The following is a 461,373-nucleotide window of genomic DNA, read 5'->3' on the forward strand; positions in this document are numbered from 1 at the left end:
AGGTCAACGATGTCCACTCGATCCAGCGCCGCCACCCTGTATCCACCCGGCGGCTTCGGGGCTCCGAAGAACCGCCGCGGGCACGCCGTCGGCGACTACGGGCTGCCCGCGGGCACCGAGGTGTTCTCGGCCGACAACCACATCTCGGTGGCCGACGACATCTTCTACGAGCGGTTCCCCGAGGAGCTCAAGGGCGCCGCGCCGCGGATCTGGTACGAGGACGGCGCCTACATGGTGGGCATGAAGGGCAAGGCCTGGACCGGAGGGGATTTCGGCCGGGTGCTCATGCAGTACGACGACCTCGCCGGCGCGGCCTCGAACAATATCGCCGCGCGCATCCGTGAGCTCAAAGAGGACGGCATCGATAGGGAGTTGGCGTTCCCCAATGCCGTGCTCGCGCTGTTCCACTACCCGGACAAGGCGCTGCGGGAACGTGTTTTTCGGATCTACAACGAGCACATCGCGGCCCTGCAGGAGGAGTCCAATGGGCACTTCTACGGTGTCGGGCTGATCAACTGGTGGGATCCCAAGGGCACCCGAAGCACCCTCGAGGAGCTGAAGTCGCTGGGCCTCAAGACTTTCCTGCTCCCGTTGAACCCGGGTAAGGACGACGAGGGCAACATCTACGACTACGGCAGCACCTCGATGGACGCGGTCTGGGACGAGATCGAGGCGTCGGGAATCCCGGTCAGCCACCACATCGGTGAGACGCCCCCGAAGACGCCGTGTGAGAACAACAGCGTCGTGGTCGGCATGATGGTCAACGTCGACTCGTTCCGCGAGCAGTTCGCCAAGTATGTCTTCTCCGGCATCCTGGATCGGCATCCGCAGCTCAAGATCGGCTGGTTCGAGGGCGGAATCGCCTGGGTGCCCACCGCACTGCAGGATGCCGAGCACATGCTGGCCTCCTATCAACACATGTTCAACCACCAACTGCAGCACGATGTCCGGCACTACTGGGACAACCACATGAGCGCGTCGTTCATGGTCGACCCGCTTGGACTCCGGTTGATCGACGAGATCGGTGTCGACAACGTGATGTGGTCCAGTGACTACCCGCACAACGAGAGCACCTTCGGGTACTCGGAGAAGTCACTGGCCACGGTCGTGGAGGCCGTCGGTCCGGAGAACGCGGCCAAGATCGTGTCCACCAACATCCAGCACTTCCTGGGGCTGCTGTGACGACATTCGCTCACAGGGGCGTCACGCAGATCGCCCGAACGGGTTTGACGTGGCTGGACATTCCCGAGGAACCCGACCTGAACCGGTTGCGCAGGGACGTCGGTGAGCGTCTCCACGCCGCGATGGCCGACCAGGGCGTCGACGCCCTGGTACTGCTCGGAAACAGCAACGTCATGTACGCCACCGGCATCAGTTGGCCGCTCGCCGACGCCGGACTGTCCCATGTCGAACGGCCCGTCGCGGTCGTCCTCGCAGACGACGAGCACCCGCATCTCTTCCTTCCGTTCCGTGAGGGTGCGGCGATGGAGTCGGGTCTGCTCGACGACCACCTGCACGGCCCGGTCTACCTCGAATTCGACGAGGGCGTAGCGGATTTCGCGAAGACCCTGGCGGGTCTGGTGCGAGCCGGGGCGACCGTCGCAACCGACGAGTTGACTGGGGCGATGCGCCGCGCAGGCAGTGCACTGTTCCCCGGTGGCGCGCCGGTGGACGCCGCACCCGTCGTCGGCGCGGCCAAGCTGGTCAAGACGGTCGACCAGATCTCCTGCCTGCGCCGGGCCACCCAGATCACCGAGCAGGCCGTCGCCGAAATCCAGAAGTCGCTGGCCCCGGGCGTGCGCCAGATAGATCTCTCGGCCGAATTCGTCCGCCGTGCATTCGAACTCGGCGCGACCACCAACATGTTCGACTCGATCTGGCAGGTCATGCCCGCGTCGCGGGCCGAGGGCGCCTGGACCACGACCGGGGACCTGGCCCTCCCGCTGCTGACCACCGAGCGTGAGGTCGCCCAGGGTGACGTGCTGTGGACCGACGTGTCCATCGCCTACCACGGTTACTGCTCCGATCACGGGCGCACCTGGATCGTCGGGCAGGACCCGACCCCGGCCCAGCAGGAACAGTTCGACAAGTGGCGCCAGGTGGTCGACGGCGTCTTGTCGGTGACCAAGGCCGGCGCCACCTGTGGCGACCTGGGCCGGGCCGCCACCGCGGCCGCGGGCGGTCACAAACCCTGGCTCCCGCACTTCTACCTGGGCCACGGGATCGGCACCGGCGCGGCCGAGATGCCGATGATCGGAACCGATCTCGGCCAGGAGTGGGACGACAACTTCGTCTTCCCCGCGGGCATGTTGTTGGTGTTCGAACCGGTGGTGTGGGAGGACGGCACCGGCGGTTATCGCGGCGAGGAGATCGTGGTGGTCACCGAGGGCGGTTGGATGCCGCTCACCGCCTATCCGTACGACCCGTATGAGGTGCGCAGTGGGAATTGAGATCGAGGCCGACGACCGCGCACTGCGCTTCAGCCGTCGGGAGCGTGCCCTGGCCCAGATGGAGGCCCATGACCTCGACGTGCTGGTGCTCGGCAGGCAGGCCAACGTCCGCTACATCTGCGGGGCGCCGCAGTTGTGGGTCGTGGGCACCCGGCCGTTCGGTCCGATCTGCACCTTCGTCCGCTCCACCGGTGAGATCCACCTGAACAGCACGTGGGATGAGGGCATTCCCGAGGAGATTCCGCGCGAGAATCTGTACGGCCTGGCGTGGAACCCGATGACGCTGATCGGTGTGCTGCAGAACATCAAGGGCGCCGACACCGCGCGACGCGTCGGAACCGACGCGCTGACACCGACGTTCGCCAAGCTTTTGCCGATGGCGTTCCCGCAGGCCGAACTCGTCGACGGGGAGCAGGCCATGCGGGCGGCCCGTCGGGTCAAGACAGCCGAGGAGATCGACGCGCTGGGTCATGCGCTGCGGGTCGCCGAAGGGGGTCTGGCCAAGGCCGCCGCCCAGGTGGCTCCGGGTGTCACGGAACAGGCGTTGGCCGCCGCACTGTTGGAAGCCGAGGCCGCCGGTGGAGTGAGCACCCCGGCCACCCAGGATGCGGCGTGGGTGACCTCCACCGAGCATCCATGGCGCCGCGTTGAGGGCGACGGCAGGGTGCGCGAGGGCGATCTGGTGGCCCTGTCCGCGGGCGTGCTCGCCGACGGCTATGTCGGTGAGGTGGCCCGCACGCTCTACGTCGGTGAGCCGACGGACGCCGTGCACTCGCTGTATCGGCGCCGAGATGACCTGTGGAGCAGGCTGCTCGACGCGTGCCGTCCTGGGACGGCGACCAGTGCGCTGCTTGACGCCTATGAGCAGTCGGGTGAGCCGGTTCCGGCGATGCCGGTGGCACACGGTCTCGGTTTGGGCTTCGATCCTCCGGTGGTGTCGCCGAACCTGCGGGCCACGGCCGAGGCCGACATCCTCGAGGAGGGGATGGTGCTTGCGCTGACCGGATACGTGTGGGAGCAGGGCCTGGGTGCGGTGTTCACCCGCGACGCCGTGGTGATCGGCGCCGACGGGCCGCGGGTGCTGACCGAGACACCGTCGATCGCCGCCGCCCTGGGCTGACGCCAACCCCCACGACCGCTGAATGAGTCACTGCTGCAAAGGAGTCCGTTAATGGCCGATCGGCCCTCGCCTGAGGAGATCATCCTCTACGAGAAGGATCCCAAGACCAAGATCGCCACCATCACGTTCCACCGACCGGAGTTCCTGAACGCGCCGACGTCGATGGCCCGCCTGCGCTATGCCGACGTGCTGCGGGCCGCGAACGCGGACAACGACGTGAAGGTCGTGATCATCCGAGGCGTTGGGGACAACCTGGGCAGCGGTGCCGATCTTCCGGAGTTCATGGAGGGCAACGACAATCCGGCGGTGCGCCTGGCCGAACTGAGGCTCGAGGACCCAGACATCGCAGGCGAGGGCGGTGTGAGCTATCCGCCGAAGGGCACCTTCCGCAACGGCGCCACCATCTCGTCCTGGTACGCCAACTCCCAGGCAGGCAACCGGGCACTGCAGGACTTCAAGAAGATCAGCATCGTCGAGGCCAAGGGCTACTGCTACGGCTGGCACTTCTACCAGTGCGCGGACGCCGATCTGGTGATCTCCAGCGACGACGCACTCTTCGGGCACCCGTCGTTCCGCTACCACGGGTGGGGCCCCCGGATGTGGACCTGGGTGCAGATGATGGGTCTGCGCAAGTTTCAGGAGATGGTGTTCACCGGACGCCCGTTCACGGCCGCCGAGATGTACGACTGCAACTTCCTGAACAAGGTCGTACCACGCGACGAGCTTGAGGACGAGGTGCAGAAGTATGCGCTGGCGTGCAGCCGTAACCGCCCGGTGGACACCGTGTTCCAGCAGAAGATGTTCTTCGAGATCTTCAAGCAGCAGCAGGGTGAGTACATGGGCAGCCTGCTGTCGGCGTTCTTCGAGTCGATGGGCAACGGGGTGGCCAACGACAGCGACGACGACCTCGACATGTTCGAGTCGATCGACAGCGGACTGTCGGCCGCGGTGAACGACAACGACAGCAAGTTCCCGCCGGAGTTCCGTCTGAGCAAGAAGAACCGCGCGAAGCCCTGACCGCTATGACCGCACCGCTTGACGGCGTCACTGTCGTCGATCTGTCCTCGGGAATCGCCGGGGGATACTGCACCAGGCTGCTCGCCGACGGCGGCGCCCACGTCATCAAAGTGGAGGGGCCCGAGGGGGATCCGCTGCGCACGTGGTCGGCCTCCGGTGCCCACGTGGATGCCGTCGCCGGCGGCCCGCTGTTCAGCTTTCTGGCCGGCGGCAAGCACAGCGTCGTGGTCGACCCGGCCGCCGCGGACGACCTCGCTTTCGTGGATGGTCTGCTTGCCGGCGCCGATGCGGTGATCTGGTCGCCGGGTTCGGCGCTGACCGGGTTGGCCGCACTGGATCCGCGTCAGCTGCACACCCGGCATCCGCACCTGGTGGTCACGGCCATCACACCGTTCGGCCTCGGCGGGCCGTGGAGTGACCGCGCCGCAACCGAATTCACGCTGCAGGCGTGGTCGGGGGGAGTGCTGGGAATCGGCCGGGGCGAGCAGCACCGCGCCCCCGCACACGTCGGGGGACAGGTCGGCGACTGGGTCGCGGGTGCGTACTCCGCCGCGTTCACCCTTGCTGCGCGCGCCGGCGGTGGAGGTCAACTGGTTGACCTGTCGATGCTCGAGGCGCAGATCCTGGGCCTGACCTACTATCCCGTCTCCTACTTCGAGATGCTGGGCAGGCCATGGCGGACCGAGCGCAAGCCCACCGTGCCCGGGGTGGCGCAGGCCGCGGATGGACTGGTCGCCTTGGGGTGCGGCACCGCGCAACAGTGGTGGGATCTGTGCTCGATGTCGGGCCATCAGGAGTGGATCGACGAGGCCACCACACTGACCATCACCGAGCAGGCCAACCTGCACGCGGACGAACTCTTCGAGTGGCTGCGCGGCGAGTCGGTCGATGATGTGCGCGATCTCGCGTCGGCATTCCGCATCCCCAACGCGCCGGTGGGCAACGGCGCGAACGTCGCCTCGATGGACCACTTCCAGGAACGCGGCAGCTTCACCCGCAATCCACGCGACGGATTCCTGCAGCCCACGCATCCCTACCGCCTGCACGGAGTGGAACTGCGGGCGCCTGCGGCCGCCCCCAGGCTCGGCGAGCACACCGCGATCCACCGCGCCGCCTCCTCGCAGTCTCCGGCGGGTGACGTTGCCCCGAACCCGCTGCCGTTCGCGGGTCTTCGGGTCCTCGACATGACCACGTTCTGGGCCGGCCCGTCCTGCACGCACATCCTGGCCATGCTCGGCGCCGAGGTCATCCACCTGGAGTCGACTCCGAGGCCGGACGGGACCCGCCTGATCGCCGGGATCCCGGTCAGCGAACCGCAGTGGTGGGAACAGTCGCCCATCTTCTCGGGGCTCAACACCGACAAAAAGAGCCTGACTCTCGACTTCCAGACCGAGGCGGGCCGTGAACTGCTCAACCGGTTGATCCCGACGTGCGATGTGATCGTGGAGAACTTCACGCCTCGGGTCATCGACCAACTCGGGTTGAGCTTCGAGCACGCCCGGCAACTGCGCGACGACATCGTCATGGTGCGGATGCCCGGCTTCGGCCTCGACGGGCCATGGCGGGACAACCCCGCGTTCGCCTACATCATCGAGGACGCCGCGGGACTGAGTTGGCTGACCGGTTACCCCGACCGCACACCGTATGAGCCGTACTCGGTCGGTGATCCGAATGCGGGGATCCACGCGCTGACCGCGCTGCTGCTGGCGCTCGAGCATCGGCGCCGCACGGGGGAGGGTGTGCTGGTCGAGGCCGCGATGGTCGACGCCGCGCTGAACATCGCCGCCGAACAGGTCATCGAATACAGCGCGCACGGCGCACTGCTGCAGCGCGCGGGCAACCGCGGGCCCGCCGCGGCGCCGCAGAACATCTACCAGGCCCGCGGCATCGACGAGTTCGGCCGGGACGACACCTGGGTCGCCGTCGCGGTGGCCACCGACGAACAGTGGGTGGCACTGCGCGAGGCCCTCGGCTCACCGGACTGGGCCATGGACACCCAACTGGAGACCGCTGCCGGTCGCCGCGCGCACCAGGACCTGCTCGATGAGCACCTGGCGGCGTGGTGTCGAACCAGGAGTGCCGACGAGATCGTCGAGACGCTGTGGCCCGCAGGGGTTCCCGTCGCCAAGGTGCTTCAGCCGCACCGGCAGACCGAGATTCCGCAGTTGGCCCACCGCGGCTTCTTCGAAGAGGTCGAACACCCGGTGAACCCCACGGCCCCGCACAGCACGATGCCGGTTCGACTGTCGACCGGGCCCGGTCGGGTGCATCGCATGCCCGCGCCCCTGCTCGGAGAGCACAACCGTGAGATCCTGCGCGAACTCGGACTCACCGACTCCGAGATCGCCGAACTGAAGGCCGACGGCGTGATCGGCACCGAACCCGCGATGGGCGGGCGTCGGAAAGCGGCACGCTGAGTCAGTGCCGCCAGCCCTCGGCGGCCTGCGTGTCGAACGTCGAGTCGATGCGCTCAAACCTGCGCCGGACGGACTGGCGCGCCGCCTCATGGGGCAGCACATACAGGCGGTCGGCGAGCACGGCCTCCGCGGTCAGTCGAGCGACCTCGGCGACGTCGAGCACACCGTCGCCCTCGATCAGCTGATCGGGCGCGTCATACCCGCGGGCCCGCGCTGAGGTCGAAAACAGGTTGGTGCCGACCATCATCGGGCACAGCACCGAAACCCCGAGACCGGAGTCCCTGACCTCGCGGGACAACACCTCGGCCAGCGCGACCACGCCGTACTTGGCGACACAGTAGGCGCCGAGGCCGACGTTGGGCACGAGGCCGGCGAAGGACGCCGTGAAGAGCAGGTGGCCACCCTCGCGTTGTTCGATGAGCCGCGGCAGGAACGCCTCGACGCCGTGGATGGGCCCCCACAGATCGACGTCGAGCACGAAGTGCCAGTCGTCGTGCGTCATGGCTGCCAGCGGACCGTCGATCGCCACCCCGGCGTTGCTGAAGACGACATGCACCGACCCGAGGAGTCCGAAGGCCTCGTCGGCCAGATGATTGACCGCCTCGACGTCGCGCACATCGCACGGCACGCCGTACACCTCGTGCCCGTCGGCGGTCAGGGCGGTCACGGCCTGTTCGAGCGTGGTCGCCTCCCGGTCGGCGAGCACCAGTCTGGCCCCCCGATTGGCGAACTCACGCGCGCAGGCGTAACCGATGCCGCTCGCGCCGCCGGTGATCACCACGCCGCGTCCCGCGAAGCTGTCCATCGCCCGACTCTAGGGCGGCTCAGCCGATCAGTTCACCGAAATCACTGACCTGCCACAGGTGCAGGAAGTTGGTCAGCATCAGCAGTTGGGTGCGGGCCACCTCGTTGTCGCTGATCCGTGGATCGTGGCGGGTGCACCGGCCGTCCAGGTCAGGGGCGACGGTTTCGATGTAGCCGGGCGCATCCAGCAGCCAGGTGACGCCCATCGTCACGGCGTACCGGAGGAGCATGCGTTGCAGCGCGCTCGGATCGAGAGAGGGGCCGCCGGCGGCCTCGAACTCGGCGCTGAAGTGCGCCAGCAGCCTCGGCAGCTGCAACTCCCATAGGTGCGGTTCGGCGCTGCAGAGCGCGCCCCACAGCGCCATCGTGACGTTCATCTCGCTGACGCAGCCCCAGTCGAGCAGCCCGCAGCGCAGTCGCCCGCGCGGGTCACGCCAGAACCACGCGTTGTCCACGTTGGCGTTCCAATGGCACAGCGCGACCGCGTCGGTGTCCGACGTCAACTGCGCCATCACGTTGTCCTGGGCCGCGGCGACAGCATTGACCTCGGACAGCATGCGGCGGATGAACTCCGGCGAACGCAGCCGTTCCGGCACCAGTCCGGGGTACCGCTCGCCGAACCGCGCAAGGCGTTCGACGCTGTCACTCCGCTGGGCGTCGGTGCGTACCGGCGGCGTCCCCACCCCCACGCGCGCGGGGTCGTAGGAGAAGCCTTCGGAGAACCCCGGTGCCAACCGCCCCGAACGGTGCGCCCCTGCAAGCCGCGCCACGCTCGACAGCAGCGCTTCGTAGTGACCGAGCGGGTCGGGCATCTGGTAGTCCAGGCACTTGGCGTGGTGTGGCTCCACCGGCGGGGTGCCGAACGGAATCCGTTCGGTGATCAGGATTCCCGTGCCCGATGCGCGGTGATAGTCGGCGAACACGGTCTTCGGGACGGTGATCGGCAGGCCGGCGCGGGCCAGGATCGCGAAGCGCACCTCGAGGTCCATCTGGGTGCGGCCGCGGTCCCGGCGGGGATTGTCGAAGTCGCGGGAGAACTTGACGAACAGGTCCTCGGGCAACTCGGGGGAGTGGTGGCGGTAGCGCGCGCGCATCCGCAGCTTGCGGCCGGTGCTGCCGCCCACGCATTCGGCCACGTCCGTGACGTCGGTGACGTGATTGTCCGGCTCCAGTGCGCCGAAGCGATGAAAAGCGTTGTCCAGGAACGACACGAAGTCGGACTGCAGGGCCGCTGCGTCCGCGGGCATCCTGCACCCGAACGTGTCGCCGACAACCCAGCGATCGTTCTCCATAGGTCAGAGGTCAGAGGTCAGAGGTCAACGAGCCGGGAGCCCTCCCGTACCCCCGGCTCGCTCTCCCGACCCTCTACTTCAGGCAGCTGCCCGCGTCGACGGGAAGCGTCACACCGGTGACGTAGCGGGCCTCGTCGGAGGCCAGGAACAGCACCGCGTTGCTGATGTCGCGGGCCTCGACCCACGGGATCGGCAGAGTGTGGAACATCTGGCAGATGGGCGCCATGTCGTCCGGGCCCGGGTTCTCCAGGTCGGGCCGGAACATCTTGAAGGTGCCCTCGTTGTGCAGCATCGGCGTCGCGACGTGGGTCGGGTGCACGGAGTTGACCCGAATCATGTGGTGTCCCAACTCAACCGCGAAGGTCCGCATCAGGCCGACGACACCGTGCTTGGCGGCGATGTAATTGCCGCAGTGCGGGTAGGCCTTCAGGCCGCCGACCGAGCTGGTCAGGATGATCGACCCGCCCTTGCCGCCGGCGATGATGTGGGGCACCGCGGCCTTGACCGACTTCCACACTCCGGAGAGGTTGATGTCGATCATCTCGTCCCAGTCCTGATCGCTGGTCTCGTGCAGCACGTCGCCGCCATTGCCGATGCCCGCGTTGGCGACGATGATGTCGAGCCCGCCAAGCTGTTCCACGCCGCTGTCGACGGCGGCCTTGACCGCGTCGAAGTCACGCACGTCGACCTCGGTCGTCACGATACGGCGGTTCAAACCCTTGACCAGGTCGGCGGTTTCGGCCAGATCCTGCGGGGTGGACGCGGGGATCGCCGTCTCCACACCCGGGCGGATCGGCTTACAGATGTCGACCGCGATGATGTCGGCGCCCTCTTCGGCCAAACGCACGGCATGGCTGCGGCCCTGGCCACGGGCGGCGCCCGTGACGAAGGCGATCTTGCCTTCGAGTCGTCCTGTCATTGTTTCCTCTTCCGGTGGTCAGGGGATGCGGGTGGGCATGGACGCCCATCCGCGGACGGCGGTGGTGTGGGACATTTGGGCGCTCTCGTAATCGACTTCCCACTCCGGGAAGCGCTTGAGGATCTCCTCGAGCGCGATCCTGCCCTCGAGTCGAGCCAGTGCGTTGCCCATGCAGAAGTGAGTTCCCGCGCCGAAAGTGATGTGCTGGCGGGCTTCCCGACGGATGTCGAAGACGTCGCCGTCGGGCGGGAACCGACGCGGGTCCCGGTTGGCGGCGGCCATCAGCAGCAGGACCGCATTGCCCGCGGGCAGCGTCTGGCCGTGATACTCGACGTCCTTGGTGACGTAACGCGCGACCTGCAGCGCTGGCGGTTCGAAGCGCAGGATCTCCTCGACGGCCGCGGGGATGAGGTCGGGATTGGCGACCAGATCGGCGCGCTGCTCGGGATGTTCGGCCAGGATCTTGCCGGCCCATCCGATGAGCCGGGTCGTGGTCTCGGCACCCGCCGTGGCGATGACGGTCAGGTAGAGCAGCAGTTCCTCGCGCCGAAGCGTGCGAACGGTACCCGTCTCGTCCTCGAACTCGGCATTGAGCAGGTCGGTCATGATGTCGTCCGACGGGTGCTCGGCGCGCCAGTCGAGGAACTCGGCGAAGACCTCACCTGTGGCCAGGGCGTCGACCTTCTCCTTCTGCAGGGTGGCTTCACCATGGTCGGTGATGTGCCGCTGTTCGGCCTCGGGGATGCCGAGCAGCATTCCGATGACCCGCATCGGCATCTGCTCGCCGAGATCGTTGACGAAGTCGAATCTGCCTGTCCCGACCACCGGATCCAGGCAGGCCGCGGTGAACTCGCGGATCTTGGGTTCCAGGTCCAGCACCTTGCGCGGGGTGAACATCCGCGACAGCAGGTTCCGGTGGATGTTGTGGACCGGCGGGTCCTCGAAGATCAGCGTGCCCGGCGGGATGTCCATGCCCGACTTGATGATCTCCAGCAGTGCGCCCTTGCCCGAGATGAACGTCTCGTGGTCGATGAGGGCCTTGTTGACGTCATCGAACCGGCTCAGTGCGTAGAAGTCGTGCTGCGCGTTGTAGTACAGCGGCGCCTCTTCGCGGATCCTGGCGAACATCGGATACGGATCCTTGTTCAGTTCCAGGTCGTAGGGGTCGTAGTAGACCTCAGCGGCGGTGGTGGTCACTGGCTGCTTTCTGTAGGGATCTCAGACGCTGGGGGCGTCGATGGACTTCGGCGTGAACGCGATGTTGATCTCGGTGAGACCGCGCAGGATGAACGTCGGCTCGTAGTTGAAGTTCCGGTTTCCCTCGGGACCGTGCTTGTCCTCATCGAGATGGATGTCGAGCATCCGGTCGAGAATCCGCTCGACGGACACCCGTCCCTCGACGCGGGCCAGTGGGCCGCCCGGGCAGGAGTGCGCGCCGCGGCCGAACGCCAGGTGCTCGCGCACGTTGTGGCGCTCGAAGTCGAACTCGTGTGGGTCGTCGAATCGGCGCGGGTCCCGGTTGATGGCACCGGGATTGACCATCACGACCGTCCCGGCCTTGAGGTCGACGTCGCCGAGCGTGGTGTCCTTCTTGACCAACCGGAACGCCGACTTGACCGGGCTCTCCATGCGCAGCATCTCCTCGACGAAGTTCGGGATGCGGCTGCGGTCGCTGCGGAGGCGTTCGACGATGTCGGGCCGCTCGGCGAGCAGGCGCATTGACGCGCTCAGCAGCTTCGTGGTGGTCTCCTGGCCCGCGGCGAACAGGAACGTCGCGCTCTTGACGACGTCGATGATCTCCGGCGTGTCACCCTCGGGGTACCTGGCTGTCGCCAGCCCCGTGAGGATGTCGTCGCGCGGGTTGGCGCGGCGGTCCTCGAGGTAGGCGCAGAACTTGTTCTCCAGCCACTCCAGCGGATTGTGGTCGAGGGTTTCACCTTCCAGCGAGCCGACAGTGGCGCCCGGTCGGGGTGCGCCCAGCATGGTGCGGAACTCCTCGTGATCCTCTACGGGCACCCCGAGCAGGTCGGCGATCACCAGCAGGGAGAACGGCTTGGCGTATGCGGCGAGGAATTCGCATTTCACGGTGCCGGTCTGGCTGCCGATGATCTCGTCGAGCTGGTCATCGGCGAGGCGCCACATGAACTCCTCGTTCTCCTTGAGCCGCTTGGGCGTCAGGAGGCGGTTGAGCAGCGAGCGGGCGCGGGAGTGCTGGGGTGGGTCCATGGTGACCATATGCTCGCTCATCGGCAGCTGGCTGCGGTGCGCCTCGATCTGCTCGGAGATGTCAGCACCCTCGGGCGTGAACGGCAGCGGTGGGAACGGACCGCCCACCGCGATGCAGGACGAATACAGTCCGGCGTCCTTGTAGACGACCGACGCCTCTTCATGACCCGTCACCGCGACAACGCCGTAGTTGGACGTCGGCAGGACCGGGCACTTCGACCGGAGGTGGTCGAAGTACGGGTAGGGGTCAGGGACCAGGGAGGGGTCCGTGAAGTAGTCGATCGAGTCGTATTCGGACGCATGATCGGTTTCGGGCAACACGAACCTCCTGCAATGGGCTGACATATGCTGAGCACTTGCTTAGCATGTGGTCCAGCGCACGGTCAAGATCGCGGAACCGGCAGTACCATGTCCCGGGTCAAGAAACGACGGAGGCACAGTTGATGGCAACCCCGGCCGGCACCTCGCGCAGGCTCGGCGCGCCGGACGCGAAGAATCGTGTGGTGCTGCTCAATGCCGCCGAAGAGTTGATGCGCGACGAGGGCTATGCGGCCGTCACGTCACGGCGCGTGGCCGAGAAGGCCGGGCTCAAGCCGCAGCTCGTGCACTACTACTTCCGCACGATGGACGACCTGTTCCTGGAACTGTTCCGGCGTCGCGCCGAGCAGTTGAAGGTCCATCAGAAGGCCGCGCTGAACTCATCGCAGCCGTTGTGGGCCCTGTGGGAGCTCAACACCGATCCCGCGGGCACGGCCATGACGATGGAGTTCATCGCGTTGGCCAACCACCGCAAGGTGTTGATGACCGAGATCGCCAAGTACGCGGAAGTCTTCCGGCAGGAGACCATCAAGACGCTGACCGCGGCGATGGCCCGGTACAACGTTCCGTTCGAGGAGTTCACTCCGACGGTGCTCATGGTGCTGATGACCGGTGCCACCCAGGTGCTGGTGCAGGAGGAGTTCCTCGGCATGACGCTGGGCCACCAGGAGACCCGCGCCTTCGCCGACAAGTGGCTCACCTACCTCGAGGGGCCGCGGCAGTTACCCGACAACTGGCGGCATCTCGTCGCCGAGGACGGCGGTGCTGAGGACGGCGGTGCCGCCGACGATTCAGGGAAGTCCTGACGCCCGGTCACTTCTTGGCGGACAGCACCTTGTCGGCCGCGGCCCAGTGGTCGTCGTGCACCCACAGGCGCGCGAACGCGTCGACCGCCTCCTCGGGCGTGGCGCCGCCGATGACGCGCTTGATGTCGCCGGCGGATCGGTTGGTCAGCGACCGCGCGACCGAGCGCCAGGTCTCATCGAACGTGGCGCGCGGGACCACCTGATCGACCAGGCCGACGCGCGCGGCGCCCGCGGCGTCCAGGATTGTGCCGCTGCCGGCGAGAAGCAGCGCGCGCCCGCGGCCGACGAGTGCGGCCAGCCGTTCCGCGCCGCCCCAGGCCGGCATGATCGCCAACGACACCTGGTTGAAGCCGATCTTGATGTCGTCGGCGGCGATGCGGATGTCTGCCGCCACCGCGACCTCGGCGCCGCCGCCCAGCGCGTGCCCGTTCAGTGCCGCGACGACGGGACCGGGGAAGGCTGCGATGCGATCGCAGATCCCGCGCATCCGTCGAGCCATGTCGGCGGCCTGCTCGAGGGTGCGCAGCTTGGCCAGTTCCTTGAGGTCGCCGCCCGACACGAAGGCGCGATCTCCACCACCGCGGATCGCCAGGGCCAGCGCGTCACGGGCCCGGTCCAGCGCGTCGTCCAGTTGATCCATGGTCTCCGGCGCGATGGCGTTGCGGGCCTGGGGACGGTTGATCGTGATGACTGCCAGGCCGTCTTCCAGCTCGAGGTCGACCATGAACGCGTTCTCCTATAGTGGTATTGGCATTCTCCAGTCAGGAGAATAGCACCGGGCTGCGGGCGTCGATCCGCAGGTCGGCCCCGCCGCCGAACGATAATCCCAACCCCATGTCATTGCGGTATCGGCACTCTGAGAATATGATTCTCACGAACTGGAAAGGAGAATTCCATGGGTCAGCTGTCGCATCGTGTCGACATCCCGTTTCCGCTCTTTGATGCGGACAACCACCTCTACGAGCCGCCAGAGGCGCTCCTGACGTACCTCCCCAAGGAGTACAAGGACGTCGTGCAGTACGTCGAGGTCAACGGGCGCACCAAGATCGCCATCCGCGGTCACATCAGCAACTACATTCCGAACCCCACGTTCTCTGTGGTCGCCAAGCCGGGCGCCTGGGAGGAGTACTTCAAGTTCGGTAACCCTGACGGCAAGAGCAAGCGCGAGCTGTTCGGTGAGCCCATGAAGTCCATCCCGGCCTTCTTTGAGCCCGCACCGCGTCTCGAGCTCATGAACGAGCTCGGCCTCGACCGCACGCTGATGTTCCCCACGCTGGCCAGCCTCGTCGAGGAGCGGCTGCGCGACGATCCGGTCGCCATCCACGTCCTCATCCACTCGCTCAACGAGTGGCTTAACGAGGTGTGGGGCTTCAACTACAAGAACCGCATCTTCACGACCCCGGTGATCACGCTCCCCATCGTCGACAAGGCGATCGAGGAGCTCGAGTGGGCGGTGAAGCGCGGTGCGCGTGCCATCCTGGTCCGGCCCGCGCCGGTGCCCGGCTTCCGTGGACCGCGGTCGTTCGCTCTGCCTGAGTTCGACCCGTTCTGGCAGAAGTGCGTCGAGTACGACGTCTTCGTTGGCATGCACTCCTCCGACAGCGGCTACTCGCGCTACACGTCCGAATGGGACGGCGGGGCCCAGGAGATGCTGCCGTTCCAGACCAACGCGATGTCGATCCTCAACGAGTGGCGCCCGATCCAGGACGCCGTGGCCTCCTGGGTCATCCACGGTGCGCTGTTCCGCTTCCCGAAGCTCAAGGTCGGCATCGTCGAGGCCGGCTCGAAGTGGATGTTCCCGCTGCTCGACTCCATGGCTGAGGTGTACAAGAAGGCCCCCGAGGCGTTCCTGGGCAACCCGATGGAGGAGATCAAGAACCGCATCTTCGTCAGCCCGTTCTACGAGGAGGGCATCGACGAGCTGATCAACCTGATCGGTGTCGATCAGGTGCTCTACGGTTCCGACTGGCCGCATCCTGAGGGTCTCGCCGAGCCCACTCACTATGTGACTGCGCTGGAACACCTTTCGGTCGAGGACCAGGCAAAGATCATGGGCGGCAACCTCGGTCGCCTCGTCACGGTGTGACGGACAGTCCCACCGGCAGTGCGTGGCAGACCATCCCAGAGATGGTCTTGAGCGTCGGCGACCGCTTCGGAGATTCCGAGGCGGTCGTCGACGGTTCGCTGCGCCTGACCTTCCGTCAGCTTGTCGACCGGGTCCGCGTCGCCGCGGGCACGTTCCACGAATCGGGTATCGCCAAGGGTGACCGGGTCGCGATCTGGGCCCCGAACTCCGCCGAGTGGATCATCGCCGCGTTCGGCGTTCTGACCGCTGGTGGCGTGGTGGTCCCGGTCAACACCAGGTTCAAGGCCGACGAGGCCGCCGACGTCATCACCCGCAGTGGCGCCAAGGCCGTGCTGGTGCAGAAGGGTTTCCTGGGCCAGGACTACCCCGCGCCCCCCGGTGTGCCCGTCATCGACCTGAAGTCCGATTTCCTGACCAGCGGCGCGCCGTATGAAGCGCAGATCGCCGGCACCGACATCGCCGACATCATCTACACCTCGGGGACCACAGGTAGGCCCAAGGGCGTGAAGATGAACCACCTGCAGACCCTGCGCCTCTACGAGGAGTGGTGCGATCTGGCGGATCTGCGGGAGGGTGACCGCTACCTGATCGTCAACCCGTTCTTTCACACCTTCGGGCTCAAGGCGGGCTGCATCGCCGCGATGATCCGCGGTGCGACCATTTTCCCGGTGCCGGTGTTCGACGCCGACGCCGTCGTGGATCTGGTTGAGCGGGAACGCATCACGATGCTTCCGGGTCCGCCGACGCTGTACCACTCGCTGCTACAGGTGCCCGACAAGAACCGACTGGCGAGCCTGCGCGCCGGCGTCACCGGTTCGGCCGACATCCCGGTCGAGTTGATCCGACGCGTGCACGAGGAACTGCCGTTCCAGACCCTCGCCACGGGGTACGGCCTCACCGAGTGTGGCACCGCGACCCTGTCGCGCCCGGGCGACTCCTTCGAGGACATCGCCACCACCGTCGGCGTGCCGTGCGCGGGAATCGAGGTGCGCATAGCCGACGATGGTGAGGTGCTGGTCCGCGGCTACAGCGTGATGCAGGGGTACCTCGATGATCCGGCTGCCACCGCCGAGGCGATCGATGCCGACGGATGGCTGCACACCGGCGATCTCGGTGAGTTCAACGACTCGGGCCGGCTTCGCATCATCGGCCGCAAGAAGGACATGTTCATCGTCGGCGGGTTCAATGCGTACCCCGCAGAGATCGAGGACTTCCTGCTCGAACATCCCGGCGTCGCCCAGGTCGCCGTCATCGGTGTTCCCGATGAGCGGATGGGGCAGGTGGGTCGGGCATTCGTCGTGGTGAAAGGTGCGGGCGACGCTGTCAGTGAGGCAGAGTTGATCGAGTGGAGCCGAGACCGGATGGCGGGGTACAAGGTGCCAAGATCCGTCGTTTTCCTCGACTCGTTGCCGCTGAACGCCAGCGGCAAGGTCATGAAGGACCAGCTTCGGTGAACATCGCCGAGGTGTACCGACACTCGATGGTGATCGCCTCGGACTATCGGATCCCGGACCCGTCCAAGGTCGCGCCGCTGTTGGAGAAGCGCAGAGACGCACTGGCCGAGTTGGGTGCGCACCACGTGTTGGTGTACCGATCGCTGCACGACGAGGGTCGAGTGCTGGTGATGATCGGCGTCCGCAGTCGCGAACCGGTGGTGGACCTGCTGCGATCCCGGGCGTTCTTCGACTGGTTCGACGCCGTGGGGGTCGAGGACATCCCCGCGGTGTTCGCCGGCGAGATCGCCGACCGCTACGACCTGACCGGGCGGGAGGACGACTACCCGCCCGGTGTGCTGATCTCGACGATCGTGTCGGTTGAGAACGCGGCCCTGTTCGTCAACGAACTGCATTCCGCCAAGGCCAGATTCAAGGCCGCCGGTGTGCGAAAGGTGTGGGTTTTCAAGGCATTCGACGACTCGCACGAGGTCCTGGTCCTTCAGGACATCGACACCGAGGAGAACGCTCGACGCTGGATCGGCCGCCATGACGCGGCCCCCGACTGGATGGAGGACGCCGGTGTCGGCGTCTACCCGCCGCTGTTTCTGGGTGAGTTCGTCCAGATGATGCGGATCGGCGAGGACTGAGGTCCACCGGCGTGTACGTGTGCCTGTGCGTCGGCGTGACCAGTCACACCGTGGCCGACGCGGTCGCCGACGGAGCATGCACCACCAACGACGTCGCGCAGAAGTGCGGCGCCGGTGCTGACTGCGGGCGATGTCGGCGCTCGATTCGCGCCATCATCGAGAGCGCCGATCCTTCTGTTGATTCTTCGGGTGGTCCCTCGGTCAGACGGGGTCGAAGGCCGAGATGAGCCACTTCCCGTCGACCTTGGACAGCGTCACGAGCACACTGCTGGCCGCCATCGACGGGTCCGGGCGGTCATTGCTTGTGGTGGCCTGATTGACGAAGACCAGCACCTTCGCGGTCTCGGGCCCCATCTCGGAGACCGCCGCGCGCACAACCTGCGCGGTGGTTGACACCTGCTTGTCGGCGACGGCCTTGCGGACCACCTCGTCGGTGAACTTCGTGTAGTACGACAGGAAGTCGCCGGTCATCTGAGACTTGGCGGTCTCGAGGTCCTTGTCGAGTTCCTCGGGGGAGTACGTCAGCGCGGCCACGGTGCCACTCTTGGCAGCTTCCAGCGCGGCCTGCTGCGCGGCAGCGTCGACCTTCTGATCGGGTCGGTAGCTGGTGAAGTACAACCAGATGGTGACGGCCGCCGAAGCGGCGAGCAGGACTGCGAGCGACACAACCGTGATCAGGACGCCGAGGTTGCGGCGAGATTCGGCGGCCACAGTGCCCTCGGCCACAGTGCCCTCGGTGTCGGTGGCTTCGGTGTCGGTGGTCGCGTCGGCGTCGTCCGTCTCGGCGGTCACCGTGGCGTCTGCCGCTTCGATGTCGGCCACTTCGGTGTCGGCCGCTGCGGTGTCGGTGGCTGCGGTGTCGGCCACGGTCTCGTCGGCGATCTCCGAGTCCGTCTCGACGTCCTTGGCGAGCTCATCATGGTTGGTGTTCACGGTACGAACTCCACTTTCGACATCTTGATCTGGCCATTGTCCCGTGCGACGTCGATACTCAGTCGCCATGCGCGGGGTTGTTGCTGCTTACCGGCGGTGTTCGACACCTGCGAGGTGGCAGCCACCAGAACAGTCGCGGTGTCGTCGGTCATCTTCTCCACCGCGGTGGCGCGCACATTCGCCTCGGTGACCACCTTCGACTCGTCCATGACGGCCTTGAAGGAGTCCCTGCTCTTCTCGAAGTCCGCGCGAAACTCACCGGTGGTGCTGTCGATCAGGCGCTGCAGGTCGGCGTCGCCGTTGTTGAAGTTCAGTGACATCAGATTGACGACGCCCTGCCGCGCGGCAGCGGCGAACTCGGCCTCTTGGGCGCGCTGCTCATCGGCCTGGTGTCCCGACCACATCAGGAAGCCGCTGGCGGCCACCAGTGCCACCAGGGCAACGGCTGCGACCGCCGCGCTGATGACGTGCCACAGCGCGATCTGCGGACCCTTGGTTTCTGGAAGGCCGATTTCGGAAGCGCGGTCAGCGCCCTCCAGTTGGTCGTCCAGGAGTGCCTCAACACGTGCGCGTGCCGCGGCGGCTTCGGCTTCGGCTTCCGCGGCTTCGGCTTCGGCCTGATCGGCCAGCGACAGCGCCGATTCCGGCGACTCGTCGGTCGAACTCGCTGCCATCACGCTCCTGATGTCGGCATGGTGCCCTCGCGGGCTCCGGTGGTGCGGGCCACGGATTGAGAATGACATTAATCTGCCGGGCCGCGAGGCCAGCCTATCGCACCGCTCCGAAAGCCTTTTTACTATGTTTCATCTGCGGAAATGGGATATCCGATTTCTGGATATCACGCATTCAGGCGCGGCGTCCGAGGCCTCGGGAGCCCTCTGCCGTCGGACCGGCGATGCGCAGTGCACGATGACAATGACCGTACCGTCGGGGAATGTCAAGGATGCTCGGCCGGTCAACGGGAGTTGTCGGCAACCCTCTGTGAGAACAGCCCGATGAGGTTCAGCGGCACCGTGAGGTCAGCTCGATCGGCTCCTGCAGCGGACTGCAGGGCGCCGTCGCGGGCCAGCACCACGAGGCCGTGTGCGAGCGCCCAACTGATCAACGCCAGTTCGGCGGTGCCCGACGGTGCCGCGTCCGAGGCAGCCAACTGCGTGACGGCGTCGTTGAGTACGCCGATCGAGCGTTGCCTTGCGGATGCGAGCGTGGGGTCATCGGTGTGCAGTTCGGTGGGTCGGAACATCAGGTCGAACATCGCCGGGTTGTGGAGGCCGAACTCGACGTAGGCGCGGCCCAGAGCGGCCAACCGGCCCTGGGCGCTGGGCGACTGCGCGATGGATTCCTGCAGTGCCGTGGTCAGCGCTTCGAACCCCTCGGCTGCGATGGCCGTGAGCAGGCCGCGTCGATCGCCGAAGTGATGTTTGGGCGCTGCGTGGGAGACGCCTGCGCGACGAGCCACCGCACGCAGGCTGATGCCCGCGCGGCCATGTTCGATGAGTTCAGTGCGGGCCGCCGCCAGCAGGGCTTCGCGGCCGGAGTGCTCAGTGGTGCTCATGACGAAACCGCACAGTGGTGTTCACGGCCAACCCCTCAGTGGTGTTCACGGCGAAACCCCTCAGCGGTGTTCACGGCCAACCCCCTCAGTGGTGCTCACCGCCAAATTGTCCGTGCGATCCCTTGACACTGTCAAGCGGCGGTGGCAGCCTTGAGTCCAGTTGACAGTGTCAAGGCGATTGCTTCGGGAGGGTGTCATGTCGAACGCCGCAGTGGACCGTGGAGTGCGGGTGGGGGACCGGGAGCGCGAACGGGCGGTGGAGCATCTCGGGCAGGCCATGTCGCAGGGGTATCTGACCCTCGTCGAGTACGAGGATCGGACCGGCCGAGTGATGGCCGCCGAGACCGCTGCCGGATTGCAGAGCGTCCTTGGTGATCTGCCCCTGGGGCGCATCATCCGGCAGGACCCGCGCCGCCGCGACGAGCGGAAGGCCGCCGCGCGGCGCAGCGTCGTCTGGCATGTCCGTGCCTATGTCGCCATGGTGATCATCTGCCTCACGGTGTGGTTGGCGGTCGGGTTGTCGGCGGGAGCCTGGTACTTCTGGCCGCTCTGGCCCATGCTCGGCGGGGCCATCGGCGTCGTATCCCATGCGCTTCCGGTCCGGATGTACGGCCGGCCCGCGGTATCGACGCTGGGCTGCCGCGGGTTGTACCGGTAGTTGGTCTTCTGGGGGCCCGACTTCGACTTCAACTCCGGTGCCCCGATGACACCCACGCCCGTGGCCTTTGCTGCGCCCGCCCCGGTGGCCTCGACTGCGCGAGCCTCGCCCCGGGTGGCCCCGACTGTGCCGGCCTCGCCCCGGGTGGCCTCGACTGCGCCGGGCCGCCCCGGGGTGGCCCCGGCGGCTCAGTTGCCGTCGGGGTCATCGGCTCCCGGTTGGGGTGACCCGGGCCGCCCTTCGTTGCCCTCCTGGTGGGGGTTGAGGAGGTTTTCGGGGTGGTGGTGGTCGTTGACCCGTGGTCCACCGTTGTCGAGGTGCGGTGGGGGGATCCATTCGCAGCGGCCGTCATCGCGGATCCGCGTGGTCCATTTCTCAGGTTCGGGGCCGACTTTGCGGTTGTCGGTCCCGCAGGCCAACGTGAGTTCGTTGACGTTGGTTTCTCCGCCCTCGATCCAGTCTTGGGCGGCGTGATGGACCTGGCATTGGTAGAACGAGGCGGTGCATCCGGGGGCGCTGCAGCCGCGTTCTTTGGAGAACAGGACCAGGCGTTGGGCTGGGGTGGCGATCCGCTTGGCCCGCCCCAGGTAGAGGGCTTGCCCGTCGTCGTCGAACACCGACAGGTAGTGGAAGGCGTGGGAGGCCATCCGGATCAGGTCACGCATCGGCAACAGGGATCCGCCGCCGGTGATCCCGAACCCGGCCCCGGACTGCAGTTCTTTCAAGGTTGTGGTGACGATGACGGTGACGGGCAGGCCGTTGAGTTTCCCGAGTTTCTTCGAAGCCAGGATCATGCGGCCGCCGGCGAGCAGGGCGTCGTGCTGGCGTTGAGCTTTGGTGCGGTGATCGGCCTTGATCTGCGCTTCTGAGGGCCTGCCGGTGACACACGGTGCCTCGTCGTCGGGGTTGCACATCCCGGGTGCGGCGTTTTTCGCCATCACCGGTTCCCAGACCGCCCAGGCTTCCGGGGTGAGGTGTCCACTGACTCGGATGAGCCCGTCAGCACCCTGCTTACCGAAGGTGATCCCTCGGCGGCGTTGGATGTCGGCGTCGTTGAAGGAGCCGTCGGGGTCGAGCCAGAGCAGCATCCGGTTCAACGCGGCCCGGAAGTCGGGCACGCCCAGCGTGGAGGCGTGCCCGGCCGCCAGGGATTCGGCCGCGACTCGGGCGCTGAGGTCGACGTGGTCGGGCAGGGCTTTGAAGAACTCCCGGATGCTCTTCACGTGTGCGGGCCCCACCCGGCCCTCGGCCACCTGCGCGGCCACATTGGGCATGACCGGGTCCAGCACCTCGCCGGTCATCGCCCGCCGGGGACCCAACGCCTCGGCATCGGCGACGCGTTGGCGGGCTTCCTCGGCGGAGATTCGCAACCGATGGGTCAGGACCTTGGTGACCTTGTCGCCACCCAATGCTTCGGGGCCGAGTTCCTCCAACTGGGTGATGAGTTTGTGGTCGACCGTCGCGCTGGCCCAGCTCATTTTCTGCAGGCGTTCCATCACCGTGAGCACCTGCTCTGCCGAGAGATCATCGACGGTCGCAGCGACGAGTTGGGCGTGGGTGGCCTCCAGCTCAGAGAGCAGGTCGGTCACCGAAGTCATATTCGAACACTAGTGCGAAGCACTGACATTAATCGCCGGGATGTGGCAGGAGAAACCAAAGTGGCAGAAGAAGATTCAGGGACACGTGGGATCTAGCAGAAGTCGCTCGTAGCCGGGCATTCTGGCCAGAGGTCCGAAGTCTGAGGAGGCCGCAGGCGGGAGGCGAAGGCCAGGGGCGAGAGGCGGGAGGCGACGGACAGAGGTGACGAGGCGAGAGGCCACGGAGGCCGCAGGCGGGAGGCGACGGACAGAGGCCAGGGGCCACGCCACGTGGCACGGGTCGCCGCTCGCCCGGGGTCCGGCTGCTTGAGGTACGCAATTCCCGAGAAACCGAGAGCGACGGGCGCGACGACAGCGAGACCCGTGCAGTCACAAGACCCAGCGCAACCCACCATGCCAGCTATCGTCGGCACAAGTCGAGTGCAGAGGGGCGCCACGATGACCAACCGATTCTGCGAACTCGCCGGAGTCGAGATTCCCGTCATCGGCGCACCGATGACGTATATCGCCAATGCGGAACTGGCCGCCGCAGTGTCCAATGCCGGCGGACTCGGCATCATCGAGACGACTTCGGAACAGGGTCGGGTCGACCTCACCAGAGTCCGCGACCTCACCGACAAACCGGTGGGCGCCAACATCTCCCTGTTCGTCAAACGGGATCCGGCCTTCGTCGACACACTCGTCGAGCAGGGCATCCGATTCGTCACCACTTCGGCGGGCGACCCACGACTGTTCACCGATCATCTGCGCCAGGCGGGCATCACGGTCTTCCACGTCGTGGGCACCCTGGCCGCCGCGCGCAAGGCCGTCGACGCCGGCGTGGACGGCCTCGTCGTCGAGGGTGTCGAGGGCGGTGGATTCAAGAACCGTTACGGCGCATCGAGTCTGGTGCTGCTGCCACTGGTCGCCGACAGCGTCGACGTTCCGATCGTTGCGGCGGGCGGGATCTGCGACTCGCGGTCGATGGCAGCGGCGTTCGTGCTGGGTGCCGAAGCGGTGCAGATGGGCACCAGGCTGCTGGCGTCGAAGGAGGCTGGCGTGCATGAGAACTTCAAGCGTGCGGTCGTCGACGCCGAGGAGACATCGACAGTGCTGCTGCCGCTCGGGGGAGTGCGAATGATGCGCGTGATCCGCACGGCCACAGCGGAATTGATGGACGCGGGCCACGCCGCCGAACCTGATGGTTCAGCGCTGGAGCGTGTGCGCACACTGTATTTCGACGGCGACATGGCGGCCAGCGTGGCCAATACGGGTCAGGTCGCGGGACGCATCGCAGACGTGCGACCTGCTGCCGACATCATCGCCGAAATGTGGAGCGGCTGCGGCGAAGTGCTCAGTGCCGCAGCCGCCCACATCAGACAAGAGAACTAGCTGACGAACCCGTCCGCTACGGTCAGCGCGGCGTCGAGGATGCGGAGGCCTTCGGCCACCTCGTCGTCGCTGACGTTGCACGGCGGCACCGCGTGGATGCGGTTGAAGTTCGCGAACGGCAGCAGACCGCCGGACTTCAGCGCTCCCAGCGTCGCGACCATCGCGGGGCTGTTGCCGCCGTACGGTGCCAACGGTTCCCGGGTGGCCTGGTTGGCCACCAACTCGATGGCCCAGAACACTCCGAGGCCACGGACCTCACCGACCGACGGGTGCTTGGCGGCAAGTTCGCGCAGGCCGGGGCCCAGCACGTCGGAACCGATCCGGGCCGCATTGCCGACCATGTTCTCGTCTTCCATCACGTTGATGGTCGCGACCGCGCAGGCGGTGGCCAGGGGGTGGCCCGAGTAGGTCAGGCCGCCCGGGTAGGCGCGGTCGGCGAACGTCGCGGCGATGGCGTCGTTGATCGCCACGCCGCCCAGCGGGACGTAGCCGGACGTGACGCCCTTGGCGAAGGTCATCAGGTCGGGCACAACGTCGAAATTCTGGATGGCGAACCACTTTCCGGTTCGTCCGAACCCGGCCATGACCTCGTCGGCGATCATCACAATGCCGTACTTGTTGCAGATCTCCCGGACGCCGGCCATGTACCCGGGCGGGGGCACCATGATGCCCGCGGTCCCGGGAACCGACTCGAGGATGATCGCCGCGAAGGAACTCGGCCCCTCCATCTGGATCAGCTTGTCCAGGTACTCCAGGGCGCGCTGGCTCTCCTGCTCCTCGGTCTCGGCGTTGAACGACGAGCGGTACAGGAACGGGCCGTTGAAGTGCACGACGCCGCTGTTGCCGTAGTCGTTGGGCCAGCGCCGCGGGTCACCGGTCAGGTTGATCGCGGTGTCGGTGCCGCCGTGGTACGAGCGGTACCGAGCCAGCACCTTGTAGCGACCGGTGTGCAGACGCGCCATGCGGATGGCGTGCTCGACGGCGTCGGCGCCCGCGTTGGTGAAGAACACGCGGTTCAGGTCACCGGGGGTGCGCTCGGCGATCAGACGCGCGGCCTCCGAACGCGCCGCATTGACGTGCGACGGAGCAATCGTGCACAGCTTGGCGGCCTGCTCGGCAATCGCCGCGACGACCTTCGGGTGCTGGTGGCCGATGTTGGTGTTGACCAACTGCGAGCTGAAGTCCAAGAGGCGGTTGCCCTCGCCGTCCCACACATAGGAGCCCTCGGCGGCCAGCACCGTCATCGGCTTGATCTGAGCCTGTGCGGACCACGAGTGGAACACGTGCGCGCGGTCGAGCTCGTAAGCACGCTGGCCTTCGGCGATGGCGGTGTCGAGATCCTGCCCGCTGGGCAGGATCGTGGTGGTGTCCAGAGAAGTCATGTTCGTCCTATGCGCTCAGTTGTTCTGCGGGAAGCCGAGATTGATGCCACCGTGACTCGGGTCGAGCCAGCGGGTGGTCACCACCTTGCCGCGGGTGAAGAAGTGCACGCCTTCGGTGCCGTGCGCGTGGGTGTCGCCGAACAGTGAGGCCTTCCACCCACCGAAACTGTAGTACGCCGTGGGCACGGGGATCGGCACGTTGATGCCGACCATGCCGACCTCGACCTCGTTCTGGAAGCGGCGTGCCGCGCCACCGTCGTTGGTGAAGATCGCGGTGCCGTTGCCGTAGGGGTTGGCGTTGATCAGTGCCAGGGCCTCGTCGTAGGTCTCGACGCGCACCACCGACAGCACGGGGCCGAAGATCTCATCGGTGTAGACGCTCATCTCGGGGGTGACGTGGTCGAGCAGGGTCGGGCCCAGCCAGAATCCGTCGGCGCCACCGTCAGCGGCGACGTTGCGGCCGTCGACGACGACCTTGGCGCCGTCGGCCTCGCCGGCATCGATGTAGGAGGCCACCTTGTCGCGGTGGGCCTTGGTGACCAGCGGGCCCATGTCAGCGTCGCGGGTGCCGTCACCGGTCTTCAGCGTCACGGCGCGCTCGGCGATCTTGGCGACCAGCTCGTCGGCGATCGGGCCGACGGCGACGGCCGCGCTGATGGCCATGCAGCGCTCACCGGCGCTGCCGAAACCGGCGTTGATCATGGCGTCGGCGGCCAGGTCCAGGTCGGCGTCGGGCAGGATCAGCGCGTGGTTCTTGGCGCCGCCGAGGGCCTGGACGCGCTTGCCGTGGCTGGTGCCGGTGGCGTAGACGTACTGCGCGATCGGGGTGGATCCGACGAAGGACACGGCCTTGACGGTCGGGTTGGTCAGCAGTTCGTCGACGGCGACCTTGTCACCCTGCAGCACGTTGAACACACCGGCAGGCAGGCCGGCCTCGGCCCACAGTTCGGCGATCCACAGCGCTGCCGAGGGATCCTTCTCCGAGGGCTTGAGCACCACGGTGTTGCCCGCGGCGATCGCGACGGGGAAGAACCACATCGGCACCATGGCGGGGAAGTTGAAGGGGGAGATGACGCCGACCACGCCGAGGGGTTGGCGGATCGAGGCGACGTCGACGTTGGTCGACGCGTTCTCGGTCATTCCGCCCTTGAGCAGGTGTGGGATGCCGCAGGCGAACTCGACGACCTCCTGGCCGCGGGTGACCTCGCCGAGGGCGTCGGAGAGCACCTTGCCGTGTTCGCTGGTGATGATCGCCGCCAACTCGTCCTTGCGGGCGTTGAGCAGTTCACGGAACGCGAAGAGAACCTGGCTGCGCTTGGCCAGCGAGGTGTCCCGCCACGCGGGGAAGGCCGCGGCGGCGGCGTCGATCACCGCACGCGCGTCCTCGACCGAGGCCAGCGCGACCTCACCAGTGGTCGCTCCGGTGGCGGGGTTCGTGACCGGAGCGGTCCTGTCGCTGACGCCGGAGAATTTCTTGCCGTCTGCCCAATGGCCGATGATGGGGGTGCTCGTCATGGGAATGATTGTTGCGCGGATATCGCCCACATATGACCGACAATGTGTAAGGCCGCCGACTCAGTGATTTACGCTATGTCAAATGGAGCCCACGCTTAAGGAGATTCTGGCCCTGCCGGTGCTGCAGGCCGGGCAGCCGGAGGTCGTCCTCGGTGACGACGAGGCGCTGGGCCGCCGCGTCCGTTGGGTGCACGTCAGCGAGCTGAGCGACCTGTCGAACCTCCTCGAAGGCGGCGAGCTGGTGCTGACCACTGGTCTCGCACTGACCGATGGCCGCCTGCGCGACGGCTACCTTCCCGGCCTGGCGGCGGCGGGTGCCGTCGGCGTTGTCGTCGAGTTGGGTCTGCACGTCGACGAGGTGCCTGCGTCGGTGCTGGCCGCCGGCGCCGATCTGGGCATGGCGGTCGTGGCTCTGCACCGCCCGGTGCGCTTCGTCGAAGTCACCGAAGAGGTGCACCGGCGCATCGTGGCCGATCAGTATGCGGAGGTCGACTACGCCCGCCGGGCACACGAGACCTTCACCGCGCTGAGCATGCGCCGTGCCTCGTTGGACGAGATCGTTCGGGTGGCGGCCGACATGCTCAGCGCCCCACTGGTTCTTGAGGACCTCAACCGAAAGGTGCTGGCGTACGCGGGCCATGGGATGGCCGCACCCGAACTCCTGGGCGACTGGGAGCGCCGGTCACGTCTGAACCCGGACGCCGGTCCGCAGGCGTGGCTGAGCCGACGTGTCGGTCCCTATCGTCAGGAGTGGGGTCGCCTGATCGCGCCGACGCTCACCGAGACGTCGCGCGTCGTGATGACCATCGAACGTGCGGCGCAGGCGCTGGCACTGCACCGCATGGTCGAGCAGGACCGAATGTCGTTGGAACTTCGGGCCCAGAGCGGTCTGGTCGACGATCTGCGGCACGGCCGCGTGCGTGACGAGGCGGAGGCCACGTCGCGGGCCCACGCGCTGGGACTGCGGCCGTCGCTGGCGTACGTGCCCATGACGGTGCGGTTGGCCGATTCGAAGGGGCCCGATCAGGTTGTGGTCCAGCAGCGTCGAGTCCGCACTCTCGACGCGGTGGTGCACGCAGTGCGGTCGCGGCGACACACCGTGCTGGCGGCGGCCAGAGAAGACGGCGTCATCGACCTGCTGCTGGCGCCTCGGCATTCCGTGCCGGGCGCGGACTCCGAAGCCGTCCTCGATGAGCTGTGTCTGCAGATCCGTGAGGTCGTGAAAAATATTGACGGCGTCAACGACTGCGTGATCGGTGTGGGTCCGGAGTCGACCCGGCTCGTCGAGGCTGCCGGCGGGTTGGCGGAAGCCGACCATGTCGCGGAAGTCGCTGTGGCGCTCCTCGATTCCGGACGGTCTTTCTACCGTGCCGCCGACGTGCGGCTGCGCGGCCTGCTGGCGCTGGTGCGTACGGATCCGCGGGTTCAGGCCTTCGCTGAGACCGAACTGCGTTCGGTGCTGGCCGACCGAGCCAAGCACGGGGATGACATGTTCGAACTGCTGCAGACGTATCTGGAGGTCGGTGGGAACAAGACCGAACTCGCCAAACGGCTGCACCTGTCCCGGCCGACGCTGTACGCCCGGCTCGCGGCATTGCAGCGGATGCTCGGCGTGGACCTCGAGGACGCGGAGTCGCGGACATCCCTACACGTGGCCATGCTCATCCTGCAGAGGTGATGAGATAGTGCGGTGAGCGAGCCGAGCAGACCTGACCCTGAACCAGCGGTGAGCGCGCGGGGCATCATCATGCGGGGGCCATGGGGGCCTGTCTACGGGCCCATCGACCTGGACATCGACGCCGGTGGCGTGACCGTCCTGGTGTGTCCCGCCGGGACCGGACGCACCGCGTTGCTGCTCACCGTGGCCGGCCGGATGAGTCCGATATCGGGGCAGATCTCGGTGTTCGGCCGGGCCCGCGTGGGGGAGATCTTCGCCTCGGCCGCGCTGGCGGGCATCGACGAGATCGATGCCGTCACCGAATCGGTGACGGTACGAGACCTGATCACCGAACAGCTGCGCTGGGACGCCCCGTGGTACCGGCTCGTCCGTCGCGCGGATCAGGGCGACCTCGAGACGCTGTGCGCCCCCGTGTTCGGTGAGCTGCCGCTGCCTCCGCTGACCGAGTACGTCCACGAACTCTCCGAGCTTGACCGCCTGCTGCTGCGGATCGCGCTGGCGAACACCAAGAAGCCGCCGCTGCTGGTGGTCGGCAACCTCGACCACATCACCAGCGACGCCAACCGCGCGGTCCTGATTGAGCGGCTCATCGCGTTGGGTGAACACCAGACCGTGGTCACGGCCACTGTCAACGGAACTGACGGACATGCCGTCCGCGCGCAGATCGAGGTGGCCAACACGACCCACGCCGAACTGGCCGGCGTGATGAAAGGTGATGACTGACCGTGCTTGCCGGAATGTCGTTGGGCACTGACCTCAAGCGCTACTCCCGCGGCGCGTTGCCGCGTATCGCGCTGGCGACCGTCATCGTGCTGCCGCTGCTCTACGGTGCGATGTACCTGTGGGCGTTCTGGAACCCTTTCAACGAAGTCGACAAGGTGCCCGTGGCGCTGGTCAACGAGGACATCGGCGCGCAGACGCAGGGCGAGGAACTGCGCGCCGGCGATGAGGTGGCCCAGAACCTGATCGCGTCGAAACAGTTGGATCTGCACGAGGTTTCGGCGCAGGAGGCCAAAGATGGGGTGGCCTCAGGCAAGTACTACTTCTCCGTCACTCTGCCGTCGGACTTCAGTGCCGACATCGCCTCACCGACCGGCGGGGACCCACAACAGGCCAAGATCGTCTTCACGTTCAACAACGCCAACAACTACCTTGCCTCGATCATCGGCCAGGAGGCCGCGCACCAGGTGATCAGCGAGGTCAACGCGAGCATCGGTGAGCGGACCGTGGGTACGGTGCTGACCGGGTTGACGGACGCGGGCCAGGGCCTGGTCGAGGCCGCCGACGGTGCCCAGCAGTTGGCCAGCGGTCTGGGTGCGGCCGACAGTGGCGCGGATCGGCTGGCCTCGGGAGCGGGCACGCTCGCGGCCGGTCTGGTCACCGCACGCGACGGATCCGCGCAGCTGGCGGCCGGCACTCATCAGCTCGCGGGTGCGGTCGACACTGCGGTGGACCCCCTGATCGACGTGCTGGATCGGCTCGCACCCCTGGACCTCGACCCCGACGAAGTCGGTTTGGCGGCCCAGCGGCTCAGCGGCGCCGTCCGGTCGACAACCGACCGGATCGCGGCACTCAACATCGACTACGCACAGGCTGCGGCCATCGTCGATCAGGCCGTCGGGATGCTGCGCAACAGCCCCGATCCCACGGTGCGCGATGCCGGCGAGTTTCTGGCCAGCGCGCAGCGCCTGCTGAATTCACAGGGCATCGATCCGAGGACCGACGCCGGACTGCTCAAGCTCCGGGACAGTGCGACGACACTCGAGAACGAACTCGGCGACCCGAACAGCAAGCTGCGGAAGTTCATCACCAATACCCTCAACGGCGGGCTCCGCAACGACGTGGTGAAGCTGCGCAACGGCGTCGACGAACTGAACTCCGGAGCGCAGCGGTTGAACCAGGGGCTGGTTCAACTGGCCGACGGCGGTGCAAAGTTGGCCGTCGGTGCCCGCGAACTCGCCGCAGGCACCCAGAAACTTGAGGCCGGCGGCAACGAACTGGCGGCCAAGCTGCGTGAGGGCTCGACTCAGGTGCCGTCGTGGACGCCGCAACAGCGCACCGACGTCGCACGTACGCTGGCGCAACCTGTGGCGCTGGATCTCGTGACCGACAACCCCGCGCCGACCTTCGGTACCGGATTCGCGCCGTTCTTCCTCCCGCTGGCACTGTTCATCGGTGCGCTGATCATCTGGATGTTGTTGACACCGTTGCAGTCCCGGCCCATCGTCAACGGGTTGGGTGCGCTGCGGGTTGTGCTGGCCTCGTATTGGCCTGCGTCGCTGATCGCACTGTGCCAGGTGTTGGTGATGTACATCGTGGTCCATTTCGGGGTGGGATTGCGGCCCAAGTACGCGCTGGCCACCGTCGCATTCCTGCTGTTGGTCGTCGCGGCGTTCCTGGCCCTCATCCAGGCGTTCAACGCGGTGTTCGGGGTCGCGGTGGGACGGGTTCTGACGCTGGCCTTCCTGATGTTCCAGTTGGTGTCGGCCGGCGGCATCTATCCGGTGGAGACCACCGCGAAACCGTTCCAGATCATCCACCCGTTCGATCCGATGACCTACGCCGTCAACGGTTTACGCCAGCTCACCGTGGGAGGAGTGGACTCCCGGCTGTGGGTGGCGATCCTCGTGTTGGTCGGTGTGCTGGTGGCATCGCTGGCAGCCAGCGCATGGGCAGCCCGGCGAAACCGGCAGTACACCATGGAACGCCTGTACCCCCCCATCGAGGTGTGATCCGGGATCAGTGCTGGCGGCCCACGCCCAACAGGGACTGCGCACCGCGGTTCATGAGTTGGCGCGCCACGATCAGCCGTTGAATCTCGCTGGCGCCCTCCCAGATCCGCTCGACGCGCAGTTCACGGAACATCCGTTCGGCCACGTTCTCGCGCATGTAGCCGCGGCCGCCGAAGACCTGCACGGCACGATCGGCCACCCGTCCGGCCATCTCCGAGCAGTACAGCTTGGCCATCGATGCCTGACCGTGCAGTGTCTTGCGGTCCATGCCCGCGTCGATGGACCGCGCGACCTCGTAGAGCATCGTGCGCGCGGCGAACAGTTCGGTGACGCTGTCGGCCAGCATGCCGGCGACCAGTTGGTGTTCACCGAGCGGTCGGCCGCCGACGACACGGTCCGTGGCGAACGCCGTCATCTCGTCGACGAGGCGCTGGGCCGCCCCGACGCAGCGGGCGGCGACCATGAGACGTTCGAACCGAAACCAGTCCTGGCTGAACGTCATTCCCTCACCCTCGGCACCCACCAGGTGTGTTTTCGGAACCCGGACGTCGGTGAAGGACACGATGGGGTGCTCGTCGGCGATGTGGTGGCTGTACTTCGGGGTGCGTACCACCTCTACACCCGGCCAGGGCAGATCGACCACGAGAAGCACATGTTCGCCAGCGAATTCGCCGTCGGTGAGCACGGCCTGGACGAAGACGTAGTCGGCCAGGTTGAACGACGTGACGTGCCACTTGATGCCGTTGACCACATAGTCGTCGCCATCGCGACGCGCCGTGGCGGTCAGATCGGAGACATCCGAACCGGCGAACTCCTCGGTGATCGCATAGGCCTCATGCTTCTCGCCGCGCACACCCGGCAGCAGCCATCGCTCGCGCTGGAAGTCGGTGGCCACGTCGACCCACCACTGCGGGGGAGTGTGCATCACCCAGGCCAGCCCATTGGTGACGCGGCCGACCTGCTCCTGCACCAGCACCTGCTGCAGGGCGGTGCACCCCGGACCGCCCGCAGACTTAGGGATGTTGGTGGCGTACAAACCGAGTTCGATCGCGCGGTCCTGATGTTCGGCCGTCACCTCCTTGGGCAACTGGCCTCCGGCGAGTTCGGCCTCCACCTCATGGGGGATCAGCGATTCGGCGAACTCGTAGGCGGTGTCGCGGATGCGCTGATCGTCGGCCGACAGACCGTACATGCGGCCTCCCTCTACTCTTGACTGAGCGTTCAGTCTATGCCACGGTTCCGTAGTATGACCAGCTCATCTTCGAGTGCCGACGTGGTGGTGGTCGGGGGTGGCACCGTCGGCGCATGGACGGCGGCACTTCTCGCCGAACGTGGTGTGGAGCATGTGATTCTGCTCGACTCCGCGACGCTGGGGGAGGGTGCGAGCAGCCGCGCGGCAGGTATGGTCCGCGCGCAGGGCGGCACCGAGACGGCCATCAGGCTGGGCATGCGCAGCCAGGATTTCTACCGCTCCAGCGGCCAGCGGTTTCCGCTCGACTGCGGATTTGTGGAACAGGGATATCTCATGCCGTGCTTCAGCGCAGCCGAGGTTTCTGCGGCCCACGACCGAATTGCGTTGCAGCGCAGTCTCGGGCTGGAGGTGGAGTGGCTGGCGTCGGACGATCTCGACGCGCGGGACACGGGTCTGGCGCCCGGGGTCACCATGGGCGCGTCCAATGCACCGGGGGACGGCTTCATCGACGCGCCGCGAAATGTGCTGGCCTACACCGCGGCGCTGACGGCGCACAACGTCGACGTCCGCGAGCGCTGCGCCTTCACGGGTCTGCGGACCTCCGGTGGCCGCGTGATCGGCGTCGACACCGCGGCGGGGCCCATCGACACCGACCGCGTGGTGCTTACCGGTGGTCCGCAACTCGGTGAGGTCGGTGCGCTTGCGGGAGGTCGGGTCCATGCCGGCGGCACCCGGCATCAGGTGGTGGTGACCGCCCCAGTTCCGGGCGTCGACGTCCGCACGCTGCCGATGGTCTTCGATGTCGTGTCGGGAATCTATTGGCGCCCGGGGGAATCCGGGGGTCTGCTGTGGGGGATGAGCAATCCTGACGAGGCACCGGGTGCGGCGGCCGAGTTCGACTGGCAGTACTTCGAGAAGGCCCGCCGCCGCATTGAAGAACTGTATCCGGCGGTCCGAGGACTGGGGTTGCGCCGGACGTGGGCCGCGACCATCGACTACACCCCCGACCATCTGCCGATCCTGGGACCGCTGCTGACCGATGACGGCCCAGTCGTCGGAACCGTGGTGGCCAGCCCCGCGGGTCACGGCATGATGTGGGGCCCCGCGGTTGCCGAGGTGGCGGCCGATCTCACGTGGGCGGGCCACTGCGAGTGGCTGGATCTCACCGATCTGGGCCTGGACCGCTTCGACGCGCACGGCCGCAGCAGGCTGGAACCCGAACCGATTTCACTTCCATTCCCAGAGAAGGTGTCCTCATGACCGTGCCCGTGATCACTCCCTTGCTGGCCGGTGCCGCCGACGCCGAACTCGAGGACTGGGGCCCGCTGGAAGAGGCCACCGGCGCGCCGATGGCGACTCACGGACTGGAGATGTGGGCGAAGGGTGAGCGGTCCGCCGGTGTCTGGCAGTGTGCGCCGGGGCCCTCGCGGTGGACGCTGGAGAACAACGAGGTGATCTTCCTGGTGGCGGGGCGGATGACCGTCACGCCGGATGATGGTGAGCCGATCGAGGTGGGCGCCGGCGATATGGCGGTGTTCCCGAAAGGATGGACCGGCACGTGGGACATCCACGAGACAGTCCGAAAGGTCTACAGCATCTTCTGAGCGCGCGGAAGCGTCAGAGCGTCGACCGCGACCGCGCCGGTCGGCGACACGATCACCGGATTCGCCTCGACCGCATCGAGGACATCGCCGAGTTCTGCGGCCAGGGCGGAGAATCCGACGACCACACGTACCAACGCCGCGATGTCTGCTGGAGGTTGACCACGCCACCCGTGCAACAGGGGCGCGATGCGGAGTCTGTTGAGCAGTTCGTCCGCGAGAGTCGGAGACACCGGCGGACAGGCCACCACGCGATCACCCAGTACCTCGACATGTACGCCGCCCGCAGCCACCACCACAAGCGGACCGAATGCCGCGTCACGCACAAACCCCACCGAGATCTCGACGCCCGGCGTCACCATCGCGTCGACGGTGGCGCCGGGCCCGAGAGTTTCCGTCATCGTCGAGTAGGCGGCGCTGAGCGCGGCCGGACCGGTGAGGTTCAGCACGACACCGCCGACATCGCTCTTGTGCGCGACGGCCGTGGTCTTCAATGCCACGGGGTAGCCCATCCTCTCCGCGGCGCGCAGGGCCTCGTCGAGTCCGGTGGCGGAACGGGACTCGACGACGGGAACACCGTAGTCGCGGAGCAGTTCGAACCCCCCGAGATCTCCCGCGGCGAACCGACGGCGCCATCGTTCCCGTCGGACCTCGTCGATTGCCCTCGGCGTGCGGTCGGTCGAGGATGGCCATGTCGCGAGATGTCCCAGTGCCGCAACACCGCTGCGCACACCCTCGAGCACGGCGACGCCGTTCTCCCGCAGGCGGCGTGCTGCCGCGCCGTCGATCGCCGACGGCACCGACGTCAGCACCGCCAACGGTGCGTCGGTGCGGCGTGCGACGTCGATGACGGCGTCGGGGTAGGCCGTGTCGCCGTCGAACTCGGGGACCAGATCGACCGCCAGCGCGGTGACGGCGACCGCGGGATCGTCGGCCATCTGCTGAAGGCACGCGCCGAACAGGCCGAACGTGTCCTGCCCCGTGCCCCAGACGTCGAGCGGATTGGTGGCCGACAGACCGTCGTCGAGCAGTGCGCCGATCGCGGCGGTGGTGGCGGGGGACAGATCGGCGAACTCGACGCCCGCGGCGTGCGCGATGTCGGCGCACAGGGCACGTTCGGCGCCGGAGTCGTGCACCGTCGCGATGCCGTGTCGACCGGGGCGCCTTCTCCGCCCGGCCGCGAAGAGCTCGACTGTGTCGGTGAATTCCGCCAAGTCAGTGACGCGCACAGCGCCGGTCGCAGCGCAGAACGCGGCCCATGCCTCGGTGTCGCCCGCCAAGGCCCCGGAATGCGCGGCGACCATGGCGCGTCCGCGCGGTGAACCACCGACCGTCAGGATCACCACGGGGACTTCGCGTTCAGCGGCCCGAAGCAGCGAGGACCGCAGTCGGGCCGCATCGCGTGGAGTCTCGAGCAGCAGGGCGATCAGGGCGGTCTCCGGATCGTCAAGTGCGTAGTCGATGTAGTCCGCGGTGTCGGTGACGAGTTCCTGACCCGAGGACACCGCGAGTCGGAAACCGAACCCGCGGTGGGTGCGCAGCAGCGTCGAGAACGCCGACCCGGAATGGGTCACGAGCGCGATGCCGCCCTGCGGCAGGGGGTGCGGTTCCAGGTATCCCAGGGCGCGCACGCCGGAGGCGTTGTTGATGAAACCCATGCATCCCGCACCGCACAGTGCCATGCCGGCGTCGGCTGCCACCGCGGTGACCGAATCACGCAGTCCCGGTTGATGTGCGGACCCGAACAGCACCGCTGAACGCGCACCGATCGACGCTGCCTCCGTCAACTGTCCGAGCAGAGTGGCATCGGGCACGCCCAACAGCACCAGGTCCGGCGACTCCGGCAACGCGTCCAGGCGGGGCACGCAGGCGATTCCGTCGATGGAGTCGTAGCGCGGGTTCACCAGGTGCACGCGCGCGCTCCCACGCCGGGCCTCGGTCACCATGCGGGCGCCGAAGCTGTCCTGGCGGGGACTGGCACCCACCACCGCAACCGAGCGGGCCTCGAGCATCGCCGCCACGGCGGCTCGCCGGGCGGTCGGGGCGCGGTGTGTGGTTTCGGCGGTCAGGAGCGCCTGCCCAGGGTGAGGCGGAGCCGTCGTCCCGCACGCCTGTTGTCCCGCAACGCGGCTCGCGCGGCCTGCCAGCCGGGAATGCCGCAGACGCCGCCACCCGCGTGCGTCGCCGAACTTCCGTTGTAGAGGCCTGCGATGGGTGTGCGGTAGTCGGCGAACCCCGGTGCGGGGCGCATGTGGAACAACTGCTCCAGTGACAGCTCACCGTGGAAGATGTTCCCTCCGATGAGCCCGTACTCCTGCTCCATTTCGTGGGGGCCGACGATGTCGCGGTGCAGGATCGAGGACTTGAATCCCGGTGCCACCTCGTCGTACAACTCGATCAGGCGGTCGGCGTAGGCGTCGAGTTCCTCGGTGTGCGGTGCCTGTGACCAGTCGGCGGGCACCCATTGGGTGAACAGCGACATGATGTGTGTGCCATCGGGATTCAGCGTCGGATCCAGGGTGGTGGGAATGACGCTGTCGCTGAACGGCAGGAGTGCGGGCCTGCCGTTGCGGGCGTCCTGGAAAGCCGCCTCAATGTAGTCCAGCGTGGGCGCCATCTCCACCGAACCGGTGTGGTGTTCGGCGATCCCGGTGCTGGGATCCGCGGTGAAGTTGGGCAGTTCGCCCAGTGCCAGGTTGATCTTGACGACCCCGCTGCGGCTCTTCCAGTGCTCGATGTCGTTGACGAAGTCGTCGGGCAGTTCAGAGGGCGAAATCTGGTCGAGGAACGCGATCTTGGGATGCAGCGTGGTCACCACCACCGGCGCGTGGATCTCGTCACCGTTCTCCAGGACCGCGCCCTGGACGCGACCGTTGCGGACGAGAAGACGGGACACTCGGGCGTGCGTGCGGATCTCGGCCCCGAAGCTGCGGGCCGAGCGCGCGATCGCGTCGGAGACCGCACCCATCCCGCCTTCGGGATAGCCCCAACTGCCGAGTTGACCGTCGCCCACGTCGCCGATCGAATGGTGCGCCATGACGTAGGCCGTCCCGGGCTCGCGGGGGCCGGCCCATGTGCCGATCACGCCGTTGACCGCCAAAGCGCCTTTTATCTGCGGTGATTCAAACCAGTCGTCGAGCAGGTCGGCGATGCTCATGGTCAGCAGTCGCGTGACATCGGCGGTCAGCCTGGTGGTGATGCCGCGCTGACCCCATGCCAGTTTGGCGAGGTCGACGAGGTCCCCGGGACGGTGTGATCCGATGTTCGGCGGCACCTGTGTCAGCAGGGGACCCATCACGTCGGCGATGCCCTCAAGCCAGGCGTTCCATTTGGGCCACGCGTCGGCGTCGCGCTTGGAGAATCTGGCCAACTGCTCGTGGGTTCGGGCTGGGTCGTCCTCATAGATGGTAAGCGACCCTCCCTCGGGAAAGGCCTGGTAGTAGGGCCCCATCGGGTGCACCTTGTAGCCGTGGCGCTCCAGGTTGAGGTCCCGCACGATGGTGGGCGGCATGAGGCTCATGACGTATGACAGACGAGTGACCCGCAGGTGCGGAGCCTCGGCCCAGGGGGCTTCAGTGGTGGCCGCCCCGCCCAGCGTGTGCCGGGCCTCCAGGACCAGGGTGCGGGCGCCTGACCGGGCCAGGTAGGCGGCCGAGACGAGGCCGTTGTGCCCGCCTCCGATGACCAGTGCGTCGTACTCGTTCGACATGAAGTCCCACCCTCGTCCGCGCCGATCCGAAGTTCCTGACTGACTGTTCAATCTAACCAAGTGTTAGGCTTCCGACAAGGGGCAACTCAGCCTCCGAGGAGAGGACGTGATCGATTCATGGCAGACCCAGCTCCGGCGACGGAGGGCAATGAGGCCCGCCGTACCCAGATGCTGCGCGCGGCAGCGGAACTGATCTGCGAGCGCGGTTTCGCCGACACACGCATCGCCGATGTGGCGAAGCGGGCCGGGGTCAGTTCGGCACTGGTCATCTACTACTTCGGCACCCGGGACAGGCTGCTCGTCGATGCGCTCCGGCACTCCGAGGAGTCGTTCTACAGCGCGGCCGAGCAGATGCTCGCAGAGGTCGGATCACTGCGCGAACGGCTTTCGCTGCTGATTCGATGGACCTGCGTGCCCGAGGGTGACGCGGCGGACGAGATCCCGGGCGCCTGGGGGCTGTGGTTCGACCTGTGGGCACAGGCGTTCCGGCACGACGAGGTGCGGGCCGGACGTATCGAACTCGACGCGCGGTGGCGCCGGATGATCATCGACGCCCTGGAGTCGGCGGCGCCCGGTGAGCTGCGCAGCACCGTGGACGCCAGGCTGTTCGCGCTCGAGTTCAGTGCGCTGCTCGACGGGCTGTCCATCCAGGTCGCGCTGGAGGATCCGGAGGTCGACTCCGAGATGGCCTACGACATCGCAATGCGTTTCGCCGAGCGGGAACTCGACCTGCCTCCCGCCAGGAAAGCCGCCGCCAACGGCAGCACCGCCCGCCGCCGCTAGCCCGGAGCCAGTGCGTTCTGGGGTTCGACGGCGTCCGTGGTGTGGTCGCTGACCACCGCGACCGGACTTCGGGTCAACACCCGCACCGCATCCGGGGTGCACACGCAGTGCACACGACTGCCGGGTTGGTGCGGCACCGACTGAGGCCCCGAATGATTGGGAATCTCCACCACCATGGCGTGATCCGCGCCGACGTCGACATGGACCTGCGTCGAGGCCCCGAGGTACACGACTTCGCCGACAGTGCCGGCGATCGCGTTGTGTCCAGCGGACACCGGTTCGTCGACGGACTGAAGGCTGATCCGTTCGGGGCGGATCACGATGGCCGCCGGTCCCGGCGGGCATCTAGCCGTGTCATGGGTGGCGGCCCGCAGTCGGGTGGAGACGGCTGAGCAGATCGCGGACCCGTCGGCGGATTCGACCACGTCAGCGTCAAAGATGTTGGCCGCACCGAGGAATCCGGCGACGTAGGTGGTGGCCGGCGCCGAGTAGATCTCGGTGGGGGAGCCCACCTGTTCGACCCTCCCGTTCGCCATCACCGCGATTCGGTCGCTCATGGTGAGCGCCTCCTCCTGGTCGTGTGTCACGTAGACGAACGTGATCTCGACCTCGCGCTGCACTGCGCGCAACTCCAACTGCAACTGCTTGCGCAGTTTGGCGTCGAGGGCGCCCAGAGGCTCGTCGAGCAGCAGGACGCGGGGTCGCAGCACCAACGCCCGGGCCAGTGCGACCCGCTGCTGCTGGCCACCCGACAACTGCGCCGGGCGACGCTTGGCGAAATCGGTCATGCGGACCAGGTCGAGCGCCTCGCCGACCCGTCGTCGGGTCTCCTCGCGTGAGGTCTTCTGGTAGCGCAGGCCGAAAGCGACGTTGTCCCACACCGACATGAACGGGAACAGCGCGTAGGTCTGGAAGACCGTGTTCACCGGACGTTTGTGCGGGGGGTCGCCGGCGACGTCGTGTCCGTCGAGTTCGATGCGCCCGGAGTCGGGTTTTTCGAACCCCGCGATCATCCGCAGGGTGGTGGTCTTGCCGCAGCCCGAGGCGCCGAGCAGCGAGTAGAACTGACCACCCGGAATGTCGAGGTCGATCCCCGTGACCGCGGGAACCCCGTCGAACGATTTGGCCAGCTGCAGCAGGCGGATGGCGCCCCCGGTCACCGCGGGGCCTTCCGGCTCAGTTGGCCACCGCCGCGGCCAGCGTCGCGAAATTCGCGGCGAAGCGTTCGGTGTCGACATCGTCGTGCTGAACGGACAGCAGCCATTGCTCCACCTTGCCCCATGGCGGCAGGAATACGCCTCCGTTGTGCTGGATCAACCAGTGCAGATGGCCCAACCGGTCATCGACATCCAGGAAGTCCCGGTACTCGTGCACGCGCTCCCCGCGGAAGGTCACACAGCCCTTGGCACCCACCGTGACGACATGCCAGTCCACCCCGTGCTCGGCGATCACGGCCTCGAGGCGGGACCGCAGTCCGGCCGCGAGGCGCTCCAGATGGTCATACGCCTGCGGCGTCAGCACATCGGTCAGGGTGGCGCGGGTCGCGGCCATCGCGAGCGGGTTGCCGTTGAAGGTGCCGACCTGTTCGTAGCGGCCGTCTGCGATGGCGGACATCACCGGTTCGGTGCCGCCGATGGCCGCCACGGAAATCCCGCCGCCGAGCGCCTTGGCCAGGCACACGATGTCGGGCACGACTCCGGAAAGGGCGGTCACGCCACCGGGTCCCGTCGTGAAGCCCGTCTTGACCTCGTCGTAGATCAGCAGGGCGCCCGCGGCGTGCAGGAGATCGCGGATGGCCGCCAGATAGCCGTCGTGGGGTGCGATGATGCCCGCGTTCATCATCACGGGTTCGAGGATCATGGCGGCGACCCGGCCCTGATGTTCGGCCAGTGCGCGAGCGACGGCCTCGGCGTCGTTGAAGGGGACCACCACCACCAGATCCCTGATCGCGGTGGGGATGCCGCTGTTGCCCGCAACTCCCGTCGGGTGCTCGCGCGGCCCGATCTCGTCGGCCTCCGGGAGCACCGAGACCTGCACCGAGTCGTGGTGGCCGTGATAGCAGCCCTCGACCTTGATGATCAGGTCGCGGCCTGTCACCGAGCGCGCCAAGTGCACCGCGTCCATGGTGGCCTCGGTGCCGGAGTTGGCGAACCGCCACAGCGGGAGTCCGAAGCGCCGGGACAGTTCTTCGGCTATCCAGATGGCATTCTCGGTGGGTTGGGCGAAATGTGTTCCCCGCCTGACCTGTTCGCTGACCGCCGCGACGATCGCGGGGTGGCCGTGACCCGCGATCGCCGCGCCGTAGCCGCCGTGCATGTCGACGTACTCGGTGCCGTCGACGTCATAGACCTTCGACCCGCTGCCATGGCTCATCCACACGGCCTGGGGTTCGGCGATCTGCCAGTTGGAGGTGGCGCCGCCCGCGAGGTGGCGCCGCGCGCGCTCGATGAACTCCGTGCTGCGGGGCTGCCGGCGCAGGAACACCTCCTCCTGCTTGGCGATCATCTCGGTCAGCCGCTCGGCATCCGAACAACGGTGGTCGACTGCCGATGCAGACACGGGATCCCCTCCACGGCGGCGCGGGATCCGCCCCCGCGCAGAGCGCAGGTGAAGTGCGGTTTCCTGCCTTGACTGAGCGTTCAGTCTATGCGAGAGTCCTTGCAGCGACAAGACCGCGACGGCAGGAGGCTCGTATGCCCGTTCTCCCCGGAAACGAACTGCCGCACGGTAACCCCCGATCCAGCCCCAGCCGCAGACAGTTTCTGCTCCGGACTGCGCTGCTCGCCGCCGCCGTGCCCGCACTGCCTCTGGCGCTCAGCGCGTGTTCGAAGGACGGTGCCGGGGGCGGTGGTGCAACCCCGAGTCTGACCATCGCCGCACCGAGCAGTCCGGTCACATGGGACGTTCCGTCGGACAACCAACCCATCGCCGACGCGCTGGCACCCGAGAAGGGCGCCACTCTTCAGCTTTACAGCTACGCCGACTACATCTCGCCGGATGCGGTGAAGTCCTTCGAGGACAAGTACCAGGCCAAGGTGCAGATCTCGACGTTCAACGACACCGACGAAGCCATCACCAAGATCCGGGGCGGCAACGTCGACTACGACATCTACTTTCCCAGTTACGACCAGATCAGCCGACTGGTCAACGGCGGTCTGCTCAAACCGTTGAACCACAGCTACATCCCCAACATCAGCAATGTGTGGCCGGTGTTCAGCAATCCCTGGTACGACCAGGAGTGGCGCTACACGACGCCCTACACCGTCTACACCACGGGAATCGGCTGGCGTGCGGACCAGGTGCCGGAGGATATCGGTGCACTGTCGAATCCCTATGACGCACTGTGGGATCCGAAGTACAAGAACAAGACCGCGATCATCGACGACTGGCACACGGCCATGGCGCTGGTGCTGCTGCGCAACGGCATCACCGACGTCAACACGTCGTCGGAGGCGGACCTGAAACTCGTCGGCGAGCAGTTGTCGGAGATGGTGGCGGCGACCTCGCCCAAGGTCACCATCACCATGTACAACGACATGCCCGCGGGTCAGATCGGGTTGGCCCAGATGTGGTCCGGCGACATCATCCAGGCGCTGGGATACCTGCCCGAGGACACGTCGCCGGACGTGTTGAGGTACTGGTTCCCGTCCGACGGTAAGGGGCTGGTGGACAACGACCTGATGGTGATCCTCAAGAGCGGGAAGAATCCCGTACTGGCGCACCTCTTCCTCAATCACATGCTCGATCCCGTCTCGGCGCAGCAGAACTTCACCCAGATCGGCTATCAGCCGCCGCAGAACTCGATCAACCCCGACTCACTGGTCGCCGACGGGTTCATCCCCGAGCATCTCAAGTCGGCGATCGTCCGGCCCGAGTACTTCGACGCGGGATACCGGCTGCTGGAGTTGGACGCCGCGAATGACGCTGCCTGGCACAATGTTTGGCGCGCCTTCAAGGCCGGAGGAGCCTGAGCCCCGTGGCGGTGACGGCTCCGCCGGCATCGACTCCCACACGCCCGGTCCGCCGCGAGCGCACCAACGCGCTGTGGCCGCTGCTCGCCAGCCCCGGCATCGTCTGGTTGCTTCTGTTCGTCGTCGCACCGCTGTATGTGGTGGCTTCCATCGTGTTCGGGCGAATCGACCCGATCTTCCGCACGCCGGTGCCGGTGTGGAATCCACTGCAGTGGGACAGCACGCAGTTCATGTATGTGTTGGCGCGGATCGCGCCCAATGACGTGTACGGGCCTGCCCTGATCCGAACGGCGGTCTACGTCGGGATCGCCAGCGTGCTGTGCCTGGCGATCGCGTTTCCGGTGGCCTACTACGTGGCCCGGTTGGCGGGACGTCGGCGGGGCCTGCTGCTGACGCTGCTGATCGCACCCTTCTGGATCAGCTACATGATGCGGATGTTGGCCTGGGTCAACCTTCTTCAGGACGACGGTCTGGTGAATCGGGTGCTGACGTTCGGCGGCGCGTTCGACGTCGGAGTGCATTGGCTCACCGGCCAACCGGTGGTGGTGATCCTCGGATTGGTGTACGGCTATGTGCCGTACATGATTCTGCCGCTCTACGCCGGCCTGGATCGGCTGCCGCAGTCCACGCTCGAGGCCGCCCGCGACCTCGGGGCCGACCGTCTGGGCTCGTTTTGGCGGGTGACCCTGCCGATGTGCCGGCCGACGATGGTCGCCGCCGTCCTGCTCACGTGTCTGCCGATGCTGGGGGACTACTTCACCTCGGACATGCTGTCGGCGTCTCCGAAGACCGCGATGGTGGGCAATCTGATCAACGACAGCGTGCACGCGCCCGGGCAGACCGGACAGGCAGGTGCGTTCGTGATGCTGGTGCTGATCGTGACGATCCTGCCGATGTTCTACTACGTGCGGGTGACCTCGCGTGGTGATGCGGTGGCGTCGTGAGGGGCCCCGTGGCGTGGTGGCACGACCCGTGGCGGCCCCCGCGGATTCTGGTCGGTGTAACGGTGGCCTACCTGGTGTGGTCGCTGTTGCCCGTGCTGATCGCGGTGATGTTCTCGTTCAACGACGGACGGTCGCGCACGCGGTGGGAGGGGTTCTCGTTCCGGTGGTACTGGGGCGATCCGGCGAAATCGGTGTGGCACGACGCCGCATTGCACACCGCGCTGCTTCAGACGCTGAAGCTGGGGGTCATCACGACGCTGATCACGGTTCCGCTCGGCGTTCTGTTCGCGATCGGCATCGACCGGTGGCGCGGAAGATTGCCGTCTGGCGCCAACACGCTGATGCTCATCTCCTTTGTGGTGCCCGAGGTGCTTCTGGCGGTGGCTCTGCTGTTCGTGGTGACCTCGCTGGCACTGCCGATCGGTCTGGGCACGTCGGCGCAGGTTGTCGGCCTCGTGACGTTTCAGATCGCCTACCCGGCCGTCCTCGTCCGCGCCCGATTGGCCACGATCGGAAGGCATTACGAAGAGGCGGCGATGGATCTGGGGGCGGGGCCACTGGGGGCGCTGCGGCGCGTCACGCTGCCCATGCTGATGCCTGCGATCTTCGCCAGCACCGTGCTGGTGTTCGCCGACGTGATCGACGACTTCGTGCTCGTGCGGTACCTGTCGAGCAATGCGGCCACCGAACCGGTGTCGGTGAAGATCTACAACACGGCGCGGGCCGCGCCCACGCCTGCCCTCAACGCCCTGGCGACGCTGCTGCTGCTCGCGGCCCTGGTGGCCATCGTCATCGGATTCCTGGTGTACCGCCGCATGACTCGCGGCGATGCTCTCAGTGACCGAGGCATCGCCGGGTTCGCCGGAGAGACCACGGTCCCCTGATCCGGGCCCGTAATACCCGCGAGCGTGCGCCGTCGTACGCACCACGCCGCGAATTTCTGGGCAGACACGCACGCTCGCGAGGGCTATCCTGACTGTATGTTCAAACAGCCAGGGCCCGCACCCGTTCCCGCCGGTGATCTCGCTGCGGCACTGGCACCCTTCGGGCGGTCGCGCATGCTGCCCCGCGAGGCCTACACCGACCCCGCGGTCTTCGAATGGGAACAGCAGGCGATCTTCTCGGGATGGCGCTGCGTAGGGCACGCGGGGGACATCGCCACGCCGGGTACGCAACGTGCCGTCGGATCCGGGGCGTCCGGCGTCCTGCTGGTGCGTGGAGACGACGGGACTGTCCGCGCCTTCGCCAACACCTGCAGGCACCGCGGCCACGAACTGTTGGCCTGCGGAGCGGAGGCCAAGCGCCGCACTATCGTCTGCCCTTACCACGCCTGGTCCTATCGACTCGACGGTTCTCTGCGAAATGCACCCGCCTTCAACGAGTTCGACGACTTCAACCCCGATGACTTCGGGCTCGCCGAACTTCGCTTGGTGAACTGGCACGGCTGGCTCTTCGTGGACCCCAGTGGCCAGGACTCCGACTTCGCGCAGCACGTCGCCGGTCTTGAGGACGTGGTCGCGCCGTACCGGCCCGAGGAACTCCGCATCGTCGCCCGACACTCCTATGAGTTGGCCACCAATTGGAAGGTGATCGCGGAGAACTACCAGGAGTGCTACCACTGTTCGTCGATCCATCCCGAGCTGTCCCGGATCAGCCCGCCGACCAGTGGGGAGAACCTGGAACTCGGCGGGGCCTGGATGGGCGGGTGGATGTCGATCGTGGACGGCGCCGAGACCATGTCGCTCGACGGACGGAGCAGTGGGGTGGCGATCAAGGGCTTGTCCGACCAGGAACTGCGCACCGTGATGTACCTGGTCGGCTATCCCAACCTGTTGGTCAGCCTCCATCCCGACTACGTCATGACGCATCTCATGACGCCCTTGGCCGCCGACCGCACCCACGTCGAATGTGCGTGGGCGTTCCCGAAAGAGGTCGCCGAGCGTCCGGATTTCGACCCGTCCTACGCCGTCGACTTCTGGGACCTGACAAACCGACAGGACTGGGCTGCATGCGAATCCGTGCAGCGCGGACTGTCGTCACCGCACGCGCGACCCGGACCGTTGGCCCCTGACGAGGACGGCGTCTACCAGTTCGTCACCCGGGTCGCCCGGGCCTACCTCGGCTGACCCTGCTCGGCAGGTCGGTTTCGGCAGCGCCGGCGACGGGTAATGGCATAGAGATTTGACGCAGGGGAAAGTGACCACCGATGGCGGATCCGGCGACCGCGAGTGAGAACAATGAGGTTCGCCGTATCCAGATGCTGCGCGCCGCGGCCGAACTGATCGCCGAACGGGGCTTCGCGGACACCCGAATCGCGGACGTCGCGAGTCGCGCCGGAGTCAGTGCTCCACTGGTGATCTATTACTTCGGCACTCGGGACCGACTGCTCGTCGACGCGTTGCGCCATTCGGAGGAGTCGTTCTACGCCGCGGCCGCGAAGTCGCTCGCCGATGCGGACTCCCTGCGCGCCAGGCTGGCGCTGCTGATCCGGTGGATGTGTACGCCTGACAGTGATGTCGAGGAGATTCCCGGGGCCTCGGGTCTGTGGTTGGAGCTGTGGTCCCAGGCCTACCGGAACGACGAGGTGTGGACCGGTCGTGTTGAACTCGATGAGCGGTGGCGCGGGATGATCGTCGACGCGGTGCAGGCCGCCAGGCCGGGGGAGGTGCGTGAATCCGTCGACGCAGTGGAGTTCGGCCTCGAGTTCAGCGCCCTTTTGGACGGGTTGTTCGTCCAGGTTGCGCTCGAGGATCCGGTCGTTCTGCCCGCGGTCGCCTACCGCATCGCCATGCGCTTTGCGGAACGGGAACTCGGTCTGCCGCCGGCCGGTCCCGGCAGCTGACCCTCACAGACGGAAGCGCTCCCGGCCCATGAGCCCGCTCTCGTAGTAGCTCGGGCTGCGGTGCGGACGCGGGCGGTGCGCGGGCTTCTCCGCCGCCGCGACCGTCCGATGGATCGAGGCGCTCAGCAGCCAGCCCCGAACGCGGGCAGTGGTGTGGCCGATGCTCGTGATTGCGGTCATGACGTTCCCCCTCGTCGATGCCGGATGTTCCGGCGCTGTAGTTCTGAGCGTCGGCGACGGGGATCGCGGAGTCGCGAGTAGCGCGGTACCCGTGTGCGGGCGCCAGTTACGCGGAAGTGGGGATGGAGACCAGGCTCAGCGACTCAGTTGGCGCTCGTCGAAGAACTCCAGCAGGTACTTGCTCTCGTCGATCTGTCCGATGGTTCGTCGCGCCTTGCGCCGGGTGATCAGGATCGCGACCGCGGTGATCGCCCAGATGACGTACTGAACAGACCACGCGTAGCGGAAGGCTTCGAACGAGTATCCGCCGGCCGCGCCGATGATCATGCCCATCGCCTGCATGACGAGAAGCGAGGCGATGAACCCACCCATGTTGACGATCCCGGTGGCGGTGCCCAGGGTGCGACTGGGGTTGAACGTCCTCGCGAAGTCGAAGCCGACCATCGAGCCTGGGCCGCCGACGGAGATCACCACGATCAGGACCACCAGCAGCCACAGTGGTGCGGGACCGGAGAGGGACAACACCACGGTCCAGATCGCGGCATTGCTCGCGACGATGCCCAGCACCACCCGTGAACGCCGGTGCGGATGCCGGCCCGTGACGACGCCGATGGTGATGCCGGAGAAGATGGCGGCGGCCACCGAGACCGTCAGCAGGGTGCCCGCCATGCCGCGGGACAATCCCTGCGCCTCGGTCAGATACGGCACCCCCCACATGAGCGTGAAGGCCGTGACCGAGAACTGCGTGCCCATGTGGGTGAAGAAGCCGAGACGAGTGCCCGGCCGCAGCCACACAGTCTTGACGTTGGCCAGGGTGTCGCGGACACCTATCGACCGCACCGGTTCCGCCCGGCCGTGCGGGGTGTCCCGGATCAGTGCGATGGACATGACGACGATGAGACCGCCCAGTGCCGTCACCGACACGTAGGCCGTGCTCCATCCGGCGCCGCCGAGCAGCGCCAGGAACGGCAGTGCGGAGAGCACCTGGCCGAGTTGGCCGCAGATCCCGGTCAACTGCGTGACGAGCGGGATCTCGCGTTCGCTGAACCAGTGGGGGACCAGGCGCAGCACGGAGATGAACGTGAAGGCGTCGCCGAGCCCCAACAAGGCCCGTGCGCCGATCGCGACAGGCAGGGACTCGCTGAACGCCAGGGTGAGCTGGCCCGCGGCCATCAGGGTGCCGCCCGCCACGATCATCACGCGTGACCCGAAGCGGTCCAGCAGCAGACCTGCGGGGATCTGGGCGCCGGCGTAGACGATGATCTGCAGCACGACGAATGTCGACAGCACCCCAGGGCTGGCATCGAACCGCACGGCGGCATCGAGACCGGACACGCCGAGTGTCGTGCGGTCGAGCACCGCGACGATGTACGCCAACAGGCCGACGGACCAGACGATCCAGCGCCGCACGTGCTCGCCTTTCCGTTGCTGCCGACCTGACGTCGATGATGCCAGGCAGCGGGGACTCGCGGAAATTCTTTTCTCGTGCGATGGCCGGCGTCACATCTCGTGCCCAGCGAAACGAGACGCACCCGTGACCTGTGTGACTGTCGGGTTTCATGGGGCGGCTGTCATATTCTGAGGTTCGTGTCGATATCGCGACGTGACGTGCTCAGGATGGCTGCGGTCACACCGGCGGCCGCTGTGCTCGGTGCCGGAGCGACGACCGCACACACCGCGAGTGCGGCTCCGATGGGAGTCCTGCTCGACTATGCGGCCGGCGTCATCAAGGCCAGCGACATCCGGGCATCAGGGGCGATCGGAGCCATTCGCTACGTCTCGGACCGGCGTCCCGGCGGCCAGTGGATGCTGGGCAAGCCGATTCAGCTCGCCGAAGCCCGTGACCTCTACCGCAGCGGCCTCAAGATCGTGTCGTGCTACCAGTTCGGCAAGCAGGACACCGCCGACTGGTTGGGCGGACAGCCCGCCGGCATCCAGCACGCCAAGCGCGGCTGGGAATTGCATGTCGCGGCGGGAGGTTCGTACGGCGCACCGATCTATATGTCGATCGACGACGACCCCAGCCATGAGCAGTACAAACAGCAGGTAGCGCCCTTCCTGCGGGGGTGCGAATCCGTGCTGGGGCATCAGCGGACGGGTGTCTACGCCAACTCCAAGACCATCGAGTGGGCGATCCAGGACGGCCTGGGTGCCTATTTCTGGCAGCACAACTGGGGATCTCCGGGCCGAATCGCCCATGCGGCGGCGCACCTGCACCAAGTCGAGATCGACAGCCGCAGTGTCGGGGGAGTCGGGGTCGACATCAACCACATTCTGAAGCCGCAGTTCGGTCAGTGGGACTGACCGGAAACGGCCTTCACATTACTGATCAGTAAGATTTGCCAGCAAACTTTATTTCAAAAGTCCTCCGCCGAGTGATGCACTGGCGAACCGAGCAGGTGCTTGGGCACGCCCCACGCGGGACTTTGGAAACCGGCGAATTCACAGGTTACGATTCGATAACAATCGTGCTGTGATCTGCGGAGTTATACCTACTCGGGCGTAACCACCCGCCAACAGGACGTTTGTCCTCCAGCTTGCGAGGCCTGCTTGAGCGCCGCGTTACCCACGCCACGGTTACTGCTGCGTAGAACTCGCTAGTAACCAATTGGCGGCGGAAAATGGCCATAGCTCTTATGACACTCTTAGTGCAGCCGGTTCGCACGCGAGAAGAGGTCTTCAGAGCCGACCTCGAGGACGAGCCGGTTGGTCCCATGCCGGACCACACGGTAGGCGCCGTGCGCACGGCGGGCTCACAGAAGAGCCGCCGACCAACACCTCCCGCAGAGCTGCGGGAGGTCGCGGGCCGACAAGGTGCGCAGTACAAGCAGTGAAGACGATGACGCCGCAGAGAGCTACAGGGAGACATACAAGGTGACGATTTTCGAGCACGACAACGTATCTGCCGAATACGACGGTTCAACCAACCACGATGGCAGCGCTGCCGGGCCCGCACAGTCGACTCACGCCCTGGTCGATCGACTCTCCGCCGGCGAGCCCTTCGCCGTCGCCTTCGGGGGACAGGGCAGCGCCTGGCTGGAGACGCTCGAGGAGCTGGTCTCCTCGGCAGGCATCGAGTCCGATCTCGCCACCCTGGCCGGTGAGGCCGAGCTGCTGCTCGAGCCCGTCGCCCGTGAACTCGTCGTGGTTCGCCCGATCGGCTTCGAGCCGCTGCGCTGGGTGCGCGCGCTGGCAGCCGAAGAGCCCGTGCCGACCGACAAGCAACTGACCTCCGCCGCCGTCTCCGTGCCCGGCGTGCTGCTGACCCAGATCGGTGCCGTGCGGGCGCTGGCCCGTCAGGGCCTGGATCTGGCCGCCACTCGCCCGGTCGCCGTCGCGGGTCACTCGCAGGGCGTGCTGGGCGTCGAGGCCCTCAACGCCGGCGGAGCTAAGGACGTGGAGCTGTTGGCGCTCGCGCAGCTGATCGGCGCCGCAGGCACCCTGGTGGCCCGTCGCCGCGGCATCGCGGTGCTCGGCGACCGCCCGCCGATGGTCTCGGTCACCAACGCCGACCCCGAGCGCATCTACGAACTGCTCGAGGAGTTCAGCCAGGACGTCCGGACGGTGCTGCCGCCCGTGCTGTCGATCCGCAACGGCCGCCGTTCCGTGGTCATCACCGGCACCCCCGAGCAGCTGTCCCGCTTCGAGCTCTACTGCCAGCAGATCGCGCAGAAGGAAGAGGCCGAGCGGAAGAGCAAGATCCGCGGCGGCGCCGTCTTCGCGCCGGTGTTCGACCCCGTGCAGGTCGAGGTCGGCTTCCACACCCCGCGTCTGTCCGACGGCGTCGACATCGTCGGCGGCTGGGCTGAGCAGGTCGGCATCGACGTCGAACTGGCCAAGGCGATGACCAAGGCCATCCTGATCGACCAGGTCGACTGGGTCGACGAGATCACCGCGCTGCACGAGGCCGGCGCCCGCTGGATCCTGGATCTGGGCCCCGGCGACATCCTGACCCGCCTCACCGCGCCGGTGATCCGGGGCCTCGGCATCGGCATCGTGCCCGCCGCCACGCGCGGCGGTCAGCGCAACCTGTTCACCGTCGGCGCCGTGCCCGAGGTGGCCAAGCCGTGGTCGAGCTACGCCCCCCAGGTCGTCACGCTGCCCGACGGTTCGGTGAAGCTGTCGACCAAGTTCACCCGCCTGACCGGTCGCTCGCCGATCCTGCTCGCCGGGATGACCCCGACGACGGTCGACGCCAAGATCGTGGCGGCCGCGGCCAACGCGGGACACTGGGCCGAACTCGCAGGCGGCGGCCAGGTCACCGAGGAGATCTTCGCCGGCCGCGTCGAGGAGCTCACGACGCTGCTCGAACCGGGTCGCTCCATCCAGTTCAATTCGCTGTTCCTCGATCCGTACCTGTGGAAGCTGCAGGTCGGCGGTAAGCGCCTGGTGCAGAAGGCGCGCCAGTCCGGCGCCCCGATCGACGGCCTGATCGTCACGGCGGGCATCCCCGAACTCGAAGAGGCCGTCGAACTGATCGGCGAACTCAACGACGTCGGCATCAGCCACGTGGTGTTCAAGCCCGGCACCGTCGAGCAGATCCGCTCCGTCATCCGGATCGCCAACGAGGTGCCCACCAAGCCCGTGATCGCCCACATCGAGGGCGGCCGCGCCGGCGGGCACCACTCCTGGGAGGATCTCGACGACCTGCTGCTGGCCACCTATTCGGAACTGCGTGGCCGCTCCAACATCACGGTCTGCGTCGGTGGCGGCATCGGCACGCCAGAGCGCGCCGCCGAATACCTGTCCGGCCGCTGGGCGCAGGCCTACGGCTACCCGCTGATGCCGGTCGACGGCATCCTGGTCGGCACCGCTGCCATGGCGACCCTCGAGGCCACCACCAGCCCGCAGGTCAAGCAGATGCTGGTCGAGACCAAGGGCACGGACACCTGGGTCGGCGCCGGGAAGGCGCAGGGCGGCATGGCTTCCGGCCGTAGCCAGCTCGGTGCGGACATCCACGAGATCGACAACACGGCCTCGCGCTGCGGTCGACTGCTCGACGAGGTGGCCGGTGACGCCGACGCCGTCGCCCAGCGCCGCGACGAGATCATCGCCGCGATGGCCAACACCGCCAAGCCGTACTTCGGCGACGTCGCCGAGATGACCTACGAGCAGTGGCTGAACCGCTACGTCGAACTGGCGATCGGTGACAACGATTCGACCGCCGACACCAGGCGCGAGGACTCGCCGTGGCTCGACGTCACGTGGCGGGACCGCTTCGCCGAGATGCTGCAGCGTGCCGAGGCCCGGCTCAACGCCGTCGACTCCGGTCCGATCGAAACCCTCTACGGCGCAACCGAACAGGGTGAGCGGCTGCTGGAGGACCCGCAGGCCGCGATCGCCGCGCTACTGGCCGCATACCCCGACGCCGCGACCGTCAAGCTGCACCCGGCCGACGTGCCGTTCTTCGTCCAGCTGTGCAAGACGCTGGGCAAGCCGGTGAACTTCGTCCCGGTCATCGACAAGGATGTCCGCCGGTGGTGGCGCAGCGACTCGCTGTGGCAGGCCCACGACGCGCGCTACTCCGCCGACCAGGTCTGCATCATCCCCGGCACGCAGGCCGTCGCGGGCATCACGCGGGTCGATGAACCGGTCGGTGAACTGCTCGACCGTTTCGAGCAGGCCGCGATCGACGAGGCCGTGGCCGCCGGAGCGCAGCCCAAGCCGGTGATCTCGCGTCTGCAGAACGTCACCAGCCCGCTGGCGCTGGTCCTCGACGCCCCCGACGTGCTGTGGGCCGGCCGCATCGCGACCAACCCGGTGCACCGCATCGCTGCCCCGTCCGAATGGCTTGTGCACGAGAACAAGTCCGCGACCAACCACGCCACCGGCGCTCGCCTGGAGATCGTCGGCGAGAAGGTCGTGTTGAGCCTTCCGCTGTCGGGCACCTGGATCGAGATTCCGTTCACCCTGCCGGCCACCACGGTCGACGGTGGCGCGCCCGTCGTCACCACCGAGGACGCCTCGACCGCGATGCGGTCGGTGTTGGCGATCGCGGCCGGCGTCGACGGACCCGACGCGCTGCCCGAGGTGGTCGACGGTTCGACCACCGCCACCGTCGAGTGGGATCCCGAGCGGGTCGCCGACCACACGGGTGTCACCGCGACGTTCGGTGCGCCGCTGGCGCCGACGCTCACCGTCGTCCCCGACGCGCTCGTGGGCCGCTGCTGGCCCGCCGTATTCGCCGCGATCGGTGCGGCCGTCACCGACGACGGATTCCCGGTCGTCGAGGGCCTGCTGAGTCTGGTCCATCTCGACCACGCCGCCCAGCTGGTCGCCAAGCTGCCGGCCGAGACCGCGCAGTTGACCGTCACCGCAACGGCTTCGGCCGCCTACGACACCGAGGTCGGCCGCGTCGTACCGGTGTCGGTCTCGGTGAAGGATGCCGACGGAACCCTGCTCGCCACGCTCGAGGAGCGCTTCGCGATCCGTGGCCGCACCGGTGCCGCCGAACTGGCCGACCCGGTCCGGGCCGGGGGAGCGGTGTCCGACAACGCCACTGACACGCCCCGCCGTCGTCGCCGCGACGTCACCATCACCGCGCCGGTCGACATGCGACCGTTCGCCGTGGTCTCCGGTGACCACAACCCGATCCACACCGACCGGTCCGCAGCACTGCTGGCCGGCCTGGAATCGCCCATCGTGCACGGCATGTGGCTGTCCGCCGCCGGCCAGCATGTGGTCACCGCGACCGACGGCAAGCCGGTACCCCCGGCCCGTCTGCTCGGCTGGACCGCCCGCTTCCTCGGGATGGTGCTGCCCGGCGACGAGGTCGACTTCCGCGTCGACCGCGTCGGCGTCGACCTCGGCGGTGAGGTGCTCGAGATCTCCGCGCGTGTCGGTTCCGACCTGAAGATGTCGGCGACCGCACGCCTGGCCGCGCCCAAGACCGTCTACGCCTTCCCCGGACAGGGCATCCAGTCCAAGGGCATGGGCATGGAGGTGCGCGCCCGCAGCAAGGCCGCCCGCAAGATCTGGGACCGGGCCGACAAGTTCACCCGGGAGACCCTGGGCTTCTCGGTGCTGCACGTGGTGCGGGACAACCCGACCAGCCTGATCGCCTCGGGTGTGCACTACGAGCACCCCGAAGGCGTTCTCTACCTGACGCAGTTCACCCAGGTCGCGATGGCCACCACGGCCGCAGCGCAGGTGGCCGAGATGCGCGAGCAGGGTGCGTTCGTCGAGGGCGCCATCGCGTGCGGCCACTCCGTGGGTGAGTACACAGCGCTGGCCTGTGTCTCGGGCGTCATCGAACTCGAAGGCCTGCTGGAGGCCGTGTTCCACCGCGGTTCCAAGATGCACGACATCGTGCCGCGTGATGAGCGGGGCCGTTCCAACTACCGCCTCGCCGCGATCCGTCCTTCGCAGATCGACCTCGCCGACGATGACGTCAAGGACTTCGTCGACGAGATCGCCGAGCGCACAGGTGAATTCCTGCAGATCGTGAACTTCAACCTGCGTGGGTCGCAGTACGCGATCGCCGGAACCGTGCGCGGTCTGGAGGCGCTGGAGGAAGAGGTCGAGCGTCGTCGCGAAATCAGCGGTGGCAAGCGGTCGTTCATCCTGGTGCCCGGTATCGACGTGCCGTTCCACTCCAGCGTGCTGCGAGTGGGTGTGGATGACTTCCGGCGGAGCCTCGAGCGGGTGCTGCCGCGGGACCGGGATCCGGAGCTCGTCGTCGGGCGCTACGTCCCGAACCTGGTGCCCCGGCCGTTCACGCTGGACCGCGATTTCATCCAGGAGATCCGCGACCTGGTGCCGGCCGAGCCGCTCGACGAGGTGCTCGCGGACTACGACACCTGGCGTAACGAGAAGCCACGCGAGTTGATGCGCAAGGTCGTGATCGAGCTGCTGGCCTGGCAGTTCGCCAGCCCGGTGCGCTGGATCGAGACCCAGGACCTGCTGTTCATCGAGGAGGCCGCGGGCGGACTCGGGGTGGAACGGTTCGTCGAAATCGGCGTGAAGAACGCGCCGACCGTCGCCGGACTGGCCACCAACACGCTCAAGCTGCCCGAATTCGCCCATAGCACCGTCGAGGTGCTCAATGCCGAGCGCGATGCCGCGGTGCTGTTCGCCAGCGACACCGATCCCGAGCCCGAAGAAGTCGAGTTCGACAGTGCCCCAGCGGCTCCCGCCGCAGAGACTCCTGCGGCCGAGGCCGCGCCCGCTCCGGTTGCCGCACCCGCGGCACCGTCGGGTGGGCCACGACCCGATGACATTGTGTTCGATGCCGCCGACGCCACGGTCGCCCTCATCGCGCTGAGCGCGAAGATGGGGCTGGATCAGATCGAGGCGCTGGACTCCATCGAATCGATCACCGACGGTGCGTCCTCGCGACGCAACCAGCTTCTGGTCGACCTGGGCTCCGAGCTCAACCTCGGCGCCATCGACGGCGCCGCCGAGGCCGACCTGGGTGCACTCAAGGGGCAGGTCACCAAGCTGGCCCGCACCTACAAGCCCTTCGGCCCGGTGCTCTCCGACGCGATCAACGACCAGCTGCGCACGGTCTTCGGGCCGTCCGGCAAGCGCCCGGCCTACATCGCCGAGCGGGTCGCCAAGGCCTGGGAGCTCGGACCCGGCTGGGCCAAGCACGTCACCGTCGAGGTGGCGCTGGGCACCCGTGAGGGTTCGAGCGTCCGCGGCGGTGCACTGGGCGGCCTGCACGAGGGTGCGTTGGCCAGTGCGGCCGAGGTCGACAAGGCGATCGACGCCGCGGTCTCCGCGGTCGGTGCCCGCAAGGGCATCCCGGTCAGCCTGCCGTCGGCTGGCGGTGCCGCGGGCGGGGGTGTCGTGGACTCCGCCGCTCTCGGTGAGTTCGCCGAGAAGGTCACCGGCCCCGACGGCGTGCTCGCCTCAGCGGCGCGGCTGGTGCTGGGACAGCTCGGCCTGGACGCTCCGGTCTCCGCCCCGGAGACGGCCTCCGACGCCGAACTGATCGACCTGGTGACGACCGAACTCGGTTCGGACTGGCCGCGTCTGGTCGCTCCCGCGTTCGACGCCAAGAAGGCCGTCGTATTCGACGACCGCTGGGCCAGCGCCCGCGAGGACCTTGTCAAGCTGTGGCTGGCCGACGAGGGCGACATCGACGCCGACTGGCCGCACCTGTCGGAGCGGTTCGAAGGTGCCGGCCACGTGGTCGCCACGCAAGCCAACTGGTGGCAGGGCAAGTCCCTGGCCGCCGGCCGCAACGTCCACGCGTCGCTGTTCGGCCGCATCGCCGCGGGCGCCGAGAACCCGGGCAAGGGCCGCTACAGCGACGAGGTCGCCGTGGTGACGGGCGCCTCGAAGGGCTCGATCGCCTCGTCGGTCGTGGGTCAGCTGCTCGACGGTGGTGCCACCGTCATCGCGACGACCTCCAGGCTGGACGACGACCGGTTGGCGTTCTACAAGGAGCTCTACCGCGACAACGCGCGCTTCGGTGCGACGCTGTGGGTGGTTCCGGCGAACATGGCGTCGTACTCCGACATCGACAAGCTGGTCGAGTGGGTCGGTACCGAGCAGATCGAAAGCCTTGGGCCGCAGTCGATTCACCTCAAGGACGCCCAGACCCCGACGCTGCTGTTCCCGTTCGCCGCACCGCGTGTGGCCGGGGACCTGTCCGAGGCGGGCTCTCGCTCCGAGATGGAGATGAAGGTGCTGCTGTGGGCCGTCCAGCGGCTCATCGGCGGGCTGTCCACCATCGGTGCCGAGCGCGACATCGCCTCGCGACTGCACGTCGTGCTGCCGGGCTCGCCCAACCGTGGGATGTTCGGCGGTGACGGCGCCTATGGCGAGTCGAAGGCCGCGCTCGATGCGCTGGTCAACCGCTGGCACGCCGAGTCGTCGTGGGCCGAGCGGGTCACGTTGGCGCACGCGCTGATCGGCTGGACCAAGGGCACGGGCCTGATGGGCCACAACGACGCCATCGTCGGTGCGGTCGAGGAGGCCGGTGTCATCACCTACACCACCGCCGAGATGGCAGCCATGCTGCTGGATCTGTGCACGGTGGATTCGAAGGTGACCGCAGCGGTCGCGCCGATCAAGGTCGACCTCACCGGCGGCCTCGGTGACATCCAGCTCGACATGGCCGAGTTGGCCGCCAAGGCGCGCGAGGAGATGCTGAGCGAATCCGCCTCCGACGACGACGATCTGGATGCCGGCACCATCGCGGCTCTGCCGTCGCCGCCGCGGGGCTACACCCCGGCGCCGCCGCCGGTGTGGGATGAGATCGACGTCGACCCGGCCGACCTGGTGGTCATCGTCGGTGGTGCTGAACTCGGACCGTACGGATCGTCGCGCACGCGCTTCGAGATGGAGGTCGACAACGAACTGTCGGCCGCCGGCGTTCTCGAGCTGGCGTGGACCACGGGCCTGATCAAGTGGGAGGACGACCCGAAGCCGGGTTGGTACGACTCGCAGACAGGCGAATTGGTGCCCGAGGCCGAACTGGTCGAGCGTTACCACGACGCCGTCGTGGAGCGGTGCGGTATCCGTGAGTTCGTCGACGACGGCGCGATCGATCCCGATCACGCGTCGCCGCTGCTGGTCAGTGTGTTCCTGGACAAGGACTTCTCGTTCGTCGTGTCCAGCGAGGCCGACGCACGTGCCTTCGTGCAGTTCGACCCCGAGCACACCGTCGCCCGCCCGGTCCCGGATTCCGGCGACTGGGAGGTGATCCGCAAGGCGGGCACCGAGATTCGCGTCCCGCGCAAGACCAAGCTGTCGCGGACCGTGGGAGCGCAGATCCCGACCGGCTTCGATCCGACCGTGTGGGGCATCAGCCCGGACATGGCGGGCTCGATCGACCGTGTCGCGCTGTGGAACATCGTGGCCACCGTCGACGCGTTCCTGTCCTCGGGCTTCACGCCGACCGAACTGATGCGGTGGGTGCACCCGAGCATGGTGGCCTCCACACAGGGCACCGGCATGGGTGGCATGACCTCGATGCAGACCATGTACCACGGCAACCTGATGGGCCGCTCCAAGCCCAACGACATCCTGCAGGAAGTCCTGCCGAATGTGGTTGCCGCACATGTGATGCAGTCCTTCGTGGGCGGCTACGGCGCGATGGTCCACCCGGTCGGCGCATGCGCCACCGCGGCGGTGTCGGTCGAAGAGGGTGCCGACAAGATTCGACTGGGCAAGGCCGATCTGGTGGTCGCAGGCGGCTTCGACGACCTGACGCTCGAGGCGATCATCGGCTTCGGTGACATGGCGGCCACCGCCGACACCGAGACGATGCGCGCCAAGGGCATCAGCGACTCGAAGTTCTCGCGCGCCAACGACCGGCGTCGGTTGGGCTTCCTCGAGGCCCAGGGTGGTGGCACCATCCTGCTGGCTCGCGGTGATCTCGCGGTCAAGATGGGCCTGCCCGTGCTCGCGGTGGTCGGCTACGCGCAGAGCTTCGCCGACGGTGTGCACACCTCGATCCCGGCTCCTGGCCTCGGTGCCCTGGGCGCCGGTCGTGGCGGCAAGGACTCGGTGCTCGCGCGATCGCTGGCCAAGCTCGGCGTCGGCGCCGACGACATCGCGGTGATCTCCAAGCACGACACCTCGACGCTGGCCAACGACCCGAACGAGACCGAACTGCATGAGCGTCTGGCCGACTCGATGGGCCGGGCACCGGGCAACCCGCTGTTCGTGGTGAGCCAGAAGACGCTCACGGGCCACGCCAAGGGCGGTGCCGCGGTGTTCCAGATCATGGGTCTGTGCCAGATCCTGCGCGACGGCGTCATTCCGCCGAACCGCAGCCTGGACTGCGTCGACGACGAGTTGGCCACCTCCGGTCACTTCGTGTGGGTTCGTGACACGCTGCGGTTGGGCGAGAAGTTGCCGCTCAAGGCCGGTCTGGTGACCAGCCTCGGGTTCGGGCACGTGTCGGGCCTGGTGGCGCTGGTGCACCCGCAGGCGTTCCTGGCCTCCCTCGATCCCGCCGAGCGGGAGTCCTACCTGGAGCGTTCGCAGGAGCGCGTCCTGGCCGGACAGCGTCGACTGGCCTCGGCGATCGCCGGCGGCAAGCCGATGTACGAGAAGCCTGCCGACCGTCGCTTCGACCACGACTCGCCGGAGAAGATGCAGGAGGCCGCCATGCTGCTGGATGCGGCCTCGCGCCTCGGCGATGGCGATGTCTACATCCGTTAGGGTCTGCGTGTGGCGATAGTCGGAGTCGGGATCGACGTGGTGTCCATTCCAGATTTCGCCGAGCAGGTCGACCAGCCCGGGACGGTGTTCGCTGAGACGTTCACGCCCGGGGAGCGCCGCGACGCCGCCGACAAGAGTTCGGTGGCGGCGCGGCACCTGGCGGCCCGCTGGGCGGCGAAGGAAGCGGTCATCAAGGCGTGGTCGGGGTCGCGGTTCGCGCAGCGCCCCGTACTGCCGGAGGCGATTCATCGCGATATCGAGGTGGTCACCGACATGTGGGGCAGGCCGAAGGTGCGCCTCACCGGTGACATCGCCAAGCATCTCGCGGAGGTCACGATCCACGTGTCGCTGACCCACGAGGGGGATACCGCCGCGGCGGTGGCGATCCTGGAGAGCTGACGGGCTCACCCAGTTCCCCGCGAGCGGCCCGCTCTTTCCCGCGAGCGGGCTGGGGTCCCCGCTTGCGGGGCGTTTGTACGGGACACGCCGGGGTTCTGCGTACAAGATGGGACGCTCGCGACTCGTTTCGCACCCGTCTGCCGCCCAGCGCGCACCCACGTACGCGACACGCCGGGTGATGTGTACGTCACTGCACGCTGGACGGGGCTTGCCGCGCGTTCGGCGGCCTGGCGGCCGACTAACCTCGTCCCCATGAGTGATCTGCAGGCGCGCGTGCGTGAGATCCTGCCGTCGGTGCGCGCCGATCTCGAGGACCTGGTCCGCATCGAATCGGTGTGGGCCGACCCCGAACGCCGTGACGAGGTGCACCGCTGCGCACAGGCCGTGGCCGACCTCTTCACCGGTGTGGGGTTCGACGACGTCCGGATCGTGAGCGAGGGCGGCGCCCCCGCGGTGATCGCCAAGCATCCCGCACCCGCCGGTGCCCCGACCGTGCTGCTCTACGCCCACCACGACGTGCAGCCCGAAGGGGATCGCATGCAGTGGCTTTCCGAGCCCTTCGAGCCGACCGAGCGGGACGGCCGCCTCTACGGTCGCGGCACCGCGGACGACAAGGCCGGCATCGCAACGCATCTGGCGGCCATGCGCGCTTTTGACGGCAAGCCGCCGGTGGGTGTGACGGTGTTCGTCGAGGGTGAGGAGGAGTCCGGCTCGCCGTCGCTCGGGCGTCTGCTGGCCGCCCACAAGGACGACCTCGCTGCCGACGTCATCATCATCGCCGACTCCGACAACTGGAGCGCGGACATTCCCGCCCTCACGGTGTCGCTGCGCGGCCTCGCCGACTGTGTCGTCGAGGTGGCGACCCTGGACCACGGCCTGCACTCGGGTCTGTGGGGCGGTGTGGTGCCTGACGCGTTGAGCGTGCTGGTACGGCTGCTGGCCAGCCTGCACGACGACGACGGCAACGTCGCGGTGGCAGGCCTGTACGAGGGGACCGCAGCCGACGTCGACCGTGGCCCGGACTGGGTGCGCGAGGAGTCCGGCCTGCTGGACGGCGTCGAGCAGATCGGTACTGGCTCAGTGGTGCAACGGATGTGGGCCAAGCCCGCGATCACGGTGGTCGGCATCGACACCACGCCCATCGCCAAGTCGTCCAACACCCTGATCCCCAGCGCAAAGGCCAAGGTGTCCATGCGGGTGGCCCCCGGCGGCGACGCGGCGGCGCACCTGGCCGCACTGCGCGCCCACCTGGAGAGCCACGTCCCGTGGGGTGCCAAGGTCACCGTCACCGAGGGCGACGTCGGCCAGCCCTACGCGATCGACGCCAGCGGCACGGTCTACGACGCTGCCCGCGTCGCGTTCGAAAAGGCCTGGGGCACCGCACCGGTCGATATGGGGATGGGTGGGTCCATACCGTTCATCGCAGAGTTCGCCGCCGCGTTTCCGGCCGCCACGATTCTGGTGACCGGCGTGGAGGATCCGGGCACACAGGCGCACAGCATCAACGAAAGCCTGCACCTGGGGGTGCTGGAGAAGGCCGCGACGGCCGAGACGCTGCTGCTGGCGGCGTTGGGTGCCGATTCGCCGCGCTGACGACCTATCCGTTGTCGCTTCGAGACCGTCGCCAGCCGAGGTGGCAGAGGAGGACGCTGACGGCGAGGTAGAGCGCGGCGCCGACCCAGAGGGATGACGCGCTCCACCCCGATATGTTCGCCGGCTGAGTCAGACCGAGATGTCGCGGCGCAGCTTGGCGACGTGTCCGGTGGCCTTGACGTTGTACTGTGCCACCTCGACATTGCCCTTCTCGTCGACGACGAACGTCGAGCGGATGACGCCCTGCACGGTCTTGCCGTACATCTTCTTCTCGCCGAAGGCGCCCCACTCGGTGAGGACCTTCTTCTCGGGGTCGGACAGCAGCGGGAAGTTCAGCCCTTCGGCGTCCCGGAACTTGGCGAGCTTCTCGGGCTTGTCGGGGGAGATGCCGACGACGTCGAGTCCGGCCTCGTTCAGCTCAGCCAGGCTGTCGCGGAAATCGCAGGCCTGCTTGGTGCAGCCGGGCGTGGACGCGGCGGGGTAGAAGTACACGACGACCTTGCGGCCCTTGAAGTCGGACAACTTCACGGTGTTGCCGTCGGCGTCGGGCAGGCTGAACGACGGTGCTTTGTCGCCGGCTTCGAGTCGTGTGGTCGCGGTCAAGGTCGGTTCCCTCCTGTCCACCGGTGCGTGGATATCGCTCGGTGCTGATCTAGGGTAGTGCGGCAGGGGCACACAGCAGCGTGGCCGGTACGACTTGGAGGATGAGCGTGGCGGATCGAGATCCCGAAGAGATCAAGAAGGAGATCGATCAGGCGCGCACGCAACTCGCGTCGACGGTGGACCTGTTGGCGGAGCGCGCGAACCCGCAGCGAATCGCCGACGATGCCAAGGCGAAGGCGCTGGCATTCGTGCAGAAGCCAGCCGTGACGATCTCGCTGGCGGGCCTGGGACTGCTCACGGTCGCGTTGGTGATCCGCCGGATCCGCAACCGCTGATCGATCCGTCGCTACCGGCGACGAAACCACCCGAACGACCACTGGAACCCCGGCGGATTGGCCGACATCCCGATGCGGCTGCAGCTTCTGATCTGAACCGGGGGCTGTGAAGTTAGCGCGTGGTGGGCGCCGGGGGTTCCCATAGCGTCACCGAGATGGCGGTGTGCCGTCGACATAGCTAAACCTCGTTGGGTTGCGGCGTGGGCTGGGAACGATATCGACAATGTGCTGCAGCTAACTCGATGCTAACACCGTTATCGGCGATATTCCCAGTAAAAGTGGCGTAAACCCACAAGATTGCAAAGTTCCCGTTACCGGCGGTTCCGTTTGCCAGCCTAGCCCGCACCGCAACTCGGGGGTTGTCCAGCGCATATTGTCGCTGGTGAAGATCTTGGTCTGGGATCGAGAGGGACCGGCTGGGCGACGGTTGCTGACCGCGAGATGTGTGTCCTGCCCGATGAAACCACCGCCCGAGGATGCCTCCGACGCGGTGGAGTGCAGGTTTGGGCACACCGCCTACGCGGTGGAGAGCTGGCGTGGGAACACCGCCTGCGCGGTGGAGTGCAGCCCAGAAACACTTCAGGCCAGGCGGGTGTCCGCCTGGCCTGAAGTGACTGTGCGCCGTCAGGGTTTCGAACCCCGGACCCGCTGATTAAGAGTCAGCTGCTCTACCAACTGAGCTAACGGCGCGTTTGGTGCGTGTGAGACACTATCAGGCATCGCGGCGTGGAATGAAATCGATATTCCCACCTGCGCAAATGTTCTGCGTGACGATGCGGTCGCGCGTGGTGTCCAAATCTGCCCTTAGACTGTTGCCAAGAATTCCTGGGGTGGCTCCGGCTGTGAGGTGGGACAAAAATATGTGGCAGGTCCGTTCTGTGACCCGTCCGCGTGGTGGTCGACGTTGGCTGGCGGCTCTGCTGCTGGTCCCGGCTGTGGTGCTGGGGGTGAGCGCGTGCGGCGCGGGGTCGGAGTCAGCCGAGCCCCAGCGGATCGCCGACAAGGGCACCCCGTTCGCTGATCTGCTCGTGCCGAAGCTCTCGGCCTCGGTCACCGACGGGGCCGTGGGTGTGGCGGTCGACAAGCCGGTCACGGTGACGGCCGAGGACGGTGTCCTGGGCTCGGTGTCGATGGTCAACGAAGAGGGCACCGCGGTGTCGGGCAAGCTCAGCCCCGACGGCCTGACGTGGTCCACCGACGAACCCCTCGGATACAACAAGCACTACACCCTCGAGGCGCGGTCACTGGGCCTCGGCGGTGAGACGACCCAGACGATGGCTTTCGAGACGCACTCGCCGGACAACCTGACGATGCCGTATCTGATGCCGAACGACGGTGAGACGGTCGGCGTCGGACAGCCCATCGCGGTGCGGTTCGACGAGAACATCCCCAACCGAGTCGCCGCCGAGCGTGCCATCAAGGTCACCACGAATCCGCCTGTGGAGGGCGCGTTTTACTGGCTGAACAATCGTGAAGTGCGCTGGCGGCCGCAGCATTACTGGAAGCCCGGCACCACCGTCGACGTCTCGGTGAACACCTACGGCATCGACCTGGGCGATGGCCTGTTCGGGCAGGACAACGTGAGCACGCACTTCACCATCGGTGACGAGGTGATCGCGACCGCGGACGACAACACCAAGACGATCACCGTCCGGGTGAACGGCGAGGTCGTCAAGACCATGCCGACCTCGATGGGCAAGAACAGCACGCCCACCAACAACGGCACCTACATCATCGGCGACCGGTTCGCCGAACTGGTGATGGACTCGTCGACCTACGGCGTCCCGGTGAACTCGCCCAACGGTTATCGCACCGAGGTCGAATACGCGACACAGATGTCCTACAGCGGCATCTATGTGCACGGCGCGCCGTGGTCCGTCGGGAGTCAGGGGTACTCGAACGTCAGCCACGGATGCCTGAACGTGAGCACCAGCAACGCGCAGTGGTTCTACAACAACACCAAGCGCGGCGACATCGTCGAGGTGAAGAACACCGTGGGCTCGACACTTCCCGGCACAGACGGGCTGGGGGACTGGAACATTCCGTGGTCCCAGTGGAAGGCCGGCAACTCCAGCGCCTGACGGCCCAATGTGGCGGGTTGACCCGTGAAACGGTGGGCTTCGCGATAGCGTGCGGATAACTAACGTCCGCGTCAGACGCATCGGAGGCCGCTGGTGAACCGTCCTTCTCTCCTGCACCGTGTCGCGCGACGCACGGTCGCAGTCGGCGCCGCAGCGGCGATGCTCAGTGTGGCCGCCGCGTCCCATGGTCCGGTGCTGGTGTCGGCGGTCACGCCGAAACAGGTTGGCATCCCGTTCCTCCTGACGGGTGTGAGCACCACACAGACGGGAGCTGGAATCGTCCAGAGTCCCTCCACGTTGGGTGTCGCCGACTCTGACCTCTACACGATGTCGGACGCCGAGATCGACAAGACGCTGACCAAGTTGGCGGAATTGGGCGTGACGGACATCCGGGTCGCTGTCCCGTGGGTGTACATGGAGAAGCGCAACGACCAGTACGACTGGACCAAGATGGACTACGTCGTGCAGACCGCGAATGCCAAGGGCATCAACGTCGTCGGGGTCATCACTGCGACGCCCACGTGGGCGGGGTTCCCACTCAACGGGCACTCCGACCCGCAGGAGTACGCCGAGTTCGCAGGCGCGGTCGCCGACCGTTATGACGGCGTCGTCGACACCGACGCCCACGGCGATCAGACCCACGGCAAGATCTCGGCCTACGAGATCTGGAACGAACCCAACGGAGCCCTGTTCTACAACCCGGTCAGCGCGTCGTCGTACACCGCGATGCTCAAGGCCGCCTCTCCGATGATTCGCGACGCCGACCCCGACGCGGTTGTCATCGCCGGCGTACTGGGTTCGGTGATCACCATCCCGGGCCTGTCGCAGAACCCGGTGTCCTTCTTCCGTGAGATGTACGAGAACGGCGCTGCGGACTACTTCGACGCTCTGTCCTACCACCCGTACAACCCCACGATGCCGTTCTCCCAGGGTGCCGGCCTGGCCAATTCTCCGTTGAATCAGGTCAATGCACTGCGCGCCTTGATGGTTCAGTACGAGGGCGAAGGCACCACCAAGAAGATCTGGATCACGGAATATGGGGTGCCGACCAACGGTCCCGTGACCGAGCAGCATCAGGCCGACTTCATCCGCGACCTCGTGGTGGCCTGGCAGAACGTCGAGGGCGCGGGCCCGATCTTCATCTACAGCACACGGGACATCAACTCCGGTGGCTTCGACGACGAAGAGAACTTCGGCATCTTCTACAGCGACTGGGACGAGAAGAAGGTCGTGCAGACCATCCGAGATCTCTACGCCGACTTCGCCGACGACGGTGAGCTGACGCCGTTCCAGGCCGCCATCCCCAAGATCAGTGACTTCCAGCAGTTGTTGATGCTCGGCCGCCAGCTCATCAGCTTCCTCCTGATCGTCCCCAGAGCTGTTGTGCAGTTTGCCGTTTCGGCGGTCACCGCTCTGGTGCGCGCTGTGGTCGACACCGTCGGTTCGGCGCTGGGACTCACGCGGAAGTCCGTGGCGGCCGCGACGGGCGCCGCCATCGACGAACGGGCCGCTTCGGTGGCAACCGATCCTCATGACGAAACCTCGCGACAGGGACGGGACTTCGTGCGGTTGGCGCGGGAATCTGCGCGTGAGTTGGTCGAGCCGCACCGCGGGTCGATCGAGGGGTCGTCTGACGCGGACCAGTCCGTCACCGACGCGCAGCTAGGACAGTCCGCGGTCGAGGTGGGGCAACTCGCTGTAGACCTCACGCCGGTCGGGGACAACGAGGGACAGTCCGGTGTCGACCTCAAGCCCGCGGCCGAGGCTGGGGGTGACGGGGGACAGGCTGTCGACCTCAAGCCCGCGGCCGAGGCTGGGGGTGACGGGGGACAGGCTGTCGACCTCAAGCCCGCGGCCGAGGCTGGGGGTGACGGGGGACAGGCCGTCGACCACAAGCCCGGACCCGAGGCCGAGGCCAAGCCGGACTTCAGGCAGGTTCTCAAACAGCGCCGGGCCGATCTGCGAGATCAGATCAAGGACCGCGTGCTGCTCGCCCAACGGGGTCCCGCGGGCGCCGGAGGGGGGCGCGGGAATGGGACTGATACTGCTGATCCCGGGTCGGCGTCGTCGCTTGTGGAAACCCCGACTGACCAGGCGAATTCGGCAGGCCCTGCGACGGCCGACTCGGGGCAGGCCGCCGATCCGGACTGACTGTGGTCCAGATCACAAATGTTTCAAAGTTCTCCTATGTGGAACCTCGACAGAGAGGTCTCGACAGCGACTCCGCCCCAACGAGGCGGAGAGGAGAGGAGAGTCCACATGGCCGAGGACGGCACAGCAGACGAGGCGCGCAAGGGTTTCGTCGCGTCGATCAAGGGCAGGGCGAAAGAGGTTGTGGGTGCCATCACCCGTAACGATTCATTGACCGCAGAGGGTCAGCTGGAGCGCCATGAAGCCCAGGAGCGACGCGAGGCCAGCGCGCTTCAGTCGGTGGCCGACGCGCAGGACGAACAGGCGGAGCAGTTGGCTGACGCAGCAGAGATCGCTGGAGCGCAGCAGCGTGGCGCGGCCCATGTCCGCGCCGCGGCGACGCAGCAGCAGATTCGTGAGGAGCAGATCGCGCAGCGGAAGACCGCTGAGCAGGCCGCACGAAACGATGCCGCACGGGAGAAGGCTGCCGCTGAGCAGGCCGCGGAGGCGCAGGCCGCTCAGGCCGCCAACCGCGAGGAGCAGGAGCGCAAGGTCGCCACCGCCCAATACGGCGAGGCGCTCGATGAGTACCAGCAGTCCCTGTCCGACGCGGATCGGGCCGAGGCTGAGGCCAAACGCATCCGTAAGCAGGCCGACGAGCTGACTGAAGACGCTGACCTGCCGTGAAGGCAGCAGCGGAGAAGAGGAGTGTCCAATGAATCTGGCTCAGATTCCCTTTGCGCTGTTACGGACGCAGTACCGGATCGCGCGATTCCCGTTACACCTGATCGAACAGCGCATCGTGTCCAGGATCGACGAGGAGGCGCCGGCACGACTTCTGTTTGAACGCTCGTTCGGTGCACTCGACGCCGCGGTCGGAGGCATTCTCGGTGACTCCGATCTTGAGATGCGCGGAGTCGCGATCGCCCAGCGCAGCACGGCCCGATTCGAGGCCAAGATCCTCGCGGAGGAGGCCGAGCAGGAGCGTGAGCGGGCCCGCAGACGCCTTGAGAAGGAGAGCGAGCGCGCCGCGGAGGTACACGACGAGGCGCACCGCGCGAAGCTGGACAAGCAGCGCAACGCCCGAGCCGCCGCCGCGCAGCGTAAGCAGGTCGCCGAGGAGGCGGCCACCAAGCGGACCGTCGCGGCCAAGGAGCGGGCCGACGAGGTCGCCGCACAGCGCCGGAAGTCCGCACAGTCGACCACGCGTGCCGAGGAGGCGCGCATCGAGGCCGCCGAGCGATCTGCCGTCGCGGTCGCCGAGGCCAAACAGGACGACGCGAAGACTCGACGCAACGAGGCGGCACGCAAGCGCTCCGAGGCGGCGAAGGCCGAGGCCTTGGCCGAGACCGAGAAGCAGAAGCGGCAGCAGGCCCGCGCCGACAACGGCTGAGCCCGATATGACAGAAGCGCCGCCCACTTTCGTGGGCGGCGCTTCTGCAGTTGGGGTGGCTGACGGGACTCGAACCCGCGACAGCCAGGATCACAACCTGGTGCTCTACCAACTGAACTACAGCCACCATTGCTGCGTCCGGCGGACCGGCGTGTGCAGCGTGGTCGATCTTAACTGGTCGGAGGCTCTGGAGCCGAATCGGTATCCGTCGGCGGGCCGAGTTCGGCCGCAACTGCGGCGATATCGCTGGTGGCGGGCCCGGGCGGGGCCACGAACGCCGTCGCACGGTAGTACTTCAACTCGCGGATCGACTCGTGGATGTCGGCCAGGGCGCGGTGCGCGAGGCCTTTTTCGGGCTGGCCGAAGTAGATCCGCGGATACCAGCGCCGGCACAGTTCCTTGATCGAACTGACGTCGATCATCCGGTAGTGCAGGTAGTTGTCGAGCGCAGGCATGTCACGTGCGATGAACCCGCGGTCGGTGGCGATCGAGTTGCCGCACAGTGGTGCGGTCTTGGGCTGCTTGACGTGCTGCTTGATGTAGTCGAGCACCATCTTCTCGGCCGTGGGTACGTCCACCGTCGAGGCCCTGACCTCGTCGGTCAGACCGGACCGGGCATGCATCTTCTTGACGACGTCGATCATCCCGGCCAGTGCCGCGTCCTCGGCGTGGATCACCACATCGATGCCCTCACCCAGCACATTGAGTTCGGCGTCGGTGACCAGCACAGCAATCTCGATCAGCCGGTCAGACCCCAGGTCGAGGCCCGTCATCTCACAGTCGATCCACACCAATTCGTCGCGCACAGCGCTTAACAGTAGGCGTACTTCAGCCTGCTCACGCAGCACCCCACCGCTGCAGGCGACTCCAAGCGGGAGTCGGGCAAGTAAGGTCGTGCATTGCTGCACCGCGCGCACTGGCAACGAATCTGGGCGAGAGGACCTCGGCTGTGAGCACTGAAACCACCGACACGGGATCGGCGATGACCCCCGCACAGCACATCGCCGCCGGCTACTCGGTGGACGGTCCGGCGCTCGAGTTGGGCTCCGTCGTCGTCGACGGAGAGGTGGACCCCACGTGTCGGGTGCGCATCCCGCTCAAGACGGTGAACCGCCACGGACTGGTGGCGGGCGCGACGGGCACCGGCAAGACCAAGTCGCTGCAGGTGCTCGCCGAGCAGTTGTCGGCCGCCGGGGTCCCGGTGCTCATGGCCGACGTCAAGGGTGATCTGTCCGGGCTGTCGAAACCCGGTGTGTCCAACGACAACACCACGCAGCGCGCCGCCGACACCGCCGACGAGTGGACGCCGACGGGCTTCCCGGTGGAGTTCCTGTCGCTGGGCACCGATGGCATCGGCGTCCCGGTGCGCGCGACGATCACCAGCTTCGGACCCATCCTGTTGTCGAAGGTGTTGGGCCTCAACCAGACTCAGGAGTCCACGCTCGGCCTGATTTTCCACTGGGCCGACCAGAAGGGCCTGCCGCTGCTGGATCTCAAGGACCTGCGGTCGGTGATCCAATACCTGACCAGTGCCGAGGGCAAGCCGGAACTGAAGGCGCTGGGCGCGGTGTCGAGCACGACGGCCGGGGTGATCCTGCGTGCGTTGATCAACCTCGAAGCCGAAGGCGCCGACACCTTCTTCGGTGAGCCGGAACTCAACCCCGACGACCTGATGCGCGTCGACGCGCAGGGCCGCGGTGTCATCACGCTGCTGGAACTGGGCGCCCAGGCCGCCCGCCCGGTGATGTTCTCGACCTTCCTGATGTGGGTGCTGGCCGACCTGTTCACCTACCTGCCCGAGGTCGGCGACCTGGACAAGCCCAAGCTGGTGTTCTTCTTCGATGAGGCGCACCTGCTGTTCAACGACGCCTCCAAGGCGTTCCTGGAACAGGTCGAGCAGACCGTCAAGCTGATCCGCTCCAAGGGCGTCGGGGTGTTCTTCTGCACGCAGCTTCCGACCGACATCCCCAACAACGTGCTGTCTCAGCTCGGCGCCCGGGTGCAGCACGCGCTGCGCGCCTTCACTCCCGACGACCAGAAGGCACTGTCGAAGACCGTCCGGACCTACCCCAAGACCAAGGTGTACGACCTCGAGTCGGCGCTGACGTCGTTGGGTATCGGCGAGGCCGTCGTCACCGTCCTCTCGGAACGGGGCGCCCCGACGCCGGTGGCCTGGACGCGGATGCGCGCGCCGCGGTCACTGATGGACACGATCGGCCCGGATGCGATCTCGGCCGCCGCGAAGGCCAGCCCGCTGCAGGCTGAGTACGGCCAGACCATCGACCGCGACTCGGCCTACGAGAGATTGGCTGCCGCGTTGGCCCCGCCACCGGCGAAGGACGAACTGCCGCCCGTGCCGACCGGAATCGACATCCCCCCGATGCCCGCACCGGCTGCCCCGCCGGAACCGGGCTTCCTCGACAAGATGATGGAGAGCCCGGCGTTCAAGAGCGCGATGCGTTCGGCGGGCACGGTGATCGGCCGCGAGATCACCCGCAGCATCTTCGGCACGGGCCGCCGCCGCAAGCGGTGAGACCGGGCCGCAAGCGGTGACTTCGGCGCGGTTTCCGGCGCTGTGCGCCTGGAAACGCGCCGAAATCGCTCAGTCGCCGCCGAGCTTCTTGTAGACCGCGCCGACGATCGGGGCGACGATGGCCCGCGGGGCGTACCCGCTGGCCACCGACATGGCCTTGGACGTCAGACCGGGGACGACGCGCATCCGGTTGTGCTCGAGCGCGTCGAGCGACACCCGGGCGGTGTATTCGGTGTTGATCCACAGGAAGTCCGGGATCAGCTTCTCCACCAGGGAACGTTCGGTGGCGTCGGGCAACTCGGTGCGCACGGGCCCGGGCGCCAGCAGCGTCACATGGACGCCGGCGCTCTTGACCTCGCCGCGCAGTGACTCGCTGAACGTGTTGGCGAAGGCCTTGCTGGCGGCGTAGGTCGCGTTGTTCGGAATCGGCGAGTTGCCTGCCGCGGACCCGGAGATCAGGATGCCGCCCGCGCCGCGTGCGATCATTCCGGGCAGCACCGCAAGTGTAAGGTCATGCACCGCAATGGCGTTCAGTTGAACCTGGGCCTTCTCGACGGCCGGATCCAGCTTGGCGACGGGTCCGAAGGTGGCCGTACCTGCGTTGTTGCACAGGATCGAGATGGGCCGGCTGGCCAGTTCTTCGGACAGCGCATCGCGGCCGGCGACGTCGGTCAGGTCGACGGCACGCACCTCGACGGTGACGCCGTAACGCTCGGTGAGCCGCTCGGCCAGGCCGGTCAGCACGTCACCGCGCCGGGCCGTCACGATCAGGCTGTGGCCGCGGGCGGCGAGTTCGGTGGCCAGGGCCTCGCCGATGCCCTGCGACGCGCCCGTGACGACCGCGCGAGCATCCGGACTGGGTGGGGGTACAGGCATGCGGCAATCGTAGACAAGGCCGCACTGGATAGAGTGCCGGGCATGACTGAGGCGCCGACCGGCGTACGCAGATCTCGTATCGCCGCCTGGGCGCTGTGGGACTGCGGTTTCGTGGGCCTCAACGCGATCGTCGTGACGTTCGTGTTCTCCGTCTACCTCACAGAGTCTGTGGGGGAGGGCATGCCGGGCGGGGCATCGCCGACGAGCTGGCTGGGCCGCGCCCTGACCATCGCGGGGTTGACCGTCGCCACCCTGGCCCCCGTGATCGGGGTGTGGGTGCAGGCTCCGCAACGGCGGCGCCGCGCGCTGACCATCCTGACGGGTCTGGCGGTCGTGTTGACCGCGGCCATGAGCCTGATCCGCGACGACCCCCGCTATCTGTTCGCGGGCCTGGCGCTGCTGGCCGCCACGGCCGCGTGTGGAGATCTGGCCGGGGTGCCGTACAACGCGATGCTGCGGCAGTTGGCGACTCCCGCGACGTCGGGTCGGATCTCCGGATTGGGTTCGGGCGCAGGGTTTCTCGGCAGCGTCCTGTTGCTGTTGCTGGTCTACGTAGGCTTCATCATGGGGGACGGACCGCAGCGCGGCCTTCTGGGGATCCCCGCCGACGACGGACTCAACATCCGCCTGGTGATGGTGGTCGCGGCGGTGTGGTTCGCGTTGTTCGCGCTGCCGTTGCTGTTCACCGCGCACCACCTCACCCCACTCGACGCGGCCCCGCACGTCCCGGTGAGCATGCTCGGGGCCTACCGGCGGGTGTGGGCCGACCTGGTCGCGGAATGGCGACGTGACCGCAACCTGGTGTACTACCTCGCCGCCAGCGCGATCTTCCGCGACGGACTGACCGGGGTGTTCACGTTCGGCGCGGTGCTCGGGGTGTCGGTGTACGGCATCTCGCAGGCCGACGTGCTGATGTTCGGTGTCGTGGCCTGCATCGTGGCGGGGTTCGGCGCGGTGGTCGGCGGACTCGTCGATGACCGAATCGGGTCCAAGCCCGTCATCGTGGGGTCGCTGACCGTCATGATCGCCGTCGGACTGACGCTGCTCTCAGCGTCGGGACCCACCGCATTCTGGCTCTGCGGGTTGGCGCTGTGCCTGTTCCTGGGCCCCACGCAGGCCTCGGCGCGGACGCTGCTGCTGCGCCTGACGACCGACGGTCGAGAGGGCGTCGCGTTCGGCCTCTACACGATGACCGGAAGGGCGGTCTCATTCCTGGCGCCCTGGCTGTTCTTCCTGTTCGTCGACGTGTTCAACGCCGATCGTGCCGGCCTGGGCGGAATCCTGGTGGTACTGGTCGTGGGCCTGGGCGCGATGCTGGTGGTACGGGCGCCGCACCAACGGCACGGAGTCGAGAACTAGCCTGCCGCAGCGCAGATCGTCAGGCCCGAACTCGTGCGCTCCCGGACCGATTGGCCATCCACCGTCACGGTGCACGTGACGTCGCGGCCGACGTTGAGGATCGTGACACTGGCCGCGGTCGACGCGGGCGGGGACAACGTCACCTCCTTGGTCCACGGCAGGACGACGTTGAACTCCATCTGCAGAATTCCGCCGGAGTCGACGTAGGTGATGCTGATCGCACGTCCCTCGCCGGTCACGCTGTAGACCACGGTCTGCGTCGGCCCCGACTCGGTGGTGGTCGGCGACTCCGTCGGCACCCTGGGCACAGGAGGAGGAACCGAGGTCGCTGTGCGGGGCGGGGTCCGCGTCGTGGTGGTCGGCGCTGAACCGGTCGGCTGCGGCATGGTCGGCAGGGGAGTCACCGCGGAGTCCTGCTTGGAGGCTCCGTTCGCGATCACGAGGGCCACCACGAGGCCGATCACCAGCAGCACCGCGGCGCCCGCGAGCAACCACAACCAGCGTGGCGACCGCGGCGGTTCGGGCGGCAACTCGGATTGGTCCTGGCCGGGGGCCTGGTACTGGGTCTGGGTCCAGTGCGGTGGCAGTTGGCGGGTTGCGTCCTGCCCGGGCGGCGGGGTGTAGCTGGGGTAACTGAACTGCCCGGCGTATGCGGGATCGGGATTCCCGGTGTTCCGGTCTCCCAGGGGTTCCGTTGGTGGCGACCACCCCGACCATCTCGGATCGGGACCCTGGGGCCACTGGGGATCGCTCATGACCACCTCATGACTTGCAGGCTACCTGCGGATCGGAGACTGCCGGTCGGCAAGGCGCAATTATCCTATGTGACAAAGCACAAAGGATATTGAGTGGTGTGCTCGCGGCTGCCTGCGACGCGCCCATCGTAGGTAGCCTGCGAAAGGCCGGACGGCGAGGAGGACTGACTGTGGGATCGCAGGTGCGCCATGTGCGCGCGATCTACGGTCCGTCGTTGTCCCCTGACGCCACGGCGTTCGCCCACATCGTCGACGACGGCGGTTACCCGCGGGCCGTGCAACGCTTCCTGCGGGGCTGGCGCGCATCGTCGTCCCGCGACGTCGAACTTCCGGTGGAGGGCCCGGTCACGCGCGTCATGCACTCCGCCGACGGCCACTGGCTGGCCTGCGAGGTGGCCCCCGAGGGTGGTTCGCGCACGCAGATCTGGGTGGTCACCACCGATCCCGACGATCGCGCCGCGCGACGGATCGACGCGTTGGGCTCGCAGGACCCGCACACCACCGACGGCACTGCGGAACTCATCGGCTGGGACGGCACCACGGTCGCGGCGATCCTCACCGGCGACGACGGTGTCGGACAGTCCTGTCTGATCGACCCGGCCACCGGCGATCGGGTGGTGCTGGACCGCCGTTCGGCCGGGCGGCTCGTGGACTCCTGGGCCGGTGCGGCCCTGATCAGAGTCGGGCCGAGGGGATATCGGGAACTGCTGATGCTGCACGGGCTCACCGAGATCGCGCTGCTGCCCTACGATCCCGGCTCCACCACCGATGCCGGCGTGATCCTCGACGACCACCATCCGCGACGCCTGAGATATGGGCCGGACGGCGAATCCACCAAGCTCTACCACCCGGCCAAGGAGTACGGGTCCGACAGCACAGCGGGTTTCGTGCGCGCACTGATCCGCAGCGACAACGGCACCGACCACGCCAGGCTGCTCGAGGTCACTGTGACCGAGGACGGGGTCACCTATCAGGTGGTGGCTGAGCGCGAGGGGGTCGAGTTGGACGAGTTCGTCATCAGTGACGACCTGTCCACCGTGGCCATGCTGTGGAACATCCACGGCTGCAGTGAATTGCAGGTCATGCAGTACGCCGATCGTACGATGAGCCGGATGATCCCGCTGCCGGGCCTGGTGGCCAGTGAGCTGTCGATCAGCGCCGGCGGTTCGATGGTGGCGGTGACGGTCGAAAGCCCTTCGCAGCCACGCACTGTCGAGCTCGTGGACACCCGGTCCTGGGAGTGGGAGCCCGTCGACCGGGTGCCGATGTCGGGTCCGCTGGCCGAGCAGCCGATCCTGGAGACCGTGACCGCCCGCGACGGTCTGACCCTGACGGGGTGGCTGTACGCGCCACCGGCGGGGGCACCGGACCGTGGAACCCTGATCTATCTGCACGGCGGTCCCGAGGGCCAGTCGCGGCCCGGGTACAGCGAGGTCTTCCCGCTGCTGCTGGACGCAGGAATCACGGTCTTCGCGCCCAACGTGCGCGGATCGGGCGGCTTCGGACGGACCTTCATGCACGCCGACGATCGCGACAAACGGTTCGCGGCCATCGACGACGTCGCTGACTGCGTGCAGCACCTGATCGCTCGCGGACACGCCCACCGCGACCGGGTGGCGTGTGCCGGGTGGTCCTATGGGGGCTATCTGACGCTGGCCGCCTTGACCTTCCACCCCGATCTGTTTGCCGCCGGAGTCAGCGTGTGTGGCATGAGCGACCTCAACAGCTTCTATCACAACACCGAAGCCTGGATCGCGGCGGCGGCCCAGCCGAAGTACGGGCACCCCGTCAGTGACCGCGCTCTGCTCGAGGAATTGTCGCCGCTGCAACGGGTCGACGCGCTCACCGCGCCACTGCTGCTCGTGCACGGGGGGCATGACACCAACGTCCCGGTCAGTGAGTCCGAGCAGATGTATGCCGCGTGCAGGGATCGCGGGCTCAACGTGAGCTATCTGGTGTTCGACGACGACGGTCATGAGATCGCGAAACGAGAGAACCGCGTTCGGCTTGCCGAGGCCATTCGGGACTGGGTGGGAACAGCGTTTTCGCGCTGAACACGGACAACTTTGCATGCGTCAGCAAATGATGACGAAAATGTGATGTTTGGGAAACTTTCGGTCGGGTAAACCTCTGTCCGCCAGACGGTGCGGAGCGAATGGAGGGCATACATGCGACTTATCACCGTGATCGCTGTTGTTTGGCTGTTGGTCGGAGTCTTCGCCACGTTCCAGCGGGGCTATTTCGAGGACTCCGAAACCAACTGCGCCACTGCGGGAACGATCGCGCTCACGGTTGTCGCCGGTCCGCTGAACTACGCCGGTGTCAACCCGAAAGTCGAGGACTGCAGACTGCCGCAACCCAGCCAATAGTCAAGAGTTTCAAGCACATTCGTTCGTGGGAAAACAACTGAAAGGGAGTTCGTCATGATTGTCCTCGGAGCAATTCTGCTCATCCTTGGATTCGTTCTGCACATCAACATCCTGTGGACCATCGGCATCATTCTGCTGGTCATCGGCGCGGTGCTGTGGATCCTGGGTTCCGTGGGCCGTCCGGTCGGCGGACGCAAGTACTGGTATTAACTCTCGGCTGAACGCAGCGCGGCGAGTGTCATCGCCCGCAGCACAGACCGCGAGCGCAAGCCGGCCGGTGTTCCACCGGCCGGCTTTGTGCTGTACGGGGTGGAGTTCATCAGGCCGAACGCGGCGTGGGCCATGAGTCGCGCGTCGGACTCGTCGCGCTTGGGGTCGAGGCGGCGCAGCACGCGGACCCAGATCTCGACGTACTGCCGCTGACTGCGCCGCACTTGCCGCAGGGCGGGTGCGGGCAGATGGCTCAGGTCGCGGTCCTGGATCCGGATCAGGCCCGGCTCGCCGAGAGTGAAGTCGAGATGGAAGTCGATGAGCGCGTAGAGCGCGGCGACGGGATCGTCCCCGGCGTCGTCGACGACGGCCCGTCCGCCGACCAGGAGTCGCGTGCTGACCTCGTCGAGGAGTTCGACCAGCAGCGCTTCCTTGTTGGGGAAGTGGCGGTAGATCGCGGGCCCGCTGACATCGGCCGCCGCACCGATGTCCTCAAGGCGCACGGCCAGGAATCCACGTTCGGCGAACTGGCGTTCGGCGGCAGCCAGAAGCTGAGAACGCCGATCCGACTTCTGTCGGGAACGGCGGCTGACCGTCGGATGGTTCTCGTCGGTGGCGGCAGGCATCAGGCCTCGCTATCGAAGAAGTCTGGACACTTCGGTTAATGATGACTAACATACCATGAGTTAGTCGTCATTAACTGATTTGATGGGACGCCATGGCAACCGGGACGTCGAACCGCGACGAGCATTTGGCCCTGGTGGCGCAACTGCGTACGAAGCTGGCCAGTGCCGCGTTGGGTGGGCCCGAGCGTGCCCGCGAACGCCATGTGGCACGCGGCAAGCTGCTGCCACGCGATCGTGTGGACGGTCTGCTCGACCCGGGCAGTCCGCTGTTGGAGATCGCGCCACTGGCCGCCGACGGCATGTACGACGACGAATGTCCCGGCGCGGGGATGATCGCCGGCATCGGCCGGGTCTCGGGTCGCGAGTGCATGATCGTGGCCAACGACGCCACCGTCAAAGGCGGCACCTACTACCCGGTCACGGTCAAGAAGCACCTGCGCGCACAGGAGATCGCGCTCGAGAACCAGTTGCCCTGCATCTATCTCGTGGACTCCGGAGGCGCGTTCCTGCCCCGCCAAGATGAGGTGTTCCCGGACCGCGAGCACTTCGGGCGCATCTTCTACAACCAGGCCAACATGAGCGCCGCGGGCATCGCGCAGATCGCCGCGGTGCTCGGATCCTGCACCGCGGGCGGCGCCTACGTGCCCGCGATGAGCGACGAGGCCATCATCGTCCGCAACCAGGGCACGATCTTCCTCGGTGGACCGCCCCTGGTGAAGGCCGCCACCGGTGAGGTGGTCACCGCAGAGGACCTCGGCGGCGGCGATCTGCACTCCAAGGTCTCCGGAGTCACCGATCACCTGGCACACGACGACCGCGACGCACTGCGCATCGTGCGGAACATCGTCTCGACGTTGGGTCCCCGCTCGCCGCGCCCCTGGGAGGTGCGCCCGACCGTGCCGGCCATCGCCGACCAGACCGAGTTGTACGACGTGGTTCCGGTCGACGCGCGCGTGCCCTATGACGTGCGCGAGGTCATCACCCGCATCGTCGACGGCGGTGAGTTCAGCGAGTTCAAGGCCGAATACGGCACCACGCTGGTCACCGGCTTCGCCCACATCCACGGGCAGCCCGTCGGCATCGTCGCCAACAACGGCGTCCTCTTCGGCGAATCCGCGCTCAAGGGAGCACATTTCATCGAACTGTGCGACAAGCGCATGGTGCCGCTGCTGTTCCTGCAGAACATCACGGGCTTCATGGTGGGCCGTGACTACGAGGCCGGCGGCATCGCCAAGCACGGCGCCAAGATGGTCACCGCCGTGGCCTGCGCGCGGGTGCCCAAGCTGACGATCGTCATCGGCGGATCGTATGGCGCGGGCAACTACTCGATGTGTGGGCGGGCCTACTCGCCGCGCTTCCTGTGGATGTGGCCCAATGCCCGTATCTCGGTGATGGGCGGCGAACAGGCCGCCTCGGTGCTGGCCACGGTCCGCGGCGACATGTCGGCCGAGGAGGAGGAGGCGTTCAAGGCGCCCATCCGAGACCAGTACGAACACCAGGGCAACCCCTACTACTCGACGGCTCGGCTGTGGGACGACGGCGTGATCGACCCCGCGGACACCAGAACCGTTGTGGGATTGGCGCTCTCGGCAGTTGGCAACGCACCGGCGCAACCGGTGTCCTACGGCGTCTTCCGGATGTGAGGAATTGATGTTCGATACGGTCCTGGTTGCCAACCGCGGCGAGATCGCGGTCCGCGTCATCCGCTCCCTGCGCCGCCTGGGCATCCGGTCGGTGGCGGTCTACAGCGAAGCTGACGCCGGAGCACTGCACGTCCTCGAAGCCGACACCGCGGTGCTGATCGGCCCCGCCGCCGCACGGCAGAGCTACCTCAACATCGACGCCGTGGTCGACGCCGCCGTGCGCACTGGCGCTCAGGCCGTCCACCCCGGCTACGGATTCCTGTCGGAGAACAGTCAATTCGCGCAGGCCCTGGCCCAGGCTGGCATCGTGTTCATCGGCCCGCCCGCGCCCGCGATCGCGACCATGGGCGACAAGATCACGGCCAAGGCCACCGTCACAAAGTTCGGTGTCCCGGTGGTTCCCGGCATCGCCCGACCGGGTCTAACCGACGGTGAACTGATCGCCGCGGCCGACGACATCGGCTATCCCGTCCTGGTCAAGCCGTCGGCAGGCGGCGGCGGCAAGGGCATGCGGTTGGTGCACGACGCAGCCGACCTGCCCGCCGCGCTCGCGGGCGCACGTCGCGAATCGGCGGCCGCATTCGGTGACGACACCCTGTTCCTCGAGCGATTCGTGCTGCGGCCCAGGCACATCGAGGTGCAGGTGCTGGCCGACCAGCACGGCAACGTGATCCACCTCGGCGAGCGCGAGTGCAGCCTTCAGCGCCGCCATCAGAAGGTCATCGAGGAGGCGCCGTCGGCGCTGCTGGACGCCGCGACCCGGGAGCGGATCGGTGCCGCCGCGTGTGACACCGCGCGCAGCGTGGACTACGTGGGTGCGGGCACCGTCGAATTCATCGTCTCGGCCGATCAACCCGACGAGTTCTTCTTCATGGAGATGAACACCCGCCTCCAGGTCGAGCACCCCGTCACCGAACTGGTCACCGGGTGGGACCTGGTGGAGTGGCAGGTGCGCATCGCGGCCGGCGAACCGCTGCGGGCCCGCCAGCAGGACATCGAACTGCGCGGCCACGCGGTCGAGGCCCGCGTGTACGCCGAGGATCCGGCCAACGGCTTCCTACCGACCGGCGGTACGGTGCTCGACCTCGTGGAACCGGGCGGGCCCGGTATCCGGGTGGACTCCGGTCTGCGGGTCGGCACGGTCGTCGGCAGCGACTACGACCCGATGCTGGCCAAGGTGATCGCGCACGGCGCGACGCGCCAGGACGCGTTGAGCGGACTCGACGGCGCCCTGGCCCATACGGCCGTCCTGGGCGTCGTCACCAATATCGACTTCCTGCGCTTCCTGCTGACCGACGCCGACGTCGTCGCTGGACAGTTGGACACCGGACTGCTGGATCGCCGCGTCGGGGACTACCTGGCCAAGCTGGCGCCGTCGGCCGACGACTCGGCGTTCATCGCCGCCGCGGCCTACCGGTGGCTGCAGTTGTGGGCGGCCTCCGGCGACGACCTGTGGACGAAACCCTCGGGATGGCGGGGCGGTGAGCATGCACCCACGGTGCTGCGTCTGCGTTCGGGGGAGCGCACCGATCACGTGGGAATCGCCGGGACGCCGGACGGGGCCACCGTCACCATCGAGAACGCCGGGCAGCACACCCTGACCGCCGCGCTCGACGGTGACCAGATCAGGCTCGTCATCGACGGCGTCTCCCAGCGCTACCGCGTCGCCGACGCCGACCACCGCATCTGGCTGGCCGCACCGGGTGGTGTGGCGTGGGTCGACGAGGTCCGCGAGGCCCCCGTCCGACCCGACGACGAGCACAGCGGCGACGCCGAACTGGTGAGCCCGATGCCCGGCGCCGTCGTGGCCGTCAACGTCGAAGACGGCGCCGACGTGGCCGCGGGCACCGTCGTGGTGGCCGTTGAGGCGATGAAGATGGAGCATTCGCTGACCGCGCCGGTCGACGGTGTGGTGAAAATTCTTGTCGCCGTGGGCGATCAGGTCAAAGTGGGTCAGCCGCTGGCAACGGTGACGGCCTCCGAACAGGAACAGAAGGACCAGAGCTGATGACCGACTATCTGTCGACGGGCAGCCTGCCCGACGAATACGCACAGCTGGCCAAGACCGTCCGCGACTTCGCGCAGAGCGTCGTCGCCCCCGTCGCGGCCAAACACGACGAGGAGCACTCGTTCCCGTACGAGGTCGTCGCCGGTATGGCCGACATGGGCCTGTTCGGGCTGCCCTTCCCCGAGGAGTACGGCGGAATGGGCGGTGACTACTTCGCGCTGTGCCTGGCGCTGGAGGAACTCGGCAAGGTTGACCAGAGCGTGGCCATCACGCTCGAGGCCGGGGTGTCGCTGGGCGCCATGCCGGTGTACCGGTTCGGCAACGAGGCGCAGAAGCGGGAGTGGCTGCCGCTGCTCTCCAGCGGCAAGGCGCTGGGTGCCTTCGGCCTGACCGAGGCCGGCGGCGGCAGCGACGCCGGTGCCACCAAGACCACCGCGCGCCTCGACGACGGGCACTGGGTGATCAACGGGTCCAAGCAGTTCATCACCAACTCCGGCACCGACATCACCAAGCTCGTCACGGCGACCGCCGTGACGGGTGAGAAACCGGACGGCAAGAAGGAGATCTCGTCGATCCTGGTGCCTGTGCCGACCGACGGGTTCACCGCCGAACCCGCCTACAACAAGGTGGGCTGGAACGCCTCCGACACGCACCCGCTGAGCTTCGACGATGTGCGCGTGCCCGAGGAGAACCTGCTCGGCGAACGCGGTCGCGGCTACGCCAACTTCCTGCGCATCCTCGACGAGGGCCGGATCGCGATCGCGGCGCTCTCGGTCGGTGCCGCGCAGGGCTGTGTCGACGAGTCGGTGAAGTACGCCAAGGAACGTCAGGCGTTCGGCGCTGCGATCGGCACCTATCAGGCCATCGCTTTCAAGATCGCCCGGATGGAGGCCCGCGCGCACGCGGCCCGCACGGCGTACTACGACGCCGCGGCGCTGATGCTGGCCGGCAAGCCGTTCAAGAAGGCCGCGTCGGTGGCCAAGATGGTGGCCAGCGAAGCGGCCATGGACAACTCGCGTGACGCCACCCAGATCTTCGGCGGCTACGGGTTCATGAACGAGTACTCCGTCGCCCGCCACTACCGCGACAGCAAGATCCTCGAAATCGGGGAAGGGACAACCGAAGTGCAGCTCATGCTGATCGGCCGGGAGCTGGGCCTGTGACCGAGACCCCGAAGCAGTCCGGGCGGGACGGTGGGAAGCGTATCGTCGAACAGCGTGGCCTGTGGTTCGAGGAGTTCGAAACCGGTGTGCTGTACCTGCACCGGCCCGGCCGCACCGTCACCGAGGCAGACAACGTCCTGTTCACCACGCTGACCATGAACACCCAGGCGCTGCACCTGGACGCGGCGTTCTCCGATGCGCTGCCGCCGTTCAACCAGCGGCTGGTGAACTCGATGTTCACGCTGTCGACGCTGGTCGGCCTGTCCGTCGCGCAGCTGACCCAGGGCACGATCGTCGGCAACCTCGGTTTCTCCGAAATCGCCTTCCCCAAGCCCCTTTTCCACGGCGACACGCTGTACGCCGAGTCCGAGGTGGTCGACAAGCGGGAATCCAAGAGCCGACCCGGTGAGGGCATTGTGACGTTCGCGCACACCGGACGCAATCAGCACGGCGACATCGTTGCGACAGCCTCGCGCAAGACCATGGTGCGCAAGAAGCCGGCGGGGGAGTAGATGGCACTGACGAATTCCGGTCCGGCCTGGCTGTTCTGCCCGGCAGATCGCCCCGAGCGTTTCGAGAAGGCCGCCGCGGCAGCCGATGTCGTGATCCTCGACCTCGAGGACGGCGCCGGGGACAAGCCGGCCGCGCGCGAGGCGCTGCTGAGCACGCCGCTGGACCCGGCCCGCACGGTGATTCGCATCAACGCCGGCGACTCACCCGAGCAGAAACTCGACCTCGAGGTCCTCGCCAAGACCGACTACCGGTGCGTCATGCTGCCCAAGTGCGAGTCCGCCGACCAGGTGACCGCGCTCGCGCCGCTTGACGTGGTGCTCATCGTCGAGACGCCGCTGGGTGCGCTCAAGGTCGACGAGACCGCCGCGGCCGCCAACACCTGGGGCGTCATGTGGGGTGCGGAGGACCTGTTCGGATTCCTGGGCGGCACCGCCAACCGCTTCCCGGACGACTCCTACCGCGACGTCGCCAAGTACGTGCGGTCCCGATCGCTGCTGGCGGCCAAGGCCTACGGCAGGCAGGCGCTCGATTCGGTGTACATCGACATCAGGAATCTCGACGGCCTCCGTGTCGAGGTCGACGACGCCGTCGCGGTCGGATTCGACATCAAGGTGGCCATCCACCCCAGCCAGATCGCGGTCATCCGCGACGGCTATGCGCCCTCGGCTGAACAGGTGGAGTGGGCGCGACACGTGCTCGCGGCCGCCAAGGATCAGCCGGGCGCATTCGCTCACGAGGGCATAATGGTGGATGCACCAGTGTTGAGGCGGGCTGAGCGAATCGTCCAGCTTGCGCCCTGACATCGGACGCCAGCAGGCAGCCGCCACAAGCGGGTGACTCGGACCGGCCCCGCGCTGGAGCTGACCCATTGGGTCTGACGACCAAACATGTCGTCGGCGACCTGAAGGAGGCGGCTGTGGCTGGGTCCGATCATCTCTCAACGCTGCACGATGTCCCTGATCTGGAGCCGGTGCAACTCCTCGCCCCCGACGGGGCCGTCACCTCCGAACAGCGTTTTCGTCGCGACCTGCCTCCCGAAACCCTGGCCTGGCTCTACGAGACCATGGTCGTCACGCGGGAACTCGATGCCGAACTGACCAACCTGCAGCGACAGGGTGAGCTCGCGCTGTACGCGTCGTGCCGAGGGCAGGAGGCCGCCCAGATCGGTGCGGTGGCGCCCTTGCGCAAGACCGACTGGCTGTTCCCGCAGTACCGCGAACTCGGGGCCTTTCTGCTGCGGGGCATCACCCCCGCACAACTCGGAGCGGTGTGGCGGGGAAGCTGGCACGGCGGATTGGGCTTCACCGCCAAGCACTGCGCACCGATCTCGATCCCGATCGGCACGCAGCAGTTGCACGCCGTAGGGGCGGCCATGGCCGCTCAACGCCTGGGCGAGGACTCGGTGACGGTCGCGTTCCTCGGCGACGGCGCCACCAGCACGGGTGACGTGCACGAGGCGCTCAACCTCGCCGCGGTGTTCGCCGCGCCGTGCATCTTCTACGTGCAGAACAACCAGTGGGCGATCTCGGTGCCCATCGAACATCAGGTTGCCGGGCCGTCGATCGCGCACCGGGCCTCCGGTTACGGAATGCCGGGCATCCGGGTGGACGGCAACGACGTCCTGGCCTGTTTCGCGGTCATGGAGCAGGCCGCGCGACGCGCCCGCGACGGCCGTGGGCCAACCCTGATCGAGGCCGTCACGTACCGCATGGGCCCCCACACCACCTCCGACGACCCGACCCGCTACCGCGACGCCCGCGAGGTCGAGGACTGGCAGGCGCGCGACCCGATCGCGCGGTTCCGCACCCACCTGCAGAACATCGGAGGGCTGACCGAACGTCTGGAACAGCGCGTCGCAGCCCATGTCGCGCGGGTGCGCGCCGAACTCCGCGACGTGATCGTCGATGCACCGGATCCGGACGTCGGCGAGATGTTCGACAACGTCTACGCCGAGATCACCCCGGACCTGGCTGCCCAGCGCGACCAGTTGCGGGCCGAACTGGCGAAGGAGGCCTGAGATGACGCAGCTTTTCGACCGGCCGCCGTTGCAGGGGGACGACGTTCCGGATCCCGTGCCGCCACTGCTGACACCGATGCCTGCTGCGACCGAGGTGACCATGGTGGCCGCCATCAACCGCGCACTGCATGACGCGATGGCCGGCGATGACCGCGTGCTGGTCTTCGGGGAGGACGTCGCAACACTCGGCGGGGTGTTCCGCGTGACGGAGGGCCTGGCCGAAACCTTCGGAGTGGAACGGTGTTTCGACACCCCGCTGGCCGAGTCTGGGATCATCGGCGTGGCCGTCGGGATGGCGATCCGCGGGCTTGTGCCGGTGCCCGAGATCCAGTTCGACGGCTTCAGCTATCCGGCGTTCGATCAGATCGTCAGCCATCTCGCGAAGTACCACATGCGCACCCACGGCGACGTGGACATGGCGGTCACGGTGCGGATCCCGTCGTTCGGCGGCATCGGTGCCGTCGAGCATCATTCCGAGTCCACCGAGACGTATTGGGCACACACCGCGGGTTTGAAGGTCGTGGTGCCGTCGAATCCGGCCGACGCCTACTGGCTGCTGCGATATGCGATCGCCAGTCCTGATCCGGTGATCTTCTTAGAACCCAAGCGGCGCTACTGGACTCGGGGGATCGTCGACGTGGGTGTGCCCGGCCTGCCGATCGGTGAGGCCGCGGTGGCGCGCAGTGGCACGGACGTCACGGTCGTCACCTATGGGGGCCTGGTGGCCACCGCGATCTCGGCCGCGGAGGTGGCGGCCGAAGACCACGGGTGGAGTCTCGAGGTCGTCGATCTAAGGTCGCTGAACCCGCTGGACTTCGACACGGTCGCGGAGTCGGTGCGCCGCACCGGTCGCTGTGTGGTGATGCACGAAGGGCCACGCACACTGGGATTCGGCGCCGAACTCGCGGCCCGCGTCTCCGAGGAGTTGTTCTACGACCTGGAGGCTCCGGTGTTGCGGGCCACCGGGTTCGACACGCCCTACCCACCCGCCAGACTGGAGAAACTCTGGCTGCCGGGTCCGGATCGGCTGCTGGACTGTGTGGAACGGGTGATGGAGATGCCATGAGCGACTTCCTGGTTCCCGACCTCGGCGAGGGTCTCGAAGACGCCACTGTGACGAGTTGGAGTGTCGCGGTCGGCGACACCGTCGAACTGAACCAGACCCTGTGCACATTGGAGACCGCCAAGGCGCAGGTCGAGATCCCCAGCCCGTACGCGGGACGGGTGGCCGCGCTCGGTGGCGCCGAGGGTGACGTGCTGGCGGTGGGGGCGATGCTGGTGCAGATCGACACCGTGGCCGCTGCGGAACCGTCGGAACCGTCAGGGCACTCAGAGCCGGGTACGCCGAAAAACAATAGGGTGCAGGAGAGCAACGGCGCCAGCCCACGAAATCCCGTGCTCGTCGGCTATGGGGCCGACGCCGCGTTCGACACCAGCAGACGACGGGCCAGGGCTAAGCCGTCGGTGCGCAGGCTTGCCTCGCAACTGCGGGTGGACCTCGAGAACGCGCCCGCCGGGCCAGGTGGAGTGGTGTCCCGAGAATCCGTACTCGCGGCGGCCGAGAAGGGGCCCGGGGCCGGTGAGGTCACCGAGGTCCGGGGTGTGCGCGCCGAGATGGCCAAGCGGATGACGTTGTCGCGCAGTCAGATCCCCGATGCGCACGCCAGCGTCGACGTGGACTGCGTGCGGCTTCTTGAAGTCCATGAGCGGTTGTCGGTGAGCGCGTTCGCCCTGACGCTGAGACTCACGGTGCTGGCGCTGACACACCATCGGCTGCTCAATGCGACATGGGTGGACGCACACGATGGCCCGCAGGTGCATGCCCACCCGGTCGTGCATCTGGGTGTCGCGGTGGCGGCGCCCCGCGGCCTGCTGGTCCCCGTGGTCCGCGACGCCGACCGACTCACCACGCGGCAGTTGGCCGACGAAGTGTCGCGGCTGGTCGAGAGCGCACGCGCGGGCACGCTGAAACCCGTTGAGCTGCAGGGTTCGACGTTCACGGTGTCAAACTTCGGTGCGCTCGGCCTGGACCGGGGAGTGCCGGTGATCAACCATCCCGAGGCCGCGATCCTGGGCATGGGGTCGATCAAGCCCAGGGCCGTCGTGGCTGACGGGGCGGTCGTGGCACGTTCCACCATGACATTGACCTGCGCCTTCGACCATCGGGTGGCCGACGGCGCGCAGGCGGGTGCGTTCCTGTCGGAGTTGCGGTCGCTGATCGAAGCCCCCGAGACCGCGCTGCTTGACCTGTAACTACTTGCGCTGCGCGGCCTTCAGCCGGTCCTGGAACTCCGGCGACTGGATCGACTGAGCCTGCGGGCCGAGTTCGGTGCGCATCGCGGTGTGGTGCAGGTCGGTGTCGACGGCGCCGGGTGTCGCCGTGGCACGCATCGTCGCCTTGGTCGCGAGCACCACCTCACGGGGCGCGGATGCGGGGCCCGATGCCAGTTCCAGGGCCGCGGCCACGGGGTCGTCAGCGACCTGCAGTGCCAGGCCGTGTTCGACCGACGCCTGCGCATCGAATCGCATGCCGAACAGCAGTGCCGCGCGTGCGACCTGAGGTCCGACTCCGCGCTGCAGCATCCACGTGGCGCCGCCGCCGGGATGGATGCCGAGTTTCTGGAAGCGCGGGTCGAACATCGCGTGGGGCCCGGCGATCCGGACGTCGGCGGCCAGGGCGAGGTTGAGGCCCGCGCCGACCGCGGCGCCGTTGACCGCGGCGATCGTCGGCAGCGTGCATCCTGCGATGGCCATGAAGCCGTCGTAGATCCGCAGCAGACCCTCTTCGGCCGCGGCACCCAACGCGCTCAGGTCCGCTCCCGCACAGAACGCCTTACCCGCGCCGGTGATGACGAGCGCGTGCACGTCGGGGTCGGCCTCGGCGCGTTCGACCGCGGCACGCAACTGCGCTGACATCGCGTCGGTGACGGCGTTGCGCCGGTCGGGGTCGTTGACCGTGAGCAGGGCGACCTTGTCTTTGACGGCGTAGAGCACGAGATCTGAACTCATGCTCGGCACGCTACCCCGCCCCCGTTTTCACCTACACGGACACAGGGCCGCAGAAGCGCGAGTGGATCGCGTCATGTCATCGATCTCGGCATCCGGGTGACGTGCCCTGGCAGCAGTGGCACCGTGGACGTCATGACTACCGCAGACTCCCTGCACGGCGACCCGCACGTCGACCGCTACCTCGAGACCGACGGGGCCGACGGTTACCACTGGAACGGCACCGAGATCCTGATCCTGTTCACCAAGGGGCACAAGTCCGGGAAGCCGCGCAGGCACGCGCTGATCTTCCGGACGTGGGGCGACGACGCCTACCTCGTCGTCGCGTCCAAGGGCGGCAACGACGCCCCGCCGGCCTGGTTCCGCAACCTCGAGGCCGACCCGAACGCGGAGGTGCAGATCAAAGCCGACCGTTTCCCGGTCCGCGCACGAATCGCGGCCGACGATGAGAAACCGGCGATGTGGGACAGGATGCTCGAGGTCTGGCCCGACTACGCCGAGTACCAGAAGAAGACCGACCGGGTCATTCCGGTTGTGGTGCTGGAGCGGGCCTGACGCGTCGACGTGGCACCGTGATCAACAGTGAGGCCACCACTACGGTCGCGCCGGCCAGTGCGGCCACCAGGATCGAGGTCGTCTCGCTGAGTCGGACCGCAACCGCGATCAGCGCCCAGGCGATCACCGCGACGTAGGCGGCGTCGGCGTACAGGAAGCTCATCACCAGGCCCAGCGCGGTCGCGACCACGATCATGATCACGCCCCACGTCGGCTCGGAGATGCCGAAACCGTCCCACCCGGCGTCCTTGAGCGTGATGGTCGCGTTGGCGATTGTCGCCACCGAGATCCAGCCCAGGTAGATGCGGAACGGGACGTGCACGGCCCACAACTCCAACGTCGAGGACGGGGTGCGGGCGGCCTGCAGGCGGTAGATGACGATCAGCGCCGCGAGCAGCACGACCATAAGCAGCATGCTGAGCGGGAACTGGGTGTGATGCCAGGCGAACAGCCATGAGCAGTTCGCGACCGCGGTGAGCAGGTACCAGGGTGCGATGGTGCGGGCGGTGTCGGCATCGCGGCCACGCACGACCGCCACCCACAGATACACGGTGTAGGCGATGAGCCCCGTGTAGATGAGGCTCCAGATGCTGAAGGCGTAGCCCGCGGGGGAGAAGTACACGTCGAAGTCACGGGTGACGTCGCCGGTGGTCTTGCCGTTGATGGGCAGTCCGTTGGCCAGGGCGTTCACCAGCAGGGTGACCGCGGTGGCCAGGGTGACCAGACTGGCCAGCAGAACGTCGGTTGACGTCCTCTTCTGCACCTCGGGACCGGCGGCGGGCGACGACATGTGGGCTCCTTTGCATCACAGATGTGGCTGGATCTATGCCCATTTGTTCCTGGGTTCAACCGCGTTACGGACAGCATCACAGAATTCGTTTTCGTCGCCGGGGGTCTCCCGCCTACCCTGATTAGCCGCCGACGACAGAACAACTGAGGAGTGTGGGTATGGGCACCGGGCTGACAGCCGACACCGTCGCGTCGGTACGACGGGCCCAACCCAGCGCCAACGTGATCATCGCACTGCTGGTCTCCTCGGCATTCGTCATGATCCTCAACGAGACGATCATGAGCGTCGCGCTGCCCGCCCTGATCGTCGACTTGAACACTTCCGCGAGCACCGCGCAGTGGCTCACCAGCGGCTACATGTTGACCATGGCCGTGGTCATTCCCATGTCCGGCTCACTGCTGCAACGCTTTTCGGCCCGATCCGTCTTCCTGGGAGCGATGTCGGCGTTCTGCGCTGGCACCCTGATCGCGGCGCTGGCACCGGGTTTCGCGGTGCTGCTGGCGGGACGGATCGTGCAGGCGTGCGGCACCGCGGTGATGATTCCGCTGCTGATAACGACCGTGATGAAGTTGATCCCCGCGCATCGGCGCGGGCAGATGATGGGGACCATCTCGATCGTCATCGCGGTGGCCCCGGCGGTGGGGCCGACGCTGTCCGGATTCATCCTGGGCTCACTCGACTGGCGATGGACGTTCTGGACCGTACTGCCCATCGCGTTGGCGGCCCTGGCCGCAGGCGTGGTGTGGCTGTGGGTCGACGACGAACAGGAGGAGCCGACGCCCATCGACGCGGTGTCGGTGCCGCTGTCGGCGATCGCGTTCGCCGGCCTGGTGCTGGGGCTGTCCCTTTTCGGCGAGTCCGGCCACGGTGGGCAGATGATTCCCGCGTGGGTGCCGATGGTGATCGGCGCGGTCGCCATGGTGGCCTTCGGGGTGCGGCAGGTGCGCCTGCAGCGGCAGGATCGCGCGCTCCTCGATCTGCGGCCGTTCACCCACCGACGGTTCTCGGTGTCGCTGGGCCTCGTGGTCCTCGGCTGCGTGGGGCTGTTCGGCGCGATCATCATGGTGCCGCTGTACGTCCAGGATGTTCTGGACAAGAGCGCGTTGGTGGCCGGGTTGGCGACGCTGCCGGGCGGCGTGCTGATGGGGATCGCGGGCCCGCTGGTCGGGCGGGTCTACGACCGTCGCGGCGCGCGGGTGCTCGTGGTGCCGGGATCAATGCTCCTGTGCGCGTCGCTGTGGGGGTTGACGCTGCTGACCGCGTCGTCGCCGATCTGGCAACTCGTGGTCCTGCAGTCGATCATGATGGTCGGCCTTGCGCTGATTTTCACCCCGTTGCTGACCGACGCGCTCGCCGTCCTGCCGGACCGGTTGTACTCCCACGGCAGCGCCATCCTGACGACGCTCCAGCAGGTCGGGGGAGCGGCGGGCATTGCGCTGCTCGTGACGGTGATGACCAACGCATCGCACTCGGGCGGTGCGCCGGACATGCCCGGCATCCATACGGCCTTCCTGGTCGCTGCGATGATCAGCGTGGTTGCGGTGTTCGCGGCGTTCTTCACGGCGTCGGAGCCGAGTCCTGCGGGTGGGACGCCGACGCACTGAGGGCGGGCCTTCCCGGCAGATTTGCGTGATGGGACGTCGCTAAGTGAAGTCAACTCCGCCCTTTAACTTCACTTAGTGCGCTAAGTGAAGTTAAAATGGGCCGGTGACTTCACTTAGCCCTGTCTCCTACGAGAACGTTCGTTGGGAGCCTCAGGGCAGGCGGCACGCGGGCCAAACGCTGCCCAAGTACGGCACCTATCACCCGGCCGTGCCAGCAGGCATCACGGACTTGACCCTGGATCTGCCTCCCGCGGTATGGGCGGAAGCTGAGTCCGCCAGTCGTGAGATCGCTCGATTCGACGCCGAACTCGGCGGCGAGATTGCACCGTTTGCTGCCGTGTTGCTCCGATCGGAGTCGGCCGCGAGTTCGCAGATTGAAAATTTGACGGCATCGGCGCGCGCGATCGGCGAGGCTGAGTTGCCCGGCGGCAAGGCCAAGCGCAACGCGCAAATCATCGTTGCCAATACCGCTGCGATGCAGGCCGCACTCGCTCTGTCCGACGTCGTGGACGCTGACGCCGTCCGAGCGATGCACAGCGCGTTGATGATCAACGATCCGAGACACACGCCCGGCGAATTCCGTACGGAACCGGTGTGGATCGGCGGTGGGGCGACTCCGATCGGTGCGACGTTTGTCGGTCCGCGCCACGAGTTGATCCCTGCGGCGATTGATGACCTGATCGCCTTCGCGCAGCGGGACGATGTCCCCGCGTTGCCGCAGATTGCGGTGAGTCATGCACAGTTCGAGACGATCCACCCCTTCACCGACGGAAATGGCCGCACGGGCCGCGCATTGGCACAAGCCATGCTGCGCAACAAGGGTTTGACGCGTCAGGTGACGGTGCCCGTCTCGGCTGGGTTGCTTGCCGACGCCGGTGCGTACTTCGACGCATTGACGAACTATCGCGAAGGTGATGCCGCGCCGATTGTCGAGCGCTTCTCGCAGGCCGCGATGCTGGCGATCGCCAATGGTCGGCGACTGGTCACCGAGATCCGCGATATCCGCGGCGCCTGGAAGGGCGTCATCACCGCGCGTTCCGATTCGGCGGTGTGGAAGGTGGCCGATTTGTTGACCCGCCGCCCAGTGGTGAACGCTGCGCTCGTGGCGCAGGAGTTGGGCATCGAATCCACCAATGCTCACCGCTATCTCAACCCGCTTACCGAGGCGGGAATCCTCGTCGAGACAACCAATGGGCCACGCAACCGGGTGTGGCGTTCACCGGAAGTCCTCGCGGCGATTGACGCTTTTGCGGAACGTGCCGGGCGCCGAGGCTGATTGAACGCCGTTGCCTCCACGCATTCGCTGCGTCTGTCGAGCGTGCTCAGGCCTTCGGCGCGGTCACTTTCCAGAAGTCCGTCACCAGTTGCAGGATGCGTGCACGGTCGACCAGCAGTGGCGAGACGTGGCCCGTGCCGGCGACCTCTTCGACGCGACAGTCGGCGATGGCAACACAGGTGCGGCGGGCTTCGTCGGGCCGCCACCCTGTCACGTCATCGCGCACGGGCATCATCAGCGTGGGCACCTTGATTTCGGCGAGCAGGTTCTCGACACCCGAGCGCATCAGCATCATCGAGCGCATCGCGTGGTTCATTCCGCGGCGGTCGGCGTCCCGAAACGACGCCACCACCGCAGCAGCCTGCTCTGGTTGTGCGGCAAGGGAATCCGGGCCGACCAGCGAGTCGAACAGCAGCTTCACGAGGATGTCGGTCGGGCCGGTGAGCCGGTGCAGGCCGACCAGCGGCCCAATCTTGAGCTTCTCGCCGAAAGTCAGTCCCTGAACCGGGGTGCCGATGGTGGTCAACGTCCGCAACCGCGATCCCGCCGCCAATCGGATACCGACGTGCCCACCCCAGGCGTTGCCGACCCAGTCCACCGGGTCGGTGAGGCCCAGGCGGTCCAACGCCTGGAGCGCACTACCCGCCACCTCGTCGAAGCTGAAGTCGCGCGGCACCGGGTCGCTTCTGCCGTGTGAGGGTCCGTCGATGGCGTACACGGTGCGGTGTCGCGCCAAGTCGTCGATCAGGGAACCCCAGGATCGTGAGTCGACGAACAGGCTGTGCCACAACACGGCCGGGGGGCCGGTGCCAGTGCGTTGCACATGGAGGCGACCGAGGTCGGTGCGGACGAACTCGGAGTGGGGCGCGCCCATCACAACCTCCAATTGTTTCGGAATCCGAAATTTCGGTAACCGTAGTATTCTCGTATGCCGTGACTTCGTCAAGAGGCCTGCCGCAGGACCGGCAGGCGGTCGGGCAGCTTCTTGTGAGGTTGTTGCGCGAGTTTCGCCAGGACCTCGGTGCCGAGCGGGAGTGCGCGGGGTTCGGAGATGTCCGGGAACCGCATTTCCAGCTCTTCGGCAATATCCGCATGGGCGGAGTCCGGCTGACCGAGTTGGCCGACCGCGCACAGTTGAGCCTTGCCGCAACCTCTGAACTGGTCAACGACCTGGTCGACCTCGGCTACCTCGTCCGTCGTCCGGACCCGGCGGACGGAAGAGCGAAGCTGATCGACCTGACCGAGCGCGGCCGGGATCTGATGGGGATGGCCGGCGCCAAGGTGGCCGACATCGAGCAGCGGTGGTCGACGCTGGCGGGGGAGGCGGACTTCGCGCAGATGTGCGCCACTATGCAGCGCCTGTTGGACGGGCTGAATCCGGACGATTCGCGGGGCTGATAGGCCCCACGTGCAGAAAAAGCGCCCCCGGCAGGAATCGAACCTGCGACCTAGGGATTAGAAGGCCCTTGCTCTATCCAACTGAGCTACGGAGGCAACGCGCAGGTCAGTGTATCCAACGGGAATCCACGCCGCGGAAGGCGCGGGGCACGCCGGGGGGAATGTGTTTGCGCGACCACAAGAGTGGTTATGGTGTGAGCCATGGCACAACTGCTGATCGGTTGGCCGCAGTCGGGCATCGGGGCCCGAACCTGATTGCGAGGGTGCATCTGCCATGACCGCGACGCCGATGTCGATGTCGATGTCCGAACGCGCTACACGCGTCGGAGCAGGGGTTTTCCAAGCGGCGCGGGGCTTGGCCGGTGATCCGGTCGGGACGGCGCAGGCGGCCTCGGTATTGATGCGTGGGGCCCCGAGATTGGCCCTGTGGATGGCCGGATGGGCGCTGACGGAGTTTCCGCTGCGGGTCCTCACCGGCCACGCGCTGTCTGCGGTGGACGTCTCTCACGTGCACCGATACACCAACCACCTGGCCGGACAGCGTGCTGACCTGGTGCTGCGGGAGGCGCTGACCGAAGTGCATGGCGAGGACTACGCCGACCGCGTCGCGCATCCCGTCACCGATCCCGCGGCCCGGCGCCACAGCGTCGCCGGCGTGCTGTACGCCGCGCAGCGCAGCAGGTACGCGGCCGTCACCCGCAACGTCTCCTATGGCCCCGGTGGCCGTGACCATCTGCTCGACATCTGGCGTCGTCCCGATGTGACACCCGATCAGCGCGCGCCCGTGCTGCTGCAGATCCCCGGTGGCGCGTGGGCGATCAGCGAGAAGCGCGGGCAGGCGGTCCCGTTGCTGAGCCGGATGGTCGAACTGGGCTGGATCTGCGTCACCATCAACTACAGCCGCAGCCCGAGGTCGGCCTGGCCGGCGCACATCGTCGACGTCAAACGGGCCATCGCATGGCTGCGGGAGAACATCGCCGACTACGGGGGCGACCCGAACTTCATCGCGATCACCGGGGGTTCGGCGGGCGCGCACATCGGTTCCCTGGCGGCGCTGACCGCAAACGATCCCCAGTTGCAGCCCGGATTCGAGGGTGTCGACACCCGAGTGCAGGCCGCGGTCCCGTACTACGGCGCCTACGACCTGACCGACCAGGACAACATGTGCGAGCTGATGCTGCCGTTCCTGGAGCGGTTCGTCATGAGGGCCCGGCTGGCCGACGCCCCGGCGCTGTACCGGGCCGCCTCGCCGATCGTCCACGTCCACCGTGATGCACCGCCGTTCTTCGTGCTGCACGGGCGCAACGACGCCGTCATCCCGTACACCCAGGCGCGCGCGTTCGTCGAGGCCCTGCGGGACGCCGGCGCCCCCAGGGTCGGGCACGCCGAACTGCCGAACGCCCATCACGCCTTCGACACGGTGGCCACGGTGCGGTCCCAATTGGTGTGCGACGCGGTCTCCGACTTCCTCGGGGTCACCTACGCCGAGCACAGGGCCTCACTGCCGGAACTGGTGCACAGCGCCGGATGAGCCGCCGCTGAAGCCAATTCGTCGGTGCGCCATCGCTTTTGATGGCAGGTGAAGGCCGGGTTCTGCACAGGTCAGCGCGGGTCCCGCACCCAGGTGATCCGTACAATCAGCTGCCGCGGCACCGCGGCTGGGACTAGCGTGGTGTTTGGTGTGCGGTCAGCGTGAGACGGCGGGAGGAGTGAGCGACCGGTGGATGATTCCTTCGATGCCACGCAGCTGTCCGACGAACTGAGTGCGGTCGACCAGTTGCTGCATCGCGGCGAGGCGAATCCGCGCACCAGGTCGGGGATCATGGCCCTCGAGGTGCTCGACAAGGCGCCCGAATGGGAGCGTTACCGCGCGACGTTCGAGAACGCCTCGCGTCGGCTCCCGCGGCTGCGGCAGAAGGTCGTCGTACCGACGCTGCCGACGGCAGCGGCCCGTTGGGTGATCGACCCCGACTTCAACCTCGACTTCCACGTCCGCCGAGTGCGCGTGCCGGAACCCGGCACCCTGCGTCAGGTGTTCGACATGGCCGAGATCATCCAGCAGTCGCCCATGGACATCACCCGGCCGCTGTGGAGCGCCACGTTGATCGAGGGGCTGCAGGGCGGCCGGGCCGCCCAGATCCTGCACCTGAGCCATGCCGTCGCCGACGGGGTCGGCACAGTCGCGATGTTCGGGGAGATCTACGACCTCGAACGCGACGCCGCGCCGCGACCGAGGGCCCCGCTGCCGATCCCGCAGGACCTGTCGGCCAACGACCTGATGCGCAGGGGCATCAACGACCTCCCGGGCACAATCGTCGGCAACATCCTTGGCGTCGTCAGCGGTGCGATCGGCATGGCGGGCAAGGCCATCGCCCGCCCCGGGTCGGTGGTCACCGGCGCGTTGAGCTACGCGAGTTCCAGTCGCCGCGTCACCCGACAGGCGGCCCCGCCGTCGCCACTGCTGCGCCGGCGCAGCCTGTCGACCCGCACCGAGGCCATCGACATCAAGCTCTCCGATCTGCACCGGGCCGCCAAGGCCGCGGGCGGATCGATCAACGACGCCTACCTCGCGGGCCTCTGCGGGGCGCTGCGGCGCTACCACGAGGCGTTGGGAGTGCCGATCGCCTCACTTCCGATGGCAGTGCCGGTGAACCTGCGCTCGGACTCCGACCCCGCGGGCGGAAACCGTTTCGCCGGTGTGAATCTCGCCGCGCCCATCGGAGTCGCCGACCCGGCCGAACGCATCCACAGAATCCGCACCCAGATGACGCAGCGGCGCGAGGAGGTCGCACTTGACGTCGTCGGGGCGGTGGCCCCGCTGTTGTCACTGCTGCCCGACGCGGTCCTCGAGTCCATGACCGGAAGTGTGATCGTCTCCGACGTGCAGGCCAGCAACATCCCGGTGTTCTCCGGGGACACGTTCATCGCGGGCGCACAGGTGTTGCGGCAGTATGGAATTGGGCCGCTTCCCGGTGTCGCCATGATGGTGGTGCTGGTGTCGCGCAGCGGTTGGTGCACGATCAGCACTCGGTACGACCAGGCCTCGGTCACCAACGGCGACCTGTTCGCGCGCTGCCTGCTCGCGGGCTTCGACGAGGTGCTGGCACTGGTCGGTGACCCGACGCCGGTGTCGGCGCCCGCGTCCTTCTCCGCGCCGTCGGAGAGCACTCAGCAGAACCCCTCGGACAATGGAACGGCGGTTTCATGAGCTCAGCGCGTGCCCTTCGGCTGCCCGGATCGGTGGCCGAGGTGAAAGCCAGCCCGCCTGGCCCGAAGATCGGCGCCTTCTTCGACCTGGACGGAACCCTGGTCGCGGGCTTCACGGGAGTCATCCTGACCCAGGAGCAGTTCCGCAGGCGTGAGATGGGCATCGGCGACCTGGTCGGCATGATCCAGGCCGGGCTCAACCACCAACTGGGAAGGCTCGAGTTCGAGGACCTCATCACCTCGGCGTCGAAGGTCATGCGGGGGCGGTCGATCACCGACATGGATGAGGTGGGGGAGCGCCTGTTCCGTACCAAGATCGAATCCCGGATCTACCCGGAGATGCGGGAACTCGTGCGCGCGCACCTCGACCGCGGGCACACCGTCTGCCTGAGTTCGTCGGCGTTGACCATCCAGGTGGAACCCGTCGCGCGCTTCCTCGGCATCCCCAACACCCTGACCAACCGGTTCGAACTCGACGACGACGGCGTGCTCACCGGCGGCATCGTCCGCCCCATCCTGTGGGGCCCGGGCAAGGCCAATGCGGTGCAGAAGTTCGCCGCCGAACGCGGAATCGACTTGAAGGACAGCTACTTCTACGCCGACGGCAACGAGGACGTCGCGCTGATGTATCTGGTCGGCAACCCGCGGCCCACCAACCCTGAGGGCAAGATGGCCGCCGTCGCACGGCAACGGGGTTGGCCCATCCTGAAATTCACCAGTCGCGGCGGTCCGGGTCTCACCGGAACCATCAAGGCGCTGGCCGGTGTCGGAGCCGCCGTGCCGATCGCCGCCGGTGCGGTCGGCTGGGGCCTGCTGACCCGCAGCCGACGCCGCGGCGTCAACTTCTTCACCGGCAACTGGGGCCAGTTGCTGTTGGCCGCCAGCGGTGTTCAGCTCAACGTGCTGGGGCGCGAGAACCTGACCGCGCAGCGGCCCGCGGTGTTCATCTTCAACCACCGCAACAACTTCGACCCCGTCATCACCAGCGCGCTGGTCAAGGACAACTACACCGGGGTGGGGAAGAAGGAGCTCGAAAGCGACCCCATCGCAGGCACTCTCGGCAAGCTCATGGACGCGGTGTTCATCGACCGCGATGACACCGAGTCGGCCGTGGCGGCGCTCAAACAGGTCGAGGACCTGACCCGCAAGGGCCTGTCGATCGTCATCGCCCCGGAGGGCACCCGGCTCGACACCACGACCGTCGGCCCCTTCAAGAAGGGACCGTTCCGGCTTGCGATGGCGGCCGGTATCCCGATCGTCCCCGTGGTGATCAGGAACGCCGAGGCCATCGGGTCGCGTGATTCCACCCTGATGAATCCGGGTACCGTCGACGTCGCGGTGTTCCCACCGATCTCGGTGCAGGACTGGACTGTCGACGATCTGGGTGACCGGATCGCGGGCATCCGACAGCTCTATCTGGACACGCTCGCCGACTGGCCGGTCGAGGAGTTGCCCAGCGTGCAGCCTTACCTGCTGCCCGCGGGTGAGAAGCCCAAGAAGGCGGCGAAGAAGGCCGCCAGGAAGGCGCCGGCCAAGAAGGCCGCCAAGAAGGCACCGGTCAAGAAAGTGGCCGCGGAGAAGGCGCCGGCCGAGAAAGTGGCCGCGAAGAAGACCGCCGCTAAGAAAGCCCCCAAGAAGGCGCCCGTGAAGAAGACCGGGCCCGTGGTGGCCGAGGCCGATGACACCGGTCAGGGCCAGCCGTGACGGGAGTCAGGAAATCCGGTGAGCTGCCGGAGGTGACGATCAGCGGCGACGCGCTGGTGCTCGCGTCCGTCTCGTCGCCGGCAGAGGCCGCCCTCCTCAACGACTGGATGCGCACGCAGCGTGCGAACCATCCCGAAGCCCAGATCGACGTGCTGCAGATGCCTGGCGAGGATCCGCCGCCGGGCGTGGTGGCCAGCCTGGTGGAGGAACTGCAGACCGGCGACGACCGTTCAGTGGTGCCAGTGCGGGTCTTCTGGGTGCCGGGCGGTCTGCCCACGCGGGTCAAGATCGTCGGCCTGTTGTCAGGCCGGGACACCTACCGTCCGCCGGAGATTCTGCAGCGCGGAATTCTGCGGCGGGACAAGAGCCGTGCCCGGGTGGTCGCGGGTGAGCCCGCCAAAGTGTCCGAGCTGCGCCAGCAGTGGCAGGACACCACGGTGGCGGACTCGCCCCGCGATTTCGCGCGATTCGTGCTGCGCCGCGCCAGCCTGGCCATCGAGCGGATCGAGCTTCGGCTTCTGGGGCCGGAGTACAAGTCGCCGCGGTTGATCAAGCCGGAGATGCTGGCGTCGAGCCGCTTTCGCGACGGGCTGGAGGGGATCCCTGGCGCCACGGTCGAGAAGGCTGGGGAGATGCTCGACGAACTGGCGACTGGGTGGAGTCGGTTCTCCGTTGACCTGATGCCCAACCTGGGCCGCGCGATCTTCAGCCGCGGTTTCGATCCCAACATCGACTACGACGGCACCGAGATCGAGTCGTTGCGGCGCGCGTTGGAAGCCCACCCAGCCGTTCTGCTGTTCTCGCACCGGTCCTACCTCGACGGCGCGATCGTGCCGGTGGCCATGCAGGAGAACAGGCTTCCGCCGGTGCACACCTTCGCCGGCATCAACCTGTCCTTCGGATTCATGGGTCCGCTGATGCGGCGCTCAGGTGTCATCTTCATCCGCCGCAAGCTCGACGATCCGCTGTACAAGTACGTGCTGCGGCAGTTCGTCGGTTACATCGTGGAGAAGCGGTTCAACCTCAGCTGGTCGATCGAGGGCACCCGGTCCCGTACCGGAAAGATGTTGCCGCCCAAGCTCGGTCTGCTGGCCTATGTCGCCGACGCGTACCTCGACGGCCGCAGCGACGACGTCCTGCTGCAACCGGTGTCGATCAGTTTCGACCAACTGCACGAGACCCGCGAGTACGCCGCGTACGCGCGCGGCGGTGAGAAGACGCCCGAGGGTGTCAGCTGGCTCTACAACTTCATCAAGGCCCAGGGCGAACGCAACTTCGGCAAGATCTATGTGCGCTTCCCACCCGCGGTGTCGATGCGTCAGCATCTGGGCCCGCCGCACGGGGAGTTCGAGAAGGATCCCGACGCGAAACGTCTTGCGCTGCAGAAGATGGCGTTCGACGTGTCGTGGCGCATTCTGGAGGCCACGCCGATCAACGCGACGGGTCTGGTGTCGGCGCTGCTGCTGACGACGCGCGGTGTCGCGCTCACACTCGATCAGGTGCACCACACGTTGGCGCCGTCGCTGGACTACCTGGAGCGCAAGGGCACGCCGATGACCGAATCGGCGCTGCGCCTGCGGACGCCCGAAGGTGTGCGGTCCGCCCTCGACGCACTGTCCGGAGGCAATCCCGTGACCCGGGTCGACAGTGGACGAGAACCGGTGTGGCGCATCGCTTCCGCAGATGAGCACGAGGCGGCGTTCTACCGCAACTCGATCATCCACGCCTTCCAGGAGACCTCGATCGTCGAGTTGGCCCTGGCGTATGCGGGCCGCGCGGAGGGTGACCGGCTTGAGGCGTTCTGGGCCCAGGCGATGCGCCTGCGCGATCTGCTGAAGTTCGAGTTCTACTTCGCCGATTCGGCGAGGTTCCGCGAGAACATCGCGCAGGAGATGACCTGGCACGCCAACTGGGAGGCGCAGGTGGCCGCCGGGAGTGAGGGCATCGAGCGCCTGCTGTACGACAAGCAGCCGCTGATGGCGCACGCGATGCTGCGGCCGTTCATCGAGGCCTACGAGATCGTCGCGGACGTGCTGCGCGACTCGCCGGCCGACGTGTCGGAGAAGGACCTGACCGACCGGGCGCTCGGGGTGGGCAGCCAGTTGGCGGCCCAGCGCCGCGTGCGGAGCAGTGAGTCGGTGTCGGCGCTGCTCTTCGCGACGGCCCGGCAGGTCGTGGCCGACCAGGGTCTGCTGACACCGGCGCCCGACCTGGCCGAACGTCGCGAGGCGTTTCTGAAGGAACTGCGCGGCATCATGGCCGACATGCACAGAGTGCACATGATCTCGCGGCGGCACTTCCTCGAGCGGGACGCCGCACGCAGCGAGTCGGCCGACTCGGCCTGATCCCGTCGGCGTCGCCGGGCGTCGCCCAACTGACGGCGCCGGGCGACGCCCAGAGTTTCTTCTTCACCCATCGGCCCAGGGACGGGTGCGAACACCTCAACTCTGCGGCGCAGGGAGGCAGGCGACGTGGATCACCACGGCGGTGGTCATACGCTGGAACGATGACCGCATCCGTCCGCACCCGTTCGATCTCGGTGTGGCCGCTGCTGCTCGGCGTGGGCCTGCTGGCCGGATTGACGGCCGCGGCCCTGGCGGCGCTGGCGTTGGCCGACGCGCTCACCGCGAGTGGACTGCCAGACCCAGGACCGGTCACGACGGTCGGCCTGCCGTTCGTCCGGGCTGCGGGAGAGATCGCCGCGGCGTGTGCGATTGGAAGCTTCCTGTTCGCGGCCTTCTTCGTACCGCCCCAGCAGAACGGTGTACTCGACGCCGCGGGCTACCGGGCCCTGCGCACCGGGACCGTCGCGATGGGGTTGTGGGCGGTGTGCGCGGCGCTGCTGGTCCCGCTGACGGTGTCCGACGTGTCGGGTCAGCCGCTGCGGGAACACCTCAGCGTTATCGAGTTGTGGTCAGCCGCGGGTTTCGTCGACACCGCGAGTGCGTGGCGCTGGACCGCCGTCCTGGCCGCGCTGTTGACGCTGTGCAGCATCCCCGTCCTGCGCTGGTCGTGGACTCCGGCGCTGTTCGCCGGCGCGCTGGTGACCATGCTGCCGTTGGGCCTGACCGGCCACTCGTCGGCCGGCGGGGCACATGACCTCGGCACCAACAGCCTGCTGATCCACCTCGTGGCGACGACGGTGTGGGCCGGCGGCCTGCTGGCGCTGCTCGCGCACGCACTGCGCGGCGGTGAACACGGTGCCCTCGCAGCGCGCCGGTTCTCGTCGGTGGCGCTGTGGTGCTTTGTGGCGGTCGCGGCCTCGGGGCTGATCAACGCGCTGCTGCGGATGCGTCCGGCCGACCTGCTGAGCACGGGGTACGGCGCGTTGATCCTGGCCAAGATCGTCGCCCTGGGAGCGTTGGGCGTGCTGGGGTGGCAACAGCGGCGCTCCGGCGTCGCAGCCCTGCAGGCGCAGCCGTCGTCCCGCGGTCCGCTGATCCGGCTGGCCGTGACCGAGGCGGTTCTCTTCGGGCTGACGTTCGGGGTCGCAGTCGCGTTGGGACGCACCCCGCCGCCACCACCGATCAACCTCAACCCGACCGTCCCCGAAGTCGAGCTCGGCTACGACTTCTCCGGCCCACCGACCGTGGCGCGCCTGCTGTTCGACTGGCGCTTCGACCTGCTGTTCGGCACGGCCGCACTGGTCTTCGCGGTGGTGTATCTGGCCGGAGTCCGCCGCCTGCGCAAGCGCGGCGACGCGTGGCCCCCGGGGCGTGTGCTGGCCTGGTTGCTGGGCTGCGCGACGCTGCTGGTGGCCACCTCGTCGGGGCTGGGCCGCTACATGCCGGCGATGTTCAGCATGCACATGGCCGCCCACATGCTGCTGTCGATGCTGGTGCCGATCCTGCTGGTGCTCGGCGCGCCGGTGACGCTGGCCCTGCGGGCGCTGCCGACGGCTGGCCGCGACGGTCCACCGGGCCTGCGGGAGTGGCTGCTGGCGGCGCTGCACAGCCGGTGGTCGAAGTTCTTCACGAACCCGATCGTGGCGACGATCATGTTCGTCGCGGGTTTCTACGGCCTGTACTTCGGCGGCATCTTCGACGCCGCGGCCGGAAGTCACGCCGGCCACGTCGCGATGAACATCCACTTCCTGCTGTCGGGGTACCTCTTCTATTGGGTCGTGATCGGGATCGATCCGACGCCGCGGCCCATCCCGCCGCTGGGCAAGCTGGGCATGGTGTTCGCGTCGCTGCCGCTGCACGCGTTCTTCGGCGTGGTGCTGATGGGCATGAACACCGTGCTGGCCGAGGGGTTCTACCGCTCGCTGCTGCTGCCGTGGCCCAAAGACCTGCTGGAAGACCAGAAGCTGGGCGGCGGCATTGCGTGGTCGGCCGGTGAGGTGCCGCTGGTCGTCGTGATGATCGCGCTGCTGATCCAGTGGACCCGCAGCGACCGCAGGACCGCCAAGCGCCTCGACCGTGCCGCCGACCGCGACGACGACGCGGACCTCGCGGCCTACAACGCGATGCTGGCCAAGCTGTCCCAGCACGACCGGAACCCGTAGCTCCGCGACGGGCCGTGTTTGTACAGAGACACGCCGCGTTTCGCGTACCAAGGCGGACGCTCACCGAGGAGAGAGTGCACGCTCGGCGAGGACTGAGCGGCCGCTCGTCGGCTCAGACCTGCCCGGCCGCGATCGCCGCGGGCCAACTGCCGTACGCGCTGATGTCGCGGCCCGCGTCGGCCGCGGCGCCGTCGCATCCGAACCCGGTGACCCACGTGCCGTCGGCCAACTCCACCTTGCCCAACTGCATGGGTGCGGGCAGCTGAGCCAGGAACCGGCCCAGGGCCGCAGGGGAGAGCAACCAGCGCTGACCCGTGAGCGCGGTGCCGTCGGCATCGTCGGGCACTCGGCCGATCGCCGGTTTGGGCGGCACGGTGTCCATCGCCGTCATGCGGTAGCGCGGCGCGGTGACGACCTCACCGGCCCACCGGGCGCCCAGGTCGGTCAGTTGATGCGTCAGCGGGCCGCCCAGCAGATGCGCGCCGAACACCACGAGTTCGGTGTTCGGGGCCACGGCCAGCGGCCAGGCCTGCTGCCGTGACTCGTCGCCGGTGATCAGCGCGGCGATGTCCAGGGCCACCGCGTCCTCGAAGGCCCGAGCCAGGACCGTGACGCCGAACTGTGCGGCGGCGGCCATCCCCGCCGGCACCGCGACGCCGCACAGGTCGAACAGATTGCAGAAGTTGGTGTAGGTGCCCATCCGCGAATTGACCCCCACCGGGTCCGCGGCGACGTCGGCCAGACGTGGATGCATCGGCGCGGTGGGGACCAGCAGCGCGTCGGCGCCGGCCAGGTGGGTCATGGCCTCGTCACGCAGGCGGGCCACCTCGCGACGGTCGCTGACCAGGCGGTGCGCCGGGTGCTCACGGGCCGCGGCGATGATGCCCTTGACCACGGGGTCCACCGCGGCATCGGGCTGGCCGTCGATGAATTCGCCTGTGGCGGCGTAGCGTTCGCTGACCAGTGCACCGTCGTAGAGCAGTTTGGCGGCGGCCAGGAACGGGGCGATGGGCACGGTGATGATCTGCGCGCCCGCGGCTTTCAGGCGGGCCACCGTGGTGTCGAACGCCGCATGCCAGGTCGCGTCCAGCTCGGGCAGTTCGTCGGGGATCGCGACGACGGGTTGTGGGGGCGCGGCCAGTCTCGCGTCGCTTGGCCATGTTCGGCCCGCCGCGCCACTGGCCATGGCCGCCATGGCCCGGTCGGCCACGTCCAGGTTCGACGCGAAAATGGTGACACAGTCATAGGATTCGCACGCCGGGACGACGCCGTCGGTGCTGATGACGCCGACGGTGGGCTTGATTCCGACGATGCCCTGCAGCGCGGCGGGCACCCGGCCCGACCCGGCGGTGTCGGTGCCGATCGCGATGTCGACCTCGCCGGTGGCCACGGCGACCGCCGAACCCGAACTCGAACCACCGCTGATGAACTCCGGCCGTCGGCTGTCGGGCACCGCGCCGTGGGGTGAGCGGGTGCCCACCAGTCCGGTGGCGAACTGGTCGAGGTTGGTCTTGCCGACCACGACTGCACCCGCTGCGCGCAGGGCGGCGACCACTGCGGCGTCGCGTTCGGGGGAGTACGCGAACTCCGGGCAGGCGGCCGTGGTCTTCAGGCCTGCGGCGTCGACGTTGTCCTTGACAGCCAGTCGCAGGCCGGCCAGCGGGCCACCCGCGGCACGGCTTGCGGCGAGATCCGCCTCGACGTCGGCCTGGGGTCTGCGGCTGATCCATACGGACATGTCGCAAAACTAGCGCTTGACAGGTATTCGCGCGACTCCACAGTTGCGACTTCATCCACAGTCCGCCGTGGCGGTCGTCCCGAGGCGCCTTCGGATGTCGGACCCGTCGGGCGGACTGGGGTCAGCAACCGCACAACGAAAGGACCCCGCAATGTTCGAAACACCCATCACCGTGATCGGCCGCATCGTCACTGACCCGACCCGGCGTCACGTTGGCGATCAGGACGTCGTCAAGTTCCGGCTGGCCAGCAATGCGCGTCGACGCACCGCCGACGGCACCTGGGAGCCCGGGAACTCGCTGTATCTGGCGGTCAACTGCTGGGGCAAGCTGGCCACCGGCGTCGCCGGCAGCCTGGCCAAGGGTGACGCGGTGATCTGCGTCGGGTCGGTCCACACCGCCGAATACGACGACAAGGAGGGCAACCGCCGGTCGTCGCTGGAGATGCGCGCGACCAGCGTCGGCCCGGACCTGTCCAGGTACCTCGTGGAACTCAAGCGGGTCGAGGAGCGGCCCGGTCCGGGCCCCATCCTGGATGCCGCAGACGCGTCGGACGAGCGGGAGGACGAGCAGGAACACGACACCGCGGCCTGACACCGACCGGGACGTGACGGGTCCGCCGCACCCGTCACGTTCGGCGGCGCCGGCTGACCCGCCTAGGATGGTCGCGAGTATTCCTGCCGACCAGAAAGGCGACACTGCGGCATGGCTGAGTTCATCTACACGATGAAAAAGGTCCGCAAGGCGCACGGCGACAAAGTCATCCTCGACGACGTCACGTTGAACTTCCTTCCCGGAGCCAAGATCGGCGTGGTCGGCCCCAACGGGGCGGGCAAGTCGAGCGTCCTGCGAATCATGGCGGGCCTGGACAGGCCCAACAACGGCGACGCGTTCCTGGCCACCGGCGCCAGCGTCGGCATCCTGCAACAGGAGCCGAAGCTTGACGAGACCAAGACGGTCCGGGAGAACGTCGAAGACGGCGTGCCCATCAAGGCCAAACTCAACCGGTACAACGAAGTGGCCGAGCTGATGGCCACCGACTACACCGACGAGCTGATGGAGGAGATGGGCAAGCTCCAGGAGGAGCTCGACGCGGCTGACGCGTGGGACATCGACTCCCAGCTCGAGCAGGCCATGGACGCACTGCGCTGCCCGCCGCCCGACGATCCCGTCACGCACCTCTCCGGTGGTGAGCGCCGCCGCGTCGCGCTGTGCAAGCTGCTGCTGTCCAAGCCGGACCTGCTGCTGCTCGACGAGCCCACCAACCACCTCGACGCCGAGAGCGTGCTGTGGCTCGAGCAGCATCTGGCGAGCTACCCGGGCGCGATCCTGGCGGTGACCCACGACCGGTACTTCCTGGACAACGTCGCCGAGTGGATCCTCGAACTCGACCGCGGCCGCGCCTACCCGTACGAGGGCAACTACTCCACCTACCTGGAGAAGAAGGCCGAGCGCCTCGAGGTGCAGGGCAAGAAGGACCAGAAGCTGCAGAAGCGGCTCAAGGACGAGCTGGCCTGGGTCCGTTCGGGCGCCAAGGCCCGCCAGGCCAAGAGCAAGGCCCGACTGCAGCGCTACGAGGAGATGGCGGCCGAGGCGGAGAAGACGAGGAAGCTCGACTTCGAGGAGATCCAGATCCCGGTCGGGCCGCGTCTGGGCAACCTGGTCGTCGAGGTCGAACACCTCGACAAGGGCTTCGGCGGCCGGCAGCTGATCAAGGACCTGTCCTTCACGCTGCCGCGCAACGGCATCGTCGGCGTCATCGGCCCCAACGGCGTCGGCAAGACCACGCTGTTCAAGACCATCGTCGGCCTCGAGCAGCCCGACAGCGGCGTGGTCAGGGTCGGGGAGACCGTCAAGCTGAGCTACGTCGACCAGAACCGCGCGGGCATCGATCCGAAGAAGAACGTGTGGGAGGTCGTCTCCGACGGCCTGGACTACATCGAGGTCGGGCAGAACGAGATCCCGTCGCGCGCCTACGTCTCGGCGTTCGGCTTCAAGGGCCCCGATCAGCAGAAGCCGGCCGGCGTGCTCTCCGGCGGTGAGCGCAACCGGTTGAACCTCGCGCTCACGCTCAAGCAGGGCGGCAACCTGATCCTGCTCGACGAGCCCACCAACGACCTCGACGTCGAAACGCTGAGCTCCCTCGAGAACGCGCTGGAGGAGTTCCCCGGCTGCGCCGTGGTGATCAGCCACGACCGCTGGTTCCTCGATCGCACCTGCACGCACATCCTGGCGTGGGAGGGCGACGACGACAACGAGGCCAAGTGGTTCTGGTTCGAGGGCAACTTCGGTGCCTACGAGGAGAACAAGATCGAGCGTCTCGGTGCGGAAGCGGCGCGTCCTCATAGGGTGACCCACCGGAAGCTCACTCGCGACTAGTGTGACGGCTGCGCGTCGGTGGCCGCAGCAGGCGACTCCGACGAGGCACCTACAGCGCTGTAGTCAGGAGTGACCGCATGACGGTGAATCCCGGGGCCGAGACGGCCGAGACGTCCCACGCTCGTCCACCGGTCCCGGACAGACTCCCCTCGACGGCGGTCGACCGACTCCGGCAGGCGTTCCTCGGCACCTACCGCGGCCCACACGGCGACGCGCCCGAGACCGACATCGGTACCGGGGGAGCGGACGGCGCCGCCGCGGTCTCGGATGCGCTGCTGGCGGCGCACGTCAGCCTGGGACAGCGACGCCGGGACGGCGAGACCGCGGTGGCCGTCGTCGGCGACGCGGCGCAGGGTTCGGCGCTGCTGGTGGTCACCGACCAGTCCGAGATGCTGATGGACTCGGTGACGGTGCTGCTGCACCGCCTCGGGGTGGCCTACGTGGCGATCATGAATCCTTCGTTCGAGGTGCGCCGCGACGGTGACGGTGAGCTTCTCGACATCGAACCGGCCACCGCGGATGAGACGGACCGGCTCGTCGAGACCTGGGTCCAGGTGGCGCTGTCGCCGACGGTGGATCGGCGCGCGCTGGACAAGGCCCAACGCCTCATCCCCGACGTGCTGGCCGACGCCCGCCAGGTGACCCGGGACTCCGTACCCATGTCCCAACGACTGCAGGAACTCGCCGATGCGCTCGACGGCGACACCGGCGACCGTTTCCCCGGCGCCGACCGTCGCGACGTGGCCGGGTGGCTGCGGTGGCTGGCCGACGGTCATTTCGTGCTGTTGGGCCACCAGCGCTGCGAGGTGCGCGACGGGCACGTCGCCGTGGACGAGGCCAGCCGACTGGGCGTGCTGAAGTTGCGGGACGACGAACTGCCGCGGCTCACCGGTGACGACGATCTGTTGGTGTTGGCCCAGGCGACGATCCCCAGCTACCTGCGGTACGGCGCGTACCCGTACATCGTCGCCGTGCGTGAACGCGGCGCAGCGGGCACGGTGATCGAGCACCGCTTCGTCGGGTTGTTCACGGTGACCGCGATCAACGCCAATGTCATGGAGATTCCGCTGATTTCGCGTCGCGTGCAGGACGCCCTGGCAATGGCGGCCAAGGACCCCAGCCAACCCGGGCAGCTGCTGCTGGACGTCATCCAGACCGTGCCGCGCTCGGAGTTGTTCGCGTTGTCGGCCCAGGAACTGCACGACATGGCGATGGTCGTGATCGAAATGGGTTCCCGGCGCCGCACGCTGCTGTTCGCGCGGGCCGACCGACTCGGCCACTTCGTGTCCTGTCTGGTCTACCTGCCGCGCGACCGCTACACCACGGACGTGCGCCTGGAGATGCAGGACATCCTGGTCCGCGAGTTTGGCGGGGTGGGCATTGAGTACGCCGCTCGAGTCAGTGAATCACCTTGGGCGCTGGTGCATTTCACGGTCAAGCTGCCTGACCGCACGCAACCGGAGGGCATCGACGTCTCCCTGGAGAACGAGACGCGGATCCAGGCGCTGCTCACCGAGGCCGCCCGCACCTGGGGCGATCGCCTGCTCGGTGCGGTGCTCGCCGATCCGAACGAGCGGGCCACCGCGGAGCACTACGCCGCGGCGCTGCCCGAGTCCTACCGTCAGGTCGTCGCTCCCGCGGATGCGCTGGCCGACATCGCGGTCATCGAAAGCCTGAGCGCCGACGCCGTCAAGTTGGTCCTGACAGCGGACTTCGAGACCCGGCACCACCAACTCAACTGGTATCTGGGCGGTCGGTCGGCGTCGCTGTCGGAACTGCTGCCGATGCTGCAGTGCATGGGTGTGGTGGTGCTGGAGGAACGGCCCTTCACGGTCACACGGCCCGACGGTCTTCAGGTGTGGCTCTACCAGTTCCGCATCTCACCGCGCCCCGAGATCCCGGCCCCCGGACCCGATGAGATCGACGGGGTGGCCGAGCGGTTCGCCGACTCCGTGACCGCCATCTGGCAGGGTCGCGTGGAGATCGACCGGTTCAACGAACTGGTGCTGCGGGCGGGGCTGACGTGGCAGCAGGTCGTGATCATCCGCGCCTACGCGAAATACCTGAAGCAGGCCGGTTTTCCGTACGGCCAGTCGCACATCGAGACCGTCATCAACGACAACGCGAAGACCGCGCGGTCGCTGGTCGAACTCTACGAGGCGCTGTTCGACCCTGAGCAGTCCGACGCGACGAAGTCAGCGGCGCAGGCGGCCGCCGCGGCCGTGGCCGCCGACATCGACGCCCTGGTGAGCCTGGACACCGACCGGGTGCTGCGCGCATTCGCCTCCCTGATCCAGGCCACACTGCGCACCAATTACTTTGTGACAAGGCCGGAGTCGGCACGAAGTAAAGGGGTGCTCGCGACCAAACTCAATCCCGGTCTGATCGACGAACTGCCGTTGCCCAGGCCCCGATTCGAGATCTTCGTCTACTCACCCCGGGTCGAGGGCGTGCATCTGCGCTTCGGCGCGGTGGCGCGCGGTGGACTGCGCTGGTCGGATCGACGCGAGGATTTCCGCACCGAGATCCTCGGCCTGGTCAAGGCGCAGGCGGTCAAGAACGCCGTCATCGTGCCGGTCGGCGCCAAGGGTGGCTTCGTCGTGAAGCATCCGCCTGCGCCCATCGGTGACCCCGCGGCAGACCGCGAAGCCACCCGCAACGAGGGTGTCGCGTGCTACCGCCTGTTCATCGCGGGACTGCTCGACGTGACCGACAACGTCGAGACCGCGACCCGCGCGGTCGTGCCGCCGCCACAGGTCGTCCGCCGCGACGGCGAGGACGCCTACCTGGTGGTTGCGGCCGACAAGGGCACCGCGACATTCTCCGACATCGCCAACGACGTCGCCAAGTCCTACGGATTCTGGCTGGGCGACGCGTTCGCGTCCGGCGGATCGGTCGGCTACGACCACAAGGCCATGGGCATCACCGCCAGGGGTGCGTGGGAGAGCGTCAAGCGACACTTCCGCGAGATGGGGATGGACACGCAGTCGCAGGACTTCACCGTCGTCGGCGTCGGGGACATGAGCGGTGACGTCTTCGGCAACGGAATGCTGCTGTCCGAGCACATTCGGCTGATCGCGGCGTTCAACCACCTGCACATCTTCGTCGACCCCACCCCGGATGCCGCGTCGTCCTGGCAGGAGCGCCGGCGCCTGTTCGATCTGCCGCGGTCCACGTGGGACGACTACGACAAGTCGTTGATCTCCGCCGGCGGTGGGGTTTTCAGCCGCGAGCAGAAGTCCATTCCGATCAGCGCCGAGATGCGCAGGGCGCTGGGCATCAGTGCCGAGGTCACCGAACTGACCCCGCCCGCACTGGTCAAGGCGATCCTGATGGCGCCGGTGGACCTGCTCTGGAACGGCGGCATCGGCACGTACGTCAAGGCCGAGACCGAATCCGATGCCGACGTCGGTGACCGCGCCAACGACTTGGTGCGCGTCAACGGAAATCAGGTGCGCGCCAAGGTGATCGGGGAGGGCGGCAACCTCGGCGTCACGTCCCGTGGTCGTGTCGAGTTCGACCTCGCCGGTGGCCGGATCAACACCGACGCCCTGGACAACTCTGCCGGTGTGGACTGCTCCGACCATGAGGTCAACATCAAGATCCTCGTGGATTCGCTTGTCACACTGGGCAAGGTCGACGCAGGCGAACGGTCGGCGCTGCTGGAGTCGATGACCGACGAGGTCGGCGCACTGGTGCTCGAGAACAACGCGGAGCAGAACGACCTGATGGGCACCAGTCGTGCCAACGCCGCGGCCCTGCTCAACGTGCACGCCCGCCAGATCAAGGAACTCGAGCACACCCGCGGCCTCAACCGCGACCTCGAGGCCCTGCCCGCCGACAAGGAGATCAGGCGGCGCATCGACGCCGGGATCGGTTTGACCTCACCGGAACTGGCGACGCTGATGGCCCACGTCAAGCTCGCGCTCAAGGACGAGTTGCTGGCCAGCGAACTGCCCGACCAGGAGGTGTTCGCGTCCCGGCTGCCGAACTACTTCCCCCGGCAGTTGCGAGACCGCTTCACCGCCGAGGTCCGCAACCATCAGCTGAGTAGCGAGATCATCACGACCATGCTCGTCAACGACATGGTCGACACGGCCGGAATCACCTACGCCTACCGCATCACCGAGGACGTCGGGGTCGGCTACGTCGACGCCGTGCGGACGTATGCGGCCACCGATGCGATCTTCGGCATCGGCGACGTGTGGCGGCAGATTCGGTCCGCATCGCTGGAAAACGACATTCCCGTGCACATTTCGGACCGGATGACGCTGGACCTGCGCAGGCTCATCGATCGTGCTGGCCGCTGGCTGCTGAACTACCGCCCCCAGCCGCTGGCCGTCGGCGCCGAGATCAACCGGTTCGCGGCCAAGGTCGCCGCACTGACGCCGAGAATGCGCGAGTGGCTGCGCGGGGACGATCTGGCGATCGTCACTAAGGAGGCCGACGAGTTCGCGGCCCACGGCGCCCCGAAGGATCTGGCCTTCATGGTGAGCACAGGTCTCTACCAGTACAGCCTGCTCGACGTGATCGACGTCGCCGACATCGTGGACAGGGACGTCGTCGAGGTGGCTGACGCCTACTTCGCGCTCATGGACCATCTCGGCACCGACGGTCTGCTGACCGCGGTGTCGGGGCTGCCCCGCGATGACCGGTGGCACGCCCTGGCTCGTCTGGCCATCCGGGACGACCTCTACAGTTCGTTGCGCATGCTCACCCTTGACGTGCTCGCGGTCGGCGAGCCCGAGGAGAGCGGCGAGGAGAAGATCGAGGAGTGGCAGCAGACCAACTCCTCGAGGTTGGCGCGGGCGCGGCGGACGCTCGGCGAGATCAATGCCGACGGCGCGCACGACCTGGCGACGCTGTCGGTGGCGGCGCGCCAGATCCGCAACATGACGAGAACGAGTTGAACGGGAGCAACAGGTAAATGCCTGGGGAGCACTACGTCACACCGGTTCCGGTGCGCTGGTCGGACATCGACATGTATCAGCACATCAACCACGCCACGATGGTGACCATCCTCGAAGAGGCACGAGTCCCGTTCCTGTCGGAGGCCTTCGGGCCGACGATCACCACCACCGGGTTGTTGATCGCTGAGGTGAAGGTGTCCTACAAGGGCCAGCTGCGTCTGGTGGACACGCCCCTGCAGGTCACCATCTGGGTGAAGAGGCTGCGCGCCGTGGACTTCACGCTGGGCTACGAGGTGCGGTCGGTCAGCGCCGAGCCGGACTCGCGGCCCGCGGTGATCGCCGAGACGCAGTTGGCGGCGTTCGACATCGAGGAGCAGAAGCTGGTGCGGCTGTCGCCGGACCATCGCGCATACCTGGAGCGGTGGTTGCGGTGATATCCCCCCACCGGGGAAACGGCCGAAGCGACAGCGGGGAGTCCGAATTCGGTCTCTGGCCGGCGGGTCCGGCCGATCGCGCCGATTTGGCGACGTTCACCGACCGGGCGCTGCGCTTGGACGAGGCCGCGGTGGTGCGGCTGCGTGCTCGTGGAGCGGACCGCGTGGTCGCTTGGGTGGCAACGGGTTTCGATGTGCTGGCCAGTAGGGTGGTGCACGGTCGGGTGAATCCGGCTGACCTGTCGGCCGGTGCGGACGCGCTGGCTCGTGGGCTTGTCGCCGCCACCGAACGCGTCGAGCCGGGGTTCCCGATGGACTCGGCGTGGCGCGGGGTGCTGCCGCCGGACAAAGGTTTTGTGCACATCGACGACGTTCCCGCGCGCGTGATGCTCGATCTCGCCGCGCGGGGCGCCGAACTCGCGCGTGAACACGGCAGTGCGCACGGCCCGCCGGCCTCCCTGCTCGATCAGGAGGTGCTTGTCGTCAGTGCACCGGGTGGTGATCTGAGTGTGGGTGTCCCGATGCGCTGCGTCTTCGCGCTGACGGCGATGGGTTTCCTGCCGCAGCGCGCCGAGGCCGTGCCTGCCGACGAGATCGTGCGCGTGCGGATCCTGCCCGCGTGGCTTCGCATCGACGCCCGGTTCGGGTCGGTGTACCGGCGACGGGGCGATCCTGCGGTGGTGCTGCGCTAGACACCTGCGCCGCGGCGCCTTGACGAGCGCGACACTTAAACCGCCGCGAAGACACGCCGTGCGGGCTCGCAATGGTTGAAGTCTCGGCGCCAGCGGCGGGTCAGGTCAGAAGGGGGCGTTCACCATCGACTGCGCGGCCATCTCGAGGTAGTCGAGCAGCGCGCGCCGGTGCGCGTCGTCGAGAGTCTGTGTGTCGATCTCGGCGACCGCGGTGTGCATGCAGCGCAGCCACGCGTCGCGCTCGAGGAATCCGATGCGGAATGGGTTGTGGCGCATGCGCAGTCGCGGGTGTCCACGCAGTTCGGAATAGGTCCTCGGGCCGCCCCAGTACTGCTCGAGGAACATGCGCAGGCGCTCCTCGGCCCCGTCGAGGTCATCCTCGGGGTACAGCGGCCGCAGGATCTCGTCGTCGCGCACCAACTCGTAGAACCGCGAGACGATCTTGGCGAACGTTTCGTGGCCCCCGACGGCGTCGTAGAAGGTCTGCTGTGGCTGTTCCATCTCCACCATTGTGTCTCAGGACGGAATCCGCGCCAGGATCCGGTCGGTGATCACGTCGGGTTCGGTGGTCGCGGTCGGCGAGACGACGGCGATGTCGACCACGACGCTGCCCTTGACTGCCAGAACCCGGTACTGCGGCACACCGGGACCGGCGGTGATGGTGCTCCGCACCGCGACGCGTTCGGGCCCGCCGGTCGGAGTGCCGATGTCCCAGGTGATGGTGCCGCTCGGCGACGTCAGCGTGAATGACCTGCCCGCGCACTGCTGCCACTGGGTGCGGCTGTCGGCCACGAACTTCCTGGCCGCGGCGGCGTCGTCGAAGCCGACCGCGACCTGATCAACGATGGTGACGACGCTGTTGTCGCTGAAGCTGGCCCGCTTGTAGTCGCGACCACCCTTGCCCTCGTACACAGTGTCGATGCCCGCGGCGACCGCACTGAGGCATTCCTCGGGTTCGGCGGTGACGTCCTTGTCGGAACCGGAACCCGAACCTGACCCGCTCGACGACGACGGGGACAGGCCGGGGGTCTTCATGATGGTTCTGACCTCGTCGAGGCTCAGCAGCACGTTGGAGATGTCGACGCGGGACTGCTTCGGTGCGGTGGTTCCGGGCGGCGCTGCGGGGGCAGGCATCGTCAGCGAGGGTTCATCGCCGGCGACCGTCGTCGTGCCGTCGCCCGACCGGTCCGCGACCGTCAGGGTCGCCACGAGCGCGAGCACCGCGAAGACGATGACCGCATACGACAGCGTCATCCCGATCAGCGCGCGCTCGCGGCCGCGTTCATGGCTCTGCTTGATCTGCCCCAGCGCCAGGTGTCCCAACAGCGCCCCGACGGGTGCGAACACGAACGCGAACACGATCGAGAGCGTGGCCAGGGTGTTGGTCTGCTCCGGGGGATAGGGCAGGGGGGAGCCAGGCTGGGGCGGCGGGTAGGCACCGGATGGCGGCGGGTAGGCACCGGATGGTGGCGGGTAAGCGCCCGAAGGCGGCGGGTAGGCGCCCGACGACGGGTAGGCGCCAGGCGGGTACGCACCAGGAGGCGGATAGGCGCCGAGGGGCGGGTAGGCCCCCGACGGCGGGTAGCCACCGGCAGGCGGCGGATACGCGCCCGGATACGGCTGCTGCTGTGCACCTGGGTACGGCTGCGCGTAGGGGTCGACCGGCGCGGGAGCGTACGGATAACCAGGCGGGGGCGTTTCGGGTTGTTGAGGCCCGCCGGGTGGGTATTCGCCGTAGGTCATAGACCTATTCAAGCGGACTCGTGTCCAGGATCACACTCTGCCCCGGTGGTCCGAGGACACTGAAAGTTCACTGGATTGACCTGCGAACATGATCGGAATTGCCGTGCGCATGCGGCGAATCCGTGGTGGACTGTCGGCGGAGGACCAATGGCGCAGCGCAAACGCAACCTGGCGAAACGGGTGGGCCACCGCTCATCCGCCGGCCCGGTCGGGCAGGGGATTGGCGCGCCGCTGCACAGTGTGGAGACCGTCGGAGAGCCTCCGACCGTCGCCCATGACCCCAGCTCCGTATGGGGAAGGCGCCGCGTCCTGCTGCTGAACTCGACCTACGAACCGCTGACGGCGTTGCCCATGCGCCGGGCCATCGTCATGCTGCTCTGCGGCAAGGCCGACGTCGTGCACGACGACCCGAATGGGCCCATCATCCACTCGGCGATGCGCACGGTCGCGGTGCCGTCGGTGATCCGGCTGCGCAGCTACGTGCGGGTGCCGTACCGGGCCCGGGTTCCGATGACCAGGGCGGCGTTGATGCACCGGGACAGGTTCAGGTGCGCCTACTGCGGCAGCAAAGCCGACACCGTCGACCATGTCGTGCCGCGCAGTCGTGGTGGCGAGCACACCTGGGAGAACTGCGTGGCGTGCTGCTCGACGTGTAACCACCGCAAGGCCGACCGGCTGTTGTCCGAACTCGGGTGGGCGCTGCGACGGGCCCCCATGCCCCCGAAGGGGCAGCACTGGCGGCTGTTGTCAACGGTCAAGGAGCTCGATCCGGCGTGGGTGCGCTACCTCGGTGAAGGCGCCGCCTGAGGCGAAACGCGCCTTGTTCTCGAGAGCCGGGCCCGGCTGCGATAGGTTAGGCGCGTGAGTACCGCGCTTACCCATTCCCTGTTGGGCGGGGTCCCGCTGCTCTTGGCGGCGATCCTGGCCCTTCTGACACTGCCGCGCAAGGGGCCGCATCCCGCCTCGTACAACCTTCCCGACGAGTGGACCTACGGCCCGATCCTGTGGGCCGCCACCGACGAGAAGATTGGCGACGCACACGGCCACGGCGCCGACGAGCTGACTGTGGGAGGTGGCGCAAGTGGCAAGTGGTGATCACTCCACGCTGGTGACCGTCGACCCTGAGTCGCTGCCTCGCGGCTGGGCGGTGACGTCCAGCGGTCGCCTGTCGGGCGTCGTCGAACCCGGCGAGCCGTCGGAGACCTACCCGTTCTCGATCAAGGACCGAGTTGCTCTCGACGAGGCCCTGAAGTGGGGTTCGCGGGAGTCCAAGGCCCGTTTTGCGGTCTACATCGGTGACCTGGGCGCAGACCCGGCCGCCGAGGCCCGCAGAATCCTCGGCCGAGTCCCCACCCCCAATGATGCGGTGCTGATCGCGGTGTCGCCCAACCAGCGAGCCATCGAGGTGGTCTACGGCGCCGGCGTGCAGGGCCGTGGGGCCGAGTCGGCCGCTCCGCTCGGGGTGGCCGCCGCCGCCTCCGCCTTCAAGGAGGGCAACCTGATCGACGGACTGGTCAGCGCCGTGCGCGTGCTGTCCGCCGGGATCTCTCGCCCGTAGGTCAACGGGCGCGGGCCGCCCGGTCCGCACCAGCTAAAGGGGCGCGCAGGAATGCGCGCCCCTTTCTTGTTCATCGAGCGTCGACACGCCGCCCGGATTCGCAGACTGCGCGCTCGTCGCACCCCTGCGTATATTGACGCCGATGCAAGACCGGCCGCAGCACGCACCGTGGATTCTGGGCACGCTGCTCGTCGCAGCCGGCGTGGCCAACATCAACATGTCGATCGCCAACGTCGCACTGCCCGACATCGCCAAGGCGTTGGATGCCAGCCAGAGTCAACAGAATCTGATCGCCGACGCGTTCACCATGGCGCTCGCGGCGACCGTGCTCTATCTCGGCGCCGTGGGCGACCGCTACGGTCGAAAATCCCTGCTGATGTGGGGCGCTGCCGTGTCGATTCCGGCGGCACTGATCGCGGCCTGGGCGCCGTCGGTGGAAGTGTTGGTGGCGGCGCGCATCATCGGCGGTGTCGGCGCGGCGCTGCTGTTTCCCACCACGTTGTCACTCATCTCGGTGCTGTGGCGCGGCAGGGCCCGCACCGGCGCCATTGCGCTGTGGTCCGGTGTCGGCGGCAGCACGGCATTCCTGGGCAGCGTGGTGGCCGGCGCGCTGCTGCTGTGGTTCTGGTGGGGGTCGGTGTTCCTGCTGACCGCGCCCTTCGCGGTGGCGTTGCTGGTGATCGGCAGACTCGTGATCCCCGCAGACGAAGACCTCGACACCGAACCCGTCGACCATCTCGGCGGGCTGCTGTCGATCATCGCCGTGGCGGCCCTGGTGCTCGCGGTTCAGGAGGCCACCGAGGGATTTTCGGTGATGCTGGTGGCCCTGGTGGTCGTCGCGGTGGTCGTCACCGCACTGTTCCTGGTACGTCAGCGTTCGGCGCCGCACCCGCTCGTCGACCTCCGGCTGGCCGGGCAGCCCACGTTCCTGATCGCCGCACTGGCGGGCAGCATCGCCTTCGGCGCGCTGATCGGCGGGCTGTACATCGGTCAGCAGTTCACCGCCAATGTCCTGCGGTATGACACCTTTCAGTCGGCGGCGACCACCATCCCGGCTGCGATCTGCTTCCTGGTCGGCTCACCGTTCGCCAGCCGATGGATGACCGAGCGTGGTGGACGTTTCACCCTGACCGTCGGCATCGGATGCATCGGGATCGGCTTCGTGATGATTGCGATGTTGTGGCATCCGGGTTCGTCGGTGTGGGTGGTGTTGGCGCCCTACGCGATCCTCGGAGCCGGCACTGCGTTCGCGGGGGCCGCGGCATCGACCGCCATCATGGCCAGCCTGCCCGCGCAGCGCGCCGGGATGGGTTCGTCGTTCACCGACTTGACCCGCGACTTCGGTGGCGCGCTGATCCAGGCGTTGATGGCCGGCGCGCTGACCCTCACGTATTCAGGGGCGATGATGAGCTCGTACGCTGGCCTGCCCGACGAGGAAGCCGCCCGGATCAGCGAGGAGGCGGCCGAGGGGATCGCTGCCTCCTATCAGAAGGCTGAGTCGGTGGCGGCCAGCTATCCGCCGGCCTCAGCGGAGGGCCTGTTGCGCGATGCGGCGACCGCGTTCTCGACGGGGAAGACCTACGCCTTCGTCATCGCGATCGTGCTTGTCACGGTGGCGCTGCTGGTGGTGTGGCGGTGGTACCCGAGTCGGCAGCGCGAATCCGCGGTGTTCGAGTCCTACGCAGCCGACTGACCTGCCTCACAGCTGCTGGCGTGCCGCCAGCTTGGAGAAGAGGCCGCCCGCCTCGAGAAGTTCCTCCGGTGTCCCCGACTCGGCGATGCCGCCGTCGGCGACCACCAGTACGCGGTCCGCCCGCCGGACCGTCGAGAGGCGGTGGGCGATCACCACACGGGTCGCGCTCGATTCGGTGATGGTGCGCATCACGACGGCCTGTGTCGCATTGTCGAGTGCGCTGGTCGCCTCGTCCAGGAAGATGATCGCCGGGTCGGCCGCCAGCGCGGCGGCGATCATCAGACGTTGGCGCTGCCCGCCGCTGAGCGCCGAACCACCTTCGCCCACTGAGGTTTCCAAACCGAGCGGCATCCCGGCCACGCTGTCCTCCAGTGCGCAGGCGGTGAGCAGCTTCCGCATGCTGTCCTCAGGGATGAGGCGTGGACCGCAGATGCATTCGCGGACTGTGGTTCCCATCGGATCCGAGGACTGCAGCACCACCCCGATCTGGCGTCGAACCGCGGCGACGTCCAATCGGGACAAGTCGGTGCCGTTGTAGCAGACGGCGCCGGACCACGGCTCCTCGAATCCGAGCAGCAGTCGCATCAGGGTCGATTTGCCACTGCCTGAGGGGCCCACGACGGCAACGAACTCACCGGGTCGCACATCGAGGGACAGGTTCTCGAAGAGCGGAGGCCTGTCCGTGCGGTAGCCGAACGTGACTTCTCGCATCGACAGGGCTCCGGTCAGCTGTCCGGGATGCACGACGTCCGGTCGGTTCTCGGCGTCGGCGGCGACAATGGGGTTCAGCCGGGAAAGCTGTGGACCGTACTCCGACAGCGTGATCAGGTTGGAACTCAGCGCCAGCATCGCCACGGTGACTTGTGAGAGTGCCGTGTAGATCGCTAGGAAAGCACCTGGCGCAGTTGCCGATCCGGGTTCGAGTGCAGCCACCGGCAGAATCACCACGGCCGCCACGAAGGTGGTCAGCACCACCGTGGACGCGGCGCTGGTGATCGGTGCACTCAGGGACACTGACCGCAGCTGGCGTCCCATCACCCGGGTGCTCTCACCCTGCAACTGCGCCCATTGCACCAACGCCCGGTCTTCGCGTGCGGTGACCCGCCACGTTCCCAGCGTGCGCAGGATGGACAGCAGCATCGCGTCGGTGCTGGATCGCCGTTCCAGCAGTGCGGGCAACACCGTGCGCTTCTTCCAGTTCACCGCGACCGATCCGGCCAGCACCAGGATCACCGTGAGCGCCACCACGATCCCGACCGAGGCTCCGGCTGCAAACACGAACCCGATGCTGGACAGGCCGAAAACCGAAGAGATCAGCAGGGATACGACGGCGTCGTCGACCGACTGTCGCGCCTGTTGATCAGCCGTGGCGCGGCTGACCACTTCACCGACTGGTCGGGACCGGAAGAAGGCGGCCTTGAGGCGCAGCAGCCGGGCCGTCACCGCATGCGACAGCACCAGATCCATCCGGTCACGGATTCGGACCAACAGGTATCCGCGCAGAAGCGAGACCACCGCAACCGCCGCGCTCGCCGAGGCGAACACCGCCAACAGTACTGTCACCAGATCGGTTCGGCCCTGCGGGATGGCGAGGTTGAAGACAGCCGAGGTGGTGGCCGGCAACAGGAGTGCCCCCAGGCCGCTGGTGACCGCCAACGCCAGGTACAGCCAGACGTCGTGGCGCTGTCGACGCAGCGACCACAACACCAACGACCACCAGTGGGCTGTCGCCGGGAGGTCGATCGCGAATGCCACCGCGTCCGCCGACACTCCGCCCGCGGCATTGCGATCCAACCGACGGGTCTGTCGATCAGGTCCGCGCACCAGCAGCGTCCCTGTTCGCGAGGGCACCACGGCGGCGGGTGTGCCGTCCGTCTCGACGAGCATCGGGCCGGGGACCATGGCACGCCAGTTGCCGCGCAGACGCACCCGCCAGTGCATCCAGGACGACGCCGCGGCCGTGGCGTCGACCGCGGCCAGCAGGGGTTCGGTGGGTTCCGACGGGTCGACCTGAGGGTGCTCCAGCGCTGCGCCGATCACCGACATCGTGTCGGCGAATTGGTCGGAACGCCGAGGCGCCCGGCGGACTGAGGGTTCGGCGAACGCGGTCAAGGCCTCGATGGTCTCATCGAGAGTACCGCCGGTCGTCGTCGACCGATCCGGTTGAATGTGTTCAGCCATATGCCAATTCCGCGAATTGTCCTTCAGTGGAAAGCTCATCGAACGCGCCGCGTTGGACCACCCGGCCGCGCTCCATGACGATGATCTCGTCCGCGTCGCGCACGGTGCTCAGGCGATGGGCGATGAGCAGACATGTGCATCCACGCTGTCGCAGTGCTTGGCCCACCTCGGCTTCCACCACCGGATCCAGCGCGCTGGTCGCCTCATCGAGGATGAGGAGCCCTGGCGCGCGAACGAGGGCGCGGGCGATCGCGATGCGCTGCAGTTCGCCGCCGCTGAAGCCGTGTCCGGTGGCGCTGATCCGTTCGGCAAGTCCGGCGGGGCGGGAGTTGATCGCGTCGGCGACACAGGCGTCGGCCAATGCCCGGTTGATCTGCTCAGTGGAGATGGAGTCGTCGAACATCGTGATGTTCTCGGAAATGGTGCCGGGCATCAGTATTGGGTGCTGCGGTACGTACCCCACGCGGTTCCCCCGGAACCGGCGTGGGAGTGCCAGCCGCGAAACACCGTCCAGCGCGATGACTCCCGACCCTGGCTGCAACTCGCCGACGACCAGCCGTGCCAGGGTGGACTTGCCGCTCCCACTGGATCCGACGACGGCCAGCCAACTGCCGGGCGGCACGTCCAGTGAAAGGTCGGTGAACAGCGGTGGCGCTGAGGTGTCGTCTTGGGTGCCGTAGCTGAAAGTGACATTGCGCAGGGCAAGCGACACCGGGGCGGTTGGTGCTGGGGCGAGACGGTCAGGAGTGTCGACGAGGACTTCCGGGTCCAAGGGAAGCTCTTCGATGTGTGCGGACTGACGGCTCACACTGTTGACCGCCTCCAACAATGCGCCGACTCCGGGGAATTGGCCGGCCAGCACAAGGATCGCCAGAAACAGCGATTGAGTGGCCACCAGCGTGCCCAGCGACAACTCGCCGATCAGCACCAGGTGGGCGCCCAGTGCCAGCACCAGTCCCAGGCCGATGGTTTGGGTGACGGGCGAAATCAGTGCCAGTCGTTGGGCATCCATCGCCAACGCTGAGGTCGTGGTACCCACTGCTGATCGAGATCGACTCCAGCGTTCGAACACCCACTGCTCCCAGGCGGCGGCCTTGATGGTTTCGATGCTGGAGACGATTCCGGTGGTCTCGGCTGAGAGTGCCACCTTGGCGGCGTCCGATCGGGCCTGCAGGCCTCGACGGCGCCGCAACATCACATAACTCAGCACGCTGGAGCCGATCACCACCGTCATCCCGGCCAGGCCCAGCACCACGTTGATGGCGACGATGGCGACCGCGTAGACGACCACCGTGACCAGAGCGAAGGCTGTCAGCGGCAGCAGCAGTCCCGCAGCGAATGCCTGCCGCTGCAATGACGATGCGCGGGCCGTCAGGCCACCGGCGCCCAGCTTCTCGACAGTCGGTATCGGCAGCCGCAGGACATGCCACGCGAACTGCACAGACTGGGCTGCGCTGAGCCGGACGGCGAATCGGGACAGCACGACGTAGACCAGCCAGGTGATCACAGCAGTCGAGGTGAACGCCGCGGTCATGCCGACCAGGACGGGTGTCCGCCAGGCGTCGTTCCCGGCGATCAGGTACTGGTCGATGAATGATCGAATCAGCAGTGGCACAGCGATCCCCGGAACGGTGATCAGCAGGCCCGCGACGGCGGCGTAGACGTAGGCAGACGGACAGGCGGCCACGTGCTGGCGCAGCAGCTGTGCCGAACTGGCCTGGCTGCGTCTCACTTGACCAGCTTCTCGAGCAGCGTGCTGGTGCCGAGGATGACCGACACCTGCGCCAGTGTCCCGGTCGTGATCTCCTTGTCGGGGCCGGAACCGAATGACCATGCGTAGCCGCTGGGGGAGTCCGCGTCGGTGTCGAGGGCCACGTCGACTTCCACCATGGGCCCCTCGGAAAGGAAGTAGGTCGGCAGCTGCTCGTTGCCGCCGACGAGCAGCTGGATCCGCGCGGCCGACACCGGCAGTGCGGCCACCGAGGTGACGGTGCCTGTGACAGTGCCGAATTCGGAACTGGGGACCGATGCCAGCGACACATTCGCCCGCATTCCCGGGCTGATTCGCGTGCCCTGGTCAGCCGGCACGAACGCGACGGCGATGTTGCCGTCCATGGTGGGGTCGATCGTCGTCAGTGTGCTGAGCGCCCCGACGGTGGAGCCGGCATGCACCAGCACCGTGCCGACCAGGCCGTCGGCCGGCGCCTTGACGTCGAGCTCACCCCTGTCGGGATCGGAGAGCGTGACGACCGTCTGGCCGCTGGTGACCTCTTGTCCGGGGGCCACCAGTACCGCGGTGACTGTTCCCGCGGTCGGTGCTCCCACTTCGATGAATCCGTGGGTCGGCACGATCATGGCATTGCCGTTGATCGTCTCCGGTGTCCGACCGAAGGCCGCCCACGCCGTGGCCGCCACCAACAGCAGTGCCACGGCGACGAGTCCGAGCCAGGTCCTCCTGTCGGTGACCGGAAGTCGAGCGATCACCGCATCACTGGGCTGACTGTCGCGGATGTCGTCGGTCGCGGAGGTCGCCATAACCGACATTATTAACGCTCCGGAAGAATCAGTTTCTGTTCCGGAGAGATTCGTGTCGGCCATGCCGCCCGCTGACCTTCTAACGCCGAAAGCCGCTTCTGCAGATCTGCAGAAGCGGCTTTCGGCGTTTGAGGGCTATCCCGCGTCGAACTCCCGTGCCTTGAGGGAACGCACCACGCCGGCCCGGCCCTCGAGTACCAGGCGCCGCAGTGCCGGCGGTACCTCCGGGTCGGCCAGGAACGTGTCGGCGGCCTCGACGGCTTCGGAGCTGATGTCCCACGACGGGTACAGCCCGATCACCACGGTCTGAGCGACCTCGGAGGACCGGCGCTCCCACACCCCGCTGATGGCCTCGAAGTAGCGCGCCGTGAACGCCCGCAGGATCTCGCCCTGCCCGGGTGCCACGAAACCGCCGATGATCGAGCGCGCGGTGATGTTGGCCAAGGTGTCGTCCTCGACCACCTCCTGCCAGGCCGCATCCTTGACCGCCGGCTGCGGACGGGCCGCTGCCGCCGCCGCGGCGCTGCGCTTGCCGGCGGCGGTGTTGTCCGTCGCGGCCTCGGCGTCGATGAAGGGTGTCGCGGTGCCGTCGGCGTCGATCTGGCCCGCACCGGCCAACGCGGTGACGATCCGCCAGCGCAGGTCCGTGTCGATCACCAGGCCGGTCAGGTTCACCTCGGCGGGCTCGTTGTCCAGCAGCGTCGCCAGCACCGCGACGTGGTTGGGCGAGAGCACTGAGGTGCACAGCGCGTTGACGAACGCGAGCTGATGATCCGAGCCCGGCGCGGACTCGCGGGCCAGGTCCAGCAGTCGGTCACCGAAGGCCGGCCAGCCGGTCGACTTCGCCCAGCCGGGCTCGGCGTAGGAACCGAGCGCGGTCTGCGCCTGCAGCAGGAGCCGCTGCGCGACGCCCACCTCGGTCTCGGCGCCGATGCCGCCGATCACCAACTGCACGAAGTCGCGGGCCTTGAGTTCGGCGTCACGGGTCATCTCCCAGGCGGCCGACCAGGCCAGCGTCCGCGGCAGGGGCTCGGAGATGTCGGCGATCCGGGTCAGCAGCGTGTTCAGCGAGTCCGGATCGAGGCGCAGCGAGCAGTAGGTCAGGTCGTCGTCGTTGACGATGATCAGCTTGCCGCGCGAAACACCATGCAGGGCCGGAACTTCGGTGGTGGGTCCCTCGACGTCGAGCTCCTCGCGGTGGACACGGACCAGCTTGCCGGTGTTGTCGTCGTCATAGATGCCGACCGCCAACCGGTGCACCCGAGTCTCCCCGGCGCCTGGGGCGGCACCACTCTGCTCAATGGCGAACCGGGTGAACTTGCCGTCGGCGTCGACGTCGAAGTCGGCTCGCAGGGTGTTGAGGCCGGTTGTCTTGAGCCACTGCTGGCCCCAGGTGGACAGATCGCGGCCGGACGACTTCTCCAACGCGCCCAACAGATCTCCGAACGTGGCGTTGTCGAAGGCGTGTTCGCGGAAGTAATCCCGAAGGCCCGCGAGGAATGACTCCAACCCGACGTAGGCCACCAACTGCTTGAGCACGCTGGCGCCCTTGGCGTAGGTGATGCCGTCGAAGTTCACCTCGACGGCGTGCAGGTCGGGAATGTCGGCGGCCACCGGATGCGTCGAGGGCAGTTGGTCCTGCCGGTAGGCCCAGGACTTCTCGACGGTCGCGAACGTGGTCCACGCCTGCGTGTACTCGGTGGCGTCGGCCTGGCACAGCACCGAGGCGAATGTGGCGAACGATTCGTTGAGCCACAGGTCGTCCCACCACGTCATGGTGACGAGGTCGCCGAACCACATGTGGGCCATCTCGTGCAGCACGGTCTCGGCGCGGCGTTCGTAGAGGTAGCGCGTGACCTTGGACCGGAACACGTAGTCCTCGAGGAACGTGACCGCACCGGCGTTCTCCATGGCACCCGCGTTGAATTCCGGAACGAAAAGCTGGTCGTACTTGCCGAACGCGTAGGGGATGCCAAAGTTCGTGTGGTAGAAGCCGAATCCCTGTTTGGTCTCGGTGAACAGTCGCTCGGCGTCCATGTGCTGTGACAGTGAGGCGCGGCAGAAGAGGCCCAGCGGGATCTCGCCGTGCTCGTCGGAGTACACGTCGCGCCACACCGCGTACGGGCCTGCGATCAGCGCGGCCAGATAGGTGCTCATCCGCGGCGTGGTGGCGAAGGTGTGCCGCTTGGCGCCGCCGTCGGCGTCCTCGACCAGGGTGGTGGCGCCGTTGGAGATGACCTCCCAGTGCGCGGGTGCGGTGACTTGGACGTCGAAGGCGGCCTTGAGATCAGGCTGATCGAAACAGGCGAACATGCGCTTGGCGTCGGCGGTTTCGAACTGCGAGTACAGGTACACCTCGCCGTCGACCGGATCGACGAACCGGTGCAGGCCCTCGCCGGTGTTGGAGTAGCGGCAGTCGGCGTCGATGACGACGACGTTGTGTTCGGCCAGGCCCTGAAGTGCGATGCCGGTCGACTCGTCGTAACCGGACACGTCGATGTCATGCCCGTTGAGGGTCGCGCTGTGGATCCTGTCGGCGGCGATGTCGAGGTAGGTGTCGGCGCCGGCGAGTGCGTCGAACTCGACGGTGGTCACCGACCGGAACACCTTCTCGCTCGGCGCGCCTGCGCCGTCGGTGAGGTCCAGTGAGACGCGGTAGCTGTCGACGGTGACCAGTGCGGCGCGTTCGGCGGCCTGGTCTCGGGTCAGATTGGGAAGTGCCACGCTGTTCAACCTTAGTCCGCGCGACGTCGCGCCACGCGGTTCGCGCAGCTTACGCAGCGGGAGCGGGAACACACATCGGGTACCCCGGGTTGTGCCAAGCGGTGTTGACAACGCGCTGTGATCGGAAAGGATGCGCTTGTGGCCAATAAAGACGGTAAAGATATTGCTGAATTCTGGTTCGATCCGCTGTGTCCGTGGTGCTGGATCACCTCGCGCTGGATTCTCGAGGTCGAGAAGGTCCGCGACATTGAGGTGAAGTTCCACGTCATGAGCCTGGCGGTGCTCAACGAGGGCCGGGATCTGCCCGAGGAGTACCAGGAGGCCATGAAGAAGGCGTGGGGTCCGGTGCGGGTGGCGATCGCCGCCGAACAGTCCAAGGGGCCCGAGATCCTGGCGCCGCTCTACACCGCCATGGGCACGCTGATCCACAATCAGGACAACAAGGACTTCGACGACGTCATCGCCAAGGCCCTCGACGAGGTCGGCCTGCCCGCCGAGTTGGCCGAGGCAGCGACCACCGACAAGTACGACGAGGCGTTGCGGAAGAGCCACCATGCCGGGATGGACGCCGTGGGTGAGGACGTCGGCACCCCGACCATCCACGTCAACGGCGTGGCGTTCTTCGGTCCCGTGCTGTCGCGGATTCCCCGGGGCGAGGAGGCCGGAAAGCTGTGGGACGCGTCGGTGATCTTCGCGTCGTATCCGCACTTCTGGGAACTCAAGCGGTCCAGGACCGAGCGCCCCGAGTTCGACTGACCGATTTGACCTGACTGCGGGCGTCGTTCGCTGAACGGCGCCCGCCTTCGTTTGTGCAGGTCGCGGTGCGGCCAGGGAATGGCCACCGAACTGGGCATTGACGTCCTTCTGATGGTGTGCACACAATCTGAAAACATTCGTTATCAGATTGCGAGGGCTGTTATGAGCGGGCGTCCCATCGAACAGATCGGGTCGAGAACGACATCGCGCCGGCAGCCGCCGCGCGAGCTGCGTGACCTGATGACCACCGTCGGCCTGACCAACGGCGTGGCGAACATCATCATGCAGTTGTCGCTGCCGCCGGTCGGTCACGGCGTCAGCGAGAGCCGAGTCCACTCCGGTAGCCCGCGCCGGTATCCACTCAAGCGGGCCCGCACGACGGGCCAGTACCTCGCGCTCTCGGTGATGGGCAGCGACGAGGACCGCGCGGTCATGCGCGAGGCCGTCGCCGAGGTGCACACCGCGGTCCATTCGCGGGCCGACAGTCCGGTGAAGTACAGCGGCAACAGCCGCGAACTGCAGGTCTGGGTGGCCATGTGCCTGTTCAAGTACTACCTCGACCAGTACACGCTGGTGCACGGCCCGTTGGACGACCACACGCTGGATGAACTGACCCGCGCCGCCGAACCGCTCGCGACCGGAGTCAACGTTCGGTCCAGCGAATGGCCGCAGACGTGGGCGGATTACCAGCGCCGGTGGGACGAGACGCTTCCTGCGCTGTCGATCGACCCGGTGGTGCACCACGAGTTCGAGACGCTGTCGGACCTCACGTTCGTGGGGGAGGCCTGGGGATCAATCGGTTACGCGCTCGCGCGCGTCGGCGGCCCCGCGTATCAGTTCATGACGCGGGCGACGCTGCCGCCGGAGTTCCGCGCCATGATGGGGTGGGACTGGACCGCGGCCGACGAGCGCCGACTCCAGCGTGTCCTCAAGGTGCTGCGGGTGCTCGACACCGTCATCAACCCGTTCGCCCTTCAGCTCTTCTATCGCCTCTACATCGCCGACTTCCGCCTGCGCCGGCGACTGGGCCGACCGGTCCTGGGTGGGCTGCACGTCATCGACACACCCATCCGCGACGGCGGCGGCCTGCGCAGGCTCGCCAGGGCGCGCTTGCGCAAGTCCGTCTGAGACTAGCCATTGCGCGACCCTCGGGGCACCCACCTGCGATGATCACCCGAGGTGATCCACATCGCGGGGGGCGAGATGGTGAGGGACAGCGACGACAGGTGGGAAGTCGACGAGAGCGTCGGAGCCACCGCACTGGGGGCGGCGGCTGTCAGAGCCTACGAAAGCGCCGCGGGGTCACCGCTTTTCGTCGACCCCTACGCTCAACGGTTCCTGGACGCCGCGGCTGAACGGGGCATGACGGTCACACACGGCGGACGCATGCCCGAGGACTTCAGCGACTCCGACCCCGCCCTGGTGGAGTTCGTCCAGACCATGACGAACTACGCGGCCACCCGCACAAAGTGCTTCGACGACTTCGTCGTCAACGCCGCTGTGGCCGGTGTGCGCCAGTTCGTCATTCTCGCCGCGGGTCTGGACACCCGAGCCTGGCGCCTCGACGCGCTGCGTGGCTGCTCGGTGTTCGAGATCGACCAACCCGAGGTGCTGAGGTTCAAGGAAGCGGCGCTGGGACCGAAGGTCGTCCCCGTGGCCTATGACACGTCAGTGCCGATCGACCTGCGTGGCGACTGGCCGAAGGCGTTGCGGGCGGCGGGTTTTCAACAGAGCGATCCGACCGCATGGTCGGCCGAGGGTCTGCTGCCGTACCTGCCCCCGGAGGCACAGGGCAGCCTGTTCGATCGGATCGACGGCCTGAGCGCGTCCGGGAGTCGACTGATCGTCGATGTGTATCGACCCGAGTTCTACGGCGACGCGGCGCTGGAGCAGGCCTTCGAACAGTTGGACCGGGCAGCGAGATCGGGCCTGGAGGCGGACGGTGACGACGGACGGATCTATCAGAAGGATCTCTTCTTCACCGGCGAGCGCATCGACGTCAGCGCCTGGCTGCGTGAGCGTGGATGGGAGGTCAGTGTGCTGCCGTCCGTCGACGCGATGGCGGCGCTGGGCAGGCCCGCCGCGGCGAGCGTGAGCGCCGATGCCCTCAGCAGCGATTTCGTCGAAGCAAAGCGTCTCGACTGAGACTTTCGCCCTAACAGCCCCGAAAAACAACGATTCCGGTTGCGGCGGATTCAAGATCGGTCCAGAGTGCTCGCATGACAGCGCCCGAACCGACCACCGACGGCACCTACCGAGACCGCATCATCGCGGTCGAACCCGGTGGCAACGAGTTCATCGCCGACGCCGACCGGCACGGCAGGCCCAGCCAACTGGTTTGGACGTGGGCGTCGCCCAACCTTGAATTCGCCACGATCTTCCTCGGCGTGCTCGCGGTCGCCTACTACGGAATGAACTTCTGGCAGGCCGCCGCGGGCATCCTGCTCGGCGCCGGCCTCGGCGTCCTCGCGCACGGCGTCCTGTCCGCGCGCGGACCCCGGCACGGTGTGCCCCAGATGGTGTTGGGCCGTCTGCCGTTCGGGTTCAAGGGCAACGCGGTGCCGTCGACCCTGATGTCGATCACCGCCGGAGTGGGCTGGTTCGCGACCAACAGCGTCAGCGGTGCCTTCGCACTCTCGACCCTGTTCGGCATCGGACCGCTGCCCGCCCTCGTGGTGGTGGTCCTCATCCAGACCTCGCTGGCCTTCTTCGGGCACAACCTGGTGCAGGCGTTCGAACGCTTCGCCTTCCCGGTGCTGGCCGTGATCTTCGCGCTCGCCTCGGTGGCGATCCTGGGCAAGTCGGACCTCGGCGCGCCGGCCTTCGAGGACGGGGTCGGCGGACTCGGCGGCTTCCTGCTGACCGTGGGCACGACGTTCGGCTACGTCGCCGGCTGGGCCCCCTACGCGGCCGACTTCAGTCGCTACCTGCCGAAGACCGTCTCGCCGGTCCGCACCGGGTTCTTCGCCGCCACCGGCCTGTTCCTGGCGTGCACGACGCTGGCGATCGTCGGCGCCGCGTCGGTCACCATCGCGACCGACGCCACCGACAACCCGACCGACGCGTTCACCAGTTCACTGCCCGAATGGTTGGCCAGTGCCACGCTGCTGGCCATCGCGATCGGGGCCATTGCGGCCAACGCCATCAATGTGTACTCGGGCGCAATGGCATTCGTCACCACGGGTATCAAACTGCCCGCCCACATCGCGCGCGCCCTGGCGACGGTGTTCTTCGGCGTGGCCGGATTCCTCATCGCGTGGTGGGCCCTGGCCGACGCCGCCGCCAGCTATGAGGCGTTCCTGCTGCTCATCGCGTACTGGATCGGGCCCTGGCTCGGCGTGGTGTTCGCCGACCAGTATCTGCGCCGTGGGCACCGAGTCGAAGGCTTCCTGTACGACCGCAGTTACACCAACTGGCCGGGCCTGGCGTCGTTCCTGATCGGACTGGTGGTGTCGGTGCTGCTGTTCTGCAATCAGGAGCGGTTCGTCGGCTTCGTCGTGCGGGCCGTTCCGGAACTGGGCGACATCACCTTCTTCGTCGGATTCGTGCTCGCCGCCGGGTGCTACCTTGTGTTCTGCCGAGCCAAGATCGAAGCGGAACGAGTTGCGTTGTGACACCTGAGGAGATGCTTGAAGTCGCCGTCGCCGAGGCCCGAAAAGGTCTGGCGGAGGGCGGTATTCCGATCGGAGCCGCACTGTTCAGCGCGGACGGGACACTGCTGGGCAGCGGCCACAACAAGCGAGTCCAGGACGACGACCCGTCGGTGCACGGCGAGACCGACGCGTTCCGCAACGCGGGACGCCAGCGTGACTACCGGTCGACCATCATGGTCACCACGCTGTCGCCGTGCTGGTACTGCAGCGGACTGGTGCGCCAGTTCAACATCGGGGCAGTCGTGATCGGCGAGAGTCGCACCTTCACCGGTGGCCATGACTGGCTGGCCGAGCACGGCGTCGGGATCACGCTGCTCGACGACGAACGGTGCGTCACGATGATGGAGGAGTTCATCACCGCCCGTCCCGAACTGTGGAATGAAGACATTGGAGTGTCCTGAATGAGTGCCATTGCGACGGTCGACATCTCGCGCTGGTATGCCGGTGGCGCCGAGGCCGACGCGTTGGCCGTCGATGTGGATGAGGGCCTGCAGCGCGCCGGGTTCATCGTGATCACCGGCCACGGTGTCGACCCAGACCTGGCGGCCCGAGTCCGGTCCGCCAGTCGCGAGTTCTTCGCACTGCCCGATGAGGTCAAGCAGCGCTACTCGGTGCCCGTCGGCGGGCACGGCTGGATCGGGCCCGGCGCGGAGGCCAACGCCTACGCCGAGGGCACCGAGACGCCGCCGGATCTCAAGGAGAGCTTCAGCCTGGGCGCCGAGACCGCGACCGGTGACCCGGACGTCGACCGAATCTGGTTCGCGCCCAACGTCTGGCCGACCGAGGTGTCCCACCTGCAGGGCCTGGTCGAGGAGTACACCGCCGAGATGCGCCGGGTCTCCGACGATCTGCTGGCGCTGTTCGCCCACGCGCTGAAGCTGCCGCAGAATCCGTTCGTGGACCTCGCAAGCCGGCCCACCTGGACGATGAACATCAACCACTACCCGCCGATGACTGTCGTCGGTGAGCCCGAACCCGGCCAGTTCCGCATCGGGCCGCACACCGACTTCGGCACCGTCACGGTGCTCGACCGCGAACCCGGTGCCGGCGGTCTTCAGGTGTACTCCGAGCAGAACGGCTGGGAGGACGCCCCGTGGCAGCCGGGTGCGCTGACGGTCAACATCGGCGACCTGCTGGAGTACTGGAGCGGTCAGCGCTGGCCGTCGGGACGACACCGCGTGCTGCCGCCGCAACCGGAGGCCCCGGAGGAGGACCTGGTGTCCTTGATCTACTTCTACGAGGCCAACCACGACGCCCTGGTGCACCCCTTGGCGCCGCCGATCGGGCGGGTCGAGGGCCTGGCTCCGGTGGTCTCGGCTGACTTCATCAAGGAACGCCTCGACGCCATCACGGTCGGGTAGGTCGCACCGCGACTTCTTGTCGCGGTGATTTGAACAGTTCTGCCAGCGTAATTCGTGCACTACGGTCACCGGCGATGACTACGCAGATGATACCGAGCGCGGGCCGTGGCCCGCGCGTCGTGCGCGAGGGGGCTTGGCGCACTGTTCATTCCGCACTGGGGGCAGCAGTTCCGACTGTCCTGTGACGCCGCGACTGGAGGTCCGAGACCTCACCAAGCGGTATCAGGGCTCGCACGGCGAGGCGACGGCCGTGCACCCCACCAGTTTTGCGCTTGCGCCCGGCGAGTTCTTCTCCCTGCTGGGCCCGTCGGGATGCGGCAAGTCGACGACGCTGCGGATGATCGCGGGACTCGAAATCCCCAGCAGCGGGTCAGTGCTGCTCGACGGTGAGGACATCACCGCGCAGCCACCCGAACGCCGCGACGTGAACCTCGTGTTCCAGGGCTATGCGCTGTTCGAGCATCTGTCGGTGTGGGACAACGTCGCGTTCGGCCTGCGCCGCAGAAGGACTGGTAGGCAGGAGATTCGGCGTCGCGTCGGCGAAGCGCTGGAGATGGTGGCGCTGACGGGGTTCGAGTCACGGCGGCCGCGGTCGCTGTCCGGCGGTCAGCAGCAGCGCGTCGCGCTGGCTCGGGCGCTGGTCAACCAGCCCAAGGTGCTGCTGCTCGACGAACCCCTCGGTGCGCTCGACCTGCAGTTGCGGGAAAGCATGCAGGTCGAACTCGGCAGGATCCAGCGCGAGACCGGTGTCACCTTCGTCTACGTCACCCATGATCAGGGTGAGGCGCTGTCGATGTCGGACCGCATCGCGGTGCTCAACGAGGGCGCCGTCGAGCAGATCGGTTCTCCGCGCGAGATCTACCGCAGGCCCGCAACCCGATTCGTGGCGTCGTTCATCGGTGTCTCCAACGTGGTCGACGGTGTGGTCACGGGGCGCCGGGACGATCGCGCCGTGCTCCGGACCGGCGACGACGAGCACATCGAACTGCCCGATGACGACCTGGCCGCGGGCACATCCGTCACCTTCACCATTCGGCCCGAACACATCTCGCTGCACCAGACACCCGCCGCTGACGACTCGTTCATCCGGGCCACCGTCACCGACGTCGCCTTCCACGGTGCGGTCACCCGCTACCTGCTCAAGCGCGCCGACGGCACCGAGCTTGTCGCGGTCCGCCCCGACGGCGACGGGCCGTCCCCGGCACCGGGCGAGCAGTGGTGGGCGTCGTGGCCGGCGGCGCACGCCGTACTGATCCCCGAATCCCGAACCGTTTCACCCCACTTCGACGACAGGACATTCGTATGACACGTGTGCACACCCGCCGCACTTTCCTGGCCACCGGCGGCGCCGCTCTGGCCGGCTTCTATCTCGCGGCCTGCAGCGGCGGCAGCGGCAACACCACCTCCTCCACCTCGCCGGTCACTGAGGCGAAGGTCGACGGCGACCTCGACTACATCAACTGGGAGGGCTACATCTCCGACGAGGTCATCTCCGGCTTCGAGCAGGAGTACGGCGTCAAGGTCAACCAGACCTACTTCAGCAGCTTCGCCGACCTGCACAAGAAGCTGGCGGCCGGTCAGCCCTACGACGTGACGGTGACCGCGTCGCAGGACCTGCCGCGCCTGACGCAGAACGGGCTCCTGCAACCGGTCAACCACGACCTCTTCGAGAACCTCGACCAGATCCCGGCGGCGTTCCAGAACCCGCAGCTGACCGACGACGAGAAACTCAACGAGCAGATCGCACGTCACCTCGGCGGTCCATACGCCTACGGCGACGCGGGAATTCAGTGGCTGACCAACCGCGTGCCCGACCCGCAGCCGAGCTACCGTGCGTTCTGGGACGCCCCGGAGCAGGCCGACGGCCACATCTTCCTGTTCGACGACCCGACCTACACGATCGGCGTCGCGCTCGGCGCACTCGGACACCCCGTGCAGTCGAGCGACCCGAGCCAGATCGACGAGGCCGCCGCCGCGCTCATCGAACTCAAGCCGAAGTTGGGCGGATTCACCACGCAGCAGTCGCAGACCAAGGTCGAATCCGGCGACTCCTGGTTGGGCTTCGCCTGGGCCGGAAACATGTACCTGGCGTACAAGGAACTCGCCCAGCCCGAGACGCTGGGTTGGGCCCCGGCGAAGGAGGGCGGCTACAGCGGCAGCGACTTCTGGACCATTCCGGCCTCGGCCAAGCACCCCGGGACGGCGACACTGTTCCTGGACTGGCTGCTGCGCCCGGAGAACGCCAAGAAGAACGTCGACACCATCGCCTACCCGATCCCGACGACAGCGGGCCTGGCCGCCTACGCGGACCTGACCAAGGACATTCCCTGGCTGCAGGTCGACGAGGCGTCCATCGCGGACTTCTCCCGCTGGACCAGGCCTCTCGACCAGCAGACCGCGCAGCGCTGGCAGCAGGCGTGGACCAAGGTGCGCGCTGCGTGACCCCACCCGCGCCGGCCGACGGCCGGAGGGTGCCTCGGCTGTTGGCGCTGCCGGGGACGGTGTGGCTGCTGCTGCTGTTCGTCGTGCCGTTCGGGTTCGTCGTCGCGGCGTCGGTCGGTTCGACCGACGCCGTGGGACGGATCCTCTACGGCTGGTCGACCGCGAACTACGAGTTGGCCTTCGACGGGGTGATCCTGCCCATCGTGTGGCGGTCGGTCTCCTACGCGGCGATCGCCACCGCGGTGTGTCTGGTCGTCGGCTATCCGACCGCCTACGTGATCGCACGCTACGGCGGCCGCTGGCGGACGGCGCTTGTCCTCGCGGTCCTGGTGCCGTGGCTGGTCAGCTACATCATCCGGATCTACGCCTGGCAGCAGCTGCTGGCCGACGGCGGCCTGGCCAACGCGCTGCTGCGGGAAGTAGGCCTGGGGGACAACGGATTTCGGCTGTTGGGTACGTCGGGTGCGGTCGTCACCGGACTGGTCTACAACTACCTGCCCTTGGCGATCCTGCCGATGTACGCCGCCATCGACCGCCTCGATCCGCGTGTGCTCGAGGCCGGTCGAGACCTGTACGGGTCCCGCCGCGCGGTCTTCTGGCACGTCGCGCTTCCCGAGACCCGCGCGGGTGTGGCGATCGCGTCTGGCCTGGTGTTCGTGCTGTCCCTCGGCGACTGGGCCACCGCATCGCTGCTGGGCGGTGCCGACCAGTACATGATCGGCAACCTGATCCAGGACCAGGTGAACAGCCAGGGTTCGCTGCCATTCGGTGCGGTGCTCTCGGTGCTGCTGCTGGCGGTGATCGCGGTCGGCTACGGGGGAGTGCGGTTCGCGACGCTGGCCGTCAGGAGGCCATGGTGAGCACTTTGACGCCCCGGCAACGGCGCAGGCTCGGCGCGGGCGGACCGGGAGCGCTGTTGGTCGCGCCGATCCTGGTGTTGGCTTTCCTTTATCTGCCCGTCGCCGTCGTGATCGTGTACTCGCTGAACTCCAAGCGATCGTTCGCGTCCTTCGGCGAACTGAGCCTCCGCTGGTACGGCGACGCCCTCGGCAACACCGCGATGTGGGCTTCGGCCCTGGTGAGCGTGCGGATCGCGCTCATCGCCGTCGTCGGGGCGGTGGTGCTGGGCACCGCGTTGGCCTTCGCGTTGGACCGACTCGGTCGGCGCACCCAGACGCCCGCCATGCTGCTGGTCACGCTGGTCCTCGTGACACCGGAGGTGTCCTTCGGGTTCTCGCTGCTGCTGCTGTTCACCAGTGTGGCGGTGCCGCTGTCGCTCTGGACCGTGGCACTCGGACATGTGACGTTCGCCATCTCGTATGTCGTGCTGATGGTGCGCGCGCGCCTGGCCCGGATGGAGCGGGACGTCGAGGAGGCCGCCCGCGACCTGGGGGCGGGACCGTGGACGACGCTGTGGCTGGTGGTCCTGCCGCAGCTGCGACCGACCCTGTTGGGGGCGGCGCTTCTGGTGTTCGTCCTGTCGTTCGACGACTTCGTGACCTCGATGTTCACCACCGGAACGGGGACTCCACCGCTGCCGGTCTACGTCTACGGCATGCTCAAAGTCGGCGTCACCCCCGAGGTCAACGCCATCGGCACGCTGTTCCTGTTGATCTCTGTCGGCCTCGGTGTGCTCGGGGTGCTGGTGTCCCGCGTCCGGACCGCCGCAGGTCGCGACGAGGTGCTGATCTGACGAAGTAGGGTATCGGCCATGCGCGTCTACCTCGGTGCCGATCACGCCGGATATGAACTCAAGCAGGCCATCGTCGAGCATTTGAAGCAGAACGGTCACGAGCCGATCGACTGCGGTGCTTTCACCTACGACGCCGAGGACGACTACCCGGCGTTCTGCATCGCGGCCGCCGCCAAGACCGTGGCCGATCCCGGCAGCCTGGGCATCGTGCTCGGCGGGTCGGGCAACGGTGAGCAGATCGCGGCGAACAAGGTCCCGGGTGCGCGGTGCGCGCTGGCCTGGAGCACCGAAACCGCCGCGCTGGCCCGCGAGCACAACAACGCCCAGCTGATCGGCATCGGTGGCCGGATGCACACCACCGAGGAGGCGTTGGCCATCGTCGACGCGTTCCTGACCACGAAGTGGTCGGAGGCCGATCGGCATCAGCGGCGCATCGACATTCTCGCCGACTACGAGAAGTCGCACGAAGCTCCGGCCGTGCCGGGCGCCTAGGCACCACCTGTATGCCCGAGGGGCACACGCTGCATCGGTTGGCCCGGTTGCACCAGCGTCGCTATGGCCGCGCGCCCGTGCGCGTCGGCAGCCCGCAGGGTCGCTTCACCGACGGCGCGGCCCTGGTGGACGGTCGCGTGCTGCGCAAGGCCACGGCCTGGGGCAAGCACCTGTTCCACCATTACGACGGCGCCAAGGTGGTGCACATCCACCTCGGCCTCTACGGGTCCTTCGGTGAGTTCGCGACCACCGACATCCCCGACCCGGTCGGGCAGGTACGGATGCGGATGATCGGTGCCGACTACGGCACCGACCTGCGTGGCCCCACGGTGTGTGAGGTGATCGCCGAGGCCGAGATCGGCGACGTCGTTGCCAAACTCGGGCCCGACCCCCTGCGCCCGGATGCCGACCCCAGCCTGGCCTGGAGTCGAATCACCAAGTCCCGCAGGGCGATCGGCGCGCTGCTGATGGACCAGTCGGTGCTGGCCGGGGTGGGCAACGTCTACCGAAGCGAACTGCTGTACCGACACCGCATCGACCCGTACCGGTCCGGCGTGACGATCGGGGCCGACGAGTTCGACGCCATGTGGCGCGACCTGGTGGCATTGATGAAGGTGGGCGTGCGGCGCGGCAAGATCGTCGTAGTCCGTCCCGAGGACGACCACGGCGCGCCAGCGTACGGGCCCGGGCGGCCGAGAACCTATGTGTATCGCCGGGCCGGCGAGGTGTGCCGGGTGTGCGGCACCGAGGTCCGCACCGCCGTCGTCGAGGGACGCAACCTGTTCTGGTGCCCCACCTGCCAGACCTAGATTCCTCTGCGCCGAGACTGCGGGGAGGTCGACATCCGGCGCCAGACTTCGCGTTCACCGCAGTCGCGCCGGGACCGGAATCTGGACTCGCCCCGATCTCAGGGCGAAAGAATGCGCGCTGACCTGGATAATTGCTGAGTGGAATTGATTCTCGTCGTCGTCGGCGCCATCGTGGTCACTGCTATGGCTCACCGGCGTGGGCTGGAACCCGCGCTCATCATCGTCATGGTCGGCATCGCGGTGTCGTTCCTGCCGGGCTTCGAAGCGCCTGAACTGGATTCGCACATCCTGCTCACCGTGGTTCTCCCCCCGCTGTTGTATTCGGCCGCGCTCGACTTCTCGTTCCCCACCTTCATGCGGAACATCAAACCCATCCTCGGCCTGGGTGTCGGTCTCGTGGTGGTCACTGCGGTGGTCGTCGCGGCCGTGTCCTCATGGCTCGTGGTGGTGCCACTGACCTTTGCCACCGCACTGGTTCTCGGTGCCGTGGTGGCCCCGCCGGATGCAGTCACCGCCGTGGCGGTCGGCCGCAAACTCGGCCTGCCCAAGCGCATGATGGCCATCCTCACCGGCGAGAGCCTCATCAACGACGCGGCCGCGCTGACGCTGTTCTCCATCGCGGTCGCCCAAGTGGTCGGCACGCACACCTTCATCGAGAACCCGGTGCTGCTGTTCAGCTACAGCGCGGTGGTGGGCCCACTGGTTGGAGCACTCCTCGGCTACGTGACACTGTGGATCCGGCGGCGCCTGGCCAACCCGGGACTCGAGACCATTCAGGGTCTGTTGGTGCCGTTCGCGGCGTTCATCGCCGCCGAACACATCCACGCCTCCGGCGTGCTCGCCGTCGTCGTCGCGGGGTTCGTCGTGGGCAACGGCGCCCTGGGCGCCGGTTATCAGACCCGCCTGCAGGAACGCTACGTGTGGAATTCCGTGGACGTACTCCTCGAGGCGTTTGTGTTCGCCTACATCGGATTACACCTCCGGTTCGTGCTCGAGGACCTGCGTGAGGCCCACGAGTCGCTGGCGCAGGTCGCTCTGGCGTCCGGGGTGGTGCTGCTGATCGTCCTCGTCATCCGCCCGCTGTCGGTGTTCCTGATGTTCGGCCGAGGTCTCCTGTCCCATCAGGTCGAGAAGCGGTTCAGTGTGCCGGCACCGCCCGGCGGACGCGGTGCGCTCGGGGTGCGCCGCCGCAGCAGACCGGTGGCCAAGTGGAGGTCGATGATCGACCGACGCAGGCTGACCTGGCAGGAGAACCTCGTGGTGTCCTGGACGGGGATGCGCGGCGTGGTCACTTTGGCCGCCGCCGCGGCCATCCCAGCCACGACGGTCAGCGGCGAGCCGTTCCCCGAACGGGCCACGATCCAGGCGATCGCCTTCGTCGTCAGCGTCGGCACCCTTCTGTTGCAGGGGTGGACGCTGCCGTTCCTGATCCGGCGACTCCGGTTGTCCCGGTTCAACGACGACCACGATGCCGACCGCAACGAGGAGATCAAGGCCGAACACGTCGTGTACTCGGCGGCCGATCAGGTGTTGACGGAGTTCCGGGCCAACCCGCCAGCCGGGATGGATCCGCGCGTGCTCGCCGAGATCGGGGAACGCGTGGCCCGGCACTCGCAGGATGCCGACGAGATGCCCGACCCTGAGGCGCACACCAAGCGGTCGGCCGTGTTCTCGGCGCTGTACCGCGATGTGCTGGCGGCACAGCGCGCCGCGCTGATCATCGAGCGCGACGAGGGCCGCATCGAGGACGAGGCCGTGCGGGCCATGCTGGACCGCCTCGACCTTCAGGAGGCCGGCGTGTCCGCGCGGTTGGAGAGCCGCCTGTAGGTCGCTCGGCAGCCGTCAGAGGGTCAGAAGTCGAACCCGCCGAAATCCCCGCCGCCGAAGTCGCCGCCGCCACCGAAATCTCCCCAGCCTCCGCCGTCACCGCCGCCGCCATCCCAGCCGCCGCCGCCGTCGCCGCCGTCGAAGCCACCACCGTCACCGGCTTCCAGACCCTGGTCGAAGCCCTCGCCGTAGCCGTCCTCGAACGCCTGGGCGTCATAGTTCACTCCGGACATACCGGAGAACAGCGCGCTGAACAGCAGCACCGAACCCATACCCCACGCGCCGGCGACCAGAGCGGGCTTCCACCAGGGCTCGGAGTACCAGCCGGCGGGCACGGGCCGGCCGGCCACCCGACCGCCGGGGTAGTAGTTCGGGGTGCGCTGCGACGGCGTGGGGGAGGCTTCGATCTCACGCCCCTCGACCTGGACCCGACGGTCCTCGGTCACGGTCCCAGCCGACTTCTGGCCTGCCAGCGTCTCCAGTTCGGGTCCGGGGTCCATGCCCATCGCGACCCGCGCCGCACGCACGTAGTAGAGGCCCTCGAGCGCACTCTCCTTGGACAGCAGCGCCTGCTTGGCGGTCGTGGCCTGTTCGATCTGAGACGACGCCGCGGTGTACCGCTCCGAGGCGTCGGCCATGGCCTGCTTGGACGCATCGTCGTTGCCGGACAGGTTGAGCACCTGACCGCCGAGACGGTCGATGACCCGCCGGGCGTCGGCCTTGGCGTCGGCCAGCGACGTGGCCGCGCGGCGGCCCGAGGCCTGCGACGAGCTGTAGACGGCGAGGCCGATCGCCACGACAACCACCAGGATGAGGATCAGCAGGGCGCCATTCATGCGTCCAGCGTACTCACAGCAAGTGGCGGTTTCGCGCAACGCGAAACCGCACCCGCGTCACTCGTATGTCACGCCCAAGGCCGCGTACACCTCGTCGGACAGTGCCACCGACCGCGGATCGGCGTTGCACTTGGTCGCGTCGAAGTGGTTCATGATGTACGCGTAGCCGATCCGGTGCTCGAGATCGACGAACGCGAACGATCCGCCGGATCCGCCGTGGCCGAACGAGAGTCGGTTGGGCCCGGCGACACTCCGCTGGTTGAGCATGTAGCCCAACCCCCAACCGTGGTCGGCCACTCGCGGTCCCAGCACGACGTCGTCGTCGAAACCGCCCTGGGACAGCCGGATTCGGTTCATATGCTCCCGAGTGAGCAGCTTCTCGCAGGCCATCGCGTTGTAGAACGTCGCCATTCCCAGCGCCGACACGTGAGCGTTGGTGCCCGGGAATTCCGCTGCACGCCAAGACGTCAGGTCGTGGGATCCGAGTTCGTCGTCGGGGACGAAGCCCATCGCGACTGCCAAACCGGCCATCGGATGTTCGTCGAGGGACTGCGGATGCGTCGGCGCCTGACCGGCGGCCAGCACGTCGCGGATGTGCGGTTTGTTGACCATCTCCGCGCAGCGCCGATGCATTGCGGGCGGCAGGCCGATGTGCACGTCGGCCCCGATCGGTTCGGCGATCTCGGTGCGCAGGTACTGGCCGAGCGTTCGACCCGTCACCCGGCGGACCACCTCACCGAGGATGATGCCGAAGCTGACCATGTGATAGCCCTGCGCCGCACCCGGTTGCCACCAGGGTCGGGCGGCGGCGAGGGCGGCGCAGACGGCCTCCCAGTCGGTGACCTCCTGCCACGACATCGGGCGTTGCGGTGCGATCACCCCGGAGCGGTGGCCCAGCACCATCGCCAGCGTGATGGACTCCTTTCCGGCCTGGCCGAATTCGGGCCAGTAGCGGGCGACAGGCGCGTCGAGCTCCACTTCACCGCGTTCGGCCAGCAGATGGACGCAGGTGCTGGTCAGGCCCTTGCTGCCGGAGAAGACACTGGCCAGCGTGTTCTGGCGCCACGGGCGACGGCGGGCGGCGTCGGCATGTCCGCCCCAGAGGTTGACGACCAGTTCGCCGTCGACCCACACCGCGACGGCCGCGCCGACCTCGTCACCACGCGAGAAATTGCGTTCGAAAGCCGCACGGACACCATCGAACTTCGATGCACATGATCCTGCGGTGCGGGCCTCGTCGGGCATCTCACCGAATGTACGGACCACTGGGGCCGCACACGATGATCCACAGTCAATCGCAAGCGTTTCGAGACGTCGCCGTGACCGGACCCCACCGGCCTACAGTGGCGGATATGGCGACGATCCGCCTCGTCCAGGGAGACATCACCTCCGAATCCGCTGATGCCATCGTCAACGCGGCCAACTCGTCGCTCCTCGGTGGCGGGGGAGTCGACGGTGCGATCCACCGCCGCGGCGGTCCGGCGATCCTGGCCGAGTGCCGCCGACTGCGCGAAACGGACTATCCGGCCGGCCTGCCCACCGGGCAGGCGGTCGCCTCCACCGCCGGAGACCTCAACGCGCGCTGGGTGATCCACACGGTCGGCCCCGTCTGGTCGCAGTCGGAGGACCGTTCGGCGCTGCTCGCGTCGTGCTATCGCGAATCCCTGCGTGTCGCAGGCGAACTCGGTGCCTCGACGGTGGTTTTTCCGGCGATCTCGACGGGCGTGTACGGCTGGCCCATGGACGACGGGGCCCGGATCGCGATCGAGACGGTCCGGTCCTTCGCCCATGTGGTCGAGGAGGTGCGGTTCGTGCTGTTCGACGCGCACGGCTATCGGGCGTTCGAGACCGCGCTGAGCTGAATATCAGGTCTGACGTCGGCGCGGCGCTGGGGCCTGTCCCGGCCCCTGGCAGGCGACCACCACCACTTCGGCGGTCTCCTCGCCGAGTTGTCGCAGCTTGTGCGGTGCTGACGCATCGAAGTACACGCAGTCCCCGGTCTCGAGCGCGATGATGCGGCCGTCGTGATTGAGCTCCACCGCACCGCGGTGGACGAAAATGAACTCCTGGCCGACGTGGGTGGTGTGGGCGTGGGTTGTGAACGTCCGGCCCGGGCGCACCACGAATGGCGACATGGTCTTGCCCAGCATGCCCGCCGCGATGGCGTGGTTGCGCTCCGTGCCGCGATCGGAGGCCCGTTCCACGCTGATGGTCGTCGCTTCGGTATCGCTGGAGAACAACTGCGCCACATCGACATCGAGCGCACGAGAGATCTTCAGTGCGGCCGCGATTGAGGGGACGCTCTGTCCTCTCTCGACCTTGGAAAGATAGCTCTTGGTCAGCCCGGTGTCGGCCGCCAGGTCATCCAGTGTCAGACCGCGCTGTTGGCGGACGGCACGCAACACTCCACTCACAGCCGCCAGAATACCCCATTGACGATATGACACAAGGTGTCCTACAGTCTCCAACGTGTCATGAAGACGTGAACACGGAAGGAGACATCAAGATGGCAAGCACCCTGCATGATTCGAAGAGTGACCTGATGCGACGCGCCCTCGACGGCCTGTCCCGCAACGTCGCCGAGTCTGATCTGACGATTCGGGAGAAGCTCGCGCTGACGTGCCGCGCGCTGTTCGACGCCGGACATGACTCGGGTCTCGCGGGTCAGATCACCGCCCGCGCGGAGGTTCCCGGGACGTACTACACGCAGCGTCTCGGACTCGGCTTCGACGAGATCACCGCCGGGAACCTGCTGCTGGTCGACGAGGACCTCAATGTTCTCGACGGTGATGGAATGGCCAACCCTGCCAACCGCTTCCACTCCTGGATCTACCGGGCCCGGCCGGACGTGAACTGCATTGTGCACACCCACCCGTTCCACGTGGCGGCGCTGGCCATGCTTGAGGTTCCGCTGATCGTCTCGCAGATGGACATCGCGCCGTTGTACGACGACTGCGCCTTCCTGGCGGATTGGCCGGGCGTGCCGGTCGGCAACGAGGAGGGCGAGATCATCTCGGCCGCCCTCGGCGACAAGAAGGCGATCCTGCTGGCCCACCACGGGCACGTCGTCGCCGGGGCGACTGTCGAGGAGGCCTGCTCGTTGGCGATGCTGATTGAACGCGGCGCCAAGCTGCAGCTCGCCGCCATGGCGGCAGGCACCATCGCGGAACTGCCCGATCGACTGGCCCGCGAGGCCCACGACTGGACGCTCAAGCCCAAGCGCAGCGAGGCCAACTTCGCCTACTACGCCCGCCGCGCCCTCGTCCGCCATCCCGACGCACTCGACAGCTGACCCCACACCACCCGGAGGAGACCCCTGATGACCAACAGCACCGAAATCCACGGCATCATCGCCTATCCCGTCACGCCGTTCACCGAGGACGGTGAGAGTGTCGACACCGGCAGGCTCGCCGCGCTCGTCGAGCAGCTGGTGTCCACGGGAGCCCACGCCATCGCCCCACTGGGCAGCACCGGGGAGTCGGCGTACTTGACCGAGACCGAGTTCGACACCGTCGTCGACACCACCGTCGGGGTGGTCAACGGCCGCGTCCCCGTGATTGTCGGAGTCTCTGACCTGACGACCGCCAACACCATTCGGCGCGCCAAGCATGCGCAGCGGGCGGGCGCGGACGCGCTGATGATCCTGCCGGTGTCCTACTGGAAGCTCACCGACCGCGAGATCGCCCAGCACTACGCCAGCGTCGCTGCGGCCGTCGAGCTGCCGATCATGGCCTACAACAACCCCGCGACCAGCGGTGTCGACATGAGTCCCGAGCTGATCGTCGAGATGTTCACCGACATCGACAACCTGACCATGGTCAAGGAGTCCACGGGTGACCTCACGCGCATGCAGCGCATCAAGGAGCTGTCCGACGGGGAGTTGCCGTTCTACAACGGCAGCAACCCGCTGGTGCTCGACGCCCTGACCGAGGGTGCGGCCGGATGGTGCACGGCGGCGCCGAATCTGCGGCCGCAGCCGTGCCTGGATCTGTACGCCGCGGTCCGCAGTGGAAACCGGGGCCGCGCCCAGGAGATCTACGACGATCTGGCGCCGCTGCTGCGCTTCATCGTCGCCGGTGGACTGCCCACCACCGTCAAGGCCGGACTCGAACTTCTCGGCACCGACGTCGGCGCACCGCGCCCACCCCTGCTGCCGTTGGACTCCGCCGGCCGCACCGAACTCAAGACCATGTTGGCGGAGGACTAGACCATGCCGAATCAATGTCCCTTCAGCGGACTGACCACTGCCGCAGGCGCTCCCGTCGTTGACAACCAGGACAGCATGACCGCCGGTGCGCGCGGGCCGATGCTGCTCCAGGACGTCTGGTTCCTGGAGAAGATGGCCCACTTCGATCGTGAGGTGATCCCGGAACGTCGCATGCACGCCAAGGGGTCGGGGGCCTACGGCACCTTCACGGTCACCCACGACATCACCCGCTACACCAGGGCGGCACTCTTCGCCGAGGTCGGCAAGGCCACCGACACGTTCGTCCGGTTCTCGACAGTCGCCGGCGAACGCGGCGCCGCCGACGCCGAACGCGACATCCGCGGATTCGCCGTCCGCTGCTACACCGAGGAGGGCAACTGGGACCTCGTGGGCAACAACACCCCGGTGTTCTTCATGCGGGACCCGCTCAAGTTCCCGGACCTCAACCATGCGGTGAAACGCGACCCGCGGACCAACCTGCGTAGCCCGCAGAACAATTGGGACTTCTGGACCCTGCTGCCCGAGGCGCTGCACCAGGTCACGATCATCATGAGTGAGCGCGGCATACCGGCCAGCTACCGGCATATGCACGGCTTCGGCTCGCACACCTTCAGCATGCTCAATGAGGCGAACGAACGGCACTGGGTCAAGTTCCACTGGCGGACCCAACAGGGCATCCGAAACCTGACCGACGCACAGGCCCAGGACCTGGTCGGCCGGGACCGCGAGAGTCACCAGCGTGATCTGTACACCGCCATCGAGAACGGCGACTTCCCACGCTGGACTCTGTACATCCAGGTCATGCCGGAGGCCGACGCCGCGACGGTGCCGTACCACCCGTTCGACCTGACCAAGGTGTGGCCGAAATCGGACTATCCGCTCCTCGAGGTCGGTGAACTCGAACTCAACCGCAACCCCGAGAACTACTTCGCCGAGGTCGAGCAGGCCGCGTTCAACCCGGCCAACGTCGTTCCTGGCATAGGGTTCTCGCCGGACAGGATGCTGCACGGCAGGTTGTTCTCCTACGGCGACACGCAGCGCTACCGCTTAGGGGTCAACCACCACTCGATCCCCGTCAACGCGCCACGGTGCCCGGTGGGCAGCTACCACCGTGACGGTGCGATGCGCGTCGACGGCAACGCCGGCTTCACCCTCGGATACGAGCCCAACAGCTTCGGGGTGTGGAGCCAGCAGGCGCAGTACGCCGAGCCCGCGCTGAAAATCGAAGGTGCGGCCGATCATTGGGATTTCCGCAAGGACGACGACAACTACTTCGAGCAGCCCGGCAACCTGTTCCGCTCGATGAACGCCGCGCAGCGGCAGGTGCTGTTCGACAACACCGCCCGCGCCATCGCGGGTGCGTCCCCGGAAGTTCAACAGCGCCACATCGACAACTGCACGCAGGCCGACCCCGCATACGGCGCGGGAGTCGCGGCGGCGATCGCGGCCCTGACCGTGCGGGCCGATGAGTGACGCACGAGTGCTGGCCGTCTCGGTCGGGCGCGTCCAGTCACTGCCGTGGCGGGGTCGGGTGGTCTCGACCGCCATCGCCAAAGCCAGCACGTCGGAATCGGTGTGGGTCGGCCGCCTCGGTCTGGCCGGAGATGAACAGGGGGACCGGGAACATCACGGGGGTCTGGACAAGGCGGTGATGGCCTATTCCGGCGAGCACTACCCGGCGTGGAGCGACGCCCTCGGCCCAGTGAGCTATCCGGCGTTCGGGGAGAACCTCACCACCTTCGGCCTTCTCGAGAGTGACGCCGTCATCGGTGCCGTCTACCAGGTCGGCACGGTGCTGCTGCAGGTCACGCAACCGCGCCGGCCCTGCTACAAACTGTCGGCCTTTCACGGCATTGACAAGCGCGCGGGGGACGTGGCTGTGGAGGTCCAGCGATCCGGACGCACCGGCATGTACTTCCGCGTTCTGGGGCCGGGTCGGCTGCGAGCCGGAGACCGGCTGCATCTTCTCTCACGTCCGCGGCACGGCATCACCGCCGCTGAAGTGCACCGAGTCCTCAACATCGACCGCACCGATCGCGCCGGCGCCGGACGACTGCTTGAGCACCCCGACGTACTCCCTGCGGCCTGGCGGGCGCTGCTGCACCGGCGGCTGGCGGGGGAGCACGAGGAACAGGCCGCACGTCTGTACGGAACCACCACCGCAACAACACCATCGGTAACGACAAAGGAGTCATCATGACCGTGGACACTGCAATTGCCGGCTACACCTACGAGGATCCCGCTCTCGCCCCCTCGCCGGTCACGGCCCAAGACCTCGAGTAGCTGTCGGCCAGTCTGCTGTTCGGGCCTGACGACCAGGCCGCCCTGCGCACGGCCGGTGAAGTGCTGGCGGGACAGACCGAGGCCATCCTCGACGTCTGGTACGGCTTCGTCGGCTCCCATCCGCAGCGCGGGGTCAGGCTTCGCACGCAATTCCGTCGCCGTCGCGGTCTCCGCCGGACCAGTAGTAGTCGCTGCCCTGCGGGATGTTGTAGTGGCCGGCCTGCTTGGCCTCGGTGCAGTTGCGGAACGGCGCTTCTGCCGTGGCCGACGGTGCTCCGGCGAGTGCGGCCAGGACCAGCGTCGCGGCGATCATTGAAGTGCGAAACACGCTCTCCCCCTTTGGATGTTAAATTTACGTTCGCGTCATGCTGGCCGTACCCTAGTGCGGACCGGGTCAAGATCGCCAGCGTTTTCGCGATTTCAGTCTGGTCGCCTCCGGCGGACGTCGCCGTCCTCGTTTCCAGATTCGACCCGGCTGCCTCCCGTCGTCGATTGCTGACGTGTCCGCCGGCGATCGCTGTTCTTTGTCCCGGCCGGCCCCGCCAGGCCCATGCGGTGGCCTTCAGTGTGATCAACCGGGGCGAGCGCATGAAGCGGCGAACGATGCAGGGGATGGCCGAAGTAGTGGTGGTGCTCGGGGCCGGGGCGGTGGGGTCGCGCGGTGGCGGTGGGCGGGGCCTGTTCAGCGGGACGTACGTCGTCGCTCAGTTTGGCGACTCGGTCCTCGTCGCCTTGGAGTTTCCGGAAGGCGATGCCGTCGGTACGGGACTGGAGGCACGGCGTCAGAAACTGGATTGGCAACTGGCTGGCAACGAACGCAGGAGATCCCCGGCTGCGGGACGGGCGCCGGCACTCCGACAGCGGTGGCCGGCGGCCACGTGCGGGAGTTGACGGGTGTCGGCCGGGACGTGCCCCGCCGCGAACCTGACCGCGGTCTGGTCACGCGTCGGGGACTGAACCGGGCGCCGGGGAGGGGCTGTGTGGGCTGCGCGGGCGGATCACCCCCGATAAAACAACAGGTCAGGCCATAAAACGGCCTGACCTCTTGTTTTCTCAGAGCGGGCGACGGGAATCGAACCCGCGTAGCTAGTTTGGAAGACTAGGGCTCTACCATTGAGCTACGCCCGCGTGTTGTGCTCGAGCCAGAACTGTACGGCCCGTCCGAGATCATATTCAACTCAGGTCCCGGTCACGGCTTTGCGTGTCCCAGGTGACTTGGCTCTGTGCTGCATGCAGGCCGTAGGATGCCGTGGGCTTTCCTAACGAACGTCCGACCAGCATTCGGGGTGTAGCGCAGCTTGGTAGCGCATCCGCTTTGGGAGCGGAAGGCCGCAGGTTCAAATCCTGTCACCCCGACCGAGTACGACCCGTAAGACGCCCAGATAGACCCATCCGAGGAGTTAGCGAAGTGAAGAGCACCGTCGAGCAGTTGAGCCCCACCCGGGTGCGCCTGAACGTGGAGGTCCCGTTCGACGAGCTCGAACCCGATTTCGATCGCGCGTTCAAGCAGTTGGCCCAGCAGGTCCGGCTGCCCGGCTTCCGTCCCGGCAAGGCCCCGCGCAAGCTGCTCGAGGCCCGCGTCGGCCGCGCCGCAGTGCTCGAGCAGGTCGTCAACGACGCGCTGCCGGCCCGCTACAGCGAGGCCGTCACCTCCACCGAGGTCAAGCCGCTGGGCCAGCCCGAGATCGAGATCACCAAGCTCGAGGACGGCCAGGAACTGGTGTTCACCGCTGAGGTCGACATCCGCCCCGAGATCACGCTGCCCGACCTGAGCGCCCTGAAGATCACGGTCGACCCGGTCGAGGTCGCCGACGAGGACGTCGAGAAGGAACTGGAGTCGCTGCGCGCCCGGTTCGGCACCCTCAAGAGCGTCGAGCGCGCGGTCGCCAACGGTGACTTCGTGTCGATCGACCTGTCGGCCACCGTCGAGGGTGAGGACGTGCCCGAGGCCAAGACCGAGGGCCTGTCGCACGAGGTGGGCTCGGGTCAGCTCATCGAGGGCCTCGACGACGCCATCATCGGCCTGTCGGTCGACGAGACCAAGGTTTTCACCACCAAGCTCGTGGCGGGCCCGCACGCCGGCCAGGACGCGGAGGTGACCGTCACGGTCAAGTCCGTGAAGGAACGTGAACTGCCCGAGGCCGACGACGAGTTCGCTCAGCTGGCCAGCGAGTTCGACACCATCGACGAGCTCAAGAACAACCTCACCGAGCAGGTGACCCGCTTCAAGAGCATCCAGCAGGCCGAGAAGATCCGCGACGCCGCGCTGGAGACCCTGCTCGAGCAGGTCGAGGTGCCGCTGCCCGAGAAGATCGTGCAGGCCCAGATCGACGACACCGTGCACAACGCGATTCACGGTCTGGACCACGACGAGGCCAAGTTCGAGGAGGCGCTCAAGGAGCAGGGCTCCTCGCGCGAGGAGTTCGACGCCGACACGCGCAGCAACGCCGAGAAGGCCGTCAAGACCCAGCTGCTGATGGACGCCATCGCCGACGACCTGGACATCCAGGTCGGCCAGCAGGACATCACCGAGCGCCTGGTGCTCATGTCGCGTCAGTACGGCATCGAGCCGCAGCAGCTCATCCAGCTCCTGCAGCAGAACAACCAGCTCCCGGCCATGTACGCCGACGTGCGTCGTGGGCTGACGGTGGCCGCGGTCGTCGAGGCCGCGACGGTCACCGACACGGCGGGCAACGTGATCGACACCACCGAGTTCTTCGGCTCCGGTGACGACGCGGCCGACGAGGACGAGGCTGATGAGGCTGAGGCTGATGAGGCCGCCGCTGCAGAGGACGCCGACACCAACGCGTGAAGCTGTGAGCGAAAGCGCGTGTCCTCCGGCATGCGCACCGCCGCAGGTTCGTTAGTGTCGGTCGAGAACACATACGAGAAAGCAGGTAGCCGTGACTGAAATGCGTTCCGGTGCGATGGGCCTGAACCTTACGGATTCGGTCTATGAGCGGTTGCTCGCCGAGCGGATCATCTTCCTGGGCACCCAGGTCGACGATGACATCGCCAATCGGCTCTGCGCGCAGATTCTTCTGCTCGCCGCCGAGGATCCGACCAAGGACATCAACCTCTACATCAACTCGCCGGGTGGTTCGGTGACGGCCGGTATGGCCATCTACGACACCATGGTGCTGGCACCCTGCGACGTCGCGACCTACGCGATGGGTCTGGCCGCCTCGATGGGTGAGTTCCTGCTCGCTGCGGGCACCAAGGGCAAGCGGTTCGCCCTGCCGCACGCGCGGATCATGATGCACCAGCCGTCCGCCGGCATCGGTGGCAGCGCCGCCGACATCGCGATCCAGGCCGAGCAGTTCGCTCTGACCAAGAAGGAGATGAACCGGCTCAACGCCGAGTTCACCGGCCAGTCGCTGGAGCGCATCGAGGCCGACGCGGATCGTGACCGCTGGTTCACCGCGTCGGAGGCCCTCGAGTACGGCTTCGTCGACCACATCATCACCCGCGCCCACTTGAACGGGAGTGCCTCATGACCCAGTCTCACATCGGCGCTCAGGCTCCGCACGGCATGGCCGCGCCCTCGCCGCAGTCGCGCTACATCCTGCCGTCGTTCATCGAGCACTCCAGCTTCGGTGTCAAGGAGTCCAACCCGTACAACAAGCTGTTCGAGGAGCGCATCATCTTCCTCGGTGTGCAGGTGGACGACGCGTCGGCCAACGACATCATGGCCCAGCTTCTGGTGCTCGAGTCGCTGGATCCCGACCGCGACATCACGATGTACATCAACTCCCCGGGTGGGTCGTTCACGTCGCTGATGGCGATCTACGACACCATGCAGTACGTCCGCGCCGACATCCAGACCGTGTGCCTGGGCCAGGCCGCGTCGGCCGCCGCCGTGCTGCTGGCCGCGGGCACACCCGGCAAGCGGATGGCGCTGCCGAACGCCCGCGTCCTGATCCACCAGCCCGCCGTCGGCGGTGCGATCCAGGGTCAGGTCTCCGATCTGGAGATCCAGGCCGCTGAGATCGAGCGCATGCGCACTTTGATGGACACCACGCTGGCGCGACACACGGGTCGTGCGCCCGAGCAGATCCGCAAGGACACCGACCGCGACAAGATTCTGACGGCCGAAGAGGCCAAGGAATACGGCATCATCGACACCGTGCTGGAGTACCGCAAGCTGTCCGCTCAGCTCGCCTGACCGCCAGAACACAGACTCGACCCCGGTTCGCATCGCGAGCCGGGGTCGAGTGTTTGGCGCCCCCGGGCGGATGCGACGTTCCTTAATTGCCGTTTGTGTCAAAACTGCCTCCCTGGCGATGGTCAGGTGAGATCCTTGATCCGTCAAGAACCTGTGGGAGGTGGCAGTGATGCCGATCAACGGACGACGCGTGACGCTGGTAGCGCTGACGTTTGGTGCCGCGCTGTGCACGCAGGCGGTGTCGCCTGCCATCAGCATGGCCGAAGATCCGGTGTGTCCGGTCGGGATGTACTGGAACCCGGCAGTGGTCCAATGCCTGCCCTACGGAGTGAACCCCGTCCTCGGCCCGGCCGGTCCGGTAGGGGTTGGCGGTGTCGGTCCTGTCGGCCCCGGTCCTGTCGGCCCCGGTCCTGTCGGCCCCGGTCCTGTCGGCCCCGGTCCTGTCGGCCCCGGCCCGGTTGGACCCGGTCCGGTCGGCCCCGGACCAGCCGGGCCTGGGGGACTGGGTCCTCGTTAACGTCAGCGGCTGAACGTGGTCGCGCCGTCGCCGATCACACTCCCAGTTGCGCGGTGCCGCCCAGGGCGGCCCAGCGATGAAGCCGCCAGCGTCCAGCCGCATCGCATCGATACAGATCGGGCGCGCCAGGTTCGGTCCACCGGCCGTTCGATGACGCTGAACAATGTGTGACGCCGATCCACACGAGCACGGTGCTGCCAGGCTGGGTGTGTGGTCCACCACCGGCAGCGGCCGGCCGGCGATCGTGTGGTGATCCGGGCCGGGTCGAGGACCGGAGTCCGAGCGTCGGCAGGGGCCGGAGAAAGGCCTGTCGGGTCCGGTACGGCGCCGGGCGGAGGCGACCGGCGCGGGCCGGTATCGGCCTTATCGGCGCGACCAGGTGTTTCGTCCTGGCAGGTATCCTGGGGCTCGGTGTGAACATGCGTTTCGACCGCATTTGCGTAACTAGGACAACACGCGCGGGACACGACCAGCGTGCCGTCGGGCAACAGCTCACCGCGAGAGATATGTTCTCCTGCACGCGAACAAACGGCACCGCCGCGATTCGGCCCTTCGGTCGCCCCGCGACGGAGCTAGCGGGTAGCGTCGGGTTTACACCCGGGGCAACCCATCAATGAGTGACTGCTACAGGAAGTAGGACCCCCCCACATGGCGCGCATCGGAGACGGCGGTGACCTGCTGAAGTGCTCGTTCTGCGGAAAGAGTCAGAAGCAGGTCAAGAAGCTCATTGCGGGCCCCGGCGTATACATCTGTGACGAATGCATCGACCTGTGCAACGAGATCATCGAGGAAGAGCTTGCTGACGCCGATGACGTCAAGCTCGATGAACTCCCCAAGCCGGCCGAGATCCGCGAGTTCCTCGAGGGTTACGTCATTGGTCAGGACACTGCCAAGCGGACGCTGGCCGTCGCGGTCTACAACCACTACAAGCGAATCCAGGCAGGCGAGAAGGGCGGCCGGGACGGGCGCTCGTCGGAGTCGGTCGAGCTGGCCAAGTCCAACATCTTGATGCTCGGCCCGACGGGCTGCGGCAAGACCTACCTGGCGCAGACGCTGGCCAAGATGCTCAACGTTCCGTTCGCCATTGCCGACGCCACAGCGCTCACCGAGGCTGGTTATGTGGGCGAGGATGTCGAGAACATCCTGCTCAAGCTCATCCAGGCCGCCGACTACGACGTCAAGCGCGCCGAGACCGGCATCATCTACATCGACGAGGTCGACAAGATCGCCCGCAAGAGCGAGAACCCGTCGATCACGCGCGATGTGTCGGGTGAGGGTGTGCAGCAGGCGCTGTTGAAGATCCTGGAGGGCACGCAGGCCTCGGTGCCCCCGCAGGGCGGCCGCAAGCACCCGCATCAGGAGTTCATCCAGATCGACACCACGAACGTGCTGTTCATCGTGGCGGGCGCGTTCGCGGGCCTGGAGAAGATCGTCTCGGATCGGGTCGGCAAGCGCGGTCTGGGCTTTGGCGCCGAGGTGCGTTCGAAGGCCGAGATCGACACCCAGGACCACTTCGCCGAGGTGATGCCCGAGGATCTGATCAAGTTCGGCCTGATCCCCGAGTTCATCGGTCGTCTGCCCGTCGTGGCGTCGGTGACCAACCTGGACAAGGAATCGCTGGTGCAGATTCTGTCCGCCCCGAAGAACGCCCTGGTCAAGCAGTACACCAGGCTCTTCGAGATGGACGGTGTCGAACTGGAGATGACGCCCGAGGCCCTCGACGCGATCGCCGATCAGGCCATCCATCGCGGCACCGGTGCTCGCGGTCTGCGCGCCATCATGGAAGAGGTGCTCCAGCCCGCGATGTATGACATCCCCAGCCGCGACGACGTCGCCAAGGTGGTCGTCACCAAGGAGACCGTCCTCGACAACGTGCTGCCGACGATCGTGCCGCGTAAGCCCTCGCGTTCCGAGCGTCGGGATAAGTCCGCCTGACGACGATCAAGCGGCGAGGTACGAGCCGCGTTGAGGAGTCAGGCGAATAGGGACCGCCTAACGCCCTCGGCCACGCCGAAATTGCATCCAGGGTCGTGAATCCGCGAGGATCACGACCCTGAATGCATTTTCGAGGAGACTGCGCCCGCTCAGTCGTGCTTGATGCGGTCGGGTCGGCTGTAGATGTTCATCGACTCGCCGCGCAGAAACGCCACCAGCGTCAACCCGGACTGGCTGGCCAGGTCCACCGCCAGAGACGACGGCGCCGACACGGCGGCCATGATCGGGATGCCCGCCATCACGGCCTTCTGCGTCAGCTCGAACGACGCCCGCCCGCTGACCAGCAGCACCGTGCCGGTCAAGGGAATCCGGTTGTCCTCCAGCGCCCAGCCGATGACCTTGTCGACCGCGTTGTGCCGGCCGATGTCCTCCCGGGTCACCAGCAGTTCGCCGTCAGGGGTGAACAGCGCTGCTCCGTGCAGGCCTCCGGTGCTCGCGAAAACCTTCTGCGCCGCCCGCAGTTTGGCGGGCAACTCGACCAGAGTGGCGGCTGAGACGACGGTGGGATCGTCGCCGGGAGCGTGGCGGCTGACGGCGGCGACGGCATCCAGCGATGCCTTGCCGCAGATGCCGCACGACGACGTGGTGTAGAAGTTGCGACGCAGGTCCACGTCGGGCAGTGGCACACCGGGGGCCAACGTCACGTCGAGGACGTTGTAGGTGTTGGCGCCGTCCTCCGTCGCGCCCCTGCAGTACCGGACGTTCGACACCTCGGCGCGCGCGGCGATGATCCCCTCGGTGAGCAGAAATCCCTGCGCGAGTTCAACATCCGAACCCGGTGTGCGCATGGTGACGGTCAGTGGAGTGCCGTTGAGGCGGATCTCCAGCGGTTCTTCGACGGCCAGGGTCTCCGGTCGCTGTGTGATCTGGGTGGACGACAGGTGGGTGGCCCGCCGCCGTGCGGTCACCCGGCCCACACCGGCTCCAAGCGGATCACGACGGCCTTGGACACCGGCGTGTTGGACCGAGCGGCCGTGTGGTCGAGAGGCACCAGTGGATTGGTCTCCGGGTAGTAGGCGGCCGCGTTGCCTGCCGGTGTCGAATACGGCACCACCAGAAAGTCTTTCGCGACCCGTTCCTCTCCGTCGAACTCGGAGATCAGATCGACGCGGGCGCCGTCGGCGAGGCCGAGTGCCTCGATGTCGGCGGGGTTGACGAACACCACCCGGCGGCCGCCCTTCACGCCGCGGTAGCGGTCGTCGAGGCCGTAGATGGTGGTGTTGTACTGGTCGTGGCTGCGCAGGGTCTGCAGGATCAGCCGTCCCGGCGGCACCGGAACCCACTCCAGTGGGTTGACCGAGAAGTTGGCTTTACCTGTGTGAGTGGGGAATTCGCGCGAGTCACGCGGCGGGTGGGGGAGCTGGAACCCGTCGGGCTGCCGCACCCGCCTGTTGTAGTCAGTGCAGCCCGGCACGACGTCGGCGATCGCATCGCGGATGCGGTCGTAGTCGCTCATCATCGACTCCCACGGCACCGGGTGATCCGGGCCCAAGACCTGACGCGCGAGTTGGCACAGGATCGCGACCTCGCTGCGCACCTCACTGCTCGGGGGCTGCAGGCTGCCGCGGGACAAGTGCACCACGGACATCGAATCCTCCACGGACACCAACTGTTTCCCGGCGGCCTGGATGTCCTTGTCGGTGCGGCCCAGCGTCGGCAGGATCAGCGCGGTGCGTCCGTGTACGACATGGCTGCGGTTGAGCTTCGTCGAGATCTGGACCGTGAGGTCGCAGCGGCGCAGTGCGGCCTCGGTGACCTCGGTGTCGGGGCTGGCCGAGACGAAGTTGCCGCCCATCGCGATGAAGGTCTTCGCCCGTCCGTCGCGCATCGCGCGGATCGCGTCGACCGTGTCGTACCCGTGCCGCCGCGGACTCTTGATCCCGAACTTGGCGTCCAGCGCGGCCAGGAAGGGCTCCGGCATCTTCTCCCAGATGCCCATGGTGCGGTCACCCTGGACGTTGGAATGGCCACGCACCGGGCAGACGCCAGCCCCGGGCTTTCCGATCATGCCGCGCATGAGCAGCAGGTTGGTGGCCTCGCCGATGGTGGCCACGGCGTGCCGCTGCTGGGTCAGCCCCATCGCCCAGCAGACCACGGTGCGCTCGGACTCGATCAGCATCTGCGCCACCCGCTGGATCTGGGCGAGCGGGATTCCGGTGGCCTCAACGACCGTGTCGAGGTCGACGGCCCGGGTCTGAGCCTCGTAGTCGTCGAAACCCGCGCAGTGCGTGGCGATGAACTCGCGGTCGACCACTGTGCCCGGCGCGGCGTCGTCGGCTTCGAGCAGCAGGCGCCCGAGCCCGGCGAACAGGGCCATGTCACCGCCGATGCGGATCTGGACGAACTCGTCGGTGAGGGCGACGCCGTCGCCGACGACGCCGTGCACCTTCTGCGGATCCTTGAAGCGCATCAGGCCGGCTTCGGGCAGGGGATTGATCGCGATGATCTTGGCGCCGTTGGCCTTCGCCGTCTCCAGCACCGACAGCATGCGCGGATGGTTGGTTCCGGGGTTCTGGCCCGCGATGACGATGCAGTCGGCGTGCTCGAGGTCGAGCACCGAGACCGAACCCTTGCCGATTCCGATCGCGTCGACCAGTGCCGTTCCCGACGACTCATGGCACATGTTGGAGCAGTCCGGCAGGTTGTTGGTGCCGAAGCTGCGGACCAGCAGTTGGTAGAGGAACGCGGCTTCGTTGCTGGTCCGGCCCGAGGTGTAGAAGAGGGCCTGATCGGGGTCGTCGAGGGCGTTGAGGTGCTCGGCGATCAGCCGGTAGGACTCGTCCCAGGAGATCGGCCGGTAATGCGTGTCGCCGGGGCGCAGCACCATCGGATGGGTGAGCCGCCCCTGCTGTGAGAGCCAGTACTCGGGCTTCTCCGACAACTCGGCCACCGAATGCCGGGCGAAGAACTCCGGCGTCACGGTGCGTTTGGTGGCCTCCTCGGCGACGGCCTTGGCGCCGTTCTCACAGAACTCGGCGGGTTTGCGGCCTCCGGGAGCCTCTGGCCACGCGCATCCCGGGCAGTCGAAACCGTGCCGCTGGTTGAGCCGCGTCAGCGTCGCCGCGGTCCGCAGCGCGCCCATCTGCTGCAGGCCGCGATTCAGGGAGACCAGCACCGCCTTGACGCCCGCGGCCTCGCCTTTGCGGCCGGTGGCGACCACCGCATGCTCATCGTAGGAGGCGTCGATGTCCTGGTCCGGGTGCCGGCGAGATCCCATATCCCAAGCCTAAGCCGCCTGCCAACAACGTCGGGGATCAGGGCCTCAGAACTGTTCGACAAGCTAAGATCATGGGATGAAGGCAGCCAGTATTGCGTTTGCCGCAGTAGCTGTGGCATTGGGATTGGCCGCGCCGGCACAGGCCGACCCGGACACCGATTTCACCAATGCACTGCACATCTACGGCATCTACGGGCAGAAGGACTACAACGCCTGGATCGGCAAGATCGCGTGTAAACGCCTTGCTCGGGGCGTCGACGCGGACGCGTTCGCCTCGGCGGAGTTCGTGCTCGACCAGCTGGACAAGGGCAGCACCACTGAACAGGCGTGGCAGTTCTTGGGTCTGGCCATCCCCACCTACTGCCCGGACAAGCAGTACGTCCTGCAGCAGGCGGCCGGTCAACCCGTTGCTCCGCCTGCCGATGTGTCCGGCCCGGTCCTGCCGGCTGAGCGGGGCTAGTGACCACCCAGGGAGGGAATATGTTCGACCACAAGCGGTTCAAGGGAGTGCTGCGTGCGGGGGTGGCAGCCATGGCGGTCAGCGCCGGTTTGGCGGCCGTACCCGGTATCGCCGCGGCCGACAGCACCGATGACTATCCGATTCCGAACCGGATACTCAAGACCACATGCACCGTCGACCAGTACATGGCGGCGGTTCGGGACACCAGTCCGGTGTACTACGAGCGCTACATGATCGACTACAACAACCGCCCGCTCGACGTGCAGCAGGGGGCGCGGGACCGGATCTACTGGTTCTTCTCGCTGGACTACGCCGGTCGCCGGCAGTACTCGGAGAACACCGCCACCAACGTCTACTTCGAGCAGATGGCGACGCGGTGGGGCAACTGGGCCAAGCTGTTCTTCAACAACAAGGGCGTCGCGGCCCACGCGACCGATGTCTGCAACGAATACCCGGTCTCTGACCCGGCTGTGTGGACCTGGATGCTGTAGGCGTCTCAGACTTTTGATTACGTGGGCGCGGCGAAAGCCGCGCCCACGTAGTCGTTTCCGGGCCGTTTCTGGGGCTGGACATGCGCCGAGGCTGTCGTTGCCGTGCGAAAGTGCGAGTACGCATCGCGGCAACTACAGCCTCGTGAGCAAAAAAATCCGCCTAGCCGCCGCCGGTGACGGGGTTCGAGGTCAGCGGCATGAAGGCGCCGTTGAGCCATACGCCCCAGCGGCCACCCCAGCCCGAGAACCAGACGACGGGTTGGCCCTGCCAGAACTCGGCAGGTTTCGGCGGTGCCCATGCCGGCGGAACCTCGCCCACGACTGGTGCGGGCGGCGGCGGAGGTGGGGGAGTGGCACTGGCCAGCGTTGCTCCCAGCCCCAGTGCGGCCGCGGTGAGACCGCCCGCCATGGCGACGGCGGACAAGGCGGTCTTGATCGAACTCATGTATTGCCTCCCAGCATCGGTGTCCAATGCCTGTCTACCAGCTTAGACGGAAGCCGATTCCTCGGACTGCGGCTTGGGCCAGGGTGCGGGCACTGGGCGCTGCCGGACCCGCTGCGGCCACCAGAACCACTTTCCAAGCAGCGCCGCAATCGAGGGAACCATGAAGGACCGGATCACCAACGTGTCGAACAGCAGACCCAGGCCGATGGTCGTGCCGACCTGGCCGATGACGGTCAGTTCACTGACGGCCATCGAGGACATCGTGAACGCGAACACCAGGCCCGCCGAGGTCACCACCGACCCCGTACCGCCCATCGCACGGATGATGCCGGTGTTCAACCCGGCGTGGATCTCCTCCTTGAACCGCGCCACCAACAGCAGGTTGTAGTCCGCGCCGACGGCCAGCAGCACGATGACGGCCATGGCCAGCACCATCCAGTGCAGTTCGATGCCGATGATGTGCTGCCAGATCAACACCGACAGCCCGAATGAGGCGCCCAGCGAGAGCACGACGGTGCCGACGATGACCGCGGCGGCCACGATGGCGCGGGTGATGATCAGCATGATGATGAAGATCAGGCACAGCGCGGCGATGCCGGCGATCAGCAGGTCGTAGTTGGCACCCTCCTGCATGTCCTTGAACGTCGCCGCGGTGCCACCGAGGTAGATCTTGGAGCCCTCCAGCGGAGTGCCCTTGAGCGCCTCCTTGGCCGCCTGTTTGATGGCGGCGATGTGCTTGATGCCCTCGGGGCTCATCGGGTCGCCCTCGTGGCTGATGATGAACCGCACCGCGTGCCCGTCCGGGGACAGGAACATCTTCATGCCGCGCTTGAAGTCCGGGTTCTCGAACGTCTCCGGCGGCAGGTAGAAGGAGTCGTCGTTCTTGGATGCGTCGAAGGCCTGGCCCATGGCAGTCGAGTTCTCCTGCATGGCCGACATCTGGTCCTGCATGCCCTTCTGCGTCTGATACATCGTGAGCATGTAGGTCTTCATGTTCTTCATGGTCGAGATCATCGACGGCATGAGCGCGACCATCTGCGGCATGAGCTCATCGAGGCGTTCCATGTCCGGCATCAACTGCTGGATGTCGTCGGTCATGGTGTCGATGCCGTCGAGGGTGTCGAAGATCGACCGGATCGACCAGCACACCGGGATGTTGTAGCAGTGCGGTTCCCAGTACAGGTAGTTCCGGATCGGTCGCAGGAAATCATCGAAATCACTGATGTGGTCCCGCAGTTCGGCGATGTCGACGGTCATGTCTTTCATCTTGGTGACCATGCTGTGCGTGGTGTCGGCCATCTGCACGGTGATGTTCTGCATCTTCTCCATCGTGTTGATGGTCGTCTGCATGTCATCGGCCTGCTTGAGCATGTTGGCCATCGTGTCCTGCTGGTACTTCTCGTTCATGCGCTGCGTGGTGCCCTGCATGCTGATCTGGAACGGGATCGAGGTGTGCTCGATCGGCGTGCCCTGTGGACGCGTGATCGCCTGCACCCGACCGACTCCCGGCACGCGGAAGATCTGCTTGGCGATCTTGTCGATGACCAGGAAGTCCGCCGAGTTGCGCAGATCGTGATCGCTTTCGATCATCAGCAGTTCGGGGTTCATCCGGGCCTGCGAGAAGTGTCGATCCGCCGCGGCGTAACCCACGTTGGCGGGCAGGTCGGCGGGCAGGTAGTCGCGGTCGTTGTAGTTGGTCATGTAGCCCGGCAGGGTCAGCAGACCGACCAGCGACAAAGCGATGGCGGCCACCAGGATCGGACCGGGCCACCGCACGACGGCGGCACCGAGCTTGCGCCACCCACGCACGCGCATGGCGCGTTTGGGCTCGAGAACCTTGCCGAACCGACTTGCCACGCTGATGATGGCGGCGCCCAGCGTGATGCCGGCGATGACCACGACGGTCATGCCGACCGCCAGGGGAACGCCCATGGACTGGAAGTACGGCAGGCGCGTGAAGTGCAGGCACAGGGTCGCGCCGGCGATCGTCATACCCGAACCGAGGATGACGTGCGCCGTGCCGTGGAACATCGTGTAGTAGGCCGACTCTCGATCCTCGCCGGCAGCCCGGGCCTCCTGATATCGGCCTATCAGGAAGATCGCGTAGTCGGTCGCGGCCGCAATCGCCAGCGTCACAAGAAGGTTGGTGGCGAATGTCGACAGGCCGATGATCTCGTACCAGCCCAGGAACGCGACCACACCACGGGCTGCCGACAGCGACAGCACCACCAGCACCAGAGTGAGCAGCAGGGTGACGACCGAGCGATAGACCAGCAGCAGCATCACGATGATCACCGTGAAGGTGAGCATCGTGATCACCTGCATGCTGCGGTCACCAGCGATGTGCTGGTCGGCTGAGAGCGCAGCGGGCCCGGTCACATAGGCCTTGACGCCGTCCGGGGGCGTGATGCCAGCGACGATGTGCTGGACGGCTTCCACGGATTCGTTGGCCAGGGCTTCGCCCTGATTGCCTGCGGTGTAGATCTGGACGTAGGCGGCCTTGCCGTCGGGGCTCTGGGCGCCGGTGGCCGTCAGCGGATCGCCCCAGAAGTCCTGGACGTGCTCGACGTGCTCTGTGTCGGCTTCGAGCTTGTCGACCATCTCGTCGTAGAACTGGTGGGCGTCGTCGCCAAGGGGGTGCTCGCCCTCGAGCACGACCATCACCGAGCTGTTGGAGTCGAACTCCTCAAAGACCTTGCCGACGCGCTGCATCGCGATCACCGACGGTGCATCGTCGGGAGCCAGGGAGACCGACCGCATCTGCCCGACGACCTCGAGCTGCGGCACGGCCACGTTCAGCGCCGCGATGATTGCGACCCAGCCGATGATGATCGGCACCGCGAACAGCCGGATGAACCGCGCGAGCCCGCGGCGGTTGTCGTGTGCCGCGGGGATCGCCTCGGTGGGGGTGTCGTCGTGGGCGGGCGCACTCATGCGGACTTCACCAGGCAGAACGTCTGGGCGTTGATGCCGGTGGTGGTGCGCTCATCCTTGACTTCGTCGTCGACCGTGACGCGGCACGTGATGCTGTCGCCGTCACCCTGGGCCACGATGTTCGGGAACACCGAGGGGGCGGTCGACTCCAACACCAGCGTCCAGGGCAAGCTCGCACCGTCGACGCGCTGCGGCTCAGCGTCGAGGTCGAGGTAGTTAACGTCGGCCATCGTGCCGGTGCCGAAGATCTCGTATTTGACGACCTTGGGGTTGAACGGCTCGGTGTCCTCGGCGGGCGCGGCTGAGAGGCCGCTGCCGTCGTCTGCGCCGAAGAAGGTGCGGATCCGGGAGACGGTCATGCCGCCGATCACCAACACGATCACGATGACCAGGGGAAGCCAGACGCGCTTCAGCAGTCGAAACATTGGACTCCCCACCCGGTTGGCCGCTCCACGCGCTCCCTCACCCTGTAAATCGACGTGTCTCACCGACGCAGATCAGCCCGCGGAAAACGGACAGGTTAGACGATATAACAGAGTTGCGAGGCTCACATAGCCTCCATCACACGGAGGGCCCCACGTGTCCTGGACCACTGTGTTCATCCGTGCAATCTCGGGCCGCCGAACTGGGGCGAACGCGGCAAAAGCGGGCTGGCTCACATCTGAGTCCCAATGTGGCACAGATCACAAATTAGGTGTTCTGGACGGTCTTTCGCGCCTCAACTATGTTTGCTGAGATCGTACGCGGTGTTCAACGTCCACGTGGGCCGACTCATCGAAGTCGAGACCAGAGTGGAATTCAGACGTTGACGTCGGCGTAACAGGTTTGCCATCAGTTGTTCCTAGCCTGGGGCGGTCCGTCGTCCGTGAGCAGCGCGGGCGCCGCAGCGATAGGAACTCCATTGAGCGGAAACGCAGTCCGTCTTCAGGCGATCAACAACGTCGAAGCCTATGTACCGCCGGCGATCAGTTTCGTGCCCGGCGAGGCACCCGGCGAGATTTTCGGCGCCAACGTCTTCACCAAGGCCGAGATGCAACTGCGATTGCCCAAGTCAGTGTTCAAGTCCGTCGTCGCGACCATCGAGAAGGGCGCCAAGCTGGACCCGGCCGTCGCGGACGCCGTGGCCTCGGCCATGAAGGACTGGGCGCTGTCGAAGGGGGCCACGCACTACGCGCACGTCTTCTATCCGATGACCGGCCTGACCGCTGAGAAGCACGACAGCTTCCTCGAGCCGGTGTCGGACGGTCAGACGCTGGCCGAATTCGCGGGCAAGACCCTGATCCAGGGCGAGCCGGATGCCTCGAGCTTTCCGTCGGGAGGCCTGCGCAGCACGTTCGAGGCTCGCGGATACACGGGATGGGACGTCACCAGTCCCGCCTACATCCTGGAGAACCCGAACGGCAACACTCTGTGCATCCCGACGGTCTTCGTGTCGATGACGGGCGAGGCCCTCGACTACAAGACGCCGTTGCTGCGCAGCCAGCAGGCGATGGGTGTGCACGCCGAACGCATCCTGAAGCTGTTTGGGCACAACGACCTTGCGAAGGTGGTGTCCTTCTGCGGGCCCGAGCAGGAGTACTTCCTGATCGATCGGCACTTCTTCCTGGCTCGACCCGATCTGGTCAACGCCGGACGCACGCTGTTCGGAGCCAAGCCGCCCAAGGGGCAGGAGTTCGACGACCACTACTTCGGTGCCGTCCCCGAGCGGGTGCTGGGATTCATGATGGACACCGAGCGTGAACTGTTCAAGCTCGGCATCCCTGCCAAGACCCGGCACAACGAGGTCGCCCCGGCGCAGTTCGAGGTCGCGCCGATGTTCGAGCGGGCCAACATCGCCTCGGATCACCAGCAGTTGTTGATGACGATCTTCAAGACCGTGGCCAAGAAGCACGGTATGGAGTGCCTGTTCCACGAGAAGCCCTTCGCCGGTGTCAACGGTTCGGGCAAGCACGTGAACTTCTCGGTCGGAAACGGCGACCTGGGTTCACTTCTCGTGCCGGGCGACACCCCGCACGAGAACGCTCAGTTCCTGGTGTTCTGCGCGGCGATCATCCGCGCGGTGCACAAATTCGGTGGGCTGCTGCGAGTCTCGGTAGCCTCGGCCACCAACGACCATCGGCTGGGTGCCAACGAGGCCCCGCCGGCGATCATCTCGATCTTCCTCGGGGATCAGCTGGCTGACGTCTTCGAACAGATCGCCAAGGGCGCCGCGACGTCGTCGAAGGGCAAGGGCGTCATGCACATCGGCGTCGACACCCTGCCGATGCTGCCGACCGACCCGGGCGACCGCAACCGCACCAGCCCATTCGCGTTCACCGGCAACCGATTCGAGTTCCGCGCACCGGGTTCGGGCCAGACCGTCGCGGTCCCCATGATCATCATCAACACGATCATGGCGGACTCGTTCGACTACATGGCAACAGTTCTGGAGGAGGCTGTCGAGTCGGGTGAGGGGTTCGACTCCGCGGTCCAGAAACTGCTGACCGAGATCATCACCGAACACGGGGCGGTGGTGTTCAACGGCGACGGGTACTCGGAGAACTGGCAGGTCGAGGCTGCGGCGCGGGGGCTGCCGAACCTCAAGACCACGCTCGACGCCATTCCCGAACTGATCAAGCCCGACGCCATCGAGGTGTTCGAACGCTACGGCGTGTTCAGTGAGCGTGAACTGCACAGCCGCTACGAGGTCCGCCTCGAGCAGTACGCGCTGACCATCAGTGTCGAGGCGAAGCTGTCGCTCGAAGTGGGAACGACCGTGATCCTGCCCGCCGCGATCCGCTATCAGACCGAACTGGCGCAGAACATCGCGACGCTCAAGGCTGCTGGCGTCGAGCCGGACGCGTCGCTGCTCGAGGCGGTGTCGGCGCCGCTGTCGGCGTTGACCAAGGCGCTGGCGGATCTGCGGGCCGGGCTCTCGGTGCATCTGGAGTCGGCTTCCGATGAGGCCTATCACGCCCGCGATGTGCTGCTGCCGGCGATGGATGCGGTGCGCGCCGCGGCCGACTCGTTGGAATCCGTTGTCGCCGACGATCTCTGGCCGCTGCCGACCTATCAGGAGATGCTCTACATTCTCTGAGCCCGCCGCTCCCTCTCCTTCTCCGCGAGGGTGCGTGTTGGTACGGCGACATGCCGCGTTTGGTGTACCGATGCGGACGCTCGCGGAGGAGGGAGTGCCGAGGTTGGCACAATGGCCGCCATGGCAAGCGATGACTGGTCCACGCGTGAGGGCCTGCGGGAGATCTCTCGCAGGCGCAGCGAGAAGATCGCGGGTTGGCAGGCGCCCGCGGCTTTCGCGGTCGGGTACGACACCGGCGGCGGCTGGGAGTTCCCGCACGTCAACCGCCCCGGCAGCGGTGCAGGGCTGTCCGCGGTGGTGCTCGCCGAAGTGGTCGGCTACACAAGCGGTACTCGCGAATTCACGATGACGCGGGCGCAGGTGGCGCAGGCCATCGAGAACCTCAAGCCGGCCGAGGCCACCACGGATCTGCAGCATCCCAACCTCGCGGCCTGGCGTGCGGTCGCCGACGCGAAACCGGACGCGATCGCCGCGGTGTTCGTCGGCGAGGTCACCGATCCGCCCGCCGGCCCGGCCGACACCGCGCTGCGCCGCCTGTTCTGACCTTGTTCCCTCCGGTGAGGGGTCGTCTTTGTACGCAGACGCGCGGCGTGTTGCGTACAGACGCCCCGCAAGCGGGGACCCCAGCCCGCTCGCGGGAGAAGGGGCAGACCCGGGCGCTCGCGGGAAAGGTTACGGCGAGTACTTGGCGACGAAGTCGGTCATGGTCTTGAGCTGGTACCGCGACACCTCGGCGGCGTTCTCGTCCTCGGCGAACACCGAGGACACCATGACGGTGTCGGGGCGGTCGTAGAACCCGATCTCGGCCAGGCCGGAGAAGAACTCGTCCCAGTTGATGTCACCGTCACCGATCTTGAGGTGCTGGTGCACACGCACGGGGTTTCCGGGTGGATTGGTGATGTAGCGCAGCCCGTGGGAGCGGTGATGGTCCATGGTGTCGGCGACGTGCACCAGGCGCAGCTTGTCACCGGCGGCCCGCATGAGCGCGCGCATGTCGGCGCCCATATGGAACGTGTGGCACGCCACGTACACCATGCCGATGTTGGGGGAGTTGACTCCGCGGATGATCCGCAGCGCCTCCATCCCGTCCTCGACGAAATCGTCGGGGTGCGGGTCGATTCGGACGTCGATGCCCTCGCGTTCGAAGATCGGCACCAGTTCCTCCATGGACCGGAAGAACGCGCGCTCGGACTCCTCGGCCTTCTCGGGACGACCGGAGAACTCGGTATTGATGACATTGACCCCGAGGTCGACGGTGATCTGGATGACGCGCTTCCAGTTGCGCACGGCGGCCTCGCGGGCGTCCTCGTCGGGGCCGGACCAGCGCAGCACCGGCAGCACCGAGGCGATCCCGACGCCGGCGTCGGCGCAGGACTTGCGGAACTTCGCCACCAGATCGTCGTCGGCGCGGGGATGGTTGAAGAACGGGATGAAATCCCGGTGCGGGGTCAACTGGAGGTGCTCATAACCCAGATCGGCCACCAGGCGCGGGAATTCGAGGAGCTCGTGGTCGTGGTGGAACGGTGTCGGATCCAGGGCGGTTTTCATGTCACGCCCCCGGGATGGAATCGCGGGACACCATCGCCACCTCGACCGGACCGCCGCTGTTCAGCGACACCACACCGGCCTCGCACACCGCGGCAGCGGCGTAACCGTCCCATGCGGTGGGGCCGTCGACCATTCGGCCGTCGCGGACCGCATCGACCCAACGCTGGAACTCGGTGTCATACGCCTGGCCGAACCGCTCGCGGAAGCCGGGCGTGATCTGACCGCCCCACGTGCCGGGGGCGGACTTTCGCACCAGCCCGACGTCCAGACCGATCATCGCGCTGCCGTTGGCGGCCACAACTTCGGTCCGCACCTCATACCCGACCCCGGTGGTGACGAAGAGTTCGACATCCACGTGCTTGCCCGAGGCCGTGCGCATCACCGCGATCTGCGGATCGGCGAGGCCCTGCGGCGCAGCGGGATTGGCGGCCGGCCGGATGATCTGGATGGACACGATCTCCTCGTCGAACAGGAACCGCGTGACGTCGACCTCGTGGACCAGCGAGTCACGCACCACCATCGCGCTGTCGAAGTTCGGCGGCACGGCAGGGTTGCGGTGTACGCAGTGCAGCACCAGCGGACGGCCGAGTTCGCCGGTGTCCAGCATGGACTTCAACGCGATGTACTCGTGGTCGAAGCGGCGCATGAAGCCGACCTGGATCAGGCGCGTCCCCAGATCGGCCTCGCGCTTCACGATGCCCAGGGCCGACTCGACGTCGGTGGTCAGCGGCTTCTCGCACAACACGGGCTTGCGATGCTCCAGGCAGGCCAGAAGCTGCTTCTCGTGCGTGGGTCCCGGGGTGGCGAGCACGACTGCGTCGACGTCGGGATCGGCGATGGCGTCGAGGGGGTCGGCCACGGCACGGCAGCCCTCGATCCCGGCGGCGATCTGATCGGCCTTGTCGGTGAGGTAGTCGTTGACCACCGCGACGCGGGCTCCGGAGATCCTGGTGGTGAGGCGCGCGGCGTGGTCGGCGCCCATGATGCCCACGCCGAGGACGGCAATGCGCAAGTCAGACATCGGGTCTCCTAGAACTTCACTGACGGAATGCCGCACGAACCCAGGTAGTTGCGGGTGCGCTTGGCGATGGGCAGCGGGGCGTCGACCCCGCACGGGTACATGTCCTGCTCGACGATCGCGAACACGTCGATGCCGAGCCTCTCCACCGCGGCCAGAAGCGGTGGCATGTCAGGGACTCCGCGCGGCGGCTCGGTCATAGCGCCGAGCCTGACCGCCTCGCCGAATGGCAGGTCCTCGGCCTCGACCTTGGCCCGCACCTGCGGGTCGACCTGTTTGAGGTGCAGGTAGCCGATGCGTTCGGGGGCGCGTTCGATGATCGCGATGTTGTCGCCGCCGCAGTAGCTGACGTGCCCGGTGTCCAGGCACAGGTTGACGAACTGACCGTCGGTGCCGTCGAGGAACCGGTAGATGTTCTCCTCGGTGTCGACGTGACTGTCGGCGTGCGGGTGGTACTGGGCGCGTACCCCGTACTTCTCGAACATCGCCCGGCCCAGTTCATTCATGCCCTGGGTCTTCTTCCGCCACTGCTCGGTGGTGAGGGTGCGGTCCTCGAGCATGGCACCGGTCGCGGGATCGCGCCACATCTCGGGGATTACGACGACGTGCTGACCACCCACGGCCGCAGTCAGTTTCGCGACATCCTCGATCTGCTTCCACACCGCATCCCACGAGTCGTCCTGGTGCAGGTGCTCGAACACCGTTCCGGCCGACAGCGTGAGGTTGCGCGCCGCCAGTTCGTCGGCGAGTTGCTTGGGGTCGGTGGGCAGGTAGCCGTAGGGACCCAGTTCGATCCACTGGTAACCCGAGGCGGCCACCTCGTCGAGGAAGCGGTGATACGGGGTCTGCTGCGGGTCGTCGGGAAACCACACGCCCCACGAGTCGGGTGCGGACCCCACGCGGATTGTCGCCATCTGTGTGTCCTTGTCAGCGATCGGAGGGGTTGATGAGGGGGCGCTGGACCTTCTTCCAGTCCGCATACCTGGCGTGGGCCTCTTGGGTCGAGGTCAGCGTCGAGACCTCGCTCACCGGAACGTCCCACCATGAATGGCTGTCGGGTGCCGAGACCAGGGGATCGGTCTCGACGTGAATGACCGTGGTGTGGTCACCGGCCTTGGCGACCTTGACCGCGTCGGCGAACTCGGCGGCCGTGCCGACCCTGATGACGTCGGCGCCCAGGCTGGCCGCGTTGGCCGCCAGGTCGACGGGGAGGTGGTCGCCGTCGAGGCGCCCGTCGTCACCGCGATAGCGGTAGGCGGTGCCGAAGCGTTGGGATCCCAGGGATTCGGAAAGCCCTCCGATGGAGGCGAACCCGTGGTTCTGCACCAGCACCGCGATGATCTTCACGCCCTCCTGCACCGCGGTCACGAGTTCGGTGGCCATCATCAGGTATGAGCCGTCACCGACCATGACGAATACGTCCCGATCCGGGGCCGCCATCCGGACTCCGATGCCGCCGGCGATCTCGTAGCCCATGCAGGAGTAGCCGTATTCGACGTGGTATCCCTTGCGGTCCCGGGTGCGCCAGAGCTTGTGCAGGTCACCCGGCATCGACCCGGCCGCGCACACCACGATGTCACGAGGATCAGAGAGTGTGTTGACCAGTCCGATGACCTGGTTCTGATTCAGCGTCGCACCCTCGTCGGTCGCGTACACCGACGACACGGTGTCATTCCATTCGGCGGCCAATTCGGTGACCCGCGAACGGTACTCGTCGCCGACGGTGTAGTCGCCGACGGCGGCGGCCAGTGCCTCCAGCGCCTCACGCGCGTCGGACACCACACTCACGCCGCCCTGTTTCACCGAGTCCAGGGATGCGACGTTGACGTTGACGAACCGGACTTCCGGGTGGTTGAACGCGGTCCGCGACGCGGTCGTGAAATCGCTGTAGCGGGTGCCGATCCCGATCACGACGTCGGCCTCGGCGGCCAGTGCGTTGGCGGCGGTGGTGCCCGTCGAACCGATCGCACCGACCGACTGGGGATGGTCGTAGGGAAGAGAACCCTTGCCGGCCTGGCTCTCTCCCACGGGGATTCCGGTCTGCTCGCAGAACGCGGCGAGCGCCGCGGTGGCATCGGAGTAGATGACACCGCCGCCGGCGACGATCAGGGGTGCGGATGCGCCACGGATGATCTCGGCGGCGCGTGCGATCACCGAGCGTTCCGGCAGCGGGCGGGCGATATGCCAGGTCCGTTCGGCGAACAGGGATTCCGGCCAGTCGTGGGCCTCGGCCTGCACGTCCTGGGGGATCGAGACGGTGGCCGCCCCGGTCTCGACGGGGTCGGTGAGCACCCGCATGGCGCCCAGCAGTGCCGCGGGCAGTTGTTCGGGGCGCCACACGCGGTCGAAATAGCGCGACAGCGGCTTGAACGCGTCATTGACCGTGACGTCGCCGGATGACGGCAGTTCCAGTTCCTGCAGCACCGGCGCACTGACGCGGGTCGCGAAGGTGTCGGCCGGCAGCAGCAGCACGGGCAGTCGATTGATGGTGGCCAGCGCGGCGCCGGTGAGCATGTTCGTGGAACCGGGACCGACGCTGGCGGTGACGGCCCAGGCCTGCAGTCGGTCCCTCTGCCGCGCATAGGCCACCGCGCTGTGCACCATGGCCTGCTCGTTTCGGCCCAGCACGTAGCGCAGGCCGGGTTCGCGTCCGGCCTCAGCGGCCTCGAGTTCGTCCTGCAGCAGGGCCTGCCCGAGGCCCGCGACGTTGCCGTGGCCGAAGATGCCGAAGCATCCGGCGAAGAATCTGCCGCGGGTGCCGTCGCGTTCCACGTACTGGTTGGCCAGGAAGCGGACGGTGGCCTGCGCGACGGTGAGGCGGACGGTGCCCTCGCCCTCGGCGAGTTTCTGTCCGGCCTTGGGTGCGGTGGATACCACGGGTCAGGCTCCTTCCCGAATTCCGGTGCCGAACGGCAGCCGGGGATCGATCTCCTGGTGTTCCCAGCTGTCGCGCAGCCAGGTGTGGTTCGGGTCGTCGCAGATCATCCAGGCCCGGTTGGGGCCCGATCCGGCCATCACGTTGAGGTAGTACATGTGGTGGCCGGGCGCGGCGATGGACGGTCCGTGGTATCCGTGCGGCACCAGGACGACGTCGCCGGAGCGGACCTCTTCGAGCACCTCGATCGGGCGCTCGGGTGTGCCGTAGACCCGGTGGTAGCCGAATCCCGGTGTGCCGGCCGGGCTGTCGGCGATCTCGAAGTAGTAGATCTCCTCGAGTTGGGTTTCGACGTCGGTGTTCTCGTCGTGTTTGTGGGCCGGATAGCTGGACCAGTTGCCGCTCGGGGTGATGACCTCACATGCGATCAGTGAGTCGGCCTCGAAGGTCGTGGCGGTGCCGAAGTTGTGCACCTGGCGACTGCAGTTGCCTGCACCCCGCAGTTCCACCGGGACGTCGGCGGCGGCCACGCGGCGATTGGGTAACGACCGGGTGGCCCGGGCACCGCAGATCGCGAGGCGGCCCGTCCCGGACAGTGTGTACGCCTGGTCGATGCCGAGGTACACCATGTCGGCGGGGCCGTCGAACACCGAGGTTCGGGGCGCGAGGTCGAACTTCTCGCCGCCGCATTCGACGGTGCCGCCGCCGGCCAACGGCAGGATCATCACCTCGGTGTCCCGGGTGTGCAGCGTCACCGGGTCGGCGGCGAGTTCGAGCACCTGCAGCGAGGATTCGGCCCAACCGGCCGACTCCGGGGTGACGTCGACGGTATGGGGAAGCGTGGCGCTTCCCGCGGGGATGTAGAGCCTGCTGCGCACGACCTACCGCACCATCCGCGCGGCCGTCGCGACGGCTGCGCTCACGTCGTCGTCATGGGGGTAGAGCAGCGTGCGACCGACGATCAGGCCCCGCACCGACGGGAGGGTCAGTGCCTTCTCCCACGTGGCGAAGGCCTCGTCGGGGTCGGCGGGATCCCCGCCGAGAAGCAGCGTCGGCAGAGTGGTGGACTCCATGACACGGTCCATCTCGTCGACGACCGGCAGCTTCATCCAGGTGTAGGCCGATGTGGAGCCCAGGCCTTGGCTGATGTGTACGGATTTGATCACCGCATCGGGGCTCAGGTCGTTGCGGACGTGGCCGTCGACGCGGGTCGACAGGAACGGTTCCAGCATCGCGATCAGTCCGTGCGCGGCCAGGTCGTCGACGGCCTGCGCACAGGCGACCATGGTGGCGACGGTGCTCGGGTCGTCAAGATCGATGCGGCACAGCATCTTTCCGCCGTTCATCTTCGCCGCGGCGGTCGACGCGGCGGTGGCGCCCGTCATCCGGTCGTCGAGTTCAAAGGCGGACCCCGCGAGCCCGCCGCGGTTGAACGAGGAGAACACCACCTTGTCGTCGAGGGCCCCGAGCAGCAGCAGGTCGTCGAGGATGTCGGCGGTCGCGAGCACGCCGTCGACGCCCGGGTCGGCGAGTGCGGCGCGCAGTCGGTCGAGCAGATCGATGCGACTGTTCATCGCGGTCGGGCGGGAACCCACGGCCAGTGCGCCGCGGGCCGGGTGATCGGCGGCGACGATCATCAACCTGCCGTCACCGCGGACCGTCGGGCGGGTGACGCGCTCCTGCCACGCTCGCGCGATGGCGCCGGGATCCGCGGCGCGCAGGTCGGTGATGGCGGCGTAGTCGCCGCAGACTGCGGCACCGAATTCAGACATTGACGGCCTCCACGGCGGATTGTTCGGCGAGTTCGGCCACCTCGGTGGCGGTGGGCATCGCGGTCGAGCATTCGAGACGGGACGCGACGATCGCGCCGGCGGCATTCGCGTAGCGCAGCATCTTCTCCAGCGGCCAGTTGCGCAGGAGTCCATGAATCAGGCTGCCGCCGAAAGCATCTCCCGCGCCCAGTCCGTTGACCACGTCGACGTCGTTGGGGGCGACGGTGACCGAGGCGTGTCTGGTCTTGCCCAGCACACCGCGCGGGCCCTGTTTGACGATCGCCAGTTCCACGCCCAGATCCAGCAGGGCGTCGGCGGCCCGGTGCGGGTTGGTCTCGCCGACGGCGACCTCGCACTCCTCGCGGTTCCCGACGGCGACGGTGATGTGCTCGAGCGCGCGCTGGATCTGTTCGTTGGCGGCGGCCGCGTTGGCCCAGAACATCGGCCGGTAGTCCAGGTCCAGCACTGTCAGCGGCGCTCGTCCCTGCTCGCTTCGGGCCTCCCAGGCGGCGAAATGCGCACTGCGGCTGGGCTCTTCGGACAGTCCGGTGACGGTCGACCAGTAGAGGCGGGCACTGCGCACCGTCTCGGCGTCGATCTCGTCGGGGCTGATCTGCATGTCGGGCGCCGACGGCCTGCGGTAGAAATACAGCGGGAAGTCGTCGGGAGGGAAGATCTCGCAGAAGGTGACCGGCGTCGGGTACTCGCCGTGGGTGCCCACGAAGCGGTTGTCGACGCCCAGTGCGGCGAGTTCCCTGCGGACGAACCGGCCGAACGGGTCGTCGCCGACCCCTGAGATCAACGCGGTGTGGTTGCCCAGACGTGCGGCGGCCACCGCCACGTTGGCGGCGCTGCCGCCGAGGAACTTGCCGAACGATTCGACGTCTTCGAGGCCCACCCCGGTCTGCAGGGGATAGACGTCGACACCGCTGCGGCCGATGGCGAGGGCGTCAAAAGCCTTGTTGGCGTTTGCGGTCACGGATACTCCCGAAGGCTTCTGGCTTTGTGGGTTCTGTCGACCTGACCGACGCCGGCGCGTCGGGCATTCGCCATCGACTGTGCGCCCCGCCACCCGGAAAGTCAAGACTTTGTCCTGACATTCTTACCTGCAGTCATGAGGAGGTACTCTGGGCAGCCACGCGCTCGGCGGGCGCGCGGACACTGGACGCAGGATCGGAGCGGGCGTGGTCACGACACTGGCTATCGAGGTCGATCGGTCGAGCCCGATCCCGCTGTACTTCCAGGTGGCGCAGGTCTTCGAGAAGGCCATCCTCGACGGACAGCTCAAGCCGGGGGACCGGTTCGAGAACGAACTGGCGCTGGCGAAGCGGTTGAACCTCTCGCGCCCCACGACCCGTCGCGCCATCCAGGAGCTCGTGGACAAGGGACTGCTGGTCCGCAAGCGCGGCGTGGGTACCCAGGTGGTGCAGACCCCGGTGCACCGTCCGGTGGAGTTGACCAGCCTGTTCGACGACCTGGCGCGGGCGGGGCAGGAGCCCACCACGCAGGTGCTCGACTATCGACTGGGCCCTGCGACCGACGACATCGCGCAGCATCTCAACCTTCCCGCCGGCAGCGACGTCGTGACGATGCGACGCCTGCGCTGCTCCAGCGGCCAGCCGCTTGCGGTGATGACCAATCACCTGCCCGCCGCGCTGGCGCCCGACCGCGACGAACTCGAGACGGCGGGTCTCTACCAGTCGATGCGCTCACGCGGAGTGCACATCCGCGTCGCCCGCCAGCGCATCGGGGCCAAGGCCGCTGACCGTGAGGAGGCACGCCTCCTCGACGAGAAGCCCAAGGCGCCGCTGCTGGTGATGGAGCGGACGGCCTTCGACGATTCGGGCCGAATCGTGGAGTTCGGCAGCCACGTGTATCGCGCCTCGCGCTACTACTTCGAAACTACGCTCGTCGATCGCTGACCTGAAAACCACTGCTGTGCACCGTATTTCGGTGCGCACTCTCGTCGTGTGACGTCCCGTGTTCGCCAGCACGCGTCTTCGCGAAGCTTTGACATGCGGTCCTAATGTCAGAACAAAGTGTTGACTTTCCAGTGTGAGCGGTATTACATCGACTGCGAGGCCGTGTCGCTTGCCACCGGCGTGCAGACGCTCAAGCTCCGCGGCGATGTCCGAGGACAAGGAGAGACAATGAACTTCACTCGGCTCGTGGCTGCAGCCAGCCTGGGCGTTCTCGTACTGGGTGCGTCTGCGTGCTCCAGCACCGGGGGCAAGCCGGACAGCAGTCGAGGCGGGATGGGTGCGGGCACCGCGGACACCCCGCGCGCGACCATCGCGATGATCACCCACGAGGCGCCTGGCGACTCCTTCTGGGACCTCGTGCGCAAGGGCGCCGAGACCGCGGCCAAGAAGGACAACATCGAACTCGTCTACTCAAGTGATCCCGAAGGGCCGAACCAGGCCAACCTCGTGCAGAACGCCGTCGACCGTGGTGTCGACGGCATCGCACTGACTCTGGCCAAGGCCGACGCGATGAAACCCGGTGTGGCCAAGGCCATCGGCAAGGACATCCCCGTCGTGGCGTTCAACTCCGGATCCGATGTGTGGCAGTCGATGGGCATCAAGGAGTACTTCGGCCAGGACGAGTTCATCGCCGGCCAGGAGGCCGGCAAGCGGCTGGCCGCAGACGGCGCCAAGAAGGCGATCTGCGTTATTCAGGAGCAGGGACACGTCGGCTTGGAGGCGCGCTGTGCGGGTGTGAGGGACACCTTCCCCGCCTCCGAGGTGCTCAACGTGAACGGCAAGGATATGCCGTCCGTCGAGGCCACCGTGACGGCCAAGCTTCAGCAGGACCCGAGCGTCGACACCGTGCTCACCCTCGGTGCGCCGTTCGCGCTGACCGCGGTGCAGTCGGTGAAGAACGCGGGCAGCAGCGCCAAGATCGCGACCTTCGACACCAACGCTGCACTCGTCGACGCGATCAAGAACGGCGACGTCCAGTGGGCCGTCGATCAGCAGCCCTTCCTGCAGGGTTATCTCGCGGTTGACTCGCTGTGGCTCTACCTCAACAACGGCAACGTCATCGGTGGCAACCAGGCGACGCTGACCGGACCGTCGTTCATCGACAAGACCAACATCGACGCCGTCGCCGAGTATGCCCAGAACGGAACCCGCTGATGAGTACACAAGCCGACCTCAACTTGGACACGCACACAGTCGTCCATGACGAGCGGGTCAGGGAGCAGAACAAGCTGCAGCGGTTGATCATTCGCCCCGAGATGGGGGCGCTGGTCGGCGCCGTCGGCATCTTCATCCTGTTCCTGATCGTCGCGCCGCCGTTCCGGTCGGCGGAGTCCCTGGCGACGGTGCTCTACGCAAGCTCGACCATCGGCATCATGGCCGTCGGTGTCGGCCTGCTGATGATCGGCGGTGAGTTCGACCTGTCCGCGGGCGTCGCGGTCACCACCAGTTCGCTCGCGGCGTCCATGCTCTGCTACAACCTGCACCTGAATCTGTGGGCGGGTGCTGCTCTGGCACTGGTGATCTCACTGGCCGTTGGGTTCTTCAACGGCTACATGGTGATGAAGACGAAGATCCCGTCGTTCCTCATCACGCTGTCCACGTTCTTCATGCTGGCCGGTATCAACCTGGCCGTGACCAAGCTGCTGTCCGGTCAGGTCGCAACGCCCAGTGTGTCGGACATGGAGGGATTCGACTCGGGCAGGGCGGTTTTCGCCTCGAGCATCCCGATCGGCCCGGTCGAGGTCCGCGTCACCGTGCTGTGGTGGATCCTGTTCGCTCTCATCGCGACCTACGTGCTGTTCAAGACGCGCACCGGCAACTGGATCTTCGCCGTCGGCGGAAACCAGGACAGCGCACGGGCGGTGGGCGTGCCGGTGACCAAGGTCAAGATCGGCCTGTTCATGGTGGTGGCGTTCTGCGCCTGGTTCGTCGGCATGCATCTGCTGTTCGCCTTCAACACCGTGCAGTCCGGTCAGGGCGTGGGCAACGAGTTCTTCTACATCATCGCCGCGGTCATCGGAGGCTGCCTGCTCACCGGTGGTTACGGCACCGCGATCGGCACCCTGATCGGCGCGTTCATCTTCGGCATGACCAACCAGGGCATCGTCTATGCCGGTTGGAACCCCGACTGGTTCAAGTTCTTCCTCGGCGCGATGCTGCTGTTCGCGGTGGTCGCCAACAACGTGGTCCGCAACTACGCCGCCAAGCGGTAGGAGAGAAGTCGACATGAGCACCACTGCTGAAGCGCCCATCGCCGAGACGCCCTCGGGTGGCGATACCCCTCTGGTCGAACTCAGGGGAGTCGGTAAGAGTTACGGAAACATCATCGCGCTCAAGGACATCAACCTTCGCGTGGGCGCGGGAGAGGTCACCGGTGTGCTCGGTGACAACGGTGCGGGCAAGTCCACGCTGATCAAGATCATCGCCGGTCTGCACAAGCCCACCGATGGGGAACTGCTCATCGACGGAGTCGCGGCGGAGTTCAGCTCGCCCAAGGACTCGCTCAACGCCGGGATCGCCACGGTGTACCAGGACCTCGCCGTGGTGTCGCTGATGCCGGTGTGGCGCAACTTCTTTCTTGGCAATGAGTTGCGAAAGAAGGGGCTGTTGAAGTCCTTGGACATCAACGCCATGCGCGCGACGACGATCTCCGAGTTGAACAAGATGGGCATCGACCTGCCCGACGTCGACGCGCCCATCGGTTCGCTGTCGGGCGGTCAGCGCCAGTGTGTGGCGATCGCGCGGGCCATCTTCTTCGGCGCCCGCGTGCTGATCCTCGACGAGCCGACGGCTGCGCTGGGCGTCAAGCAGTCCGGCATGGTGCTGCGCTACATCACCGCGGCCAAGGAGCAGGGTTTCGGGGTCATCTTCATCACGCACAACCCTCATCACGCGCATATGGTCGGCGACCATTTCGTGCTGCTCAACCGTGGCCGGCAGAAACTGGACTGCACCTACGACGAGATCACGCTGGAACACCTGACGCAGGAGATGGCCGGCGGCAATGAACTCGAGGCCTTGACCCACGAATTGGGGCGGCACTAGGTTCCGGGCGCCGTTTGACGGTGTCGGAAGCCCGCGCCGCGAGGTCTGTCGCCGTTGAAATGTGCGGAATTGCAGCAAATTTCACGAAATAGCCTGCAATTCCGCACATTTCCTCTGGGGCGGGGTGTCCGGGGCCGGGGCAAGCCAGCCGGGCCGGGCCGGGCCGAGCCAGCCGGGCCGGGCCGGGCCGGGCCGAGCCAGCCGGGCTGGGGCCGAGCCAGCCGGGCTAGGGCCGAGCCCAAGCCAGCGCGGCCGGGCTAGGGCAGCAGCGCAGGCTCCGGGGCCGCGCCCAGCCCACGCAGGCGGGCCGCGTCCAGGCTGGGCGGGGCGCCGAACAGTCGCCGGTACTCCCGGGTGAACTGCGACGGGCTGTCATAGCCGACCCGGTGTCCCACACCCGCGATGTCGTCGGACTCGGCGACCAGCAGTGATCGGGCCGACTGCAGCCGAATCTGCTTCTGAAACTGCAGGGGACTCATGGCCGTGACGGAGCGGAAGTGCCGGTGGAATGCCGACGTGCTCATACCGGCCATCTGCGCCAGACCCTCGATTCGCATCGGCTCGGCGTAGTTGTCGCGCATCCAGCTGATCGCCCGGTTCAGGTGCGTCAGATGACTGTCGGCAAGCGCGATCTGGCGCACCGTGGCTCCGTGCGGGCCGACCAGCAGCCTCCACAGAATCTCCTGTTCGTACAGTGGTGCGAGCACGGGCGCGTCGGCGGGGCGATCCAGCAGGCGAACCAGGCGTGCGACAGCGTCGAGCAGTTCGGCGTCGGCCTCGCCGGTGGCCATCGCCGGCGCCGCTGACGTGGTCCGCGGCAGGGCAGGGGCTCGCAGCGCCAGTTCGGCCAGCGCGGCCGGCCGCAGCACCAGACCCACGCCCATCGACGGCCGGGTGGTGTCGAGGTACTGGCCCGTGACGGGCAGGCTCGCGGTGACGATCAGGATCTGTCCGGCCCGGTACTCGAAGACCTCGTCGCCGAGCAGGAGGCGCTTGCCGCCCTGCGTCATGACGACCAGGAGGGGCTCGGTGAGCGAGTAGTCGGGGCCCGCCGAGCCCGTCACCTTAGACAGCAGCAGGCCGTTGATGCGTGTCTGCATCCCCGGCCGCGCGTGCTTCTCGATGTGGCCGCTGATCTCCGACAGCAGGTCCCGCGCACTGGGCATGTCGTCACTCAATCATCCGAAACGACTAATCGTCGAGAGATCGGCAGGATTGTGCAAGAGCTTGCGACTATCGCGCTACCGCATGTCCGTGCCCCGCGGTTGTATGGAGTCATCCCAATTCACCTGACACAGGAGTACTTCAATGACGCTCGACAACTACGTGACGCTCGGCAGATCCGGACTTCGGGTCAGCCCATTCGCACTCGGTGCCATGACCTTCGGAGAGGATTTCGGTGCCGTCGGCACCACCGTGGAGGACTCCGAACGAATCCTCACGGCCTACCTGGACCGCGGCGGCAACTTCATCGACACCGCGAACTTCTACACCAACGGCCACTCCGAGAAGATCCTCGGCGACTACTTCGCCCGCACCCCGGGCAGTCGTCAACGCGTGGTGCTGGCGTCGAAGTTCTTCGGCAACATGTTCCCGGGCGACCCGAACGGTGGTGGGGCGGGCCGGTCGGCCATCATCGGGCAACTGCATGACACGCTGCGCCGCCTGCAGACCGACTACCTCGACGTCTACTGGCTGCACAACTGGGACCGCAACACGCCGATTGAGGAGACCATGCGGACCCTGGACGACCTTGTGCGCGCCGGCACCGTGCGTTACATCGGGTTCTCCAACACCCCGGCGTGGCTCACCGCGCAGGCGCAGACCATGGCCGTGCTGCGGGGTTGGACGCCGCTGATCGCCCTGCAGGTCGAGTACTCGCTGCTGGCCCGCACGGTGGAGAGCGAACTGACCGCGTTGGCGTCGGACCAGGGCCTGGCCCTGGTGCCGTGGAGTCCGTTGGGAGGGGGATTCCTGTCCGGCAAGTACCGGCGTGGCTCCGCCGTCGTGGACTCGGGCCGAGCGGACGTCGTCGAAGGTCCGACCGACGCGGAGTTCGACGTCATCGAGGCGGTCGCCGGAATCGCCGCTGAACTCGAAACCACCTCGTCCGCAGTGGCATTGGCGTGGCTGCGGGCGCGTCGAGGTACGGTCGTGCCGATCATCGGGGCGCGCCGCCTGGCGCACCTGGACTCCAATCTGGAAGCCCTCGGAGTCGTGTTGACGCCTGAGCACCTGAAGATCCTCGACGTGGTCTCCGCACCGTCGCTGAGTTATCCCGCCGAACTCAACGGCGACATGCGCGCCACGCTTCAGTTCGCGGGCACCACGGTCGACGGTGAGCCCTCCACGGTGTTCCCGATGCTGCTCGCCAGCGACGTTCGGTACTGATTTTCACACCGTGAACGCCGCCCGGAAGGCCGCCAGGGCCTCAGCGCTGTCCCCGGCGGCATAGGCCTCCATGCCCACCGTTCCGCGGTATCCGCTGTCCCGCAGCGCCTTGGCGACTGCGGGATAGTGGATTTCGCCGGTGCCAGGCTCGCATCGGCCGGGCACATCGGCGACCTGGACCTCGCCGATCGCCGCTCCGCAGCGACGCACCAGTTCGATCAGGTTCCCCTCGCCGATCTGCGCGTGGTACAGATCCAGCATCATCTTGACGTGGGGATGGTCGACGGCCTCGACGAGTGCCAGGGTGTCCTTGGCGCGGGCCAGCGGAACCCCGGGGTGGTCGACGAGGGTGTTCAGATTCTCAAGACAGAACGTGACCCCTGCATCGGCGCCGAGTTCGCCGAGCGCCTCGAGTCCGCGTAGCGCCGAGAACCACATGGCGCCGGTGACGCGTTGTTGTGGGCGAGCGGCCTGACCGTCGACGAGTTCACCGGGATGGACGACCAGGCGCGGAACACCCAGCACCGCGGCGGCCTTGACGGCCTGCTGGGCGGTGCGCACGACTTCTGCGGCACCGTCGGGATCGTAGAGGTCACCGTGCAGGTAGCCGGTCATCGAGGAGAACCGCGCTCCTGTGGCGGCCAGCGCGGCGAGGTCTTTGTCCTCGAAGCTCCAGATCTCGACTGCGAAGCCGAAGTCGGAGATGCGTCGCGCACGTTCGACGATGTCGAGGTCGGTGAAGACCATCTCGGCGCAGACCGCCAGTTCAAAGGTCATCGCCGGGGTCTCCTGATCATGGGAACGTTCTGGGGCACGTTGAACCTCTCGTCTTCGGCGCCGACCGCTGTCAGCGACGTCCACTTCGCGTTTTCGCGCACAGCCGCTGCGAGTTTCCCCGCGACCCGCAGCGGGTACTGACGGAACGACACCGCACGAGAGATGGGGCTGGACGTGACGACGGAAACCGAGATCATCGGGCAGACACGGACGACCGAAACGGTCAGCTCGCTGGGACTGGTGCTCAACTTCGCCGCAGTGGTGATCATGGCCGTCGCGTTGGCGGGCCTGGGCTTGGGCAACGGCCTGGCGGCAGCGTGTTCGGCGGCGGTGGCGGTCATCGCCTTCACGGCCAGTCTGGCCTGCTTCGCGCTGGACCGCTGAGTCATCGCAGCGGCAGCCCGGCCGCGGTGTAGGCGGCATCGACCAGGGACATGTTGGCCACCGGATCGGCGATCGAGACGGGCAGCGGAGCCCCGGCGATCACCGTCGCCGCGAATTTCTCCAACTGCCAGCTGTACGACGTCCTGGTGCCCAGGTGCTCGACCCGCTCGCCATCGGCCGTCCGCACCGTGATCCGGTCGTCCCCATGCGGCTTGATGAAGTTGTGCGCCGTCGCCGACCCGGCTGAGCCGATCAACGTGATGCGGAAATCCTGTTCGGCGGCCACCATGCTGTTGACCGACCGCGCGGTGACCTCGCCCAACGACAGGTCGACGGTGCAGCTTTCGTCGACGCCCGCCGCACACTCGACGGCGCGGGCCTCGACGATCCGCGGTGCGACGCCCCGCGCGGCCGCCACGGCGCGCACGAACTGCAGCCCGTAACAGCCGAGGTCCATCAGCGCCCCGCCTGCCAGGTCCAGCCGCCAGCGCGGATCGTCGTCGGCCGGTGGTGGCATTTCCATCCGCACCTCGATGTGCCGCAGTCGGCCGATCTCGGACCCACCGGCCAGATCGAGCATCCTGCGGGTCACCGGGTGGTGCACATGGTGGAAGGCCTCGATCACCGGTACACCGGACGCTGCAGAGGCCGCGGCGACCTGTCGCGCCTCGGCCTGGTTGCGGGCATATGGCTTCTCGGTCAGCGTGGGCTTGCCGGCCGCGACCGCCGCGAGATTCCATGGCGCGTGCAGGGAATTGGCCAGCGGGTTGTAGATCACGTCGACTTCGGGGTCGGCCAGCACGTCGGCATAGCTGTCGACTGCGCGTTCGACACCGTACTTCTCGGCGAAGAGCTTGGCGCGGAGCGGATCCCGCGCGCCGATGGCCACCAGGCGGTACCCGAGGTCGTGGGCGGGTCCGACGATCGCGAGTTCGGCGATCCGTGCCGCACCCAGAATTCCGATGCGCAGCGTCACGCCGAAACCGACTGCAGGAACGCCACACTGGCCAGCACGTCGGCCAGGGGTCCGTCCGTGTCGCCGGGTTCGGTGTCGAGGATGGTGTCCTGCTCCATCACGTACCACCCGCAATACCCGCTGTCCTCCAGCGTCTTGACGATCCCGGTGATGTCGACATCGCCGGCGCCCAACGGCACGTACATGCCTGCCGCGACGGCCTCGGTGTAGGTCAGTTCCCCGGTCTGCACCTTGCTGGCCAGCGCGGCGTCGACGTCCTTGAGGTGGGCGTGTTCGATGCGCTCGGGCACCGTGCGGGTCAACTCCAGGGGGTCGGTGCCGCCGATCAGCAGGTGTCCGGTGTCCAGGCACAGCGCGATCGACGATCCGGCGAGCACGCGGTCGACGTCGGATCGGGTCTCCACCATGGTGCCCACATGGGGATGCAGCACGGCCTTGAGCCCGTACTCGGCCGCCAGGGCACTGAGCTTGTCGAGGTGGGAAAGCAGTGTGGCCCACTGGCTGTCGCCCAATTCGGGGCGAGAGTCGTAACCATCGGTGCCCGTCGCGGCCGCCAGGACGACGACCCCGGCGCCAGCCGCCACCAGAGACCGCAGGGGGCCGATGAGATCCTGGCTCGGGTCGTGGTCGGCGTCGTGCAGGACGACGGGGACGAACCCGCCGACGCAGGCGAGCCCGAATCCGTCCAACAGCGAGATCAGTTCGTTCGCATCGCTCGGCAGGAATCCGTCGGGTCCCAGTTCGGTGGCGGTCAGGCCGGCCTGACGCATCTCCGCGAGCACACGGTCCGCCGACATCTGATGTCCCCATCCGGGCACCTCGCACACGCCCCACGAGATGGGGGCTCCGGCAATCTTCATCGTCTGACCTCTTCGATGGTGACGGGCGCGTTGCGGCGCAGGGATTCGGCGGCGGCCTCGGCGATCCACGCGACCTCGACGGCGTCGGCCACGGTCGCGCCCTGGATGGGGCCACCGTCGACCACACCGAGGAAGGCGCCGAGTTCGGCGCGGAACGCGTCGGTGAACCGGTCCATGAAGAAGTGGTGGGGCTGACCCGTCGGGAAGTCGTTGCGGGGGTCCGTGTTTCGCACTGGAACGCCCTGATCCCAGCCCGCGACGACGGTGTCGGTGAAGCCGTGCACCTCGAGCCTGCAGTCGTAACCACGTCCGTTGTAGCGGGCCGCCGACACCACGCCGAGTGCACCGCCGTCGAAGCGGACGGTGATCGCGGCGGTGTCGACGTCGCCGTATTCGGTGAACAGTGGGTCGCCCTGCACGCTGCCGGTGGCGTACACCTCCACGGCCTCCTGGCCGGTGATCCAGCGCAGGACGTCGAAATCGTGTACCGCGCAGTCCCGAAAGATTCCGCCGGAACCGGCGATGTACTCCATGGGCGGTGGCGCGGGGTCCATCGTGGTGCTGCGGACGGTGTGCAGGGCGCCGAGGTCACCGCGGTCGACGGCGGCCTTGGCGGCCGCGAACGCGGCGTCGAAGCGGCGCTGGTACCCGATCTGGACCGGGACGCCCGAACGCGCGATCGCCTCGGCGACCCGTGCGCTCTCGGCCGCGGTGGAGGCGACGGGCTTCTCGCAGAAGGTGGGCACGCCACGTTCGACCGCCGCCACGGTCAATGCCGCGTGCGCGGGGGTCGCGGCCGCGACCACGACGCCGTCGACACCCGAGGAGAGCAGCTTCTCGGCCGAATCCACCGGAGTCACGTCGTATTTGGTGGCGACCTGCGCGACGACGTCGGGTCGTTCGTCGGTGATGAGCAGGCGGTCCACGCCCGGCAGGTTGGTCAGTGTCTCGGTGTGGAACGCGCCGATCCGGCCGAGGCCGATGAGCCCGAGTGTGGTCATGGAGTTCTCCGTTCGTCGTGGCTGCGCAGAGCGATGTCGAGTTCTTCGGGGGAGGCATCGGCGGCGAGTGCGCCCAGCACGGTGTCGACCTGGCTGGGCGGCGCGAGGATGCCGATGGGCTGATCGCTGTCGAGGTTGGTGGGGAATGGGTAGCCCTCGGCGGTCGCGACGACCGCATTGTGGATCTCGTGGGGCGGACGTCCGGCGGCCTGCATCGCGCGCAGGGTGGGGTAGACCGCGCGCACCATCGCGGTGCGGTCCAGGACCTCCATCGCCCGACCGAACGGTGAGGACACCTGCAGCAGGTTGGCCATGCGGCGGATATCGGATGACGTGTTGGCCCCGGCGCCGTGGTACAGCGCGGGATTGAAGAACACCGCGTCGCCCTTGTGCAGAGGGACCTGTACGTGATGGTCGGCGAAGAACTCGAGGAACTCGGGTCGGCGGAACGCGACGTATCCGGGGGCGAAGCGCTGCGAATAGGGCAGCAGCATCGTGGGCCCGCTGTCCAGTGGCATATCGCAGTGCGCCACCGCGCCCTGCAGGGTCAGCAACGGCGACACTCTGTGCAGGTGCGCTGGGTAGGCCGCCAACTGGTCGGTGTCGACGAAGCCGAGGTGGTAGTCCCGGTGCGGAACCTGTGCCGCGCCACCGGGATTGACGACGTTGACCTGAGAGGTGACCTGATACCGCGGACCGAGCCAGGCCTGCGAGACGACGGCCAGCGCGTCGTTGGCGTAGTAGTCGGCGAACACCGCGGGGGAGTGCAGCGCGAGTTTCTGCGCGGCGTTCCAGATCCGGTCGTTGGCACCGGGCTTGCCGAAATGGTCGCCGGCCTCGCCGCCTGCGGAGCTTTGCGCCTCGATCAACTCCTCGAAGGCGGCGCTCGCGGCGTCGGTCACGCTCTCCGAGAAGGCGCCCTCGAGCACCACGACTCCGGGGCCGTCGGCGAGGGCGGCGATGAGTTCGGCCTGCAGGGCGCGCCGGTCCGCGCTGCCCATGTCGGCGGCCGAATAGACCAGGACGTTGCCCCGCACGTCGTGCGCGTGCGGGTAGTCGGCAAGGTCGGTGTGGTCCGGCAACTGGGCGCGGAAGTCGTCGAGGCTGCAGTCCGCGTCCTCGATCCAGGCGGCGCGGTGGCCTGCGGAGGTGGCGGTGCTGGACATGTCCGCAAGTCTCGCTGTGGTATGAGGCACAATCAACACCAGAAATCCATCAAAAAGACCTCAGGAGGTCCCGGGTGGCGCATCGGTACAAGGTCCGGGAGATCGCCCAGCAGTGCGGGTTGAGCGAGGCCACGGTGGACCGCGTCCTCAACGATCGCCCCGGCGTGCGGGAGAACACCCGGGCCGAGGTGCGGCAGGCGATCGCCGACCTGGACAAGCAGCGTGCCCAGTTGCGGCTCAACGGGCGGCGCTACCTCATCGACGTGGTGATGCAGACCCCGCAGCGCTTCTCCGACGCATTCCGGGCCGCGCTCGAAGCCGAACTGCCCGCGTTCGCACCTGCGATGCTGCGGGCCAGGTTCCACCTGTGGGAGTCGGGGTCGACGGCGCAGATGGTTGACACACTGGCCCGCATCCGCGGCAGCCACGGCGTGGTGCTCAAGGCCGCCGATGAACCAGAAATCGTCGAGGCCGTCGACCGTCTGGTCGCCGCGGGGATCCCGGTCGTGACCTACACGACCGACATTCCCTCCAGCGCACGCTGCGGCTACGTCGGCATCGACAACCACGGCGCGGGCGCGACGGCGGCCTACCTGATCGAGCAGTGGCTTGGCCCCGCGCCCTCCGAGGTGCTGATCACGGTGAGCCGCACCGTGTTCCGTGGTGAGGGGGAGCGCGAAGTCGGATTCCGTGCGGGCCTGCGGGGTTCCGGTCGAACGGTGGTCGAGGTGACCGACAGTGACGGCATCGACGCCACCAACGAACGTCTGGTGCTGCAGGCCCTGGAACGCCACCCCGCAGTGGAGGCGGTGTACTCACCCGGTGGCGGCAACACCGCGACCGTGGCCGCGTTCGAGAAACTCGGTCGCACGTGCAGGGTCTTCATCGCCCACGACCTCGACGTCGACAACCGCAGACTCCTCCGGGACGGCAGGATCTCGGCGGTGCTGCACAACGACCTGCGCGCCGACGCGCGCCTGGCGATGCGGTTGATCCTTCAGCACCATGGTGCGCTGCCTGTCGAACCCGCTCGTCCGGCGCCCGTGCAGGTGATCACGCCCTACAACCTTCCCCCATAGCCCCCTCAGCGCGAATCCAAGTAGTGAAGGAGCCTGTGATCCGCACCGTGGAGGGTCACATCTATCAGGCGACGGTGACGGCCGGGGTCTCGTCGCGAGCCGAACTCTCTGACCTGATGCAGGGGTTCCAGCCCTCCCGACGGGCCGAACCGCCTCCGGTTGAGGCCAGATCGTCACTTCTTACGACAATCCGGCGTGATAATGTAACGCTGAGCGATCGCTCAGCACAAAAGCTCGTAAGTTACTCGCGCGTACGTACAGGTTCTTAGAGTTTGCGGACCAGCAAAAGTGACGAAAACCACAGATTTGTCTCAGCTGATCACCCCTCACGGCCGTGAGCAGCACCTTCGGTTCGTGAAGGGCGGCGTGTCGGTGTCCCCCAGCGTGAAGGGGTGCCTAAGAGAAGTGCAATAATCGTGACTACGAGTGACACCAACTCTGAACAGGTTGTGGGTCACCGGCGCGCCCGCCCCTGGGCTGCGGCAGGTGCAGGGCTCCAGCAGCCAGAGAACGCGCATATATACAGCCACATATCAGAACGATCCGCGCAGGCGGAACTCAAGGAAAGGCGGGGACGTGGGTCCGAGTGACACAGTCAATGTCAACGGCGCGCACCCTCGGGAGAAGTTGGAGAAGGTTGTCATCCGGTTCGCCGGTGACTCCGGTGACGGCATGCAGCTGACCGGTGACCGCTTCACCTCCGAGGCCGCTCTGTTCGGCAACGACCTGGCCACCCAGCCGAACTACCCGGCTGAGATCCGCGCACCTCAGGGCACGCTGCCTGGCGTCTCGTCTTTCCAGATCCAGATCGCCGACTACGACATCCTGACCGCCGGTGACCGTCCCGACGTCCTCGTGGCGATGAACCCCGCGGCGCTCAAGGCCAACATCGACGACCTGCCGCGCGGCGGTCTGGTGATCGCCAACTCCGACGAGTTCAGCAAGCGCAACCTGGCCAAGGTCGGCTATGAGGCCAACCCGCTCGAGGACGGCAGCCTGTCCGACTACGTCGTGCAGGCCGTCGCGATGACGACGCTGACGCTGGGCGCGGTCGAGGAGATCGGCGCCACCAAGAAGGACGGCCAGCGCGCCAAGAACATGTTCGCGCTCGGACTGCTGTCGTGGATGTACGGACGGCCGATCGAGACCAGCGAGACCTTCATCCGGGAGAAGTTCGCCCGCAAGCCCGACGTGGCCGAGGCCAACGTGCTGGCGCTCAAGGCCGGCTGGAACTACGGCGAGACCACTGAGGCGTTCGGCACCACCTACGAGGTGGCGCCGGCCAAGCTGGCCGCGGGCGAGTACCGGCAGATCTCCGGCAACACCGCGCTGGCCTACGGCCTGGTGGCTGCCGGTCACCTGGCCGACGTCCAGGTGATGCTGGGCAGCTACCCGATCACCCCGGCGTCGGACATCCTGCACGAGCTGTCCAAGCACAAGCACTTCAACGTGCTGACGTTCCAGGCCGAGGACGAGATCGCGGGCATCGGCTCGGCGATCGGCGCGGCCTATGGCGGAGCGCTCGGCGTGACCACCACCTCGGGTCCGGGTGTCTCACTCAAGTCCGAGGCCATCGGCCTGGCCGTGATGACCGAACTCCCGCTGGTCATCGTGGACGTCCAGCGCGGTGGCCCGTCGACCGGTCTGCCCACCAAGACCGAACAGGCCGACCTGTTGCAGGCCATGTTCGGCCGCAATGGTGAGTCGCCGGTGGCCGTGCTGGCGCCGCGTTCGCCGTCGGACTGCTTCGACATGGCCATCGAGGCCGCGCGCATCGCGATCAAGTACCACACACCGGTGCTGCTGTTGTCGGACGGCGCGATCGCCAACGGTTCCGAGCCGTGGCGCATCCCCGACATCTCGACCTACGAGAAGATCGAGCACACCTTCGTCAAGGAGGGTGAGGCGTTCGCGCCTTACGCGCGCGATCCGGAGACCCTGGCACGCCAGTTCGCCGTTCCGGGCACCCCGGGTCTGGAGCACCGCATCGGTGGCCTGGAGTCGGCCAACGGTTCGGGCAACATCTCCTACGAGCCGGCCAACCACGACCTGATGGTCCGCCTGCGTCAGGCGAAGATCGACGGCATCTCGGTGCCGGACCTCGAGGTCGACGATCCCACCGGTGACGCCGAACTGCTCCTGCTGGGCTGGGGCAGCTCGTACGGCCCGATCGGTGAGGCCTGCCGGCGTGCGCGCCGCAAGGGCATCAAGGTGGCCCACGCGCAGCTGCGCCACCTGAATCCGTTCCCGGCGAACCTGGGGGAGGTGCTCACTCGTTACTCCAAGGTGGTGACACCGGAGATGAACCTGGGTCAGCTCGCCCTGCTGCTGCGGGCGAAGTACCTGGTGGACGTGCAGTCGGTCACCAAGGTGCAGGGCATGGCATTTCTGGCTGACGAGCTCGAGGGCATCATCGATGCCGCGTTCGACGGCACGTTGGCCGAGAAGGAAAGTGACAAGGCCAAGTTCGCGCGGTTGGCGGCAGCCACCATCGAATCCGGCGCAGCCGGTGCGAACGGCGTAGGAGTGGACGTATGACCGATTTGATGGGCAGCATCACCGGAGTCGATCTCGGGCTCACCCCCGGTCTCACGAAGACCAGCGGCGTTCCCACGACCGATCAGCCGCAGAAGGGCAAGGACTTCACCAGCGACCAGGAGGTCCGCTGGTGCCCGGGTTGCGGTGACTACGTCATCCTCAACACCATCCGCAACTTCCTGCCGGAGTTGGGCCTGCGTCGCGAGAACATGGTGTTCGTCAGCGGCATCGGCTGCTCGAGCCGGTTCCCGTACTACCTGGAAACCTACGGCTTCCACTCGATCCACGGACGTGCGCCGACCATCGCGACCGGTCTGACGCTGGCCCGCGACGATCTCTCGGTGTGGGTCGTCACCGGTGACGGTGACGCGCTGTCGATCGGTGGCAACCACCTGATCCATGCGTTGCGCCGCAACATGAACATCACGATCCTGCTGTTCAACAACCGGATCTACGGCCTCACCAAGGGTCAGTACTCGCCCACCTCAGAGGTCGGCAAGGTCACCAAGTCGACGCCGATGGGCTCGCTGGACACCCCGTTCAACCCGGTGTCGCTGGCGCTGGGTGCCGAGGCCACGTTCGTGGGTCGCGCGCTGGACTCCGACCGTGCCGGTCTGACCGAGGTGCTGCGCGCCGCGGCCGCGCACCGCGGAGCGGCGATCGTCGAGATCCTGCAGGACTGCCCGATCTTCAACGACGGCTCGTTCGACCTGCTGCGTAAGGAGGGCGCCGAAGAGCGCGTCATCCGGGTCAGCCAGGGTGAGCCCATCACCTTCGGCAACGACGGCGAATACTGCGTGGTGCGTTCCGGATTCGGTCTGGACGTGGCCAAGACTGCCGACGTCGCCGCCGAGGACATCGTGGTGCACGACGCCACGCTCGACGATCCGGCGTACTCGTTCGCGCTGTCGCGCCTCAACGAGCAGAACCTCGATCACACCGTGATGGGCATCTTCCGCCAGATCAGCCGCCCGACCTACAACGATCAGGCGCGCGGACAGGTCGCCTCGGCGCGTAAGACCATCCCGAACGACACGGCTGCGCTGCAGTCGCTGCTGCGTGGTCGTGACACCTGGACCGTGGAGTAAGCAAGCACCACTGACGTCGAAACCGACGATTGGGCGCGAAATCCCCTCGGATTTCGCGCCCATCGTCGGTTTCGGCACGGTGGCGGGCTAATCTGTCGGCATGTCCTCTCCACTGGCCGGCGTCGTGCTGGCCGGAGGGGCGTCGCGGCGGATGGGCCGGGACAAGGCCACCATGGTGTTTCCCGCCTCCGGCACCAAAACCATGGTCGAATCCGTCGTCGAGGCGCTGTCGGCACGCTGTGCCCCGGTGTTGGTGATCGCCGCCCCCGGACAGCGTCTTCCCGAACTGGATGCCACGGTCCTGCGCGACGAAGTCCTTGGCGTCGGACCGCTGTTGGCCACCGGCCGGGGCCTGCGTGCCGCGGCCGAGGCGGGCTGCGAGCGCGCGTTCGTGTGTGCGGTCGACATGCCGTTCATGAGCCCTGATCTCATCGATGAGTTGGCGTCACACGTCGGACCAGACGTCGTGTTGCCGTGGGACGGTCGCGACCACTACCTGGCCGGGGTGTACCGAACCGATCTCGCCGCCCGGGTCGATGATCTGGTGGCCCGAGGTGAGCGCAGCATGCGATCGCTGGTGGACTCCGTCAACACTCAACGGATCGTGTTGCCAGAGACGGCTGCGCTGACCAACGTCAACACCGCCGCAGACCTGGTATGAGCTCGCACCGGCCCACCAAGGCCGACGTGGCCCGGTTGGCCAATGTCTCCACCGCGACGGTCAGCTACGTGCTCAACGACGTTGCGGGACGGTCGATCTCGGAGCGCACACGCGAGGCCGTGCGTCGCGCGGCCGACGAACTGGGGTATCGACCCAACCTGGCGGCACGCAACCTGGCCCGCGGCGCCAGCGGCGTGGTGCTCTACGTGGTGCCGCGGGTCGCTCTCGGCGAGTTGGCCATGGAGGTCGGCAGTCGCATGACCACCGCGCTGGCCCGGCACGGCGTGCTGCAGATCCTGCAGTTCGAGACCGAGGACGACAGCAACGTCGTGGATGCGATCGCGGACCTGAATCCCGTTGCGGTGACCAGCCTTTTCCCACTGGCCGGCCCAGCCCTGACGGCCGTGCAGGCCGCCGGGATTCCGCACATCCATCTCGGCAGTGCGGAACTCAACGCGCTGGGCGATCTGCACCTGGCGGTGGGGGAGTTGCGCGTGGACCACCTGACCACCCGGGGGCATCGCCATCTGGCCTTCGCCTACACCGGGGTCAGCAGGTGGCGGCCACTCGGGGACTACTGGCTGACGGGCACGACCGAGGCCACCCGTCGCCGCGGACTCCCGGATCCGGTGGTCGGATCGGTCAGCGCGGAGACCGCGGCCACGATCGTGGCCCAGTGGCATCGAGAGGGGGTCACCGCGGTCTGCGCCCAGAGCGACGAAACGGCTTTCGTTGTGTTGCACGGTATTCGGCTGGCAGGGTTGCGGTGTCCCGATGATCTCGCGGTGATGGGCGTCGATGCCACCCCGACGGCCGAGGTCAGCTTCCCGCCTCTGACGACGGTGGGCTTCGACGCGGGCGCCATCGTCGACGTCGCCGTCGCGGCGATGTTGTCCGAACTGGGCTATCCCCGCGTGGTGCGTCAGGTGGAAGTGCCGATCGCGTCCGTGATCGCCCGCGACTCGACCTGAAAGGCACTGGACTCCGTGTGGTTACGCGCGTAACCTTCGCCGGGAGGCCTGCGGAAAGGATCATCGGATGGCAACCCGTGCACTGTCGGTTCCGACGAGTTGGGACGAGGTCACGCCCGCGTGGATGACCGCAGCACTGGCGGACGACGTCCCCGGCGCCGAGGTCGACACCGTCACGGTGACCACCCGCGACGACGGCACCAACCGCCGGGCCCGCCTGAGTCTGACCTACCGCACGGGTGCGGGACCGCAGACGGTGTTCGTCAAGGCTGCCGATCCGGACCACAAGGAACTGATTCGGCTCACCAGCGGCATGTTCCACGAGCCCCGTCTGTTCAATGCCGTGAAATCCGGTGTGCCCCTTCCGCTGGAGCATCCGCACGTGTATGCGGCGGGCATCGACGAGGACGTGTACGACTTCATCCTCGTCATGGAGGACCTCGACGGCCGTGGCGCCGATCCTCGCGACGCGACTCGGCCGATGACGCCCGAGCAGGCGGCCGCCGGTGCCCGTGGACTGGCCAGGATGCACGGCCGGTTCTGGGGCGAACGGCTGGACGCGGAGGAGAACCTGACCTGGCTCGAACCGTTCCTGCCCTGGGACGGCATGGAGATCGCGCCGCTGCCCGAAGCCCTGAAACGCTTGGGCGACAACGCTCCTGACGAGGTCATGGCGTTGACGATCGAGTCGCTGATCGAGCAGATCTGGAAGCCCTACATCCGCAGCCTGACCGCGTCCCCGCAGACACTTCTGCACGGCGATCCGCACATCGGCAACACCTATGTGGTGCCCGCCGGCGACGTCGGCTTCCTGGACTGGCAGGTCGCCCGGCGTGGCAACTGGTCGTTGGATCTGGGGTATTTCCTGCAGGGCGCGTTGACCATTGAGGACAGGCGCCGGCACGAGGCCGACATTCTGCGTCAGTATCGCGATGCTCTGGCACTGCCTGAGGCGGAACTGCCGCCGATGGAGGAGATCTGGCTGCGCTATCGCGCCTCAGTCGCACATGGACTCACGCTGTGGTTGTGCACGGCGAGTGCGGGTGAACTCTGGCAGCGTCCGGATATCGCTATCGCTCTGGCGCAGCGTTATTCGGCGGCCTTTGCCGATCTCGAGAGTGCTGCCGCAATTGCGGCAATTGGCCGCTGAACGGCCAAAATACCCGGCGTCCCTGTAGCCACACCGGCCACATCTGCATCTTTATACGCATCAGTGTTGGGCCACAATCATTTTGGTGCGGGCATGGTGGCGTGGGCCAGGTCACAATTTCGGCGTGATATACATCACCGGAACGCGCTTTCGCCAGCATAAGTCGACATATCGCAAATCCCGCATTGACCTGCGGGGATTTCGGACAGGCCCGACCGTGATCTGTCCGTTATCAAACTGAGATACCCACTCTGCTGATGTGACTAACCCGCGCACGGTTTGTACGGTCAGATTCGACCCCAGAAAACCCGGGGACGAACAATTTCAAATATCACCTGCGTGTGAGTGGGACTGTTGGAGGCCGTGATGGCCTCACCGGCTGTCGGGCCAAAGTTTCCGACGGGGTACTGGACCTCCCACTGCCGTGCCTGACCGAGACGGCACGGCTCAGACAATCGCCGCCTGACTTCTCAGGCTTCACGCGTCCACCTCACGTGGACGTGTCCTTGGCGCGCGCGTGGCGAAAGGAATGACATTGAAGAACCTCCGGAAGACACTCACCATGGCCGCCATCGGTGGAGCCCTCACGGTTGCTCCGCTGGCCCTCTCGGCTACCGCGAATGCGGACAGCGTGAACTGGGATGCCATTGCGGCTTGCGAGTCCGGCGGTAACTGGGCCATCAACACCGGCAACGGGTACTACGGTGGCCTGCAGTTCTCGATGGGCACCTGGCGCTCGAACGGTGGCACCGGTTCGCCGCACAACGCCAGCCGTGCCGAGCAGATCCGTGTTGCCGAGAACGTGCTGCGCAGCCAGGGCATCGGCGCCTGGCCGTCCTGCGGTCGACGCGGTTAATCAGCTTCCCCCACGAGAGCCGGGCATCATCGATGCCCGGCTCTCGTGCTTTGTGGGTCAGTCGGGCAGTTGGAACGCCGAACGGGCCGCGATCTTTCCCAGGTGCCACGTCAACACAGCCTCAGGCACCACCACGGTCACCCGCGTGGCGGCTGCGCTGAGCGCGGCCGGGCGCAGATTGACCACCCGTCCGATCAGCCGCGATTCCCGTACGAGCCTGCGGACGCGCGGTTTGCGAAAGACCTCGAAGCGCGCGAACGCAGTCGTCAGATCCGGCGCGACGTCCACCAGATGGGCCAGGACGGCGGCGTCTTCGATTCCCTGACACCCGCCCTGGCCCAGGTGTGGGCGCATGGGATGCGCCGCGTCGCCCACCAGGACGACGTTGTCGCGGGCCCAGTGCCGAGCGCCGTCCCGGTCGTACAGATCGTTGCGCAGCACCGCCTCAGGTGGCGTGGCAGCGAGCACCGCGGGGACCGGGTCCGCCCATTCTGCGAACTTGTCGAGAAGGTACGCCAGCTCGCCCTGCGGTGACCGATGTCCTTCTGAGAGTCTCTCGGTCGCGAACCAATAGGTGCGGTCGGCGCCCAGGGGCACATGTCCGGCCTCCATGCCGGGACCCATGGTCTCCCCGGCCAGGTCGGGATCCACCACGCACTCGGCCACGCCGCGCCACGCGGTGTAGCCCGCATATCTCAGCGGCAGTGGCCCGTTGAGGTGTCGCGCCACCATCGAATGGATGCCGTCGGCGCCCACCACAGCGTCAGCCTGGACCGTGGTCGCCCCCGACACGGTGACCGTCACCCGGTCACCGTGTGAACTCAGTCCCGTCACGGGCGCCTCATAGCGCACTGTTCCCGGTTGCAGCGCCGAGGTCAGGACGTCGCGCAGGGCCGAGCGCTGCACCACGACAAGGGGTTCTCCCAGCGCCTTGACCATTCGTTCGGCGGACGGGCGCCTCAGCCAGGTGCCGTCGCGCCAGCGCATCGCCCCCGCGGTGACGCGGCCTCCCGCGTCCCGCACCGCATCTCCGAGTCCGATGGCGTCGAGTGCCGCGAGGGCGTTGGGCCAGATGCTGATACCCGCGCCGGGGGAGGTGTCCGCACGTTCCTCGAGGACGCACACGGAATGGCCACGACGCTGGAGTGCCACCGCGGTGGCCAGACCGGCAATGCCGGCACCGATGACCGCGATGTCATGCGCCATGGCAATGAACGTAGTTCACGGCCCGAGATTCAAGAGTCTGAGACGTCGCTTTCACGTGCCTGAAACGAGGCCTTGATTTCCTATCCGTGAACAATGTCAACCGGAGGTGTCCATACGTGAAACCTGCACTGGAACTGACGAGCGTGCCCCCCTGGGCTGTCGCCCCGTCGAAACCCGACGCCGACCTGTCTGGTACCTCATGGACGGTGGTGGCGGTCGGCGCCGACGCCGATGAGATCGTCGAGACCTGGTGTGCGCAGATCATATCCGTCCGACCCGACGCGGACCTGCGGATCCATCGCGTCGATGACGCCGAGGCCGGGGTCGGCGCGGTGAGCGCAGACCTGGCCGGCGCGCGGGTGGGCTGGCGCTTGATGATCGCCGGACCCGCGGTCGAATGCCTGCGGGTGCGAGCTCACGCGGTGCGACTCGATGTCGCGGACGACGAGATGACCGTCGCATCCACGGGCGTGGCGGTGCGCCGGGTGCAGTGCGTGCACTGCGGGGTGCACACCTGCGCCCCGGCCGCCCTGGAGGACACCGTGGGCTGCAGCGGATGCGGTCGCAATCTTTATGTCCACTACCACGTCTCGCGCCGAGAAGGCGCTCACCTCGGTTTCATGGTGGACGCCGAACGACCCGCGGAGGCCACCGCATGACGACCCTGGATCTGGTGGTCCGGTCCATCGACGACTCGGTCCCGGGAGTGCGCAGCCTGACCCTGGCACACGCGGACGGCGCGGTGTTGCCGTCCTTCACGCCGGGCAGTCATATCGTCGTCGAATGTGGTGCGGTCGCCAACGCCTATTCGTTGACGGGTGACTCGCTGCAGCCCACGCAGTACGAGATCTCGGTGCTCGAACAACCCGACGGGGCAGGAGGATCACGGTGGATCCACGCCCTCGCGGTCGGCGACCCCGTGTCGGTGCTGCCACCCCGCAGCGCCTTCGCCCCCATCCTGCGGGCCCGCAGGCATCTGCTGATCGCCGCGGGAATCGGTGTCACGCCCATGGTCTCGCATCTGCGAAGCGCGAAACAGTGGGGACGCGAAGTTGACGTCATGTATCTGCACAAGCCGGGCCGAGGCGCGCACCTCGGCGACATCGAAGCATTGACCGACGGTGCGCGGATCTTCACGCAGCGCTCCGATTTCCTGGGGGCCTTGCCGATCACGCTGGCATCGCAGCCGTTCGGCGCCCACCTGTACGTGTGCGGTCCGTCGACGTTCATCGACGACGTCGTGGCCGCCGCGGTCGAGCACGGGTGGCCGTCGAGCCGAATTCACTTCGAACGTTTCGGAGTCGGCGCGCTCGATCCGGGTGAGCCGTTCCTGGTCAGGCTCGCGAACTCCGGCAGCAGCATCGAGGTCGACTCCGGGGTGTCGCTGCTGGAGGCCTTGGAGGCGCACGGGCATGAGGTGCCCAACCTGTGCCGACAGGGTGTGTGCGGTGAGTGCCGGCTCACGGTTTCGGCCGGAGACGTCGAGCATCGCGACATGTATCTGACCGACGCCGACAAGGCGGCCGGCGACGCCATCATGGCCTGCGTATCCCGCGCGGCCGCAGGAGAACTGGAGTTGAAGCTGTGACGATGTCCCTGGTGTCCGCGCCCGATCTGGTGGCGACTTTCCCGTTTCCGTTCCCCACCGACCAGTATCGCTACACCACCAACGTCGAACCCGCACGCGGTGCGGTGCCCACGCCCGCCGGGTCCTGGGGCGAACGCGTCGTGGACGTCGACAGCGAATACGAACATGAATTGGCGGAGCGCGCGAAGATTCTGATCGACGACCCGACCCGCTACGCCGTGCTGCCGCACATGCGCGTGGCCTGCTGGGACGCCATGCTCACCCTGATGGGCGAACTGGCCAAGGCGTACCCGGGCGTCATGTCGCTGGAGCGGTCTGGCAGCACCTGGCACTGGCGCAACGAAAGATTGGGTATCGCGCAGGACTTCGTGCTCGGTGACGAGTCGACGCTGCCCGCCGAACCGCTGGCCTACATCGGCAGCCAGGTGCAGGAGGACATCGTGCTGCTCGACCAGCGCGACGGCGACCTGTTCGGTGACGCCGGAGTGGTGACGTTTGCCGCGGACTGGTCGTTCGGGTTCGACGTCGGCATGTCGTTTCTGGAGATTCATGGCCCCGTGCCCCGTCTTCGCGAGACCGGTGTGATCACACGGGCCAGGGAGTTCCTGATGCGGATGCAGCCGGGGGAGACCTACCGGCGCACCAACTGGACGCTGACGATCGGTCGGCGCCTTGACGTCTCGACGGAGCTGTACCACGAATGGGGGCCGGACCGAGTCGCCATCCAGACCGTCGACGACGAGGAGTTCGGCCGGCAGGTGCACCTTCGCGTTGAAGTGCAGCACCTGATCAGGCTTCCGGAGTCGGGTGCGATCTGCTTCCTGATCCGCAGCTACATGCTGCCGTTCGTCGACCTGGCGACCATCCCGGCCTGGCGTGCGCGCGCCGCGGCCGTGCTGGCCGACCTGCCCGACGACATGGCCGACTACAAGGGCATCATCAGCTACCGGGACCGCGCCGTCGCCTGGCTGACCAGCCACGCCTGAACTATTGCCCGCGAGCAGACGCGGAATCGCACGAAACTCCCTTCGGGAGTGCGATTCCGCGTCTGCTCGCGCGGCCCGTCGCCGGGTGCGCATACGAAAGAGGCCGGAGCCCTCCGGGCTCCGGCCTCTCTCTCATGCACTCAGTAGTGGGTCGGCTCACCTTCCGCGGCGGGGCCCGCCTCGACGGGCTTGTGCTCGATGATCGCCTGGTACGCCCGGTTCTCGTGCTGGATCATCCGAACGAAGAACCCGATGAACAGCAGCACCGCCAGGATGGTGACCACATAGGCGCCCACCGAGTAACTGCCGAACGTGTACACCACGGTCGCATCGTCGTAGGAGTCGATAGGACTGAACACTTACTTCACCTCCTCGCCGGCCGTGACCAGCACATGGCCGTTGGTCCGCATGACCGTGACCGGGACGCCTTCGGGGTACGGCGTGGCCGGAACCTCGGTGAGATCCAGACCCTGCTCCTCGACCTCCTTCGGGATGCGCAGCAGCTTCGCCTTCTTCAGGCCCAGCGACACCAGGTACGCCGGGATGAAGCCCAGGGCGACGAACACGAGCGCGCCAACCGCCTGACCCCAGAACGAGATTGACGGGTTGCCGCCCGTGTTGGGGTAGCCGTGCAGGAAGATGCCCGACATCAGCAGCGAGTACAGGCCGATGCCGCCGTGCACGGAGACCGCACCCACCACGTCGTCGATCTTGAACTTCTCCAGAAGTCGACCGATGTAGGGCGCAATGGCACCAGCACCGAGGGCGATGACGAAGGCCAGCGCCGGGTGGTACAGGTCCATGCCCGCGGCCACACCGATGACACCGCACAGGCCGCCGGAGATGGTCCAGAACGGCTCACCCCTCGACGTCAGGTAGGCGCCGATGATGCCGCCGCCCAGGCCCATCAGGGTGCTGAAGGCAAACGCGCTCAACGTGGTTGGGCTGGCGTAGATGGTGGAGTAGCCGCCGGCGCCGTAGAGGACGCAGCCCATCAGGAAGCCGAAGAAGCCCGTGAAGATGAGCATCAGGCCCAGCATGGTCAGCGGCAGGTTGTGCGGACGAATCGTCACCGGGGTGCCGTCTGGCAGGAAGCGCCCGATGCGCGGCCCCAGGTTGATCAACACACCGAGGGTGGCGAAGCCCGCGATCATGTGCACGCAGCCGGCCGCGCCCACATCGTGGAAGCCGAGCTGGGTGAGCATCCAGCCCGCGCCGTGCCAACCCCAGGCCGCGCCGATGATCCAGAGCACCGAACCGACCAGCACCGTGAGGATCAGGAATCCGCTGGTGCGAATGCGTTCCAGCACAGCGCCGGACATGATCGAGCCGGTGGTGGCCGCGAACAGCGCGAAGGCGCCCCAGTTGATGCCGGTGACGGAATCCTGCACGTTGGGGCCCATGTTGTCGCTCCACGGCAACGCTGCCTTGGCGGCATCGCTGAACTCGATGAAGCCGCTGGGCATCGCGTTGTAGAGGAACCATCCCACGAAGTAGAACGACGCGATGATGGTGGCGAGTGCCAGCAGGTTCTTCATCGCGGTGGCCAACACGTTCTTGGACCGCGACGCTCCCATCTCGTAGGCGAGGAAGCCCGCGTGGATGAGCATCATCAGACCGATGGACATCCAGAGGTAAAACTCGCTGTTGACGGTGGCCATCGTTGTGATGGCGTCTTCGACTTCGGGTGGCAAGACAGACCTCCGCCTTAAAGGGTTTCTTGTCGGTGTTCATCGAGCACTGACGGTTTACGAGGTTGAAAGTAGCCCCGGCCACGTTTCACCTGAATCACTGTGCGTTAACTTGCGGTGAAGTCCACCGGCGCTGGCGAGCGATGTCAGATGACGCGGAATTTTCCTGGTGTTTACCGTGGTTCACGAAAGCGACGATTGGCACTGGCCACGATGGGTGTGTGACGTTACGCAGAACCGCGCTCGCCGGCCGCGGCTACTCCTTCTCCGGATTGGCCGATCTGCTGGCCAAGGCTTCCCCCGCGCGATCAGGGGACCAATTGGCGGGCTGTGCGGCCGAATCCGACGCCGAGCGCGCCGCGGCCCGCATGATCCTCGCCGACGTCGAACTCTCAGAGTTCCTGTGCGAGGCCGTCATCCCGTACGAGACCGACGAAGTCACCCGTCTGATCATCGACACCCACGACCGGGAGGCGTTCGCGCCGGTGTCGGGGATGACGGTGGGGGAGTTCCGAAACTGGCTGCTGCGCCAGGTCATTGAGCCGGACGGACCCGAGGCCGTCACGGCGCTGGCACCCGGCCTGACCCCGGAGATGGTCGCGGCCGTGAGCAAACTGATGGGCAACCAGGACCTGGTCGCGGTGTCGCGACTTCCCCGGGTGACGACGGGATTTCGGTCGACCATCGGCCTGCCGGGGCGGCTGGCGAGCAGGCTGCAGCCCAACCATCCGACCGACAGTCCACGCGGAGTCGCCGCGGCGACGCTGGACGGCCTGCTGATGGGCAGCGGGGACGCGGTGATCGGCATCAACCCGGCCTCGGACTCACCGCGTGCGGTCAGCGATCTCCTGCACCTGCTGGACGACATCCGGTCCCGCTACGAGATCCCGACCCAGTCCTGCGTGCTGACCCACGTCACGACGACCATCGACCTGGTGTCGGCGGGCGCACCCGTCGACCTGGTGTTCCAGTCGGTGGCCGGAACCGAGGCCGCCAATCGGGGCTTCGGGGTGAACCTCGCACTCCTGCGGGAAGGTATGGAGGCCGGACGGTCCCTGCATCGCGGCACCGTGGGGGACAACGTCATGTACCTCGAGACGGGTCAGGGGTCGGCGTTGAGCGCCAACGCGCACCTGGGCGTGGGCGGGGTGCCGGTCGACCAGCAGACGCTGGAGGCTCGGGCCTACGCCGTCGCCCGCTCGGTGGAACCGCTGTTGGTCAACACCGTCGTGGGTTTCATCGGCCCCGAGTACCTCTATGACGGCAAGCAGATCATCCGCGCCGGGTTGGAGGACAACTTCTGCGGACGGATGTTGGGCCTGCCGATGGGTGTCGACGTCTGCTACACCAACCACGCCGAAGCCGACGGCGACGATATGGACGTCCTGCTGACCATGCTCGCCGCGGCGGGCACGGCCTTCGTCATCGCCGTGCCGGGCGCCGACGACGTGATGCTGGGCTACCAGAGCCTGTCGTTCCACGACGTGCTGTACGCACGCCGCACGCTCGGCCTGCGGCCCGCCCCGGAGTTCGAGACGTGGCTTGCGGCCCAGGACATGATCGGCGACGACGGCCTGGTCCGTCCCCTGGCGGCCAGCGCCTCGGCGCTGCGCGCACTGGCGGCGACGGCATGACCCGGGACGCCGAGCACGCGCTGTGGGATCGGCTCCGGGCGCACACCCGGTCACGGATCGGGCTGGGGCGCGCCGGTGACGCGCTGGACACCGCGGCCCGGCTCGACCTCGGTGCGGCCCATGCCGCCGCGCGTGACGCCGTGCACTCGGCCGTCGACGTCGCGACGCTGATCGGGGAACTGTCTGAGCTTGGCGTGGGTGCGGCCGCGGCCGTGCAGAGCCGCGCCCCGGACCGGCCCACCTATCTGCGCAGGCCCGACCTCGGGCGGCTTCCCGCCGACCTCTCGGTGCTGCCGAGGTCCAACGCCGAGTTGGTGATCGTGGTCTGCGACGGGTTGTCGGCGCGCGCGGTGGCCGACCACGCCGTGCCGACCGCGCGCGCCATCCTGAAGGAACTGCCGCCCGCGATGACGGTGGCCCCGCCCGTCGTGGCCGTGCAGGCCCGCGTCGCGCTCGGTGATCACATCGCGGCCAAGGTCGGTGCCGCGGCGGTGGTCGTGCTGATCGGCGAACGCCCGGGGTTGTCGGTGGCCGACAGCCTCGGTGCCTACCTGACATACCGGCCGAGGCCGGGAATGGCTGACTCCGAACGCAATTGCGTGTCCAACATCCACCCGCCCGACGGACTCGGCTACCAGCGCGCCGCGCAGACCATCGCCTCGCTGCTCACCGGGGCGCGAGCGCTGGGCCGCTCCGGGGTGGACCTCAAGGACACCTCGCCGGCGGAGCTCACCGAGGCGGAGCACGCGGCCCTGCCGTAACCTTCGCGCCCAGGCTGTTGTTATCGCGGAGTTGTGCGAGTGCGGGTGTCGATAACGACAGGCTCGGCGCGCACCGGAAATGTGGGTAGGTTCGGGGCGTGGCCGAGACGCAGCGTGAATTCGACATCGTCCTGTACGGCGCGACGGGCTTCGTCGGCAGGTTGACCGCCGACTACCTGGCCAGGGCGGGCGGCGGCGCGCGGATCGCGCTGGCCGGCCGCGCACCGGACCGGGTGCTCGCGGTGCGGGATTCCCTCGGTGAGGCGGCCAAGGACTGGCCGATCCTCACCGCCGATGCCGCGTCGCCGTCGACACTCAACGACCTGGCCGCCCGCACGCGGGTCGTGGTCACGACGGTGGGCCCGTATGCGAAGTACGGCTTGCCGTTGGTCGCGGCGTGCGCCGCGGCGGGCACCGACTACGCCGACCTGACGGGGGAGACCAACTTCATCCGCGACAGCATCGATCTGTACCACCAACAGGCCGCCGACACCGGGGCCCGGATCGTGCACTCCTGCGGATTCGATTCCATCCCCTCCGATCTGTCGGTGTATGCGCTCTACCGGCGGGCGCAGGACGACAGGGCGGGCCACCTGCTGGACACCAACATGGTGCTGCGCGCGATGTCCGGTGGTGTCTCGGGCGGTACGACGGCCTCGATGCTGGACCTGTTGACCTCCTCGTCCAACGACCCGGAACTGCGCCGTGCCCTCGAGGACCCGTACACGCTGAGCCCCGACCGCGCGGCCGAACCCGAACTCGGCGGGCAGAAGGACGTGCGGTGGCGGCGGGGTGCCGAGATCGCGCCCGAACTGGCCGGCCACTGGACCGGTGCCTTCGCGATGGCCATGCCCAACAGTCGAATTGTGCGGCGCAGCAATGCATTACTGGGGTACGCGTACGGGCGCCGATTCGCCTACGGCGAGCAGATGTCCGTCGGACGGTCGGTGGCCGCGCCGGTGCTCGCCGCCGCCGTCACCGGTGCCAACGCGCTCACGATGGGCCTGGGCAGTCGGTACTTCAAGCATCTGCCCCGCACCCTGATCGACCGTGTGGTGCCCAAACCCGGAGAGGGGCCCAGCGAAGCCGCTCGGGACCGCGGGCACTACACCGTCGAGACGTACACCACGACCGAAACCGGGGCGCGCTACCGGGCCACCTTCGCGCAGAAGGGTGACTTCGGCTACAAGGCGACGTCGGTGCTGCTCGGTGAGAGCGCGCTGTCGCTGGCACTCGATCGCGACGCGTTGTCCCCGCTGACGGGCGTGCTCACGCCCGCCGCCGCGATCGGCGACGCACTGTTGACCCGCCTGCCCGCGGCCGAGGTGGATCTGCGCACCGAGCGGCTGAGCTGAAATCAAGGCGCGGCAAACCGCCCTGAACGCACCCGGGGTGGACTAGTGTTCTCCGCGAGGTTCAAACAACGCAGCAAAGAAGGTGAACAGCCATGGCAGGTCTTGACGATCTGATTGCGCAGATCCCCGTTCAGGACATCGCTAGCAAACTCGGTGCGGACCAGGGTGAGGTCAGTGCAGCGATCCAGCAGCTGGTTCCGGCCCTGGTCGGAGGCCTGCAGGTCAACGCCCAGAACGACGACCAGCTCGCGGGCAAGATCGCATCCTCGGCCGAGCAACACGCCGGCCTGCTCGACGGCGGTGTGACGGTCGACGACGTCGATGAGAACGACGGCGACAAGATCGTCGCCAACATCTTCGGTGGCAACGACAGCACCGCGGTCGCGTCCGCGCTCGCTGGTCAGGCCCCCGGCGGCAGCGGTCTGGTGCAGAAGCTGCTGCCGATCCTGGCGCCGATCGTGCTGGCCTACATCGGTCAGCAGTTCTCGAAGAACAACGCGCCGGCCCAGGAGCAGGCGGCCCAGTCCGGCGGTGGCGGTATCGGCGACATCCTCGGCAGCATCCTCGGTGGTGCCACCGGCGGTGGCGGCGGCAACAACGCGCTGGGCAGCATCCTGGGCAGCGTGCTCGGCGGTGGCGGCGGCAACAGCAACCCGATCGGGGAGATCCTCGGCGGGCTGCTGGGCGGCAAGCGCTGACACCCAGCAACAGCGCATTCCGCGGGGCCCCCGACTTCACCCGAGGTCGGGGGCCTTCGCGTCGGTTTGGCAGCCTCAATAGAATCAACGGGTGACCGCCACCCCCAACACGCGCGCCGAGTCCCTGCCCAAGTCGTGGGATCCGAACGCGGTAGAGACTGAGCTGTATCAGGGGTGGGTCGACGCCGGCTACTTCACCGCCGATCCCGCCAGCGACAAGCCGGCCTACTCGATCGTGCTTCCGCCGCCCAATGTCACCGGCAGCCTGCACATGGGGCACGCGCTCGACCACACGCTGATGGACGCGCTCACCCGGCGCAAGCGGATGCAGGGCTTCGAGGTGCTGTGGCTGCCCGGCATGGACCACGCCGGTATCGCGACCCAGTCGGTCGTGGAGAAGCAGTTGGCCGCCGACGGCAAGACCAAGGAGGACTTCGGCCGCGAGAACTTCGTGGAGAAGGTCTGGGAATGGAAACGCGAGTCCGGCGGCACCATCGGCGGGCAGATGCGTCGCATCGGCGACGGTGTCGACTGGAGTCGCGACCGGTTCACCATGGACGAGGGCCTGTCCCGCGCCGTCCGCACGATCTTCAAACGCCTCTATGACGCCGGCCTGATCTACCAGGCCGAGCGCCTCGTCAACTGGTCGCCGGTGCTGGAGACCGCGATCAGCGACCTCGAGGTGAAGTACGAGGACGTCGAGGGTGAGCTGGTGTCCTTCCGGTATGGCTCGATGTCCGATGACGAACCGCACCTGGTGGTGGCGACCACCCGTATCGAGACGATGCTGGGTGACACCGCGATCGCGGTGCATCCCGACGACGAGCGGTACCGCGCGCTGGTCGGCACCACGCTGCCGCATCCCTTCCAGGACCGCGAGATCGTGGTCGTCGCCGACGAGCACGTCGACCCCGAGTTCGGCACCGGTGCCGTCAAGGTCACCCCGGCGCACGACCCCAACGACTTCGAGATCGGTCTGCGGCACAAGCTGCCGATGCCGACGATGATGGACACCAAGGGCCGCATCGCCGACACCGGCACCGAATTCGACGGCATGGACCGGTTCGAGGCGCGGGTCGCCATCCGTGAGGCGTTGGCCGCCCAGGGTCGCATCGTCGCCGAGAAGCGGCCCTACCTGCACAGCGTCGGGCACTCCGAGCGCAGCGGTGAACCCATCGAACCTCGGCTGTCGCTGCAGTGGTGGGTCAAGGTCGAATCCCTGGCGAAGGCCGCCGGTGACGCGGTCCGCAACGGCGACACCGTGATTCATCCGCCGAGCCTGGAGCCGCGGTGGTTCGGCTGGGTCGACGACATGCACGACTGGTGCATCTCGCGTCAGCTGTGGTGGGGACACCGCATCCCGATCTGGCACGGCCCCAACGGCGAGAAGGTCTGCGTCGGGCCCGACGAGACGCCGCCGGAGGGCTGGGAGCAGGACCCCGATGTGCTCGACACGTGGTTCTCGTCGGCACTGTGGCCGTTCTCCACGATGGGCTGGCCCGACCGCACGCCCGAACTCGAGAAGTTCTATCCGACCAGTGTTCTGGTGACCGGTTACGACATCCTGTTCTTCTGGGTGGCGCGCATGATGATGTTCGGCACCTTCGTCGGTGGCGATGACACCATCACCCTCGACGGCGCTCGGCCGGCCCAGGTGCCGTTCCAGAATGTGTTCCTGCACGGCCTGATTCGTGACGAGTTCGGCCGCAAGATGAGCAAGTCGAAGGGCAATGGCATCGACCCGCTGGACTGGGTCGAGGCGTTCGGCGCCGACGCGCTGCGCTTCACCCTGGCTCGCGGCGCCAGCCCGGGCGGTGACCTGTCGATCGGTGAGGACCACGCCCGGGCCTCGCGTAACTTCGCCACCAAGGTGTTCAACGCCACGCGCTTCGCGCTCATGAATGGCGCGGCACCGGCCGAACTGCCGGATTCCGCGGCGCTCACCGACGCCGATCGCTGGATCCTGGGCCGCCTGGAGCAGGTGCGTGCCGAGGTCGACGCGGCCTTCGACGCCTACGAGTTCAGCCGGGCCTGCGAGTCGCTGTATCACTTCGCGTGGGACGAGTTCTGCGACTGGTATGTGGAGCTGGCAAAAGTTCAGCTGTCCCAGGGTGTCTCGGGCACCACGGCAGTGCTGGCCTTCGTGCTGGACAACCTGCTCAAACTGCTGCACCCGGTCATGCCGTTCGTCACCGAGGTGCTGTGGAAGGCCCTCACAGATTCCGAGTCGCTGGTGATCGCGGCGTGGCCGCAGTCATCCGGCATCGCGCTGGACGCGACGGCGGACACGCGCATCGCCGACATGCAGAAGTTGGTCACCGAGGTGCGCCGCTTCCGCAGCGATCAGGGCCTGGCCGACCGGCAGCGCGTCCCGGCCCGACTGTCCGGCATCGCCGAGGCGGACCTGACCGAACAGGTGCCCGCCGTCACCGCGCTGTCCTGGCTCACCGACGCCGAAGAGGGCTTCGCGGCCAGCGCGTCGATCGAGGTGCGGTTGGCGCGCGGCACGGTCCTGGTCGAGGTCGACACCTCCGGCACGGTCGACGTCGCCGCCGAGCGTCGTCGCCTGGAGAAGGATCTGGCCGCCGCGCAGAAGGAATTGGCGGGCACCACAGCCAAACTCGAGAACGAGGCGTTCCTGGCCAAGGCTCCCGACGCCGTCGTCGCCAAGATCCGGGACCGGCAGCAACTGGCCACCGAGGAAGTGGAGCGCATCACCGCGAGGTTGGGCGCTCTGAAGTGAGCCTCGACGACGAAGGAATCCCCGCCGACGAGCCCAATCTCGTCGAAGAGCCCACCCCCGACGAGGTGGCCGCCCTGCTGCAGGTCGAGCATCTGCTCGATCAACGCTGGCCGGAGACCAAGATCGAACCGTCGACGGCGCGCATCACCGCACTGCTGGAGATGCTCGGCTCGCCGCAGTTGACCTATCCGAGCATCCACATCGCCGGAACCAACGGTAAGACGTCGGTGGCACGGATGGTCGACGCTCTCCTGACCGCGTTCAGCAGGCGCACGGGACGCACCACGAGCCCGCATCTGCAGTCGGCCACCGAGCGCATCTCGATCGACGGGCGGCCGATCAGCCCCGCGCGCTATGTCGAGACCTACCGCGAGATCGAACCGTTCGTGCACCTGGTCGATCAGCAGTCGCAGGCGGCAGGCGGGCCCGCGATGAGCAAGTTCGAGGTCGTGACGGCGATGGCGTTCGCGGCCTTCGCCGACGCCCCCGTCGACGTCGGCGTCATCGAGGTCGGCCTCGGTGGGCGCTGGGATGCCACCAACGTCGTCGACGCGCCCGTCACCGTCATCACGCCGATCGGGTTGGACCACACCGAGTTCCTCGGCACCGACTTGGCCACGATCGCGGCGGAGAAGGCCGGGATCGTCAAGAAGCACGCCGCTGACCCGGTGACCACCGAACTGGACCTGAGCACTGTGGCGATCATCGCCGAGCAGGCGCCCGAGGTCATGGAGGTGCTGCTGGCGCGCGCCGTCGAGGCGGACGCGGCTGTGGCGCGGGCGGGTTCGGAGTTTGCGGTGCTGACCCGGCAGACCGCCGTCGGCGGACAGCTTCTGGAGATCCAGGGCTTGGGCGGGGTGTACTCCGAGATCTTCCTGCCTCTGCACGGTGAGCATCAGGCGCACAACGCGGCGCTGGCGCTGGCCGCGGTGGAGGCGTTCTTCGGCGCCGGCGCGGCCCGACAACTCGACATCGACACCGTCCGCGCGGGTTTCGCGTCCGTGACCAGCCCCGGCCGGCTGGAGCGGATGCGCAGCGCTCCGACGGTCTTCATCGACGCGGCGCACAACCCGGCCGGTGCCACGGCCTTGGCCGCCGCGCTGGCGGCCGAGTTCGACTTCAGCTTCCTGGTCGGTGTGGTCTCGGTGATGGCGGACAAGGACGTCGACGGTGTCCTCGCCGCGCTGGAGCCCGCGTTCGACCAGATTGTGGTGACCCACAACGGATCTCCGCGTGCGATGGCGGTCGAGGAACTGGCGTTGCGGGCCGAGGAGCGGTTCGGTCAGGAGCGTGTGATCGTGGCACCGACTCTGGCCGACGCCATCGAGACCGCCACCGCCGTGGTGGAGGACGCCGGGGCCGGCGAGGGCCTGTCGGGGACGGGCATAGTGATCACCGGTTCGGTCGTCACCGCGGGTGCGGCGCGAACCCTCTTCGGCAAGGATCCCCAATGAGCGAGCAGACACCGGCACCGACCGATCCGTGGAAGAGCTTCCGCGGAGTGATGGCGGGCACGCTCATCCTCGAGGCGATCGTCGTCCTGCTCGCGCTGCCGGTGGTCGGATCGGTCGGCGGCGGGCTGACCGGGCTCTCGACGGCGTACCTGATCGGGTTCGCGGTGCTTCTGGTGCTGATGTCCGGCATCCAGGGTCGGCCGTGGGCGATCTGGGCCAACGTCGGTGTGCAGGTGGCGTTGATCGCCGGCTGGGCCATCTATCCGGGCATCGGCATCATGGGGATCATCTTCGCCGTGGTGTGGCTGATGATCGTCTACCTGCGCGCAGAAGTCCTGCGTCGGCAGCGCCGCGGGCTGCTGCCGGGGCAGCAGCCACGCGACTGACGTGCTACCCCGAGGCGGTCGCCGCCTCGGATGCGTCCGCGGGGACGCTCTGCCGGGTCGGCACGGTCGCCGCGGCCACGACGGCTGAGATCGCGACGACGAAGCACGCCACGGTGTACCAGAGGCTGCCCGTCGGGTCGCCGCTCGCCGTCACACCGTCGACCGCGCCGAAGTACGCGGGCAGCGCCGTGAGCCACAGCACGGCCATCACGCCGAGATAGACCCCGGCATAGCCGAAGATCACCCTGGGGGCGGGATGTCCGCTGCCCTCGCCGCTGCGCAGGCGGCGCCACTGCACGATGAGCACCACGGCCGAGATGGCGCTGAGCACAAACAGTTCCAGCGCGTACACGACGCCGCCGACGGTGGTGCTGCCGGTGATGCCCCCACTGACCGTCGCCGGAAGCGGCAGGATGAACGTGCCGATCGCGGCGAGCACACCCACCACGACCGTGCGCAGCACCACCTGACCGCCGGTGAAGGACCGGCCGGCGTCGACATGGCGGCCGACGAAGAACTGCACACAGAACGCCAACGACGTGGGCCACAGCGCGGCGAACACCACGACGCTGGGCAGCGGCACGGAGTCGAAGAAGGGCTGGTTCAGCGGGTGGTCCAGGGTCCACTCCCACCACCGCAGTTGCGGGCCGAGATGGTCGAAGATCTCGTAGAACGCGTGGTGCACGAACCCGACACAGAGGGCACCGACGAACGACCCGTAGCGGGCGAAAACCCCTAGCCTGCGCACGATCTCGAAGGAGATCGTCGCCATGATCGGGTAGATCGCGATGATGTAGAGCGGCAGGCGGTCCCAGAGGAACTCGACGGTGAACACGTTGTGGGCGAACATCGTGTCGACGTACTCGCTGATGCCGAACGCCGACGGGAAGTACAGCGGCGGTTCGATGATCAGCAGGTAGGCGATGGCGCCGAACCACAGCACCAGGTTGGTGGGATCACCGTGGCGGCGTTGGCGGTTGATCGCATACACCAGGGCCAGCACCGCGCCGGTGACGATGAGCACCTCGAGCGCGAGCAGTGTCCAGTTCTCCAGGCCGAACGGATTGCGGAGATTGACCAGACCGCCGACCTCCTCACATGAGAAGCCAAGCCGCTCGGCAAGATTGGCGAATGTCGGCGTACACAGATCAGACATGGGTGCTGTCCTTTGTCATGGCGTCCACCTTGTTCCCTGCGGTGTACCACCGCGTCACTTCGTATCCTTCGTCGTACCGATCGAACCACTCCTGGGCCAGCGCGGGGAGGTTTTCGTGCGCGGGATCGTGGCCTGGGATCTGGCTGCGCACCACGCCCGTGAGCGCGGTCAGCATCTCGCGTACCGGCATGTGCCGGAAGGCATTCTCGAACGGGCCGTCATAGGGCGCCTTCGTGAACGGAAGCTTCTGCAGCAGAGACTTTTTCCGCGCCTGCATTCCGAACATCGACAGCGCGTCGATCTGCCGTTCCGACAGTGGGACGTGCTTGTTGAAGCCCTCGCAGGCGACCCTGAGTGCCGCCCACACGTGCTTGAAGACCGACGGGGCCACCCGCATCCGGTACCACGGGTCTTCGACCACCGCGTTGTAGATGATCAGCGCCGAACTGCGGTGCTCGACCTCCTCGACGAAGTGCCACAGGAACAGTGAGGCCACGCGGTCGTCGCCCGGGGCGAACAGGGTGTCGTCGTGGTCGAGCATCAGCTTGAAGACCGGCGTGAAGGTGGCCTCCAAGTCTGCCGTGTAGGCCAACCGGTACTTGAGCGGCGTGTTGGCGGTCAGGTCGTCGAAGGCGCCGATCACGTCGTCGAGGGTCTCCTTGAGGCCCGGGTAGCTCTTGATGAGCCCCTTGACGTGCTGGCGGTGGGCCATGGAGTGCTGGCCCTCCTGGCGCGTGAACGCGTCAGCCTCGGCGGCGACCTCAGGGTCGGTGATCAGAGGCATGGCCTCGGTGATCATCGCGCCGATCATCTTCTCGAAGGCGACGGCCAGAAAGGACACCGCGTTGGCCATGCTCGCGAAGGCCGGGTTGGCCTCGTTCCACAGGAACGGCACGGGCGATTCGGCGAATGCGAACCGCATCTTGCGGACGATCAGATCGGTCATTGGGGGAGAACCTCGCTCGGTAATCATACAAAGCTGACGATGCTTGTATGATTGTATGTTGGCACGGGCCGCGTCAAGCGCCGGTGCGCACACCGCACGACCGCGGGCACAGGGGCGGGCCAGGGCTCCAATGCCTCCGCGAGCGCGCACCTGCGTACGCAGTTCGCGCCGACATCCGTACGTGGTTGCGCGGTGGGCGTTGGGGGAGAGGGTGCGAGAGGCCCGGTCTCAGATCACCTCGCTATCCTGCAGAAATGCCGTCAGAGGGTGGGTCGACCAGTGGCTCGTAGGCGAGGGTGGAACGGAAGTCCGCCGGCCGACGACCAGGAGGCGTCGCGGCGCATCGTCGAGGCCGCGGTGGCTCTCCTGGCGCAGACCGGGACCGCGATCAGCATCTCCGATGTCGCGGCCTCGCTCGGTGTCATCCGCCAGACCGTCTACCGCTACTACCCGACGGCCGATGCGCTCATGCGGGCCGCGGCGATCGCCTCGGTCGACGACTTCCTCGACCGTCTCGCCGAGGCCGTCCGTGGCATCAAGGATCCGGCCGCCGCGATGACCGAAGGCGTGCTGTATTCGCTCGACGAGGTGGCACGCACACCCCATCTGGGCATCCTGCTGTCCGAGCCGTACGTCAGCACCCACTCGGGTGCCATCGCCTCCGATGAGGCGCGGGAGATCGGTATGCGGATGATCAACCGCTTCGATGTCGACTGGGCGCATTACGGCTACGACGACGCGGCGCTGACCGACCTCGTGGAGTTCACTCTGCGGACCATGCTGTCGTTCTTCGTGGCGCCCAACCCCCAGACCCGTTCCCGCGACGATCTGCGGGCGTTTCTGAACCGCTGGCTGGGAGGCGCGATTCTGGCCCAGAACCGGTCCTGATCAGGGGGTTCATGTTTCGTCAACCGGGCCGGGTACGCTGTCCGCCGTGACTGAGCGGACTCTTGCCCTGATCAAGCCCGATGGTGTGGAGCGACAGCTGGTGGGGGAGATCATCACCCGCATCGAGCGTAAGGGGCTGTCGATTGCAGCCCTCGAGCTGAAGAACGTTGATGACGCCCTGGCTCGGGCGCACTACGCCGAGCATGACGGCAAGCCGTTCTTTGACTCGCTGCTGGAGTTCATCACCTCGGGCCCGGTCGTCGCGGCCATCCTCGAGGGCCCGCGCGCCGTCGCCGCCTTCCGTCAGTTGGCCGGTGGCACCGATCCGGTGGAGAAGGCCGTGCCGGGCACGATCCGGGGCGATTTCGGTCTCGAAACGCAGTTCAACCTGGTGCACGGCTCGGACTCGACCGAGTCCGCAGAGCGCGAGATCGCGCTCTGGTTCCCCGGTCGCTGATCCGCGGCGCACCGGTAAAATCTCCACCTGGTCGGACCACGCGATCCCATATGGGATACTGACTGTTGGGTGTACGTCGTCACACCGGCGGCTGACACTCGGATGAAGACTTTGACGAGCGCGACCATCGCTACCAGCGGTGTGGCGCAGACCGCCCCAGTCATCATTCTCAACCAGGCACCGAACAGGGTCGCTGGCTCCGAACAGGATGTCCGCGAGTCTCTCGGGGCGAGACCATACAAGCCCGGCCATCCACCGGGTACATAGCGGAGGCCCTCGCGCGGCCGCGTCTGAAAGACGCGCCCGGGGGCTAAGGAGACTACGTGGACGACGATGCCCAAAACAATGACCGCACCGACAACAACACCGCAGAAGCTGCGGTGGAGGGCCAGGCCCCAGGCGCCGAGCAGCCTGAACTGCCTGAGCGCCTGAGGGTTCATTCCCTGGCGCGGGTGCTCGGCACCACCAGTCGGAAGGTCCTCGACGCGCTGATCGAGCTGGACGGCCGCTCCCGCAGCGCGCACTCCAGCGTCGACCGAGTCGACGCGGTCCGAGTCCGCGACGTGCTCGCAGCCAACGACGCCGCATCCAGCGGCGCCGCGCCCGCTGCGGCACCGGAACCGGCTGAGGCTCCTGCGCCTGCTGAGGCAACCGAACCGGCTGAAACTCCTGCGCCCGCCGAGGCGGCGGCCGAGGAGGCCCCCGCCGAGTCCGACGTCACCGAAACCCCCGAGCCCGCTGACGCCACCGCGCTGCTCAATCTTTTCTCGGCGCCTCAGGAGCCCGAGTCCAGGCTGCTGCTCGAGACGCCGGCTGGCCAGGCCGAGTCCGAGGCCCCGGCCGCCGCCTACCTTCCGTTGTTCGTCGCACCCCAGCCCGTCGACGCTCGGCCGAAGCCCGTCGCCGACGAGCAGGACGCCGACCACCACGAGCCCGTCGACGACGAGTCCGCCGCCGAAGAGGGTGAGGATTCGGCGGACGCCGACGACGCCGACGATTCGGAGCGTCCGGCCAACCGCCGCCGCCGCCGCGGTCGCCGCGGCCGAGGCCGTGGGCGAGGCGGAGACGGCACCGGCGAGTCCGACGGCGACGACGAGGACTCCGACACCGCGACCGAGTCTGCGGATTCGGACTCCGACTCCGACTCCGACTCCGAGACCGCTGAGTCCGAGGATTCAGAAGACCAGGGCGACGACGAGGCCGGCGGCTCCGACGGCGCCACCCGTCGCCGCCGTCGCCGCAGGCGGCGCAAGTCCGGTTCCAGCGATGACGGTGAGGCCGCATCGCCCGACGATCCGCCCAACACGGTCGTGCATGAGCGCGCGCCCCGCGAGAAGACCCGGAACGACAACGACGAGATCCAGGGCATCAGCGGATCGACGCGCCTGGAGGCCAAGCGGCAGCGCCGCCGGGATGGCCGGGACGCGGGCCGTCGTCGTCCTCCGATCCTGAGCGAGGCCGAGTTCCTCGCGCGCCGCGAGGCCGTCGAGCGCACCATGATCGTGCGTGACAAGATCCGCACGGAGCCGCCGCACGAGGGTGCGCGCTACACCCAGATCGCGGTCCTCGAGGACGGCGTCGTGGTCGAGCACTTCGTCACGTCTGCCGCTTCGGCGTCGCTGGTCGGCAACATCTACCTGGGCATCGTGCAGAACGTCCTGCCGTCGATGGAGGCGGCCTTCGTCGACATCGGTCGCGGACGCAACGGCGTGCTCTACGCGGGTGAGGTCAACTGGGAGGCCGCAGGCCTGGGTGGCAGCAACCGCAAGATCGAGCAGGCCCTCAAGCCGGGCGACTACGTCGTCGTCCAGGTGAGCAAGGATCCGGTGGGTCACAAGGGTGCTCGCCTCACCACACAGGTGTCACTCGCCGGCCGTTACCTGGTCTACGTGCCCGGCGCCTCGTCGACCGGCATCAGCCGCAAGCTTCCCGACACCGAACGGCAGCGGCTCAAGGAGATCCTGCGCGAGGTCGTCCCATCGGACGCCGGCGTGATCATCCGCACCGCGTCGGAGGGCGTCAAGGAAGAGGACATCCGGTCCGACGTCACGCGCCTGCAGGAGCGCTGGACGCAGATCGAGGCCAAGGCCATCGAGACCAAGAAGAAGGCCTCCGGTGCAGCGGTCGCGCTCTACGAGGAGCCCGATGTCCTGGTCAAGGTCATCCGCGATCTGTTCAACGAGGACTTCTCCGGTCTGATCGTCTCGGGCGACAACGCCTGGACCACGATCAACGAGTACGTGAATTCCGTTGCGCCCGAGCTTCTTCCGAAGCTGACCAAGTACGAGAACGAGTCCGGCCCCGACGTGTTCGCGGTGCACCGCATCGACGAGCAGCTGGCCAAGGCGATGGACCGCAAGGTGTGGCTGCCCTCGGGTGGCACGCTGGTGATCGACCGGACCGAGGCGATGACCGTCGTCGACGTGAACACCGGAAAGTTCACGGGCGCCGGCGGAAACCTCGAGCAGACAGTCACCAAGAACAACCTCGAAGCCGCCGAGGAGATCGTGCGGCAACTGCGGTTGCGTGACATCGGCGGAATCATCGTCATCGACTTCATCGACATGGTGCTGGAGTCCAACCGGGATCTGGTGCTGCGTCGCCTCACCGAGGCGCTGGGCCGAGACCGCACCCGGCATCAGGTGTCGGAGGTGACCTCCCTGGGGCTCGTGCAGCTCACCCGGAAGCGCCTGGGCACCGGCCTGATCGAAGCGTTCTCCACCACCTGCACGCACTGCGCCGGACGAGGCATCGTGCTGCACGCCGATCCGGTCGACTCCGGTGCGCCCGCGGCGCGTAAGTCCGAGTCCGGTGCCGGCAGTGGCAGTGGCAGCGGTGGCGGTGGACGACGCGGGAAGCGCGGCAAGAAGGCCAAGGTTGACGAGCCGCAGCCGGTCGCGAAGCTCCCGGCGCACTCCGCGGGCGATCATCCGATGTTCAAGGCGATGGCCGCGGCCAACGGCACGCCTGAGGACGACGAGGACGGCGCGGAAGTGGTCGTCGACGGCGACCTGCACAACCTCGATGAGGATTCGGTGCACGACTCCGTCGGCGAGGAGCGTGTCGAGGACACCGGCTTCGAGGAGTCCGACGACTTCGAAGAGTCCGACGACGCTGACGAGGACGACGACGACAGCGACGACGAGACCGACGAACTCGACCTCGACGATGACGACGAGGATTCCGAGGACGACATCGACGATGTGGACCTGGTCGACGACGACAGTGACGACGACGACACTGACGACGACGAGGACGACAGTGACGATGACGACACTGACGACGACGACAGTGATGACGACGGCGACGACGACCTCGAGGATTCCGAGGTCGAAGAACCCGTGGTCGTGGCACGTCCACGCCGCAGGAGGGCCGCGGTTCGGGCCGCGGGCCCCCCGCGCTGACAGGCGGTTTGACCCTCTACCCGCTGGTCACGTAACCTTGAGCAGTTGTCTGCAGGCCCTGCGCCCGCAGCGGCGGACTTCCGCGGTGTGAGCCGCAGCTCCGCCACCACAGACCCGCGTTCGCAGCCTTCGGGTGGCGCGCGCCCACGAGAAGCACGACGAGACGAGGACAGGCAAACGATGGCGACATACGCAATCGTCAAGACCGGCGGCAAGCAGTACAAGGTCGCCGCGGGTGACGTGGTCAAGGTCGAGAAGCTCGAGGTCGAGCCCGGCGCCAAGGTTGAACTGCCCGTCGCGCTCGTCGTCGACGGTGCGAAGGTCACCACCGACGCCAAGGATCTGGCCAAGGTCGCCGTCACCGGCGAGGTGCTCGAGCACACCAAGGGTCCCAAGATCCGCATCCACAAGTTCAAGAACAAGACCGGCTATCACAAGCGGCAGGGCCACCGTCAGCAGTTGACGGTGCTCAAGGTCACCGGCATCAAGTAGACGACGGAGCGAACGACATGGCACATAAGAAGGGCGCTTCCAGCTCACGCAACGGTCGCGACTCAGCCGCCCAGCGGCTCGGCGTCAAGCGTTTCGGCGGCCAGGCCGTCAAGGCCGGCGAGATTTTGGTGCGGCAGCGGGGAACTCATTTCCATCCCGGCAATAACGTCGGCCGTGGCGGCGACGACACCCTGTTCGCCCTGGCGGCGGGCGCGGTCGAGTTCGGCCAGAAGCGCGGCCGCAAGACCGTCAACATCGTTCCGGCAGAAGCCTGAGTTCTCCACCGCGACTGTGAAGCCTGCTGCGGGATCTCGGAGTATTCGGCGATCTCTCGCAGTAGCTTCACAATCGAGGTGAAAGGACCACCCCATGCCCCGCTTTGTCGATCGTGTCGTCATTCACGCGCGAGCGGGCTCGGGCGGCCACGGCTGCGCCTCGGTGCACCGCGAGAAGTTCAAGCCGCTCGGCGGGCCCGACGGGGGTAATGGTGGTCGCGGCGGCAGCATCGTGCTGGTCGTCGACCCCCAGGTCCACACACTGCTGGACTTCCACTTCCACCCGCACGTCGTCGCGCCCTCCGGTAAGCAGGGCGCGGGCAGCAATCGCGACGGTGCGGCAGGGGCCGATCTCGAGGTGAAGGTGCCCGACGGCACCGTCGTACTCGATGAGCAGGGTCGCCTGCTGGCGGACCTGGTCGGCGTGGGCACCCGCTTCGAAGCCGCCGCGGGCGGGCGGGGTGGACTCGGCAACGCCGCCCTGGCGTCACGGGCCCGCAAGGCTCCCGGTTTCGCACTGCTCGGTGAGCAGGGCGAAGAGCGGGAGCTGACGCTCGAACTCAAGACCGTGGCCGATGTCGGCCTGGTCGGCTTCCCGTCCGCGGGCAAGTCCTCGCTGGTGTCTACGATCTCGGCGGCCAAGCCCAAGATCGCCGACTACCCCTTCACGACACTGGTGCCCAATCTGGGTGTGGTGTCGGCGGGGGACCACACGTTCACCGTGGCCGACGTTCCCGGTCTGATCCCGGGCGCCTCCGAAGGCCGCGGCCTCGGTCTGGACTTCCTCCGGCACATCGAACGGTGCGCGGTGCTGGTGCACGTCATCGACTGCGCCACCTTGGAACCTGGGCGTGACCCGATCTCCGACATCGATGCGCTTGAGGCCGAGTTGGCCGCGTATCAACCCACCCTGCAGGGCGATTCGACGCTGGGAGACCTGGCCGACCGTCCGCGGGCGGTGGTGCTGAACAAGATCGACATCCCCGATGCCAGAGAATTGGCCGAGTTCGTCCGCGCCGATGTCGCCGAGCGCGGCTGGCCCGTGTTCGAGGTCTCAACAGTGAGCCGAGAAGGACTGCGGCCGTTGATCTTCGGTCTGTGGGACATGGTGTCGGCCTACCGCGCCGCCCAGCCGGTGCTGGCGCCGCGCCGACCGGTGATTCGGCCGATCCCGGTGGATGAGACCAGCTTCTCCGTCGAGACCGACGGCCACGGTGGTTTCATCGTGCGCGGCACCCGTCCCGAGCGGTGGATCGCCCAGACCAACTTCGACAACGACGAGGCCGTCGGCTACCTGGGCGACCGGTTGGCACGCCTGGGTGTCGAGGACAAACTTCTGAAGCTCGGTGCCACCCCCGGTTGCGCCGTCACCATCGGTGACATGACGTTCGACTGGGAGCCGCAGACCCCGGCTGGCGTCGATGTCACGATGACCGGCCGCGGCACCGACATCCGCCTCGACCGCAGTGACCGCATCGGCGCCGCGGAGCGCAAGATCGCCCGTAAGCAGCGCCGGCAGTCCGATGAGGACGACTCAGAGCAGTGAGCATGCATCGCGAGGCCATCAGGACCGCGCGGTCCGTGGTGGTGAAGATCGGCACGACGGCTCTGACCACCCCCAGTGGGGAGTTCGACTCCTCCAGGCTGCAGTACCTCGCCGACACCATCGAGGCCCGGATGAGGGCGGGATCCGACGTGGTCATCGTGTCGTCCGGTGCGATCGCGGCGGGCATCGAACCGCTGGGATTGACCAAGCGGCCCGCCGACCTCGCGACCAAGCAGGCCGCCGCGAGTGTCGGCCAGGTCGCGTTGGTGAATTCGTGGAGTGCGGCGTTCGGCCATTATGGGCGCACCGTCGGCCAGGTGCTCCTGACGGCGCATGACATCTCGATGCGGGTGCAGCACAACAACGCTCAGCGCACGCTGGACCGGTTGCGCGCCCTGCACGCCGTCGCCATTGTCAACGAGAACGACACCGTGGCGACCAACGAGATCAGGTTCGGTGACAACGACCGACTCTCGGCGCTGGTCGCGCATCTGGTCGGCGCGGACGCCCTGATCCTGCTGAGCGACATCGACGGTCTGTACGACGGCGACCCCCGCAAGGCCACCGCGGACCATCCCGCGCGTTTCATCCCCGAGGTCGCCGGACCCGACGATCTCGCCGACGTCACCGCCGGACGGGGCAGCAGTCTCGGCACCGGCGGCATGGTGTCAAAACTGTCGTCGGCGCTGCTGGCGGCCGACGCCGGGGTGCCCGTGCTGCTGGCCGCCGCCTCGGATGCGGCCGCGGCACTGTCGGACGCATCGGTGGGCACGGTGTTCGTGCCGCGCACCGAGCGGATGTCGGCGCGCCGGTTCTGGGTGCGCTACGCCGCGGAGGCCTCCGGCGCCCTGACCCTCGACGACGGTGCGGTGCGGGCCGTCCTCAAGCAGCGTCGCTCCCTGCTTCCGGCCGGGATCACCGCGGTGGCCGGGCATTTCCACGGCGGCGACGTCGTCGAGTTACGTGGTGCCGACGCGAGCGTGGTGGCCCGCGGAGTGGCGGCCTATGACGCCGCCGAGTTGTCGACCATGATCGGTCGTTCGACCTCCGACCTGCCCGTCGAACTGCGCAGGCCCGCGGTGCACGCAGACGACCTGGTGGCTCTGTAGCTCAACCGCTGAGACCGCAGTCTTGGCGGTGATCACTCGCATTTCTGCGCCGTGGTTGCGGTCTCAACGAGTCGGTGCGGCCTTCAGATACAGTGCGCCCCAGATGATCTCGGTCAGCACGTCGGCCAGTTCAGCGTCGTAGGTGCGCGGGTTGTGGGGCAGGTTCTGCTGGCAGGACCGCTCGACCATCCACGTCAGCGCGGTGGCCGTGGTGGCGGCGGGCAGTTCGGAGCGGATGGTGCCCGCGGCCTGTCCGCCTCGGATCACCGTGGTCACCCCGTCGGCGACGCCGTCCAGCAGTTCGCGGTACGTCTCGCGCGCGCCCACGTCGTACGGCGCCATCTCGTTGAGCGCAACCAGCACCGGCTGATGTGCGCGGTAGGCCGCGATGATCCCGTCGATGCCGGCGTGTGCGTCGGCGTAATCGTGGCGATCGGCCACCGACCACCATTTCTGGGCTGCCTCGGTGAGATCGGCGAACACCTGCGTGGCCAGGCGGCGGAGCAGATGTCCCTTGTCCTCGAAGTAGATGTAGAAGCTGGCGCGCGAGATCCCCGCCTCGGTAGCGAGTCGATCCACGCTCAACTCGGTGAAGCTCGATCCGTCGCTCATCAGGCGGTCGGTCGCCTCCAACAGGCGGCGCTCGATCTGCTGGCGGCGTTCCTCGCGGTTGGCCTGCGGTTTTCTTGTCACCGACGGCATGGCAGCAGCGTATCGGAGGCGAAAGCATCTTGACTAGACATAGTGTCTAGTCGTACCGTCTTCGGCCATGAGCGTCTCCGATGTGACTCCGAGCACAACTGCCCCCTCTGGTGGCGTGGATCGCCCGTACGACCCGATCGACCTGTCATCGCGGGCGTTCTGGGCGTCCACGGCCGCTGAGCGCGAAGGAGCCTTCGCTGAACTGCGCGAGCAGCGCCCGGTCAGCTGGCATCCGCCCGTCGAGGACTCGCTGATGCCCGACCCCGCCGACCGCGGCTATTGGGCCGTGACCCGGCACGCCGACGTCGCCGAGGTGAGTCGCAACAGCGAGGTCTTCCTGTCGGGGAAGGGCGTGCTGTTCGAGAACGTCCCCGAGGAACTGCTCGAGGCCTCGCAGTCATTCCTGGCGATGGACCCGCCCCGGCACACGCTGATCCGCAAGGTGGTGCACGCCGCATTCACGCCGCGGCAGGTGCGGCGCATCGAGGAGTCGATCAAGGCCAACGCCAAGGACATCGTGACCGAGATGAAGGCCATGGGAAGTGGCGTCGACTTCGTGGAGCACTGTGCCAAGGAGTTGCCGATTCGGACCCTGTCGGACATGGTCGGCATCCCGGAGTCGGAGCGCCACCAGGTCGCCGAGGCCGCCGACGCGCTGGTGTCCTGGGGCGACCCGGTCTACCTCGACGGCCGCAACCCGCTTGAGGTCCTGGTGGTCAACCAGATGTACCTGCACCAGGTGGCGTTGACGCTCGCTGTCGAACGACGCACCAACCCCGGCGACGACCTGTTCAGCGCCCTGGTGCAGGCCGAGGTCGAGGGTTCACGCCTGACCGACCCCGAGGTGGCCGCGTTCTTCGTGCTTCTCGCCGTGGCGGGAAATGACACCACCCGGCAGACCATGAGCCACGGGCTGAAGGCGCTGACCGACCATCCCGAGCAGCGGACCTGGCTGCTGGAGGATTTCGAGGGCCGCATCGGCCTCGCCGTTGAGGAGTTGGTCCGCTGGGCCACGCCGGTGATGACTTTCCGGCGCACTGCCGCCGTCGACACCGAACTCGGCGGACAGCAGATCCTGGCGGGCGAGAAGGTCGTGATGTTCTACTCGTCGAGCAACCGGGACTCCGAGGTCTTCGACCGGCCTGAGGAGTTCGACCTGGGCCGCAGCCCCAACCCGCACCAGGGGTTCGGCGGGGGCGGGCGGCACTTCTGCCTCGGTGCGCACGTCGCCCGCGCTCAGCTGAGGGCCATCTTCGGTGAACTGCTGGCCCAGATCCCGGACCTGCAGGCTGGCGAACCCGCTTACGTACCAGGCAATTTCATCCACGGAGTGCGGTCCATGCCGGTCACCTGGTGAGTGAGGCCGGCGCCGCAGGACTCAGTTCATCGGCCAGCAGTGCCAGCATCTCTGAGCATCCGCTCTCGACCTTGACCGTCGCGTCGGCGTCGCCGCGGGTCGGGCCCCGGTTGATGATCGCCACGGGCAGTCCGTGTGACACCGCGTGCCGGACGAAGCGGTAGCCGGAGAACACGGTCAACGAGGAACCCGCCACCAGAAGGGCGTCGGACTCCTCGACCAGTGAATAGGCCTGCTGAACAACATCTTTGGCCACGCTTTCGCCGAAGTAGACGATGTCGGGCTTGAGCATGCCACCGCACTGCGGGCAGTCGAGATGGCGGAAGGTCGCCGTCTCGGCGAGCACCGCGTCGGCGTCGGGCGCCACCGCGATGCCACCCACTGCTTCGGCGCGTTCGAGGAAGCCGGGGTTGCGCGCCTCGAGTTCATCGGCCAGTGCGGTCCTGCTCATGGTGAACCGACACGACAGGCACACCACCCGGTCGTAGGTGCCGTGCAGGTTGATCACGGTGCGACTGCCGGCCTTGGTGTGCAGCAGGTCGACGTTCTGCGTGATGACGCCGGTGACCACCCCGTCGTGTTCGAGCGCCGCCAGAGCGCGGTGCCCGGCATTGGGCTCGCACGCGGCCATGTGCCGCCAGCCGACGTGATTGCGAGCCCAGTAGCGCTGCCGGAACTGCGGGTCCGAGGTGAACTGCTGGATGGTCATGGGATTGCTCGGTGGCGAATCCGGTCCGCGGTAGTCGGGGATTCCCGAGTCCGTGGACAGCCCTGCGCCGGTGACCACCGCGATTCGCCTACCCGCGAGGACGGCGATCAACTCAGGAGCTTCTGGGCCATGCATCGACTCCACCCTACGACGTTGGGCCACAATGGCTGAGTGAGCTTCTATTCCGCATACCGGCATGGTTTCGTCCGCGTCGCCGCGTGCACGCTGCACACGACGATCGCCGATCCGGCGGCCAACGCCGAGGCGGTGCTGGTGACGGCACGGGAATGCCACGACGAGGCCGTGGGCCTGGCGGTGTTCCCGGAGCTGACACTCACCGGCTATTCGATCGAGGACATCCTGCTGCAGGACAGCCTGCTCGATGCGGTCGAGGAGGCCCTGGCGCAGATCGTGATGGCCTCGTCCGACCTGCTGCCGGTGCTCGTCGTCGGGGCGCCGCTGCGCTGGCGCAACCGCGTCTACAACACCGCGGTGGTCATTCACCGCGGTGCGGTGCTCGGGGTCGTGCCCAAGTCGTACCTGCCGACCTACCGCGAGTTCTACGAGCGCAGGCAGATGGCCCCCGGGGACGACGTGCGGGGCGTCATCGCGTTCGCGGGCGTTGAGGCGCCGTTTGGGCCCGACCTCCTGTTCACCTGTGCCGATGTGCCCGAGTTTGTGCTGCACGTCGAGATCTGCGAGGACATGTGGGTGCCCGTGCCGCCGAGTGCGCGCGCGGCACTGGCCGGGGCGACGGTACTGGCCAACCTGTCGGGTAGTCCGATCACGGTCGGACGGGCCGAGGACCGCAAGCTGATGGCCCGCTCGGCGTCATCGCGGTGCCTGGCCGCCTACGTCTACGCCGCGGCCGGCGAGGGCGAGTCGAGCACGGATCTGGCCTGGGACGGCCAGACGATGATCTACGAGAACGGGGTCCTGCTCGCAGAATCCGAACGATTCCCGAAGGGCCCCCTGCACAGCGTCGCCGACGTCGACGTCGCACTGCTGCGCGCGGAGCGGTTGCGGATGGGCACATTCGACGACAACCGCCGCACCCACGGCATTGAGGACACCGCGACGCGGCGCGTGCCGTTCCGCCTCGACCCGCCCGACGACGACATCGGACTGCGCCGCAACATCGAGCGGTTCCCGTTCGTGCCCTCGGATCCCACACGGCTGCAGCAGGACTGTTACGAGGCCTACAACATCCAGGTCGCCGGCCTCGAGCAGCGGTTGCGCGCCCTGAAGTACCCCAAGGTCGTGATCGGGGTGTCGGGCGGGCTGGACTCCACCCACGCCCTGATCGTCGCGGCCCGGGCGATGGACCGAGAGGGACGGCCCCGCAGCGACATTCTGGCCTTCACCATGCCCGGCTTCGCCACCGGCGACCGGACCAAGGGCAACGCGATCGCGTTGTCCAAGGCGCTCGGGGTGACGTTCGAGGAGATCGACATCCGCGACACCGCGTCGTTGATGCTCACCGAGATCGGCCACCCGTTCGGTCGCGGGGAGAAGGTCTACGACGTCACGTTCGAGAACGTGCAGGCCGGCCTGCGCACCGACTACCTGTTCCGGCTTGCCAACCAACGCGGCGGCATCGTGCTGGGCACCGGGGATCTCTCCGAACTCGCGCTCGGGTGGTCGACCTACGGTGTGGGCGACCAGATGTCCCACTACAACGTCAACGGCGGGGTGCCGAAGACGTTGATCCAGCACCTGATCCGCTGGGTCATCGCCAGCGGCGAGTTCGAGGACGCGGTCGGACACGTGCTGCAGTCGGTGCTCGACACCGAGATCACCCCCGAGCTGGTGCCCACCGGCGAGGACGAGGAGATCCAGAGCAGCGAGGCCAAGGTCGGCCCCTATGTGCTGCAAGACTTCTCGCTGTTCCAGGTGCTTCGTTACGGCTTCGGTCCGGCGAAGGTGGCCTTCCTGGCCTGGCACGCCTGGCGGGACGCCGAGGAGGGGCACTGGCCCCTGGGTTACCCCGTGGACAAGCGACCGTCCTACTCGCTCGCCGAGATCAGGCGCTGGCTGCAGGTGTTCGTCCAGAGGTTCTACTCGTTCTCCCAGTTCAAACGTTCCGCACTGCCGAACGGGCCCAAGGTGTCGGCTGGGGGAGCGCTGTCGCCGCGCGGCGACTGGCGGGCGCCGTCGGACATGTCCGCACGGGTCTGGCTCGACGCCATCGAACGCGAGATCCCTCAGGAGTAGCGCCACATTCGTTTTCCGCCCTCCAGCAGTGGGTACAGCGATCGGGATAGTTCCGCGCGCCGTTGCACCGACAGGAGGGTGGCCGCATGATCACCCGTCTGAACAGCGGCGGCGCAGTGACATCAGCTTCTGTCGATATCGACCACCAACGGCAGATGGTCCGACAGCGCGGCGCGGGGGGTGGCACATCGGTGCGCCCGCAGCGTCGGGTCGTCGGTCAGAACATGGTCGAGTTGGCGGTCCGGGATCGGGCTGGGAAACGTCTTGGCGACGGCCAGCGGCCGCATGCCAGACCAGCGGGCCGCGGGTCGGCCCGTGAGGTTGAGGTCCCCGGCGAGCAGGTGCGGCCCCGGCATTGCCAGCAGGTCGCGAGCCAGGCCGCGCAGTTGGTGCCGGTTCCACCCCGGCACGAACGACAGATGGGTGTTGGCCACCGACATCGTGCCCAGGGGAGTGTCCAACTGCGCGATGACCGCGGCCCTGGGCTCCTCGTCGACGATCATCACGCGCCTGGGTCCGGGCAGATACATCGGGAACCGCGTCGGGATTCGCGGAAGCCGGACCACCTGCCAGTGCTCGGCGGGGAAGCGCGACAGCAGGGCGATGCCATAGGCGGCCGTGCCGGGTTGTTCGTCTCCGGTGGCCGCCATCCAGGTGGCGCCGGGCGTCCCGGAGATCGCCGCGACGAAGCGGTGCGTGACCGCGCCCATCGCCTCGGCGGCCACCGCCGTCAGATCCGCATTGCCGGACCGCTCCTGATCGCAGTCGACCTCCTGGAGCGCGAGCACATCAGGGTCGAGTTCCCGAATGCAGGCGCGCAGCCGGTCGAGCATCACGCCGTCGCCGACCGTGCGCCCGTGCAGGATGTTGAACGTCGCGACTCGCATGCTCCTCAATTACCCACGCACGGCCGTCCTGACTCCGGGGGCTCCCATGCCGGCGCGTAACGAACTGCTGCGCGCGGCGCTCAAGTCCGCTGCCTCAGCGCTCAAGGAGCACGGGCCGCGATTCACACTCGCCGGCAGCTACGCCCTGTGGGTGTTCGGCGCGCCGGAACCGGTGCACGATGTGGACTTCATCGTGGCCGAGGCTGACACCGAGTCGGCGGCCACGACGCTGGCCAAGGCGGGGTTCGCGATCGAACGCACACCCGAGGACTGGTTGTTCAAGGCGCACCTCGACGACGTCGTGGTCGATGTGCTGCACCAGATCAACGGAACCCCGGTGGTCGACGACGACCTCGACCGGGCGCAGGAGCACGACGTCCTGGCGATCCGGATGCCGGTCCTTCCGCCGACACTGGTGGTCACGCAGAAGCTGCGTGCCCTCGGTGAGCACTACTGCGACTTCACCTCGCTCCTGCCCGCGGTGCGGGCGGTCCGCGAGCGGGTCGACTGGGACGAGATCCGTTCGGCCACTTCCGACAACGACTTCGCGGCGGCTTTTCTGCTCCTGGTCGACCGCCTCGCCATCAGCACGCCCACCCCCAGCATCGACGAGGAGAAGGAATGATCTGTGGCTGATCCGCTCGCGATCGTCATCCGCACCGAGAATCACGACGGGTGCACGGTGCTGTCCGTGCGAGGCGAGATCGATCTGGCGACCGCGCCCGCCCTTCAGGATGCCGTCGACGGGGTGCTCGCCGGGCATCCGCCGGCACTGGTCCTCGACCTGTCGGAGGTGGACTTTCTCGGGTCGGTGGGCATGACGATCCTGGTCTCGGCGCACGAGGCGCTCGGGCGCTCTGACCGTTTCGCGGTGGTCGCCGAGGGGCCGGGAACCAGTCGCCCGCTTCAGCTGACGAAACTGGACGAGATCATCCCGATCTTCAGGACGCTGAGCGACGCGGTGGCGGCCGTCCGGGTCGAGGGGTGACCCGGACGCGTACCGCTAAAGCCTGCCGTCCGACCTCAGGTCGGGATGAACCCAGTCGGGTGAGCGGCGCTGTTTGAACGCCACGAAGCCCTCCCGGGCCTCGTCGCCGCTGTAGCTGGCCTTCATGCCGATCCGGTCGTACAGGCCCATGTAGTTGTCCAGGCTGGACTTCACCACGCCGCGGGCGCGCGGTGCCGTCCGACAGCACGCCGCCAGCACCTCACGGGACTCCTCGAGCAGGTCGTCGTGCGGGACGACGCGCGCGACCATGCCCCAGTCGACGGCCTCCTCGGCGGACAGCGTGCGACCCGTGAACATCAGATCCCGGGTGCGGACGGGGCCGATCATGCGGGCCAGCATCTGGCTGTAGTAGGTGTCGGCGATGCCGCGGTACAACTCGGGAACCCGGAACGTGGCGCGCTCGCTGACCACCGCCATGTCGCTGCACATCGCGATCTGCAGACCACCGCCCTGGCACAGGCCGTTGACCGCGCTGACCACGGGCTTGGCCGACTGGCGCAGGGTCTCGAACGGGGTGACGTCCATCGACAGCGCCGACCCGAACGTCAGCCAGTTGTCCGAACCGTCGCCCCCGCCCAGGTCACCTCCTGGGGCGAACACATCGCCGGTCCCGGTGATCAGCAGGCCGGCCAGGCTGTCATCACCCTCCACCAGGCCCACCGCGTAGCGGATGCCGAAGTACATCGCGGGCGTCATCGCGTTGCGCGCCTCGGGGCGGTCCAGGGTGACGACCCCGAACGGGCCCTGTCGGTCAAACCTCAGGTACGGAGTGCCGAGCCAGTCGCCGTCGGGCGGTCGCGCGGTGATGCCAGCAGTCATGGCTGGTGACTATAACGGCAACGGTAAGCGGTTCCGGCGGGCGTCCGCCCAGCGGTCACGGCCCGAACGCGAGCACGTCTTCGATGGCCTCGTCGGTGGGTGCACAGTCCCCCGCGCCGGGCAGCAGGGTCGCCAGCGCTCCCGCCGCGCACGCGCGCCGCAGCGCATGCCGACGGTCGCCGGCCCAGCCCGCGGCCAGGACACCGGCGAACACGTCACCGGCGCCGCTGGTGTCGACGGCCTCCACCGAGGGGGCGGACACCTCGAACTGCCCGTCGATGCCGGCGTAGACCGCGCCGCGCGCCCCGAGGGTCGTCACCAGGTGCGGAACCTCCCACTCCCATCGCGCGGCTTCGGTCTCGTTGACCACGACGACGTCCACCTCGCGGGCCAGATCCGCCAGGCTTGCGGTGTCGGTGCCTGGGGGAGAGGCATTGAGCATCGCGATTGCGCCCGCGCGGCGGGCCTGGCGCGCCGCTGCCAGCGCGGTGTCGACCGGTATCTCCAACTGGACCAGCAGCACGTCGCAATCGGCGACGATGTCGCGGACACGCTGGGAGTCCAGCGTCAGGTGAGCGTTGGCGCCAGGTGCCACCACGATGACGTTCTCGGCGCTGTCCTGGTCGACGAGGATCACCGCGGCCCCGCTGGGCACCGGAAGCGCCACAACCCCGTCGAGACCGACGCCGTTGGCTTCCAGATGGGCTCGCAGCATGTGCGCGGCGACGTCCTCGCCCACGGCCGCCACGAGGTCCACGTCAGCGCCCGCGCGGGCCGCCGCCACAGCCTGATTCGCGCCCTTGCCGCCGGGGCCGACGGCCGTCGTCGCAGCCAACACCGTCTGACCGGGTTGGGGCAGGTCCGGCACGCCGTAAACCGTGTCGAAATTCACGCTGCCCACCACACATACCCGAGCCACCCGGCCAGGCTAACCCGCCGCACACCCGATAAGCTGCGATGATGAATCTGCAAGCAGCGACGCTTCCGGATGCCGCCACCGATCTTCGGGCTCAGGTGCATGACGCCGCCCGCCGCGCGCGGGTCGCCGCGCGCACCTTGGCCACCCTGACCACGACCGTCAAGGACCGTGCGCTGCACGCCGCGGCCGACGCCGTCCTGGCCGCGGCCGACGACATCCTGAAGGCCAACGCACTCGATCTTGAGGCCGCGCGCGCCGCGGGCACGGCCGAGGCGATGCTCGACCGGTTGGCACTCAACCCTCAGCGCATCGACGGCATCGCCGCCGGCCTTCGCCAGGTCGCCGGCCTGCCCGATCCGATCGGCGAGGTGCTCCGTGGCCGCACCCTGCCCAACGGCCTGCAACTGCGGCAGCAGCGCGTCCCCCTCGGTGTCGTCGGCATCGTCTACGAGGGCCGCCCCAACGTCACGGTGGACGCGTTCGGGCTCACCCTGAAGTCGGGCAATGCGGTGCTGCTGCGCGGCAGTTCGTCGGCCGCGCATTCGAATGCGGCCCTGGTGGCCGTGCTGCGCGCCGCCGTGACCGCGGAGGGCCTGCCCGCGGACGCCGTCCAACTGCTGCCCAGCGTCGACCGCTCCAGTGTCACCCACCTGATCCAGGCGCGTGGTCTGGTCGACGTCGTGATCCCGCGCGGTGGCGCGGGCCTGATCGACGCCGTGGTGCGCGATGCCACGGTGCCCACGATCGAGACGGGCGTCGGCAACTGCCACGTCTACGTCCACACGGCTGCGGATCTCGATGTGGCCGAACGGATTCTGTTGAACTCCAAGACCCGGCGGCCCAGCGTGTGCAATGCGGCCGAGACGCTGTTGGTGGACGCGGGCATCGCGTCCACGGCGTTGCCGCGCCTGACCGCCGCACTGGTGGACGCGGGCGTGACCCTGCACACCGATCCCAGCGAGGACGAACTGCGGGCCGAGTTCCTGTCGATGGACATCGCGGTGGCCGTGGTGGACGGAATCGACGCCGCGATCGCGCACGTCAACGAGTACGGCACCGGCCACACCGAAGCCATCGTGACCACCGATCTGGCTGCGGCGCAACGGTTCACCGAGCGCGTCGACGCTGCCGCCGTGATGGTGAACGCCGCGACCTCCTTCACCGACGGTGAACAGTTCGGGTTTGGCGCGGAGATCGGCATCTCGACCCAGAAACTCCACGCCCGCGGTCCGATGGGGCTGCCCGAATTGACCTCGACCAAGTGGATCGTCTGGGGAGACGGCCACACCCGGCCTGCCTAGAGAAGGAATTCCGTTGGAGAACCCTGCCACCCCGGCCAAACCCGCGCCCCTGTTCACCGACATCGACGATGTCGCGCGCAGGCTCACCGAGACCGGGTACCTGCCTGACACCGCCACGGCCACCGCGGTGTTCCTCGCCGACCGGTTGGGCAAGCCGCTTCTGGTCGAGGGCCCTGCCGGTGTCGGCAAGACCGAATTGGCCCGCGCGGTCGCACAGACCACCGGAGCCGAACTGGTGCGCCTGCAGTGCTACGAGGGTGTCGACGAGGCCCGCGCGCTGTACGAGTGGAACCACGCCAAGCAGATTCTGCGCATCCAATCCGGTTCGGGCGACTGGGATCAGACCAAGATGGACGTGTTCAGCGAGGAGTTCCTGCTGTCGCGTCCGCTGTTGACCGCGATCCGCCGCACTGAACCCACCGTGCTGCTCATCGACGAGACCGACAAGGCCGACATCGAGATCGAGGGCCTGCTGCTGGAGGTGCTCTCCGACTTCGCGGTCACCGTGCCCGAACTCGGCACCATCACGGCCGAACGCAAGCCCTTCGTGGTGCTGACGTCCAATGCCACGCGTGAACTGTCCGAGGCGCTCAAGCGGCGTTGCCTGTTCCTGCACATCGACTTCCCCGACCCCGATCTGGAGCGCCGAATCCTGCTGTCGCGGGTGCCGGAACTGCCGGAGAAGCTGGCCGAGGAACTCGTCCGGATCATCGGTGTGCTGCGCGGAATGCAGCTCAAGAAGCTGCCCTCGGTGGCCGAGACCATCGACTGGGGGCGCACGATCCTGGCCCTGGGCATGGACACCATCGACGACGCCACCATCGCGGCCACGCTCGGCGTGGTGCTCAAACATCAGTCCGATCAGACCAAGGCGAGCGGGGAGCTGAGGCTCAACTGATGGCCGCCCGACGCACCCGACCCCCGCAGCCGCTGGCGCCGCACGGACTGCCGGGACATCTCGTCGAGTTCGTCGAAGCTCTGCGCGGCCAGGGCATCTCGGTCGGCCCGTCGGAAACCGTCGACGCCGGCCAGGTGATGGCTGCTCTGGGCCTGTCCAACCGCGAAGTGCTGCGGGAGGGCTTGGCCTGTGCGGTGCTGCGCCGGTCCGACCACCGCGACACCTACGACGCGCTGTTCGACCTGTGGTGGCCGGCCGCGCTGGGCGACCGCACCGTCCTGGATGAGGACTCCGACCCCGAGGCTGACGGCGAACCGCAGGGCCTGCCGCCCGAGGATGTCGAAGCGATGCGGGCCATGCTGCTGGACCTGCTGTCGGAGAACGAAGACCTGGCCAACATGGACCAGCGTCTGGCGGCCATGGTCGCCCAGATCGTCGAGCAGTACGGCAAGTACAACTCCAGTCGCGGCCCGTCGTACTCGTCCTATCAGGCGCTCAAGTCGATGGCGTTGGACGAACTGGAGGGCAAGCTGCTCGCCGGGCTGTTGGCGCCCTACGGTGACGCGCCCACGCCGACTCAGGAGGAGATCGCCAAGGCGCTTGCCGCGCAGCGCATCTCGCAGATCCGCAAGATGGTCGAGTCCGAGACCAAGCGGCGCACCGCCGAGCAGTTGGGCCGCGACCACGTGCAGATGTACGGCATCCCGCAGCTGAGCGAGAACGTCGAGTTCCTGCGGGCCTCAGGTGAGCAGCTGCGTCAGATGCGCAAGACCGTGCAACCGCTGGCGCGCACGCTGGCGACTCGCCTGGCCGCCAAGCGGCGCCGGCACCGCGCCGGGCAGATCGACCTGCGCAAGACGCTGCGCAAGTCGATGTCGACCGGCGGCGTGCCCATCGACGTCGTGATGGCCAAGCCGCGGCCCGCGCGTCCCGAACTCGTGGTGCTGTGCGACGTGTCGGGTTCGGTGGCCGGCTTCAGCCACTTCACGCTGCTGCTCGTCAGTGCGCTGCGCCAACAGTTCTCGCGTGTCCGGGTGTTCGCGTTCATCGACACCACCGACGAGGTCACCCACATGTTCGGCCCGGAAGCCGACCTGGCGGTCGCGGTGCAGCGCATCACGCGTGAGTCCGAGGTCTACACCCGCGACGGGCACAGCGACTACGGGCATGCCTTCGTGTCGTTCCTGCAGAAGTACCCGAATGTGTTGTCGCCGCGCAGTTCTCTGCTGGTGCTCGGCGACGGTCGCAACAACTACCGCAATCCCGAAGTCGAACTGCTGACCCGGATGGTCAACGCCAGCAGGCATGCGCACTGGCTCAACCCGGAGCCCCGCCACCTGTGGGGCAGCGGGGACTCCGCGGTTCCGCGGTACGCCGACGCGATCACCATGCACGAGTGTCGGTCTGCCCGGCAGTTGGCGTCGGTGATCGACGGCCTGCTGCCGGTCTAGTTTCTCCCGCGAGCAGACGCGAAATCGCACTGTTCGAGGGCATTTCGTGCGATTCCGCGTCTGCTCGCGGGAGAAGGCTCGGGCGTCAGGCGAAGCTGATCGTGACGTCGCCGCCCGTCGGGTCGGCTTTCGCCACCAGCGACCACGGCGCCCGATAGACCCGGCCCGGGGCGGCAGGCCACGCTGTGCGTGCGGTGCCGATGATGCGCCCGTCCTGGGCGGCGCGCAGTTTCGGCAGGCGACGGTACTCGTCGACCCACAGCAGCAGATCGCCACGCGGGGCCACCGCACCGTCGGCGGTGACGAGTTGCGGTGCGACCCAACGGAATGGCGCGGCAGCCCGGACGCGCACGGCGGGGCGCTCGCGCTGCGCGGGGTCGCGAAGGTATGCGCACACCGAGTCCGCGACATGCCGGCCGTCCAGGGCCGCCCCGTCCGCGGTGTCCACCGGATGCAGCAGGTTGCCCGCGGCGAACACGCCCGCCCTGCTGGTGGCCAGGCGCGCGTCGACCAGTGGGCCGCGGGTTGCGGCGTCCATCGCCAGGCCGGCGGATCGGGCCAACTCGTGGTCGGGGATCCAGTCGCCGGTGAAGACGACGGTGTCGCATTCGACGGTGCGGCGCTCACCGGTGTCGAGGTTCTCGACCACCGCATGGTGCACGCGGCCCTTGCCGTGCAGTGACACCAGCCGACTGCGGGTCAGCACGGGTCCCTTCAGCATCGCGCGCCCGGGCGCCCGGAACGCCGCGTAGGCTTCGGCCCGCGGGTAGGGCGTCACCATTCCGACGCAGGCGCACCCGGCCTCGCGCAGGGTCACCACCGCCGACCAGCTGACCAGTTCGGCACCGATGACCAGGGCCCGCGAGCCGACCTCGGCGTGATGCAGATGCACCAGATTCTGCAGTTGGCCGGTCGTCAGCACGCCCTCGGCGCGGTCGCCGGGGATCATCCGGGCGGACCGTGGCCGCTCGCGGGCACCGGTGGCCAGGACGACGGCATCAGCCGTCACGGTCTGCACGCCGCTCGGCGAGGTGAGCCGCAGCGTCCGATCGCCGTCCCATCCGGTGACCATGGTCTCGGTTGCCAACAGCGCACCCGCGTCCTGCGCCATGTCGGTGAGCCGACGGGCGTAGTCGGGTCCTGAGATGAAGCGGTGCAGATCCCGGATGCCGTAGCCGAGATGGTCACTGTGGCGGGGGATTCCGCCGGTCTGTGCCTCCCGCTCGATCACCAGGACGTCGCCGGGGACCCTGCGGGAGAGTTCGGTGGCTGCCGTCAGGCCGGCGGGCCCACCGCCGATGACCGCGACGGCCACATTTCTGTCCATCTGTGTCATCACTCGTCATCTCCGCCGTTGTCGTTGGCGGCCAACAGTTCTCGGGTGTGCGCACCGCAGTAGAAGCCCTGGCAGCGTCCATTCATGACTCGGGTGCGTCGCCGCAGTCCGCTGAGATCCGCCGGGGGAATCGGGGTGGTGAAGGTGTCCCGGATCTCGCCCGCGCTGACCCGCTCGCAGAAGCACACGATGCGGCCGTACTCGGGGTCCGCCGCGATACGTGCCGCGTCCTGGTAGGGGCGCACACCGGCCTCGCCGAGGTTGGGCACCTGCACCGGGTCGGGCAGATCGGTGCGCTCGGTGACGTCGACTCCCACCTCACCGAGCAGTCCGACGACATACTCGGCGATCGCCATGCCCGCGGTCAGACCCGTCGAGCGGATCCCGCCGACCAGCAGATAATGCTGGCTCTCGTCGACGTCGATCAGGTAGTCGTCGCGGTCGATCGCCGCGCGCAGTCCCGCGTAGCTGGCGGTGACCTCCTCCTCGAACAGCGTGGGCATCAGTGCCCGCCCCTTGGTCGTGAGGAAGTCGAAACCCTCCTCCGATGTGCCGGTGGCGCCACGGTCTTTCAGGTTCTCCGACGTCGGACCCACCATGACGTTGCCGTAGATGGTGGGACTGACCAGAACGCCCTTGCCTCGCGAGGACGGCACGGCGAGCACGATGCACGGCACCATCGGGCGAGAAAGCTTGTCGAACACCAGGAGTTCACCGCGCCGGGGCGTGACGGTGAAGCGGTCGTGGCCGAACGCCTTGTCGAGGTGGTCGGCACCGAGGCCGGCGGCGTTGATCACCCAGCGGCCACGGAGTTCGCCCGCCGAGGTCGTCAGCGTCGTGCCGTCGGCGTCGGTGTGCACGGCCGTCACGCGGGCGTTGCGGACCAGGCGGGCGCCGCGGCGCACGGCATCGGTGGCCAGTGCCAGGTTGGTCGACCACGTGCAGATGATGGACTCGTCCGGCACCGTCAGACCCGCCAGCGCGCCGGGACCCAGATCGGGCACCCGCCGGTACACCTCGTCGACGTCGACGATCTCGCATCGGTGGTAGCCGTTGCGCTCGGCCTTGTCCTTCAGTCCGGGAAGTGCGTCGCGCTCCTCGTCGGTCCAGGCGACCAGCATCGCGCCGGTGCGTTCAAGTGCGATGCCCGTCTGCTCGGCGTACTCGCCGAGCATCTCGTAGCCGCGGGCCACCAGGCGTGACTCCAATGTGCCTGGGGTGGCATCGAATCCGGTGTGCAGGATGGCGGTGTTGGCCTTGCTGGTGCCGTCGCCGATGTCCTGGCGGGCTTCGGCCAGGGTCACCGACAGGGACGTGGCCGCCAGTGCACGCGCGATCGCGGCGCCGACGATTCCACCTCCCACCACGATGACGTCGCTGACATCGTCTGGTGTGCTCATCAGGGGTTGTGCTCCGGGTTGTCGTGGGCTGGCGGGGTGGGGGACTGGGTCGCCGCGGCGCTGTGGGTCCAGCGCGCGAGGTAGTCCTGCGCCTGCGCGTCAGACCACTGGGGTTGATAGGTGTGCTGCGGGGTCCACGACCCGACCGCCTCGGCGACGCTCAGTGAGTCGTCCAGGGCCAACCGTGCGCACGCCGCGGCGCCCAGGGCAGTGGCGTGCAGTGACGGGTAGATGTCGACCGGGATGCGGGCCAGATCCGCCTGCGCCTGCATGAGCACCGCCGAGCGGGTCAGCCCGCCGTCGACCCGCAACCGGGTCAGGGGTTGACCCATGTCGGCGGTCACCGCGTCGGCCAGCGCGGCGACCTGCGCGGCGATGCCTTCCAACAGCGCGCGCACGAGGTGCTTACGTCCGCTGGACAGCGTCATGCCGGTGAACGAGGCGGTGGCCTTCGGGTCCCACCAGGGGGCGGCCAGACCAGCCAGGGCGGGGACACACAGCACGCCGTCGCTGGAGTCGGCGGCGACAGCATCCAGTTGCTCGGCGCCCGAGACGAGTCCCAGGTCGATCGCCCAGCGCACGGCCGATGCCGCGGTGTAGACCTGTCCGTCGACGCAGTAGGACCGCTGCCCGCGCAGGCCCCAGGCCACGGATGTGGTCAGCCCCGCCGAGGAGCGGGTGGCGTGGGAGCCGAGTTGTGCCAGCAGGAACGCGCCCGTGCCGAACGTGCATTTGGCCGAGCCCGGCTCGAGGCAGGACTCCGCCAACAGCGCCGCCTGCTGATCGACGATGATTCCGGCGACCGGGAGGCGGCCACCGAAAACCTCGGTGTGACCGATGATCTGGTCGCAGTCGACGATCTCGGGCAGCTGCTCGCCACCGAACCCGAACAGTTCGAGCAGGTCGTTGTCCCACCGGCCGGAGTCCAGATCCGTCAGCAGTGACCGGCTCGCGGTCGAGACGTCGGTGACGAACGCGCCGCACAGCTGGTGCAGCAGCCACGTGTCGGAGGTCGTCACCACGCCGTCGCGGGTCAGGTTGTCCCTGATCCACGTCATCTTCGGGGCCGAGAAGTACGGGTCGAGCACCAGCCCGGTGCGGGCGGCCACCTGTGCGGCCGAATCAGCCCTTGCGGCGCACAGGGATTCGGCGCGGCGGTCCTGCCAGACGATGGCGGGGGTCAGGGGTTCTCCGGTGTGGCGGTCCCACGCCAGAACGGTCTCGCCCTGGTTGGCCAGAGCCACCGCGGCCACCGGCACGCCCGCCTCGGCGAGTGCCCGGCGGCCTGCGGTGACGACGGAGTCCAACAGCGCCCTGGGGTCCTGTTCGACTCCGCCGCCCGGCAGGTAATCCGGCCGCAGGGTGACTTCGGCGACGGCCAACGTCCGTCCGAACTCGTCGGCGACGACGGCCTTCGTACCCGAAGTGCCCTGATCGATGGCCAGCAGGTAGGTCATGTCAGCCTTTTTCCGCCTCGGCGTCGAGCTCGGCGTCGATCGAGCTCATCGTCGGCATCGACAGGCCGTGTCGGCCGCGCGTCGCCATCAGATACCCAAGGTAGGCGGCGCCGATCGCAACCATCACCAGGACATAGGCCCAGGCCTCCTTGAAGCTGGAGTCACGGAACAGAGCCAGCTCGAACACCAGCCACACCAGTGCGATCACCAGGATCGGCATCTCCCAGACACCGAGGTCGAACTTCCCGTTCTGCGGCAACGACTTCCGCTTGACCAGGTAGAGCACCACCGCCGCGGCGTACATCACCGCGGGCAGCAGCGTGGCGGCCCCGAAGAGGGTGAACAGCGCGGTTTCCGACTGCGAGAACACGGCCAGGATCAGCTGGGCCAGAACGAAGTACAGCACCGCGGCCTTGAGCGGGGTGTGGAACTTCGGCGAGATCTGGTTCCACAGCTGCCAACCGGGGAAGCGCTCGTCGCGCGACATCGCCCAGGTCACGCGGACACCGGTGATCATGATGACCAGGCCGCACGCGAAGATCGCCAGCACCACCATGATGAGCAGCAGTGTCGCCACCGCCGAGCCGAGGGTGTTCTCGATGACGTCGGCGATCGGGGTGCCGGATTCGGCCAGCGCGACCGGGTCCCCGGCGGCCAACGTCACCGCGAGCAGGAACAGGAAGCCCAGTACACCGGAGGCGAACACGGCCTGCACCATGGCCCGGGGCACGACGCGCTCGGGGTCGTGGGTCTCCTCGGCCAGGTTGGCCGCGGACTCGAAGCCGACGATGGTGAACGCGCCGAGCAGGAAGCCCATCATCCACGGGCCCGCCGAGGTCCAATCGCCGAAGCTCCAGAAACCCTCGGCGGCCACCGCGCCCCTGCTGACCAGGTTGGAGAAGTCCAGGCCGCCGCGGACCGCGGCCACGACGAACAGCAGAGCGGTCAGCGCGACCATGCCGATCAGTTCGAGGGTGACGAAGCCGTTGTTGACGCGCTCGGCCCACGGGGTGGACAGCGCGACCAGCAGGAACTGCCCCAGCAGCACGAGGGCGGTCACGAACCAGGCGATCGTGGCCGTGCCCTCGTAGTTGAGCAGCACCGGCAGGATCGTCGAGGCGATCGTGTAGTCGACCGCGACCACGACGACCGCCAGGAACGTGAACGAGATCCAGCCGATGATCCAGCCCAGCACGGGGTTGGCCAGGCGCGACATCCACTGGTAGTGGTAGCCGGTCACCGGCATCCGGGAGGCCAGCGCGCCGAGCACGAAGGCCACCGCCAACTGGCCGACGACGGCGATGGGCCAGGTCCAGATGCCCACGGGGCCGGACGAATTCAGCACCGAGCCATACGTCGTGAAGATGCCCGTCGCGATCGACACGAAGGCGAAGGCCACCGCGAAGGACGCGAACTTGCCGGTGTGTCTCTCCAGGGACTGCGAATAGCCGAACTGTGCGAGTTCGGCGGCGTCCCGGGCGTCCGAATCAGAACCTGCCATGCTTCCTCCGTGGTGGTATAGACCATCTGGTTGAACCAGAGTATGGGGAGCGGCACGGATCGCGTCAACCCCTGCAACGCAGTTTTTACCTTTGCGCAGGTGCGTGGTGGTATAGACCAAGTGGTCGCTGGGCGACGAGCTACCCTCATGGCATGGCGACGTCCCAGCGAAACCACACGTCTCCGCGCTACATCGCAATCGCCGAACTCGTGCGCGAAAGCATCGCGTCACAGCAGCTCGGACCCCATGCCCTGGTGCCCTCGGAGCGGGAGTTGGCCGAGCAGCACGGCGTCAGCCGGATGACCGCACGGCAGGCCCTGTCCCTGCTGGAGAGTGAGGGCGTGGTCTACCGCAACCCGCCGCGCGGAACCTTCGTCGCCGAGCCCCGGGTGCGGTTCCACATCGGCAGCTTCTCCGAAGAGGTGTCCCGCCTGGGTAAGCACCCGGATGCCCGACTGCTGTGGGCCGAGGAACAGACGCCGACCCCCGCCGTGCGCGGTGCGCTGCACCTGGCCGACGACGCACGCGTCCACGTTTTCCACCGACTGCGCACCGTCGACGACGTGCCGTTCGCGCTCGAGACCACCTATCTGCCCGCGGATCTCACGCCCGGCATCCTCGACGACCCGGCGCCGGGATCGCTGTGGGCCGTGCTGCGTGAGCGCTTCGGCATCACTTTGACCCGCTCGACGGCGGTGCTCGAGTCGATCGTGCTCGACGAGCTTTCCAGCACTCAACTCGGCGTGCGGGCCGGGGCGGCGGGCACGCTGCTCACGCGGCGCACCGAGGATGCCGCGGGGCGGTGCGTCGAGTACGCCCGTGACATCTACCGCGCCGACCGTGCGGCCTTCGAGGTCTCCGAGATCCTGCGCGACTGAGCGCTGCGGAGCCCTACCCCGACTGGTACACCGACGGCTGCTGCCATCCCGGTCCGGTGAAGCACGCGTCGGCACCGTAAAGGGCGGCGCACTCCACAGGATCCGCTGGCAGTGACGGCGGTGCCGGTGTCGGCGGATCCAGCCGGAACGTCATGGGAGCGGCCCCCCTTGCGGTGTCCGGGATCCAGTAATTGACGGTCAGGCGGGCGTTCTGCGGAAGGGCGGCGTCCGTTGGGACCACCGCTTTCCACTCGCCGTCTTTCAGCGTCGCCTCGGCCACCCAGTCTTTACCGCCTGACGGTCGCGGACCGATGGTGACCACCAGACGCTCGACATCCTCGGCGGCCACGCCGGAGATGTTGATGTCCTGACCGCTGGCCCAGATGTCCTTGACCTGGCCGAAAGGCGACCACTCAATCTGCGCCGGGATGGGCAGGTGACCGTCGTCGTCGCTGCTGAACAGGTTTGTCAACTGCGGGACCGCGGTGATCAGTGCTGCACCGATCGCTCCGACCAGTCCGAGTTTTGCCACCAGTACGGTGTTGTCGCGGCCGCCTGCTGCGTGAGCTGTCATCGCCCTACCCCCTCAGAAGCGTGACTGTTCTTCTAGGTGCCTTTCGGCGCTGTGACATGCGTTGAAAGCTGAGTTCAGCGCGGTGGGTAACCGTTACCGCGTGGTGCTGTAGCTGTTACCTGAAACGAATACTTCTCGCGAGTGGATACGCGCGCGTGCGTAGCCGGGTACTCGACCCCATTTCGGAGTGCCCTCCGCGCCGCTCGGCAGTGGTGAGTTTCGTCTGAAACGCTCCAGTAAGCTGGCAAATCGTGCAACCGGCCAGCGATCGGCCCAGGCGACGACTGGGCGTCATGGGTGGGACATTCGATCCCATCCACAACGGTCACCTGGTCGCCGCCAGTGAGGTCGCGGACCTGTTCGACCTCGACGAGGTGGTGTTCGTCCCCACCGGAGAGCCGTGGCAGAAGCAGGGCCGGCACGTCACACCGGCCGAAGACCGCTACCTGATGACGGTGATCGCGACCGCCTCCAATCCGCGGTTCTCGGTCAGCCGGGTCGACATCGACCGCGGCGGTGCCACGTACACCAAGGACACCCTGCGTGACCTGCTGGCCGCCAACCCGGACACCGACCTGTACTTCATCACCGGGGCCGACGCGCTGGGTTCGATCCTGTCGTGGCAGAACTGGGAGGACCTGTTCTCCATGGCCCGGTTCGTCGGCGTCAGCCGACCGGGCTTCGAACTCGACGGCAAGCACATCTCAGCGGCGATGGCCGAACTGCCGGCTGACGCCCTGAGCTTGGTGGAGATCCCGGCGTTGGCCATATCATCCACCGACTGCCGTAAACGCGCGGCCGAGTCACGACCGATCTGGTACCTGGTGCCGGACGGGGTCGTGCAGTACGTGTCGAAACGCGGTCTGTACCGCATGCCTGCCACCGCGGGCCAACCAACAGGGGTGAAGCTATGACCGCCAGCGCCGAGGCAATCGAGATGGCAGAAGTCGCCGCCCGCGCGGCGTCGGCGAAACTGGCCGAAGATGTGGTCGTGATCGATGTCTCCGGACAGCTCGTCATCACCGACTGCTTCGTCATCGCGACCGGGTCCAACGACCGTCAGGTCAACGCGATCGTCGACGAGGTCGAGGAGAAGATGCGCCTGGCCGGTCACAAGCCGGCGCGTCGTGAGGGCACCCGCGAGGGTCGCTGGGTGCTGCTGGACTACGTCGACATCGTCGTGCACGTTCAGCACCGCGACGAGCGCGACTTCTATGCGCTGGACCGGTTGTGGAAGGACTGCCCGATCGTGCCGGTCGACCTCGGTGAGGCCCCCTCGGAGGGCGCCGAATGAGGATCCGCCGTCTTGTGATGCTGCGGCACGGCCAGACCGAGTACAACGCCGGCAGCCGGATGCAGGGGCAGTTGGACACTGACCTGTCGGAGCTGGGCCGGGCCCAGGCCGTCGCGGCCGCGGAGGTGCTCGCCAAGCGTCAACCGCTGCTGATCGTGTCCTCGGATCTGCGCCGCGCCTATGACACCGCCGTCACGCTGGCCGAGCGGACCGGAGTTCCGGTCGAGGTCGACCCGCGCCTTCGGGAGACGCATCTGGGGGACTGGCAGGGCCTCACACACACCGAGGTCGACGCTCTGGCGCCGGGCGCCAGGCTGGCCTGGCGCGACGACGCGCGCTGGGCTCCGCACGGTGGTGAGAGCCGGGTCGACGTCGCCGAGCGCAGCGTGCCGTTGGTGGCCGAGATCGCCGCCGCGAACCCCGACTGGGGCGTCGAGGAGTCGGACCGGCCTGTGGTGCTGGTGGCGCACGGCGGGCTGATCGCCGCGCTGACCGCGGCCCTGCTGGGCATCCCGGTGGACAACTGGCCGGTGCTCGGCGGGATGGGCAACGCCAGTTGGGTCCAGTTGGCCGGACATTCGGCCCCCGACGCCGACTTCGCCGATGTCAGGTGGCGCCTCGACGTGTGGAACGCCTCTGCACAGGTGGCCAACGATGTCCTCTGAGCCCACCGACCGCAAGACCCTGCTGGTCTTCGCCGACTCGCTGTCCTATTACGGACCCACCGGCGGGCTGCCCGCCGACGATCCGCGGATCTGGCCCAACATCGTTGCCAGCCAACTCGGTTGGGACCTCGAGCTGATCGGCCGGATCGGCTGGACGTGCCGCGACGTGTGGTGGGCGGCCACACAGGATCCGCGGTCGTGGGCCGCGCTGCCGCGCGCCGGTGCGGTGATCTTCGCGACCAGCGGTATGGACTCGCTGCCGTCGCCGTTGCCGACCGCGGCGCGCGAGGCGATCCGCTACGTCCGTCCGGCCACCCTGCGCCGGTGGGTCCGAGACGGCTACGGCTGGCTGCAGCCGCGGTTGTCACCCGTGTCACGCTCCGCGTTGCCGCCGCACCTGACCGCTGAGTATCTCGAGATGACGCGCGGTGCCATCGATTTCAACCGTCCGGGGATTCCGATGGTGGCCTCGCTGCCGAGCGTGCACATCGCCGACACCTACGGTAAGGCCCATCACGGCCGAGAGGGCACGGTCGCCGCGATCACCGAATGGGCGCAGGAGCACGACATCCCGCTGGTGGACCTCAAAGAGGCTGTGGCCGAGCACATCTTTGCCGGCCGCGGCAACCCGGATGGCATCCATTGGAACTTCGAGGGCCATGAGGCGGTAGCGGAACTGATGCTCAAGGCGCTCGGTTCGGCGCTGGAGAAGGCGGGCGGCTGAGCGGTGCCTGTCGTCATCGTCACCGACTCCTCCGCTCGCCTGCCCGCTGAACTCGCCGCAGCACAAGGCATTCGAGTCGTTCCGCTGCACGTCCTGGTCGATGGGGAGGACCTGAGGGACGGCGTCGACGAGGTACCCCTCGACATCCACGACCGGCAGGCCACCACGTCGGCCGCCAGTCCGGCCGAACTGCGCGAAGCCTACGAGGCGGCGTTGGCCGCCAGCGCCGGCGCTGGCGTCGTCGCCGTACACCTGTCATCGGCCCTGTCCGGCACCTTCGGTGCGGCCGAGCAGACCGCCCGCGAACTCGATGCGCCGGTGCGGGTGATCGACTCCCGTTCAACGGCAATGGGGACCGGCTTCGTCGCACTGGCCGCGGCCCGCGCGGCGGCCGCCGGCGGGGACCTGGACACAGTGGTCGCCGAAGCGGAGGCTGCCGTGTCGCGCAGCCACGGCTACATCGTGGTCCATCGCCTGGACAACCTGCGGCGCAGCGGACGGATCGGCGGAGCGGCGGCCTGGTTGGGCACCGCGCTGTCGCTGAAGCCGCTACTGCGCATCGATGACGGGAAACTGGTTCTCGCGCAACGGGTCCGCACACCAAGCAAGGCCGTCGCCACCATGATCGACCGGGTCGCCGAGGTGGTCGGCGATCGGAAGGCCGCGCTGGCCGTGCATCATGTCGACAATCCCGAGGGTGCCGCCGAGGTTGCGGCCGCCCTGGCCGAGCGACTGCCCGCCTGTGACCCCGCACTGATCTCGGAGTTGGGCCCGGTGCTGGCCCTCCACGTCGGCGCGAGTGCGGTCGCGGTGGTGCTCGACGTACCCGATTCACCCGACGCGGGCTAGGCGAACCGGCCCGTCACGGGCGGCAGGTCGGCCAGCGTCACAATGCCCGGTTCGGCGGCCACCACCGCGGGCACCGCATTGGTGACCGGCATTGCGGTGTAGATCATTCCGAGTCCCATGAATCCGGGTTCGGGCCAGTCCCTGGGCGGCAGGCAGTGCAGTACGGTGCGCATGTTCGGCACCCCGAAGACCTGGATGACGTGCCCGTGCTCCAGCGGCTTGGGTGGTGTCACGTGATCGCCCATGGTCCAGTTGAATCCGACGGAGACCACGTTGCGGTCGCCGACCCAGCCGCGGTGGTACCCGTACACGCTGCCCACGGTGCCCTTCGGGATGGTCATGAATCCCAGGTCGGTGTCATCGGTGGCCGCGGTGAACTCGACATCGAACGTCATCCGATCAAGGTGTGCCCCAATGGCGTCGGCCATCATCGCAGCCGATTCGGCGAACACCTCGCTCTCCACACGCACACTCTCAGCCAGGCCCGGCGTGAACGGATCACGGCCGAACCCCATGGCCGACTGCGTGCCCGCCGACTCGTAGGTGGAGCAGTCCACCGACTCGGTGATCCGGATCTCGTCGACCCGCTCGCACGAACTCGACAGCACCATGCCGACCATGTTGCTCACCCCGGGGTGAGCGCCACTGCCGAAGATGCTGGATCTTCCTGTCGCGCAGGCGTTGAGGATGCGCTCACGGTCAGCCGGGGTCTGCTTACCGCCGGTGATCCAGGCCGCGCTGGTGCACACGTTGACGCCGGACTCGAGCAGTGCCACCAGCTCGTCGATGCTCGGCCACAGCGGGTTGTAACAGCATGCGTCAGCGCCCAACGCCAGCAGTGCGCTGATGTCGTTGGTGGCCGTCACCCCCGTGGGTTCGTCGAGGCCCGCGAGTTCGGCGGCATCCCTGCCGACCTTGTCGGCGCCGTGCGCATAGACGCCGACGAGTTCCATATCGTCGCGCCCGATGATCGCGTGCAGCGATCGGCGGCCGATGTTGCCCGTGGTCCACTGGATCACCCGCAGGGGTGTGAGCGTCATGGCTGGCACGCTACCGGTGGGGGGTTGTCCACAGTGCGGTCTTCGTCCACAGGTCCCACGCTGTGGACCGCGCACGGCCGCAATCGGTCGCGGGGCGGATCTAGCGTCGCGGCATGCGCACTGAACCGCCCGTCGACCACCTGCTGCGCCGCCTGGGGGAGCAGCCCGCGCGAGACGCCGACCAGGCCGAAGAATCCGACGCGTCGGCATCGCTGCTGCCGCGCTGGCTCCCGGAGGCCGACGGCAACCGATCGCTGCGTGAGCAGTTCTCGGCCCTGCGCGCCGACCCCGGGCGCGCCGGTGCCGTCGCTCTGGCCGGTGTCGCCGCGGTCGCCGTGCTGGTCACGATCATCACGCTGATGCGTGACGATCCCGCGCCGGTGGTGTCGGCCAATCTGCCCAGCGTCGAGATGGCAGGCACCGGCAGCGCGGCCCCTTCAGCCCCGCGCACCGAGGCCCCCGGTCCGCTGGTGGTCAGCGTTGTCGGGTTGGTGCAGACGCCCGGCCTGGTGACCATGACGCCGGGCGCGCGGGTGGCCGAGGCGATCACCGAGGCGGGCGGCGCGCTGGCGGGCGCCGACACCGTCGGCCTCAACATGGCGCGGCGGCTCAGCGACGGCGAGCAGGTGGTCGTCGGCGTCACGGCGGCACCGGGAGCACCGCCGGCACTGGGCAGCTCGATCAGCGGCACTGGGCCGCAGCCGGGTTCGTCCGCGCCAGCTCCGGGTGCGGCTGCCGGTCCGATCGACCTCAACGCCGCCACTGTCGAACAGCTTGACGCACTGCCGGGCGTCGGCCCGATCACCGCGGAGGCGATCATCGCGTGGCGCACCCAGCACGGTGCGTTCGGCAGCGTCGACCAACTCGGGGAGGTCGACGGGATCGGCCCAGCCCGGCTGGACAAGCTGCGCGATCAGGTGAGGGTGTGAATGACCACCTCGACATCCGTCTGGTGCCCGCGGCGACGGTCGCGTGGGCCGTCACCGCCGCCGGGGTGCGGTGGCCCGTCGGGACCCTGCTTGCGGCGGCATGCCTGGCGCTCGCGGTGGGCACCCTGCTCATGCGCCCCCGCGTCGTGGGTGCGGCCGTCGTCGCGGTCGCCTGCGTGGGCGCCGGATTCGGGGTCGCGATCAGCCTGCGCGCCGATGCCGTCCGCGCCCACCCCGTCGCGCAGCAGACCGGACGTGTCACCGGTGTCACGGTCGTCCCGACGGAGTCCCCGCGATCGCTGGGCTCTGGGCGGCTGTTGATCAGAGCGGACCTGCGGGAGGTCGGCGAGAACCCAACCCGGGGACGGGTGGTGGTCTTCGCGCCGGTGCTCGATTTCCATAACGCCGCGGTGGGGCGGCCGATGCACTTTCCGGCACGCATCGGGCGCGCCACCCGACACGACCTGACGGTCGCGACGCTCAACGCGACGGGCCCGCCCAAGTTCGGCCAGACTTCGGCGGTGCAGCGCGCGGCGGGTGCGGTGCGGGAGCGGTTCGCGCTGCGGGCACGGGAGGTGCTGCCGAGCGGGCAGGCCGCGATGCTGCCCGCGCTGGTGCTCGGTGATACGGCCGCCGTCACACCCGTCGTGACACAGCAGTTCCAGGCCGCGGGCCTGACGCATCTGACCGCGGTGTCGGGTGCCAACGTCACCATCGTGTGCGGCGCGGTGCTGCTGGCGGGCAGCCTGATCGGTCCACGCAGCGCGGTCGCTCTGGCGGCGCTGGCCCTGATCGCGTTCGTGATCGTGGTGCAGCCCACCGCGAGCGTGCTGCGGGCGGCCGTGATGGGCGCGATCACCCTGCTCGGTCTGCTGACGGCCCGGCGCAGGCAGGCGATCCCCGCACTCGCGGCCTCAGTGTTGGCGCTCATGATCGCCGCACCCCAACTGGCGGTCGACGTGGGCTTCGCACTGTCGGTGGCGGCGACGGCCGCGCTCGTCGTGCTCGCACCCGTGTGGTCGCGCCGCCTCACCGCGCGGGGGTGGCCCAAACCGGCGGCCGATGCGGTGTGTCTGGCCCTGGCCGCCAACCTGGTCACCGCGCCCCTGGTGGCCGGCATCTCGGGAAAGCTGAGCCTGGTGGCCGTGTTGGCCAACCTCGCGGTCAGCGCGGTCATCGCGCCCATCACGGTGCTGGGCACCGCGGCGGCGGTGCTGGCTCCGCTGTGGCCGGGCGGGGCAGGGCTGCTGATCCGGTTCACCGGTCCGGAGCTGTGGTGGCTTCTGCGCATCGCGGGGTGGGCCGGCGGGTCGCCGCACGCCGCGGTGTCGGTGCCCTCGGGGTTCGTCGGTGTCGCGCTCGTGGCGTTGGGCACCATGGCCACCGTGGTGCTGTGGCGGATGCGGTGGTTCCGGATCGGTGCCGGGTGCGGGGGTGTTGTCGCGGTGGCCTGGGTGCTGTCCGGCTTCCTGTAGGCGTGGTCGGAGATGTCGTCGAGGTGTGAAACGATCTTCGGCGTGAGCCAACAGGTTCCGGGCCTGCACCTAGTGCTCGGTGAAGAAGAACTGCTCGTCGAACGCGCCATCACGGCGGTGCTGCGGGACGCCCGTCGTCGCGCGGGCACCGGTGTCGGTGATATCCCCGTGGATCGCCTGCGCGCGGGGGAGGTCAGCACCAGTGAGTTGGCCGAACTGCTGAGCCCATCGTTGTTCGCCGACGAGCGCATCGTGGTGTTGGAGTCGGCCGGCGAGGCCGGCAAGGACGCGGTGGCCCTGATCGCGGCCGCGGCTGCGGATCTGCCGTCGGGCACCGACCTGGTGGTCGTGCACTCGGGTGGCGGTCGGGCCAAGGCCTTGGCCACCCAACTCCGCGACCTCGGCGCCACGGTGCACGAGTGCGCCAAGATCAAGCCCTCCGAGCGCGCCGCCTTCGTCCGCGCCGAGTTCCGGGCGCTCAAGATCAAGGCGAGTGACGACACCATCACGGCGATGCTCGACGCCGTCGGCTCCGATATCCGGGAATTGGCGGCGGCGTGCTCGCAACTGGTCGCCGACACCGACGGCCGGGTCGACGCCGCGGCGGTGCGCCGCTATCACAGCGGTAAAGCCGAGGTGAAGGGATTCGACATCGCCGACAAGGCCGTGGTCGGGGATGTCGAGGGTGCGGCGGAGGCGCTGCGCTGGGCGATGTTGTCCGGTGAACCCCGGGTCGTGCTGGCGGATGCGCTCGCCGAGGCCGTGCACACCATCGCCCGGGTTGCCCCGCTGTCAGGGGATCCGTACCGGCTGGCCGGTGAACTGGGTATGCCGCCGTGGCGCATTCAGAAGGCGCAGAAGCAGGCGCGCAGATGGTCGCGCGATCGGGTCGCCACCGCGCTGCGATTGGTGGCAGACCTGAACGCCGACGTAAAAGGAGCGGCCGCCGACGCGGATTACGCGCTGGAGGCGGCCGTTCGAAAGGTCGCCGAACTGGCCGACCAGGGTTAGATCAGAAAGAAGAAGTGGTGCTCAGAGCTTGTTGAGCGCCAAGGCGAGCGCCGACTTCTTGTTGGCGGCCTGGTTCTTGTGGATGACGCCGGCGCTGGCGGCCTTGTCGAGCTTGCGCGCCGTGGCGGTCAGCAGCTCAGAAGCCTTGTCCTTGTCGCCAGCCTCAACGGCCTCACGGAAACCGCGGACAGCCGTGCGAAGTGACGACTTCACCGACTGGTTGCGCAGACGGGCGCGCTCGTTGGTGCGGATGCGCTTTTCCTGCGACTTGATGTTGGCCACGCGTGTAAGTCCTTCGAGTTCTTGAGCTGGGTGTGATTGCTGGAGCAGTGTCCAGTGCCCGGCTGCGGGCAGCGACTGTTCAGGTTACCAGCAGGGCTGCGGATTCCCCAAAGCGCACGGTGTGACGCTCCGATCAGCCAGCTGGCCTGCCGAAACGGCGATCGTGCGGCACCATGTGACGGGTGAGTCTCCGAACGTTGCCGAGCGAGGGTGGGCGTCAGTCCCAGAAATCGCGTTCCTCCCGTAAATACGAGCAGATTTTCGATGGTTACAACAAGCTCGGCTCGTACGCCCAGGCGTTTGACGAGATGTTCGACGCCGACGGCAATGTGCGTGGCCCGTACAAGGGCATCTACGCCGAGCTTGCGCCGTCGGACGCCTCGGAGTTGGCGGCACGGTCGGAGGCGCTGGGCCGCGCGTTCATCGACCAGGGCATCACGTTCTCGCTGTCCGGTCAGGAGCGGCCGTTCCCGCTGGACCTGGTCCCACGGGTCATCTCCGCTGCCGAGTGGTCGCGCCTGGAGAAGGGCATCAAGCAGCGGGTCACCGCGCTGGAGATGTACCTCGACGACATCTACGGCGACCAGGAGATCCTGCGCGACGGAGTCATCCCGCGCCGCCTGGTGACCTCGTGTGAACACTTCCACCGTGAGGCCGCCGGCATCGTGCCGCCCAACGGCGTGCGCATCCACGTCGCGGGCATCGACCTGGTCCGTGACGGGCAGGGCACCTTCCGAGTGCTCGAGGACAATCTGCGCTCGCCGTCGGGGGTGTCCTACGTGATGGAGAACCGCCGCACCATGGCGCGCGTGTTCCCCGACCTCTTCGCGACGCACCGGGTTCGTGCGGTCGGTGACTACTCGTCGCACCTGCTGCGGGCCCTGCGCAAGGCCGCCGCCACCAACGAGGCCGACCCGACCGTCGTCGTGCTCACGCCCGGCGTCTACAACTCGGCCTACTTCGAGCATTCGCTGCTGGCCCGGCAGATGGGCGTCGAACTGGTCGAGGGGCGTGACCTCTTCTGTCGCGACAACACCGTCTATATGCGCACCACCGAAGGTGAGCGTCAGGTGGACGTCATCTACCGGCGCATCGACGACGAGTACCTCGACCCCATGCACTTCCGGCCCGACTCGGTGCTCGGGGTGGCCGGCATCCTCAACGCGGCCCGCGCCGGCAACGTCGTCATCTCCTCGGCGATCGGCAACGGCGTCGGCGACGACAAGCTGGTCTACACCTATGTGCCGACCATCATCGACTACTACCTCGGAGAGAAGCCGCTGCTGGCCAACGTCGACACGTTCCGGTGCTGGCTCAACGACGAATGCGAGGAGGTGCTGGACCGGATCGACGAGTTGGTGATCAAACCCGTCGAGGGCTCCGGGGGTTACGGCATCGTGTTCGGACCCGACGCCTCGGAGAAGGAACTGGCGACCATCCGCAAGAAGGTGCAGTCCGATCCGCGCGGCTGGATCGCCCAGCCCGTGGTGCAGTTGTCCACGGTGCCCACCCAGATCGACGATGCCTTGGCGCCCCGCCACGTCGACCTGCGTCCCTTCGCCGTCAACGACGGTGACGAGGTCTGGGTGCTGCCGGGCGGGCTGACCCGGGTGGCGCTGCCCGAGGGATCCCTCGTCGTCAACTCCAGTCAGGGCGGCGGTTCGAAGGACACCTGGGTGCTGGCGTCGCGCACGTCGTCGGCCGACCGTGAGTTGGCCGCGGCCGAGGTGGTCCGCAAACTGCCCACCTCGCCGCGCTCCGATCGTGCGTCGAGGAATGGGAAAGCTTCCAGTACAAAGGAATCCAACCAACAGCAGCAGCAGCAACAACAGCAGTCCAGCACGGACCACCAACAACAGCAGCAGCAGCAGCAACAGCAGCAGGCGGTGATGCGCTGATGCTGGCACGCAATGCCGAGTCGCTGTACTGGATCGGCCGCTACGTCGAACGCGCTGATGACACCGCACGCATCCTCGACGTCACGGTGCACCAACTGCTCGAGGACTCCAGCGTGGACCCGGATGAGACGTCGCGCGTGCTGCTGAAGGTGCTGGGTATCGAACCGCCCGACGAACAACTGGACGTGTGGTCGCTGACCGACCTGGTCGCGTTCAGCCGCAACGTCGAGGGCGGCTGCTCGATCGTCGACTCGATCTCGGCAGCCCGCGAGAACGCCCGCGGCGCACGTGAAGTGACCTCGACCGAGATGTGGGAGTGCCTCAACACCACCTACAACGCGCTGGCCGAACGTGAGCGCGCGGCACGTCGACTCGGCCCGCACGAGTTCCTCGGTTACGTCGAGGGGCGGGCGGCGATGTTCGCGGGCCTCGCCGATTCGACGCTCTCGCGCGACGACGGATACCGGTTCATGGTGCTGGGCCGGGCGATCGAACGCATCGACATGACGGTGCGGATGCTGCTGTCCCGCGTCGGCGACAGCGCGTCCTCGCCCGCGTGGGTCACGGTGCTGCGCTCCGCCGGTGCGCACGACACCTACCTGCGCACCTACCGCGGTGTGCTCGACGCCGGTCGTGTCGTCGAATTCATGCTGCTGGACCGGCTTTTCCCGCGGTCGGTGTTCTACTCGCTGAGGCTGGCAGAACACAGTCTCGACGAACTGCTCAACCATCCGCACAACCGCCTCGGCGCCACGGCCGAAGCCCAACGCCTGCTCGGCAGCGCGCGAAGCGAACTGGAGTTCCTGCGCCCCGGCGTGCTGCTGGAGTCGCTGGAGACCCGGTTGGCCGGGTTGCAGAAGACCTGCTCCGACGTGGGCGAGGCGCTCGCGACGCAGTATTTCCACTCCGCGCCCTGGGTGGCGTGGACCGACGCTGGACACGACTCACTGGTCATCGAAGAGGGTGAAATCTGATGTGGCGCATGCGGGTGGTGCACGCAACCGGCTATGCGTACAAGTCGGCGGTCACGGCGTCGTTCAACGAGGCCCGGCTCACGCCGCGATCGGATTCGCGGCAGAACGTGATCCTCAACCGTATCGAGACGGTGCCGGCCACGCGGTCCTACCGCTACGTCGACTACTGGGGCACCGCGGTGACGGCGTTCGATCTGCACGCGCCGCACACCGAACTGGAGGTGACGGCGTCCTCGGTCGTGGAGACCGAACGACCCGGCCCGCCCGAGACCACCGTGACGTGGGAGGACTTGGCGTCGGAGGCGGCCATCGACCGCTTCGACGAACTGCTCAGTCCCACGCACTACACACCGGCGAGCAGGCGCATTGAGCGTGTGGGCCGAGGGATCGCGAAGAGCCACGACCCGCAGCAGGCCGTCATCGAGGCCGCGCGCTGGGTGCAGGGTGAGCTCAAGTACGTGCCCGGCACCACGGGCGTGCACTCCTCGGGCCTCGACGCGCTGCGCGAGGGCCGGGGCGTCTGCCAGGACTTCGCGCACCTGATGTTGATCCTGTTGCGCGGCATGGGAATCCCTGCCCGCTACGTGTCGGGTTACCTGCATCCCAAGCGCAATGCCAAGGTCGGTGACACGGTCGAAGGGCAGAGCCATGCCTGGATCCAGGCATGGACCGGCGAGTGGTGGCACTACGACCCGACCAACGACTCGCACATCAACGAGCAGTACGTCAGTGTCGGCGTGGGCCGGGACTACTCCGACGTGCCCCCGCTGAAGGGCATCTACTCAGGGGAGGGGTCGACGGACCTCGACGTGATCGTGGAGATCACCCGCCTGGCCTGAGCTGTCCTGCGCCGAGACTGCGGTGGCTGCGAAGAAGTGCCGCGTTTCGTCGCAGTCCCCGCAGTCTCGGCTTCGAGCAAACTCAGCCCACCGTGACCTGAAGCAGGTCGTCGCCGAGTTCGATGCGTCCGTCGAACTCCTCGGCGGCCAGCGCCCGCCACTGGTCCTCCTGCCCGGGGACGAGGGCGGGTACGTAGTGCGTCAGCACGAGCGTGCCGACACCGGCGCGCTGTGCGGTGGCCCCGGCCTGCTGCACCGAGGAGTGGTAGTCGCAGATGTCCCGAAGCCGCTGCATGGGAATCTGTTCCACCAGGTCCTCGCGAATCACGGTGTGCACCAGCGCGTCCGCGCCTCGGGCCAGTTCGTCGAGGCCTGAGCACGGCACGGTGTCGCCCGCGAGCACCACGGAGTTGCCCTCGAAGGACACGCGGAAACCGATGGTCGGTTCCACAGGGCGGTGGTCGGTGGGGCGCGCGGTGATGCTGACCCCGCCGCGATTCCACACCTGGCCGTCGACGTGCTCGGAGACCTCCAACGGCGGAGGCTCGTTGAGGTCGGCGTGATGCGCGATGCGATATCCGATGTCGAACCCGAAGGCCTTCAGCGTCGCCGAGACCACCTCGGCCGTGCCGGGTGGGCCGATGATCGGCAGTGGCACCTGTTCGGTGAAGGTGGTCACCCACCGCGAGATGATCACGTCACCCAGATCGGCGATGTGGTCGCTGTGCAGGTGCGTCAGCAGCAGGGCGTCGAGGGCGTTGGGGCCGACTCCGACCGCGGCGGCGCGTTGCAGAACGCCGCGTCCGCAGTCCACCAGCAGCGTCTGCCCGCCGGCGCGTACCAACGTCGAGGGACCCGCGCGCAGAGGGTCGGGAATGGGACTTCCGGTGCCGAGCAGGGTGATTTCAATCGCCATGGATGTTCTCCTACCGCACCTCGACGGATTCGGGAGGGAAATTCGGCACCGTCGGGTCCGAATCGCTTTCGTCGCCGCCAAATCGGTTTAGTCTGGTGTGAACTGGCTCACAGTGGAGGCTGTCATGCGGATTGCCGATGTGCTGCGAAACAAGGGGTCCGACGTCGCCACGATGCGCCCCGAGGCGACGGTGCGCGAGTTGTTGGCCGGTCTGGCCGGCCACAACATCGGTGCCATGGTGGTGGTCGGATCGGCCGGCGTGATCGCCGGGATCGTCTCCGAGCGTGACATCGTCCGCAAGCTGTACGAGCACGGACCCGACGTCCTGGAGTTGCCGGTCGCGCAGATCATGACGCCTGCGGTGGCCACCTGCGGCATGGACTCGTCGGTCGATGACCTGTCGGAGATGATGACGCACAACCGGGTTCGCCACATTCCAGTGCTGGTGGAAGGCCGTCTGGCCGGCATCGTGAGCATCGGTGACATCGTCAAGACCCGCCTGGAGGAGCTCAAGTCCGAACAGGAGCAGTTGCAGGCCTACATCACCCAGGGCTGAGCCGTCCTGTTTGCTGTGCCAAGCTGGACGAGATGAATGCCCCCGACGCCACACCCCAGGTTGCCCCGGCCCGCCGGGCCGATGTCCGCGAATTGGCGTGCACGCTCGGTCGTGCGTTCTTCGACGATCCGGTCGCGATGTGGATGATTCCGGACCCCGGTCGGCGGGCCAAGGCGCTGCCCATCACCTTCGGGGCGATGGCACGGCATCACTACCTGCCGGGTGGTGGGCTCGACGTCGCATCCGACGGCCTGCACATCGCCGCGGCGGCGTTGTGGTCGCCACCCGGTGGCTGGCGAACGACGCGCGGTCAGGACCTCCGGATGATCCCGAGCTTTCTGCGGGCCGTCGGAACGCAGTTCTCGCGGGCCCGGCAGGCCGACGAGTTGATGAAGGAGAACCACCCGGAGGAGCCACACTGGTATCTCGGGGTGCTCGGCAGCGATCCCACGTTCCGCGGCGCGGGGTATGGGCGCGCACTGATGGACTCGAGGTTGGCCCACTGCGACGCCGAAGCCGCTCCGGCCTATCTGGAGTCCAGCAAGCCCGACAACATCCCGTACTACGAGCGGTTCGGGTTCGTCGTCACCGGTGAGCTCGCCCTGCCCGACGGCGGGCCGACGCTGTGGCAGATGTGGCGAGCGCCTCGCTGATGCCCCCGAGAAGAGCCGGGATGTCGGCTGTCCTGGGGTTTGGTGTCCGGCAGCCTCTTCTGGGCGCCTAGCTCCAGGAGTACTCGGTGCGCAGGCGCGCGGCGATCACCTCGAACGTGGTGCGCTCGAGGATCGCCCCTTCGCGGCGGATGCCCTCCTCGGGAACGTCGAGAACGCGGTCGAGGCGGACCCAACTGGGCCGGCCGTCGTAGTCCCAGCTTCCGGTGCCGATGCCGACCCAATTGCGGTCATCGGAGTGGTGGTTCTGGCTGGAGAGCATCAGCCCGAGCAGCAAGTGTCCGTCGCGCCCCACGACCAGGACGGGCCGGTCCTTGCCGCGCGTCGGGTCATCCTCGAACACCACCCAGGTCCACACGATCTCCCCGGGATCGGCCTTGCCGTCGAGGTCGGGGGCGTAGGCCACGCGGCGAGCACGATGGGCCGTAGGGGCGAAGCTGCTGGTCACCGGGCGGCCCGTGGTGATCGCCGCGGGCGTTTCGGCGCCGGCGCCCGCCAGCACGTCGATGCCCACCCTGAGGCCCTGCTGGATGCCCTGCTGAATCGAGCGCTGCACAGCCTGGGGATTCTGCAGATTCCTGATCAGCCGCGGCGCTTCCTTGAACACAAGCTGCTCTGCGAACTTCTGGAATGTCTTCCATTGGGACGCCATAGCCGCCAAGCATAGGCGGTCGCGGCGTAGCTCGATTGTGTCGCAACCACCACGGGTCGATACTCTTGACAAGCCCCCAGGCTCATCGACACCGCGCTTACCAGGAGATTCCCATCAGCAGCTTCGCCGACAAGACGTTCACTGCGCCGGCGCAGATACGGAACTTCTGCATCATCGCCCACATCGACCATGGCAAGTCCACCCTGGCCGACCGGATGCTGCAGCTCACGGGCGTGGTCGACGAGCGCTCGATGCGCGCGCAGTACCTCGACCGGATGGACATCGAGCGTGAGCGCGGCATCACGATCAAGGCGCAGAACGTGCGCCTGCCCTGGACCGTCCGGGAGGGCGAGAACGCCGGCGAGCAGGTCGTGCTGCATTTGATCGACACGCCTGGGCATGTTGATTTCACCTACGAGGTGTCCCGCGCGCTGGAGGCCTGCGAGGGTGCCGTCCTGCTGGTCGACGCCGCGCAGGGCATCGAGGCGCAGACCCTGGCCAACCTCTACCTGGCGCTCGACCGGGACCTGACCGTCATCCCGGTGCTCAACAAGATCGACCTGCCCGCGGCGGATCCCGACCGCTACGCCGGCGAACTGGCCCACATCATCGGGTGCGATCCGTCGGACGTGCTGCGGGTGTCGGGTAAGACCGGTGTGGGCGTGGCCGAACTGCTCGACGAGGTGGTCCGGCAGGTGCCCGCGCCGCAGGGTGACGCTGACGCACCCGCGCGGGCGATGATCTTCGACTCGGTCTACGACATCTACCGCGGCGTCGTCACCTACGTGCGTGTGGTGGACGGCAAGATCACCCCGCGCGAACGCATCGCGATGATGTCGACCGGCGCCACCCATGAACTGCTCGAGGTCGGCATCGTCTCGCCGGAGCCGAAACCGACCCAGGGGCTGGGCGTCGGCGAGGTGGGCTACCTCATCACCGGGGTGAAGGATGTGCGCCAGTCCAAGGTCGGTGACACCGTCACCACCGCACGGCGCGGGGCCACCGAGGCACTGACCGGGTACCGCGAGCCCAAGCCGATGGTCTATTCGGGGCTCTATCCCGTCGACGGCTCCGACTACCCGAACCTGCGTGACGCCCTCGACAAGCTGCAGTTGAACGACGCGGCCCTGACCTACGAGCCCGAGACCTCGGTGGCGCTGGGCTTCGGCTTCCGCTGCGGATTCCTCGGTCTGCTGCACATGGAGATCACCCGCGAACGGCTCGAGCGCGAATTCGACCTGGATCTGATCTCGACCTCGCCCAACGTGGTGTACCGGGTCGAGAAGGATGACGGCACGGAGATGACGGTGACCAACCCGGCGGACTGGCCTGAAGGCAAGGTCCGCACGGTCTTCGAACCTGTGGTCAAGACGACCATCATCGCGCCCAGCGAGTTCATCGGCACCATCATGGAGCTGTGCCAGTCTCGCCGTGGCGAACTGGGCGGCATGGACTACCTGTCTCCCGAGCGCGTCGAACTGCGCTACACCATGCCGTTGGGCGAGATCATCTTCGACTTCTTCGACTCCCTGAAGTCACGCACCCGCGGGTACGCCAGCCTCGACTACGAGGAGGCGGGCGAGCAGGAGGCGTCGTTGGTCAAGGTCGACATCCTGCTGCAGGGCGAGGCCGTCGACGCGTTTTCGGCTATCGTGCACAAGGATTCGGCGTTCGCCTACGGCAACAAGATGACCACCAAGCTCAAAGAGCTGATCCCGCGGCAGCAGTTCGAGGTGCCGGTGCAGGCCGCCATCGGCTCGAAGATCATTGCCCGCGAAAACATCCGGGCCATCCGCAAGGACGTGCTGAGCAAATGCTACGGCGGTGACATCACCCGTAAGCGTAAGCTGCTCGAAAAGCAGAAGGAAGGCAAGAAGCGGATGAAGACGATCGGCCGGGTCGAAGTTCCGCAGGAGGCCTTTGTCGCCGCACTGTCGACCGACGCCGCCGCCGACAAGGCCGCGAAGAAATAGCCTGACATGCGGGCCGCGCTGGCGATCGCATGCATCGTGGGCGTGCTGCTGTCAGCGGGATGCAGCCGAACCCTGTCCGGCACACCGCAGTTCGAGTCCTCCGGGGCCGCGGGCTCGATTGAGGACATGCTGCTGCCCGAGGATGAGGTCAACGACCTCATCGGCACCTCCGGCATGGAGATCGTCGAGACGGTCGAGGAACTGACCGACAACAGCATGTATGCCTCCGAGTTGGAGTGCCTCGGGTCTCTGTACCACTCGGAGGAGACGGTCTATGACGGGAGTGACGTCAAGGGCGTCGCGGACCAGATCATCACGGAGCCAGACGATGTCGGTGATTATTGGGTCGAGCAGACGGTCGTGCGGTTGTCCTCGGCAGGCGCGGTCGACGACTTCGTCAATCAGACCAAGTTGGACTGGTCGAACTGCATCGGCAAGGACATCGTGATCGACGACGACGAGGGTGCGGCCACCTGGCGGTTTGAGGGCGTCACGATCGACGGGGCCAGCATCGCCCAGACCGCGCGGAATGTGGGTGGCGACGACTGGCAGTGCCGGCACGTGATGCGGTCGGTGGCCGACGTCGTCATCGAAGCCTCGGTGTGCGGGGAAACCGTGCAGGAGGGCGCGGCCGAGACCCTGGCGGAGCGCATCGCCGCCCGAGTGGGCTAGGGCCGGGCCCTTACTCCGGCGAGCGCCCTGGGGGTCCCCGCGAGGGCCCGTGTCTGTACAGGACACGCCGCGGTTCTGCGTACCAATGCGGCCGCTCGCCGGGGCGGGTGAGTTCATTTCATCCAGGATGAGCAGATTCCCGACGGTCTTCCTGAACTGTTGTTGGACAACGCATTCTGATGCTATCCGGTCGGTCGGTCGGCTTCGAACTCAACCAATGTGCGATCACACCGACCTACCCTCCGTACTCATGGAGGATCCGACGACGCCCTGGCTTGTCGCGGACGTGATGAGCAGCGCACAGCGGCCGCTGATGGCGCTCTCGGTGGCCGCGTTCGGTGTGATCGCCGTGACGGTCGGGGCCCTGCTGTTCGGGTCCTCTGACCAGCCTGTCCGCGCCGAAGGCGCTGGGGAGATCTCCTCAGCGCACTCGGCGCCCTGAGAGCAATTCGGAATACAACGTGTCACGAGAACTGCACCTGCTGGCCTTCGGCAACACCCGTTCGGCGGGGCCATGGCGGCACCCCGACATCGACAACAGCACCGCCGGAGTGCGACGCGCGCTGATCGAGCGCGCCAAGGCCGCCGAAGCCGGGGGCTTCGACGCGCTGTTCTTCGCCGACGGATTGAATTACGGGCCGCCGGCCACGTGGCCATACAAGATCACCGAGGACTTCGAACCCCTCACGACGGCCGCTGCGCTGTCATCGGTCACCGAGCACGTCGGTTTCGTGGTGACCGGTTCCGCGAGCCTGGCTCACCCCTATCACCTTGCTCGGCAACTGCTTTCGGTCGACCACCTCAGTGGTGGGCGAACCGGCTGGAACCTGGTGACGAGCTTCGCGCGGGCGGCGGCCGACAACTTCAGCGCCGCCGGTGTGGTCGACCATGACGAGCGCTACCGCATCGCCGAAGAGGCCATCGAGGTCGTCACCAAACTCTGGGACAGCTGGGGCCCCGACACCATCATCGAAGACCGGTCCGCCGGCATCTACAACGATGTCAGCAGGATCAGGGTGCCCAACCACCACGGACGCCACTTCGACGTGGCGGGACCGATCGGAGCGGCACGCTCGGCGCAGGGCCGCCCGGTGATCTTCCAGGCGGGTTCGTCGCCGACCGGGCGCGACTTCGCGGCCCGCCATGCCGAGGTCATCTTCACCAGTCATGGCACCCAACGGGGTGCGCGCGAGTTCTACACCGACATCCATCGACGGGCCACCCTGGCGGGACGTGAACGGCCGCCCCTGGTCACGCCCTCGCTGCGCTTCATCGTCGGTTCCACTGAGGAGGAGGCGCACCGCGCTGAGCGCGCGGCGTACGAGTACTTCAGCCCCGAATACCAGGCCGCCTGGCTGTTGGAGGTCGACGTCGATGTGACCGGCGCCGACCTCGACGGACCGGTGCCCGCAGGGGCCTTCCCCGACGGCACCGAGACGCACCAGACCGCACTGGCCGGATATCGGGCGCTCGCCGCCGACGGGAGTCCGACCGTGCGGGAGTTCCTGTACCGAACCGTCAATGGTTGGGGAGCCAACGTCGTCGGCAGCCATGAGCAGATCGCCGATCGCCTTGAAGACTGGTTCACGAGCGGTGCAGCCGACGGTTTCGTGCTGTCCGACTCCGGCCTGCCGGGGCAGTTCGAACTGTTCGTCGAGCAGGTCGTGCCGCTGTTGCGCAAGCGGGGCCTGGTGCGTCACGAGTACCGTGGCACGACCCTGCGCGACCATCTGGGACTGCCTGTCCCGCAGCGTGACGAGGTTTCCGCATGAGCCGCCATCACGTGGATCCGTTCGTGCTTTCGGCGTTCAGCATGTCGACGGTGTCGCATGGCAACTATGGCCTGTGGCGGCATCCGCAGGACCGCACCTCCGACTACACCAGCCTGCGCTACTGGGTGGACCTGGCCCGTCTGTTGGAGGACGGCGGATTCGATCTGCTGTTCCTCGCCGACGCCGTCGGGCAGTTGGATGTCTACGGCGGGAATGCCGACGCTGCCCTGGCGCGCGGCGTGCAGACCCCGGTCGTCGACCCACTGTTGGCGGTGTCGGCTATGGCCGCGGCCACCACGACTCTGGGTTTCGGGGTCACGGTCTCGACCACGTACGAGAGTCCGTACCTGTTGGCCCGCAAGTTCAGCACGCTTGACCACCTGACCGACGGTCGGATCGGCTGGAACATCGTCACTTCACTGCTCGACAGCGCGGCACGCAACATCCTCGGCCGGGCACAGCAGATCCCGCATGACGAACGCTATGCCCGCGCCCAGGAGTTCCTCGAGGTCACCTACAAGCTCTGGGAGGGATCCTGGGACGACGACGCGGTGATCCGTGATCGCGGTACGGGCGTCTACACCCGGCCCGAGAAGGTGCGCGGGATCCGACACGAGGGAACGTATTTCACTGTCCCGGACGCGCACCTGGTGGAACCGTCACCGCAGCGCACCCCGGTGCTGTTCCAGGCCGGCACATCGACCGCGGGACGCGAGTTCGCCGCGCGCAATGCCGAACTGGTCTTCGCCAGCGATCCTCGGCCAGAGGTTCTGCGGGCCAACATCGACGACATCCGCAGGCGTGCTGTGGATTACGGACGCCGCGCCGACGCGATCAAGTTCCTGACATCAATTGAGATCGTCGTGGACAGCACCGATTCCGCGGCCCAGGCCAAAGCGCGCGACCTGTCCTCGTACCACGATCTGCAGGGCGGTCTGGTGCTACTTTCCGCCCTTTCGGGCGTGGACTGGTCCGACTACGGCGTCGACCGCCCGATCGAGCAGTTCGCCACCGAGGCCAGCCGATCCATCCTGGCGGCACGCCCCGATGCCGAGAAGCTCACGCTGCGTGACTATGTCGGCGGCTTGGGTGGGTTCGGCGGCATGCTGTTCGTCGGCGGCCCGGGCACCGTAGCCGATGCACTCGAGGACTACGCGGAGTGTGCTGGCGTGGACGGATTCAACATCGCGTACCACACCACTCCGGGCACGTTTGTCGACGTCGCCGATTATCTGCTGCCCGAACTGCGTCGCCGCGGACGCGCCAGGCCTGCGCCGGACCGTTCGAAGACTCTGCGGCAGAATATCTTTGGCGGCAGATCTGCATACCTGCCCGAGGATCACCCCGGTTCGGTGTACCGATCCGGTGCCGCGCTGTCGATCGCTGGAGAAAGAATCGGGCCGATTTCATAGCTCGGCTTGGGGCGCCCCCGGGCGCATTCTGGAACAAAATGAACAACGCGTTAAATTCCCTGTGCGCCAGCATTATTGCTGCCCACAGTGTTGAAGCGTGTGCTGTGAAAGGCAGACCATGACCATATCCGACTCTCGTGACGTCACGCTCTCGGGGCGCACACTGACAGCCGCGGACTCCACCGGACTCGAGCGTGAAGCGTTGGGCCCCTGGGGTGTATTCGCGCAGGGGCTCGCGGCGGCCGCACCCAGCGTGGCTGTAGCGGTGGTGCCGTTCTCACTTTTCGTGGCCGCGGGCAAGGGTGCCGCGTGGGCCGTGCTCGTGGGCCTGGGCATCGTGGTGCTCATCGCGCGGACCATCAGCTTCCAGGCCAAACGAACGGTGTCGTCGGGATCGCTGGGGACCTATACGGGCAACGGGCTGGGGCCGGGCTTCGCCTACGCGGCGGGTTTCAGCCTGCTGCTCGGCTACATCGGCTTCGCCACCACCGGCACCCTCGGCGGCGTGCTCTACCTCGACTCGTTCCTCGAATCCATCGGCCTGGGATCTCAGGCTGTCTGGTTCAAACTCCTGCTGGTCTTCGTGGTGGTCGCCGTCGCGATCTATCTGCCGTACCGCGGTGTGGCGCTGGCCGCCAAGTATGAGTTGGCGTTCGAGTTGGTGGCCATCGCCTCGATCCTGGTCATCATCGTCGGGTCGTACGTCAGCTACGGCCTGCGCATCGACTGGGAGCAGTTCAGCCCCGCACATCTCGGTGTGAGCGCGACGTTCATCGCGGCCGTGTCCGCCGTCGGCTCGTACGCCGGATTCGAAAGCGTCGCCTCGCTGGGTGCGGAGGCCAAGAACGCACACACCAACATCTCGCGGGCACTGCTGCGCGTCGTACTCCTGCTCGGTGTGCTCTACATCGTCGCGACCTACCCGCAGATCCTGCACTTCGGCGACATCGACGGCGACAAGGCTGTGCTGCCGCAGTTGGCGGACACCGTGGGAGTCTCGTGGATCAACCAGGTCGTCAGCGCGGCTGTCGCGATCGCCTTCATCGTGTTCGTGACGGCGGTGACCACCGCCGCCGCGCGGTCCCTGTTCACCTTCGCCCACGAGGGTGCGCTTCCGCAGGCCTTCACCCGGGTCCATCCCCGGCACCGGACCCCGTGGGTCGGCATCGTCTTCGTGGGTGCACTGGCCCTGGTGTTCTCGGTGGTCGCGACCTTCAGCTCGGCCGGCCGACTGGTGTTCGACGTCTACGGCGGATACGTCGCGACGTGGGGATTCCTGATCAGCTACCTGCTCGTCGTGATCGCAACGCCGGTGTGGCTGTACAAGATCCGCGCGCTCACCCCCGGTCGTCTGGCGGTGTCGGTGGCCGCTGCGTTGGCGCTGGGTTACGTCATCTTCAGCAACTTCTATCCCGTGCCGGAGTTCCCGTTCAACATCCTGCCCCTGATCTACCTTGGACTGCTCACGGCCGGGCTGGCCTGGTACTGGTACCTGAAGTGGTCCAAGCCTGAGGTCGCACGCCGCATCGGCACCATCCAGACGCTGTCCGACGAGGAGCGCGAACGGCTCACCGAGGCAGGCATTCTCGAAGTGCTCAACGAGGCGCAGCAGGACCCCGACGACGAACCGGAGCCGCGCCGCGAGAAGGAGCCTGTCGCACCATGACGAACACGTTGACGGCGCTCGTCGGCCCCAACTGGGTGCAGTCGGCAGCGCGAGTGCGGCAGGAGCTGGCGCGTACGGCCGTCGCGCGCGACCGTGCCGCAGGCACACCGACGTTCGAGATAGGGCTGCTCAAAGAGGCAGGTCTGCTGGGCATCTTCATCCCGGAGGAACATGGCGGCGGCGGTGCGGACTTCAGCCAGGCGGCGGCGGTCGTCGGCGAGATCGCCAGGGCGGACTCGTCGGTGGCGCACATCCTGCTCTACCACTACTTCGGCAGCATTGCCGGCACCCGCGGAGAGAACGGATTCCTCGGCCCGCGACGGGCGCAACGCATCGCGCGCGAGAACCTCTTCCACGGCACCGTCGCCCAGGCCGCTTATCCGCCGCTCATCTCGGCGGACCCAACGCCAGGCGGCTTCGTCCTCAATGGGAGCAAACCGTTCACCAGCGGGGCGGCCGTCAGTGACGTGCTGTTGGCCTGGGTGCAATTCGGGACCGGCTCAGTCCTGAACGGCGCCGACGTGTCGGGCCAGCTGGCCACCGTGCACATCGAGGGCGGGGCAGCGGGCGTCAGCTTCGGCGACGACTGGGACAATGTCGGTCAACGGCTCACGGTCAGCGGCACCACGACATTGACCGGCGTCGAGATTCCGGTGGATGCCGTCATCGGATACGGGTACGGCGTCGCGCCGGCCGAACCGGCCGATCACCTCGACGTGCTGTACATGTACGCGGGTTTCGCAGCGATCTTCACCGGCATCGCCCGGGGCGCCTTCGACGAGGCCGCGGACTACACGAGGGCCCGATCCCGACCGTGGGTGGAGACGAATTACGCTTCGGCCCAGGCGGATCCGCTGGTGCTTGAGCGCTTCGGCCAACTGTGGACTCTGGTGCAGTCCGCGGAGGCGCTGACGGCTCGAGCGCTGGCGGCGGTGGATGAGGTCCGCGACCGCGGTGCAGGACTGACCTGGGAGCAGCGGGCTGAGGCCGTGACCCTCATCAACGCCGCACGTACGCACGCCGGCGAGATTGCGATCACGATCGCCAGCAGGCTGTTCGAGGTCACCGGTGCCCGCTCGACCGCGGCGCCCGAGGGTTTGGACCGGTTCTGGCGCAATGCGCGCACCCTCACCCTCCACGATCCGCTGCACCACAAGCAGACCCAGATCGGGGATTACGTACTCAACGGTGTAGCTCCTGCGCCCGGCTTCTACTCCTGACACGAGGAATCTCATGACATTGACCGACAATCGCGTTCTCGACTGGTCGACGGCGCCGGTGGTGGCGCACGACCATGCACCCATCGCCGATTTCCTCGCCACCACCAAGGGGCTGGCCGGACGCAAGTTCGCGGCCGACTCCCGCGACATCGCCGAGGTGCTGAGCTCCTCGTATTCCGGGGCCGCCGTCGTCGTGCGGGATGAATCGGGGTTGGTGCGCGGCTACGCCGCATTGCACGAGCCCCATGGACTGGAACCGGAACTGTTGGGCGACTTCGTCTTCAGTCCCGACACTCCGCCACACGTGATCGACAACATCGTCGACGACTCCATCAGGAGATTCCGCATCGAAGCGGCCGCCATCCCCGGTGCCTTTCTGCGGGTGATCATCGGCACGGATCAGCAGGCGGCCATCGAAGCGCTGCAGAAGCGCGGCGGGCGCACCGAGGCGGAGTTCATCCGGACCCGCAAGCCACTCCATGATGAGGACGTCGAGGCCCTGGCCGCGGCGGCGTCCCCGGGCATCGAGATCCTGTCATGGTCGGAGGTCGTCGACCGCGGGTTGTCCGAAGACGTGCGCCGCCTGCAGTTCGACACCTTCCAGGAGCATTTCGGGAACATGTCGAAGACGCCCGAGGTGTGGGAGTCTCACCTCAAGAGTCGCTCCTTCGCACCAGATTTCAGCATCGCGGCCTACGACGTGGAGCAGGGCGTGATCGGCTATGTACTCGGGTCGGTCTTCACCGCGGGGGTGGGGGACAGCGAGGAACGCAGCGCTCACACCGACTACATCGGAGTGCGGGGCGATCAGCGCAAGCGGGGACTCGGTGAACTGCTGCTGCGCAAGATCTGGCTGGCGGCGTTGCGGCGCGGGGTCAACGTGGCCTCCTTGGGCACCGACATCAACAACAAGAGCAATGCCCACCTCCTCTACCGGAGACTGGGCTACGTCGCAGTCGAAGAACAGTACTCATTCCGCATCGACCATCAGGACACCACCGAATGACCACGGCAGAAAGCTATCTGGCCTCGTCGACCGCCGACGACCGCGAACTCACCGACCGGTTCGGGCCGATCTTCGACGAGATCGCGCGCGGGAACCCCGAACGGGAGAAGAATCGCGAGTTCCCGCACGACCAGGTGCGTGCACTGAACGACGCGGGTTTCGGCACTCTGCGCATCCCGGTGGCTCTCGGTGGGTTCGGCGCCTCGCTGGAACAGACGTTCGCGCTTCTGGCGGATCTGGCTGCAGCCGATCCCAACGTCGCACACATCTGGCGCAACCACCTCGCGTTCGTGGAGGACCGGTTGAACGCCGCACCGTCGCCGGGAAACGACGTGTGGATCAAGCGGTTCCTCAGCGGCGAATTCGTCGGCGGGGGATGGACCGAGGCCAATGGCGTCACGCTGGCCAACATCGTCACTACGGTCACACCGGAGGGCGACCACTGGTTCGTGACGGGCGCGAAATACTATGCCACCGGCAGCCTTTACGCGGACTGGCTTGACGTCCTGGGAAAGTCTGACGACGGGTCGCTCCTGACCGCGCTGGTGCGTGCGGATCAGGACGGTGTCGCACTGGTCGATGACTGGCGTGGCTTCGGCCAGCGCACGACCGCCAGCGGAAGTGCCCGGTACGACGCCGTGCGTGCCGAAGCTGGCGACGTCTTTCCGGCGGCCGAGCGATTCAGCTATCAGTCGCACTTCTACCAGACGGCGATGCTGTCGGTCCTGACCGGAATCACCAAGGCCATCGTTCGGGACGGCACGCGTGCCCTGCAGGACCGCAGACGCAACTACCCGCATGGACTCTCGGAGACTCCCGCCCAAGACGCTCAACTGCTCGCGGTCATCGGCGAGGCCTCGGCTCTCGCATTCGGCGCCGAGGCCGCACTGGCGCGTGCCACCGGCACCCTGGACCGCATCGTGTCAGGTCGCGTGGCAAACGGCGCGGCAGCGCCCCGGGACCGCCTGGTGACGGCCGAGGTGGCGGTGTCGTCGGCGCAGCTGGTCATCATCGACGCGGCCCTGCGCGCCGCCACCGGGGTCTTTGACGCGCTTGGTGCTTCCGGTGTTTCCGAGGACCTCGGACTGGACCGGCACTGGCGCAACGCCCGCACGCTGGCCTCGCACAATCCGCGCGTCTACAAGGCCAGAATCCTGGGGGACTGGGTGGTCAACGGCAAGGATCCAGTGCCCGACCTGGTGGGCGGCGCACGCGGAGGCCAGGGCGACTGAACCCCTTCCGCCAGCGGCCAGTCAGGTACGCAACACGCTGGGAGTGGCCGACTGGTCGCTCGCGGGACGGGGGAGTGGGTCGAGGATGAACTCGCCCCATGCCCGCAGTGCCTCAGCGGGATACGCCGCACCATCGCGGTTACGGGCCAAGGAAATAAGCGCCCTTGCAACAGTGGTGATTCCGTCGCCGGTGCGCTGAGCGGCGGCCACAAGTTCATTGAAGGCGTCGCGCTCGGTGTAACCGCGGACGGCCATGAGAATGCCTGTGGCGATGTCGATGTCACGGCGCGATGAGCCACCTGTCGGCCCGGTGCTGATGTGGTGCATGGGTCTCCCTCCCTGTGTATCTGAGTGTGCGCGGGAGAATCGGCCCGCGAAAGACATCGACGCACCGTGATGCTGAGAGCCGCCCGGCACACGGACTTAGGCTCGACACGATTTGAACTGTTGCCTTTTCGCCCTGTCTGGTGCTCGCGGTTTCGATGCGTTCGCGGGTCGGTGTCGGCGCGCGCCGATCGTCGAGACGGTGATCCGCCACCTATCGACCGGCTGACCCGTCACGGCGCCGGCGATGCCGTGAGCCGCGGAATGGTGCGAACGCCCGGGACTCCCTAGGCGCGCTGCGAACTTAGCTGTGCTGCTAGGCCGTTTCGAGTGTCCACTCCCACGGCATTCCGGCCGCGACGGACCCGGCACTTCGGCTCGCCATGATCGAGATCAGCTTTCACAGGCATCAGCCCGGCCTCGCGCACCCCTTGGGGGCCAGGGCCGGGGCACTCACGTGGTCCGATGTGGTGCCGCAGATATTGACCGCGTCGACAAGCCAGCCCGTGTTGCTGAAAATGTCGAAGCGCGTCGGGATGACACCTGTCGACAGCACGCACACCGGCTCTTAGACTCCCGATCCATTCATTCCGGGTGGGAGGGGAGCCATCATGGCCGGATTCGTTACGACGTGACCACCAACCTTGTGGCAAGGCCGATGCGGTCAGTGGGGGACTTCTTCGTCCTCACCGCCGAGACGCTGGCGGCCATGCCGCGTCGGCCCTTCGCGTGGCGCGAACTCATCGACCAGATCTGGTTCGTCGCCCGCGTGTCGATCGTGCCGACGATCATGCTGTCGATTCCCTACACGGTGCTGATCGTGTTCACCCTCAACATCGTGCTGCTCGAGGTGGGCGCCGGTGATCTGTCGGGTGCGGGCGCGGCACTTGCCGCCGTCACGCAGGTCGGTCCGGTGGTGACCGCGATCGTGGTGTCCGGTGCGGGGGCCACCGCGATGTGCGCCGACCTCGGTGCCCGCACCATCCGCGAAGAGATCGACGCGATGAATGTGATCGGCGTCAATCCCGTTCAGGCGCTGGTGGTTCCACGCGTCATCGCGGCGACTTTCGTGGCGTTGATGCTCTACTCCGTGGTCGCGGTCGTCGGGCTCACCGGCAGCTACGCGTTCGTCGTCTACGTCCAGCACGTCACGCCCGGGGCATTCGTCGCCGGTATGACGCTCTTGACGGGCCTGCCCCAGGTGATCGTGTCGTTGGCCAAAGCGCTGCTGTTCGGACTGTCGGCGGGTCTGATCGCCTGCTACAAGGGCCTTTCCGTGGGCGGCGGACCGACCGCAGTCGGCAACGCCGTGAACGAGACCGTCGTGTTCTCGTTCATGGCGCTGTTTCTGATCAACATCCTGGCCACAGCATTCGGCGTGAAGGTGGCCCCGTGACCGACCTCGAAATGGGCAGGTGGGTTGAGGCGACCCGCAGGCTCGGTACGCAGACGGCGTTCTACGGCAACGCCCTGGCCGCTACGGGAGACGCGGTCCGGCGCTATCCCGGGGAGGTGCTGCGTCTGATCGCCGTGATGGGGATGGGCACCGGAGCGCTGGCCGTCATCGGCGGCACGGTGGTGATCATCGGCTTCCTGACCCTGTCCACGGGCGCGCTGATCGCCGTTCAGGGCTACAACACGCTCTCCAACGTCGGGATCGAGGCGCTCACCGGTTTTCTCGGCGCGTTCCTCAACGTCCGCTTCATCGCCCCTGCCACGGCCGGAGTGGCCCTGGCCGCGACGATCGGTGCCGGCGCCACCGCCCAACTGGGTGCGATGCGCATCAACGAGGAGATCGACGCGCTCGAGGTCATGGGCATCCGTGCCGTGACCTACCTGGCGTCCACCCGGATCGTCGCCGGTGTGCTCGTGGTCATCCCGCTCTACACCGTCGCGGTGCTGATGTCGTTCCTGGCCACCAGGTTCGGCACCACAGTCATCTACGGGCAGTCGCGGGGCGTATACGACCACTACTTCTCGACGTTCCTGCATCCGACCGACCTGCTCTGGTCCTTTGTCGCCGCGCTGTCGATGGCGGCTGCGGTGATGGTGGTGCACACCTACTACGGGTTCACCGCCACCGGCGGTCCGGCCGGGGTGGGGGAGGCCGTCGGGCGTGCGGTGCGAACCTCGGTGACCGCAACAGTTTTCGTGCTGTTGACCATCACACTGTCCGTCTACGGGCAGTCCGGCAACTTCCATCTGTCGGGGTGAGGGCATGACGGAACCACGCCGCAGAGACGGCATCGACCCCATCTGGTGGGCGCCCGTGCTGTTCGTTGTGATCGGTGGACTCATCGCGATGACGGCGCTGCTGTTCTCCGGGACGATGCGCACCTTCGTGCCCTTGACCCTTGTCTCGGATCGGTCCGGCCTGGTCATGGAGGACGGCGCCAAGGTCAAACTGCGAGGCGTGCAGGTTGGGGAGGTCGCAGGCATCCGGGCCGACGCCCCCGAAGGCGAGTCCGCCCTGTCGAGGTTGACCCTGAAGATGTATCCGGGGCCGTTCGAGTACCTGCCGAGCAACGTCGAGGCGGAGATCAAGTCCAGCACCGCATTCGGCGCCAAGTACGTCGAACTCATCATCCCGGACGCCCCGAACCCCGAACCGCTCAAGCCGGGCGCCGTGCTGCGCTCACGCAATGTGACGGTCGAGGTCAACACGGTGTTCGAGAACCTGCAGTCCGTCGTCGGCGCGATCGACCCCGCCAAACTCAACTCGGTGCTGGCCGCGGTGGCCGAATCGGTGCGCGGTAAGGGTGAGGTGATCGGACGCGCGATCACCGATTCGAACAACGTGCTGCTGGCCGTCAACCCGCGCATGGAGACCGTGCGCCAGGACTGGCAGCTGTTCGGTCAGACCGCGCAGACCTATTCGGCTGCCGCACAAGACATCCTGGAGGTGCTGGACTCCTTCAGCACCACCAGCGACACCCTCAGCACGCACGCACAGGCGTTGGACACCCTGCTGCTGTCCGCGGTGGGATTCTCCTCGGCCGGGGTGAACACGATCGGCGGCAACCAACCCGGCCTGGTGCGCGTCACGAACACCCTCGAGCCCACCATGGCGCTGTTCAACAAGTACTCACCCACCTACACGTGCCTGTTCCAGGGCGCGCTGTGGTTCCTGGATAACGGTGGTCGAGACGCACTGGGCGGCAACGGCAAGTCGGTCATCATGGATGCGGCGCTGCTCGCCGGTGACGACCCCTACCGGTTTCCTGACAACCTGCCGCGCGTGAACGCCACCGGCGGTCCGGGAGGGCGGCCCAGCTGCGGATCCCTGCCCGACGTCAGTCAGAACTTCCCGGTCAAGTACCTGGTCACCGACACCGGATTCGGGACCGGCCTCGACGTGCGGCCCAACCCGGGGATCGGTTTCCCAGGCTTCGCCAACTACTTCCCGGTCACCAAGGCCATTCCCGAACCACCGCGCATCCGCTATCCAGGCGGACCGGCACCGGGGCCGTGGCCGGCACCGGTATCGCCGCCACCCACCCCGATCAGCGAGGAACACCCATGAGAGGCAGAACGCCCCGCGCGTTGGTCCGGGTTCTGCTGTTCACGGCGATGTGCCTGGTGTTCATGTTCGCGCTGGTCACCGTGTTCGGACAGTTCCGATTCGACTCGCGCACAACCTTTCACGCCGTGTTTGACAATGTGTCGGGACTCAAGGGCGGAAACTTCGTGCGCATCGCCGGCGTCGAGGTCGGCAAGGTCACGAAGCTCACCCTGCACAAGGACGGCACCGTGTCCGTCGATTTCACCGTCGACAGGCAACTGCCGCTGACGGAGGCCACTCGCGCCGCGGTGCGCTACGAGAACCTGATCGGCGATCGCTACCTGGCGCTCGAGGAGGGGCCCGGATCGGTGCGACGCCTGGCGCCCGGCGGCACCATCCCACTGCCGCAGACCTCCCCGGCGCTCGACGTCGATGCGCTCATCGGCGGGTTCCGCCCGCTGTTCCGCGCGTTGGATCCCAATCAGGTGAACGCGCTCTCGGGGGAACTGTTGAACGTCTTCCAAGGCCAAGGGGGCACCGTCGCCTCCGTGCTGTCGCAGACCGCGGCTCTGACCACGACGCTGGCCGGCCGCGACGAGTTGATCGGCGAGGTGATCACCAATCTGAACACCGTGCTCGGCACCTTCGCCGACCGGGACGAGCAGTTCTCCGAAGGCCTGGACAGGCTTTCGCAGTTGGTGCAGGGTTTGGCCGACCGCAGGAGTGACCTCGCCACCGGGGTGGCGCACATCAACGCCGCGGCGGGCACCGTCGCCGACCTGCTGGCCGTCGCGCGGCAGCCGATCAGGGACACCGTCGCGCAGACCGACCGGTTCGGTGGGCAGGTCATGGCAGACAGCGATTACGTCGACGATCTGCTCAAGACCCTGCCCGACGCCTACCAGATCCTGTCCCGGCAGGGCCTCTACGGCGACTACTTCGGCTTCTACCTGTGCGATCTGGTGCTCAAGGTCAACGGCAAAGGCGGTCAACCGGTGTTCGTCAAGCTCGCCGGACAGGACACGGGACGGTGCACGCCGAAATGACACGAGTGCGAAATCTGCTGAAGAGGCCCGAGATCACGCCGCTCGCCGAACGGAACCGGGTCACCGTCGGGGTGGTCGGGATCCTGATCCTCACCGCACTCGTGGTGGCCGCGTTCTCCTACGACAAGCTCCCGATCATCAAGGGCACCAACGACTTCTCCGCCTACTTCGCGGAGGCCGGCGGCATCAAGGCGGGCAGCGACGTGCGGGTGTCCGGAATGTCGGTGGGACGGGTGTCCGACATCCATCTGGAGGGCACACAGGTGCGGGTGGACTTCACAGTGGACAGGAACGTCGAACTCGGCGGCCGCACTGAAGCCGCCATCAAGACCGAAACCGTGCTGGGCACCAAAATGCTCGAACTGACCCCGCGTGGCGACGGCCGCCTCGACGGTGCGATCCCGTTGGACCGGACCACCTCGCCCTACGACCTGCCCACCGCGCTGGGCGATCTGACCACCACCATCAGCGGTCTGGACACCACCCAGCTGTCGTCGGCGCTGTCCACACTGGCCGAGACGTTCGCCGACACGCCAACGGATCTCAAGGTCGCGCTGGAAGGGGTGGCGCGGTTTTCCGACACCCTCAACGCGCGCGACGCCCATCTGCGCGGTCTGCTCGCCGACGCCGACAAGGTCAGCGCGGTGCTGGGAAAGCGCAGCGATCAGATCGCCGGCCTGGTGGTCAACGCCAATGCGCTGCTGGCCGAACTGTTGGCACAGCGCAGTTCGGTCGACGCCCTGATGACCAACCTGACCGCGGTGTCGGCCCAGCTTTCGGCGGTCGTCGACGACAACCGGACTGCGCTCCAACCCGCACTCGACAAGCTCAACGGCGTGCTGGGCATTCTCGACACCCGCAAGCAGGAACTGCAGAGGACGCTGTATCTGCTTCGGCGCTACGCGATGTCGTTCGGTGAGGTGCTGGGCTCCGGGCCGTTCTTCAAGGCCTCGGTGGTCAACCTGCTGCCGGGGCAGTTCTCCCAGCCGTTCATCGACGCGGCGTTCTCCGACCTCGGGTTGGATCCCAACGTCCTGCTGCCGTCGCAACTCGTCGAACCGGGAGTCGGCCAACCCGGCACCCCGGCGCTCCCGGTGCCGTACCCGCGGACCGGGCAGGGCGGCGAACCGCGCCTGACGCTGCCCGACGCGATCACCGGCGTCCCCGGTGATCCGCGCTACCCGTATCGAGAACCGCTGCCCGCACCGCCCCCGGGCGGGCCGCCGCCGGGGCCGCCCGCGACCGCGCCCGCGCCCGGCGAACTGCCTGAGCCCACGGTGCCGCCGCTGCCACCCGAAGGGGACGCACCGTGACCGCGCACAGACTCCGCATCCTCACCGCGGCCGGGCTCGTCGTCCTGCTCGTGACCGCGCTCACCGTCGTGGCCACACCGTGGTGGAAGGGCATCGCCCGCAACACCTTTGTGGCGTACTTCGCCAACACCAACGGGCTGTACACGGGTGACGAAGTGCGCATCCTCGGGGTGGCCGTCGGCACGGTCGACGCCATCGAACCCCTGCCCGACACCGCCAAGGTCACCTTCTCGGTGGACGCCGAATACCCCGTGCCCGCCGACGCGCGGGCCGCGATCCTGTTACCGTCGCTGGTCAGCGCACGCGCCATCCAACTCGTGCCGGCCTACTCGGGCGGTCCCCAGCTGACACCGGGAGCGGTCATCCCGCAGGAGCGCACCGCGGTGCCCGTCGAATGGGACGACTTCCGCGCGCAGTTGGAGAAGCTGACCGAGTCGCTACAGCCCACCACCCCGGGAGGCCCGAGTCCGGTGGGGGAGTTCATCAACTCCGCGGCGGCCAACCTGCGCGGACAGGGAGACACCGCGCGCGACACCGTCATCAAACTGTCCCAGGCGGTCTCGGCACTCGGCGACCACAGCACCGACATCTTCAGCACGGTGCGCAATCTGCAACTGCTGGTGTCGGCGCTGTCGTCGAGCAGCGATCTGCTCGCCGCGTTCAACACCAACCTGGCCGACATCACCACCGTCCTGGCGAACACCCCCAACGAATTCGCCGACGCCACACGCAGTCTCGACGGAGCGGTGAACGACCTGCGGGGATTCCTCGACGACAATCGCGAGGGCGTCGGTGTCACCTTCGACCGGCTCAACACCATCACCACCGCACTCGACGACAGCCGCGGTGACGTCAAGCAGGTGCTGCACATCGCGCCGACGGTGTTCCAGAACTTCATGAACATCTACCAGCCTGCGCAGATTTCGGTGACCGGGATCCTGGCCCCGGTGAACTTCGCCAGCACCGTGCAGTTCATCTGCAGCGCCGTGCAGGCCGCCTCCCGCAAGAACTGGGAGCAGTCCTCGAAGCTCTGCGTGCAGTACCTCTCGCCGATCATCAAGAACCGGCAGTACAACTTCCCGCCTCTGGGTGTCAACCCGTTCGTGGGCGCCACCGCGCGGCCCAACGAGATCACCTACAGCGAGAACTGGCTGCGACCCGACTTCCCGCCTCCACCAATCCCGCAACCTCTGCCCGACCCGCAACCTCTGCCCGACCCGCAACCACTGCCCGACCCGCAACCTCTGCCCGCCGAGACCGGCGGGACACCGTGAGGCGCGCCGTGGCGGCCCTCGTGGCCGTGGTGAGCCTGATAACGGTGACGGGCTGCCAATGGCGCGGGCTGAACTCGCTGTCCCTGCCCGGAACCGAAGGCGGCGGCGACGGGTCCTACACCATCCAGGCGCAACTGCCCGACGTCGTCGTCATCCAGCAGAACACCCGAGTGCGGGTGGCCGACGTCAACGTCGGCAATGTGACCAGGATCGAAGTGCAGGACTGGCACGCGCTGGTCACGATGCGCATCGACGGTGGCGTCCATCTGCCCGCCAACAGCACCGCGAAGGTGGGCCAGACCAGCCTGCTGGGCTCGATGCACATCGAACTGGCGCCGCCCACGGATCGGCCCGCCGAGGGGGAACTCACGGACGGCTCGGTGATCCCGCTGTCCGCGGCGGCGACGTACCCGACCACCGAGCAGACACTGGCCTCGGTGTCGATACTGCTCAACGGCGGCGGGTTGGGCCAGCTGCAGGAGATCAATCAGGCATTCGCCACCGCCCTGGGCGGTCGCGAGACCGATATGCGCAGCCTGCTCACCCAACTCGACACCTTCATCGCGTCACTGAACTCCCAGACCGACGACATCATCACCGCCACAGAGAGACTCAACGAGTTGACGGGGCAGGTCGCGGCACGCGACGACACCGTCGACCGAGCGCTGACCACCATCCCGCAGGCGCTCGCGGTGCTGGCGGACTCGCGAGCCCAGATCGCCGACGCGGTCGATGCTTTGGGGCGCTTCGGTGCGATCGCGAACTCGACGGTGACCGCGACCCGCGAGTCACTGGTGAACAATCTGCGCAACATCGCCCCCGTGCTGCGGTCGCTGGCCGACGCCGGACCGGCCCTGACGAAGGGACTGGACTTCCTGACGACCTACCCGTGGGTGAAGAGCACGGTCGAGAACTGGTTCCGCGGTGACTTCGCCAACATCTCGCTGGTGGTCGACCTGACCCTGAGCCGGTTGGACAGCGGACTGTTCACCGGCACCCGCTGGGAGGGGAACCTGACGCAACTCGAAATGCAGTGGGGCCGCACGATCGGTCAGCTGCCCAGCCCGTACACCGCGGGCAACCCGCTGATCGCGCCCTACCGGTGGGGAGCCTACTGATGCTGCGACTGTCCCGAACCGTGTGGACCCAGTTGGCGATCCTGGCCGCGGTCACCGTCATCGCAGGCGGGGTGATGGCGTTCGGGTTCGTCAAGGTGCCGGCCCTGCTGGGCGTGGGGCGCTACACCGTGACTGTCGAACTACCCGCGGCCGCAGGGCTTTACCCCACGTCGGTGGTGACCTATCGCGGAACCGAGATCGGCCGCGTCAGCTCCGTCGACGTCACGCGGGACGGCGTCCGCGCCGTGCTGAAGCTGCACTCGGACACACCGGTGCCCGCCGACGTGTCGGCGTCGGTGCACAGCCGCTCCGCGGTGGGCGAGCAGTTCCTCGAACTGACGCCGAATCCGGGCGCGGCACAGGACGTCGCACTGCGCGACGGCGCCGTGATCGAGGTGGCCAAGGCGCAGGTTCCGGCCGACATCGCCGACCTGCTGGACGACACCAACACCGCGGTGCAGGCGATCCCGCCGGACACCCTGCGCACCGTCGTCGACGAGGCCGCCAAGGCCGTCGCGGGTCTGGGGCCCGAACTGTCCCGGATCGTCGACGGTTCCACCGCGCTGGCGATCGAGGCGGGCAAGACCGCCGATCCGCTGACGAGACTGATCGACGAATCGCCGGCCCTGCTGAATTCCCAAGTGCGCAGCTCCGATTCGATCGGGTCGTGGGCGCGCAACATGGCCGCCATCACGGGTCAGCTGCGGGCGCAGGACACCGCGTTCGCGGACCTCCTGCAGCAGGGCGGGCCGGCGCTGCAGCAGGGTACGGCCCTGTTCGACCGGGTTGCCCCCGCGCTGCCGGTGCTGCTGGCCAACCTGGTGAGTCTGGGTGACATCGCGGTGACGTACCGCGCTGATCTGGAACAGCTTCTGGTGCTGTACCCGCAGGGCACCGCGGTCATGTCGGCGATCGCGTTGGCTGACTCCAAAGTCGACCAGGACTACCGCGGCATCTACCTGGACTTCAACCTCAACCTCAACCTGCCGCCGCCATGCAACACCGGATTCCTGCCGGTCCATCAGCAGCGTGCGCCGAGTGACGTCGATGCGCCGGAACGCCCGGCGGGCGAACTGTACTGCCGAATTCCGCAGGACTCGCAGTGGAATGTCCGTGGGGTGCGCAACATTCCGTGCGAGACCAACCCTGCGAAGCGGGCGCCGACGGTCGAGTTGTGCGAGAGCGACGAGGAGTACGTGCCGCTGAATGAGGGCATGAACTGGAAGGGTGACCCCAACGCCACGCTGTCTGGGCAGGGTGTGCCGCAGTACGCACCGGGGACGGACCCGCGGGCGCCAGTGGCTGACCCGCGGGCACCGGTGGCGGCCGTCCCGTACGACCCCGCCACCGGCGACTACCTCGGCCCCGATGGAAAGCGCTACACGCAGGGCGATCTCGCGAACCCCGGTGCCAAGACCTGGCAGTCGATGCTGGTGCCGGGGGCCTGACGGCGCCCCTGACGGACGCTGACGGTCCCCCCAAACGCCAGCGAGCGGCCGGTCTTGTACGCGACACGCCGAGGCGCGACGTACAGACGCCCCGCAAGCGGGGACCCCAGCCCGCTCGCGGGAGAAACCCAGCCTGCTCGCGGGGAACCCCTAGAGGGCTATTCCAGGGTGACGTCCGGGCGCTTGGCCGCCAGGCCCGCACCAGTCGCGAACAGCGCCACCAGCAGGACGACCACACCGACCGCGATGGGCGTCGAACCGCCGACCAGATCGGGCAGGTTCTGCAGGATCAACGCGAAGATGACCACCAGTCCCAGCAGGGCGGCACCCGGCGCGACGAAGGCACGCCACGGCGACACGTCCAGTGACTGCCGGCGCCGGATGAAGAACGCCAGCACCGCCACGGTGGTCGCGATGAGCAGCACCACGATGCCGACCGTCGAGATGCCCGCCAGCCAGGTGTAGAACTCGGTCACCGGGTCCAGGCCGATCAACGCGCCGCCGATGATGAACAGCCCCACCACGATCGAGTCGGCGCCCGACGCCAGGTGCGGCGAGGCATGGTTGGCGTGGGCCTCCCCGAGCGAGCCCGGGAACAGCTTGCGGTTGGACAGCGTGAACACGTAGCGCGACACGATGTTGTGGAACGACAGGATGCACGCGAAGAGGCTGGTCACGAAGAGCACCTGGATGATGTGCAGGCCGACGGTGCCCAGGTACTGCTCGGTGGCGCCGGGCAGCAGACCCGACGGGTCGGCCTGGGCCTGCTCCACCACGCGACTGTCACCCCAGGCCGTGATCAGCGCCCAGGTGGAGACGGCGTAGAACACGCCGATCAGGATGAGCGACAGGTACGTTGCGCGTGGAATGGTCCGAACCGGGTCGCGTGCCTCGTCGCGGAACACCGCGGTGGCCTCGAAACCGATGAAGCTCAGGATCGCGAACAGCAGCGCGATTCCCGGTGCGCCCGAGACGATCTCCGACGGTGTGATGATGCCGGTCGACAGGCCCTCATGGCCGCCCGAGAAGATGACGACGGCGTCGAGCACGACGACGATCGCGACCTCGGCGATCAGCAGGATGCCCAGCACATTGCGGGACAGGTCGATGTTGCGGTGCCCCAGGATCGTGACGACCGCGAAGGCGGCCAATGCCCAGATGCCCCAATGGATGTCGGGAAGCCCGTAGGACGCGAACAGGGCCTGTGCGCCCTGCCCGATCAGGCCGTAGACGCCGATCTCCAACGCCAGGTACGACACCAACGCCACCAGCGCGAAGCCGAACCCGGTGGTCCGGCCCAGTCCCTTGCCGATGTAGGAGTAGAACGCCCCGGCGTCGGGAACATGCGGCGTCAGCGCGGTGAAGCCGACGGCGAACAGCAGCACGATCAGCGTGCTGACGATGTAGATCGCCGGGAAGCCGATGCCGTTGCCGCTGGCGATGCCCAACGGCACGGGGCCGCCGATGACGCCGAGTGGCGAGGCCGCCGCCACCACGACGAAGACAATGCCCCAGACGCCCAGCGTGCCGCGGAGCTTGCGATGAGGCCGGTCGGGTACGTGGACCGCGTTCGGATCCTCGAGTTGATTCGCCATTGATCGTCCCTTTGTGTCGGCGCAACGGCACCACACGGTCCGTCGCGGAAGCCACCAAAAAATACGTCGCGGCCCGACGTGGACGGATAGTTCAGATCAGTACGAATGTATAGCCGGCTCAGCCACCCTCGGCGATGCGCCGCACCGCGCGGATGAAGACGTCGATCTCGTCGTAGGTGTTGTAGAACGCGAACGACGGGCGCACCGTGGCCTCCAACCCCAACCGGCGCAGGATGGGCTGCGCGCAGTGGTGTCCGGCGCGCACCGCGATGCCCTCGGAATTCAGGGCCTTGCCCACCTCCAGCGGTTCGTGCCCGGCCAGCACGAACGACAGCACGCTGGCCTTCTCCTCGGCGGTGCCGACCAGGCGCACGCCGGGGATGTCGCCGAGCAGGGGAGTGGCGTACTCAAGCAGTGCGTGCTCGTAGGCCGCGATCCGTTCGATGCCCACCTTCTCCACGTAGCGCAGCGCCTCGCCCAGACCCACGGCGTCGGCGATATTGCCCGTGCCGGCCTCGAACTTGTTCGGAATACCTTGGTAGAGGGCACGCTCCAGGGTGACGTCGGCGATCATGTTGCCGCCGCCCTGCCACGGTGGGGTTTCCTCGAGGGCCTCCTCGGTGCCGTACAACACGCCGATGCCGGTGGGGCCGAAGATCTTGTGGCCGGAGAACACGAAGAAGTCCGCGCCCAGAGCCTGGACGTCGATGGGGATGTGCGGAATGGACTGCGCGCCGTCGATCAGCACCCGGGCGCCGTATCGGTGGCCAAGCTCGACGATCTTGTGCACGGGTGTGACGGTGCCCAGCGCGTTGGACACATGCGTGGCGGCAACGAGTTTGGTCCGCGGGCCCAGAAGATCCTCGAACGCGCCGAGCAGCAGGTTGCCCGCGTCGTCGACGGGGGCAACTTTGAGCACTGCGCCGGTCTTCTGTGAAAGCAGTTGCCAGGGAACGATGTTCGCGTGGTGCTCGAGATGGGTGATAACGATCTCGTCGCCCGGGCCCAGATGCTTGCCACCCCACGCGTACGCCACCAGGTTGATGGCCTCGGTGGTGCCCCGCGCGAAGATCACCTGCTCGCTCTTGGAGGCGTTGATGAACCGGCGCACGGTGTCGCGCGCGTCCTCGTAGGCGTCGGTGGCGCGGGCAGCCAACTCGTGTGCGGCGCGGTGGATGTTGGAGTTCTCGTGGGCGTAGAAGTGCGCCAACCGGTCGATGACGGCCTGGGGCTTCTGCGTCGTGGCCGCGTTGTCGAACCAGATCAGTGGCTTGCCGTTGACGGTCTCCCGCAGGATCGGGAAGTCGGCGCGCACGGCGTTGACGTCGAAGACCTCGTGCGAATCCGGGATCTGCGGGACGGGTTCGCGCACCACCGCAGGGCCACTGAGGAAGTAGTAGTTGGCGGCGTCGCCCTCCGGGGCGGACACCGGTGCGGCCCGCCATCCGAGATCACCGACCTGCGGTGCGGTGCCGGGCCACGTGGGCGCCGAACCGCGTGGGGCGACGGGCGCCGTCGGCGCGGCGCCGGCCAGGACACCCGGAACGGTCGGGACGATGCCTGAGGGCACCGCGAACGCCGTCAGGTCCGCCACGCCGGGCGGCAGCAGGGGATCGGCCACCCCAGCACCGGCGCGTCCGAGCGAAGGTCCAGCCGTCACATCCGGCGCGGTGCCCCGGGGAGCGACCGGAACCGACTGTGGTGGAACGGCTTCCGGTCCCGGTGACGTCGGGGTGGGCACCGTCGCCGAGGGCACCGGGACGAACTCCGCGGGTGGCGTCACCGGATGCGAGGCTCCCGCCGCGGTGGCCCCGGCCGACGTCAGCGCGGTGGCGTCGGGGACGTTCCCACGCGGCGCGACGGCCGAGGTCTGCGGCGGACTGTCAAGACCGGGCCGAAAGCTCGCGGCGAAAAGCTGGCTCGCCAACGCCGCGAGTTCGGCAGAACTGATGGGCAGGTCGCTCTCAGCGTCTACCGAGCGGTACTCACTTGTACTCATGGAACTTGTCCACCGCGACGTCGTCGAGCACGGCGAGCGCATCGTCGGTGAGCACGGCAAGCGAGGTGTACAGCGTGACCAGGTACGACGCGATGGCTGAGCGGTTGATGCCGGTGAAGCGCACCGACAGGCCCGGTGCCTGCTCGCCGACGAGTCCCGGCTGGAACAGGCCGACGACGCCTTGGCGCTCCTCGCCGGTGCGCACCAGGATGAACTTGGTCTTGCTGTCCTCCACGGGCACCTTGTCGCTCGGGATGATCGGGATCCCACGCCAGGTGATGAACTGCGCCCCGAACAGGCTGACCACTGGCGGCGGCACCCCACGGCGCGTGGCCTCACGGCCGAACGCCGCCACACCGAGCGGATGGGTCAGGAAGAAGCCCGGCGTCTTCCACACCTTCGTGATCAGCGAGTCCAGGTCGTCCGGGGTGGGTGCGCCGCCCAGGGTCTTGATCGTCTGCCCCGGGGTGGCCTGCGACAGCAACCCGTACTCGGGGTTGTTGATCAGCTCGGACTCCTGGCGCTCCTTGATGGTCTCGATGGTCAGACGCAACTGCTGGGCGATCTGATCGTGCGGGCTGGAGTACAGGTCGGAGACCCGGGTGTGCACGTCGAGCAGCGTCGAGATGGACCGCAGCGTGTACTCACGGGGGCTGGTCTCGTAGTCGACGTAGGTCTGCGGCAGAGGCTCCTCGGTGCCTGCGCCCTCCTCGGTGTGGATGGCCACCTGATCGGGGTTGACCACGCGGTTCACCCGGTAGATGCCTGCCTCGACGGGCACCCAGCTGAGCAGGTGCAGCAGCCAGCGGGGCGTGATGGTCTCGAGCTGGGGGACAGTCTTGGTGGCATTGGCCAATTGCCTGGCAGCGAGGTCGCCTAGGGCCTGGGATTCGTTCTGCGCCGACGTCGTCATGCGGGCAATCATGGTGCACGCGGTGCCTGCATGCACGCATTACCGAACCCGGTGAGCCGAAGTGAAGAAGCCGCGCTGGCCAGCTGACCGGAATGTGCCGTATCGTGTGCCGCATGTCTCGCACCGCACAGCTGCGCAGCGCTTCGATGCGCTGCTTCGCCGTGCGTTGTTGTTGTTGATTCTGACGCCCCGGTTTCCCTAGCGTCTTGGCCCACCCTTCTTCGGTGGAGGCCATCTGCGCTGTTCAGAGCCATTCAGAAAGTCAACGACACCTATGTCTGCTCCCTTGTCTGTCTCCCCGCCCGCACCGCTGCGCGCCCCCCAACCGATCACCGTCCGGCGTCGGGTCCAGCCGCGTCCGGCCGTCGACCTGTCCCGGCTGACGCGGTACCGCGGCGGCACGTACTCGCACACCGTCGAAACCATCGTGTTCACCGACGGTTCCACGGCGCGCACCGACCTGATCAGGCTGAACCCGGGCGTGGAGGCCTACTCGCTGGACTTCAGCGCGGAGGCTCCCACCCGTCCCTCGGCGTATCAGGCGCAGACCTTCTCCGAGGTCCCCAACCTGCGGGCCCGCGCCTACGAGGTCGAGATCGACTGGATTCTGCGCAACTCCTTCCCGCGCCTGCGCGTCACCGAACTCAGCCGCCGCCTGCGCGAGGCCGGCCACCCGCTGGGCTCCGCGAACATCAGTGAGCACGAGGCCATCGCCGGAACTCAGGCCGCCATCTGGCATCTGACCAACGGCCTGGATCTGGACAACCGACCGCTCAACGTGCCGGTCCGCGAGCAGCGTGACGACCACGGAGTCACGGTCGAATTCGACGGCGCCCCCGAGTTGGGCGGGTACACCGTGGAGGTGGCCGCGGGCGCGCCGGTGACCGTGACCCTGCACAAGTCCGTCGACGGTCTGCAGTGGAACGAGGTGACCTCCTCCACGTTGCGTGTGCCCGCCGGGTCGGGCAGCCACAGCAAGACCCTCGGCGTGGGTGCGACGGTGTCGTCGCGGCGGCATGGCCGCTCCGCGCAGGGGCACCGGTTCTACCGGCTGACGGTGGACGGGCCAGCGACGATCGGTGACATCGGTTTCCAGCTCACGGGTTCGGGCAACTACCGCAACCTCGAGCGGATTGTGGCGCTGTACGACTACCTGCTCGACGGTGCGCGCAGGGCTCGCGCCCGCAGTGCGGCGCCAGCGTTGAGCGCAGCACGCGCGCAGTACGACGACGGCCTCGTGGGCCCGTTCCGGTTGCGCGCCACCTCGGCCGCGGCGTTGGCCTCGGAGACCGCCGACGTGGTCGACGAGGACGGCGCACTGCTCACCGGTCCGGTGCAGGTGGGCGCGGTGTTCCACCTCCGACCGCACGGCCCGGCGACCTCGGCGACGGTCACCGTGACGGTGCCCGGTGCGCAGGACGGTCATGGCGGGCGGGTGATCACGGGCGTGGCCCGCGACGGGGAGTCGAGTCGGCTGACGCCGGTGGCGCTCGTGGTGCCGACGACCTTCGTGGTGGATTTCGAGATCGACTGGTGAGCTCGAAACGTTCACCGCGATCCGATATCTGGTCCGATCTGGAGCTCGAAAGCAAGTATCGATGCGTGACAACAGCAGAGTCGCAGGAAGCCCGTCACGCCTCTTCGGAGTGGAGTTGGCAGCTGCGCGGTCATTGTCTGACAGTGCCGTCCGAGATCTTCTTCCCCGAGGACCACGCGTCACGCCGGGCCCGCCGCGAGCGCGAGGAGCAGGCGAAGCGGATCTGCCGCACCTGCCCGGTGTTGAGCACCTGCCGCGAGCACGCGCTGAGTACACCGGAGCGCTACGGCGTCTGGGGCGCGACCACGGCCCGCGAACGGCAGCACGCGGCCCACAGCTGAGCGCCGCACACGCATCAGGCAAGCTGGCGGGATGACCGTGGCGGAGAACATCCTGCTCGTGCACTGGCACGATCTCGGCCGGCACCTCGGCGCCTACGGGCACGCCGATGTGGTGAGCCCCAACCTCGACCGGTTGGCTGCCGAAGGCATCCTGTTCACCCAGGCGCACGCCACCGCACCGCTGTGCTCGCCGTCGCGGGGATCGCTGTTCACCGGCCGCTACCCTCAGACCAACGGACTGGTCGGGCTGGCGCACCACGGCTGGGAGTACCGTGCCGGGGTGCGTACGCTGCCGGCGATCCTCTCGGAATCCGGCTGGTACACAGCACTTTTCGGTATGCAGCACGAAACCAGCTTCCCGCCCCGGTTGGGTTTCGACGAGTACGACGTCTCCAACTCCTACTGCGAGTACGTCGTGCCCCGCGCGGTCGAATGGCTTGAGAAGGCTCCGTCGCAACCCTTCCTGTTGACCGCGGGGTTCTTCGAGACCCACCGGCCCTACCCGCACGATCGCTACACCCCGGCCGACCCGGCCGGAGTGGAACTGCCCGACTACCTGCCCGACACACCCGCCGTCCGGCAGGACCTGGCCGACTTCCATGGGTCGATCACGGTCGCCGATGCCGCCGTGGGTCGCCTGCTGGACGCGGTGGCGGCAAACGGATTGGACGACAACACCTGGGTCGTGTTCGTCACCGATCACGGCCCGGCACTGCCGCGGGCGAAGTCGACGCTGTACGACGCGGGTACGGGAATCGCGCTCATCGTGCGCCCGCCGAGGTCGCGCAATCTGGCGGCGCGCGTCTACGGCGACCTGTTCAGCGGTGTCGATCTGCTGCCCACGCTGCTGGATCTTCTCGGTGTCGAGATGCCAGCCGACGTCGACGGACTGTCGCACGCAAATGCGTTGCTGGCCGGCGCGCCGGAAATTCGATCCGCCGTCTATGCGACGAAGACCTATCACGATTCTTTTGACCCCATTCGGGCCATTCGGACAAAGAAATTCTCCTACATCGAGAATTACGCTCACCGGCCACTGCTCGACCTGCCCTGGGACATCGAGGAGAGCGCGCCGGGGCAGGCGGTGGCCTCATACGTGAGTGCGCCGCGCCCGGAGCGGGAACTCTACGACCTCGTCAACGATCCGGGGGAGCAGAACAACCTGCTCACCGGCGAGTACGCGGTCGACGTGGAACCTGTGGCGCAGGAGTTGGCCATGCTGCTCAACGAATGGCGGGAGAAGACCAATGACGTCATTCCCTCAGAGTTCGCCGGTACCCGTATCTCCGAGCGATACACGCAGACCTATGCTCGCATCCAGGGAATCCCGTACCCCAGCCGATCGGCGGTGGCGGCCGAACGCGGCATCAAAGGTGTTTAGTCGCAATGAATTAACTCAGCATGACTAAAATCCCGGTAATGCATTCCTGAGTAATGGGTATTACGCTTGCTGACCATGTCAGAAAATCCCACTGCGTATCTGGTTCTGGCGTCCCAACGCAGTGGCAGCACGCTGCTCGTGGAGTCGCTGCGGGCCACCGGTGTGGCGGGTGAACCGCAGGAGTTCTTCCAGTACCTGCAGGAGACCAGCATGTCCCCCCAACCGCGCGAGTGGTTCGCGGATGTGCAGGACGAATCGATCCTCCGTCTGCTCGATCCGCTGGTCGAGGGCAAACCCGACCTCGCGCCGGCTGAGATCTGGCGGGATTACATCCGCACGGTCGGGCGCACGCCCAACGGCGTGTGGGGCGGCAAGCTCATGTGGAACCAGACCCCTCTGCTTCGCAAGCGCGCCAAGGACCTTCCCGAGCGGTCGGGGGAGGGACTGCTGGCCGCGATCCGTGACGTCGTCGGTTCCGATCCGGTGCTCATTCACGTTTACCGACCCGACGTGGTGTCGCAGGCGGTGTCGTTCTGGCGGGCCGTGCAGACCCGAGTCTGGCGCGGTCGACCCGATCCGGTCCGCGACTCCCGTGCCGAGTACCACGCAGGTGCCATCGCGCACGTCGTGAAGATGCTGCGCGATCAGGAGGAGGGCTGGCGGAACTGGTTCGCCGAGGAGAACGTCGAACCGATCGACGTGCCGTATCCGGTGTTGTGGCGCAACCTGACTGAGGTCGTCGGCACGGTCCTCGAGCACCTCGGCCTGGATCCCCGGCTCGCGCCCTCGCCGGTGCTGGAACGGCAGGCCGATCAGCGTTCCGACGAGTGGGTCGAGCGTTACCGAGCCGACGCCGAGCGCGACGGGCTGCCGCTGTGACCGCGATAGAACTCACCCCAGAAGACATCCACGTCGACGAGCTGCGGCTGCTGGAAGCCGAAGCCGTGCACATCATCCGCGAGGTTGCCGCCGAGCTCACCAAGCCCGTGCTGCTGTTCTCGGCCGGCAAGGACTCGATTGTCCTGCTTCGCCTGGCCGAGAAGGCCTTTCGGCCGGCGCCCCTGCCGTTTCCGGTGCTGCACGTCGACACCGGCCACAACTTCGACGAGGTCATCGAGTTCCGTGACCGCCGGGTCGCCGAACACGGCCACAAGTTGATCGTCGGTTCGGTGCAGGAGAGCATCGACAGCGGACGGGTGCCAGACCCCGGCCCGGGGGCGTCGCGCAACCGGCAGCAGACCAGGACCCTGCTGGATGCGCTGGAAGCCGGCGGATTCGACGCGGCCTTCGGTGGCGCCCGCCGGGACGAGGAGAGGGCGCGGGCCAAGGAGCGCATCCTGAGCTTCCGTGACGAGTTCGGCCAGTGGGATCCGCGGGCGCAGCGCCCCGAACCGTGGTCGCTGTACAACGGGCGCATCCGCAAGGGCGAGCAGGTCCGCGTCTTCCCGCTGTCCAACTGGACCGAACTCGACATCTGGCGCTACATCGAACTCGAGGGCCTGGAGTTACGCCCCCGCCCGGCAGCGGCTACTTCTGAGCCGCGTCACATTGGCGCGTTCGCGGGCTGGAACACCCCGGAACTGTCGGCTTCCTCCTCGGCGCGGATCACGTGCACTACGGCGTTGATCAACGCCAGGTGGGTGAACGCCTGCGGGAAGTTGCCCAGATGGCGGCCGGTGCGCGGTTCGATCTCCTCCGCGTAGAGGTGCAGCGGGCTCGCGAACGACAGCAGGCGCTCGCACAAGTGCCGGGCCCGGTGGATCTCGCCGATCTCGACCAGTGCGGACACCAGCCAGAACGAGCAGATCGTGAACGTGCCCTCCTCGCCGGCCAGACCGTCGTCGGTCTCCTCGACGCGGTAGCGCAGCACCAGACCGTCATCGGTGAGTTCGTCGGCGATGGCCAGCACGGTGGCACGGATGCGCGGGTCGTCCGGCGGCAGGAACCGGGTCAGCACGGCCAGCAGCAGCGATGCGTCCAGCGCGTCGTCGCCGTACCGCTGGGTCAGCACGCCGCGCTTGTCGACGCCGTAGGTCAGCACGTCGGCCTTGATCTCCTCGGCGATGGCCCGCCACTGCTGGGCGTAGCTCTTCTCGCCCATTAGCTCGGCCAGCTTGGAGCCACGGTCGAGCGCCACCCAGCACATGATCTTGCTGGACGTGAAGTGCTGCGGTTCGCCGCGCACCTCCCAGATGCCGCGGTCAGGCTGCTTCCAGTGCTTGATCGCCTCTTCGACCTGCTCCTTGAGCACGGGCCACAGCGTCTCGGGGATCTGCTCGCGCGACTTGGTGTGCAGGTAGACCGAGTCGAGCATGGTGCCCCAGATGTCGTGCTGCATCTGGTCGAAGGCGCCGTTGCCGATCCGCACGGGCCGCGAGTGGTCGTAGCCCGACAGGTGCAGCAGCTCCTCCTCGACCAGGCTGCGTTCCCCGCCCACGCCGTACATCACCTGCAGCGGGTGGCGTTCACCGTTGTTGGCTCCCGACACGTCGGCGATGAATGCGAAGAAGTCGTCGGCCTCTCGATCGAGGCCCAGTGTGTAGAGGCCCCACAACGCGAACGTCGAATCGCGCACCCACGCGTAGCGGTAGTCCCAGTTGCGTTCGCCCTGCGGGGTCTCGGGCAGTGATGTGGTGCTCGCGGCGAGCAGCGCGCCGGTCGGGGAGTACGTCAGGCCCTTGAGTGTCAGTGCGCTGCGCTGCAGGTAGGAGCGCCACGGGTGGTCCGGGAAGTCGCCGATGTTGATCCACTGGCGCCAGCACTCGCTGGTCTGCCACATCTTGTCCGCGGCTTCCTCGTACGTCTGCGGAGCCGGATGTTTGGACCAGGACAGTGCGACGAATGCGTTGTCGCCCTCTTTCATTCGCGTCCGGGCGCGCGCCTCGTGGCCCTCCAGGCCCAACCGCAGGTTGGTGGTCAGGCGCAGCGTCGGGTGGGCGTCGGGGTTGCGGCTGGCACGGGCGATCGCCTCGCCGTACGCGGCTGCCGAGTACTCCCAGGTGGCCGGGATGCGGTGGTAGTCGAACGACGGCTCACAGCTCATCACCAGTTCGACCGTGCCGGACACGCAGCGCACGGTGCGCAGCAGGATGTGCTCGGCGTCCCAGTCCATCGGGGTGCGGCGGTGGGTGCGCGACCGCGCCTCCAGATCGTGCCACGGGCCCATGACCAGCGCCTCGCGCACGATGACCCAGCCTGTGTGGGTTTGCCACGTGGTCTCGAGGATGAGGCTGCCGGGCAGATAGCGCCGGGCGGAGGGCACCGAGACGCCGTACGGTCCGAGCCGGAAATGCCCGGCGCCGCGATCCAGGATCGCGCCGAACACGCTGGGCGAATCGGGCCGCGGCACGCACAGCCACTCCACCGAACCGGCCGAACTGATCAGGCATGTGTTCTCGCAGTCCGAGAGGAAGCCGTAGTCGGCGATCGGGGGGAACGTGTTGCGCAGCGGACCCGACGGCACGTAGGGCACCGGGGCTGTCACAGTGAAGGGTGGTGTTGCCCCGCTCTCGGTGTCGATTGCCATCCGCCCATCATCGACGGTAGTCCGTGTTGCCGTCCACTCATCGACGAGCAAAGTCCGGTACGTGCTCGGGCAGCGGCCCGATCGCGACGCCGTAGGCGGCGATGCGGCGCAGCAGGGGCAGTCGGTTGACCAGACGCACCGCGCGTGGCGTTCCGACGATGGGCGCGTCGTCGGCGATGGCCCCGGCGATCACTCGGTTCTGGACGATGCGCTGCACGCCCTGGATCAGGGCGGTGGGCAGCCAGCGCCGCACCTGCACCCGGGCGAGGTCGCGCGTGGTGACCGAGTGGGTCAGCAGTGGCTGCGCCAGGATCCGGCCCGCGGCCACCGCGTCCGCGACCGCGAGGTTGATGCCGACCCCGCCGATCGGCGACATCGCGTGGGCCGCGTCGCCGATGAGCAGCAAGCCGTCGCGGTACCACCTGCGCACGCGGTTGAGCTGAACGTCGAGCAGTTTGACGTCGTCGAACGACGCCAGCGCGTCGAGTTTGGGCGCCAGCCATGGGGCCAAAGTCGTCACGCGGCCGCGGAACGCCTCGATGCCCTCGGCGCGCAGCACCGCGTCGCTGCCCTTCTGGATCAGGAACGCGATCTGGTAGTAGTCGCCGCGGTCGATCAGGGCCATGCCGCGGCCCGCGTCGAACACGCCGTTGAGGCCCGCGGGGTCGGTGTCCTCCCGGGGCAGCCGGAACCACCACACGTCCATGGGCGCCCCGAAGCTGCGGGTGCGGACGCCCGCGGCCTGACGCAGGGTCGACGCCCGGCCGTCACACGCCACCGTCAACTCCGCGCGCATCTTGGCCGTCGTCCCGTCGGCCCTGCGATAGACCACGCCGCGCACCCGGCCGCCGTCGGTCAGCGGCGCGACCACCTCACAACGGCGCAGCAGGGTGAACGTCGGTTCCTTCTCGGCCGCCCGCGCCAGCATCTCCAGGAAGTCCCACTGCGGCACCAGGGCGATGTGCTTGTGCGGGCCGGGCAACGTGGTCAGGTCGACCCGCACAGGGGTCTCGCCGGCCCGGAAGGTCAGCCCCTCGATCATTCGGTGCGGCAGCGCGGCGAACTCGTCGGCCAGGCCCAACTCGTCGAGCAGGCGCAGCGTGCTGGCGTGCACAGTGTCCCCGCGGAAATCCCGCAGGAAGTCCTCGTGTTTCTCCATCACCGTGACGTCGACGCCGGCGCGCGCCAGCAGCAGGCCCAGCATCATGCCGGCCGGACCGCCCCCGGCGATCAGACATCCGGTCGCGGCCTGCGTCGGGACCTCACTTCGGTTGGCCACCGATTGATCGTAGGGTGGTGGCAATGGATGGGTTCCTGAGTTGGTGGGACGGCGTCGAGCTGTGGTTGTCGGGGCTGGGCTTCGTGCTGCAGACACTGGTGGTGATGCCCGTCGTACTGGCCCTCGCGTACGGGCTGGCTCTGCTCCTGGACGCCTTTTTGGGCAACACCATTCGAGTGCGGAACCGGATCACGGCAGCCGTCCGCGGCCGTGTCGAGACTAAGGACTGACTGGCGTGCCGAGATCCCGTGTGACGTTGGCTTTGGTGGCACTTCTGGTGCTTGTCATCGTGATGTGGCTGCTGACCAGGTGAGCTGCGACAAGCCGTCGATTAGCGATCGTTGAGGCTTCTGTTAGGCTTCGCGCCATGCGTTCGGTGACCGGCACCAGCTGTGGCCATGTCTTGGCCCTGCTTGCCGTGGGTTTTTCCGCCGTCGCTGATGTCTGTTGTTGTCGCTGATCCAATACCCGTCTGTGGTTTTGGTGTCGGGACAGCCACGTTGTGTGCCTGAGTTCTGACCTACCACCGTGGTCACGACGGGTCGCAGTACCGACCAATGTCGAACAACTCAGAAAGGCCCTGTGATTTCAGTGAAAGCCTCCTTGAAGGTGGCCGGTTTGGCCATGACCGCCTCGCTGCTCGCCGCCTGTGGCGGTGGTGCCAGCGATGTCGCCGGTGAAAGTGGTGGCGCCGCCGCCGACACCACGTTGACGCTGGTGGCGTACGCGGTGCCGGAGCCGGGCTGGAGCAAGATCATTCCCGCCTTCGCGGCCACCCCCGAGGGCAAGGGTGTCGCAGTGACGACCTCCTACGGCGCCTCCGGTGATCAGTCCCGCGCGGTCGTCGACGGCAAGCCCGCCGACATCGTCAACTTCTCCGTCGAGCCCGACATCACCCGCCTGGTGAAGGCCGACAAGGTGGCCAAGGACTGGAATGCCGACGCCACCAAGGGGCTTCCCTTCGGGTCGCTCGTCACGTTCGCGGTGCGCCCCGGCAACCCCAAGGGCATCAAGGATTGGCCCGACCTGTTGAAGCCCGGTGTCGAGGTCATCACGCCCAGCCCGCTGAGTTCCGGTGCGGCCAAGTGGAACCTGTTGGCGCCGTACGCGTGGGCCAGCAAGGGTGGCCAGGATCCTCAGGCCGGTCTGGACTACGTCACCGAACTGGTGAACGACCACATCAAGCTGCGTCCCGGCTCGGGTCGTGAGGCCACGGATGTGTTCCGGCAGGGCAGCGGTGACGTGCTGTTGGCCTACGAGAACGAGGCGCTGAACTTCGACCTCGAATTCGTCAACCCGCCGGAGACCTTCAAGATCGAGAACCCCGTCGCCGTCGTCACCAGCAGCGCACATCAGGAGCAGGCCAACGCGCTGAAGAACTTCCTCTACACCACGGAGGCGCAGAAGTTGTGGGCCGAGGCCGGGTTCCGACCCGTCGACCCCGCCGTGCTCGCCGAGTTCAAGGACAAGTTCCCCGCACCCGCCAAGCTGTGGACCATCGCCGACCTCGGCGGCTGGGCTGAGGTCGATCCTGCGCTGTTCGACAAGGAGAACGGCTCGATCACCAAGATCTACACCAAGGCGACCGGATGACCACTCTGGACAATCCGGAGGCGATCCGGCCCGAGCTCACCCCTGGTGAGCCGGGCCGGTCCCGTATCCAGATTCCCGGATCGGGCAACCGGTACGGCAGCACGTCATTGCGGGTGGGTGCGGCCACGCTGTGGCTCTCGGTGATCGTGCTGCTGCCACTGGCCGCGATCCTCTGGCAGTCGGCCAAGGGCGGCTGGGGTGCGTTCTACTCGGCCGTCACCTCGAACGCGGCGATCGAGTCGTTCAAGGTGACCATCGGCATCTCGATCGGCGTGACGATCGTCAACGCGTTCTTCGGACTGTTGGTGGCGTGGGTTCTCACGCGTGACGACTTCCCCGGTAGGCGCCTGGTCGACGCTGTGATCGATCTGCCGTTCGCGCTGCCGACCATCGTCGCCAGCCTGGTGATGCTGGCGTTGTACGGTCCGGCCAGTCCGGTGGGTCTGCACCTGCAGCACACCAGGTGGGGTGTCGGCATCGCGCTGCTGTTCGTCACGCTGCCGTTCGTCGTGCGGTCGGTGCAGCCGGTGCTTCTCGAACTCGATCACGAGGTCGAACAGGCCGCGGCGTCGTTGGGTGCGAGCAACCTGGTGATCTTCACCAAGGTGATCCTGCCCGCGCTGATGCCTGCGCTGCTGTCCGGTGCCGGCCTGGCCTTCTCCCGCGCGATCGGTGAGTTCGGTTCGGTGGTGCTGATCGGCGGTGCGGTACCCGGGGAGACCGAAGTCTCCTCGCAGTGGATCCGCACTCTGATCGAGAACGACGACCGCACCGGTGCGGCCGCCATCTCGATTGTGCTGCTGGCGATCTCGTTCGTGGTGCTGTTCATCCTGCGGGCCATCGGTTCACGGACCGCCCGCCGGGAGGAGATGTCGCGATGAGCCTGTCACCGGCGGTCAAGTATCTGCTCCGCTTCATTGCGCTGGCCTACATCGGCATCCTGGTCGTGGTGCCCGTGGGTCTGATCCTGTGGCGCACGCTGGAACCCGGGGTCGGCGAGTTCGTCTCCTCGATCTCCACACCCGCCGCTATCTCCGCACTGCAGTTGTCACTGCTCGTGGTGGCCATCGTGGTGCCGCTGAACGTCCTGTTCGGCGTGCCCACCGCGCTGGTGTTGGCCCGAAACAAGTTCCGCGGCAAGAGCATTCTGCAGGCCATCATCGACCTGCCGTTCGCGGTGTCGCCTGTGGTCGTCGGTGTGGCGTTGATCCTGCTGTGGGGTTCGGCCGGCCTGTTCGGCTTCGTGGAGAACGACTTCGGATTCAAGATCATCTTCAGCTTCCCGGGCATCGTCCTGGCGAGCATCTTCGTGACCGTGCCGTTCGTCATCCGCGAGGTGGAACCGGTGCTGCACGAGATCGGCACCGACCAGGAGGAGGCCGCCTCGACCCTGGGATCGCAGTGGTGGCAGACGTTCTGGCGAATCACCCTGCCTTCGATCCGGTGGGGGCTGACCTACGGCATTGTGCTCACCATCGCCCGCACCCTGGGTGAGTTCGGTGCGGTGCTCATGGTGTCGTCGAACCTGCCCGGCACCTCCCAGACCCTCACGCTGTTGGTCGCCGACCGCTATACCCGCGCCAATGAGTACGGCGCCTACGCGATATCGACCGTCCTGATGGCCGTCGCCGTGCTGGTGCTGGTGGTTCAGGTCGTACTCGACGCGCGGCGCACTCAGGCAGCAAAATAGGCCTACCACCCGAAACGAGACACGTATGACGAACGCGATCACCGTCACCGGTGCCAACAAGCATTACGGAAACTTCGCCGCCCTGGACAATGTCGACTTCGTGGTGCCGTCGGGGTCGTTGACCGCGCTGCTGGGACCGTCTGGATCAGGTAAGTCGACGCTGCTGCGCGCCATCGCCGGCCTCGACGAACCCGACACCGGAACCATCACGATCAACGGCCGCGACGTGACGCGGGTGCCCCCGCAGAAGCGCGGCATCGGCTTCGTGTTCCAGCACTACGCGGCGTTCAAACACCTCACGGTGCGGGACAACGTGGCCTTCGGGTTGAAGATCCGCAAGCGCCCCAAGGCCGAAGTCAAAGAGAAGGTCGACAACCTGCTCGAGGTGGTCGGGTTGGCCGGCTTCCAGAGCCGTTACCCGAATCAGCTTTCGGGTGGTCAGCGGCAGCGTATGGCGCTGGCCCGCGCGTTGGCCGTCGACCCCGAGGTGCTGCTGCTCGACGAACCGTTCGGTGCGCTGGACGCCAAGGTGCGTGACGACCTGCGGGCCTGGCTGCGTCGCCTGCACGACGAGGTGCATGTCACCACGGTGCTCGTGACGCACGATCAGGCCGAGGCACTCGATGTCGCCGACCGGATCGCAGTGTTGAACAAGGGCCGCGTCGAGCAGGTCGGGTCGCCCACCGAGGTGTACGACGCGCCGGCCAACGCCTTCGTGATGTCCTTCCTGGGCACTGTGTCGTCGCTGAACGGGATCCTGGTGCGCCCGCACGACATTCGCGTGGGGCGTAACCCGGAGATGGCGATTGCGGCCGGTGACGGCACCGCCGAGACCACGGGTGTCACGAGGGCGACCGTGGACCGGGTGGTGTACCTCGGGTTCGAGGTGCGGGTCGAGTTGACCAGTGCGACGACGCACACGCAGTTCACCGCCCAGATCACCCGCGGTGACGCCGAGGCGCTCGGCATCCGGGAAGGGCAGACCGTCTACGTGCGGGCCACCCGGGTGCCGCCGATCGCGGGCAGCCTGCAGATCCCGGTGGCCGATGAGGCCGACGAGGACGAGGCGCTGAGTAACGCCTGACTGAAGCGGAGCGCACATGGACCAACTCACGTTTGGCTACCTGTACGACTTCCGCAATCCACAACCATGGCAGCGCCCATGGCCACAGGTGTATGCCGAGATCCTCGACTTCGTCGAATGGAGTGAGAGCGTCGGCGTCGAGGGCGCCTGGGGCCCGGAGCATCACGCCGCAGAAGACGGCTATCAACCGGCACCTTTCGTGGTGCTGGCGGCCAGCGCGGCGCGGACCAAGTGACTCAAGCTCGGCACAGGAGTCGCGCTTGCGCCGCTTCACCAACCCTGTGCGGTTCGCCGAGGAGTGTGCCGTGCTCGACATCCTGTCGAATGGGCGGCTCGATATGTCTGTGGCCGTTGGCTTTCGGCGACGCGAAGCTGATGGATATGGCGTCGATTTCTCTTCCCGCGGCACCCGTGGGTTCTGAATTCATGGAGATCCGTCACGCCCAGCGTGCCCTCCGGATCATCTTCGGTGGGTGGATCGTCGCGGTGGGGCCACTCTCTGCGGGCTCTGTCTGATGGGCTGAGTTAGTCGCTCTTGTCCCCATGGAGGCCGGGATCGCGCCAAGGTTTTGTCGGTGGGCCGCGGGCATGATCGAAAGTACGTAAGTTCGATCAGGTTGTTATGCCGTCGTCGGAGGTGGTGTCAGCCCTCGGTGATGCCGGGTTGGTCGATCTGATCGGTGCGGCGGGCGCAACTGGAGTCTGCGTCGATGGCGGCGCTCAAACAACTCCGCCACCGCCACCAACCGGCGCGGGCTCGCGAAACTGCTTGCCGCCCAACCGTCACCAGACCCAGAACCGCCACCCTTCTAGGTGTTCGCCCGGTACCCGGGTCGATCGGTGCGTCGTCGGCCACCTGTTCATCGCGATGTCGTCGGCGCAAGTGATTCATCGGTGTCACCCCATGATGTTGTGGGGCAGCAGGATTCGGTGAACAGAGCGGTTCTGAGCGTCGTCCGTCCTTCGATGTGCTTTTTCCGGCACCGGCCCCGCGCGGCACCAAATCCCTTCGGGGGCTTATGCGGATCTTGACAGCAGTCAGTAAAGGCGCGTTCAGCCTTCGTGGCATCTGCGGTGGCCAGCCGATGGCTGGGACGCGGGTTGCCTCTCCTGAGTCGATGGCAGAGCCGCTGGGCACCACTGAGGACAACGTCCGATCGTTAGCTGTGTGAACGACTTCCTGCTCCGGCCGGGTCGCGCGAACGTGCCGCCAGCGAGCGTGGAGATAGCTCGAGAGGCCCCCCGCCTCGGGGGCCCTGTGACGTATTGCGGATTGGGGGTCATCAGCAACAAATAGAACGCGTTACAGTTGAGCTTCCGCTAACAAAATGCAGTTTCGTCGCCGGTTGCCAACTCGACGTCTGGCGAGGTTCCGGCGGCGGTCGATCGATCAAAACCCGTGCTCATGTGCTGTGGCCGCCTTGCCGTCCATTCCAAATATGTAACGCTGAACATGTTGCCAGGATCACTCAGTAGGAATTTCTGTGACGCCACTGACAATTCTGCCCCTAGAGCTGTTAGCATCCTCAACGGTCGTTGTTCTACAACGACCTATTGGGCTTCCGATAGTCCTTACCGAACCCCTCTTGATATTGGAGTGTTGATGGGTGCCTCGCACTATGTCGGTCGTGTCGGTGCGCTTGCTGTGGCGCTGGGAATCGGCGCTGCGGTAGCGGCCACGGGATCGCCGGAGGCTTCGGCGGACCCCTCGGACGGCGGCGCCTCCGACGCGTCCGGTGCCGCGGGTTCGGGCGCCGGTGCGTCCGCCGGTGGAGGGGACACGACCACGCCCGCCGGTCGGCGTGCAGCTCGCAAGGAAGCCGCCACACAGGCGCGCGATGCGATCTCCGACGCTGCCGCTCAGCGCGGACCGCGTCGCGGTGGATCCCCGGCGGGTGCGAATCCAGACGAGGACTCGTCGGCCAACGGAGACCTGAATGCCGCTCGTCGTGCGGCTGCCAAGAAGCTCGCCAAGCAGGTGCAGGACGCGATCTCCGACGTCACTGAGCAGCTCGGGTCACTCGGTGGTGTCTCTCTGCCGAACGCGACACCGGGTGACGGTGCGTCGGTGCGCGAGAGCACGACGTCGGGCCGGCGGACGGTGCGCAAGCTGGATGTCAAGGAGTCTCTGGAGACTGGCGCATCACTGCGCAGCGGGCCCGCTACGACCCGACTTATCCCAGGCAGGCCGTCAGGCGTATCGGCAGCCGAATCGTCGACGGTCTCGGGGGCGCCGAACTCGGCGGCATTCTCGGTGCAGAACTCCCCGGAGTCGCCTGCGGCGAGCGCGTCTGTTCCCGAGTCCTTGAGGGCTCTGCCCTCGCTGCCGAAGCTGCCGGTGATCCCCGCTGGTGCTCCTGACACGCTTCTGGCGCTGATGATGCTTGGGGGAAGCCGGAGCAACGGTGCTGGCGGATCCTTCCGTGGAACCGTCCGACAGGATGTGCTCCAGTCGAGGCAGCGGTCGTCCCTGAGTGGAGTCGCGAAATCTGTCGCAGACGCCCTGTCGACCTCGACCACGTCGCCGTCGATGGCACGGGCCACCACGTCGACTACCGTGAATCCCCTTGCGTCCCTTGGGGCACGGCCGATCATCGGAAACGGTGGCTGGCTGATCGGCAACGGACTGAACGCCGCAGATGATTGCGAGGCCGCGGCGTGCAACGGCGGCAACGGCGGCCTGTTGTTCGGAAACGGAGGCAACGGTGCAAACGGTGGAAATGGTGGCCACGCCTACCTGATCGGTAATGGCGGTGTCGGTGGTGCGGGCGGCGCCGGTATTGCGGGCGGCGCCGGCGGCCGGGGCGGGTTCCTGCTCGGCAACGGCGGCGCCGGCGGAGTCGGTGGCGTTGGGGCGTCGGGTGGCCGGGGCGGCAACTCGGGCCTCCTTGTCGGACGCGGCGGTGCGGGCGGTGCTGGCGGTGTCGGTGGAGATGGTGGCGACGGCGGCAATGGCGGCTGGGTGTTCGGGTCCGGTGGTGCTGGCGGTGTCGGCGGAGAAGGCGGCGACGGCGGCGACGGCGGCTACGCCGGCATGCTCGGTGGACACGGCGGTGCAGGCGGCGCGGGCGGTGTCGGTGGTGATGGCGGCAACGGCGGCAACGGCGGCTGGATGTTCGGCACCGGTGGTGCGGGTGGTGCCGGCGGAGCCGGCGAGACGGGCGCAGCTGGGGCGCAGGGCGCAGCCGGCGAAGACGGGCAGCCCGGCCAAGACGGTACGGATGGCGGCGACGGCCTCGACGGCGGCGCGGGCGGAGCAGGTGGACGTGGCGGTGTCGGCGGCGCCGGTGGCTGGTTGATCGGTACCGGCGGCGCCGGTGGAGTCGGCGGTGCCGGTGGCGCAGGCGGGGCCGCCGGCGCTGGTGGAGACGGTGGTGCCGGTGGTGCCGGGGTGGGCTCCGCGGTGACGGCCGGTGGTACCGGTGGCGCTGGTGGCAACGGTGGCAACGGCGGCGTTGGCGGTGTCGCCGGAGTCGGCGGTACCGGCGGTGTCGGTGGCCGCGGCGGTCTGCTGTTCAGTCGCGCAGGGAGTGCAGGCGCCGGCGGCGCGGGCGGTGACGGTGGTGACGGCGGCCGGGCGGGTGACGGCGGCGTCGGTGGAATCGGCGGTGCCGGAACAACATCCGGCGACGGTGGTCGTGGTGGTGACGGCGGCAATACCGGCGTTGGTGGTGCTGCGGGTCTGGGTGGTGCGGCCGGCGGCGCGGGCGCGACTTCGGGTGCTGGCGGCAGCGCCGGTGTGGTCGACACCAGTGGCGGTAACGGTGGTGCTGGTGGTGACGGCGCGGACGCGGTGGTCGCTGGTGGTTCCGGTGGTCATGGTGGTGCCGGTGGTAATGCGGGCACCCATGGCGATGGCGGCGCCGGTGGTGCCGGTGGTGATGGTGCTGCTGGCGAGGATGGTGCTGATGGTGTGGTCGGCTCGCCTGATGGTGGGCATGGCCAGGCCGGTGGCGATGGTGGTCATGGTGGTGCCGGTGGTGACGGCGGCACGGTGGCTGGTGCGGCTGGTTCCGGTGGGGCCGGTGGCGCTGGCGGGGCTGGTGGCTCCGGTGGTGACGGTCTGACCGGTGCGGATGCGCAGACCGCTGGTGGTGCCGGAAGCGATGGTGGCGATGCCGGTAACGGCGGTGCCGGTGGTAACGGCGGCAACGGTGGCGTGGCCGGGGTGTCGTATCAGGGTGCTGCGGGCAGCGCCGGTGCTGGTGGTGCCGGTGCCGACGGTGGCGACAGTGGCGTGGCCGGTGACGGTGGCGACGGCGCCGATGGCGATGCCAGCACCCCGGATGGTGGTGCCGGTGGTGACGGCGGCAACGCCGGTGTCGGTGGTGCCGGCGGTGTCGGTGGCACCGGATCCACAACGGGCACAGACGGTTCCGACGGTGCGGTCAACATCGGTGGCGGTAACGGTGGTGCTGGTGGTGACGGCGCGGACGCGGTGGTGCCGGGTGGTTCCGGTGGTCATGGTGGTGCCGGTGGTAATGCGGGCACCCATGGCGATGGCGGCGCCGGTGGTGCCGGTGGTGATGGTGCTGCTGGCGAGGATGGTGCTGATGGTGTGGTCGGCTCGCCTGATGGTGGGCATGGCCAGGCCGGTGGTGACGGTGGTCATGGTGGTGCCGGTGGTGACGGCGGCACGGTGGCTGGTGCGGCTGGTTCCGGTGGGGCCGGTGGCGCTGGCGGGGCTGGTGGCTCCGGTGGTGACGGTCTGACCGGTGCGGATGCGCAGACCGCTGGTGGTGCCGGAAGCGATGGTGGCGATGCCGGTAACGGCGGTGCCGGTGGTAACGGCGGCAACGGCGGTGCCGCGGGTGTGGCGTTCGACGGTGCTGCGGGCAGCGCCGGTGCTGGTGGTGCCGGTGCCGACGGTGGAGACAGTGGCGTGGCCGGTGACGGCGGCGACGGCGCCGATGGCGATGCCAGCACCCCAGATGGTGGTGACGGTGGTGACGGCGGCAACGCCGGATTGGGCGGCAACGCCGGTGTCGGTGGCACCGGTTCGACTTCGGGTGCTGACGGCAGCGCTGGTGTCGTGGACACCAGTGGCGGCAATGGCGGTGCTGGTGGTGACGGCGCGAATGCGGTGGTGCCGGGTGGTTCCGGTGGTCATGGTGGTGCCGGTGGTAATGCGGGCACCCATGGCGATGGCGGCGCCGGTGGTGCCGGTGGTGATGGTGCTGCTGGCGAGGATGGTGCTGATGGTGTGGTCGGCTCGCCTGATGGTGGGCATGGCCAGGCCGGTGGCGATGGTGGTCATGGTGGTGCCGGTGGGGCTGGCGGCACGGTGGCTGGTGCGGCTGGTTCCGGTGGGGCCGGTGGCGCTGGCGGGGCTGGTGGCTCCGGTGGTGACGGTCTGACCGGTGCTGATGCGCAGACCGCTGGTGGTGCCGGAAGCGATGGTGGCGATGCCGGTAACGGCGGTGCCGGTGGTAACGGCGGCAACGGCGGTGCCGCGGGTGTGGCGTTCGACGGTGCTGCGGGCAGCGCCGGTGCTGGTGGTGCCGGTGCCGACGGTGGAGACAGTGGCGTGGCCGGTGACGGTGGCGACGGCGCCGATGGCGATGCCAGCACCCCGGATGGTGGCCGCGGTGGTGACGGCGGCAACGCCGGTACCGGTGGTGCGGCCGGACTCGGTGGTACCGCTGGCGGTGCGGGTGCTTCAGATGGTGCTGACGGCTCTGCCGGTGTCGTGAACATCGGTGGCGGTAATGGCGGTGCTGGTGGTGACGGCTTTGACTTTGCGTCCCATCCGGGCGCTGTGGTCGGCACCAACGGTGGTCGTGGCGGTCGCGGTGGTGACGCGGGTTCTTATGGCGATGGTGGTCATGGTGGTGCTGGCGGCGGTGGTGCTGTGGGTGGCCATGGTGGTGTGGGCGGTGCTGGTGGTTCCGCGCAGACCGGTGATGGTGGCTTCGGTGGTGCTGGTGGTGTCGGCGGTGTCGGTGCTGTCGGTGTTGCGGCTGGCTTCGGTGGTGCTGGTGGTGCCGGTGGCAACGTGAGCGTTGACGGTGCTGGTGGCGCTGGTGGTGCTGGTGGTGACGGTGGTCGCGGTGCCGATGGCGCGGTGGCTGTGGTCGGTGGTGCCGGTAACGACGGTGCGATGGGCGGCAGTGGTGGTATCGGTGGCGCTGGTGGTACGGGCGCTGGTTCCGGTGACGGTGGTGCTGGTGGCGATGGTGGTGCCGGTGGTGCTGGTGGTGCCGGTTCGGACGGCGATTCCGGTGTCGACGGCGCTGGTCAGAACGGTGGTGCCGGCGGTGACGGTGGCTACGGTGCCTCCGGTGGTCGCGGCGGTGATGCGCTGGGCAACGGTGATGGCGGTGCCGGTGGGCGCTCCGGTGACGGCGGCGCTGGCGGTGACGGCGGTGCGGGTTCGGACTCGACCAGCATTGATGGTGCTGGCGGCCATGGTGGAACCGGCGGTTCGGGCGGCGATGCGATCAATGGTCCCGGCGGCGGCACCGGTGGTGCCGGCGGTAAGGCCTGGGGCGCTGGTACCGGTGGTGCCGGTGGTGACGGCGGCAACGCCGGGCAGTCCGGCAACGGCGGTGACGGTGGTGTTGGCACCGGGACCGGCAACGGCGGCAACGGTGGTGCTGCGGGTGGCACGGCGCATCTCGGTGGTGGCGGCGGTGGCCGCGGCGGCGACTCGGTGCTCGGCGACGGTGGCGCTGGTGGTGCCGGCGGTAACGGCGGTGACGCCGGTACGGTCGCCGGCAACGGCGGTGATGCTCTTGGCACCGGTAACGGCGGCAACGGTGGCTGGGCTGGCCTGGGCGGCTGGGGCGGTATCGGTGGTGCCGGCGGAAATGCCTTGGGCGCCACCGGTAATGGTGGTGCCGGTGGTGCCGGCGGCAGCGGTGGCAACACGACTGCGACCGGCGGGACCGGTGGCGACGGTGGACTCGGTGGCGACGGCGGCCGGGGCGGCAACGGCGGCTGGGGCGGCGTTGGCCGCGAAGGCGGAGCCGGTGGTAACGCGGCCGGTTCTGGCGCCGGTGGCGCTGGTGGTGCTGGCGGCAACGGTGGTACGAACTCCAACGCGGGTGCCGGCGGTGACGGTGGTGACGCCTACGGGACGGTGAACGCTGGTCACGGTGGCGCTGGTGGTACCGGTGGCGGCCCGAACTTCGCGCCGTTCCCGCCGTTCCAGTTCGGTCAGGGCGGTTCCGGTGGTGCCGGTGGCAGCTCGGTGCTCGGTGACGGTGGTGCCGGTGGTGCCGGTGGAATCGGCAGCTCCGGTGGTATCGGTGGTGCCGGTGGCCAGGGCGGTGCAGCAGATGCTGCCGGTGGTGCCGGTGGCGATGGTGGTGCCGGCGGCAATGGTGGTGTCGGCAGCGCAGGTGGTGCCGGCGGTGCCGGTGGCAACTCGACCGGGTCCGCGGGCTCCGGTTCCGGTGGCGCCGGTGGTGCTGCTGGGGCGATGGGCAGCGGTGGCGCTGGTGGCGATGCCGGCGATGGTGGCAGTGGCGTCGGCTTCGGTGATGCAGGTTCCGGTGGCGCCGGTGGTGCTGGTGGTGCTGCGGGAGTTCCCAACACCGGCGGCCCGAGCGGCACCGGTGGCACAGGTGGTGCCGGCGGCAGCGCGGCCGGCAGTGGTGACGGCGGTACCGGTGGCGCGGGCGCTGCCGGTGGTGATGGCGGCCAGGGCGGTGACGGTGGTGCTGGTGGCATCGGTGTCGATGGTGCCAACGGCGGAGCCGGTGGTAACGGTGGCGCAGGCGCGACCGGTGGCGCAGGTGGCGCAGGTGGCGCTGGCGGCAGCGCGGTCAGTGGTTCGGCGGGCGACAACGGTTCCGGTGGCGCTGGCGGTCACGGTGGCGACGGTGGTCGGGCCGGTGACGGCGGCGACGGTGGACACGGCACGGTCAGCCATCCCGATGGCGGTGATGGCGGTGCCGGTGGCGACGCTGGCCTGGCTGGTGGCATCGGTGTCGGCGGCGCAGCTGGGGTCGGCGGAGCAGCCGGGACCGGAACTGCAGGCAGCAACGGCAGAGCTGGTGTGGTGAACATCAGCGGCGGCAGCGGCGGTGACGGTGGCGACGGATTCGATTTCGCGCATTCGGGTGCTGTTGTTTTTGTGGGTACCAACGGTGGTCGTGGCGGTCGCGGTGGTGACGCGGGTTCTTATGGCGATGGTGGTCATGGTGGTGCTGGCGGCGGTGGTGCTGTGGGTGGCCATGGTGGTGTGGGCGGTGCTGGTGGTTCCGCGCAGACCGGTGATGGTGGCTTCGGTGGTGCTGGTGGTGTCGGCGGTGTCGGTGCTGTCGGTGTTGCGGCTGGCTTCGGTGGTGCTGGTGGTGCCGGTGGCAACGTGAGCGTTGACGGTGCTGGTGGCGCTGGTGGTGCTGGTGGTGACGGTGGTCGCGGTGCCGATGGCGCGGTGGCTGTGGTCGGTGGTGCCGGTAACGACGGTGCGATGGGCGGCAGTGGTGGTATCGGTGGCGCTGGTGGTACGGGCGCTGGTTCCGGTGACGGTGGTGCTGGTGGCGATGGTGGCGATGGTGGTGCTGGTGGTGCCGGTTCGGACGGCGATTCCGGTGTCGACGGCGCTGGTCAGAACGGTGGTGCCGGCGGTGACGGTGGCTACGGTGCCTCCGGTGGTCGCGGCGGTGATGCGCTGGGCAACGGTGATGGCGGTGCCGGTGGGCGCTCCGGTGACGGCGGCGCTGGCGGTGACGGCGGTGCGGGTTCGGACTCGACCAGCATTGATGGTGCTGGCGGCCATGGTGGAACCGGCGGTTCGGGCGGCGATGCGATCAATGGTCCCGGCGGCGGCACCGGTGGTGCCGGCGGTAAGGCCTGGGGCGCTGGTACCGGTGGTGCCGGTGGTGACGGCGGCAACGCCGGGCAGTCCGGCAACGGCGGTGACGGTGGTGTTGGCACCGGGACCGGCAACGGCGGCAACGGTGGTGCTGCGGGTGGCACGGCGCATCTCGGTGGTGGCGGCGGTGGCCGCGGCGGCGACTCGGTGCTCGGCGACGGTGGCGCTGGTGGTGCCGGCGGTAACGGCGGTGACGCCGGTACGGTCGCCGGCAACGGCGGTGATGCTCTTGGCACCGGTAACGGCGGCAACGGTGGCTGGGCTGGCCTGGGCGGCTGGGGCGGTATCGGTGGTGCCGGCGGAAATGCCTTGGGCGCCACCGGTAATGGTGGTGCCGGTGGTGCCGGCGGCAGCGGTGGCAACACGACTGCGACCGGCGGGACCGGTGGCGACGGTGGACTCGGTGGCGACGGCGGCCGGGGCGGCAACGGCGGCTGGGGCGGCGTTGGCCGCGAAGGCGGAGCCGGTGGTAACGGTTCTGGCGCCGGTGGCGCTGGTGGTGCTGGCGGCAACGGTGGTACGAACTCCAACGCGGGTGCCGGCGGTGACGGTGGTGACGCCTACGGGACGGTGAACGCTGGTCACGGTGGCGCTGGTGGTACCGGTGGCGGCCCGAACTTCGCGCCGTTCCCGCCGTTCCAGTTCGGTCAGGGCGGTTCCGGTGGTGCCGGTGGCAGCTCGGTGCTCGGTGACGGTGGTGCCGGTGGTGCCGGTGGAATCGGCAGCTCCGGTGGTATCGGTGGTGCCGGTGGCCAGGGCGGTGCAGCAGATGCTGCCGGTGGTGCCGGTGGCGATGGTGGTGCCGGCGGCAATGGTGGTGTCGGCAGCGCAGGTGGTGCCGGCGGTGCCGGTGGCAACTCGACCGGGTCCGCGGGCTCCGGTTCCGGTGGCGCCGGTGGTGCTGCTGGGGCGATGGGCAGCGGTGGCGCTGGTGGCGATGCCGGCGATGGTGGCAGTGGCGTCGGCTTCGGTGATGCAGGTTCCGGTGGCGCCGGTGGTGCTGGTGGTGCTGCGGGAGTTCCCAACACCGGCGGCCCGAGCGGCACCGGTGGCACAGGTGGTGCCGGCGGCAGCGCGGCCGGCAGTGGTGACGGCGGTACCGGTGGCGCGGGCGCTGCCGGTGGTGATGGCGGCCAGGGCGGTGACGGTGGTGCTGGTGGCATCGGTGTCGATGGTGCCAACGGCGGAGCCGGTGGTAACGGTGGCGCAGGCGCGACCGGTGGCGCAGGTGGCGCAGGTGGCGCTGGCGGCAGCGCGGTCAGTGGTTCGGCGGGCGACAACGGTTCCGGTGGCGCTGGCGGTCACGGTGGCGACGGTGGTCGGGCCGGTGACGGCGGCGACGGTGGACACGGCACGGTCAGCCATCCCGATGGCGGTGATGGCGGTGCCGGTGGCGACGCTGGCCTGGCTGGTGGCATCGGTGTCGGCGGCGCAGCTGGGGTCGGCGGAGCAGCCGGGACCGGAACTGCAGGCAGCAACGGCAGCGCTGGTGTGGTGAACATCAGCGGCGGCAGCGGCGGTGACGGTGGCGACGGGTATGACTTCGCCTCTGATCTGTCTGCGCCTTCTGGTTCCAGTGGTGGCCATGGCGGTCGCGGTGGTGACGCCGGGTCCTATGGCGATGGTGGCCAGGGTGGTTCCGGTGGTAGTGGTACCGCGGGCAGCGATGGTGCTGATGGTGTGGATCCGGGTGATTCCGGGCAGGACGGTCAGGCCGGTGGTCATGGCGGTCATGGCGGTGCCGGTGGTGCCGGTGGCACGGTCTCGGGTGACTCCGGGTCCGGTGGTGCTGGTGGCCATGGCGCTGACGGTGGTCATGGTGGAACCGGTGTGGCTGGTGCTGATGCGGCGACCGCTGGTGGAGCCGGGCAGTCCGGTGGCCTCGGCGGTACCGGTGGTGCCGGTGGCAACGGCGGCAACGGTGGCGTGGCCGGCGCGGTCTACAACGGCAACTCGGGCATCTCCAATGTCGGCGGCAACGCCGGTGACGGCGGTGATGGTGGCGCGGCCGGTCATGGCGGCGACGGCGCCGATGGCGATGCCAGCACCCCTGATGGTGGTGACGGTGGAGCCGGCGGCAGCAGCGGCTTCGGTGGTGCCGGCGGTGTCGGTGGCACCGGTGTGACGTCGGGTGCTGACGGTGTCGACGGTGTGGACAACACCACCGCCGGTCACGGCGGCGCTGGTGGCGACGGCTATGACGCGGCCTCTGATCCGGGTGCGGCTGCGGGCACCGACGGTGGTCATGGTGGTGCCGGTGGTGACGCCGGGGCTTATGGCGACGGTGGCCAGGGCGGTGCCGGTGGCAGCGGTGCTGCGGGTGCTCATGGTGCTGACGGAAACGATCCGGGTGAGTCCGGCCTCGACGGTGGAGCCGGTGGTCATGGCGGCGACGGCGGTGCCGGTGGTGCCGGTGGCACGGTCTCGGGTGACTCCGGGTCCGGTGGTGCTGGTGGCCATGGCGCTGACGGTGGTCATGGTGGAACCGGTGTGGCTGGTGCTGATGCGGCGACCGCTGGTGGAGCCGGGCAGTCCGGTGGCCACGGCGGTACCGGTGGTGCCGGTGGCAACGGCGGCAACGGTGGCGTGGCCGGCGCGGTCTACAACGGCAACTCGGGCATCTCCAATGTCGGCGGCAACGCCGGTGACGGCGGTGATGGTGGCGCGGCCGGTCATGGCGGCGACGGCGCCGATGGCGATGCCAGCACCCCTGATGGTGGTGACGGTGGTGCTGGCGGCAGCAGCGGCTTCGGTGGTGCCGGCGGTGTCGGTGGCACCGGTGTGACCTCGGGTGCTGACGGTGTCGACGGTGTGGACAACACCACCGCCGGTCACGGCGGCGCTGGTGGCGACGGCTATGACGCTGCTTCGGATCCGGGTGCGGCTGCGGGCACTGCTGGTGGTCATGGCGGTCGTGGTGGTGACGCGGGCACGTATGGCGATGGTGGCCAGGGTGGTTCCGGTGGCAGTGGTACCGCGGGTGCCGATGGCCTCAACGGTGTGAACCCAGGCGAGTCCGGGCAGGACGGCCAGGTCGGTGGCGCTGGTGGCGATGGTGGCCAGGGTGGTGCCGGTGGCACGGTCTCGGGTAACTCCGGGTCCGGTGGTGCCGGCGGCCACGGCGCTGACGGTGGTCATGGTGGGACCGGTGTGGCCGGCGCTGATGCGGTGACCGCTGGTGGTGCCGGGCAGGCCGGTGGCCACGGCGGCCAGGGCGGTGCCGGCGGCAACGGCGGCAACGGTGGTGCCGCGGGTGTGGTCTTCGTCGGCAACGAGGGCTCGGTCGGCGTCGGCGGCAACGCCGGTGACGGTGGCAACGGCGGCACGCCTGGTGACGGTGGCGACGGCGCGGACGCAGTGACTCCGGGCGGCGCTGGAGGCGCCGGCGGCCACGGCGGTAACGCCGGGTTCGGTGGTGCCGGTGGCACCGGAGGCACCGGATCGACGCCGGGCGCTGACGGAGCCAACGGTCTGATGCCCACCGGTACGCACGGCAGCGGCGGCAACGGCGGTGACGGTGCGGACGCGATCACGGCTGGCGGCACCGGTGGTGCCGGCGGCAAGGGCGGCGACGCCGGCAACATCGGCGACGGCGGCCATGGCGGTGCCGGCGGCAAGGGCGGCACCGGCGCAACCGGGGTCAATCCCGGGACAGGCGGTTCAAGCCCCACTGCGGCGACCGGCGGTAACGGCGCTTCGGCAGGTGGGCTCTTCGATACCGGCACCAAGACGGGCGGAAACGGTACGGCTGGAACCAACGGGAACAACGCCAACAACGGCGGACTGCAGCAGGTCGGTGGTACCGGTGGTAACGGCGGCCAGGCCCAAGTCGGCTGGGGCCAAAGCTATGGCGGTGTCGGCGGGGCCGGAGGCACCGGCGGCGTCGGGGCCAGGGGCGGCAACGGTGGCACCGGCGGAGCTGCCTACGCCGGAGCCGGAACCGGGGTTGGCCGAGCCGGCGCAGGCGGCAAGGGCGGCACCGGTGGAGTCGGTGTGGTCGGCGGCGCGGCAGGCGCAGGTGGCGCCGGCGGCGCGGGCGGCGCGGGCGGATCCATCTCCGGTGTCGGCGGCAACGGTGGTATCGGCGGGCAGGGTGGCACCGGCGGCACCGGCAGCACGGCCGGCGCCGGTGGCACCGGTGGCAACGGCGGAACTGGTACGCGTGTCTCGCCAGCCACGTCGTACGGCGGCAACGGTGGCCAGGGTGGCACCGGCGGCGTCGGCGGATCCGGTGCCGTCGGTGGAACCGGTGGGCAGGGCGGTGCTGCTGGCAACGGCGCGAGCGGTGCGGGTGTGGCCGGCGTCGGTGGCGCCGGGGGCACCGGCGGCACGGGTGGCACCGGCGGCACCGGCGGCAACGGTGGCAACGGTGGCACCGGCACCAACGGCAACGGCACCGGCGGTGCGGCCGGAGTAGGCGGCACCGGTGGGTCCGGTGGGACCGGCGGTGCTGGCGGAGCGGGCGGCCTTGAGGCGGACGGCTCGCACGCTGCCTCCGGCGGTCAGGGCGGAACGGGAGCTGGGGGCGCCACAGGCGCAGGCGGGTCTGTGGGCACCTAAAGGACCCGCGGGCACCTAGAGGACCCAATCGGGGCGCTGGTACGCGATCACAAGTCGCGCACCAGCGCCCCGCAGCCGTTCTAGCCTCGAACCATGGACGAACTCTCAGAAGACGTGGTCGCGTTCCTGACCGAAGGCACGCGGACGGGAAAACTGGCCTGGGTCGCGGCCGACGGCAGACCACTCGTCGCCCCGGTGTGGTTCCTCGTCGACGGCAACCAGTTGGTCTTCACCACCGGGAAAGGCACCGCCAAAGGCCTTGCTCTGCAACGGGATCCGCGAGTGACGATCTGCGTCGACGATGAGCAGCCCCCGTACTCGTTTGTCCAGGTGCAGGGCATCGCCGCCACGGGTGAGGACCCGGAAGACGTGCTGGACACCGCGACCAGGATCGGCGGCCGCTATATGGGCGCCGACCGCGCGCAGGAGTACGGACAGCGCAACGGAGTGCCCGGTGAACTGGTCGTACGAGTGACGCCGACGAGGGTCCTCAAGGGCTTCGATATCGCCGAGTGAGCCTCAGGCGGCAATGCGTGCGGCCAGCACCGCGTCGTAGCGGTCCAGCACGGTGGCCGCGACCAGGTTGTGCGAGCCCAGCGGCTCCGCCATCACATGCCCATGGGCAGAAGCGAATTCGGACACCCGGTCGGTGATCACACCATGCGCCAGGAACCACGGCGCGATGACGATCCGCCGCGCGCCGGTGGCGCTCAACCGCATCGATGCCTCGGCGAGGTTGGCCGCGGGTCCCGTCGCGAATCCGACGCGCGTACCCGTCCACCGCGTGCCCGCGCGAAGAAGACGTGCCACGGTCTCGGTGCGCGCATTGGCTACGGGATTCGAGGAGCCGACGGCGACCACCAGCACGCCGACATCGCTGTCGTCGGCGGACACGCCCGTCTCGCTCAACCGGTGCCGCAGCACGGTCAGCAGTGCCGAATCCTCACCCAGCACCGAGGCCTGCTCGACGGAGGCACCCGACGCCGAAATCATCCCGGGGATGTCGACCCGCGCATGATAGGCGTCGGCCAACAACAGGGGAGCGACGACGGCCGGGGCCGTCAACGAACCCAGCACGTCGGGCAGGCTCGGCGCGTTCTTCTCGCAGAACGCGACCCGCACATCCAGGTCTTCCCGCAGGCGCCGGATCCGCCCGGCGATCGCGTGCACGACAGCAGACGAACGTGGGTCCGCGCTGCCGTGTGCCGTCAGGACCAGCGTCACGAGGCGTGCAACCCGCATTCCGTCTTGGCCTGGCCGGCCCAGCGTCCACTGCGCGGATCGGAACCGGGCAGCGGCTTCGCGGTGCACGGCCTGCAGCCGATCGACGGGTAGCCCTCGTCGACCAGGGGATTGACCAGGATGCCGTTGGCGTCGATGTAGTCCTGCATCTGCTCATCGGTCCACGCCGCGATCGGGTTGATCTTCACCAGACCGAACGCCTCATCGAAGCTGATCAGCGGCGCATTGGCCCTGGTGGGGGACTCGACGCGGCGGATGCCCGTCACCCACGCCGAGTAGCCGCTCAGTGCCTTGGACAGCGGTTCGACCTTGCGCATCCGGCAGCACGCCGCGGCGTCACGGGCGAACAGGTCCTTACCGAACAGCGAGTCCTGCTCGGCCACCGATTTCTGGGGCGTGACATTGACCACGTGCACGCCGTAGACGGCCTCGACCGCATCGCGGGTGCCGATGGTCTCGGCGAAGTGGTAGCCGGTGTCCAGGAACAGCACGTCGACGCCGGGCCGCACCTTGGCGGCCATCTCGACCAGCACCCCGTCCTGCATGTTCGACGCGACGACGTATCCGGATGCCGCCGAGTCCGCGGCGCGAGCCGCCCCACCGAACGTTTCATCGGTCCAGCGCAGAAGCTCCTCGGCGCTGGCGCCGGCCAACTCCGCGGCGCCCCGTTCGGCAAGTTCTCGCAGGTCGGTTTCGGTCATCAGCACCCCTCTGGTCATCGCAGGTCGGCCTCGTCGGCTCGAACCGCCCACTGGGCGAAACGCTCGCCGTCCTCGCGTTGTTTCACGAAGTTGCGGACCACCCGCTCGATGTAGTCCCCGAGCTCACTGGAGAGCACCTTGTGCTGGCGCAGCTTGCGGCCGAACCCGCTGTCCAGACCCAGGCTGCCGCCGAGGTGCACCTGGAAGCCCTCCTCGGGGCCGTTGCCGTCGTCGACCATCTGGCCCTTGAAGCCGATGTCGGCGATCTGGATCCGGGCGCACGAGTTGGGGCAGCCGTTGATGTTGACCGTGACCGGGACGTCCAGTTGGGCGTTGATGTCCTCGAGTCGCTTCTCCAGGTCCGGAACCAGCGACTGTGCCCGCACCCGCGTCTCCGCGAACGACAGCTTGCAGAACTCGATTCCGGTGCAGGCCATCAGGTTTCGACGCCAGTGCGACGGAGTCGACGGCAGGCCCAGGGCGTCCAGGCCAGCGCGCAGTTCGTCGAGCTTGTCGTCGGGGACGTCGAGCACGATCAGCTTCTGGTACGGCGTGAACCGCACGCGGTTGGAGCCCGCGGCCTCGGCCAGGTCGGCCACCTTGGTCAGGATGGTGCCCGACACGCGGCCCGCGATCGGCGCGACGCCGACGGCGTTGAGGCCGTTCTTGAGCTTCTGCACACCGACGTGATCGATGGGCCGGGGCACCGGGGTGGGCGCGGGGCCGTCGATCAGGGGGCGCTTGAGGTACTCATTCTCGAGAACCTCCCTGAACTTCTCGACACCCCAGTCCTTGACCAGGAACTTCAGCCGGGCCTTGGCGCGCAGGCGGCGGTAGCCGTAGTCGCGGAAGACCGACACGACGGCTTCCCACACGTCCGGGACCTCGTCGATCGGCACCCAGGCGCCCAGCCGCTGGCCCAGCATCGGGTTGGTGGACAGCCCGCCGCCGACCCACAGGTCGAAGCCCGGTCCGTGCTCGGGATGCTCGACCCCGATGAACGCGACGTCGTTGACCTCGTGCACGACGTCCTGCAGGCCCGAGATCGCGGTCTTGAACTTGCGCGGCAGGTTGGAGTACTCGGGCTTGCCGATGTAGCGCTTGACGATCTCGTTGATCGCGGGGGTGCCGTCGATCACCTCGTCGAGCGACTCGCCGGCCAGGGGGGATCCGAGCACGACGCGCGGGCAGTCGCCGCACGCCTCGGTGGTCTGCAGGCCGACCTCGTCGAGTCGACGCCAGATCTCGGGCATGTTCTCGACCTCGATCCAGTGGTACTGGATGTTCTCGCGGTCGGAAATGTCGGCGGTGTCACGGGCGAACTCGGTGGAGATGCCGCCGAGGGTGCGAAGCGCCTGCGTGGTCAGTGCGCCGCCGTCGCTGCGGACGCGCAGCATGAAGTACTCGTCTTCGAGCATGTCGGTGTTCTCGTCACCGGTCCAGGTGCCGTCATACCCGGGCTTACGCTGCGTGTAGAGGCCCCACCAGCGGAAACGGCCGCGCAGGTCGCCCTTGTCGATGCTGTCGAAGCCGCCGGGGGCATAGATGTTCTCGATGCGCTGCCGCACATTGAGCGGGTTGTCGTCCTTCTTGGCCTGCTCATTGGCGTTGAGAGGCTCGCGGTAGCCGAGCGCCCACTGACCCTCGCCACGGGGGCGTTTCGCGGGACGGGCAGCCTTGGGGGCCGTTTCGGTGGTGTCTGTCATGGATAGCTCCTTATGGGGAGCCGGCCTGCGGAGCGCGCGTCATCACCGGGGGCTGGACCGGTGGCGCAGATCCGGGGCCAGCTGAAGTGCTTGGTGGGCAGGTCTCCGATATCAACGCATCGTCAAGGCAGACAACAACAGCTACACACGCGCTTGAAATCGACGTGCCGGCGTGCCACCAGGGCAACGCGACGGGTCTCAAAGCGGGCGGCAGTCACGCGGCCATTGTGCCACGGACCCCCACTGACCTCCGAATCAGGCCAGATTTGCGCTCACTCTGAGCACAAGTCGGGTCTGGGACACTGGGGGGATGGTGACGACGCAGGAGCGCGTGGGCGCAGAGCCCGATTTCGCGCTGAACCCCAGTGGGCAGTTCGGGGTGTACGTGCACGTCCCGTTCTGCGCGTCGCGGTGCGGATACTGCGACTTCAACACCTACACGCCGGGGGAGTTGGGCGGCGCGACACCGGCCGGGTGGCTCGAAGCGCTGCGCAGCGAACTGGCCCTGGCCTCGCAGCGGTTGCCCGGTCCGACGGTCGACACGGTGTTCGTCGGGGGCGGCACTCCCTCGATGCTCGGGGGCGACGGCCTGGCTGAGGTGCTCGACGCCGTCCGGTCCGAGTTCACCCTCGCGCCCGACGCCGAGGTCACCACCGAGGCCAACCCGGAGTCGACGAGTCCCGGGTTCTTCACTCGCTTGCGCACCGCGGGCTACACGCGGGTGTCGCTGGGCATGCAGTCGGTCGCGCCGACGGTGCTGCGCCTGCTGGACCGCGTGCACTCGCCCGGACGGGCGCTGGATGCGGCGCGGGAGGCGCAGGATGCCGGCTTCGAACATGTGAACCTTGACCTCATCTACGGGTCACCGGGCGAGAGCGACGACGACCTGCACCGATCGGTGGACGCCGCCATCGGCGCCGGGGTCGACCACCTCTCGGCGTACGCGCTGGTGGTCGAGGACGGCACCGCGCTGGCCCGCCGGGTCCGCCGCGGTGAGGTCGCCGCACCCGACGAGGACGTGTTGGCGCGACGCTACGAACTGCTCGACACGTGGCTGGCCGACGCCGGATTCACCTGGTACGAGGTCTCCAACTGGAGTAAGCCCGGCGGCGAGTGCCGGCACAATCTGGGCTATTGGAACGGTGGCCAGTGGTGGGGTGCGGGTCCCGGTGCGCACGGCTTCGTCGGTGCCACCCGATGGTGGAATGTCAAGCACCCCAACACCTATGCGGCATTGGCTGAGAAGCGCGAACTGCCCATCGCCGATTTCGAGGTCCTCGCGCCGCGGGATCGGCACGTCGAGGATGTGCTGTTGCAGATCCGCCTGCGCTCGGGCTTGCCCACGTCACTGCTCGACGCCGATGAGCAGGCCCGCGCCGAGTCCGCGGTGGCCGCAGGCCTTCTGGTGCACGACGGCCACAATCTGGTGCTCACCGACCGCGGTCGACTGCTGGCCGACGGCGTGGTGCGCGACCTGCTGGCGGACTGACCCACCTCAGACCGACGCGCCCTCCTCCTCGGCGGCAGAGGAGATCTCATCCTCAAGCAGTTCGATGATGCGGGCGGTCACCGCGGCGGCGGTCGGATGCTCCCACAGCAGGGTCGGCGGCAGCGCGAGGCCGGTCTGCCTCTCCAGCTGCCGTCGCAGCGCCACCGTCATGATCGAGTCCACCCCGATCTCGACCAGGGGTAGTTTGGTGTCGACGTCGTCGGCGGGCAGGCCCAGTTCTCCCGCCACCGCGGTGAGCACCTGCTGCGCGACCCACTCTGCGGTGTCCATGTCCCCGGGACCGATGGGTGCTGAATCACCCTCGTCATCACCGGAATTCAGTAATGCCGCGGCGACGTCGGCCAGGATCGGCACCGACACCGCGCCGGGAAGCACGGGCAGCACGACGGGGTTGGCCTCCTCGGACCGCATCGCGATGTCGAGTGCGCGCAGGGCGTCGTCGGCGCCGATGGTGTCCATGCCCAGGGCGTCCAACTGCGCTGCCACGTAACCCGAATCCGACCCCATGCCCAGGCCGCGCCACGCGGTCCAGGCCACGCTGGTCGTGGTGTCGCCGAGTGCGCGACGGTGCCGCGCGAGGCCGTCGAGGAATGCGTTACCGCAGGCGTAGGCGCCCTGGCCGGGGAAACCGGCCAGATACCCGCACGATGAGTACAGCACCATCCAGTCCAGCTGTCCGGGCGGGAACATCGCGTGGAGTGTGAGCGCGCCATTGACTTTGGGGCGCATGGTCATTGCGATCTCGTCGATCGTGGTGTTGGCCAGGAACACCCCGGCCTCCACCCCCGCGGCGTGCACGACGCCGCGTACGGGTGGCAGTGTGGCCAAGACACCACGGAGTTCGTCCGCGGCGGTGTCGGAGGCGATGTCCACCGCCGCGACATGCACCGATACGCCACGCTCCTCAAGGGTGGACACCGCGCGGATCTGCTCCTGGTTGGCCGCACTGGCCCAGGACGACCGTTCCGGCAACCCGGACCGCGACACCAGAACCAGTCGCCGGGCACCCAGATCGGCGAGGTGCTCGGCGAGGCGCAGGCCCAGCACACCGGTGCCGCCCGTGATCAGATACGTGCCCGCGGGTGAGCACTCCAGCGCCGCGCCACCCGCGCGGGTGACGGTGGCCAGTCGCGCGACGAGCGCATCCTGTCCGCGCACCACCACGACGCCGTGTCCCGCCAACTCAGACAGCACACCCAGCGGCAGCTGTTCGGAGTCCAGGTCCAGCACACCGCCCCAGAGCAGGGGATGTTCGGCTGCAGCAACGCGGGTCAGACCCCACAGCGGTGAGCGTGCGACGTCCCCACCCTCGTGTACGCCGCGCGTGAGGGCCCAGATCCGGCCCGGGAACCCGTTCGCCAGAGCGGATGTGAGCGTGTCGAGCACTGAGGCCACCGAATCGAGAGGGGAGTCCCCGGCCGACGGGAGCACCAGCACCACGCTGTCGGAACCCAGGTCTGCGGGCAGCGCGTCGGGTGCGCACGTCAGATGACGGACCCCGGCGGCATCGAGTTCAGCACGGCACCACGAGCCCACGGCATCGTCGCCGCCGACCAGAACCACCGTGGCCGGACGTGCCGAGGCGTCGTATGGCGTTGTCTGCCAGTCGATTCGATGCACCATCCGGCCGACATCACCACTGGTGTTCTCAAGCTCCTCGAACGTCATGCCCGTGATGGACACCAGTGGCGTCCCCGTCAGGCTCGCGATCAGGACGTCGGTGCAGGTGCCCTCCGGGCGACGGCGGACATGCAGCAGCACCGAATCCGACGGGGCGGCAAGCACCTCCACCCGCTCGATCCGCGCGGGCATCCGCAGCTTCGGCGGGCCGTCGAACACCACCGAGGCCACCGACGTCGCCGCGTCAAGCAGGCCCGCCCACGTCGTGGGACTCGATCCGTCGCGTTCGGCGCGCACCTGGGCGAGGAATCCACCGTCGCCGGAGCGCAGATCGACGACCTCCCAGCCGAACCCCATCTCGGCGACACCGAGCGTGGCGAGCTTGTCCACCACGCTGTTGGGCGGCAACTGGTCGGTGTATCGGGCCCGCACCACGGCCTCGTCAAGGGGAGGCACCTCGGCGCCACCAGAGGTCGCGGTCACCGCGGTGCTGTGGGTCAGCCAACCGCCGGTTTCTGGTTCCTCCCCGAGGCCACCCCCGCGCGTCCATTCGTCGTCGACCAGACGGGTCGAGATCGCCAGCGCGCGGTCCTGCAGCACCACCTGGACATCCCGAGTGCGCCCGGGCGCGACGGGGGTCCGCAGATGCACATCGACAATCGGGTTCTGTGCGGCGGTCAGGAATGTGTTGAGCAGCACCGCGGCCGGGATGATCTCGGTGCCCTGCACGGGGTGGTTGGCGGGGTAGGGCCGCGTGGACATGTCCAGTCGGGTCTCCCACACCTGAGCGGGCACCGCGCCGGTGACCTCCAGGCGGCCGCCGAGCAGCGTGTGGCTGTCGATGTCGTGCACACCGCGCCCGGCGGGCGGAGTGCTTGGGGTGCGCCAGAATTCGCGGTGCTGCCACTGCGTGCCGGGCAGGTCGGCCCAGGACGACGAGGCGGTGAATCCGTGCTCAACGGGGGCGCCGTGGCAGTGCAGCGCCGCGACCGCCGCGGCGACCGAGCGCCGCGTGGGTTGATCGCGCCGCAGCACACCGATCGCGGCGTGCTCGTCTGCGCCGAGGTGCAGCAGGGTCTCGACCACGGAGTGCGACACCACGGGGTGCGCCGAGACCTCCAGGAACAGGCGGTGGCCGTCTTCGGCGGCCGCCGTGACAGCCTCCGCGAACCGGACCCGGTCACGCAGGTTGGCCACCCAGTAGGCGGGGTCACGTGGCGCTGTCGACCGCGGGTCGGCCAGCGCGGTGGTGTACAGCGGGACCTGCGCGGGCCGCGACGGCGGCAGTGCCCCGGTGAGTCTCGCCAGGTCGGCGGTCAGGGAATCCATTGCGGGACTGTGGAATGCGACGTCGGTCCGGACGCGGCGCACCATCAGACCGTCGGCACTCCACTGCGCGGCCACCTCGTCGACGGCCGCCGAGCGGCCTGACACCACGGTCGACGTCGCCGATGCGCTGATCGCCGCGACCACGTCGGCGCGCTCACCCAGACTCTGCGCGACCTCGTCGAACGGCAGCGGCACCAGCGCCATCGCGCCCTCACCCATGACGCGGCGGAACCCGCGCGCCCGGTAGCAGGCCACGGCCGCGCCCTGCGCCAGATCGAACACGCCCGCGGTGACACAGGCCGCGACCTCCCCGACGGAGTGGCCGATCACCGCGGCTGGGGTGACACCGCGCTCGCGCAGCACGGCCGCCAGGCCGACCTGCATCGCGAAGGTCAGCGCCTGCACCCGGTCCGTGCCACCGAGTTCACCCGTCGTCAGCGCCTCGCGGGCCGAAAAGCCCAGTTCCGCACCGAAGATCGGGTCGACGATGTCGAGCACCGCGGCGAACGCCGGTTCGGAGGCCAGCAGCTCCCGACCCATCAGCGGCCAGTGCGAACCGTGCCCGGAGAACACCCAGACCGCGCCCGCGGACGCACCGGGCACCGGGGTGCCGCGGACCACTGCGGGGTCGCGTCCGTCGGTGGCCAGCACCTCAAGTCCATGCCGCAGTTCGTCGGCGTCCTCGGCAATGACGGCCGCGCGCACCGGTTCGTGGGTGCGCCGGACCCACGACGTCGCGGCGATCTGCTCCAGGGGCGCCGGTAGGTCCGAGAGGTGCTCGGCCACGGCGGCGGCCTGGGCGGCCAGGCGGGTCTCGGACCGGGCCGACAGTGGAATCACCGCCGGCGCGGTAGATGTGGGGGACACGCGCGCCTGGGCGGCCGGAGCCTCCTCGAGCAGCACGTGCGCGATGGTGCCGCCGTAGCCGTAGCTGCACACCGCGGCCCGGCGTGGCCGGTCACGTCGCCGTGGCCACGGCTGGACCTCAACGGGAACACGCAGTCCACTGGTGGCCCAGTCCACCGCGGGCGTCAGCGTGCGCACCCCCGCGGTCGGCGGGATGGCCTCGTGGTGCAGCGCCAACACGGCCTTGATCAGTCCGACGACACCGGCGCCGCCCTCGAGGTGGCCGGTGTTGGGTTTGACGGAGCCGACCATCGCCGGATCGCCGGCGGGCCGGGCTGCCCCGTACACCTCGGACAGCGCGGTGATCTCGACGGGATCACCTGTGGGAGTGCCTGTTCCGTGTGCTTCGAGGAAGTCGACACCTGCGGGGTCGACGCTCGAGGTCGCACACGCCAGGCGGAACAGGTCCGCCTGGGCCGCGCCGTTGGGCGACATGATGCCCACGGTCCGGCCGTCTTGGGCGACGGCACCACCGCGGACGACGGCCAGCACCCGGTCGCCGTCGCGGACCGCGTCCTCCAGTCGTTTGAGCACCACGACTGCGGCCCCCTCGCCGCGGCCATAACCGTCGGCGGAGGCGTCGAAGGTCTTGCACCGTCCGTCCGGGGCGGTCGCGCCGGCCACGTCGAGCACGCGGGTCAGGCCGGGCCCGATCAACGCGCTGACGCCACCGGCCAGCGCCAGCGAGGTCTCACCCGCGCGCAGCAGTTGGCAGGCCTGATGCACCGCGACGAGCGAGGCTGCACACGCCGCGTCCAGGGCGACGCTGGGTCCGCGCAGGTCCAACAGGTGCGACACCCGGTTGGCGACGCCACACAGCGAGGTGCCGATCCCGGTCCAGGCCTCGATGCCCGGCAGATCCTCCATCAGGAGCTTGCCGTAGTCGTCGGAGTTGACGCCCATGAGCACCGCGGTGTCGCTGCCGCCCAGCGAGCGCGGGGGCACACCGGCATGTTCGAGGGCCTCCCAGCTGACTTCGAGGGCAAGTCGCTGCTGCGGGTCCATCAGTTCGGCCTCGCGAGGCGAGACCCCGAAGAACTCCGCGTCGAAACCCGCGAGGTCGTCGAGGAACGTGCCGAACGGCGTGGTGTCCTTGAGCACTGCGGCATTGCGCGGGTCGCGGCGAAGGTAGGGCTCCCAGCGTTCGGCGGGCACCTCGCGCACCGCGCTGCGACCGTCGAGCAGGAAGTCCCAGAACGCCTCGGGCGTGGTTACGTCCCCGGCCAGCCGGCAGCCGAGGCCGATGATTGCGATCGGCGAAAGATGTTCGCTGGAACCGTTATTCATGGTCATGTCAGTGAGATTCCTGTGCTCGCAGTGCTGTCGATACTGGCACGTCGAGCGCCGAGTGTGGGGGCTACGTCCTGTGTCATGCCTGCGCCAATGTGGCCAGGATCTGCTTCTTGTCCACCTTGCCGACCGCGGTCTTGGGCAGCGATCTCATCGGGGCCAGCGCGTCCGGTTTGGTGTGGGCGGACACGCCGCGGTCGTCGAGGAATTCATGAAGTTCGGCCAGCGTGATCGGCGCACCCTTGAAAACGACTGCGGCGCAGATTTTCTCGCCCAGGTATTCGTCGGGTAGTGCGACGGCGGCGGCATCGGCGATCGCCGGGTGGGAGTTCAGGTGCTCTTCGAGATCCGACGCCGACACGGTCTCACCGCCACGATGGATCACGTCCTTGATACGTCCGGTGACCTCGACGTACCCGGCTCGGGGACCGTCGGTGAAGATGCGCACGCGGTCGCCGCTGCGATAGAAGCCGTCCGGGCTGAACGAGCGGGCGTTGGCCTCGTCGGCGCGGTAGTAGCCGCTGAGTGTGTAGGGGCCGCGCACCAGCAGTTCACCCTCTTCGCCGGGTGCGACCTCGTCGCCGAATTCGTCGACGACCTTCATTTCGTCGTGCGGGGACATCGGCCTGCCCTGCACGTTGTCGACGACCTCGATCGGGTCGCCGGGGCGGGTGAAGTTCAACATGCCCTCGGCCATGCCGAAGATCTGCTGCGTGCCCGCGGACAGGTTCTCCCTGATGAAGCGCGCCTCGTCAGGCATCATCCGGGACCCGCCGACCTGGACCACCCGCAGCGACGTCGGCAGTACGGGTTCCCAGTCGCAGGCCTGCGCCCACAGCTTGGCCAGCGCGTTGACCAGGCCCGTCACAGTGACCTGATGTTTGTCGATCAGCGCGAAGGCCGCCTCGGGGCTGGGGTCGTCGGTGAAAATCGTTGTGGCGCCGACGGTCATCGAGCCCAGCAGGCCCGGGCAGGCCAGCGGGAAGTTGTGCCCCGCGGGCAGCGCGACCAGATAGACGTCGTCGCCGGTCATCCCGTACGCCTGGGCACAGGCCACGGCGTTGTAGCGGTAGTCGTCGTGCGTGCGGGGGATGAGCTTGGGCAGGCCCGTCGTCCCACCGGACACGAGGAGCAGCGCGGGAAGGCTGGGATCGGGCACCGAGAACTGCGCGACGGGACCGGCGTGATCGGTCACATCGGACCAGCGCTGGAAGTCCCCGGGTTCCCCGTCGACCAGCACCCGGGTCAGGCGCGGATGCTCGCGCACCAACTCGGCCGCCATCTGGCGGTAGTCGAACCCGCCGGCCTGGTCGGTGATGATCAACCCGACCGCGCCGCTGACCTGCGCGAAATGCCCCAGTTCGGCGCTGCGGTGGCCGGGCAGGCACATCACCGGCACCACACCCGCGCGCAGCAGACCGAACAGGGCGACCGCGAACCGGCACGAGTTGGGAAGTTGCAGCAGGACCCGGTCGCCGGCGTGGAAACCGAGGTCGAGCAGCGCGGATCCGATCCGGTCCGCTGCCGCGTCCAGTTCGGCGAACGTCCACCTCTCCCGGGGGTCCACGACGGCGCATTTGCCAGGCCAGCGCGCTGCGGCCTCTCGCAGGATCGAATCCAGCGGCAGACCCACCCAATAGCCGGCCTGTCGGTAAACCTCGGCACGATCGGCCGGGCAGGCGACGAAACCCTGCGCGAGGTCGTCAATCTCGGACCGTTCAACTTCGGCGCTCGGGTCAAAACCGGTGCTCATCGCGGTACAGGCCGCCCTTCCGGGTAGATGTGTCCGGACGATCATATATAGGGTAGCCTCCACAAAGTTAGGGCAGCCTTTGTTGATTGTTGGGAGGACCGATAGTGGGTCGCGCTGCGACGAGCTCGCTGACCGTCCAAGAGCAGGTCGCTGAGCTGCTCGGCATCAGCCCGGACGCGCTGGACCCCGACGCCGACCTCATTGCCTCGGGCCTGGACTCTATCCGGATGATGTCGCTGTCCGGGCGGTGGCGCAGGCAGGGCATCGACATCAACTTCGCCCTACTGGCCGAGAACCCCACGGTCGCGGCCTGGACCCAACTGGTCACCGAGCGGTCCGGCGACTCCGAATCACCCCAGGCCCCGGAGCCCCAGGACAGCCCGGAAGAGGGGGACACCTTCCCCTTGGCCCCGATCCAGCACGCGCTGTGGCTGGGCCGCAATGAGGAGCAGGCGCTCGGCGGGGTGGCCCCGCACCTGTACGTCGAGTTCGACGGCGAGGGCGTCGACCCCGGCCAACTGCGCGTCGCCGCGGCCGCGCTGGCGCGTCGCCACCCGATGCTGCGCGTCGAGATCCTGCCCGACGGCACCCAGCGGATCACCGACCGCACGCTGCCGGTCGAGATCGTCGACCTGCGCGACGAGGACGAGACGACGGTCCCGCAGCGCCTCGAGGAGATCCGCGACGCCAAGTCACACCAGATCCTGCACGGTGAGGTGTTGCAGATCGCCCTGACGCTGCTGCCGCAGGGACGCACGCGCCTGCATGTCGACATGGACATGTCGGCCGCCGACGCCGTGAGCTACCGCAACTTCATGGCCGACCTCGCGGTGTTCTACCGCGGCGACGACCTGCCCGACCTCGGCTACACCTACCGCGAGTACCGGGCCGCGCTGACCGCGTCGGCCCCGGTGTCCGACGAGGACCGGCGGTGGTGGGCCGAACGTGTCCCGCATCTGCCCGAACCGCCGTCGCCACCGCTCGTGCCGGCTTCCGAGCAGGCCAACCCGCGCCGCAACACCCGGCGCTGGCACTTCTTCGACGCCGACGTCCGCGAGGCCCTGTTCGCCGCCGCGCACCGACGCGGTGTCACCCCCGCCATGGCGATCGCCGCGTCCTACGCCGGAACGCTCGCGCGCTGGTCCACGAGTGCGCACTTCCTGCTCAATCTGCCGATGTTCGGCCGCGAACCCTTCCACCCCGATGTCGAGAAGCTCGTCGGCGACTTCAGTTCGTCACTCATGCTCGACGTCGACCTCACCGCGGCGCCCACCGCGGCCGACCGTGCGCGGGTCCTGCAGCAGTCGCTGCACGCCAGCGCGGGGCACTCGAGCTACTCCGGACTGTCGGTGCTGCGCGACCTCACCCGGCACCGCGGCCTGCCCACCCTCGCGCCGTTCGTGTTCACCAGCGCGATCGGCCTGGGTGACCTGTTCGCGGGCGACGTCACCGACCAGTTCGGGGCCTGCGTGTGGCACATCTCGCAGGGGCCCCAGGTTCTACTGGACGCGCAGGCCACCCCGTACGACGGCGGCCTGCTGATCAACTGGGATGTCCGGGAGGATGCGTTCCGGCCCGGCGTCGCCGATGCGATGTTCGCCCACCATGTCGCCGAACTCATCCGGTTGGCCCACGACGATTCCGCGTGGGAGGCCCTCGACACGTCCGCGGCACCCGAAGAGCAGCTTGCGGTGCGTGCGGCCCTCAATGACACCCACCCGGGAAGCTCAGAAGCGTTGCACGACGGATTCTTTCGCGCCGCCGAGCAGCAGCCCGATGCGCCCGCGGTGTACAGCGGCCTCGGTGACCTGACGTACGGGCAACTGCGCGAACAGGTCCTGGCGGTGACGGCCACGCTGCGCGAACGCGGTGCCGGCCGCGGCGACACAGTCGCGGTGATGGGCCCCAAGACCGCCGAGCAGATCCCGGCCCTGCTGGGCATCCACGCCGCCGGTGCGGTGTACCTGCCGATCGGCGTCGACCAACCGGCCGACCGCGCGCAGCGCATCCTCGCCGGTGCGGGCGTGCATTCGGCCCTGTTCTGCGGGCCACGCACGGCTGCGATGGATGACCTGCCGGTGCCCGCGCTGACCGTCGCCGAGGCGGTCGAGCAGGGCCGCTACCGCGCCGCCGAGACCGCACCCGCCGTCACCGACCCGCACGACGTCGCCTACGTGCTGTTCACCTCGGGATCGACGGGGGAGCCCAAGGGCGTCGACGTCACCCACGACGCCGCGATGAACACCGTCGAGTTCATCAACGACCACTTCGAGATCGGGCGCCACGACCGCTGCCTGGCGCTGTCCACGCTGGAATGTGACATCTCGGTGCTGGACATCTTCGGCATGCTGCGCGCCGGCGGATCGATCGTCGTGGTCGACGAGGACCAGCGCCGCGACCCCGATGCGTGGGCACGGCTGATCCGCGACCACGACGTCACGGTGCTGCACTGGCTGCCGGGCTGGCTCGAGATGCTGGTCGCGGTGAACCCCGAGCTGCCCTCGGTGCGGGTGGTGCCCACCGGCGGTGACTGGGTGCGCACCGAGATGGTCCGGGCCCTGCGCGCGCAGGCGCCGCACGCCCGCATCGCCGGACTGGGTGGGGCGACCGAGACCGCCATCCACAACACCTGGTACGAGGTCACCGACCTGCCGGCGGGCGCCGCGGTTCCGCTGGGCCGGCCGTTGCCCAACAACACCTGTCGCGTCGTGGCGCCGGACGGCACCGACTGCCCGGACTGGGTGCCCGGCGAGTTCTGGGTCGGTGGTCGGGGTGTCGCCGCGGGATACCGCCGCCGACCCGAACTCACCGCGGAGAAGTTCGTCGAGCAAGGCGGCGTCCGGTGGTACCGCACGGGCGACCTCGCGCGCTACCTGCCCGACGGGACACTCGAATTCGTCGGCCGTGCCGACCACCGCGTCAAGATCAGCGGGTACCGCGTCGAACTCGGCGAGGTCGAGGGTGCCCTGAACCGGTTGCCATTCGTCGACGGCGCGGTCGCCGCGGTCGTGCCTGCCGCGGGTGATGCGACACGCGAACAGTTGACCGCCCTGGTCCGGGTCACCGACCCGCAGGCGACGCCGCAGCGACTCACCGCCGCGGTGGCCGGATTGGTTCCGCCGCATATGGTTCCGGACGTCCTCGAAATCGTCGAGACCATCCCGTTCACCGTCGGCGGCAAGATCGATCGTCGCGCCGCGGCCGACCTGCTGGTCCAGGCCGCCCAGCGGCGTGGGAGCGAGCACACCGCGACCCACGTGGCGCCTTCGACACCCCTGGAACGTGCGCTGGCCGACATCATCTCGAACCTGCTGCGCGTCGAGGCGCTCAGCGTCGATGACGACTTCTTCGGCCTCGGTGGCGATTCTGTGCTGGCCACGCAGTTGGTGGCGCAGATCCGGGCCTGGCTCGACACCCCGACGGTGATGGTCGCCGACATCTTCGCCGCGCGCACGGTCGGGGGTCTCGCGACACTCCTGCAGGACCGCGAACCCGGCAGCGATCGGCTGGTGCAGGTCGCCGAGGTCTATCTCGAGGTGCTGGAGATGGAACACAGCGAAGTGGTGTCCGCACTCGACGCGTCGGTGGCGTCATGACCACCGGTGTGGACTTCCCGTCCTGGATCAAACAGTTCCCCGGCACCGCACCGGGTGCGACCGTGATCTTCCCGCACGCGGGAGGTGCGGCCGCTGCCTACCGTGGATTCGCTAAGGTTCTGTCGGACAACGAAACTCCCGCGATCATCGTGCAGTACCCGCAGCGCGCCGACCGGCTCACGCACCCCGCGGTCGGCACCGTCGGGGAGATCGCGGAACAGCTGTTCGGCGCCGGTGACTGGTCCGGTGCCGCGCCGCTGACCCTGTTCGGGCACTGCATGGGTGCGGTCGTGGCGTTCGAATTCGCACGCATCGCCGAGGCCCGCGGCGTCGAAGTCCGTGCGCTGTGGGCGTCGGCCGGGCAGGCCCCGTCGACCGTCACCGAGGGATTCCCACTGCCGAGCACCGACGCCGAGGTGCTCGCCGACATGATCGACCTCGGCGGCACGAATCCCGTCCTGCTCGAGGACGAGGATTTCGCCGAACTGCTGATGCGCGCCGTCAAGGCGGACTACCGCGCGCTGAGCACCTATTCCTGTGCCCCGGACGTCACGATCCGCGCCGACATCCACGCCCTCGGCGGCAGTGCGGATCACCGCACCAGGAGGGAGTGGCTGGACCGCTGGGAATCCCACACCACGGGCCGCTTCACCTGTGAATTCTTCGACGGCGGGCACTTCTACCTCAACGACCACCTGAACGCGGTGGCTCAACTGGTGGGCAGAACATGACCGACCCCGTGGTGATCGTGGGCATGGCGCTGGAGACACCCGGCGATGTCGACACCCCGGAGGCCTTCTGGACCCTGCTGACCGAACAGCGCGAGGCCCTGGGCCCGTTCCCCACCGACCGCGGATGGTCACTGAACGAACTCTTCGAGGGTTCGCGTCGGGAGGGGTTCACCCAGATCCACAATCTCGGTGGATTCCTCTCCAGTGCAGCCGAATTCGATCCCGAGTTCTTCGGCATCTCGCCGCGCGAGGCGGTGGCGATGGACCCCCAGCAGCGCGTCGCGCTGCGCCTGGCCTGGCGTGCCGTCGAGAACAGCGGCATCAACCCCGACGACCTCGCCGGTCACGACGTCGGCTGCTACGTCGGCGCATCCACCCTCGAATACGGCCCACCCATGGCCGAGTTCTCGCACCACAGCGGGCATCTGATCACCGGCACCTCGCTGGGCGTGATCTCCGGGCGCATCGCCTACCTGCTCGATTTCGCCGGACCGGCGGTCACGGTCGACACCTCGTGCTCCTCGGCCCTGGCCGCGTTCCACACCGCGGTTGCTGCCCTGCACAGCGGGGACTGCGACCTCGCACTGGCCGGTGGCGTCACCGTGATGGGCTCACCCGGCTACTTCGTCGAGTTCTCCAAGCAGCACGCACTGTCCGACGACGGCCACTGCCGGCCCTACAGCGCACACGCCTCCGGCACCGTGTGGGCCGAGGGTGCGGCGATGTTCCTGCTGCAGAAGCGCTCTCGCGCACTGGCCGACGGCAGGCCCATCCTGGCCGAGGTGACCGCGAGCGTGTTGAACTCCGACGGGCGCACCACCGGACTGACCGCGCCGAGCCAGGCCGCCCAGGTGCGCCTGTTCCGCCGCGCGCTCGACCGGGCAGGACTCGCACCCGAGCAGGTCGACGTCATCGAGGGGCACGGCACCGGCACCCGCCTGGGGGATCGCACCGAACTGCGGTCCCTGGCCGCAACCTACGGCGCCGCGGCGCCCGGCACCGGTGCGGTCCTGGGTTCGGTGAAGTCCAACCTGGGCCACACCCAGGCCGCCGCGGGGGCACTCGGCCTCGCCAAGGTGCTCGTCGCCTCCGCGCACGGCAGCATCCCCCCGACACTGCACGTCGACGACCCCAGCACCGAAATCGACTGGGAGAGTCAGGGGCTGCGCCTCGCCGACAAGCTGCGCCCCTGGCCGGCCACCAACGGCCGCCGCACCGCCGCGGTCTCGGCGTTCGGAATGAGCGGCACCAACACCCATCTCCTCGTGTCGATGCCCGAGCAGGAGGCGTCGTGACGCGCGCCGAAACAGGGCCCGACGGGCGCACCCCCGTGCTGATCAGCGCCCACGTCGAGGACCTGATGGCGCGTGACGCCGCGGCCATCCACCGCTTCCTCGACACCGACCGTGGCCGCACCGCGAGCGTGGTTGACGTCGCGGCGCATCTGCTGCGCACCCGCCGAATCCGGCGGCATCGAACCGTGATTCGCGCCGCCGACCGTGACGAACTCCGCGCCGGTCTGGTTGCCGCAGCCAACGGCGCCGAACATCCGCTGGTGTCCCACTCGTCGGCGAGTCGACCGCCGCGGGTAGCGTTCGTCTTCCCCGGCCAGGGCGGTCAACACCCCGGTATGGGCGCCGACGCCCACCGGCACCTGCCCGGCTACCGCGACGCGGTCGACGAGTGTGTCGCGGCGTTCGCGGCCGCCGGACACGCGACGCCGCTGCGCTACCTGACCGAGGTCGACGCCCCGGAGTCGTTCTCCGAGATCGAGATCCAGGGCGGCCAGTTCGCCCACGCGGTGGGCCTGGCGGCCGCCTGGCGCAGTCACGGCGTGACCCCGGATCTCACGGTCGGGCACAGCCTCGGTGAGATCGCCGCGGCCTACGTCGCGGGAACGATGGACCTCACCGATGCCGTGACGGTCGTCGCGGCCCGCGCGGGTGTGGTCGACCGACTCACCGGCTCCTACGCCGTCGCGGCCCTGGGCATCACGGCCGACGCCGCACGCGCACTGATCGAAGACATCCCGGGCTGGCTCGAACTCTCGGTGATCAACGCCAGTGCGGCGGTCGCCGTCTCGGGTGACGCCGACGCCGTCGCTGCTGCGGTCGAACGGGTCCGGGCCGACGGCCGACTCGGCACCGGGATCACGGTCAACTTCCCCGTTCACACCAGCGTGCTCGAGCCCCTTCGGGACTGGGTGCAGGGGCAACTTCCCGCCGCGCAGTTCTCCGAGAGCGCCGTCCAGTTCGTCGGCGGCACCACCGGCGCCGTCGTCGCCCCCGGCACCGGGTTCGTCGACTACTGGTACGCCAACCTGCGCCACACCGTCCGATTCGACCACGCCGTGCAGGCCGCGATCGACTGCGGCGCAGGCGTCTTCGTGGAGCTGTCGAGCCACCCGGCGCTGCTGCACGCGATCGCCGAGCGTGCGGGCGAGGCGGTGCTGGCCGGAACGGGACATCGAGACCACCCGTTGCCGCAGCAGTTGGCGGCCAACATCGCCGCGGTCGCCGTGGCCGACCCGACCTACGTGTGGCGTGAGTTCGTCACCAACGGAGTCCCATTGCAGGGGTTCCCCAACGCCCCGATGCGCGCCGGGAAGCTCTGGGCACAGCGGGAACCGCTGCCCCCGGTGACCGGTTTGACCGTGACCGCGGAGTCGTGGCTGCCGCTGCCCACTCCCGCACCCCGAGACCGGCCCACGGTGGCGGTGCTGCCTCTCGGCAACCCCACGTCGTTGGCGCACGGACTGAACACGGTGCTCGGCGGCGCTACGCCTGAGGGCGCCGAGATCCTGGTCGTGGTGGCTCCCGACCACGGGGACTCCGACGTCCCCGAGGCCGCCGTGGCGCTCGCGAAGCTGGTCCAAGACGGACTGCTGCGCTACGTCGACCAGATCGGCCCGTCCTGCCGACAGGTGTGGCTCGTCACCGTCGGCGCCGAGCAGACCGGCATCGCCGACCCAAAGCCTTCGCCTGTCGCGGCAGCGCTTGCCGCCGTGCACCGCAGCCTGGGCTTCGAACACCCCGATCAGACGTTCCACCATCTCGACACCGTGCCCGGCGTCCCCGCCGAGGTCGTGCTCGACGTCGTGCGGACCGGCGGGGGAGAGCTTGCGCTGCGGCACGTCGACGGCCGTCCCCAGTTGTATCGCCGCGACCCCAAGGCGTTCACCGCCTCCAGCGTCACGGCGCCGGACCTCGCGCTGGGCGGCGGCCTGCTCGACGAGGTCGTCATCACCGGCGGCGCGGGCGCCATCGGCCTGCAGTACGCCCGCCACCTCGCCGAACGGGGTGCGCGCCGGATCGTGCTGCTGAGCCGACGCGCCGTGGACCCCACGGTGTGTGCGGCGCTCACCGAGGCCCACGGCACCGAGGTGGTCTCGGTGCCGTGCGACATCACCGACGCGGCGCAGTTGGGCGCGGCCGCAGCACAGTTCGGTGGACAGGGCGCCTCGCTGATCGTGCACTGCGCTGGCCTCGCACGGTTCGGGACCGGCGATCACCTCGATACGACGGCCTTCATCCAGGCATTGAGTGCCAAGGTGATCGGCGCCGTGAGGATCGCGGAGATGTGGCCGCACCGCCCCGAGAGCCGAATGCTGCTGTGTTCCTCGATGTCTGGGGTGTGGGGCGGACACGGCCACGCCGCGTACGCCGCGGCCAACCGAATGCTCGACGTCGTCGCTCATCGGGTGCGGGCGACGGGGCGTCGCTGTGTGTCGGTGCGGTGGGGTCTGTGGGGTGACGGCGGCATCGTCGACGCCGCCGAGGTCGCCAACATCGAACGCTCCGGCCTGCGGCAGATGCCCGCCGAGCAGGCCATCGCGGCCAGCCTGCGCGACCATACGGTGGATCCGCTGGTGCTCGCGGCCGACCCCGAACGCCTCCGCATCTTCCTCGACAGCCTCGATGCACCGGTTCCCGCATCCGCCGCGGAGCCCGCTGCGCCGGCAGCCGATCTGAGCACCGCCGACACCGTGCGCGCCGAACTCGCTGCGGTGCTGAGCCTTCCCGATCCGGACGTCCTCGACCTGAACGCATCGCTGTTCGACTTGGGCGTCGACTCGCTGCTTGCGCTGGATCTGCGCAAGCGGCTGAACCGCGTCATGGGGCGCACAGTCGGCCTGGCCCGCCTGCTCGGCGGGATCACCGGCGCTGAACTCGTGTCCGACCTGGAGAGAAAGTGAACCCTCACGTGACTGACACCTCCCTCGACGACCGGCGCCTGGAACTGTTGCGGCGCAGGCTCAACGAACGCGGGCTGTCGAGTCCGGGTGCCGACGTGGCCGCGCCGGACCAGCCGAGCACCGAGTTGTCCGAGGGCCAACTGCGGATGTGGTTCGTCCAGGCCGCCGACCCCAGCGGCGCACTGCTGAATGTGTCGGTGTCCTACCGGCTCACCGGGGCGCTCGACGTCGCCGCGCTGCACGAGGCGGTGGACGCGGTCGCCGTGCGGCACAGCGTGCTGCGCAACACCTATCACGCCGACGAGAACGGTGAACCGCACCCGCGCTTCGTTGACGATCTGCGACCGGCCTGGGCGGTGCACGACCTCACCGACCTGTCCGACCACGCTCGGCAGCTGCGACTCGAAGTGCTCGCACAGCGGGAGTTCGCCGCACCGTTCGACCTCACCAAGGATGCGCCCCTGCGCATCACCGTGGTTCGCACCGCACCCGACGAGCACATGATGCTGCTGGTCGCCCATCACATCGCGTGGGACGACGCCTCGTGGCGGGTGTTCTTCACCGACCTCACCCGGGCGTACACCGGTGGGACGCTTGACGCCGAACCGGTGCGCACGCGGGCAGGCGGAAACGCTTCCGATACCGCCGATCTCGCGTACTGGCGTTCGGTGATGGCCGACATGCCCGAACCGCTCGAACTGCCCGGCCCCCATGGGTCCGCGGTCCCGACCAGTTGGCGTTCGTCGCGAAGCACCGTGCGTCTGACCCGGGAGACCACCGAGCGCGTCGCCGCGTTGGCCCGTGAGACCGGGTCCACGCCGTATATGGTGCTGCTCGCGGTGTTCGGCACCCTGATCCACCGATACACCCACAGCGACGACTTCCTGGTCGTGACACCCGTGGTCAACCGTGATGCCGAATCCGAGGACACCATCGGCTATTACGGCAACACCGTCGCGATGCGCCTGCGTCCGCAGTCGAATCTGACTTTCCGCCAACTGCTCGACCAGGCCCGAGACACCGCACTCGGGGCGTTCGCGCACCAGCGCGTCAACCTCGACCGGGTGGTTCGCGACCTCAACCCGGACCGCCGGCACGGTGCGGAACGCCTGACCCGCGTGAGCTTCGGCTTCCGCGAACCCGACGGCGGCGGATTCACCCCGCCGGGCCTTCAGTGCCGCCGCGGCGAACTGCGCGGCCACCTCACCCAACTCCCGCTGGGCTTCATGGTCGAGATGTCCTCGGCCGGTGCGCTGGTCGAGGCCGAGCACCTGGTCGAGATCCTCGAACCGCGGTTGGCCGCGCAACTGCTCGACCACTTCGTCGTGCTGCTGGACAGCGCCCTGGCCGCGCCCGACACGGCGCTGGCCCGACTGGATCTGATGGACGCCGCGTCGGCCGAATGGCTGCGGGACGTGTCCCACGGCGAGGTGTTCGATACCGCGCCCGCCACCCTCGGCGATCTGGTGACCGCGCAGGTCGCGCGCACCCCCGACGCGACCGCCGTGGTCTACGAGGGCAGGCACTACAGCTACCGCGAACTCAACGAGTCCGCGAACCAGATCGCCCACTGGCTGATCGCACAGGGGATCGGCGCCGAGGACCGCGTCGCGGTGCTGCTGGACAAGTCCCCGGAACTGGTCGTGACGGCCCTGGGCATCGTCAAGGCCGGTGCCGTCTACCTGCCCGTCGACCCGACCTACCCCGAGGACCGGTTGTCGTTCATCCTGGGCGACTGCGACGCCAAACTCGTGATCCGCGAACCAATCACGGGACTCGACGAATTCCGCACCGACAATCCGAGCGCGGCCGACCTGATCCGTCCGCACGGCCCGGACAACACCGCCTACCTGATCTACACCTCGGGAACCACGGGCCAGCCCAAGGGTGTCCCGGTGCCGCACCGCCCGATCGCCGAATACTTCGTGTGGTTCCAGGGGGACTACGGCATCGACGCGGATGACCGCCTGCTGCAGGTCGCCTCGCCCAGCTTCGACATCTCGATCGGTGAGGTGTTCGGCACGCTGGCCTGCGGCGCCCGCATCGTGATCCACAAGCCCGGCGGCCTCAACGACATCGGCTACCTGACCGATCTCCTGCGCAACGAGGGCATCACCGCGATGCACTTCGTGCCGTCGCTGCTGGGCCTGTTCCTGTCCCTGCCCGGCGTCAACCAGTGGCGCACACTGCAACGCGTACCGATCGGCGGCGAACCCCTGCCCGGCGAGGTGGCCGACAAGTTCCACGCCACGTTCGACGCGATGCTGCACAACTTCTACGGCCCGACCGAGACCATCGTCAACGCCAGTCGATACAAGGTCGAGGGCAAGCAGGGCACCCGGATCGTGCCGATCGGCACGCCGAAGATCAACACCACGCTGCACCTGCTCGACGACGCGCTGCAGCCCGTCCCGGTCGGCGTGATCGGCGAGATCTACATCGGCGGAACGCATGTCGCGCACGGTTACCACCGCAGGCCGGGTCTGACCGCGGAACGCTTCGTCGCCGACCCGTTCAACCCCGGCGCCCGGATGTACCGGTCCGGCGACCTGGCGCGGCGCAACGCCGACGGCGACATCGAATTCGTCGGCCGCGCCGACGAGCAGGTCAAGATCCGCGGCTTCCGCATCGAACTCGGCGACGTCGCCGCCGCCATCTCGGTGGACCCCAGCGTCGGACAGGCCGTCGTTGTGCTCAGCGATCTGCCGCAGTTGGGCAAGAGCCTGGTCGGCTACCTGACCCCCGTAGCGGGTGAGCCAACCGAATCGGTCGACGTCGACCGGATTCGCGCGCGGGTCAACGCGGCGCTGCCCGAGTACATGGTGCCCGCCGGCTACGTCGTGCTCGACGAGATCCCCATCACCACGCACGGCAAAATCGACCGCACGGCGCTGCCGGTCCCGGAGATCGTGTCGGCCAACGAGTTCCGTGAGCCCGAGACCGCCACCGAACGCCGGATCGCCGCGCTGTTCGGCGAACTCCTCGGCCGCGACAGGATCGGCGCCGACGACTCGTTCTTCGACCTCGGTGGGCATTCGCTTCTGGCCACCAGGCTGGTCGCCGCCATCCGCACCGCCTGCGACGTCGAGGTCGGGGTGCGGGAGATCTTCGAACTCGCGACGGTCACACAGATCGCCGGCCATGTCGACGCGTTGTCGACAGGCAGCGCGGGACCTGTTCGGCCCCGCCTGATCCCGGTCGGCCACGACGGGCCGGCACCGCTGTCGGCGTCGCAACTCCGCACCTGGTTCGCCTACCGCGTCGACGGTCCCAGCGTGATGAACAACATCCCGTTCGCCGCGCGCCTGCGTGGCCCGGTCGACGTCGAGGCGCTGACGGCCGCGATCGGTGACGTCGTGGACCGGCACGAGGTGCTGCGCACCACGTTCCGCGAAATCGACGGTGTGCCTTACCAGATCATTCACGAGCCGGCGGGGCTGCCGGTGTGCGTCGAGGACGGCGCCGGTGCATCGTGGGTCACCGAGCGACTGCAGCAGGAACGCGCGCACATCTTCGACCTGGAGTCGCAGTGGCCAATCCGGGCCGCGGTGCTGCGGGCCGACGGCGAGCATGTCCTGTCCGTCACCATGCACCACATCGCGGGCGATCACTGGTCGGCCACCGTGCTGTTCACCGACCTGCTGGTGGCCTACCGGGCCCGGACCGGCGGCGAGGCCCCGCACTGGGCGCCGCTGCCCGTGCAGTACGCCGACTACGGCGTCTGGCAGTCCCAACTGCTCGCCGACGACACGGGAATCGCTGGGCCGCAACGCGAGTACTGGGTGTCCCAGCTTGCCGGGCTGCCCGACGAGATCGGTCTGCGGCCGGACTTCCCGCGCCCGCCGGTGCTCTCCGGTGTGGGCGAGGCGCATGCCTTCGAGGTCGACGCACAGACCCGCGACCGGCTCACGGCGCTGGCGGCCGAGTTGAACGTCACCGAGTTCATGCTGCTCGAGGCCGCGGTGGCGGTCGCACTGCACAAAGCCGGCGGTGGGTTCGACATCCCGATCGGCAGCCCCGTCGCGGGCCGCACCGAACCCGAACTGGACCAGCTTGTCGGGTTCTTCATCAACATCCTGGTGCTGCGCAACGACCTGAGTGGGAACCCGACGGTGCGCGAGATCCTGCGCCGCACCCGTGACATGGCGCTGGCGGCCTACGCGCATCAGGACCTGCCGTTCGATCAGGTCGTCGACGCCGTGAGTCCCGTGCGCTCGCTGTCCCGCAACCCGCTGTTCGCGGTGGTCGTCCATGTGCGTGAACAGCTTCCGGCCGATCGAGTCATCGACCCGGACGGGCCCGTGACGTTCACGGCGCTCGAACCCGACTTCGACGCCGCGCACGCCGATCTGCAGTTGAGCTTCTTCACGGGTGAGGACGGCTACCGCTGCCACGCCATCTACCGCTCCGAACTGTACGAACGGGCCACTCTCGAGCGGTTCAGCGTCTGGTTGAGCCGCGTCCTCGAGGCGTTCGCGGACAATCCCGACACCACGCTGCGCGACATCGAGGTCACCGACGCTGACGAGCGGCGACGCCTTCTCGAGTGGGGCGGCGGCGACACTGGGGTGTACGTGCTCGACGCGGCCCTCAGACCCGCCGCGACAGGCGTCGTGGGCGAGCTGTACTTCGCGGGTGGGCCGTGGGGTGTGGGCCAGGCGGTCACGGCCGCCGACACCGCCGAGCGGTTCGTCGCGAATCCCTTTGCGACGCAACCCGGTGCGCGGCTCTACCGCAGTGGCGACCTCGCGCGCTGGACGGTCGGGGGCACCCTGGAAATCGTCGGACGGGTGGGCGAGGCCGCGGCGCCCGCCGCAGCTCCGACCGCCGAGCAGCCGGCCGAACCGCCGAGCACCGACACCGAGCGCGCGCTCGCGACCATCCTGGCCGAGGTCCTCGACACGCCCGTCGTCAACCGGCATGACGACTTCTTCACGTTGGGTGGGGACAGCATCCTCGCGGTGCAGGTCGCGGCCCGGGCCCGGGATGCGGGCCTGACTCTCAAGGCACGCATGGTGTTCGAGCACCCGGTGCTGCACGAGTTGGCTGCCGCGGTCGATGCCGGCCCCGCCCAGACCGTCACGTCCGTCGAGTCCACCGACGAGACCCGGCACGCGCCCATGGCCGCCTCGGGCCTGTCCGCGGACGAACTCGCGGAACTGACGGCGTCGTGGGGCGGACCGCAGAACGGGGCACAGTGACCGTTTCGCAGGCAGGCGGGTCGGCCCCGGCCATCGAGGACGTCATCGCGCTCAGCCCCCTGCAACAGGGGCTGTTCTCGATGACGATGCTCGCCGGCGCGGAGTCCGACGCCGGGCCCGACCCCTACGTCATCGCGATGGCCGCCGACGTCACCGGCGTCCTCGACGTCGCGCTGCTGCGCGAGTGCGCCGAAGCAATGCTGGTGCGGCATCCCAACCTGCGGGCCAGCTTCTTCCGGGGCAACCTCAGCCGCACCGTGCAGGTCATCCCCTCGAAGGTCGACCTGCCGTGGACGACGGTGCGTGTCGACACCGCGGAGGAGGCCGCGGCTGTCGAGGCGGCTGAGCGGGCCCGCCCGTTCGACCTCGAACACGGTCCGGCCCTGCGATTTCTGCTGATCGAACTGCCGCAGGCCCGGTGGCGCCTGGCGGTCATGGCGCACCACATCATCATCGACGGGTGGTCGCTGCCACTGTTCGTCGGTGAACTCATCACGCTGTATCGCGCGGGCGGGGACCCGGCGGCGCTGCCGTCGTCACCGCGGCTCTACCGCGACTACATCGGCTGGCTGGCCGGCCGTGACGAGCAGGCCAGCCGGGCCGTGTGGCAGCGCCACCTGGCCGGCCTGACCGGGCCGACCCTGCTGACGCCCGCGCTCACCGACGTGGAACCGGCACCGGGGCTTCCGCAGCGCACCGAGGTCTGCCTCGACGCCGAGGCGACCCGCAGGCTTGTCGACGCGGCCCGCGGGCACCGAGTCACCCTCAACACCCTGGTGCAGATGGCCTGGGCCACCGTTCTTTCGGTGTTCACCGACCGCGACGACGTGGTGTTCGGGATGACGGTGTCCGGGCGCCCCGACGAGTTGTCCGGGGTCGAGACCATGGTGGGCCTGTTCATCAACACTGTGCCCCTGCGGATTCGGTTGGACCCGCGGCGCAGCACCGGCGAGCAGTGCACCGACCTGCAGCGTGAAGCCGCGACCCTGCGTGAGCACAGCCACCTCTCGCACGCCGACCTGCGCGCCATCGCGGGCGTGGGGGAGATGTTCGACAGCCTGCTGGTGTACGAGAACTTCCCGCCGGGCGGCCTGGTCGGCGGCGGCGAGTTCACGGCCAACGGGGCGACGTTCGCGCCCGCGGCCCTGGAGAGCCTGTCGCACTTCCCCGTGACCATCGCGGCGCACATGACCCACGATGAACTCACGGTGCTCGTCGAAATCCTCGACGGCGCACTGGGGGCCGTCAGCCCGCAGGACCTGGGCGAGCGCGTCATCGCCACCGCGCAGGCGCTGGTCGACTCGTGGGATCGGCCGCTGCGCGAGATCCTGACGCTCTCGGAGGACGAGGCTGACCGGATCCGGCGCGCGGCGCTGCCGCGGCCACACACCGACGGCGCCACCAGCATTCACGCCCGCTTCACCGACATCGCCCGAAGCGCACCGGATTCCGTCGCGCTGAGTTTCGACGGCGGCCACCTGAGCTACGCCGAACTCGACGCGTTGACCGACCGGATGGCCGCTCACCTGCAGTCACGCGGTGTGCGCGCCGAGACCCCGGTCGCGATCAGGCTGCCGCGCGGCCCGCAGTACGTCATCACCATGTTCGCGGTGCTCAAGGCGGGCGGCATGATCGTTCCGCTGGATCCCGCCATGCCCGACGAGCGCGTCGCCGACATCCTCGGGCAGAGCGGCGCCGAGGTGGTCGTCGATGAGGACTGGCCCCACACCGACGACCTGCCCGACGGTTGGCGCGCCGCCGACGTCGCACCCGACAGTGCGGCCTACGCCGTGTTCACCTCCGGCACCACCGGAAAACCCAAGGGCGTCATCGGCACTCACCGGGCCGTGCTGGCCTACGCGGCCGACCACGCCGCCCACGTGCTGCGGCCCGCAGCGGCCCGCGTGGGCAGGCAGCTGCGCATCGCGCACGCCTGGTCATTCACATTCGACGCGGCCTGGCAGCCCCTGGCCGGGCTGCTCGACGGGCACAGCGTGCACATCGTCGGCGACGACGTGCAGCGTGACGCCGAGGGACTGGTCGAGGTCATCGACCGGCACGGCGTCGACATGATCGACACCACGCCGTCGATGTTCGCCCAGTTGGCCAACGTGGGACTGCTGTCCCGCGTACCGCTGGTGGTCCTGGCGCTCGGCGGTGAGGCGATCGGCGTGAGCACCTGGGCGTTGATCCGCCAGGCGTGCGCCCGCACGGGTATGACGGCCTTCAACTGCTACGGCCCCACCGAGGCCACTGTCGAGGCCGTGGTCGCCGCGATCGCCGACAACGCCCGGCCCACGATCGGCCGCCCCACCGCGGGCACCGGCATGCACATCCTGGACTCCTGGCTGCGTCCCGTGCCCGACGGCGTCCAGGGGGAGCTCTACCTGACTGGGGAGCAATTGACCCGCGGCTACCTGGGCCGGCCCGGTGAGACCGCGAGCCGGTTCGTCGCCGACCCCGTCACGCCCGGGGCCCGGATGTACCGCACCGGCGATCTGGTGCGGCGCGCCGCGGACGGCACACTGCAGTATCTGGGCCGCTCCGACGATCAGGTCAAGATCCGCGGCTATCGCGTCGAACCCGGCGAGATCGTCGCGGCGCTGCTGACCCACCCCGCGGTGCAGACCGCGCACGTCGTGGTGCGTGCGCAGCGCAGCGGGCCGCGCCTGGTCGCCTACGTCGGCACCGGCGGCGCCGACCTGCCGGTGGGCGAGGTGCGGAACATGTTGTCCGGCAGGCTTCCCCGCTACCTGGTGCCCCACCACATCGTGGTGCTCGACGAGTTGCCGTTGACGTCGCACGGCAAGGTCGACGAACGGGCGCTGGCCGCCGTGGGTGGCATCTCCGACACCGAGGCGGTCACGGCGCCCGAGACCGAGACCGAGAAGGTGCTGGCGGAGGTCGTCGGCGAACTGTTGGAGACCACGGCCGTCGATGTCACGGCGGATCTGCTGGCGCTGGGCCTCGACAGCATCGTCGCGCTGTCGGTGGTACAGGCCGCGCGCCGGCGCGGGCTGTCGCTGCGCGCCCGGCTGATGCTGGAATGCGGGTCCATTCGCGAACTCGCCGCCGCGGTCGATGCCGAAAGTCTGCTCGACGCCTCGCCCGAGGATGCGCAGGAGCGCGGCCCGATCCCGGTGCTGCCCAACGTGCACTGGCTCCACCAGCACGGCAGCCCGCGGCGGTTGGCGCAGACCGAGGCGATTCGGTTGCCGCACGGCACCACCGGGGAGCAGTTGCGGGCGTCGCTCGCGGCCATCGTCGACGGACACGAGATCCTGCGCAGCCGACTCGACCTCGACACCATGTGCTTCGTCCCGCACGAACCGGCCGAGATCCTCGAGGAGGTGACGGTCACGGGAGACCTCGTCGAGGCCGCCACCGAGTACACCCGTCGCAGCGTGGAAAGCCTTGACCCGCAACAGGGCCGGATGCTGGCCGCGGTGTGGCTGCGTGATTCCGACGGCCCCGGTGTGCTGCTGCTGACCGCCCACGTGCTGGCCCTGGACCCGGCGTCATGGCGTGTGCTGGTCGGCGAGTTGGACGCCGGATGGCATGCCTTGGCGGGTGGGCACCAGCCCGTGGTGGTGCGCGAGCAGACCAGCTACCGGAGGTGGTCGCAACTGCTGGCAGAGCGGGCCGCGAACCTGGACACGTGCGACTTCTGGCTCGCCCAACTCCAGGGCCCGGACCCCGACCTGGGGGCGCGCCGGGTCCTCCCGGACACCGACCGGGCCCGCGATCTGCACGTCAGCGTGTCCGTGAGCGATCCCGACACCACCGCGCGACTGCTCGCGTCGGACAGGTCGACGCCCGACCTGCTGGCGCTGGCCGCGGCCCGAACCGTGACGGCCTGGCGGGCGCAACGTGGGCAGCCGACACCGACGCCCCTGCTGGCCGTGGAGACACACGGCCGGGCCGAGGCCGTCATCGACCCCGGTGGTGACCTCGACACCGGCGAGACGGTCGGGCTGTTCAGCGCCATCCATCCGATTCGTGTGGACCCGGAGCAGGGACCGCCCGACATCGACGGCGACGGCATCGATTTCGGTCTGCTGCGCTATCTGCGGCCCGACACCGCCGAACGCCTCGGCGCCCACCCCGAACCGCAGGTGATGCTGAACTACCTCGGCCGCACCGAGATCGTGGCCGGCGGCGGTGCGCTGCTGGACCGTTCGCTGCTGGTGGGGGCGTCACTGCTGCCCGAACCCGAGCTGGCTGTGCTGCACGAACTCACGATCACCGCCGCGGTCATGCTCGACCAGGCCGGGGCGGCCGTGCTGGCCACGCAGTGGCGGGCCCTGCCCGAGATCCTGTCCGACGACGACATCACGGCTCTGCAGACGCTGTGGCAGAACGCGATACGAGAGGTTGCCTCATGACCGGCACACTGGCGATCATCGGCGCCGGCCCCAAGGCCGTCGCCGTCGCGGCCAAGGCCGCCGTGCTGCGCGACATGGGCATACCGGTACCGCAGGTGCTCGCGGTGGAACGCACCGCGGTCGCGGCCAACTGGCAGTCCAGCGGAGGCTGGACCGACGGCAACCACAGGCTGGGCACCGGACCCGAGAAGGACGTCGGCTTCCCCTACCGGTCGACGGTGGCGCCGCGACGCAATGCCGAACTCGACGACGCGATGCTGCGACACAGTTGGCAGGCCCACCTCGTGGCCACCGGGCAGTTCGCCGAATGGGTGGACCGCGGTCGACCCGCGCCCGCACACCGCAAGTGGGCGCAGTACCTGCGCTGGGTTGCCGACAACGTCGGCATGGACGTCGTCCGCGGCGAGGTCACCAGCATGGGCGTCGACGGCAGTCGTTGGGCACTGCGCACCGAGATGGACACCGAGTCCACCACGATCAACGCCGACGCCGTCATGGTCACCGGGCCCGGTCAGGCCGAACGGTCGATCCTGCCGGGCAACCCGCGCGTGTTGTCGATCGCGCAGTTCTGGCACCGGGCCTCCGCACACGAGCGGATCACGGCCGAGCGAGTCGTCGTGATCGGCGGCGGCGAGACAGCCGCGGCCATCCTCAACGAGCTTTTCGCACACCGGGTGTCGACCATCACGGTGATCTCACCGCAGGTGACGCTGTTCACGCGCGGTGAAGGGTTCTTCGAGAACACGCTGTTCTCCGACCCCACCAACTGGTCTGGGCTCACGCTGGCCGAGCGCAGGGACGCGATCGCGCGCACCGACCGCGGCGTGTTCTCGTCGCGTGTGCAGGATGCGCTGCTGGCCGACGACCGCATCCGGCATCTGCGCGGACGGGTCGCCCACGCCGTCGCCCGTGACGAACAGATCCGCCTGACCCTGCACACCGACCGGGCGGGGGAGTCATTGGAGACCGTGCACGGTTTCGACCTCGTCATCGACGGGTCCGGCGCCGACGCGCTGTGGTTCACCGACCTGTTCACCCAGGATGCGCTCGACCTCATCGAACTGAGCCTCGGCGGTCCCATGACCGGCGAGCGCCTGCAGGAGTCCATCGGCTACGACCTCGCCGTCGAGGGGCTGTCGCCGAAGTTGTTTCTGCCCAACCTGTCCGGCCTCAACCAGGGGCCGGGTTTCCCCAACCTCAGCTGTCTGGGCCTGCTCTCCGACCGAGTGCTGGGCGCCGACCTGACCGAATCCGCCGACCGCAACAGCAGGAGAAGTCATGAGCACCAACCCCTTCGATGACGAGAACGGCACCTTCCACATTCTCGTCAACGACGAGGAGCAGCACAGCCTGTGGCCCGCGTTCGTCGAGGTGCCCGCGGGGTGGGCAGTGGTGTTGAGCGAGGCCTCTCGGGCCGACGCGCTGGCCTACGTCGAGCAGAACTGGGCCGACATCCGGCCGCGCAGCCTGCGGGCCGGCTAACGCCACCCCCGCTCACCGCGCCAGCATCGCCGGGGCCCCACCGCCAGGGCTCCCGCCGCCTCGAAAATGTGCGGAATTGCATGCATTTCGCCGGAATTCCCTGCAATTCCGCACATTAGTCGGCGCAGTGAGAGCGGCGGCAGAACCAGCTACCCCGCCTGCGGGGCCAGCATGTCCATGTCGAACAACCGGGCGTGCAGCACCGTGCGGTTTCGCAGCGCGGCCCGCACCGCGCGGTGCAGGCCGTCCTCGAGGTAGACGATGCCCTGCCACTTCACGGCGTGTGGGAACAGATCGCCATAGAACGTCGAATCCTCCGACAGCAGCCGGTCCAGGGCTAGGACGGTCGTCGTGGTGACGATTTCGTCGAGCCGGAGCTGGCGGGGCGGAATCTGTGACCAGTCGCGGTAGGAGAGGCCGTGCTCGGGGTAGGGCTTGCCGTCGCGGACACCCTTGAAGATCATCGGCAGGTCTCTTCTCGTACGGCCCCCCGGCTCGAATCGATACCCGAAGGTTAGCCGCCATGGTCGCGCTCCTCAACGCTGCTGGCCACAGACAGTAAAATGGACTAACAGAATTGCTGGGATCGATGGGAAGGACGGGTGCCAGAACAATGGGTAGTGCCGATGATCGCCGCTTCGAAGTGCTTCGCGCCATCGTCGCGGACTTCGTCTCCAGCAAGGAGCCGATCGGCTCGAAGTCGCTCGTCGAGCGGCACAACCTCGGCGTCTCGAGCGCTACGATCCGCAACGACATGGCGGTCCTGGAGGCCGAGGGGTACATCGCCCAGCCCCACACCAGCTCGGGCCGAGTGCCGACGGAGAAGGGCTACCGCGAGTTCGTCGACCGCCTCGACCACGTCAAGCCGCTGTCCTCGCCCGAGCGCAGCGCGATCCTGAAGTTCCTGGAGTCCGGCGTCGACCTCGACGACGTGCTGCGGCGCGCGGTGCGGCTGCTGGCGCAGCTGACCCGGCAGGTCGCCGTCGTGCAGTACCCGACCCTGTCGTCGTCGACGGTGCGTCACCTCGAGGTGGTGGCGCTCTCACCCGCGCGCCTGCTGCTGGTCGTGATCACCGACTCGGGCCGCGTCGACCAGCGCATCGTGGAACTCGGCGACACCATCGACGACCATCAGCTGGCCCAGATGCGCGAACTCCTGGGCAAGGCCCTCGACGGCAAGAAGCTGGCCGCGGCCTCGGTCGCCGTCGCCGATCTGGCGGCGCAACTCGACGGCCGCGGCGGGCTCGGTGACGCCGTCGGCCGCGCCGCGACCGTGCTGCTGGAGTCCCTGGTCGAGCACCGCGAGGAACGCCTGCTCACCGGCGGCACCGCCAACCTGACGACCAACACCGCCGACTTCGGCGGATCGCTGCGTTCGGTGCTCGAGGCGCTCGAGGAACAGGTCGTGGTGCTCAAGCTGCTCGCGGCTCAGCAGGAGGCCGGCAAGGTCACGGTCCGCATCGGGCACGAGGCGCAGGTGGCCTCAGGTGCCGAGCAGATGGCCGGGACTTCGGTGGTGTCGACGACATACGGCACAATGGACACCGTCTACGGCGGCATGGGCGTGCTGGGCCCCACGCGGATGGATTATCCGGGAACCATCGCCAGTGTCGCCGCAGTTGCTCTTTACATCGGCGAGGTGCTCGGGGGGCGTTAGCGACCTCCGCCCAGCCGGACACGACGATCAAGAAGTGTGGGGATAACGCGAGTGGCACGCGATTACTACGGCCTGCTCGGGGTGAGCAAGGGCGCCAGCGATGCGGAGCTCAAACGCGCCTACCGCAAGCTGGCGCGGGAGCTGCATCCCGACGTCAATCCTGACGAAGAGGCGCAGGCACGGTTCAAGGAGATCTCGGTCGCCTACGAGGTGCTGACCGACCCGGAGAAACGACGCATTGTCGACCTCGGCGGTGACCCGCTGGACACCGCCGGCGCCGCGGGCAACGGCTTCGCCGGTGGTTTCGGCGGTCTCGGCGATGTGTTCGAGGCGTTCTTCGGCGGTGGCGGCGGCTCCCGCGGCCCCACCGGACGCGTGCGGCCCGGCTCCGACTCGCTGCTGCGGATGCGGCTTGACCTCACCGAATGCGCGACGGGCGTCACCAAGCAGGTGACCGTCGAGACCGCCGTCCTGTGCGACCGCTGCCACGGCAAGGGCACCGAGGGCGACTCACAGCCGGTGTCGTGTGACACCTGCGGTGGCCGCGGCGAGGTCTCCAGCGTGCAGCGTTCGCTGCTCGGCCAGGTGATGACGTCCCGGCCGTGCCCCACCTGCCGCGGCGTCGGCGAAGTCATCCCCGACCCGTGCCACAGCTGCGGCGGCGACGGCCGCGTGCGTGCGCGCCGCGACATCAGTGTCAAGATCCCGGCCGGCGTCGGCGACGGCATGCGGGTCCGGTTGGCCGCGCAGGGTGAGGTCGGTCCCGGCGGCGGTCCCGCGGGCGACCTGTATGTCGAGGTTCACGAGCAGGCCCACGACATCTTCGTCCGCGACGGCGACGACCTGCACTGCACCGTCGAGGTGCCGATGGTCGACGCCGCGCTGGGCACCACGGTCAGCGTCGACGCGATCCTCGACGGACCCACCGAGCTCACCATCCCCGCGGGCACCCAGCCCGGGTCGGTCACGACGCTGCGCGGGCACGGCATGCCGCACCTGCGCTCGGGCGTGCGCGGTGACCTGCACGCCCACATCGATGTCGTGGTGCCCGAGAAGCTCGACTCCACCGACATCGACCTGCTCCGCAAGCTCAAGGAGCACCGCGGCCGCGACGTCGCCGAGGTCAGGTCGACGCACTCCGCGAGCCAGTCGAGCAACGGCAGCATCTTCAGCCGCCTGCGCGAGACCTTCACCGGCCGCTAGGGGAGTGTCAGACCCGCTGTTCTACGCCGACTGCGTTCCGGACGTCGGCCAGTTGGCCGTCGTCGACGGTGACGAGGGTTTCCACGCCGCGACGGTCCGCCGGCTCCGGGTCGGGGAGCGCATCGTCGTCGGCGATGGCGCGGGCGAGTTGGCCGACTGCGAGGTCGACGCGACCTCCAAACGTGAGTTGACGGCGCGCGTCCTGAACCGGCGCAGCATCGCCGCCCCACGTCCGCCCGTCACCGTCGTGCAGGCGATCCCCAAGGCCGAGCGTTCGGAGTTGGCCGTGGAACTGGCCACCGAGGCCGGCGCCGACGAGTTCATCGCGTGGCAGGCCAGTCGCTGCGTGGCCCGCTGGGACGACGCGCGCGCGGACAAGGGACTGCGACGGTGGCGCGCCGTCGTGCGTTCCGCGGCGCGGCAGTCCCGGCGTGCGTTCATCCCCGAGGTGTCGGGCCCGGTGACCACCAAGCAGCTGATCGAGCGCATGTCCGGCGCTGGCCTGGTGCTGGTGCTGCACGAGTCGGCGACCGTGCCGCTCGCGGATCTCCCCGTCGCACAGGCGGACTCGATCACGCTGATCGTCGGTCCCGAAGGTGGCGTCAGCGATGAGGAGATCGCGGCGTTCACCGCGGCCGGCGCCCACGCGGTGCGGCTGGGACCCACGGTGCTGCGCACGTCGACGGCGGCGGCGGTCGCGCTCGGCGCCCTGGGAGTGCTGACGCAGCGCTGGGCTTAGCTCGCGTCCTCGGTGCGGTCCGGGTAGCCGTCGAGCGTCGTGGGCCGCGCGCACACGATGTACTCGGCGCGATTTCCGCCGGCCCGGCGGGCCTCGTACATCGCGGTGGCCGCCAAGGCGATCAACTCGTCGAGAAGCTCATACGGCGGGCATGCCGCCAGTTCGCCCATGGGGGTGCTGACCACGCCGATGCTGGCGCTCAGGCGCTGCGGCGTTGAACGGATCGCGCTGCGGATGCGCTCGACCAGCGCGCTGGAGTCGGATGAGACGAAGCTGTCGGCGACCAGGAACTCGCTGTCGCTCACGTGGGCCACCACGGCGTCGTGACGCGTGGTCTCCCGCAGGGTCCGGCTCACCGCCACACGTGCCTTCTCGCCAGCCGTCAACCCGCCCGATCCTGTGAGCAGCCCGAAGTGGTCGAGGCTGACCACCACGATCACCAGGTGGCGGTCGTCGAGGCGGCTGCGACTGGCGATCAGCGCACCGGTGGCCTCGTAGAACGCGTCTTTGTTGAGTAGGCCGGTCAGCGGTTCGAGGTCGGAGTCGGGGGAGGTGATGCCGATCAGGTGCACCAATGCATGCCCGCCCATCGCCGCTACGACGAAGAGCATCAACACGGCGATCAGTTGGCACCAGGCGAACACCGCGTCACCGGAGGAGACCTGCCGCAGGAACGGCACCAGCGCAGTGGCCACCGCCCCCACCGTCACCGCGGGCAGGTACCGCATGGTGTGGAAGAACACGACGTAACCGGCCAGCGCGGAGTAGGCGGTTGCCATCGCCAGGCCCGCGACGGGGTTTGCCTGCACGACGGCCACCGCGGTGATCCCGGCGGCCTCCAGGCCGACGAGCACCACCGACTGCCGTCGACTCGGCCATCGGGGGCGCAGCCACGCCGACGCGATGAGGAATGCCACCGCCGTGACGAACGCGACGATGACCACATCGCGGGTGCCCTGTGCCCCGGACGGGCTGAAGACCATGGCGAACGGCAGAACGCCGAGCATCGACACGAGGAGCGCGACCACCGCGGAGGTGGGTCGCTGGGCCCCGCGGGCGGTGAGCAACGCCGTGATCCAGTGGTAGTGATCGGCCTGGCGTGACACCGCACGCAACGTCGCGATCATCACAGCTGCTTTCTCAATACGAGTCCCCCACCCCGGGTTTGCCTCAGAGCAGCTTACGTGTCCCAGACTACGGAAAGCGCAAGAACAGTAACCATTGGGACGTCTGACCGCACGGCGGTAGACTCGCACAAGCGACCAAACCGCCCTGACGAGCAGAAAGCAGGCACAGAACACCACGTGACGCCCCGCGAAACGAACACCGCCGCAGTATCACCGATGGCCGGAGATTCGGTGAAGAGCAGCATCAGGGTCGAGGTGCCGCCTCCTTACGTGGTGGGCCTGCTGGGATCCGCCGACGAAAATCTGCGCGTGCTGGAACAGAATCTGGCCGCTGACCTGCATGTCCGTGGCAACGCCGTGACCCTGACCGGCGAACCCGCCGACGTCGCGCTGGCCGAGCGTGCGATCGCCGAACTCATCACGATCGTGGCCGGCGGACAGCCTGTGACCCCCGACGTCGTGCGGCGCAGCATGGCCATGCTGACCGGCGCCGAGCAGGAGTCGCCGGCCGAAGTCCTCACGCTCGACATCCTGTCGCGCCGCGGCAAGACCATCCGGCCCAAGACGCTGAACCAGAAGCGCTATGTGGACGCCATCGACGCCCACACCATCGTGTTCGGCATCGGCCCGGCCGGCACCGGCAAGACGTATCTGGCGATGGCCAAGGCCGTCAACGCCCTGCAGACCAAGCAGGTCAACCGGATCATCCTGACCAGGCCGGCCGTCGAGGCGGGGGAGCGGTTGGGCTTCCTGCCTGGCACGCTGACCGAGAAGATCGACCCGTATCTGCGGCCGCTGTATGACGCGCTGCACGACATGATGGATCCCGCGGCGATCCCGAATCTCCTTGCGGCCGGGGTCATCGAGGTCGCGCCGCTGGCGTTCATGCGGGGCCGCAGCCTCAACGACGCGTTCATCATCCTCGACGAGGCGCAGAACACCACGCCCGAGCAGATGAAGATGTTCCTGACCCGGCTGGGGTTCAACTCCAAGATCGTGGTCACCGGCGACATCACCCAGGTCGATCTGCCCGGCGGTTCGACCTCCGGCCTGCGCGCCGCGATCGACATCCTCGATGGCATCGACGACATCGGAGTGTGCGAGCTGACCAGCGCCGACGTGGTGCGCCACCGCCTGGTCTCCGAGATCGTCGACGCTTACGAGAGGGCCGGCGCGGATGCGGGCACCAACCGCGCGCAGCGTCGCGCCCGAAAGTGAGCCGTACATGAGCATTGAGGTGTCCAACGAGTCCGGTGTCGACGTCTCCGAGGAGGAGTTGATCAGCGTCGCGCGGTTCGTCATCGGGAAGATGGACGTCAACCCGGGGGCCGAACTGTCGATGGTGCTGCTGGACATCGACGCGATGGCCGACCTGCACATGCGTTGGATGGACCTGCCCGGCCCCACCGACGTGATGAGCTTCCCGATGGATGAGCTCGAACCGGGCGGGCGGCCCGACGCGGCCGAACCCGGCCCGTCGATGCTGGGTGACATCGCGCTGTGCCCGCAGTTCGCCGCCGAGCAGGCCAAGGCCGCCGGGCACGACCTCGAGCACGAACTGGCGCTGCTCACGGTGCACGGAGTGCTTCACCTGCTGGGCTACGACCACGCCGAGCCCGACGAGGAGAAGGAGATGTTCGCGCTGCAGCGACAGCTGCTCGAGGACTGGTACGACCAGCAGGCCACGCTGTACCGCCAGGCCCGTCAGGCCGAGCGCGACGTCCACCTGCTCGACAAGTCGCGCGACTTCCACGAACATCCCGAACTCGGACAGTCGTGACCGGAATCGGTCTGCTGCTCGGCGCCATCGCGCTGATCGGCCTCGGAGGACTGTTCGCTGCCCTGGACGCCGCCATCAGCACCGTCTCGATCGCACGGGTCGAGGAGTTGGTCCGAGACGAACGGCCGGGTGCGGTCCGGCTGGCCAGGGTCGTGCAGGAACGGCCGCGCTACATCAACCTGGTGGTGCTGCTGCGCATCGCCTGCGAGGTCACGGCCACCGCGCTGCTGGTGGCCTACCTCGACGACTTCTGGGGTGTCGGTTGGGGCCTGATCCTGGCCGCCGCGATCATGATCGTGGTCAGTTTCGTGGCCATTGGAGTCGGCCCGCGCACCGTGGGACGGCAGAACGCCTATCCGATCGCGCTGGCGTCCGCCGTTCCGCTGCATGCGCTCTCGGTCCTGCTGACGCCCCTCAGCCGCCTGCTGATCCTGCTTGGCAACGCCCTGACGCCGGGCCGCGGGTTCCGCAACGGGCCGTTCGCCTCTGAGATCGAGTTGCGAGAGGTCGTCGACATGGCGCAGCAGCGCGGTGTGGTCGCCGACGACGAGCGCCGAATGATCCAGTCGGTCTTCGAACTCGGGGACACCCCGGCGCGCGAGGTCATGGTGCCGCGCACCGAGATGGTGTGGATCGAAAGCGACAAGAACGCCGGGCAGGCCACCTCACTCGCGGTGCGAAGCGGCCACTCGCGAATCCCGGTGATCGGGGAGAACGTCGACGACATCGTCGGCGTCGTCTACCTCAAAGATCTTGTGCAGCAGACCTACAGCTCCACCCGGGGCGGCGTCGACACCCAGGTGTCGGCGCTGATGCGGCCGGCGGTCTTCGTGCCGGACTCCAAGCGACTCGACGACCTGCTGCGCGAGATGCAGCGCGACCGCAACCACATGGCCCTGCTGGTCGACGAATACGGCGCCATCGCAGGCCTGGTCACCATCGAGGACGTGCTCGAGGAGATCGTCGGCGAGATCGCCGACGAGTACGACGCCGATGAGATCGCACCCGTGGAGGACTTGGGCGACAAGAACTTCCGGGTGTCCACCAGGCTGCCGATCGAGGACCTCGGTGAGCTCTACGGTGTGGAGTTCGAGGAGGACCTCGACGTCGACACCGTCGGCGGTCTGCTCGGGCTGGAACTGGGCCGCGTGCCGCTGCCCGGTGCGCAGGTGGTCTCGCATGGGCTGCGGATGCGCGCCGAGGGCGGCCCCGATCATCGCGGCCGGGTCCGCATCGGCACAGTGTTGGTCAGCCCGGTCGAACCCCCACCATCGAATGACGAGGACACCGAAGCCGATGACTGACCTGGACGCTGAAGACGCCAAGCTCGTGACGCTGGCCCGCGGCGCGATGGCCCGCGCCGAGGCCGGTGACGGCGCCGCGGTGCGCGACCTCGACGGCCGCACCTACGCCGGAGCGCCCGTCGCCCTGAGCGCGCTGACGTTGACCGCGCTGCAGGCCGCGGTGGCCGCCGCGGTGTCCAGTGGCGCAACGGGACTGGAGGCCGCAGTCCTGGTCGGCGGCACGGCCGACGACGCCGGGGTGGCGGCCGTGCGGGAGTTCTCCGCCGACGCGACGGTGATCGTCACCGACCGGGCGGGTAATCCGGTATGAGCACCTCCGCTTTTCCCGCCGAGACTGCTGGGAGTGCGATTTTCGCGCCGGGTTGTCGCAGTCACCGCAGTCTCGCTGAGAAGGGGTCAGTCGCATGAGCGAATTCCATTCGGGTTTCGTGTGTTTCGTGGGCCGGCCCAACACCGGCAAGTCGACGCTGACCAACGCGCTGGTGGGCGCCAAGGTCGCGATCACCGCCAACCAGCCTCAGACCACCCGGCACACCATCCGCGGCATCGTGCACCGCGACGAGTTCCAGATCATCCTCGTCGACACTCCCGGCCTGCACCGCCCGCGCACCCTGCTCGGTAAGCGCCTCAACGATCTGGTCCGCGACACCTACTCCGAGGTCGACGTCATCGGGCTGTGCATCCCCGCCGACGAGGCGATCGGGCCCGGGGACCGCTGGATCTACCAGCAGATCCGCGACGTCGCGCCGCGCACCAAGCTCAACGTGATCGTCACCAAGATCGACAAGGTGTCCAAGGAGCGGGTGGCGGCTCAACTGGTGGCCGTCAACGAGGAGTTCGGCGAGCACGTGGCCGAGATCATCCCGGTGTCGGCGACGGCCGGGACGCAGGTCGACGCCCTCATCAGCCTTCTTGCGTCGCAGTTGCCCGAAGGCCCGGCGTTCTACCCGGACGGCGAGTTGACCGACGAGCCCGAAGAGACTCTGATGGCCGAGCTCATCCGAGAGGCCGCCCTTGAGGGCGTGCGTGACGAACTGCCGCACTCACTGGCGGTCGTCATCGAGGACGTCGAACAGCGTGAGGGCCGTGACGATCTGATCGACGTGCACGCCGTGCTCTACGTCGAACGCGACAGCCAGAAGGGCATCGTCATCGGCAAGGGCGGTGCGCGACTGCGTGAGGTCGGCACCGCGGCGCGCACTCAGATCGAGAAGCTGTTGGGCACCAAGGTCTTTCTGGACCTGCGGGTCAAGGTCGCCAAGAACTGGCAGCGGGATCCCAAGCAGTTGGGCCGCCTGGGCTTTTAATTCTCCGCCGAGAAGAGGCGGGGCGAACACTGAAGCCCAGGCGGTTTCAGCAGACTCTTCTCAGCGCGCCGAGAACTAGGGCTGGTTCGGCGGACGCTGGCCGAACTGCCGCGGGGGTGCGGGCACGGGCGCGCCGGCATCGCCCTTGCCGTAAACCGCCACGACGACAGTGCGGTCGAGGATGTTCTCCGACCACACCCCGATGTCGATGTTCGCGCAGTCGTGCATGGTCGCGTAATAGTCGGGGCGATACCACCACTGGTTGAGGATCTCGACGCCGCTGATCGCGAGCGCCGGGTTGATCGCCGTGGTCTCGGAGACCTCACCGATGTAGCCGGCATTGCGGGCCCGGTCGGCGACCGTGGTGCCGTCGGAGCCGATGTCGCCGTCGAGGGCGCGGTTGTTGAGCACGTCGTTGGTGTGCCACTGCGCGGCCAGGCGCAGCTTCGGGTTGATCCTGACCTCGGTGTCGCAGCCCGCGCGGTGCTGCATCGTGCGCACGTTGGCCACCACACCATCATTGAGGCGACGGTTGTCGGCGAGCGCGGCGGGCGGCGCCATCAGCGTCGACGAGAGGAGCACAGCCAGGGCTGCCCCGGCCGGAGCGGTCACCACCATCTTCATGACGTGGAAGGTTACGCCAGGGCATCCACCCGTACAGACGATTGGGTGTCCCGTATCAGCCGAACTGCCGCGGCGCGGCAGGCACGGGCGCCGCGCCGTCGCCCCGTCCGTACACCGCGACGACCACGCTGCGGTCCAGGCTGTTCGCCGACCAGACTCCGATGTCGACGTTGCCGCAGTTGCTCATGATCGCGTGGTAGTCGGGTCGGTAGAACCACTGCTGGATCACGTCGAGGTTGTTGATGGCCAGCGCGGGGTTGATCGCGACGGTCTCGTAGACCTCGCCCTCATAGCCGGCGTTGCGGGCCCGGTCGGTGACCGTCGATCCGTCCGAGCCGATGTCGCCGTCGAGGGCGCGGTTGTTGAGCACGTCGTCCGTGTGCCACTGGGCCGCGAGGCGCAGCTTGGGGTTGACCCGCACCATGGGTTCGATGTCGTAGTCGTCGGCGCACCCGGCGTTCATCATCATGGTGTGCACGTTCGCCACGACACCGTCGTTGAGACGCTTGTTGTCGGCGGAGGCGGCAGGTGCAGTGGACATCAGGAGGGCGAAGGCAGCGGCGAACGCGGCCGCGCGCATCGGTGTGTTCCGGCTCATCGCGACCGATCTTAATTGGAACCGGGTGACAGCCACCACATCGGCGGCTGTCGCGCGGTCCAGTCACTCACCGCTTCGAGTTCGGCGGCCAGCGAGACCAGTAGCGGCTCACTGCCGTCCGGGCCCATCAGCTGCACGCCGATCGGCAGGCCGTCGCTGGTGAATCCCGCGGGTACGTTGATCGACGGCCAGCCCAGGATGTTCCACGGCCATGTCAGGGGGCACGCGGCGATCATGGCGCGGTCGGTGGCCGTGCTGCCCAGGCCGTCGAACGCGTCGATCCGAGGCGGCGGGGCCGCGGTCGTCGGCGCGACGACGACGTCGACGGTCTTGAAGATCGCACCGACCCGCCGATGCGACTCGACTTCGTGGCGGCGCGCGCGGCGCAACGCCTGCTGCGACAGCACGCGGCCCATCCGCAGGTTCGACCTGGTCCGCGGGTCCAGCGCGACCCCGGTGCCGACGCGGTCTGCCCACTCCAGAAGGCCCGCGGTCGAACGGGACAGAAAGCTCCAGGACAGCCGCAGGCCGTAGTCGGGGTTGCCGTCCATGACCGTGTGTCCCAGATCGCTCAACCGGTCGGCCACACCGGCGAGGGCGGCGTGGATCTGCGGGTTCAGGCGGGCCGGGAAGCCGGTGAAGGGGAGGCGGGTGGACATCGCGATGCGCAGCGGTCCCGGTGCCGTGCGCACCGCGTCGAACGCCGACACCGGCGCGGGCTTGTGCAGGTCACCGTCGGCGTTGCCGGATGCGGCGTCGAGCACCAGGGCGGCGTCGGCGACGGTGCGGGCCAGGACCCCGTTGACCGTGATCCCGTTGAAGGCCTCGGGCAGCGGCCAGGTCGAGATGCGGCCGCGCTGCGGTTTGATGCCGACGAGGTTGGTCCACGACGCGGGGATCCGGACGCTGCCTGCGCCGTCGGACCCGATGGCGGCGGCGACCAGGCCCGCGGCCACCGCGGCGGCACTGCCGCCCGACGAGCCGCCCGGAGTGTGCTTGGCGGACCACGGGTTTCGGGTGTGGCCGAACTCGGTGCCGCTGGTGAACGGCCACTGGCCGAATTCGCACGTGTTGGTTTTGCCGACGATCACGGCGCCTGCGGCGCGCAGGCGGCGCACCACCTCGGCGTCCGCGGCGGCCGGGGTGATCCAGCCCGAGGTGCCGAATGCGGTTGGCACACCGGCGATGTCGACGTCGTCCTTGACCGCGATCGGCACGCCGAGCAGGGGTGCGTGCTGACCCGCGGCGCGGCGACGGTCGGCCTCGGCGGCCGCGCGCAGCGCCGACTCGGTGAGCACCACGCGGAACGCGTTGAGGCTGGGCTGGCTGGCTTCGATGTCGCACAGCGACCGGCGCGTGAGCTCCACGGACGTCACCGCGCCGCTGGCCAGCTGATACAGCTGGTCGATCACTGTGGGGAAGCGCAGGGCGGACGTCGAGCTCATCGTTGTTGAGAGTAATCCGCTGCGGCGCGCGTCCCGGAGGCTGTCAGCAGAGGATGCGACACTGGGTCCATGCGGCTGTATCGGGACCGGGCGGTGGTGCTGCGCCAGCACAAGCTCGGCGAGGCCGATCGCATCGTGACTCTGCTGACGCGGGACCACGGTCTGGTGCGTGCGGTCGCCAAGGGCGTGCGCCGCACCCGCAGCAAGTTCGGGTCGCGCCTTGAGCCGTTCGCCCACATCGACGTCCAACTCCATCCGGGACGCAACCTCGACATCGTCACCCAGGTCGTCTCGATCGACGCGTTCGCGACTGACATCGTCAGCGACTACGGGCGCTACACCAGCGCGTGCGCGGTGCTCGAGACCGCCGAGCGGTTGGCCGGTGAGGAGCGCGCCCCAGTGCCCGCGCTGCACCGACTCACGGTCGGCGCGCTGCGCGCCGTGGCCGACGGCAGTCGCCCGCGGGAACTGGTGCTCGACGCTTATCTGCTGCGCGCGATGGGGATCGCGGGCTGGGCGCCCGCGTTGAGTGAATGTGCGCGGTGCGCGACTCCGGGCCCGCATCGCGCGTTCCACGTCGCGGCGGGCGGCAGCGTGTGCGTGCACTGCCGTCCCCCGGGGTCCAGCACTCCGCAGCAGGGCGTGCTGGACCTGATGGTCGCCCTGCATGACGGGGACTGGGAGCACGCGGAGGCCTCTCCGGCGTCGTACCGCAGCCAGGCCAGCGGTCTGGTGGCCGCGCATCTGCAGTGGCACCTCGAACGTCAGCTGCGCACGCTGCCCCTGGTGGAGCGGGAGTATCGCCGCGTGGATCGGGTGGTCCCCGCGCACCGACTCGCGGTGGTCGGGCAGGATATGGCGCATGGCTTTGACACGGGAAGGGAAACGGGCCAAGAAGGCCTCCCCTCAGCTGCCTCCAGCGCCTGACGACTACCCGACGTTTCCTGACGTCTCGACATGGCCCGTGGTGTTCCCGGAACTGCCTGCGAACACGAATGGCCGGTTCTCCCGGCCGCCGCAGCACACCTCCAAGGCGAAGGCGCCCGAGATTCCCGCCGACCAGCTGCCCAACCACGTCGCGGTGGTGATGGACGGCAACGGGCGATGGGCCAAGCAGCGTGGGCTGGCCCGCACCGAGGGGCACAAGATGGGCGAGGCCGTGCTCATCGACATCACCTGCGGCGCCATCGAGCTGGGGATCAAGCACCTGTCTGTGTACGCGTTCTCCACCGAGAACTGGAAGCGCAGCGCCGAAGAGGTGCGGTTCCTCATGGGGTTCAACCGCGAGGTCGTGCGCCGGCGCCGCGAGTCCCTGGACATCATGGGCGTCAACATGCGCTGGGTCGGTTCTCGGCCGCGGATGTGGCGAAGCGTCATCAAGGAGTTCGACATCGCCGAGGAGATGACGATCGGCAACGACGTCATCACCGTCAACTACTGCGTGAACTACGGCGGACGCACCGAGATCGCCGAGGCCACCAAGGAGATCGCGCGCAAGGTCGCCGAGGGCAAGCTCAACCCCGAGCGGATCACCGAGGAGACCGTCGCGCGCAACCTGCACCGCCCCGACATCCCGGATGTGGACCTGTTCATCCGCACGTCGGGGGAGCAGCGCGCGAGCAACTTCATGCTCTGGCAGTCGGCCTACGCGGAGTTCGTGTTCCAGGACAAGCTGTGGCCCGACTATGACCGTCGCGACCTGTGGGCGGCCTGCGAGGAGTACGTGTCACGCAATCGCCGGTTCGGCAGAGCCTGATGAGCTCGGCCCTGCTGCAGCGACTGGCGGCGGTGCTGACGCCGGTGGGCGGGGTCGTCGAGGAGGCCGACGACGCGTTGACGGTCGCCGTCGCCGGTTCGGTCGCGTCGCTGCGGGTGGTGGCTCTCGCCGAAGGGTTGGAGATGGTGTCGCTGACCCAGCCGTTGGCCTGGGATCTGCCGCTGACCGCCAAGACCCGCGAACGGGTGGCCGCGCACGCCTCGGCGACGCTGCTGGGCACCGTCGCCTTGGTGGAGAAGCCCGTCTCGGTGCCCACCAACGGCGCGTCGGCAGAGGCCGCGACGCGCAAGTCCTCGGCCAAGAAGGTCGCCGACGTCATGCTGCGTTACAACTTCCCCTGCGCCGGACTCACCGACGACGCGCTGCGCACCCTGATTCTGCTGGTGCTCGCCGGTGGCGCGGATGTGCGCGCCGCACTGCTCGCGAACTGACCTCAGACGCTGCAGGCGCTGCAGGTCCCGAAGATCTCGATGGTGTGGCTGACGTCGGAGAAGCCGTGTGCGACAGCCACTTCGGCGGCCCAGGCCTCGACCTCGGCGCCGGCCACCTCGACCGTGGCGCCGCAGTCCCGGCACACCAGGTGGTGATGGTGGTGCTCTGAGCAGCGCCGGTAGACCGATTCCCCGGTGTCGGTGCGCAGGGTGTCGACCAGGCCCGCGGCCGCCATGGTCTGCAGCGTGCGATACACCGTGGTCAGTCCGATGTTGTCGCCGCGGCGGCGCAGTTCGTCGTGCAGTTCCTGCGCTGATTTGAACTCGTCGACGGTCTCGAGCAGTTCGGTGATCGCGGCGCGCTGCCGGGTGGACCGGGTGACCGTCATGGCCGGTCCTCCTCGGCGTGGGCCACGGCGTCGACGACGATGTGGGCGAGGTGGTCGTCGACCAGCCGGTAGAGCACTTCGCGGCCCGAGCGTTCACCGGCCACCACGCCGGCCGACTTCAGGATGCGCAGGTGCTGGCTGACCAGGGGTTGGGGCACCCCCAGGGTGTCGACGAGTTCGTGGACGCAGCGGGTGGACTCGCGCAGTTGCAGCACGATCGCGATGCGCACGGGTGCGGCTAGCGCGCGCAGGATGTCCCCGGCCGCATCGAGGATGTCGCGTTGGGGCAGGGGAGTGGGCGGCGTTTCGTGCTGATGCGCGTGCCCGCTGTCGGCCGCAGTGCGCATGGCGGCACCTCCCGGCTAATGGAAATGGTTTTCAGTACTCTTACATGCACACACGTGCATGTCAAAAGGTTCTAACGTCTGAAGGTATGCAGCCTCTCGAGATCGTGGTCCGCGGCAGCGCCCGCGGACGCTACCCCGCCGAACGGGCGACCATCGTGCTCGCGGCGCAGTTCGACGGCACCGACAAGCAGGAGGTGTACCGCCGCGCGGTCGCCCTGCACGAACCGATGACCGCCGAGGTGGGCGAGCTCGCGGCCTCCGGTGCCGTGTCCCGGTGGAACAGCGACCAACTGCGCGTGTTCACCTACCGTCCCGTCGACGACAGGGGCATGCGGCGGCGGATGTATCAGGTGGGCATCAAGGTCGAGGCCGAGTTCGTCGACTTCGAGAAGCTGTCGGCGTTCCTGGATCGGTGGGCGCTGCAGGACGGGGTGGAGGTTGGGCGCACCAGTTGGGACGTCACCGAGGACAACCGGCTGGCGTATGAGGCCGAGCTGCGCGGCGAGGCCGTCGCCAACGCCGCCGCGAAGGCCCAGGCGTTCGCCGACGCGGCCGGCCGAGGGAAGGTCACTGCGGTGCAGTTGGCCGACCCCGGCATGCTGACCAGGGGCGACTCAGACTATGGGCTGGACGCCGGGCCGCCGGTGGCGCGGGCCATGATGGCGTCCGGTGCGGCGCCCACGCTGGAACTGCGGCCCGACGACATCACGTTGCATGCGTCGGTGGAAGCGCGGTTCGTCGCGGAGTAGGGGCGGGGCTCGGCCGCTGGTTCGGGGCGGTCATCGCGACAGCTAGGCTGTCCAGGTTGTTATCCCCGCAGACAGGAGAGCCTTTCCGTGGCGTCCATCATCGACACCGTCGCGAACCTGGCGAAGCGCCGTGGCCTGGTCTACCAGTCCGGTGAGATCTACGGCGGTACCAAGTCGGCGTGGGACTACGGCCCACTGGGCGTTGAGCTCAAGGAGAACATCAAGCGCCAGTGGTGGAAGTCCGTCGTCACCGGCCGCGACGACGTGGTCGGCCTGGACAGCGCGATCATCCTGCCGCGCCAGGTGTGGGTGGCCTCCGGTCACGTCGAGGTCTTCAACGATCCGCTCGTGGAGTGCCTGAACTGCCACAAGCGGCACCGGCAGGACCACATGCAGGAGGCGTACGCCGAGAAGAAGGGGATCGATGATCCCGACTCGGTGTCCATGGAGGAGATCGTCTGCCCCGACTGCGGCACCAAGGGGCAGTGGACCGAACCGCGCGACTTCAACATGATGCTCAAGACCCACCTCGGCCCGATCGAGACCGAGGAGGGGCTGCACTACCTGCGGCCCGAGACCGCGCAGGGCATCTTCGTCAACTTCGCCAACGTCGTGACCACGTCGCGCAAGAAGCCGCCGTTCGGCATCGGCCAGATCGGCAAGAGCTTCCGCAACGAGATCACGCCGGGCAACTTCATCTTCCGCACCCGTGAGTTCGAGCAGATGGAGATGGAGTTCTTCGTCGAGCCGTCGACGGCTCCCGAGTGGCACAAGTACTGGATCGAGACGCGCCTGCAGTGGTACGTCGACCTTGGCATCAACCGCGACAATCTCCGGCTCTACGACCACCCCAAGGAGAAGCTGTCGCACTACTCCGACGGCACCGTCGACATCGAGTACAAGTTCGGTTTCCAGGGCAACCCGTGGGGTGAGCTGGAGGGCATCGCGAACCGCACCAACTTCGACTTGTCCACGCACTCAAAGCATTCCGGTGTGGATCTGTCGTTCTACGACCAGGCCAACGACACCCGCTACGTGCCCTACGTCATCGAGCCGGCAGCGGGCCTGACCCGCTCGCTGATGGCGTTCCTGGTCGATGCCTACACCGAGGACGAGGCGCCCAACGCCAAGGGCGGTGTGGACAAGCGCACGGTGCTGCGCCTGGACCCGCGGCTGTCCCCGGTCAAGGCCGCGGTGCTGCCGCTGTCGCGGCACGCGGACCTGTCGCCCAAGGCACGTGACCTGGCGGCCGAACTGCGGCAGTCGTGGAACATCGACTTCGACGACGCCGGCGCGATCGGCCGTCGCTACCGCCGTCAGGACGAGATCGGTACGCCGTTCTGCGTGACGCTGGACTTCGACTCGCTCGAGGATCAGGCCGTCACCATCCGTGAGCGCGACTCCATGTCGCAGGAGCGCGTGGCGATCTCCGAGGTGTCGAACTACCTCGCGGTCCGCCTCAAGGGCGCCTAGCTTCCCCCCGCGAGCGGGCTGGGGTCCCCGCTCCCCGCGAGCGCGCTGGGGTAGCCCCCCTCCCCGCGAGCGCGCTGGGGTAGCCCCCTCCCCGCGAGCGCCCGTGTTGGTACGGTGACACGCCGTAATTCGCGTACAAGAGCGGCCGCTCGTCAGCCATGAAGCGGACGCTCGCCCGTTGTCCACAGGGTGAATACCGCTCTCGGACCATCCGCCGCACTATGCGGTGATGGACGAACTCGAGTCACTCATGGCCGGGCAGGGCGTCGCGACCTGGGCGCAACTGCTTGAGGTGTTGAGCCGACGGACACTGCAGCTGATGCTGCGCACCGGCGTGCTGGTCAAGGTCTGGCCGGGTGTCTACGGACTCGGCGAACGCGATCTGCAGATGCGGCTGCGCGGCCTGGACCTGCGCGCAGGCGAGCCCGTCGTGATGTGCCTGAGCACCGCGGCCGCCGCGTTCGGCTTCGACACCGAGGACGACACCACCGTGCACGTGCTCAACCCGATGGGGCACCACCTGCGCAACAGTGCCGGCCTGGCGGTGCACCGCCGCGATGGCGCGCCCTTGACGACGTTGAACGGTCGCCCCACCACGACGGCCGCCTGGACGGCGATCGAACTCTCCCGTGCACTGCTGCGACCGCGGGCACTGGCGTGCCTGGATGCCGCACTGAGAAGCGGCACCGTCGATGTGCCCGAGCTGGTGCACGCCGCCGATGCGCAACACGGTCGGCGCGGAATTGTCCATGTGCGAGAACTGATTCCGTTGGCCAGACGCAAGTCCGAATCGCAGATGGAGAGCGAGGCACGGCTGGCGATGCACGACGGCGGCCTGCCCGAGCCTGAACTGCAGTACGAGGTCGTCGACCGGCTGGGACGGGTTTGGCGCTTGGACTTCGCCTGGCCCGACGTTCGCATCGCGGTCGAGTACGAAGGCTTCGACTGGCACAGCACACCCGAGCAGCTGCGCCATGACCGCGAGAAGCGGGCAGCCCTCCTCGACATCGACTGGGTGGTCCTGTCGATCACAGCCGACGACGTGCGGCGCCAACCGTCGGCGATGAACGACCGCATCGGCCAACTGCTGGTCCGTCGCGCGGCGGCGTGATCTCCGGTCGAGCGTCGGTTTTGGGTCCGGCGAGCGTGCGCTCTTGCACGCGGCTTACGGCGTGTCGGCGTACCAACACGCCCGCTCGCGTGGAAAGGGGGGGCTAGAAGCGGCCGCCGCCTCCGCCGTAACTGCGCGTCGACGACCGCGACGATCCGCCGTAGGTGGTCGGGCGGCCCGGGCTGCGTCCGCCGCCCCAGCTTCCACCCCAACTGCCGCCCCAGCCACCGCCGTACCCGCCGCGCCCACTGAACCCGCCGCGCAGCACGTTGCCGATGATGATCCCGCCGATCACCGAGCCCAGATCCGATCCGCCACCGCCGCCGTACTGCGACGAGTAGGCGTGCTGGGCCGATCGGACATCCTCGTTGGCCAGCGACTGCGCCTGCGCGGCCAGCGCGGCCGCACCGTTGGCATGCGCGATCGCCTCAGCGGGATTGGAGTCCCGCTTGGCCTGCGCCGCCTCGAGTTGACGGGTGGCCTCGGCCAGGCGCGTGCGCGCCTCGGGGCCGACGCTGCCGCGACGGGTGTCGATGAAATCCGACACCGAGCGCACCCGTGACTGCGCGGTGAACAGCGCCTGCTCCAGCAGCTTGGCCTGCTTCTCGGCCTCCTGGCGCTGCTGATCGACGATGTCGAGGATCTGGTCGAGGTCCGCGTCCGCCTTGTTCAACCGTGTGAAGGTGCCCAACGGGTCATTGTCCCCGTTGGTCTTGGCGTCCGAGACGGCCTTGATGGCGGCGTCGCGCGCGCGAGCCAACTCGTCGCGTTGGGCTCCCTGCGCCAGCGGCAGTTGCGTTGCCGCGGCATCGATTCCGCGCTGAATGTCGGCGATCTCGTCGGGCAGCGCCGCGATCGCCCGGTTGATGTCGGTGGAGACGGTGTCGATGGCATCCAGCAGGGTCTGGGCCTGCCCCAGCGCGCCCTCGGCCGCACGGATCGCGTCGATCAGGGGATTCTGGTTGGGCGCGGGCCGGCTGATGAGGTTGCGGCCGTCGGTGATGCTGCGGTCGGCGAAGGTCAGTCGGCTGCGCGCGGTGTCGACGTTGCCGATCACCGACGTCAGTGCGGCCTCGGCGAACTGCTGCCGCAACGCGGCCAGGCGCTGCGCGGCCGGTTCGACGCGTGCGCTCAGCGCGACCATCTGCTGGGTCAGGGCATCCAGGCGGGTCGGGGCGTTGATGAGCAGATCGCGCAGTTCCTGGAAGGCCGCGCTCTGTTCTTCGAGCGCCCGGTCGGCCTTGGCAGCGGCGACGATCACCCGCGTCAGCAGGTCGCGGCGCTGCAGGGGAGTTTCGGGCACCTCGTCGTCGAGGGTCTGGCGGACGTTGAAGGCCTGCTGCAGCGTCGTTTTCGCATGCGCGACAGCCTCACTGAACGGCGCGGTGGCCGTGGTGCCGAACTCCTCGACGGCGAGTTCGAGTTCGCTTTGGCTGGTGCGCACGGCGTTGTCCACGTCGACGACGATGGTCCGGCTCAGTTCGTCGAGTGCGTCCAGGGGCACGGCGGCGAGCGCGTTCGGGTCGGTGGGGTCGACGCGATGGGCGGCCGCGACCTGTGCGGCGTGCCGCTTGGAGCGCTGCCGCCGCATCCAGATCCACAGCACCAGCAACAGCAGGGCCATCACGCCCAGCGCGGTCGCGATGGGCGCCCAGGAGATCTTGAGGGTGGCCCCGGTGTCGGCGTTGAGGCCGTCGGCGGCCGCGATCGCCGCGCCCGCCCAGTCGCCGTTGCGCAGCGCCGGTTCGATGTCGAGGCGACGGATGTCGTCGCTGCGCGTCGAGGTGCCTCCGCTGATGGTCGAGGGAACCTGGAAGGCCAGTGAGCGGTCCTCGGTGGCGATCGCCAGCAGGGCGTCGTCATCACCGAAGTCGCTGGCCTTCATGGTGTTCTGCGCCCAGTTCAGCCAGCCCAGCCCGTCGAAGGTCTTGACGTAGACCACCCACAGTTGGACGTGCTTGTCGTTGTAGAGGCGATCCAGCGCGTTCTGGACCTCGGCCTCCTCTTTCGGGGACAGCACGCCGGAGCGGTCGGTGACCTGGCTCGGCAGCCGGAACGGCGGTTCGGCGACGGCGGAGGGCGCCATGAGCAACCCGGCGAGCACGACGACCAGCAGGATGTGCAGGAGGCGAGCGAGGCGCATGGTGCCAATCTAGTGGGACCGGCGCGGGCGACGGCAGGAAAGACCCGCGGTGCTGGCAGACTGTGCCGTGGTGAGCACGTATCAGCAGGACCGCTACAGCGATTTCGATCGCGAGCGTCAGGTCGTCGAGGCGCCGAAGTCCGCCGCGCTGCCCGGCAGTGACGGCGAGTATCGCAGCGACTTCGCCCGCGACCGCGCCCGCGTGCTGCACTGTGCCGCCCTGCGCCGGCTGGCCGACAAGACCCAGGTCGTCGGCCCGCGCGAGAGCCTGACGCCGCGCACACGGCTGACCCATTCCCTTGAGGTCGCCCAGATCGGCCGCGGGATGGCGATCGGCCTGGGCTGCGATCCCGATCTGGTGGACCTGGCGGGCCTGGCGCACGACATCGGCCATCCGCCGTACGGACACAACGGCGAACGCGCGCTCAACGAACTTGCCGCATCGTCAGGCGGGTTCGAGGGCAACGCCCAGAACTTCCGGATCCTCACCCGCCTGGAGCCCAAAGTGCTTGATGGTCAGGGGGGTTCGGCCGGACTGAACCTGACCCGGGCCGCGCTCGACGCTGTCACCAAGTACCCCTGGGCGCGCTCGGAGAACCCGCGCAAGTTCGGGTTCTACACGGGATTCTCCGGAGACGATGCGACCGCCGCGGAGTGGATGCGCAGCGGCGCCCCGCAGCACCGGCGCTGCCTCGAGGCCCAGATCATGGACTGGTCCGACGACGTCGCCTACTCGGTGCACGACGTCGAGGACGGCGTCATCTCCGGCCGCATCGACCTGCGGTCTCTGGCCGACGCCAGCACGGCCGCAGCCCTGGCCGCACTCGGCAAGGACCATTTCGGCGCCGACCCCGACGATCTGCTGGCGGCCGCGGAGCGGCTGTCACGCCTTCCGGTGGTCGAGGCCGTCGGCGAATACGACGGGACGCTCGGCGCGTCGGTGGCGCTGAAGCGGTTGACCAGTGAGCTGGTCGGCCGGTTCGCCACCGCGGCCATCACCTGGACCCGGGAGTCGTTCGGCGACGCATCGCTGGTCCGGTTCGGCGCGGACCTCGCGGTCCCCGAGACGGTCGCCGCCGAGGTCGCGGTGCTCAAGATCCTGGCGCTGCAGTTCATCATGTCTGACCCCGAGCACCTGCTGATCCAGGCCGAGCAGCGCGAGGGGATCAAGGCCGTCGCGGTGCTGCTGATGGAGGAGGCGCCGACGTCGCTGGACCCGCTGTTCGTCCCGGCGTTCAACGCCGCCGCGGACGACGGCGAGCGCCTGCGGGTCGTCGTCGACCAGATCGCGTCGTTCACCGAGAGCAGGCTCGAGAGCCTCTTCCCGGCGGCCAGCGTCGTGGTGCCCGGTCAGCTGACGGTGGATTTCCCTTAGTTCAGCCGATTCTGGCCATCATCGCGCGGGCGACGTCGACACCCGCGTCGTCCATCCCAGACATCAGATCCTGGCCCGGGGCGACACCGTAGAGACTGACCTTGACCTCGACGATGCAGTTGCCCCGAACGCCCAAGGCGCGGGCGTTTCCGCGCGTGAAGCCGCCGCCGGCGTGGTCGCTGATGACCGTGGCGTCCAGCACCGAGTCGGTCACCCGGACGTTCGTCGCGGTCGTGACGAAGTGATCACCGTCGGGCGTGGTGCCGGCCAGCGTGGTCACGGTCTGTCCCTTGCACATGGTCCACTGCTGGGAGAAGTCCGCGAACAGCCCCTCGGCTTCCTCAGGTGACGCCAACACAATGACGGCCTGGTCGACGAGCATGACGGAGCCTTTCTGCCTGCTCCACCAGGTCTGGAAGGCGAAATTCGACACGTTCGCGGAGTGGTAGACGCTGCGTTGGGCGATCGCAGTCGCCCCGACGCACTCATGGGGTGTCGCCTCGGTCTCGGACGCCAATCCATTGGGCATGTCGTTGAGCCCGCCGACCTGGGGCGGTTGCCTGCTGGTCTCCTCGAAGTCCTGGTCGAGCACCTGTGAGAGTGCTTGGCCGTCGAGCAGCACACGGGTGATGTTGTCGGCTGTCACCGGCACCGCGGAAGGCGTCGGTGTCGAAGGGGTTGGGGTGGTCGTCGACGTGGAGGCGGGCGCTGAGACCGTCGCCGTCGGCGGGGACGCGGTTGCGGGAGCCTTCTCAGTGGGCAACACCGCCCACACCACCAGTGCCACCACAGCGACGACGGTCAGCGCGTAGGACAGCACCAGTCCGACCAGGGCCCGGTCGCGGCCCGTCTGCTGGCGCTGCTTGATCTGGTGCAGCGCCACATGGCCGAGCACCGCACCAACGGGTGCGAACAGAAAGGCGAAGACTATCGACAGCGTCGCCAGGGTGTTGGGCTTCGACGGCGGCGGTTGGTACGCCGGCGGCGGGGTGTGGTGGCCGTATCCGCCGAACGGATTGCCCATGTGTGGGCCGCTGCCGAATGGGTCCGGGCCCTGGGGATACACGTTGACGACAGTAGTGGTGATCGGAGGGTGTCACCGGCGGTAATCCGGAGTCCCCAGCCGCCTACACTGAGCCGATGGCCGGGCGCATCGCAGATCGCGACATCGCAGCCATTCGTGAACGCACCCGCATCGAGGACGTCGTCGGCGACTACGTGCAGTTGCGCCGCGCCGGTGCCGACTCCCTCAAGGGCCTGTGCCCGTTCCACGACGAGAAGTCGCCGTCGTTCCATGTCCGGCCCAACCATGGCCACTTCCACTGCTTCGGCTGCGGTGAGGGCGGCGACGTCTACGCCTTCATCCAGAAGATCGAGCACGTCACGTTCGTCGAGGCGGTGGAACTGCTCGCCGACCGCATCGGTCACACCATCACCTACTCCGGTGCGTCGGCCACCAACGTGCAGCGCGACCGCGGCAGCCGAAGCCGGCTGGTCGCGGCCAACGCCGCCGCCGCGGAGTTCTACGCGCAGGCGCTGGAGTCCGACGAGGCCGCCCCGGCACGGGCGTATCTCACCGAACGCAACTTCGACGCGGCAGCCGCGCGGCACTTCGGCTGCGGCTTCGCGCCGTCGGGCTGGGACACCCTGACGAAGCACCTGCTGCGCAAGGGTTACGAGTTCAAGGAGTTAGAGGCCGCCGGGCTGTCCCGGGAGGGCAAGCGCGGCCCGATGGACCGGTTCCACCGGCGCCTGCTGTGGCCCATCCGCGGTTCAAGCGGTGAGGTCATCGGGTTCGGCGCGCGCCGCATCTTCGACGACGACACCATGACGGCGAAGTACGTCAACACCCCGGAAACGCTGCTGTACAAGAAGTCTCAGGTGCTGTTCGGCATCGATCTGGCCAAGCGCGACATCGCCAAGGCGCATCAGGCCGTCGTCGTGGAGGGTTACACCGACGTCATGGCCATGCACCAGGCGGGCGTCACCACCGCGGTGGCGTCGTGCGGCACGGCCTTCGGCGACGACCACCTGTCGATGCTGCGCCGGCTGATGATGGACGACAAGTTCTTCCGCGGTGAGCTCATCTACGTCTTCGACGGCGACGCTGCGGGGCGCGCGGCAGCACTGAAAGCCTTTGAGGGCGAGCAGAATCTGGCCGGGCAGTCATTCGTCGCGGTGGCCGCCGACGGCATGGACCCGTGCGATCTGCGGCTGCGCTCGGGCGATGCGGCGCTGCGAGACCTGGTCGCACGACGCACGCCGCTGTTCGAGTTCGCGATCCGCACTGCGCTGGCCGAGTTCGACCTCGACAACGCCGAGGGCCGGGTGTCGGCGCTTCGCCGCTGCGTGCCCATGGTCGCCCAGATCAAGGACCCCACGCTGCGCGACGAGTACGCGCGCCAGCTCGCGGGCTGGGTCGGCTGGGACGACGTCGCCCAGGTCATCAAGAGGGTGCGCGACCACGCCAAGGGCGGCGCCCGCCCGACGGGGCGCGACACCCGCAGGCAGCCCGCGCCGGCGCCTCAGGCCGCACCGCGGCCCGATCCGCGCGACCCGACGCTGTGGCCGCAGCGCGAGGCGCTCAAGACCGCACTGCAGTACCCCGCGCTCGCCGGTCCCGTCTTCGACTCGTTGACCGTGGAGAGCTTCACCCACCCCGGGTACGCCGCCGTGCGGGCGGCCATCGAGGCCGCCGGCGGCACCGGCCGGGGCGTCAGCGGTGCCGAGTGGCTCGATCAGGTGAGCCAGCAGGCCGCGTCGCCCGCCGTGGCCGCCCTGGTCAGCGAATTGAGTGTGGAGAACATCCGCATCGAGGACGACGAGAAGCTGCCGCGCTACATCGCCGTTGTGCTGGCGCGCCTGCAGGAGGTCTGGATCGGCAGGCAGATCGCCGAGGTCAAGTCGAAGCTGCAGCGCATGTCGCCGGTGGAGCAGGGCGATGAGTACCACGCGCTGTTCGGGGACCTGGTCGCGATGGAGGCTTACCGGCGCAGCCTGCTCGAGCAGGCGTCAGGGGACGACATGACGGCCTGAGGCCGTTAGTCTGACCATGCTGACGTCGAGCGAAGGACAGGTGTATGGCACGCAAGAGGCAGCTGATCGTGGGATTCGCGGTCGCGGCAGCAGCGGTGGGGGCGCCGATCGGCATCGCATTCAGCACCCCTGAGGCGTCCGTGACCCACGCACAACCCGGGTGCACCGCCTGGTTCGGCAGCAAGGCCGACGGCAAGTGCATCGCATGGTCGATGGGCAGCGGTCGCGACACGTCGCTCAACGGCATCCCCGTCACCATCAACGGCCCCACCGGCGACCCCGGTCAGAGCAACAGCAGCGTCATCATGGGTGGCCGCGGCAGCGGGCTGAACTGATGATCCGGTCCAAGCTCTGTGCCGCCGTCGCGCTTCCCGTCGTCGCGCTTCTGGGCCCGCTCGGCGCGCCCGCCGCGTCGGCGGAACCGCCCGGCAACTGCCTGAGCTGGATCGGCGCGCGCGGCACCGGTCAGTGCATCAGCGAGGGGACGGGCGGCATCCCGTCAGTCGGCTTCAACGGCAGCAGCATCGAGACCAGTCCGCTGTTCCCGGGGCAGTCGGTCAACATCCCGCTCGGCTGAGCCGGCGCCGAGAAGCTCGGCTGAGCCCAGCGCCGAGAAGCTGGGTTGACCCAGCGCCGAGTCCGCTGAGCTGATTCAGCGCCGAGTCTCGGGCTCGATCACCGTGGTCTGACTGTCGATCTCGGTCAGCTTCACCAACTCCGGGTCAGGAGAGACCCTTTCGGCGATCTTGCGCCGTCCGGCATCGATGGCCGATTTCGTCGCCGGATGCGCGGTGACGGCCTTGTAGGTCCCCACAAGCTGTTCGTAGCGTTTCCGTCCGGCCTTGGCGCCCAGAACGTAGCCGACGCCGAGCACGGCCAGGACACGAAACACAATCAACCCTCCAGAGCACGCGGATGGACGCCTCCATCCTGCCTCATACCGCGCCGCGGCGGTGATCGGGCACCGATCCGACCGGAGGCCCCGGCCGCGGGTCGCGGTGTCGCGGCAGGCCTCTCACCAGCGGATTGTTGTCCGCGGGGGTCAGTGCGCTAAAGTCTTGCTTCGGTTCTTCCCCTGTAGCTCAATTGGCAGAGCTCCCGACTGTTAATCGGGCGGTTGATGGTTCGAGTCCATCCGGGGGAGCTTCTCATCACGACGTCAGTCGCGCGCCGCGGGCACGGAAATGCCCGCCCCAGAGCGACAAACCCCTCTAGCCGGCGAGTAGGTCGGCGCTGTCGCTCCGAGGCGGGCAATTGGCTCACTCCGGCAGGTTCTCTGGGTGCAGCATCTCGGCGTACCGCAACTGCTCCGGAATGCCGAATCCGTCGACCAGCAGCTCGGCGTGGGGGCGAAGCCGCTTACAGCGGTCGTTGATCGCACGAGTCACGGCCTTGGCGCGTTCAGTCGACAGGTAGCGATGCTCGATCCACCACGCCTTGTCCTCCTCGATCACGCTCAGCGCGTACAGGTCGCACACCAGGTTCAGGACCTCGCGCGCCCCGTCGTCCTCACAGGCATCGATTCCGGCCACGAAGGCCTCCAGGATCACGCGGTCGATATGCGCGCTCGCGGCGTTCAGCACGTGGTCCTGCACTGAGTTGAACGCGTCGAACGCGCTCATCTCCTTGGCCTTGCCCTGCAGTCGGCGCGCGACCGAGGCCAGCATGTACTCCTCGCGGTCCTCGAACATCTTGACCTGGGTGCCGCGGTTGAACAGGCTGCCCTCCTCCTCGTTGTCCTGCCGGGTGTCGAGGATGGTCTGCATGATGGTCTCGGCCGCGGTGCGTTTCATGACGCGCTCGCCGGCGAAGTTCGCGGCGAACCGGACCCACTCCACGGGGCTCATGCCCTTGATGTCGTCGGCGTAGGCCGTCAGCAGTTCCTTGGCCACCAACTGCGTCAGCACATGGTTGTCGCCCTCGAATGTGGTGAACACGTCGGTGTCGGCCTTCAGGGCGATCAGGCGGTTCTCGGCCAGGTACCCCGCCCCGCCGCAGGCCTCCCGGGCCTCCTGGATGGCGCGGGTGGCGTGCCACGTGTTGGCGGCCTTGAGCCCGGCCGCGCGGGACTCCAGTTCGCGCTGTTCCTCGGGATCGGGATCCTCGGCGGTCTGCAGGTCGTGGCACTTGGCCACCAGTTCGTTCTGCGCGAACTGCAGTGCATACGACTTGGCGATCAGCGGCAGCAGCCGACGCTGGTGCACCAGGTAGTCCATGATGACCACCTCGTCGTCGCCGTCCGGGGCGCTGAACTGCTTGCGCTGCAACGCATACCGGGTCGCGATGTCCAGGGCCACGCGGGTCGCGGCGGCCGCGCTGCCACCGACCGTGACACGGCCGCGGATGAGGGTCCCCAGCATCGTGAAGAACCGCCGGTTGGGGTTCTCGATCGGTGAGGTGTAGGTGCCGTCGGCGGCGACGTCGGCGTACTTGTTGAGCAGGTTCTCGCGCGGCACGCGGACGTGGTCGAACATGATGCGGCCGTTGTCCACGCCGGGCAGGCCGCCCTTGTAGTGACAGTCCGACGTGGTGACGCCGGGCAGGTCGTTGCCGTCCTCGTCGCGGATCGGCACGACGAGGCAGTGCACGCCGTGGTTCTCGCCGTCGGGGGTGATCAGCTGGGCGAACACCGCGGCCACCCGCGCGGTTTCGGCCGCCCCGCCGATGTAGTCCTTGCGCGACGACGGGGTGGGGGAGTCGATGACGAACTCTTCGGTGGCCGGGTCGTAGGTCGCGGTGGTCTCGATGGACTGCACATCGCTGCCGTGCCCGGTCTCGGTCATGGCGAAGCAGCCCAGCAGGTCGAGGTCGATGATGCGCCGGACGTACGCGCTGTGGTGGCGCTCGGTGCCCAGGTTCTCGATGGCGCCGCCGAACAGGCCCCACTGCACGCCCGCCTTGACCATCAGCGACAGGTCGCTCATGGCCAGCATCTCGATCCGCGTGACGGCCGCTCCGACGTCACCGTTGCCGCCGTGGTCCTTCTTGAATCCGTCCTCGGCGGCGCCGTGGGCGGCCATGATGCGAAGCTGTTCGCCGACCTTGGTGCGGGCGATCACGGTGTTCGGCGTGTAGTGGGGGCGGAAGACTTCATTGCTCAACTCGGTGCGCACGGCGTTCTTGACGTCGCGCCAGCGCCCGTCGAGGGCGTTCCTCACATGCTCCGCAGTCGTGGTCATTACCCGACGGTAGCCCTGAACCGCCCCCCGCAAACGTGACTCTGGCAACGTAGGTCAGCCTCACCCGCCTGCGGTCACAGAGATGGCGCTCAAAGGACACCCGTGTCCGAGCTCGAGCTGCCGCACGACTTCGATCACTCAGAGGTCAGCGGGTCGCCCGGCATTTCTTAGCGCCGAGAAGAGGCTGGTTAACAGCCGACCTGGGACTTTGTGTACACCAGGCTCTTCTGAGCAGTTGTCCACAGCGGTGAATACCGCAATCCGGGGCTCGCCCGCACGATCTTCGGCATGCAGAGACTGGTCGTGGCATCGGAGGCCATCGCCTCGGGTCGACTGACGCGCCGCGAGCTCACCCGCGACTACAGCAGGGTGTACCGCAACGTCTACGTGCCCACCGGCACCACATTGTCGGCTGCCGAGCGGGCGAAGGCCGCCTGGCTGTCCTCCGGCCGCGACGCCGTGATGTGCGGGTTGTCCGCGGCCGCACTGTTGGGCAGCAGGTGGATCCCCGACGACGCTCCCGCCGACGTGCTGGGTCGTCACCACCGCAGGGATGACGGCATCGTTGTCCACGCTGAACGCGTGCCGGCCGAGGAGTTGGTCTGGTGCCAGGGCGTCCGCTGCACCGACGTCGAGCGAACGGTGTTCGACCTGGGTCGTCGACTCCTTTTCCCAGAGAATCTGATTCGGGTCGATGCACTGTTGAACGCGACGGGTGTGCCGGTCGAGGGGATCGCTGGAATCGCCGACAGGTATCGGGGCGCGCGCAACATCCGTCGCCTCGATGAAGTGCTGCGCCTTGCCGATGGCGGCGCCGAGTCACCCCAGGAGAGTCGGGTGCGGATCGTCCTGATCGAAGGTGGGCTCCCGCGCCCGGCCACGCAGATCAGGGTCGGCCGGAGGCGGGTCGACATGGGCTGGCCGGAGTGGAAGGTCGGCGTGGAATACGACGGCGCGCAGCACTGGACGGACATTGACCAGCATGGCGGCGACATCGCCAGGCTGGAGTACCTGCATCAGATGGACTGGGTGATCGTGCGAGTGGTCGCAGCGCACCTGCGAGACCCGCAGCTGATCATCGAGCGCGTGGTGGCGGCGTTGCGCGCGAAGGGTTGGCAGGGCTCGCTGGCGCCGGTGCAGATCGGGCCAGCCGTTCAGTCACCGAAAAGAGGCTGGTGAACAGCCCTCCTGGCACTTTGTGTGAGGCGGGCTCTTCTCGGAGAGGAGGGGACGTCGGCCCGTCGCCGAGAAGAGCCTAAAGAACAGCCGACCTGGGCTTTTATGTACGGCAGCCTCTTCTGGGCGCCGAGGGGATAGGGCGAGGGATTCCTAGCTGGTGGTGTCGAGCAGGCGGCGCAGCACCTCGACGGATGCCGCCAGCACCTCGCGGTCGGCGGCGTCCAATTCCTCGAGCATGGGATTGACGACCGCGGCCCGGTCAGCGCGTACTCGCTGCAGCGTGGCCCTGCCATCGTCGGTGATCCGGATCAACACCGCCCTGGCATCGGACGGATCGGGGGTGCGAGTCACCAGGCCGGCGTCTTCGAGTCGGCGCACCTGGGTGGTCATCGTCGGCTGTGCGCAGTTGTCCAATGCGGCCAGGTCCGAGATGCGGGCCTCGCCACGGTCTTCGACCATCGACAGCAGCCGGGCCTGAGCCCATGGCAGCGGAAGTCGAGTGCGCTGCGTCGCCATGCGGTTGAATCGAGCGACAACGGCGAGCAGGTCCACCCCGAGTTCGGTCGTGGTTGAAGGCATAAGTGCGATATTACATAGATTGGCTATGTAGATCAAGCAAGGGCGCGTCGCCCCCGTCGACCGCCCTGGCAGAATCGTGAAATGACTGCGACCCGGCCCAACGCCCCAGACACGCGGGCCCGGTCGCTGCGTCCCGCCGAAATCGCCCAGGCCGCCGTCATGGCCGCCCTCACCGCTGCGTGCGCCGTGATCGCCGTCGTCGTGCCGTTCGCGCAGGGCGCTTCGCTGCTCGGCATGGTGCCGATGGGTCTGCTCGCGTATCGCTACCGGCTGCGGGTCCTGATCGCGGCCGCGTTCGCCGGCGCCATCATCGCGTTCCTCGTCGCCGGACTCGGCGGCTTCATGACGGTGCTCAACAGCGCCTACATCGGCGGCCTGACGGGCGTGGTCAAACGCCGAGGCCGAGGCGCCCCGACCGTGCTGGTGTCCTCGGTCATCGCCGGACTGCTCTTCGGTGTGTTCGCGGTCGGCGCACTGACCATGCTGACGCGCCTGCGCTCGCTGCTGTTCGACACCATCGAGGCCAACGCGAAGGGCACCGCGCGGTTCCTCGAGGGCACCGCCGATTTCATCGCCAAAGCCGACTGGTGGCCCCTGCAGCGAGTCGCGGACGTGGTGAGGTGGCCCGCCGAACCCCTGCGTGACCTCGTCGCCGGCGCGCTGACCTACTGGCCGCTGCTCATCATGGGTTACTCGGTGATGATCATCCTGGTCGTCTCGATGATCGGCTATTGGGTGCTGTCGCGCGTGCTGGAGCGCCTGCGCGGCATCCCCGACGTGCACAAACTCGACACCCCACCCGATGGCGGCGCGGGCCCGCTGCCGGTGGCGTTGCGCGACGTGTCGTTCCGCTATCCCAAGGCCGAGCACGACGCCCTGGCGCCGCTGACTCTCGACATCAACGTCGGCGAGCACGTCGCGGTCACGGGCGCCAACGGCTCGGGCAAGACCACGCTGATGCTCGTCCTCGCCGGCCGCGAACCGACGGGCGGCACCGTCACCCGACCCGGCGCGGTGGCCCTCGGCGAGGCCGGCGGCACCTCGGTGGTGCTGCAGCACCCCGAAAGTCAGGTGCTCGGAACTCGCGTCGCCGACGACGTCGTGTGGGGCCTTCCGCCGGGCCGGCACGTCGACGTCGACGCGCTGCTGACCGAGGTGGGCCTGGCCGGTATGGGCGACCGCGACACCGGCGGCCTGTCCGGCGGTGAACTGCAGCGCCTGGCCGTCGCGGGTGCGCTGGCCCGCGACCCCGCGCTGTTGATCGCCGACGAGGTCACGTCGATGGTCGACCAGGCCGGTCGCGACGCCCTGCTGGATCTGCTCTCGGGGCTGCCCAAGCGGCACCCGATGAGCGTCGTGCAGATCACCCACTACGCCGGCGAAGCCGAGGCGGCCGACCGCGTCGTCAGCCTCTCGGAATCTCTGGACAACACCGCGATGGTCGACGTCGCCGCCGTCCCGACGCCCGCGGGCTCGGTCGCGCACAGCGGCTCCGGCGCCCCGATCATCGAAGTCGTCGGCGTCGGCCACGAGTACAGCTCCGGCACACCGTGGGCCAAGTCCGCGCTGCGCGACGTCAGCTTCACGGTGCACGAGGGCGACGGCCTGCTGATCCACGGCGGCAACGGGTCGGGCAAGTCGACGCTGGCCTGGATCATGGCCGGACTCATCGCCCCGTCTGAAGGACGCTGCCTGATCGCCGGAAAGCCTGCCGCCGAGCAGCGCGGTGAGGTGGCGGTCGCCTTCCAGGCCGCCCGCCTGCAACTGCTGCGCCCCCGCGTGGACCTGGAAGTCGCATCGGCGGCGGGCTTTTCACCCAACGACTCGGCTCGCGTCACGGCCGCCCTCGCTGCGGTCGGCCTCGACGCGGCCATCGCACGCCGGCGCATCGACCAGTTGTCCGGCGGACAGATGCGCCGAGTGGTGCTCGCCGGACTGCTGGCGCGCAAACCGCGCGTGCTGATCCTCGACGAACCCCTGGCCGGCGTCGATGCCGCCAACCAGCGCCACCTGCTGCGGCTTCTCGAGGACCTGCGCCGTGAGACCGGGTTGACGGTCGTGGTGATCTCGCACGACTTCGTCGGGTTGGAGGGGTTGTGCCCACGGATCCTGCATCTGCGTGACGGTGCGGTGGAGCCCTCGCCCACCCCGGTGAAGGGGATGAGCTGATGACCGCGCCCACCAAACGGCAGCGTCGCCCGGTGGTGCTGATGCGCCCGGTACCCGGGCCGTCGCCCGTCCATGACCTGTGGGCGGGAACGAAGCTGATTGCGGTGTTCGTGTTCTCGGCGCTGCTCACGTTCTACCCCGGCTGGATTCCGATCCTCGCCCTCGGCGTGCTGGTGTTGGTGGTCGCACGCCTGGCCCGCGTCACGCGCGGCACGCTGCCGACCATTCCGGTGTGGCTTTGGGCAATCATCGCCTTCGGCGCGTTCACCGCGGCTCTCGGCGGCGGCGGACCCGAAGTGACCTTGGGCTCAGTGGAATTCGGCCTAGGTGGGCTGCTGAACTTCACCCGGATCAACCTCCTGGCCGTGGTGCTGCTCGGGCTGTGCATGCTGGTGTCGTGGACCACGAACGTCGCCGATGTCGCGCCCGCGATCGCCACATTGGGCAGGCCGCTCAAGGTGTTCCGCATCCCGATCGACGACTGGGCGGTGGCCACAGCGTTGGTGCTGCGCTCGTTCCCCATGCTGATCGACGAGTTCCGGGTGCTCTACGCGGCGCGCAGGCTGCGGCCGAGGCCGCACCTGAGCACCCGTCGGATGCGGTTCCGGCGGTGGGGATTCGATCTGGTGGATCTTCTGGCGGCAGCGATGACCACCGCGCTGCGCCGCGGCGACGAGATGGGCGACGCGATCACCGCGCGCGGCGGCACCGGGCAGATCTCGGCGGCGCCGTCACGGCCGAAGCTGCGTGACTGGGTGGCGCTGGCCGTGGTGTTCGGCGTGTGTGCGGCCTGTGTGCTCTCCGAACTGTTCCTGCTGCCGACCGTTCCGACGCGCTGACTCAGCGCTGCGCCGCGGTGTTGGCGGCGTGCTCGGCCTCGGCCAGCGCGCGTTCGACGGGTAGGCGCCCGAGGAACATCTCGTCGAAGAACGGCTTGATCGCCTGGAAGCCCGCGGCGAACCCGGCGCCCCCGGGCGCCTCGATGCGGGGGCCGTCGAGCACGTCGAAGAACGGTCGGACGTCGACACCCCGTCGCGTCCAGTAGTCGCGGTACACCCTCTGCGCCGCGAGCACCGCGGGAATGGCCGACCCGGACCGGCCGACGTGGGCATTGCCTGCCTCGCTGCCGAGCCAGTCCAAGACGCGGCGGGTGGCCTCCGGATGTCGGGTCGCCGAACTGCCCGCCGCCACGATCCCGTTGGTCACGCTGACCCGGCCGGCCGGGCCCGCAGGCAGCAGTGCGACGCCCCACGTGAAGCTCGCCTGCGCGATGTTGGCCAGGTTGTAGGTGCCCGACTGGAACAGCGCCATGCGCCCGGCCAGGAACTGGTTGCGGGAGAAGTCGCCATTGTCGTTGGTGGCCGCGGCGGGCGGCGCCACATGATCGGTGTTGATCAGCGTGACCAGGTAGTCGAATGCGCGGGCGGCCTGCGGATTGTTGAACGTGAACCGGTCGGCGTCGGAGAAGGTGCCGCCCGCCGACCCGATGAAGTTGAGGTAGATGCCCTGCAGGTCGTTGGCCGCGTTGTAACCCCATTGCCGTACCCGGGTGGGGTCGAATCCCGGGGTGGATGCGGTGCGGCCCGCGGCGTCGACCGTGAGGCGGGCCGCCAGTGGGCGCAGGGAGTCGTCGGGGCCGCCCCAGCGCAGTGTGTCGAGGACGCCCGCGTCCACGCCCGCGGCCGTCAGCAGGTCGGCGTTGTAGTACAGCGCGATGCCGGCGTCGGTGAGTTGCGGGACGCCCCAGAGTGTTCCGTTGCGGGTGAACTGCTCGACAACCGAGGGCTCCCACGCCGACGACGGCGTGATGGGCATGAGTCGGCCGCTGTCGGCGTATTCGGCGAAGTAGCTGTTGCTGATCCAGAAGATGTCGTCAGCGCTGCCACCGGCCACGTCGGTGCGCAGCGTGTCGAAGTAGCTGGCGTAGGCGACGGTGTTGATGCGGACGTCGACGTCGGGGTTGGCCGCGGTGAACGCGTCGAACGACTCCCGATACGCCGCAGCCACCTGTTGGTCCCACAACCGGACGGTGACGACGGTGCGCCCGGACGGGTCGGTGTCACGGCCCAACAGCACCGCGGAGACCACCAGGATGACCGCAAGAGCCAGCACCCCGAGGGCGAACAGCGTCGAGAACCGCGGCCGCGTCATTTCAGCCCCGTCACCACGATCGAGCGCACGATGTGGCGTTGGAACACCAGGAACAGCACGATCAGCGGGACGATCGCGACCGTGGTCGCGGCCATCACCAGCGTCCACTGCGCGTTGTACTGCGACTGCAGGCCCGCCGTGGCCACCGTCAGCACCCGCCACTGCGACCCACTCGTGATCACCAACGGCCACATGAACGAATTCCATTGGCTGACCACGGTGATCAACGCGAGGGTCACCAGGATGGGCCGACTGGCCGGCAGCACGACGTGCACCAGCACGTCGAGGGTGTTGGCGCCGTCGATGCGCGCGGCCCGTTCCAGATCACGCGGGATGGACCGAAAGTGCTCCCGCAGCAGGAAGATTGCATACGGCGACCCGAAGACGAACGGCAACACCAGTGCCCAGAAGGTGTTTCGCATCCCCACCTGGGCCATCATCAGATACAGCGGCACCACGGTCACCGTCGCGGGCACCATCAGGGTCGCGACGTACACCCAGAAGAGCCCATCCCGGCCCGGAAACTCCAGGCGCGCGAACGCATAGGCGGCCAGCACCGAGAAGGTCAGTTGGCCCACCAGAATGACGGCGGTCATCAGCGCGGTGACCAGCAGTGCGCGGCCGAACCCGAATTCGGTCAGGCCCGTGTAGTTGGCCAGCGTCGGCGGATCCGGCAGCGACAGGGGAGATCCGGTGGCGAACTGCTCGGCTGAGGTGACCGACGTCAGCAGCGCGAGCCCGAACGGCGCCAGCGTGATCACCGCGCCGACGGCCAGGCCCAGGTAGATCAGCGCGTTACGTGAGTTCATAGCTGATCCGTCGGCGGAAGTAGAGGTGCTGGACGATGGTCACCCCGACCAGGATCACGAACAGCACGATGGCCATGACGGCCGCGCGCCCGATGGCCGCGGCGCCGAACGCCTCGGCGTAGATGCGATGGGCCACCAGATCGGTGCGGTTCTGCGGGCCGCCGCCGGTCAGGGCGTACACGGTGTCGAACACCTGCGCCGCGCTGATCACGCCCGTCACGGCGACGAAGAACAGCGTCGGGCGCAGCATCGGCACGGTGATCCGCGTGAATCGCTGCCACGCCGACGCGCCGTCGACCAGTGCCGCGGCCTGGATCTGCGGCGGGATGGCCAGGATGCCCGCCACGAAGAACAGCGTGGTGTAGCCGACGTTGGACCACACGGTCACGGCCGACACCATGGGCAGGGCCAGGCCCGGGTCGGTGAGCCAGTCGATCTGATGACCGAGCACCGTGCTGACCGCGCCGTCGGTCGGCGCCAGGATCCACCGCCACAGCACCGCGATCGCCAGGGGTGCGCACACCCACGGCAGCACGTAGATCGTGCGGAACACGCCGCTGCCGGGAAGTTCGCGTGCCAGCAGAACGGCCGCCGCCAAGCCCAGAATGATCTGTGCGGGCACCACCAGCACGATGAACACACACGTCACCAGCAGCGACCCGCCGAAATTCGGATCCGTGAGCACCGCGTGCCAATTGTCCAGCCCCACATAGCGGATGGGGCCCAGCAGATCCCAGCGGTGCAGGCTCAGCCACACCACGACCAGCATCGGCAGCAGCAGGAACGCCGCGACGCCGAACAGGCTCGGCGCCAACAGCGCATACGCCAGCGCGGCTGTCTGTCTGCGCCTGGGCATCGGTCCATTAAACCGCCGATAAGCTCGGATCGTGATCACCCTCGACCGGCTCGTCAACGTGCTCGGTGGCTACGGGGTGGTGTCGCGCCTGGATGCGGTGCCACGTTCCACCGAACTGCGCAGCGTGGTGATCCCCGAACCCGGCGTCATCGGCGATGTGGTGCTGGCGATCGGTGCCGCGAGCGTGGCCGAGGCGGTGTCCTGGGCGGCCGATGCCGGCGCGGCGGCCGTGCTGGTCCGCGCCGACGACGACGCCGATCCGGTGGAGCCCAAGGTCGCGGTGCTGCGCGTCGACCCCACGGTGCCGTGGAGTGAGATGGCCGCCGTGGTCTACGGCCTGGTGCTCGAGGGACGTGAGACGGAGTCGGGACGGGGCCCCACGGACCTCTTCGCGCTGGCCGACAGCCTCGCCGATGCCATCGGGGGTCCGGTGGTGATCGAAGACCGGCGCAGCCAGGTGCTGGCGTATTCACGGATGCAGGCCGACGCCGACCCGGCGCGCGCACAGACGATTCTGGCCCGCCAGGCACCGCCCGGACTGCGGGCGCTGTTCGACAAGCTGGGCGTGACGGCCAAGCTCACGTCGTCCGACGAGCCGTTCTTCATCAAACCCGATCCGGCGCATGGGTTGTCGGGACGCATGGTGGTCGCCGCACGCGTCGGACGCGAACCGCTGGGGTCGGTGTGGGTCTCGTGTCCGCGGGCGCTGCGCGGTGCGGCGGCGCGGGCACTGTCCGACGGAGCGCGCACGGTCGCGCTGCACCTGCTGCGATCCCGCGCCAGCGCGGACCTGGAACGGCAGGTCGAGTCCGAGTCGGTGATCCGTCTGCTCGACGGCACCGCCGACGCGGCGACCGTCGCGAGCCGGATGGGCCTGCCGCCCGGGCCGCTGCGCGTGATCGCGGTGCGGCCCCGCGCCGAGGGGGAGTCGCACACCGCGCTGCTGGTGGCCTTCGAACAGGCCACGGCCGGGTTCGGCTGGTCGAGGCCGGGGCGCAGCGCGGTCGCCGACACCACGGTGTACACCGTGCTGCCCACCGAGGCCGCCGATCAGGGTCGGGCGTGGGTGGCGGCCCTGAGCGCGGCGCTGCCGGAGTCGGCGACCGTGTGGGCGGGGATCAGCGCGCCGGCCGTTGTCGACGAATTGAGCACCGCGCGAAGCGAAGCCGACGAATGCTTGGCCCTGCACGAGGCCCGCGGCGGTGCGGTGCCGGCCTACGACGAATCGTGGGACGACATCCTGTTGCAGAGGCTGCGGGCCGCCGCGGGCTCAGGTCGTGGGCCGTCCCGGGGACCGGTGGCCGAACTGCAGCGCCACGACGAGGAGCACCGCACGCCGTTCGTCGCCACGCTGCGGGCCTGGCTTGAGGCGCAGGGAGATTCCGTGGCCGCGGCGTCGCGCCTGGGGGTGCATGAGAACACCGTGCGCAACCGCCTGCGGACCATCACGCGGGTGACCCGGGTCGACCTCGGTGACCCGCAGAAACGCCTGGCGATGATGATCGAACTCGCCGCTGTGGAAAACCCACAATCTCCGCCTGCTTGACTGTCGCTTTACCACACCAGAGTGCTGTCATCGGGGGCGATGATGGTCACAGAAGGGAGGTGTGCGGTGACGGATCGCATAGACGGGGGGCCACGGTCGGTGGTCGTCGTGGGTGCAGGCATCGTCGGCCTGTCCACCGCGTGGTTCCTGCAGGAGCGGGGGGTCGACGTGACGGTCGTCGACCGCGAGGGGGTGGGCGCCGGTGCGTCCTGGGGTAACGCGGGGTGGATCGCCCCCGCGCTGGCGATCCCGCTGAACCAGCCTGCGGTGCTCCGCTACGGCCTGGCATCGCTGTTGAACCCCACTGCACCGCTGCGCATTTCGCCGAAACCGGATGTGGGGCGGGCTCGGTTCCTCGCCAAGTTCGCCAGCAACTGCCGGCACGCGAAGGCGCGCGAGGTGGTACGGGCCAACCTGCCGATGAACGAAGAGTGCTTCGAGGCGTTCGACGTGCTGACGGGCAACGGCGTCGACGTGCCCCGCACCGAGACGGCGATCACCGCACTGTTCCGCGACGGGCGCGACGCCGACGTGCTGCGCCACGAGCTCGCGGATATGCGGGCCGAGGGACAGCAGATTGATGTCACCGAACTCACCGGAGATGCACTGCGGGAACAGGTTCCGTTGGCCGGTCCCGCGGCCACTGTGGGATTGGCCGTGGAGAATCAGCGGTTCGTCGATCCGGGCCGGTTCGTGACGGCTCTCGGCGACGCGGTTGTCGAACGGGGCGCGAGCCTGCACAGATTCCGGGTCGTCGACATCGCCAAGCACCACGACGGAGTCATGGTCAAGGGCAGCGGTGGTGAGTTCCTGATTGCTGGCGCCGCCGTCGTCGCGACCGGGGCGTGGCTTCCCGGCCTCACGCGACGCTGGCGCCGCACCTGGGTCGAGGCTGGCCGTGGTTACTCGTTCACGGTGCCCACCGAGCGACCCGTGCTCGGTCCGATCTATCTGCCCACCGTGCGTGTCGCGTGCACGCCGTACCAGGGCGGACTGCGGGTGGCCGGGACCATGGAGTTCCGCGACGCCGACGATCCGGTGGTGCCCGCACGGGTCCGCGCGATCGCGTCGTCGGCCGCGACGATGCTCGACGGCGTCCGGTGGGACGAGATGCGTGACGTCTGGGTCGGGCCGCGCCCGGTCAGCGCCGACGGTCTGCCCTACATCGGCGAACTCGGTGATCGCGTGTACGTCGCTGGCGGTCACGGCATGTGGGGATTCGCGCACGGCCCCATCACGGGCCGACTGCTGACCGAGCAGATCACCACCGGCAAGCAACCCGAGGCGCTGGCGCCTTTCGACCCCCATCGTTCGGGACGCTAGAGCGTCCCATCCCAGGTCGTCAGGGGCGGAGCGGTTCCTTCGAGCCCGCCCCTGGCGACGACTCTTTTCACAGACCAGGAGATGACAATGACTGTTGCACAACGTATGTGGCTCACCCCCGTGGCTCGGCAGCGGCTCGAGGAGGAGCTCGCGACGCTCAAGAAGTGGACCGCCGAGACCTCGGAAGCGGACGACAGCAACGCAGTCGCGGTGCGGCGCGCGCAGCAGGGCCGCATCCAGGAGATCCACGAACTGCTGGTCAACGCGGTCGTGGGGGAGGACCCGCCCAATGACGGTGTCGCCGAACCCGGCATGGTGCTGACCGTGCACTTCGGCGACCCCGCGGACACCGAGACCTTCCTGCTGGGCGTACGCGGGGCGGACTACGGCGACATCGAGGTGTACTCGATGAGCTCGCCGCTGGGTGCGGCGATCGACGGTGCCCGCGTCGGGGAGGCCCGGCACTATGAGTTGCCCAACGGCGCCACCCAGGAGGTCACGCTGGTGCGTGCGGTTCCCTACGGCCTGCACGAGCACTAACCTGCCCTCAGCCCCCACCGCAGTTCTTAGGGCGAGCGCCCGTGTCTGTACGTTGACACGCCGCAATCCGCGTACAAAGTGGGGCTCTCGCGGAACAGGGGACGGGCGCTCGCGGAAGCCCGGACGGCTCGCGGGTGCCCAGGTCGCTCGCGGGTGCCCGGGTCGCTCGCGGGTGCCCGGGTCGCTCGCGGGTGCCCGGGTCGCTCGCGGGTGCCCGGGTCGCCGGCGAGCGTCCCCTTTCTGGCCGGCGAGCGTGCGGGTTGGTACAGCAGATCCCGGCGTTTCGCGTACCAACACGCCCGCTCGCGGGGGATGGCCCGGCCCGCTCGCGGGGGATGGCCCAGCCCGTTCGCGGGGGATGGCCCGGCCCGCTCGTGAGGGCACCCCACGCCGCGAGCACGGTGGGGGTTTGCCGCTACGGTGATCCCTGTGACGCCACGCCATGAAGTCGATCCAGATTTCCTCGCCCTCCCGCGCCACGACCTGGCCGAAGCCGCACTGAGCGCAGCCCAGGCCGTGGGCGCGAGCTATGCCGATCTGCGCATCCACCGGATCTCCACCGAGGTCGTGCACATGCGCGACGGCGAGTTGGAGAGCGCGGGGGTCGCGCGCGAGATCGGTGTGGCCGTTCGGGTGATCGTCGACGGCACCTGGGGATTCGCCTCCAACGCCGAACTGTCACCGCAGGTGGCAGCCGACACCGCGCGCCGGGCCGTCGCGGTGGCCCGCGCCCTGGCCCCGCTGAACACCGAGCGCATCGAGTTGGCGCCCGAGCCCGCGTACACCGACGTCACCTGGGTGTCGAGCTACCAGATCGACCCCTTCGACGTGCCCACCGCGGACAAGATCGCGGTGCTGGGCGAGTACTCCGGCCGGTTGCTGGCCTCCGATGGGGTCGACCACGTCTCGGCCGCGTTGAACTGCGTCAAGGAGCAGACGTTCTACGCCGACACGTTCGGTTCGAGGATCACTCAGCAGCGGGTCCGGCTGCAACCGGTGTTGGACGCCGTCGCGGTCGACGCCGCGTCGGGCACATTCGAGTCGATGCGCACCCTCGCCCCGCCCACCGGACGCGGCTGGGAGGTCGTGGCCTCCGACGACGTGTGGGACTGGAGCACCGAACTCGCACAGATCCCCGATCTGCTGGCCGAGAAGGTCAAGGCCCCCAGCGTCGTCGCGGGCCCGACGGACCTCGTGATCGATCCCACCAACCTGTGGCTGACCATCCACGAATCCATCGGCCACGCCACCGAATACGACCGCGCGATCGGCTACGAGGCCGCCTATGCCGGCACGTCGTTCGCCACCCCGGACAGGCTGGGCAGCATGCGCTACGGGTCGCCGGTCATGACCGTGACCGCCGACCGCACCGTCGAACACGGTCTGGCCACCATCGGTTTCGACGACGAGGGCGTGGCCGCGCAGAGCTGGGATCTGGTGCGCGACGGCGTCTTCGTCGGCTATCAGCTGGACCGGGTGTTCGCGCCGCGGTTGGGGCTGTCCCGGTCCAACGGCTGCTCGTACGCTGACTCGCCGCACCACGTGCCGATCCAACGGATGGCCAACGTGAGCCTGCAACCGGCCGCCGAGGACATCTCCACCGAGGACCTGATCAGCCGCGTGTCCGACGGCATCTACATCGTCGGCGACAAGTCGTGGTCAATCGACATGCAGCGCTACAACTTCCAGTTCACCGGGCAGCGGTTCTTCCGCATCAAGGACGGCCGCGTCGACGGTCAGCTTCGCGACGTCGCCTATCAGGCCACCACCACCGACTTCTGGAACTCGATGGAGGCCGTCGGCGGGCCGTCGACATGGCGCCTCGGCGGGGCGTTCAACTGCGGTAAGGCGCAGCCCGGTCAGGTCGCCGCGGTCAGCCACGGCTGCCCGTCGGCGCTGTTCCGGGGCGTCAACGTGCTCAACACGCGTGAGGAGGGCGGCCGATGATCCCGGCTCAGCAGGCCATCGATCTGGTGCTCGCCGAGGCCGCGCGCGCAGGCGGCGCGGACGAGACCATCGTGATCGTGTCCGACACGGCCGAGGCCTCGCTGCGGTGGGCGAACAACTCCATGACCACCAACGGCGAGTCGGTGCAGCGCAACACGACCGTGGTGTCGATCGTGCGGTCGGGTGACACCGCGCGGGTCGGGTCGCTGCACTCGACCGAAGTCGATCCCGAGGCGATCCCCGCGTTGGTCCGGGCGTCGCAGCAGGCCGCGCGCTCAGCGCCCGAGGCCCGCGATGCCTTCCCGCTGCTCACCGGCAGCGGTGAGGCCGCCGACTGGGACGCCGCCGCTGCGACGACCGGCGCCGAGGCGTTCGGCGGCGTGGCCACCGCGCTGAACCACGGGTTCCAGGGCTCCGACACCCTCTATGGGTTCGCCCATCACATCGTCGACACCACCTACTTGGCGACCTCGACCGGAATCCGGCGGCGGTTCACCCAGCCCACGGGTTCGGTCGAGATCAACGCCAAGCGCGACACCGCGAGCGCGTGGGCCGGCACCACGACCCCGTGGTTCACCGATGTACCGGTCGACGCGATGCTCGCCGAGTTGTCGATGCGCCTGGACTGGTCCCAGCGCACCGTGGAACTGCCCGCGGGCCGCTACGAGACGATCATGCCGCCGTCGACCGTGGCCGACATGATGATCTACCTCGGCTGGACCATGGAGGGCCGCGGTGCGCAGGAGGGTCGCACGGCGTTGTCGGCGCCCGGTGGCGGCACTCGCGTCGGCGAGCGCCTGGGTGAGCTGGGGTTGACGTTGTACTCCGATCCGAGTGCGCCGGGCCTGGAGTGCTCGCCGTTCGTGTCGGTGGGCAGTTCGTCGGAGACCGTGTCGGTGTTCGACAACGGGCTGGATGTCGGTCGGGTGGACTGGATTCGGGACGGCGTGATCAACGCGCTGGCCTACCCGCGTGCGGCGGCCGCCGAGTTCGACGTGCCCGTGTCGGTCCCGTGCTCCAACTTCCTGATGACCGGCGGCACAGGCGAATTGGCTGACCTCGTGGCGTCCACCGAGCGGGGCCTGCTGCTCACCACGCTGTGGTACATCCGCGAGGTCGACCCGACCACGCTGCTGTTGACCGGATTGACCCGTGACGGCGTCTATCTCGTCGAGGACGGCGAGGTGACCGCCGCGGTCAACAACTTCCGGTTCAACGAGAGCCCGCTGGATCTGCTGCGCCGCGCCACCGAGGCGGGACGCAGCGAGATCACGCTGCCCCGCGAGTGGGGCGACTGGGCCAAGCGCGCGCAGATGCCGTCGCTGCGGATCCCGGACTTCCACATGTCCTCGGTGAGCCAGGCGCAGTGACCCTGCCTGCTCAGTGCGTGAGGTCCAGGCCCGCGTAGACCTGGTCCAGCACGGTGGGCAGCAGCGCGTTCGCGGTGGTCTGCCCGTCCGGTGACAGCGTGAGGTTGGTCCAGATCACCAGCGTCACATCGTTGTCCGCGTCATGGCCCATAAAGGAGTTGAATCCCGGCATCTCGCCGCCGTGGTAGTACATCGAGGCGTCGGGGCTGTACCTCTGATACGAGATGCCGTAGCCGTACTGCTGCCAGTCGGGCTGGTCCGGGTCCTCCGGTTGCAGGCTGTCGCGCCATTGGCGTTGGTAATCGGGGTCGAACACGCCGCCTGTCACCAACGCGCGCATCCAGGTGGCCAGGTCGTTGGCCGTGGAGATCGCGCCGCCCGCCGCCGTGGCGTACGACGAGTTCTGGTGGGTGTAGTCGATCGGCTTGAGCTTCCCGGATTCCGCAGCAGCGGACATCTCGGCCGGGTAGTCCTCATCGACCATGGCGTACAACGTCTTTCCGTACATGTACCCGTGCGAGTACGGCTCCGGCAGCGCGGTGTCATCAGCGGCAGGAAGGCTGGTGTTGCGCAGGTCCAGCGGTTCGAAAAGGCGGGACTCGAACTGCCGCGCCAGGGGACGTCGGCCCGCCCGTTCGGCGGCCAGTCCCAGCAGCGCGTAGTTGGTGTTGCAGTACTCGTATTCGCTGTCGGGCCGGGCGTCCGGGGGATGGGCGAACGCGATCGCCAGCACCTCCTGTGGGGTCCACGCCTTTGCCGGACGCGCATCGAGTTGCTTCGACAGCCCGGGGTCGTTGGTGTAGCAGTAGAGCCCGCTGCGCATCTTCAGCAGATCCGACAGCGTGATGGAGGAACCATTCGGCACGTTCGGGACGTAGTCGGAGATCGGGTCGTCGAGTCGAAGCGCGCCGTCCTGAGCCAGCAGCACCGTCAGCGCGGCGGTCATGGTCTTGGTGTTCGACGCGATGCGGAAGTGCGTGTCCGGTGTCGGTGGTGAATCAACGCCCAACTGCGTCGTCCCGACGGCGGCCGTGAACGTGCCCTGCGGTGTGCGCAGCAGGACCAGGGCGCCGGGGACGTGCAGCTTGCCGGCAGCCGTCTCGACGGCCTTCTGGAACTCCGCTGCGTCGAGGTGGTTCAGCGCGTCAGATTCGCGCGCCGTACACCCGGACAATGCGACTACGCACGCCAACAGCATGCACCCTGCGACCTTCATCACCACATCCTGCCAGGATTCCGACAAGATCCCGCCAAAGTGGCCCCAACTCGACTCTGCTGGATGAAAACCCTTGCCGATGCCTGTTGGTCCATGCATACCGCCGCGAAAAACACGGCGGGCCAACGCACAACGAGGTGGGTGAATCTCAATGTTCAACATCGACAACGCCAGGATCGCCTCGGTGGCCGCTGGTGCACTGGCCGTGGTGGGCCTGGGATTCGCTGCCCCGGCCCTGGCCGACAGCGTGCGCTCCGATGCAGACGCACTGTCCACCGTGATCGGTGTGAACGCACCGACCTACGAGTTCGAGGACTTCGGGGTCCTGCACGACCGCGGACAGCGGGTCGGCATCAAGGGCCCGGGCTTCGAACCCGTGCGACCGACCATCCGACGGACCGCCGAAGGACGCTGAGCGCAGGGTCGGCACGCGCCCCTGAGGGGCCTGCGCCGCCAGAAGGGCACCCCGCTCGGGGTGCCCTTCTCGTTTGCCCGGCTACGCGCGACTGGGTCTCGGGGCGGACGGAACTGCGGCTTTGTGCCCTTGCGTCCGATCGTCGGACCGGCCTCTGACGGTCGCTGACCTCTCAGCGCCCGCGCAGCAGATCCAACACCGCGTCGACGTCCTGCTCGCTGGTCGCCCACGAGCACACGAACCGGTACACCGGTGCCAGTGCATCGGGTTGGTGGATCGCGAACTGCGATCGGACCGCGGTCAGCGCCTCGGCGTCGAGCTTCACGAACACCTCGTTGGCCTCGGTCGCGGTGGCCAAGGAGAATCCCAACTCCGTGAGGCCCGTGCTGAGGCGAGCGGCCATCGCATTCGCGTGCGCGGCGCTCTGCAGCCACACCCCGTCCGACAGCATCGCCGAGAACTGCGCCGACACGTACCGGTGTTTGCTCGCCAGATGCCCGATCTGCTTCTGCACGAACTGAATTCCCTCGAACTGGTCGGGTCTGCGGACCAGCAGTGCGTCACCGAACAACATGCCGTTCTTGGTGCCGCCCACCGTGACGATGTCGGCGTCCCCGATCGCCTCGGCGGGCGAGACTCCCAACGCTGCAATGGCATTGGCGATCCGCGAGCCGTCGACGTGAACCAGCAGATCCAGCGAGTGTGCGTGGTCGATGAACTCCGAGAGTTCCGCGGCCGGCCAGACGCGGCCGTTCTCGGTGGACTGCGTGACGGTGACGATGCGCGGCTGGGAGTGGTGGACCTCGCCGCGACGCACGACGCGGGCGTCGAGCTCGGCGGGGGAGATGATGCCGTCGTCGCTGGGCAGCCTGGTCAGCTGAGCGCCGGAGAGCCGCACCGGCCCGCCAGCCTCGTCGAGCAGGGAGTGCGCGACGTCGCTGCACAGGATCTCGTGCCACGGCCGCACCGCGGCGGCCAGCGCGATGACGTTGGCCGCGGTGCCGGTGAACGCGAACAGCACGTCGGCGTCCGGGGCGGCGAAAACCCCGCGCAGCACGTCCGCGGCGCGCTCGGTGATCGGGTCGTTGCCGTAGGACGGGGCGTACCCGTCGTTGGCGGACGCGATCGCCTCGAGTGCGCGCGGATGTGCCGGCGCGGCGTTGTCCGAGGCGAACGCGGAGGAGGGAGCCACGTTCGCCATCATGTCACTTGGCGCTGAGTTGCAGCTCGTGCAGCGGGGCGTCGTCGGCCGCACGGACCTCCACCCCCAGCAGCGCTCCGCAGCCGGGGCAGGCGTAGCCGTCGGCCCGCAGACCCGGATGCAGGCGCACCTTGGCGCCCAGGTCGGCGGCCGTCAACTCGCCGCGGCACGCATAGCCCTTCCAGTTCTCCTCAGCCGGCGCGAGCACCTGACCGCAGTCGCACGCGTACGTGTCGTCGCCGAGCAGCAGGTGGTCGCCCACCCGACGGGCATCGGCTGCGGAGACGGGCGTTGCGTCAACAGTCGCGGTCCGGGGCCAACCGCGACGCACGGCGCGCACGGAATCGCGGCGGGCCTCGGTGGCGGCCGCGTCGACGACAGAATCGACGAGCACGACGCCGTACAGATCCAGCGCCGCCTGTTCCGAGATCCGGGCGGCGCGCACATCGTCGGCCACGGCGTCCGCGGCGGCGTCCAGGGGGTCGCCCCAGCCGCCGCCACCGTGGAAGCTCCAGTCGACGACATCGCCTGCGCCCAAGTGGATCTCACCGGGCGATCCGGTGTAGACGGTGTCCGAGCCGTCGGCGCGCGTGATGCTGACGTGATGCGTCGATCCCGGCATGCCGCCGTGCAGCCCGGCTGTCGACGGCATCGACATGCTGTGTCCGGCCAGCACACCGTGCAGGCCCCCGGTGTTGTGCAGTGTGAATGTCGAACTGGTGGAGACGCCGCCGTGGAAGCGGCCCGCGCCCCCGCCGTCGGTGTTGGCGCCGCGGCGCAGCCACAGCAGCGGGAACACTGACTCCTCGCCCTCGACGTTGTTGAACTGCCCGGTCAGGATCTCGTGCGGGCCGCGGTAGTCGACGCCGTTGGCCGCGCACGTCGCGCCGCCGCCACCGGCGAGCACTTCGGTCAGCGCACCGCCGTACGGTTCGCCGTACTGGTTGAGGCCCGCGATGTGGAAGATCATCAGGCCGCCGGTGGTGCCGGCCATCGCCTCGGAGCGCACCTCGGCGTCGGTGCTGACCAGCTTGGCCAGCGCGTTGCCCGCGGTGTTCTGCACCATCGTGGTGGCACCGACCGTGGCGGCACCGCATGGCGCGGGATGTTTGGCGTTGACGATCGTGCCCTCGGGCGCGGTCACCTCGATGGCCCGCATGACGCCGCTGTTCCAGGGGATGTCGTGGGCCAGCACGGGCAGCACCGAGGCGAACACGCCGCCCCGCAGACCCGACAGGGTGCAGTTGAAGAAGCCCGGCAGCTGCGGTGCGGTCTGGCCGTAGTCGAACACCAGCTGCTCACCGGTCTTGCGCAGTTCAACCTCGATGCGTGACAGGCCGGACTTGTGCCCGTCGTGATCGAAATAGCTTCGGGCCCGGGTGATTCCGTCGGGCAGGGCGGCCAAGCGGGCGCGCACCTGCGCTTCGGAGCGGTCCAGCATGGTCGACATCACTGACGTCACGACCTCGACGCCGTAACGGCCCACCAGGCGCAGCAGTCCCTCGCGGGCGTGGGTGTTGGCCGCGATCATGGCCTTGAGGTCCAGGCCCAGGTTGGCGGGCAGGCGCGAGGCCGCGAGGATCAGGTTCCACACGTCGTGGCGCGTGCGGCCACCCTCGATGATCTTGGTGGGCGGCAGGATCAGGCCCTCCTGGTAGATCTCGCGGGCGTCCGGTGACCAGCTCGACGGCGTCATGCCGCCGATGTCGAGGACGTGCGCGCAGGTGCCCACCCAGGCGATCCGCACGCCGTCGTAGAAAACCGGTTCCAGCATCGTCACGTCGGGCATGTGCAACGCACCCTTGTACGGGTCGTTGGTGATGAACATGTCACCTTCGTTGATGCCGATGGTGTCTTCGCAGTCGGCGATGATGTGGTTCACCACGGTCTCCATCGAACCCGAGTGAAAGAGGTTGTGCGGCCCCATCGCAACGACGTCGCCGCCAGCCAGGTACACGCCGGTGTTGCAGTCGTTGGCCTCGGTCACCAATGGGGAACCGGAGACGTTCTTGAGCACCGCCGACTGCTGGGCGACGATCGCGGTGAGTCGGTTGCGCACGACCTCGTAGGTGACGACGTCAACGTCGATGGTGTTCATGCTCAGGCGTCCTTCTCGGTGGTGCGGATGACGGTGTTCTCGAGGTCGTCGATGACTGCTGTCTGGCCGACGCCGACGAAGATCGTGGTGCCGGGGTGTTCGATGATGGCCGGGCCCTGGACCCGGTCGCCCGGGCGCAGGTCGGGTCCGCGGGCCACGTCGGCCATCACGGTGCCGCGGTCGGGGCCCAGGTAGACCGGTCGTGAGGTGGGCAGGTGCAGACCGTTGGTGCTCGCGCCGAGCACGCGGGACACCCGCGGCTTGTCGAATTCACCCTTGGCCTGCACGCGCATCGAGACGATCTCGACGCCGGCCCCGAGGAACAGCGCTTCGGGTCCGTACAGTTCGACGAACTGCGCCTCGAACGCGTTGAGCAGACGCTGGATGGCCGCGGCGTTCAGGACGCCGGGTTCAGCCGGGATGGACAGGCTCTTGTTCTGCATGCGGAACCGCATGTCGACGAAGCGCTGCAACACGATTCGGTCGCTGACGGCCCCGGCTTCCAGCAGTTCCTTGCTGACCTGCGCCTCGAGGTTCTCGAAGTTGCGCGTGATCCGGTCGGCGTCGAACACGTCGGCCGCACCGTGCCAGGTGGCCGAGTGCATCGGATCCGACAGTTCGGCGGAGACGTGCAGGTCGCTGGTGGCCGCGCCGAACGCCGAGTGCACCGTGGCGGTTGCGGGCACGATGATCGACTGCGCGCCCAGTTCGGCACCGAACCGGTGGCAGTGCGAACCGCCGGCGCCGCCGTAGGCGAACACCACGAAGTCGCGCGGGTCGTGGCCGTGGCCCACCGTCAGGGTGTCGAGCAGGTCGGCCATCCGGTGGTCGGCGATCGACTTGATGCCCGCGGCCGCCTCCTCGACCGAGGTGCCCAGGGGCGCAGCGATCTTGTCGTGCATGGCGCGGATCGCGCCCTCCTTGTCGAGCGCGAACGTGCCGCCCAGGAAGAAGGCCGGGTCGATGATGCCCAGGACGACGTCGGCGTCGGTGACGGTGGGTTCGGTGCCGCCGCGGCCGTAGCAGACCGGGCCGGGGTGGGAGCCCGCGCTGGTGGGGCCGACGACAAGCTGGCCCTCGACCACGCGGGCGATCGAACCGCCGCCCGCACCGATCGCGGTGATCTCGACAGCGGGCTTGAGCACCTGGTAGCCGTTGACCTGCTGGCGCGGGGCGATGACGGGTTCATAGTCGATGACCATGCCGACGTCGAACGACGTGCCGCCCATGTCGGTGGTCAGGACGTTGGGGGTGCCGATCCGACGCGCGAGTTGTGCGCTGGCCAGCACACCGCCGGCCGGGCCCGAGGTCAGGATCGACACCGCGGTCTCGCCGCAGCGCTCGGGGGTGATGACGCCTCCGCCGGAGTCGAGGATGCGCAGGGACCCCTTGAGGCCACGATCCCGCAGGGAGCCATTGAGTTTCGTCATATAGCCGCGCACGGTGGGCCCGAGGTAGGCGTTGAGCGCCGTTGTCGCGGTGCGCTCGTATTCGCCCAGCACGGGCGCCAATTCGCTCGACACCGTCAGGTAGACCTCAGGCGCCATCTCGCGAATGATCGCCGCGACGCGCTGCTCATGGCAGGACTCGCGGAATGACCACAGCAGGCAGACCGCGATGGCCTGCACGCCGTCGTCGAGCAGGGCCTGCACCTGCGTGCGGACCTCGTCCTCATCGAGGGGCGTGATGATGGTGCCGCGGAAGTCGATGCGTTCGGTGACCTCGCGGATCAGTTCGCGCTCGACGACGGGTTCGGTCTGGCGGCGCTGTGAATCGTGCATGATCTCGTGCAGTTCCCGCCCGGTCCAGTGCCCGGTCGCGCGCTGCATCAGGATCGAATCGCGGAAGCCCTTGGTGGTGATGATGCCGGTCGTCACACCCTTGCGTTCGATCAGCGCGTTGGTGGCGACGGTGGTGCCCAGGCCGAAATACTCCACGTCGGGCAGAATTTCGCCGGGCTGCAGGCCCAGTTCCTGTTCGGCGAGCGCGAGCGCGTTGTTGACGCCCTCGGACGGGTCGTGCAGCGTGGTGGGGGTCTTGAGAAGTCGGGCGGTGCCCTCGTCGTCGAGCAGCACGGCGTCCGTGAACGTCCCGCCGATGTCGATGCCTACGAAATACGCCATCTGGATGCCTCTTTCTGAAGTGGCGGTGGAGTCAGCGGGTGGAGGTGAGTTCTGCTGAGGCAGAAGAGGTGTCGGTGTCGCGGTGGCGGGTCAGGGTGAGCAGGACGGTGGCGGCCAGTGCGGCGGCGGTGAACATCACGATGCTCATGGGCAGGGCGCTGGCGTCGCCGGCCAGGCCGACCAGGGGAGTGGTGGCCGCGCCGAAGGTGTACTGCAGGAAGCCGAGCACGGCCGATCCGGTCCCGGCGGCCTCGCGCACCTGCTCGATGGCGAGCGTCGTCGCGTTGGCGAAGGTGAAGCCGACGGTGGCCATGAAGCCGGCCATGAGCGCGATCGTCAGCCACGGGATGACATGTCCCACAGTGACATTGAGCAGTTGTAGCGCGGTGACCACCACCATGGTGCTCACGCCGCCGATCAGCAGCTTGCGCGGTGCGACGGACTTGACCAGCCGGGCCGAGAGCGTCCCGGAGGCCGCGATCGCCAGTGCGCATGCCCCGAAGGTCAACGAGTACCCCCGCGGGGTGAAGCCCAGGATGTTCTGCAGGATGAAGGGTGAGGCCGAGATGTAGGCGAACATCGCCGAGGCCGCCAGGCCCAGAGTCAGCGTGTAGCCGACGTAGCGGCGGTTGCCCAGCACGTCACGCATGCCGCCGGCCAGGGAACGCAGACCGCCGGGACGACGGTGCTCAGCGGGCAGCGACTCGTCGACGACGAACACGGCCCCCACCAGCATCAGCAGGTTCATCCCGGCGAGCGCGGCGAACACCGCCCGCCACCCCCAGCCCGCGACGACGACACCGCCCAGGATGGGTGCGGTGATCGGGGCGAGCACACCGATGACCATCATGACCGCGAACAGCCTGGCCGCCGCTGATCCCTTGGCCCGGTCCGCGATGATCGCGCGGGCGATGACCACGCCGGCCGCGCCCGTGAAACCCTGCACGAAGCGCAGGCCGATCAGGGCCTGGATCGACGGCGCGAGGATGCACAGCAGGCTCGCGATCAGACAGGTGACGGTGCCGATGAGCAGCGGCCTGCGGCGGCCGAACTGGTCCGACAGCGGGCCGATCACCAGTTGGCCAACGGCCAGGCCGACCAGGAACGCCGTCAACGTCAGCTGGATCATCGGGGCCGTGGTGTGGAATTCGGCCGCCATGTCGGGGAAGGCCGACAGGTACATGTCGATCGAGAAGGGGGTCACCGCCGTGAGAAGGGCGAGGACGGCGATGAGCATCGCCGAGGGAGCTTGGGGGGTCATCAGATCCTTGCGTCAATCCGAAGTATGTATAACAATATAGGTATTGTGAAATACATATGTCAAGATCGTGGATATGCTGGCGTGATGGACGTCACCGCGAGTGAAACCCGGGAGCTGGCCCTGGCGTTGCACGACTTGTCATGGCGCATCACCCGCGTCGGTCCGGGTCAGGTCGGCCTGGAGCCGCTGCCGGCCTCGGAGATCGCGGTGCTGCGCGCGGTGCTCGACGAGCCGGGCCGTGGCGTATCCGACGTCGCGGCCTCGGTCGGCATGCAGCCCAGCAACGTCAGTGCCGCGCTGCGCTCGCTGGTGGCCCGCGGGCTGGTGGAGAAGCGGCCCGATCCGCACGACAGGCGCGTCGCGCTGCTGCACCCCACGGCCACCTCGCGGGGCAATCGCGCGGCCATCGAATCCGAGCTCACCGCCTCGCTGTCCGAGGCGTTGGCCGCACTGTCCGATGACGACGTCAGTGCGCTGCTGCGTGCCGTCCCGGCGATGCGCCAGCTGAACGCCGCCGTGGTGGAGCGGGTGCGTTAGGCTGACGGCAGTGTGGCCCCAGTGGCCAGTTCTGCGTAGGACCGCATCAGCCGAAGCGCGGTCTTTCGGTCCAGTGCGGGATCGCGCGCCACGATGCGGTAGCCGAAGTAGTCCTCCATCGACATCAGCGTCATGGCCACGTCGCGGGCGGGGGAGTGGAGTGTGAACGCGCCGGAATCGGCGCCGCCGGTCAGAATCTGGGCGTAGAGATCGACCTGGCGGTGATAGATGTGCTGCACGTCGGGGCGGTTGTCGAGTTCGAAGCCCGCGGCCAGCACCGCGCGCCAGATGGCCCGCCACTCGGCATCCTCGGGACCGGCCGGCAGGCCCGTCGCGATCGTCAACGCCAACTGGGCACGGGCGTCGTCGAGGCGCTCGACGGCCTCGAGCCGGTCATCGTAGAACCGGGTGTCGGAGCGCTGCGCGAGCTCGGAGAGCAGCTGGTCCATGTCCTTGAAGTAGTAGCGCACGGCGTTGGCGGTCAGCCCCAGCTCGTCGGCGACATCGGCCAGGCGTAGCTCGGCCACATCGTGGGTTTCGATCAAAGTGATTGCCGCATCGAGGATCTCGGTGCGTCGCTGCGCTCTGCGAACGGGCCGCGCCATCGGGTGTCGCACCTCCTCGCCGTCGGAGTTGAACTGTGCCGAGGGTACTGGATTTCACTCTTCCTCTTGCGCACCGGGCCGATCGGGTTCATTATTTGCCAACTATGAAAAAAACTCCAGACCTGGAGGGGCAGGTGCGAGCGAGGGACCTGGGCGTCGTCATCGGGGAACACCCCACCGGCGCGCACAACGCCATCACCGACGTGCCCGGTGTCCGGGTCGGCCACACGACGCTGCATCAGAACGGCCCGCCCGTCGTGCACACCGGCGTGACGGTCGTCGTCCCGCATGACGACATCTGGGCCGAACCGGTGTTCGCCGGTGCGCACCGCCTCAACGGCAGCGGTGAGATGACGGGCCTGGAGTGGATCCGCGAGTCCGGTGAGCTCACCTCCGCGATCGGCATCACCAACACCCACAGCGTCGGGGTGGTGCGCGACGCTCTGGTGGCCGAGCAGGTCGCCGCGCGCGGCGACGGCCTGTACTGGTCGCTGCCCGTCGTGGGGGAGACCTATGACGGAGTGCTCAACGACATCAACGGCTTTCACGTCAGGCCCGAGCACGCGACGGCGGCGCTGGCCGCGGCGTCGTCCGGGCCCGTCGAAGAGGGCAGCGTCGGCGGCGGCAGTGGGATGATCTGCCACGGCTTCAAGGGCGGCATCGGCACGTCGTCGCGCGTCACCGAGACCGCGGCCGGCACCTACACGGTGGGGGTGCTGGTGCAGGCGAATCACGGTCGGCGCGAACGCCTTGCGGTCAACGGCGTGCCCGTCGGCCAGCGCATCGGCGCCGACGCCGTACCACTGCCCGAGGCTCCGGCCCGGTATGAACCGGGATCCGGGTCGATCATCGTCATCGTCGCGACCGACGCACCCCTGCTGCCGCACCAGTGCGCGAGGTTGGCCCAGCGCGCCGCGCTGGGCGTGGCCCGTGTGGGCGGCACCGGCGAGCAGTACAGCGGAGACCTCATGCTGGCCTTCTCCACCGGCAATCGCGGCATCCCGCCGTACTCCTGGGACGAGGACGCCGCGACTGTGCGTCCCGAGATCGACGTGCGTATGACCGCGCCCCAGCTCATGACGCGCCTGTTCGATCTGACCATCGAGGCCACCGAAGAGGCGATCCTCAACGCACTCGTCGCGGCCACCACGGTGACCGGACCGACCGGCATCACCGCCCACGCGCTCGACCATGACCTGCTCCGCCAAGCCCTCACCCACCAGGAGAACCGATGACCACCCCGGACACAGAGCCTCGACTGCACGGACGGCTCGGCGCCGTCGCGATCGTGTTCATGGTGGTGGCTGCCGCCGCGCCGCTGACCGTGATCGGCGGAAACATGCCGCTGGCCATGGGATTGGGCAACGGCGCGGGCGCCCCCGTGGGCTTCGTGATCGCCGCCCTGGTGCTGCTGCTGTTCAGCATCGGGTTCGTGACCATGACTCCGCACGTTCCCGAGGCGGGGGCGTTCTTCTCGTATGTGACCGTCGGGCTCGGGGAACGGGTGGGCCGGGGCGTGGCCGTCGTCGCGCTGATCGCCTACACCGCAATCCAAGTCGGCATCTACGGATACATCGGCTGGGCCATCGACGACACCGTGCGGTTCTACGGCGGTCCGCAATTGCCCTGGCCGCTCTACTCTTTCGCGGTGCTGGCCATCGTCGCGTTCCTCGGCTACCGGCACATCGAGTTGTCGGCCAAGGTGCTGGGCGTGGCGTTGGCGCTGGAGATCGGCATCGTCGTGCTGCTCGACCTGGTGATCTTCACCGACCCCGGACCCGCTGGGGTGACGTTGGATTCGTTCACTCCCGCGGTGTTCACCAACGGCACCCTCGGCATCGCGGTGCTGTTCGCGCTCACCGGTTTCATCGGCTTCGAGGCCACCGCGGTGTTCCGCGACGAGGCCCGTGATCCCGAGCGCACCATCCCGCGCGCGACCTACGCCGCGGTGCTCATCATCGGCGGCTTCTACGCGCTGACCGCCTGGGCGTTCGTGGTGGCGATCGGCCCCGACCAGGTGGCCGCCGTCGCGCAGCAGACCCTCGACGGTGAGGGCAACATGCTGCTGGACACCACGGCGGACACCCTCGGACGAGTGGGCCGCGACGTGGTCAACGTGCTGCTGCTGACGTCGCTGTTCGCCTGCGTGCTGTCGTTCCACAACGTGATCGCGCGGTACCAGTTCGTGCTGGCGGGCAAGGGCCTTCTGCCCGCGCGCCTGGGCACGGTCCATTCGCGGCACAAGTCGCCGGCGTTCTCGTCGGTGGTGCAGACCGTGACGGCGTTCGTGATCGTGGCGGTGTTCGCGGTGCTCCAGATCGACCCGCTGGTGGGCGTTTTCGGCTCGATGGCCGGGGTGGCGACGGTCGGGATGGTGTTGCTGATGCTGACCACGTCGGTCGCAGTGCTGGTCTTCTTCGTGCGCAACCCGGATGCGGATCGACGGCTGTGGCAGACGCGGTTGGCGCCGACGCTGGCCTGCCTGGGGCTGCTCGGGAGCCTGTGGCTGGTGCTGTCGAACTTCACCCTGGTGACCGGCGGGTCGCTGACCGTCAGCACTGTGCTGGCCGCGGTGCCGTTCGTCGGCCTGCTGTTGGGGGCGCTGGCGTGGAAGCAGCGGTCCGGGGTGGCCGAGGGTTCGGAGGTCTCCTGAGTACCTCTCCTCTGGGGCGCGTCATCACATGATGACGCGTGACGGAATTGCACACCAGCCGCTTCCTGCCCCAGAATTCCCGCCATGCCTGAAGCTCACGAAACAGACACCACCGCCGGACTGGCCCCGCTGGGGCCCAAGCTCGAGAAGCTCGTCGCGGAACTCGGGGTGAAGTCCCTGCTGGTGATGCGGTCGGAATCCGACTCGATGGTGGTGGCCGCGACCGCGGGCGAGGCGACCAAGCACTACACCGTCGGCGCGGCCGGCAAGAAGGCCCTCGGCCAGGAGGGCCACACGCCGCTGTACTGCGAGAAGGTCGTGGACGCCGACTCCGACCTGTTCGTCCGTGACTCGCGCGAGGACGCGGTGTTCGCCGGCAACGAGGACGAGGTCGAGTTCGGTCTGCACAACTACCTGGGCCTGCCCGTGCACGACTCCTCGGGTGCGGTCATCGGCACGGTGTGCGTGCTCGACGATTCCGCGCGCGACTACAGCGACGCCGAGATCGCCGCGCTCAAGGAACTGCGCGGCGAGGTCGAGGGCATCGTGGCCGGGGACGATCTGGCGCTGAGCTGACCTTGTGCGCCGCCCCGGCGCGCCACGTGGGAACATGGTGCCGCGTTGATCGCGCCGGGGGCGGTAGCTCAGTCGGTTAGAGCCGCGGACTCATAATCCGTAGGTCGCGGGTTCGAGCCCCGCCCGCCCCACTCACTGTCTGGTCAGTGCTGCCGTTGCCTCCGCTGTAGGTCCCAAAGTGCAAGTTGGTTCGTGCACCCGCCGAGAGTGCACGCGCTCGGGGCATTGGCATTCATTCACCGGCCGGAATCGCAATCGAGTTCAGCCTGTTCGTTCATCCGGTTGTCCCATTCGAGTTGTTCAGCGAACGCACGCCCCGCGGCATGGATGGACTCACGTCGAATGTTCGGATACTCGCTTGCCACTGTTTCGATGGCATCGTTGACGGTGATGCTTAGCATGGAACTCGACCGCAGCACGAACTCGCCGGTTTCGACCGCGGCGATGAGGTCGCGCTCAAACTGGTTGAACATGATGCGTTCCTGCTCCGCCACCAGGTCGGCATGCGTTCCGGTTGTACCGATTGGCTGGCCGCAGTGGCCGTAAATGAACTTCGGCTCATCGGGTTCGATCACGACGCAATGATGCGGGCCGCCGACCCAAGGGAAGAAAGCCACTTCGCAACACTTGCCGCACACAGGCCACCCCATGCGGTCCATTTTACCGTTTGAACTGGGAATATCGTTCACCAAAGAATGATTCTTGCGCCCTCTGGACCGGCTGTTAACCACCTTGCGTCAGGCACCTTCGGGCACCTGGCCTAGCCTCTGGCACTGGCCACCGTTGTTGATGCGCCGGGTAAGCCGACGCATGTACGGCCACCGAATACCCGTTGCGCAGCGCCGCGAGCGAGGGCTCAGGGGTCAAAACGATCGCCTCGTCAATGTGAAGGTCCGCCACAGCAACTCGATCGACATAACCACCGGTGGCGTCCAGCGGTGAAGGGCACCGCACCACTTGAGCCGGTAGTCGCCTTCGTTCAGTTTCACGAACGCGCCGTCGGGTAGAGAAGCGAATGTGGATCGTCGGTGGGCGTTCTTGCGTGCGGCGTTGAGCACCGCGTCGAGGTGACCGGCCCCACTTACGGCGATATCGCGACCCACCGTTGCGAGGAATTCCTGGTAGCGGTCGCGGCGGCATGTGTTGCATGGACGATGCCCAGCCGCGAGAGCAACCGCTTCGTCCAGGAAGAACAGTTTGGTGTACTTGCGGGGTGCCGACAGGTCCCGCTTGAAATGGAGGTCACAGATTAGCCAGCGTGGCGGACTGGTTCGGTTGCCCATGAACATCCCCCGTTGAGGGGTGCTGAAGACTTCGCCGTCCGGGGCGACCCGGTTGCATTGCGGACCAGTGGCCTCAAGGGCAGCTGTGGAATCCGCCAACGGTTCAGTGCGTTGAGGATTGGTGGCTGCCATGACCGGTGGCGTCGTTTCGCCAGTCGACCACGTGGGAGTGCCGATTCCACCCTCGTTGGTGGCGAATGCGCCGTGGAAGTGGTCCATCAATCTGTAACGGGTGGCGACCAGGTCCTTGAATCTGAAGAAGGGTCGTGTCTTCCACTGTGTGGCGCCCGGCCCAGTGGGGCGCAAGGTGAAGTTCGCCCGGCGCCAATCAATCACTGCAGAACGGCCGTCGACCTTTTGTACTACTCCGAGGGCGTGCACTCTGCCTTGTTCAGTATCTGGATGCCATGTTCCGATGACGACGCCGTCGAGGCGTTTGATCTTTGAGATCAATTCGGCCGGTTCGGTGAGGACGGGCGAATCAAGAATGACGGCTGGTTCGATCCCGCAGGCCGGCTCGAGACGCCAAAACCTGTTGTTGACTACCGTCACAATTGCGTCCCCACTTTCATAGTTCGCGACACCGAACTGCTCGGCGACGGCGGCTTTCTCGTCGCTGGTCACTGCCGCACCCAAGTCAAGGCCCGTTTCAGCGATGCGCCGCGTCGTTGTTCGGCCGCCAATGCTTCCAGGCGATCGTTGTCGCTGCGCTCGTACAGAGCCGCGACCGCGGTCCGAACGTCGATTTCAGCGTCACCCAGTTCGGGGCGGTGGGCAAGGTCAAGGATTGTCTGTTCTGGTGTGGTCACCAGCGTCGGCCCGAGCTCTGTGTCGTAGCGTTCGACGTCCAGTCCTTGGGTGTCCCGCTTGACGAAGCGGATGACCGCGGTGCGGTCGGACAACTCGATGGGGCGATGCTGGGCGGGCACGGCGACCGTCGCGGTGGCCAGCGCGCGCGGAATCGCTCCGTGCAGCCGCGCGGCGCTGACGCCCATAACGACGATGTCGTGCGGGCCGTAGATCGCCGAAGCGATACCTGCCGCGGCGGTTTCCAAACCCGGCACCCAGCGTCGCCCCACCATGGCCGGCGGCACGACGACGTAATAGCCGTTGGCGAGGCGGTGTAGCAGGCCCCGTTCGTGAAGGCGCGCGACCTCAGCGGCTGGGTACGCGTACGTGTGTTTGGCCTGCGCAGGGCGGAACGTGCCGAGTGCATGCGCGGCCAGGCTCGGGGGAACAGCTGTGCTGTGCTTTCGCGCCATGATCGCTCCTTCAGTATGCAAATCATAGGCTAAAAGCCTATAAATTGCATACTGATTCCGTGTGATGTTTACTCCCCGCACCGCGCCAACACGGCACCACGCAACCCCGCCTCCTACAGCCCTCGGACCCTCAACCAGTCCTGAATCCTGTCGGCGACGCCCTGCCAGCCCGGCTCGAGCATCATGTCGTGGCCCATGTCGGGGAAATACTGGGCTTCGGTGCGGTACGCCTTGGCAATGTCGTGTGCGACGCGTGGTCCCCAGGAGACCTGTTCGCCGTCCAGAACGAGCAGCGGTGTTGAGACCAGATGTGGGCGTACGAGGTTGCGAAAGCCCATGTCGGTGTTGAGTGCTCGGAAGCTCTCGCGCTCAAGCCGTTCAAAGCACTTCTGTACGACCACGTCTGGCGTTCGCGGGCTGAAGAGGGCCTCGCGGACCATCGCCGGAGTGGGATAGAGCGCCAGCGCATTGCGCGTCACGGTGGATTTCACTCCGAGCCAGGGGTGGTGCCGGCCTGCCCCCATCGATCTCATGAACCAGGTGCGCGGCGGCGCGGAGGACATCAGCACCGCTGCGGGTGCGCCCGCCGATTCCAGATACTTCTGCACGACGAACCCGCCCATCGAGTGTCCGACGAGGACGGGGTGCAGCGGAAGTCTGCTGATCACCGAGCGCATGTCGTCGACATAGTCGGCGATGCCGCATGCGCCCAGCGCCTTCCCGTCCAGGCCGCTGCCGCCGTGCCCACGCATGCTGAACGCAATACTTCGATAACCGTTGTCGGCGAAGTAGTCGAGGAAGTGTTCATCCCAGCACCAGGCGGAATGAACAGCCCCGTGGACGAACACCAGCGGAACGGGATGAGACTCCGTGGCCGAACCCTTGTCGATGACTTCGAGCATGGGTCACCTTCGCTCCACCGGCGTTGCCTCTCTGCCCGATTCTCGCAGCCGTTTACGACGGCGAGTCCGCTTTCAGGCATTCCGCCGGGGTTCAGCCGACACGGTGCGTGGGCGTTGAGAGCGCGGCCGGGCGGCGCTATCAGACTTTCGTCAGGACCAATGCCGCTTCGTTGTAGGGGAACGGGCGATAGAACAGACGCGGCGCTCCTGTGATCAGGGGAGCGGCCTCAGCCTTGCTGACGATCCGCGGGTCGGCCAACGCGGTCGCCCTGCCCCGCTTGTGAGAACTGTCGGTCCGCCGGCCAATACGTTCTTGAGCCAGTCCGTTTCCGGCCCGTAGCCGATGAGGATGACGAACCCGTCCCGCGTCCCGAACACCAACAGCGGCGTCCGGTAGTGCTTTCCCGATGTGCGTCCGGTGTGCTCGAGTGTCCCCAGGCATGGCAGCCACGGCGTGAGCGAACGAGCCACCGGATTGGTGACACGGCGATTGAAATCTGCGGCAGCACGGGGCATTCGCATGACTGTCCATCCTCACCGCTTGCAGTTCCGGGCAGCCGGGGTGCACCCGGTGTGAACACTATGTCGTCGGGATCTGTCTGTGGGCGGATCCATGCAGAGGCCCTATGAAGCCGTCAGGGCAGCGTGGGTGCCGGCTGCGGCAGCGGATGCGCACCGTCGGGCCGCAACCCATCGAAGATGATGGCGAGGTAGCGCTGCCACAACAGCGGCGCCGGGGCCGCGAGATTCTCGACGACGTGCACGGGCGCGCACATCAACAGGAAGACATCGGTCTCGGTGACATCGGACCGCAGGGCCCCGGCCCGGTGGGCGCGGTCGACGAGAGTTCCCAGTGCTGCGTGCAGTTCGTCGCGGACCTGGGTGACCCTGGGATCGCTTTCGCTGGCCGACTGCAGGAACGTCAGGTCGTGGCGCTGACGCTGGTCGGCGGCGGCGGTCAGGAACTCCAGGAGGGCGGCTCCCGGATCGGTCGCGTCGCTGAGTCGGCGCGCGATGCCGGTGAGTGCGGTGATGTGTTTGCAGACGATGGAGGCGATCAGGTCCTCCTTGGAGGCGAAGTGCCGGAACACCGTGCCCTTCGCGACACCCGCGCGGCGGGCGATGTCGGCCACCGAGGCGGATGCGCCGCGCTCGGCGAACTCGCTCTCCGCTGCTGCCAGAAGCAGGTCGCGGTTGCGCGCTGCGTCTGCTCGGAGCGGGCGCGTCGAGGTCATGCGGCGAGCCTATCAAGTTGACCGTTGGGTCATCTTATGGCAGCGTGAGATTCAAGGTGACCGCGTGGTCACATTAATCCCGGACTCGGTCAACTCAAGGAGCGCAGATGAATATCGACGGTGCCACCGCTTTAGTCACGGGTGCCAACCGTGGCATCGGCCGCCACTTCGCAGGAGAGCTCCTGCGGCGCGGGGCCAAGGTGTATGCCACGGCGCGCCGCCCCGAGTCGGTCGACATTCCCGGCGCAGAGGTGATTCGCCTCGACATCACCGATCAGGCGTCGGTGGACGCGGCGGCGGCATACGCAACAGATGTGGATGTCCTGATCAACAACGCCGCTGACACTGCCGGCGGCAATCTCGTCACCGGCGACCTGGCGGCCATCCGCTCAACGATGGATTCGAACTACTACGGCACGCTGGCGATGATCCGGGCCTTCGCGCCGATCCTGGCCCGCAACGGCGGCGGCGCCATCCTCAACGTGTTGTCCGCCGCGGCCTGGAACACCGTGGACGGCAACACCGCCTATGCCGCGGCCAAATCAGCGCAGTGGGGCCTGACCAACGGGGTACGGCGCGAACTCGAAGGGCAGGGCACCCTCGTCTCCGCCCTGGTGCCCGCATTGGTCGGCACCCAGACACTTCTCGACTTCGCGCAGCGGCACGGCATCGTCTTCCCCGAGGGCGCGGTGGGCGATCCCGGCGATCTGGTGCGCCGTGCGCTCGACGGCCTCGAGGCCGACGAGATCGAGATCCTGGACCCGCTCGCAGCCGAGGCGAAGGCGACGCTGGCGGGTCCTCCGCAGGCGTTCGCGCTGTAACGGACCGCGGTCAGGGCGAGCGGTCCGCTCGACCCGTCGACGGTCCCTGACGCGTCCTGGCAGTCGTCAAGGGCCGGGCGTCGCGGCCTCACCTGCGCCGACGTGCGCTGCGGCGACTTTCTTCCCCATCGGACCCATCCAAGCCCGCCGTGCCTCCGAATGACTTCCGATGCACGAGCACGGGGGACGGACGCGGAGGGGAAGCATGACGATCGTTTTATCGGGCTGTCCATGATGGCAACCGCCGCCGAGCCCTCGTTTCCGCCACGCCCCCGGTCAGCGGGCATCCGGGTGGTCGACCACGTCGTCGACCTCCTCGCCGCCGCGGGGGTCAGCCACGTCTTCGGTGTGGACGGCGCCAACATCGAGGATCTCTACGACGCCGCCCACTTCTGCCCGGACATCACGGCGGTGCTGGCCAAGCACGAGTTCTCCGCGGCGACGATGGCCGACGGGTTCAGTCGCGCCACTGCGCAGCTGGGCGTGGTGGCCGCGACGTCGGGCGGCGGTGCCCTGAACCTGGTCGCCGGCCTGGGGGAGTCGTACGCCAGTCGGGTCCCGGTGCTTGCCCTGGTCGGCCAGTCGCCCACCTCACTGGACGGGCGCGGCGGCTTTCAGGACACCAGTGGCCGCAACGGCTCGCTCGACGCCGAGGCCCTGTTCTCGGCCGTGTCGGTGTACAGCCGGCGGATCATCGATCCCGACGACATCCGGGCCGCGTTGCCCGAGGCGGTGGCAGCTGCCCGTGCTGGCGGTCCCGCGGTCCTGTTGCTGCCCAAAGACGTTCAACAGGCCACTGTCCCCACCAACGGCGTGGTGCGCGTGAACGGACGCCGCCGCTGTGCCGAGGATGCCGAACCGATCCTGCGGGCGCTGCATGAGGCTTCGGGGCCGGTGACCATCATCGCCGGCGAGCAGGTGGCCCGTGACGACGCCCGGGGTGAGCTTGAGCGGCTTCGCGTGGCCCTGCACGCGCGGATCGCGACGGTGCCCGACGCCAAGGACGTCAGTCGCGCACCGATGGCAGCGGCATCGCTGGGCGTGACGGGGGTGATGGGCCACCCCGGGGTGGCCGACGCACTTCGCACCTCAGCGGTGTGCCTGCTGGTGGGTACCCGCCTGTCGGTCACCGCCCGCGCCGGTCTCGATGAGGCGCTTCGCGAGACCTGCACGCTGTCGATCGGCTCCACCACGCCGTATGTGCCGTCTATTCACTTGCACACCAACGATCTTCGTGCGTCACTGGCTGAGCTGACCCGCAGGCTCACCAATCGTCCACGGTGGGAAGTGGCGGCTGTCGACTCGACCTCCCCCGCAGAGTTGACGCCGCCCACCCACCGTGGCCCTGGAATCCGGTACCGCGAGGCGATCAGCGCGCTCGATGCGCTGCTGCCCGACGATGCGGACATCGTCGTCGACGCGGGCAACTCCGGAGCGGCGGCGATTCATCACCTGCCAGCCCGGCGCGACGGCCGCTTCGTGGTGGCACTCGGAATGGGCGGCATGGGCTACAGCTTCGGCGCCGGCATCGGCATGGCCTTCGCCCGGCGCCGTCGCACGGTCATCGTGGCCGGCGACGGGTCGTTCTTCATGCACGGCCTCGAGCTGCACACCGCGATTCAGCACCGGCTGCCGGTCACGCTGGTGTTGTTCAACAACAACGCCCACGCCATGTGTGTGACGCGCGAAAAGCTTTATTACACCGGTCGATACACGTACAACCGGTTCACCGAGAGCAACCTCGGCGCCGGGCTGGCCGCGATGTTCCCCGGGCTGCCCGCAGTCGACATCTCAGACCCCGACGCGCTGGGACCGGCGTTGCGCAGAGCGCTTGAGGCTGACGGTCCGTCGGTGGTCACCGTCGAGTGCTCGGCCGACGAAATTCCGCCCTTCGCACCCTTTCTCGATCACGACCATGTTTCAACCCACCACAGGAGGACCGAAGATGTCATTGCCCGCACTTGAGGATATCGCCGCCCACCGGCTCGACCGAGACGACACCACGGGCCCGATCGAGGGCGTGATCCGCATCGAAACCTCCCCACGGGAGCAGGCGACGCCGATCATCATGGAGATGATGCGGTCGGTGTATCCGCACGACGAGGTGTTCGGCCCGTACTGCACCGTCAACGAGTACGTCGACTGTCCGCCCGACGAGCTCTACGAGTACCTTGCCGACACCCGAAGCCTGGAGGAGTGGACCTACAGCCTGCGCGGGTTCACCCGCACCGAACAGGACGGGCTGTGGTTGGCCTACGACCGGCTGGGCTCGGAGACCGAAATCTACACCCGCACAGTGGCTCAGCCCGAGGCGCGCACCGTCGACTATCACTGCGCCTGGGACCAGGGCAGGCACCTGTGGATGATTTATCTGATGCGCGTGGTCGACGCACAGGTGGTGCTCGACAAGCCGGGCTCGGTGGTGTTGTGGACCAACTGTCACCACCCGTTCTATGACCACAATCCGTACCCCGAGACAGCGCCGCCTGAGCGACCCGTGTGGGTCGGCGACTTCTGGGACATGTTCGGCGCCGGTCATCGTTTGGAGCTGCTGAACCTGAAGGCGATCGCCGAGTACCGCCACCGCAACGGGCTGCCCGTCAAGCCCGACTGGATGAAGTGAGAACCGCCATGACTGTCAGCCTGATCGACGTTTCCACCTACCTGCCCGGCGAGCCCGTGCCGGCGGAGCATTACGCGCAGTACGCCGAATCCGATGAGCTGCGGGAGAACCTGATGTTCCGCGCCCCGCGATTCCGTCATCACGTCGCCGAAGACGAGACCGCCGTCGACATGGTTGAGTGCGCCGCGGCCGGCCTGCTGGACCGCCGCGGTCCCGACGCCCTCGCCGACGTCGACGTGCTGATCACCCACACCCAGATGCCCGACATGCCGTTCTATGGCGGCGGTGGTGCGATGGCTCACCGCCTCGGCATGAACCCGAGCTGGGTGATCGATCTGCACAACGGCGGCTGCGCGGCATTCGTGCTCGGCATGAAGATGGCGGCCACTCTGCTCGAGAGCGGCCAGGGCCGCACGGCGTTGATCGCGGTGGCGCAGAACGCCGCGGGACAGATCTTCGACCAGCCCACCGTGCGCCGTAAGGCCCAGGCGGCAGTTCCGGGTGACGGTGCCGCGGTGGGCCTGGTGACCGTGTCGGACGAGTCGCCGATCCTGGACGTGGAGTGCCGCACCTATGGCGAGTACGCGGGCGAGATGACCATCGCGGTGGACCCGCCGCGCAAGTGGTGGCAGCCCGGGACCGGCGAGGGCTACATCGGCTTCACCGAGAGCAAGATCACCAAGGTGCTGGCCCGCGGGAACCGTCAGGTCCCCGAGGTCGCCTATGCGGTGTGTGACCGAATCGGGATGAAGCCCAGGGACATCGACCTGTTGGTCACCAACCAGCCCAACCGGGCGTTCCTGCGCAACTGGCGCGAGGCGCTGGAACTGCCCCAGGAGAAACACCGCGATACGTTCGATGAGTGCGGCAACCTGTTCGCCGCAGGCATTCCGGTGAACCTGGACCGCGCGATCTCCGAGGGCCAGGTCAAGAACGGCGACGTGGTGATGATGGCGGCCTTCGCGCACGCCGGTGACTTTGCGGGTGCCGCCGCGGTTCGATGGGGCGGCCGGTGACCGCCGCGTTCTCCTCCAGCACTCCGCCGACTGGCCTGCCACTGCGGCTCCCCGATGCCGAGGACCCGCTGGCGCTGTCGTTGAACGAGAGCCCGTTCGCTCCGCTGCCCACGGTTCGCGCCGCGATGGTCCGGGCCGTGGACTCCGTCAACCGGTATCCGGAGTTTCTGCCGGAACGATTCCGTCGGCTCATCGCAGACCACCTCGGGTTCGAAGAGGAGCAGATCATCGTCGGTGCCGGCGCCACCGGCGTCGTCATGCAGGTGCTGCAGGGGCTGACCCGTCCCGGTGATCAAATCGTCATGGCGGCACCCACATTCGACGGGTATCCGATCTTCGCTCAGATGGCTCGACTGGAGGCCATCGCCGTGCCGTTGGATGGGCACGGACACCACGACCTCGACGCCATGGCAGACGCCGCCACCGACGCCGACATCGTGGTCGTGTGCCGGCCCCACAACCCCACCGGCACCCTGGCGCCCGCCGAGGACCTCCTGCGATTCCTGCAGCGCATCGGTCCCAGTACCACGGTCCTGCTCGACGAGGCATACATCGAATTCGTGTCGCCGCGGCACCGCATCCATCCAAGATTCCTGCTGCGGCGTTTCCCGAACGTCGTGGTGATCCGCACGTTCTCCAAGGCCTACGGCCTGGCCGGAATCAGGACGGGGTACGGCATCTGCTCGCCGGACATGGGCCGCGCACTGTGGGCGATGCAGTTGCCGTTCGGCGCCACCGTCGCCAGCCTGGCCGCGGTCGCGGCGTCGTTCGAGGCTCAAGGCCAGCTGAACTGCCGGATCGAACGGATCACCGCAGAACGCGATCATCTGCGTTCGCGGCTTAAGGAGATGGGTGTCTGGAGCACAGACGCCCATGCCAACTTCGTGTATCTGCCTGCACAGGGGCATCTTTGGTCCGAGGTGTTCGACGGTACCGGACCACGGGTTCGCACCTACCCGGACGGCGGAGTGCGGATTACCGTGGGCAATCGGCAATCCACTGAGGCGGTGCTGGCGACGATCGCGGCGATGTCGGACGCGTCATGACCTCCACGCTGGACGCGCCGTCGAGGCCACGATTCCGCCTCGTCCACAAGGTCGGGGCGTGGTACGACGCCGAGGCCTACTTTCGGCGGAGAGCCAAGAGCGGCAGGGCCTTCTCGATGCCCATCCCAGGTTTCGGCGATGTGTTGTTCGCGGCGAAACCCGCCCACATCCGCGAGTTCCTGCGGATTCCGGTCTCCGCGTTCACCCCACCGATGCCCAACCCGGTCGAACCGGTCGTCGGCGACGGCTCGATCATTCTGCTCAGCGGCGTCCGGCACAAGCAGGAGCGTGCGCGGTTTCTGCCCGCACTGCACCATGACCGGATTCGGCGCTACACCGGGTTGATGGTCGAGGCGGCCCTGGACGAGATCGCGACATGGGAACCAGGCATGACCATCGACAGTCGTGATGCGGCGCAGTCGATCACGTTGCAGATCATCGTTCAGGCGGTGTTCGGCATCGAGGACCGCGATCTGCGCGACCGGTACGTCACCGTCGTGAAGGCGATGATGCGCGACTATGTGGCGCCGTTCATGTTCTTCCCCGCGCTGCGCCGCGCACCGTTTGGACTCGGTCCGTGGCGGCGCTTCTCATCGCGGCGTGTGGAGCTGGACGCGCTGCTGTCAGAGCAGATTTCGCATCGCAGAAACTCCGGGTCGGACGGCCGCGACGACGTGCTGAGCGTGTTGATGACCGATGACGACGGCCCCGGGCGCAGCGACGACGACGTGCGCCAACAGCTGCGGACGCTGCTCGTGTCCGGGCACGAGACGTCGGCGACCACACTGGCGTGGGCGCTGTACCACGTGCACGCCGACGACGGGGTCCGGCAGAAGCTGCTCGACGAGCTCGCCGGCAACCCCACGCCCGAGCAGCTGCCGAAGCTGCCGTATCTGTCCGCGGTGATCGCCGAGACACTGCGGCTGCATCCCACGGTGTCGATCGTCGTGCGACAACTCACGTGCCCGGTGACGGCATGGCAGACCGAACGGGCACCGGGAGACGTCATCGGCGTCGCGCTGCCCGCATTGCACGCCGATCCGCAGGTGTGGCCCAACCCGAGCGCGTTCGACCCCGAGCGATTCCTGGCTCGCCGACCTTCTCCAGCCGAGTATTCGCCATTCGGGTACGGGCACCGGCGCTGCCCGGGATCGTCGTTCGCGGCTCTTGAGTTGGCGATCGCGCTGGGGACCATCCTGACCAACGTCGAACTGCAGATTCCCGCGGGACGGCGGGGGGCAAGGCTGCCCCGATCGATCCCGCGGGGCGTGGCCGCCGTACCCAGCAGACCGATCACCCTCGAAGTCGTCCGTAAGCACCAAGGAGATAACTCATGAAGTTCAAGCAGCGTGTACCACTGCTCCGATGGTCGTTCTGGCGGATGGCCGCATCCCAGGGCAACATCGCGACCCTCGGGCAGGTGGGTGACGGACGAGAGGCCGCCGTCGTCGAGTACGTCCTGGCCAACGCCCGCAAGGGCGACATCCTCAGCGTGCTCGACACCATCGACCGGTTCGCCTACACCGAGTCGTTCCTGATCAACATCGGCGACGAGAAGGGCAGGCTGCTCGATGCCGCCGTGCGGCGCGCGAACCCGAAACTGGCGTTGGAATTGGGAACCTACTGCGGTTACGGCGCGCTGCGCATCGCCGCGGCGGCACCGAGCGCCAAGGTGTACTCGATCGAAATGGCTCCGGCCAACGCCGTCAATTCCAGAAGGATCTGGGAGCATGCCGGCGTGGGGGACCGAATCACGTGCGTGGTGGGCACCCTCGGTGACGGTGGGAAGACGCTCGACGCGCTGGCCGCCGAGCACGGCTTCGGTTCTGGGTGTGTCGACCTGCTCTTCCTCGACCACGACAAGAACGCCTACCTGAGCGATCTGCGCAGCATCGAGTCGCGCGGGTGGCTGCACCACGGGACGATCGTCGTCGCCGACAACGTCCGAATTCCGGGAGCGCCGGAGTACCGTGCCTACATGCGCCAGCAACAGGGCCGCACCTGGCGGACCGTCGAGCACAAGACCCACGGGGAGTACGGCAGCGTCATCCCCGATCTGGTCCTCGAGTCGGAGTACCTCGGCGAATAGATGGCAGGTCTTCCCGATACAGCCACGCTCGAGCGGGCCTTGGACTTGGCCGCCCGAGCGCCGTCGGCCCAGAACTCGCAGCCGTGGCGTTGGCGGGTCAGCCGAGAAGGTGTCCATCTCTACGCGAACCGCAGCCGCCAACTCGGCGACACCGACTCCGACCGGCGTGACGTCCTGCTCAGCTGCGGCGCCGTGCTGGACCACTGCGTCGTGGCGTTCGCGGCGCAGGGATGGCAGAGCCGGCTCCGGCGCTTCCCGGGTGCCGACCGTGACCATCTGGCCCTGATCGAGGTCATCGAAGCGCCGGCCACCGAACCCAGCCGGGAGCTGGCTGTCGCCATCCCACACCGTCGTGCCGACCGTCGCCGTTACCGGGCGGATCCGATTCCGCCCGGCACGCTGGAACTGCTCGCTGTCCGCGCCGCCCGGCGCCAGGCCACCCTCGCCGTGGTGCCCGCCAGCAGATGGGCCCGCCGCGACGACGACGTGGTGCTGCGCTACGGCGGAGACGGCGCAGGCGCAGACTCCCCGCACGGGGACGACGGGGTGCTGCTGGTGCTGGGCACCGAGGCCGACGACGACGAGTCGCGGCTGCGGGCCGGGGAGACCCTGAGTCGACTCCTGTTGTCCGCCACCGCGTTGGGTTTGGCCAGTTGCCCACTGACCCTTCCGCTGAAACAGATCCGCGACCGTCTGGCGCTGGCAGCAGAGGTGTTCGACGGTGACGCGTATCCCCAGGCACTGATCCGGCTGGGGCACGCGCCGACCGACGGCGACCCGCTGCCCGCGGTGGAACGGTTGTCGGTGGCCGACACAACAAGCTGGGACAGCGGCCTCCGGTAGAGCACCGACGGCGACGACCCACGGGTAAGGAGGACCAATGAAGGCCGAAGACCTCTTCCACACCGGGATCGTCGTCGATGACCTCGGGGCCGCGATGGAATGGTTCACCGCGGTGGCGGGATACACCTGGACCGACGTCGTCAGCGTCGATCAGCAGGTCGTCACGTCCGCCGGGGACATCACCGTCCCGATGAAGATGGCCTACTCGGGCGCCGAACCCAGGCTGGAACTGGTGCAGACGGTCATGGGCTCGGTGTGGACGCCCGCGGACTCCGGCGTGCACCACATCGGGTACTGGTCGGACGTCGTCGAATCTGACTTGGCCGCACTGGAATCCGGCGGGATGACCTGCGAGGTCAAGTCGTACAACCCCGACGGTTCCGGCGCGCTGCTGTGGGCATACGCCAGGGGGCCGGCGGGTCCGCGGGTCGAACTCGTCAGCCGCAACATGAAGCCGTTCATCGAACAGTGGTGGGCGACCGCGCGGCCCTGACTGGGGTCCAGCAAAGCGCCGAAATTGACACCCGGATCACTGCGCCGACAAGATTCAGTCCATGCGCACCCATGGGTGGGGCGGAGCCACGCCCGCGAGCGACGAGGAGGCCATCGAGCGCATCCTCGACGCCGCCAGCGCAGCCATCGATGAGCGGGGCGCCGCCATGCGGGTCGCCGACGTCGCGCGCGCACTCGAGGTGTCCCGGCAGACCGTTTACAACTACTTCCCGGGGAATTCGCTGCTGGAGGCCGTGGCCACTCGGTCGGGTGTGCGGTTCATCGAACGCCTGGCCGCGCACCTCAAAGGCATCACCGATCCCGTCGACGCCCTCGTGGAGAGCTTCGCGTTCACCCTGGAATGGCTACCGAACGACAAACCCGTGCAGTTGATGCTTGCCAACGACTTCGGCCGGACCTCCACCGAAGTCACCTCGGATATGGCCAAGCAGTTCGGGCACGGCATCCTCGCCGGTCTGGACGTCGACTGGGCCGCGCTCGGCATGGACGACGCCGCGATCGACGATCTGGTCGAGTACATGCTGCGCCTGCTTCAGTCGTTCATGATCGATCCCGGGCGCCCGCCCCGTTCCGGCGAGGCGCTGCGCGGATATGTGCGCCGCTGGTTGGGTCCGGTCGTCACGGCCGAGATCGCCCGTCATCGACCGTGATCGGGACGTCGAGCTCCCACGGTTGCCGGTCGACGACGTCGGCGACGCGGAACGTGCCGGACTCGATCAACCCCGTGGCCGCGTCGACGATCCGGTAGCGCTGCCACTGCCCCAGCCGTCCACATCCGAGGTGGACAACGCAAAACAGGCACCGCCTGAGACGTAGACGCCTATCTTGACGAGGTAGAGCAGAGAGAAGACGTCGGGATTTCCCATGCCGTGTTCGGCGATGTGCCGCGCCATCGGTCCCATGCGTTCCGAGCGACTCAGCGCGGGCCACTTCGCGAGGTCCACCTGGGGCCTGTTGGGTTCGAGGAATCCCACGTCGGCAAAGCAACACAACGAGTTGACAAAAACACTAAACTGTCAACTCAACTACCGATGACAGGAGAGGCGCAGCCATGACCTTCGACAAGGTGATCCGGGGCGGCCGTCTGTTCGACGGCACGGGAGGCCCGTCGGCCCTGCGCAACCTGGGTATCCGCGACGGCCGGATCGCCGCGGTGACCGCGGATCCGATCGAGGGAACAGAGGTCGTCGACGCCGCCGGGTGCTGGGTCATCCCCGGCATCATCGACATCCACACCCACTACGACGCCGAGGTGCTGCCCGCGCCTGCGCTCACGGAGTCACTGCGCCACGGTGTCACCTCGATCGTCATGGGGTCGTGCTCGCTGTCGACGGTGCACGTGAACGCCTCCGAGGCCGCCGACCTGTTCGGCCGGGTCGAGGCCATCCCGCACGAGCACGTCGTGCGCATCCTGGGCGAGCGCAAGAACTGGACCAACGCCGAGGAGTACGTCGAGGCCCTCGAGACGCTGCCGCTGGGACCCAACGTGACGGCCTTCATCGGCCACTCGGACATGCGCGTCGCGGTCATGGGCCTGGACCGCGCCACCCGCAAGGATGTCCGCCCCACGAAGGCCGAACAGGCCCGCATGGAGGAGATGCTCACCGAGGCCCTCGACGCGGGCTTCATCGGGTTGTCCTCGCAGCAACTGCTTTTCGACAAGCTCGACGGCGACGTCTGCCGGTCTCGCACCCTGCCGTCGACGTACGCCAAGGCGCGGGAACTGCGTCGGCTCAAGTCAATTCTGCGCAAGCGGGACCGCGCGCTGCAGTCCGGACCCGACATCACCCACCCGCAGGACATCGCGTCGCAGGCCTTCCAGTCGGTGGGGATCGGCCGGCCGCGCCTCAAGACCAGCCTGCTGGCCGCCGCGGACATGAAGTCCGCGCCCGGTGCCATGTGGCTGACGGTGGCGCTGGCCGCGATCGCCAACCGCCTCGGCGGGGACTTCCGATTCCAGCACCTCCCGGTGCCGTTCGAGGTGTACGCCGACGGCATCGACCTGGTGATCTTCGAGGAGTTCGGATCCGGTGCTGCCGCGCTGCATCTCAAGACGGAGTTCGAGCGCAACGAACTGCTCGCCGACGAGGAGTATCGCCGCGCGTTCCGCAAGGACTACGACAGCCGGTTCGGGGCGCGCGCCTGGCACCGCGACTTCTTCGACGCCGAGATCGTGTCCTGCCCCGATGAGAGCCTGGTGGGCAAGAGCTTCGGTCAGGTGGGTGTCGAACGCGGTGGGCTGCATCCGGTCGACGCGTTCCTCGACCTTGTGCTGGAACATGGTGAGCAGTTGCGTTGGCGCACCACGATCTCCAACCACCGGCCGAAGGCGCTGCGGCAGCTTGCGGTCAAGAACGGCACCCAGATGGGGTTCTCCGACGCCGGGGCGCACCTGCGGAACATGGCGTTCTACAACAGCGGCCTGCGCCTGCTGCGCCACGTCCGCGACAACGGGTTCATGAGCGTGGAGCGTGCCGTGCACCGCCTCACCGGCGAGCTGGCCGACTGGTATCACCTCGATGCCGGGCACCTGCGGATGGGCGACTGGGCCGACCTTGTGGTGCTCGACCCGCAGCGGCTGGATTCGTCCCTCGACGCTTACCACGAGGCGCCCGTCGACGCGTTCGACGGTCTCAAACGCATGGTCAACCGCAACGACGAGACCGTGAAAGCCGTTCTGGTGGCGGGCAACACGGTGTTCCGTGACGGCGCGCCCACCGACCTTGTCGGCAGTCAGCGCACCGGCAGCTTCCTGCGCGCCGACGGGCGGCCCCGCAATGCGCCGACCCGCCTGGACTCCGAGCGTGCGAGTCTGTCGATATGACTGAGCCCGCACGGGTGACCCTGGACCTGCCGCACCTGCGATTCGAGGCCTTGGCCTGGGGGCCGACGGACGGCCGGCTGATGCTGTGCCTGCACGGTTACCCCGACACCGCGTGGACCTGGCGGCACCTGGGCCCGCACTTCGCCGCGCAGGGTTTCCGCGTGATCGCCCCGTTCATGCGCGGCTACGCGCCCACCGAACTCGCGCGCGACGGCGACTACGGGATCGGTGCGCTGATGTTCGACGCGATGGAACTGCACGCCGCGCTCGGCGGCGGAGACGACGCGGTCCTGGTCGGACACGACTGGGGTGGGCTGGCGTCCGCCGGGGTCACGGCCTATCCGGGCAACCCGTTCGGCACCGTGGTGTCGATGGGGGTGCCGCTGCCGGCGAGCCTGCGGGCGGCCGGCAACGCGCGCAGGATGGCGCCGTTCCTTCCGCGGCAACTGAAAATGAGCTGGTACATTTTGTTCCAACAGCTTCCGCGGATCTCGGAACGCAACCTGGACCGGGTGATCCCCAAGCTGTGGCGGGACTGGTGCCCGCCAGGCTACGACGCCCGCGAGGACCTTGCGCGACTGTGGGACAGCCTCCCGGACACCAGTCACCGCACCGCCGCTCTGTCCTACTACCGTGCGATCATGCGCCCGTTGCGGCGTGGCAGGCAGCCCGACCTGGACCGATACGGGATGACGCAGCAGCCGATCTCACCGCTTCTGGTGCTGCACGGCCGCATCGACGGCGCCATCGATGTCCGGATCGGCACCGTGAGCGCACAGGGGCTGCCGGTGGGCAGTCGTCACGAGATCATCGACGGGGCCGGGCATTTCATGCACCTGGATAAGCCCGAGGTTGTGCACCGGCTCATCGGCGACTACGCGGGCGATGCCACCTCGTAGTCGTCGGGGTTCACCCTGCTGGTCCACTTCCAGTAGTCGACGATGCGGAACCCGTAGAGCGTGGGCACGTCCCCGGCCGAGTTCTTGTAGTAGCTGACCACTTTGGGATGCGTGTAGACCATGGTCTTCAACCGGGCCTGGTTGCGGCGGTGATAGTTGGCGCAGACATCGGCCTTGGGGGCGGCCCAGCGCGCGTGGTCGCATCCCCCTGACACCCCTTGTCTGGAGGCCGTCATCATTTGATGACGGCGTGTGGTCGGGAGGGTCCTTGGTCGGGTCGCGGCGTGGCCGGAACTCTCCGTGGTCGCGTCCCCCTGATGCCTCTCGTCTGTGGGGCGTCATCACTTGATGACGGCGTGTGGTGGGGACGGTCTTTGGTCGGGTCCCGGCGCGGCCGGAACCCTCCTTGGTCGCGTCCCCCTGACATCCCTCTTCTGAACGGCGTCATCACCTGATGACGCCCCAGGCCGGGGCCCAGGCGGACCGCTACAGAAAATTGATGCACCTAGCCCTACTGCAACGGTTATAGCCTCAAAGTGCAACAGTTTCGAGGAGGGCCGACGGGTGCGCAGACGTTTCATCAGAGCCGTGCTCGCGGTCCTATTTGCCCTGCTCGCCGTGCTCGCCGGGCTGCTCAACCCGCCGGACGCCCACGCAGAAGTCTGCGCCGCACAGCTCGCGGCGGCCGAGGCCACCGGCGCCAAGATCGACGCGCACAACGCGCGCCGCCCGCCCGGCGGGGTTGCGCCACCCCACATCGCGGATCCCTACAACCGCGAGGCCGAGCAGCTCAACGCCGAGCGCGATGCCAACGCCGCCAAACTTCGCGCCTGCGCCAACGCCGCCACCAAGCTCACCGCCAACGGCCCGCTGCCCCCACCGCTGACCCCCAAGGCGCGCACCGATCTGACGCAGGCCAAGATGCAGGTGCCGCCCGGGTGGGTGCCGCCGAACCCGGTGCCGACACTGCCGAACAGCAGGGTGACCGTTCCCAGCGGCAGCCCGATTCGGCCAGTCTGGGATGTGGTCAAGAAGCTGTCGACGCCGATGAAGAGTTTTCCGAACACCTCGCTGCAGGGGCAGCCGCGACCCCAGGTCGGCGACCGTCACCCCTCTCAACCGTGGACCACGGTCGGAACCCGACGGGATGGCAGCCCGGCCGTGTCCGCCGACCACATCGTGCCGAAGGTCGAAATCATGTACCTGCCAAGGTTCCTGGAGCTCTCACCCGACGACATGTGGTTGGTGCTCAACGCCCCACTCAATCTTCAGTGGCTGCCGTCGGTGGTGAACGTCGTCAACAAGAATTCGAGATCGGCCGCCGACATGCAGGGCGTGGACCCCACGTGGCGCGACGCGCAGACCACCCTGCAGAACCGCAAACGCGCCGAACTCACCGAACTGATTGCCACACTGGCAGACAGCCGAGCCTAGGAGAGCCCTGATGGACCGTGACGAACTGGCGGGCGCCCTCACCGGATGGGCGGACACCCCGTTCGAGATCCTCGAACCCGGGCCGGCGACCCGCGCATTGATCCCGCAGGCGTGGTGGCCCGTGGCCGAGTCCAGCGACCCGCAGGAGCGGATCGCCGCCGCACTGTCGTTCTGGAACACCGACTTCCTGGATCTGATCCCGCGATTCGCCGCCGCGCTGCGCACCGAACTCGTCGACGTCCGCGTCGTCAAGCACTCGTGGGTGGACGCCCCGACGCTGGACTACGTGCTGCGCAGCGAGGTGGACGGTTACGCGACCTGGATGGGGGAGAGCCCGGCCAGCTTCGTCGAACCGCCGCTCTTCGACTCACTGCCGCGGCCCGTGCAGACTTTTCTGCGCACGGTGCACGCGGGCTTCACGACCTGGGACGGCGAATCCTGCGGCCTGACCGCGCCCCGCGACATGAAAACCTATGCGGCATACCTGGATGCGGCCGAGGACGGTGTGCGCGGATGGTTCGACTCCGAATGGGACCACGAGATCCCGCTGCCGGACTCCCGCCGCTTCCTGCGCGTGACGGGCCGCGAAACATACTCGGATCTGCTGACCTCGCCGGACCTTCCGCTCGGCACCGCCGTCACCTATTACGAACCCGACCTGGAACTCACCACCTTCGGTGAGGCCCTCGACGAGTTCCTGATGATCCCGCTCGAGGGCTGACATGACTCATCCGCCCTTCGACCCGGACAAGACCACCGTGCTGCGTCCAACGCCGCAGCGGCCCTCGCCGCCCCTGCGACCGCCGCCGCCGCTGATTCAGGCGTCGAACATCCCGCCGGTGCTCGTCGCGCCGTCGGCCTATCACCCCGTGCCGCAACCTCCAGGGCAGCCGAAGCCCACACGCCGCCGTGGCATCTGGATTGCGGCAGGGACTGCGGTCGCGCTGCTCGCCGCCGGAGGTTCGATCGGCGGAGTCGCGTGGCACCGGCAAAGCGAGACCGAGGCGCAACTCGCGCAGATCCGCCAGACCGTAACGGAGTTCGCCGAGGCATCGGACTCCGCCGACACGCCCACAATGGCATCCCTGATGTGTGCGGCCGAAGCCGCCGAATTCACCGACCAATCCGACTACGACCCGGACGCCGAACCCATCACCCCCGGCGCCCGCGCGGCCGTCGACATCGGTGCGATCTCGCTGGCCAAGGACACGGCGACCGTCGACGTCACCCGTCCGCCGACGCCCGCCGCCACGTTCACGCTCAAACGTGAGGGCGACGCCTGGAAACTGTGCAATCCGAGCGGGGATTGACGCACTCGGCAAAAACGGCCCCACGATCGTCACAACCTTTGTACCCTCTCCAAAACCCCGCACTACAGAGCCTTTGGAGGGCGCACCGTGACGACGATGAAGCAGATCTGCCTTGGCGTGGCGGTCGCTGGCGCGGTCGCCGGTGCCGGATCGGTCGCCGGGACCGCCGTCGCGTACGCCGAATCGGACTCTGACTCGGCGTCCGGCAGTTCCACGTCACGCTCCAGCGCGACCGACCGGGCGGACCGCACGTCGGCGCGCGAGCAGCGCCGAGCCGTCGCCACCGAACGACTGAAGGTGCACTCGGATGTCGCCAAGCGCAGCGAGCGCTTGGCCGCGGCGGTCGAGGCGGCCCGCACGGTCAAGGACAGGGACAGGGACGTCGAGCGCCTCGATGTCACCAAAGGGTTCTCGCGCGCAGTCGATTCCATTGCCGAGGCGTCGACGACCCTGCGCCGCAGTGTCGAGGTCCGCGTCGGTGAGGAACAGCGCAAGCCGGGCAAGGCGCTCACCGCGTTCCTGAAGAGCCTGCCGAAGCTGCCGAAGCCGGCCCCGATCAAGGCGCCGTCGCTGCCGAGCCCGCTGCTGCCGTTCGCCCTGGCAGGCGCCAACACCACGGTCGTCTCCACCACCCGCCGCACCGACAGCGCACCCGAGGCCGCGGTCCAAACCACCTCTGCGCCAACGCAACGCGTGCTGGTGATCGGCGTCGACGGCGTCAACCTCAGCAAGATCCTCGACGACCCCGTCACCAACGACAAGTTCATCAACCTGATGAACTCCGGCACCACGAGCGCCTCCAGCATTGCCGGGCACACCACCATCTCCAACCCGTCCTGGACCGCGATCCTCACCGGCGTGTGGGACAACAAGAGCGGCGTGGTGAACAACATCTTCAATCCGGCGCCGTACAACAAGTGGCCCACGGTGTTCGACCAGTTGGAGGGCGCCAACCGGGACATCCGCACCAAGGTGATCGCCGACTGGGACGTGATCACCGACATCGCCAGCGCGGGCACCTTCGGCGCTGACGAGGTCACGCTCGTCAACCAGGTCGCGGGCGACAGCGACTGGTCGAAGACCGACGAGAAGGTCACCGAGGAGACCATCAAGACCATCCTCGGCACCGACCCCGCCTACAGCGAAGTCCCGAACTTCCTGTTCACCTACCTCGTGCAGGTCGACGAGGCCGGCCATGCGCACGGCGGTGACTCGCAGCAGTACGCCGACGCCCTGGCCCGCACCGACGAGAACCTCGGCGCGATCTTGGACGCGGTCGCCGCGAGGGAAGCGGCCTCCTGCGCCGCGGGTGCGTGCGAGGAGTGGACGGTCATCGTCGTCACCGACCACGGCCATCAGCCGCAGAAGGGTTTCGGGCACGGGTTCCAATCACCGCGTGAGACATCGTCATTCGTGATCGTCGACGGCCCCGGCTTCGGTGTGGGGGAGATGAACCTCGGGTACGAGATCGTCGACGTCACGCCCACCGTCGTGAAGCTCTTCGGCATCGACCCGACCCGCGACGCCGACGGCAAGCCGCTGATGGACCGCAGCGGCGGCCAGGTCAGTCCGGATGATCTGCAGAAGGCGCTGCAGGAGCAGATCGACAGCTACGGCTGGCCCGATCCCGCCACGACCTTCACCCTGAGCGTGCGCACCATCTTCACGAGCATCCCGTACTTCGTGGTTCAGATCACCAACACCATCACGTCGCAGTTGAACGACATCGCCAGCCAGGGTATCCCCGTGGTCAGCCAGTTGGCCGCGGTGGCGGTCATCCCCGTTGAGCTCATCGGCGGCGCGCTGTATGCGGTGACGGATGTGATCGCGCAGATCGTCGCAAAGTTGACCGGCGCCGGGGTCATCCCGCCGTCGGCGCCGGAGCTGCGCGAGTCGGCCGACCCGATCCTGTGGCCCGAGGTCGCGATCGCGGTCTAGTGGCTTCGACTGTGCGGAGTTGGAGGGCTTCTCGCCGGTATCCCTTCAACTCCCCACAGTCTCTGCATAAGCCGAGCCGCCGCAGGGTATCCCGACGGCATGCGGCTCAAGCGCAGCAATCTGTCCTCGCAGGGCATCACCCGGCGGCGGTGCGGTAAGGGTTTCGCCTACACCGGCCCCGACGGCTCACCGCTGACCGATGACGCCACCCTGGCGCGGATCAAGGACCTGGTGATCCCGCCGGCCTGGAAGAAGGTGTGGATCAGCCCATTCGCCAACGGGCACATCCAGGCCGTCGGCACCGACATCGCGGGGCGGCGGCAGTACCTGTATCACGTGCGCTGGCAGCAGGAGCGGTCCGAGGAGAAGTTCGACCGGGTGCTCGAGATGTCCAGGCACCTCCCGGAATGGCGTGCGCAGGTGGCGCAGGATCTGGCCGGCCGCGGGCTGACCCGTGAGCGCGTGCTGGCGCTGGCGCTGTACCTCCTGGACCGCGGGTACTTCCGCGCCGGCGGTGAGCAGTACGCCGAGGAGAACGAGTCCTACGGCCTGGCCACGCTGCTGTGTGAGCACGTCAACGTGCGCGGGTCGTCTGTGGTGTTCGACTACCCGGCCAAAAGTGGTGTGCAGCGTCAGCTGGAACTCGAGGACCCCGAGGTGTCGCGGGCGGTCAAGGCTCTCTTGAAGCGGGGTTCCCGCACCGAGCGCCTGCTGGTGTGCCGGACGGCCCAGGGCTGGACCGACGTTCGCGCCTCCGACCTCAACGCGCGATTCAAGGAGATGGTGGGCGAGGAGTACAGCGTCAAAGATCTTCGCACGTGGCACGGCACGGTGCTGGGCGCCGCGGCCTTCGGGGACGCCGACCCCGCGACCACCAAGCGGCAGACCAAGAAGATCGAGGCCGCCGTGATGAAAGAGGTCTCCGGAGAGTTGGGCAACACCCCGGCCGTGGCGCGGGGGTCGTATGTCGATCCGCGCGTGGTGGCCGGCTACGAGCAGGGGCTGACCATCGCGTCCGCGGTACGTCGGGCGGCCAAGGAGACCGAACCCGCCGCCGCGCAGGCCATCCTGGAGAAGGCCACCCGCTCGCTGATCAACCGCGTCGGCAAGGGCAGTGCCGCTTCACGGCGCCCGCAGGGGGAGCCGATGCCGACCGCGGCGTAGATCTCGGTGTTGGCTGCGCGGATTTGGATGCCTCTGCGCCAAGATCCGCACTGTGGAGCAGCGGGAACTCTGGCGTGGTCGGCCGCGACTATCCTCGAGGGCAGCTTTAAAGGAGGTGGACCCCGTGTCTCGACTGCGATCGAAGAAATCGATCGAGGCGACCCTGCGCCACATCGAACACCGGGTGCTCGAAGAGGTCCATCTGAGCCCATGGGTCCGCCGTATCGGTGTGGCGGCGGTCGTCGTGTTGATCATTGCGGCGACCACTGGCGTGCTGGTGGGGGACGACGCGGGGTTGCCGCTGGTGGCGGCGGTGCTGGCCGCCGGGTCCGCGTTCTGCTCGGCCGCCGCGCTGCGGCTTCGGCGCTTCCGCTGGGCCTCCGCGGCGGCGTACCTGTCAGGGCTCGCCGCGGTGGCCGGAGCGGCGGCGTTCTGGTGGTGCCAGACCAGCGACGCGGCCGCGACGCTGCTGGTGTCGACGGCGGCGGGCGGGCTGGCCGCGGCGACGCTGACCGTGGTGTGGCTCTCGGTCGTCATCACCCCGGCCGCCCGCTCCCAGCCGGACATGCGGTACCGGACACAGCCCATCGAGGAACCCCGCTCGGGCGGGGGTACGCACACCTGGCCGCCGCCCTGCGCGGGCCCGGACCGGCCCGATCAGAAGTAGCCGCTGCCCGGCAGCTTGGTGCCGCGCGTGTAGTACGCGCCGAGTGCCGCCGCCTTGTACGACGACGGATTGTGCGAGGCCAGCGTGCGGATGTTGCGCCAATGCCGGTCCAGCAGGTGCGCCTGGCGCACGATCGACGCGCCGCCGACGTCGAAGATCTGCGACGCCGACTTGATGCCCAACGCGTCGACGACGATCTTGGCCGCCGCGGCCTGCCGCGACGCCTCATGCGCCAACGCCAGGTCCGGGTCGGTCTTGTCGATGTCAGCCTGGTAGGCGATCCCCAGAGCCTCGGCCGCGGCCAGCACCGTGGCCTCACCGGCGTAGGCCGCGGCGGCGATCTCACCGATCTCGCGCTGCAGCAGCGGATCGTCGGCCGGCACCGGGTGGGGCGCCCACGCGAAACTGCGGGCCCGTGAATGCACGTGCTCCACAGCGTCGCGGCGCAGCGCATGGATCACGCCGACCTCCAGCGCCGTGACGTACAGCTGGAAGAACGCGCCGGACAGGTACAGCGACTGCTCCTCGTCGTCGGCGCCCGGCGGGGCGAACTCCATGACCTCCTCGGCGAGCACCGGGACGTTCTCGAAGGTCGCGGTGCCGGTGCCGGTGGCGCGCTGCCCCATACCGTCCCAGTCGTCGAGCACGGTCACGCCCGGCTGATCGGTGGCCACCAGCGCGATCACCGAGGCACCTGTGGGATCACTGGCCAGCACCTCGGCGTAGTCGGAGTACAGGGTGCCGGTGGTGAAGAACTTCTTGCCGTTGAGCAGGTAGTTGTCACCGTCGGCGGTGAGCCTGGTCTGCCAGGTGAACCCGCCGGCCGGCGTCGAGCCGATCTCGGTGGACGCGTTGCCGATCAGCTTGCCGCCCAACGCCAGATCGATGCCCTGCTGCCGAAGCTCACCGTCGAGGCGCAGCCGCTCCTCGATGTGCGCGAAGTGCCCGCGCAGGATGTGCGCGACGTTGACATCGACGGTCGCGATCGCGATGACCGTCGCGAACAGCTCGCGCAGCGTCGCGCCGCCGCCGCCCTCGGCCCGCGGCACCCGCAGCGCACCCAGTCCGGACTGCTTGATCTCCTCGATCACGGCGAACGGCCGCTCGCCGGTGCGCTCACGCTCCAGCGCACCCTCGCCGATCTTCTCGATCAGCTGGGCCAGACGCTCCGACCCGTAGGTCAGCGGCTCGGTGGAAATGGCGGTCATCGGGTTGCCTCCTGGGTGACGTGGCGGTAGTTGGCCGCACGGTGGGTTTCGGGAAGTCGGGGCCCGCGGCCGAACAGCTTGTGCCGCAACGTCCCTTCGGTGTACTCGGTCTTGTAGACGCCGCGGCGCTGCAGTTCGGGGATGACGTGCTCGGCGACGTCGACGAACGTGCCGGGTGTGATGACGTTGGTCAGGTTGAAGCCGTCGACGTCGGTCTCCTCGACCCACTCCTGCAGCTCGTCGGCGACCTGCTTGGCGGATCCGACGGCCATCGCGCCGTCGACGTTGATGGCGTGCTGGTCGATGAAGTCGCGCAGCGTCCACTGGCCCTGCCCGAACATCTCGACCGACGACTTGAGGAACTCGTTGTCGGTGACCTCGACGGGGTCATCCAACGAGAACTGCGACAGGTCGGTACCCAGCCAGCCCGACCACAACGCCAGTGCCCCTTGGGGATCGGTGTAGCTGCGGAACTCGTCGTAGCGTTGTCGCGCGGCGGTTTCGGTCTCGCCGGTGACGATGACGTGGCTGTTGACGATCTTCACGTCATACGGGTCACGGCCCGCCGCGGCGGCGCGGGCGCGGATATCGGCGACGGCCTCACGCAGCACCTCCTTGGTGGGGGCGCCGATGAAGATCACCTCGGCGTTCTCGGCGCCGAACTGCCGACCCCGTGTCGACGCACCGGCCTGGTAGAGCACCGGGGTGCGCTGCGGCGACGGCTCACACAGATGGATGCCCGGCACCCGGAAGTGCTGGCCCTCATGGCCGATCGGGTGCACCTTGGACGCATCGGCGTACTCGGGACGGTTCGGGTCGGTGCCGACCGCGTCGTCCTCCCACGAGCCCTCCCACAGCTTGTAGAGGACCTCGGTGTACTCGTCGGCGATGGCGTAGCGGTCGGCGTGCGGGGTGATGGTGTTCAGACCGTGATTCTTCGCCGCGCTCTCCAGATAGCCCGTGACGATGTTCCAGCCCACCCGGCCCTTGGTCAGGTGGTCCAGCGTCGACATGCGGCGCGAGAACGAGTACGGATGCTCGAAAGACGTTGCGGCCGTGACCCCGAAGCCCAGGTGCTTGGTGACGGCGGCCATCGCCGGAACGACCAGCAGCGGGTCGTTGACCGGCACCTGCGCACCCGTGCGCAGCGCGGTGTCGGGGCCCCCGCCGAACACGTCGTAGATGCCCAGCACGTCGGCGATGAACAGCCCGTCGAACAGGCCCTTCTCGAGCACCTTGGCCAGGTCGGTCCAGTACTCGAGGTCCTTGTACCGTGCGGCCTGCGACTCGGGGTGGCGCCACGTGCCCGCCACGATGTGGGTCACGCAGTTCATGTCGAACGCGTTGAGGATGATCTGTCTTGTCACAGTGCGGCTCCTGTAGTCGGTTGGGGCAGGCTGGCCAGCAGTTCCTGGGTGTACGGGTTCTGCGGGGCGTCGAAAATGTCTTCGGCCGTGCCGGTTTCGACGACCCTGCCCTCCCGCATCACCAGCACGCGGTCGGCGACGTGGTGGATGACGCCCAGGTCGTGCGAGATGAACAGGTAGCTCAGGCCCAGCTGTTCCTGCAGATCGGTCAGCAGGTCCAGCACCTGGGCCTGGATCGTGACGTCGAGCGCCGAGACGGGTTCGTCGCACACGATCAGCGACGGTTCCGGGGCGAGTGCTCTCGCTATGGCCACGCGCTGCCGTTGTCCGCCGGAGAGCAGCAGGGGACGGCGGTCCAGGTGTTCTTCGCCCAGGCCGACGTCGTCGAGCAGTTCCTTGGCGCGCTGATCGCGAGCCTTGGCGTCCTCGTAGGTGTCGGTGGGCAGCGCGTCGGTGAGGATGCGCCGCACGCTCCAGCGCGGATCGAACGAGCTCAGCGGATCCTGGTACACCACCGAGATGCGACGGCGTCTCGGACGGCGTTGGTGCTCGGTGAGTTCGCTCCACGGTTCGCCGAGCAGGTGCACCGAGCCCTCGTCGGGCTCGGTGAGCGCCAGGGCCATGCGGGCCGTGGTGGTCTTGCCCGAGCCGGATTCGCCGACGATGCCCAGGGTTTCGCCGACACCGATCTCGAAGGACACATCGGAGACCGCGGTGCGTTCGACACCGTCGGGCCCACGGAACCGCTTCACCAGATTCTTGGCCTGCAGCAGCACGCCTTCGGTGTCGGTGTGCCGCGTGCCGTGCACCGCGCGCGCCGGCTGGTGCGAGAGCCGGGTGCCCTTGCGGTGCGCGGCCGGGACCGCGTCCAGCAGGGCCTGCGTGTACGGGTGCGACGGTGCAGCCAGCACTTCGGCGACCGGGCCCTGCTCGACCAGCACGCCGTTGCGCATGACCGCGACGCGATCGGCCAGTCGGCCCACGACCGCGAGGTCATGGCTGATCAGCACCAGGCCCGTACCCTTGTCCTTCATTCCCGCCAGCAGATCCAGGATCTGCGCCTGCACCGTGACATCCAGGGCCGTGGTGGGCTCGTCGGCGATCACCAGCGACGGATCCAGCGCGATCGCCGAGGCGATCAGGGCGCGCTGCCGCTGCCCACCCGAGAGTTCCCCGGGCAGTTGGCGGGCCCGCAGTTCCGGCTCGGGAACACCCACGGCTTCAAGCAGTTCCAGTACCCGCTGACGGCGGGCGGCCTTGTTGCCGAACTTGTGCAGCCGCAGGGTTTCGGCGATCTCGTCGCCGACCTTGCGCAGCGGGTCCAGCGACACCAGGGCGTCCTGCAGGACGAAGCCGACCTCGCGGCCGCGGATGCGCCGCCAGTCCCGATCCCTGTTGCCCAGCAGCGACTTTCCGTTGAGCTCCAGCCGGCTGGCACTGACCTGGGCGTTCGGCCCGGCCAGGCCCAGGATCGTGCGGGCCGTGACGCTCTTGCCGGAGCCCGATTCACCGACGATGGCGAAGCATTCACCAGGGTTCACCTGGAACGAGAGGCCGCGGACGACGTCGCGGTCGCCGAAACCGACCGTGAGGTCCTCGACTTTCAGCAACTCACTCATGACAGTCTTCCTTCGAGTCGCTGCTGCAGATACCGGCCGACGACGGTGACGGCCAGCGTGCAACCGACGATCGCCAGGCCGGGGAACAGTTCCAGCCACCACGCCGTGGTCACGAAGTCGCGGCCGGCGTTGAGCATCGCGCCCCATTCCGGGGCCGGAGGTGCGACACCGAGGCCCAGGAAGCTCAGCGACGACGCCCAGATGATGGACTGGCCGATGCCCATGGTGCCCAGCACGACCAGCGGGCGCATGGCGTTGGGGAACACGTGCTGGGTGATGATCTTCCCGCGGGAGTGCCCGAGAGCCGTTGCGGCGTGGACGTATCCGGAGTCCTTGACCGCGATGACCTGGCCGCGGACCATGCGGGCGTAGCCGACGGCCGAGCCGATCGCGACCGCGAGGATCTGCGTGACGACGCCGGGGCCGAACATCGCGATGAACAGCAGCGCGAGCAGCAGACCCGGAATCGACAGCACCACTTCGATGAACCGGCTGATGGCGCCGTCGGCGAAGCGGCCACCCAGGCCCGCGCCGAACCCGAGGATGATCGCGGCGATCAGCGCCAGGGCCGTCGCGCCCACGCCGATGGCCAGTGAGCTCTGGGTGCCGTAGACCACGCGGGTGAAGATGTCGCGGCCCGAGGCGTCGGTGCCGAACCAGTGCTCCAGTGACGGTGGCTTGAGCGGGGTTTCGATGTCTGTGTCGTACGGGGTGCCGCTGGTGAACGCGCCGGGGGCGATGGCCCAGGCCAGCATGAGCGCCAGGTAGGCCGAGGCCAGGACCACCGCGGGACGGAACTTCCGCTTCGGCCCGGTGGTGCTGACGGTGGGGGACAGGGCATTCGTAATCGGGCTGGTCATCGGGCCCTCCGCAGGCGCGGGTCGACGCGGCCGAAGCCGATGTCGACCAGCAGGTTGGCCACCACGTAGACCGCGGCGACAAACAGCGTCACCCCGATCACGACGGGCATGTCCTTGCTGGTGACGGCGTCGACCAGCACGCGGCCCAGGCCGGGGCGGACGAACACCGACTCGACGATCACGGCCGTCGAAAACAGTGATCCCAGAGCCCATCCCGACAGGGTCAGGCCCGGCAGGATCGCGTGCCGCAGGACGTGGCGCCAGCGCACACCCCAGTCGCTCATGCCACGGGCCCGGGCGGAGACCGCGAACGGCTGCTCCATGGCCGACGAGAACTCGTCGCGGGTGACCTGGCCCAGGTAGCCGGCCAGCGGCAGCGCCAACGTGAGCGCGGGCAGGATCAGGCCGACGGGACCGTCGTCGCCGATCACGGGCACCAACCGCAGTTGGATCGCGAAGACCACCAGAAGCACGATGCCCAGCCAGTATTGGGGGAGTGAGGCCAGGAAGATCTCGATGCCCGAGCCGATGCTGGACAACCAGCGGCCCCGGTGCGCGGTCAGCAGCGTGACCGACACTGCGACCACCCACGCCCCGATCAGCGACACCAGGGTCAGCGTCAGGGTGGGGCCGAGGTGGTGGCCTATGATGTCGGCCACGGGCTGCTTGAGGATGTAGGACGTGCCGAGGTCGCCGCGCAGCAGGCCGCCGAGGAAGCGCAGGTACTGCACGATGGCGGGGTCGTTGAAGCCGTACTGCTCGTTGATCGCGGCCAGCTGTTCTGGGCTGGGCCGCGAGCCCGCGCCGCCGAGGATGGTCTGCGCCCGGTCACCGGGCATCAGGAGTTGGGCGATGAACGTCAAAGTGGCCGCGCCCCAGAGCACGCCGATGACGCCGGCGACGCGGACAAGCACCCGCCGCACCCCGAGAGGGGTGCGGCGGGCGGCAGGTGTTGCCAGGCTCACGGAGCCAGCCAGGCGTCGTGCAGGACGGGCTCGCCCTCGGACGGCTCGATCCAGACGTCCTTGAGATTCTTCTTGGCGACCAGGCGGGTGACCACCGGGTACAGGCCCAGCTGGTAGGCCTCCTCGGCGACGATGTCCTGCGTCTCGCCGTAAAGGCGCTGCTGCTCAGCGGGATCCGTGGTCGCGGCGGCTTTTCTGACGAGGTCGTCGATCTTCGGGTGCTCGACCCAGCTCATGTTGTTGCCGGGGGCGGCCTTGAGCGAGTCGCTGCTGAAGACGATCGACAACACCGCAGGCGTGGGGCTGTTCCAGTAGGCGCCGGTCAGGCCGTCATAGGCGTCCTTGTCGGAGAACGCCGCGAAGTACTGATCCTGCGGCAGCGGCTTGAGGACGACGTCGAAGCCGATCTCCTTCTCCGCGGCCTGAATGTTCTGGAACAGCGTGACATCCGCGGGCGGCGTGTCACCGGTGTCGGCCGAGTACACCAGTTCGGCGGTCAGGCGCTTGCCGTCCTTGGTGCGGTAGCCGTCGGAGTCGCGTTCGGTCCAGCCGGCCTCGTCGAGCAGCTTGTTGGCCTTGTCCTTGTCGTGCTCGTAGAACCTGCGCAGGTCCTTGTAGGTCGGCGTGGTGGACGAGATGGGGCCGTGCTCCCAGTCGTAGACATTGAGGTAGGCGGACTTGACCGCGGCCTCGGCGTTGGAGCCGTAGACGAAGGCCTGGCGAACCTTGGTGTCGTCGAACGGTGCCCGAGTGGTGTTGAGCGCGACGCCGTTCGGCAGGCCCGTGTGGGTGAACTCCTGGGTCTCGAGGTTCGGGTCGGCCTTCAGTGCGGCCACCTGCTGCGGCGGCGGGTTGAAGATGATGTCGGCGTCGCGGCCCTGCACCGCGGCGGCGCGCACCGAACCGTCCTCGATGAACTTCCAGGTGACCTTGTCCAGATAGGCCGGGCCCTGGTGCTTGGCGTCGGCCGGCGCCGAGTTGTAGTCCTCGTTGCGCACGAGTTCCACACTCTGGCCGCGATTCCAGGCCTTGACGATGAACGGGCCGGTGCCGACGGGCGACTGGCAGTTCTCCTCGAGGCCGCGGGCCATGGCCTTCGGCGACTCGATGCCGAAGAACGCCTGCGAAAGGACCGGCAGCAGAGCCGAATACGGCGTCTTGAGCTTGAGCTCGAAGGTGTTTTTGTCGATGGCCTTTGAGGACTCGTAGTAGGGCCGCAGGTAGCCGGCGTCGGTGGCCGACTCGGTGGCCGGGTCGAGGATCTGCACGAAGTTGGCGTGTACGGCCTCGGCGTCCAGCGGGGTGCCGTCGTGGAACTTCACGCCTTCTTTGATTTTGAAGGTGTAGGTCAGGCCGTCGGGGGAGACCTCCCAGCTATCGGCCAGCCACGGCACGACGGAGCCGTCGGGGCGCTCGGAGACGAGGCTGTCCAGGTATTGGCGCGCGACGTAGGTCTGCGGCATGTCGCCGAAGTTGTGCGGATCCAGGCACGTGGGTTCGCGGTCCGTGGCGTAGACGATGGAGCCCCCGTTCACAGGAGTGCCGTCACTGGTCTCGCTGGCGGTGTCGCTGCTGCTGCCGCAGCCGGCCAGCAGCAGGGCGGCCACGAGGGCGCTCGGGACGGCACGACGATACGAACTTCGAATCACTGAGTTGGATCTTTCGGTTTGTGACTCCGCCGGGGGAGTCTGCGGTGTTGCGCTGGTCCGCGGGCCGTTTGGGCGGCCTTCTGGGACTGGCTGTTGTTGGTGGACCTCGGAAGCCTGCCGTAAGCGGGGTTACGGGGCGAGGGATTGGATCGGGGGGATTTTTTGTGGGGGTGGGTGGCGGGTCCTTCGTGCGATCGGGCCTGTAGTCGCACGACAGTGCCCAAGAATCGTCGGGACTTGACCACTTGCAGGGAGGGATTAGGGATGGCGCCACGCCTGACGGCAGACGATCGGCTCCAGCGACTGATTACGAAGTGTCGTGAACGCGTCGACGAGGCGCAGCCACCACCTCAGGCGCTGTCCCACACTCCTGACAGCAAGTTGGGAAGCCTCGCTCGCGAGGCCGGCTACGAGCGGTTGTCCGCGCTGTTCTCCGAGAAGTTGGGCGAAGCGCTCCGTGAGGCCGGAGTGGGGACACACCCCGATCTGACCGACCCAATGAACACCCGCGACACGCGGATTCACTTTTACGACCTTGAGCATCCGTTACCCGGTACTCAGCAGACTCGCCTGCTCCTCCAGATCGAGCTGGAGATGTCGGGGTTTCTCGAACGCAACTTCGCAGCGCGAGTATGTCGAATGGATCGTCGGCATACGCAAATGGGCTCCAGGCGCATGGTGTCCGGACCCGCGGGGTAAGTCCCTTGGTGTGGTGGGGTTTCGGGGCTGAAGCCGACCAGGCTGGACCATGTCCGGTGTGTCATTAGGGCTTCGGGGTGGGCCATCGCGTAGTGGTCATTGAGTTACCGACCAAAGTGACTCAAGCAAAGGACACACCACGCGATGACCCAGGACCATTCTGCCCTGCTGGCCCAGCTCGATGCGCTCCGCTCCGCTGATGTCGGGGCGGTATTCGCCGAGTTGATCCGCGCCGGCCTGCAGGCGTTGATCGAGGCCGAGGCCACCGAGGCGATCGGCGCCGGCCGCTACCAACGCACCGATGGACGCAGCACTCACCGCAACGGGCATCGACCCAAGACGGTGTCGACCACCGCTGGCGACATCGAGATCCAGATCCCCAAGCTGCGGGCCGGCTCGTTCTTCCCGTCGCTGCTGGAACGGCGCCGCCGCATCGACAAAGCCCTGCACGCGGTGATCATGGAGGCCTACGTGCACGGCGTCTCCACCCGCAGCGTCGATGACCTCGTTACCGCGATGGGTGTCGGTTCGGGTGTCTCGAAGTCGGAGGTCTCGCGCATCTGCGCCGGCCTGGACCGCGAGATCGAAGCTTTCCGTACCCGCAGTCTGACCCACACGTCGTTTCCCTACGTGTTCTGTGACGCCACATTCTGCAAGGTGCGTGTCGGGGCGCATGTGGTCTCCCAAGCCCTGGTGGTGGCCACCGGGGTCTCCATCGAGGGCACCCGCGAGGTGCTGGGCACCGCCGTCGGTGACAGCGAATCCTTTGAGTTCTGGCGCGAGTTCCTCGCCTCGCTCAAAGCCCGCGGCCTGAGCGGCGTGCATCTGGTGATCTCCGATGCCCACGCCGGTCTCAAGGCTGCCGTGGTCCAGCAGTTCGCCGGATCGTCGTGGCAGCGGTGCCGGGTGCACTTCATGCGCAATCTGCACGGCGTGGTGGCCGCCAAACACGCCCCCGCGGTGACCGCGGCGGTCAAGACGATCTTCGCTCACACCGACCCCGCCGACGTTGCCGCCCAGTGGGACCAGGTCGCTGACACGCTGTCGTCGAGCTTTCCGAAAGTGGCGGCGATGATGGATGAGGCCAAGACCGACGTGCTGGCGTTCACCGCGTTCCCGCGCACCCATTGGCAGAAGATCTGGTCGAACAATCCGATCGAGCGGCTCAACAAGGAGATCAAACGCCGCGCCGATGTCGTGGAGATCTTCCCCAACCCCGCGGCGTTCCTGCGCCTGGCCACCGCTGTGGTCATCGAAGCCCACGACGAATGGCAGGTCACCCGCCGCTACCTGTCAGAGGTCTCCATGGCCGAACTGCGCAAAGTCATCGCCACCAAACAGCAAGCAGCCCAACCCGTCGCCGAACCACGTCAAATCGCCTAGCATTCACCACGACTCGTTGATCACCACGCGTGCACCCACGCCGATCCGAAGTCCACCACCCCAAGGGGCACTATCGACCCGCGTACCGGGGACCGCCTGGCGTTCAACACTTTTGTTCCGACGGTGCCGAGTAAACCAGGTTTCATCGACCGCTTGATTTCGTTCCAGATAGTCCGGTCAAGTTTCGCCGCAGTTGAATTGGCTGTGCGTCCGCCTGTGGCAGATGTCGTTTATTGAGTCGGATGTTCTGGTCGGTGCTCCGGACTTTATTAATCGCTCCCGAGAAGAGGTAGCCGCGCGTCGCGGTTTCAGCGTGACCGATGTGGCGGCGCGCTTCTGGCGCGGGGCAGTCGATCGGCAACCGCTGTGGGCCGGCGACGGTGCTCAGCTTCTGACTGAACCGAGAGGACCGTCAGTCCGCGACGTTAAGCCGTACGTCCAGGTACTCGTTCACAGACGGGTTTGCGATCACCTGCTTCTCGCCGTCGGCGGCCTTGCGTGTCCAGTGGTTCTTGGACCGTTCGACCACGACCGTGTGCAATGCATCGGTACCGAGCAACATGCGTCGTGTCGACAGGAGACGCCCGTGTTCGCGGGCCTCACTTCGGGTCGGGGGACGCATCGCGGAGCACGCCGGGCACAGCCACAGGTTGGCGTGCGGCTCACTGATACAGCGCTTACAGATATTGACGGCGCATGCGTCGCAGGCCACCGCTTTGTCGATACAGACGGCACACGTCGTTCCGCCGCAATAGTTACAGGACGCAAAGCTGGTGCCGAAATGGCCTTCTCGGTCGATTGCACCTGAATCGAACAGGTAACCGGTGCTGCCGTTCGCTCGGCGAGCCTCCGTCTGGCCGGCTGCAAGATTGCGTTCGTAGCGCCACTCGTGGCCGGTCTCCACGGTGACGAGTTGCTCGACGTGCGCTCCGATCTCCAGCTGAGACCAAGCGACGGTCGGCTGGAATGCCTGGCTGAGATTGATGCGCAGTCGATCCGGGAGCTTCTCGAGCTGAGGAACGCGGACACTCGTCGTTGGGTTCCATGCTATCTGCGCTTCACCCGAAAGGTCGGCACCACGGCGTGGTCTGTGGCTGATTGTGCCGACGGGTTCCACGGTCACGGAGGACTGCACCGCGTTGGTCACGGTGGAGAGGCGTACTTGCCGCGGGTCGGTGAAGACGGTGACCGTGTCCGCGTCCGGAAGTCCCAACCAGCGAGCCAACGCTGTTGCTGCCGGGGCACTCTCGGATCGGTTGACTGCGTACCAGGTGGTTTCACCGGCAACGCGGACACCGAGGGCCGTCATTGACGCGAGTTCGATGATTACTGCTTCCGCCGTCGGCGTGCCGTGACTTGCGGCATACGCCCGAACAGCCGGGACGGGCTCCCAGGCGTCGCGAACCCACTGTGGCGTCGTCGTTCCCGCCGACCATTCGGCGGTGGAGTCTTGGGCGATCGAATGTGCGATGGTCGTCCTGTGCAGGCCTTGCGAGGAGATGCCGATGTCGTGACCGAAGCGTTCCCAATAGAGGTCAAGGTTGACAGCCTGTGGCGTCGACATGCTCGCGAATTGACCTGCGAATCTCGGCGGAACGGTCGGCACCGGAGTAGGCAGTTGCCTCGGCGCCGGGAACTCCGATGCAACGACCGGGATCAGGTCACCGGCGGGTTCGTTGAATGATTGGGTTCCGGAACCAGACGCCTGCAACTGATCGACGGACCAAGCCGCACGGTACGAGCGGCCGGTGCTGACGATGAACCGTGAGCCGTCGACGGGCTGCTCGGGCTCGACGCCGCGAACCATGGGCGTCACTTGTGCTTCGAGGATGCCGCTCGCGGCCAACGCGAGTCGGTACGAAGCATCGATGTCGCTCCTGTCGAACACTTTCCAGACGGCCACCGAGTCGTTGCGGACGATCGCCTGTTCACAGGTATCGCCACGGTTGATGAGTACCACACTGGCATCCGCGTCGGATCCGATAAGGACTTCAGTGCCCGCCAACGCAAGAGACCTCGGAAGCGATGCAAGTTGGGAATCAGTTGCGGCGGCCAGGTGCGCGCACGCAGGGCACGTGTCCTCGACGCGGCAGTTCGCGCACACCGTTCGTTCGCACGACGGGCATCGCGTGACTTCGGGGTTACGCCCGCAGCCGGTGCAGGATTTGTCAGCGCACAGTACGCAGGCCGTGGGGGACACGGTATGGCCGGCTGCCAGACAGCGACGGCAGACCGAGGCGGAGCAACCTGGGCAGTCTGAGAGCGCCTGCTGCTCGAGCTCATCGCAGGACGGGCATGCCCAGGAATGGCACGAGCCGCAGAGCGCAGCGGTGCCGCCCGGGTAGAAGTGGCCATCACGGCAGACGCCGAAGTCGGTGTCCGGCAGACCCAATGGGCTCTGTGGCCTACCATCGAAGGTCCGGTACATGTGGACGGCGGTGCCATGCCCGCGCCAATTTTCCTTGACTTCCAGCCCGTTACGTAGCGACGCGGTGAAGCAGCGCTGTGCTCGGCTCAGCAGTGCGGCACTCAACCCTGTCGGTAATGGGCGAGTCGTCCTTGCGATTGCGTGGTTCGGGCGGATGCCAAGCGCGGCCAATGACTCATCGTTGGCTGACTCCAACTCGAAACCGGACTCCAAGTCGACAGGTTCCGCGACGGTGCGAATCTCACGTTCAACAAGGGTGCACTCGCTCGGCGAAGGGAACGGCGCACCGATGCTGGTTATTTCGTGGAGGCGCTTGCCGATTCTGCCGCCCGGCATTCTGAGCGAGTTGAGATAATCGAAGCCGGCGATTTGGAATGCAAGGTTCCTGCCGTCCGGGCATGCGCTCCACGTATCGGCTTGTGTCTGCCCGTCCGTCGACACAGAGACGAGTACTGCCTCATTGCGACACTGCAGCGAAATCTGCGTCCCATCGATGACTGCGTGTCCGATTATTGGACTGTCTATGGCGGGGTTCGTCCATTGGATCGGCTCGAACTGGCGATCGGCAACGGAGATGCTGCCGTCATCCTCGACCATGGCCACCTCTTTGGCGAGACCGTCTGCCTCGAGGTAGACGTCCGTAAAGCTGGATCGACGGGTGACCATCAGCATGGGTGGGGCCGGGGGCGGTGCATCCGATCGAAGCTTCTGTAGCAGCTTCCCTAAACTCATTGCGCGCTCTGGCTTTACATCCGCGTCGTCGAACTTCGGAATGTCGGCGATCGCGGCAGCATCGATGGCAGAGCCCGGAGCTGCTGCGATACTGAACTCTGTCTCGACTGTTGATGTCGAGCTGAGTCGTGCGCGGGTGCTGTCTTGTGCATCGCGACGCCCGGTCAGCCTGCGTAGCGTGACACCGGAGTCGAGCGGCAGTCCGTTCCGCACGGCGTATGACCGCATCTGTTTCCGGTTCGGGTCATCGATGTCCTCGTTACGAACGATGGTGAGCGACTGTCCATTCGTCCGGCGCAGTTCGGCGACACGGTTGCCGACCAGCAGGGTGGTTCCGCCATGCAGGCGCCAGGCAACCGAGAATTCGCTGTCCAGCTCGGGTACCCGTTGCGGGAACGCACATCCGCGGCACAGTCCACCACCGGCAGAGCGGCAGGCGCCACAGCTCGCCAGCCCGCAGATCGGGCAGTCGGCGAACACGGCGTCCTCACCGCACGCGCCGCAAAGGACGTGATCGCAGGACTTGCAGTACTGTGTCTCCGATGCATTGATGCAGTGCGAGTCCGAGCACAAAGCCAAAACATTGATCGGGTCTCCGGACGCATCGCTTACGAAGAGCGGCGGTTCCCCATCTTCCCAGGGATAGGTCAGCACAGCTTCAGCGCCATTGGGGCCGGCCCAGGTCTCCTCGACCAACCAGTCATCCTCATCGAGGGTGAGTGCAAGTATTTTCGCCCGAGCGCGGACGTCTGGAACTCGGCTGAGGCGCTTCTCTTCGGAGTCCAGCGCACGTTCCAACCTGACGCTGTCCTCGTAGGATGCTTCGTAGATCTGGGCGGTGTAGCCAGTGCGGATGCGTTGCAGCTCATCGGCCTGGTCGGCTTCAACTTTCTCCGCAAGGTCGCGTCGTAGCTTCTCCAGCTGACCTGTCGCCGCCTTCTCGAACGCAGCGATGACCTCTGATGGTGTACCGAATGCCGCTGGAAGGGTTTCGCCGTCCCGTAGCGGTCTACGGGGGAGCCGGATTTGGTTGTGACCGTTCATGTCCGCGGTCAGCAGATGCTCCGTCGTTTCACTCTCTCCCACTGCAGCACGGAAGGTAGCCTGCCCACTCCACGATCCCGAGGGGACGAGACGCCGACGGAGCAGCGTCACATTGGAAGCTCGTTCGAGCGGGCTATCGCCGATGTCGTCGGGCACCACCGGCACGGTTGCGTGCATGTCGCCACGCATCCGGAGCAGTCCGAGGATCTCGTCGAAGACCGGTGACCCGACCGCACACAGTTCTGCATCCGGATGGTGCTCCATGCCGATGCGGTCGAACGCGAGGTGCATCAGCGTGCGGCCGTCGAGTTCCTGTTCGTACTCCTCGTCGAACTGCGCAGTGATGAACGCCCCATCGCCCTCTCCGGTGTCGTGCAGCAACTGCGCACCAAGGGCTTTGAGAACGTTTCGGGTCCAGGTCTGCACCCGCCGCTGCCGCATGCGCGCGCGCTCACTGACCTCGGGTGCCAGGTCAGTGGCTCCCGCCTTGGACAGACCTTTGCGATGCTCGAACGCCGAGGCCATCCAGTCGCTCAGCCCACTGTCGGCAGCGATGAGCGTGGAGGCGCTCTCGCGGGCCTGGGCCAGCTCGGTGCCGAGTTGGCCCAGCAGGTTCTGCATCTTCTTGTCGTTGTCCGCGAAAAGTGCTTCGAGGATTCGAGTTTCGAAGCTGGCGGACTTCGAATCGTCGAGTTCACCGAGGATCGTGGTGACCTGCCCGAACAACAGCTCGAACATCCGCAGCTTCTCGGCGAGCAACCGGTACACGCTCTCATCAATGGTGCCCTGCGCGTACAGGTTCGCGATGAACACCTCATCCTTGGGCTGGGTGAGGCGGTCGACGCGCCCGATTCGCTGCTCGATGCGCATCGGGTTCCAGGGCAGGTCGAAGTTGAGCACGCAGTTGCAGAACTGCAGGTTCTGGCCTTCGGCGCCCGCGTCGGTGGAGATCATCACCGGCGCCTCGCCCGACCGGAAGGCGGCGATCGTGGCGGCGCGTTCACCGGCAGACATCGATCCGTGGAACGAGCGTGCGTTGATCCCTTCAACTTCCATGCGGCGAAGGAGTCCGGTCACGGTGTCGGTGTGCTGGGTGAAGATCAGGACCCGGCCATGCTCCTTCAGCCACTTGTGCGTGATCTCGACAGCGGTGTTCTCGCGCGCGGAGTCGTTGATATCCATCGCGAGGTGGCCGACTTCGCTCAACACCGCGCGTACCTTTGGATCAGGATGCCTCTCGGCCATCCTGAGCGCGGTGGTGCCCATCGAGAACGGACTGGCCGTGAGCCGGAGTGCGAGGCTGCGTCGGCGCATGGTGTCACTGGAGTCCGTCATGACAGTGCGCAGCAGGTTCGTGCACAACGCGTAGAGCTCGCGCTCACGTGGCCCAAGAGTTACTGGTACGTCCACGGCGCGGCGGGTGACGCGGTCGACGCCCGCCTGGGCGCGGGTTGTACGGATCATCGCGCTGCTGATCAGACGACGCAGTGCCGCAGGATCATTCGGTGTGCGTGGGTCGTATCCCCGCATGAATTGCCGCTTGAACTGCTGAACCGAGGTGAATGTACCCGGGCGCAGGAGCTCGACCAGTCGGTAGAGCTCCAGCAAGTCGTTCTGCACGGGGGTTGCGGTGAGGAACAGGGCATACCGACACGCGGTCGTCAGGGAAGTGATGAACTCGCGGGTTTTCCGGGCGCCGGCACCGGCAGCGCGGTGTGCTTCGTCGAGAATGACGATGTCCCAGGGTTCCTTGGTGAGCTTTGAAGCAGAATTGCGTCCGAGCTGCAGACTCATGATCAGCTTGTCCTGCTCCTGCACATCCGGACCGCGGAGGGCGACGTCGAAGTTCAGATCGAACTTCTGGTGCATCTCTTCTCGCCATTGCTCGCGCAGGGGGGCGGGGCACAGGATGAGCACACGTTTCGCCAAGCCCCGCAGGGTGAGTTCCTTGATCGCCAGGCCGGCTTCGATGGTCTTACCGAGGCCGACCTCATCGGCAAGCACAGCGCGCCCGCGCAGACGCGACAACGCATGTCGGGCGACCGCCTCCTGGTGCGGCATTCGGTCGACGTTGGCGACGTCGACGGCGAGTAGCTCTTCGAAGTCGTCGAGCGTGGCGAGTTCTTCGCCCTGGAGACGCAGCTCGACCAATTCGAGTTCGTCGAAACCGGCGGCCTTGAGTTGCTCACCGAGCAGGATCCGCGCATCCCTGAGGAAGCCGATCCTTTTGCTGCTGTCGGCCGACCAGTCGTACTCGCTGTCGGCGTGGAACTGACGATCCACGGTTCGACGTCGCACAATCTTCGGCACTACGGATTTGCCTTCGCGCGGCGGGGTGACGGGTGGCTTCGGCGGGAGAGTGGTCAGTTGCGTCCCCGGAGGGAGCAGCGACAGGCGGTAGACACCGTCGACCAGGCGTAGGCGGAGCAGACCACCGTCTTGGCCGTAGTCCTGCAGCCGTTCGGTGAGGATGTCCCCGGTCAGCTGCCTGCTCTTGCCGCTCCATTGAGGGTGGAAGGTCTCACCATCCAATTCGAGGGTGAGCGAGGTGCTGTGCGCGGGCAGTGTGAGTGCCTCACGTTCCCGTTCGGTGAGCGCAAGCTCCCCGGATTCCAGCAGCTGGTGGGTGATCCGCTTCTCAATCATCCTGTGTCACCGTGATTCCGAGTGTTTGGGCGCCGCGTGGGGTCAAGGCGAGACTTTGGTAGGGCGTGCGGGTGGACTCCCGTTCCACGGTGCGCCGGTCGATGAAACCGTCGGCGAGAAGCTTGTCCACCGCCGCGTTCCACCGTTTCTCACCATTGCGCACATGGCGGAGAGCCCCGAACTGGGGGCAACTGAGGACACCCGCGCCGAGCGGTCTGCCCTCGCCGAGTGATTCGAGTCCGAGCACGGCGGCGCGTAGGCTGGCCTCACCGTAGGCACCCCGCTTGAAGGCCGATGCCCACCCCACCGCCTGTAGGACGGTCAGTTCGGCGTTCACGAGCAGTTCCGGGTCCGGGACCATGTGGTCGGGTAGCGCCGCCCACGGTGGGGACTCGTCGTTGCAGCGGTCACACGTGACGATGTCCCGGCTCGCGCAGTCGGCGACGGTGTCACCGAAATGCTCGCCGATGGCGATCCGGCGACACGACGATGCCTGTTCGGCGTAGTCGATCATTGCCTGCAGGCGGCGTTGTTGCCACCGCTTCCACCGTGCGGACTCGCGTTCCAGTGCATGCTGCGGTGCGAGGCGGGAGAGCAAACGGACCCTGCGGAGCCGACGGGAGCTGGAGAACGTGACGAACCGGTCCAGCGACCAGTCGATCAGTTTCTGCTCCAGCTCATCTGGGTCGTATCCGCGTTCATCACGGAGCTGGTGGAAATCGATCTGGACGCGAACATTGGGGCGTGCGCGATTCGCCTTGTAGAACAACTCCCGGAACAGGCGGCGTTCGTCCTCGTCGGTCGGTTCGCGGAACCCGACGTCCACCGTCCCGCGGGCCGAGCAGTCCAGTCCGAGTTTGAGCGCGCCGACCCGCTCGAGCTGGGCCAGGTGCACATTGACCTCGTCGTCGTCGATGCCGAGTTTGTCCGCCAACTCATCGACGTCGAATACTCGGCTGTCTCCGCGCTCGGGGCATGTCCACAGCAGCGTCAGCAACTGCTGGGTGATCTGCGCGTCGGCCTTCGACTCGTGCGAATTGATCAACCGGCGACGTCGGGCGATATCGCCGCGGGTGTAGAAGAGCACGCAATCGCCGGTGACATCGGGAGCACGTGCGGCTCGGCCGGCTTCCTGGGCGTAACCGTCCAACGAGTCCGGGAGGTCGTAGTGGACCACCCACGCGATGTTGGGTTTGTTGATACCCATGCCGAACGCTTTGGTGGCCACGATGATCCGGGTCGTATCGGAGTCAAAGTCTTCCTGGACGGCGTCGCGTTGTTCGGGGACCATGCCGGCGTGATAGGCGCGAGCAGCGTGCCCGGCGCGACGCAGCATTGCCGCGATCTCCTCGGCAAGTGCACGTTTGGTCACGTACACGATGCCGGGCTTCTTCTCGGACCAGGTGACGAACCGGAGCAGCTCTCGGACCCTTTCCCGCTCGTCGACGCATCGATGGACACGGAAACGAAGGTTGGGGCGGTCGCTGGGCTCCCGCACGACGGCGGGGTCGAGCATGTCCATGGCCTCGACGATGTCGGTCTCCACTTCGGGCGTGGCCGTCGCGGTGAAACCGGCGCGGGGTGGACGGGTGTCGAAGGTTGCCACCGATGCGGGTACCTGCCGGAACTCCGGTCGGAAGTCGTGCCCCCACACCGAAACGCAGTGTGCCTCGTCGACCACGACACGGTTGAGCTGCTGGCGCCCCAAAGCGCCGCGGAGCACCGGGTCTCGGGCCAACCGTTCCGGGGAGACATACAGCAACCGGACGTGGCCACTGGCGGTGTCGCGCAGGATGTCTGTCTGTACCACCCGCGATGTGGTGCCGGTGATGCCCTGGACCGGCCGGATGCCGCGCCGGCCGCGCAGGTCGTTGACCTGATCCTTGATGAGTGCGATGAGGGGCGACACGACAACGGTGGCGCGAGCCTGGGGCGCGAGCAGTGCGGGTAGCTGAAAGCACAGGGACTTGCCGAACCCGGTGGGCAGCACGGCCATGACGTCCTGGCCGTCGATGATCGCGCGCATCACTTCAAGCTGTTTGGGATGAAGGTTGGTGATGCCGAACAGCTTCTCGGCGGCTTCGATGAGTTTCGCGGTCGGGTCCTCACCTTCGACGAGCCGCAGGTTCTCCAGCAGTTGGCTGACGTCGTCTCGACCGAAGGAGATCGCCGCGCTGAGGTCAGGTGCTGTGCCGGTGACGAATTCGATGGCTGTCGTCCATGCGTCGTCGCGGTCGACGGCCTCATGGATCGCCGGTCCGGGCAGCGAGCCCAGGAGTACCCGCTGTGCCTGGGTGGGGGAGTGCAGCCGGCGGTCGCAGATCAGTGCGGCGCCGATGTCGGTTTCGGAGCGGATGAGCCGACCGAAGCCCTGGGTGAACTGCATGGCGGTCATCGGCAGGACGTACTCGAGGAACGGGTCGCCGCCGCGTTCGGCGATGGCGCGCTGGCGCGGAGAGACCAGTGGATCGTCGGGATGCGGGTACGGGGGTTTCTCGATGAAGAGGTAGGACAGGGTTTCTCCGGGGGCGTCGAAGCCCTCCCAATACGATTTGAGCCCGTAGAGCACGGTGCCCGGTTCGGTATTGAACCGATGCGAGATCTGCGACCGGCCGTGTTCGCCCTGGACGAGAAGCTCGACGCCGCGTTCGGCGAGTTCGGCGGCTTTGGCGCGGACTCCGTCGGCGACGATCTCCATCCGGGTCCGCGCGGCGAACAGGCTCAGCGCCTTCCCGCCGGACAGGCTGAGGAATCCGGCCTGATCGGCGGCCATCTCCTCGCAGAACTCGCGCTCGTTGACCGGGATGGGGATCGGTAAGTGGTTGGTGAGCACCACCTTCGACTGCTTTGCGTAGTCGAACGGTGACTGCAGCCTAAGGCCGCGGAAGCTGCCATCGGCTGGCGTGGGGTCGATCTCGATACCCAGGCGCGAGCTCAGGTAGTCGAAGCGCTGCTCGACGGTGAGGGTGGCCGAGCACATCACCGTCGAGTGCATCCTGTCGACCACGAACTGCTGAAACTCCGGGAACACGTGGATGGGTAGCCGCTCATACGCCCAGGCGTCTGGATCGTCCTCTTCGGCGGCCAACCGGTATACCCAGCGGTGGCTGTCGGGCAGCGGCCCCAGTGTTTCGAGAATTGTGATGGCATTCTCGATCCGCTCGGCGTGCCCGTTGAGTCGGCGTTTCGCGGAACCGACGCCCTCGACGCCGCTCAGCGACTGACCGAGCGCGGACACTGCCTTCCCAAGTTGGATCAGGGCATAACGCAGCGTTGACGCCGATTGACGCAGCACCCGAAATTCGGGGCGAGAGTTGACAATTCCGGACTGGAGGACGGCCGCGTGCGCCCGACCACCGTACTCATGAAGGTAGGTGGTGACGGCCTGGGTGAACTCGACGCCGGCCGCGCGGATTGCGTCGCAGCAGTTCGCCATGCTGTCAATGGCCTGTTTGACCTCGGTATTGCCGTTCGACCGCTTCCGGATGTCGCGCATCATCCGGGCACGGGGGCTCAGGGAGTTGACGACGATCTCGAGGTCGATGGCATCGACCCGGCCGGTCCACGCCGAGGTCAAGGAATCTTCGAGGGCATGTGCTTCGTCGAAGACGACGTCAGCCCGGCGGTCGCCGAGGAGATCACCCGGTGCCTGTGACGCGGTGACCCAGGCCGCCATCAGGGCGTGGTTCACCGACACCACCCCTGGTGTGGTGGTCAGTCCCTCGGTCTGCTGGACGACTGGGCAGATCTTGGCCCAGTTACAACCGGCGCGGTCGCAGCCCGCCGCGTTCGTCCTGAGGCGAGCGCGGGTGCGGGCATACCGGGCGTCCGAACGCTTGAGGACGTCGTCGGTGACGTCATCCCAGGTGCCGGTGGGGGACTCGGCGATCGCCCGAAAGGCGACCGCCAACGCGAGTCCTGAGGTCTCTTGATCGGCGACCGCGTCTTCGAGTTCCCGCGCGCAGACGTAGTTGGCGACGCCCTGCAGTTGGCGGAACGGGGCGCCGAGGAGGTTCTCCTGCTGCAGTCGGGCCGCTTCGGCGCGCAGCTGTCCTTGAAGGGCTTTTGTCGCAGTCGCAATGATTACGGGCTGACGGGGCCGTGATGCACGGGCGAGTGCCGGCAGCATGTACGCCAACGACTTACCGGTTCCGGTGGGTGCCTCGACCGCGAGATTGCCACCTCGGTCGAAGACCTCGGCGACGGCGTGGGCCATTTCTTCCTGCGCGGGTCGTTTCCGGAGATTGCGCAGCTCGCGCAGGACCGGGAAGGTGTCCCGGGTGCCCGACCATGCATCGGAGGCCTTGGGGCCGGCCGGGTTCAGCAGCGGGTCGGGATCCCGGTGCAGCGTGGACAACTCGGGTGGGCCGGGCAGCGGTGGCAGCAGCAGCGCGAGCGGATTGCGGTGGGTTTCCAGGGTCGCGATGGCGAGTTGCCAGCTGGGTTGGGAAACGTCGACCTCGGCCAGGAGGGAGCGGATGACGGCGGCGGTCGCTGTGGCGTCCGAGTGGGCACGATGCGCCTCTTGGTTCGTGATGCCGTAGCGGAGCGTGAGGTCGGCGAGCTGCCGGTTGGGTAGCGCCACATCGACCAGAAGGGAAAGGTGCAGACTGTCGGCACTCGCCGGGAACTGGGGGACCGACAGTCCTTGACGCTTCGCGGCCTGCACAAGAAACGGCAGATCGAAGGCCAGCAGGTTGTGCCCGATCAGCAGATCGACACTCTGCAACCGGGCGGCCAGCGCGTCCAGGGCGTGGGACAGCGTCACAGCGTTGGCGCCGGCCTGGCCGTCCGGTACCGCCACCTCGACGCTCATCAGTTGCCTACCGTCTAGCCGGACCAAGGCGATCTCGGTGACAAAATCGGTGGCCTTGTTGAGGCCGGTGGTCTCGATATCCAGCACCGCCACCCGGTCGAGCGGAATGCGGTCAGGCTGCGGGTCGTACCAGGGTCCGTCGGTGGGGTTGGGGTCGGTGACCGGTTGACTCTTGTACGCGACCGCCACGTGGAGGAGCCCGTCGTCGGTGACGGCAAAGCGGTGGGGGAACCGATCCGGCCACTGCTGCAGCCGCTCCAGGGTTTGGGCGAAACCCTCCTTGCGGAGCTGTTCTCTGAGTTCGGGTGCCGACAGCGGGCCGTGTTCGAGCAGCAGACGATGCGCCGTCTCGGCGGCCGGCGGCATGGGGCGGTCGGGTGTGCTCATCAGCGGACCGTCACGGTGAGGTATCGAAGGTGCACACTACGGGGCTGCGTCGTCACCGCCACACCGACCACGAGCTCCGCCCCCCCTGCAAAACGCCGTTCGCGTCAATATAACGCGAATGCGCGAACGATACTCGACGTGTCCGACATGCTGACCTCGTAGTCCACTGGTGGTGCGGATAAAACAATCACGCAGCCTAGCGCCTCGTGAGCGGCGACGCGGGAAATTAGCAAACGCGGATGGCGGATTTCGCAACCTGGATATCCCGGCGCGGAACGCCGCTCTGCGCGTGACAGATCCTGCGCACGTTGTCACATAGCCGCGTTAGTCTCACCCGCGTGGAAACCGGACTGTATGAGTCAGTACTCACGACGCAACTCCGCTCAGCGCTCGCCGCAAGTTCGGGCGTACGCAGTGAGCTGAGCACAGTCGATGAGGCGGATCAGGCGCTGGTCCTCGCCCGTCATCTCAGCCCGCTCATCGAGAGGCAGCTGCGGGCCGCGCGGGGTGCGGAAGAGCGAGCGGGGCTCACCCGGAAGATTCTGGAGGCTCTCGGCGATCCCGAGCTACTCGACCATGAGCCATACCAGGACGAGCCGACGAAGATTCGACGGTTGGACGCCGTCACGGCTGACGCACTGGGTTCGGTTCGGCCACCGCGTCCGGCCACACCGCTGTCGGATGCCGCACTCATGACCAACGCGCGCAACGAACCAACACTCGCCGCCGAGCTGCGCGCAGAGTTGGCCAGCGCCGACCAGGTTGACCTGCTGTGTGCCTTCGTGAAGTGGCACGGACTTCGTCTCCTGGAGCGCGAGCTCACCGAACTGCGCGAGCGCGGAGTCCCGTTGCGTGTCATCACCACGACCTACATCGGTGCTACTGATGCAAAGGCCCTAGACAGGCTCGTCGAGGAATTCGGCGCCGAGGTCCGCGTCAACTACGACACCAACATGACCAGGCTGCACGCGAAGGCGTGGCTCTTGCGGCGTAACACCGGGTTCCACACCGCCTACGTTGGCTCATCCAACCTGTCGCAGTCAGCGTTGGTGGATGGCTTGGAATGGAACGTGCGACTGTCGGCGATCGCAACGCCGCACCTGTTGGATAAGTTCCGCGCGACCTTCGATTCCTACTGGGAGAACCGCGAGTTCGAGAGGTACCGGCCCGCAGAGGACGGGGCGAGGCTGCGCAACGCACTGGAAATCGCATCGGGGAAGAAGCAGCGCGACCCGTTGGCGATCACGCTGTCCGGTTTGGAGGTCACGGCCAAGCCGTACCAAGCCGAGCTGTTGGAGCAGCTCGACGCCGAACGAACGCTGCATAACCGTCACCGCAACCTCATAGTTGCGGCCACCGGCACGGGCAAGACCGTTATTGCCGCGCTGGACTATCGCCAGCTGGCCCGCGAGGTGCACGGGCGGGACCTGAAGCTGCTGTTTGTCGCACACCGCAAGGAGATCCTGACCCAGGCACGCCGGATGTATCAGGAGGTTCTCACCGATCCTACCTTTGGCGAGTTGCTCGTCGGTGGAGACCAACCAACGCAATGGCGTCACGTCTTTGCCAGCATCCAATCGCTGACGGATGGACGCCTTTCCACAATTGAACCCGATCATTTCGACGTCGTTGTGATCGACGAGTTCCACCATGCTGAGGCGCCGTCTTATCGCCGTCTCCTTGACCACATCGCACCTATGGAACTGTTGGGGCTGACCGCCACGCCCGAGCGCGGCGACGGCACCGATGTGCGCGCGTTCTTCGGTGGGCGCGTCGCCGCGGAGTTGAGGCTGTGGGACGCGTTGGAACAGAACCTGTTGTGCCCGTTCCACTACTTCGGGGTGTACGACGGCACCGACCTAGAGAAGCTGGCTTGGCGTCGCGGCGGGTACGACCTCGCCCGGCTGAGCGAGGTGTACACCGCCGACGATGCCCGCACCCGGATCGTGCTCGATCAGCTTCGGGACAAGATCACCGATGTCGGATCGATGCGGGCGCTCGGGTTCTGTGTCAGCGTCGAGCACGCCAGGTACATGGCGGAGAAGTTTGTCGCTGCCGGTATCCCGGCGCGCGCCGTTGTCGGTCTCGACGACAGTGCCGATCGTCGAGAAGCACTGGAGGCCTTGCGTAGCCGCGACATCAACGTGCTGTTCACTGTGGACCTCTTTAACGAGGGTCTGGACATTCCCATGGTGGACACCGTGCTGTTTCTGCGGCCCACCGAGAGTGCGACGGTGTTCCTGCAACAGCTGGGGCGCGGACTGCGGCTGGCGCCGGGCAAGTCGGTGCTGACGGCGTTGGACTTCGTCGGCCATCAACGCAAGGAATTCCGGTTCGATCAGCGATTCCGGGCATTGACAGGATTGGGGCGAAAGCAGCTGGAAAAGGAGATTGAGCACGGGTTCCCGTTCCTGCCGTCGGGCAGTCAAATTGTGCTCGATCCGGTCGCGCAGAAGTTGGTGTTGGAGAACGTGCGTCAGCAGATTTCGCCGAAGAGAACGGCGCTGATCTCCGAAGTGCGGGCGCATCCCAACGATCAGTTGGCCTCGTATCTGGAGGAGTCCGGGCGCGGTATCGAAGACATTCTGCGCACCGACCGGTCGTGGACGACGCTGTGCCGCGCTGCCGGCAAGTTGGGGGAGCAGCCCGATCCTCGGGAGTCTGAACTGCTAAAGCGAGTCAAGGCGCTCGCACATGTCGATGACCGTCGTCGGGCGGAGGCCTATCGGGCGCTGCTCGCCGGCAGCGCTGTTACCGAGCAGCGGCTGGCGGACATGCTGTTCTATTCGCTGTACCCGAACGGTGGGGGATTCGACACTCCCGCAGCGGGACTCGAAGCACTGCGTGGGGAATCGGTAGCGGTGGAGATGCGCCAAGTCGTGGATATTGCGTTCGAAGCCGCGCACCGCAGCACGTATGCGCTCGGGGGCTTGGTGCCCGAATTGGGCGATGTGCCGTTGGCTCTGCACGCCACATACTCACGCGAAGAAATCCTCGCCGGCCTCGGCTGGGTGTCGGACAAGCGGACGCCGTCGACCATGCGGGAGGGGGTGGCCTGGTGTGCGGCGGCCAATGCCGATGCCTTCCTCATCACGCTGAAGAAGTCAGACACCGACTATTCGCCGACCACCATGTATCGCGACTTCGCGCTCAGCGCGGACTTGTTCCACTGGGAATCGCAGTCGACGACCACCTCGGCATCACCGACCGGGCAGCGGTACATCAATCACCGCGAGCGGGGCTCGCACGTTCTGCTGTTCGTGCGGGAGATGAAGACCAACGCGCTCGGTGCGGCGCCGTATATCTTCCTCGGGCCCGCCGACTACGTCTCTCACGAGGGGGAGCGGCCGATGGCGATCACGTGGCGGTTGAGGCGGGCTATGCCGGCGGAGGTGTATCTGGGGGCGCGGGCGGCTGTGGCGTGATTGCGCAGGGTCCTCGTCCACGACAATTACACCGGCGAGTGTGTCGTTGGAGGTATCAGCCCGCGATCGACAACGCGCACGTGTTGCCGGCGCTCGTGGTGCGTTCCCGCGAACTCGTCGAGCGAAATCAGGCAACCCCGATCCATCCACAGACGATGGTCGATAGCCCCTGGCAGTTCGCCGTGGGTTGCGGACTCGAACGCCGCTTCACCCGTTCGTACAGCTTCTTCGACATATTAGCGAGTTGCCCGCGAGACTGGCATCATACTCGGCTAAGCTCGGCCAAACCCGGTCATATCCGGCTCGCCAAGAAGCGGAGGTCCTCATCGTTATGTCTGAGCCCTGGTTGTCGGCTGACGATATCTCCGCCCACCTCGGTGTTACGAAGGACACGGTCTACGCGTGGATTGCCGATAAGGCGATGCCTGCGCACAAGGTCGGCCGTCTCTGGAAATTTCAGGCGAGCGAGGTCGATGAGTGGGTCCGAAGCGGTGGTGCCGAGACGACAGGCGAAGCGAAGTCCCCAGCCTAAGCAGCTTTCAGATCTTGTCGGTCGGTCGAGTTATTTTGATCGACTTGCCACTAGCCGGGAGGGGGAGCCGATGATGACAGCGACTCAGCGATACGCACTTTCGTTCACCAGCGGTTCGCTGCTGACCCAAGAAGCCCTCATCGCTGTACCGATCTACCTTGGCGAACGTGATTGGGCCACGACCCGCGCACGGATCAAAGACGAAAATCTACTTCAGGCCCGTGTGGAGCGATCAAACACCCGCACGCTGGGTGCGCTCATACCGCGGCTGCAAGTGCTCACCGACGCCGAGCTCCAGATCATCGCAGACGGAACATCTACCGAGCGCGGCCACCTGATGTGGGCTGCAGCGTGCCGGCAGTACGACCTGATTGGGGAGTTCGCCGAAGAAGTGTTGCGTGAACGGTTCCTCACCCTGGCGGGCACGGTGACCTATGAGGAGTTCGACTCCTTCTACCGCAGTAAGGCCATATGGCACGACGAACTAAACACGATCACGGACACCTCGTTCAAGAAGATCCGGCAGGTGGTGTTCAAGATGATGGTTGATGCGGGTCTGCTAACCAAGCAGGACTTGATCGAACCAACGTCGCTTTCGGCGCGCGTCGCCGGCTGCCTCAACCGCCGCACCCCCAGCGATGTCCGATTTTTTCCGACGAAGACGGCGTTGTGACAATGTCAAACCGGGTCACCCTGGCGCAGCACGAGGAGCACCTCTTCGAGGTTCTCAAGAGCCAGCGCTTCCTCAAGATGCAGGGCCTCGGCAATGAGGTCGCCCACTTCATCTATGACTACGACCCAACCTGGGCTCTTGACGTCGCGCAGGCGAAGAAGCGCATCAAGACCAAGCTCGAAACCGAAGAGGGCATAAAGGTTTTCGAGATCAACCTTTATGACCTCTGCGTCGAACTTCTGAAGGAACGCAACGTCTGGGATCGCGTCCTCGCGGCCGAGGAATCAATGGACAAGCCCGACTTCCTCAAGATGCTCCAGAACATGCTCGACCCCCAGATGCACCTTGCGCCGGCCATCAAAGCACGCATCAACAGCGAGACATTCCACATCTTGTTCCTCACCGGGGTTGGAGAGGTCTTTCCGTTCGTGCGCTCGCACACCGTGCTCAACAACTTGCAGACCGTCGTCTCTGACCGGCCGATGCTGATGTTCTTCCCTGGCAAGTACGACGTGTCGGCCACTCAGGGTTCGGCGCTCGTTCTGTTTGGCCAACTCAAGGACGACTCCTTCTACCGCGCCAAGCGCATCCTCGACCAGGAAGCATGACTCGATGAAACTCAATGAAATTTTCCTCAAGGACGTCAACCGCTCGATCGAGGGCGTGGTCAAGGCCGACGACGTCGATCACCTCGGCGTGGAGGTCGAGGAGTACGTCTTCACCAACGACGCCGCCAAGGGTGTGGGTCCGCTGCTTGAGGAATACACGAACTACACCAACGCCAACGGTGTATGGATCTCAGGCTTCTTCGGTTCAGGTAAGTCTCATCTTCTGAAGATGCTTGCGCATCTACTCGGAGATGTGGAGGGACAAGCTTTCCCGCGAAGAAAGGTCAGTGACAGCTTCCTTAACAAGACCGACGACGCGATGCTGACCGCTTCGCTTAAGAAGGCCGCAACGATTCCGGCGAAGAGCCTGCTATTCAACATCGACCAGAAGGCGACGCTGATCGCCAAGGACCAGACAGACGCGCTGCTCAAGGTCTTCGTCAAAGTTTTTGACGAGAGCCGCGGCTACTTCGGCAACGACGGTGCCATCGCTCGCTTTGAGGAAGACCTCGACAAGCGCGGCCAATACGAGGCGTTTAAAACAACCTTCCAGAAGCATGCCGGCATCGACTGGGCGCAGGGCCGCGAACAGACGTTCCTTGAAGCCCACCACATCGACACGGCCTTCGCCGAGATCAACGGCGGGGCGAACCCCGGAATCATCGAGCAGTACCAAAAGTCGTATGCCGTGTCGATTGAAGACTTCGCCACTTCTGTAAAGGCATGGATTGACTTGCAGGAGCCCGGTTACCGTCTCAACTTCTTCATCGATGAGGTCGGTCAGTTCATCGCTGACGACGGTAAGCTTAAGCTCAACCTGCAGACCATTGCTGAGTCCCTCAACACAAAATGCAAGGGCCAGTCGTGGGTCTTTGTTACGTCCCAGGAAGACATGGATAAAGTCGTCGGCGACCGAACCAGAGAGCAGGGCCACGACTTCTCCAAGATCCAGGCCCGATTTAGCACCAAGGTGAAGCTCACGAGTCAGGACGTCGAAGAAGTCATTAGCAAGCGCCTGTTGGAGAAGAACGACGCGGGTGCTGCCGAAGTCAAGGCGATCTACGCTAAGGACTCCGCGAACTTCAAGACAATCTTCGACTTTGTCGACGGCGCAAAGACTTACCGCAATTACGTCGACGAGAATCGCTTTGTCAGCACCTATCCCTTCGTGACATATCAGATCCCGATGTTCCAGGCCGCCCTCGAAGGCCTGTCCGATCACAACATGCTTGAGGGAAGGAACAGCTCGGTCGGCGAGCGGTCGATGCTGGGAGTCGTCCAGGACGTTGCCAAACTTATTGGCGGCCAACAGGTGGGATACCTGGCTACCTTTGACCAGATGTTCGCGGGGATCAGCGCAGCCCTGAAATCCGCCGCCCAAAGTGCCATCCTGCAGGCGGAGAAGCACCTTCCCGATCCCACCTCCGACGTGACGATTCTCGCGAACCGCTTGCTCAAGGCACTGTTCCTGGTCAAATACGTCGACACCTTCAAAGCCACACCGCGCAATCTCACCGTGCTCGTCTACGACCGCTTCGGGCTGGACCTCAAATCGTTGGGCGACATGGTGCAGCAAGCGCTCAACCTGCTGGAGACGCAGTCTTACGTTCAGCGCAACGGCAACATCTACGAGTACCTAACGAACGAGGAGCAGGAAATTGAGAAGGAGATCAAGGGCGTCGATATCGACTCGTCCGAGATCTCCAACAAGCTCTTCAAGTACCTCTCGTCCGACATCCTCAAGTCCAACAAGATGAAGTACGCGAAGAACGGCCAGGACTTCACCTTCGGATACAAGCTCGATGACATCGTCCAAGGCAACCAGCGAGAGCTGACCGTCCACTTCATCACCCCAGAGACGAGCTACACCGACGACGAAATCAAAATGCAAAGCGCGGGCAAAGATGAGCTCCGTGTCTTCCTCGGCCGCGACAAGCGGTTGCTCGCCGACCTGCGGCTCTTTGTGAAGACCGAGAAGTACACCAAGCAGCGCACAAACTCCGGAGCCACGCCGTCGATGCTGGCCATCCTCCAATCTAAGCAGTTGGTCAACGCCGACCGAGAGAAGGAACTCATCGAGAGGCTGCGGCAGGCGGTCGGTGACGCGCAGATGATCATCAATGCCTCCGAAGTCACTTCCAGCGCTCAGGAGGCCCTGGCGCGCGTGTCTGACGGGTTCCAGGATCTCGTCAGCCGCACATACACAAGCCTGGGCCTTCTCGGCGGTAAAGCCTTCTCAGAGCAGCAGGTGGCTGGGGCTGTTCAGAATGACCAGGGCTTGTTCGGTGTCGAGAACTTGTCGACATTGACCTCGCCCGGAGCCGAGATGGAGTCGTGGATCATCTCCCAGACCAACCTTGGCGAACAGGTAACAGTCAAGAAAATCGTCGGCCGCTTCGAGTCAAAGCCATACGGCTGGAACCTCGGCTCGATCGAAGTCGTGCTGGGCTGGCTGGTCGGCACCGGAAAGATAGCCCTCAGCATCGATGCCACCCCGGTGGTGCGTACCGAAGTGGCCGCCCTGATAAGAAACACCGCCAAGCAGCAACACACGGTCGCCGCTCCGCAAAAGGCCTACGACGCAACCAAAGTGGCAGCGTTCAAGAAGTTCTGCACGGAATTCTTCGACGAGGGCGCGGTGCCAAGCGACCCCGCGGAACTCGCTCGGTTCGGCAAGGACAAGCTCGCAGCCAAACGTGAGGAACTTAACGCACTCGTCAGCGCCAGCCGGTACCCGTTCGTCAGACAACTCGCTGCAGTCGTAGCGCTTCTAGATCAAGTCACCGGCAAGCCCGTCGACTGGTACCTTGCCGAATTCAACACGGCCGACGAACTCATCGAGGCCAAGGTGGACACAATCGATCCCATCAAGGCCTTCCTCAAAGGGCAGCAGGCCAAGATCTTCGACGAAGCAGTCGGACTGCTTACTGCCAATGCGGGCAACCTCGACTTCCTTCCAGAAGGTAGCGCCGACAATGTCAAGACGCTACTCGCAGACCCGAATGCCTTCCGTGGCAACAAAATGAACCAACTCAAGGCAGCAACGGACGCCCTCAAAAGCCTGCTTGACGACCAAGTAACTGGTGCTCGCACGGCGGTAAAAAGTGCTGTCGAGACCAAGCTTGAAAGTCTGCTGCAGGAACACTTTTTTAAGGCCGCATCGGCAGACGCCCAAACCGCGGCAGTCGACACAGTGAATACGCTTCTGTCGACGCTCGACAGCCAGAATCTCATCGCCGTCGTTCACCAAGCGGGTAGCCAGTTCGAATCCACCACCTATCCGGGACTGATCGACCAACTCACCAAATCCGCCGACACCGGCGGCAAGCCCCAAAAGCCAACGGTCGCCGTCGCCAGCATCAAGGCGCCGGCAGGCCCCGCCATTATCGAAACCGAGTCTGACGTTGACGCCTACCTCGCCGCACTGAGGGTCGCTCTTGTGCAGGCAATCAAAGAGAACCGGATCGCGAACTGATGGAAACCGCACCACTCAAGGCCTTCGCGACGGCAGCCCGTACCGAGCTGATCCGCGAAGTCACCGCACGAATCACGTCCGTCCTCAGCCCAGGATCGCCCGATCGAGTCGAAAGTCCCACGACTGTAGCCAGTCTGGAGAAAGCAGTCGCCGCTGGCGGAGGCGGCGACGAAGGCAAGGCGCACGTGGCAGACAAAGTCGCCTACACCTGGTTCAACCGCATCATTGCCCTGAGATTCATGGACGCCAACGGATACACCGGCATCGGTGTGGTGTCTCCAGCAGCCGATCAAGTCGGCCAACCCGAGGTGCTCGCTGCCGCCAAACGTGAACAGATCGACAAAGAGGTCGTCTCCAACGATCACAACATGGCCGCCATCGCAGGCTTACTCAATGGGACTCGGCAGCCACGCCCGGGGGTGGACGCCCAGTCGGAGGCCTACTCGCTGCTCCTCGCGGCCTATTGCCAGTTCTGGCACAAGGCGATGCCCTTCATGTTTGAGCGCCAGGGTGATTTCACCGAGTTGCTTATCCCAGCCAACTTGTTGGCCGGCGACTCGGTGCTCAATCATTCGGTTGAGGTTCTGACCGAGGACGCATGCAAGGACGTCGAGGTCATCGGCTGGCTCTACCAGTTCTACATTTCGGAGCGCAAAGACGAAGTCTTCGCCGGATTCAAGAAGAACAGGAAGGCTGGCGCGGACGAAATACCCGCCGCTACACAGCTTTTCACTCCGCACTGGATCGTCCGCTACCTCGTCGAGAACTCGCTCGGTCGGCTCTGGATGCTCAACCGGCCGACGTCTGGACTCGTCGATCATATGGACTATTACATCGCCCCGGTGGATGAGGAAACCGACTTCCTCAAGATCGCCAAACCTGAGGAATTGACAGTGATAGACCCAGCCTGCGGCTCGGGCCACATGCTGACCTACGCCTTCGACCTGCTCTACGCGATCTATGAGGAGGAGGGTTACGCTCCGTCCGTAATCCCCGGTCTGATCCTCGCCAACAACCTCTACGGCACAGAGATCGACCCTCGTGCTGGGGCGCTCGCGGCATTCGCGTTGACCATGAAGGCCGTAGCGAAGCGCAAGCTTTTCCTTAAGAACGCGCTCGAGCCGAATGTATGCGTGCTCGAACCGATTTCGTTCGGGCCAGACGAGCTTGACTACCTAGTCACCAGCGATGGGGACCGGCTCGCGGAAGAAGCATTCTGGAATCAGTTTGCCGAGGCTGACACATTTGGATCGCTGATCATGCCAGATCCGGCTCTGATTCCGCGTCTTGCGCGTCACCTAGAGACGCTTGACGATGGTGGCGACCTTTACAAGGCTGATGCGATCGAGCGGGCCGGCCGAGCCATCCGACAGGCTGGGTTCCTCGCGCCGCGTTACTCCGTGGTAGTGGCCAATCCGCCATACATGGGTGGTGGAAACATGAATCCGTCGCTTTCTGCGTTCGCCAAGGTGCACTATCCGGCGAGCAAAGCAGATCTATTTGCGATGTTCATCGAGCGTGCGCTTGCCATAGTCGTCCGGCGCGGACTAGTCGGGATGATCACGATGCAAGCGTGGGCGTTCCTTTCATCCTATGAGAAGTTGCGGAGTGCTGTTCTTGGAGCGTCCAAGATCGAGACCTTCGCGCACCTTGGGGTGGGCGCATTCGACAGCATTGGAGGGGCGGTTGTCTCTACTGCTGCCTTCGTCCTCTCCGAGACGCGTGACGACGCCCACGCCGGGATCTACGTCCGACTGACCGACGGTCGGAACGAAACGGAAAAGAGCGCACTGCTTCGCGACGCAGTCGCTTCACCAGACTGCTCCACGCGCTTCCGCGTCAGACCATCCACCCTCAAGTCGATCCCCAGTAGTCCGCTTGCCTATTGGGTTTCGGATGGCGCGGTGCAGACGATTGTCGATATGGGTCAGCTTGGAGACGTTGCGATGCCCCGAGCGGGACTCCAGACCAATGACAACAATCGCTTCCTACGCCAATGGTGGGAGCCGCCGCTCTCGCGGATTGGGTTCGACATGCCTGACCGGCCGACTGCACTCGCGTCTGGCAAGCGCTGGTTCCCGTGCCAGAAGGGTGGACCCTTCCGGCGCTGGTTTGGCAATCACGATCTAGTCGTCAACTGGGAGTCGGACGGTTCCGAGATCCTAGCTTTGGCGACAGACCTTTACGGGTCACCCACCAGGACAGCCAAGAACATGCAGTTCTACTTTCGTGCGGGCGGGACATGGTCGACCATCTCGGGGAGCTCATTTGCAATGCGATGGAGTCCGACCGGCTTCATCTCAGAGACCAAGGGTTCAACTTGCTTCGCAGATAGCGACGAGTTGATCCGGAATGTTATTGCCTACGCGAACAGCACCGCGGCCGACTACTTCCTCGGGCTGAGCTCACCAACTCTGGACTTCCACGAGGGCCCAGTTGCGAGGCTCCCATTTGAAATCGCTGATGATGAATGCGTAGTCGAGCGCGCTGAGAGGTGCATCGAGATCGCGCAGGCGGACTGGAACTCGCGCGAGGAATCGTGGCAGTTTACTGGGTCTGTGCTTGTCAGCGTGGGCGCTGATTCCCTTAGAGAAGCTTGCACGCGAACCATGCGTGAAGGTAGCGAACGAGCGAGGGAACTTCGTGAACTAGAGATAGCGAACAACGAATACTTCGCAGGAAAATATGGCGTCAAGGACGCAGTAGCCACCGACGTCTCCAGCGCTGAGGTCTCGCTGTTCTGCAACCCGCAGTTCATGTATCGCGCCCTCTCGTCATCAGACGATCGTGAGAAGGCTGCTCGAACACAGCTTGTTACCGACTTCGTATCCTACGCAGTTGGCTGCATGTTCGGGCGCTATAGTCTCGACGAGCCGGGTTTGGTCCTCGCTGGCCAGACCGCAACCCTGCAGGGCTACCTTGACAAGGTCCCCCGTCCAACCTTCGCCCCCGACCAAGACAACGTCATCCCGATCGTGGATGGCGATTGGTTCGAGGACGACATAGTCGGACGGTTCCGCCAGTTTCTCCGAGTTACGTTCGGCGACAAATATTTCGAGGAGAACCTGCGCTTCGTTACGGAGTCTCTCAGCGTAAGGAACCTTCGCGAGTACTTCATCACGAAGGCTGGAAAGTCAAAGTTCTATGACGATCATGTTCAGAGGTACAAGAAGCGTCCGATCTATTGGCTGTTCTCAAGCCCCAAGGGATCGTTCAACGCGCTGATCTACCTACACCGCTACACGCCGTCCACCGCCTCAACAGTGCTGGCGTACCTGCGCGAGTACGTGACCAAGCTTGAATCGAGCCTTCAACAGGCGGAGCGCGCCGGTAACGCCAAGGAAGCAGACCGACTGCGCAAGATTCTCGTCGAACTGAACGAGTACGAGCACGACACGCTCTACCCGAAGGCATCCGAGAACGTTGTCCTCGACCTCGACGACGGTGTGAAGGTGAACTACCCAAAGCTCGGCGGAGCTCTCAGGAAGATCACCGGGTTGGAGTCTTCGGGTGACTGAGCTGAACTCGGTCAAGGACGCCATCAACAACCGACTGGCCGCGCAGCGAGTCGTGTTCTGGCACGACCCTTCCGGCGAGTACGACGCAGACGTTGAAGCGCTCGAACTCGGCGCCGTGAACGTTATTCGAGTGCACAGCAACGAATTTGGCGTAAAGAGCATGATTCTCGCCGATCACGCCACCAAGCATCTCGTCTATCGCTCAGGTGAGACACCACGGGGCGCGGGCAACTGGCTATTGGACCTTGAGTTGGCCTACGGAGTCTTCACCGCAGACAAGACATCCATGCTCCAACAGGAATTCGGGGTTAACGATCCCGCGCTAGCTGCGGTCATCGAGCAACACCAGAATTTCTTCGGCGCCAACTCTCGGAAGCTCGCACTGGCAAAGCTACTTGCCTCAGGCGACGACGCTGCCAAGATGCGCGCCAAGATGTCCCAGGTTCTCGTGAAGTCCTCAGGACACACGCTGACCGACATCATTCGCGAACTCCTCGCCGAGAACGCCGTAAACAAACGGGCCAAACTCGACGACCTCGCGACATTCGGACTCGACCAGTTCCTTTGGGACGGTCTGGCCAAGATTTATAGGTACTCCGGCACCAACCCAACCATCGACGATTTCGTGCTGTGGATGTACAGCCGGGCGATCGAAGACTTCGCATCAGAAACACCCGCCGAGTTCCGAAACATTCGGAATGACTTCAACGGCCTGCGCTACGACATTCGCACCCAGGGCATGATGGCGACGCTCGCCTCCCGGGCGGCCGACGCACTTGACTTGAAGTCAAAGATCGAGCACCGCGACTTCCGAGAACTAGTCCCAGTCACGACCTTCGAGGAAATCGATCGCAAGATCATCGTCGATCTCGCGGCCGCAGTCGTAGCTCAGTCGGTAACACCCCGAGAGGTAGCCGAAACGGTGCGGCAGCGCCAAGACAGCCTCTGGAAAGACAAGTACGCCAAGTTGTACGAGGCGACCCAAAGCGCCTCCGAGCTCCTCGCAGCCATTGCTGCCTTGCCCAACACGATCTCATCGATGGACGCCGGCCTGCAGAAGTACCAGTCCGATTGGTTCCGAATTGACCAGCATTACCGCTGGTTCACATTTGCCTACCAAACCGCAGAATTCCAGAAGCCCCTCGAAGCCCTGAAGGCGGAGGTGGACAAGCAGTATGTCAACAAGTTCCTCCATAACTTCGGCGGATTGTGGCAGCAGGCGCTGGAGCCGACGGACCAGTGGAAGTCCATTTCCCTTGCGCCCCAGAGCAAGTTCTTCGACAATCACGTTGCTCCCATCGTCAAAGACGGCCGCACCAAAGCGGTCGTCATCATCTCGGACGGTATGCGTTATGAGGTCGCTCACGAACTGACTTCCCTGATCCGCAGTGAGGATCGATTCGATGGCTCGCTGTCGGCGGTGCTCGGAGTGCTCCCCAGCTACACCCAGCTCGGCATGGCCGCATTGCTGCCTCAGTCGGCGCTAGAGCTGGACCCAGAGGGACTGCCGGTACTGGCGGACGGGAAGCCCACAAACGGAACTGCAAACCGCGACAAGATATTACAAGCGGTAAAAGGCCATGCCATCTCAGCTGCAGACGTGCTGGCAATGCCCGGTGATGAACTGCGTGACCTCTATAAGCAGCACCAAATCTTCTACGTCTACCACGATCGCATCGACGCGGCCGGCGATAAAGCCGCCACTGAACGCACGGTGTTCCAGGCGGCTGAGGACACCCTGCGCGAATTGGTGCTGCTCGTGAAGAAGTGGACGAACGCCAATGCCGCAAACATCGTGATCACCGCAGATCACGGGTTCCTCTACCAGGACACTCCGCTGGAACAGGCGTACTACGTTTCGGAGCCGCCGCAAGGGGAGGCCATCACCAAGACCAATCGGCGGTATGTACTGGGCAGGTCTCTGAAACCCTCGCCTTCGTTCATGACCTTCACTTCAGCTCAGGCTGGGCTGGTCGGCGACATTGACATCCAGATCCCCAAGTCGATTCACCGAATCCCTCAACCCGGCGCTGGTATTCGATACGTCCACGGTGGCGCGTCGCTGCAGGAGATTGTCGTGCCAGTCATCGCCGTAAACAAGAAGCGCAAGAGCGATATTCGGCCAGTCGAGGTCGACCTCATGCCCGAGACCGACAAGATAACGACTGGCCAGCTCGCGGTCAAGCTGCTTCAGCGCGACGCGGTGACTGACAAAATCCAGCCACGCCAGGTCCGGCTCGGCATCTACGTAGGAGAGACGCCGATCTCGGACCAGCCGGTACTGACCTTTGACAGTTCCTCCGGTGACCAACGCGAGCGGTACCAGTCGGTAACGCTGTACCTCACGCAGGACGCTGACGGTGTCAACAACCGCGCCGTGGAACTGCGGCTTGAAGACCGCATCCCCAACACAAACCAATGGAAGACGTTTTCGAAAGCCAACTACACCATCAAGCGTTCGTTCATGACGGACTTCGACTTCTAGCGGGTGACGACTATGACCGAGCAGACAGACCTAGCCGTAGCGGATGACGACCACTCGGATGGCTTGACCGGCGGGCCCTCTACCGCCCCTCCGGAGAAGTCAGCGCTCGACCAGAAGATCAACGATGTCTTCGGCGGCGCGGTCGTGCGCAAGGACCTTGTGAAGGCCGTCAAAGGCAACGCCATCGTGCCGTCATTCGTGTTGGAGTACCTGCTAGGCCAATACGCTGCTTCCGACGACGAGGCGACCATTCAGTCAGGCATCGAGAGTGTCCGCACGATTCTCGCCGACCACTACGTCCACCGCAATCAAGCTGAACTCGTGAAGTCGCACATCCGCGAAAAAGGCCGTTACCGCGTCATCGACAAGGTCCAGGTCCAGCTCAACGAAAAGGACGACACCTACGAGGCCGAATTTGCAAACCTCGGCATCAAGCAGGTGATCGTCGCGCCGGCGATCATTAAGGCCCACCCCAAGCTGCTGGTCGGCGGCGTCTGGTGCATCTGCGATATCGAATACCAGCACAGTGACAACGCCCGCGTGGTCCCGTGGATCCTGGGCTCCATCAAACCAATCCAGCTCTCCAACTTTGACTTCGACGGTTACGTCGCCTCGCGACGCAAGTTCACGACCGACGAGTGGATCGATCTGCTGATCCAGTCGATCGGGTTCAACCCGGAACTGTTCGGTCGGCGCGCAAAACTCATCCAACTCGTGCGGCTTATCCCATTCGTCGAGCGCAACTACAACCTCGTCGAGTTGGGTCCCAAGGGCACAGGCAAGTCGCACATCTTCTCTGAGTTCTCGCCGCACGGCATGCTGATTTCCGGTGGAGAGATCACCGTCGCTAAGCTGTTCGTGAATAACTCAAACGGACGTCTCGGGCTGGTTGGTTACTGGGATGTGGTGGCATTCGACGAGTTCGCCGGCAAGAAGAAGCGCACCGACAAGGCGCTCGTTGACATCATGAAGAACTACATGGCCAACAAATCGTTCTCCCGTGGTGTCGAAACTCTGGGTGCCGAAGCGTCCATGGTGTTCGTGGGCAACACATCCCACAATGTGCCCTACATGCTCAAGCACTCGGATCTCTTCGATGAACTCCCCGAGAGCTACCACGACTCGGCTTACCTCGACCGCCTGCACTTCTATATCCCCGGATGGGAGGTCGACACCATCCGGGGTGAGATGTTCTCCGAGGGATATGGTTTCGTCGTCGACTACATCGCCGAAGTACTCAAGTCCATGCGTGACTCGGACTTCTCCGACCGCTACCAGCAGCACTTCACACTCGGCTCCGATATCTCGACACGCGATCGAGACGGCATCCACAAAACGTTCTCCGGTCTGATGAAGATCCTTCACCCACATGGCGAGGCGACTACCGACGAGGTCGAGGAGATCCTGCGGTTCGCTGTCGAGGGTCGCAAACGTGTCAAAGATCAGATCCTCCGCATCGATTCCACCATGGCTGACGTCAAATTCGGTTATCTCAACAAGGACGACGAATGGCGTTCTGTCACAACGCTAGAAGAGGACGAATACCCGGATTACTACCACCAGCGCCAGCGAACGGACGATGAATCGGGCGGTTCCTCGGACGGTGAGGAACGCATGCCTGCCGTCGCTCCGATCATTAATGAACCCCCGAAACCCGAGCCACTGTTCGAGGGGCATCGAGAGTTCCAGGAGCACCAGCGTGGCGTCTCTTACGAAAATCTGCTGCTGCCTTATCTTCGCGGGGCCACAGATATCACCATCGTCGACCCCTACATTCGCGCGCCGCACCAGGGCCGCAACCTCGTCGACCTTCTTGCCGTGCTGGCTTCCGCAAAGGACCCCGCCGACGAGATCGCCGTCATGCTGGTGACCAAGGAGGACAAACCTGAGTACCAGCAGCAACAGCTGTTGATGCTCAAGACCATTCAAGATGGCGCTGCCTCGGTCGGAATAAAGTTCAATGTCCAGTGGGACGAGTCTATCCACGACAGATCTATACGAGCAGACAACGGCTGGAAGATCCTCCTCGGCCGAGGTCTCGACATCTTCCAGAAAGGCTCGGGCAGCCAGTTCGACATCGGCTCCCGCCGTCAGGAGTTCAGGCAGGTCGTCGCCTTCGGAGTAACCTACATCCGGGAGCCTGGCTCATGACTTAAACCACGCATGTATCCGTAATTGCTTTCTAACCCGTGAAAGGACGCCAAATGGCGCTGCCGGCAGTCGAATTCAGATACCTCGATCAGATCCATTCTCCCTTCAGTGGAATCCCGGCCGGGTTGGATGATGAAGGCGTAAACCACGAAGACCCCACACTATTGTTCGTCTATTGCGGGGACGTCTCCGAATGGTCCTACGTCAGCCCGCGCTTTCCGAGCGAATTCACGAGGTTCATTGACAATGTGGAAGTCGATGAAGTCGCCCAGAGCCTGGATATCGATGGAGCAGTCCTACTTGTCGTGGACACCGACTGGAACGGCATTGACTACTACGCTTTTGCTCCTGCAGATAGCGAGATCAGATTCTCCGAGGGTGTTCAGTTCGCAGGCAATGCGATCGAGTAGCCGCATGCTGCGCTTGATCCATTGACGATTTCCGGCTCATGCTCAGTCGGAGACCGGGGGGTAGCTTCCAAGGGCGAACCTGCGAAGCCCGGCGAGATCCTCGATTTGGCGCTGCGTTGAGGAATGTCTCATGTAGTCGCAAACTACAGCGGGGGATTCCGACAAACCCGTTTCGGCGAGGCAATCCGTGAGCAGGGACGCGTTCTGTCGGTGCCCTCTGTCATCCTGGTCGGCTCGCCTCCGCCGCACACGACCTGACGGATGGGATTCCTGGATGACCGACTGCCCTAGATTGACGCCCGCCCAAACCCTAGCTGCGCTAATCTTCGCCAGTACGAAACACAGCAAATTGGCGTGCGCGAAGATATTCATGGGGGTCCGCGGCGGTATGTCTGACGTTGTCGCGCGGGGTCCGCGCCGGCCGTCCGGAAAGACGCCACCTGTCCAGAATCCGCAAGCCGCCCCGAATGCCGAGGTGTGAAAAGTGAACAACGTGGACCGTCATCAACTCATCGGTCAGACGCTGACGACGCTGGCTGCCGGCCTGTCCCCGTTCGTGTCGCAGGTGCTCAACCGCGCCGTTCCGCCCGGCACCGACTGGTCCGAGCTGCTGCGAGCAAAAGATGCGCAAAACGGCCGAGGCGGCGGCGAGTACCGGAACGGCGACATTGCTCTCATGCTGCGCGCCATGACCGAGCGGCTCGGCGACCTCGGCTACCCGTTCAACCGCGCGATGCCGCGGCAAGCCGAGATCTACGCCAAAGAGCTGCGCGAGGTCCGCAACAAGTGGGCACACACCGGTGAGTTCACCGACGCCGAAACCTACCGGGCCGTCGACTCCGCCGAACTCCTACTACGGGCCGTCGGCGCCGCCGACGTCGCCGAACGAGTCCACCACCTCAAGGCCGCGGTCGCCCCGAGCGCGGCCGCGCCGGCACCGCAGCCGGCGCCCGCGCGGCCCGCACCCGCCACGACTCCGGCACCGAAACCCGTGCCGCCCGCCGACGCCCCGCGCATCGACATCTCCGCGATCGCCGACCTCAGTTACGCGATGGCGCACTGCCGCATCCCGGTCATCGACCACATCACCGTCGACAACACCGGAGGCGACCGCCAGGGCGCCGTCCTCGAAGTCGACGTCGTCAGCGCCGAGGGCTCGCACGGCGGCCCCGCCGAGATCCATCTCGACCTGTTGGCGCATCAGCCGACCACGCTGCAGACCGTCGACCTCAAACTCGACCCGGCCTCGATGTGGCGCGTCGACGAAGCCCGTCCCGGCGACATCCGCGTCGTGCTGCGCGACAGCGCCGGCGAGGTCCTCGCCGAGGCCGCCAAGGAGGTCACCATCCTGGCGGCCAACCAGTGGAAGGCCACCCCGCCGCAACTTGCCCTGGAGATCCTGGCCGCCTACATCCAGCCCAACGCCGCCGCCATCGCCCCGCTGCTGGTCGAGGTCTCCGACCGGCTCGGCGCGGCGACCGGCAACTCCTCGATCGATGGCTACCAGAGCGAGAACCCGGAACGCGTCGACGCCATCGTCCGCGCGGTCTTCGACGCGGTGAAGGCCCGCGACATCCGCTACGCCGAGCCGCCCGCCAGTTGGGGTGACATCGGGCAGAAGGTCCGCACGCCCGCCGAGGTGTTCGACGGCCGCCTCGGCACCTGCCTGGACACCACGCTGGCGCTGGCCGCGGTACTGGAACAGTGCGGCATCAACTCGACCATCTGGCTGCTGCGCGAGCACGCATTCCTCGGCTACTGGCGCATCGACGGTGCGCTGGCCTCCGTGTCGACCACCGAACCCGCCGAGGTGGTCAACCAGGTCGACCTCAAGAGCATCGGGCTCATCGAAACCACCCTCGTGACGCAGTCGGTGCCCGACGCGACCTTCGACGACGCCCGGCGCGCACCGCGCATCCAGCACCTCGCCGAGGACCTGACCAACATCCTCGGCATCACCGATGTGCGACAGGCGCGGCGGTCTCGCATCTTCCCGCTGCCCAGCCGCAGCACCGACGCCGACGGTAACGTCGTCATCTCCGAGTACAAGCCCGGCGACGGACCGGTGTTCCAACCGTACGAGGCCACCGAGTCGAAGCCGGCGGCCACGGCCGAGGTCGTGCCGGCGCGGGTCCGCCAGTGGAAGAACGCGCTTCTGGATCTGAGCCTGCGCAACAAGCTGATCAACTACACGGACCGCGCCGGCTACCGCCTCGAAGTTCCCGGCCCGGCGCTCGGCCGCTTCGAAGACGCCGTCAACGCCGGCGCGCGGGTCAACCTGCTCGGTTCCGACGAAGTGCAGAACGTCGATGTCGCCCGCGGGATGCGGTTCGGCCGCGACCTGCCCGAGGCCGAACGCGAGCTGCTGCTCGCCGACAAACACAGTGCTTACATCGACATCACCGCAGCGTCCTACAAGAACAAGCTGAGATACCTTGCGAACAAGGCGAAGACCATCCGGGAGGAAACCGGCGCCAACAACCTTTACCTGGCGTTCGGGATGCTCAGCTGGCACCTGAACGACCGGCCGCTGCGCTCACCCCTGGTGCTGGTCCCGGTGTCGCTGACCACTACCAACCGCGGTGAACGCTATCTGCTCACCATCGACGACACCGGCGCCTCGACACCGAACTACTGCCTCATCGAGAAGCTGCGCACCGCACTCGGGTTGGAGATACCGGGGCTGGCACAGCCTGATGAGGACGCCTCCGGTATCGACCTGGTGGCCACCTTCGACGCGGTTCGTCGCGCCGTCGCCGAGGCCAAGCTGCCCTTCCTGGTCGAAGACAGTGTGCACCTGTCGATCCTGCAGTTCGCCAAGTTCCCGCTGTGGAAGGACCTCGACGAATCTTGGAAGGCGCTGTCCGGCAACAGCTTGGTGCGCCACCTGCTGGAGAGCCCGCAGAACCCGTATGTCGACCCGGTCACCGAGCTACCCCACACCGACCTCAACGAGCTGAGCACCGCGGTGCCGGTGCCCGCCGATGCGTCCCAGTTGCGGGCCGTCGCCGACGCCGTCGGCGGGCGGACCTTCGTCCTGGAGGGCCCGCCGGGAACCGGTAAGTCGCAGACCATCACCAACCTGCTGGCCCACGCCATGGCCAGCGGACGCCGGGTCCTGTTCGTCGCCGAGAAGCGCGCGGCGTTGGACGTGGTGAAGAAGCGGCTGGAAGGTGTCGGTCTGGGGGACCTGTCGCTGGACATCCACGACAAGTCCGCGCGTCCGGCCGCCGTGCGCGCTCAGATCAAACATGCGCTGGAACTGCGGATGAGCCACGACGCGGATCTGCTGCGCACCAAGCTGCAGGTCGCCGAGTCCAGCCGGCACAGCCTGGCCCGCTACGCCGACCGGCTGCACGAGGTCAACGCCGTCGGCCAATCCCTGTACACCGCAAGGTCCTTCGAGCTGGCCGCCGATCAGGACATCGCGCCGCTGGTGGTGCCGCGCAGCCTGATCACCAGCGCCGACCCGGCCCTTTTCGACGCGGTGGCGCAGGTTCTGCGCACCCTGCCGGAGAAGTTCGACGACGCCCGCCCGAGCCCGGATCACCCGTGGGCCTTCATCGATGCGGTCCCGCCGAGCGGTCTGGATCCCGCACGGATCCACGCCGCCGCGGTCGCTTTCGACACCGCCCTCGCCGAGCTGCACGGCTTCGGTATCACCGCCGACGTCCTCGGCCGGTGCCACACCCCGGAAGCCGTAGACGGTTGGGCGCGGCTGGCCGGGGAACCGCGTTACCCGTTGTCGGCGGTCGATGCCTTGCACACCGCCGAGTGGCAGACCTACATCGTCGGGATCGAACAGGTCCTCGCGGGCCTGCAGCAGAAGCCGGGGTGGCTGGCGACCGTGACGCCGGCGGCCATGGACCTCGACATCCCGGCCATTCACGCGGCGGCCGTCGCGGCCGACGAGTCGGGGATGTTCGGCCGCAAGAAGCGCCGCCGCGCGGTGCTGGCCCAGTTCACCGACGTCCTCGCCGTCGACCCGGCCGAGGTCAAACTCAAGACCCTGTCGGCACTGACCGCGGACCTGCAGACCAGCCACGCCGTGGTCGCGGATCTGCGGCAGCGGGCCGCCGCGCTGCCCGCCGTGCTGTTCGACCGGCCGTGGAACCCGTTCGTGGACGCCGACGCGGCGCACCTGGCGCAGGCGTTGGCGGCGCTACGCCGCCTCGGCCAGACACTGTCCGCCAACCCCGCCGACCCGCACATCGCCGACCTGCGAAAGTTCTACAGCGACACCGCCGCCGGAACGTGCGCAGCCACCCTGCAGGCGCTGGCGACGGGATGGCGCCAGCTCACCGAGATCACCGACAGCGCCGCAACCCAACGCGTCTGGGCCGGTGACGGATCGTTCATCCGACGGTGGTGGGCGACCCGCGGCACCCGCCGGATCGAGTCGGCGGTGACCATCGAACGGTGGGTCGCCCTGCTGCAGCACATCGACCCCCTGCTGCGCGCCGAGATGGGCGAGGCGCGCCGCGACATCCTGGCCGGCCGGATCGTGGCCGAGGACGCCAGCCTGGCGTTCGACCGCGGTGTCGCGGTCGCGTCCGTGGCCGAACGCCTAGAGGCCAGCGGATTGACCGACTTCGATGTCACCGCGCACGGCAAGGCGATTGAGCGGTTCACCACCAGCGCATCGGCGATCCGCGACGAACTGTGCCGATCGATCCCGGCCCGGCTGCTGGAGGGGCGGACCTTCGACGCCTTCACCGAGAGCGGCCAGATCGGCCTGTTGAAGCGGCAGTTGGACAAGAAACGCGGCGGCATGAGCGTGCGCGCGTTGATGGAGAACTTCGGGGAGCTGATCACGCAGATCCTGCCGTGCATGCTGATGAGCCCGGATTCGGTGGCCCGGTTCTTCCCGGCGCACGCCGACATCTTCGACATCGTAGTGTTCGACGAGGCGTCCCAGATTCGCGTCGCCGACGCCATCGGCGCGATGGGGCGGGCCAAATCGGTTGTGGTGGTGGGTGACAGCAAGCAGATGCCGCCGACCAGCTTTGCCGAGGCCAGCGCGGGCGTGGACGACGGTGAGGAGGACGCCAACCCCGAGGTGGTGGCCGATGAAGAATCGATCCTCAGCGAATGCGTGCAGTCGCTGGTGCCCCAGCAATGGTTGTCCTGGCACTACCGCAGCCAGGACGAGGCGTTGATCGCGTTCAGCAACATCCACTACTACAACGGCCGGCTGGCGTCCTTCCCGGCGCCGCTGGCTCCCGCATCGGGGCACGGCATCTCGCTGATCCGGGTCGACGGACAGTTCGAACGATCCGGTCGGGGAAAGACACTGCGGACCAATCGGGTGGAGGCCGAGCGCATCGTCGCCGACATCCGCGCCCGCTTCGACGCGTCACCCGAGGTCGCGCCGTCCATCGGGGTGATCACCTTCAACGCGCAACAGCGCGACTTCATCGAGAATCTGTTGCGCGATGCCGGTGATGACCGGCTGCTGCAGGCCCTCGACGAGCCGGACGGTCTGTTCGTCAAGAACCTGGAGAACGTCCAGGGCGACGAGCGCGACACCATCCTGTTCTCGGTGGCATTCAGCAAGAACGACAAGGGCGTGGTGCCGCTGAACTTCGGTCCGCTGTCCAGGCCGGGTGGCGAGCGTCGCCTGAACGTGGCGATCACCCGCGCGCGCCGTGAGGTGGTGCTGTACGCCAGCTTCGACCCCGCGGATCTGCGCGCCGAGGAAACCACGCAGGTCGGCACGAAGCATCTGCGCGCCTACCTGGATCTGGCACACCGCGGTGTGGACACCATCACCCAGGGTGGTCGCCGCAATGCGGTGATCGACCGGCACCGCGACGACATCGCCGCGGCGCTGCGGGCCGAAGGGTTCGACGTGAAGGCGGACATCGGGCTGTCGGATTTCCGTGTCGACCTGGTGATCGCCGATCCGCAGGAACCCGATCACCCGTTGGTGGCGGTGCTGCTGGACGGCCCGGAATGGTTCGGACGGCGGACCGTCGCCGACCGCGATGGCCTTCCGGTCGAAGTGCTCTCCAAGCTGCTGCATTGGCCTGGGGTGGAACGGGTGTGGCTGCCCGAATGGCTGGGGGATCGCGACGCGACCGTCGCGCGGCTGCGGGAATCGGTGGCCGCAGCCAAACAACGAAGGTTGGAACCGCCAGCCGCGGAGGTCCCGGTTCCTCCATCACCGGTGGTGCAACCGGTGATGGAGGAGACCCTCGCATTCCGGTCGGCCCCCGCGGCGTCGACGCCCACGCTGCCGCGGCGCCACGCCAACCTCACCGACTTCAGTCCGTGGAATCCGGTGGTGATCGGCAGCATCAGCGTGCTCGATGAGATTCACACCAACTACAACCGGGCGCATGTGGTGAAGATCGTCGAGTCGATCATCGGCGCCGAGGGACCGGTGCACCGGGATCGGCTGGCCAAGTTGGTGGCCGGTGCATTCAGCTTGGGCAAGGTCAGTGAGGCGCGGCGGACAGCGATTCAGCGCGTGGTCCCAGCCGAATACCTGCGGGGCGACGATCGCGACTTCTACTGGCCCACCGGTGTGGAACCTGCTTCCTGGCAGACGGTTCGGACCTCGAAGCGAGGGGAGGGCCGCCCGCTGGGCGAGATCAGCCTGGTCGAGATCGGCAACGCGATGCGTGTGGTGGCCGAACAGGCCGGCGGTAGTGCCGTCGATGATCTTAAGCGTGACGCGTTGGCGCTCTTCGGTGGCATCCGCATCACGAAGGACATCGGTGCCCGGCTGGACGAAGCGCTCGAACGTGCGCTTGCCGTCGGCGTGCTCCGGCAATCCCCATCCGGGATCGTGACCCTCGGATCGGCATGAGCGCAGCCGAATTCGAGGACGAACTCTTCGACCGGATTGCGGACGTGGTCGGCCCTGGCACGGCGATCCTCACGCTGTCGACCAAGAACCTCAACAGGGTTGCCGGGGTGGACCGCAAAGGCGTGTGGGTGGAAACCGAACGCTCGATGGGACTGGGATCGGGGCCGCAGTTGGTGCCGGCATGGATGATCGCCGTGGCATGGGAGCGATTGTGCGACAAGGGGGAGTTGGCTCAGCAGGACCTGCTCAACGAGCTGAACGTCAAGCGGTCGGCGTTCGTGTGTGCGCTGTTGGCGAAGCTTCCGGAGGTTCGGATTCGGTCGACTAAGCCCACGATTCTCGAGCTACAGGGACTGTCTGAATGACAGAGTTCACTAGCCGCAGCATAGGAGAGTTAATGGACCTGTCACCACTTCCATTTGCGCTAACTCCTGTAGGTGCGGTCACTAGTGGCTGGGATATAGCGGTGGGGGAAGCCTCCGAGGTCGATCGGAACCAGGCGGCAGAGAATGCATTGCTTCGTCACGTCCACCATGTCTTTGCTGAGCGGCGTTTTGAATTTCGAGCCGCTGTTAGTAGACCGGGCGTTGCGGTGGAAGCCACGACAAGGAGACCTCCAATCCTGTGCTGCGTCATATCGATGGTGCGTTCCGAAACCACGCGCGAACAACACTTCACCTACAGGAACATCCAGGTAGCGGCGATTTAGTTCAGTGCAGCAAGCAGGCTTTCGGCCAAGTCTGACGCCGACAGCGTAAGCGTCACGAGAATTTGGAGGGTTTGTGAAGATCGTCTTCCTGCACGGTATCGGTGATGGAGACCCGGACTATAGGTGGCTGGATGGGCTGAACCGCGGTCTAGAACAAGCGGGACATCCGATCGTCGACCGTGATCAAGTGATCACACCGCGCTATAGCGAGTTGCTCAAAGGAGAAGGCCTAGAAGACGTCAAGATGCCGCCGGTCACCTATAAGGTTAAAGATGATCGGAGCTCGCGCAGCGATTTCGAACGTCGCCAGGCGCGCGTGCAGCGGTCCCTTCAATTAGAAGACGGCGTGCGCGCATTCGGCTTCAATCTGCTGCCAGATCCCGTGTGGGCTGCGGCACCGGGGTTCATCGTTGATCATGTGTCGGTCGCCAATCTCGTCCAAGTTCGGCGTTACGTCCGCGAAGAAAAGGTTCGGGCCAATGTGCTAAGTCGCATCCTTGACTACATCCCGACCCACGGCGACGTCATGCTCATTGCGCACAGTCTCGGCTCGGTTGTCGCCATCGATCTACTTGATCATCTGGCTACTGACTTGCACGTCCGCCGGTTCATTACGATAGGTAGTCCAGCGGCGATCCGTGCGGTGCATGAAGGCCGCGACCGTTTGCTGAAGAAGTTCCCCTATGGCCGAGTCGACGACTGGTCGAACTTCCTCAACGCCCGAGACATCGTGACCGGCGGTCGCGGTCTGGCCAGCACATTTCCTGGCGCGCAGGACTTCACGTTGACTAATGTCAGCGGGCACGGGGCAGACCTGTATCTAGGTGATCCCGCTGTGGCAAAGCTCGCCGCCCACTCGCTGTACCCCTCCAAAGAGTTAGCTCGCACGACTTCTGACATTGCCGTGCGATTAAGTGACGCCGACGCCGCCACACTGTTGCTTCAGCATTTCGCGGAGGCTGTAGCGCGCAACATCAAGGACGACGAGCGGGCGACAAGGTTCCGAGCAGCGCTTCGTATCCTGCGTGAAGACCTCGCAGCCCAGCTGGAGCAGAACGCCGCTGCGGGCCAACATCTAGCACCACAGATGGCCGATCTGGTCAACGGCAAGCTGCCGCGCCTTCCGCATCGATGGGAGCTCCACGAAGCCGTCGGCGAAATGGTCGTGCTGGCACTAATCAACTGTGTTGCTCCGTATGAGGTCGACCCTGAAGAGGCGCAACGAAAGGCTCTCAACGACATCGCCGTCGAACTCGGTCTCACCCGCAGCGTCGGCGACAGGGTGGCCGAGGCGATCAAGGAGGTTGGTGAGTGCGTCGCCGGCAAGGGTGGTTTTCCACTTGGTCGGGTCCTTACCGCAGCGGCTGGCGTGGCACTGATCGCGGCAGGGCCAGTGGGACTCGCCGTCGCGGCCCCCGCGGGTGTGTTTGGGGCCGCAGCGATTGTGGGGGGACTGGCTGCATTCGGTCCCGGTGGGATGGTCGGTGGTTTGGCGATGCTCGGAGGCCTCGCCGGCGTGGGTGCGGCCGCCGCGGCTGCCGCCGTGGCGGGTGGCGGTGGCCCAGCGGCTTCAGTGAACAACTTTGAAAAGCTACTGATGCGTATTGCGGCCGAGTATGCGCGAAAGAAACTTGATCTCCCGTTCGACACTACGGTCTGGTTTCAGCTCACCGACTACGAGGGACAGGTCTCCGCGGTTCTCAACCGACTCCAAGCTTTCAGCGATGTCAAGGCGCCGACGATCGTCCAACTGACTGCTGCGCAGGTAGCTGTCAGAGCGCTACTCGGTTTCATGATGGACAAAGGGCTAGCGCCACCCGAAGTCAGTGATGATGAGAAACGGGCGCTGGAAATGCAAGCGCCACTCATCTCACCGTAGCGGTGGCTGTTGTTCGGAGTATTCATTCAGCCATTTGGACCTGCTGGGTGAACGAAGGGTCTGCTGCACGATCAGGTGACAGTTTAGTCTGCGTACCGTCGAGGTTCGATGACCGGCGGGGCTGTTCGCCGTGTGTCCGTTTCAGCCGTCGCGGGCGGCGTATATCGGTACCGCTCGGCGATGTCCGACACGCGTTCTGGGAGACCTTCGAGTGGATACCCCGACCACCGGATGGTGTCGGGATCGTCGCCCTTCTGCAGGGCGATGTGGCCGGGCCACTCCTCCTCGAGATCGAGCAGGTAGTAGTAGAGGGCAGGATCATCGGTGTCGTTCCACGGGCCCGGGTCGATGAGTGACCTCCTGGTGTCGCGGACCAAACCCCACGTGATGTCTGAGGGCGGGGTCGTGTACAACAGGTACATGGTCGCTCCCTCGGTCCAGGCGTGGGACACCTCAAAGACGTAGTGGCCGGGACGGCGACTTTCCGCGTTCTTCACGTTCTCAATTGCGATGTGCCGCAGCAGCTTCTGCAGCACATCGGCAGCGAGCTTGCGCTCTGCTTGGGTGGGCTCAGTTGATGGGGACATTGTTGTTCACCCATGGCGGCGTCCAGGTCCAAGTCGGTTCGATCTCCACCACTCCGCTCCCGCCCGCAATGGGATACATCGTGATCAATCCTTTCTGCCCACCGCCGGGGATCTCCGGACTTGCGTTCGTGTTCGCGACAATCCTCATCGTGAGACTCTCGCCGGTGTCATCGCAACTGATCAGTCCAAAGAGGCCGGAAGTGCAGCGTACCCGGTTAATTGGCACCTCGTAGACCAGTGTTCCGCCGGTATTGCTGATCGGTTGACTGTGGGAGATGAGGTCTTTGAACACATTCGGGTTCACCACCCCATGGCGCCAATAGGCTTTATCCCACCCAAACCCCTGCCTGGTGACGGCGTCGTAGTAGCCGCGGCGCATGATCACGTGGTTTCCGTCGAGGTCGGTCGCCTCGGCAATCACATCATTTACTGGGTAAGACGGATGGCGGTGGCGCGGTCTTGTAATCCACGGCTTGGACGGTTCGGTCGTTGGGGAAGTCGTCGAGCTTGTGGTCGGCCAGTTGCGCGACAGTCGCGGTGATCCTTGCGGCGATGTCATTGTCAGCGACGATGAGTGCCGAGGCGCGACTGGCGATCGTCGCCGCGTGTTGTTGGGCATGACCGATGCGAAATGCGCCGGCCCTGCTGCTGTCGGTCACCGCAAGGTTCTCACCCACGGTGAAACCGGCGTTGCGAGCCGCGTTGATGGCATCGACGGTGTGGCGTTTGAGGTAGTCAAGCTGGTCAGCGCCACGGCGGGCGACCACGGCGGCGTCCTGCAACGAGTCGGCGAGACGGCGGACTTTCACCAAGTCAGCGAAGGCGCGGTTCTGGCCGGCTTCGGCGGCTTGGCCCTCCCAGACCGTCCCGCCCGGGCAGACGGTGCCCCGATGAACGTTGGTGAAGGCGTCCTCCCAGCGCTCAGCGGCAGCCACCCAGTCGGTCGCGCCACGGCGGAGGTGTTCGGTGTCCCAGCCGAGGACCTGCGACAGGCTCGGCACCCCCACACCCCGGCCCATCTACACCCGCACCGGCCCGATCGGCCGCACTGACAGCACTGCGCCACGCGCCGTCAGTGCCGATAAGGATCCGTCGTAAACGTTCAGCCTCCCCACGCGGCGGAGTCTAGAACCGGCCGCTGAATCCGGCTATTCACCCGACGTAGCTGGCCCCGAGTAGGCGCCCCGCTCCGATGAAAGCGCTGGCCACCAGGGGGCTCTGAACGGCGCCGCGGCTGTCGGTGCCCGTGCGTAGCCTCCGCCACATGAACGACAAGCGACGAGCACACCGGGCCAAGCAGGCCCGACGTGACGTGCGGCGGGCCCGACGCCGCGATCAGGAGAGTCTGGCTGACCCGACGCTCACCGATGCCATACGCAGTGCGCTGGCGAAGCATCCCGCCGACCTGCTCAGTGCGGCCAGCCTTCTGATCGATGCCGCGACCCCCGAACGGTTTCCATGGCCGACCCCCAGCGGTCGCGCGACGCCGTCTCTGGACAATGTCCTGAACGCCTTGTGCGGTGCCCGAAGTCGGGAGACGACGGCGCTGCTGGCCGTGATCGCCGAACTGCTGGCTGACGATCCGGAGCCGCAGCTGCGATGCCGACGCGAAGTGGCGCAGCGCGGCGACCATCTGCCCCGCTGGATCCGCGCTCTGCCGCAGGCCGAGGCGTACCGGGCGGTGCGCAGAACACATGTGCTTGGTGACGTGGATGAACTGGTGCTCGGTGTGCGACTCGGTGGTGGGCACGAGCTGACGGTCAGTGTCCTGATCGACCACCTGCTGTTGTCCGGTGTCGCCGACGCGGGTGTGGTGCCAGAACCGATCGACGAGGCCCTTGCTCGGGTCGTCGAAACCAGTACCGATACCGAGGTCGTCGAGATGAACCTTGCCGATGCACGGGCGTGGATCGAGGAGGCGCTCGCACGGCCGACGTTCGCGCCGAAGACCGAAACATGGCCTCTCTACCGGGCTTTGGTGCAGTGGGTGGTGAGTCGGCTGCCCGAGGGCGGTGCGCGCCGGTCACCGGCCATGGGGTGGGTGGCAGCTGAGGAGTTGTGCACTGACTTCTTCGCGAGCGGCCTCGCAGCGCCGTTCACCGCCTCCGACCACCGGGAGGTGCTGTGGGAACTGTTCGAGACGGGGTCGGGTGACCCCGTGCGGTGGAGCGCGGCGCGCGTCGAACAGGCGCTCGGCGGCATACGCTACGGCGGCGACTTCACTCCGTTGGAGGTTGCCCT

General features: G+C 67.4%; 374 protein-coding genes, 7 tRNA genes and 3 pseudogenes (1 of these 384 running past the window's edge). 252 read left to right on the top strand and 132 right to left on the bottom strand.

Annotated elements, in window-relative coordinates:
• The first annotated feature begins 9 nt into the window (after positions 1-9).
• From G6N34_RS06035 to G6N34_RS06055, 5 genes are read left to right on the top strand one after another with little or no spacing between them, the layout of a single operon-like run.
• Positions 10-1,182 carry an amidohydrolase family protein gene (locus G6N34_RS06035; protein ID WP_085152746.1) on the top strand — a complete coding sequence of 391 codons (1,173 nt, stop codon included), beginning with the start codon at positions 10-12 and terminating at the stop codon, positions 1,180-1,182.
• Complete coding sequence (locus G6N34_RS06040) at positions 1,179-2,450, top strand: M24 family metallopeptidase (RefSeq protein ID WP_085152744.1); 1,272 nt, start codon at positions 1,179-1,181, stop codon at positions 2,448-2,450. Before G6N34_RS06035 ends, G6N34_RS06040 begins: the two co-directional genes overlap by 4 nt.
• Positions 2,440-3,570, top strand: a complete 1,131-nt coding sequence (locus G6N34_RS06045; protein ID WP_085152742.1) for a M24 family metallopeptidase — start codon at positions 2,440-2,442, stop codon at positions 3,568-3,570. Before G6N34_RS06040 ends, G6N34_RS06045 begins: the two co-directional genes overlap by 11 nt.
• Before the next feature lie 51 nt (positions 3,571-3,621).
• Positions 3,622-4,587: an enoyl-CoA hydratase/isomerase family protein gene (locus G6N34_RS06050; protein WP_085152740.1), complete on the top strand. Its 966-nt coding sequence runs from the start codon at positions 3,622-3,624 to the stop codon at positions 4,585-4,587.
• Between the two features lie 5 nt (positions 4,588-4,592).
• On the top strand, positions 4,593-7,004 hold the full coding sequence (locus G6N34_RS06055) for a CaiB/BaiF CoA transferase family protein (protein ID WP_085152738.1): 2,412 nt from the start codon (positions 4,593-4,595) through the stop codon (positions 7,002-7,004).
• 1 nt (position 7,005) lies between these two features.
• Here G6N34_RS06055 and G6N34_RS06060 read toward each other — a convergent pair whose 3' ends face one another.
• The 5 genes from G6N34_RS06060 to G6N34_RS06080 form a co-directional block, all read right to left on the bottom strand.
• A complete protein-coding gene (locus tag G6N34_RS06060) occupies positions 7,006-7,809 on the bottom strand; it encodes an SDR family NAD(P)-dependent oxidoreductase (RefSeq protein WP_085152735.1) in 804 nt (267 codons plus the stop codon).
• Between the two features lie 19 nt (positions 7,810-7,828).
• Positions 7,829-9,100, bottom strand: coding sequence for a hypothetical protein (locus G6N34_RS06065; protein WP_085152733.1), 1,272 nt, complete (start codon positions 9,098-9,100; stop codon positions 7,829-7,831).
• A gap of 73 nt (positions 9,101-9,173) precedes the next feature.
• Positions 9,174-10,019, bottom strand: coding sequence for a mycofactocin-coupled SDR family oxidoreductase (locus G6N34_RS06070; protein WP_085152732.1), 846 nt, complete (start codon positions 10,017-10,019; stop codon positions 9,174-9,176).
• 18 nt (positions 10,020-10,037) lie between these two features.
• A complete protein-coding gene (locus G6N34_RS06075) occupies positions 10,038-11,216 on the bottom strand; it encodes a cytochrome P450 (RefSeq protein ID WP_234812951.1) in 1,179 nt (392 codons plus the stop codon).
• A 21-nt stretch (positions 11,217-11,237) separates the two neighbouring features.
• Positions 11,238-12,563, bottom strand: a complete 1,326-nt coding sequence (locus tag G6N34_RS06080; protein ID WP_234812950.1) for a cytochrome P450 — start codon at positions 12,561-12,563, stop codon at positions 11,238-11,240.
• 125 nt (positions 12,564-12,688) lie between these two features.
• On the opposite strand from G6N34_RS06080, the gene G6N34_RS06085 reads away from it, so the two are divergent.
• Positions 12,689-13,369 (top strand): TetR/AcrR family transcriptional regulator, encoded by a 681-nt coding sequence (locus G6N34_RS06085; protein ID WP_085152730.1) that lies wholly within the window; start codon positions 12,689-12,691, stop codon positions 13,367-13,369.
• Positions 13,370-13,376: 7 nt separating this feature from the next.
• Here G6N34_RS06085 and G6N34_RS06090 read toward each other — a convergent pair whose 3' ends face one another.
• A complete protein-coding gene (locus G6N34_RS06090) occupies positions 13,377-14,093 on the bottom strand; it encodes an enoyl-CoA hydratase/isomerase family protein (RefSeq protein ID WP_085152729.1) in 717 nt (238 codons plus the stop codon).
• A gap of 171 nt (positions 14,094-14,264) precedes the next feature.
• On the opposite strand from G6N34_RS06090, the gene G6N34_RS06095 reads away from it, so the two are divergent.
• The 4 genes from G6N34_RS06095 to G6N34_RS06110 are packed head-to-tail and all read left to right on the top strand — an operon-like array spanning position 14,265 to position 17,765.
• The gene (locus G6N34_RS06095) at positions 14,265-15,455 is read left to right on the top strand and encodes an amidohydrolase family protein (RefSeq protein ID WP_085152728.1); all 1,191 of its coding nucleotides are present in this window, start codon (positions 14,265-14,267) and stop codon (positions 15,453-15,455) included.
• A 41-nt stretch (positions 15,456-15,496) separates the two neighbouring features.
• Complete coding sequence (locus G6N34_RS06100) at positions 15,497-16,909, top strand: FadD3 family acyl-CoA ligase (protein ID WP_207576328.1); 1,413 nt, start codon at positions 15,497-15,499, stop codon at positions 16,907-16,909.
• Between the two features lie 26 nt (positions 16,910-16,935).
• On the top strand, positions 16,936-17,538 hold the full coding sequence (locus tag G6N34_RS06105; RefSeq protein WP_276061830.1) for a fatty-acid--CoA ligase: 603 nt from the start codon (positions 16,936-16,938) through the stop codon (positions 17,536-17,538).
• 11 nt (positions 17,539-17,549) lie between these two features.
• The gene (locus G6N34_RS06110; RefSeq protein ID WP_085152725.1) at positions 17,550-17,765 is read left to right on the top strand and encodes a (2Fe-2S)-binding protein; all 216 of its coding nucleotides are present in this window, start codon (positions 17,550-17,552) and stop codon (positions 17,763-17,765) included.
• Here G6N34_RS06110 and G6N34_RS06115 read toward each other — a convergent pair.
• The 3 genes from G6N34_RS06115 to G6N34_RS06125 all read right to left on the bottom strand — a co-directional run bounded on the left by G6N34_RS06115 (position 17,740) and on the right by G6N34_RS06125 (position 20,026).
• Positions 17,740-18,360, bottom strand: coding sequence for a hypothetical protein (locus G6N34_RS06115; protein ID WP_085152879.1), 621 nt, complete (start codon positions 18,358-18,360; stop codon positions 17,740-17,742). The genes G6N34_RS06110 and G6N34_RS06115 overlap by 26 nt on opposite strands.
• Before the next feature lie 107 nt (positions 18,361-18,467).
• The gene (locus tag G6N34_RS06120; protein ID WP_109788546.1) at positions 18,468-19,145 is read right to left on the bottom strand and encodes an Rv1363c family protein; all 678 of its coding nucleotides are present in this window, start codon (positions 19,143-19,145) and stop codon (positions 18,468-18,470) included.
• 281 nt (positions 19,146-19,426) lie between these two features.
• Positions 19,427-20,026, bottom strand: a complete 600-nt coding sequence (locus G6N34_RS06125) for a TetR/AcrR family transcriptional regulator (protein WP_085152724.1) — start codon at positions 20,024-20,026, stop codon at positions 19,427-19,429.
• 196 nt (positions 20,027-20,222) lie between these two features.
• Between G6N34_RS06125 and G6N34_RS06130 the strand changes: the two genes are divergently transcribed.
• Positions 20,223-20,684, top strand: a complete 462-nt coding sequence (locus tag G6N34_RS06130) for a DUF1707 domain-containing protein (protein ID WP_085152723.1) — start codon at positions 20,223-20,225, stop codon at positions 20,682-20,684.
• A gap of 188 nt (positions 20,685-20,872) precedes the next feature.
• Here the strand turns inward: G6N34_RS06130 and G6N34_RS06135 are convergent, their stop codons facing one another.
• A complete protein-coding gene (locus G6N34_RS06135) occupies positions 20,873-22,282 on the bottom strand; it encodes an HNH endonuclease signature motif containing protein (protein WP_163645324.1) in 1,410 nt (469 codons plus the stop codon).
• A 438-nt stretch (positions 22,283-22,720) separates the two neighbouring features.
• Here G6N34_RS06135 and G6N34_RS06140 point away from each other — a divergent pair, with 438 nt between their 5' ends.
• On the top strand, positions 22,721-23,653 hold the full coding sequence (locus G6N34_RS06140; protein ID WP_109788550.1) for an NAD(P)H-dependent flavin oxidoreductase: 933 nt from the start codon (positions 22,721-22,723) through the stop codon (positions 23,651-23,653).
• Here the strand turns inward: G6N34_RS06140 and G6N34_RS06145 are convergent.
• Together G6N34_RS06145 and G6N34_RS06150 are read right to left on the bottom strand one after the other, a co-directional pair.
• The gene (locus G6N34_RS06145) at positions 23,650-25,035 is read right to left on the bottom strand and encodes an aspartate aminotransferase family protein (protein ID WP_085152905.1); all 1,386 of its coding nucleotides are present in this window, start codon (positions 25,033-25,035) and stop codon (positions 23,650-23,652) included. The genes G6N34_RS06140 and G6N34_RS06145 overlap by 4 nt on opposite strands.
• A 15-nt stretch (positions 25,036-25,050) precedes the next feature.
• Positions 25,051-26,550 (bottom strand): CoA-acylating methylmalonate-semialdehyde dehydrogenase, encoded by a 1,500-nt coding sequence (locus tag G6N34_RS06150; RefSeq protein ID WP_085152907.1) that lies wholly within the window; start codon positions 26,548-26,550, stop codon positions 25,051-25,053.
• Positions 26,551-26,632: 82 nt separating this feature from the next.
• On the opposite strand from G6N34_RS06150, the gene G6N34_RS06155 reads away from it, so the two are divergent.
• The 3 genes from G6N34_RS06155 (at position 26,633) to G6N34_RS06165 (ending at position 30,960) form a co-directional block, all read left to right on the top strand.
• Entirely contained in the window at positions 26,633-28,228 is a 1,596-nt protein-coding gene (locus tag G6N34_RS06155; RefSeq protein ID WP_085152909.1) for a PucR family transcriptional regulator, read from the top strand.
• 69 nt (positions 28,229-28,297) lie between these two features.
• Positions 28,298-28,951: an ATP-binding cassette domain-containing protein gene (locus tag G6N34_RS06160; protein ID WP_085153287.1), complete on the top strand. Its 654-nt coding sequence runs from the start codon at positions 28,298-28,300 to the stop codon at positions 28,949-28,951.
• 14 nt (positions 28,952-28,965) lie between these two features.
• Positions 28,966-30,960, top strand: coding sequence for a YhgE/Pip domain-containing protein (locus G6N34_RS06165; RefSeq protein WP_085152911.1), 1,995 nt, complete (start codon positions 28,966-28,968; stop codon positions 30,958-30,960).
• A 7-nt stretch (positions 30,961-30,967) separates the two neighbouring features.
• Here the strand turns inward: G6N34_RS06165 and G6N34_RS06170 are convergent, their stop codons facing one another.
• Positions 30,968-32,152: an acyl-CoA dehydrogenase family protein gene (locus G6N34_RS06170; RefSeq protein WP_085152913.1), complete on the bottom strand. Its 1,185-nt coding sequence runs from the start codon at positions 32,150-32,152 to the stop codon at positions 30,968-30,970.
• Positions 32,153-32,206: 54 nt separating this feature from the next.
• Between G6N34_RS06170 and G6N34_RS06175 the strand changes: the two genes are divergently transcribed.
• Both G6N34_RS06175 and G6N34_RS06180 read left to right on the top strand, forming a co-directional pair.
• Positions 32,207-33,412 carry an NAD(P)/FAD-dependent oxidoreductase gene (locus tag G6N34_RS06175; protein ID WP_085152915.1) on the top strand — a complete coding sequence of 402 codons (1,206 nt, stop codon included), beginning with the start codon at positions 32,207-32,209 and terminating at the stop codon, positions 33,410-33,412.
• Positions 33,409-33,756, top strand: coding sequence for a cupin domain-containing protein (locus G6N34_RS06180; RefSeq protein ID WP_085152917.1), 348 nt, complete (start codon positions 33,409-33,411; stop codon positions 33,754-33,756). The genes G6N34_RS06175 and G6N34_RS06180 overlap by 4 nt, the downstream gene beginning before the upstream one ends.
• Here G6N34_RS06180 and G6N34_RS06185 read toward each other — a convergent pair.
• Both G6N34_RS06185 and G6N34_RS06190 read right to left on the bottom strand, forming a co-directional pair.
• On the bottom strand, positions 33,741-35,765 hold the full coding sequence (locus tag G6N34_RS06185; protein WP_234812970.1) for an acetate--CoA ligase family protein: 2,025 nt from the start codon (positions 35,763-35,765) through the stop codon (positions 33,741-33,743). The two genes, G6N34_RS06180 and G6N34_RS06185, sit on opposite strands and share 16 nt — an antisense overlap.
• 53 nt (positions 35,766-35,818) lie before the next feature.
• Positions 35,819-37,462, bottom strand: a complete 1,644-nt coding sequence (locus G6N34_RS06190; protein ID WP_085152921.1) for a phytoene desaturase family protein — start codon at positions 37,460-37,462, stop codon at positions 35,819-35,821.
• A gap of 117 nt (positions 37,463-37,579) precedes the next feature.
• On the opposite strand from G6N34_RS06190, the gene G6N34_RS06195 reads away from it, so the two are divergent.
• A complete protein-coding gene (locus G6N34_RS06195; protein ID WP_085152923.1) occupies positions 37,580-38,245 on the top strand; it encodes a TetR/AcrR family transcriptional regulator in 666 nt (221 codons plus the stop codon).
• Here G6N34_RS06195 and G6N34_RS06200 read toward each other — a convergent pair.
• A complete protein-coding gene (locus G6N34_RS06200) occupies positions 38,242-39,405 on the bottom strand; it encodes an ABC transporter ATP-binding protein (RefSeq protein WP_085152925.1) in 1,164 nt (387 codons plus the stop codon). The genes G6N34_RS06195 and G6N34_RS06200 overlap by 4 nt on opposite strands.
• Before the next feature lie 16 nt (positions 39,406-39,421).
• Positions 39,422-40,804, bottom strand: a complete 1,383-nt coding sequence (locus G6N34_RS06205) for an aspartate aminotransferase family protein (protein ID WP_085152927.1) — start codon at positions 40,802-40,804, stop codon at positions 39,422-39,424.
• 134 nt (positions 40,805-40,938) lie between these two features.
• On the opposite strand from G6N34_RS06205, the gene G6N34_RS06210 reads away from it, so the two are divergent.
• From G6N34_RS06210 to G6N34_RS06230, 5 genes are all read left to right on the top strand, one after another.
• Positions 40,939-42,216: a polyamine ABC transporter substrate-binding protein gene (locus G6N34_RS06210; protein WP_085152929.1), complete on the top strand. Its 1,278-nt coding sequence runs from the start codon at positions 40,939-40,941 to the stop codon at positions 42,214-42,216.
• Between the two features lie 5 nt (positions 42,217-42,221).
• Positions 42,222-43,160 carry an ABC transporter permease gene (locus G6N34_RS06215; RefSeq protein ID WP_085152931.1) on the top strand — a complete coding sequence of 313 codons (939 nt, stop codon included), beginning with the start codon at positions 42,222-42,224 and terminating at the stop codon, positions 43,158-43,160.
• Positions 43,157-44,044 (top strand): ABC transporter permease, encoded by an 888-nt coding sequence (locus tag G6N34_RS06220; RefSeq protein WP_085152933.1) that lies wholly within the window; start codon positions 43,157-43,159, stop codon positions 44,042-44,044. The genes G6N34_RS06215 and G6N34_RS06220 overlap by 4 nt, the downstream gene beginning before the upstream one ends.
• Positions 44,045-44,140: 96 nt before the next feature.
• Positions 44,141-45,286 (top strand): aromatic ring-hydroxylating oxygenase subunit alpha, encoded by a 1,146-nt coding sequence (locus G6N34_RS06225; protein ID WP_085152935.1) that lies wholly within the window; start codon positions 44,141-44,143, stop codon positions 45,284-45,286.
• An 80-nt stretch (positions 45,287-45,366) separates the two neighbouring features.
• Positions 45,367-46,002, top strand: a complete 636-nt coding sequence (locus G6N34_RS06230; RefSeq protein ID WP_085152937.1) for a TetR/AcrR family transcriptional regulator — start codon at positions 45,367-45,369, stop codon at positions 46,000-46,002.
• Positions 46,003-46,005: 3 nt separating this feature from the next.
• On the opposite strand, the gene G6N34_RS06235 is transcribed toward G6N34_RS06230, so the two are convergent.
• Entirely contained in the window at positions 46,006-46,182 is a 177-nt protein-coding gene (locus G6N34_RS06235; protein ID WP_163645328.1) for a hypothetical protein, read from the bottom strand.
• A 135-nt stretch (positions 46,183-46,317) separates the two neighbouring features.
• Positions 46,318-47,592: an MFS transporter gene (locus tag G6N34_RS06240; protein ID WP_085152939.1), complete on the bottom strand. Its 1,275-nt coding sequence runs from the start codon at positions 47,590-47,592 to the stop codon at positions 46,318-46,320.
• Between the two features lie 177 nt (positions 47,593-47,769).
• Between G6N34_RS06240 and G6N34_RS06245 the strand changes: the two genes are divergently transcribed.
• From G6N34_RS06245 to G6N34_RS06260, 4 genes are all read left to right on the top strand, one after another.
• Positions 47,770-48,486 carry a DUF1906 domain-containing protein gene (locus G6N34_RS06245; RefSeq protein WP_109788553.1) on the top strand — a complete coding sequence of 239 codons (717 nt, stop codon included), beginning with the start codon at positions 47,770-47,772 and terminating at the stop codon, positions 48,484-48,486.
• A gap of 570 nt (positions 48,487-49,056) precedes the next feature.
• Positions 49,057-58,302: a type I polyketide synthase gene (locus G6N34_RS06250; RefSeq protein ID WP_085152943.1), complete on the top strand. Its 9,246-nt coding sequence runs from the start codon at positions 49,057-49,059 to the stop codon at positions 58,300-58,302.
• 9 nt (positions 58,303-58,311) lie between these two features.
• The gene (gene acpS / locus G6N34_RS06255) at positions 58,312-58,701 is read left to right on the top strand and encodes a holo-ACP synthase AcpS (RefSeq protein ID WP_085152945.1); all 390 of its coding nucleotides are present in this window, start codon (positions 58,312-58,314) and stop codon (positions 58,699-58,701) included.
• Between the two features lie 252 nt (positions 58,702-58,953).
• Positions 58,954-60,294, top strand: coding sequence for a dipeptidase (locus G6N34_RS06260; protein ID WP_085152947.1), 1,341 nt, complete (start codon positions 58,954-58,956; stop codon positions 60,292-60,294).
• 129 nt (positions 60,295-60,423) lie between these two features.
• Here G6N34_RS06260 and bcp read toward each other — a convergent pair whose 3' ends face one another.
• Positions 60,424-60,897, bottom strand: a complete 474-nt coding sequence (gene bcp, locus G6N34_RS06265; RefSeq protein ID WP_085152949.1) for a thioredoxin-dependent thiol peroxidase — start codon at positions 60,895-60,897, stop codon at positions 60,424-60,426.
• A gap of 107 nt (positions 60,898-61,004) precedes the next feature.
• Between bcp and G6N34_RS06270 the strand changes: the two genes are divergently transcribed.
• On the top strand, positions 61,005-61,232 hold the full coding sequence (locus G6N34_RS06270; RefSeq protein WP_085153289.1) for a DUF3618 domain-containing protein: 228 nt from the start codon (positions 61,005-61,007) through the stop codon (positions 61,230-61,232).
• A 617-nt stretch (positions 61,233-61,849) separates the two neighbouring features.
• Here G6N34_RS06270 and G6N34_RS06275 read toward each other — a convergent pair.
• Positions 61,850-61,922, bottom strand: a tRNA-Lys gene (locus tag G6N34_RS06275).
• A gap of 170 nt (positions 61,923-62,092) precedes the next feature.
• On the opposite strand from G6N34_RS06275, the gene G6N34_RS06280 reads away from it, so the two are divergent.
• The 4 genes from G6N34_RS06280 to G6N34_RS06295 all read left to right on the top strand — a co-directional run bounded on the left by G6N34_RS06280 (position 62,093) and on the right by G6N34_RS06295 (position 66,836).
• Positions 62,093-63,313: a L,D-transpeptidase gene (locus G6N34_RS06280; protein ID WP_085152951.1), complete on the top strand. Its 1,221-nt coding sequence runs from the start codon at positions 62,093-62,095 to the stop codon at positions 63,311-63,313.
• A gap of 93 nt (positions 63,314-63,406) precedes the next feature.
• Positions 63,407-65,464: a cellulase family glycosylhydrolase gene (locus tag G6N34_RS06285; RefSeq protein ID WP_163645330.1), complete on the top strand. Its 2,058-nt coding sequence runs from the start codon at positions 63,407-63,409 to the stop codon at positions 65,462-65,464.
• Between the two features lie 108 nt (positions 65,465-65,572).
• Positions 65,573-66,130, top strand: coding sequence for a hypothetical protein (locus G6N34_RS06290; protein ID WP_085152955.1), 558 nt, complete (start codon positions 65,573-65,575; stop codon positions 66,128-66,130).
• 28 nt (positions 66,131-66,158) lie between these two features.
• Positions 66,159-66,836 carry a hypothetical protein gene (locus G6N34_RS06295; RefSeq protein WP_085152957.1) on the top strand — a complete coding sequence of 226 codons (678 nt, stop codon included), beginning with the start codon at positions 66,159-66,161 and terminating at the stop codon, positions 66,834-66,836.
• A gap of 51 nt (positions 66,837-66,887) precedes the next feature.
• On the opposite strand, the gene G6N34_RS06300 is transcribed toward G6N34_RS06295, so the two are convergent.
• Both G6N34_RS06300 and orn read right to left on the bottom strand, forming a co-directional pair.
• Positions 66,888-66,963 (bottom strand) — tRNA-His (locus tag G6N34_RS06300).
• Positions 66,964-67,006: 43 nt separating this feature from the next.
• Positions 67,007-67,642 (bottom strand): oligoribonuclease, encoded by a 636-nt coding sequence (gene orn / locus G6N34_RS06305; RefSeq protein ID WP_085152959.1) that lies wholly within the window; start codon positions 67,640-67,642, stop codon positions 67,007-67,009.
• A 176-nt stretch (positions 67,643-67,818) separates the two neighbouring features.
• Here orn and G6N34_RS06310 point away from each other — a divergent pair, with 176 nt between their 5' ends.
• On the top strand, positions 67,819-69,369 hold the full coding sequence (locus G6N34_RS06310) for a helicase HerA-like domain-containing protein (RefSeq protein ID WP_085153291.1): 1,551 nt from the start codon (positions 67,819-67,821) through the stop codon (positions 69,367-69,369).
• 69 nt (positions 69,370-69,438) lie between these two features.
• On the opposite strand, the gene cmrA is transcribed toward G6N34_RS06310, so the two are convergent.
• A complete protein-coding gene (cmrA, locus tag G6N34_RS06315; protein ID WP_085152961.1) occupies positions 69,439-70,245 on the bottom strand; it encodes a mycolate reductase in 807 nt (268 codons plus the stop codon).
• Between the two features lie 42 nt (positions 70,246-70,287).
• On the opposite strand from cmrA, the gene G6N34_RS06320 reads away from it, so the two are divergent.
• The gene (locus tag G6N34_RS06320; RefSeq protein ID WP_085152963.1) at positions 70,288-71,604 is read left to right on the top strand and encodes an MFS transporter; all 1,317 of its coding nucleotides are present in this window, start codon (positions 70,288-70,290) and stop codon (positions 71,602-71,604) included.
• Here G6N34_RS06320 and G6N34_RS06325 read toward each other — a convergent pair.
• A complete protein-coding gene (locus G6N34_RS06325) occupies positions 71,601-72,359 on the bottom strand; it encodes an MmpS family transport accessory protein (protein WP_085152965.1) in 759 nt (252 codons plus the stop codon). The two genes, G6N34_RS06320 and G6N34_RS06325, sit on opposite strands and share 4 nt — an antisense overlap.
• Before the next feature lie 170 nt (positions 72,360-72,529).
• Here G6N34_RS06325 and G6N34_RS06330 point away from each other — a divergent pair, with 170 nt between their 5' ends.
• The 3 genes from G6N34_RS06330 (at position 72,530) to G6N34_RS27590 (ending at position 74,938) form a co-directional block, all read left to right on the top strand.
• Complete coding sequence (locus tag G6N34_RS06330; protein WP_234812960.1) at positions 72,530-74,413, top strand: alpha/beta hydrolase family protein; 1,884 nt, start codon at positions 72,530-72,532, stop codon at positions 74,411-74,413.
• Between the two features lie 114 nt (positions 74,414-74,527).
• Positions 74,528-74,728, top strand: coding sequence for a hypothetical protein (locus G6N34_RS06335; RefSeq protein WP_085152967.1), 201 nt, complete (start codon positions 74,528-74,530; stop codon positions 74,726-74,728).
• A 54-nt stretch (positions 74,729-74,782) separates the two neighbouring features.
• Positions 74,783-74,938, top strand: coding sequence for a DUF6131 family protein (locus tag G6N34_RS27590; RefSeq protein WP_165763663.1), 156 nt, complete (start codon positions 74,783-74,785; stop codon positions 74,936-74,938).
• Here G6N34_RS27590 and G6N34_RS06340 read toward each other — a convergent pair.
• Positions 74,935-75,564, bottom strand: a complete 630-nt coding sequence (locus G6N34_RS06340) for an SACE_7040 family transcriptional regulator (protein ID WP_085152969.1) — start codon at positions 75,562-75,564, stop codon at positions 74,935-74,937. The two genes, G6N34_RS27590 and G6N34_RS06340, sit on opposite strands and share 4 nt — an antisense overlap.
• Positions 75,565-75,656: 92 nt before the next feature.
• On the opposite strand from G6N34_RS06340, the gene G6N34_RS06345 reads away from it, so the two are divergent.
• The 8 genes from G6N34_RS06345 (at position 75,657) to G6N34_RS06380 (ending at position 85,161) form a co-directional block, all read left to right on the top strand.
• Complete coding sequence (locus G6N34_RS06345; RefSeq protein ID WP_085152971.1) at positions 75,657-77,207, top strand: carboxyl transferase domain-containing protein; 1,551 nt, start codon at positions 75,657-75,659, stop codon at positions 77,205-77,207.
• 7 nt (positions 77,208-77,214) lie between these two features.
• Positions 77,215-79,215 (top strand): acetyl/propionyl/methylcrotonyl-CoA carboxylase subunit alpha, encoded by a 2,001-nt coding sequence (locus G6N34_RS06350; RefSeq protein ID WP_085152973.1) that lies wholly within the window; start codon positions 77,215-77,217, stop codon positions 79,213-79,215.
• Positions 79,215-80,378: an acyl-CoA dehydrogenase family protein gene (locus G6N34_RS06355; RefSeq protein ID WP_085152975.1), complete on the top strand. Its 1,164-nt coding sequence runs from the start codon at positions 79,215-79,217 to the stop codon at positions 80,376-80,378. Before G6N34_RS06350 ends, G6N34_RS06355 begins: the two co-directional genes overlap by 1 nt.
• Complete coding sequence (locus G6N34_RS06360) at positions 80,375-80,890, top strand: MaoC family dehydratase (RefSeq protein ID WP_085152977.1); 516 nt, start codon at positions 80,375-80,377, stop codon at positions 80,888-80,890. The genes G6N34_RS06355 and G6N34_RS06360 overlap by 4 nt, the downstream gene beginning before the upstream one ends.
• Positions 80,891-81,691 (top strand): HpcH/HpaI aldolase/citrate lyase family protein, encoded by an 801-nt coding sequence (locus G6N34_RS06365; RefSeq protein ID WP_085152979.1) that lies wholly within the window; start codon positions 80,891-80,893, stop codon positions 81,689-81,691.
• 116 nt (positions 81,692-81,807) lie between these two features.
• Positions 81,808-82,908: a pyruvate dehydrogenase (acetyl-transferring) E1 component subunit alpha gene (gene pdhA, locus G6N34_RS06370; protein WP_407663210.1), complete on the top strand. Its 1,101-nt coding sequence runs from the start codon at positions 81,808-81,810 to the stop codon at positions 82,906-82,908.
• Positions 82,909-82,984: 76 nt separating this feature from the next.
• Positions 82,985-83,974 carry an alpha-ketoacid dehydrogenase subunit beta gene (locus G6N34_RS06375; protein WP_234812971.1) on the top strand — a complete coding sequence of 330 codons (990 nt, stop codon included), beginning with the start codon at positions 82,985-82,987 and terminating at the stop codon, positions 83,972-83,974.
• Positions 83,971-85,161: a dihydrolipoamide acetyltransferase family protein gene (locus G6N34_RS06380; protein ID WP_085152983.1), complete on the top strand. Its 1,191-nt coding sequence runs from the start codon at positions 83,971-83,973 to the stop codon at positions 85,159-85,161. Before G6N34_RS06375 ends, G6N34_RS06380 begins: the two co-directional genes overlap by 4 nt.
• On the opposite strand, the gene G6N34_RS06385 is transcribed toward G6N34_RS06380, so the two are convergent.
• A complete protein-coding gene (locus G6N34_RS06385; protein WP_085152985.1) occupies positions 85,162-85,917 on the bottom strand; it encodes an enoyl-CoA hydratase in 756 nt (251 codons plus the stop codon).
• Positions 85,918-86,049: 132 nt separating this feature from the next.
• On the opposite strand from G6N34_RS06385, the gene G6N34_RS06390 reads away from it, so the two are divergent.
• Entirely contained in the window at positions 86,050-86,469 is a 420-nt protein-coding gene (locus G6N34_RS06390) for a nitroreductase family deazaflavin-dependent oxidoreductase (protein ID WP_085153297.1), read from the top strand.
• Here G6N34_RS06390 and G6N34_RS06395 read toward each other — a convergent pair.
• Positions 86,438-87,259 carry a TspO-related membrane protein gene (locus G6N34_RS06395; RefSeq protein ID WP_085152987.1) on the bottom strand — a complete coding sequence of 274 codons (822 nt, stop codon included), beginning with the start codon at positions 87,257-87,259 and terminating at the stop codon, positions 86,438-86,440. The two genes, G6N34_RS06390 and G6N34_RS06395, sit on opposite strands and share 32 nt — an antisense overlap.
• Positions 87,260-87,417: 158 nt before the next feature.
• Here G6N34_RS06395 and G6N34_RS06400 point away from each other — a divergent pair, with 158 nt between their 5' ends.
• Both G6N34_RS06400 and G6N34_RS06405 read left to right on the top strand, forming a co-directional pair.
• Positions 87,418-88,863, top strand: coding sequence for an MDR family MFS transporter (locus G6N34_RS06400; RefSeq protein WP_085152989.1), 1,446 nt, complete (start codon positions 87,418-87,420; stop codon positions 88,861-88,863).
• Positions 88,864-88,966: 103 nt separating this feature from the next.
• The gene (locus G6N34_RS06405; RefSeq protein WP_085152991.1) at positions 88,967-90,139 is read left to right on the top strand and encodes a Fic family protein; all 1,173 of its coding nucleotides are present in this window, start codon (positions 88,967-88,969) and stop codon (positions 90,137-90,139) included.
• A 46-nt stretch (positions 90,140-90,185) separates the two neighbouring features.
• Here G6N34_RS06405 and G6N34_RS06410 read toward each other — a convergent pair whose 3' ends face one another.
• The gene (locus G6N34_RS06410; RefSeq protein WP_085152993.1) at positions 90,186-91,013 is read right to left on the bottom strand and encodes an alpha/beta fold hydrolase; all 828 of its coding nucleotides are present in this window, start codon (positions 91,011-91,013) and stop codon (positions 90,186-90,188) included.
• 59 nt (positions 91,014-91,072) lie between these two features.
• Between G6N34_RS06410 and G6N34_RS06415 the strand changes: the two genes are divergently transcribed.
• Entirely contained in the window at positions 91,073-91,537 is a 465-nt protein-coding gene (locus G6N34_RS06415) for a MarR family winged helix-turn-helix transcriptional regulator (RefSeq protein WP_085152995.1), read from the top strand.
• A gap of 22 nt (positions 91,538-91,559) precedes the next feature.
• Here the strand turns inward: G6N34_RS06415 and G6N34_RS06420 are convergent.
• Positions 91,560-91,633, bottom strand: a tRNA-Arg gene (locus tag G6N34_RS06420).
• Between the two features lie 178 nt (positions 91,634-91,811).
• Here G6N34_RS06420 and G6N34_RS06425 point away from each other — a divergent pair.
• From G6N34_RS06425 to G6N34_RS06445, 5 genes are all read left to right on the top strand, one after another.
• Entirely contained in the window at positions 91,812-93,068 is a 1,257-nt protein-coding gene (locus G6N34_RS06425) for an alpha/beta hydrolase fold domain-containing protein (protein WP_407663211.1), read from the top strand.
• 189 nt (positions 93,069-93,257) lie between these two features.
• Positions 93,258-94,745 (top strand): wax ester/triacylglycerol synthase family O-acyltransferase, encoded by a 1,488-nt coding sequence (locus G6N34_RS06430; RefSeq protein ID WP_085152997.1) that lies wholly within the window; start codon positions 93,258-93,260, stop codon positions 94,743-94,745.
• Complete coding sequence (locus G6N34_RS06435; RefSeq protein WP_085152999.1) at positions 94,742-96,448, top strand: HAD-IB family hydrolase/lysophospholipid acyltransferase family protein; 1,707 nt, start codon at positions 94,742-94,744, stop codon at positions 96,446-96,448. Before G6N34_RS06430 ends, G6N34_RS06435 begins: the two co-directional genes overlap by 4 nt.
• Positions 96,445-98,793: a glycerol-3-phosphate 1-O-acyltransferase gene (locus G6N34_RS06440; RefSeq protein ID WP_234812961.1), complete on the top strand. Its 2,349-nt coding sequence runs from the start codon at positions 96,445-96,447 to the stop codon at positions 98,791-98,793. The genes G6N34_RS06435 and G6N34_RS06440 overlap by 4 nt, the downstream gene beginning before the upstream one ends.
• A gap of 161 nt (positions 98,794-98,954) precedes the next feature.
• Complete coding sequence (locus G6N34_RS06445) at positions 98,955-100,955, top strand: bifunctional copper resistance protein CopD/cytochrome c oxidase assembly protein (RefSeq protein ID WP_085153001.1); 2,001 nt, start codon at positions 98,955-98,957, stop codon at positions 100,953-100,955.
• 112 nt (positions 100,956-101,067) lie between these two features.
• Here G6N34_RS06445 and atzF read toward each other — a convergent pair whose 3' ends face one another.
• On the bottom strand, positions 101,068-102,693 hold the full coding sequence (atzF, locus tag G6N34_RS06450) for an allophanate hydrolase (protein ID WP_085153003.1): 1,626 nt from the start codon (positions 102,691-102,693) through the stop codon (positions 101,068-101,070).
• A 151-nt stretch (positions 102,694-102,844) separates the two neighbouring features.
• Here atzF and G6N34_RS06455 point away from each other — a divergent pair, with 151 nt between their 5' ends.
• The 5 genes from G6N34_RS06455 (at position 102,845) to G6N34_RS06475 (ending at position 111,106) form a co-directional block, all read left to right on the top strand.
• Positions 102,845-103,285: a single-stranded DNA-binding protein gene (locus G6N34_RS06455; RefSeq protein WP_085153005.1), complete on the top strand. Its 441-nt coding sequence runs from the start codon at positions 102,845-102,847 to the stop codon at positions 103,283-103,285.
• Between the two features lie 111 nt (positions 103,286-103,396).
• The gene (ettA, locus tag G6N34_RS06460; protein WP_085153007.1) at positions 103,397-105,070 is read left to right on the top strand and encodes an energy-dependent translational throttle protein EttA; all 1,674 of its coding nucleotides are present in this window, start codon (positions 103,397-103,399) and stop codon (positions 105,068-105,070) included.
• 77 nt (positions 105,071-105,147) lie between these two features.
• Positions 105,148-109,980: an NAD-glutamate dehydrogenase gene (locus G6N34_RS06465; protein ID WP_085153009.1), complete on the top strand. Its 4,833-nt coding sequence runs from the start codon at positions 105,148-105,150 to the stop codon at positions 109,978-109,980.
• A gap of 17 nt (positions 109,981-109,997) precedes the next feature.
• On the top strand, positions 109,998-110,414 hold the full coding sequence (locus tag G6N34_RS06470) for an acyl-CoA thioesterase (protein ID WP_085153011.1): 417 nt from the start codon (positions 109,998-110,000) through the stop codon (positions 110,412-110,414).
• Positions 110,414-111,106 (top strand): DUF8010 domain-containing protein, encoded by a 693-nt coding sequence (locus tag G6N34_RS06475; protein WP_085153303.1) that lies wholly within the window; start codon positions 110,414-110,416, stop codon positions 111,104-111,106. Before G6N34_RS06470 ends, G6N34_RS06475 begins: the two co-directional genes overlap by 1 nt.
• Positions 111,107-111,211: 105 nt before the next feature.
• Here the strand turns inward: G6N34_RS06475 and G6N34_RS06480 are convergent, their stop codons facing one another.
• Entirely contained in the window at positions 111,212-111,607 is a 396-nt protein-coding gene (locus G6N34_RS06480; protein ID WP_085153305.1) for a globin, read from the bottom strand.
• Positions 111,608-111,622: 15 nt separating this feature from the next.
• A complete protein-coding gene (locus tag G6N34_RS06485) occupies positions 111,623-112,849 on the bottom strand; it encodes a sensor domain-containing protein (RefSeq protein ID WP_085153013.1) in 1,227 nt (408 codons plus the stop codon).
• A gap of 147 nt (positions 112,850-112,996) precedes the next feature.
• On the opposite strand from G6N34_RS06485, the gene G6N34_RS06490 reads away from it, so the two are divergent.
• The 4 genes from G6N34_RS06490 (at position 112,997) to G6N34_RS06505 (ending at position 116,100) form a co-directional block, all read left to right on the top strand.
• Positions 112,997-113,656, top strand: coding sequence for an HNH endonuclease (locus G6N34_RS06490; protein ID WP_085153015.1), 660 nt, complete (start codon positions 112,997-112,999; stop codon positions 113,654-113,656).
• A 54-nt stretch (positions 113,657-113,710) separates the two neighbouring features.
• On the top strand, positions 113,711-113,944 hold the full coding sequence (gene ctaJ, locus G6N34_RS06495; protein WP_085153017.1) for an aa3-type cytochrome oxidase subunit CtaJ: 234 nt from the start codon (positions 113,711-113,713) through the stop codon (positions 113,942-113,944).
• On the top strand, positions 113,931-114,407 hold the full coding sequence (locus G6N34_RS06500) for a DUF5130 domain-containing protein (RefSeq protein WP_085153019.1): 477 nt from the start codon (positions 113,931-113,933) through the stop codon (positions 114,405-114,407). Before ctaJ ends, G6N34_RS06500 begins: the two co-directional genes overlap by 14 nt.
• A gap of 142 nt (positions 114,408-114,549) precedes the next feature.
• The gene (locus G6N34_RS06505) at positions 114,550-116,100 is read left to right on the top strand and encodes an MFS transporter (RefSeq protein ID WP_085153021.1); all 1,551 of its coding nucleotides are present in this window, start codon (positions 114,550-114,552) and stop codon (positions 116,098-116,100) included.
• Positions 116,101-116,106: 6 nt separating this feature from the next.
• Here the strand turns inward: G6N34_RS06505 and G6N34_RS06510 are convergent, their stop codons facing one another.
• From G6N34_RS06510 to pepN, 4 genes are all read right to left on the bottom strand, one after another.
• Positions 116,107-118,281, bottom strand: a complete 2,175-nt coding sequence (locus G6N34_RS06510) for an ATP-binding cassette domain-containing protein (RefSeq protein WP_163645333.1) — start codon at positions 118,279-118,281, stop codon at positions 116,107-116,109.
• The gene (locus G6N34_RS06515) at positions 118,274-120,013 is read right to left on the bottom strand and encodes an ATP-binding cassette domain-containing protein (RefSeq protein WP_163645335.1); all 1,740 of its coding nucleotides are present in this window, start codon (positions 120,011-120,013) and stop codon (positions 118,274-118,276) included. Before G6N34_RS06515 ends, G6N34_RS06510 begins: the two co-directional genes overlap by 8 nt.
• Positions 120,010-120,816 carry a biotin/lipoyl-containing protein gene (locus tag G6N34_RS06520; RefSeq protein ID WP_163645337.1) on the bottom strand — a complete coding sequence of 269 codons (807 nt, stop codon included), beginning with the start codon at positions 120,814-120,816 and terminating at the stop codon, positions 120,010-120,012. Before G6N34_RS06520 ends, G6N34_RS06515 begins: the two co-directional genes overlap by 4 nt.
• Before the next feature lie 135 nt (positions 120,817-120,951).
• Positions 120,952-123,540 (bottom strand): aminopeptidase N, encoded by a 2,589-nt coding sequence (pepN, locus tag G6N34_RS06525; protein ID WP_085153028.1) that lies wholly within the window; start codon positions 123,538-123,540, stop codon positions 120,952-120,954.
• Positions 123,541-123,678: 138 nt separating this feature from the next.
• On the opposite strand from pepN, the gene G6N34_RS06530 reads away from it, so the two are divergent.
• The 13 genes from G6N34_RS06530 (at position 123,679) to G6N34_RS06590 (ending at position 136,573) form a co-directional block, all read left to right on the top strand.
• Entirely contained in the window at positions 123,679-124,296 is a 618-nt protein-coding gene (locus tag G6N34_RS06530; protein ID WP_085153307.1) for a mycothiol-dependent nitroreductase Rv2466c family protein, read from the top strand.
• A gap of 162 nt (positions 124,297-124,458) precedes the next feature.
• A complete protein-coding gene (locus G6N34_RS06535) occupies positions 124,459-125,424 on the top strand; it encodes an oxygenase MpaB family protein (protein ID WP_085153030.1) in 966 nt (321 codons plus the stop codon).
• Positions 125,425-125,499: 75 nt separating this feature from the next.
• Positions 125,500-126,441: an SAM-dependent methyltransferase gene (locus G6N34_RS06540; protein ID WP_133057781.1), complete on the top strand. Its 942-nt coding sequence runs from the start codon at positions 125,500-125,502 to the stop codon at positions 126,439-126,441.
• A 74-nt stretch (positions 126,442-126,515) separates the two neighbouring features.
• Positions 126,516-127,910 (top strand): purine-cytosine permease family protein, encoded by a 1,395-nt coding sequence (locus G6N34_RS06545; protein ID WP_085153034.1) that lies wholly within the window; start codon positions 126,516-126,518, stop codon positions 127,908-127,910.
• Positions 127,907-128,350 carry a nucleoside deaminase gene (locus G6N34_RS06550; RefSeq protein WP_109788554.1) on the top strand — a complete coding sequence of 148 codons (444 nt, stop codon included), beginning with the start codon at positions 127,907-127,909 and terminating at the stop codon, positions 128,348-128,350. The genes G6N34_RS06545 and G6N34_RS06550 overlap by 4 nt, the downstream gene beginning before the upstream one ends.
• Positions 128,351-129,310 (top strand): isopenicillin N synthase family dioxygenase, encoded by a 960-nt coding sequence (locus G6N34_RS06555; protein WP_085153038.1) that lies wholly within the window; start codon positions 128,351-128,353, stop codon positions 129,308-129,310. It abuts the gene before it with no gap.
• 181 nt (positions 129,311-129,491) lie between these two features.
• Positions 129,492-130,616 carry an ABC transporter ATP-binding protein gene (locus G6N34_RS06560; protein ID WP_085153040.1) on the top strand — a complete coding sequence of 375 codons (1,125 nt, stop codon included), beginning with the start codon at positions 129,492-129,494 and terminating at the stop codon, positions 130,614-130,616.
• Complete coding sequence (locus tag G6N34_RS06565; RefSeq protein ID WP_085153042.1) at positions 130,613-131,752, top strand: ABC transporter substrate-binding protein; 1,140 nt, start codon at positions 130,613-130,615, stop codon at positions 131,750-131,752. The genes G6N34_RS06560 and G6N34_RS06565 overlap by 4 nt, the downstream gene beginning before the upstream one ends.
• A complete protein-coding gene (locus G6N34_RS06570) occupies positions 131,749-132,612 on the top strand; it encodes an ABC transporter permease (RefSeq protein ID WP_163645339.1) in 864 nt (287 codons plus the stop codon). The genes G6N34_RS06565 and G6N34_RS06570 overlap by 4 nt, the downstream gene beginning before the upstream one ends.
• Positions 132,609-133,445, top strand: a complete 837-nt coding sequence (locus G6N34_RS06575; protein ID WP_163645341.1) for an ABC transporter permease — start codon at positions 132,609-132,611, stop codon at positions 133,443-133,445. Before G6N34_RS06570 ends, G6N34_RS06575 begins: the two co-directional genes overlap by 4 nt.
• Before the next feature lie 18 nt (positions 133,446-133,463).
• Positions 133,464-133,937 carry a ribose-5-phosphate isomerase gene (locus G6N34_RS06580; protein WP_085153046.1) on the top strand — a complete coding sequence of 158 codons (474 nt, stop codon included), beginning with the start codon at positions 133,464-133,466 and terminating at the stop codon, positions 133,935-133,937.
• Between the two features lie 11 nt (positions 133,938-133,948).
• Complete coding sequence (locus G6N34_RS06585; protein ID WP_085153048.1) at positions 133,949-134,746, top strand: Fpg/Nei family DNA glycosylase; 798 nt, start codon at positions 133,949-133,951, stop codon at positions 134,744-134,746.
• A gap of 138 nt (positions 134,747-134,884) precedes the next feature.
• Positions 134,885-136,573 carry a cation:proton antiporter gene (locus G6N34_RS06590; protein ID WP_085153050.1) on the top strand — a complete coding sequence of 563 codons (1,689 nt, stop codon included), beginning with the start codon at positions 134,885-134,887 and terminating at the stop codon, positions 136,571-136,573.
• Positions 136,574-136,596: 23 nt separating this feature from the next.
• On the opposite strand, the gene G6N34_RS06595 is transcribed toward G6N34_RS06590, so the two are convergent.
• Both G6N34_RS06595 and G6N34_RS06600 read right to left on the bottom strand, forming a co-directional pair.
• Positions 136,597-137,409 (bottom strand): hypothetical protein, encoded by an 813-nt coding sequence (locus G6N34_RS06595; RefSeq protein ID WP_085153052.1) that lies wholly within the window; start codon positions 137,407-137,409, stop codon positions 136,597-136,599.
• Positions 137,410-137,466: 57 nt separating this feature from the next.
• Positions 137,467-138,654, bottom strand: a complete 1,188-nt coding sequence (locus G6N34_RS06600; protein WP_085153311.1) for a serine hydrolase domain-containing protein — start codon at positions 138,652-138,654, stop codon at positions 137,467-137,469.
• A gap of 107 nt (positions 138,655-138,761) precedes the next feature.
• On the opposite strand from G6N34_RS06600, the gene G6N34_RS06605 reads away from it, so the two are divergent.
• Positions 138,762-139,271 (top strand): O-acetyl-ADP-ribose deacetylase, encoded by a 510-nt coding sequence (locus G6N34_RS06605; protein WP_085153054.1) that lies wholly within the window; start codon positions 138,762-138,764, stop codon positions 139,269-139,271.
• Between the two features lie 3 nt (positions 139,272-139,274).
• On the opposite strand, the gene G6N34_RS06610 is transcribed toward G6N34_RS06605, so the two are convergent.
• A complete protein-coding gene (locus G6N34_RS06610) occupies positions 139,275-139,823 on the bottom strand; it encodes a helix-turn-helix domain-containing protein (RefSeq protein WP_085153056.1) in 549 nt (182 codons plus the stop codon).
• 92 nt (positions 139,824-139,915) lie between these two features.
• Here G6N34_RS06610 and G6N34_RS06615 point away from each other — a divergent pair, with 92 nt between their 5' ends.
• Genes G6N34_RS06615 through G6N34_RS06630 form a run of 4 tightly spaced genes read left to right on the top strand, consistent with a single transcriptional unit; the run spans position 139,916 to position 143,816 of the window.
• Positions 139,916-140,701 (top strand): aldolase, encoded by a 786-nt coding sequence (locus G6N34_RS06615; RefSeq protein ID WP_085153313.1) that lies wholly within the window; start codon positions 139,916-139,918, stop codon positions 140,699-140,701.
• Positions 140,702-140,728: 27 nt separating this feature from the next.
• Positions 140,729-141,616, top strand: a complete 888-nt coding sequence (locus G6N34_RS06620; protein WP_085153058.1) for a dihydrodipicolinate synthase family protein — start codon at positions 140,729-140,731, stop codon at positions 141,614-141,616.
• A gap of 3 nt (positions 141,617-141,619) precedes the next feature.
• Positions 141,620-143,089 carry a catalase gene (locus G6N34_RS06625; RefSeq protein WP_085153060.1) on the top strand — a complete coding sequence of 490 codons (1,470 nt, stop codon included), beginning with the start codon at positions 141,620-141,622 and terminating at the stop codon, positions 143,087-143,089.
• Positions 143,082-143,816 carry an MOSC domain-containing protein gene (locus G6N34_RS06630; RefSeq protein WP_085153062.1) on the top strand — a complete coding sequence of 245 codons (735 nt, stop codon included), beginning with the start codon at positions 143,082-143,084 and terminating at the stop codon, positions 143,814-143,816. Before G6N34_RS06625 ends, G6N34_RS06630 begins: the two co-directional genes overlap by 8 nt.
• A 216-nt stretch (positions 143,817-144,032) precedes the next feature.
• Here G6N34_RS06630 and G6N34_RS06635 read toward each other — a convergent pair whose 3' ends face one another.
• Together G6N34_RS06635 and G6N34_RS06640 are read right to left on the bottom strand one after the other, a co-directional pair.
• Positions 144,033-144,227: an excalibur calcium-binding domain-containing protein gene (locus G6N34_RS06635; protein WP_234812962.1), complete on the bottom strand. Its 195-nt coding sequence runs from the start codon at positions 144,225-144,227 to the stop codon at positions 144,033-144,035.
• A 729-nt stretch (positions 144,228-144,956) separates the two neighbouring features.
• Positions 144,957-145,027, bottom strand: a tRNA-Gly gene (locus G6N34_RS06640).
• A gap of 154 nt (positions 145,028-145,181) precedes the next feature.
• On the opposite strand from G6N34_RS06640, the gene G6N34_RS06645 reads away from it, so the two are divergent.
• From G6N34_RS06645 to clpX, 6 genes are all read left to right on the top strand, one after another.
• Positions 145,182-145,255, top strand: a tRNA-Pro gene (locus G6N34_RS06645).
• A 52-nt stretch (positions 145,256-145,307) separates the two neighbouring features.
• The gene (tig, locus tag G6N34_RS06650) at positions 145,308-146,711 is read left to right on the top strand and encodes a trigger factor (protein WP_163645342.1); all 1,404 of its coding nucleotides are present in this window, start codon (positions 145,308-145,310) and stop codon (positions 146,709-146,711) included.
• Between the two features lie 100 nt (positions 146,712-146,811).
• On the top strand, positions 146,812-147,396 hold the full coding sequence (locus tag G6N34_RS06655) for an ATP-dependent Clp protease proteolytic subunit (protein ID WP_109788555.1): 585 nt from the start codon (positions 146,812-146,814) through the stop codon (positions 147,394-147,396).
• Positions 147,397-147,431: 35 nt separating this feature from the next.
• A complete protein-coding gene (locus G6N34_RS06660) occupies positions 147,432-148,064 on the top strand; it encodes an ATP-dependent Clp protease proteolytic subunit (protein ID WP_085153315.1) in 633 nt (210 codons plus the stop codon).
• A 371-nt stretch (positions 148,065-148,435) separates the two neighbouring features.
• Positions 148,436-148,594 carry a hypothetical protein gene (locus G6N34_RS27700; protein WP_179965728.1) on the top strand — a complete coding sequence of 53 codons (159 nt, stop codon included), beginning with the start codon at positions 148,436-148,438 and terminating at the stop codon, positions 148,592-148,594.
• A 635-nt stretch (positions 148,595-149,229) separates the two neighbouring features.
• Positions 149,230-150,516, top strand: a complete 1,287-nt coding sequence (gene clpX / locus G6N34_RS06670) for an ATP-dependent Clp protease ATP-binding subunit ClpX (RefSeq protein ID WP_085153070.1) — start codon at positions 149,230-149,232, stop codon at positions 150,514-150,516.
• Positions 150,517-150,665: 149 nt separating this feature from the next.
• On the opposite strand, the gene fdhD is transcribed toward clpX, so the two are convergent.
• Positions 150,666-151,493, bottom strand: coding sequence for a formate dehydrogenase accessory sulfurtransferase FdhD (fdhD, locus tag G6N34_RS06675; protein WP_085153072.1), 828 nt, complete (start codon positions 151,491-151,493; stop codon positions 150,666-150,668).
• Positions 151,481-153,793: an FdhF/YdeP family oxidoreductase gene (locus G6N34_RS06680; protein WP_085153073.1), complete on the bottom strand. Its 2,313-nt coding sequence runs from the start codon at positions 153,791-153,793 to the stop codon at positions 151,481-151,483. Before G6N34_RS06680 ends, fdhD begins: the two co-directional genes overlap by 13 nt.
• Positions 153,794-153,869: 76 nt before the next feature.
• Between G6N34_RS06680 and G6N34_RS06685 the strand changes: the two genes are divergently transcribed.
• Positions 153,870-154,253, top strand: a complete 384-nt coding sequence (locus G6N34_RS06685) for a DUF732 domain-containing protein (RefSeq protein WP_085153075.1) — start codon at positions 153,870-153,872, stop codon at positions 154,251-154,253.
• A 71-nt stretch (positions 154,254-154,324) separates the two neighbouring features.
• Complete coding sequence (locus G6N34_RS06690) at positions 154,325-154,744, top strand: DUF5078 domain-containing protein (RefSeq protein WP_109788566.1); 420 nt, start codon at positions 154,325-154,327, stop codon at positions 154,742-154,744.
• 160 nt (positions 154,745-154,904) lie between these two features.
• Here G6N34_RS06690 and G6N34_RS06695 read toward each other — a convergent pair whose 3' ends face one another.
• From G6N34_RS06695 to G6N34_RS06705, 3 genes are read right to left on the bottom strand one after another with little or no spacing between them, the layout of a single operon-like run.
• Positions 154,905-155,189, bottom strand: a complete 285-nt coding sequence (locus G6N34_RS06695) for a hypothetical protein (RefSeq protein ID WP_085153078.1) — start codon at positions 155,187-155,189, stop codon at positions 154,905-154,907.
• A gap of 42 nt (positions 155,190-155,231) precedes the next feature.
• Positions 155,232-158,123: an MMPL/RND family transporter gene (locus G6N34_RS06700; RefSeq protein ID WP_085153080.1), complete on the bottom strand. Its 2,892-nt coding sequence runs from the start codon at positions 158,121-158,123 to the stop codon at positions 155,232-155,234.
• Positions 158,120-158,548 carry an MmpS family transport accessory protein gene (locus tag G6N34_RS06705; RefSeq protein ID WP_085153082.1) on the bottom strand — a complete coding sequence of 143 codons (429 nt, stop codon included), beginning with the start codon at positions 158,546-158,548 and terminating at the stop codon, positions 158,120-158,122. The genes G6N34_RS06700 and G6N34_RS06705 overlap by 4 nt, the downstream gene beginning before the upstream one ends.
• A gap of 476 nt (positions 158,549-159,024) precedes the next feature.
• Here G6N34_RS06705 and G6N34_RS06710 point away from each other — a divergent pair, with 476 nt between their 5' ends.
• Both G6N34_RS06710 and G6N34_RS06715 read left to right on the top strand, forming a co-directional pair.
• Complete coding sequence (locus tag G6N34_RS06710; RefSeq protein WP_085153084.1) at positions 159,025-161,199, top strand: glutamine synthetase III family protein; 2,175 nt, start codon at positions 159,025-159,027, stop codon at positions 161,197-161,199.
• 120 nt (positions 161,200-161,319) lie between these two features.
• Positions 161,320-161,742, top strand: a complete 423-nt coding sequence (locus G6N34_RS06715) for a hypothetical protein (RefSeq protein ID WP_133057783.1) — start codon at positions 161,320-161,322, stop codon at positions 161,740-161,742.
• Positions 161,743-161,871: 129 nt separating this feature from the next.
• On the opposite strand, the gene G6N34_RS06720 is transcribed toward G6N34_RS06715, so the two are convergent.
• From G6N34_RS06720 to iolC, 7 genes are read right to left on the bottom strand one after another with little or no spacing between them, the layout of a single operon-like run.
• Positions 161,872-162,747, bottom strand: a complete 876-nt coding sequence (locus tag G6N34_RS06720; protein WP_085153087.1) for a sugar phosphate isomerase/epimerase family protein — start codon at positions 162,745-162,747, stop codon at positions 161,872-161,874.
• 1 nt (position 162,748) lies between these two features.
• Positions 162,749-163,768 carry a Gfo/Idh/MocA family protein gene (locus tag G6N34_RS06725; RefSeq protein WP_085153089.1) on the bottom strand — a complete coding sequence of 340 codons (1,020 nt, stop codon included), beginning with the start codon at positions 163,766-163,768 and terminating at the stop codon, positions 162,749-162,751.
• Positions 163,769-163,776: 8 nt separating this feature from the next.
• Positions 163,777-164,679 (bottom strand): sugar phosphate isomerase/epimerase family protein, encoded by a 903-nt coding sequence (locus G6N34_RS06730; protein ID WP_085153091.1) that lies wholly within the window; start codon positions 164,677-164,679, stop codon positions 163,777-163,779.
• 13 nt (positions 164,680-164,692) lie between these two features.
• Positions 164,693-166,642 carry a 3D-(3,5/4)-trihydroxycyclohexane-1,2-dione acylhydrolase (decyclizing) gene (gene iolD, locus G6N34_RS06735; RefSeq protein WP_085153093.1) on the bottom strand — a complete coding sequence of 650 codons (1,950 nt, stop codon included), beginning with the start codon at positions 166,640-166,642 and terminating at the stop codon, positions 164,693-164,695.
• A gap of 3 nt (positions 166,643-166,645) precedes the next feature.
• Positions 166,646-167,518 carry a 5-deoxy-glucuronate isomerase gene (gene iolB, locus G6N34_RS06740; protein ID WP_085153095.1) on the bottom strand — a complete coding sequence of 291 codons (873 nt, stop codon included), beginning with the start codon at positions 167,516-167,518 and terminating at the stop codon, positions 166,646-166,648.
• 3 nt (positions 167,519-167,521) lie between these two features.
• Entirely contained in the window at positions 167,522-168,412 is an 891-nt protein-coding gene (locus G6N34_RS06745; protein WP_085153097.1) for a Cgl0159 family (beta/alpha)8-fold protein, read from the bottom strand.
• Positions 168,405-169,391 carry a 5-dehydro-2-deoxygluconokinase gene (gene iolC / locus G6N34_RS06750; protein WP_085153099.1) on the bottom strand — a complete coding sequence of 329 codons (987 nt, stop codon included), beginning with the start codon at positions 169,389-169,391 and terminating at the stop codon, positions 168,405-168,407. The genes G6N34_RS06745 and iolC overlap by 8 nt, the downstream gene beginning before the upstream one ends.
• A 205-nt stretch (positions 169,392-169,596) precedes the next feature.
• Here iolC and G6N34_RS06755 point away from each other — a divergent pair, with 205 nt between their 5' ends.
• The 4 genes from G6N34_RS06755 to G6N34_RS06770 all read left to right on the top strand — a co-directional run bounded on the left by G6N34_RS06755 (position 169,597) and on the right by G6N34_RS06770 (position 173,439).
• Complete coding sequence (locus G6N34_RS06755) at positions 169,597-170,334, top strand: GntR family transcriptional regulator (RefSeq protein WP_109788556.1); 738 nt, start codon at positions 169,597-169,599, stop codon at positions 170,332-170,334.
• 228 nt (positions 170,335-170,562) lie between these two features.
• Complete coding sequence (locus G6N34_RS06760) at positions 170,563-171,549, top strand: substrate-binding domain-containing protein (RefSeq protein ID WP_085153317.1); 987 nt, start codon at positions 170,563-170,565, stop codon at positions 171,547-171,549.
• The gene (locus tag G6N34_RS06765; protein ID WP_085153103.1) at positions 171,549-172,607 is read left to right on the top strand and encodes an ABC transporter permease; all 1,059 of its coding nucleotides are present in this window, start codon (positions 171,549-171,551) and stop codon (positions 172,605-172,607) included. The genes G6N34_RS06760 and G6N34_RS06765 overlap by 1 nt, the downstream gene beginning before the upstream one ends.
• Before the next feature lie 13 nt (positions 172,608-172,620).
• On the top strand, positions 172,621-173,439 hold the full coding sequence (locus tag G6N34_RS06770) for an ATP-binding cassette domain-containing protein (protein ID WP_085153105.1): 819 nt from the start codon (positions 172,621-172,623) through the stop codon (positions 173,437-173,439).
• A 257-nt stretch (positions 173,440-173,696) separates the two neighbouring features.
• On the opposite strand, the gene G6N34_RS06775 is transcribed toward G6N34_RS06770, so the two are convergent.
• A complete protein-coding gene (locus G6N34_RS06775; RefSeq protein WP_085153107.1) occupies positions 173,697-174,605 on the bottom strand; it encodes an AraC family transcriptional regulator in 909 nt (302 codons plus the stop codon).
• Between the two features lie 142 nt (positions 174,606-174,747).
• On the opposite strand from G6N34_RS06775, the gene G6N34_RS06780 reads away from it, so the two are divergent.
• Positions 174,748-175,830 carry an aldo/keto reductase gene (locus G6N34_RS06780; protein WP_085153109.1) on the top strand — a complete coding sequence of 361 codons (1,083 nt, stop codon included), beginning with the start codon at positions 174,748-174,750 and terminating at the stop codon, positions 175,828-175,830.
• A 3-nt stretch (positions 175,831-175,833) separates the two neighbouring features.
• Here the strand turns inward: G6N34_RS06780 and G6N34_RS06785 are convergent, their stop codons facing one another.
• Entirely contained in the window at positions 175,834-176,607 is a 774-nt protein-coding gene (locus G6N34_RS06785; protein ID WP_085153111.1) for a TIM barrel protein, read from the bottom strand.
• A gap of 174 nt (positions 176,608-176,781) precedes the next feature.
• On the opposite strand from G6N34_RS06785, the gene G6N34_RS06790 reads away from it, so the two are divergent.
• Positions 176,782-176,991, top strand: a complete 210-nt coding sequence (locus tag G6N34_RS06790) for a hypothetical protein (protein ID WP_133057784.1) — start codon at positions 176,782-176,784, stop codon at positions 176,989-176,991.
• Position 176,992: 1 nt separating this feature from the next.
• Here the strand turns inward: G6N34_RS06790 and G6N34_RS06795 are convergent, their stop codons facing one another.
• Genes G6N34_RS06795 through G6N34_RS06810 form a run of 4 tightly spaced genes read right to left on the bottom strand, consistent with a single transcriptional unit; the run spans position 176,993 to position 180,994 of the window.
• On the bottom strand, positions 176,993-177,967 hold the full coding sequence (locus G6N34_RS06795) for a Gfo/Idh/MocA family protein (RefSeq protein ID WP_085153115.1): 975 nt from the start codon (positions 177,965-177,967) through the stop codon (positions 176,993-176,995).
• Positions 177,964-178,827 carry a sugar phosphate isomerase/epimerase family protein gene (locus tag G6N34_RS06800; RefSeq protein ID WP_085153117.1) on the bottom strand — a complete coding sequence of 288 codons (864 nt, stop codon included), beginning with the start codon at positions 178,825-178,827 and terminating at the stop codon, positions 177,964-177,966. The genes G6N34_RS06795 and G6N34_RS06800 overlap by 4 nt, the downstream gene beginning before the upstream one ends.
• A complete protein-coding gene (locus G6N34_RS06805) occupies positions 178,824-179,828 on the bottom strand; it encodes a Gfo/Idh/MocA family protein (RefSeq protein WP_085153119.1) in 1,005 nt (334 codons plus the stop codon). The genes G6N34_RS06800 and G6N34_RS06805 overlap by 4 nt, the downstream gene beginning before the upstream one ends.
• Positions 179,825-180,994, bottom strand: coding sequence for a phytanoyl-CoA dioxygenase family protein (locus G6N34_RS06810; protein WP_085153121.1), 1,170 nt, complete (start codon positions 180,992-180,994; stop codon positions 179,825-179,827). The genes G6N34_RS06805 and G6N34_RS06810 overlap by 4 nt, the downstream gene beginning before the upstream one ends.
• A gap of 74 nt (positions 180,995-181,068) precedes the next feature.
• Here G6N34_RS06810 and G6N34_RS06815 point away from each other — a divergent pair, with 74 nt between their 5' ends.
• The 7 genes from G6N34_RS06815 to G6N34_RS06845 all read left to right on the top strand — a co-directional run bounded on the left by G6N34_RS06815 (position 181,069) and on the right by G6N34_RS06845 (position 189,337).
• A complete protein-coding gene (locus G6N34_RS06815; RefSeq protein WP_085153123.1) occupies positions 181,069-182,073 on the top strand; it encodes a LacI family DNA-binding transcriptional regulator in 1,005 nt (334 codons plus the stop codon).
• A 576-nt stretch (positions 182,074-182,649) separates the two neighbouring features.
• Complete coding sequence (locus G6N34_RS06820) at positions 182,650-184,611, top strand: 2-oxoacid:acceptor oxidoreductase subunit alpha (protein WP_085153125.1); 1,962 nt, start codon at positions 182,650-182,652, stop codon at positions 184,609-184,611.
• Positions 184,608-185,699: a 2-oxoacid:ferredoxin oxidoreductase subunit beta gene (locus G6N34_RS06825; protein ID WP_085153127.1), complete on the top strand. Its 1,092-nt coding sequence runs from the start codon at positions 184,608-184,610 to the stop codon at positions 185,697-185,699. Before G6N34_RS06820 ends, G6N34_RS06825 begins: the two co-directional genes overlap by 4 nt.
• Before the next feature lie 100 nt (positions 185,700-185,799).
• Positions 185,800-186,360: a molybdenum cofactor guanylyltransferase gene (gene mobA / locus G6N34_RS06830; protein WP_085153129.1), complete on the top strand. Its 561-nt coding sequence runs from the start codon at positions 185,800-185,802 to the stop codon at positions 186,358-186,360.
• On the top strand, positions 186,357-187,331 hold the full coding sequence (locus tag G6N34_RS06835; RefSeq protein WP_085153131.1) for a LacI family DNA-binding transcriptional regulator: 975 nt from the start codon (positions 186,357-186,359) through the stop codon (positions 187,329-187,331). The genes mobA and G6N34_RS06835 overlap by 4 nt, the downstream gene beginning before the upstream one ends.
• Before the next feature lie 67 nt (positions 187,332-187,398).
• The gene (locus G6N34_RS06840; RefSeq protein WP_085153133.1) at positions 187,399-188,481 is read left to right on the top strand and encodes an aminoglycoside phosphotransferase family protein; all 1,083 of its coding nucleotides are present in this window, start codon (positions 187,399-187,401) and stop codon (positions 188,479-188,481) included.
• A 535-nt stretch (positions 188,482-189,016) separates the two neighbouring features.
• Positions 189,017-189,337, top strand: coding sequence for a transglycosylase family protein (locus G6N34_RS06845; protein ID WP_234812963.1), 321 nt, complete (start codon positions 189,017-189,019; stop codon positions 189,335-189,337).
• Between the two features lie 57 nt (positions 189,338-189,394).
• On the opposite strand, the gene G6N34_RS06850 is transcribed toward G6N34_RS06845, so the two are convergent.
• On the bottom strand, positions 189,395-190,543 hold the full coding sequence (locus G6N34_RS06850; RefSeq protein WP_085153135.1) for an FAD-dependent oxidoreductase: 1,149 nt from the start codon (positions 190,541-190,543) through the stop codon (positions 189,395-189,397).
• Positions 190,544-190,659: 116 nt separating this feature from the next.
• Between G6N34_RS06850 and G6N34_RS06855 the strand changes: the two genes are divergently transcribed.
• Genes G6N34_RS06855 through G6N34_RS06865 form a run of 3 tightly spaced genes read left to right on the top strand, consistent with a single transcriptional unit; the run spans position 190,660 to position 193,117 of the window.
• Positions 190,660-191,202, top strand: coding sequence for a dimethylamine monooxygenase subunit DmmA family protein (locus tag G6N34_RS06855; protein WP_085153137.1), 543 nt, complete (start codon positions 190,660-190,662; stop codon positions 191,200-191,202).
• Positions 191,199-192,131, top strand: coding sequence for a PDR/VanB family oxidoreductase (locus G6N34_RS06860; RefSeq protein ID WP_085153139.1), 933 nt, complete (start codon positions 191,199-191,201; stop codon positions 192,129-192,131). The genes G6N34_RS06855 and G6N34_RS06860 overlap by 4 nt, the downstream gene beginning before the upstream one ends.
• An 8-nt stretch (positions 192,132-192,139) precedes the next feature.
• Positions 192,140-193,117, top strand: coding sequence for a heme-dependent oxidative N-demethylase family protein (locus tag G6N34_RS06865; RefSeq protein ID WP_085153321.1), 978 nt, complete (start codon positions 192,140-192,142; stop codon positions 193,115-193,117).
• A gap of 140 nt (positions 193,118-193,257) precedes the next feature.
• Here G6N34_RS06865 and G6N34_RS06870 read toward each other — a convergent pair whose 3' ends face one another.
• Together G6N34_RS06870 and G6N34_RS06875 are read right to left on the bottom strand one after the other, a co-directional pair.
• Positions 193,258-193,476 (bottom strand): hypothetical protein, encoded by a 219-nt coding sequence (locus G6N34_RS06870; RefSeq protein ID WP_085153141.1) that lies wholly within the window; start codon positions 193,474-193,476, stop codon positions 193,258-193,260.
• Positions 193,477-194,811: an ammonium transporter gene (locus tag G6N34_RS06875; RefSeq protein WP_085153143.1), complete on the bottom strand. Its 1,335-nt coding sequence runs from the start codon at positions 194,809-194,811 to the stop codon at positions 193,477-193,479.
• Between the two features lie 218 nt (positions 194,812-195,029).
• On the opposite strand from G6N34_RS06875, the gene G6N34_RS06880 reads away from it, so the two are divergent.
• The 7 genes from G6N34_RS06880 (at position 195,030) to G6N34_RS06910 (ending at position 203,839) form a co-directional block, all read left to right on the top strand.
• Positions 195,030-196,442: an ethanolamine ammonia-lyase subunit EutB gene (locus G6N34_RS06880; protein WP_234812964.1), complete on the top strand. Its 1,413-nt coding sequence runs from the start codon at positions 195,030-195,032 to the stop codon at positions 196,440-196,442.
• On the top strand, positions 196,439-197,203 hold the full coding sequence (gene eutC, locus G6N34_RS06885; protein ID WP_085153147.1) for an ethanolamine ammonia-lyase subunit EutC: 765 nt from the start codon (positions 196,439-196,441) through the stop codon (positions 197,201-197,203). The genes G6N34_RS06880 and eutC overlap by 4 nt, the downstream gene beginning before the upstream one ends.
• Before the next feature lie 98 nt (positions 197,204-197,301).
• Positions 197,302-198,558 carry a saccharopine dehydrogenase family protein gene (locus tag G6N34_RS06890; protein WP_085153149.1) on the top strand — a complete coding sequence of 419 codons (1,257 nt, stop codon included), beginning with the start codon at positions 197,302-197,304 and terminating at the stop codon, positions 198,556-198,558.
• Between the two features lie 92 nt (positions 198,559-198,650).
• Entirely contained in the window at positions 198,651-199,256 is a 606-nt protein-coding gene (locus G6N34_RS06895) for a DUF937 domain-containing protein (protein ID WP_085153151.1), read from the top strand.
• Positions 199,257-199,347: 91 nt separating this feature from the next.
• Positions 199,348-201,999, top strand: coding sequence for a valine--tRNA ligase (locus G6N34_RS06900; RefSeq protein WP_085153153.1), 2,652 nt, complete (start codon positions 199,348-199,350; stop codon positions 201,997-201,999).
• Complete coding sequence (gene folC / locus G6N34_RS06905) at positions 201,996-203,453, top strand: bifunctional tetrahydrofolate synthase/dihydrofolate synthase (RefSeq protein WP_179965729.1); 1,458 nt, start codon at positions 201,996-201,998, stop codon at positions 203,451-203,453. The genes G6N34_RS06900 and folC overlap by 4 nt, the downstream gene beginning before the upstream one ends.
• Positions 203,450-203,839, top strand: coding sequence for a DUF4233 domain-containing protein (locus G6N34_RS06910; RefSeq protein ID WP_085153155.1), 390 nt, complete (start codon positions 203,450-203,452; stop codon positions 203,837-203,839). The genes folC and G6N34_RS06910 overlap by 4 nt, the downstream gene beginning before the upstream one ends.
• A 4-nt stretch (positions 203,840-203,843) precedes the next feature.
• Here the strand turns inward: G6N34_RS06910 and G6N34_RS06915 are convergent, their stop codons facing one another.
• Complete coding sequence (locus G6N34_RS06915) at positions 203,844-204,995, bottom strand: DUF7802 domain-containing protein (protein ID WP_085153157.1); 1,152 nt, start codon at positions 204,993-204,995, stop codon at positions 203,844-203,846.
• Entirely contained in the window at positions 204,988-205,941 is a 954-nt protein-coding gene (locus G6N34_RS06920) for a metal-dependent hydrolase (protein WP_085153159.1), read from the bottom strand. The genes G6N34_RS06915 and G6N34_RS06920 overlap by 8 nt, the downstream gene beginning before the upstream one ends.
• 279 nt (positions 205,942-206,220) lie before the next feature.
• On the opposite strand from G6N34_RS06920, the gene G6N34_RS06925 reads away from it, so the two are divergent.
• The 7 genes from G6N34_RS06925 to proB all read left to right on the top strand — a co-directional run bounded on the left by G6N34_RS06925 (position 206,221) and on the right by proB (position 214,112).
• Entirely contained in the window at positions 206,221-206,829 is a 609-nt protein-coding gene (locus G6N34_RS06925) for a TetR/AcrR family transcriptional regulator (protein ID WP_085153161.1), read from the top strand.
• A gap of 46 nt (positions 206,830-206,875) precedes the next feature.
• Positions 206,876-207,286 (top strand): nucleoside-diphosphate kinase, encoded by a 411-nt coding sequence (gene ndk, locus G6N34_RS06930; RefSeq protein WP_085153163.1) that lies wholly within the window; start codon positions 206,876-206,878, stop codon positions 207,284-207,286.
• A 380-nt stretch (positions 207,287-207,666) separates the two neighbouring features.
• Positions 207,667-210,690 carry a ribonuclease E gene (locus G6N34_RS06935; RefSeq protein ID WP_179965817.1) on the top strand — a complete coding sequence of 1,008 codons (3,024 nt, stop codon included), beginning with the start codon at positions 207,667-207,669 and terminating at the stop codon, positions 210,688-210,690.
• Between the two features lie 180 nt (positions 210,691-210,870).
• Positions 210,871-211,182, top strand: coding sequence for a 50S ribosomal protein L21 (rplU, locus tag G6N34_RS06940; protein ID WP_085153167.1), 312 nt, complete (start codon positions 210,871-210,873; stop codon positions 211,180-211,182).
• Positions 211,183-211,199: 17 nt separating this feature from the next.
• A complete protein-coding gene (gene rpmA / locus G6N34_RS06945) occupies positions 211,200-211,457 on the top strand; it encodes a 50S ribosomal protein L27 (RefSeq protein ID WP_085153169.1) in 258 nt (85 codons plus the stop codon).
• Between the two features lie 94 nt (positions 211,458-211,551).
• A complete protein-coding gene (gene obgE / locus G6N34_RS06950) occupies positions 211,552-213,003 on the top strand; it encodes a GTPase ObgE (RefSeq protein ID WP_085153171.1) in 1,452 nt (483 codons plus the stop codon).
• Complete coding sequence (proB, locus tag G6N34_RS06955) at positions 213,000-214,112, top strand: glutamate 5-kinase (RefSeq protein WP_085153173.1); 1,113 nt, start codon at positions 213,000-213,002, stop codon at positions 214,110-214,112. The genes obgE and proB overlap by 4 nt, the downstream gene beginning before the upstream one ends.
• A 63-nt stretch (positions 214,113-214,175) precedes the next feature.
• Here proB and G6N34_RS06960 read toward each other — a convergent pair whose 3' ends face one another.
• Complete coding sequence (locus G6N34_RS06960; RefSeq protein WP_085153175.1) at positions 214,176-214,814, bottom strand: TetR/AcrR family transcriptional regulator; 639 nt, start codon at positions 214,812-214,814, stop codon at positions 214,176-214,178.
• Positions 214,815-214,881: 67 nt separating this feature from the next.
• Between G6N34_RS06960 and G6N34_RS06965 the strand changes: the two genes are divergently transcribed.
• Entirely contained in the window at positions 214,882-216,171 is a 1,290-nt protein-coding gene (locus tag G6N34_RS06965) for a cytochrome P450 (RefSeq protein WP_085153177.1), read from the top strand.
• Here G6N34_RS06965 and G6N34_RS06970 read toward each other — a convergent pair.
• Positions 216,161-217,015, bottom strand: coding sequence for a Sir2 family NAD-dependent protein deacetylase (locus G6N34_RS06970; RefSeq protein WP_085153325.1), 855 nt, complete (start codon positions 217,013-217,015; stop codon positions 216,161-216,163). The genes G6N34_RS06965 and G6N34_RS06970 overlap by 11 nt on opposite strands.
• 36 nt (positions 217,016-217,051) lie before the next feature.
• Between G6N34_RS06970 and G6N34_RS06975 the strand changes: the two genes are divergently transcribed.
• On the top strand, positions 217,052-219,094 hold the full coding sequence (locus tag G6N34_RS06975; RefSeq protein WP_085153179.1) for an NAD(+) synthase: 2,043 nt from the start codon (positions 217,052-217,054) through the stop codon (positions 219,092-219,094).
• Positions 219,095-219,216: 122 nt separating this feature from the next.
• Here the strand turns inward: G6N34_RS06975 and G6N34_RS06980 are convergent, their stop codons facing one another.
• Positions 219,217-219,981, bottom strand: coding sequence for an endonuclease/exonuclease/phosphatase family protein (locus G6N34_RS06980; RefSeq protein ID WP_085153181.1), 765 nt, complete (start codon positions 219,979-219,981; stop codon positions 219,217-219,219).
• Positions 219,982-220,027: 46 nt separating this feature from the next.
• Between G6N34_RS06980 and G6N34_RS06985 the strand changes: the two genes are divergently transcribed.
• Together G6N34_RS06985 and G6N34_RS06990 are read left to right on the top strand one after the other, a co-directional pair.
• On the top strand, positions 220,028-220,606 hold the full coding sequence (locus G6N34_RS06985; RefSeq protein ID WP_085153327.1) for a hypothetical protein: 579 nt from the start codon (positions 220,028-220,030) through the stop codon (positions 220,604-220,606).
• Positions 220,607-220,609: 3 nt separating this feature from the next.
• A complete protein-coding gene (locus G6N34_RS06990; RefSeq protein ID WP_085153183.1) occupies positions 220,610-220,969 on the top strand; it encodes an STAS domain-containing protein in 360 nt (119 codons plus the stop codon).
• 15 nt (positions 220,970-220,984) lie between these two features.
• Here the strand turns inward: G6N34_RS06990 and G6N34_RS06995 are convergent, their stop codons facing one another.
• Positions 220,985-221,809, bottom strand: a complete 825-nt coding sequence (locus G6N34_RS06995) for an enoyl-CoA hydratase/isomerase family protein (RefSeq protein ID WP_085153185.1) — start codon at positions 221,807-221,809, stop codon at positions 220,985-220,987.
• Between the two features lie 55 nt (positions 221,810-221,864).
• Positions 221,865-222,728 (bottom strand): PfkB family carbohydrate kinase, encoded by an 864-nt coding sequence (locus G6N34_RS07000; protein WP_179965730.1) that lies wholly within the window; start codon positions 222,726-222,728, stop codon positions 221,865-221,867.
• Positions 222,729-222,769: 41 nt separating this feature from the next.
• Between G6N34_RS07000 and G6N34_RS07005 the strand changes: the two genes are divergently transcribed.
• The 3 genes from G6N34_RS07005 to G6N34_RS07015 are packed head-to-tail and all read left to right on the top strand — an operon-like array spanning position 222,770 to position 226,378.
• Positions 222,770-224,029: a glutamate-5-semialdehyde dehydrogenase gene (locus G6N34_RS07005; RefSeq protein ID WP_085153187.1), complete on the top strand. Its 1,260-nt coding sequence runs from the start codon at positions 222,770-222,772 to the stop codon at positions 224,027-224,029.
• A 13-nt stretch (positions 224,030-224,042) separates the two neighbouring features.
• Complete coding sequence (locus tag G6N34_RS07010) at positions 224,043-224,927, top strand: AAA family ATPase (protein WP_109788559.1); 885 nt, start codon at positions 224,043-224,045, stop codon at positions 224,925-224,927.
• Positions 224,927-226,378 carry a vWA domain-containing protein gene (locus G6N34_RS07015; RefSeq protein WP_085153191.1) on the top strand — a complete coding sequence of 484 codons (1,452 nt, stop codon included), beginning with the start codon at positions 224,927-224,929 and terminating at the stop codon, positions 226,376-226,378. Before G6N34_RS07010 ends, G6N34_RS07015 begins: the two co-directional genes overlap by 1 nt.
• An 85-nt stretch (positions 226,379-226,463) precedes the next feature.
• Here G6N34_RS07015 and G6N34_RS07020 read toward each other — a convergent pair whose 3' ends face one another.
• Genes G6N34_RS07020 through G6N34_RS07035 form a run of 4 tightly spaced genes read right to left on the bottom strand, consistent with a single transcriptional unit; the run spans position 226,464 to position 232,072 of the window.
• Entirely contained in the window at positions 226,464-227,705 is a 1,242-nt protein-coding gene (locus G6N34_RS07020) for an NAD(P)/FAD-dependent oxidoreductase (protein WP_407663212.1), read from the bottom strand.
• Between the two features lie 8 nt (positions 227,706-227,713).
• A complete protein-coding gene (locus G6N34_RS07025) occupies positions 227,714-229,114 on the bottom strand; it encodes an NAD(P)/FAD-dependent oxidoreductase (RefSeq protein WP_085153195.1) in 1,401 nt (466 codons plus the stop codon).
• Positions 229,114-230,571, bottom strand: coding sequence for an FGGY family carbohydrate kinase (locus G6N34_RS07030; protein WP_085153197.1), 1,458 nt, complete (start codon positions 230,569-230,571; stop codon positions 229,114-229,116). The genes G6N34_RS07025 and G6N34_RS07030 overlap by 1 nt, the downstream gene beginning before the upstream one ends.
• Position 230,572: 1 nt before the next feature.
• Entirely contained in the window at positions 230,573-232,072 is a 1,500-nt protein-coding gene (locus G6N34_RS07035; protein ID WP_085153199.1) for an amino acid permease, read from the bottom strand.
• A gap of 152 nt (positions 232,073-232,224) precedes the next feature.
• Here G6N34_RS07035 and G6N34_RS07040 point away from each other — a divergent pair, with 152 nt between their 5' ends.
• Positions 232,225-232,950, top strand: coding sequence for a GntR family transcriptional regulator (locus G6N34_RS07040; RefSeq protein WP_085153201.1), 726 nt, complete (start codon positions 232,225-232,227; stop codon positions 232,948-232,950).
• 13 nt (positions 232,951-232,963) lie between these two features.
• Here G6N34_RS07040 and G6N34_RS07045 read toward each other — a convergent pair whose 3' ends face one another.
• Entirely contained in the window at positions 232,964-233,524 is a 561-nt protein-coding gene (locus tag G6N34_RS07045; protein WP_085153203.1) for a hypothetical protein, read from the bottom strand.
• 284 nt (positions 233,525-233,808) lie between these two features.
• On the opposite strand from G6N34_RS07045, the gene nadD reads away from it, so the two are divergent.
• From nadD to G6N34_RS07070, 5 genes are read left to right on the top strand one after another with little or no spacing between them, the layout of a single operon-like run.
• Positions 233,809-234,438 (top strand): nicotinate-nucleotide adenylyltransferase, encoded by a 630-nt coding sequence (gene nadD, locus G6N34_RS07050; protein ID WP_264016831.1) that lies wholly within the window; start codon positions 233,809-233,811, stop codon positions 234,436-234,438.
• Positions 234,435-234,818: a ribosome silencing factor gene (gene rsfS / locus G6N34_RS07055; RefSeq protein WP_085153207.1), complete on the top strand. Its 384-nt coding sequence runs from the start codon at positions 234,435-234,437 to the stop codon at positions 234,816-234,818. The genes nadD and rsfS overlap by 4 nt, the downstream gene beginning before the upstream one ends.
• Positions 234,815-235,483, top strand: a complete 669-nt coding sequence (gene gpgP / locus G6N34_RS07060) for a glucosyl-3-phosphoglycerate phosphatase (RefSeq protein ID WP_085153209.1) — start codon at positions 234,815-234,817, stop codon at positions 235,481-235,483. Before rsfS ends, gpgP begins: the two co-directional genes overlap by 4 nt.
• The gene (gene octT, locus G6N34_RS07065; protein ID WP_085153211.1) at positions 235,473-236,207 is read left to right on the top strand and encodes a diglucosylglycerate octanoyltransferase; all 735 of its coding nucleotides are present in this window, start codon (positions 235,473-235,475) and stop codon (positions 236,205-236,207) included. Before gpgP ends, octT begins: the two co-directional genes overlap by 11 nt.
• A 3-nt stretch (positions 236,208-236,210) precedes the next feature.
• Entirely contained in the window at positions 236,211-237,056 is an 846-nt protein-coding gene (locus G6N34_RS07070; RefSeq protein ID WP_085153213.1) for a DegV family protein, read from the top strand.
• On the opposite strand, the gene G6N34_RS07075 is transcribed toward G6N34_RS07070, so the two are convergent.
• Positions 237,053-238,096 carry an NAD(P)H-dependent amine dehydrogenase family protein gene (locus G6N34_RS07075; protein ID WP_085153215.1) on the bottom strand — a complete coding sequence of 348 codons (1,044 nt, stop codon included), beginning with the start codon at positions 238,094-238,096 and terminating at the stop codon, positions 237,053-237,055. The two genes, G6N34_RS07070 and G6N34_RS07075, sit on opposite strands and share 4 nt — an antisense overlap.
• Positions 238,097-238,209: 113 nt before the next feature.
• Between G6N34_RS07075 and G6N34_RS07080 the strand changes: the two genes are divergently transcribed.
• The 3 genes from G6N34_RS07080 to holA are packed head-to-tail and all read left to right on the top strand — an operon-like array spanning position 238,210 to position 241,511.
• A complete protein-coding gene (locus tag G6N34_RS07080) occupies positions 238,210-239,025 on the top strand; it encodes a ComEA family DNA-binding protein (RefSeq protein ID WP_085153217.1) in 816 nt (271 codons plus the stop codon).
• Between the two features lie 14 nt (positions 239,026-239,039).
• Positions 239,040-240,500: a ComEC/Rec2 family competence protein gene (locus tag G6N34_RS07085; protein ID WP_085153331.1), complete on the top strand. Its 1,461-nt coding sequence runs from the start codon at positions 239,040-239,042 to the stop codon at positions 240,498-240,500.
• A gap of 42 nt (positions 240,501-240,542) precedes the next feature.
• A complete protein-coding gene (holA, locus tag G6N34_RS07090; protein WP_234812966.1) occupies positions 240,543-241,511 on the top strand; it encodes a DNA polymerase III subunit delta in 969 nt (322 codons plus the stop codon).
• A 21-nt stretch (positions 241,512-241,532) separates the two neighbouring features.
• Here the strand turns inward: holA and rpsT are convergent, their stop codons facing one another.
• Positions 241,533-241,793: a 30S ribosomal protein S20 gene (gene rpsT, locus G6N34_RS07095; protein ID WP_085153221.1), complete on the bottom strand. Its 261-nt coding sequence runs from the start codon at positions 241,791-241,793 to the stop codon at positions 241,533-241,535.
• A 182-nt stretch (positions 241,794-241,975) separates the two neighbouring features.
• Here rpsT and G6N34_RS07100 point away from each other — a divergent pair, with 182 nt between their 5' ends.
• From G6N34_RS07100 to G6N34_RS07110, 3 genes are read left to right on the top strand one after another with little or no spacing between them, the layout of a single operon-like run.
• Positions 241,976-243,691 carry a circularly permuted type 2 ATP-grasp protein gene (locus G6N34_RS07100; RefSeq protein ID WP_234812967.1) on the top strand — a complete coding sequence of 572 codons (1,716 nt, stop codon included), beginning with the start codon at positions 241,976-241,978 and terminating at the stop codon, positions 243,689-243,691.
• Positions 243,691-244,665, top strand: coding sequence for an alpha-E domain-containing protein (locus G6N34_RS07105; protein ID WP_085153223.1), 975 nt, complete (start codon positions 243,691-243,693; stop codon positions 244,663-244,665). The genes G6N34_RS07100 and G6N34_RS07105 overlap by 1 nt, the downstream gene beginning before the upstream one ends.
• A complete protein-coding gene (locus tag G6N34_RS07110) occupies positions 244,665-245,504 on the top strand; it encodes a transglutaminase family protein (RefSeq protein ID WP_085153225.1) in 840 nt (279 codons plus the stop codon). Before G6N34_RS07105 ends, G6N34_RS07110 begins: the two co-directional genes overlap by 1 nt.
• Positions 245,505-245,586: 82 nt before the next feature.
• On the opposite strand, the gene G6N34_RS07115 is transcribed toward G6N34_RS07110, so the two are convergent.
• Positions 245,587-246,420 (bottom strand): ribonuclease Z, encoded by an 834-nt coding sequence (locus tag G6N34_RS07115; protein ID WP_085153227.1) that lies wholly within the window; start codon positions 246,418-246,420, stop codon positions 245,587-245,589.
• A 124-nt stretch (positions 246,421-246,544) separates the two neighbouring features.
• Between G6N34_RS07115 and G6N34_RS07120 the strand changes: the two genes are divergently transcribed.
• The gene (locus G6N34_RS07120; protein ID WP_085153335.1) at positions 246,545-246,976 is read left to right on the top strand and encodes a CBS domain-containing protein; all 432 of its coding nucleotides are present in this window, start codon (positions 246,545-246,547) and stop codon (positions 246,974-246,976) included.
• A 32-nt stretch (positions 246,977-247,008) separates the two neighbouring features.
• The gene (locus G6N34_RS07125) at positions 247,009-247,629 is read left to right on the top strand and encodes a GNAT family N-acetyltransferase (RefSeq protein WP_085153229.1); all 621 of its coding nucleotides are present in this window, start codon (positions 247,009-247,011) and stop codon (positions 247,627-247,629) included.
• Between the two features lie 67 nt (positions 247,630-247,696).
• Here G6N34_RS07125 and G6N34_RS07130 read toward each other — a convergent pair whose 3' ends face one another.
• Entirely contained in the window at positions 247,697-248,299 is a 603-nt protein-coding gene (locus tag G6N34_RS07130) for a type II toxin-antitoxin system PemK/MazF family toxin (protein WP_085153231.1), read from the bottom strand.
• Between the two features lie 59 nt (positions 248,300-248,358).
• On the opposite strand from G6N34_RS07130, the gene lepA reads away from it, so the two are divergent.
• The 9 genes from lepA (at position 248,359) to G6N34_RS07175 (ending at position 259,252) form a co-directional block, all read left to right on the top strand.
• Positions 248,359-250,272, top strand: coding sequence for a translation elongation factor 4 (lepA, locus tag G6N34_RS07135; protein ID WP_085153337.1), 1,914 nt, complete (start codon positions 248,359-248,361; stop codon positions 250,270-250,272).
• 6 nt (positions 250,273-250,278) lie between these two features.
• On the top strand, positions 250,279-250,944 hold the full coding sequence (locus G6N34_RS07140; protein ID WP_085153233.1) for a sensor domain-containing protein: 666 nt from the start codon (positions 250,279-250,281) through the stop codon (positions 250,942-250,944).
• A gap of 250 nt (positions 250,945-251,194) precedes the next feature.
• A complete protein-coding gene (locus G6N34_RS07145) occupies positions 251,195-251,386 on the top strand; it encodes a hypothetical protein (RefSeq protein ID WP_133057785.1) in 192 nt (63 codons plus the stop codon).
• A 19-nt stretch (positions 251,387-251,405) separates the two neighbouring features.
• Positions 251,406-252,716 carry an NtaA/DmoA family FMN-dependent monooxygenase gene (locus G6N34_RS07150; RefSeq protein WP_085153237.1) on the top strand — a complete coding sequence of 437 codons (1,311 nt, stop codon included), beginning with the start codon at positions 251,406-251,408 and terminating at the stop codon, positions 252,714-252,716.
• Positions 252,713-254,128: an NtaA/DmoA family FMN-dependent monooxygenase gene (locus G6N34_RS07155; RefSeq protein ID WP_085153239.1), complete on the top strand. Its 1,416-nt coding sequence runs from the start codon at positions 252,713-252,715 to the stop codon at positions 254,126-254,128. The genes G6N34_RS07150 and G6N34_RS07155 overlap by 4 nt, the downstream gene beginning before the upstream one ends.
• 118 nt (positions 254,129-254,246) lie before the next feature.
• A complete protein-coding gene (locus tag G6N34_RS07160; protein WP_085153241.1) occupies positions 254,247-255,794 on the top strand; it encodes an APC family permease in 1,548 nt (515 codons plus the stop codon).
• Positions 255,791-257,014, top strand: a complete 1,224-nt coding sequence (locus G6N34_RS07165) for an acyl-CoA dehydrogenase family protein (RefSeq protein WP_085153243.1) — start codon at positions 255,791-255,793, stop codon at positions 257,012-257,014. The genes G6N34_RS07160 and G6N34_RS07165 overlap by 4 nt, the downstream gene beginning before the upstream one ends.
• Before the next feature lie 13 nt (positions 257,015-257,027).
• Positions 257,028-258,020 carry a GNAT family N-acetyltransferase gene (locus tag G6N34_RS07170; RefSeq protein WP_085153244.1) on the top strand — a complete coding sequence of 331 codons (993 nt, stop codon included), beginning with the start codon at positions 257,028-257,030 and terminating at the stop codon, positions 258,018-258,020.
• Positions 258,017-259,252 carry an acyl-CoA dehydrogenase family protein gene (locus G6N34_RS07175; RefSeq protein ID WP_085153246.1) on the top strand — a complete coding sequence of 412 codons (1,236 nt, stop codon included), beginning with the start codon at positions 258,017-258,019 and terminating at the stop codon, positions 259,250-259,252. Before G6N34_RS07170 ends, G6N34_RS07175 begins: the two co-directional genes overlap by 4 nt.
• A gap of 21 nt (positions 259,253-259,273) precedes the next feature.
• Here G6N34_RS07175 and G6N34_RS07180 read toward each other — a convergent pair whose 3' ends face one another.
• A complete protein-coding gene (locus G6N34_RS07180; RefSeq protein ID WP_085153248.1) occupies positions 259,274-259,579 on the bottom strand; it encodes an ANTAR domain-containing protein in 306 nt (101 codons plus the stop codon).
• Between the two features lie 655 nt (positions 259,580-260,234).
• Between G6N34_RS07180 and G6N34_RS07185 the strand changes: the two genes are divergently transcribed.
• From G6N34_RS07185 to G6N34_RS07220, 8 genes are read left to right on the top strand one after another with little or no spacing between them, the layout of a single operon-like run.
• A complete protein-coding gene (locus G6N34_RS07185; protein ID WP_085153252.1) occupies positions 260,235-260,972 on the top strand; it encodes an MlaE family ABC transporter permease in 738 nt (245 codons plus the stop codon).
• Between the two features lie 11 nt (positions 260,973-260,983).
• Positions 260,984-261,790, top strand: coding sequence for an ABC transporter permease (locus tag G6N34_RS07190; protein WP_085153339.1), 807 nt, complete (start codon positions 260,984-260,986; stop codon positions 261,788-261,790).
• A 4-nt stretch (positions 261,791-261,794) separates the two neighbouring features.
• The gene (locus tag G6N34_RS07195; protein WP_085153254.1) at positions 261,795-263,099 is read left to right on the top strand and encodes an MCE family protein; all 1,305 of its coding nucleotides are present in this window, start codon (positions 261,795-261,797) and stop codon (positions 263,097-263,099) included.
• The gene (locus G6N34_RS07200) at positions 263,096-264,124 is read left to right on the top strand and encodes an MCE family protein (protein ID WP_085153341.1); all 1,029 of its coding nucleotides are present in this window, start codon (positions 263,096-263,098) and stop codon (positions 264,122-264,124) included. The genes G6N34_RS07195 and G6N34_RS07200 overlap by 4 nt, the downstream gene beginning before the upstream one ends.
• Entirely contained in the window at positions 264,121-265,437 is a 1,317-nt protein-coding gene (locus G6N34_RS07205) for an MCE family protein (protein WP_109788562.1), read from the top strand. The genes G6N34_RS07200 and G6N34_RS07205 overlap by 4 nt, the downstream gene beginning before the upstream one ends.
• Positions 265,434-266,711 (top strand): MCE family protein, encoded by a 1,278-nt coding sequence (locus G6N34_RS07210; protein WP_085153256.1) that lies wholly within the window; start codon positions 265,434-265,436, stop codon positions 266,709-266,711. Before G6N34_RS07205 ends, G6N34_RS07210 begins: the two co-directional genes overlap by 4 nt.
• Positions 266,708-267,829, top strand: a complete 1,122-nt coding sequence (locus tag G6N34_RS07215) for an MCE family protein (protein ID WP_085153258.1) — start codon at positions 266,708-266,710, stop codon at positions 267,827-267,829. Before G6N34_RS07210 ends, G6N34_RS07215 begins: the two co-directional genes overlap by 4 nt.
• Complete coding sequence (locus G6N34_RS07220; protein WP_085153260.1) at positions 267,829-269,277, top strand: MCE family protein; 1,449 nt, start codon at positions 267,829-267,831, stop codon at positions 269,275-269,277. The genes G6N34_RS07215 and G6N34_RS07220 overlap by 1 nt, the downstream gene beginning before the upstream one ends.
• Positions 269,278-269,435: 158 nt before the next feature.
• Here the strand turns inward: G6N34_RS07220 and G6N34_RS07225 are convergent, their stop codons facing one another.
• The 3 genes from G6N34_RS07225 to G6N34_RS07235 form a co-directional block, all read right to left on the bottom strand.
• The gene (locus G6N34_RS07225) at positions 269,436-270,872 is read right to left on the bottom strand and encodes an APC family permease (RefSeq protein ID WP_085153262.1); all 1,437 of its coding nucleotides are present in this window, start codon (positions 270,870-270,872) and stop codon (positions 269,436-269,438) included.
• Positions 270,873-270,990: 118 nt separating this feature from the next.
• A complete protein-coding gene (locus G6N34_RS07230; protein ID WP_085153264.1) occupies positions 270,991-272,871 on the bottom strand; it encodes a family 2A encapsulin nanocompartment cargo protein cysteine desulfurase in 1,881 nt (626 codons plus the stop codon).
• Positions 272,858-273,784, bottom strand: coding sequence for a family 2A encapsulin nanocompartment shell protein (locus G6N34_RS07235; protein WP_085153345.1), 927 nt, complete (start codon positions 273,782-273,784; stop codon positions 272,858-272,860). Before G6N34_RS07235 ends, G6N34_RS07230 begins: the two co-directional genes overlap by 14 nt.
• A 274-nt stretch (positions 273,785-274,058) precedes the next feature.
• On the opposite strand from G6N34_RS07235, the gene G6N34_RS07240 reads away from it, so the two are divergent.
• The 5 genes and pseudogenes from G6N34_RS07240 to cysD all read left to right on the top strand — a co-directional run.
• Positions 274,059-275,321, top strand: coding sequence for a thioester domain-containing protein (locus tag G6N34_RS07240; RefSeq protein WP_085153266.1), 1,263 nt, complete (start codon positions 274,059-274,061; stop codon positions 275,319-275,321).
• 65 nt (positions 275,322-275,386) lie between these two features.
• A complete protein-coding gene (locus tag G6N34_RS07245) occupies positions 275,387-275,662 on the top strand; it encodes a WhiB family transcriptional regulator (RefSeq protein ID WP_179965731.1) in 276 nt (91 codons plus the stop codon).
• 31 nt (positions 275,663-275,693) lie between these two features.
• Positions 275,694-277,043, top strand: a complete 1,350-nt coding sequence (locus G6N34_RS07250) for a sulfatase family protein (protein ID WP_085153267.1) — start codon at positions 275,694-275,696, stop codon at positions 277,041-277,043.
• Positions 277,044-277,118: 75 nt separating this feature from the next.
• Positions 277,119-277,922: a trehalose 2-sulfotransferase gene (gene stf0 / locus G6N34_RS07255; protein WP_085153269.1), complete on the top strand. Its 804-nt coding sequence runs from the start codon at positions 277,119-277,121 to the stop codon at positions 277,920-277,922.
• A gap of 5 nt (positions 277,923-277,927) precedes the next feature.
• A pseudogene (gene cysD / locus G6N34_RS07260) lies at positions 277,928-278,551 on the top strand (sulfate adenylyltransferase subunit CysD); the annotation flags it as partial.
• 35 nt (positions 278,552-278,586) lie between these two features.
• On the opposite strand, the gene G6N34_RS07265 reads toward cysD, so the two are convergent.
• Positions 278,587-280,569: a glycoside hydrolase family 15 protein gene (locus tag G6N34_RS07265; RefSeq protein ID WP_085153272.1), complete on the bottom strand. Its 1,983-nt coding sequence runs from the start codon at positions 280,567-280,569 to the stop codon at positions 278,587-278,589.
• A gap of 37 nt (positions 280,570-280,606) precedes the next feature.
• Positions 280,607-281,848 (bottom strand): FAD-dependent oxidoreductase, encoded by a 1,242-nt coding sequence (locus G6N34_RS07270; protein ID WP_264016757.1) that lies wholly within the window; start codon positions 281,846-281,848, stop codon positions 280,607-280,609.
• A 23-nt stretch (positions 281,849-281,871) separates the two neighbouring features.
• Between G6N34_RS07270 and G6N34_RS07275 the strand changes: the two genes are divergently transcribed.
• The 13 genes and pseudogenes from G6N34_RS07275 to G6N34_RS07325 all read left to right on the top strand — a co-directional run bounded on the left by G6N34_RS07275 (position 281,872) and on the right by G6N34_RS07325 (position 300,115).
• Positions 281,872-282,078 (top strand): hypothetical protein, encoded by a 207-nt coding sequence (locus tag G6N34_RS07275; protein WP_085153274.1) that lies wholly within the window; start codon positions 281,872-281,874, stop codon positions 282,076-282,078.
• Positions 282,079-282,215: 137 nt separating this feature from the next.
• The gene (locus tag G6N34_RS28425; RefSeq protein ID WP_353612272.1) at positions 282,216-282,308 is read left to right on the top strand and encodes an Ms4533A family Cys-rich leader peptide; all 93 of its coding nucleotides are present in this window, start codon (positions 282,216-282,218) and stop codon (positions 282,306-282,308) included.
• 164 nt (positions 282,309-282,472) lie between these two features.
• A complete protein-coding gene (locus G6N34_RS07280) occupies positions 282,473-283,441 on the top strand; it encodes a sulfate ABC transporter substrate-binding protein (protein WP_085153276.1) in 969 nt (322 codons plus the stop codon).
• Entirely contained in the window at positions 283,438-284,322 is an 885-nt protein-coding gene (cysT, locus tag G6N34_RS07285; RefSeq protein WP_085153278.1) for a sulfate ABC transporter permease subunit CysT, read from the top strand. The genes G6N34_RS07280 and cysT overlap by 4 nt, the downstream gene beginning before the upstream one ends.
• Entirely contained in the window at positions 284,319-285,131 is an 813-nt protein-coding gene (gene cysW / locus G6N34_RS07290) for a sulfate ABC transporter permease subunit CysW (RefSeq protein WP_085153279.1), read from the top strand. The genes cysT and cysW overlap by 4 nt, the downstream gene beginning before the upstream one ends.
• A 25-nt stretch (positions 285,132-285,156) precedes the next feature.
• Entirely contained in the window at positions 285,157-286,215 is a 1,059-nt protein-coding gene (locus G6N34_RS07295; protein WP_085153281.1) for a sulfate/molybdate ABC transporter ATP-binding protein, read from the top strand.
• Between the two features lie 16 nt (positions 286,216-286,231).
• Positions 286,232-286,450: an LLM class flavin-dependent oxidoreductase gene (locus tag G6N34_RS27785; protein ID WP_085153283.1), complete on the top strand. Its 219-nt coding sequence runs from the start codon at positions 286,232-286,234 to the stop codon at positions 286,448-286,450.
• Positions 286,451-286,520: 70 nt separating this feature from the next.
• A complete protein-coding gene (locus tag G6N34_RS28430; RefSeq protein WP_407663261.1) occupies positions 286,521-286,637 on the top strand; it encodes a hypothetical protein in 117 nt (38 codons plus the stop codon).
• A gap of 2,243 nt (positions 286,638-288,880) precedes the next feature.
• Positions 288,881-290,044, top strand: a pseudogene (locus G6N34_RS28435) (hypothetical protein); the annotation flags it as partial.
• Between the two features lie 1,399 nt (positions 290,045-291,443).
• Positions 291,444-291,572, top strand: a complete 129-nt coding sequence (locus G6N34_RS28260; RefSeq protein ID WP_268948766.1) for a hypothetical protein — start codon at positions 291,444-291,446, stop codon at positions 291,570-291,572.
• A 3-nt stretch (positions 291,573-291,575) separates the two neighbouring features.
• Positions 291,576-291,908, top strand: a complete 333-nt coding sequence (locus G6N34_RS28555) for a hypothetical protein (protein WP_163645344.1) — start codon at positions 291,576-291,578, stop codon at positions 291,906-291,908.
• A 302-nt stretch (positions 291,909-292,210) separates the two neighbouring features.
• The gene (locus G6N34_RS28440) at positions 292,211-299,599 is read left to right on the top strand and encodes a PE family protein (protein ID WP_456320154.1); all 7,389 of its coding nucleotides are present in this window, start codon (positions 292,211-292,213) and stop codon (positions 299,597-299,599) included.
• Between the two features lie 93 nt (positions 299,600-299,692).
• Complete coding sequence (locus tag G6N34_RS07325) at positions 299,693-300,115, top strand: PPOX class F420-dependent oxidoreductase (RefSeq protein ID WP_085151251.1); 423 nt, start codon at positions 299,693-299,695, stop codon at positions 300,113-300,115.
• A 3-nt stretch (positions 300,116-300,118) separates the two neighbouring features.
• Here G6N34_RS07325 and G6N34_RS07330 read toward each other — a convergent pair whose 3' ends face one another.
• The 4 genes from G6N34_RS07330 to G6N34_RS28445 all read right to left on the bottom strand — a co-directional run bounded on the left by G6N34_RS07330 (position 300,119) and on the right by G6N34_RS28445 (position 303,466).
• Complete coding sequence (locus G6N34_RS07330; protein WP_085151252.1) at positions 300,119-300,841, bottom strand: sirohydrochlorin chelatase; 723 nt, start codon at positions 300,839-300,841, stop codon at positions 300,119-300,121.
• Positions 300,820-301,542, bottom strand: coding sequence for a phosphoadenylyl-sulfate reductase (locus G6N34_RS07335; protein WP_407663213.1), 723 nt, complete (start codon positions 301,540-301,542; stop codon positions 300,820-300,822). Before G6N34_RS07335 ends, G6N34_RS07330 begins: the two co-directional genes overlap by 22 nt.
• Positions 301,543-301,556: 14 nt before the next feature.
• Positions 301,557-303,248 carry a nitrite/sulfite reductase gene (locus G6N34_RS07340; RefSeq protein WP_085151254.1) on the bottom strand — a complete coding sequence of 564 codons (1,692 nt, stop codon included), beginning with the start codon at positions 303,246-303,248 and terminating at the stop codon, positions 301,557-301,559.
• A 122-nt stretch (positions 303,249-303,370) separates the two neighbouring features.
• Positions 303,371-303,466 (bottom strand): Ms4527A family Cys-rich leader peptide, encoded by a 96-nt coding sequence (locus tag G6N34_RS28445; RefSeq protein ID WP_407663214.1) that lies wholly within the window; start codon positions 303,464-303,466, stop codon positions 303,371-303,373.
• Between the two features lie 92 nt (positions 303,467-303,558).
• Here G6N34_RS28445 and hemW point away from each other — a divergent pair, with 92 nt between their 5' ends.
• Entirely contained in the window at positions 303,559-304,737 is a 1,179-nt protein-coding gene (hemW, locus tag G6N34_RS07345) for a radical SAM family heme chaperone HemW (RefSeq protein ID WP_109788432.1), read from the top strand.
• Between the two features lie 6 nt (positions 304,738-304,743).
• Here hemW and G6N34_RS07350 read toward each other — a convergent pair whose 3' ends face one another.
• Positions 304,744-309,900, bottom strand: coding sequence for a type I polyketide synthase (locus tag G6N34_RS07350; protein ID WP_407663263.1), 5,157 nt, complete (start codon positions 309,898-309,900; stop codon positions 304,744-304,746).
• A gap of 82 nt (positions 309,901-309,982) precedes the next feature.
• On the bottom strand, positions 309,983-311,656 hold the full coding sequence (locus G6N34_RS07355) for a (2,3-dihydroxybenzoyl)adenylate synthase (RefSeq protein ID WP_085151256.1): 1,674 nt from the start codon (positions 311,654-311,656) through the stop codon (positions 309,983-309,985).
• Between the two features lie 104 nt (positions 311,657-311,760).
• On the opposite strand from G6N34_RS07355, the gene G6N34_RS07360 reads away from it, so the two are divergent.
• The 8 genes from G6N34_RS07360 to G6N34_RS07390 are packed head-to-tail and all read left to right on the top strand — an operon-like array spanning position 311,761 to position 331,246.
• Positions 311,761-315,252, top strand: a complete 3,492-nt coding sequence (locus G6N34_RS07360) for a non-ribosomal peptide synthetase (protein WP_085151257.1) — start codon at positions 311,761-311,763, stop codon at positions 315,250-315,252.
• Positions 315,249-315,983 carry a thioesterase II family protein gene (locus G6N34_RS07365; RefSeq protein ID WP_085151258.1) on the top strand — a complete coding sequence of 245 codons (735 nt, stop codon included), beginning with the start codon at positions 315,249-315,251 and terminating at the stop codon, positions 315,981-315,983. Before G6N34_RS07360 ends, G6N34_RS07365 begins: the two co-directional genes overlap by 4 nt.
• Positions 315,980-317,278 carry a beta-ketoacyl [acyl carrier protein] synthase domain-containing protein gene (locus G6N34_RS27925; protein WP_085151259.1) on the top strand — a complete coding sequence of 433 codons (1,299 nt, stop codon included), beginning with the start codon at positions 315,980-315,982 and terminating at the stop codon, positions 317,276-317,278. Before G6N34_RS07365 ends, G6N34_RS27925 begins: the two co-directional genes overlap by 4 nt.
• Positions 317,275-320,178: a mycobactin polyketide synthase MbtD gene (gene mbtD / locus G6N34_RS07370; RefSeq protein ID WP_085151260.1), complete on the top strand. Its 2,904-nt coding sequence runs from the start codon at positions 317,275-317,277 to the stop codon at positions 320,176-320,178. Before G6N34_RS27925 ends, mbtD begins: the two co-directional genes overlap by 4 nt.
• Before the next feature lie 8 nt (positions 320,179-320,186).
• Positions 320,187-325,379 carry a non-ribosomal peptide synthetase gene (locus G6N34_RS07375; protein WP_085151341.1) on the top strand — a complete coding sequence of 1,731 codons (5,193 nt, stop codon included), beginning with the start codon at positions 320,187-320,189 and terminating at the stop codon, positions 325,377-325,379.
• The gene (locus tag G6N34_RS07380) at positions 325,376-329,764 is read left to right on the top strand and encodes a non-ribosomal peptide synthetase (RefSeq protein WP_085151261.1); all 4,389 of its coding nucleotides are present in this window, start codon (positions 325,376-325,378) and stop codon (positions 329,762-329,764) included. Before G6N34_RS07375 ends, G6N34_RS07380 begins: the two co-directional genes overlap by 4 nt.
• Entirely contained in the window at positions 329,761-331,065 is a 1,305-nt protein-coding gene (gene mbtG / locus G6N34_RS07385; protein WP_085151262.1) for an NADPH-dependent L-lysine N(6)-monooxygenase MbtG, read from the top strand. Before G6N34_RS07380 ends, mbtG begins: the two co-directional genes overlap by 4 nt.
• The gene (locus G6N34_RS07390; protein WP_085151263.1) at positions 331,043-331,246 is read left to right on the top strand and encodes an MbtH family protein; all 204 of its coding nucleotides are present in this window, start codon (positions 331,043-331,045) and stop codon (positions 331,244-331,246) included. The genes mbtG and G6N34_RS07390 overlap by 23 nt, the downstream gene beginning before the upstream one ends.
• A 149-nt stretch (positions 331,247-331,395) precedes the next feature.
• Here the strand turns inward: G6N34_RS07390 and G6N34_RS07395 are convergent, their stop codons facing one another.
• On the bottom strand, positions 331,396-331,710 hold the full coding sequence (locus tag G6N34_RS07395; RefSeq protein ID WP_085151264.1) for a type II toxin-antitoxin system VapB family antitoxin: 315 nt from the start codon (positions 331,708-331,710) through the stop codon (positions 331,396-331,398).
• Positions 331,711-331,859: 149 nt separating this feature from the next.
• Between G6N34_RS07395 and hrcA the strand changes: the two genes are divergently transcribed.
• From hrcA to G6N34_RS07410, 3 genes are read left to right on the top strand one after another with little or no spacing between them, the layout of a single operon-like run.
• Positions 331,860-332,903, top strand: a complete 1,044-nt coding sequence (hrcA, locus tag G6N34_RS07400) for a heat-inducible transcriptional repressor HrcA (protein WP_085151265.1) — start codon at positions 331,860-331,862, stop codon at positions 332,901-332,903.
• Positions 332,904-332,954: 51 nt separating this feature from the next.
• Entirely contained in the window at positions 332,955-334,106 is a 1,152-nt protein-coding gene (gene dnaJ / locus G6N34_RS07405; RefSeq protein WP_085151266.1) for a molecular chaperone DnaJ, read from the top strand.
• A gap of 4 nt (positions 334,107-334,110) precedes the next feature.
• Positions 334,111-334,845: a 16S rRNA (uracil(1498)-N(3))-methyltransferase gene (locus G6N34_RS07410; RefSeq protein WP_085151267.1), complete on the top strand. Its 735-nt coding sequence runs from the start codon at positions 334,111-334,113 to the stop codon at positions 334,843-334,845.
• Here the strand turns inward: G6N34_RS07410 and G6N34_RS07415 are convergent.
• Positions 334,842-335,972, bottom strand: coding sequence for a GGDEF domain-containing protein (locus G6N34_RS07415; RefSeq protein WP_085151268.1), 1,131 nt, complete (start codon positions 335,970-335,972; stop codon positions 334,842-334,844). The genes G6N34_RS07410 and G6N34_RS07415 overlap by 4 nt on opposite strands.
• 177 nt (positions 335,973-336,149) lie before the next feature.
• On the opposite strand from G6N34_RS07415, the gene G6N34_RS07420 reads away from it, so the two are divergent.
• The 5 genes from G6N34_RS07420 (at position 336,150) to era (ending at position 340,363) form a co-directional block, all read left to right on the top strand.
• On the top strand, positions 336,150-337,190 hold the full coding sequence (locus tag G6N34_RS07420) for a PhoH family protein (protein WP_085151269.1): 1,041 nt from the start codon (positions 336,150-336,152) through the stop codon (positions 337,188-337,190).
• A gap of 7 nt (positions 337,191-337,197) precedes the next feature.
• On the top strand, positions 337,198-337,752 hold the full coding sequence (gene ybeY / locus G6N34_RS07425) for an rRNA maturation RNase YbeY (protein ID WP_085151342.1): 555 nt from the start codon (positions 337,198-337,200) through the stop codon (positions 337,750-337,752).
• On the top strand, positions 337,749-339,056 hold the full coding sequence (locus G6N34_RS07430; protein WP_085151270.1) for a hemolysin family protein: 1,308 nt from the start codon (positions 337,749-337,751) through the stop codon (positions 339,054-339,056). Before ybeY ends, G6N34_RS07430 begins: the two co-directional genes overlap by 4 nt.
• A complete protein-coding gene (locus G6N34_RS07435; RefSeq protein ID WP_085151271.1) occupies positions 339,049-339,366 on the top strand; it encodes a cytidine deaminase-like protein in 318 nt (105 codons plus the stop codon). The genes G6N34_RS07430 and G6N34_RS07435 overlap by 8 nt, the downstream gene beginning before the upstream one ends.
• 94 nt (positions 339,367-339,460) lie before the next feature.
• The gene (era, locus tag G6N34_RS07440; protein WP_085151272.1) at positions 339,461-340,363 is read left to right on the top strand and encodes a GTPase Era; all 903 of its coding nucleotides are present in this window, start codon (positions 339,461-339,463) and stop codon (positions 340,361-340,363) included.
• Positions 340,364-340,438: 75 nt separating this feature from the next.
• On the opposite strand, the gene G6N34_RS07445 is transcribed toward era, so the two are convergent.
• The 3 genes from G6N34_RS07445 to G6N34_RS07455 all read right to left on the bottom strand — a co-directional run bounded on the left by G6N34_RS07445 (position 340,439) and on the right by G6N34_RS07455 (position 343,030).
• Positions 340,439-340,981, bottom strand: coding sequence for a CAP domain-containing protein (locus G6N34_RS07445; RefSeq protein ID WP_407663264.1), 543 nt, complete (start codon positions 340,979-340,981; stop codon positions 340,439-340,441).
• 61 nt (positions 340,982-341,042) lie between these two features.
• On the bottom strand, positions 341,043-341,567 hold the full coding sequence (locus tag G6N34_RS07450; RefSeq protein WP_085151343.1) for a CAP domain-containing protein: 525 nt from the start codon (positions 341,565-341,567) through the stop codon (positions 341,043-341,045).
• Between the two features lie 29 nt (positions 341,568-341,596).
• The gene (locus tag G6N34_RS07455) at positions 341,597-343,030 is read right to left on the bottom strand and encodes an amidase (protein WP_085151274.1); all 1,434 of its coding nucleotides are present in this window, start codon (positions 343,028-343,030) and stop codon (positions 341,597-341,599) included.
• Positions 343,031-343,099: 69 nt separating this feature from the next.
• On the opposite strand from G6N34_RS07455, the gene recO reads away from it, so the two are divergent.
• The 3 genes from recO to G6N34_RS07470 are packed head-to-tail and all read left to right on the top strand — an operon-like array spanning position 343,100 to position 345,238.
• Entirely contained in the window at positions 343,100-343,957 is an 858-nt protein-coding gene (recO, locus tag G6N34_RS07460) for a DNA repair protein RecO (protein ID WP_085151275.1), read from the top strand.
• A complete protein-coding gene (locus G6N34_RS07465) occupies positions 343,893-344,786 on the top strand; it encodes a decaprenyl diphosphate synthase (protein ID WP_085151344.1) in 894 nt (297 codons plus the stop codon). Before recO ends, G6N34_RS07465 begins: the two co-directional genes overlap by 65 nt.
• Positions 344,786-345,238, top strand: coding sequence for a hypothetical protein (locus G6N34_RS07470; protein ID WP_085151276.1), 453 nt, complete (start codon positions 344,786-344,788; stop codon positions 345,236-345,238). Before G6N34_RS07465 ends, G6N34_RS07470 begins: the two co-directional genes overlap by 1 nt.
• Before the next feature lie 2 nt (positions 345,239-345,240).
• Here the strand turns inward: G6N34_RS07470 and G6N34_RS07475 are convergent, their stop codons facing one another.
• Positions 345,241-345,627, bottom strand: a complete 387-nt coding sequence (locus tag G6N34_RS07475; RefSeq protein WP_085151277.1) for a Fur family transcriptional regulator — start codon at positions 345,625-345,627, stop codon at positions 345,241-345,243.
• Positions 345,624-345,974: an ArsR/SmtB family transcription factor gene (locus tag G6N34_RS07480; protein WP_085151278.1), complete on the bottom strand. Its 351-nt coding sequence runs from the start codon at positions 345,972-345,974 to the stop codon at positions 345,624-345,626. The genes G6N34_RS07475 and G6N34_RS07480 overlap by 4 nt, the downstream gene beginning before the upstream one ends.
• An 86-nt stretch (positions 345,975-346,060) precedes the next feature.
• On the opposite strand from G6N34_RS07480, the gene G6N34_RS07485 reads away from it, so the two are divergent.
• The 3 genes from G6N34_RS07485 to G6N34_RS07495 all read left to right on the top strand — a co-directional run bounded on the left by G6N34_RS07485 (position 346,061) and on the right by G6N34_RS07495 (position 349,307).
• Positions 346,061-346,723, top strand: a complete 663-nt coding sequence (locus G6N34_RS07485) for an SIMPL domain-containing protein (RefSeq protein WP_085151279.1) — start codon at positions 346,061-346,063, stop codon at positions 346,721-346,723.
• 87 nt (positions 346,724-346,810) lie between these two features.
• Positions 346,811-348,196: a glycine--tRNA ligase gene (locus G6N34_RS07490; protein WP_085151280.1), complete on the top strand. Its 1,386-nt coding sequence runs from the start codon at positions 346,811-346,813 to the stop codon at positions 348,194-348,196.
• A 226-nt stretch (positions 348,197-348,422) separates the two neighbouring features.
• Positions 348,423-349,307, top strand: a complete 885-nt coding sequence (locus G6N34_RS07495; protein WP_407663215.1) for a type IV toxin-antitoxin system AbiEi family antitoxin — start codon at positions 348,423-348,425, stop codon at positions 349,305-349,307.
• A 103-nt stretch (positions 349,308-349,410) separates the two neighbouring features.
• Here G6N34_RS07495 and G6N34_RS07500 read toward each other — a convergent pair whose 3' ends face one another.
• The gene (locus G6N34_RS07500) at positions 349,411-351,450 is read right to left on the bottom strand and encodes a TPM domain-containing protein (RefSeq protein ID WP_085151281.1); all 2,040 of its coding nucleotides are present in this window, start codon (positions 351,448-351,450) and stop codon (positions 349,411-349,413) included.
• A gap of 70 nt (positions 351,451-351,520) precedes the next feature.
• On the opposite strand from G6N34_RS07500, the gene G6N34_RS07505 reads away from it, so the two are divergent.
• Positions 351,521-352,825 (top strand): deoxyguanosinetriphosphate triphosphohydrolase, encoded by a 1,305-nt coding sequence (locus G6N34_RS07505; RefSeq protein ID WP_085151346.1) that lies wholly within the window; start codon positions 351,521-351,523, stop codon positions 352,823-352,825.
• Between the two features lies 1 nt (position 352,826).
• Here the strand turns inward: G6N34_RS07505 and G6N34_RS07510 are convergent, their stop codons facing one another.
• A complete protein-coding gene (locus G6N34_RS07510) occupies positions 352,827-353,891 on the bottom strand; it encodes a sensor domain-containing protein (RefSeq protein WP_133057744.1) in 1,065 nt (354 codons plus the stop codon).
• Positions 353,892-353,965: 74 nt separating this feature from the next.
• Between G6N34_RS07510 and dnaG the strand changes: the two genes are divergently transcribed.
• The 3 genes from dnaG to G6N34_RS07525 are packed head-to-tail and all read left to right on the top strand — an operon-like array spanning position 353,966 to position 356,438.
• The gene (gene dnaG / locus G6N34_RS07515; RefSeq protein ID WP_085151283.1) at positions 353,966-355,861 is read left to right on the top strand and encodes a DNA primase; all 1,896 of its coding nucleotides are present in this window, start codon (positions 353,966-353,968) and stop codon (positions 355,859-355,861) included.
• A 44-nt stretch (positions 355,862-355,905) separates the two neighbouring features.
• Complete coding sequence (locus G6N34_RS07520; protein WP_085151284.1) at positions 355,906-356,196, top strand: DUF7155 family protein; 291 nt, start codon at positions 355,906-355,908, stop codon at positions 356,194-356,196.
• Positions 356,196-356,438: a DUF7155 family protein gene (locus G6N34_RS07525; RefSeq protein ID WP_085151285.1), complete on the top strand. Its 243-nt coding sequence runs from the start codon at positions 356,196-356,198 to the stop codon at positions 356,436-356,438. Before G6N34_RS07520 ends, G6N34_RS07525 begins: the two co-directional genes overlap by 1 nt.
• Before the next feature lie 75 nt (positions 356,439-356,513).
• On the opposite strand, the gene G6N34_RS07530 is transcribed toward G6N34_RS07525, so the two are convergent.
• Positions 356,514-356,753 (bottom strand): hypothetical protein, encoded by a 240-nt coding sequence (locus tag G6N34_RS07530; protein WP_085151286.1) that lies wholly within the window; start codon positions 356,751-356,753, stop codon positions 356,514-356,516.
• 179 nt (positions 356,754-356,932) lie between these two features.
• Between G6N34_RS07530 and G6N34_RS07535 the strand changes: the two genes are divergently transcribed.
• A tRNA-Asn gene (locus G6N34_RS07535) sits at positions 356,933-357,005 on the top strand.
• 115 nt (positions 357,006-357,120) lie between these two features.
• On the opposite strand, the gene G6N34_RS07540 is transcribed toward G6N34_RS07535, so the two are convergent.
• The gene (locus G6N34_RS07540) at positions 357,121-359,040 is read right to left on the bottom strand and encodes an acyl-CoA dehydrogenase family protein (protein ID WP_085151287.1); all 1,920 of its coding nucleotides are present in this window, start codon (positions 359,038-359,040) and stop codon (positions 357,121-357,123) included.
• Positions 359,041-359,328: 288 nt separating this feature from the next.
• Between G6N34_RS07540 and G6N34_RS07545 the strand changes: the two genes are divergently transcribed.
• Positions 359,329-360,219: a type IV toxin-antitoxin system AbiEi family antitoxin gene (locus G6N34_RS07545; protein ID WP_085151288.1), complete on the top strand. Its 891-nt coding sequence runs from the start codon at positions 359,329-359,331 to the stop codon at positions 360,217-360,219.
• A gap of 150 nt (positions 360,220-360,369) precedes the next feature.
• On the opposite strand, the gene G6N34_RS07550 is transcribed toward G6N34_RS07545, so the two are convergent.
• On the bottom strand, positions 360,370-360,798 hold the full coding sequence (locus G6N34_RS07550; protein WP_085151289.1) for a MarR family winged helix-turn-helix transcriptional regulator: 429 nt from the start codon (positions 360,796-360,798) through the stop codon (positions 360,370-360,372).
• An 81-nt stretch (positions 360,799-360,879) separates the two neighbouring features.
• Here G6N34_RS07550 and G6N34_RS07555 point away from each other — a divergent pair, with 81 nt between their 5' ends.
• Entirely contained in the window at positions 360,880-362,967 is a 2,088-nt protein-coding gene (locus G6N34_RS07555) for an ABC transporter ATP-binding protein (protein ID WP_085151290.1), read from the top strand.
• Positions 362,967-363,806, top strand: coding sequence for a CbiQ family ECF transporter T component (locus tag G6N34_RS07560; protein ID WP_085151291.1), 840 nt, complete (start codon positions 362,967-362,969; stop codon positions 363,804-363,806). The genes G6N34_RS07555 and G6N34_RS07560 overlap by 1 nt, the downstream gene beginning before the upstream one ends.
• A gap of 1 nt (position 363,807) precedes the next feature.
• Here the strand turns inward: G6N34_RS07560 and G6N34_RS07565 are convergent, their stop codons facing one another.
• From G6N34_RS07565 to G6N34_RS07575, 3 genes are read right to left on the bottom strand one after another with little or no spacing between them, the layout of a single operon-like run.
• The gene (locus G6N34_RS07565; protein WP_085151292.1) at positions 363,808-365,118 is read right to left on the bottom strand and encodes an ABC transporter substrate-binding protein; all 1,311 of its coding nucleotides are present in this window, start codon (positions 365,116-365,118) and stop codon (positions 363,808-363,810) included.
• Positions 365,115-365,927, bottom strand: a complete 813-nt coding sequence (locus G6N34_RS07570; protein ID WP_085151293.1) for a carbohydrate ABC transporter permease — start codon at positions 365,925-365,927, stop codon at positions 365,115-365,117. The genes G6N34_RS07565 and G6N34_RS07570 overlap by 4 nt, the downstream gene beginning before the upstream one ends.
• Positions 365,914-366,783 (bottom strand): carbohydrate ABC transporter permease, encoded by an 870-nt coding sequence (locus tag G6N34_RS07575; RefSeq protein WP_085151294.1) that lies wholly within the window; start codon positions 366,781-366,783, stop codon positions 365,914-365,916. The genes G6N34_RS07570 and G6N34_RS07575 overlap by 14 nt, the downstream gene beginning before the upstream one ends.
• Positions 366,784-366,814: 31 nt before the next feature.
• Between G6N34_RS07575 and G6N34_RS07580 the strand changes: the two genes are divergently transcribed.
• From G6N34_RS07580 to G6N34_RS07600, 5 genes are all read left to right on the top strand, one after another.
• Entirely contained in the window at positions 366,815-368,329 is a 1,515-nt protein-coding gene (locus tag G6N34_RS07580; RefSeq protein WP_085151295.1) for a PucR family transcriptional regulator, read from the top strand.
• 42 nt (positions 368,330-368,371) lie between these two features.
• Entirely contained in the window at positions 368,372-369,652 is a 1,281-nt protein-coding gene (locus G6N34_RS07585; protein WP_085151347.1) for an NAD(P)/FAD-dependent oxidoreductase, read from the top strand.
• A gap of 87 nt (positions 369,653-369,739) precedes the next feature.
• Positions 369,740-370,192, top strand: coding sequence for a GreA/GreB family elongation factor (locus tag G6N34_RS07590; protein ID WP_085151296.1), 453 nt, complete (start codon positions 369,740-369,742; stop codon positions 370,190-370,192).
• A gap of 429 nt (positions 370,193-370,621) precedes the next feature.
• Positions 370,622-372,139 carry a TldD/PmbA family protein gene (locus G6N34_RS07595; RefSeq protein ID WP_085151297.1) on the top strand — a complete coding sequence of 506 codons (1,518 nt, stop codon included), beginning with the start codon at positions 370,622-370,624 and terminating at the stop codon, positions 372,137-372,139.
• Positions 372,136-373,509, top strand: a complete 1,374-nt coding sequence (locus G6N34_RS07600) for a metallopeptidase TldD-related protein (protein ID WP_085151298.1) — start codon at positions 372,136-372,138, stop codon at positions 373,507-373,509. Before G6N34_RS07595 ends, G6N34_RS07600 begins: the two co-directional genes overlap by 4 nt.
• A gap of 10 nt (positions 373,510-373,519) precedes the next feature.
• On the opposite strand, the gene G6N34_RS07605 is transcribed toward G6N34_RS07600, so the two are convergent.
• Positions 373,520-374,725, bottom strand: a complete 1,206-nt coding sequence (locus G6N34_RS07605) for a serine hydrolase domain-containing protein (protein ID WP_085151348.1) — start codon at positions 374,723-374,725, stop codon at positions 373,520-373,522.
• A gap of 151 nt (positions 374,726-374,876) precedes the next feature.
• On the opposite strand from G6N34_RS07605, the gene G6N34_RS07610 reads away from it, so the two are divergent.
• Positions 374,877-375,140, top strand: coding sequence for a hypothetical protein (locus tag G6N34_RS07610; protein ID WP_085151299.1), 264 nt, complete (start codon positions 374,877-374,879; stop codon positions 375,138-375,140).
• A 172-nt stretch (positions 375,141-375,312) separates the two neighbouring features.
• Here the strand turns inward: G6N34_RS07610 and G6N34_RS07615 are convergent, their stop codons facing one another.
• The 4 genes from G6N34_RS07615 to G6N34_RS07630 are packed head-to-tail and all read right to left on the bottom strand — an operon-like array spanning position 375,313 to position 381,823.
• Positions 375,313-376,341 carry a threonine aldolase family protein gene (locus G6N34_RS07615; protein ID WP_085151349.1) on the bottom strand — a complete coding sequence of 343 codons (1,029 nt, stop codon included), beginning with the start codon at positions 376,339-376,341 and terminating at the stop codon, positions 375,313-375,315.
• A 4-nt stretch (positions 376,342-376,345) separates the two neighbouring features.
• Positions 376,346-378,439 carry a hydantoinase B/oxoprolinase family protein gene (locus G6N34_RS07620; RefSeq protein ID WP_085151300.1) on the bottom strand — a complete coding sequence of 698 codons (2,094 nt, stop codon included), beginning with the start codon at positions 378,437-378,439 and terminating at the stop codon, positions 376,346-376,348.
• A gap of 2 nt (positions 378,440-378,441) precedes the next feature.
• On the bottom strand, positions 378,442-380,562 hold the full coding sequence (locus tag G6N34_RS07625; protein WP_085151301.1) for a hydantoinase/oxoprolinase family protein: 2,121 nt from the start codon (positions 380,560-380,562) through the stop codon (positions 378,442-378,444).
• A 31-nt stretch (positions 380,563-380,593) separates the two neighbouring features.
• A complete protein-coding gene (locus G6N34_RS07630; RefSeq protein ID WP_085151302.1) occupies positions 380,594-381,823 on the bottom strand; it encodes a multidrug effflux MFS transporter in 1,230 nt (409 codons plus the stop codon).
• Between the two features lie 84 nt (positions 381,824-381,907).
• On the opposite strand from G6N34_RS07630, the gene G6N34_RS07635 reads away from it, so the two are divergent.
• Positions 381,908-382,360, top strand: coding sequence for a MarR family winged helix-turn-helix transcriptional regulator (locus G6N34_RS07635; RefSeq protein WP_085151303.1), 453 nt, complete (start codon positions 381,908-381,910; stop codon positions 382,358-382,360).
• Here G6N34_RS07635 and G6N34_RS07640 read toward each other — a convergent pair.
• Entirely contained in the window at positions 382,357-382,965 is a 609-nt protein-coding gene (locus tag G6N34_RS07640; RefSeq protein ID WP_085151304.1) for a TetR/AcrR family transcriptional regulator, read from the bottom strand. The genes G6N34_RS07635 and G6N34_RS07640 overlap by 4 nt on opposite strands.
• Before the next feature lie 104 nt (positions 382,966-383,069).
• Between G6N34_RS07640 and G6N34_RS07645 the strand changes: the two genes are divergently transcribed.
• The 4 genes from G6N34_RS07645 (at position 383,070) to G6N34_RS07660 (ending at position 386,325) form a co-directional block, all read left to right on the top strand.
• On the top strand, positions 383,070-384,200 hold the full coding sequence (locus G6N34_RS07645) for a P1 family peptidase (RefSeq protein ID WP_085151305.1): 1,131 nt from the start codon (positions 383,070-383,072) through the stop codon (positions 384,198-384,200).
• Positions 384,197-385,618 carry an APC family permease gene (locus G6N34_RS07650; protein ID WP_085151306.1) on the top strand — a complete coding sequence of 474 codons (1,422 nt, stop codon included), beginning with the start codon at positions 384,197-384,199 and terminating at the stop codon, positions 385,616-385,618. The genes G6N34_RS07645 and G6N34_RS07650 overlap by 4 nt, the downstream gene beginning before the upstream one ends.
• Positions 385,619-385,702: 84 nt before the next feature.
• Positions 385,703-386,194: a GAF domain-containing protein gene (locus tag G6N34_RS07655; RefSeq protein WP_085151307.1), complete on the top strand. Its 492-nt coding sequence runs from the start codon at positions 385,703-385,705 to the stop codon at positions 386,192-386,194.
• 57 nt (positions 386,195-386,251) lie between these two features.
• Positions 386,252-386,325 (top strand) — tRNA-Ile (locus G6N34_RS07660).
• A 105-nt stretch (positions 386,326-386,430) separates the two neighbouring features.
• Here G6N34_RS07660 and G6N34_RS07665 read toward each other — a convergent pair.
• The 6 genes and pseudogenes from G6N34_RS07665 to G6N34_RS07690 form a co-directional block, all read right to left on the bottom strand.
• Positions 386,431-386,883, bottom strand: coding sequence for a hypothetical protein (locus tag G6N34_RS07665; protein WP_133057745.1), 453 nt, complete (start codon positions 386,881-386,883; stop codon positions 386,431-386,433).
• A gap of 174 nt (positions 386,884-387,057) precedes the next feature.
• Positions 387,058-388,101 (bottom strand): hypothetical protein, encoded by a 1,044-nt coding sequence (locus G6N34_RS27715; RefSeq protein ID WP_179965732.1) that lies wholly within the window; start codon positions 388,099-388,101, stop codon positions 387,058-387,060.
• Positions 388,098-388,739, bottom strand: coding sequence for a type IV toxin-antitoxin system AbiEi family antitoxin domain-containing protein (locus G6N34_RS07675; protein WP_085151309.1), 642 nt, complete (start codon positions 388,737-388,739; stop codon positions 388,098-388,100). The genes G6N34_RS27715 and G6N34_RS07675 overlap by 4 nt, the downstream gene beginning before the upstream one ends.
• A gap of 113 nt (positions 388,740-388,852) precedes the next feature.
• Complete coding sequence (locus tag G6N34_RS07680; protein WP_085151310.1) at positions 388,853-389,641, bottom strand: alpha/beta hydrolase; 789 nt, start codon at positions 389,639-389,641, stop codon at positions 388,853-388,855.
• Between the two features lie 139 nt (positions 389,642-389,780).
• Positions 389,781-390,163, bottom strand: a pseudogene (locus G6N34_RS27930) (nitroreductase family deazaflavin-dependent oxidoreductase).
• A gap of 113 nt (positions 390,164-390,276) precedes the next feature.
• Positions 390,277-390,876 (bottom strand): TetR/AcrR family transcriptional regulator, encoded by a 600-nt coding sequence (locus tag G6N34_RS07690; protein ID WP_085151311.1) that lies wholly within the window; start codon positions 390,874-390,876, stop codon positions 390,277-390,279.
• A 107-nt stretch (positions 390,877-390,983) separates the two neighbouring features.
• Between G6N34_RS07690 and G6N34_RS07695 the strand changes: the two genes are divergently transcribed.
• The 10 genes from G6N34_RS07695 to G6N34_RS07740 all read left to right on the top strand — a co-directional run bounded on the left by G6N34_RS07695 (position 390,984) and on the right by G6N34_RS07740 (position 400,477).
• On the top strand, positions 390,984-391,697 hold the full coding sequence (locus G6N34_RS07695) for an SDR family NAD(P)-dependent oxidoreductase (protein WP_085151312.1): 714 nt from the start codon (positions 390,984-390,986) through the stop codon (positions 391,695-391,697).
• A gap of 231 nt (positions 391,698-391,928) precedes the next feature.
• On the top strand, positions 391,929-393,662 hold the full coding sequence (locus G6N34_RS07700) for a thiamine pyrophosphate-binding protein (protein ID WP_085151313.1): 1,734 nt from the start codon (positions 391,929-391,931) through the stop codon (positions 393,660-393,662).
• Positions 393,643-394,320, top strand: coding sequence for a DUF8713 domain-containing protein (locus G6N34_RS07705; RefSeq protein WP_085151314.1), 678 nt, complete (start codon positions 393,643-393,645; stop codon positions 394,318-394,320). The genes G6N34_RS07700 and G6N34_RS07705 overlap by 20 nt, the downstream gene beginning before the upstream one ends.
• Positions 394,321-394,328: 8 nt before the next feature.
• Complete coding sequence (locus G6N34_RS07710; protein ID WP_085151315.1) at positions 394,329-395,336, top strand: 3-oxoacyl-ACP synthase III family protein; 1,008 nt, start codon at positions 394,329-394,331, stop codon at positions 395,334-395,336.
• A complete protein-coding gene (locus tag G6N34_RS07715) occupies positions 395,333-396,382 on the top strand; it encodes an aminotransferase class I/II-fold pyridoxal phosphate-dependent enzyme (protein ID WP_234812841.1) in 1,050 nt (349 codons plus the stop codon). The genes G6N34_RS07710 and G6N34_RS07715 overlap by 4 nt, the downstream gene beginning before the upstream one ends.
• Positions 396,379-397,719: a cytochrome P450 gene (locus G6N34_RS07720; RefSeq protein ID WP_085151317.1), complete on the top strand. Its 1,341-nt coding sequence runs from the start codon at positions 396,379-396,381 to the stop codon at positions 397,717-397,719. Before G6N34_RS07715 ends, G6N34_RS07720 begins: the two co-directional genes overlap by 4 nt.
• Positions 397,716-398,471, top strand: coding sequence for an O-methyltransferase (locus G6N34_RS07725; RefSeq protein ID WP_085151318.1), 756 nt, complete (start codon positions 397,716-397,718; stop codon positions 398,469-398,471). Before G6N34_RS07720 ends, G6N34_RS07725 begins: the two co-directional genes overlap by 4 nt.
• A complete protein-coding gene (locus G6N34_RS07730) occupies positions 398,472-399,314 on the top strand; it encodes a nitroreductase family protein (RefSeq protein ID WP_085151319.1) in 843 nt (280 codons plus the stop codon).
• 37 nt (positions 399,315-399,351) lie between these two features.
• Complete coding sequence (locus G6N34_RS07735; protein ID WP_085151320.1) at positions 399,352-399,807, top strand: VOC family protein; 456 nt, start codon at positions 399,352-399,354, stop codon at positions 399,805-399,807.
• 61 nt (positions 399,808-399,868) lie between these two features.
• Complete coding sequence (locus G6N34_RS07740) at positions 399,869-400,477, top strand: TetR/AcrR family transcriptional regulator (protein WP_085151321.1); 609 nt, start codon at positions 399,869-399,871, stop codon at positions 400,475-400,477.
• Here G6N34_RS07740 and G6N34_RS27935 read toward each other — a convergent pair.
• Together G6N34_RS27935 and G6N34_RS07750 are read right to left on the bottom strand one after the other, a co-directional pair.
• Entirely contained in the window at positions 400,446-400,547 is a 102-nt protein-coding gene (locus tag G6N34_RS27935) for a DUF3556 domain-containing protein (RefSeq protein ID WP_234812842.1), read from the bottom strand. The two genes, G6N34_RS07740 and G6N34_RS27935, sit on opposite strands and share 32 nt — an antisense overlap.
• A complete protein-coding gene (locus tag G6N34_RS07750; RefSeq protein ID WP_085151322.1) occupies positions 400,544-400,801 on the bottom strand; it encodes a DUF3556 domain-containing protein in 258 nt (85 codons plus the stop codon). Before G6N34_RS07750 ends, G6N34_RS27935 begins: the two co-directional genes overlap by 4 nt.
• A 77-nt stretch (positions 400,802-400,878) precedes the next feature.
• Here G6N34_RS07750 and G6N34_RS07755 point away from each other — a divergent pair, with 77 nt between their 5' ends.
• On the top strand, positions 400,879-402,651 hold the full coding sequence (locus G6N34_RS07755; protein ID WP_085151323.1) for an N-acyl-D-amino-acid deacylase family protein: 1,773 nt from the start codon (positions 400,879-400,881) through the stop codon (positions 402,649-402,651).
• Positions 402,648-403,550 carry an alpha/beta fold hydrolase gene (locus tag G6N34_RS07760; RefSeq protein ID WP_085151324.1) on the top strand — a complete coding sequence of 301 codons (903 nt, stop codon included), beginning with the start codon at positions 402,648-402,650 and terminating at the stop codon, positions 403,548-403,550. The genes G6N34_RS07755 and G6N34_RS07760 overlap by 4 nt, the downstream gene beginning before the upstream one ends.
• Here the strand turns inward: G6N34_RS07760 and G6N34_RS07765 are convergent.
• Entirely contained in the window at positions 403,526-403,786 is a 261-nt protein-coding gene (locus G6N34_RS07765) for a hypothetical protein (RefSeq protein ID WP_133057746.1), read from the bottom strand. The genes G6N34_RS07760 and G6N34_RS07765 overlap by 25 nt on opposite strands.
• 328 nt (positions 403,787-404,114) lie before the next feature.
• Between G6N34_RS07765 and G6N34_RS07770 the strand changes: the two genes are divergently transcribed.
• From G6N34_RS07770 to G6N34_RS07795, 6 genes are all read left to right on the top strand, one after another.
• Entirely contained in the window at positions 404,115-404,984 is an 870-nt protein-coding gene (locus G6N34_RS07770; RefSeq protein WP_133057747.1) for a hypothetical protein, read from the top strand.
• A gap of 10 nt (positions 404,985-404,994) precedes the next feature.
• The gene (locus G6N34_RS07775) at positions 404,995-405,705 is read left to right on the top strand and encodes a hypothetical protein (RefSeq protein WP_085151327.1); all 711 of its coding nucleotides are present in this window, start codon (positions 404,995-404,997) and stop codon (positions 405,703-405,705) included.
• 1 nt (position 405,706) lies between these two features.
• A complete protein-coding gene (locus G6N34_RS07780) occupies positions 405,707-406,294 on the top strand; it encodes an Rv0361 family membrane protein (RefSeq protein WP_085151328.1) in 588 nt (195 codons plus the stop codon).
• Positions 406,295-406,390: 96 nt separating this feature from the next.
• Positions 406,391-408,232 carry an alkaline phosphatase family protein gene (locus G6N34_RS07785; protein ID WP_085151329.1) on the top strand — a complete coding sequence of 614 codons (1,842 nt, stop codon included), beginning with the start codon at positions 406,391-406,393 and terminating at the stop codon, positions 408,230-408,232.
• Positions 408,233-408,331: 99 nt separating this feature from the next.
• A complete protein-coding gene (locus G6N34_RS07790; protein WP_085151330.1) occupies positions 408,332-409,396 on the top strand; it encodes a DNA topoisomerase IB in 1,065 nt (354 codons plus the stop codon).
• A gap of 124 nt (positions 409,397-409,520) precedes the next feature.
• A complete protein-coding gene (locus G6N34_RS07795) occupies positions 409,521-410,063 on the top strand; it encodes a hypothetical protein (protein WP_085151350.1) in 543 nt (180 codons plus the stop codon).
• Here G6N34_RS07795 and G6N34_RS07800 read toward each other — a convergent pair.
• From G6N34_RS07800 to G6N34_RS07825, 6 genes are read right to left on the bottom strand one after another with little or no spacing between them, the layout of a single operon-like run.
• Positions 410,054-411,271, bottom strand: coding sequence for an acyl-CoA dehydrogenase family protein (locus G6N34_RS07800; RefSeq protein ID WP_085151331.1), 1,218 nt, complete (start codon positions 411,269-411,271; stop codon positions 410,054-410,056). The genes G6N34_RS07795 and G6N34_RS07800 overlap by 10 nt on opposite strands.
• On the bottom strand, positions 411,268-412,638 hold the full coding sequence (locus G6N34_RS07805; protein WP_085151332.1) for an LLM class flavin-dependent oxidoreductase: 1,371 nt from the start codon (positions 412,636-412,638) through the stop codon (positions 411,268-411,270). The genes G6N34_RS07800 and G6N34_RS07805 overlap by 4 nt, the downstream gene beginning before the upstream one ends.
• A complete protein-coding gene (locus G6N34_RS07810; protein ID WP_085151333.1) occupies positions 412,635-414,257 on the bottom strand; it encodes a dipeptide ABC transporter ATP-binding protein in 1,623 nt (540 codons plus the stop codon). The genes G6N34_RS07805 and G6N34_RS07810 overlap by 4 nt, the downstream gene beginning before the upstream one ends.
• A complete protein-coding gene (locus G6N34_RS07815) occupies positions 414,254-415,117 on the bottom strand; it encodes an ABC transporter permease (protein ID WP_085151334.1) in 864 nt (287 codons plus the stop codon). The genes G6N34_RS07810 and G6N34_RS07815 overlap by 4 nt, the downstream gene beginning before the upstream one ends.
• On the bottom strand, positions 415,114-416,082 hold the full coding sequence (locus G6N34_RS07820) for an ABC transporter permease (RefSeq protein ID WP_085151335.1): 969 nt from the start codon (positions 416,080-416,082) through the stop codon (positions 415,114-415,116). The genes G6N34_RS07815 and G6N34_RS07820 overlap by 4 nt, the downstream gene beginning before the upstream one ends.
• Positions 416,079-417,731 carry an ABC transporter substrate-binding protein gene (locus G6N34_RS07825; protein ID WP_085151336.1) on the bottom strand — a complete coding sequence of 551 codons (1,653 nt, stop codon included), beginning with the start codon at positions 417,729-417,731 and terminating at the stop codon, positions 416,079-416,081. Before G6N34_RS07825 ends, G6N34_RS07820 begins: the two co-directional genes overlap by 4 nt.
• A 264-nt stretch (positions 417,732-417,995) precedes the next feature.
• Here G6N34_RS07825 and G6N34_RS07830 point away from each other — a divergent pair, with 264 nt between their 5' ends.
• Together G6N34_RS07830 and G6N34_RS07835 are read left to right on the top strand one after the other, a co-directional pair.
• Complete coding sequence (locus tag G6N34_RS07830; RefSeq protein ID WP_163645353.1) at positions 417,996-418,430, top strand: hypothetical protein; 435 nt, start codon at positions 417,996-417,998, stop codon at positions 418,428-418,430.
• A 144-nt stretch (positions 418,431-418,574) separates the two neighbouring features.
• Complete coding sequence (locus G6N34_RS07835) at positions 418,575-419,813, top strand: IS256 family transposase (RefSeq protein ID WP_085150668.1); 1,239 nt, start codon at positions 418,575-418,577, stop codon at positions 419,811-419,813.
• Positions 419,814-420,225: 412 nt separating this feature from the next.
• Here G6N34_RS07835 and G6N34_RS07840 read toward each other — a convergent pair whose 3' ends face one another.
• Both G6N34_RS07840 and G6N34_RS07845 read right to left on the bottom strand, forming a co-directional pair.
• On the bottom strand, positions 420,226-426,663 hold the full coding sequence (locus G6N34_RS07840; RefSeq protein WP_085152397.1) for an SNF2-related protein: 6,438 nt from the start codon (positions 426,661-426,663) through the stop codon (positions 420,226-420,228).
• A complete protein-coding gene (locus G6N34_RS07845) occupies positions 426,656-431,866 on the bottom strand; it encodes a RecQ family ATP-dependent DNA helicase (protein ID WP_085152398.1) in 5,211 nt (1,736 codons plus the stop codon). Before G6N34_RS07845 ends, G6N34_RS07840 begins: the two co-directional genes overlap by 8 nt.
• 338 nt (positions 431,867-432,204) lie before the next feature.
• Between G6N34_RS07845 and G6N34_RS07850 the strand changes: the two genes are divergently transcribed.
• From G6N34_RS07850 to G6N34_RS07905, 12 genes are all read left to right on the top strand, one after another.
• The gene (locus G6N34_RS07850) at positions 432,205-435,291 is read left to right on the top strand and encodes a DEAD/DEAH box helicase (protein ID WP_085152399.1); all 3,087 of its coding nucleotides are present in this window, start codon (positions 432,205-432,207) and stop codon (positions 435,289-435,291) included.
• Between the two features lie 331 nt (positions 435,292-435,622).
• Entirely contained in the window at positions 435,623-435,823 is a 201-nt protein-coding gene (locus tag G6N34_RS07855) for a helix-turn-helix domain-containing protein (RefSeq protein WP_073697997.1), read from the top strand.
• Between the two features lie 70 nt (positions 435,824-435,893).
• On the top strand, positions 435,894-436,496 hold the full coding sequence (locus tag G6N34_RS07860) for a DUF1819 family protein (RefSeq protein ID WP_109788519.1): 603 nt from the start codon (positions 435,894-435,896) through the stop codon (positions 436,494-436,496).
• A gap of 2 nt (positions 436,497-436,498) precedes the next feature.
• A complete protein-coding gene (locus G6N34_RS07865) occupies positions 436,499-437,104 on the top strand; it encodes a DUF1788 domain-containing protein (RefSeq protein ID WP_085152400.1) in 606 nt (201 codons plus the stop codon).
• 4 nt (positions 437,105-437,108) lie between these two features.
• The gene (gene brxC, locus G6N34_RS07870; protein ID WP_085152401.1) at positions 437,109-440,579 is read left to right on the top strand and encodes a BREX system P-loop protein BrxC; all 3,471 of its coding nucleotides are present in this window, start codon (positions 437,109-437,111) and stop codon (positions 440,577-440,579) included.
• The gene (gene pglX, locus G6N34_RS07875) at positions 440,579-444,097 is read left to right on the top strand and encodes a BREX-1 system adenine-specific DNA-methyltransferase PglX (RefSeq protein WP_085152402.1); all 3,519 of its coding nucleotides are present in this window, start codon (positions 440,579-440,581) and stop codon (positions 444,095-444,097) included. Before brxC ends, pglX begins: the two co-directional genes overlap by 1 nt.
• Complete coding sequence (pglZ, locus tag G6N34_RS07880) at positions 444,090-446,582, top strand: BREX-1 system phosphatase PglZ type A (protein ID WP_085152403.1); 2,493 nt, start codon at positions 444,090-444,092, stop codon at positions 446,580-446,582. The genes pglX and pglZ overlap by 8 nt, the downstream gene beginning before the upstream one ends.
• Before the next feature lie 12 nt (positions 446,583-446,594).
• Entirely contained in the window at positions 446,595-448,733 is a 2,139-nt protein-coding gene (gene brxL / locus G6N34_RS07885; protein WP_085152404.1) for a BREX system Lon protease-like protein BrxL, read from the top strand.
• Between the two features lie 53 nt (positions 448,734-448,786).
• A complete protein-coding gene (locus G6N34_RS07890) occupies positions 448,787-449,143 on the top strand; it encodes a hypothetical protein (RefSeq protein ID WP_085152405.1) in 357 nt (118 codons plus the stop codon).
• Positions 449,144-449,627: 484 nt separating this feature from the next.
• Positions 449,628-455,957: an anti-phage protein ProA gene (locus G6N34_RS07895; RefSeq protein WP_085152406.1), complete on the top strand. Its 6,330-nt coding sequence runs from the start codon at positions 449,628-449,630 to the stop codon at positions 455,955-455,957.
• Positions 455,954-456,322 carry a hypothetical protein gene (locus G6N34_RS07900; protein ID WP_085152407.1) on the top strand — a complete coding sequence of 123 codons (369 nt, stop codon included), beginning with the start codon at positions 455,954-455,956 and terminating at the stop codon, positions 456,320-456,322. The genes G6N34_RS07895 and G6N34_RS07900 overlap by 4 nt, the downstream gene beginning before the upstream one ends.
• 417 nt (positions 456,323-456,739) lie before the next feature.
• Positions 456,740-458,545 (top strand): lipase family protein, encoded by a 1,806-nt coding sequence (locus tag G6N34_RS07905; RefSeq protein ID WP_085152408.1) that lies wholly within the window; start codon positions 456,740-456,742, stop codon positions 458,543-458,545.
• 83 nt (positions 458,546-458,628) lie between these two features.
• Here G6N34_RS07905 and G6N34_RS07910 read toward each other — a convergent pair whose 3' ends face one another.
• The 3 genes from G6N34_RS07910 to G6N34_RS27945 are packed head-to-tail and all read right to left on the bottom strand — an operon-like array spanning position 458,629 to position 460,067.
• Positions 458,629-459,132 (bottom strand): hypothetical protein, encoded by a 504-nt coding sequence (locus tag G6N34_RS07910; protein WP_085152409.1) that lies wholly within the window; start codon positions 459,130-459,132, stop codon positions 458,629-458,631.
• Positions 459,116-459,553 (bottom strand): hypothetical protein, encoded by a 438-nt coding sequence (locus tag G6N34_RS27940; protein WP_234812923.1) that lies wholly within the window; start codon positions 459,551-459,553, stop codon positions 459,116-459,118. The genes G6N34_RS07910 and G6N34_RS27940 overlap by 17 nt, the downstream gene beginning before the upstream one ends.
• A gap of 1 nt (position 459,554) precedes the next feature.
• Positions 459,555-460,067: a hypothetical protein gene (locus G6N34_RS27945; RefSeq protein ID WP_234812924.1), complete on the bottom strand. Its 513-nt coding sequence runs from the start codon at positions 460,065-460,067 to the stop codon at positions 459,555-459,557.
• Between the two features lie 329 nt (positions 460,068-460,396).
• Between G6N34_RS27945 and G6N34_RS07920 the strand changes: the two genes are divergently transcribed.
• Positions 460,397-461,373, top strand: the 5' portion of a protein-coding gene (locus G6N34_RS07920) for a hypothetical protein (RefSeq protein WP_085152410.1). 169 nt of this gene lie beyond the right edge of the window; 977 of the gene's 1,146 nt are visible here — the first part of the coding sequence; the start codon lies at positions 460,397-460,399; its stop codon lies beyond the right edge, outside the window.

It is taken from the genome of Mycolicibacterium confluentis (assembly GCF_010729895.1).
Lineage (GTDB): Bacteria > Actinomycetota > Actinomycetes > Mycobacteriales > Mycobacteriaceae > Mycobacterium > Mycobacterium confluentis.

Excerpts from the sequence above, each read along its gene's own strand:
- G6N34_RS06035 (WP_085152746.1), top strand. The coding sequence starts at position 10 with ATGTCCACTCGATCCAGCGCCGCCACCCTGTATCCACCCGGCGGCTTC.
- G6N34_RS06050 (WP_085152740.1), top strand. The coding sequence starts at position 3,622 with ATGGCCGATCGGCCCTCGCCTGAGGAGATCATCCTCTACGAGAAGGAT.
- G6N34_RS06055 (WP_085152738.1), top strand. The coding sequence starts at position 4,593 with ATGACCGCACCGCTTGACGGCGTCACTGTCGTCGATCTGTCCTCGGGA.
- G6N34_RS06060 (WP_085152735.1), bottom strand. The coding sequence starts at position 7,809 with ATGGACAGCTTCGCGGGACGCGGCGTGGTGATCACCGGCGGCGCGAGC.
- G6N34_RS06065 (WP_085152733.1), bottom strand. The coding sequence starts at position 9,100 with ATGGAGAACGATCGCTGGGTTGTCGGCGACACGTTCGGGTGCAGGATG.
- G6N34_RS06070 (WP_085152732.1), bottom strand. The coding sequence starts at position 10,019 with ATGACAGGACGACTCGAAGGCAAGATCGCCTTCGTCACGGGCGCCGCC.
- G6N34_RS06085 (WP_085152730.1), top strand. The coding sequence starts at position 12,689 with ATGGCAACCCCGGCCGGCACCTCGCGCAGGCTCGGCGCGCCGGACGCG.
- G6N34_RS06090 (WP_085152729.1), bottom strand. The coding sequence starts at position 14,093 with ATGGTCGACCTCGAGCTGGAAGACGGCCTGGCAGTCATCACGATCAAC.
- G6N34_RS06095 (WP_085152728.1), top strand. The coding sequence starts at position 14,265 with ATGGGTCAGCTGTCGCATCGTGTCGACATCCCGTTTCCGCTCTTTGAT.
- G6N34_RS06100 (WP_207576328.1), top strand. The coding sequence starts at position 15,497 with ATGGTCTTGAGCGTCGGCGACCGCTTCGGAGATTCCGAGGCGGTCGTC.
- G6N34_RS06105 (WP_276061830.1), top strand. The coding sequence starts at position 16,936 with ATGGTGATCGCCTCGGACTATCGGATCCCGGACCCGTCCAAGGTCGCG.
- G6N34_RS06120 (WP_109788546.1), bottom strand. The coding sequence starts at position 19,145 with ATGGCAGCGAGTTCGACCGACGAGTCGCCGGAATCGGCGCTGTCGCTG.
- G6N34_RS06125 (WP_085152724.1), bottom strand. The coding sequence starts at position 20,026 with ATGAGCACCACTGAGCACTCCGGCCGCGAAGCCCTGCTGGCGGCGGCC.
- G6N34_RS06130 (WP_085152723.1), top strand. The coding sequence starts at position 20,223 with ATGTCGAACGCCGCAGTGGACCGTGGAGTGCGGGTGGGGGACCGGGAG.
- G6N34_RS06135 (WP_163645324.1), bottom strand. The coding sequence starts at position 22,282 with ATGACTTCGGTGACCGACCTGCTCTCTGAGCTGGAGGCCACCCACGCC.
- G6N34_RS06140 (WP_109788550.1), top strand. The coding sequence starts at position 22,721 with ATGACCAACCGATTCTGCGAACTCGCCGGAGTCGAGATTCCCGTCATC.
- G6N34_RS06145 (WP_085152905.1), bottom strand. The coding sequence starts at position 25,035 with ATGACTTCTCTGGACACCACCACGATCCTGCCCAGCGGGCAGGATCTC.
- G6N34_RS06150 (WP_085152907.1), bottom strand. The coding sequence starts at position 26,550 with ATGACGAGCACCCCCATCATCGGCCATTGGGCAGACGGCAAGAAATTC.
- G6N34_RS06155 (WP_085152909.1), top strand. The coding sequence starts at position 26,633 with ATGGAGCCCACGCTTAAGGAGATTCTGGCCCTGCCGGTGCTGCAGGCC.
- G6N34_RS06160 (WP_085153287.1), top strand. The coding sequence starts at position 28,298 with ATGCGGGGGCCATGGGGGCCTGTCTACGGGCCCATCGACCTGGACATC.
- G6N34_RS06165 (WP_085152911.1), top strand. The coding sequence starts at position 28,966 with ATGTCGTTGGGCACTGACCTCAAGCGCTACTCCCGCGGCGCGTTGCCG.
- G6N34_RS06170 (WP_085152913.1), bottom strand. The coding sequence starts at position 32,152 with ATGTACGGTCTGTCGGCCGACGATCAGCGCATCCGCGACACCGCCTAC.
- G6N34_RS06175 (WP_085152915.1), top strand. The coding sequence starts at position 32,207 with ATGACCAGCTCATCTTCGAGTGCCGACGTGGTGGTGGTCGGGGGTGGC.
- G6N34_RS06180 (WP_085152917.1), top strand. The coding sequence starts at position 33,409 with ATGACCGTGCCCGTGATCACTCCCTTGCTGGCCGGTGCCGCCGACGCC.
- G6N34_RS06185 (WP_234812970.1), bottom strand. The coding sequence starts at position 35,765 with ATGCTCGAGGCCCGCTCGGTTGCGGTGGTGGGTGCCAGTCCCCGCCAG.
- G6N34_RS06190 (WP_085152921.1), bottom strand. The coding sequence starts at position 37,462 with ATGTCGAACGAGTACGACGCACTGGTCATCGGAGGCGGGCACAACGGC.
- G6N34_RS06195 (WP_085152923.1), top strand. The coding sequence starts at position 37,580 with ATGGCAGACCCAGCTCCGGCGACGGAGGGCAATGAGGCCCGCCGTACC.
- G6N34_RS06210 (WP_085152929.1), top strand. The coding sequence starts at position 40,939 with ATGCCCGTTCTCCCCGGAAACGAACTGCCGCACGGTAACCCCCGATCC.
- G6N34_RS06225 (WP_085152935.1), top strand. The coding sequence starts at position 44,141 with ATGTTCAAACAGCCAGGGCCCGCACCCGTTCCCGCCGGTGATCTCGCT.
- G6N34_RS06230 (WP_085152937.1), top strand. The coding sequence starts at position 45,367 with ATGGCGGATCCGGCGACCGCGAGTGAGAACAATGAGGTTCGCCGTATC.
- G6N34_RS06235 (WP_163645328.1), bottom strand. The coding sequence starts at position 46,182 with ATGACCGCAATCACGAGCATCGGCCACACCACTGCCCGCGTTCGGGGC.
- G6N34_RS06260 (WP_085152947.1), top strand. The coding sequence starts at position 58,954 with ATGAGTGATCTGCAGGCGCGCGTGCGTGAGATCCTGCCGTCGGTGCGC.
- G6N34_RS06280 (WP_085152951.1), top strand. The coding sequence starts at position 62,093 with ATGTGGCAGGTCCGTTCTGTGACCCGTCCGCGTGGTGGTCGACGTTGG.
- G6N34_RS06290 (WP_085152955.1), top strand. The coding sequence starts at position 65,573 with ATGGCCGAGGACGGCACAGCAGACGAGGCGCGCAAGGGTTTCGTCGCG.
- G6N34_RS06295 (WP_085152957.1), top strand. The coding sequence starts at position 66,159 with ATGAATCTGGCTCAGATTCCCTTTGCGCTGTTACGGACGCAGTACCGG.
- G6N34_RS06310 (WP_085153291.1), top strand. The coding sequence starts at position 67,819 with ATGACCCCCGCACAGCACATCGCCGCCGGCTACTCGGTGGACGGTCCG.
- cmrA (WP_085152961.1), bottom strand. The coding sequence starts at position 70,245 with ATGCCTGTACCCCCACCCAGTCCGGATGCTCGCGCGGTCGTCACGGGC.
- G6N34_RS06320 (WP_085152963.1), top strand. The coding sequence starts at position 70,288 with ATGACTGAGGCGCCGACCGGCGTACGCAGATCTCGTATCGCCGCCTGG.
- G6N34_RS06325 (WP_085152965.1), bottom strand. The coding sequence starts at position 72,359 with ATGAGCGATCCCCAGTGGCCCCAGGGTCCCGATCCGAGATGGTCGGGG.
- G6N34_RS06335 (WP_085152967.1), top strand. The coding sequence starts at position 74,528 with ATGCGACTTATCACCGTGATCGCTGTTGTTTGGCTGTTGGTCGGAGTC.
- G6N34_RS27590 (WP_165763663.1), top strand. The coding sequence starts at position 74,783 with ATGATTGTCCTCGGAGCAATTCTGCTCATCCTTGGATTCGTTCTGCAC.
- G6N34_RS06340 (WP_085152969.1), bottom strand. The coding sequence starts at position 75,564 with ATGCCTGCCGCCACCGACGAGAACCATCCGACGGTCAGCCGCCGTTCC.
- G6N34_RS06345 (WP_085152971.1), top strand. The coding sequence starts at position 75,657 with ATGGCAACCGGGACGTCGAACCGCGACGAGCATTTGGCCCTGGTGGCG.
- G6N34_RS06350 (WP_085152973.1), top strand. The coding sequence starts at position 77,215 with ATGTTCGATACGGTCCTGGTTGCCAACCGCGGCGAGATCGCGGTCCGC.
- G6N34_RS06355 (WP_085152975.1), top strand. The coding sequence starts at position 79,215 with ATGACCGACTATCTGTCGACGGGCAGCCTGCCCGACGAATACGCACAG.
- G6N34_RS06365 (WP_085152979.1), top strand. The coding sequence starts at position 80,891 with ATGGCACTGACGAATTCCGGTCCGGCCTGGCTGTTCTGCCCGGCAGAT.
- G6N34_RS06375 (WP_234812971.1), top strand. The coding sequence starts at position 82,985 with ATGCCTGCTGCGACCGAGGTGACCATGGTGGCCGCCATCAACCGCGCA.
- G6N34_RS06380 (WP_085152983.1), top strand. The coding sequence starts at position 83,971 with ATGAGCGACTTCCTGGTTCCCGACCTCGGCGAGGGTCTCGAAGACGCC.
- G6N34_RS06385 (WP_085152985.1), bottom strand. The coding sequence starts at position 85,917 with ATGAGTTCAGATCTCGTGCTCTACGCCGTCAAAGACAAGGTCGCCCTG.
- G6N34_RS06390 (WP_085153297.1), top strand. The coding sequence starts at position 86,050 with ATGACTACCGCAGACTCCCTGCACGGCGACCCGCACGTCGACCGCTAC.
- G6N34_RS06395 (WP_085152987.1), bottom strand. The coding sequence starts at position 87,259 with ATGTCGTCGCCCGCCGCCGGTCCCGAGGTGCAGAAGAGGACGTCAACC.
- G6N34_RS06400 (WP_085152989.1), top strand. The coding sequence starts at position 87,418 with ATGGGCACCGGGCTGACAGCCGACACCGTCGCGTCGGTACGACGGGCC.
- G6N34_RS06410 (WP_085152993.1), bottom strand. The coding sequence starts at position 91,013 with ATGGGCGCGCCCCACTCCGAGTTCGTCCGCACCGACCTCGGTCGCCTC.
- G6N34_RS06425 (WP_407663211.1), top strand. The coding sequence starts at position 91,812 with ATGACCGCGACGCCGATGTCGATGTCGATGTCCGAACGCGCTACACGC.
- G6N34_RS06435 (WP_085152999.1), top strand. The coding sequence starts at position 94,742 with ATGAGCTCAGCGCGTGCCCTTCGGCTGCCCGGATCGGTGGCCGAGGTG.
- G6N34_RS06445 (WP_085153001.1), top strand. The coding sequence starts at position 98,955 with ATGACCGCATCCGTCCGCACCCGTTCGATCTCGGTGTGGCCGCTGCTG.
- atzF (WP_085153003.1), bottom strand. The coding sequence starts at position 102,693 with ATGTCCGTATGGATCAGCCGCAGACCCCAGGCCGACGTCGAGGCGGAT.
- G6N34_RS06455 (WP_085153005.1), top strand. The coding sequence starts at position 102,845 with ATGTTCGAAACACCCATCACCGTGATCGGCCGCATCGTCACTGACCCG.
- ettA (WP_085153007.1), top strand. The coding sequence starts at position 103,397 with ATGGCTGAGTTCATCTACACGATGAAAAAGGTCCGCAAGGCGCACGGC.
- G6N34_RS06465 (WP_085153009.1), top strand. The coding sequence starts at position 105,148 with ATGACGGTGAATCCCGGGGCCGAGACGGCCGAGACGTCCCACGCTCGT.
- G6N34_RS06470 (WP_085153011.1), top strand. The coding sequence starts at position 109,998 with ATGCCTGGGGAGCACTACGTCACACCGGTTCCGGTGCGCTGGTCGGAC.
- G6N34_RS06480 (WP_085153305.1), bottom strand. The coding sequence starts at position 111,607 with ATGGAACAGCCACAGCAGACCTTCTACGACGCCGTCGGGGGCCACGAA.
- G6N34_RS06485 (WP_085153013.1), bottom strand. The coding sequence starts at position 112,849 with ATGACCTACGGCGAATACCCACCCGGCGGGCCTCAACAACCCGAAACG.
- G6N34_RS06490 (WP_085153015.1), top strand. The coding sequence starts at position 112,997 with ATGGCGCAGCGCAAACGCAACCTGGCGAAACGGGTGGGCCACCGCTCA.
- G6N34_RS06505 (WP_085153021.1), top strand. The coding sequence starts at position 114,550 with ATGCAAGACCGGCCGCAGCACGCACCGTGGATTCTGGGCACGCTGCTC.
- G6N34_RS06510 (WP_163645333.1), bottom strand. The coding sequence starts at position 118,281 with ATGGCTGAACACATTCAACCGGATCGGTCGACGACGACCGGCGGTACT.
- G6N34_RS06520 (WP_163645337.1), bottom strand. The coding sequence starts at position 120,816 with ATGGCGACCTCCGCGACCGACGACATCCGCGACAGTCAGCCCAGTGAT.
- G6N34_RS06535 (WP_085153030.1), top strand. The coding sequence starts at position 124,459 with ATGAGCGGGCGTCCCATCGAACAGATCGGGTCGAGAACGACATCGCGC.
- G6N34_RS06540 (WP_133057781.1), top strand. The coding sequence starts at position 125,500 with ATGGTGAGGGACAGCGACGACAGGTGGGAAGTCGACGAGAGCGTCGGA.
- G6N34_RS06545 (WP_085153034.1), top strand. The coding sequence starts at position 126,516 with ATGACAGCGCCCGAACCGACCACCGACGGCACCTACCGAGACCGCATC.
- G6N34_RS06555 (WP_085153038.1), top strand. The coding sequence starts at position 128,351 with ATGAGTGCCATTGCGACGGTCGACATCTCGCGCTGGTATGCCGGTGGC.
- G6N34_RS06565 (WP_085153042.1), top strand. The coding sequence starts at position 130,613 with ATGACACGTGTGCACACCCGCCGCACTTTCCTGGCCACCGGCGGCGCC.
- G6N34_RS06580 (WP_085153046.1), top strand. The coding sequence starts at position 133,464 with ATGCGCGTCTACCTCGGTGCCGATCACGCCGGATATGAACTCAAGCAG.
- G6N34_RS06585 (WP_085153048.1), top strand. The coding sequence starts at position 133,949 with ATGCCCGAGGGGCACACGCTGCATCGGTTGGCCCGGTTGCACCAGCGT.
- G6N34_RS06595 (WP_085153052.1), bottom strand. The coding sequence starts at position 137,409 with ATGAATGGCGCCCTGCTGATCCTCATCCTGGTGGTTGTCGTGGCGATC.
- G6N34_RS06600 (WP_085153311.1), bottom strand. The coding sequence starts at position 138,654 with ATGCCCGACGAGGCCCGCACCGCAGGATCATGTGCATCGAAGTTCGAT.
- G6N34_RS06605 (WP_085153054.1), top strand. The coding sequence starts at position 138,762 with ATGGCGACGATCCGCCTCGTCCAGGGAGACATCACCTCCGAATCCGCT.
- G6N34_RS06615 (WP_085153313.1), top strand. The coding sequence starts at position 139,916 with ATGGCAAGCACCCTGCATGATTCGAAGAGTGACCTGATGCGACGCGCC.
- G6N34_RS06620 (WP_085153058.1), top strand. The coding sequence starts at position 140,729 with ATGACCAACAGCACCGAAATCCACGGCATCATCGCCTATCCCGTCACG.
- G6N34_RS06625 (WP_085153060.1), top strand. The coding sequence starts at position 141,620 with ATGCCGAATCAATGTCCCTTCAGCGGACTGACCACTGCCGCAGGCGCT.
- G6N34_RS06630 (WP_085153062.1), top strand. The coding sequence starts at position 143,082 with ATGAGTGACGCACGAGTGCTGGCCGTCTCGGTCGGGCGCGTCCAGTCA.
- G6N34_RS06655 (WP_109788555.1), top strand. The coding sequence starts at position 146,812 with ATGCGTTCCGGTGCGATGGGCCTGAACCTTACGGATTCGGTCTATGAG.
- G6N34_RS06660 (WP_085153315.1), top strand. The coding sequence starts at position 147,432 with ATGGCCGCGCCCTCGCCGCAGTCGCGCTACATCCTGCCGTCGTTCATC.
- clpX (WP_085153070.1), top strand. The coding sequence starts at position 149,230 with ATGGCGCGCATCGGAGACGGCGGTGACCTGCTGAAGTGCTCGTTCTGC.
- G6N34_RS06680 (WP_085153073.1), bottom strand. The coding sequence starts at position 153,793 with ATGGGATCTCGCCGGCACCCGGACCAGGACATCGACGCCTCCTACGAT.
- G6N34_RS06685 (WP_085153075.1), top strand. The coding sequence starts at position 153,870 with ATGAAGGCAGCCAGTATTGCGTTTGCCGCAGTAGCTGTGGCATTGGGA.
- G6N34_RS06690 (WP_109788566.1), top strand. The coding sequence starts at position 154,325 with ATGGCGGTCAGCGCCGGTTTGGCGGCCGTACCCGGTATCGCCGCGGCC.
- G6N34_RS06695 (WP_085153078.1), bottom strand. The coding sequence starts at position 155,189 with ATGAGTTCGATCAAGACCGCCTTGTCCGCCGTCGCCATGGCGGGCGGT.
- G6N34_RS06700 (WP_085153080.1), bottom strand. The coding sequence starts at position 158,123 with ATGAGTGCGCCCGCCCACGACGACACCCCCACCGAGGCGATCCCCGCG.
- G6N34_RS06705 (WP_085153082.1), bottom strand. The coding sequence starts at position 158,548 with ATGTTTCGACTGCTGAAGCGCGTCTGGCTTCCCCTGGTCATCGTGATC.
- G6N34_RS06715 (WP_133057783.1), top strand. The coding sequence starts at position 161,320 with ATGGCAAGCGATGACTGGTCCACGCGTGAGGGCCTGCGGGAGATCTCT.
- G6N34_RS06720 (WP_085153087.1), bottom strand. The coding sequence starts at position 162,747 with ATGAAAACCGCCCTGGATCCGACACCGTTCCACCACGACCACGAGCTC.
- G6N34_RS06725 (WP_085153089.1), bottom strand. The coding sequence starts at position 163,768 with ATGTCTGACTTGCGCATTGCCGTCCTCGGCGTGGGCATCATGGGCGCC.
- G6N34_RS06730 (WP_085153091.1), bottom strand. The coding sequence starts at position 164,679 with ATGGCGACAATCCGCGTGGGGTCCGCACCCGACTCGTGGGGCGTGTGG.
- G6N34_RS06745 (WP_085153097.1), bottom strand. The coding sequence starts at position 168,412 with ATGTCTGAATTCGGTGCCGCAGTCTGCGGCGACTACGCCGCCATCACC.
- G6N34_RS06760 (WP_085153317.1), top strand. The coding sequence starts at position 170,563 with ATGAACTTCACTCGGCTCGTGGCTGCAGCCAGCCTGGGCGTTCTCGTA.
- G6N34_RS06765 (WP_085153103.1), top strand. The coding sequence starts at position 171,549 with ATGAGTACACAAGCCGACCTCAACTTGGACACGCACACAGTCGTCCAT.
- G6N34_RS06770 (WP_085153105.1), top strand. The coding sequence starts at position 172,621 with ATGAGCACCACTGCTGAAGCGCCCATCGCCGAGACGCCCTCGGGTGGC.
- G6N34_RS06775 (WP_085153107.1), bottom strand. The coding sequence starts at position 174,605 with ATGCCCAGTGCGCGGGACCTGCTGTCGGAGATCAGCGGCCACATCGAG.
- G6N34_RS06780 (WP_085153109.1), top strand. The coding sequence starts at position 174,748 with ATGACGCTCGACAACTACGTGACGCTCGGCAGATCCGGACTTCGGGTC.
- G6N34_RS06785 (WP_085153111.1), bottom strand. The coding sequence starts at position 176,607 with ATGACCTTTGAACTGGCGGTCTGCGCCGAGATGGTCTTCACCGACCTC.
- G6N34_RS06800 (WP_085153117.1), bottom strand. The coding sequence starts at position 178,827 with ATGAAGATTGCCGGAGCCCCCATCTCGTGGGGCGTGTGCGAGGTGCCC.
- G6N34_RS06805 (WP_085153119.1), bottom strand. The coding sequence starts at position 179,828 with ATGACCACACTCGGGCTCATCGGCCTCGGCCGGATCGGCGCGTTCCAC.
- G6N34_RS06810 (WP_085153121.1), bottom strand. The coding sequence starts at position 180,994 with ATGTCCAGCACCGCCACCTCCGCAGGCCACCGCGCCGCCTGGATCGAG.
- G6N34_RS06825 (WP_085153127.1), top strand. The coding sequence starts at position 184,608 with ATGACCGATTTGATGGGCAGCATCACCGGAGTCGATCTCGGGCTCACC.
- mobA (WP_085153129.1), top strand. The coding sequence starts at position 185,800 with ATGTCCTCTCCACTGGCCGGCGTCGTGCTGGCCGGAGGGGCGTCGCGG.
- G6N34_RS06835 (WP_085153131.1), top strand. The coding sequence starts at position 186,357 with ATGAGCTCGCACCGGCCCACCAAGGCCGACGTGGCCCGGTTGGCCAAT.
- G6N34_RS06840 (WP_085153133.1), top strand. The coding sequence starts at position 187,399 with ATGGCAACCCGTGCACTGTCGGTTCCGACGAGTTGGGACGAGGTCACG.
- G6N34_RS06850 (WP_085153135.1), bottom strand. The coding sequence starts at position 190,543 with ATGGCGCATGACATCGCGGTCATCGGTGCCGGCATTGCCGGTCTGGCC.
- G6N34_RS06860 (WP_085153139.1), top strand. The coding sequence starts at position 191,199 with ATGACGACCCTGGATCTGGTGGTCCGGTCCATCGACGACTCGGTCCCG.
- eutC (WP_085153147.1), top strand. The coding sequence starts at position 196,439 with ATGACCCGGGACGCCGAGCACGCGCTGTGGGATCGGCTCCGGGCGCAC.
- G6N34_RS06895 (WP_085153151.1), top strand. The coding sequence starts at position 198,651 with ATGGCAGGTCTTGACGATCTGATTGCGCAGATCCCCGTTCAGGACATC.
- G6N34_RS06910 (WP_085153155.1), top strand. The coding sequence starts at position 203,450 with ATGAGCGAGCAGACACCGGCACCGACCGATCCGTGGAAGAGCTTCCGC.
- G6N34_RS06915 (WP_085153157.1), bottom strand. The coding sequence starts at position 204,995 with ATGTCTGATCTGTGTACGCCGACATTCGCCAATCTTGCCGAGCGGCTT.
- G6N34_RS06920 (WP_085153159.1), bottom strand. The coding sequence starts at position 205,941 with ATGACCGATCTGATCGTCCGCAAGATGCGGTTCGCATTCGCCGAATCG.
- rplU (WP_085153167.1), top strand. The coding sequence starts at position 210,871 with ATGGCGACATACGCAATCGTCAAGACCGGCGGCAAGCAGTACAAGGTC.
- rpmA (WP_085153169.1), top strand. The coding sequence starts at position 211,200 with ATGGCACATAAGAAGGGCGCTTCCAGCTCACGCAACGGTCGCGACTCA.
- obgE (WP_085153171.1), top strand. The coding sequence starts at position 211,552 with ATGCCCCGCTTTGTCGATCGTGTCGTCATTCACGCGCGAGCGGGCTCG.
- G6N34_RS06960 (WP_085153175.1), bottom strand. The coding sequence starts at position 214,814 with ATGCCGTCGGTGACAAGAAAACCGCAGGCCAACCGCGAGGAACGCCGC.
- G6N34_RS06965 (WP_085153177.1), top strand. The coding sequence starts at position 214,882 with ATGAGCGTCTCCGATGTGACTCCGAGCACAACTGCCCCCTCTGGTGGC.
- G6N34_RS06970 (WP_085153325.1), bottom strand. The coding sequence starts at position 217,015 with ATGCATGGCCCAGAAGCTCCTGAGTTGATCGCCGTCCTCGCGGGTAGG.
- G6N34_RS06980 (WP_085153181.1), bottom strand. The coding sequence starts at position 219,981 with ATGCGAGTCGCGACGTTCAACATCCTGCACGGGCGCACGGTCGGCGAC.
- G6N34_RS06985 (WP_085153327.1), top strand. The coding sequence starts at position 220,028 with ATGCCGGCGCGTAACGAACTGCTGCGCGCGGCGCTCAAGTCCGCTGCC.
- G6N34_RS06995 (WP_085153185.1), bottom strand. The coding sequence starts at position 221,809 with ATGACTGCTGGCATCACCGCGCGACCGCCCGACGGCGACTGGCTCGGC.
- G6N34_RS07005 (WP_085153187.1), top strand. The coding sequence starts at position 222,770 with ATGAATCTGCAAGCAGCGACGCTTCCGGATGCCGCCACCGATCTTCGG.
- G6N34_RS07015 (WP_085153191.1), top strand. The coding sequence starts at position 224,927 with ATGGCCGCCCGACGCACCCGACCCCCGCAGCCGCTGGCGCCGCACGGA.
- G6N34_RS07020 (WP_407663212.1), bottom strand. The coding sequence starts at position 227,705 with ATGGACAGAAATGTGGCCGTCGCGGTCATCGGCGGTGGGCCCGCCGGC.
- G6N34_RS07025 (WP_085153195.1), bottom strand. The coding sequence starts at position 229,114 with ATGAGCACACCAGACGATGTCAGCGACGTCATCGTGGTGGGAGGTGGA.
- G6N34_RS07030 (WP_085153197.1), bottom strand. The coding sequence starts at position 230,571 with ATGACCTACCTGCTGGCCATCGATCAGGGCACTTCGGGTACGAAGGCC.
- G6N34_RS07035 (WP_085153199.1), bottom strand. The coding sequence starts at position 232,072 with ATGGCAGGTTCTGATTCGGACGCCCGGGACGCCGCCGAACTCGCACAG.
- G6N34_RS07040 (WP_085153201.1), top strand. The coding sequence starts at position 232,225 with ATGGCGACGTCCCAGCGAAACCACACGTCTCCGCGCTACATCGCAATC.
- G6N34_RS07045 (WP_085153203.1), bottom strand. The coding sequence starts at position 233,524 with ATGACAGCTCACGCAGCAGGCGGCCGCGACAACACCGTACTGGTGGCA.
- rsfS (WP_085153207.1), top strand. The coding sequence starts at position 234,435 with ATGACCGCCAGCGCCGAGGCAATCGAGATGGCAGAAGTCGCCGCCCGC.
- gpgP (WP_085153209.1), top strand. The coding sequence starts at position 234,815 with ATGAGGATCCGCCGTCTTGTGATGCTGCGGCACGGCCAGACCGAGTAC.
- octT (WP_085153211.1), top strand. The coding sequence starts at position 235,473 with ATGTCCTCTGAGCCCACCGACCGCAAGACCCTGCTGGTCTTCGCCGAC.
- G6N34_RS07075 (WP_085153215.1), bottom strand. The coding sequence starts at position 238,096 with ATGACGCTCACACCCCTGCGGGTGATCCAGTGGACCACGGGCAACATC.
- G6N34_RS07080 (WP_085153217.1), top strand. The coding sequence starts at position 238,210 with ATGCGCACTGAACCGCCCGTCGACCACCTGCTGCGCCGCCTGGGGGAG.
- G6N34_RS07105 (WP_085153223.1), top strand. The coding sequence starts at position 243,691 with ATGCTGGCACGCAATGCCGAGTCGCTGTACTGGATCGGCCGCTACGTC.
- G6N34_RS07110 (WP_085153225.1), top strand. The coding sequence starts at position 244,665 with ATGTGGCGCATGCGGGTGGTGCACGCAACCGGCTATGCGTACAAGTCG.
- G6N34_RS07115 (WP_085153227.1), bottom strand. The coding sequence starts at position 246,420 with ATGGCGATTGAAATCACCCTGCTCGGCACCGGAAGTCCCATTCCCGAC.
- G6N34_RS07120 (WP_085153335.1), top strand. The coding sequence starts at position 246,545 with ATGCGGATTGCCGATGTGCTGCGAAACAAGGGGTCCGACGTCGCCACG.
- G6N34_RS07125 (WP_085153229.1), top strand. The coding sequence starts at position 247,009 with ATGAATGCCCCCGACGCCACACCCCAGGTTGCCCCGGCCCGCCGGGCC.
- G6N34_RS07130 (WP_085153231.1), bottom strand. The coding sequence starts at position 248,299 with ATGGCGTCCCAATGGAAGACATTCCAGAAGTTCGCAGAGCAGCTTGTG.
- G6N34_RS07140 (WP_085153233.1), top strand. The coding sequence starts at position 250,279 with ATGCGGGCCGCGCTGGCGATCGCATGCATCGTGGGCGTGCTGCTGTCA.
- G6N34_RS07145 (WP_133057785.1), top strand. The coding sequence starts at position 251,195 with ATGGAGGATCCGACGACGCCCTGGCTTGTCGCGGACGTGATGAGCAGC.
- G6N34_RS07155 (WP_085153239.1), top strand. The coding sequence starts at position 252,713 with ATGAGCCGCCATCACGTGGATCCGTTCGTGCTTTCGGCGTTCAGCATG.
- G6N34_RS07160 (WP_085153241.1), top strand. The coding sequence starts at position 254,247 with ATGACCATATCCGACTCTCGTGACGTCACGCTCTCGGGGCGCACACTG.
- G6N34_RS07165 (WP_085153243.1), top strand. The coding sequence starts at position 255,791 with ATGACGAACACGTTGACGGCGCTCGTCGGCCCCAACTGGGTGCAGTCG.
- G6N34_RS07170 (WP_085153244.1), top strand. The coding sequence starts at position 257,028 with ATGACATTGACCGACAATCGCGTTCTCGACTGGTCGACGGCGCCGGTG.
- G6N34_RS07175 (WP_085153246.1), top strand. The coding sequence starts at position 258,017 with ATGACCACGGCAGAAAGCTATCTGGCCTCGTCGACCGCCGACGACCGC.
- G6N34_RS07180 (WP_085153248.1), bottom strand. The coding sequence starts at position 259,579 with ATGCACCACATCAGCACCGGGCCGACAGGTGGCTCATCGCGCCGTGAC.
- G6N34_RS07185 (WP_085153252.1), top strand. The coding sequence starts at position 260,235 with ATGCGGTCAGTGGGGGACTTCTTCGTCCTCACCGCCGAGACGCTGGCG.
- G6N34_RS07190 (WP_085153339.1), top strand. The coding sequence starts at position 260,984 with ATGGGCAGGTGGGTTGAGGCGACCCGCAGGCTCGGTACGCAGACGGCG.
- G6N34_RS07195 (WP_085153254.1), top strand. The coding sequence starts at position 261,795 with ATGACGGAACCACGCCGCAGAGACGGCATCGACCCCATCTGGTGGGCG.
- G6N34_RS07200 (WP_085153341.1), top strand. The coding sequence starts at position 263,096 with ATGAGAGGCAGAACGCCCCGCGCGTTGGTCCGGGTTCTGCTGTTCACG.
- G6N34_RS07205 (WP_109788562.1), top strand. The coding sequence starts at position 264,121 with ATGACACGAGTGCGAAATCTGCTGAAGAGGCCCGAGATCACGCCGCTC.
- G6N34_RS07220 (WP_085153260.1), top strand. The coding sequence starts at position 267,829 with ATGCTGCGACTGTCCCGAACCGTGTGGACCCAGTTGGCGATCCTGGCC.
- G6N34_RS07225 (WP_085153262.1), bottom strand. The coding sequence starts at position 270,872 with ATGGCGAATCAACTCGAGGATCCGAACGCGGTCCACGTACCCGACCGG.
- G6N34_RS07230 (WP_085153264.1), bottom strand. The coding sequence starts at position 272,871 with ATGAGTACAAGTGAGTACCGCTCGGTAGACGCTGAGAGCGACCTGCCC.
- G6N34_RS07235 (WP_085153345.1), bottom strand. The coding sequence starts at position 273,784 with ATGACGACGTCGGCGCAGAACGAATCCCAGGCCCTAGGCGACCTCGCT.
- G6N34_RS07240 (WP_085153266.1), top strand. The coding sequence starts at position 274,059 with ATGTCTGCTCCCTTGTCTGTCTCCCCGCCCGCACCGCTGCGCGCCCCC.
- G6N34_RS07250 (WP_085153267.1), top strand. The coding sequence starts at position 275,694 with ATGACCGTGGCGGAGAACATCCTGCTCGTGCACTGGCACGATCTCGGC.
- stf0 (WP_085153269.1), top strand. The coding sequence starts at position 277,119 with ATGTCAGAAAATCCCACTGCGTATCTGGTTCTGGCGTCCCAACGCAGT.
- G6N34_RS07265 (WP_085153272.1), bottom strand. The coding sequence starts at position 280,569 with ATGGCAATCGACACCGAGAGCGGGGCAACACCACCCTTCACTGTGACA.
- G6N34_RS07275 (WP_085153274.1), top strand. The coding sequence starts at position 281,872 with ATGGATGGGTTCCTGAGTTGGTGGGACGGCGTCGAGCTGTGGTTGTCG.
- G6N34_RS28425 (WP_353612272.1), top strand. The coding sequence starts at position 282,216 with ATGCGTTCGGTGACCGGCACCAGCTGTGGCCATGTCTTGGCCCTGCTT.
- G6N34_RS07280 (WP_085153276.1), top strand. The coding sequence starts at position 282,473 with ATGACCGCCTCGCTGCTCGCCGCCTGTGGCGGTGGTGCCAGCGATGTC.
- cysT (WP_085153278.1), top strand. The coding sequence starts at position 283,438 with ATGACCACTCTGGACAATCCGGAGGCGATCCGGCCCGAGCTCACCCCT.
- cysW (WP_085153279.1), top strand. The coding sequence starts at position 284,319 with ATGAGCCTGTCACCGGCGGTCAAGTATCTGCTCCGCTTCATTGCGCTG.
- G6N34_RS07295 (WP_085153281.1), top strand. The coding sequence starts at position 285,157 with ATGACGAACGCGATCACCGTCACCGGTGCCAACAAGCATTACGGAAAC.
- G6N34_RS27785 (WP_085153283.1), top strand. The coding sequence starts at position 286,232 with ATGGACCAACTCACGTTTGGCTACCTGTACGACTTCCGCAATCCACAA.
- G6N34_RS28260 (WP_268948766.1), top strand. The coding sequence starts at position 291,444 with ATGGCCAGGCCGGTGGCGATGGTGGTCATGGTGGTGCCGGTGGGGCTG.
- G6N34_RS07325 (WP_085151251.1), top strand. The coding sequence starts at position 299,693 with ATGGACGAACTCTCAGAAGACGTGGTCGCGTTCCTGACCGAAGGCACG.
- G6N34_RS07330 (WP_085151252.1), bottom strand. The coding sequence starts at position 300,841 with ATGCGGGTTGCACGCCTCGTGACGCTGGTCCTGACGGCACACGGCAGC.
- G6N34_RS07335 (WP_407663213.1), bottom strand. The coding sequence starts at position 301,542 with ATGACCGAAACCGACCTGCGAGAACTTGCCGAACGGGGCGCCGCGGAG.
- G6N34_RS07340 (WP_085151254.1), bottom strand. The coding sequence starts at position 303,248 with ATGACAGACACCACCGAAACGGCCCCCAAGGCTGCCCGTCCCGCGAAA.
- hemW (WP_109788432.1), top strand. The coding sequence starts at position 303,559 with ATGGTGACGACGCAGGAGCGCGTGGGCGCAGAGCCCGATTTCGCGCTG.
- G6N34_RS07350 (WP_407663263.1), bottom strand. The coding sequence starts at position 309,900 with ATGAATAACGGTTCCAGCGAACATCTTTCGCCGATCGCAATCATCGGC.
- G6N34_RS07355 (WP_085151256.1), bottom strand. The coding sequence starts at position 311,656 with ATGAGCACCGGTTTTGACCCGAGCGCCGAAGTTGAACGGTCCGAGATT.
- G6N34_RS07365 (WP_085151258.1), top strand. The coding sequence starts at position 315,249 with ATGACCACCGGTGTGGACTTCCCGTCCTGGATCAAACAGTTCCCCGGC.
- G6N34_RS27925 (WP_085151259.1), top strand. The coding sequence starts at position 315,980 with ATGACCGACCCCGTGGTGATCGTGGGCATGGCGCTGGAGACACCCGGC.
- mbtG (WP_085151262.1), top strand. The coding sequence starts at position 329,761 with ATGACCGGCACACTGGCGATCATCGGCGCCGGCCCCAAGGCCGTCGCC.
- G6N34_RS07390 (WP_085151263.1), top strand. The coding sequence starts at position 331,043 with ATGAGCACCAACCCCTTCGATGACGAGAACGGCACCTTCCACATTCTC.
- G6N34_RS07395 (WP_085151264.1), bottom strand. The coding sequence starts at position 331,710 with ATGATCTTCAAGGGTGTCCGCGACGGCAAGCCCTACCCCGAGCACGGC.
- hrcA (WP_085151265.1), top strand. The coding sequence starts at position 331,860 with ATGGGTAGTGCCGATGATCGCCGCTTCGAAGTGCTTCGCGCCATCGTC.
- G6N34_RS07415 (WP_085151268.1), bottom strand. The coding sequence starts at position 335,972 with ATGATCGCGACGTTGCGTGCGGTGTCACGCCAGGCCGATCACTACCAC.
- ybeY (WP_085151342.1), top strand. The coding sequence starts at position 337,198 with ATGAGCATTGAGGTGTCCAACGAGTCCGGTGTCGACGTCTCCGAGGAG.
- G6N34_RS07435 (WP_085151271.1), top strand. The coding sequence starts at position 339,049 with ATGACTGACCTGGACGCTGAAGACGCCAAGCTCGTGACGCTGGCCCGC.
- era (WP_085151272.1), top strand. The coding sequence starts at position 339,461 with ATGAGCGAATTCCATTCGGGTTTCGTGTGTTTCGTGGGCCGGCCCAAC.
- G6N34_RS07445 (WP_407663264.1), bottom strand. The coding sequence starts at position 340,981 with ATGGTGGTGACCGCTCCGGCCGGGGCAGCCCTGGCTGTGCTCCTCTCG.
- G6N34_RS07450 (WP_085151343.1), bottom strand. The coding sequence starts at position 341,567 with ATGCGCGCGGCCGCGTTCGCCGCTGCCTTCGCCCTCCTGATGTCCACT.
- G6N34_RS07455 (WP_085151274.1), bottom strand. The coding sequence starts at position 343,030 with ATGAGCTCGACGTCCGCCCTGCGCTTCCCCACAGTGATCGACCAGCTG.
- recO (WP_085151275.1), top strand. The coding sequence starts at position 343,100 with ATGCGGCTGTATCGGGACCGGGCGGTGGTGCTGCGCCAGCACAAGCTC.
- G6N34_RS07465 (WP_085151344.1), top strand. The coding sequence starts at position 343,893 with ATGGCTTTGACACGGGAAGGGAAACGGGCCAAGAAGGCCTCCCCTCAG.
- G6N34_RS07470 (WP_085151276.1), top strand. The coding sequence starts at position 344,786 with ATGAGCTCGGCCCTGCTGCAGCGACTGGCGGCGGTGCTGACGCCGGTG.
- G6N34_RS07475 (WP_085151277.1), bottom strand. The coding sequence starts at position 345,627 with ATGACGGTCACCCGGTCCACCCGGCAGCGCGCCGCGATCACCGAACTG.
- G6N34_RS07480 (WP_085151278.1), bottom strand. The coding sequence starts at position 345,974 with ATGCGCACTGCGGCCGACAGCGGGCACGCGCATCAGCACGAAACGCCG.
- G6N34_RS07485 (WP_085151279.1), top strand. The coding sequence starts at position 346,061 with ATGCAGCCTCTCGAGATCGTGGTCCGCGGCAGCGCCCGCGGACGCTAC.
- G6N34_RS07500 (WP_085151281.1), bottom strand. The coding sequence starts at position 351,450 with ATGCGCCTCGCTCGCCTCCTGCACATCCTGCTGGTCGTCGTGCTCGCC.
- dnaG (WP_085151283.1), top strand. The coding sequence starts at position 353,966 with ATGGCCGGGCGCATCGCAGATCGCGACATCGCAGCCATTCGTGAACGC.
- G6N34_RS07520 (WP_085151284.1), top strand. The coding sequence starts at position 355,906 with ATGGCACGCAAGAGGCAGCTGATCGTGGGATTCGCGGTCGCGGCAGCA.
- G6N34_RS07525 (WP_085151285.1), top strand. The coding sequence starts at position 356,196 with ATGATCCGGTCCAAGCTCTGTGCCGCCGTCGCGCTTCCCGTCGTCGCG.
- G6N34_RS07540 (WP_085151287.1), bottom strand. The coding sequence starts at position 359,040 with ATGACCACGACTGCGGAGCATGTGAGGAACGCCCTCGACGGGCGCTGG.
- G6N34_RS07545 (WP_085151288.1), top strand. The coding sequence starts at position 359,329 with ATGCAGAGACTGGTCGTGGCATCGGAGGCCATCGCCTCGGGTCGACTG.
- G6N34_RS07550 (WP_085151289.1), bottom strand. The coding sequence starts at position 360,798 with ATGCCTTCAACCACGACCGAACTCGGGGTGGACCTGCTCGCCGTTGTC.
- G6N34_RS07555 (WP_085151290.1), top strand. The coding sequence starts at position 360,880 with ATGACTGCGACCCGGCCCAACGCCCCAGACACGCGGGCCCGGTCGCTG.
- G6N34_RS07560 (WP_085151291.1), top strand. The coding sequence starts at position 362,967 with ATGACCGCGCCCACCAAACGGCAGCGTCGCCCGGTGGTGCTGATGCGC.
- G6N34_RS07565 (WP_085151292.1), bottom strand. The coding sequence starts at position 365,118 with ATGACGCGGCCGCGGTTCTCGACGCTGTTCGCCCTCGGGGTGCTGGCT.
- G6N34_RS07570 (WP_085151293.1), bottom strand. The coding sequence starts at position 365,927 with ATGAACTCACGTAACGCGCTGATCTACCTGGGCCTGGCCGTCGGCGCG.
- G6N34_RS07575 (WP_085151294.1), bottom strand. The coding sequence starts at position 366,783 with ATGCCCAGGCGCAGACAGACAGCCGCGCTGGCGTATGCGCTGTTGGCG.
- G6N34_RS07585 (WP_085151347.1), top strand. The coding sequence starts at position 368,372 with ATGGTCACAGAAGGGAGGTGTGCGGTGACGGATCGCATAGACGGGGGG.
- G6N34_RS07590 (WP_085151296.1), top strand. The coding sequence starts at position 369,740 with ATGACTGTTGCACAACGTATGTGGCTCACCCCCGTGGCTCGGCAGCGG.
- G6N34_RS07600 (WP_085151298.1), top strand. The coding sequence starts at position 372,136 with ATGATCCCGGCTCAGCAGGCCATCGATCTGGTGCTCGCCGAGGCCGCG.
- G6N34_RS07605 (WP_085151348.1), bottom strand. The coding sequence starts at position 374,725 with ATGAAGGTCGCAGGGTGCATGCTGTTGGCGTGCGTAGTCGCATTGTCC.
- G6N34_RS07610 (WP_085151299.1), top strand. The coding sequence starts at position 374,877 with ATGTTCAACATCGACAACGCCAGGATCGCCTCGGTGGCCGCTGGTGCA.
- G6N34_RS07615 (WP_085151349.1), bottom strand. The coding sequence starts at position 376,341 with ATGGCGAACGTGGCTCCCTCCTCCGCGTTCGCCTCGGACAACGCCGCG.
- G6N34_RS07620 (WP_085151300.1), bottom strand. The coding sequence starts at position 378,439 with ATGAACACCATCGACGTTGACGTCGTCACCTACGAGGTCGTGCGCAAC.
- G6N34_RS07625 (WP_085151301.1), bottom strand. The coding sequence starts at position 380,562 with ATGGCGTATTTCGTAGGCATCGACATCGGCGGGACGTTCACGGACGCC.
- G6N34_RS07630 (WP_085151302.1), bottom strand. The coding sequence starts at position 381,823 with ATGACCCCCCAAGCTCCCTCGGCGATGCTCATCGCCGTCCTCGCCCTT.
- G6N34_RS07635 (WP_085151303.1), top strand. The coding sequence starts at position 381,908 with ATGGACGTCACCGCGAGTGAAACCCGGGAGCTGGCCCTGGCGTTGCAC.
- G6N34_RS07640 (WP_085151304.1), bottom strand. The coding sequence starts at position 382,965 with ATGGCGCGGCCCGTTCGCAGAGCGCAGCGACGCACCGAGATCCTCGAT.
- G6N34_RS07645 (WP_085151305.1), top strand. The coding sequence starts at position 383,070 with ATGAAAAAAACTCCAGACCTGGAGGGGCAGGTGCGAGCGAGGGACCTG.
- G6N34_RS07650 (WP_085151306.1), top strand. The coding sequence starts at position 384,197 with ATGACCACCCCGGACACAGAGCCTCGACTGCACGGACGGCTCGGCGCC.
- G6N34_RS07655 (WP_085151307.1), top strand. The coding sequence starts at position 385,703 with ATGCCTGAAGCTCACGAAACAGACACCACCGCCGGACTGGCCCCGCTG.
- G6N34_RS07675 (WP_085151309.1), bottom strand. The coding sequence starts at position 388,739 with ATGGCGCGAAAGCACAGCACAGCTGTTCCCCCGAGCCTGGCCGCGCAT.
- G6N34_RS07680 (WP_085151310.1), bottom strand. The coding sequence starts at position 389,641 with ATGCTCGAAGTCATCGACAAGGGTTCGGCCACGGAGTCTCATCCCGTT.
- G6N34_RS07690 (WP_085151311.1), bottom strand. The coding sequence starts at position 390,876 with ATGACCTCGACGCGCCCGCTCCGAGCAGACGCAGCGCGCAACCGCGAC.
- G6N34_RS07695 (WP_085151312.1), top strand. The coding sequence starts at position 390,984 with ATGAATATCGACGGTGCCACCGCTTTAGTCACGGGTGCCAACCGTGGC.
- G6N34_RS07700 (WP_085151313.1), top strand. The coding sequence starts at position 391,929 with ATGATGGCAACCGCCGCCGAGCCCTCGTTTCCGCCACGCCCCCGGTCA.
- G6N34_RS07705 (WP_085151314.1), top strand. The coding sequence starts at position 393,643 with ATGTCATTGCCCGCACTTGAGGATATCGCCGCCCACCGGCTCGACCGA.
- G6N34_RS07710 (WP_085151315.1), top strand. The coding sequence starts at position 394,329 with ATGACTGTCAGCCTGATCGACGTTTCCACCTACCTGCCCGGCGAGCCC.
- G6N34_RS07720 (WP_085151317.1), top strand. The coding sequence starts at position 396,379 with ATGACCTCCACGCTGGACGCGCCGTCGAGGCCACGATTCCGCCTCGTC.
- G6N34_RS07725 (WP_085151318.1), top strand. The coding sequence starts at position 397,716 with ATGAAGTTCAAGCAGCGTGTACCACTGCTCCGATGGTCGTTCTGGCGG.
- G6N34_RS07730 (WP_085151319.1), top strand. The coding sequence starts at position 398,472 with ATGGCAGGTCTTCCCGATACAGCCACGCTCGAGCGGGCCTTGGACTTG.
- G6N34_RS07735 (WP_085151320.1), top strand. The coding sequence starts at position 399,352 with ATGAAGGCCGAAGACCTCTTCCACACCGGGATCGTCGTCGATGACCTC.
- G6N34_RS07740 (WP_085151321.1), top strand. The coding sequence starts at position 399,869 with ATGCGCACCCATGGGTGGGGCGGAGCCACGCCCGCGAGCGACGAGGAG.
- G6N34_RS07755 (WP_085151323.1), top strand. The coding sequence starts at position 400,879 with ATGACCTTCGACAAGGTGATCCGGGGCGGCCGTCTGTTCGACGGCACG.
- G6N34_RS07760 (WP_085151324.1), top strand. The coding sequence starts at position 402,648 with ATGACTGAGCCCGCACGGGTGACCCTGGACCTGCCGCACCTGCGATTC.
- G6N34_RS07765 (WP_133057746.1), bottom strand. The coding sequence starts at position 403,786 with ATGACGGCCTCCAGACAAGGGGTGTCAGGGGGATGCGACCACGCGCGC.
- G6N34_RS07775 (WP_085151327.1), top strand. The coding sequence starts at position 404,995 with ATGGACCGTGACGAACTGGCGGGCGCCCTCACCGGATGGGCGGACACC.
- G6N34_RS07780 (WP_085151328.1), top strand. The coding sequence starts at position 405,707 with ATGACTCATCCGCCCTTCGACCCGGACAAGACCACCGTGCTGCGTCCA.
- G6N34_RS07785 (WP_085151329.1), top strand. The coding sequence starts at position 406,391 with ATGAAGCAGATCTGCCTTGGCGTGGCGGTCGCTGGCGCGGTCGCCGGT.
- G6N34_RS07790 (WP_085151330.1), top strand. The coding sequence starts at position 408,332 with ATGCGGCTCAAGCGCAGCAATCTGTCCTCGCAGGGCATCACCCGGCGG.
- G6N34_RS07800 (WP_085151331.1), bottom strand. The coding sequence starts at position 411,271 with ATGACCGCCATTTCCACCGAGCCGCTGACCTACGGGTCGGAGCGTCTG.
- G6N34_RS07810 (WP_085151333.1), bottom strand. The coding sequence starts at position 414,257 with ATGAGTGAGTTGCTGAAAGTCGAGGACCTCACGGTCGGTTTCGGCGAC.
- G6N34_RS07815 (WP_085151334.1), bottom strand. The coding sequence starts at position 415,117 with ATGACCAGCCCGATTACGAATGCCCTGTCCCCCACCGTCAGCACCACC.
- G6N34_RS07830 (WP_163645353.1), top strand. The coding sequence starts at position 417,996 with ATGGCGCCACGCCTGACGGCAGACGATCGGCTCCAGCGACTGATTACG.
- G6N34_RS07835 (WP_085150668.1), top strand. The coding sequence starts at position 418,575 with ATGACCCAGGACCATTCTGCCCTGCTGGCCCAGCTCGATGCGCTCCGC.
- G6N34_RS07840 (WP_085152397.1), bottom strand. The coding sequence starts at position 426,663 with ATGATTGAGAAGCGGATCACCCACCAGCTGCTGGAATCCGGGGAGCTT.
- G6N34_RS07845 (WP_085152398.1), bottom strand. The coding sequence starts at position 431,866 with ATGAGCACACCCGACCGCCCCATGCCGCCGGCCGCCGAGACGGCGCAT.
- G6N34_RS07855 (WP_073697997.1), top strand. The coding sequence starts at position 435,623 with ATGTCTGAGCCCTGGTTGTCGGCTGACGATATCTCCGCCCACCTCGGT.
- G6N34_RS07860 (WP_109788519.1), top strand. The coding sequence starts at position 435,894 with ATGATGACAGCGACTCAGCGATACGCACTTTCGTTCACCAGCGGTTCG.
- G6N34_RS07865 (WP_085152400.1), top strand. The coding sequence starts at position 436,499 with ATGTCAAACCGGGTCACCCTGGCGCAGCACGAGGAGCACCTCTTCGAG.
- brxC (WP_085152401.1), top strand. The coding sequence starts at position 437,109 with ATGAAACTCAATGAAATTTTCCTCAAGGACGTCAACCGCTCGATCGAG.
- pglX (WP_085152402.1), top strand. The coding sequence starts at position 440,579 with ATGGAAACCGCACCACTCAAGGCCTTCGCGACGGCAGCCCGTACCGAG.
- brxL (WP_085152404.1), top strand. The coding sequence starts at position 446,595 with ATGACCGAGCAGACAGACCTAGCCGTAGCGGATGACGACCACTCGGAT.
- G6N34_RS07890 (WP_085152405.1), top strand. The coding sequence starts at position 448,787 with ATGGCGCTGCCGGCAGTCGAATTCAGATACCTCGATCAGATCCATTCT.
- G6N34_RS07900 (WP_085152407.1), top strand. The coding sequence starts at position 455,954 with ATGAGCGCAGCCGAATTCGAGGACGAACTCTTCGACCGGATTGCGGAC.
- G6N34_RS07910 (WP_085152409.1), bottom strand. The coding sequence starts at position 459,132 with ATGTCCCCATCAACTGAGCCCACCCAAGCAGAGCGCAAGCTCGCTGCC.